The sequence below is a fragment of the Streptomyces sp. NPDC030820 genome (assembly GCF_055572075.1).
In genome coordinates this window covers 1-415711 of the sequence record NZ_JBVIEB010000009.1, presented here as the reverse complement: position 1 = coordinate 415711, position 415711 = coordinate 1, and the positions used below count along the sequence as shown (strand labels likewise).

348 protein-coding genes, 5 tRNA genes, 10 pseudogenes and 2 riboswitches are annotated in these 415711 nt (G+C 70.2%); of the genes and pseudogenes, 252 read left to right on the top strand and 111 right to left on the bottom strand.

Annotated features, from left to right (window positions below; translation table 11 throughout):
- A partial coding sequence (locus ACZ418_RS26435; protein ID WP_468367388.1) for a maltotransferase domain-containing protein occupies window positions 1-917 on the bottom strand: 917 nt, incomplete at its 3' end.
- A gap of 344 nt (window positions 918-1261) precedes the next feature.
- Between ACZ418_RS26435 and ACZ418_RS26430 the strand changes: the two genes are divergently transcribed.
- Window positions 1262-3880: a glycosyltransferase family 1 protein gene (locus ACZ418_RS26430; RefSeq protein WP_468367385.1), complete on the top strand. Its 2619-nt coding sequence runs from the start codon at window positions 1262-1264 to the stop codon at window positions 3878-3880.
- A 3-nt stretch (window positions 3881-3883) separates the two neighbouring features.
- Here ACZ418_RS26430 and ACZ418_RS26425 read toward each other — a convergent pair whose 3' ends face one another.
- Window positions 3884-4087: a DUF397 domain-containing protein gene (locus tag ACZ418_RS26425; protein WP_468367383.1), complete on the bottom strand. Its 204-nt coding sequence runs from the start codon at window positions 4085-4087 to the stop codon at window positions 3884-3886.
- 8 nt (window positions 4088-4095) lie between these two features.
- Window positions 4096-4305 (bottom strand): annotated as a pseudogene (locus ACZ418_RS26420) (Scr1 family TA system antitoxin-like transcriptional regulator); the annotation flags it as partial.
- 3 nt (window positions 4306-4308) lie between these two features.
- Here ACZ418_RS26420 and ACZ418_RS26415 point away from each other — a divergent pair.
- Window positions 4309-4668 carry an ATP-binding protein gene (locus ACZ418_RS26415; RefSeq protein WP_468367380.1) on the top strand — a complete coding sequence of 120 codons (360 nt, stop codon included), beginning with the start codon at window positions 4309-4311 and terminating at the stop codon, window positions 4666-4668.
- Window positions 4669-4700: 32 nt separating this feature from the next.
- Window positions 4701-5585, top strand: coding sequence for an RpnC/YadD family protein (locus ACZ418_RS26410; protein ID WP_468367377.1), 885 nt, complete (start codon window positions 4701-4703; stop codon window positions 5583-5585).
- A gap of 417 nt (window positions 5586-6002) precedes the next feature.
- Here ACZ418_RS26410 and ACZ418_RS26405 read toward each other — a convergent pair whose 3' ends face one another.
- From ACZ418_RS26405 to ACZ418_RS26380, 6 genes are all read right to left on the bottom strand, one after another.
- Complete coding sequence (locus ACZ418_RS26405) at window positions 6003-6524, bottom strand: DUF1990 domain-containing protein (protein WP_468367374.1); 522 nt, start codon at window positions 6522-6524, stop codon at window positions 6003-6005.
- Between the two features lie 71 nt (window positions 6525-6595).
- Entirely contained in the window at window positions 6596-8245 is a 1650-nt protein-coding gene (locus tag ACZ418_RS26400; RefSeq protein WP_468367370.1) for a M4 family metallopeptidase, read from the bottom strand.
- 237 nt (window positions 8246-8482) lie between these two features.
- A complete protein-coding gene (locus ACZ418_RS26395) occupies window positions 8483-10528 on the bottom strand; it encodes a M4 family metallopeptidase (protein WP_468367367.1) in 2046 nt (681 codons plus the stop codon).
- 183 nt (window positions 10529-10711) lie between these two features.
- On the bottom strand, window positions 10712-11143 hold the full coding sequence (locus ACZ418_RS26390; protein ID WP_468367364.1) for a hypothetical protein: 432 nt from the start codon (window positions 11141-11143) through the stop codon (window positions 10712-10714).
- Window positions 11140-12999 (bottom strand): ABC transporter ATP-binding protein, encoded by a 1860-nt coding sequence (locus ACZ418_RS26385; RefSeq protein WP_468367361.1) that lies wholly within the window; start codon window positions 12997-12999, stop codon window positions 11140-11142. Before ACZ418_RS26385 ends, ACZ418_RS26390 begins: the two co-directional genes overlap by 4 nt.
- A gap of 178 nt (window positions 13000-13177) precedes the next feature.
- Entirely contained in the window at window positions 13178-14884 is a 1707-nt protein-coding gene (locus ACZ418_RS26380) for an ABC transporter transmembrane domain-containing protein (RefSeq protein ID WP_468367358.1), read from the bottom strand.
- Between the two features lie 255 nt (window positions 14885-15139).
- Here ACZ418_RS26380 and ACZ418_RS26375 point away from each other — a divergent pair, with 255 nt between their 5' ends.
- The 3 genes from ACZ418_RS26375 to ACZ418_RS26365 all read left to right on the top strand — a co-directional run bounded on the left by ACZ418_RS26375 (window position 15140) and on the right by ACZ418_RS26365 (window position 19627).
- Window positions 15140-16933 (top strand): ABC transporter ATP-binding protein, encoded by a 1794-nt coding sequence (locus ACZ418_RS26375; RefSeq protein WP_468367355.1) that lies wholly within the window; start codon window positions 15140-15142, stop codon window positions 16931-16933.
- Window positions 16930-18804: an ABC transporter ATP-binding protein gene (locus ACZ418_RS26370; RefSeq protein WP_468367352.1), complete on the top strand. Its 1875-nt coding sequence runs from the start codon at window positions 16930-16932 to the stop codon at window positions 18802-18804. The genes ACZ418_RS26375 and ACZ418_RS26370 overlap by 4 nt, the downstream gene beginning before the upstream one ends.
- 298 nt (window positions 18805-19102) lie before the next feature.
- Window positions 19103-19627, top strand: coding sequence for a hypothetical protein (locus ACZ418_RS26365; protein ID WP_468367350.1), 525 nt, complete (start codon window positions 19103-19105; stop codon window positions 19625-19627).
- A gap of 114 nt (window positions 19628-19741) precedes the next feature.
- On the opposite strand, the gene glgX is transcribed toward ACZ418_RS26365, so the two are convergent.
- The gene (glgX, locus tag ACZ418_RS26360; RefSeq protein WP_468367347.1) at window positions 19742-21997 is read right to left on the bottom strand and encodes a glycogen debranching protein GlgX; all 2256 of its coding nucleotides are present in this window, start codon (window positions 21995-21997) and stop codon (window positions 19742-19744) included.
- Between the two features lie 285 nt (window positions 21998-22282).
- Between glgX and ACZ418_RS26355 the strand changes: the two genes are divergently transcribed.
- The 9 genes from ACZ418_RS26355 to ACZ418_RS26315 all read left to right on the top strand — a co-directional run bounded on the left by ACZ418_RS26355 (window position 22283) and on the right by ACZ418_RS26315 (window position 30748).
- Window positions 22283-23506 (top strand): L,D-transpeptidase, encoded by a 1224-nt coding sequence (locus ACZ418_RS26355; RefSeq protein ID WP_468367345.1) that lies wholly within the window; start codon window positions 22283-22285, stop codon window positions 23504-23506.
- Between the two features lie 158 nt (window positions 23507-23664).
- A complete protein-coding gene (locus tag ACZ418_RS26350; RefSeq protein WP_468367342.1) occupies window positions 23665-24888 on the top strand; it encodes a L,D-transpeptidase in 1224 nt (407 codons plus the stop codon).
- 79 nt (window positions 24889-24967) lie between these two features.
- Window positions 24968-25735 (top strand): enoyl-CoA hydratase/isomerase family protein, encoded by a 768-nt coding sequence (locus tag ACZ418_RS26345; protein ID WP_468367339.1) that lies wholly within the window; start codon window positions 24968-24970, stop codon window positions 25733-25735.
- A gap of 300 nt (window positions 25736-26035) precedes the next feature.
- Window positions 26036-26539, top strand: a complete 504-nt coding sequence (locus ACZ418_RS26340; protein WP_468367337.1) for an ATP-binding protein — start codon at window positions 26036-26038, stop codon at window positions 26537-26539.
- Window positions 26540-26624: 85 nt separating this feature from the next.
- Entirely contained in the window at window positions 26625-27428 is an 804-nt protein-coding gene (locus tag ACZ418_RS26335) for a polysaccharide deacetylase family protein (protein ID WP_468367333.1), read from the top strand.
- The gene (locus tag ACZ418_RS26330) at window positions 27428-28615 is read left to right on the top strand and encodes a YVTN family beta-propeller repeat protein (protein WP_468367330.1); all 1188 of its coding nucleotides are present in this window, start codon (window positions 27428-27430) and stop codon (window positions 28613-28615) included. Before ACZ418_RS26335 ends, ACZ418_RS26330 begins: the two co-directional genes overlap by 1 nt.
- Window positions 28616-28736: 121 nt before the next feature.
- A complete protein-coding gene (locus ACZ418_RS26325) occupies window positions 28737-29648 on the top strand; it encodes a helix-turn-helix domain-containing protein (protein ID WP_468367327.1) in 912 nt (303 codons plus the stop codon).
- A 59-nt stretch (window positions 29649-29707) separates the two neighbouring features.
- Entirely contained in the window at window positions 29708-29920 is a 213-nt protein-coding gene (locus ACZ418_RS26320; protein ID WP_468367324.1) for an EF-hand domain-containing protein, read from the top strand.
- A gap of 165 nt (window positions 29921-30085) precedes the next feature.
- Window positions 30086-30748, top strand: a complete 663-nt coding sequence (locus tag ACZ418_RS26315; protein ID WP_468367321.1) for an NADPH-dependent F420 reductase — start codon at window positions 30086-30088, stop codon at window positions 30746-30748.
- Window positions 30749-30761: 13 nt separating this feature from the next.
- Here the strand turns inward: ACZ418_RS26315 and ACZ418_RS26310 are convergent, their stop codons facing one another.
- Together ACZ418_RS26310 and ACZ418_RS26305 are read right to left on the bottom strand one after the other, a co-directional pair.
- Complete coding sequence (locus ACZ418_RS26310) at window positions 30762-31316, bottom strand: glycoside hydrolase family 25 protein (RefSeq protein WP_468367318.1); 555 nt, start codon at window positions 31314-31316, stop codon at window positions 30762-30764.
- 36 nt (window positions 31317-31352) lie between these two features.
- Window positions 31353-32390 carry a phosphatidylinositol-specific phospholipase C domain-containing protein gene (locus ACZ418_RS26305; protein WP_468367315.1) on the bottom strand — a complete coding sequence of 346 codons (1038 nt, stop codon included), beginning with the start codon at window positions 32388-32390 and terminating at the stop codon, window positions 31353-31355.
- A gap of 153 nt (window positions 32391-32543) precedes the next feature.
- Between ACZ418_RS26305 and ACZ418_RS26300 the strand changes: the two genes are divergently transcribed.
- From ACZ418_RS26300 to ACZ418_RS26290, 3 genes are read left to right on the top strand one after another with little or no spacing between them, the layout of a single operon-like run.
- Window positions 32544-32723, top strand: a complete 180-nt coding sequence (locus tag ACZ418_RS26300) for a ribbon-helix-helix domain-containing protein (RefSeq protein WP_055704477.1) — start codon at window positions 32544-32546, stop codon at window positions 32721-32723.
- A gap of 1 nt (window position 32724) precedes the next feature.
- On the top strand, window positions 32725-33069 hold the full coding sequence (locus tag ACZ418_RS26295; RefSeq protein ID WP_468367311.1) for a VOC family protein: 345 nt from the start codon (window positions 32725-32727) through the stop codon (window positions 33067-33069).
- A gap of 20 nt (window positions 33070-33089) precedes the next feature.
- Window positions 33090-33950, top strand: a complete 861-nt coding sequence (locus ACZ418_RS26290; protein WP_468367308.1) for a class I SAM-dependent methyltransferase — start codon at window positions 33090-33092, stop codon at window positions 33948-33950.
- A gap of 5 nt (window positions 33951-33955) precedes the next feature.
- Here ACZ418_RS26290 and ACZ418_RS26285 read toward each other — a convergent pair whose 3' ends face one another.
- From ACZ418_RS26285 to gcvT, 4 genes are all read right to left on the bottom strand, one after another.
- A complete protein-coding gene (locus tag ACZ418_RS26285) occupies window positions 33956-35323 on the bottom strand; it encodes an L-serine ammonia-lyase (RefSeq protein ID WP_468367305.1) in 1368 nt (455 codons plus the stop codon).
- A gap of 83 nt (window positions 35324-35406) precedes the next feature.
- Window positions 35407-36675, bottom strand: a complete 1269-nt coding sequence (glyA, locus tag ACZ418_RS26280; RefSeq protein ID WP_468367302.1) for a serine hydroxymethyltransferase — start codon at window positions 36673-36675, stop codon at window positions 35407-35409.
- Between the two features lie 14 nt (window positions 36676-36689).
- Window positions 36690-37067, bottom strand: coding sequence for a glycine cleavage system protein GcvH (gcvH, locus tag ACZ418_RS26275; RefSeq protein WP_468367299.1), 378 nt, complete (start codon window positions 37065-37067; stop codon window positions 36690-36692).
- Window positions 37068-37176: 109 nt separating this feature from the next.
- On the bottom strand, window positions 37177-38295 hold the full coding sequence (gcvT, locus tag ACZ418_RS26270; RefSeq protein ID WP_468367296.1) for a glycine cleavage system aminomethyltransferase GcvT: 1119 nt from the start codon (window positions 38293-38295) through the stop codon (window positions 37177-37179).
- A 39-nt stretch (window positions 38296-38334) separates the two neighbouring features.
- Window positions 38335-38447: riboswitch (glycine riboswitch) on the bottom strand.
- Window positions 38448-38545, bottom strand: a riboswitch (glycine riboswitch).
- A gap of 162 nt (window positions 38546-38707) precedes the next feature.
- On the opposite strand from gcvT, the gene ACZ418_RS26265 reads away from it, so the two are divergent.
- From ACZ418_RS26265 to ACZ418_RS26220, 10 genes and pseudogenes are all read left to right on the top strand, one after another.
- Window positions 38708-39355, top strand: coding sequence for an AAA family ATPase (locus tag ACZ418_RS26265; RefSeq protein ID WP_468367293.1), 648 nt, complete (start codon window positions 38708-38710; stop codon window positions 39353-39355).
- Between the two features lie 66 nt (window positions 39356-39421).
- Window positions 39422-40213, top strand: coding sequence for an enhanced serine sensitivity protein SseB (locus ACZ418_RS26260; RefSeq protein WP_468367290.1), 792 nt, complete (start codon window positions 39422-39424; stop codon window positions 40211-40213).
- A 176-nt stretch (window positions 40214-40389) separates the two neighbouring features.
- Window positions 40390-41181 (top strand): enhanced serine sensitivity protein SseB C-terminal domain-containing protein, encoded by a 792-nt coding sequence (locus ACZ418_RS26255; protein ID WP_468367287.1) that lies wholly within the window; start codon window positions 40390-40392, stop codon window positions 41179-41181.
- A 386-nt stretch (window positions 41182-41567) separates the two neighbouring features.
- Window positions 41568-42566, top strand: coding sequence for an ABC transporter permease (locus tag ACZ418_RS26250; RefSeq protein ID WP_468367284.1), 999 nt, complete (start codon window positions 41568-41570; stop codon window positions 42564-42566).
- 28 nt (window positions 42567-42594) lie between these two features.
- Window positions 42595-44337 (top strand): ABC transporter substrate-binding protein, encoded by a 1743-nt coding sequence (locus tag ACZ418_RS26245; RefSeq protein WP_468367281.1) that lies wholly within the window; start codon window positions 42595-42597, stop codon window positions 44335-44337.
- Between the two features lie 90 nt (window positions 44338-44427).
- Window positions 44428-45438, top strand: a complete 1011-nt coding sequence (locus ACZ418_RS26240) for an ABC transporter permease (protein ID WP_468367279.1) — start codon at window positions 44428-44430, stop codon at window positions 45436-45438.
- Window positions 45435-46517, top strand: coding sequence for an ABC transporter ATP-binding protein (locus ACZ418_RS26235; protein WP_468367277.1), 1083 nt, complete (start codon window positions 45435-45437; stop codon window positions 46515-46517). Before ACZ418_RS26240 ends, ACZ418_RS26235 begins: the two co-directional genes overlap by 4 nt.
- 11 nt (window positions 46518-46528) lie before the next feature.
- Complete coding sequence (locus ACZ418_RS26230) at window positions 46529-47854, top strand: ABC transporter ATP-binding protein (protein ID WP_468367424.1); 1326 nt, start codon at window positions 46529-46531, stop codon at window positions 47852-47854.
- Between the two features lie 130 nt (window positions 47855-47984).
- A pseudogene (locus ACZ418_RS26225) lies at window positions 47985-48272 on the top strand (M1 family aminopeptidase); the annotation flags it as partial.
- Between the two features lie 46 nt (window positions 48273-48318).
- On the top strand, window positions 48319-48978 hold the full coding sequence (locus tag ACZ418_RS26220; protein ID WP_468367274.1) for a trimeric intracellular cation channel family protein: 660 nt from the start codon (window positions 48319-48321) through the stop codon (window positions 48976-48978).
- Here the strand turns inward: ACZ418_RS26220 and ACZ418_RS26215 are convergent.
- Window positions 48887-50221: an alpha/beta hydrolase gene (locus ACZ418_RS26215; RefSeq protein WP_468367271.1), complete on the bottom strand. Its 1335-nt coding sequence runs from the start codon at window positions 50219-50221 to the stop codon at window positions 48887-48889. The genes ACZ418_RS26220 and ACZ418_RS26215 overlap by 92 nt on opposite strands.
- Before the next feature lie 138 nt (window positions 50222-50359).
- On the opposite strand from ACZ418_RS26215, the gene ACZ418_RS26210 reads away from it, so the two are divergent.
- Window positions 50360-51223 (top strand): thioesterase family protein, encoded by an 864-nt coding sequence (locus ACZ418_RS26210; protein WP_468367268.1) that lies wholly within the window; start codon window positions 50360-50362, stop codon window positions 51221-51223.
- A 208-nt stretch (window positions 51224-51431) separates the two neighbouring features.
- Here the strand turns inward: ACZ418_RS26210 and ACZ418_RS26205 are convergent, their stop codons facing one another.
- Window positions 51432-52031, bottom strand: a complete 600-nt coding sequence (locus ACZ418_RS26205) for a TIGR03086 family metal-binding protein (protein WP_468367265.1) — start codon at window positions 52029-52031, stop codon at window positions 51432-51434.
- A gap of 109 nt (window positions 52032-52140) precedes the next feature.
- On the opposite strand from ACZ418_RS26205, the gene ACZ418_RS26200 reads away from it, so the two are divergent.
- Together ACZ418_RS26200 and ACZ418_RS26195 are read left to right on the top strand one after the other, a co-directional pair.
- Window positions 52141-53169 carry a helix-turn-helix transcriptional regulator gene (locus ACZ418_RS26200; protein ID WP_468367262.1) on the top strand — a complete coding sequence of 343 codons (1029 nt, stop codon included), beginning with the start codon at window positions 52141-52143 and terminating at the stop codon, window positions 53167-53169.
- A gap of 45 nt (window positions 53170-53214) precedes the next feature.
- On the top strand, window positions 53215-53559 hold the full coding sequence (locus tag ACZ418_RS26195; RefSeq protein ID WP_468367259.1) for a hypothetical protein: 345 nt from the start codon (window positions 53215-53217) through the stop codon (window positions 53557-53559).
- Between the two features lie 91 nt (window positions 53560-53650).
- On the opposite strand, the gene ACZ418_RS26190 is transcribed toward ACZ418_RS26195, so the two are convergent.
- Window positions 53651-54277: a TetR family transcriptional regulator gene (locus ACZ418_RS26190; protein WP_468367256.1), complete on the bottom strand. Its 627-nt coding sequence runs from the start codon at window positions 54275-54277 to the stop codon at window positions 53651-53653.
- Window positions 54278-54422: 145 nt separating this feature from the next.
- On the opposite strand from ACZ418_RS26190, the gene ACZ418_RS26185 reads away from it, so the two are divergent.
- From ACZ418_RS26185 to mnmA, 4 genes are all read left to right on the top strand, one after another.
- Window positions 54423-54590: a hypothetical protein gene (locus tag ACZ418_RS26185; RefSeq protein ID WP_468367255.1), complete on the top strand. Its 168-nt coding sequence runs from the start codon at window positions 54423-54425 to the stop codon at window positions 54588-54590.
- Window positions 54591-54622: 32 nt separating this feature from the next.
- Window positions 54623-54901, top strand: a complete 279-nt coding sequence (locus tag ACZ418_RS26180) for a DUF4190 domain-containing protein (RefSeq protein ID WP_468367252.1) — start codon at window positions 54623-54625, stop codon at window positions 54899-54901.
- A gap of 276 nt (window positions 54902-55177) precedes the next feature.
- On the top strand, window positions 55178-56347 hold the full coding sequence (locus ACZ418_RS26175) for a cysteine desulfurase family protein (protein ID WP_468367249.1): 1170 nt from the start codon (window positions 55178-55180) through the stop codon (window positions 56345-56347).
- 408 nt (window positions 56348-56755) lie between these two features.
- Window positions 56756-57880, top strand: coding sequence for a tRNA 2-thiouridine(34) synthase MnmA (gene mnmA / locus ACZ418_RS26170; protein ID WP_468367246.1), 1125 nt, complete (start codon window positions 56756-56758; stop codon window positions 57878-57880).
- An 18-nt stretch (window positions 57881-57898) separates the two neighbouring features.
- On the opposite strand, the gene ACZ418_RS26165 is transcribed toward mnmA, so the two are convergent.
- Together ACZ418_RS26165 and ACZ418_RS26160 are read right to left on the bottom strand one after the other, a co-directional pair.
- Complete coding sequence (locus ACZ418_RS26165; RefSeq protein WP_468367244.1) at window positions 57899-58681, bottom strand: alpha/beta fold hydrolase; 783 nt, start codon at window positions 58679-58681, stop codon at window positions 57899-57901.
- A gap of 37 nt (window positions 58682-58718) precedes the next feature.
- Window positions 58719-59042, bottom strand: a complete 324-nt coding sequence (locus ACZ418_RS26160; RefSeq protein WP_450980457.1) for a DUF427 domain-containing protein — start codon at window positions 59040-59042, stop codon at window positions 58719-58721.
- A gap of 65 nt (window positions 59043-59107) precedes the next feature.
- On the opposite strand from ACZ418_RS26160, the gene ACZ418_RS26155 reads away from it, so the two are divergent.
- The 17 genes and pseudogenes from ACZ418_RS26155 (at window position 59108) to ACZ418_RS26075 (ending at window position 78430) form a co-directional block, all read left to right on the top strand.
- Window positions 59108-59647, top strand: coding sequence for an LOG family protein (locus tag ACZ418_RS26155; RefSeq protein WP_468367240.1), 540 nt, complete (start codon window positions 59108-59110; stop codon window positions 59645-59647).
- Between the two features lie 7 nt (window positions 59648-59654).
- Window positions 59655-60353, top strand: a complete 699-nt coding sequence (locus ACZ418_RS26150; protein ID WP_468367237.1) for an SDR family oxidoreductase — start codon at window positions 59655-59657, stop codon at window positions 60351-60353.
- Between the two features lie 82 nt (window positions 60354-60435).
- Window positions 60436-61443 (top strand): methionine synthase, encoded by a 1008-nt coding sequence (locus ACZ418_RS26145; protein ID WP_468367234.1) that lies wholly within the window; start codon window positions 60436-60438, stop codon window positions 61441-61443.
- Window positions 61444-61458: 15 nt separating this feature from the next.
- Window positions 61459-63651 (top strand): NAD-dependent DNA ligase LigA, encoded by a 2193-nt coding sequence (ligA, locus tag ACZ418_RS26140; protein WP_468367231.1) that lies wholly within the window; start codon window positions 61459-61461, stop codon window positions 63649-63651.
- A 262-nt stretch (window positions 63652-63913) separates the two neighbouring features.
- Window positions 63914-66163, top strand: coding sequence for a putative bifunctional diguanylate cyclase/phosphodiesterase (locus ACZ418_RS26135; RefSeq protein WP_468367228.1), 2250 nt, complete (start codon window positions 63914-63916; stop codon window positions 66161-66163).
- A 260-nt stretch (window positions 66164-66423) separates the two neighbouring features.
- A pseudogene (locus ACZ418_RS26130) lies at window positions 66424-66696 on the top strand (DUF4267 domain-containing protein); the annotation flags it as partial.
- A 22-nt stretch (window positions 66697-66718) separates the two neighbouring features.
- Window positions 66719-67213, top strand: a complete 495-nt coding sequence (locus tag ACZ418_RS26125; RefSeq protein WP_468367225.1) for a cupin domain-containing protein — start codon at window positions 66719-66721, stop codon at window positions 67211-67213.
- Window positions 67214-67306: 93 nt separating this feature from the next.
- Window positions 67307-67603, top strand: coding sequence for an Asp-tRNA(Asn)/Glu-tRNA(Gln) amidotransferase subunit GatC (gatC, locus tag ACZ418_RS26120; protein ID WP_006130840.1), 297 nt, complete (start codon window positions 67307-67309; stop codon window positions 67601-67603).
- Between the two features lie 5 nt (window positions 67604-67608).
- A complete protein-coding gene (gene gatA / locus ACZ418_RS26115) occupies window positions 67609-69108 on the top strand; it encodes an Asp-tRNA(Asn)/Glu-tRNA(Gln) amidotransferase subunit GatA (protein WP_468367222.1) in 1500 nt (499 codons plus the stop codon).
- Window positions 69105-69347 (top strand): hypothetical protein, encoded by a 243-nt coding sequence (locus tag ACZ418_RS26110; protein WP_323377045.1) that lies wholly within the window; start codon window positions 69105-69107, stop codon window positions 69345-69347. Before gatA ends, ACZ418_RS26110 begins: the two co-directional genes overlap by 4 nt.
- A 16-nt stretch (window positions 69348-69363) precedes the next feature.
- Window positions 69364-70878, top strand: a complete 1515-nt coding sequence (gene gatB, locus ACZ418_RS26105; RefSeq protein ID WP_468367219.1) for an Asp-tRNA(Asn)/Glu-tRNA(Gln) amidotransferase subunit GatB — start codon at window positions 69364-69366, stop codon at window positions 70876-70878.
- Between the two features lie 271 nt (window positions 70879-71149).
- The gene (locus tag ACZ418_RS26100) at window positions 71150-73381 is read left to right on the top strand and encodes an MMPL family transporter (protein ID WP_468367217.1); all 2232 of its coding nucleotides are present in this window, start codon (window positions 71150-71152) and stop codon (window positions 73379-73381) included.
- Window positions 73359-73934, top strand: coding sequence for a GNAT family N-acetyltransferase (locus ACZ418_RS26095; protein WP_468367214.1), 576 nt, complete (start codon window positions 73359-73361; stop codon window positions 73932-73934). Before ACZ418_RS26100 ends, ACZ418_RS26095 begins: the two co-directional genes overlap by 23 nt.
- Window positions 73935-73969: 35 nt before the next feature.
- Window positions 73970-74548: a hypothetical protein gene (locus tag ACZ418_RS26090; RefSeq protein WP_468367211.1), complete on the top strand. Its 579-nt coding sequence runs from the start codon at window positions 73970-73972 to the stop codon at window positions 74546-74548.
- 198 nt (window positions 74549-74746) lie between these two features.
- Window positions 74747-74938 carry a hypothetical protein gene (locus tag ACZ418_RS26085; protein WP_468367208.1) on the top strand — a complete coding sequence of 64 codons (192 nt, stop codon included), beginning with the start codon at window positions 74747-74749 and terminating at the stop codon, window positions 74936-74938.
- Between the two features lie 218 nt (window positions 74939-75156).
- Window positions 75157-78198, top strand: coding sequence for a helix-turn-helix transcriptional regulator (locus ACZ418_RS26080; RefSeq protein WP_468367206.1), 3042 nt, complete (start codon window positions 75157-75159; stop codon window positions 78196-78198).
- Window positions 78199-78247: 49 nt separating this feature from the next.
- The gene (locus ACZ418_RS26075; protein ID WP_468367203.1) at window positions 78248-78430 is read left to right on the top strand and encodes a DUF6191 domain-containing protein; all 183 of its coding nucleotides are present in this window, start codon (window positions 78248-78250) and stop codon (window positions 78428-78430) included.
- A gap of 7 nt (window positions 78431-78437) precedes the next feature.
- Here the strand turns inward: ACZ418_RS26075 and ACZ418_RS26070 are convergent, their stop codons facing one another.
- Together ACZ418_RS26070 and ACZ418_RS26065 are read right to left on the bottom strand one after the other, a co-directional pair.
- On the bottom strand, window positions 78438-79589 hold the full coding sequence (locus tag ACZ418_RS26070; protein ID WP_468367421.1) for a PQQ-dependent sugar dehydrogenase: 1152 nt from the start codon (window positions 79587-79589) through the stop codon (window positions 78438-78440).
- 115 nt (window positions 79590-79704) lie between these two features.
- Window positions 79705-80703 (bottom strand): aldo/keto reductase, encoded by a 999-nt coding sequence (locus ACZ418_RS26065; protein ID WP_468367200.1) that lies wholly within the window; start codon window positions 80701-80703, stop codon window positions 79705-79707.
- A 76-nt stretch (window positions 80704-80779) separates the two neighbouring features.
- Between ACZ418_RS26065 and ACZ418_RS26060 the strand changes: the two genes are divergently transcribed.
- The 6 genes from ACZ418_RS26060 to serA all read left to right on the top strand — a co-directional run bounded on the left by ACZ418_RS26060 (window position 80780) and on the right by serA (window position 90717).
- Window positions 80780-81721, top strand: coding sequence for a 2-hydroxyacid dehydrogenase (locus tag ACZ418_RS26060; protein ID WP_468367198.1), 942 nt, complete (start codon window positions 80780-80782; stop codon window positions 81719-81721).
- Window positions 81722-82109: 388 nt separating this feature from the next.
- Window positions 82110-85118, top strand: a complete 3009-nt coding sequence (locus ACZ418_RS26055; protein ID WP_468367195.1) for an EAL domain-containing protein — start codon at window positions 82110-82112, stop codon at window positions 85116-85118.
- 243 nt (window positions 85119-85361) lie between these two features.
- Entirely contained in the window at window positions 85362-87209 is a 1848-nt protein-coding gene (locus tag ACZ418_RS26050; RefSeq protein ID WP_468367191.1) for an acetolactate synthase large subunit, read from the top strand.
- Between the two features lie 20 nt (window positions 87210-87229).
- Window positions 87230-87754, top strand: coding sequence for an acetolactate synthase small subunit (ilvN, locus tag ACZ418_RS26045; protein WP_055708145.1), 525 nt, complete (start codon window positions 87230-87232; stop codon window positions 87752-87754).
- Between the two features lie 131 nt (window positions 87755-87885).
- Window positions 87886-88884, top strand: a complete 999-nt coding sequence (ilvC, locus tag ACZ418_RS26040; protein WP_468367188.1) for a ketol-acid reductoisomerase — start codon at window positions 87886-87888, stop codon at window positions 88882-88884.
- 243 nt (window positions 88885-89127) lie between these two features.
- A complete protein-coding gene (gene serA, locus ACZ418_RS26035) occupies window positions 89128-90717 on the top strand; it encodes a phosphoglycerate dehydrogenase (protein ID WP_468367185.1) in 1590 nt (529 codons plus the stop codon).
- 61 nt (window positions 90718-90778) lie between these two features.
- Here serA and ACZ418_RS26030 read toward each other — a convergent pair whose 3' ends face one another.
- Complete coding sequence (locus tag ACZ418_RS26030) at window positions 90779-92323, bottom strand: MFS transporter (protein ID WP_468367182.1); 1545 nt, start codon at window positions 92321-92323, stop codon at window positions 90779-90781.
- Between the two features lie 98 nt (window positions 92324-92421).
- Between ACZ418_RS26030 and ACZ418_RS26025 the strand changes: the two genes are divergently transcribed.
- Entirely contained in the window at window positions 92422-93018 is a 597-nt protein-coding gene (locus ACZ418_RS26025) for a TetR/AcrR family transcriptional regulator (protein WP_468367179.1), read from the top strand.
- Window positions 93019-93082: 64 nt separating this feature from the next.
- On the opposite strand, the gene ACZ418_RS26020 is transcribed toward ACZ418_RS26025, so the two are convergent.
- On the bottom strand, window positions 93083-94561 hold the full coding sequence (locus ACZ418_RS26020; RefSeq protein ID WP_468367176.1) for a PucR family transcriptional regulator: 1479 nt from the start codon (window positions 94559-94561) through the stop codon (window positions 93083-93085).
- Window positions 94562-94726: 165 nt separating this feature from the next.
- Between ACZ418_RS26020 and ACZ418_RS26015 the strand changes: the two genes are divergently transcribed.
- Window positions 94727-95653 (top strand): proline dehydrogenase family protein, encoded by a 927-nt coding sequence (locus ACZ418_RS26015; protein ID WP_468367174.1) that lies wholly within the window; start codon window positions 94727-94729, stop codon window positions 95651-95653.
- Between the two features lie 39 nt (window positions 95654-95692).
- Window positions 95693-97324 carry an L-glutamate gamma-semialdehyde dehydrogenase gene (gene pruA, locus ACZ418_RS26010; protein ID WP_468367171.1) on the top strand — a complete coding sequence of 544 codons (1632 nt, stop codon included), beginning with the start codon at window positions 95693-95695 and terminating at the stop codon, window positions 97322-97324.
- Window positions 97325-97391: 67 nt separating this feature from the next.
- Here the strand turns inward: pruA and ACZ418_RS26005 are convergent, their stop codons facing one another.
- Window positions 97392-97793, bottom strand: a complete 402-nt coding sequence (locus ACZ418_RS26005) for a hypothetical protein (RefSeq protein ID WP_468367168.1) — start codon at window positions 97791-97793, stop codon at window positions 97392-97394.
- Window positions 97794-98062: 269 nt separating this feature from the next.
- On the opposite strand from ACZ418_RS26005, the gene ACZ418_RS26000 reads away from it, so the two are divergent.
- Entirely contained in the window at window positions 98063-98602 is a 540-nt protein-coding gene (locus ACZ418_RS26000) for a GNAT family N-acetyltransferase (RefSeq protein ID WP_468367165.1), read from the top strand.
- A 7-nt stretch (window positions 98603-98609) separates the two neighbouring features.
- On the opposite strand, the gene ACZ418_RS25995 is transcribed toward ACZ418_RS26000, so the two are convergent.
- Window positions 98610-99602 carry an NADP-dependent oxidoreductase gene (locus ACZ418_RS25995; protein WP_468367162.1) on the bottom strand — a complete coding sequence of 331 codons (993 nt, stop codon included), beginning with the start codon at window positions 99600-99602 and terminating at the stop codon, window positions 98610-98612.
- Between the two features lie 102 nt (window positions 99603-99704).
- Between ACZ418_RS25995 and ACZ418_RS25990 the strand changes: the two genes are divergently transcribed.
- From ACZ418_RS25990 to ACZ418_RS25960, 7 genes are all read left to right on the top strand, one after another.
- A complete protein-coding gene (locus ACZ418_RS25990) occupies window positions 99705-100613 on the top strand; it encodes a LysR family transcriptional regulator (protein ID WP_468367160.1) in 909 nt (302 codons plus the stop codon).
- A gap of 225 nt (window positions 100614-100838) precedes the next feature.
- Entirely contained in the window at window positions 100839-100970 is a 132-nt protein-coding gene (locus ACZ418_RS25985) for a hypothetical protein (protein ID WP_107118689.1), read from the top strand.
- 89 nt (window positions 100971-101059) lie between these two features.
- Window positions 101060-102103: a 3-isopropylmalate dehydrogenase gene (locus tag ACZ418_RS25980; RefSeq protein WP_468367157.1), complete on the top strand. Its 1044-nt coding sequence runs from the start codon at window positions 101060-101062 to the stop codon at window positions 102101-102103.
- A 245-nt stretch (window positions 102104-102348) separates the two neighbouring features.
- Window positions 102349-103437, top strand: coding sequence for a branched-chain amino acid aminotransferase (locus tag ACZ418_RS25975; protein WP_468367154.1), 1089 nt, complete (start codon window positions 102349-102351; stop codon window positions 103435-103437).
- A 152-nt stretch (window positions 103438-103589) separates the two neighbouring features.
- Window positions 103590-104660, top strand: coding sequence for a hypothetical protein (locus ACZ418_RS25970; RefSeq protein ID WP_468367151.1), 1071 nt, complete (start codon window positions 103590-103592; stop codon window positions 104658-104660).
- A 33-nt stretch (window positions 104661-104693) separates the two neighbouring features.
- Complete coding sequence (locus ACZ418_RS25965) at window positions 104694-106013, top strand: KamA family radical SAM protein (protein ID WP_468367148.1); 1320 nt, start codon at window positions 104694-104696, stop codon at window positions 106011-106013.
- Entirely contained in the window at window positions 106014-106229 is a 216-nt protein-coding gene (locus ACZ418_RS25960) for a hypothetical protein (protein ID WP_468367145.1), read from the top strand.
- Here ACZ418_RS25960 and ACZ418_RS25955 read toward each other — a convergent pair.
- Window positions 106226-107662, bottom strand: a complete 1437-nt coding sequence (locus tag ACZ418_RS25955; RefSeq protein ID WP_468367142.1) for a cytosine permease — start codon at window positions 107660-107662, stop codon at window positions 106226-106228. The two genes, ACZ418_RS25960 and ACZ418_RS25955, sit on opposite strands and share 4 nt — an antisense overlap.
- A gap of 145 nt (window positions 107663-107807) precedes the next feature.
- On the opposite strand from ACZ418_RS25955, the gene ureA reads away from it, so the two are divergent.
- The 6 genes from ureA to cimA all read left to right on the top strand — a co-directional run bounded on the left by ureA (window position 107808) and on the right by cimA (window position 114002).
- Window positions 107808-108491 (top strand): urease subunit gamma, encoded by a 684-nt coding sequence (gene ureA, locus ACZ418_RS25950; protein ID WP_468367140.1) that lies wholly within the window; start codon window positions 107808-107810, stop codon window positions 108489-108491.
- Window positions 108488-110170: an urease subunit alpha gene (locus ACZ418_RS25945; RefSeq protein ID WP_468367137.1), complete on the top strand. Its 1683-nt coding sequence runs from the start codon at window positions 108488-108490 to the stop codon at window positions 110168-110170. Before ureA ends, ACZ418_RS25945 begins: the two co-directional genes overlap by 4 nt.
- A 16-nt stretch (window positions 110171-110186) precedes the next feature.
- Window positions 110187-111230 carry an agmatine deiminase family protein gene (locus ACZ418_RS25940; protein ID WP_468367135.1) on the top strand — a complete coding sequence of 348 codons (1044 nt, stop codon included), beginning with the start codon at window positions 110187-110189 and terminating at the stop codon, window positions 111228-111230.
- 26 nt (window positions 111231-111256) lie between these two features.
- Entirely contained in the window at window positions 111257-111412 is a 156-nt protein-coding gene (locus tag ACZ418_RS25935; protein WP_468367132.1) for a hypothetical protein, read from the top strand.
- Complete coding sequence (locus ACZ418_RS25930; RefSeq protein ID WP_468367130.1) at window positions 111409-112026, top strand: TetR/AcrR family transcriptional regulator; 618 nt, start codon at window positions 111409-111411, stop codon at window positions 112024-112026. Before ACZ418_RS25935 ends, ACZ418_RS25930 begins: the two co-directional genes overlap by 4 nt.
- A 365-nt stretch (window positions 112027-112391) precedes the next feature.
- On the top strand, window positions 112392-114002 hold the full coding sequence (cimA, locus tag ACZ418_RS25925; RefSeq protein ID WP_468367127.1) for a citramalate synthase: 1611 nt from the start codon (window positions 112392-112394) through the stop codon (window positions 114000-114002).
- Between the two features lie 47 nt (window positions 114003-114049).
- Here cimA and ACZ418_RS25920 read toward each other — a convergent pair whose 3' ends face one another.
- The gene (locus ACZ418_RS25920; protein ID WP_468367124.1) at window positions 114050-114649 is read right to left on the bottom strand and encodes a GOLPH3/VPS74 family protein; all 600 of its coding nucleotides are present in this window, start codon (window positions 114647-114649) and stop codon (window positions 114050-114052) included.
- Window positions 114650-114739: 90 nt separating this feature from the next.
- Window positions 114740-116605 carry a ricin-type beta-trefoil lectin domain protein gene (locus tag ACZ418_RS25915; RefSeq protein ID WP_468367121.1) on the bottom strand — a complete coding sequence of 622 codons (1866 nt, stop codon included), beginning with the start codon at window positions 116603-116605 and terminating at the stop codon, window positions 114740-114742.
- A gap of 108 nt (window positions 116606-116713) precedes the next feature.
- Between ACZ418_RS25915 and ACZ418_RS25910 the strand changes: the two genes are divergently transcribed.
- Window positions 116714-119731 carry a glycoside hydrolase family 3 protein gene (locus ACZ418_RS25910; protein WP_468367118.1) on the top strand — a complete coding sequence of 1006 codons (3018 nt, stop codon included), beginning with the start codon at window positions 116714-116716 and terminating at the stop codon, window positions 119729-119731.
- A gap of 47 nt (window positions 119732-119778) precedes the next feature.
- A complete protein-coding gene (locus tag ACZ418_RS25905; protein ID WP_468367115.1) occupies window positions 119779-121146 on the top strand; it encodes a hypothetical protein in 1368 nt (455 codons plus the stop codon).
- A gap of 323 nt (window positions 121147-121469) precedes the next feature.
- Here the strand turns inward: ACZ418_RS25905 and ACZ418_RS25900 are convergent, their stop codons facing one another.
- Window positions 121470-122066, bottom strand: a complete 597-nt coding sequence (locus ACZ418_RS25900; RefSeq protein ID WP_468367113.1) for a YceI family protein — start codon at window positions 122064-122066, stop codon at window positions 121470-121472.
- A gap of 401 nt (window positions 122067-122467) precedes the next feature.
- Here ACZ418_RS25900 and ACZ418_RS25895 point away from each other — a divergent pair, with 401 nt between their 5' ends.
- Both ACZ418_RS25895 and ACZ418_RS25890 read left to right on the top strand, forming a co-directional pair.
- Window positions 122468-124063, top strand: coding sequence for an acyl-CoA carboxylase subunit beta (locus tag ACZ418_RS25895; protein ID WP_468367110.1), 1596 nt, complete (start codon window positions 122468-122470; stop codon window positions 124061-124063).
- Between the two features lie 57 nt (window positions 124064-124120).
- Complete coding sequence (locus tag ACZ418_RS25890) at window positions 124121-124318, top strand: acyl-CoA carboxylase subunit epsilon (protein WP_468367108.1); 198 nt, start codon at window positions 124121-124123, stop codon at window positions 124316-124318.
- 135 nt (window positions 124319-124453) lie between these two features.
- Here ACZ418_RS25890 and ACZ418_RS25885 read toward each other — a convergent pair whose 3' ends face one another.
- From ACZ418_RS25885 to ACZ418_RS25850, 8 genes are all read right to left on the bottom strand, one after another.
- Entirely contained in the window at window positions 124454-125035 is a 582-nt protein-coding gene (locus ACZ418_RS25885; protein WP_031224757.1) for a GTP-binding protein, read from the bottom strand.
- Window positions 125016-125585: a DUF742 domain-containing protein gene (locus tag ACZ418_RS25880; RefSeq protein ID WP_388628155.1), complete on the bottom strand. Its 570-nt coding sequence runs from the start codon at window positions 125583-125585 to the stop codon at window positions 125016-125018. Before ACZ418_RS25880 ends, ACZ418_RS25885 begins: the two co-directional genes overlap by 20 nt.
- A 94-nt stretch (window positions 125586-125679) precedes the next feature.
- On the bottom strand, window positions 125680-126093 hold the full coding sequence (locus ACZ418_RS25875) for a roadblock/LC7 domain-containing protein (RefSeq protein WP_004983065.1): 414 nt from the start codon (window positions 126091-126093) through the stop codon (window positions 125680-125682).
- A gap of 10 nt (window positions 126094-126103) precedes the next feature.
- Window positions 126104-129343, bottom strand: a complete 3240-nt coding sequence (locus tag ACZ418_RS25870; protein WP_468367105.1) for a sensor histidine kinase — start codon at window positions 129341-129343, stop codon at window positions 126104-126106.
- Window positions 129344-129733: 390 nt separating this feature from the next.
- Entirely contained in the window at window positions 129734-130309 is a 576-nt protein-coding gene (locus ACZ418_RS25865; RefSeq protein WP_184970470.1) for a GTP-binding protein, read from the bottom strand.
- Window positions 130290-130688 carry a DUF742 domain-containing protein gene (locus ACZ418_RS25860; RefSeq protein WP_030168425.1) on the bottom strand — a complete coding sequence of 133 codons (399 nt, stop codon included), beginning with the start codon at window positions 130686-130688 and terminating at the stop codon, window positions 130290-130292. The genes ACZ418_RS25865 and ACZ418_RS25860 overlap by 20 nt, the downstream gene beginning before the upstream one ends.
- Before the next feature lie 110 nt (window positions 130689-130798).
- On the bottom strand, window positions 130799-131212 hold the full coding sequence (locus ACZ418_RS25855) for a roadblock/LC7 domain-containing protein (protein WP_023546525.1): 414 nt from the start codon (window positions 131210-131212) through the stop codon (window positions 130799-130801).
- Between the two features lie 9 nt (window positions 131213-131221).
- On the bottom strand, window positions 131222-135043 hold the full coding sequence (locus ACZ418_RS25850) for a sensor histidine kinase (protein ID WP_468367102.1): 3822 nt from the start codon (window positions 135041-135043) through the stop codon (window positions 131222-131224).
- A gap of 574 nt (window positions 135044-135617) precedes the next feature.
- Between ACZ418_RS25850 and ACZ418_RS25845 the strand changes: the two genes are divergently transcribed.
- The 3 genes from ACZ418_RS25845 to gltX all read left to right on the top strand — a co-directional run bounded on the left by ACZ418_RS25845 (window position 135618) and on the right by gltX (window position 138262).
- Window positions 135618-135809 (top strand): hypothetical protein, encoded by a 192-nt coding sequence (locus tag ACZ418_RS25845; protein WP_468367099.1) that lies wholly within the window; start codon window positions 135618-135620, stop codon window positions 135807-135809.
- Window positions 135810-135999: 190 nt separating this feature from the next.
- On the top strand, window positions 136000-136785 hold the full coding sequence (locus ACZ418_RS25840; protein ID WP_468367096.1) for a fumarylacetoacetate hydrolase family protein: 786 nt from the start codon (window positions 136000-136002) through the stop codon (window positions 136783-136785).
- Entirely contained in the window at window positions 136778-138262 is a 1485-nt protein-coding gene (gene gltX, locus ACZ418_RS25835) for a glutamate--tRNA ligase (RefSeq protein WP_468367093.1), read from the top strand. Before ACZ418_RS25840 ends, gltX begins: the two co-directional genes overlap by 8 nt.
- Window positions 138263-138320: 58 nt before the next feature.
- On the opposite strand, the gene ACZ418_RS25830 is transcribed toward gltX, so the two are convergent.
- Window positions 138321-138515 carry a hypothetical protein gene (locus ACZ418_RS25830; RefSeq protein ID WP_468367090.1) on the bottom strand — a complete coding sequence of 65 codons (195 nt, stop codon included), beginning with the start codon at window positions 138513-138515 and terminating at the stop codon, window positions 138321-138323.
- Between the two features lie 131 nt (window positions 138516-138646).
- Here ACZ418_RS25830 and ACZ418_RS25825 point away from each other — a divergent pair, with 131 nt between their 5' ends.
- The 6 genes from ACZ418_RS25825 to ACZ418_RS25800 all read left to right on the top strand — a co-directional run bounded on the left by ACZ418_RS25825 (window position 138647) and on the right by ACZ418_RS25800 (window position 139929).
- A complete protein-coding gene (locus tag ACZ418_RS25825; protein ID WP_468367088.1) occupies window positions 138647-139378 on the top strand; it encodes an HAD family hydrolase in 732 nt (243 codons plus the stop codon).
- Window positions 139379-139468: 90 nt separating this feature from the next.
- Window positions 139469-139540 (top strand) — tRNA-Gln (locus ACZ418_RS25820).
- Window positions 139541-139561: 21 nt separating this feature from the next.
- Window positions 139562-139634 (top strand) — tRNA-Glu (locus ACZ418_RS25815).
- Between the two features lie 29 nt (window positions 139635-139663).
- Window positions 139664-139736, top strand: a tRNA-Glu gene (locus ACZ418_RS25810).
- Between the two features lie 20 nt (window positions 139737-139756).
- Window positions 139757-139828, top strand: a tRNA-Gln gene (locus ACZ418_RS25805).
- Between the two features lie 28 nt (window positions 139829-139856).
- A tRNA-Glu gene (locus ACZ418_RS25800) sits at window positions 139857-139929 on the top strand.
- 51 nt (window positions 139930-139980) lie between these two features.
- Here the strand turns inward: ACZ418_RS25800 and ACZ418_RS25795 are convergent.
- The gene (locus tag ACZ418_RS25795; protein ID WP_468367085.1) at window positions 139981-140625 is read right to left on the bottom strand and encodes a MerR family transcriptional regulator; all 645 of its coding nucleotides are present in this window, start codon (window positions 140623-140625) and stop codon (window positions 139981-139983) included.
- An 80-nt stretch (window positions 140626-140705) separates the two neighbouring features.
- Between ACZ418_RS25795 and ACZ418_RS25790 the strand changes: the two genes are divergently transcribed.
- On the top strand, window positions 140706-141215 hold the full coding sequence (locus ACZ418_RS25790) for a DUF4188 domain-containing protein (protein WP_468367082.1): 510 nt from the start codon (window positions 140706-140708) through the stop codon (window positions 141213-141215).
- A 75-nt stretch (window positions 141216-141290) separates the two neighbouring features.
- Here the strand turns inward: ACZ418_RS25790 and ndgR are convergent, their stop codons facing one another.
- Entirely contained in the window at window positions 141291-142007 is a 717-nt protein-coding gene (gene ndgR / locus ACZ418_RS25785; RefSeq protein ID WP_023546516.1) for an IclR family transcriptional regulator NdgR, read from the bottom strand.
- Window positions 142008-142215: 208 nt separating this feature from the next.
- On the opposite strand from ndgR, the gene leuC reads away from it, so the two are divergent.
- The 4 genes from leuC to ACZ418_RS25765 all read left to right on the top strand — a co-directional run bounded on the left by leuC (window position 142216) and on the right by ACZ418_RS25765 (window position 145519).
- A complete protein-coding gene (leuC, locus tag ACZ418_RS25780; RefSeq protein ID WP_468367079.1) occupies window positions 142216-143640 on the top strand; it encodes a 3-isopropylmalate dehydratase large subunit in 1425 nt (474 codons plus the stop codon).
- Between the two features lie 6 nt (window positions 143641-143646).
- Complete coding sequence (leuD, locus tag ACZ418_RS25775; protein ID WP_468367077.1) at window positions 143647-144240, top strand: 3-isopropylmalate dehydratase small subunit; 594 nt, start codon at window positions 143647-143649, stop codon at window positions 144238-144240.
- Between the two features lie 264 nt (window positions 144241-144504).
- Window positions 144505-144735: an SCO5555 family protein gene (locus tag ACZ418_RS25770; RefSeq protein WP_468367074.1), complete on the top strand. Its 231-nt coding sequence runs from the start codon at window positions 144505-144507 to the stop codon at window positions 144733-144735.
- A 136-nt stretch (window positions 144736-144871) separates the two neighbouring features.
- Entirely contained in the window at window positions 144872-145519 is a 648-nt protein-coding gene (locus tag ACZ418_RS25765) for an HU family DNA-binding protein (RefSeq protein WP_468367071.1), read from the top strand.
- 70 nt (window positions 145520-145589) lie between these two features.
- Here the strand turns inward: ACZ418_RS25765 and ACZ418_RS25760 are convergent, their stop codons facing one another.
- Entirely contained in the window at window positions 145590-145793 is a 204-nt protein-coding gene (locus tag ACZ418_RS25760) for a hypothetical protein (protein ID WP_468367069.1), read from the bottom strand.
- A gap of 145 nt (window positions 145794-145938) precedes the next feature.
- Window positions 145939-146577: a 2-phospho-L-lactate guanylyltransferase gene (gene cofC, locus ACZ418_RS25755; protein ID WP_468367066.1), complete on the bottom strand. Its 639-nt coding sequence runs from the start codon at window positions 146575-146577 to the stop codon at window positions 145939-145941.
- Between the two features lie 154 nt (window positions 146578-146731).
- Here cofC and ACZ418_RS25750 point away from each other — a divergent pair, with 154 nt between their 5' ends.
- From ACZ418_RS25750 to ACZ418_RS25740, 3 genes are read left to right on the top strand one after another with little or no spacing between them, the layout of a single operon-like run.
- Entirely contained in the window at window positions 146732-147511 is a 780-nt protein-coding gene (locus tag ACZ418_RS25750; protein ID WP_468367063.1) for a lysophospholipid acyltransferase family protein, read from the top strand.
- Window positions 147508-148518: an NAD(P)H-dependent glycerol-3-phosphate dehydrogenase gene (locus tag ACZ418_RS25745; protein ID WP_468367060.1), complete on the top strand. Its 1011-nt coding sequence runs from the start codon at window positions 147508-147510 to the stop codon at window positions 148516-148518. The genes ACZ418_RS25750 and ACZ418_RS25745 overlap by 4 nt, the downstream gene beginning before the upstream one ends.
- A gap of 59 nt (window positions 148519-148577) precedes the next feature.
- Complete coding sequence (locus ACZ418_RS25740; protein ID WP_468367057.1) at window positions 148578-149735, top strand: D-alanine--D-alanine ligase family protein; 1158 nt, start codon at window positions 148578-148580, stop codon at window positions 149733-149735.
- Window positions 149736-149744: 9 nt separating this feature from the next.
- On the opposite strand, the gene ACZ418_RS25735 is transcribed toward ACZ418_RS25740, so the two are convergent.
- Together ACZ418_RS25735 and ACZ418_RS25730 are read right to left on the bottom strand one after the other, a co-directional pair.
- On the bottom strand, window positions 149745-150266 hold the full coding sequence (locus ACZ418_RS25735) for a DUF3515 domain-containing protein (RefSeq protein WP_468367054.1): 522 nt from the start codon (window positions 150264-150266) through the stop codon (window positions 149745-149747).
- Between the two features lie 20 nt (window positions 150267-150286).
- On the bottom strand, window positions 150287-150520 hold the full coding sequence (locus ACZ418_RS25730; RefSeq protein ID WP_003993216.1) for an Lrp/AsnC family transcriptional regulator: 234 nt from the start codon (window positions 150518-150520) through the stop codon (window positions 150287-150289).
- A 245-nt stretch (window positions 150521-150765) separates the two neighbouring features.
- Between ACZ418_RS25730 and ACZ418_RS25725 the strand changes: the two genes are divergently transcribed.
- Together ACZ418_RS25725 and thiD are read left to right on the top strand one after the other, a co-directional pair.
- Window positions 150766-151731 (top strand): thiamine-phosphate kinase, encoded by a 966-nt coding sequence (locus ACZ418_RS25725; RefSeq protein WP_468367051.1) that lies wholly within the window; start codon window positions 150766-150768, stop codon window positions 151729-151731.
- Window positions 151728-152516: a bifunctional hydroxymethylpyrimidine kinase/phosphomethylpyrimidine kinase gene (gene thiD / locus ACZ418_RS25720; protein WP_468367048.1), complete on the top strand. Its 789-nt coding sequence runs from the start codon at window positions 151728-151730 to the stop codon at window positions 152514-152516. Before ACZ418_RS25725 ends, thiD begins: the two co-directional genes overlap by 4 nt.
- Window positions 152517-152616: 100 nt before the next feature.
- Here thiD and rpmB read toward each other — a convergent pair whose 3' ends face one another.
- Window positions 152617-152802: a 50S ribosomal protein L28 gene (gene rpmB / locus ACZ418_RS25715; protein ID WP_003993230.1), complete on the bottom strand. Its 186-nt coding sequence runs from the start codon at window positions 152800-152802 to the stop codon at window positions 152617-152619.
- Window positions 152803-153061: 259 nt separating this feature from the next.
- Between rpmB and ACZ418_RS25710 the strand changes: the two genes are divergently transcribed.
- Window positions 153062-154867 carry a DAK2 domain-containing protein gene (locus tag ACZ418_RS25710; protein WP_468367046.1) on the top strand — a complete coding sequence of 602 codons (1806 nt, stop codon included), beginning with the start codon at window positions 153062-153064 and terminating at the stop codon, window positions 154865-154867.
- A gap of 7 nt (window positions 154868-154874) precedes the next feature.
- Here the strand turns inward: ACZ418_RS25710 and ACZ418_RS25705 are convergent, their stop codons facing one another.
- Window positions 154875-158243 carry a tetratricopeptide repeat protein gene (locus tag ACZ418_RS25705; RefSeq protein ID WP_468367043.1) on the bottom strand — a complete coding sequence of 1123 codons (3369 nt, stop codon included), beginning with the start codon at window positions 158241-158243 and terminating at the stop codon, window positions 154875-154877.
- On the bottom strand, window positions 158240-160078 hold the full coding sequence (locus ACZ418_RS25700) for an HSP90 family protein (protein WP_468367416.1): 1839 nt from the start codon (window positions 160076-160078) through the stop codon (window positions 158240-158242). The genes ACZ418_RS25705 and ACZ418_RS25700 overlap by 4 nt, the downstream gene beginning before the upstream one ends.
- 152 nt (window positions 160079-160230) lie before the next feature.
- Here ACZ418_RS25700 and recG point away from each other — a divergent pair, with 152 nt between their 5' ends.
- The 8 genes from recG to mutM all read left to right on the top strand — a co-directional run bounded on the left by recG (window position 160231) and on the right by mutM (window position 167639).
- Complete coding sequence (recG, locus tag ACZ418_RS25695) at window positions 160231-162450, top strand: ATP-dependent DNA helicase RecG (RefSeq protein ID WP_468367041.1); 2220 nt, start codon at window positions 160231-160233, stop codon at window positions 162448-162450.
- Window positions 162451-162578: 128 nt separating this feature from the next.
- Entirely contained in the window at window positions 162579-163166 is a 588-nt protein-coding gene (rsmD, locus tag ACZ418_RS25690; protein WP_468367038.1) for a 16S rRNA (guanine(966)-N(2))-methyltransferase RsmD, read from the top strand.
- A 26-nt stretch (window positions 163167-163192) separates the two neighbouring features.
- The gene (coaD, locus tag ACZ418_RS25685; RefSeq protein WP_055704332.1) at window positions 163193-163672 is read left to right on the top strand and encodes a pantetheine-phosphate adenylyltransferase; all 480 of its coding nucleotides are present in this window, start codon (window positions 163193-163195) and stop codon (window positions 163670-163672) included.
- A 66-nt stretch (window positions 163673-163738) separates the two neighbouring features.
- Window positions 163739-164800, top strand: coding sequence for an ATP synthase F0 subunit B (locus ACZ418_RS25680; protein ID WP_468367037.1), 1062 nt, complete (start codon window positions 163739-163741; stop codon window positions 164798-164800).
- A gap of 158 nt (window positions 164801-164958) precedes the next feature.
- On the top strand, window positions 164959-165603 hold the full coding sequence (locus ACZ418_RS25675) for a YceD family protein (RefSeq protein ID WP_450980394.1): 645 nt from the start codon (window positions 164959-164961) through the stop codon (window positions 165601-165603).
- A gap of 2 nt (window positions 165604-165605) precedes the next feature.
- Complete coding sequence (gene rpmF / locus ACZ418_RS25670) at window positions 165606-165779, top strand: 50S ribosomal protein L32 (protein WP_003951102.1); 174 nt, start codon at window positions 165606-165608, stop codon at window positions 165777-165779.
- An 8-nt stretch (window positions 165780-165787) separates the two neighbouring features.
- Complete coding sequence (rnc, locus tag ACZ418_RS25665; RefSeq protein WP_468367034.1) at window positions 165788-166696, top strand: ribonuclease III; 909 nt, start codon at window positions 165788-165790, stop codon at window positions 166694-166696.
- An 82-nt stretch (window positions 166697-166778) separates the two neighbouring features.
- Window positions 166779-167639, top strand: coding sequence for a bifunctional DNA-formamidopyrimidine glycosylase/DNA-(apurinic or apyrimidinic site) lyase (mutM, locus tag ACZ418_RS25660; protein ID WP_468367032.1), 861 nt, complete (start codon window positions 166779-166781; stop codon window positions 167637-167639).
- Here mutM and ACZ418_RS25655 read toward each other — a convergent pair.
- A complete protein-coding gene (locus ACZ418_RS25655; protein ID WP_468367029.1) occupies window positions 167612-168013 on the bottom strand; it encodes a winged helix-turn-helix transcriptional regulator in 402 nt (133 codons plus the stop codon). The genes mutM and ACZ418_RS25655 overlap by 28 nt on opposite strands.
- 108 nt (window positions 168014-168121) lie before the next feature.
- On the opposite strand from ACZ418_RS25655, the gene ACZ418_RS25650 reads away from it, so the two are divergent.
- Window positions 168122-168703: a flavodoxin family protein gene (locus ACZ418_RS25650; protein ID WP_323376971.1), complete on the top strand. Its 582-nt coding sequence runs from the start codon at window positions 168122-168124 to the stop codon at window positions 168701-168703.
- A 4-nt stretch (window positions 168704-168707) separates the two neighbouring features.
- Here the strand turns inward: ACZ418_RS25650 and ACZ418_RS25645 are convergent, their stop codons facing one another.
- Both ACZ418_RS25645 and ACZ418_RS25640 read right to left on the bottom strand, forming a co-directional pair.
- A complete protein-coding gene (locus tag ACZ418_RS25645; protein WP_468367026.1) occupies window positions 168708-169007 on the bottom strand; it encodes a hypothetical protein in 300 nt (99 codons plus the stop codon).
- A 115-nt stretch (window positions 169008-169122) separates the two neighbouring features.
- Window positions 169123-170205: a CAP domain-containing protein gene (locus ACZ418_RS25640; protein ID WP_468367414.1), complete on the bottom strand. Its 1083-nt coding sequence runs from the start codon at window positions 170203-170205 to the stop codon at window positions 169123-169125.
- A gap of 755 nt (window positions 170206-170960) precedes the next feature.
- Here ACZ418_RS25640 and ACZ418_RS25635 point away from each other — a divergent pair.
- The 4 genes from ACZ418_RS25635 to ACZ418_RS25620 all read left to right on the top strand — a co-directional run bounded on the left by ACZ418_RS25635 (window position 170961) and on the right by ACZ418_RS25620 (window position 177329).
- Window positions 170961-171242, top strand: a complete 282-nt coding sequence (locus ACZ418_RS25635) for an acylphosphatase (RefSeq protein ID WP_450980388.1) — start codon at window positions 170961-170963, stop codon at window positions 171240-171242.
- Window positions 171243-171623: 381 nt separating this feature from the next.
- Window positions 171624-171827, top strand: a complete 204-nt coding sequence (locus ACZ418_RS25630) for a hypothetical protein (protein ID WP_023546484.1) — start codon at window positions 171624-171626, stop codon at window positions 171825-171827.
- A gap of 244 nt (window positions 171828-172071) precedes the next feature.
- The gene (smc, locus tag ACZ418_RS25625; RefSeq protein ID WP_468367022.1) at window positions 172072-175698 is read left to right on the top strand and encodes a chromosome segregation protein SMC; all 3627 of its coding nucleotides are present in this window, start codon (window positions 172072-172074) and stop codon (window positions 175696-175698) included.
- Between the two features lie 212 nt (window positions 175699-175910).
- Window positions 175911-177329 carry a sugar porter family MFS transporter gene (locus ACZ418_RS25620; protein WP_468367020.1) on the top strand — a complete coding sequence of 473 codons (1419 nt, stop codon included), beginning with the start codon at window positions 175911-175913 and terminating at the stop codon, window positions 177327-177329.
- A 154-nt stretch (window positions 177330-177483) separates the two neighbouring features.
- Here ACZ418_RS25620 and ACZ418_RS25615 read toward each other — a convergent pair whose 3' ends face one another.
- Both ACZ418_RS25615 and ACZ418_RS25610 read right to left on the bottom strand, forming a co-directional pair.
- The gene (locus ACZ418_RS25615; RefSeq protein ID WP_468367017.1) at window positions 177484-178455 is read right to left on the bottom strand and encodes an LLM class flavin-dependent oxidoreductase; all 972 of its coding nucleotides are present in this window, start codon (window positions 178453-178455) and stop codon (window positions 177484-177486) included.
- A gap of 231 nt (window positions 178456-178686) precedes the next feature.
- Window positions 178687-180138, bottom strand: a complete 1452-nt coding sequence (locus tag ACZ418_RS25610) for a cytosine permease (protein ID WP_468367015.1) — start codon at window positions 180136-180138, stop codon at window positions 178687-178689.
- Window positions 180139-180308: 170 nt separating this feature from the next.
- Here ACZ418_RS25610 and ftsY point away from each other — a divergent pair, with 170 nt between their 5' ends.
- Window positions 180309-181511, top strand: coding sequence for a signal recognition particle-docking protein FtsY (ftsY, locus tag ACZ418_RS25605; RefSeq protein WP_468367013.1), 1203 nt, complete (start codon window positions 180309-180311; stop codon window positions 181509-181511).
- A gap of 233 nt (window positions 181512-181744) precedes the next feature.
- On the opposite strand, the gene ACZ418_RS25600 is transcribed toward ftsY, so the two are convergent.
- Entirely contained in the window at window positions 181745-182407 is a 663-nt protein-coding gene (locus ACZ418_RS25600; RefSeq protein ID WP_468367010.1) for a bifunctional DNA primase/polymerase, read from the bottom strand.
- Window positions 182408-182864: 457 nt separating this feature from the next.
- Here ACZ418_RS25600 and nsdA point away from each other — a divergent pair, with 457 nt between their 5' ends.
- The 6 genes from nsdA (at window position 182865) to ftsH (ending at window position 192554) form a co-directional block, all read left to right on the top strand.
- Window positions 182865-184343 carry a transcriptional repressor NsdA gene (gene nsdA / locus ACZ418_RS25595; protein ID WP_468367008.1) on the top strand — a complete coding sequence of 493 codons (1479 nt, stop codon included), beginning with the start codon at window positions 182865-182867 and terminating at the stop codon, window positions 184341-184343.
- A gap of 343 nt (window positions 184344-184686) precedes the next feature.
- Window positions 184687-186030 carry an ammonium transporter gene (locus ACZ418_RS25590; protein ID WP_468367005.1) on the top strand — a complete coding sequence of 448 codons (1344 nt, stop codon included), beginning with the start codon at window positions 184687-184689 and terminating at the stop codon, window positions 186028-186030.
- On the top strand, window positions 186027-186365 hold the full coding sequence (locus ACZ418_RS25585) for a P-II family nitrogen regulator (protein ID WP_030990174.1): 339 nt from the start codon (window positions 186027-186029) through the stop codon (window positions 186363-186365). Before ACZ418_RS25590 ends, ACZ418_RS25585 begins: the two co-directional genes overlap by 4 nt.
- 29 nt (window positions 186366-186394) lie before the next feature.
- Window positions 186395-188836, top strand: a complete 2442-nt coding sequence (locus ACZ418_RS25580; RefSeq protein WP_468367002.1) for a [protein-PII] uridylyltransferase — start codon at window positions 186395-186397, stop codon at window positions 188834-188836.
- A 109-nt stretch (window positions 188837-188945) separates the two neighbouring features.
- Window positions 188946-190496 (top strand): signal recognition particle protein, encoded by a 1551-nt coding sequence (gene ffh / locus ACZ418_RS25575; protein WP_468366999.1) that lies wholly within the window; start codon window positions 188946-188948, stop codon window positions 190494-190496.
- 117 nt (window positions 190497-190613) lie between these two features.
- Window positions 190614-192554 carry an ATP-dependent zinc metalloprotease FtsH gene (gene ftsH / locus ACZ418_RS25570; protein ID WP_468366996.1) on the top strand — a complete coding sequence of 647 codons (1941 nt, stop codon included), beginning with the start codon at window positions 190614-190616 and terminating at the stop codon, window positions 192552-192554.
- Window positions 192555-192611: 57 nt separating this feature from the next.
- On the opposite strand, the gene ACZ418_RS25565 is transcribed toward ftsH, so the two are convergent.
- On the bottom strand, window positions 192612-193619 hold the full coding sequence (locus ACZ418_RS25565; protein WP_468367411.1) for an SAM-dependent methyltransferase: 1008 nt from the start codon (window positions 193617-193619) through the stop codon (window positions 192612-192614).
- A gap of 624 nt (window positions 193620-194243) precedes the next feature.
- Here ACZ418_RS25565 and ACZ418_RS25560 point away from each other — a divergent pair.
- The 18 genes from ACZ418_RS25560 to ACZ418_RS25475 all read left to right on the top strand — a co-directional run bounded on the left by ACZ418_RS25560 (window position 194244) and on the right by ACZ418_RS25475 (window position 207620).
- A complete protein-coding gene (locus ACZ418_RS25560) occupies window positions 194244-194840 on the top strand; it encodes a hypothetical protein (RefSeq protein WP_055704355.1) in 597 nt (198 codons plus the stop codon).
- Between the two features lie 308 nt (window positions 194841-195148).
- On the top strand, window positions 195149-195568 hold the full coding sequence (rpsP, locus tag ACZ418_RS25555; protein WP_171152431.1) for a 30S ribosomal protein S16: 420 nt from the start codon (window positions 195149-195151) through the stop codon (window positions 195566-195568).
- A gap of 5 nt (window positions 195569-195573) precedes the next feature.
- On the top strand, window positions 195574-195813 hold the full coding sequence (locus tag ACZ418_RS25550) for an RNA-binding protein (protein WP_003973401.1): 240 nt from the start codon (window positions 195574-195576) through the stop codon (window positions 195811-195813).
- Window positions 195814-195916: 103 nt separating this feature from the next.
- Window positions 195917-196468 (top strand): ribosome maturation factor RimM, encoded by a 552-nt coding sequence (gene rimM / locus ACZ418_RS25545; RefSeq protein ID WP_468366992.1) that lies wholly within the window; start codon window positions 195917-195919, stop codon window positions 196466-196468.
- Window positions 196468-197301, top strand: a complete 834-nt coding sequence (gene trmD, locus ACZ418_RS25540; RefSeq protein WP_468366989.1) for a tRNA (guanosine(37)-N1)-methyltransferase TrmD — start codon at window positions 196468-196470, stop codon at window positions 197299-197301. The genes rimM and trmD overlap by 1 nt, the downstream gene beginning before the upstream one ends.
- A 135-nt stretch (window positions 197302-197436) precedes the next feature.
- Entirely contained in the window at window positions 197437-197787 is a 351-nt protein-coding gene (gene rplS, locus ACZ418_RS25535; protein WP_055704359.1) for a 50S ribosomal protein L19, read from the top strand.
- Between the two features lie 45 nt (window positions 197788-197832).
- A complete protein-coding gene (gene lepB / locus ACZ418_RS25530; RefSeq protein ID WP_468366987.1) occupies window positions 197833-198528 on the top strand; it encodes a signal peptidase I in 696 nt (231 codons plus the stop codon).
- Entirely contained in the window at window positions 198521-199612 is a 1092-nt protein-coding gene (lepB, locus tag ACZ418_RS25525; RefSeq protein ID WP_468366984.1) for a signal peptidase I, read from the top strand. Before lepB (ACZ418_RS25530) ends, lepB (ACZ418_RS25525) begins: the two co-directional genes overlap by 8 nt.
- Window positions 199500-200510 carry a signal peptidase I gene (gene lepB / locus ACZ418_RS25520; RefSeq protein WP_468366982.1) on the top strand — a complete coding sequence of 337 codons (1011 nt, stop codon included), beginning with the start codon at window positions 199500-199502 and terminating at the stop codon, window positions 200508-200510. Before lepB (ACZ418_RS25525) ends, lepB (ACZ418_RS25520) begins: the two co-directional genes overlap by 113 nt.
- The gene (locus tag ACZ418_RS25515) at window positions 200507-200797 is read left to right on the top strand and encodes a hypothetical protein (RefSeq protein ID WP_468366979.1); all 291 of its coding nucleotides are present in this window, start codon (window positions 200507-200509) and stop codon (window positions 200795-200797) included. The genes lepB (ACZ418_RS25520) and ACZ418_RS25515 overlap by 4 nt, the downstream gene beginning before the upstream one ends.
- Before the next feature lie 94 nt (window positions 200798-200891).
- A complete protein-coding gene (lepB, locus tag ACZ418_RS25510) occupies window positions 200892-201677 on the top strand; it encodes a signal peptidase I (protein WP_468366976.1) in 786 nt (261 codons plus the stop codon).
- Window positions 201667-202203, top strand: coding sequence for an NUDIX hydrolase (locus tag ACZ418_RS25505; protein WP_468366973.1), 537 nt, complete (start codon window positions 201667-201669; stop codon window positions 202201-202203). Before lepB (ACZ418_RS25510) ends, ACZ418_RS25505 begins: the two co-directional genes overlap by 11 nt.
- A 56-nt stretch (window positions 202204-202259) precedes the next feature.
- Window positions 202260-202568: a DUF2469 domain-containing protein gene (locus ACZ418_RS25500; protein ID WP_003965949.1), complete on the top strand. Its 309-nt coding sequence runs from the start codon at window positions 202260-202262 to the stop codon at window positions 202566-202568.
- Window positions 202569-202656: 88 nt separating this feature from the next.
- Window positions 202657-203019, top strand: a complete 363-nt coding sequence (locus ACZ418_RS25495; RefSeq protein WP_468366971.1) for a YraN family protein — start codon at window positions 202657-202659, stop codon at window positions 203017-203019.
- The gene (locus ACZ418_RS25490; RefSeq protein ID WP_468366968.1) at window positions 203020-204645 is read left to right on the top strand and encodes a YifB family Mg chelatase-like AAA ATPase; all 1626 of its coding nucleotides are present in this window, start codon (window positions 203020-203022) and stop codon (window positions 204643-204645) included.
- Window positions 204642-205802, top strand: a complete 1161-nt coding sequence (dprA, locus tag ACZ418_RS25485) for a DNA-processing protein DprA (protein ID WP_468366965.1) — start codon at window positions 204642-204644, stop codon at window positions 205800-205802. Before ACZ418_RS25490 ends, dprA begins: the two co-directional genes overlap by 4 nt.
- Before the next feature lie 320 nt (window positions 205803-206122).
- Window positions 206123-206965 carry an RNA polymerase sigma factor WhiG gene (whiG, locus tag ACZ418_RS25480; RefSeq protein WP_468366962.1) on the top strand — a complete coding sequence of 281 codons (843 nt, stop codon included), beginning with the start codon at window positions 206123-206125 and terminating at the stop codon, window positions 206963-206965.
- A 97-nt stretch (window positions 206966-207062) separates the two neighbouring features.
- Window positions 207063-207620: a TetR/AcrR family transcriptional regulator gene (locus ACZ418_RS25475; RefSeq protein WP_468367408.1), complete on the top strand. Its 558-nt coding sequence runs from the start codon at window positions 207063-207065 to the stop codon at window positions 207618-207620.
- Between the two features lie 73 nt (window positions 207621-207693).
- On the opposite strand, the gene ACZ418_RS25470 is transcribed toward ACZ418_RS25475, so the two are convergent.
- On the bottom strand, window positions 207694-208278 hold the full coding sequence (locus ACZ418_RS25470; RefSeq protein WP_468366960.1) for a murein hydrolase activator EnvC family protein: 585 nt from the start codon (window positions 208276-208278) through the stop codon (window positions 207694-207696).
- 272 nt (window positions 208279-208550) lie between these two features.
- Here ACZ418_RS25470 and rpsB point away from each other — a divergent pair, with 272 nt between their 5' ends.
- The 6 genes from rpsB (at window position 208551) to ACZ418_RS25440 (ending at window position 213857) form a co-directional block, all read left to right on the top strand.
- Window positions 208551-209411, top strand: a complete 861-nt coding sequence (gene rpsB, locus ACZ418_RS25465; RefSeq protein ID WP_468366958.1) for a 30S ribosomal protein S2 — start codon at window positions 208551-208553, stop codon at window positions 209409-209411.
- A 174-nt stretch (window positions 209412-209585) separates the two neighbouring features.
- Window positions 209586-210422 (top strand): translation elongation factor Ts, encoded by an 837-nt coding sequence (tsf, locus tag ACZ418_RS25460; protein ID WP_468366955.1) that lies wholly within the window; start codon window positions 209586-209588, stop codon window positions 210420-210422.
- A gap of 204 nt (window positions 210423-210626) precedes the next feature.
- Window positions 210627-211385 carry a UMP kinase gene (pyrH, locus tag ACZ418_RS25455; RefSeq protein WP_228623032.1) on the top strand — a complete coding sequence of 253 codons (759 nt, stop codon included), beginning with the start codon at window positions 210627-210629 and terminating at the stop codon, window positions 211383-211385.
- Window positions 211386-211560: 175 nt separating this feature from the next.
- Complete coding sequence (gene frr, locus ACZ418_RS25450; RefSeq protein ID WP_053763769.1) at window positions 211561-212118, top strand: ribosome recycling factor; 558 nt, start codon at window positions 211561-211563, stop codon at window positions 212116-212118.
- Window positions 212118-213281, top strand: a complete 1164-nt coding sequence (locus ACZ418_RS25445) for a phosphatidate cytidylyltransferase (protein WP_468366951.1) — start codon at window positions 212118-212120, stop codon at window positions 213279-213281. The genes frr and ACZ418_RS25445 overlap by 1 nt, the downstream gene beginning before the upstream one ends.
- 129 nt (window positions 213282-213410) lie before the next feature.
- Window positions 213411-213857, top strand: a complete 447-nt coding sequence (locus ACZ418_RS25440) for an SRPBCC family protein (protein ID WP_468366948.1) — start codon at window positions 213411-213413, stop codon at window positions 213855-213857.
- A gap of 12 nt (window positions 213858-213869) precedes the next feature.
- On the opposite strand, the gene ACZ418_RS25435 is transcribed toward ACZ418_RS25440, so the two are convergent.
- Entirely contained in the window at window positions 213870-214526 is a 657-nt protein-coding gene (locus ACZ418_RS25435) for a YceI family protein (protein ID WP_468366946.1), read from the bottom strand.
- A 285-nt stretch (window positions 214527-214811) separates the two neighbouring features.
- Between ACZ418_RS25435 and ACZ418_RS25430 the strand changes: the two genes are divergently transcribed.
- Window positions 214812-215018, top strand: coding sequence for a hypothetical protein (locus ACZ418_RS25430; protein WP_468366943.1), 207 nt, complete (start codon window positions 214812-214814; stop codon window positions 215016-215018).
- 847 nt (window positions 215019-215865) lie between these two features.
- Here ACZ418_RS25430 and ACZ418_RS25425 read toward each other — a convergent pair.
- Complete coding sequence (locus ACZ418_RS25425; protein ID WP_468366941.1) at window positions 215866-216051, bottom strand: hypothetical protein; 186 nt, start codon at window positions 216049-216051, stop codon at window positions 215866-215868.
- A gap of 103 nt (window positions 216052-216154) precedes the next feature.
- On the bottom strand, window positions 216155-216820 hold the full coding sequence (locus tag ACZ418_RS25420) for a hypothetical protein (protein WP_468366939.1): 666 nt from the start codon (window positions 216818-216820) through the stop codon (window positions 216155-216157).
- 498 nt (window positions 216821-217318) lie between these two features.
- Between ACZ418_RS25420 and rlmN the strand changes: the two genes are divergently transcribed.
- The 5 genes from rlmN to ACZ418_RS25395 all read left to right on the top strand — a co-directional run bounded on the left by rlmN (window position 217319) and on the right by ACZ418_RS25395 (window position 223270).
- Complete coding sequence (gene rlmN, locus ACZ418_RS25415) at window positions 217319-218425, top strand: dual-specificity RNA methyltransferase RlmN (RefSeq protein WP_468366936.1); 1107 nt, start codon at window positions 217319-217321, stop codon at window positions 218423-218425.
- A gap of 218 nt (window positions 218426-218643) precedes the next feature.
- Complete coding sequence (locus ACZ418_RS25410) at window positions 218644-219720, top strand: thiamine ABC transporter substrate-binding protein (protein WP_468366933.1); 1077 nt, start codon at window positions 218644-218646, stop codon at window positions 219718-219720.
- A gap of 47 nt (window positions 219721-219767) precedes the next feature.
- Entirely contained in the window at window positions 219768-221369 is a 1602-nt protein-coding gene (locus tag ACZ418_RS25405; RefSeq protein ID WP_468367405.1) for an ABC transporter permease, read from the top strand.
- A 58-nt stretch (window positions 221370-221427) separates the two neighbouring features.
- A complete protein-coding gene (locus tag ACZ418_RS25400) occupies window positions 221428-222447 on the top strand; it encodes an ABC transporter ATP-binding protein (protein ID WP_468366931.1) in 1020 nt (339 codons plus the stop codon).
- 25 nt (window positions 222448-222472) lie between these two features.
- Window positions 222473-223270, top strand: coding sequence for a maleylpyruvate isomerase family mycothiol-dependent enzyme (locus tag ACZ418_RS25395; protein ID WP_468366929.1), 798 nt, complete (start codon window positions 222473-222475; stop codon window positions 223268-223270).
- A 70-nt stretch (window positions 223271-223340) separates the two neighbouring features.
- Here the strand turns inward: ACZ418_RS25395 and ACZ418_RS25390 are convergent, their stop codons facing one another.
- From ACZ418_RS25390 to ACZ418_RS25360, 7 genes are all read right to left on the bottom strand, one after another.
- A complete protein-coding gene (locus ACZ418_RS25390) occupies window positions 223341-224033 on the bottom strand; it encodes an LAETG motif-containing sortase-dependent surface protein (RefSeq protein WP_468366926.1) in 693 nt (230 codons plus the stop codon).
- Window positions 224034-224194: 161 nt separating this feature from the next.
- Complete coding sequence (locus tag ACZ418_RS25385) at window positions 224195-225319, bottom strand: LOG family protein (protein WP_468366923.1); 1125 nt, start codon at window positions 225317-225319, stop codon at window positions 224195-224197.
- Window positions 225320-225335: 16 nt separating this feature from the next.
- Entirely contained in the window at window positions 225336-225743 is a 408-nt protein-coding gene (locus ACZ418_RS25380; RefSeq protein WP_468366920.1) for a VOC family protein, read from the bottom strand.
- A 110-nt stretch (window positions 225744-225853) separates the two neighbouring features.
- A complete protein-coding gene (locus tag ACZ418_RS25375) occupies window positions 225854-227239 on the bottom strand; it encodes a hypothetical protein (RefSeq protein ID WP_468366918.1) in 1386 nt (461 codons plus the stop codon).
- Entirely contained in the window at window positions 227221-227967 is a 747-nt protein-coding gene (locus tag ACZ418_RS25370; RefSeq protein WP_468366915.1) for an ABC transporter ATP-binding protein, read from the bottom strand. The genes ACZ418_RS25375 and ACZ418_RS25370 overlap by 19 nt, the downstream gene beginning before the upstream one ends.
- A gap of 197 nt (window positions 227968-228164) precedes the next feature.
- Complete coding sequence (locus tag ACZ418_RS25365; protein WP_468366913.1) at window positions 228165-229529, bottom strand: aspartate aminotransferase family protein; 1365 nt, start codon at window positions 229527-229529, stop codon at window positions 228165-228167.
- A 19-nt stretch (window positions 229530-229548) separates the two neighbouring features.
- Window positions 229549-230070 carry an Lrp/AsnC family transcriptional regulator gene (locus ACZ418_RS25360; protein WP_468366910.1) on the bottom strand — a complete coding sequence of 174 codons (522 nt, stop codon included), beginning with the start codon at window positions 230068-230070 and terminating at the stop codon, window positions 229549-229551.
- 170 nt (window positions 230071-230240) lie between these two features.
- Here ACZ418_RS25360 and ACZ418_RS25355 point away from each other — a divergent pair, with 170 nt between their 5' ends.
- Window positions 230241-231680: a gamma-aminobutyraldehyde dehydrogenase gene (locus ACZ418_RS25355; RefSeq protein ID WP_468366907.1), complete on the top strand. Its 1440-nt coding sequence runs from the start codon at window positions 230241-230243 to the stop codon at window positions 231678-231680.
- Between the two features lie 60 nt (window positions 231681-231740).
- Here the strand turns inward: ACZ418_RS25355 and ACZ418_RS25350 are convergent, their stop codons facing one another.
- Window positions 231741-232670: a LamG domain-containing protein gene (locus tag ACZ418_RS25350; RefSeq protein ID WP_468366904.1), complete on the bottom strand. Its 930-nt coding sequence runs from the start codon at window positions 232668-232670 to the stop codon at window positions 231741-231743.
- 176 nt (window positions 232671-232846) lie between these two features.
- Between ACZ418_RS25350 and ACZ418_RS25345 the strand changes: the two genes are divergently transcribed.
- From ACZ418_RS25345 to ACZ418_RS25325, 5 genes are all read left to right on the top strand, one after another.
- Window positions 232847-234040, top strand: coding sequence for a polyamine ABC transporter substrate-binding protein (locus ACZ418_RS25345; RefSeq protein WP_468366901.1), 1194 nt, complete (start codon window positions 232847-232849; stop codon window positions 234038-234040).
- A 371-nt stretch (window positions 234041-234411) separates the two neighbouring features.
- Window positions 234412-234714 carry a SpoIIE family protein phosphatase gene (locus tag ACZ418_RS25340; RefSeq protein WP_468367401.1) on the top strand — a complete coding sequence of 101 codons (303 nt, stop codon included), beginning with the start codon at window positions 234412-234414 and terminating at the stop codon, window positions 234712-234714.
- 29 nt (window positions 234715-234743) lie between these two features.
- Entirely contained in the window at window positions 234744-237017 is a 2274-nt protein-coding gene (locus ACZ418_RS25335; RefSeq protein ID WP_468366898.1) for an APC family permease, read from the top strand.
- A 172-nt stretch (window positions 237018-237189) separates the two neighbouring features.
- Window positions 237190-238518, top strand: coding sequence for a magnesium transporter MgtE N-terminal domain-containing protein (locus ACZ418_RS25330; protein ID WP_468366896.1), 1329 nt, complete (start codon window positions 237190-237192; stop codon window positions 238516-238518).
- A gap of 55 nt (window positions 238519-238573) precedes the next feature.
- Complete coding sequence (locus tag ACZ418_RS25325) at window positions 238574-239881, top strand: NRAMP family divalent metal transporter (protein WP_468366893.1); 1308 nt, start codon at window positions 238574-238576, stop codon at window positions 239879-239881.
- Window positions 239882-240032: 151 nt separating this feature from the next.
- Here ACZ418_RS25325 and ACZ418_RS25320 read toward each other — a convergent pair.
- Window positions 240033-240380, bottom strand: a pseudogene (locus ACZ418_RS25320) (TCP-1/cpn60 chaperonin family protein); the annotation flags it as partial.
- Window positions 240381-241823: 1443 nt separating this feature from the next.
- On the opposite strand from ACZ418_RS25320, the pseudogene ACZ418_RS25315 reads away from it, so the two are divergent.
- Window positions 241824-241937: pseudogene (locus tag ACZ418_RS25315) on the top strand (IS982 family transposase); the annotation flags it as partial.
- On the opposite strand, the gene ACZ418_RS25310 reads toward ACZ418_RS25315, so the two are convergent.
- Together ACZ418_RS25310 and ACZ418_RS25305 are read right to left on the bottom strand one after the other, a co-directional pair.
- Complete coding sequence (locus tag ACZ418_RS25310) at window positions 241885-242172, bottom strand: SpoIIE family protein phosphatase (RefSeq protein WP_468367398.1); 288 nt, start codon at window positions 242170-242172, stop codon at window positions 241885-241887. The pseudogene ACZ418_RS25315 and the gene ACZ418_RS25310 sit on opposite strands and share 53 nt — an antisense overlap.
- 343 nt (window positions 242173-242515) lie before the next feature.
- The gene (locus tag ACZ418_RS25305) at window positions 242516-244297 is read right to left on the bottom strand and encodes a PucR family transcriptional regulator (RefSeq protein WP_468366891.1); all 1782 of its coding nucleotides are present in this window, start codon (window positions 244295-244297) and stop codon (window positions 242516-242518) included.
- A gap of 222 nt (window positions 244298-244519) precedes the next feature.
- Here ACZ418_RS25305 and ACZ418_RS25300 point away from each other — a divergent pair.
- From ACZ418_RS25300 to ACZ418_RS25240, 13 genes and pseudogenes are all read left to right on the top strand, one after another.
- A pseudogene (locus tag ACZ418_RS25300) lies at window positions 244520-244633 on the top strand (general stress protein); the annotation flags it as partial.
- Window positions 244634-244742: 109 nt separating this feature from the next.
- Window positions 244743-244991, top strand: coding sequence for a hypothetical protein (locus ACZ418_RS25295; RefSeq protein WP_468367433.1), 249 nt, complete (start codon window positions 244743-244745; stop codon window positions 244989-244991).
- Window positions 244992-245043: 52 nt separating this feature from the next.
- Window positions 245044-246951 carry a molecular chaperone DnaK gene (dnaK, locus tag ACZ418_RS25290; RefSeq protein ID WP_468366889.1) on the top strand — a complete coding sequence of 636 codons (1908 nt, stop codon included), beginning with the start codon at window positions 245044-245046 and terminating at the stop codon, window positions 246949-246951.
- Between the two features lie 8 nt (window positions 246952-246959).
- Window positions 246960-247571 carry a nucleotide exchange factor GrpE gene (locus tag ACZ418_RS25285; protein WP_468366886.1) on the top strand — a complete coding sequence of 204 codons (612 nt, stop codon included), beginning with the start codon at window positions 246960-246962 and terminating at the stop codon, window positions 247569-247571.
- 6 nt (window positions 247572-247577) lie between these two features.
- Window positions 247578-248531, top strand: coding sequence for a DnaJ C-terminal domain-containing protein (locus tag ACZ418_RS25280; protein WP_468366883.1), 954 nt, complete (start codon window positions 247578-247580; stop codon window positions 248529-248531).
- On the top strand, window positions 248528-248935 hold the full coding sequence (locus ACZ418_RS25275; protein ID WP_468366880.1) for a chaperone modulator CbpM: 408 nt from the start codon (window positions 248528-248530) through the stop codon (window positions 248933-248935). The genes ACZ418_RS25280 and ACZ418_RS25275 overlap by 4 nt, the downstream gene beginning before the upstream one ends.
- Window positions 248926-251565 (top strand): ATP-dependent chaperone ClpB, encoded by a 2640-nt coding sequence (gene clpB / locus ACZ418_RS25270; protein ID WP_468366877.1) that lies wholly within the window; start codon window positions 248926-248928, stop codon window positions 251563-251565. Before ACZ418_RS25275 ends, clpB begins: the two co-directional genes overlap by 10 nt.
- Entirely contained in the window at window positions 251562-252020 is a 459-nt protein-coding gene (trxA, locus tag ACZ418_RS25265) for a thioredoxin (RefSeq protein WP_159664889.1), read from the top strand. The genes clpB and trxA overlap by 4 nt, the downstream gene beginning before the upstream one ends.
- A gap of 6 nt (window positions 252021-252026) precedes the next feature.
- Window positions 252027-252287 (top strand): UBP-type zinc finger domain-containing protein, encoded by a 261-nt coding sequence (locus ACZ418_RS25260; RefSeq protein WP_263233558.1) that lies wholly within the window; start codon window positions 252027-252029, stop codon window positions 252285-252287.
- Window positions 252287-254068, top strand: a complete 1782-nt coding sequence (locus ACZ418_RS25255) for an FAD-dependent oxidoreductase (RefSeq protein WP_468366873.1) — start codon at window positions 252287-252289, stop codon at window positions 254066-254068. Before ACZ418_RS25260 ends, ACZ418_RS25255 begins: the two co-directional genes overlap by 1 nt.
- Window positions 254069-254101: 33 nt before the next feature.
- A complete protein-coding gene (locus tag ACZ418_RS25250) occupies window positions 254102-254599 on the top strand; it encodes an Hsp20/alpha crystallin family protein (RefSeq protein WP_468366871.1) in 498 nt (165 codons plus the stop codon).
- A gap of 240 nt (window positions 254600-254839) precedes the next feature.
- Window positions 254840-254990, top strand: a pseudogene (locus ACZ418_RS25245) (MFS transporter); the annotation flags it as partial.
- 43 nt (window positions 254991-255033) lie between these two features.
- Window positions 255034-255426 carry a DUF2267 domain-containing protein gene (locus ACZ418_RS25240; RefSeq protein WP_355152069.1) on the top strand — a complete coding sequence of 131 codons (393 nt, stop codon included), beginning with the start codon at window positions 255034-255036 and terminating at the stop codon, window positions 255424-255426.
- A 59-nt stretch (window positions 255427-255485) separates the two neighbouring features.
- On the opposite strand, the gene ACZ418_RS25235 is transcribed toward ACZ418_RS25240, so the two are convergent.
- From ACZ418_RS25235 to ACZ418_RS25220, 4 genes and pseudogenes are all read right to left on the bottom strand, one after another.
- Window positions 255486-256679 (bottom strand): PP2C family protein-serine/threonine phosphatase, encoded by a 1194-nt coding sequence (locus ACZ418_RS25235; protein ID WP_468366868.1) that lies wholly within the window; start codon window positions 256677-256679, stop codon window positions 255486-255488.
- A 75-nt stretch (window positions 256680-256754) separates the two neighbouring features.
- Window positions 256755-256917: pseudogene (locus ACZ418_RS25230) on the bottom strand (ISNCY family transposase); the annotation flags it as partial.
- A gap of 125 nt (window positions 256918-257042) precedes the next feature.
- Window positions 257043-257492, bottom strand: coding sequence for a DUF1931 family protein (locus ACZ418_RS25225; protein WP_468366866.1), 450 nt, complete (start codon window positions 257490-257492; stop codon window positions 257043-257045).
- Window positions 257493-257732: 240 nt separating this feature from the next.
- Window positions 257733-258026: a hypothetical protein gene (locus ACZ418_RS25220; protein ID WP_468366864.1), complete on the bottom strand. Its 294-nt coding sequence runs from the start codon at window positions 258024-258026 to the stop codon at window positions 257733-257735.
- Between the two features lie 286 nt (window positions 258027-258312).
- Here ACZ418_RS25220 and ACZ418_RS25215 point away from each other — a divergent pair, with 286 nt between their 5' ends.
- Complete coding sequence (locus ACZ418_RS25215; RefSeq protein WP_468366861.1) at window positions 258313-260487, top strand: FUSC family protein; 2175 nt, start codon at window positions 258313-258315, stop codon at window positions 260485-260487.
- Here the strand turns inward: ACZ418_RS25215 and ACZ418_RS25210 are convergent.
- On the bottom strand, window positions 260461-260997 hold the full coding sequence (locus ACZ418_RS25210) for a phosphate-starvation-inducible PsiE family protein (RefSeq protein ID WP_468366858.1): 537 nt from the start codon (window positions 260995-260997) through the stop codon (window positions 260461-260463). The two genes, ACZ418_RS25215 and ACZ418_RS25210, sit on opposite strands and share 27 nt — an antisense overlap.
- Before the next feature lie 133 nt (window positions 260998-261130).
- Between ACZ418_RS25210 and ACZ418_RS25205 the strand changes: the two genes are divergently transcribed.
- The 4 genes from ACZ418_RS25205 to ACZ418_RS25190 all read left to right on the top strand — a co-directional run bounded on the left by ACZ418_RS25205 (window position 261131) and on the right by ACZ418_RS25190 (window position 267311).
- Window positions 261131-262219, top strand: coding sequence for a hypothetical protein (locus ACZ418_RS25205; RefSeq protein ID WP_468366856.1), 1089 nt, complete (start codon window positions 261131-261133; stop codon window positions 262217-262219).
- A gap of 379 nt (window positions 262220-262598) precedes the next feature.
- Window positions 262599-264332: a tyrosine-type recombinase/integrase gene (locus ACZ418_RS25200; RefSeq protein ID WP_468366854.1), complete on the top strand. Its 1734-nt coding sequence runs from the start codon at window positions 262599-262601 to the stop codon at window positions 264330-264332.
- A gap of 167 nt (window positions 264333-264499) precedes the next feature.
- Window positions 264500-266545, top strand: a complete 2046-nt coding sequence (locus ACZ418_RS25195) for a hypothetical protein (RefSeq protein ID WP_468366851.1) — start codon at window positions 264500-264502, stop codon at window positions 266543-266545.
- 280 nt (window positions 266546-266825) lie between these two features.
- Window positions 266826-267311: a universal stress protein gene (locus ACZ418_RS25190; protein ID WP_468366849.1), complete on the top strand. Its 486-nt coding sequence runs from the start codon at window positions 266826-266828 to the stop codon at window positions 267309-267311.
- Between the two features lie 319 nt (window positions 267312-267630).
- On the opposite strand, the gene ACZ418_RS25185 is transcribed toward ACZ418_RS25190, so the two are convergent.
- A complete protein-coding gene (locus ACZ418_RS25185) occupies window positions 267631-268182 on the bottom strand; it encodes a hypothetical protein (RefSeq protein ID WP_468366846.1) in 552 nt (183 codons plus the stop codon).
- Between the two features lie 624 nt (window positions 268183-268806).
- Here ACZ418_RS25185 and ACZ418_RS25180 point away from each other — a divergent pair.
- The 3 genes from ACZ418_RS25180 (at window position 268807) to ACZ418_RS25170 (ending at window position 272072) form a co-directional block, all read left to right on the top strand.
- Window positions 268807-269070: a helix-turn-helix transcriptional regulator gene (locus tag ACZ418_RS25180; RefSeq protein WP_071381387.1), complete on the top strand. Its 264-nt coding sequence runs from the start codon at window positions 268807-268809 to the stop codon at window positions 269068-269070.
- Window positions 269071-269157: 87 nt separating this feature from the next.
- Window positions 269158-270111 (top strand): DUF6083 domain-containing protein, encoded by a 954-nt coding sequence (locus ACZ418_RS25175; RefSeq protein WP_468366844.1) that lies wholly within the window; start codon window positions 269158-269160, stop codon window positions 270109-270111.
- 503 nt (window positions 270112-270614) lie between these two features.
- Window positions 270615-272072 (top strand): UvrD-helicase domain-containing protein, encoded by a 1458-nt coding sequence (locus tag ACZ418_RS25170; RefSeq protein WP_468366841.1) that lies wholly within the window; start codon window positions 270615-270617, stop codon window positions 272070-272072.
- 163 nt (window positions 272073-272235) lie between these two features.
- Here ACZ418_RS25170 and ACZ418_RS25165 read toward each other — a convergent pair whose 3' ends face one another.
- The 6 genes and pseudogenes from ACZ418_RS25165 to ACZ418_RS25140 all read right to left on the bottom strand — a co-directional run bounded on the left by ACZ418_RS25165 (window position 272236) and on the right by ACZ418_RS25140 (window position 281996).
- Entirely contained in the window at window positions 272236-273381 is a 1146-nt protein-coding gene (locus ACZ418_RS25165; protein ID WP_468367430.1) for a hypothetical protein, read from the bottom strand.
- Between the two features lie 330 nt (window positions 273382-273711).
- Window positions 273712-274218 (bottom strand): annotated as a pseudogene (locus ACZ418_RS25160) (TniQ family protein); the annotation flags it as partial.
- Window positions 274215-275462, bottom strand: coding sequence for an AAA family ATPase (locus ACZ418_RS25155; protein ID WP_468366838.1), 1248 nt, complete (start codon window positions 275460-275462; stop codon window positions 274215-274217). The pseudogene ACZ418_RS25160 and the gene ACZ418_RS25155, both read right to left, overlap by 4 nt.
- On the bottom strand, window positions 275459-277852 hold the full coding sequence (locus tag ACZ418_RS25150) for a transposase (RefSeq protein WP_468366835.1): 2394 nt from the start codon (window positions 277850-277852) through the stop codon (window positions 275459-275461). The genes ACZ418_RS25155 and ACZ418_RS25150 overlap by 4 nt, the downstream gene beginning before the upstream one ends.
- Window positions 277849-278598 carry a TnsA-like heteromeric transposase endonuclease subunit gene (locus ACZ418_RS25145; protein ID WP_468366832.1) on the bottom strand — a complete coding sequence of 250 codons (750 nt, stop codon included), beginning with the start codon at window positions 278596-278598 and terminating at the stop codon, window positions 277849-277851. The genes ACZ418_RS25150 and ACZ418_RS25145 overlap by 4 nt, the downstream gene beginning before the upstream one ends.
- A gap of 965 nt (window positions 278599-279563) precedes the next feature.
- Window positions 279564-281996, bottom strand: coding sequence for a TniQ family protein (locus ACZ418_RS25140; protein WP_468366830.1), 2433 nt, complete (start codon window positions 281994-281996; stop codon window positions 279564-279566).
- On the opposite strand from ACZ418_RS25140, the gene ACZ418_RS25135 reads away from it, so the two are divergent.
- Window positions 281962-282108, top strand: coding sequence for an SDR family oxidoreductase (locus ACZ418_RS25135; RefSeq protein ID WP_468366828.1), 147 nt, complete (start codon window positions 281962-281964; stop codon window positions 282106-282108). The two genes, ACZ418_RS25140 and ACZ418_RS25135, sit on opposite strands and share 35 nt — an antisense overlap.
- A 344-nt stretch (window positions 282109-282452) precedes the next feature.
- Here the strand turns inward: ACZ418_RS25135 and ACZ418_RS25130 are convergent, their stop codons facing one another.
- Entirely contained in the window at window positions 282453-283466 is a 1014-nt protein-coding gene (locus ACZ418_RS25130) for a hypothetical protein (RefSeq protein WP_468366825.1), read from the bottom strand.
- A 645-nt stretch (window positions 283467-284111) separates the two neighbouring features.
- Entirely contained in the window at window positions 284112-284933 is an 822-nt protein-coding gene (locus ACZ418_RS25125) for a TIGR04255 family protein (protein ID WP_468367395.1), read from the bottom strand.
- Window positions 284934-285436: 503 nt separating this feature from the next.
- Here ACZ418_RS25125 and ACZ418_RS25120 point away from each other — a divergent pair.
- From ACZ418_RS25120 to ACZ418_RS25075, 10 genes are all read left to right on the top strand, one after another.
- Window positions 285437-291301 (top strand): DEAD/DEAH box helicase, encoded by a 5865-nt coding sequence (locus tag ACZ418_RS25120; protein WP_468366823.1) that lies wholly within the window; start codon window positions 285437-285439, stop codon window positions 291299-291301.
- Window positions 291298-293622, top strand: a complete 2325-nt coding sequence (locus ACZ418_RS25115; RefSeq protein ID WP_468366821.1) for a hypothetical protein — start codon at window positions 291298-291300, stop codon at window positions 293620-293622. Before ACZ418_RS25120 ends, ACZ418_RS25115 begins: the two co-directional genes overlap by 4 nt.
- A gap of 125 nt (window positions 293623-293747) precedes the next feature.
- On the top strand, window positions 293748-299864 hold the full coding sequence (locus ACZ418_RS25110; RefSeq protein WP_468366820.1) for a hypothetical protein: 6117 nt from the start codon (window positions 293748-293750) through the stop codon (window positions 299862-299864).
- 355 nt (window positions 299865-300219) lie between these two features.
- The gene (locus tag ACZ418_RS25105) at window positions 300220-300639 is read left to right on the top strand and encodes a hypothetical protein (protein ID WP_468366817.1); all 420 of its coding nucleotides are present in this window, start codon (window positions 300220-300222) and stop codon (window positions 300637-300639) included.
- Between the two features lie 106 nt (window positions 300640-300745).
- Entirely contained in the window at window positions 300746-301702 is a 957-nt protein-coding gene (locus tag ACZ418_RS25100; protein WP_468366815.1) for a hypothetical protein, read from the top strand.
- Between the two features lie 74 nt (window positions 301703-301776).
- Complete coding sequence (locus ACZ418_RS25095; RefSeq protein ID WP_468366813.1) at window positions 301777-302433, top strand: hypothetical protein; 657 nt, start codon at window positions 301777-301779, stop codon at window positions 302431-302433.
- On the top strand, window positions 302417-303391 hold the full coding sequence (locus tag ACZ418_RS25090; protein ID WP_468366810.1) for an inositol monophosphatase family protein: 975 nt from the start codon (window positions 302417-302419) through the stop codon (window positions 303389-303391). The genes ACZ418_RS25095 and ACZ418_RS25090 overlap by 17 nt, the downstream gene beginning before the upstream one ends.
- 149 nt (window positions 303392-303540) lie before the next feature.
- The gene (locus ACZ418_RS25085) at window positions 303541-304380 is read left to right on the top strand and encodes a helix-turn-helix domain-containing protein (RefSeq protein ID WP_468366807.1); all 840 of its coding nucleotides are present in this window, start codon (window positions 303541-303543) and stop codon (window positions 304378-304380) included.
- Window positions 304352-304552, top strand: a complete 201-nt coding sequence (locus ACZ418_RS25080; protein WP_468366804.1) for a DUF397 domain-containing protein — start codon at window positions 304352-304354, stop codon at window positions 304550-304552. The genes ACZ418_RS25085 and ACZ418_RS25080 overlap by 29 nt, the downstream gene beginning before the upstream one ends.
- 104 nt (window positions 304553-304656) lie before the next feature.
- A complete protein-coding gene (locus ACZ418_RS25075; RefSeq protein ID WP_468366801.1) occupies window positions 304657-305085 on the top strand; it encodes a hypothetical protein in 429 nt (142 codons plus the stop codon).
- A gap of 115 nt (window positions 305086-305200) precedes the next feature.
- On the opposite strand, the gene ACZ418_RS25070 is transcribed toward ACZ418_RS25075, so the two are convergent.
- Window positions 305201-305515 (bottom strand): hypothetical protein, encoded by a 315-nt coding sequence (locus ACZ418_RS25070; protein WP_468366798.1) that lies wholly within the window; start codon window positions 305513-305515, stop codon window positions 305201-305203.
- A gap of 82 nt (window positions 305516-305597) precedes the next feature.
- Here ACZ418_RS25070 and ACZ418_RS25065 point away from each other — a divergent pair, with 82 nt between their 5' ends.
- Window positions 305598-305945, top strand: coding sequence for a hypothetical protein (locus ACZ418_RS25065; protein WP_468366795.1), 348 nt, complete (start codon window positions 305598-305600; stop codon window positions 305943-305945).
- 6 nt (window positions 305946-305951) lie between these two features.
- Here ACZ418_RS25065 and ACZ418_RS25060 read toward each other — a convergent pair whose 3' ends face one another.
- Complete coding sequence (locus tag ACZ418_RS25060; RefSeq protein ID WP_468366792.1) at window positions 305952-307244, bottom strand: ArsB/NhaD family transporter; 1293 nt, start codon at window positions 307242-307244, stop codon at window positions 305952-305954.
- Window positions 307245-307346: 102 nt separating this feature from the next.
- Between ACZ418_RS25060 and ACZ418_RS25055 the strand changes: the two genes are divergently transcribed.
- From ACZ418_RS25055 to ACZ418_RS25045, 3 genes are all read left to right on the top strand, one after another.
- On the top strand, window positions 307347-313178 hold the full coding sequence (locus ACZ418_RS25055; protein WP_468366789.1) for a WD40 domain-containing protein: 5832 nt from the start codon (window positions 307347-307349) through the stop codon (window positions 313176-313178).
- A gap of 57 nt (window positions 313179-313235) precedes the next feature.
- Entirely contained in the window at window positions 313236-313736 is a 501-nt protein-coding gene (locus ACZ418_RS25050; protein ID WP_468366786.1) for a hypothetical protein, read from the top strand.
- A 94-nt stretch (window positions 313737-313830) separates the two neighbouring features.
- On the top strand, window positions 313831-314202 hold the full coding sequence (locus ACZ418_RS25045; RefSeq protein WP_468366783.1) for a hypothetical protein: 372 nt from the start codon (window positions 313831-313833) through the stop codon (window positions 314200-314202).
- Here ACZ418_RS25045 and ACZ418_RS25040 read toward each other — a convergent pair.
- A complete protein-coding gene (locus tag ACZ418_RS25040) occupies window positions 314165-314524 on the bottom strand; it encodes a winged helix-turn-helix transcriptional regulator (protein ID WP_468366780.1) in 360 nt (119 codons plus the stop codon). The two genes, ACZ418_RS25045 and ACZ418_RS25040, sit on opposite strands and share 38 nt — an antisense overlap.
- A 71-nt stretch (window positions 314525-314595) precedes the next feature.
- Here ACZ418_RS25040 and ACZ418_RS25035 point away from each other — a divergent pair, with 71 nt between their 5' ends.
- Entirely contained in the window at window positions 314596-315195 is a 600-nt protein-coding gene (locus ACZ418_RS25035; RefSeq protein ID WP_468366777.1) for an NADPH-dependent F420 reductase, read from the top strand.
- On the opposite strand, the gene ACZ418_RS25030 is transcribed toward ACZ418_RS25035, so the two are convergent.
- Complete coding sequence (locus ACZ418_RS25030; RefSeq protein WP_468366774.1) at window positions 315192-315893, bottom strand: glycerophosphodiester phosphodiesterase; 702 nt, start codon at window positions 315891-315893, stop codon at window positions 315192-315194. The genes ACZ418_RS25035 and ACZ418_RS25030 overlap by 4 nt on opposite strands.
- Window positions 315894-315929: 36 nt before the next feature.
- On the bottom strand, window positions 315930-316997 hold the full coding sequence (locus ACZ418_RS25025) for an adenosine deaminase (protein ID WP_468366772.1): 1068 nt from the start codon (window positions 316995-316997) through the stop codon (window positions 315930-315932).
- Window positions 316998-317250: 253 nt separating this feature from the next.
- Between ACZ418_RS25025 and ACZ418_RS25020 the strand changes: the two genes are divergently transcribed.
- Complete coding sequence (locus ACZ418_RS25020) at window positions 317251-318012, top strand: DUF4190 domain-containing protein (RefSeq protein WP_468366769.1); 762 nt, start codon at window positions 317251-317253, stop codon at window positions 318010-318012.
- Between the two features lie 106 nt (window positions 318013-318118).
- Window positions 318119-318568, top strand: a complete 450-nt coding sequence (locus ACZ418_RS25015) for a DUF4190 domain-containing protein (protein ID WP_468366766.1) — start codon at window positions 318119-318121, stop codon at window positions 318566-318568.
- Between the two features lie 622 nt (window positions 318569-319190).
- Here ACZ418_RS25015 and ACZ418_RS25010 read toward each other — a convergent pair.
- Complete coding sequence (locus tag ACZ418_RS25010; RefSeq protein WP_468366763.1) at window positions 319191-319754, bottom strand: NADAR family protein; 564 nt, start codon at window positions 319752-319754, stop codon at window positions 319191-319193.
- A gap of 209 nt (window positions 319755-319963) precedes the next feature.
- Here ACZ418_RS25010 and ACZ418_RS25005 point away from each other — a divergent pair, with 209 nt between their 5' ends.
- The 9 genes from ACZ418_RS25005 (at window position 319964) to ACZ418_RS24965 (ending at window position 330284) form a co-directional block, all read left to right on the top strand.
- Window positions 319964-321499, top strand: a complete 1536-nt coding sequence (locus ACZ418_RS25005; protein ID WP_468366761.1) for a gamma-aminobutyraldehyde dehydrogenase — start codon at window positions 319964-319966, stop codon at window positions 321497-321499.
- 97 nt (window positions 321500-321596) lie between these two features.
- Complete coding sequence (locus ACZ418_RS25000) at window positions 321597-322844, top strand: ABC transporter substrate-binding protein (protein ID WP_468366758.1); 1248 nt, start codon at window positions 321597-321599, stop codon at window positions 322842-322844.
- Window positions 322841-323998 carry an ABC transporter ATP-binding protein gene (locus ACZ418_RS24995; protein WP_468366755.1) on the top strand — a complete coding sequence of 386 codons (1158 nt, stop codon included), beginning with the start codon at window positions 322841-322843 and terminating at the stop codon, window positions 323996-323998. The genes ACZ418_RS25000 and ACZ418_RS24995 overlap by 4 nt, the downstream gene beginning before the upstream one ends.
- The gene (locus ACZ418_RS24990) at window positions 323998-324933 is read left to right on the top strand and encodes an ABC transporter permease (RefSeq protein ID WP_468366752.1); all 936 of its coding nucleotides are present in this window, start codon (window positions 323998-324000) and stop codon (window positions 324931-324933) included. The genes ACZ418_RS24995 and ACZ418_RS24990 overlap by 1 nt, the downstream gene beginning before the upstream one ends.
- Entirely contained in the window at window positions 324934-325734 is an 801-nt protein-coding gene (locus tag ACZ418_RS24985; RefSeq protein WP_468366749.1) for an ABC transporter permease, read from the top strand.
- 21 nt (window positions 325735-325755) lie between these two features.
- Window positions 325756-327186: an NAD(P)/FAD-dependent oxidoreductase gene (locus ACZ418_RS24980; protein ID WP_468366746.1), complete on the top strand. Its 1431-nt coding sequence runs from the start codon at window positions 325756-325758 to the stop codon at window positions 327184-327186.
- Window positions 327187-327335: 149 nt separating this feature from the next.
- The gene (locus tag ACZ418_RS24975; protein ID WP_468366743.1) at window positions 327336-327653 is read left to right on the top strand and encodes a hypothetical protein; all 318 of its coding nucleotides are present in this window, start codon (window positions 327336-327338) and stop codon (window positions 327651-327653) included.
- Window positions 327654-327887: 234 nt separating this feature from the next.
- Window positions 327888-328355, top strand: coding sequence for a hypothetical protein (locus ACZ418_RS24970; protein ID WP_468366740.1), 468 nt, complete (start codon window positions 327888-327890; stop codon window positions 328353-328355).
- An 84-nt stretch (window positions 328356-328439) separates the two neighbouring features.
- A complete protein-coding gene (locus tag ACZ418_RS24965) occupies window positions 328440-330284 on the top strand; it encodes a chitinase (RefSeq protein ID WP_468366738.1) in 1845 nt (614 codons plus the stop codon).
- A 49-nt stretch (window positions 330285-330333) separates the two neighbouring features.
- Here ACZ418_RS24965 and ACZ418_RS24960 read toward each other — a convergent pair.
- Both ACZ418_RS24960 and gabT read right to left on the bottom strand, forming a co-directional pair.
- A pseudogene (locus ACZ418_RS24960) lies at window positions 330334-330600 on the bottom strand (phosphatase PAP2 family protein); the annotation flags it as partial.
- An 853-nt stretch (window positions 330601-331453) separates the two neighbouring features.
- On the bottom strand, window positions 331454-332788 hold the full coding sequence (gabT, locus tag ACZ418_RS24955) for a 4-aminobutyrate--2-oxoglutarate transaminase (protein ID WP_468366736.1): 1335 nt from the start codon (window positions 332786-332788) through the stop codon (window positions 331454-331456).
- 300 nt (window positions 332789-333088) lie between these two features.
- Here gabT and ACZ418_RS24950 point away from each other — a divergent pair, with 300 nt between their 5' ends.
- The 6 genes from ACZ418_RS24950 (at window position 333089) to ACZ418_RS24925 (ending at window position 341440) form a co-directional block, all read left to right on the top strand.
- Complete coding sequence (locus ACZ418_RS24950; protein ID WP_468366734.1) at window positions 333089-335515, top strand: ATP/GTP-binding protein; 2427 nt, start codon at window positions 333089-333091, stop codon at window positions 335513-335515.
- Window positions 335516-335658: 143 nt separating this feature from the next.
- Window positions 335659-337275 (top strand): PucR family transcriptional regulator, encoded by a 1617-nt coding sequence (locus ACZ418_RS24945; protein WP_468366732.1) that lies wholly within the window; start codon window positions 335659-335661, stop codon window positions 337273-337275.
- Between the two features lie 150 nt (window positions 337276-337425).
- Window positions 337426-338871, top strand: a complete 1446-nt coding sequence (locus ACZ418_RS24940) for an aldehyde dehydrogenase family protein (RefSeq protein ID WP_468366729.1) — start codon at window positions 337426-337428, stop codon at window positions 338869-338871.
- A 249-nt stretch (window positions 338872-339120) separates the two neighbouring features.
- Window positions 339121-340482 (top strand): S53 family peptidase, encoded by a 1362-nt coding sequence (locus ACZ418_RS24935; protein WP_468366727.1) that lies wholly within the window; start codon window positions 339121-339123, stop codon window positions 340480-340482.
- A 122-nt stretch (window positions 340483-340604) separates the two neighbouring features.
- Window positions 340605-340790: a hypothetical protein gene (locus ACZ418_RS24930; protein WP_468367427.1), complete on the top strand. Its 186-nt coding sequence runs from the start codon at window positions 340605-340607 to the stop codon at window positions 340788-340790.
- A gap of 29 nt (window positions 340791-340819) precedes the next feature.
- Window positions 340820-341440, top strand: a complete 621-nt coding sequence (locus ACZ418_RS24925; RefSeq protein ID WP_468367392.1) for a chorismate mutase — start codon at window positions 340820-340822, stop codon at window positions 341438-341440.
- A 66-nt stretch (window positions 341441-341506) separates the two neighbouring features.
- On the opposite strand, the gene ACZ418_RS24920 is transcribed toward ACZ418_RS24925, so the two are convergent.
- The gene (locus ACZ418_RS24920) at window positions 341507-341974 is read right to left on the bottom strand and encodes a hypothetical protein (RefSeq protein WP_468366725.1); all 468 of its coding nucleotides are present in this window, start codon (window positions 341972-341974) and stop codon (window positions 341507-341509) included.
- A gap of 83 nt (window positions 341975-342057) precedes the next feature.
- Window positions 342058-343071, bottom strand: coding sequence for a LacI family DNA-binding transcriptional regulator (locus ACZ418_RS24915; protein ID WP_468366722.1), 1014 nt, complete (start codon window positions 343069-343071; stop codon window positions 342058-342060).
- Window positions 343072-343393: 322 nt separating this feature from the next.
- On the opposite strand from ACZ418_RS24915, the gene ACZ418_RS24910 reads away from it, so the two are divergent.
- On the top strand, window positions 343394-345331 hold the full coding sequence (locus tag ACZ418_RS24910) for an acyl-CoA dehydrogenase family protein (RefSeq protein ID WP_468366720.1): 1938 nt from the start codon (window positions 343394-343396) through the stop codon (window positions 345329-345331).
- 41 nt (window positions 345332-345372) lie between these two features.
- Here ACZ418_RS24910 and ACZ418_RS24905 read toward each other — a convergent pair whose 3' ends face one another.
- Window positions 345373-345840: a hypothetical protein gene (locus ACZ418_RS24905; protein ID WP_468366717.1), complete on the bottom strand. Its 468-nt coding sequence runs from the start codon at window positions 345838-345840 to the stop codon at window positions 345373-345375.
- Window positions 345841-346120: 280 nt separating this feature from the next.
- On the opposite strand from ACZ418_RS24905, the gene dxr reads away from it, so the two are divergent.
- The 3 genes from dxr (at window position 346121) to ispG (ending at window position 350021) form a co-directional block, all read left to right on the top strand.
- Complete coding sequence (gene dxr / locus ACZ418_RS24900) at window positions 346121-347392, top strand: 1-deoxy-D-xylulose-5-phosphate reductoisomerase (RefSeq protein WP_468366714.1); 1272 nt, start codon at window positions 346121-346123, stop codon at window positions 347390-347392.
- Entirely contained in the window at window positions 347389-348693 is a 1305-nt protein-coding gene (locus tag ACZ418_RS24895) for a M50 family metallopeptidase (protein ID WP_468366711.1), read from the top strand. Before dxr ends, ACZ418_RS24895 begins: the two co-directional genes overlap by 4 nt.
- Before the next feature lie 170 nt (window positions 348694-348863).
- Complete coding sequence (gene ispG, locus ACZ418_RS24890) at window positions 348864-350021, top strand: flavodoxin-dependent (E)-4-hydroxy-3-methylbut-2-enyl-diphosphate synthase (RefSeq protein WP_468366709.1); 1158 nt, start codon at window positions 348864-348866, stop codon at window positions 350019-350021.
- Between the two features lie 24 nt (window positions 350022-350045).
- On the opposite strand, the gene ACZ418_RS24885 is transcribed toward ispG, so the two are convergent.
- Complete coding sequence (locus ACZ418_RS24885; RefSeq protein WP_468366707.1) at window positions 350046-350465, bottom strand: ATP-binding protein; 420 nt, start codon at window positions 350463-350465, stop codon at window positions 350046-350048.
- 136 nt (window positions 350466-350601) lie between these two features.
- On the opposite strand from ACZ418_RS24885, the gene ACZ418_RS24880 reads away from it, so the two are divergent.
- The 9 genes from ACZ418_RS24880 to ACZ418_RS24840 all read left to right on the top strand — a co-directional run bounded on the left by ACZ418_RS24880 (window position 350602) and on the right by ACZ418_RS24840 (window position 360690).
- Window positions 350602-351456 (top strand): helix-turn-helix domain-containing protein, encoded by an 855-nt coding sequence (locus tag ACZ418_RS24880; RefSeq protein ID WP_468366706.1) that lies wholly within the window; start codon window positions 350602-350604, stop codon window positions 351454-351456.
- Window positions 351453-351650 carry a DUF397 domain-containing protein gene (locus tag ACZ418_RS24875; protein ID WP_468366703.1) on the top strand — a complete coding sequence of 66 codons (198 nt, stop codon included), beginning with the start codon at window positions 351453-351455 and terminating at the stop codon, window positions 351648-351650. The genes ACZ418_RS24880 and ACZ418_RS24875 overlap by 4 nt, the downstream gene beginning before the upstream one ends.
- A gap of 104 nt (window positions 351651-351754) precedes the next feature.
- On the top strand, window positions 351755-352132 hold the full coding sequence (locus ACZ418_RS24870; protein ID WP_468366701.1) for a WXG100 family type VII secretion target: 378 nt from the start codon (window positions 351755-351757) through the stop codon (window positions 352130-352132).
- Window positions 352129-356478, top strand: a complete 4350-nt coding sequence (locus tag ACZ418_RS24865; protein WP_468366698.1) for a DUF6531 domain-containing protein — start codon at window positions 352129-352131, stop codon at window positions 356476-356478. Before ACZ418_RS24870 ends, ACZ418_RS24865 begins: the two co-directional genes overlap by 4 nt.
- Window positions 356475-356735 carry a hypothetical protein gene (locus tag ACZ418_RS24860; protein WP_451009514.1) on the top strand — a complete coding sequence of 87 codons (261 nt, stop codon included), beginning with the start codon at window positions 356475-356477 and terminating at the stop codon, window positions 356733-356735. Before ACZ418_RS24865 ends, ACZ418_RS24860 begins: the two co-directional genes overlap by 4 nt.
- Window positions 356736-356972: 237 nt before the next feature.
- A complete protein-coding gene (locus ACZ418_RS24855; protein WP_468366695.1) occupies window positions 356973-357413 on the top strand; it encodes a barstar family protein in 441 nt (146 codons plus the stop codon).
- An 86-nt stretch (window positions 357414-357499) separates the two neighbouring features.
- On the top strand, window positions 357500-358348 hold the full coding sequence (locus ACZ418_RS24850) for a GNAT family N-acetyltransferase (RefSeq protein ID WP_468366692.1): 849 nt from the start codon (window positions 357500-357502) through the stop codon (window positions 358346-358348).
- 20 nt (window positions 358349-358368) lie between these two features.
- Entirely contained in the window at window positions 358369-358899 is a 531-nt protein-coding gene (locus ACZ418_RS24845; protein ID WP_468366689.1) for a GNAT family N-acetyltransferase, read from the top strand.
- Window positions 358900-358986: 87 nt separating this feature from the next.
- On the top strand, window positions 358987-360690 hold the full coding sequence (locus ACZ418_RS24840) for a proline--tRNA ligase (protein ID WP_468366687.1): 1704 nt from the start codon (window positions 358987-358989) through the stop codon (window positions 360688-360690).
- Window positions 360691-360744: 54 nt separating this feature from the next.
- Here ACZ418_RS24840 and ACZ418_RS24835 read toward each other — a convergent pair whose 3' ends face one another.
- The 3 genes from ACZ418_RS24835 to ACZ418_RS24825 are packed head-to-tail and all read right to left on the bottom strand — an operon-like array spanning window position 360745 to window position 362698.
- Entirely contained in the window at window positions 360745-361644 is a 900-nt protein-coding gene (locus tag ACZ418_RS24835) for an aminoglycoside phosphotransferase family protein (RefSeq protein ID WP_468366684.1), read from the bottom strand.
- Window positions 361645-361697: 53 nt separating this feature from the next.
- The gene (locus ACZ418_RS24830) at window positions 361698-362192 is read right to left on the bottom strand and encodes a ferritin-like domain-containing protein (RefSeq protein WP_468366681.1); all 495 of its coding nucleotides are present in this window, start codon (window positions 362190-362192) and stop codon (window positions 361698-361700) included.
- Entirely contained in the window at window positions 362189-362698 is a 510-nt protein-coding gene (locus ACZ418_RS24825) for a hypothetical protein (RefSeq protein ID WP_468366678.1), read from the bottom strand. The genes ACZ418_RS24830 and ACZ418_RS24825 overlap by 4 nt, the downstream gene beginning before the upstream one ends.
- Before the next feature lie 257 nt (window positions 362699-362955).
- Here ACZ418_RS24825 and rimP point away from each other — a divergent pair, with 257 nt between their 5' ends.
- The 9 genes from rimP (at window position 362956) to ACZ418_RS24780 (ending at window position 375055) form a co-directional block, all read left to right on the top strand.
- Window positions 362956-363474: a ribosome maturation factor RimP gene (gene rimP / locus ACZ418_RS24820; RefSeq protein WP_468366675.1), complete on the top strand. Its 519-nt coding sequence runs from the start codon at window positions 362956-362958 to the stop codon at window positions 363472-363474.
- A gap of 2 nt (window positions 363475-363476) precedes the next feature.
- On the top strand, window positions 363477-364463 hold the full coding sequence (nusA, locus tag ACZ418_RS24815) for a transcription termination factor NusA (RefSeq protein WP_323376887.1): 987 nt from the start codon (window positions 363477-363479) through the stop codon (window positions 364461-364463).
- 130 nt (window positions 364464-364593) lie between these two features.
- A complete protein-coding gene (locus tag ACZ418_RS24810) occupies window positions 364594-364890 on the top strand; it encodes a YlxR family protein (RefSeq protein WP_468366672.1) in 297 nt (98 codons plus the stop codon).
- Window positions 364891-365034: 144 nt separating this feature from the next.
- A complete protein-coding gene (infB, locus tag ACZ418_RS24805) occupies window positions 365035-368091 on the top strand; it encodes a translation initiation factor IF-2 (protein WP_468366670.1) in 3057 nt (1018 codons plus the stop codon).
- A 175-nt stretch (window positions 368092-368266) separates the two neighbouring features.
- The gene (locus tag ACZ418_RS24800) at window positions 368267-368560 is read left to right on the top strand and encodes a DUF503 domain-containing protein (protein ID WP_228623099.1); all 294 of its coding nucleotides are present in this window, start codon (window positions 368267-368269) and stop codon (window positions 368558-368560) included.
- A 61-nt stretch (window positions 368561-368621) separates the two neighbouring features.
- On the top strand, window positions 368622-369080 hold the full coding sequence (gene rbfA / locus ACZ418_RS24795) for a 30S ribosome-binding factor RbfA (protein ID WP_468366667.1): 459 nt from the start codon (window positions 368622-368624) through the stop codon (window positions 369078-369080).
- Entirely contained in the window at window positions 369077-369982 is a 906-nt protein-coding gene (gene truB, locus ACZ418_RS24790) for a tRNA pseudouridine(55) synthase TruB (RefSeq protein WP_468366664.1), read from the top strand. Before rbfA ends, truB begins: the two co-directional genes overlap by 4 nt.
- Before the next feature lie 271 nt (window positions 369983-370253).
- Window positions 370254-373967, top strand: a complete 3714-nt coding sequence (locus ACZ418_RS24785; protein WP_468366662.1) for a trypsin-like peptidase domain-containing protein — start codon at window positions 370254-370256, stop codon at window positions 373965-373967.
- 140 nt (window positions 373968-374107) lie between these two features.
- Complete coding sequence (locus ACZ418_RS24780; protein ID WP_468366659.1) at window positions 374108-375055, top strand: bifunctional riboflavin kinase/FAD synthetase; 948 nt, start codon at window positions 374108-374110, stop codon at window positions 375053-375055.
- 70 nt (window positions 375056-375125) lie between these two features.
- On the opposite strand, the gene ACZ418_RS24775 is transcribed toward ACZ418_RS24780, so the two are convergent.
- From ACZ418_RS24775 to eccE, 3 genes are all read right to left on the bottom strand, one after another.
- The gene (locus ACZ418_RS24775; protein ID WP_468366656.1) at window positions 375126-378215 is read right to left on the bottom strand and encodes an SCO5717 family growth-regulating ATPase; all 3090 of its coding nucleotides are present in this window, start codon (window positions 378213-378215) and stop codon (window positions 375126-375128) included.
- Window positions 378216-378497: 282 nt separating this feature from the next.
- A complete protein-coding gene (locus tag ACZ418_RS24770; RefSeq protein ID WP_451009691.1) occupies window positions 378498-379262 on the bottom strand; it encodes a hypothetical protein in 765 nt (254 codons plus the stop codon).
- On the bottom strand, window positions 379262-380623 hold the full coding sequence (eccE, locus tag ACZ418_RS24765) for a type VII secretion protein EccE (RefSeq protein WP_468366654.1): 1362 nt from the start codon (window positions 380621-380623) through the stop codon (window positions 379262-379264). The genes ACZ418_RS24770 and eccE overlap by 1 nt, the downstream gene beginning before the upstream one ends.
- 207 nt (window positions 380624-380830) lie before the next feature.
- On the opposite strand from eccE, the gene eccB reads away from it, so the two are divergent.
- Window positions 380831-382351: a type VII secretion protein EccB gene (gene eccB, locus ACZ418_RS24760; protein WP_468366652.1), complete on the top strand. Its 1521-nt coding sequence runs from the start codon at window positions 380831-380833 to the stop codon at window positions 382349-382351.
- Window positions 382352-382376: 25 nt separating this feature from the next.
- Window positions 382377-383657 (top strand): type VII secretion-associated serine protease mycosin, encoded by a 1281-nt coding sequence (mycP, locus tag ACZ418_RS24755; protein WP_468366649.1) that lies wholly within the window; start codon window positions 382377-382379, stop codon window positions 383655-383657.
- Between the two features lie 75 nt (window positions 383658-383732).
- On the opposite strand, the gene ACZ418_RS24750 is transcribed toward mycP, so the two are convergent.
- Window positions 383733-384245 carry a hypothetical protein gene (locus ACZ418_RS24750; protein WP_468366646.1) on the bottom strand — a complete coding sequence of 171 codons (513 nt, stop codon included), beginning with the start codon at window positions 384243-384245 and terminating at the stop codon, window positions 383733-383735.
- A gap of 415 nt (window positions 384246-384660) precedes the next feature.
- On the opposite strand from ACZ418_RS24750, the gene ACZ418_RS24745 reads away from it, so the two are divergent.
- From ACZ418_RS24745 to ACZ418_RS24710, 8 genes are all read left to right on the top strand, one after another.
- Window positions 384661-385113: a hypothetical protein gene (locus ACZ418_RS24745; RefSeq protein ID WP_468366644.1), complete on the top strand. Its 453-nt coding sequence runs from the start codon at window positions 384661-384663 to the stop codon at window positions 385111-385113.
- Window positions 385114-385115: 2 nt separating this feature from the next.
- On the top strand, window positions 385116-386903 hold the full coding sequence (locus ACZ418_RS24740) for a WXG100 family type VII secretion target (RefSeq protein WP_468366642.1): 1788 nt from the start codon (window positions 385116-385118) through the stop codon (window positions 386901-386903).
- A 90-nt stretch (window positions 386904-386993) separates the two neighbouring features.
- Window positions 386994-388238, top strand: coding sequence for a S8 family serine peptidase (locus ACZ418_RS24735; RefSeq protein ID WP_468366640.1), 1245 nt, complete (start codon window positions 386994-386996; stop codon window positions 388236-388238).
- Between the two features lie 199 nt (window positions 388239-388437).
- Entirely contained in the window at window positions 388438-388731 is a 294-nt protein-coding gene (locus ACZ418_RS24730; RefSeq protein ID WP_468366637.1) for a WXG100 family type VII secretion target, read from the top strand.
- 78 nt (window positions 388732-388809) lie between these two features.
- Entirely contained in the window at window positions 388810-389109 is a 300-nt protein-coding gene (locus ACZ418_RS24725; RefSeq protein WP_468366634.1) for a WXG100 family type VII secretion target, read from the top strand.
- 112 nt (window positions 389110-389221) lie between these two features.
- Complete coding sequence (locus tag ACZ418_RS24720; protein ID WP_468366632.1) at window positions 389222-390208, top strand: serine/threonine-protein kinase; 987 nt, start codon at window positions 389222-389224, stop codon at window positions 390206-390208.
- 13 nt (window positions 390209-390221) lie between these two features.
- Window positions 390222-392396: a protein kinase domain-containing protein gene (locus ACZ418_RS24715; protein WP_468366629.1), complete on the top strand. Its 2175-nt coding sequence runs from the start codon at window positions 390222-390224 to the stop codon at window positions 392394-392396.
- Between the two features lie 85 nt (window positions 392397-392481).
- Entirely contained in the window at window positions 392482-394626 is a 2145-nt protein-coding gene (locus ACZ418_RS24710; RefSeq protein ID WP_468366627.1) for a serine/threonine-protein kinase, read from the top strand.
- 31 nt (window positions 394627-394657) lie between these two features.
- On the opposite strand, the gene ACZ418_RS24705 is transcribed toward ACZ418_RS24710, so the two are convergent.
- The 4 genes from ACZ418_RS24705 to eccCa form a co-directional block, all read right to left on the bottom strand.
- Window positions 394658-395275, bottom strand: a complete 618-nt coding sequence (locus ACZ418_RS24705) for a hypothetical protein (RefSeq protein ID WP_468366624.1) — start codon at window positions 395273-395275, stop codon at window positions 394658-394660.
- Between the two features lie 87 nt (window positions 395276-395362).
- Window positions 395363-397648, bottom strand: coding sequence for a hypothetical protein (locus tag ACZ418_RS24700; protein ID WP_468366621.1), 2286 nt, complete (start codon window positions 397646-397648; stop codon window positions 395363-395365).
- 5 nt (window positions 397649-397653) lie between these two features.
- The gene (locus ACZ418_RS24695) at window positions 397654-398115 is read right to left on the bottom strand and encodes a hypothetical protein (protein WP_468366619.1); all 462 of its coding nucleotides are present in this window, start codon (window positions 398113-398115) and stop codon (window positions 397654-397656) included.
- A gap of 250 nt (window positions 398116-398365) precedes the next feature.
- On the bottom strand, window positions 398366-402331 hold the full coding sequence (gene eccCa, locus ACZ418_RS24690) for a type VII secretion protein EccCa (RefSeq protein ID WP_468366616.1): 3966 nt from the start codon (window positions 402329-402331) through the stop codon (window positions 398366-398368).
- A 335-nt stretch (window positions 402332-402666) separates the two neighbouring features.
- On the opposite strand from eccCa, the gene eccD reads away from it, so the two are divergent.
- Complete coding sequence (eccD, locus tag ACZ418_RS24685; RefSeq protein ID WP_468367390.1) at window positions 402667-404175, top strand: type VII secretion integral membrane protein EccD; 1509 nt, start codon at window positions 402667-402669, stop codon at window positions 404173-404175.
- Between the two features lie 70 nt (window positions 404176-404245).
- Here eccD and ACZ418_RS24680 read toward each other — a convergent pair whose 3' ends face one another.
- Window positions 404246-404575, bottom strand: a complete 330-nt coding sequence (locus tag ACZ418_RS24680) for a DUF397 domain-containing protein (protein WP_468366614.1) — start codon at window positions 404573-404575, stop codon at window positions 404246-404248.
- A 211-nt stretch (window positions 404576-404786) separates the two neighbouring features.
- On the opposite strand from ACZ418_RS24680, the gene ACZ418_RS24675 reads away from it, so the two are divergent.
- From ACZ418_RS24675 to ACZ418_RS24650, 6 genes are all read left to right on the top strand, one after another.
- On the top strand, window positions 404787-405014 hold the full coding sequence (locus ACZ418_RS24675) for a hypothetical protein (protein WP_468366611.1): 228 nt from the start codon (window positions 404787-404789) through the stop codon (window positions 405012-405014).
- A gap of 182 nt (window positions 405015-405196) precedes the next feature.
- Window positions 405197-405484 (top strand): 30S ribosomal protein S15, encoded by a 288-nt coding sequence (gene rpsO, locus ACZ418_RS24670; RefSeq protein ID WP_031118350.1) that lies wholly within the window; start codon window positions 405197-405199, stop codon window positions 405482-405484.
- Window positions 405485-405827: 343 nt separating this feature from the next.
- The gene (locus tag ACZ418_RS24665; RefSeq protein WP_468366608.1) at window positions 405828-408071 is read left to right on the top strand and encodes a polyribonucleotide nucleotidyltransferase; all 2244 of its coding nucleotides are present in this window, start codon (window positions 405828-405830) and stop codon (window positions 408069-408071) included.
- Complete coding sequence (locus tag ACZ418_RS24660; RefSeq protein WP_468366606.1) at window positions 408068-409447, top strand: M16 family metallopeptidase; 1380 nt, start codon at window positions 408068-408070, stop codon at window positions 409445-409447. The genes ACZ418_RS24665 and ACZ418_RS24660 overlap by 4 nt, the downstream gene beginning before the upstream one ends.
- A 33-nt stretch (window positions 409448-409480) precedes the next feature.
- Complete coding sequence (gene dapB, locus ACZ418_RS24655) at window positions 409481-410233, top strand: 4-hydroxy-tetrahydrodipicolinate reductase (RefSeq protein ID WP_468366604.1); 753 nt, start codon at window positions 409481-409483, stop codon at window positions 410231-410233.
- Between the two features lie 13 nt (window positions 410234-410246).
- Window positions 410247-410699 carry a hypothetical protein gene (locus ACZ418_RS24650; RefSeq protein ID WP_468366601.1) on the top strand — a complete coding sequence of 151 codons (453 nt, stop codon included), beginning with the start codon at window positions 410247-410249 and terminating at the stop codon, window positions 410697-410699.
- A gap of 126 nt (window positions 410700-410825) precedes the next feature.
- Here ACZ418_RS24650 and ACZ418_RS24645 read toward each other — a convergent pair whose 3' ends face one another.
- Together ACZ418_RS24645 and ACZ418_RS24640 are read right to left on the bottom strand one after the other, a co-directional pair.
- A complete protein-coding gene (locus ACZ418_RS24645) occupies window positions 410826-411386 on the bottom strand; it encodes a hypothetical protein (RefSeq protein WP_468366599.1) in 561 nt (186 codons plus the stop codon).
- Between the two features lie 88 nt (window positions 411387-411474).
- Window positions 411475-411711: a hypothetical protein gene (locus ACZ418_RS24640; protein ID WP_468366597.1), complete on the bottom strand. Its 237-nt coding sequence runs from the start codon at window positions 411709-411711 to the stop codon at window positions 411475-411477.
- Window positions 411712-411891: 180 nt separating this feature from the next.
- Between ACZ418_RS24640 and thyX the strand changes: the two genes are divergently transcribed.
- The 3 genes from thyX to ACZ418_RS24625 all read left to right on the top strand — a co-directional run bounded on the left by thyX (window position 411892) and on the right by ACZ418_RS24625 (window position 415595).
- Window positions 411892-412641: an FAD-dependent thymidylate synthase gene (gene thyX / locus ACZ418_RS24635; RefSeq protein WP_468366594.1), complete on the top strand. Its 750-nt coding sequence runs from the start codon at window positions 411892-411894 to the stop codon at window positions 412639-412641.
- 212 nt (window positions 412642-412853) lie between these two features.
- On the top strand, window positions 412854-413753 hold the full coding sequence (gene dapA, locus ACZ418_RS24630) for a 4-hydroxy-tetrahydrodipicolinate synthase (RefSeq protein ID WP_468366592.1): 900 nt from the start codon (window positions 412854-412856) through the stop codon (window positions 413751-413753).
- A 156-nt stretch (window positions 413754-413909) separates the two neighbouring features.
- Window positions 413910-415595: a ribonuclease J gene (locus tag ACZ418_RS24625; RefSeq protein ID WP_468366590.1), complete on the top strand. Its 1686-nt coding sequence runs from the start codon at window positions 413910-413912 to the stop codon at window positions 415593-415595.
- Window positions 415596-415711: the final 116 nt, after the last annotated feature.

Here is a 415711-nt window from a genome sequence, read left to right as displayed (position 1 = left end):
TCCAGCCGGCGTGCGGCCGTGCGGAAGGTGCCGTGCGGCTGCTCGGCCGTGCCCTCCGAGCGCGGGAAGAACTCGTACCAGGAGCCGTACAGGGCCCGCTCCCGCTCCACCAGCAGCGGCATGGGATCGGAGGCGGTGACCAGCTCCCGCAACGGATGACGGGCCAGCAGATCCTTCACCTCCGGTGCCAGCGCCGCCGCGAAGCGCCAGACGGCCGGCCGGTTCTCGTTCCGCAGGGCCGACACGACGTTTTGCAGGACCGGCCGTTGCCCTTCCGGGATGCCGTCGGCCGCCCGCTCGTACAGCCGCGCGCCCTCCTCCAGGACCAGTTCGGTGTCGATGCCCGCCGGGATCTTGATACCGGCATGGTGCTGCCAGGTGGCGACCGGGTCGGACCAGGCCTCCACCGTGTAGGTCCAGCGGCCCGGCTCACCCGCGGTGACGGTGGCGCCCCAGCGGTCGGTGCCCGGGGCGAGTTCGCGCATCGGCGTCCACGGCCCGGGCCGGCCGGCCGGGTCGCGCAGCACCACGTTCGCGGCGACGGCGTCGTGCCCCTCCCGGAAGACGGTGGCGGACACCTCGAACGACTCACCGGTCACCGCTTTGGCCGGCCTGCGCCCGTGCTGCACCACGGGGCGTACGTCGAGGACGGGGATACGGCCGATGACGGTGTCCGGGGGACCGGTCGGGGCTTGGGCGGGGCCGGGCACGTCGGCGGCGTCCTTTACGGATTTCTTGCCCGTTGTTTTCTTGGCCGGTTGCCTGGCCGGTTTCTTGGCCGGTCGCCTGGCCGGTTTCTTCGCGGCCTGTTCGGCCTGTTCGGCCTGTTCGGCCTGTTCGGCCGGCTCGGCCGGCGCTGCCGCTGCCGAGGCGTTGCTGCTTGTCGGGGGTGCTGACGAATGGTGCGTGGCGGGCATGACCGCTCCTGTCCGCGTCAACGTGGGTGTGGGCGGATGGATGTGGTGAGGTGGGTCCTGCGGAGGTGCTGTGGGACGCCTGTGGGTTCGTACCGGAGGAGCCTTCCCACCCTGTTCGGGTGGGCAATCCGGAACTTTGTTAACTACTCCCGCGTATGTCCACCCACAAGACCGGCCCCTTTCACCGGCCCCCATTTCCGGATGCCCGCAGGCCGGCTCCCCACGCCCCGACACCCCCGCCGGACGCGTCCCCACCGACCCCCGGGTAACCCACTACCGTCGAGGGTGACGACGAGACGTACAGCGCCGTGCGTCTCACTCCGCAACGCGTCCGAGGTGGAAGTGTGAAGGCGATCCGTCGGTTCACCGTCCGTCCCGTTCTCCCCGAACCTCTGCGACCACTGAGCGACCTGGCGCGCAATCTGCGCTGGTCATGGCATGCGGAAACGCGCGATCTGTTCCAGTCCGTGGACCCCGAGGCGTGGGCCGCCGCCGGGGGTGACCCGGTGCGGATACTGGGCCGGGTACGGCCGGCGCGGCTGGCCGAGCTGGCCGCCGACCGGCGCTTCCTGCGCCGCCTCACCGCGGTCGCCGACGACCTCGACGACTATCTGACCGGCGACCGCTGGTACCAGACCCAGGCGGACGGCATGCCCGCGGCCATCGCCTACTTCTCCCCGGAGTTCGGCATCACGGCCGCGCTGCCCCAGTACTCCGGCGGCCTCGGCATCCTGGCCGGGGACCATCTGAAGGCGGCCAGCGATCTCGGCGTACCCCTGATCGGTGTCGGATTGTTGTACCGGCACGGGTACTTCCGGCAGACCCTGTCCCGCGACGGCTGGCAGCAGGAGCACTACCCGGTGCTCGACCCCAACGAGCTGCCCCTCACCCAGCTGAAGGAGACCGACGGCGCCCTGGCGCAGGTCTCGCTCGCGCTGCCCGGTGGCAAGGCGCTGCGCGCCCGGATCTGGCTGGCCCAGGTGGGCAGGGTGCCGCTGCTGCTGCTCGACTCGGACGTGGAGGAGAACGACCTCGGCGAACGCGGGGTGACCGACCGGCTCTACGGCGGCGGCAGCGAGCACCGGCTGCTGCAGGAGATGCTGCTCGGGATAGGGGGTGTCCGGGCGGTACGGACGTACTGCCGGCTCACCGGGCACCCCGAGCCTGAGGTGTTCCACACCAACGAAGGGCACGCGGGGTTCCTGGGCCTGGAGCGGATCGCCGAACTGTGCGAGAGAGGGCTGGATTTCGACTCGTCCCTGGAGGCCGTGCGCGGCGGCACGGTCTTCACCACCCACACCCCCGTCCCGGCCGGCATCGACCGCTTCGACCGGGAGCTGGTCGCCCGGCACTTCGGGGCGGACGCCGAGCTGCCCGGCATCGACGTACAGCGGATTCTGACCCTCGGCATGGAGACGTACCCCGGCGGCGAGCCGAACCTGTTCAACATGGCCGTGATGGGGCTCAGGCTGGCCCAGCGGGCCAACGGGGTGTCGCTGCTGCACGGTCAGGTGAGCCGGGACATGTTCGCGGGCCTGTGGCCGGGATTCGACGCCGAGGAGGTGCCGATCACCTCGGTGACCAACGGGGTGCACGCGCCGACCTGGGTCGCCCCGGAGGTGCTGCGGCTCGGCGCCCGGCAGGTCGGCTCCGAGCGGGCCGAGGACGCGCTGACCGTCGGCGGCTCCGAGCGCTGGGACTCGGTGGCGGAGATCGAGGACCAGGAGATCTGGGAGCTGCGCCGCACCCTGCGCGAACAGCTGGTGCTGGAGGTGCGGGAGCGGCTGCGGGCGTCCTGGCGGCAACGGGGCGCGGGCGATGCCGAGCTGGGCTGGATCGACGGCGTGTTGGACCCGGACGTCCTGACGATCGGGTTCGCGCGCAGGGTCCCGTCGTACAAACGCCTGACGCTGATGCTGCGGGACCGAGACCGCCTGATGGAGCTGCTCCTGCATCCGGACCGCCCGATCCAGATCGTCGTGGCGGGCAAGGCGCACCCGGCGGACGACAGCGGCAAGCGCCTGGTGCAGGAGTTGGTCCGCTTCGCGGACGACCCACGGGTCCGCCACCGGATCGTCTTCCTCCCCGACTACGGCATGGCGATGGCGCAGAAGCTCTACCCCGGCTGTGACATCTGGCTGAACAACCCGCTCAGGCCCCTGGAAGCTTGTGGGACGAGCGGAATGAAAGCCGCGCTGAACGGGTGCCTCAACCTCTCCGTCCTGGACGGCTGGTGGGACGAATGGTTCCAGCCGGACTTCGGCTGGGCCATCCCGACGGCGGACGGCGCGGGCACGGACCCGGACCGCCGCGACGACATCGAGGCGGCGGCGCTCTACGACCTGCTGGAGCAGCGGGTGACTCCGCGCTTCTACGAGCAGGGCCGGGCCGGCCTCCCCGACCGCTGGATCCAGATGGTCCGCCAGACCCTCACCCTGCTCGGTCCCAAGGTGCTGGCCGGCCGCATGGTCCGCGAGTACGTCGACCGCCTCTACGTCCCCGCCGCGCAGGCCCACCGCGCACTGACCCCGGACACGGCGAGCGACCTGGCCGCCTGGAAGACCCGGGTCCGGGCGGCCTGGCCCGGGGTGAGCGTCGACCACGTGGAGACGACAGCGCCGACGGCCACGGCGGAGTTGGGCTCGACGGTGGGGCTCAGGGTCCGGGTGGCCCTCGGCTCGCTGACTCCGGACGACGTCGAGGTCCAGGCGGTGTCGGGCCGGGTGGACGCGGAGGACCACATCACGGACGCGACGGTGGTCCCCCTGAAGCCGACCGGTGCCCCGGATCTGGAGGGCCGCGTGTTGTACGAGGGTCCGCTGGCCCTGGACCGCACCGGCCCGTACGGCTACACGGTCCGCATTCTCCCGGCCCACCGGCTGCTGGCCTCTGCCGCCGAGCTGGGTCTGGTGGCGGTGCCGTCGGAGGAGGTGGTGGAGGGGGCGGGGGTGTTGTTGCGGTAGGGGCTACTGCGGGGTGCGCTGCGGCGCTGTCTTCAGGGCTTCGACGAAGAGGGCGAAGGATCCGGCCGGGACGGTGAGGGTGCCGACGGCCGGGTCCTTGGAGTCGCGGATGGATGTGTGGGTGGGGGTGGTGGCGATCTCGACGCAGTTGTTGCCATCGTCGGGGCCCGAGTAGGACGACTTCCGCCAGTTGTCGGGGGTGTCCATGGGATGCCTCACAGCTCTTGCGCCAGCTTGTGGATGAAGTCGCGCGACCGGTCTGGGTCGAGCGATACGGCCTCCACCTTACGGAAGCGCGTTCGATAGGTACTGAGCTGAGCTTCCGAGTCGATGAAGACAGAACCGTGAGGTGCGTCCCGTACCACGGTGTCCAGCTTGGGCAGGGGGCCACCCACGTACGTCATCGTGCTGGAGGGTCTGGCGAAGCGGTGACGGTGTGCCGCCGCACCCTGCGCCTGATCCTGACCCTGCACGGGTTGATCGGGCTGGTCGACACCGCCGAACTGCTGGCGGCGGAGCTGGTGTCGAATGCGGTGCGGCACACGAAGGGGCCTGCGGCGTTGAGGGTGCGGCGTACGGCGGAGGGGGTGGTGTGGATCGGGGCGTGGGACAGCGACCCGGCGCCGCCGGATCCGCCGCGTCCGCTGGAGCGGGTGGGGGAGCTGGAGTTGGAGGAGGGGAGGGGGCTGGGGCTGGTGGAGGCGTGTGCGGAGTGCTGGGGGTGGCAGCCGACGGCTCGGTTCGGGGATCGGGGGAAGTTCGTGTGGTGCGAACTTGCGGCGGCGTAGCTCGTTGATCACGGCGATGGAAAGGAGAGCTGATGGTCGGCTCGTCGCATGAGGCGTTGCACCGGATCTTCCAGAAGGATCCGACGCTGCTGACGAAGGCGTTACAGAAGGTGCTGCGCGTGCCGTTCCCCGAGCCTCGGGAGATCGCGGCGCTGAACGTGGACCTCACCGAGATCGAACCGGTCGAGCGCCGGGTGGACACGCTGTTGCGGGCGGAGACGGACGAGGGCACGTATCTGCTGGTGGTGGAGTCGCAGGGGAAGGTGGACGACCGCAAGCGGGGCAGCTGGCCGTATTACCTGAGCTACCTGTACGAGAAGTACCGCTGTGAGCCGGTGCTGATCGTCATCACCCAGAGCAGCAGGACCGCGGAGTGGGCCTCGCGCCCGATCCGGCTCGGCTTGAGGGAGTGGCACTCGCTGACGGTACGGCCTCTCGTGCTCGGCCCGGACAACGTGCCGGTGATCGCGGACGAGCGGCAGGCCGAGAAGGACGTCCCCCTTGCGGTGCTGTCGGCCATGACGCACGGGCGTGGACCGCAGACTCCGGCCATACTGGAATCCCTGGCCGCCGCCCTGCGGACCATCGACCCGGACAGTGCCGCAGTCTTCGTGCAGTTCGTCGACTCATGCCTGGCCGACCCCCAGGCGAAGCAGATGTGGAGGGATTTGATGACGGCGATCCAGTACTTCTGGCGACACCCGCTGGCCGAGCAGGTACGCGCGGAAGGCCGGGAACAAGGCCGGGCTGAGGCCAAGGCTGAGATGGTCCTGCACATCCTGGAATGGCGCGAGCTTCCCGTGCCCGACGCCGTCCGTGAGCGAGTAGAGGCTTGCACGGACCTCGATCAACTGGAGGTCTGGGCCCAGCGAGCCGTCCACGCCACGGACGCGGCGGAGCTGTTCACGGAGGAGTGAACAAGTAGCCGTTGGGCCGCTCGCTTCTCGGCCAGTGTCGTGCTTCCGCGAGGTGCGTCAAGGGCGCTGCGCGTCGGCTTCGCCGATGGCCCTCCGGGCCACCCTTGACCCACCTCGCTCCACCACGGGGAAGAAGCGAGCGAGCAGCCCGGAAGGGCAGTGGCCCTGACCGGTACCGGGCCCTGGGGTCGGCTGGATGCGTTCCGTCGGTCAGGGGCGCGGTCGCGTCTCGCAGGCACGCCGGGTGGGTTCGGCGGCTGCTGCCGATGGCGGTGCCACGATTGGCAGATTCGTTCCAGGGGGCTGAGTAGACGCGCAGGTCTGGCTGGGCGACGGAGCCTTTGGGTGGAACAGATCTGCCAACCGTTGCGTCGATCTTGGACCGCCTCCTGCCGCGGACGGGCAGCGACCGTCACCTCATGCCTCGGACAGGCCCTCGCACAGCCTGCGCAGCACCGTCCCGCAGCGGCGGGCGTACGCGTGCTGCAGGCCCCGGGTCGCCGGGCCGGCCGCCCTTGCGTACCACTTGGCCGGTTTGCTGAAGGCGGCCACCGTCAGCCAGACCGTGCCGTCTCCCGTGCGGTCGACCACGAAGGCCTCCTCGCCGCATTCGGGGTGGCCCTCCAGGGTGCCGTAGGCCCAGCCTGCCCGGCGGGGTTCCTCGGTCGTCCAGATGATGCGGCAGGGGGCCTTGATCAGGGCGGCCAGGGTGACCGTGACGTCCACGCCGGGGGCCGCTCGCTCGGCGGTGGCCTCTATCCCCACGCCCAGGGCGCGGTGCATCTCCCAGGTGAGGACCGCCTCGGCGGCGCGCTGGAAGAGCTTCTGGCCCTCGCCGAGGCGGGTGCGGACGTGCAGGGGGTGGAAGCCGGGCGGGCAGTACGTCAGGTCGTCGCGGGTCGCGCCGACCGGCTCGTAGGTGAAGGGCGCCGAGGACATGGGTCACAAGGGTAGGGCGGCGCCCGGAGGGTCCTCCCCCCGGGTGCCGCCCGTCCTCAGCCGTGCGCGCGTCAGCTGACGTTGACCGCCGACCAGGCTGCGGCCACCGCGTTGTACTCGGTGCTGCCGGAGCCGTACAGCGCCGCCGCCGCGCTCAGCGTGCCCGTGCGGGCCGCCTTGTAGTCCGTCGTCGACGTGAAGTACGTGGTCAGCGCCTTGTACCAGATCTGCAGCGCCTTGGCGCGGCCGATACCGGTGACCGTGGAGCCGTTGGACGTCGGGGAGTTGTACGTCACTCCGTTGATCGTCTTCGAACCGCTGCCCTCCGACAGGAGGTAGAAGAAGTGGTTCGCCACGCCCGACGAGTAGTGGACGTCCAGGTTGCCGACCGACGAGGACCAGTAGTCGGCGCTGCCGCCGTCCTTGCTGGGCTTGTCCATGTAGCGCAGCGGGGTGCCGTCGCCGTTGATGTCGATCTTCTCGCCGATGAGGTAGTCACCGGGGTCGGAGGCGTTGTTCGCGAAGAACTCCACGCCCGTGCCGAAGATATCCGAGGTGGCCTCGTTCAGGCCGCCCGACTCGCCGGAGTAGTCCAGGCCCGCCGTGTTCGCGGTGACGCCGTGGCTCATCTCGTGGCCGGCCACGTCGAGCGAGGTCAGCGGGTGGGTGTTGCTGGAGCCGTCGCCGTAGGTCATGCAGAAGCAGCTGTCGTCCCAGAAGGCGTTGACGTAGTTCCTGCCGTAGTGGACGCGGGAGTAGGCGCCGACGCCGTCGTCCTTGATGCCGCTGCGGCCGAAGGTGCTCTTGTAGAAGTCCCAGGTCTCCTGCGCGCCGTAGGCGGCGTCCGCGGCGGCCGTCTGGTCGCTGGAGGAGCTGGAGGCGGTGCCGGTGCCGAAGACGTTCGTCGAGTTGGCGACCAGGGTGCCCTTGCCCGAGGTCTTGCGGGCCAGGTTGTAGGTCTTGTGACCGCCGCGGGAGGCGTCGGTCAGGTTGTACGACGAGCCCGACTGGGTGGTGGTGAGGCTGACCGTGCCCGAGTACAGCGTCTTGCCGGTGCCGGTCGCGTTCTCGACGCCCTGGTACTCGAAGAGCTTCTTGCCGGTGGCGGCGTCGGTGATGACGTGCAGCTGGTTCGGGGTGCCGTCGTCCTGCAGGCCGCCGACGACGGTCTCGTAGGCGAGGACGGGCTTGCCGGAGCCGGCCCAGATCACCTTGCGCGCGCCGTCCGCGGAGGACTTGGCGGAGCCGAGGGTCCTGGCGGCGGACACCGCCTGCTGCGCGGCCTTGGCGGCGGTGATCTGCGGCTTGAGCGAGGCCACCTTGATGGCCGCCTTGGTCGCCTTGGTGACGCCCTCGGTCCTGCCGGATCTGGCGGTGTGGACGACGAGGTCGCCGCCGAGCACCGGGAGGCCGGCGTAGGTGCGCTCGTAACGGGTGTGGACGGTGCCGTCGGCGTCCTTGACGACGTCCTTGACGATCAGCTTCTCCTTGGCGCCGAGGCCTATCTGCTGCGCGGTCTCGGCCGCGCCGGCCTGCGCCTTCTGTATCAGAGAGGTGCGGGCGGCGGCGGACAGCGCGGTCGGCGCGGCGCCGGGGGCCGGGCTGCTCTTGCCGGCGGCCGTCGCGGTGGTGGTCAGACCGGTGGAGAGCAGGGCTCCGGCGGCGACGGCGGTGGCGACGGCCAGAGTGGCGCGCTTGTGACGCGTGTAGCGGGGGGTCACGCAAGCTCCTTCTCGTGGGGAGTCCGGTCAGCGTGGGGTTACTGGCCGGAGAGGTGGGGTGAAGCTCTGCGGCGGGTGAAGGAAGGGTGACATCAGGGACGCGTACATGTCAGGTCCCCGAAGTGATGTTGGCCGGAAGTCAACTGTCCGGGAAACATTTCAGGTGTGTTAACCGGCGCCGTCCGAGGGTGCCGCATCCTCGAACGGCGCCCAGTTCCCGGGCATTTGGCGGTCGATTTACGGGAACGTCAGCTTCCAGCCGTTGAGCGTTCCGGTGTCGTAGGTGGCCTGATCCTGCACCCTCAGTTTCCAGGTGCCGTTGGCCGGTTCGGCGGAGGCGTTGACCGTGTAGGTCTGCTTCACGTTGTCCGCCGAGTCCGAGGAACTGAAGTTCTTCAGACGGTAGGCGGTGCCCGACGGACCGACGAGGTCGATCACCAGGTCACCCCGCCAGGTGTGCGTGATGTCGACGTACACCTGGAGGTTGCCCGGCGCGTTCCCCGTCCTGCCGGAGACCGTGATGTCCGAGGTGACGGCGGGCCCGTTGTCCGGGATGGCGACGGAGGTGTTGCTCTCGTACGTCGTACCGCCGCCACCGCCTCCGCCGCCCCCGTCGGAGCGGGAACCGACCGCCACGGCCGCCCAGGCGTCCTGCACCGCCTTGTACTCGGTGCTGGAGGTGCCGTACAGCTCACCGGCCGCCGCGAGGGTGCCGGTGCGGGCGCCGGCGTAGTCGGTGGTGGAGGTGAACTTGGTGGTCAGCGCCCGGTACCAGATCTGCAGCGCCTTGTCCCGGCCGATGCCGGTGACCGGAAGCCCGTCCGCGGTCGGCGAGTCGTAGCTGACGCCGTTGATCACCTTGGCGCCGCTGCCCTCCGACAGGAGGTAGAAGAAGTGGTTCGCGACGCCGGACGAGTAGTGGACGTCGAGGTCGCCGACGCCGTCGTACCAACTGTCCGCCGAGCCGCCGTCCTTGCTGGGCTTGTCCATGTAGCGCAGCGGGGTGCCGTCGCCGTTGATGTCGATCTTCTCGCCGATGAGGTAGTCACCGGGGTCGGACGAGTTGTTGGCGTAGAACTCCACGCCGGTGCCCATGATGTCGCTGGTCGCCTCGTTCAGGCCGCCGGACTCACCGCTGTACTCCAGGCCGGCGGTGTTGGAGGTGACGCCGTGGCTCATCTCGTGTCCCGCGACGTCGAGCGAGGTCAGCGGGTCGGCGTTGTTCGAGCCGTCGCCGTAGGTCATGCAGAAGCAGCCGTCGTCCCAGAAGGCGTTCACGTACGAATTGCCGTAGTGGACGCGGGAGTAGGCGCCGACGCCGTCGTTCTTGATGCCGCTGCGGCCGAAGGTGCTCTCGTAGAAGTCCCAGGTCTCCTGCGCGCCGTAGTGGGCGTCGGCGCCCGCGGTGGCGGCGTTGGAGTTGGTGCCGTTGCCCCAGGTGTCGTTGCTCTGCGAGAACAGGGTGCCGGTGCCCGAGGTGCCGTGGTTCAGGTTGTAGGTCTTGTGGCCGCCGCGCGCGCCGTCGTTCAGCGTGTACGTCGAGCCCGACTGGGTCGTCGTCAGCTGCACCTGCCCGCTGTACCGGGTGTTGCCGACGCCGGTCTCGATGCCCTGGTACTCGTAGAGCTTCCTGCCGGTGGCGGCGTCGGTGATGACGTGCAGCCGGTTCGGGGTGCCGTCGTCCTGCAGGCCGCCGACGACCGTCTCGTAGGCCAGGACGGGCTTGCCGGTCGCCGCCCAGATCACCTTGCGGACGCTGTCCGCGGCGGACTTCGTCCCGCCCCGGGCCTTGGCCCGCTGCACGGCCTGCTTCTCCGCCGCGGCCTTCGACACGGCCGGGGTGAGACCGGCGACCTTCAGGGTGGCGCCGGTGGCCTTGATGACGTCCATGGTCTTGCCGGTCTTGTTGCTGTCCACCACCAGGTCGCCGCCGAGCACCGGAAGGCCCGCGTAGGTGCGTTCGTAGCGGGTGTGCAGGGTGCCGTCGGCGTCCTTGACGACGTCCTTGACGACCAGCTTCTCCTTGGCGCCGAGGCCGAGGGAGCGGGCGGTGGCGGCCGTCGTGGCGTCGGCCTGGCGTATCAGCTCCACGCGCTGCGAGGGCGTGAGCTTCACCGCGACATGGGCCGGATTCACCTTGCCGGGCCGCGGTTCGGCCGGTGCGGCACTGGCCGCGCCGGACTGGACGGCGGCGGCGATCAGGGCGGCGACGCCCGCGAGGGCGACGGTGGCGGTACGACGCGGGGTGTGGGGGGTGCGTCTGCGAGAGGAACTGCTTCTCAACACTGACTCCTTCTGCGTGGCCGCTGGTCGCACGGCCAGGGGAGACCGGACGGTGGGTTGGGGTCGTCCGGGCAGAACTGGGCGGTACGCGGAACCAGGTGCAGGCCGGCTCGCACGAGCAGGTGTGACTGTGGGGTTGCTGTGAGTCGGCTTGGGAAGAGTGACAGGGGATCAGCGCATCTGTCAGGACCGCGTCACAAACTTGGCCGGAAATGGTCCGTTGACCGGATGTTCATGTTCGATATGCGGAATCGTCACCAGGGCGCCCTGGCCCCAGCTGCCCCCTCCGGGGCCGCCAGCCAGTAGGCGCTGGGGCGCAGCGACTCGGCCGGGTAGAGCACGACTGCGTCCGCCGCGCGCGAAGGCGGCAAGGAACTCGGCTTCCGTCAGCTGCGGTCGGACCGAGTCCCGGACGTAGATGTCCAGTACCGACGACACGTCCCCGGCGACCGTCTCCATGCCGCAGAGCACGAGCTCGTCCCGGTCGCGCCGTTCCTGGTCGGTGTGCTCGTCGGCGACACCCACGTCCGCCGCCCGCACGCCCAGGCACCGGGCGAGCGACTCCGCGAGGGCGTCCGCGGACAGCAGGCGTGAGACGAGGACGTCGTAGATCACGAAGGCCCGTTCGCCAGGGGAGAGCTGGAGTCACCGTCGGTGTCGCCGTGCCAGGTGTGCCACAGCGCCGCGTAGGCGCCGTCGGCCGTCACCAGGTCCTCGTGCGTGCCCAGTTCCGTGAGGCGCCCGTTCTCCATGACCGCCACCCGGTCGGCGTCGTGGGCCGTGTGGAGGCGGTGGGCGATGGCGATGACCGTGCGGCCCTCCAGGACGGCGGCGAGGGCGCGTTCGGCGTGCCGGGCCGTCGTGGGGTCCAGCAGGGCGGTCGCCTCGTCGAGGATCAGGGTGTGCGGGTCGGCCAGCACCACCCGGGCCAGGGCGAGTTGCTGGGCCTGGGAGCCGTCGGTGGCGCAGCCGCCCGCGCCCAGCCGGGTGTCGAGACCCGCCGGCAGGTCCCGGACCCAGTCGTCGGCGCCGACCGCCGCGAGCGCCGCCCACAGGTCGGCGTCCGCGGCCACCGGCTCGGCGATCAGCAGGTTGTCGCGGACCGTGCCGAGGAAGACGTGGTGCTCCTGCGTGACCAGCACCACCTGGCGGCGCAGCAGCTCCGGTCCCAGGTCGGCGACCGGCACGCCGCCCACCGTCACGGTGCCGGTGCCGGGCCGGTCGATGCCCGCGAGGAGCCGGCTGAGCGTCGTCTTCCCGGCACCGGAGGGGCCCACCACCGCGAGCCGTTCCCCGGGCCGTACCGTCAGATCCACCCCGCGCAGCACCTCGCCGCCGCGCTCATAGGCGTACCGGACGCCGCGTACGTCGATCCGGTCGTCGACCGGGACGGGGGAGCAGGCCCCGGTCTCCCCCTGCGGGCCCTGTGCCGGCCCCGCGGTGTCCCCACGCGGCGCCTGCGCCGACCCCGCGGTCTGCACCGGAGGCGTCTGTGCCAGCCCCTCCACGCGAGCGAACGAGGCGCTGCTGCTCTGCAGTTGCTCCACACGCATCAGGATCTGGTCCAGCGGCTCGGTGAACTGCCGCAGGTACAGCGCCGCGGCCACCACCGCGCCGACCCCGACCGCGCCCCGCTGGTGCAGCCAGCCGCCGAGCAGCAGCACGCCCACCACGGGCACCGTGTACGTCACCTCGACCGCCGGGAAGAACACGGTCCGCAGGAACAGTGTGTAGAAACGGGTACGGCGGGACTCCTCCAGCGCGTCCCGGCTCGCCGCCACCCGCCGATCGCCCAGCCCGAACGCCTCGACCGTCCGCGCCCCGCTCGCCGTAGCGGCGACGATCTCCGCGACCTGGGACGTGGCCGCGCCCTCGGCGAGATAGCCGTCCCGGGCGCGCCGCAGATACCAGCGCAGTGCCAGCCAGATCGGGGTCAGCCCGAGCAGTCCGAACGCCCCGAGCAGCGGGTCGAGCGCGAACACCGCGACCAGCACGAACAGCGCCTGCACGGTGTTGACCAGCAGCTCCGGGCCGACGTCCCGCAGCGTGGTGCCGACGGTCGCCACGTCCGCCGTGCCGCGCGCCGTCAGATCACCGGTGCCGGCCCGCTCCACCACGGACGCGGGCAGCGCCAGCACCCGCTCGACGTACTCCTCGCGCACCCGGGCCAGCGTCCGCTCCCCGAACCGGTACCCCACGAACCGCGCCCACCGGGCCAGCAGCAACTGGGCCAGCGCGCACACCACGATCCACGGCGCGAGCCGGTCCACCGCGCCGACGCCCTGCCCGGCCCGCACGTCGTCCACGATCCTGCCGACCAGCCAGGGCCCGACCAGCCCCGCCCCCGCCGCGAGCGCGTTCAGCAGCAGCGCGGCGACGAACGCCCGTCCGTCGGCACGCACCAGCCGCAGCACGGCCCGCCGCACCCGAGCCCGGTCGGCGACCGGCAACAGACCTTCAGCCGCCGTCACCGTACGACCCCTTCCGTGTCCCGGGGCGCGAGATCCCGGAGCGCGAGTGCCCGGCAGTCCGGCCTCGGGCCGGTCGCCCTCGATGCAGCTCCTTGGCCGCCGGCATCGCAGGGCCCCTTCCGCATGCCGGCAGCCTGCGCCCCCAGCCCGTGGCCGCTGCCACGGTCCCTGGCCGCCGTCACCGTACGACCCCCTCCGTGTCCCGGGCCACGAGCGCCCGGTAGCCCGGCTCCGCCGTGAGCAGGCGGCGGTGCGGGCCGCTCGCCGTGACCTTTCCGTCGACCAGGAACACGACCGTGTCCGCGTGGTCCAGGATCAGCGGCGAGGTGGACGTCACCAGCGTCGTACGGCCCTCCCGCGCCTCGCGCAGCCGGCGCGCGACCGTCGCCTCGGTGTGCGCGTCCAGCGCCGAGGTCGGTTCGACCGCGAGCAGCACCTCGGGGTCGGCGAGCAACGCCCGTACCAGCCGCACCCGTTGGCGCTGGCCGCCCGACAGGCTGCGGCCCTGGCCGGACACCGGCGAGTCCGGGCCCTTCGGCAGCCCGCGTACGACGTCCTCGGCGGCCGCCGCGTACAGTGCCCGGCCGAGTTGCGCCTCGTCGGCGGTGTGCCCGGCGGCCACGACCTCCCGCAGCGGTCCGGCGAACAGGTCGGCCTCGTTGTCCGCGACCAGGATCCGCCCGCGCACGTCCGCCAGCGGGACGGCGTCCAGCCGTACCCCGCCCCAGGTGGCGTCGGTCGGCCCGAAGCGGCCGAGCCGGTCCACCACGGCGGCCGCCTCGGCGGGCCGGGCGGTGGCCAGTGCGGTCAGCCGGCCGGGCACCACCCGCACTCCCGACGCCGGATCGTGCAGCTCCGCCGGTGCCCCGGGCGCCGGCAGCGTGCCCTCGTCCGGCTCCGGCTCCAGTCGCAGCAGCCCAACGACCCGGCGCGCGGCCACCACGCCCCGGTTCAGGTCGTAGGCCATCTCCACGAAGAAGGCGACAGGGCCGATCAGTACCGCGACATAGCCGTACACGGACACCAACTCGCCGACCGAGATGGCCCCTTGGGCCGCGAGGCGCGCCGCGAGCCAGGTCACCACGGCGAGGAACAGGGTGGGCAGGCCCACGCCGAGCGCCTGCACCCAGCTGGCCACCGCGCCCACCCGGTAGCCCTGCGCACGCAGCCGCTGCGAGTCCTGCCGGAAGGCGTCCGCGAACAGCCCCTTGCCGCCGAGACCGTTGAGGACGCGCAGCCCGCCCGCGAGATCGCCGATGCGCGCGGTCAGCACGCCCTGCCGTTCCCGGTACGAGGTCTCCGCACCCTGCAGCCGCAGCGTCAGCGGCCCGGTGACCAGCGCGATCACCGGCAGCCCCAGCAGGACGACGGCGGCCAGCGGCGCCGATACCGCCAGCAGCAGGCCCGCCACCACGACGTAGACCACGGCCGAGCCGACGCCCGGGCCGACCACGGTCAGCGCCTGTGCGATGGTCTTCACATCGCCGACGCCGATCGTCACCACCTCACCGGTCCCGGCCCGGCGCGGCAGCGTGGCCCCGAGCCGCACCACATGCCCCACGACCACCTTCACCGTGCGGAAGTTGGCATCCATCCGCACCCGGGTCATGGTGCGGTGCCGCATGATGCTCAGCCAGGCGTTCACCGACCCGACCCCGAACATCACCCCGGCCCATGCGGCCAGCACCCCCAGCCGCCCCGGCACCAGCCCCTCGTCCACGGCCCGCGCCAGCAGATACGGCTGCGCGGCCAGCAGCACCATCCACACACTGCCCAGCAGCGCCCCGGCCACCGACCGCCCCGGCTGACGCAGCACCAGCCACCACAGATACCGCCAGCCGCCGCGCGTGTCCGGGCTGCCCGGGTCCTCGTACGCGTCGATCATCCATCCCCCGATCGGCTCGGCCCCCGCCTTGGAAAACGTCGAACTCGGGACACATCGAACGTATCGGGGGCGGGGACGGTTGCTCCAGCCAATAAAGGCAGGGGCGTTCCACCCGAGGATCCCCGATCGGTTGACGCCGGCCTACGACCTCGGTGTGCGGAGGCTCGAACAGGCAGGTCGTAGGACCAACGGCCGACCCGGGTCCGGCCGAAACTCAGTGGGCGATGTCAGTGCCGATCCGTACGCTCGCGAGTGATGCCCACGACACGTGCAACCACCGAGGACCGTTCCGCCGTTCGTACCCTGCTGCGGCTGTGGCCGTACGTCCGCCCCGTGCGGGCGCGGCTGTTCACGGCCGCGTTCGTCGCGATCGTGGCCTCCTGCACCGGGCTGGTGATCCCGCTCGTCCTGAAGTGGATCGTGGACGGGCCGGTCGCCGACCGGGACCCGGCAGGCGTCTGGCTCGGCGCGCTGTATCTGCTCCTCCTCGGGATCGCCGAAGCGGTCCTGTTCGGCATACGGCGCTGGCTGGTGGCCCGTCCGCTGTCGCACGTCGAGGCGGAGATGCGGGCGAGTCTCTACGGCCGTCTGCAGCGGCTGCCCGTCGCCTTCCACGACCGCTGGGCCTCCGGCCAGCTGCTGTCGCGGGGCACGACCGATCTGATGCTGCTGCGTATGTTCCTCGCCTTCCCGCTGACGTTCCTGCTGGTCAACGGGGTCACGATTCTGGTCGGCGTGGTGATCATGCTGATGCAGGACTGGGTGCTGGGCCTGGTCATCCTCGGTCCGGCGATCCCCGTGATGTGGACCTGCGCGGTCTTCGAGCGGCGGTACGCCCTGGTGGCGCGGCGCGCCCAGGACCAGGTGGGTGACCTGACGACGGTGGTCGAGGAGAGCGTGCTCGGCATCCGCATCATCAAGGGCTTCGGCCGGCACCGCAGCCAGGCGCGCGCCTTTCGCGAGCTGGCGGTCACCCTGCGCGGCACGGAGCTGCGCAAGGCGCGGCTGCTCGCCATGATCTGGGGTGTCATCGTGACGCTTCCGGAACTGGCGATCGGGGCGGCGCTGGTGCTGGGTGCCGTCCGGGTGGCCGACGGTGGGCTGTCGGCCGGGACGCTGGTGGCCTTTCTGAGCACCGCACTTGCGCTGCGGTGGCCCGTCGACTCCATCGGGTTCCTGCTGGCGATGAGCCAGGAGGCGGCGACGGCGACGGAACGGTACTTCGAGGTGATGGACGAGGTGAGGGAGGACGACACGGTGGCCCCCCGCGAGCGCGGGCAGGCACGGCCGACCGACGCCGGACTCCGCTTCGAGAACGTCCTGTTCCGCTACCCCGACGCACCCCCCGACTCCCCGCCCCTCCTCACCCACATCGACCTCCACGTCCGCCCCGGCGAATCCATGGCCCTCGTCGGCGCGACCGGCAGCGGCAAGACCACCCTCACCGCCCTGGTCCCCCGTCTGCACGAGGTCACCTCGGGCCGGATCACCCTCGACGGCGTCGACATCACGGCGATGCCCCGCGAGGAACTGCGCGCCAAGGTCGCCGTCGCCTTCGAGGAACCCACCCTGTTCTCCACGAGCGTCGGCGAGAACGTACTGATGGGAGCCCCCGACGGTGCCGGAAAACCGGACCTCGACCGCGCGCTCGCCGTCGCGCAGGCCGACTTCGCGCACGCCCTCCCCCAGGGCACCGACACCCGCGTCGGCGAGCAGGGCCTCAGTCTCTCCGGCGGCCAGCGGCAGCGTCTCGCGCTGGCCCGCGCGGTGGTCGGCAGACCGGAGTTCCTGGTGCTGGACGACCCGCTGTCCGCCCTGGACGTGCACACGGAGGCCGCCGTCGAGGCCGCGCTGCGGCAGGTCCTCGCCGACACCACCGCGCTGATCGTGGCCCACCGCCCGTCGACCGTGCTGCTCGCCGACCGGGTCGCCCTGCTCTCGGGCGGCCGGATCGCCGCCGTCGGCACCCATCAGGAACTGCTGCGCAGCAACGCCGAGTACGCGCATCTGATGTCCGGAGACTTCGAGGACACGGAGGACTCCCGTTGACCACCACGACCGCCTCCACTCCCACCGCCGAGGACGACGAACTCCCCGGCCCGCACGGTCAGGGCACCGGCGGCGACTCGGGTGACGTCTTCGACCGGGACGTACTGCCCGCGCCGCCCGGCGCCACGGCCGCCCTGCTGCGCTCCCTGCTCGCGCCCCTGAAGGCCCGGGCCGCGCTGACCACGCTCCTGCTGCTGCTTCAGCAGGCGGCGGTGCAGGTGGGCCCGCTGCTGGTGGCGTACGCCATCGACAGCGCCGTACCGGCGTTCCGGGACCACCGGCACGGCCCGCTGATCGCGGTCGGCGTCGGCTATCTGCTGTGCGCCCTCGCCTCCGGCGTGCTGCAGTTCGCGTTCATCGAGACCTCCGCCCGGGTCAGCCAGGACGTGCTGCTGGATCTGCGGGGCCGGATCTTCCGGCACGCGCAGGCGCTGAGCGTCGACTTCCACGAGCGGTACACGTCCGGCCGGCTGATCTCCCGCTCCACCACCGATGTGGAGTCGCTGCGCGAACTCCTCAACGACGGGCTCCAGGAGCTGGTGACCGTAGTGCTGTCCTTCGTCTACATCTCGGCGATGCTGCTGTGGCTGGACCTCTCCCTGGGCGCGGTCGCGGTGGCCTCCTTCGTGCCGCTGTACCTGCTCGTGCGGATGTACCAGCGGCGGGCGGGGCGGGTGTACCGGGCGCGGTCGACGGCGATCGCGGCGGTGATCGTGAAGTTCGTGGAGACGATGAACGGCATCCGCCCGGTGCGGGCCTTCCGGCGGGAGGCGGCGAACGACGCCGAGTTCGCCGTGCTCAACCGGCGGCACGAGCGGACGAACGGGGACGCGCTGCTGGAGATGGCCCGCTATGTGGTCGGCTCCCGCCTGGTGGCCAACACGGCGGTCGCGGGGATCGTGCTGTGGGGCGCCTACCGGGTGGCGTCCGGCTCGCTGGAGCTGGGTGTGCTGGCGGCGGCGGTGCTGTATCTGCGCCGGCTGTACGACCCGATCGACCGCCTGGGGATGTTCCTGAACTCCTACCAGTCGGCCGCCGCCTCCCTGGAGAAGGTCGCCGGGCTGCTGGCCCAGACCCCGTCCGTGCCGGAGCCGGCGGCGCCCCGGGAACTCCCGCCGCTCGCGGGGGACTTGCCGGGGCGCGAGGTCGTCTTCGAGGGGGTCCGGTTCGGCTACCGTACCGGCGGCGAGGTGCTGCCCCGCTTCGATCTGACCCTGCCGGCCGGGCAGACGGTCGCCGTGGTCGGCTCCACGGGCGCCGGAAAGTCCACGCTCGCCAAGCTCCTCGCCCGTTTCTACGACCCCTCCGACGGCCGTGTGCTGCTGGACGGGGTGGATCTGCGCGAGCTGCCGGTGCCGGAACTGCGGCGCGGGGTGGTCATGGTGACCCAGGAGGCGTTCCTGTTCTCCGGCACGGTCGCCGACAACATCGCCATCGGCCGGCCCGACGCCACCCGGGAGGAGATCGAGCGGGCGGCGAAGGCGATCGGCGCGCACGAGTTCATCAGCGCCCTGCCCGACGGCTACGACACCGACGTCCGCAAGCGCGGCGGGCGCATCTCGGCCGGCCAGCGCCAACTGGTCGCCTTCGCCCGGGCGTTGCTCGCCGATCCGGCGGTGCTGATCCTGGACGAGGCGACCAGCTCCCTGGACATCCCGGGGGAGCGGGCCGTGCAGCGGGCGATGTCGACGGTGCTGCGGGGCCGTACGGCGGTGGTGATCGCGCACCGGCTGTCGACCGTGGAGATCGCGGACCGGGTGCTGGTGATGGAGCACGGGCGGATCGTCGAGGACGGCCGCCCGGACGAGCTGATCGGCGGCACGGGCCGGTTCGCGGATCTGCACAGGGCGTGGCGGGACAGTCTGGCCTAGGTGCGTGGTTCAGCGGGTGTTCACCCGGGCTATGGTGGGTGGTTGACGGGCGATCACTCAGGCTGTGGTGGGTAGTTGACGACCCATCACGTCGATGTCGGCGCACGCCCAGGCCTCTTCGCCGGGCGTGCCGTCAAGCCTGCGTCAAGGTCTTGCCTCGCGCCGCTCTCGCGCGGATAAACGTTCAACCAAAGGGACTCTCGTTCGGGCAAAGGGGTCTACTCGCATAGATGATTCCGGTGCTGTCATGCTCACGACCGCCCGGACTTCTGCCGGGCACCGCACCGGGAGACCCCACATGTCCCGAATACCGCGCCCCCTGGTGACCACCCTCTCCTCCCTCGCCCTCGCCGCAGCGGGCCTCACCGTCTCCACCGGCTCCGCCCACGCCGCCAGTTGCAGCCAGGACTACCTCCCCCTGCCCGACCCGGTCTGTACGCCCGGGGACCTCAACCCCGACGTCACCCAGGACACCATCGACTCGACCATCTGCGTCTCCGGCTGGACCGCGACCGTACGGCCCCCCAGCTCCTACACCACCGCGCTGAAGAAGAAGCAGATCGCCGAGTACGGCTACTCCGACACCAGCCTCTCCGACTACGAGGAGGACCACTTCGTCCCGCTCGAACTCGGCGGCGCCCCGAGGAGCGAGGAGAACCTCTGGCCCGAGCCGCACTACGGCGACGAGACCTCCTCGAACAAGGACACCGTCGAGAACAAGCTGAAGAGGGCCGTGTGCGCCGGTGACGTCAGCCTCTCCGACGCCCAGAACGCCATCATGACCGACTGGACGACGGCCCTGTCCAGCCTCGGCCTGAGCTGAGCGTTCAACTCCGCGCGGGGGCCGGTGTCCTCTCCCCGGAGGAACCGGCTCCCCTCGCGTCCGAGGGCACGCCGGGAGAGCGGCCCGGAGCCTGCTCCGTCCTCACGCAAACTCTCACCCAGCCCAGGCCACCCTCAGCAGCAGCACCGCCCGCCCCGGCACCATGATCTCCGTGCCCGCCGGGTGGACCGTGCCCGGCGGCTCGGCCTGGTCCTCCCGGGAGGTGTCCACGATCACCTCGTACCGGTCCGCCCAGGGCTGACCCGGCAGCACGAAGACCGTCGGCTCCTCACCCGCGTGCAGGATCGCGAGGAAGCTGTCGTCCGCCACCGGTGCGCCCCGCTCGTCGCGGCCCGGGATGTCCCGGCCGGAGAGGTACATGCCGAGCGTGGCCGCGGGGGCGTACCAGTCGCCCTCGGTCATCTCCGTGCCCCGCGCGGTGAACCAGGCCAGGTCCCGCAGCCCGTCCGCCGAGTGGGCGCGGCCGGAGAAGAAGGCGCGGCGGCGCAGCACCGGATGCCGGTGGCGCAGGGCGATCAGCCGGCAGGCCAGGTCGAACAGGGGCCGCCAGGCCGGGTCGTCCAGCAGGGACCAGTCCAGCCAGCTGATCTCGTTGTCCTGGCAGTACGCGTTGTTGTTGCCGCGCTGGGTACGGCCGAGCTCGTCGCCGGCCACCAGCATGGGCACGCCGGTGGACAGCAGGAGGGTCGTCAGCAGGTTCCTGAGCTGACGGCGGCGCAGGGCCCGTACCCGCTCGTCCGCCGTCTCGCCCTCGACCCCGCAGTTCCAGGAGCGGTTGTCGTCACTGCCGTCGCGGTTGCCCTCGCCGTTGGCCTCGTTGTGCTTGCGCTCGTACGACACCAGGTCGCGCAGGGTGAACCCGTCGTGCGCGGTGACGAAGTTGACCGAGGCGTACGGCCGCCGACCGCCCCAGGCATACAGGTCGCTGGAGCCGGACAGGCGGTAGCCCATCTCGCGGACGTCCGGCAGGGCGTGCCGCCAGAAGTCGCGGACGGCGCCCCGGTAACGGTCGTTCCACTCCGTCCACAGCGGCGGGAAGGCGCCGACCTGGTAGCCGCCCGAGCCGATGTCCCACGGTTCGGCGATCAGCTTGACGCGCCTGAGCACCGGGTCCTGGGCGATGACCGCCAGGAACGGAGACAGCATGTCGACGTCGTGCATCGAGCGGGCCAGTGCCGCCGCGAGGTCGAAGCGGAAGCCGTCCACGCCCATCTCCGTCACCCAGTAGCGCAGCGAGTCGGTGATCAGGCGCAGCACCTGGGGCTGGACGACGTGCAGGGTGTTGCCGCAGCCGGTGTAGTCGGCGTACCGGCGGGCGTCGTCCTGGAGCCGGTAGTAGCCGCGGTTGTCGATGCCCTTCAGCGAGAGGGTGGGCCCCAACTCGCCCGCCTCGGCCGTGTGGTTGTAGACCACGTCGAGGATGACCTCGATGCCGGCCGCGTGCAGCGCCCGCACCATCCGCTTGAACTCGCCGACCTGCTGGCCCGTCGTACCGGAGGCCGCGTAGGCGGCGTGCGGGGCGAAGTAGCCGATGGAGTTGTAGCCCCAGTAGTTCCTCAGACCCCGGCGCAGCAGGTGGTCCTCGTGCGCGAACTGATGGACGGGGAGCAGCTCGACGGCCGTGACGCCCAGCCGCACCAGGTGCTCGATCGCCGCCGGGTGCGCGAGGCCGGCGTAGGTGCCGCGCAGCTCCTGGGGGATGCCGGGGTGCAGTTTGGTGAAGCCGCGTACGTGCAGCTCGTAGATGACGGAGTCGGCCCACGGGGTCTTCGGCCGGCGGTCGTCCTCCCAGTCGTCGTCATCGTCGACGACCACACCCTTCGGCACGTACGGCGCCGAGTCCCGGTCGTCGCGCACGGTGTCCGCCACACGCTGCTCCGGCCAGTCCCGGACGTGCCCGTACACCTCCGGCGGCAGGCCGAACTCCCCGTCGACGGCTCGCGCGTACGGGTCCAGCAGCAGCTTGGCCGGGTTCCAGCGGGCGCCGGTCCACGGGTCCCAGCGGCCGTCCACCCGGTAGCCGTACCGCTGCCCCGGCATCACGCCCGGCACGAAGCCGTGCCAGATCTCGTGCGTCAGTTCGGTCAACTGGATCCGGGTCTCGCGGCCCCGCTCGTCGAACAGGCACACCCGGACCGCCTCGGCTCCGGCCGCCCACAGCGCGAAGTTGGTGCCCGCGACCCCGTCCGGGCCGACCCGGAACCGGGCCCCCAGCGGCGTCGGGGCGCCCGGCCACACCACCGGGGCCGGCACCGCGGCGCGCCGGGCGCCGTTCACCCCGGCCGGCTGCTGCCCGGTCCCGGCGGCCGGCTCCCCGGCCGGTGCCCGCTGCTCGGCTGCGCTCGTCACCTGTCGGCCCCTCTTTCAGTGGCTCCCCGGGGCGGCGCGGCCGGCCGCACCGAAGAGCCGAGGCTGCCCCGCAGCATCCTCGGCCGCCCGGTACGGCTGCGCCCCGACGGTCGGCGGCGCCCTCTGGATCGCGCTTGCACGTCCCTTTCAGCCGATCCGATCCAGGAGGGCGCCCCCTCCGGCGCAGGCGCGGCGGCTCCCCAGCGTGTCGTCCTTCCCTCTGTTCTGCCCAGTGCGTGCGTCGCACTCACGTTTCCCCGGAGCGGGCCCGTCGTTGAGACCCGCGTGAGGCACGAACAAGGACGCGCGCGGCGCTCAAGGGTCGCGCTGGCCGCCGTACTGACATCGGCGGCACTGCTGGCAGGGTGCTCCTTCGGGAGCTCCGGGACGCTCGGGCTGGACGGAGCGCCCGGCAAACCCCCGGCACCCGAGGACGTCATCCACGTCACCCCCGACGACGACAGCAGGGGCGTCCGCCCCGACCAGCCGCTGCGGGTCGAGGTACCCGACGGGCGGCTGCGGAAGGTGACCGTCGTCAGGTCGCAGGACGCACAGGACTCCCCGGTGCCCGGGCACATCGGCGCCGACGGACGGACCTGGGAGCCGGACGGGGACCGGCTGGCGCTCGCCGCCAAGTACACCGTCGACGTCGTGGCGCAGGACGCGGCCGGCCGCCGCTCGGCCCGGCACACCACCTTCACCACGCTCGTCCCCGACGAGCGGTTCATCGGCTACGTCACCCCGGAGAACCGTGCCGTCGTCGGCACCGGCATGATCGTCTCGATCGACTTCAGCCGGGAGATCACCGACCGGGCCGCCGTCGAACGCGCCGTCCGGGTCAGCGCGCGGCCCCCCGTCGAGATCCGCCCGCACTGGTTCGGCAACAGCCGGCTCGACTTCCGGCCCGAGCAGTACTGGAAGCCCGGCACCGAGGTCAGCGTCGACCTGAACCTGCGGGACGTCCAAGGAGCGCCCGGTGTCTACGGGTTGCAGGACAAGACCTTCGCCTTCACCGTCGGCCGCAGCCAGGTCTCGCTGGTCGACGCCGCCAGGCACACCATGCAGGTGCGCCGGGACGGCCGGCTGCTCGCCACCGTGCCGATCACCGCGGGCGCCCCGAAGAACCCGACGTACAACGGCAAGATGGTGGTGATGGACATGCTGGACGTCACCCGTATGAACAGCCGCACGGTCGGCTTCGGCGGCGAGTACGACATCCCCGACGTCCCGCACGCCATGAAGCTCACCGACTCCGGCACCTTCGTGCACGGCAACTACTGGTCACCGGGCGCCCCGGGGCGGGTCAACGTCAGCCACGGCTGCGTGGGCCTCAGGGACGTCAAGGGCGGGAGTTCGGACACCCCGGCCGGCTGGTTCTTCGACCGCAGTCTCGTCGGTGACGTCATCGAGGTCGTGGGCAGCCAGGAGAAGACCGTCGCCCCCGACAACGGGCTCGGCGGGTGGAACATGACCTGGCAGGAGTGGAAAGCGGGCAGCGCGGTGAAGTAACCAGGTGAGGGGGCCCGGTTTCGGGCGGCGGTGCGGGCGGAAGTTGCGACGGAACGGTGACAGTCGCCTGACACCCCGCTCAAAACCAGGCGGTTAATATGCGCGCACCAATGTGGTGGGGAGCGGGCCTGGGCCAGGCCCGGCGAGGGGAGACCAACTTGAACATGCGGCCTATATCGGGGGCGTCGGTGGGGCGAGGCCGTAAGGGGCTGGTGCTCATATCCGGCGCCCTGGTGCTCTCCCTCGCGGCGTGCGGCGGGGGCGGCGGCAAGGGCTCGGCCGGCAAGGCCAAGGACTCCAGCACCCAGCAGGGCAAGCAGCAGTCCACCGCCGCCGTCACCATATCGCCGAAGTCCGGTGCCACCGGCGTCGACACCAACGGCGCGCTCAAGGTGAGCGTCGCCAAGGGCAAGCTGACCGAGGTCACCGTCAAGGACGCCAAGGGCGCCACGGTCGCCGGCAGCATCACCGGCGGGGGCGCGTCCTGGACGCCGTCGACCCATCTGGCCGCGTCCACCAAGTACACGGTGCACGCGGTCGCCAAGGACTCCGAGGGCCGCGAGGCCGCCGAGGACTCCACGTTCACCACGCTGACCCCGAAGAACACCTTCCTCGGCTACTTCACCCCCGAGGACGGCTCCACCGTCGGCGTCGGCATGCCGTTCTCCGTCAACTTCACCCGGGGCATCACGAACCCGCAGGCCGTCGAGAAGGCCATCAAGATCAGGACCGAGCCGGCCGTCGACGTCGAGGGCCACTGGTTCGGCAACGACCGCCTGGACTTCCGCCCCCAGCAGTACTGGAAGGAAGGCACCAAGGTCACCGTCGACTTCGATCTCGACGGGGTCGAGGGCCGCGACGGCGTCTACGGCAAGCAGCACAGGACGATCAAGTTCACCATCGGCCGCAACCAGGTCTCCGTCGTGGACGCCAAGAAGCACACGATGAAGGTCACCCAGGACGGCAAGGTCATCAGGACCATCCCGGTCACCACCGGCAAGCCCGGCTACGACACCTGGAACGGCCAGATGGTCATCAGCGAGAAGCTGACGGTCACCCGCATGAACGGCGACACGGTCGGCTACGGCGGCGAGTACGACATCAAGGACGTCCCGCACGCCATGCGCCTGACCACGTCCGGCACCTTCCTGCACGGCAACTACTGGGGCGGCGGCGCCTTCGGCAACTACAACGCCAGCCACGGCTGCGTCGGCCTGCGCGACGTGCGCGGCGGCTCCGACAGCTCCACCCCGGCGGCCTGGATGTTCAACCACTCGATCATCGGCGACGTGGTCATCGTGAAGAACGCCCACGACCGCACGGTGGACCCGTCGAACGGGCTCAACGGGTGGAACATGTCGTGGGCGGACTGGACGAAGTAGACCTCCACCGACGTACGGACCCGGTGCTGTGAGGTACGGCACCGGGTCCGTTGCCGTTAGTGCCCGTTAACCTGCCTCCATGACCGTCACTCTCGAAGTCGCCGAAGGCGTCGGAACCCTGCGTCTCGACCGGCCGCCGATGAACGCGCTGGACGTCGCCACCCAGGACCGGCTGAAGGAGCTCGCCGAGGAGGCCACGCGCCGCGACGACGTGCGCGCCGTGGTCATCTACGGCGGCGAGCGGGTGTTCGCGGCGGGCGCGGACATCAAGGAAATGCAGAACATGGACCACACCGCGATGGTCCTGCGCGCCCGCGCCCTGCAGGACTCCTTCACCGCCGTGGCCCGCATCCCCAAGCCCGTCGTCGCCGCCATCACCGGCTACGCCCTCGGCGGCGGCTGCGAACTGGCCCTGTGCGCCGACTACCGCATCGCCGCCGAGAACGCCAAGCTCGGCCAGCCCGAGATCCTGCTCGGCCTGATCCCGGGCGCCGGCGGCACCCAGCGGCTGCCCCGGCTGGTCGGACCGTCCAAGGCCAAGGACCTCATCTTCACGGGCCGTCAGGTGAGGGCCGACGAGGCCCTCGCGATCGGCCTGGTGGACCGGGTCGTCCCGGCCGCCGAGGTGTACGAGCAGGCGCACGCCTGGGCCGCGAGGCTCGCCCAGGGCCCGGCGATCGCCCTGCGCGCGGCGAAGGAGTCCGTCGACACCGGCCTGGAGACCGACATCGACACCGGCCTCGCCGTGGAACGGAACTGGTTCGCGGGCCTGTTCGCCACCGAGGACCGCGAGATCGGCATGCGCAGCTTCGTGGAGGAGGGCCCCGGCAAGGCCAAGTTCCGCTGAACGTCAGCGGTGTGAACTTCCCCCGTAACTCCCTTGAGTCCCCTTGCAATTGACGCATCGCGCATCCGGGGTCCCTCGATGGGGCGGTTTATGGGAGCCTTAAGGCAACCTTAAGCCTGCCTCGTCGAGGGAGCCTGACGATTGCCCGAAAGTGAGCCGCCTTCGCAGGTCAACCGGGTTGTACCGGCGAGTGACATGCCGTCGGCATATGCCGGTCGCTCGGCGGAGAACGGGGGCGCGCAAGGGGCGTATTCCTCCGGAACGGCCCCCAAGACGGCTCCGGGCCGCCATCATGGGGGCATGGCGGGGCTGGAGGGCATCGAACAGCCGCGGGGACACAGCCGTGCGGCCGCGGCACGCTGGTCGCCCGCGGTCGAGGACGAACAGGCGCTCAAGGCGCTCGAACTGTTCGGCAACCCGACGGAGGCGGAGGTGCCGCTGCCGTCCCGCCCGGAGTCCGCGGCGACCGCCCGCCGGCTCGCCCAGGTCGTGGTGCTGCGCACCTGGCGGCTCAGTCCCAAGCTGACCGAGGACGCCGTCTTACTCGTGTCCGAACTCGTCGGCAACGCCGTACGGCACACCGGCGCCCGGGTGTTCGGCCTGCGGATGCGCCGCCGCCCCGGCTGGATCCGGGTGGAGGTCCGCGACCCCTCGCGCGGCCTGCCCTGTCTGATGCCGGTCCAGGAGATGGACGTCAGCGGCCGGGGCCTCTTCCTCGTGGACAAGCTCTCCGACCGGTGGGGCGTGGACCTGCTGCCGAGGGGCAAGACGACCTGGTTCGAGATGCGGGTGGCCGACAGGTAGCGAGGGAATGTCATTCGCCCTACCGCGACCCGAAATCGTCCCCCTTTCGGGGCAATCGGCGGTTTTCTTACCTAACGCGCCTTAAATGGTGCGGGTGACCACCACCAACCGACGCGGGGTGCTGCGCGCGGGCGCCGGGCTCGTCGCCGGCGGCGCGCTCGCCGCCGGTTGCGGCGCAGGCCAGGCCGCCCCGCCCAACGCCCCACACTCCGCGGCCCCGTCCGGCACATCCTCCGGCCGGCGCGCGGCCGGCGCGCCCACGGCGCCCGCCCCCCGCGCCTACCCCCGTCAGCCCGCCCAGATCACCCACGGCCCGCGCACCCGCCCCCAGGTCGCCCTCACCTTCCACGGCCAGGGCGACCCCCGTCTCGCCCACTCCCTGCTCGATACCGCCGAGCAGCACGGCGCCCGGCTCACCGTGCTCGCCGTCGGCACCTGGCTGGACGAACACCCGGACATCGCCCGCCGGATCCTCGACGGCGGCCACGACCTCGGCAACCACACCCAACGGCACATCTCCATCAACGGCATGGCCGAGGCGGACGCCCGCAAGGAGATCACCGACTGCGCGGACCGGCTGAAGCGGCTCACCGGTTCCATCGGCACCTGGTTCCGCCCCTCCCGCTCGCCGACCGCCTCCCCGCTGGTCGCCCGGATCGCCCGCGCCGCCGGCTACCCGCATGTGCTGTCGTACGACGTCGACTCGCTCGACTACACCCGGCCTGGCGCCGCCGCCGTCACCCGCAAGGTTCTTGCCGAAGTGCGCAGCGGGTCGGTGGTGAGCATGCACTTCGGGTACCCGGACACGGTCGCCGCCCTGCCCGACCTCCTCCACGAACTCGGCCGCCGCAACCTGCGCGCGGTCACCACCACGGAGCTGCTGAGCTGATGCGAACCACGAAAGCCGCCCGGCTGCTGGCCGCCGGTGCCGCCCTCACCGCCCTGACGCTGCTGTCCGCGTGCAGCTCGGAGTCACAGCACCACACGGACGAGGCCTTGGTCAGCAAGGCGCCGGCCCAGCCGGGCAACGGCAAGCGGCAGGTGAACGTGCTGCCCGGGATGCCCCCGGTCCAGAACCCGAAGGACCTCTACGCCGCCGACCGTCCGAACCAGCTCTCCCCGGTCGTCAGGGACTTCCCGTCCCGGGTGTACGTCCCCAACACCAACTCCGACACCGTCACCGTCATCGATCCGAAGACCTACAAGGTCATCGAGACGATCCCGGTCGGCCACCAGCCCCAGCACGTCGTGCCGTCCTGGGACCTGAAGACCCTCTGGGTCAACAACGACCTCGGCAACAGCCTCACCCCCATCGACCCGAAGACCGGCCAGGCCGGAAAGCCGGTCGCCGTGCACGACCCGTACAACCTGTACTTCACGCCTGATGGCAAGTACGCCGTCGTCATGGCCTCCAAGGACCGCCAGCTGGTCTTCCGCGACGCGCACACCATGAAGGTCGTCAAGGCCGTGCCGGTCAGCTGCTACGGCGTCAACCACGCCGACTTCTCCCCGGACGGCCGGTACTTCATCGTCTCCTGCGAGTTCAGCGGCGAGGTCCTCAAGGTCGACACCGCGAAGATGAAGGTCGTCCGTCAGGAGCGGCTGCCGTACGACGGCGCGATGCCGCAGGACGTCAAGATCTCACCGGACGGCAAGCTGTTCTACATCGCCGACATGGTCGCCAACGGCCTGTGGATCCTCGACGGCGACAAGTTCACCAAGCCCCGCTTCCTCTACACCGGCAAGGGCGCCCACGGCCTCTACGTCAGCCGCGACTCCCGCGAGATGTACATCTCCAACCGGGGCGAGGGCACCATCTCCCTCTTCGACTTCACCAAGAAGCGGCTCACCAAGAAGTGGCATCTGCCCGGTGGCGGCAGCCCCGACATGGGCGGCGTCTCCGCCGACGGCAAGGTGCTGTGGCTGTCCGGCCGCTACGACGGCGAGGTGTACGCCATCGACACCCGGACCGGTAAGGAACTGGCCCGCATCAAGGTCGGCAGCGGCCCGCACGGCCTCGCCGTCTACCCGCAGCCGGGCCGCTACTCGCTCGGGCACACCGGCATTTTCCGCTGACCGTAGGCAGTTGGGCCGCGGCGTCGCCATCCCCGGCGGCGTCGCCCACGGGCCGTCGGGGAGCCGGTCCGCGGGCCCGCTCCTTGAGTCTCCACCCACTGGAAGGCGCAGACTCGCCGACATGACGGAAGACGGCACCGGACTTCTCACCATCGGCGAGCTGGCCCGGGCCACCGGGCTGACCGTGCGCACCATCCGCTACTGGTCCGACGAGGGCGTCCTCACCCCGGTGACCCGGTCCTCCGGCGGCTACCGGCTCTACGACAGCGCCGCCGTGGCCCGCCTGGAGCTGATCCGCACCCTGCGCGAGCTGGGTCTCGGCCTGGACGACGTACGCAAGGTGCTGGCCGGGGAGCGGACGGTCGCCGAGGTCGCGGCCACCCATGTCGCGGCCCTGGACGCGCAGATCAGGTCGCTGAAGGTGACCCGCGCGGTGCTGTCGACGGTCGCCCGGCGGGGCTCGACGGCTCAGGAGACGACTCTCATGAACAAACTGGCGCGGCTGTCGGCCGCGGAGCGGCAGCGGATCGTGGACGACTTCGTGGCGGAGATCTTCCACGGGCTCGACACCGCCGACCCCTGGATCCGGGAGCGGACCCGGACCCTCGGCGTGGCCCTGCCGGAGGACCCCACCCCGGCGCAGGTCGACGCCTGGGTGGAGCTGGCGGAGCTGCTGCAGAACCCTGACTTCCGGGTCGCTATGCGCCGGATGATCGAGTTCAACGCCGCCGACCGCACCCCGGACACCCCGGCCGGCGCCTCGGCGATGTTCTTCAAGCGGCTGGTCGAGCTGGTCGGCGCCGCACGGGAACGCGGAGTGACCCCGCGCTCACCCGAGGCGGACGCCGTCCTGACCGAACTGCTCGGTGCGGACGCCGACCGTGCGGCCGTGCTCCGCCGTATCGACCTCGGCAACGAGGTCGCCCGCTACCGGGAGTTGGCCGCCGCGATCAAGGGCGAGCAGGAGCCCCCGAAGTTCCAGGAGGAGTTCGCCTGGGTGGTCGCGGCACTGAAGGCCTGGCCGGGCCGTTAATCTGACCAGCGTCAGTACGCCAGCACGGCATGAGAAAAACGACCAAAAGGGGCGGATCGGTGGCGGACATCGAGGAAGCACGCAAGCAGTTCCAGCGGATCGACGCGGACGGTGACGGATTCATCACCGCCGCAGAGTTCAAGTCCGCCCTGGCCCAGGAGGGCGACTGGAACGTCACGGAGTCGGTCGCCGAGGCCATCATCAAGCAGCGCGACCTCAACGGCGACAAGGTCCTGTCGTTCGACGAGTTCTGGGCGTACCTGAACAAGTGACGTGCCGGGAGGGGCCCTCACCGCGGTGCGGGCCCCTTCGCCGCGACCGGGGCCTCCGAGCGCGTTCACCCGATCGCCGCAGCGACGGAATAGCACCCACGCCCAAGGGGTTGTCGCCCGGGACAGACGCATGCGCACGCATACAATCATCCCGGAGGGCCTGTCATGAAGATCGGCATCATCGGCGCGGGGAACATCGGCGGCAACCTCACCCGGAGGCTCACCGCCCTCGGCCACGAGGTGTCCGTGGCCAACTCCCGCGGCCCCGAGACGCTCAGGGAACTGGCCGAGGAGACCGGAGCGACCGCGGTCCGGGCCGAGGACGCGGCCAAGGGCGCCGAGGTGGTGGTCGTCACCGTCCCCCTCAAGGCGGTCCCGAACCTCCCCTCCGGCCTGCTGGACGGCGCCGCCGAGGACGTGGCCGTGATCGACACCGGTAACTACTACCCGCGCGAGCGCGACGGCCGGATCGCCGGCATCGAGGACGAGGGCCGCACCGAGAGCCGCTGGACCGAAGGGCACCTCGGCCACCCGGTGATCAAGGCCTTCAACGGCACCTACGCCCAGGACATCCTGGACCGCCCCCGCCCCGCGGGAGACCCCGAGCGCATCGCCCTGCCGGTGGCCGGCGACGACGAGGCGGCCAAGGCGAAGGTCCGCGCCCTGATCGACGAACTCGGCTTCGACACGGTCGACGCAGGCGGCCTCGACGACTCCTGGCGCCAGCAGCCCGGCACCCCCGTCTACGGCCTCCGCGCCGACGTGGAGGGAGTGAAGAAGGCGCTCACGGCGGCCTCCCCGGAACGCCCGGCGGACTTCCGGGGCTGAGCTCCGCGCGGCCCTACGGCGTGGCCCACTCCTTCAGCGCGGCTTTGCTGGAGAAGTCGGCCACGTCCTTGTCGTGGGGCTCACTGGTGTACTGGTGGAAGCGCCAGTGCGCCTTGATGCGGGGGTGGCCGGCGGTGACGTAGTCGGCGATCCAGAGGCCGTCGCCCGCGTAGGAGGTCGTGTCGACGGTCAGCCAGAAGTCGCGATTGCAGTAGAGCAGAACCCGGTTGTGCGGCCGTAATTCCTTCAGCGTGCGGATGAAGTGGTCCTTCTCCGCGTTGCTCGCGTGAGTGCCGTCGCCGGTGGTCTCCCAGTCGACCGCCAGGAGGTCGCCGGCGCGTTCCGGGGCGTGCTGGACGAAGTACTCGGCCTGGGCGGTGACGTTGCCGGGCCACAGGAAGTGGTAGAAGCCGACGACCAGTCCGGCGTCGCGGCCCCGCTTGGTCTGGGCGGTGAGCCGGGGATTGACGTACGAACGGCCCTCCGTCGCCTTGATGAAGACGAAGGAGAGGCCGTCCGTGCCGTACGCGGAGGATTGGAAGGCACTTACGTCGATGCCGTGCAGCATGTAGGGGTTGTGCCCCCTGCGCCCGCATCCGGAACCTCAGCTTCGGGTGGTCACCTCGCTCAGCACCGACGCGGACTTCGCCGACCAGTCGGAGGTGATGATGCTCGCGTGATCCCTGGCCAGCAGGGCCAGCCGGGCGGCGACTTCGGCGTCCGTCGGGTCGGTGGAGGAGATGGCGGGGGAGACGTTGTAGGCCCCGGTCATGATCGAGATGTAGTGGTTCGTGGAGTAGAACGACGTGTCGTACCCGTTGTTCACGTAGGTCGCCGCGTCACCGTCGAAGAACACGAACCAGGGCCGGATCGAGGTGTCCGAGCTCCAGCGGGCCGAGCGCGGGTCGCCGTTCGCCGCGCCCAGCACCGCCGGGAAGGCCTCGGCCTGTGAGATGTTCCCGGCCCCGTACAGGTCGCGCAGATGGTCGCCGTACTCCTGGTCCGTCCAGTAGTGGTCGAAGGGGTTGTTCATCTCCACGGTGCCGGGGATCACCTCGAAGATGAACTTGCCCTTGAGGGAGTCGCGGCTGGGCCAGGCGTTGGCCCTGGCGGCCGCGTCCAGCGTGCTGTAGGTGCCGCCCAGCAGGTCGGCCGGCTTGTAGACGCTGCTGCCGAGCTTCTGGTGGATCAGCGTGTCGAACTCGTCCGGCCCGAGCCCGGCGTTGTTGTTGAAGCCGACCTTCATCTCGATCTTGAAGACGATCGGCGGGTGGTCGGGGTGGAGCTGGTTCCAGGCCGCGATGTTGTCCAGGCAGCTGCCGAAGTCCTGGTTGCGGTTCTTGCTGTACAGCTCGCTCGGGGTCTTGGCCGCCTCGCAGTTGTTGTCGTCGCCCAGCGGATTGCTGTGGCTGACCCGCCAGCGGTGACTGATGCTGTCCACGTACACGTCCAGCTCCAGCAGCGAGGCGCCGGAGTCCAGCGCCTGTGCGAAGTAGGTGTACTTGGCCTTGTCGTACGCGTTGTGCGTGCCGATCGCCGTCGTCTCGGAGAACTTCGGCGCCGCCGCGTGGGCGTTGCCCGGCCCCACCATCAGCAGAGCACCGGCACCCACGAGCGCCGCCAGCCGTCTCACCGCACCCATTGCTCAACTCCCTTTTGTTGTCGCCGAGTTGGCGGCAGCGTAAGAGCGAGCGGTTACTGCGCGGTAGCCCCCGGAGGAACATCGGCCACTCTCCGGCCGTCGCGTGGCCCGTCACCGCTGGCGGCTAGATTGCTAGCATGCTAGCCTCGGAGTGTGGGTGATGAGGAAGTCAAGCAGTTCAACGTGTACCTGCCGATCGGACTGATCAAGCAGGTCAAGTACCGCGCCATCGAGTCGGGCATGTCCTTGTCGGCACTGGTCGCAGAAGCGCTGCGCGCCTACCTCGACGACGCCCATGGGCAGGAACAGCAGTCGACCGAGAAGGAGAGCTGACATGGCGACCGAAGGCATCGAGGCCGTGTTCCTGGAGACCCACAACTGGGGCAGGGCGGCGAAGTTCTTCCAGGCGCTCGGTTACGAGCTGGAGTTCGCGACCGACCACAACTCCGGCCAGTTCCGCATCGGCGACGGGCCGTACGTGTTCATCGCCGAGGTCCCCGAGGACCGTGCGCCGCGGACACAGATCGTGCTGAGGGTGCCGGACGCGGACGCGTTCCGCGCCGATCCCGAAGTCGAGGTGGTCACGCCGTTCGAGGACACCCACTTCGGGACCCGGATGATGACGGTCCGCGACCCCGACGGGCGGCTGTGGAGCCTCCAGGCCCCCGCGGCGAAGTGACGGGGACGGGAAGCGGCGCCATGACCGACGAGCGAGGCGGGACACCGGACAACACCGCCGTGCGGTGCGCCCTGTGGCGGGCGATGCACGTCCAGGTCGATCCGCCGCCCCATGTCCTGGAGGACGAGATCGGTCTGCGGCTCGTTTCCCCCGGCGACGGCTGGCGCGACCGCCCGGACATGGACCCGCAGGGCACCCGCGGATTCCGGGCCGCCATGGTGGCCCGCGCCCGCTTCATCGAGGACCTGGTCGCCGAGCAGGCGGACCGGGGCGTCGACCAGTACGTCCTCCTCGGCGCCGGCCTCGACACCTTCGCCCAGCGCAGACCGGAGACCGCGTCCCGGCTGCACGTCTTCGAGGTGGACCAGCCCGGCACGCAGAACTTCAAGCGTCGGCGCCTCGCCGAACTCGGCTACGGCATCCCGGACCGGCTGCACCTGGTGCCGGTCGACTTCGAGGCGAGCGCCGGGACCTGGCCGGAGCAGCTCACCGCGGCCGGATTCGACCCCGGCCGGCCGGCGGTCGTCGCCTCGTCCGGCGTCACGATGTACCTCACCAAGGACGCCACCGCTGCCACCCTGCGCCAACTCGCCGGGCTCGCCCCCGGCTCGACCCTCGCCATGACCTTCCTGCTGCCGGAGGACCTGGTGGCCGAGGCCGACCGCGCCGGCCTCAAGGCGAGCGAGGCGGGCGCCCGGGCATCCGGCACGCCGTTCCTCAGCTTCTACACCCCCGACGAGATGCTGACCCTGGCCCACGAGGCCGGCTTCAGGGAGGCCCACCACATCCCGGGCGCCTCACACGCCGAGCGCTACTTCACCGGCCGCACCGACGGCCTGCGCCCGTCAACCGGGGAGGACCTGCTGCTGGCCCGGACCTGACAGCGTCAGCACTCGATGATGTTGACCGCCAGCCCGCCCCGCGCCGTCTCCTTGTACTTCACGGACATGTCCGCGCCGGTGTCCTTCATGGTCTTGATGACCTTGTCCAGGGACACCTTGTGGGAGCCGTCGCCGCGCATGGCCATCTTCGCCGCGGTGACCGCCTTCACCGCGGCCATGCCGTTGCGCTCGATGCACGGGATCTGGACCAGGCCGCCGACCGGGTCGCAGGTCAGGCCGAGGTTGTGCTCCATGCCGATCTCGGCCGCGTTCTCGACCTGCTCCGGGGAGCCGCCCAGCACCTCGGCCAGCGCGCCCGCGGCCATCGAGCAGGCGGAGCCGACCTCGCCCTGGCAGCCGACCTCGGCGCCGGAGATGGAGGCGTTCTCCTTGAAGAGCATGCCGATGGCGCCGGCGGCGAGGAGGAAGCGGACCACCCCGTCCTCGTCGGCGCCGGGGACGAAGTTGATGTAGTAGTGCAGGACCGCCGGGATGATGCCGGCCGCGCCGTTCGTGGGGGCGGTCACCACCCGGCCGCCGGCCGCGTTCTCCTCGTTCACCGCCATCGCGTAGAGCGTGATCCACTCCATGGCGTGGGCCAGCGGGTCGCCCTCGGCGCGCAGCTGCCGGGCGGAGACGGCCGCGCGGCGGCGCACCTTCAGGCCGCCGGGCAGGATGCCCTCACGGGACATGCCGCGCCGGACGCACTCGCGCATCACCCGCCAGATCTCCAGCAGGCCCGCGCGGATCTCCTCCTCCGTGCGCCAGGCCCGCTCGTTCTCCAGCATCAGGGAGGAGATCGACAGGCCGGTGTCCTTCGTCAGGCGGAGCAGCTCGTCGCCCGTGCGGAAGGGGTACTTCAGGACCGTGTCGTCCAGCTTGATCCGGTCCGCGCCGACCGCCTCCTCGTCCACGACGAAGCCGCCGCCGACCGAGTAGTACGTCTTCGACAACAGCTCCGCGCCGGAGGCGTCGTACGCCCACAGCGTCATGCCGTTGGCGTGGTACGGCAGGGCCTTGCGGCGGTGCAGCACGAGATCCTTGTCGAAGTCGAACGCGATCTCGTGCTCGCCCAGGAGACTGATCCGGCCCTCGGCCTTGATCGCCTCCACCCGCGCGTCCGCCGTCTCCACGTCCACCGTGCGCGGCGAGTCGCCGGTCAGGCCGAGCAGGACGGCCTTCGGGGTGCCGTGGCCGTGTCCGGTCGCGCCCAGGGAGCCGTACAGCTCCGTCCGGACGGTGGCGGTCTTTTCCAGCAGCCCTTCGTTGCGCAGGCGGCGGGCGAACATCCGCGCCGCGCGCATCGGGCCCACCGTGTGGGAGCTGGACGGGCCGATGCCGATCGAGAACAGGTCGAAGACCGAGATGGCCACGGTCACTCCTCAAGACGGGGGGGTGGCGGGGCACCCTCCGGGATCTCCGTCGGGCGCCCCACCGGGGACTTGCTTGTCCGGGTCTACTTGTTCAGGCCCGGGTACAGCGGGTGCTTGTCGGCGAGCGCCTTCACGCGCGCCTTGAGGGCCTCCGCGTCGTACGACGGTTTCAGCGCCTCGGCGATCACGTCCGCGACCTCGGCGAAGTCCTCGGCCGTGAAGCCGCGGGTGGCGAGGGCGGGCGTACCGATCCGCAGGCCCGACGTCACCATCGGGGGACGCGGGTCGTTCGGGACCGCGTTGCGGTTGACCGTGATGCCGACCTCGTGGAGGCGGTCCTCGGCCTGCTGCCCGTCCAGCTCCGACTCGCGCAGGTCGACCAGGATGAGGTGCACGTCCGTGCCGCCGGACAGGACGTTCACCCCGGCCTCACGCGCGTCGGCCGCCGTCAGGCGCTCGGCGAGGATACGGGCACCCTCCACGGTACGACGTTGGCGTTCCTTGAACTCCTCCGAGGCGGCGACCTTGAAGGAGACCGCCTTCGCCGCGATCACGTGCTCCAGGGGACCGCCCTGGAAGCCCGGGAAGACGGAGGAGTTCAGCTTCTTCGCGAAGTCCTTGCTGCGGGCGAGGATGATGCCGCCGCGCGGACCGCCCAGCGTCTTGTGCGTGGTGGAGGTGACCACGTCGGCGTACGGCACCGGGTTCGCGTGCAGACCGGCCGCGACCAGGCCCGCGAAGTGCGCCATGTCGACCCACAGGTAGGCCTCGACCTCGTCCGCGATCCGGCGGAAGGCGGCGAAGTCCAGCTCGCGCGGGTACGCCGACCAGCCCGCGATGATCACCTTCGGGCGGTGCTCCTTGGCGAGCCGCTCGACCTCGGCCATGTCGACCAGGCCGGTTACGGCGTCCACGTGGTAGGCGACCACGTTGAACTGCTTGCCGGAGAAGTTGAGGCGCATGCCGTGGGTCAGATGGCCGCCGTGCGCGAGGTCCAGGCCGAGGATGGTGTCCCCGGGCTGGGCCAGCGCGAACAGCGCCGCCTGGTTGGCGGAGGCGCCGGAGTGGGGCTGGACGTTGGCGTACTCGGCGCCGAACAGCTCCTTGATCCGGTCGATCGCGATCTGCTCGGCGACGTCGACGTGCTCGCAGCCGCCGTAGTAGCGGCGGCCCGGGTAGCCCTCGGCGTACTTGTTGGTGAGGACGGAGCCCTGCGCCTCCATCACCGCGAGCGGCGCGAAGTTCTCGGAGGCGATCATCTCCAGCGTGGACTGCTGGCGGCCGAGCTCGGCGTCGACCGCGGCGGCGATCTCCGGGTCCAGCTCGTGCAGGGACGTGTTCAGGACGGTCATACGGCTACGACTCCTCAGCCGGCGTTCTGGGCGGTGTACTCGTCGGCGGAGAGCAGGTCGGCCGGCTCCTCCGCGACGCGCACCTTGAACAGCCAGCCGCCCTCGAAGGGGGCCGAGTTGACCAGCGACGGGTCGTTGACGACGTCCTCGTTGATCTCGGTGACCTCACCGGTGACCGGCGAGTACAGGTCGGAGACCGACTTGGTGGACTCCAGCTCGCCGCAGGTCTCGCCCGCGGTCACGGTGGAGCCGACCTCGGGGAGCTGGGCGTAGACGACATCGCCGAGCGCGTTGGCCGCGAACTCGGTGATGCCGACCGTCGACACGCCGTCCTCGGCGGGCGACAGCCACTCGTGCTCCTTGCTGTAGCGCAGCTGCTGGGGGTTGCTCATGGCCTGAATTCTCCTGTACGCGCGGGAGTGCTGATGAAGGGGGGACTGCTGAAGCCGCTGGTGAGCAGCGGAAACGTGCGCGGGGTCACACGGTGACCGCGCCCAGTGTCTACTTCTGTCGCTTGTAGAACGGCAGCGCCACGACCTCGTACGGCTCGTGGCTGCCCCGGATGTCCACGCCGACGCCCTCGGTGCCCGGCGCCGCGTGCGCCGCGTCGACGTAGGCCATGGCGATCGGCTTGCCCAGGGTGGGGGAGGGGGCGCCGGAGGTGACCTCGCCGATCACCTCGCCGCCGGCGACGACGGCGTACCCGGCGCGCGGCACCCGGCGGCCCTCGGCGATCAGCCCGACGAGGACGCGCGGCGGGTTCTCCTCGGCCCTGGCGGCGGCCTCGGTGAGCGCCTCGCGCCCCACGAAGTCGCCCTCCTTCTCGAACTTCACCACCCGGCCGAGCCCGGCATCGAAGGGGGTGAGGGAGGTGTTCAGCTCATGCCCGTACAGCGGCATGCCCGCCTCCAGGCGCAGGGTGTCCCGGCAGGACAGGCCGCACGGGACCAGACCGACACCCTCGCCGGCCTTGGTCAGCGCCTGCCACAGCTCGACCGCGTGCTCGGGCTTCACGAACAGCTCGAAGCCGTCCTCGCCGGTGTAGCCGGTGCGGGCGATCAGGGCCGGGACGCCGGCGACCGTGCCGGGCAGGCCGGCGTAGTACTTCAGGCCGTCGAGGTCGGCGTCGGTGAGGGACTTCAGGATGCCGGGGGACTCCGGGCCCTGGACGGCGATCAGCGCGTACGCGTCCCGGTCGTCGCGCACCTCGGCGTCGAAGCCGGCGGCGCGCTCGGTCAGCGCGTCCAGCACCACCTGGGCGTTGGAGGCGTTGGCGACGACCATGTACTCGGTCTCGGCGAGCCGGTAGACGATCAGGTCGTCCAGGATGCCGCCGTCGGCCTGGCAGATCATGGTGTAGCGCGCGCGGCCCACGCCGACGGAGGCGATGTTGCCGACCAGGGCGTAGTTCAGGAAGGCGGCTGCCTCGGCGCCGGTGACGGTGATCTCGCCCATGTGGGAGAGGTCGAAGAGACCCGCCTTCGTCCGCACGGCGATGTGCTCGTCGCGCTCTGAGCCGTAGCGCAGCGGCATGTCCCAGCCGGCGAAGTCGGTCATCGTCGCACCGAGCGAGCGATGCAGGGCATCGAGCGCGGTGTGACGGAGTTCGGTACTGCTCATCGGTCGGTCGTCTCCCAAGGAATGACAGGCGAGGAACGTTCCTCCCCATCTGTCATCGGAACCTGAGAGGTTCGCCAGGACCGCCACAGGGACGATCACGGCTTGCACCTTGGGTGGAGCCACTGACACAGCGGCCCGCTTTTCAGATGTGCCTCGCCCGCGCGGTAACGGGGCCTGAGAGATTCAAGGGAGGGACTTGCTCCTTCGGCGTCCCAGCGAAGGCTGCTGGGAACTCTCCCGCGCGGATTCAAGCGGCCGGTATGCAGTTGGCGGCCACATCATCGCACGGCGAGCGGGCTTTTGTAACCGACCTGTGGCAGGACCCGGACCCCGCCGGTGACATCGTCCATTACCTTCTCTTTGCGCGGTCGGGGAATGAAGATTACCGGGCCGACAGGGGAGGACGATCACGGTGAACAGGACCCCGGTGTACGCCACCGCCACCACCACCGGCATCGCGGTGCCGAGGCAGCGTCCCGCCCCGGCCCCGGTCGTCCGCGACCTGCGGGACCGGGCCGGCCGCGGCCCGCGGGCCCTGGCCTTCGGGCCCCGCGATCTCGCCGTGATCACCGGCCTGCCCGGCAGCGGCAAGTCGACCCTGATGCAGCGCGCGGTCACCGGCCCCCGCATCGACTCCCAGCACACCCGCGACCGCTGGGCGGCCCGCCTGCCGGCCTTCCTCCCCTACGCCCTCTACCGCCCCCTGGTCCGCCTCGCCCACTACGCCGGCCTGCGCCGCGCCCTGCGCACCGGCGAGGGCGTCGTCGTGCACGACTGCGGCACCCAGTCCTGGGTGCGCGCCTGGCTCGCCCGGGAGGCCCGCCGCCGCGGCGGCACCCTCCATCTGCTTCTGCTCGACGTCACCCCCGAGACCGCGCGCGAGGGCCAGCGCGAGCGCGGCCGGGGCGTCTCCGGCTACGCCTTCCGCCGCCACCGCCGTACGACCGCCCGGCTGCTCGACGCGGTCGAACGCGGCGAACTGCCCGCCGGCTGCGGCGCGGCCGTGCTGCTGGACCGGCCGGCGGCGGACGCCCTGCGGCGGATCACCTTCACAAGGTGAGGCACTGTCACAGCCACCCGCTAGCCTTCATGGTCACAGCAGTGGTTCCCAGCAGGCGGTAGGCAGATGGACTTCCCGGCGGACATTCCCGCGGACTTCCCGGCACAGGCGCACCCCCAGCCGCACGGCGGCTGGCCCGGCAACGAGCTGGAGGAGGTGCTCTCGGCCTCCCTCGGCATACCCGCCGCGGCCGGCCGGATCATCGAGGTGCTGGGCCGGAGCCTGCTCTGGATCCCGCTGCCGAGCGGCGGCGGCCCGGACAGCGGCCCGCTCGACCTGCCCACGCTGGACATCGACGGCCAGGCGTACGTCCCGGTGTTCAGCTCCGAGGAGCAGCTGCGCCAGGCGGCCGGCTCCCATATGCCGTACACCATCGCCCCGGCCGTGGAGTTCGCCCGCGGCCTGCCCGCGCAGGTCGGCATCGCGGTGAACCCCGACGCCCTGGTCGGCATCCCGCTCCCGCCGGCGGCGGTGGCCGAGCTGTGCCGGGCCGGCCGTACGCCCCTCGACGGCCCGAACTCCGGCGCCCGGGTCCGCCTCTTCGAGCCGGACTGGCAGGACGACCCGGTCGACTTCCTCTCCGCCGCGTCCGCCGAGTTCGCCGGGACCGGCGTGGTCCTCACCGCCCGCCGCTGCCTGGCCGCCATAGAGACGGACGAGCCGGCGATGTTCGTCGGCGTCGAACTCTCCCAGTGGGAGGGCGACTTCCGCGCCCAGCCCCTCCAGGCCCTGGGCCGGGCCCTCGGCAAAGTTCCGGTCAAGTGGCCGGTCAACCTGGTCCTCCTGGACGTGACGGACGACCCGGTGGCCGAATGGCTGAAGTCGAACGTCCGGCCCTTCTACCAGTACGGCCACTAGAAGCCGACGCGAGGGGCAGCCAACCCGAGGGGCGCGGGGCGTATCGATATGCGGCTCCACGGCGTGGGCGCGAGTACCACCCACGCACCCGCACCCGCCCATGCACCCGGGGTCCCGAGCCACCAGGCGCATAAGCTGTCTCCCAACACCGGGGCACAAAAAGAAGGGCACGACAGGTGAGCGCGAGCCACAGCGGCAGCGTCAGCGTGGAGCACACGCTGCGCCAGGTCACCCCCGGCCGCTACGACGCCTACGAGGCCCTGCTCCGCGCCCTCGCCACCCCGTCCTCCGGCCAGATCTGGATGCTCCTGTGGCACGGCCAGGCCGGCTCCCCGGACGCCCAGTACGGGAACATGGAGGTCGACGGCTTCCAGTACGCCCCCTGCGTCACCTCCGCCCAGGAACTCTCGGCCAGTGGCTGGAACCGGTCCTACGAGGTCGTCGACGGGCTCGACGTGGCCCGCACCCTCTATCCCGACCACTACGGCCTCTGGCTCAACCCGCACGCCCCGGGCGGCGGGGTCGGCATTCCCTGGCTGGATCTGCGCCGCATCGCCACGGGCCTGGACCGCCAGCCCGCGGGCCCCCTCCGGCTGACCGAACCCGGCATCGAGGTCCCGCAGTTCTACGCCCTCCTCGCGCAGAACGCGCACCGCACCCCGGCCCTGCGCTCCCTGCGCCGCGCCTGGGTGCAGCCGGCGCTCGGCGCGCCGTACCTCGCCATCGGTCTGGACGTGTACGACACCTCCCCGGCCGCGGTCGACTCGGTGCGCGCGATGATGCAGCAGTCCGTCGGCGCGGTCCCGGAGGGCCTGCCGGTGTCGACCGTCGCGATGACCGACGACCACGACCCGGTCGTGATGTGGATGCGGGCCAACGCCCGCCCGTTCTACGACCGCGAGGCCCATGCGGCACCGGCGCCCGCGGCCGACCCCGGATACGGGTACACGAGCCCGAGGCCCTACTGAGCACCCGGCCGATGTGACGCCGGTCACGAAGGCGTGTCCGGCGGCCTTCATCGGTCTCAACTGCCCGGTTTGTGTGTCCGATTAGGTCGAAGTGTCCCTCGATGTCCGCGTCCGACAGGCGATCTTCCCTGTTCGGATAACGGAATCCCCTAGGCGGCATCACGTTTACGCATACTTTCTCCATCAGGCCTGGCGCGTGATCGAGAGCGCGTTGAAGACTCGCCTCTCAAGACGCGAGGCCATCGATTCTGTGATCGAAACCAGTCACAGGAACAGCTGGCTCTCTGGGCCGTCACCCACGTGCGGCCGGCGCAGGTAAGTGAACCAAGCCGCCCACAGCGGCGGACAAAGGCCGGTCACCACCGGCGAGAGGGGTCAGGTCAACTGTGACCGCACCGATCGAGACCACCGGGGCAGAGGCCGGAGCGCCTCCCGAGTCTGTGCTCGCCGGGGCCAAGAAGAGCCAGATCGAAGGGCGTTCACTCAGCCAGATCGCCTGGACCCGGTTCAAGCGGGACAAGCTGGCCGTGGCGGGCGGGGTCGTCGTCGTCCTGCTCGTGCTGATGGCGGTGCTCGCCAAGCCGATCGAGTGGATCTTCGGGCTCGACCCGGACAAGTTCCACCAGGACCTCATCGACCCGGCGCTCCTCGCGCCCAAGGGCGGCTTCGGCGGTATGAGCTGGGCCCACCCGCTGGGCGTGGACCCGCAGTACGGCCGCGACATGCTCGCCCGCATCATCGACGGCTCGTGGGTCTCCCTCCTGGTCGCCGGTGGTGCCACCCTCCTCTCGGTGGTCATCGGCACCGTGCTGGGCGTCATCGCCGGCTACTACGGCGGCTGGGTCGACAGCCTCATCAGCAAGCTCATGGACACCTTCCTGGCGTTCCCGCTGCTGCTGTTCGCCATCGCCATCTCGGCCTCGGTGCAGGACGGCTTCTTCGGGCTCAACGGTCTGCCGCTGCGGATCTCCGTGCTGATCTTCGTGATCGGCTTCTTCAGCTGGCCGTACATCGGGCGTATCGTGCGCGCTCAGACGATGACCCTGCGCAGGCGGGAATTCGTCGAGGCCGCCACCAGCCTGGGAGCCCGCGGCCCGTACATCCTGTTCCGGGAGCTGCTTCCCAACCTCGTCGCGCCGATCCTCGTCTACTCGACGCTGATCATCCCGACGAACATCCTCTTCGAGGCCGCGCTGAGCTTCCTCGGAGTCGGCATCGCTCCGCCGCAGGCCTCCTGGGGCGGCATGCTCAGCAACGCCGTGGATCTCTACACCGCAGATCCGCAGTACATGTTCGTGCCCGGACTGGCGATCTTCATCACCGTCCTGGCCTTCAACCTGCTGGGTGACGGGCTGCGTGATGCGCTCGACCCTCGCAGCAAGTGATCCATCGATAGAGGGGGTCTTCCTCAACGTGAAGACGAGAAGGGTTATCGCCGCCGTGGCATCGGTCACGGTGCTCTCCCTGGGCGCTGCCGCGTGCGGCGGCGGGAGCGGCAAGAGCAGCAGTGGCGGCAACGGAACGAAGGACGCGGCGCTGGACTCCATCGTCAACGCGTCGAGCAAGAAGGGGGGCACGGTCAACCTGGAAGACTCGGACGTGCCGGACTCCCTGGACCCGGGCAACACCTACTACGGCTTCGTGCAGAACTTCTCGCGCCTGTACGCGCGGACGCTCGTCACGTTCAAGCCGGCCGCGGGCAAGGACGGCCTCGCGGTCGTCCCGGACCTCGCGGAGTCCCTGGGCACGCCCAGCAAGGACGCCAAGACCTGGACGTACCACCTGCGTTCGGGCCTGAAGTTCGAGGACGGGACCCCGATCACGTCCAAGGACGTCAAGTACGCGATCGAGCGCTCCAACTTCGCGCCCGAGGCCCTGTCCAACGGCCCGACGTACTTCAAGGCGTACCTGCAGGGCGGTGACAAGTACAAGGGCCCCTACAAGGACAAGAAGGGCCTGGACTCCATCGCCACCCCGGACGACCGCACGATCGTCTTCCACCTGAACCAGCCGTTCGCCGACTTCGACTACCTGGCGACCTTCTCCCAGACGGCCCCCGTGCCGCAGGCGAAGGACACCGGTGCGAAGTACGTCCAGCACATCGTGTCCTCCGGCCCCTACAAGTTCTCGTCGTACGAGGAGGGCGCCAGCGCCACCCTCGTCCGCAACCCGAACTGGGACCCGAAGACGGACCCGATCCGCAAGGCCCTGCCGGACAAGATCAACGTCAAGTTCAAGGTCAACCCGGTCTCGATCGACAACGACCTGATGGCTGACAAGATCACGGCCGACATCGCCGGCGCCGGTGTGCAGCCGCAGACCCAGCCGAAGATCCTGAACGGCAAGTACGCCAAGCAGACGGACAACTCCTACGCCGGCGCCACCGGTTACATGGCGCTGAACCTGCACGTCGCGCCGTTCGACAACGTGCACTGCCGCAAGGCCGTGCAGTGGGCGGTCGACAAGCAGTCGGTGATCGACGCCATGGGCGGTTCGCCGAAGGGCGACGTGGCCACCACGCTGCTGCCGCCGTCCGTCAACGGCTACACCAAGTTCGACGCGTACCCGACGGCGGGCCACAAGGGTGACGTGGCCAAGGCCAAGGCCGAGCTGAAGCTGTGTGGCAAGCCGAACGGCTTCTCCACCACGCTGACGGCCCGTTCCGACCGTCCCGCCGAGATCGCGGGCGCCACGGCCATCCAGAACTCGCTGAAGGCCGCCGGCATCAACGTCGACATCAAGCAGTTCCCGTCCGGCAAGTACTTCTCCAACTTCGCCGGTGTCCCGAGCTACGTCCACCAGCACAAGCTCGGCATGATGATGATGGCGTGGGGCGCCGACTGGCCGACCGGCTACGGCTTCCTCGACCAGATCATCGACGGCAGCGCCATCAAGCCCTCGGGCGGCAACAACCTGATGGAGCTGAACGACCCGAAGATCAACGCCGCTCTGAAGGCGGCCATCGGCAACACCGACTCCGCGGCCCGCACCAAGGCCTGGGGCGACATCGACAAGATGGTCGCCGACAACGGCTCGGTCGTTCCGCTGATCTACCGCAAGAACCTGCTGATCAGGCCCACGTCCGCGACCAACGTCACGGTGACGCAGGCGTACCTCGGCATGTACGACTACCTGCTGCTGAGCTCCTCGAAGTAACAGCAGGCCGGATACCCCTGAAAGGCAGGTGAAGGCACCGGGTGGCCGGGGCGGACACAACCCGCCCCGGCCACCCGGAGCCGCACAGCTGTGGCTGCGTACATCATCCGACGCGTCTTCGGCGCATTGGTACTGCTGCTGGTGGTCAGCGCAGTCACCTTCGCCATCTTCTTCCTGGTCCCCCGGCTCGGCGGCCAGACAGCCACCCAGCTGGCCACCCAGTACGTCGGCAAGGACGCCAACCCCGCGTCCGTCGCCGCGATCAAGCACAACCTGGGTCTCGACCAGCCCATCTACGTTCAGTACTGGGAGTACATCAAGGGCCTGTTCGTGGGCGCCGACTACAAGTTCGGCCCCGACGCGACGCACTGCAGCGCCCCCTGCTTCGGGTACTCCTTCAAGAGTCACGTCGAAGTGTGGCCCCAGCTCCAGCAGCGCATCCCGGTCTCCTTCTCGCTGGCTGTCGGCGCGGCGGTGATCTGGCTGATCTTCGGTGTGACGACCGGTGTCGTCTCGGCGCTCCGCAAGGGCAAGCCGGTGGACCGCATCTCGATGTTCATCGCGCTCGCCGGCGTCTCGCTGCCGATCTTCTTCACCGGCCAGGTGATCAACGCCCTGTTCGTCTACCAGTGGCCCATCTGGGACAGCACCGACTACGTGCCGTTCACCCAGAACCCGGCCGACTGGGCCTGGCACCTGCTGCTGCCCTGGATCAGCCTCGCGTTCCTCTTCTCCGCCACCTACGCCCGGCTCACCCGGGCGGGCATGCTGGAGACGATGAGCGAGGACTACATCCGGACGGCACGCGCCAAGGGCCTCAAGGAGTCCGTGGTCGTCACCAAGCACGGGCTGCGTTCCACGCTCACCCCGATCGTGACCATCTTCGGTATGGACTTCGGCACCCTCATCGGTACCGCGGTGCTCACCGAGACCGTCTTCTCCCTGCAGGGCGTCGGCGCGTACTCCATCCAGGCCATCAAGGACAACGACCTGCCCATCGTGATGGGCGTGACCCTGGTCGCCGCGTTCTTCATCGTCTTCTGCAATCTCCTCGTCGACCTGGTGTACGCAGCCATCGACCCCCGCGTGAGGTACTCGTGAGCAAGCTCGAAAAGGCGGCGCTCGGCGAACCGGCCGGCTCCGCCCCCTCCGACGCCGACGACGCGTTCCTCTCCGTACGCGATCTGCGCATCCACTTCAACACCGACGACGGCCTGGTCAAGTCGGTGGACGGCGTCAGCTTCGACGTGCGCCGGGGCAAGACCCTGGGCATCGTCGGTGAGTCCGGTTCCGGCAAGTCCGTCACCTCGCTCGGCGTGATGGGCCTGCACCGTGCGGCCAACGCCCGGGTCTCCGGCGAGGTCTGGCTCGACGGCCAGGAACTGATCGCCGCCGACCCGGACGAGGTCCGGCGGATGCGCGGCCGCAAGATGGCGATGATCTTCCAGGACCCGCTGTCCGCCATGCACCCCTACTACACGGTCGGGGCGCAGATCATCGAGGCCTACCGGGTCCACCACAAGGTCACCAAGAAGGTCGCCAAGCAGCGGGCGATCGAGATGCTGGACCGCGTGGGCATCCCGGAGCCGGCCAAGCGTGTCGACGGCTACCCGCACGAGTTCTCCGGCGGTATGCGCCAGCGCGCGATGATCGCGATGGCGCTGGTGAACAACCCCGAGCTGCTCATCGCCGACGAGCCGACCACCGCCCTGGACGTCACCGTCCAGGCGCAGATCCTGGACCTGATCCGGGACCTGCAGAAGGAGTTCGGCTCCGCGGTCATCATGATCACGCACGACCTCGGTGTGGTCGCCGAGATGGCCGACGACCTGCTGGTCATGTACGGCGGCCGGTGCGTGGAGCGCGGGCCGGCCGAGGAGGTCTTCTCCGCACCCCGCCACCCCTACACCTGGGGTCTGCTCGGCTCGATGCCGCGGCTGGACCGGGAGGAGACCGACCGGCTCATCCCGATCAAGGGCTCCCCGCCCTCCCTCATCAACGTCCCGTCCGGGTGCGCCTTCAACCCGCGCTGCCCGTACGCGGACATCCCGAAGGACAACGTCACCCGCACGGTCCGCCCCGAGCTGACCGAGGTCGGCAACGGACACTGGGCGGCCTGCCACATGACGCAGGAGCAGCGGGAGCGTATCTGGACCGAAGAGATTGCGCCGAAGCTGTGAGCGACGAAAAAGTGAGCATCCCCGCGCAGAGTGACGGTGCCGCCCTCGAGCAGGACACCGCCGTCTCCGACGGCGAGATCCTGCTGAAGGTGACCAGACTCCAGAAGCACTTCCCGATCCGCAAGGGCCTGCTGCAGCGGCAGGTCGGAGCGGTGCGCGCCGTCGACGGCATCGACTTCGAGGTGCGCAAGGGCGAGACCCTGGGCGTCGTGGGCGAGTCCGGCTGCGGCAAGTCGACCATGGGCCGGCTGATCACCCGGCTGCTCGAACCGACCGCAGGGCAGATCGAGTTCGAGGGCAAGGACATCACGCACCTCGGCGTGGGCGGCATGCGTCCCATGCGCCGCGATGTGCAGATGATCTTCCAGGACCCGTACTCGTCGCTGAACCCGCGCCACACCATCGGCACGATCGTCGGCGCTCCCTTCAAGCTCCAGGGCGTCGAGCCCGAGGGCGGCATCAAGAAGGAAGTGCAGCGGCTGCTGTCGGTGGTCGGCCTCAACCCCGAGCACTACAACCGCTATCCGCACGAGTTCTCCGGCGGCCAGCGCCAGCGCATCGGCATCGCCCGCGCGCTGGCCCTGAAGCCGAAGCTGGTGGTCGCCGACGAGCCGGTGTCCGCGCTGGACGTGTCGATCCAGGCGCAGGTCGTGAACCTGCTGGACGACCTCCAGGAGGAGCTGGGCCTGACGTACGTGATCATCGCGCACGACCTCTCGGTCGTCCGGCACGTCTCGGACCGGATCGCGGTGATGTACCTCGGCAAGGTCGTGGAGCTCGCCGACCGGGACTCGCTGTACAAGGCGCCGATGCACCCGTACACCAAGGCGCTGATGTCGGCCGTCCCGATCCCCGACCCGCAGCGGAAGAACGCGAAGAGCGAGCGGATCCTGCTCAAGGGCGACGTGCCCTCGCCGATCGCGCCGCCGAGCGGCTGCCGCTTCCACACCCGGTGCTGGAAGGCGACGGAGATCTGCCGGACCACCGAGCCGGCGCTGCTGGAGCTGAGGCCCGGTCAGCGGGTGGCCTGCCACCACCCGGAGAACTTCGCGGACCAGGCCCCGCAGGACACCGTGCTGCTCTCCGCGGCCAAGGAGGCGGCCGAGCTGGTCGCCGACGAGGTCCTCGCGGAGTCGGCGGAGACGTCGGCTGCGGTGGCGGCGGAACTCTCCGAGGGTTCCGCCGAGGAGAGCACCTCTGAGGAGGCCACGTCCGAGGAGAGCACCTCTGAGGAGACCGCGTCCGAGGAGAGCACCTCCGACGAGACCGCCTCCGACGAGGACGCCCCCGCAGAGAACGCCGACGGAGCCGGCTCCCAGGAGTCAACGGAAAAGTAGTACATGACCGATAAGGTCATGTGCACGCCCGAGCGGGAGAGTGCAGGGTACGACCCATGGCACTCTCCCGTTCGGCATGTCTGGGGACCCTCGCCACCGCGGCGGTCTCCTTCCTGGTCATCGCCGCCGCGCCCGCCCCGCCGACTCGTCCTTCTGGCAGATCAAGGTCGCCGACCCGCAGCGCGACACGATGTTCGCCTCCGCCGTCTACCAGCGCGGCGCGATGACGCTCCAGATGCTCCGGGAGCGGATCGGTGACCGGGCCTTCTTCAGGCTGCTGCCCGCCTGGACGAAGCTCCACCGGTACGGCAACGCGGACACCGCCGACTTCATCCGCCTCGCCGAGCGGGTCAGCGGGCAGAAGCTGGGCGACCTCTTCCACACCTGGCTGTTCACCACAGGGAAACCCGCCCTCTGACCTGGCTTTGTAAGGCACACACCGCTCGACGGGTAAGAATATAGGGGTGCAGCTCCAGCAACTCTTCAGCCCCTCCGTCCAGCACACGCTCGATGTCATCGGCATCTTCGTGTTCGCGATCTCCGGCGCGCTGCTGGCCGTCCGGAAGAACTTCGACGTCTTCGGCATCGCCGTCCTCGCCGAGGTGACCGCGCTGGGCGGAGGGCTGTTCCGCGACCTGGTCATCGGAGCCGTGCCCCCGGCCGCCTTCACCGACCTCGGGTACTTCCTCACCCCGCTGCTCGCCGCGCTCGTCGTCTTCTTCCTGCACCCGCACGTGGAACGCATCCAGTCGGCGGTGCTGGTCTTCGACGCGGCCGGCCTCGGCCTGTTCTGCGTCAGCGGTACGACGAAGGCGTACAGCTACGGCCTGGGCCTGACCGCGTCGGCGACGCTGGGCCTCGCCACCGCCGTGGGCGGCGGCGTACTGCGGGACGTGCTGGCCAACGAGGTGCCCTCACTGCTGCGCTGGGACCGCGATCTGTACGCGGTCCCGGCGATCGTCGGCGCCACGATGGTGGTGCTGTGCATCCGCTACGACGTCCTGACCCCCCTCACCAGTGGGCTCGCGGTCGTCACCGCTTTTGTGCTGCGCCTGCTTGCGATGCGGTTCCACTGGCGAGCGCCGCGTGCGTGGAACCGCCGGTCGACAGTGACCGAGGAGTAGTCCCGGTGATTCCGGCCCCGGTGGTGCCGGTTCCGGTGGTTCCGGTTCCGGTGGCTCCGGCGGCGGCCCCGGTAAGAGAACCGGTGGTTCCGGTAAGAGAACGGTCCCGGCCCCTGGCGTGGTTCTGGCCCATCTGCAGGGTCAGCCAGCGGAACACCGTGTCGACCTGGGGCCGCCACAGTGCCATGTTGTGACCGCCCGCGCTGCGTGGCAGGAACACCACGTGCACGGTCGTGGGCGCCTTGGCGATGGACTCCAGGGCGACGCCCGCCTGATAGCCGTCCCCGGCCTCACCGGAGATGTAGAGCGCGATCCGGGGCGGCACCGCGGCCTTCTTCAGCAGCAGGTAGGGGTTGTTCTCGTTGCGCAGGGCCGGGGTCTGCGCGGCGAGGGAGTTGCGCTCGCCGATCGGGTCGTTGTAGCCGGACAGGCTCACGGCGGCCCGGTAGCGGTCCGGGTGGGCCACGGCCAGCTTGACCGCGCAGTGCGCGCCCGCCGAGTACCCGGCCACCGCCCAGCCCTGCGGCGCCGGCTCGGCCCGGAAGTTGTCCATGACCATCTTCGGCACGTCGATGCTGAGCCAGGTGTCCGCGTTGACCTGCCCCGGGATGTTGGCGCAGCCGGTGTCCACGCCGGCCAGCAGGTTGGTGCGCGGGGCGACCAGGATGAAGGGCGCCACCTGCCCGCTCCTCATCAGGGGCAGCAGCTGCTCATGGGCCTTCATCGACCCGAACCACGCCTTCGCCGAACCGGGGTAGCCCGGCAGCAGCTCCACCACCGGGAACTTCTTGTTGCGGTAGGCCGGGTCGTTGTACTGCGGCGGCAGCCAGACGTAGACCTCGGCGTTCACCCCGGAGACCCGGCCCTTGAGCTGGGTGACCTTCACTCCGCCGGCCGCGTGCATGCCGGGCCCGTCGGCCGCCGTGAAGGTCTGCCTGACCTTGGGCAACCGTTTCACCGCTATTCCGCCGGTCCCGTCGCTGCCCAGGTCCTGGGCCTGCTGGACGTGGTTGCCGGTGCCGAGCAGGTCGGCCCAGTTGTCGTACAGGTTGTTCTGGTTGTTGACCAGTACGAAGATCAGCGTGACGGCGGTGCCCTGGGCGAACAGGAGCATCATCAGGCGGGCCGCGGTGCGCAGGGGCCTGGGCCCGCGCACCCGCGACCACAGGACGAGCGGCAGTATCAGTGCGACCACGGCCAGCACGATGGTCGTGTAGAGGAACGGAGTCCCGGTGAGGCTCATGTCCCCATAGAGGGGAAACCGGGGCCCGGGGTTGTGGACGTGTCCGGACACTTACTTAGAAATTGCCGGAACCTCACCCGGGAGGGGGGAGCCCCCAGAAAGCTACCGCTTAGTAGTTTCCTGTTGTACCGTTCATCCATGCCAGAAGCAGCTTCCGCACCCTCCCCATCGCGGGCCCTGATCGGCGACAGCGAGTTCGACCGCGACACCGCGGTCACCCGGCGCGAACCCGGTGTCTACGACATCGGCCTCTCCGCCGGCTGGACCATCTTCGACGCCGTCAACGGCGGCTATCTGCTGGCCGTCCTCGGCCGGGCCCTCGCGGACGCCCTGCCGCACCCGGACCCGTTCACCATCTCCGCGCACTACCTGACCGCGTCCCGCCCCGGCCCGGCGGTCGTCCGCACGGACACGGTCCGCACCGGCCGCACCCTGTCCACCGGCCAGGCCTCCCTCTACCAGTACGACGACGAGGGCAACGAGGTCGAACGCATCCGCGTCCTCGCCTCCTACGGCGACCTCACCGCCCTTCCCGACGACGTCCGTACGACGGCGACGCCGCCCGCGATCCCGCCGCTGGAAGAGTGCTTCGGCCCGGAAGACGGCCCCTCCCCGGTCGGGGGCAGCTCGGCGATCGCCGGCCGCCTGATGCTCAAGCTGGACCCGGCGACCCTCGGCTGGGCCCTCGGCGCTCCCTCGGGCAAGGGTGAGATGCGTGCTTGGTTCGGGCTGGCCGACGGCCGCGACCCCGACCCGCTGTCTCTGCTGCTGGCGGTGGACGCCCTGCCGCCCACGGCCTTCGAGCTCGGCCTGAAGGGCTGGGTGCCCACGGTCGAACTCACCGTCCACGTCCGCCGCCGCCCGGCCCCCGGCCCGCTGCGCGTGTCCATCACCACTCGCAACCTGGCCGGCGGCTTCCTGGAGGAGGACGCCGAGGTCTGGGACACCGAGAACCACCTGGTCGCCCAGTCCCGGCAGCTGGCCCGGGTGAGACTGGGCTGACTGGGCCTCCGGCGGGGTGATCGGTTTTTCGGCCGCCGGCTACGGCGCGCATGCGGATGCGGCTGCTGCAACCCCCCAGGGGCGCGGGGCTGTATCGATGTGCGGCTCCGCCGCGCGGGCGCGATCAGCCCAAACGGCGCCGCACCCGGCATGCAACCGCAAGCCTGAACGGCGCGTCCCCGCACTCACGCTCGGCCGAGCGGCGCGCTCAGGCTCGGCCGAGCGGCGTGCGGCCCAGCCAAGCCGCCAGCTCCCCGTAGACGTCGGCGCCCTCGGGGGCCTCGTGGCGGGTGTCGAAGGGCGTCTCGGCGTCCCGCGGCCGGGAGTCCGGCAGGACCGCGCGGGCGGTGGCGAAGGCGAACTCGGCGAGTTCCGGGTCGAGTTCGAGCGGGTGACCGACCGCCTCGGCGAGGTCCCAGGTGTGGGTCACGATCTCCATGACATAGCCGGAGAGCGCCGCGTGGCCCGGTACCTCGCCCCACGGCACCCGCACCGGGGACGTCATCCGCTCGTCGCTCGCCCAGGCCTTCAGGACGCGGACGCGCACCTCGTCGTAGGCCGCCGCCCAGCCGTCGTCCGCGACCCCGTGTGCGGTCGGCTCCACCGCCATTCCGTCGCCGCCCTCGCCCACCACCGCGATCCGCCGGGTACCGCCGACCATATGGCCCAGCAGGGCCCGTACGTCGAACTCGGAACAGGGAGTCGGGCCGGTGAGGTGTTCGGGGCGCACGGTCTTGATGAGGGCCGCCGCCTGCTCGGTGGCACGGGTGTAGACGGGGCGCGGGTCGGTGAAGCCGGTGGTGGTCATGGTGTGCCTCTCTGATTCTCCGTGAGTCGGTGGAGCGAGGATCGCGGGATAACCTGACATCTCCCGTCAACATTTGCGAAAGACTCGCCGAGGGCGGGATTCTGGGCGCGTGAAGTCCGACCGGCTGCTGTCGATCCTGCTGCTCCTGCAGACCCGAGGCCGCGTCCCCGCGCACGAACTCGCCGACCGGCTGGAGGTGTCGGTCCGCACCATCTACCGGGACATCGAGGCGCTGTCGGCCTCCGGCGTCCCGGTGTACGCCGAGCGCGGCCGGCACGGCGGCATCGAACTCCTCGCCGGCTTCCGCACCGACGTCACCGGACTGACCGCCGACGAGTCCCGCGCCCTGTTCATCCTGGCCGCCCAGGGCGCCCACGCCGCCCTCGGTCTGGACGCGGCCCTCGGCTCGGCCCTGCGCAAGGTGATGGCCGCGCTGCCGGCGCCGTACCGGCCCGCCGCCGAGGTGACCAGCCGCCGCATCCTGGTCGACGCCACCCGCTGGAAGAGCGGCCCCCAGCAGGCGGTCGACCTGGAGGTGCTGCAGGAGGCGGTCTTCGCCGACCGGCGCCTGAGGCTGCGCTACCGGCACAGCGGGGAGCGGGAGCCGCGGACGTACACCGTGGACCCGTACGGCCTGGTCGCCAAGGCCGGGGTCTGGTACCTGGTCGCCGACCGGCGCGGAGCGCCCCGGCTGTTCCGGGCCGACCGGATCCGCTCGGCCCGGCCGCTTGACGAGCCGGTGCGGCGCCGCCCGGGCATCGAGCTCGCCGACGTCTGGGAGGTGTTGCGGCGCCAGGTGGAGGAGCGGCCCGAGGGCGGGATCGAGGTCACGGTCCGGGTGCGGCGGGCGCGCCTCGACATGTTCCGGCGCGTGATGGCCGCGCAGCTCACCGAACTCCCGGACGACGACGGCGAGAGCGAGTGGGTCACCGCCCGGCTCACCTTCCCGGTGCTGCGCGCGGTCCGCCAACTCCTCGGGTTCTCCGATCAGGTCGAGCTGCTGGACCCGCCCGAGGCCCGCGCGGAACTGCTGGCGGCGGCCCGTTCCGTCACGGCCTTGTACCAAGGGGTCCTTGAGCCGGGACCGACAGCCGACGGACAGGATGAGCCCAAGTGCCGCCAAGGAAGCGTTGGTTGAGTGCGGCTCCGCAGGACTTTCCCATCCTCACCGGAGCTGACTCTCATGAAACGTGCCCGTCTCGTGCCCGTCGTCGCCCTGCTGGCGCTCTCCCCGCTGCTGCTGACCGCGTGCGGCTCGGGCGATTCGCCCTCCTCCTCCAGCAACGACTCCGGTCAGCAGCAGGACTGTCAGGCGCCGTCCGGCATGCCCACGGGCGGTGCCGGCCGCCGGCCGAGCGGGCCGCCGTCCGGTGCGCCGTCGGGAGCGTCCACCGTGAGGCCGGCCGGCACACCCAGCGGCGCGCCCTCGGGCATGCCGAGCGGCGCGCCCGGTGGCCAGGGCGGGCCCGGCGGCGGCCAGGCCGGCGGCTGTGGCGGTCCGGGCGGAGGACAGGCAGAGCAGGGCTGAGCGCCCAGCAGGGCTGAGCGGTGGCGGGGGCGGTGCGCACCGGGCGTGCCGCCCCCGCCTGTGCCCGGTGTGTTCCTGTGCCCCTGGTGGTTCAGTCCAGCCAGTGGCCACGGCCGATGCTGATGAGCCGCAGCTGCCGGGTGGCGAGCTGGGTGACGCGCTCCCGTTCCTCGGCCGGGGCCTCCAGGGCCTCCAGGAACAGCGAGGCGGTGATCAGCATCTGGTCGACGTAGAGGTGCGCGAGCATCAGCAGGTCGTCGTCGCTCCAGCCCACGGCCTCGGGGTCCTTGGCCAGCTCGGCCTTCACCTCCTCGGCGAACCGGGCCAGTTGGGCCTGGATGGCCTCGCGTACGGGCTGCACGCCGCCGTGCCGTTCCCGGGCGATGAACCGGACATGTGCGGGGTACTCGTCCACGTGGTGGGCGATCAGCTCGATGGCCCGCGCGATGCGTTCCTCGCTGTCGCCCGCCGCGGACACCGTCGTGCGCACCATGGGATGCAGGCTGCCCAGCGCCTCGTCGACCAGCGCCACGCCGAGGTCGGCGGTCGAGCGGAAGTGCCGGTAGAACGCGGTCGGGGCGACCCCGACGGCCCGGGTGACCTCGCGCAGGCCCAGGCTGCTCAGGCTCTGCTCCTCCAGCAGCGCGAGCGCCGCGTCGAGGAACGCCTGCCGGGTCTTCTGCTTCTGTGCCTGCCGGATGCCGAGGGTGTGACTCATGTCATCCAGTTAACAACTGTTCTCTGGAATTGGGAAGCCGAGAAGCGCGCTAGAGTGGAAGTCAGTGAACAATTGTTACTACAACTGTTCACCGAAACTTCACACCGGCCCGACACGAGGTATCCCGGAGGGGGGATCTGATCCCATGTTGTTCCTCGTCGCCGCACTCATGCTGCTCGGTGTCGTGCTGGGCACCGTCGCCCACGCGCCGCTGACCGTCACCGTCGCCGTCGCCGCCGTCATCGCCGTCTGGCTCGGCATCTTCGCGATCCGCGAGCGCCTCGGCCGCCGGCGCCGTACGCCGGCCAACTGACCGTCCGCCACGACTTCCAGGAGCTGAGCACCATGCAACTCACCGCACCGGTCACGAGCGGCAACGACACCCGCCCGGCCACGCGCGACGCCGACGGCATGGCCGTGGCGTCCTTCATCCTCGGCCTCCTCGGCCTGCTCGTCCTCAACATCTTCCTCGGCCCGATCGCCATCGTCCTGGCCGCCGCCGCCCTCTGGCGCGGCACCACCCGCCGCGGCCGAGCCCTGCTGGGCCTGACCCTGGGCGTCGCCGACCTGGCCGCCCTGGCGATCGCCATGCAGGTCTCCCACACGCTGTCGTGGAGCCTGTGACCCGCCGAACCCCCATCTGACCGGCCAGGGCCCCGAGGACGACGGGGCCACCGGCCGCAACACGAGCACCACATCACCCACGCCGCCACCGCCGCGCTCACCGTGGGGCACTTGCCCCGCCACCCCGCCACCGCCGTGGGGCACTCGCCCCGCCACCGGCCGGCAGCTCAGGGCGCTTCGCCACCAAGCTCAGGTGCGGCCCACGCCAGGCGCCCCCCGCCAAGGGCGACCACACGGCCGAGGCAAGCTGCAAGGGGGCCGTAGAATCAGGGCACCATGGCTTACCTCGACCACGCCGCGACAACCCCGATGCTCCCGGAGGCGGCAGAGGCCCTGACCGCCCAGTTGAGCATCACGGGCAACGCCTCCTCCCTCCACGCATCCGGCCGGCAGGCACGCCGCACGGTCGAGGAATCCCGCGAAACCCTCGCCGAAGCGCTCGGCGCCCGCCCCAGCGAGGTCGTCTTCACCTCGGGCGGCACCGAGGCCGACAACCTCGCGGTGAAGGGCCTGTACTGGTCCCGCCGCGCCGCCGACCCGGCCCGCACCCGGATCCTGGCCAGCCCCGTCGAGCACCACGCCGTCCTGGACGCCGTCCACTGGCTGGGCGAGCGCGAGGGCGCGACGGTCGAGTACCTCCCCGTCGACTCCTACGGCCGCGTCCACCCCGACGCCCTGCGCGAGGCCATCGCCCGCAACCCCGACGACGTCGCCCTGGTCACCGTGATGTGGGCCAACAACGAGATCGGCACGATCCTGCCGGTCCGTGAACTCGCCGAGGTCGCCGCCGAGTTCGGCATCCCGATGCATGCCGACGCGGTCCAGGCCTTCGGCCAGGTCCCGGTCGACTTCGCCGCCTCCGGCCTCGCCGCGATGACCGTCTCGGGCCACAAGATCGGCGGCCCGTACGGCATCGGCGCGCTGCTGCTGGGCCGCGACCAGACCCCCGTACCCGTTCTGCACGGCGGCGGCCAGGAGCGGCATGTCCGCTCCGGCACCCTCGACGTCCCGGCCATCGCGTCCTTCGCCGTCGCCGGCCGGCTCGCCGACGAGCGGCGGGAGTGGTTCGCCCGGGAGATCGGCGCCCTGCGCGACCAGCTGATCGCGGCCGTCCGCGGCGCCGTCCCGGACGCGATCCTCGGCGGCGACCCGGCGCCCGAGGGCCGTCTGCCGGCCAACGCGCACTTCACCTTCCCCGGCTGCGAGGGCGACTCCCTGCTGCTTCTGCTGGACGCCCAGGGCATCGAGTGCTCGACCGGCTCCGCCTGCACCGCGGGCGTCGCCCAGCCCAGCCACGTCCTGCTCGCCACCGGCACCGCCCCGGACCTGGCCCGCGGCACCCTGCGCTTCTCCCTCGGTCACACCTCCACGGAGGCGGACGTCGAGGCGGTGGCCAAGGCGATCGGCCCGGCGGTGGAGCGTGCCCGGGCGGCGGGACTCAGCTGAGGGCGCGAGCGAGCGACGGGGCGCGCTCCGGGACACAAAGGCGACCTACGAGGCGGGTTCCCTTCGCCGGCATTGTCCGGATCAGGTTCTGGGGGTCGCCATCCGGTCCAGTCCTTGCGACCTTCTGGCCTCTCAGCCCGAGCGTCGACGTCGGCACCAGCGGAGACGATGTACCTCTCCTTGAAGAGAACAGGTATCTCTCGCTGACGTCGGCTACTCCGCTTGGACTCCCTCACTCGTCTCGTAGGTCTTACAACCAGCATAGAACCGCCCTTACCGGACAAAAAGGGCCTAGCTCTTGATTTTTTTCGGAAATCGCGTCCGCCTGGCCGCCCTGTTGCGCCCCTCATGATCGTCAACGGATATCCGGCGGTCCCGGTTCCCACGGCCCCGTACCCTGGAAGGGCTATGACTGAGACCCCGCAGCGCCCCCTCCGCGTCCTCGCCGCCATGTCCGGTGGAGTCGACTCCGCCGTCGCCGCCGCGCGCGCCGCGGAAGCCGGCCACGACGTCACCGGCGTCCACCTCGCGCTCTCCGCGAACCCGCAGTCGTTCCGTACCGGCGCGCGGGGCTGTTGCACCATCGAGGACTCGCGTGACGCCCGCCGCGCGGCCGACGTCATCGGCATCCCCTTCTACGTCTGGGACCTCGCCGACCGCTTCCGCGAGGACGTGGTCGAGGACTTCGTCGCCGAGTACGAGGCCGGCCGCACCCCCAACCCGTGCCTGCGCTGCAACGAGAAGATCAAGTTCGCCGCGCTGCTCGACAAGGCGCTCGCCCTCGGCTTCGACGCGGTCTGCACCGGTCACTACGCCAAGGTGATCGTGCGTGCGGACGGCTCCCGCGAGCTGCACCGCGCCTCCGACATGGCGAAGGACCAGTCGTACGTCCTCGGGATGCTGGACGAGAAGCAGCTCGCCCACGCGATGTTCCCGCTCGGCGACACGGTCACCACCAAGGAGGAGATCCGCGCCGAGGCCGAGCGCCGCGGTCTCGCGGTCGCCAAGAAGCCCGACTCGCACGACATCTGCTTCATCGCCGACGGCGACACCCAGGGCTTCCTGGCGAAGCGGCTGGGCCGGGCGGAGGGCGACATCGTCGACGAGTCCGGCGCCAAGGTGGGCACGCACGAGGGCGCGTACGGCTTCACCATCGGCCAGCGCAAGGGCCTGCGCATCGGCACCCCCGCCCCCGACGGCAAGCCCCGCTATGTCCTCGACATCTCCCCGGTCACCAACACGGTCACCGTCGGCCCCGCCGCCGCCCTGGACGTCACCGCCCTCACCGCCATCAGGCCCCGCTGGTGCGGCACCGCCCCCACCGGCCCCGGCACCTACACCGCCCAGCTGCGCGCCCACGGCGGCGAGACCGAGGTCACCGCGGAGCCGGTCGACGGCGAACTGCGTGTGCGCTTCACCGAACCGGTCCGCGGCGTCGCCCCCGGCCAGGCGATCGTGCTCTACGACGGCACGCGCGTGGTCGGCTCGGCGACGATCGCGTCGACCACACGCGCGACGACAGCTGCGGTCTAGTCGACAGAGCGACAGGACCTAGCCGGCGAAGAACTCCGTCAGCACCGGCCCCAGGACGTCCGGCTCCACCATGTGGGTCTGGCCCGCCAGCTCGCGGTACGTGGCCTCGGGCACCGCCCTGGAGATCTCCCGGGACGCCTCGCGCATCCACTCCGGGCTCGCGCCGCCCGCGACCGCCAGCACGGGCACGGAGATCACGGCGAGCCGGTCCCGGGGGAGCAGACCGTCGCCCATGACCGAGTCGTCGTACGCGAGACTCGGTGCGACGGCCTCCATGCCGGCCCACATCGGCGACTGGCGGGCGCGCTGGATCATCTCCTCGGCCAGACCCGTCAGCCGCAGGAACAGCTCCACCGCGTCCCCGCGCCGCTCCTCCGAGAGCGCCTTGTTCAGCCGCTCCTTGTACATGGCCTCCCGCTCCGCGCCTCCCTGGAGGAAGTTCGCGTACGGCACCTCGTACACGGCCGCCCGGCCGACCGGCAGCCCGCTCGCCACCGCCTCCAGCACCAGCGCGCCGCCCGAGGAGACCCCGAACAGCGCCGCCTCGCCTCCCACGGCGTCGATCAGCGCGGCCAGGTCCTCGACCTCACGCTCGACCGCGTAGGGCTTCGTGTCCCCGCTCTCGCCGCGGCCCCGGCGGTCGTAGACGACGGCCGTGCAGCGGCCCGCGAGCCGCTGCGCCAGGGGCGCCAGGGTGCCACCGGTGGACATCGCGCCGCTCACCAGGACCACCGTCGGCCCCTGACCGGTCACTTGGTACGCGAGGGCCGTTCCGTCCCGCGAAGTCGTCTTCTTGTCCATGTCGGTGCAGACTGCCGTACCGGCACGGACTCATCGCTCACGACACGTCGACGTCGTAGAAGCAGAAGTGATCCTTGATCTCCGCCACCCCCGGCTTCGGCTCCGGGTACGCCCACACCAGGTCCGGCGCGTCCGGCAGCGACCAGTAGGACGCCGTGCCCTTGAAGGGGCACACGGTGTGCGTGGTGGAGGGGGTCAGCAGATCGAGGCGTACGTCCTCGGCGGGGATGTAGTAGCGCACCGGACAGCCGGTCTCGCGCAGCACCAGCGGCCGGTCGGTCTCCGCGAGCACCTGGTCGCCGTGCACCACGCGCACGTGCTGCTCGCTCTTGTCGATGGTGATCGTGTGTCCTTCGCTCATACAGGGACAGCACCGGCGGGCCCGCCCTTCTTCCCGCGTACGGTGCGGACCGTACGGTAGACGCCATGAACATCTGCGTCTTCCTGTCCGCCGCCGACCTCGACGAGCGTTACACGCGCCCCGCGCGCGAGTTCGCCGAACTCCTCGGCAAGGCCGGTCACACCCTGGTGTGGGGCGGTTCCAACGTCGGTCTGATGAAGGTCGTCGCGGACGGGGTCCAGGAGGCGGGCGGCCGGCTGCTGGGCGTGTCCGTGGAGTTCCTCGCCAACAAGGCGCGGCCCGGCGCCGACGAGATGGTCATCGCCGCCGACCTCGCCGAACGCAAGAAGCTGCTGTTGGAGAAGGCCGACGCCGTGGTGATCATGGTGGGCGGCACCGGCACGCTGGACGAGGCCACCGAGATCCTGGAGCTGAAGAAGCACGGCCGCACCGGCAAGCCGGTGGTCCTGCTGAACACCGCGGGCTTCTACGACGGACTCAAGCAGCAGTTCCGCCGCATGGAGGAGGAGGGCTTCCTGCCCCGCCCACTGTCCGAGCTGGTGTTCTTCGCCGAGGAGCCGGTCGGCGCGCTGGCGTACCTGGAGGAGTCGCTCGGCATCCGCTGATGCGAGCATGGCGGGCATGGCTACTCATGTGATCACCGGGGCCGGGTCCGGCATCGGCGCGGCCGTCGCCCGCCGTCTGCACGCGCGCGGGGACGAACTCGTCCTGCACGCGCGTGACGCGGGCCGCGCGAAGGAACTGGCCGCCGAGTTCCCCGGCGCCCGCACCCTGGTCGGCGACCTCGCGGACCCGGACAAGCTGTCGTGGGCGTTCTCCCACCAGACCCTCCCGGACCGCGTGGACTCCCTGCTGCACATCGCCGGTGTCGTCGACCTGGGCGAGGTCGGCGACCTGACCCCCAGGTCCTGGCGCCACCAGCTCAACGTCAACCTGATCGCCCCCGCCGAGCTGACCCGGCACTTCCTGCCCCAGCTGCGTGCGGCCCACGGCCATGTGATCTTCGTCAACTCCGGCGCCGGCCTGAGCGCCCACGCCGGCTGGTCCGCCTACGCCGCCTCCAAGCACGGCCTGAAGGCCCTCGCCGACGCCCTGCGCCACGAGGAGCACGCCAACGGCGTCCGGGTCACCTCGGTCTACCCCGGCCGCACGGCCAGCCCCATGCAGGCCAAGGTCCACCAGCAGGAGGGCAAGGACTACGACGCGTCCAAGTGGATCGACCCCGAGTCGGTCGCCACGACGATCCTGATGGCCCTGGACCTGCCCGCGGACGCGGAGGTCAACGACCTGACCGTGCGGCCGGGGCGGTGACCTCCGGCAGCATCCTGGCCGGGACGTCGGCGGGGACACCCAGGGGGCGGAGCCCCCTGGGTGTTCGGCATACCCTGCCGAGGTGAGTGACAACAGCGAGTTCAGGTTCCCGGGGGCCACCGGAATCGGGTCCATGCCCGGCGGGGACGCCAGGGAAGCGGCCAAGACCGTCACCGGCAGCTTCGAGGACTTTCCGCATCTGCCCGAGCTGCCCGCGCGCGGACCCGGTGCCGACATGATCGGCCGTACCGCCGGGATGCTCGTCGAGCTGTACGCGCGCGTGGAGCCCAGCGGCTGGCGGATCGGGGACCGGCCTGGGCGGGACACCAAGCGGGCGCGGTCCTGGCTGGTGGAGGACCTGGACGCCCTGGAGGAGTTCACCCAGGGGTACGAGGGCGATCTGAAGGTGCAGGCGGTGGGCCCGTGGACGCTGGCCGCCGCGCTGGAGCTGAAGAACGGCGAGGCCGCCCTCTCCGACCCCGGCGCCTGCCGTGACCTCGCCTCCTCCCTCGCCGAGGGACTGCGGCAGCACCTGGCCGAGGTACGGCGCCGGATCCCGGGCGCCCGGCTGGTGCTCCAGCTCGACGAGCCCTCCCTCACCGCCGTCCTGCGCGGACAGGTCCGCACCGCCAGCGGCTACCGCACGCACCGGGCCGTGGACCGGCAGATCGTCGAGGCCACCCTGCGCGACGTGATCGGCGCCCAGGAAGGCGGGCCCGTGATCGTCCACTCCTGCGCCCCCGACGTGCCGCTCGCCCTGCTGCGGCGGGCCGGCGCGGCCGCCGTCTCCCTCGACTTCTCGCTGCTCACCGAACGTGACGACGACGCGATCGGCGAGGCGGTCGAGGCCGGTACCCGGCTGTTCGCCGGTGTCGTGCCGGGCACGGACGGCCCGTTGTCAGACCCTGCCGGTAGCGTCATGGGTGTCAGGACGCTGTGGCGCAGGCTGGGACTGCAGCCGGGGCTGCTCGCGGAGGCGGTCACGGTCACCCCGGTGTGCGGTCTGGCGGGCGCTTCCCCCGGCTACGCACGCCAGGCGCTCGCCCACTGCGTCCGGGCGGCGAGATCCCTCGCGGACAACCCAGAGTAACGGGAGGACAACACGGTGGTCGGCGACAAGCAGCAGGCGGAGACGGCAGTGCCCGCCGAGGCACGTGACAGGCACGCGCAGCTCGCTGAGCAGATCGAGGAGCACCGCTTCCGGTACTACGTGAAGGACGCTCCCGTCATCAGCGACGCCGAGTTCGACAAGCTCCTGAAGACCCTGGAGTCCCTGGAGCAGCAGTATCCGGAGCTGCGCACCCCGGACTCGCCGACCCAGAAGGTCGCGGGGTCGTACGAGACGGAGTTCACCGCGGTCGAGCACCGCCAGCGCATGCTGTCGCTCGACAACACCTTCAACGACGAGGAGCTGGCCGCCTGGGCCGAGCGCATCGCGCGCGAACTCGGCGACCAGGACTACCACTTCCTGTGCGAGCTGAAGGTGGACGGTCTCGCGGTCAACCTCACCTACGAGAACGGTCGGCTCACCCGCGCGGCGACCCGCGGCGACGGCCGCACCGGCGAGGACATCACGCCCAACGTCCGTACGATCGCCGAGATCCCGGACCGCCTGGGGGGCGACAAGGTGCCCGACCTCGTGGAGATCCGCGGCGAGGTCTACTTCCCGATGGAGAAGTTCCTCGAACTGAACGAACGCCTGGTCGCCGCCGGTGACAAGCCGTTCGCCAACCCCCGCAACGCCGCCGCCGGTTCGCTGCGGCAGAAGGATCCGCGCGTCACCGCCACCCGCCCGCTGCACATGGTCGTCCACGGCATCGGCGCCCTGGAGGGCTTCAAGGGCCTGACCCGCCTCTCCCAGGCCTACGACCTGCTGAAGACCTGGGGCCTGCCCACCTCCCCGCACAACCGCGTGGTCGACGACCTCGACGGCGTACGCGAGTTCATCGCCCACTACGGCGAGAACCGCCACTCCGTGGAGCACGAGATCGACGGTGTCGTCGTCAAGCTGGACGAGATCCGCCTCCAGGGCCGCCTCGGCTCCACCGCGCGTGCGCCGCGCTGGGCGATCGCCTACAAGTACGCGCCGGAGGAGGTCAACACCAAGCTCGTCGACATCAAGGTGGGCGTCGGCCGCACCGGCCGGGTCACGCCGTACGCCCAGGTCGAGCCGGTCACGGTCGCGGGCAGCGAGGTGGAGTTCGCCACCCTGCACAACCAGGAGGTCGTCAAGGCCAAGGGCGTCCTCATCGGCGACACGGTCGTCCTCCGCAAGGCCGGTGACGTCATCCCGGAGATCCTCGGCCCGGTGGTCGACCTCAGGGACGGCAGCGAGCGCGAGTTCGTGATGCCGGGCGAGTGCCCCGAGTGCGGCACCCCGCTCAGGCCCATGAAGGAGGGCGACATCGACCTCCGCTGCCCCAATGGCCGTACGTGCCCGGCCCAGTTGCGCGAACGCGTCTCCTATCTCGCCGGCCGCGAGTGCCTGGACATCGAGCACTTCGGCGCGGTGGCCGCCGCCGCGCTCACCCGCCCGCTGGAGCCGGCCGACCCGCCGCTGGTGGACGAGGGCGACCTGTTCGACCTGACGGTGGAGAAACTGCTGCCGATCAAGGCCTATGTGCTCGACCCCGACAGCGGTCTGCCCAAGCGGGACCCCAAGACGGGCGAGGAGAAGGTCGTCACGGTCTTCGCCAACCAGAAGGGCGAGCCGAAGAAGAACACCCTCGCGCTGCTGGAGAACATCGAGGCGGCCAAGTCCCGCCCGCTGGCGCGCTTCCTGAACGGACTGTCCATCCGGCACGTCGGACCGGTCGCAGCGCAGGCCCTCGCCCGCGAGTTCCGCTCCATCGACCGCATCGAACAAGCCACCGAGGAAGAGCTCGCGACCACCGACGGCGTCGGCCCGATCATCGCCGCCGCGCTCAAGGAGTGGTTCGCCGAGGACTGGCACCGCGAGATCGTCCGCAAGTGGAAGGCCGCCGGAGTTCCGCTGGAGGACGCCTCGACCGGCGAGGACGAGGGCCCGCGCCCGCTGGAGGGGCTCACGGTCGTCGTCACCGGCACGCTGGAGAACTTCACCCGCGACGGCGCGAAGGAGGCACTGCAGAGCCGGGGCGCGAAGGTGACCGGATCGGTTTCGAAGAAGACCTCGTTCGTCGTTGTGGGTGACAACCCGGGATCGAAGTACGACAAAGCCATGCAATTGAAGGTTCCGGTCCTGAACGAGGACGGTTTCGGCGTCCTCTTGGAGCAGGGCCCCGAAGCCGCGGCGGAAGTCGCGCTTCCGACCGAGTAGTAGCGGTTGAAGGCCACCCGATCGGCGCATATCAGTTGCATACGGGTGGCCCGGGCGCTTTCGGGCGACCGTCGACGACCGGTGCCCGTGGAAGCCTTCCGCGGCCTACTGTTGAGATGTGCACCTGCCGTGCCCAGCTGCGGTTGGGGCATCCCCGTGCGCTTCCGGCGTGCGAGGAAGGTTTCTTCAACGCGGAGCCGCTGATGGCTGTCGGACATCGGGCCGCGTGGCGTGGGCACCGCCGGCTGTGAGAGGGACGGGAATGGAACCGACCGAGAGCGTCGCCCCGGACTCACGGCTGCGTCTGCGCCGGCGCGCGTGCACCTGGCGGGCGACCCGGTGGACGGGGCGGGCCCAAGGGCGTACCGGGCGTACGGGCGGTCAGGCCCGCGCGGCCGGACCGGGCACCGCCACCGACGCCCACCCGCCCATACCCGTGGCCATCGCGCCCGCCCCCGCCCTGACCGGCGCCGACCCCGAACGGCGCCTGTCCTGGCCCACCCTGCCCGCGGCCGTCGTGGCCGCCGCCGCGTTCGTCCTCGGCGCCGGCTTCTACCGCGCCTTCAGCGGCCACCACGCCCTCTTCCCGAGCGGCACCGTCGGCTGGGCCCTGGCCCTCCTCACCGGTGTCATCGTCGGCCACCTCGTGATGCTGGGCCGCGCCCGCTGGTGGCGCGGGACAGGCTCCGGCGCAGCCCTCACCCTCGCCGTGCTGCTGCTCTACGGCTGGGTGCCGGCCGGCATGGTCAGCCTCACCGTCGTCGTCCTGGTCGGCATCGCCCGGCGCCACCACTGGCGGCAGGGCGTGCTGCACGGCGCGGTGGACATCCTCGGCATCGGCGTCGGCGCGCTGCTGCTCGGCCTGTTCGGCCGCGTCCCGAGCGTCGAGACGCCCTGGCGGCCCGGCAGCTGGAGCTTCGCGGCCGCGCCCGAGGTGATTCTCGCCGCCGTCGCCTACCTCGCCGTCAGCCGCGGCCTGCAGTGGTACCTGTACGCCCCGCGCGGCGGCGGACTGCCCACCGTGGCCCGCACCGCCCTGGTGAGACAGGGCCTGGTCGCCGTCGCGCTGCTCGGCATCGCACCGCTGCTGTGCGTCGTCGCCGACGCCCAGCCGGTGCTGCTCCCGCTGTTCGCCATCCCGCTCATCACCCTGGACTCCACCCTGTGGATGGCCCGCGCGCGTGCCGAGGAGCAACTGCGCGACCCGCTGACCGGGCTGCCCAACCGGCAGTGGCTGCTGGAGCGGATCTGGACGGCCCTCGACGACGCCGAACGCATCGGCGCCCGCTCCGCCCTCATGCTGATCGACCTCGACCGTTTCCGGTCGGTGAACGACACCCTCGGTCATCTCGCCGGTGACCGGCTGCTGCTCCAGATCGCCGACCGGCTGCGGCTCGCCCTGCCGCGCGGAGCGGAGGCCGCGCGGCTCGGCGGCGACGAGTTCGCCGTGTTACTGCCCGTGGCCGACTCCACGACCTCGGCCACCCGTGTCGCCCGCGGCCTGGTCGCCGCGCTCAGCTCCCCGCTGGACCTCGACGGGCTCACCCTCGTCCTGGAGGCCAGCGCCGGTGTGGCCGTCTTCCCCGACCACGCGCTGGACGCCGAAGGGCTGCTGCGGCGCGCCGATGTGGCGATGTACCAGGCGAAGAGGGACCGTACGGGCGTCGAGGTGTACGAGTCCAAGCGGGACTCCAACACCCCGGACCGGCTCGGTCTGCTGGGCGATCTGCGCCGGGCACTGGACGCGCACGAGGTGCAGTTGCACTACCAGCCCAAGGTCCGCTTCGACGGTCAGGTCGCCGGCCTGGAGGCGCTGGTGCGCTGGGTGCATCCCGAGCGCGGGAAGGTTCCGCCGGACGAGTTCATAGCGATCGCCGAGTCCTCCGGGCTGATGCCCCATCTGACGGAGTACGTCCTGGAGACCGCGCTCGGGCAGGTCGCCAAGTGGCGCGCCCAGGGGCTGCGGGTCCCGGTCGCCGTGAACGTCTCCCCGCGCGATGTCCACACGCCCGGGTTCGCGGGGTCGGTCGCCGCGCGGCTGGCCCGGCACGGGGTTCCCGCGGGGGCCTTGCAGCTGGAGATAACGGAGCATGTGCTGCTGGAGGATCCGCAGCGGGCCGCGGACACCCTGGCGGGGCTGACCGGGCACGGCGTGAAGATGTCGCTGGACGACTTCGGCACCGGGTACTCGTCGCTGGTGCATCTGCGGAGGCTGCCGGTGAGCGAGCTGAAGATCGACCGGTCTTTCGTGGCGCGGCTGGCTGTGGACACCGAGGATGCGGAGATCGTGCGGTGCACGGTGGATCTGGCGCATTCGTTGGGGTTGCTCGTCGTCGCCGAGGGGGTGGAGGACGACGAGACGTGGGAGCGGTTGCGGGATCTCGGGTGTGACGCGGTGCAGGGATGGCTCGTTGCTGCGGCGATGCCGCCCGAGGAGACGACGGCGTGGTTGCGGGCACGGGGGTCTCGGGGGTGGCAGAGGCCCCGTGCGGCTCTGCCGGCCGCCGAGTAGCTTTCCCGCCCGCCCGTGCAACTCGCGCGCACGCGGCGGAGCCGCACATCGACACGGCCCCGCGCCCGTGGGCTTCGGGGGTTGCTGTCAGCTTCCCGTGAAGTGGGCGATCAGCAGGAGCGGGCGGTTGCCGACCAGCCCGCGTCTGGTCACCGCGGCCGTCATGATCAGTCGCTTACGCTCCGCTCGTTCGCGCTCCTGGCGCATGCCAGAAATCGAGCAGCGCTAGCCGATCTGTCGATGCTCTGCCGCGGCCATGCTACGGCGTCCCGGCCGACCCCAGCGGCGACGCCGGCGCCTACCCGTCGATCAAGGGCCTCAGGGACGGCACCCGCGGGCTGCTGGGCCTGGTCCTGCCGGCCGCCGCCGGTGCCCGTGCCGAGGCGTGGTTCACGGTGTGCGTGGCACTCGTCCCGTTCGTCGACACCCTGACAGTCCTGCGCCACGGCGGGACGAAGGCGGTCGCGGTCGGCATCCACTTCGCCACCGCGATCGTCGTACTGATCAGCGCCGGACTGCTCTTCGCGGTCTGACCACAACACAAGGGGACGCATCATGTCGCTGTTCGTGCCCAAGTTCGACGACTCCGTGATCGTGCGCGGCGCCGAGGCCGAAGTGGTCGGGGGCGCACCCGTCGGCGTGCAGCTGCTGGCCGACAAGAGTGCGACCGGAGGGGCGCTGTCCACCGTGCGCGTCACCCTGGCCGAGGGGGCCGACGGCGCACGGCCCCACCTCCACCACAGCGGGGCGGAGATGTTCTACCTGCTCGACGGGTGTGCCGAGATCCTCTCCGGTGACGACATCGTGACCGCGGAACGCGGTGATCTCGTCGTCGTCCCGCCGGAGAAACCGCACGCCTTCGCCGCCGTCCCGGAGGCCACGGCGGACATCCTCATCGTCTTCGCCCCGGGCATCGAGCGCTTCGAGTACTTCCGCCACCTGCAGCGCATCCGCCTCGGCGAGGCCACCCCGGAGAGCATCCTCGAGGTGCAGGACCGGTACGACAACCACTTCCTCAAGAGCGAGGTCTGGGAGAACCGCCGGGGCTGACGCGCGCGGGGTGGGGAAACCGTTTCACGGCCACCCCGCCCCGCCCCATAGGATTGAGCCCAAACCACACGCACTCACCCAGAGGATCGCTGCATGCCTGGCATCACGCGCGAGGAGGTCGCCCACCTCGCCCGGCTGGCGCGTCTGGAGCTGAAGCCCGAAGAACTCGACCACTTCGCGGGACAGCTGGACGACATCATCGGCGCGGTCGCCCGCGTCAGCGAGGTCGCCGACCAAGACGTACCGCCGACCTCGCACCCGCTGCCGCTGACGAACGTCATGCGCGCGGACGAGGTCCGTCCCTCGCTCACCCCCGAGCAGGCGCTCTCCGGCGCCCCGGCACAGGAGCAGCAGCGTTTCAAGGTGCCGCAGATCCTGGGGGAGGAGTGACCGCCATGACGGACAGCAACATCATCAAGCTCACCGCCGCGCAGATCGCCGAGAAGATCGCCTCCGGCGAGCTCACGGCCGTCGAGGTCACCGAGGCCCACCTCGCCCGGATCGAGGCCGTCGACGAGAAGGTGCACGCCTTCCTGTACATCGACCGCGAGGGCGCCCTCGCCCAGGCCCGTGCCGTGGACGAGAAGCGGGAGCGCGGGGAGAAGCTCGGCCCCCTCGCCGGCGTGCCCCTCGCGCTCAAGGACATCTTCACCACCGAGGGCATCCCCACGACCGTCGGTTCGAAGATCCTGGAAGGGTGGATTCCGCCGTACGACGCCACCCTCACCAAGAAGCTGAAGGCCGCTGACGTCGTCATCCTCGGCAAGACCAACATGGACGAGTTCGCCATGGGGTCCTCCACCGAGAACAGCGCCTACGGGCCGACCGGCAACCCCTGGGACCTCACCAGGATCCCCGGCGGCTCCGGCGGTGGATCGAGCGCCGCGCTCGCCTCCTTCCAGGCGCCCCTCGCCATCGGCACCGACACCGGCGGCTCCATCCGCCAGCCGGCCGCCGTCACCGGCACGGTCGGCGTCAAGCCGACGTACGGCGCGGTGTCCCGCTACGGCATGGTGGCCTTCTCCTCCTCCCTCGACCAGGGCGGCCCCTGCGCCCGTACGGTCCTGGACGCGGCGCTGCTGCACGAGGTCATCGCTGGGCACGACCCGATGGACTCCACCTCCATCGACGCCCCGGTCCCCCCGGTCGTCGAGGCCGCCCGCAACGGCAGCGTGCAGGGCATGCGGGTCGGCGTGGTCAAGCAGTTCCGCGGCGAGGGCTACCAGGCCGGAGTCATCCAGCGCTTCGACGAGTCGGTCGAGCTGCTGAAGGAGCTGGGCGCCGAGATCGTCGAGCTGGACTGCCCGTCCTTCGACCTCGCCCTGTCGGCGTACTACCTGATCGCCCCGTCCGAGTGCTCCTCCAACCTCGCCCGCTTCGACGGCCTGCGCTACGGCCTGCGGGCCGGCGACGACGGCAGCCACTCGGCCGAGGAGGTCACCTCCCTCACCCGCGAGGCCGGCTTCGGTCCCGAGGTCAAGCGCCGCATCATGCTCGGCACCTATGCGCTGTCGAGCGGCTACTACGACGCCTACTACGGTTCCGCCCAGAAGGTCCGCACGCTCATCACGCGCGACTTCGAGAAGGCCTTCGAGCAGGTCGACGTCATCGTCTCGCCGACGACCCCGACCACAGCCTTCCCGATCGGCGAGCGTGCCGACGACCCGATGGCGATGTACCTCGCGGACCTGTGCACCATCCCGACCAACCTGGCGGGCAACGCGGCCATGTCCCTGCCCTGCGGTCTCGCCCCGGAGGACAACCTCCCGGTGGGCCTGCAGATCATCGCCCCCGCGATGCAGGACGACCGCCTGTACAAGGTGGGCGCCGCCGTCGAGGCCGCCTTCGTGGAAAAGTGGGGTCACCCGCTGCTGGAGGAGGCTCCGTCGCTGTGAGCAAGGCACTGTCCAAGGCCAAGGGCTTCAAGAAGTCCAAGTCCGGTACGTACCTGTCCATGGCCACCACCGCGTTCGGCGCGGTCGGTGTCGCCAAGCAGATCAAGAAGGCCCGCGCCGAGCACGACACGCTGCGGCTGATCGACGCCACGGTCTCGGCCGTGGCGATCGTGACCGGCCTCGCGATCCTCTACCGCGAGCTGAAGCGGCTGGGCGACGACGACGTCCTGCTGGGCTGAGAGGGAAGTTTTCACCGTGACCATCACGACCGACCTGGTGTCGTACGAGGACGCGCTGGCGTCGTACGACCCCGTCATGGGCCTTGAGGTCCATGTCGAACTCGGCACCAAGACCAAGATGTTCTGCGGCTGTTCGACGGCGCTCGGCGCCGAGCCGAACACCCAGACCTGCCCCGTCTGCCTCGGCCTGCCCGGCGCGCTCCCGGTCATGAACAAGACCGGCGTCGAGTCCGCGATCAAGATCGGTCTCGCGCTGAACTGCGAGATCGCCGAGTGGTGCCGCTTCGCCCGGAAGAACTACTTCTATCCGGACATGCCGAAGAACTTCCAGACCTCCCAGTACGACGAGCCGATCGCCTTCAACGGCTACCTCGACGTGCAGCTGGAGGACGGCGAGACCTTCCGCGTGGAGATCGAGCGCGCCCACATGGAGGAGGACACCGGAAAGTCCACCCATGTGGGTGGCGCGACCGGTCGAATCCATGGCGCCTTGCACTCGCTCCTGGACTACAACCGCGCCGGCATCCCGCTCATCGAGATCGTCACCAAGCCGATCGTCGGCGCCGGCGAGCGCGCCCCCGAGGTCGCGAAGGCGTACGTCCGTGAGCTGCGCGAGCTCATCCGTGCCCTCGGCGTGTCCGAGGCCCGCATGGAGATGGGCCAGATGCGCTGCGACGTCAACCTGTCGCTGATGCCGAAGGGTGCCGAGAAGTTCGGCACCCGCTCGGAGACGAAGAACGTCAACTCGCTGCGGTCCGTGGAGCGCGCGGTGCGCTTTGAGATCCAGCGGCACGCGGCGGTCCTCGGCGACGGCGGTTCCATCGTCCAGGAGACCCGCCACTTCCACGAGGACACGGGGTCCACGACCTCGGGCCGGGTGAAGGAGGAGGCCGAGGACTACCGGTACTTCCCGGAGCCCGACCTGGTGCCGGTCGCGCCCACGCGCGAGTGGGTCGAGGAGATCCGCGCCGCGCTGCCCGAGCTGCCGCTGGCCCGCCGCACCCGGCTGCTCGCCGAGTGGGGCATCTCCGCCACCGACATGCAGGCGATCATCAACGCCGGTGCGCTGGACCTGATCGTCGCCACGATCGACGCCGGTGCCGACGCCGCCTCCGCCCGCAAGTGGTGGATGGGCGAACTGGCGCGCAGCGCCAACGAGTCCGGCAAGGCGCTGGACGAGCTGGCGATCACGCCCGCGCAGGTGGCCCGGGTCACCGAGCTGGTCGCGAAGGGTGACCTGAACGACAAGCTGGCCCGCCAGGTCATCGAGGGTGTCCTCGCGGGCGAGGGCACCCCGGACGAGGTCGTCGACAAGCGCGGTCTGAAGGTCGTCTCCGACGAGGGCGCGCTGACCGCCGCCGTCGACGAGGCGATCGCCGGCAACCCGGGCATCGCTGACAAGATCCGCGGCGGCAAGGTGGCCGCGGCCGGCGCCCTGGTCGGCGCGGTCATGAAGGCGACCCGGGGTCAGGCCGACGCGGCCCGCGTCAAGGAGCTGATCCTTCAGAAGCTGGGCGTCAGCGAGGGCTGAGCGGCACCGCGGAACGATCCCGAGGGGCAGTACACCGAACCTGGTGTACTGCCCCTTGCTCGCTTACAAAAACCTTATGAGGCGACAGAGTTCGCCGGAGTGTCCTGTGATGTCGCTCCCACTCCTGTGAATAAGCCCACGATCACGACAAACGATCATTTTCGCCTGCAAGAGTGTCCTGCGATTGCTCATGCGTTCTTTGCGGGCTGTTCAGTTTATGGACGATCGTTCCCGGTCAAAGATCCACAAATCATCTCCTGGGAGCACGTCCGTGGCAGACCTCGCCCGTTGGTGTGTCCGGCATCGGCTGATAGCCGTGCTGCTGTGGCTCCTCGCCTTCGGCGGGGTCACCGCGGCCGCCGCCGTGGCCGGTTCGTCGTACTCGAACGCCTACGACGTCCCCGGCACCCAGGCCGGCCGCGCCGCGCAGCTGCTCAAGGAGGGTTTCCCGGGCCTGGGCGGGGACAGCGACACCGTCGTCTGGCACACCGGCGCCGGTACCGTCCGCTCCGCCGGCGTCGAGCAGACCATGACCCACACCCTGGACCGGATCGCCTCGCTGCCCGGCGTGGCCTCCGTGACCGGCCCGTACGGCCGCCAGGGCGCGCACCGCATCAGCGACGACGGCCGTACGGCCTTCGCCACCGTCACCTTCACGCAGGAGGCCGAGCACATCGGCAAGGCCGAGGCGCAGGCCGTGGTGCGCACCGCCAAGGCCGCCGAGGGCCGCGGGCTCCAGGTGGAGCTGGGTGGCAGCGCCATCGGGCTCACCGCGTCCCCCCGCGCGCACACGGCCGAGGTGGTCGGCGTGCTCGTCGCGGCCGTCGTGCTGTTCCTCGCCTTCGGCTCGCTCGCCGCCTCGGCCCTGCCCATCGCCACCGCCCTGATCGGCGTCGGCACCGCCTACTCCGGCATCGGGCTGCTCGGGCACGCCATGACGGTCGCCGACTTCGCACCCATGCTCGGCATGCTCATCGGCCTCGGTGTCGGCATCGACTACGCGCTGTTCATCGTCACCAGACACCGGCGCGGACTGAAACGCGGCCTGAGCGTCACCGAGGCCGCCGTGAACGCCGTGGCCACCACCGGACGCGCGGTCGTCTTCGCGGGTGCGACGGTGTGCATCGCCCTGCTGGGAATGCTGATACTGCGGCTGAGCTTCCTCAACGGCGTCGCCGTGGCCGCCTCGTTGACGGTCCTGCTCACCGTCGCGGCCTCCGTCACCCTGCTGCCCGCCCTGCTGTCGTACATCGGCCCGCGGGCCCTCAGCCGCCGCGAGCGGCGCCGGCTCGCCGAGCATGGGCCGCGTCCGGAGCTGCCCACCGGTCTCGCCGCCCGCTGGTCGGCACTCGTCGAACGCCACCCCAAGCTGCTCGGCTCGCTCGCCGTCGCCGTCATCGCCCTGCTCGCCCTGCCCACCCTCTCCCTCCACCTCGGCACCTCCGACCAGGGCAACGACCCGCGCACCGCCACCACCCGCAAGGCCTACGACCTGCTCGCCGAGGGCTTCGGCCCCGGAGTGAACGGACCGCTCACCCTCGTCACCCGGGTGGACGGCGCCGACGACAGGCTCGCCCTGGACAACCTCGACGAGACCCTGCGCACCACCCGGGGCGTCGCCGCCGTCACCCCGGCCACCTACGCCGCCGGAGGCGGCACCGCCTACCTCACCGTCGTCCCCGACTCCGCGCCGCAGTCACAGCAGACCAGCGACCTCGTGGACCGGCTGCGCACCAAGGTGCTGCCGCGCGCCGAGACCGGCACCTCCCTGGACATCCAGGTCGGCGGGGTCACCGCCGGCTACGACGACTTCGCGGGTGTGATCGTCGGCAAACTGCCGCTGTTCGTCGGCGCGGTCATCGGGCTCGGCTGCCTTCTGCTGCTCGTCGCGTTCCGCTCGCTCGGCATCCCGCTGAAGGCCGCCGTGATGAACATCGCCGCCGTGGCCGCCGCGTTCGGCATCGTCGTCGCCGTCTTCCAGTGGGGCTGGGGCAGCGAACTGCTCGGCCTCGGCCGGGCCGGCCCCATCGAGCCCTTCCTCCCCGTGATCATGGTGTCGGTGCTCTTCGGACTCTCCATGGACTACCAGGTCTTCCTGGTCAGCCGGATGTACGAGGAGTGGCTGGAGACCGGCGACAACCGGCGTGCCGTCCGCGTGGGCCTCGCCGAGACCAGCCGGGTCATCAACTCCGCCGCGGTCATCATGATCTCGGTCTTCCTCGCCTTCGTGCTCAGCGGCGACCGCGTGATCGCCATGTTCGGCATCGCGCTCGCCTCCGCCGTAGCCCTGGACGCCTTCGTCCTGCGCACCCTCCTCGTGCCCGCGCTGATGCATCTGCTCGGCGCCGCCAACTGGTGGCTGCCCGCCTGGCTGGAGCAGCGCCTGCCCCGCGTCAGCATCGAGCCGCCCGAGTGCCGCGCCGCCCATGAGAGGCTCGGCAGGGTCTCGGTGGAGGAACTGCGGAAGGAAGAGCAGCGCGATGTACGCGATATCCCTGGGTGACGACGGCGCCGAGCTGCGGCCCCTGGAGGTCTGGCACGCCGAGGAGCTCCTCGCCAACATCGACCGGGGGCGGGAGTTCATCGGCCGGCACATCGGGCTGCCGGACGTGATCACCGACCTGGACTCGGCCCGCGCCTACCTGAAGTCCTACGCCGACAAGCGCGGCGCCGACGCCGGCAGCCTGCACGGCATCTGGCTGGACGGGAAGCTGGTCGGCGGTCTGCTGTTCCGGGTGTGGGACACCCCGAGCGGGGTGTGCGAGGCCGGCTGCTGGCTGGAGCCCGCGGCGGCCGGGCGCGGGCTGGTCACGCGGGGCGTGCGGGTGCTGCTGGACTGGGCCTTCGAGGAGCGCGGCATGCACCGCGTGGAATGGCAGGTGTCCGCCGCCAACGAGCCCAGCATCAACGTGGCCCGCCGGCTCGGCATGACCCGCGAGGGCGTGCTCCGCGAGAACTACGCGCACCGGGGTGTGCGCACCAGCACCGAGATCTGGTCGGTGCTGGCCCCCGAATGGCGTACGGCACGCGCGCGTACCGCACACAACGATCATTAAGACACCTCTCAGACAGGGCCCGTACGGTGCCGGGCATGGCTACCAGGACAGAGGAAGGCGCCACGGCCGACACCGAGGCGCAGAGCGACGAGACGGCGGTGGAGGCCGCCAGCACCGAGGAGGACACCGCGCGGGCGGAGGCTCTCGAGGAGCACTCCGGGCAGGCGGACACCGAGGAGGAATCCGCCGGTGAGCAGGAACCCGCGCAGGAGAAGGTGCCCTCCGGGGTCGGCCAGGGCGCTGGTGCCGTCGTGTCCGCCGCGCTGGGCTTCGTCTCGCTCAGCGGTGGCTGGATCGGCACCGTCGCGGGCGCCCGCGAGCAGCTCGTCGGCCAGCTGCGCACCTCCTCCACCGCGAGCGTCGCCACCCAGATCAAGGCGGTCTACGGCAACGCCTGGCACAGCACCGCCCTGTGGGCCGGCCTGTTCGCGCTGGCCGCCCTGCTCACCGGTGTCGTCGTGCTCGCCCGGCCCGCCTTCGGCGCCCCGGGCCGCCCACAGGCGCCCTGGATCAAGTCGGTCGCGTGGGCCGGCGTCTCGCTCGGGGTCATCGGCCTGCTGCTGGCCGTCCTGAAGTACTCCGACGCCCTGCTCGCCCTGCCCTCGACCGGCTGAGAACCCGCAGGCCCCAGGGGCCTTAGGGAATCCGAGAGCACCTTACGGACTCCCTAAGGCCCCTTACGCGCGCGCGTGCGGCCCCTACGCCGCCCGAAGATGCGGAACTCTCCCGATGTGGCGCACCCCCCTGGGAGACGAAGGTGGAGGCATCGCAGAAAGCGACGCACGACACCGACTCTCCTCGAAGGACACGTCATGATCGAGATCGAGTACCACAAGATGCGCTCCGCCCAGCTGATCCACGAGGCCGAGCAGCGGCGCCTGGCCCGCGAGGTCGCGCGGGCCCGTCGCGCGGCCCGCCGTGAGGGGGCCGCCGGCCGTGACGGCGCGGTCGCCGAGTCCCATACCGACCGGCCCCGTCGGCACCGGATCCCGCGCACCGCGTGAGCACCGGAGCGACGGACGGGGCCGGAACGGACGCGGCTGGAACGGAGGGTGGCCGTACGGGGGTCGGCCGCCTTCCGGACCGTCCGGACCAGGGTCGTACGACTGCCCATCCCGGTCGTACGACCCTTCCGTCTGTTGCTACGACCGCCCCGCCCACCGGTACGACGATCGCACCAGAGCTGTGGAAAACCGCTGCCCTGCCGTCCGGACCTCGTGCAATGCTCGGGCCCGTGGAGACCAGGTCCGTCAGTCCCGTGTTCGTCGGCCGCACCGACGAGCTGGACACCTTGAACGACGCGCTCGCCCGCGCCCGCGCCGGCGAGCCCCAGGCGCTGCTGCTCGGCGGCGAGGCGGGGGTCGGCAAGACCCGCCTCGTCGAGGAGTTCGCCACGGCCGTCGGCCCGCACGCGGTCGTCGCCGTCGGCGGCTGTGTGGAGATCGGCGCCGACGGGCTGCCGTTCGCACCCTTCTCCACCGCGCTGCGCGCCCTGCGCGACGCCCTGCCCGAGGAGTTCGCCGCCGCCGCCCACGGGCAGGAGGACGAACTGGCCCGCCTCCTGCCCGACCTGGGCGAGGCCGGCGCCGGCCGCCACGACGAGCAGGGCATGGCCCGCCTGTTCGAACTCACCGCCCGACTGCTGGAACGGGTCGCGGACGAGCACCCGGTCGTGCTCGTCCTGGAGGACCTGCACTGGGCCGACGCCTCCACCCGCCACCTCCTCGCCTACCTCTTCCGGACCCTGCGCGCAGGCAAGCTCCTCGTCCTCGCCAGCTACCGCTCCGACGACATCCACCGCCGCCATCCACTGCGCCCCCTGCTCGCCGAACTCGACCGGCTGCGCACCGTCCGCCGCATCGAACTCGCCCGCTTCACCCGCGAGGAGGTGGGCCGCCAGATCGCCGGCATCCTCGCCGCCGAACCCGACCCCGCACAGGTCGACGAGATCTTCGAACGCTCCGACGGCAACGCCTTCTTCGTCGAGGAACTCGCCGTCGCCGCCTGCGACGGCTGCTGCACCGGCCTCTCCGACTCCCTGCGCGACCTGCTCCTGGTCCGGGTCGAGGCGCTGCCGGAGAGCGCCCAGCGGGTCGCCCGGATCGTCGCCGAGGGCGGCTCCACCGTGGAGTACCGGCTGATCGCCGCCGTCGCCCAGCTCGGCGAGGACGACCTCATCGAGGCGCTGCGAGCTGCCGTCGGCGCCAACATCCTCACCGTCACCCCGGCCGGCGACGGTTACCGCTTCCGGCACTCCCTGGTCCGCGAGGCCGTCGCCGACGACCTGCTGCCCGGCGAACGCTCCCGGCTCAACCGCCGCTACGCCGAGGCCCTGGAGGCCGATCCCACGCTCGTCCCGGCCGACGCCCGCGTGATGCGCCTGGCCAGCTACTGGTACCACGCACACGATGCCGCCAAGGCCCTGCCCGCCGTCCTGGACGCCTCCGTCGTGGCCCGCCGCCGACACGCCTACACCGAGCAACTCGGGCTCCTGGAGCGGGCGATGGAGCTGTGGGACAGCGTCCCGGAGGAGGTGCGCTCCGCCCTGCGCCCCGTCGACTACACCGAGGTCTACCCTCCGTGCGGCTGCGACCCGGCCACCGCACCGCTGCGCTATCTCGACCTGATGGCCGAGGCGGCGGTCGCGGGCCGCTTCGGCGGGGAACGCGAACGCGCGCTGAAGATCACCAAGCGGGCACTGCGCCTCCTCGAGGACGAGCCGGACCCCCTGCGCGCCGCCTGGTTCTGGGTGCAGCGCTCCCGGCTCGTCCAGGCACTGGCCCGCGGTGACGGCTGGCAGGAACTGGCCACCGCCCAGGACCTGGTGCGCGGCCTGCCGCCGTCCGAGGTGCACGCCGAGGTGCTGGCGCTCGCCGCCGGCTGGTCCATGCTGCACCGGCCCGGAGGCGAGGCCTTCGCCGCCGCCGAGCGGGCCGTGGAGTACGCGCGCATGGTCGGCGCCCGCGACATCGAACTGCACGCCCGCCTCACCCTCGGCGGCCTCAAGGTGGACGCGGGCGACACCGAGACCGGCCTGGCGGAGATGCGGCAGGTGCTGCGGGACACCCTCGCGGAGGGTATGCACTATGTCGCGGGCCGCGCCTATGTGAACCTGCCGTCCGAGCTGCAGAGCATCGGCCGTGACCGGGAGGCCGTCCCCCTCCTGCGCGAGGGCATCGCCTTCGCCCGCGCCCACGGGCAGCTGGACGCCGAGTCATGGATGCGGGGCAACCTGTCGGAGGCGCTCTACTCGCTCGGCGAATGGGCGGAGGCCGCCGAGACCGCCGGCCACGCGACCCGGGTCGGCCACAGTGCCAAGCCGCGCGGCCAGGGCGCCCTGCGCCTGGCCCATCTCGCCCTGGCCCGGGGCGATCTCGCCGAGGCGAGCCGCCAACTCGCCGCCGCCCGCGCCCACTACGGCACCCACGACCCCATGCCCCAGCTCTCCCTGCCCCTGGCCCGGGTCGCCCTCGGTGTCGCCGCCGAGGAGGGCCGTATCGCCGACGCCCGTGCCGAACTGCTCCGGGCCCTGGACGCCGGATTCCCACCCGGCACCCAGCGCTACGGCTGGCCGCTGCTGCGGGCCGCCGCCACCGCCGAGGCCGAGGCCCGCACCCTGCCCGCCGCCCAGCCCGGCCGCGCCGAGATCCTCGACCGCCTGCGCGAAGCCGTGCGCGGTCTCACCACCGGCGTCCCGCTCTGGCAGGCGTACGACCAGTGGACGCGCGCCGAGCTGCGCCGCGCGGAGGGCATGGACACCGCCGACGACTGGTCACCCGTCGTCACCGCCTTCGAGTGCCTGGACCGCCCCTATGAGCTCGCCCGGGTCCGCCACCGCCTCGCCGGAGCACTCCTGGCCGACGGCGGCGACGACGAACGCGACCGTGCGGTGGAACTGCTCCGGCTGGCCGCCGCCGTCGCCGCCCACCTCGACGCCCACTCGCTCGCCGACGCCGTCGCCCGGCTCGCCCAGCGCGCCCGCCTCACTCTGACCCGCGCACCCCGGCAGGCCCTCGCCTCCGCCGACCCGGCCGCGGCCCTCGGGCTCACCAGCCGGGAGCGGGACGTCCTGCGCCTGGTCTCGGCGGGCCGCACCAACCGTCAGATCGCCGAGGAGCTGTTCATCTCCCCGAAGACCGCGAGCGTCCACGTCTCCAACATCCTGAGCAAGCTCGGCGTCGCCGGCCGGGGTGAGGCGGCGGCGATGGCGCACCGGCTGGGGCTGTTCCCGGCCGAGACGCTCACTGCCGGAAGCGCGGGTTGAGACCTACGCTGGAGAAAAGCCGCAAGGGGGAGAAAGCGGGGGAGGGGCCGTGTTCAACGCCTTCGAGGAACTGTTCGCACCCAGCCGCAAACACACCCGGGACGAACAGAACCGCCTGGAGCTGACCCGCGAGGACGTCGGCGACAACGACCCCGGACGGGGCCCGATAGACCTGTCCTCCGGGAAGGCGGTCATACGACTGCCGCAGCCACCACCGGCCGACGACGAGTAGGCCCCGCTCACCGCACCTCCACCTCCAGCACCCGGTCGTCGCCCTTCCTCGGCCGGCCCCGGCCGTCCGTGTTGCTCGTCACCAGCCATGCCTTGTCGCCGCCCGCCGCGACCACCGTGCGCAGCCGGCCGTACTGTCCGGTGAGGAAGGCCTGCGGTGCCGCCGAGGCCGCCGTGCCCTTGAGCGGGATGCGCCACAGGCGCCGGCCCTTCAGGCCCGCCATCCAGATCACGCCCTTGACACAGGCGATGCCGCTGGGGGAGGCGTCGTCGGTGTGCCACTGGGCCATCGGGTTCTGGAAGGCGGGGTCCGAGGACCTGCCCTCGGCCTTCGGCCAGCCGTAGTTCGCGCCCGGCTTGATCGCGTTCAGCTCGTCCCAGGTGTCCTGGCCGAACTCCGAGGCGAACAGGCGTTGTCTGTCGTCCCAGGCCAGGCCCTGGACGTTGCGGTGGCCGTAGGAGTACACCGGGGAGTCGGGGAACGGGTTGCCCGGGGCCGGTTCGCCCTCCGGGGTCAGGCGCAGAATCTTGCCGCCCAGGGACTTCCTGTCCTGGGCCAAGTCCCGCTCGCCGCTCTCGCCCGTGCCCGCGTAGAGCATGCCGTCCGGGCCGAACGCGATCCGGCCGCCGTTGTGGACCACGCCCTTGGGTATGCCCTTGAACACCGTGTCCGGAGCGCCCAGTTGCTCGCCGGGCGGCTTCCGCTCGTCGTACAGCATGCGGACGATGCGGTTGTCCGAGGCCGAGGTGAAGTAGGCGTAGATCATGTGGTCCGAGGCGTAGTCGGGGGACAGGGCGATGCCCAGCAGACCGCCCTCGCCGGCCGGGGAGACTCCGGAGACCGTGCCCAGTTCGGTCTTGCGGCCCGTCTTCTCGTCGATCCGGATGATCGTGCCGTCGTCCCGGGAGGAGACCAGCAGGCCGCCGTCGGGCAGCGGGGCCAGCCCCCACGGTGTCTTCAGGCCCTCGGCCACGGTGCGCAGCACCTTCACCGAGCCCGTGGCCGGCGCTGCCGACTCGGTAACGCGGCCGGAGGGGGCCGCGCCGGGCGCCGTACCGGTGGCCGTCGTCCTCCCCGGAGGGCCGACCAGGGGTCCCCCTCCGCCCGAGGAGCAGCCGGCCGTCAGCAGGAGGGCGGCCACGGCGAACACGGCCGGCACAGCTCGTCGTTGCACGATCACGGTCCCTTCGAGGCGGTCGTCCAGCACCAGGTGCAAGTTCTCATACACCGCCCACCCGGGTTCCCGCCCCGGCACTACCGATCCCGGGAGGCCCTCAGTCCCAGGACCCCTGCGCCGCCGGCAGCTGTGACACCTCCGCGAGGTCCTCCCCGGTCAGGCGCAGGGTGCCCGCCGCCGCGTTCTCCAGGGCCCAGCGCTCGTGCTTCGCGCCCGGAAGGGCGATCACATGGCGGCCCTGTGCCAGGACCCAGGCCAGGGCCACCTGGGCCGGGGTGACGTGCTCGCCGTGGCGGCGGGCGATGCGGCGCAGGCCCGCGACGATCGGCTGGTTGGCCGCCATCATCTCGGCCGTGAAACGGGGATGGCGGGCCCGCAGATCGTCCGGTTCGAAGCCCTCGCCGGGGGTCAGTGTGCCGGTCAGGAAGCCGTTGCCCAGCGGCATCGCCGCGAGGAGACCCACGCCCCGCGCCTCGCACCACGGCAGCAGCCCCTGGAGCGCCTCCGGCGACCACACCGACAGCTCCGCCTCCACCGCGGCCACCGGGAACACCTGCTGCACCCGCTGCAACTGCCGCAACGTACCGTCGTGCAGCCCCGCCCCGGAGCGGCGGCCGCCGCGCGCGCCCACCGCGCACAGGCCCAGTGCCCGCACCTTGCCCGCCCGCACCAGCTCGGCCATCGCGCCCCAGGTCTCCTCGACAGGCACCTCGGGGTCGGCGCGGTGCAGCTGGTAGAGGTCGATCACGTCCGTCTGGAGGCGGCGCAGGGAGGCGTCGCAGGCCCGCTTCACGTACCCGGGGCGGCCGTTGGCCACGATGTGCTGCTCACCCACCAGCAGCCCCACCTTCGTGGACACGAAGGCGTCCGCGCGCCGCTCCTTCAGCACCCGGCCCAGCAGCAGCTCATTGGTGAACGGGCCGTACATGTCCGCCGTGTCCAGGAGGGTCGAGCCCAGGTCCAGCGCCCGGTGCACGGTCCTGAGCGATTCGTCGCCCCGCTGCCGCGACCCGCTGTACGCCCAGCTCATCGGCATGCACCCGAGTCCGACGGCCCCCACCGCGAGTGCACCCGCGCCGATCGTCCTGCGCTCCACCTGCTCGTGAACCTCCCTCTGCCCGGACCCCAACCTAACCTCTGCACGCGCGCGTACCTGACATAGCCTCCTTGCCATGAGTGCACAGGTGTGGCTTCCCATAGCGCCGGAGGAGATCGAGGGGCTTCCCGAGGGGCCCCGGTACCTGTTCTGGGACGGCGGCGAGGAGTTCCCGGCCGACCCGGCCGACTGCTCCTTCTACGTCGTGCCCTACATGAAGCCCGTCGGGGTCGGTGTGCGCCCGCTGCCGGAGATGGCCTCCGTCGAGGTCGTACAGACGCTGTCGGCCGGCATCGACCATGTGCAGCGGGGCCTGCACCTCCTGCGGCCGGGCGTGCGGCTGTGCAACGCGCGCGGGGTGCACGAGGCGAGCACCGCCGAGCTGACCCTGACCCTGGTCCTCGCCTCGCTGCGCGGCATCCCGGACTTCGTACGGGCCCAGGAGCGCGGCGAGTGGCTCGGCGGGTTCCGGCCGGCGCTCGCCGACAAGTCCGTCCTCATCGTCGGCTACGGCTCCATCGGCGCCGCCATCGAAGACCGGCTCGCGCCTTTTGAGGTCGCGCGGGTGGCGCGCGTCGCGCGCTCCGAGCGCACCACGGCGCGCGGTCTGGTGCATCCGCTCACCGAATTGCCTTCTTTGCTTCCACACGCCGATGTCGTGATCCTTTCCACGCCCTTGACGGAGCAGACACGGGGGCTGGTCGACGCCGAGTTCCTCGCCCGGATGAAGGACGGGGCGCTGCTCGTGAACGTTGCGCGCGGCCCCGTCGTCGACACGAAGGCGCTGCTCGCGGAGCTGGAGAGCGGCCGCGTCAGCGCGGCCCTGGACGTCACCGACCCCGAGCCGCTGCCGCCCGGACACCCGCTCTGGCAGGCCCCCGGCGTGCTCATCACCCCGCACGTGGGCGGACCCACCTCCGCCTTCCTGCCGCGAGCCAAGCGGCTGCTCGTGGACCAGTTGACCCGGTTCGTGAACCACGAGCCCCTGAAGAACGTGATCCTGACGACGGGCGCGTAATCCTCCCGGTCGGCACCCTCCGCAACCCTTCGGATGCGGCCCGTACCCGCATCCCCGCTGGTCGTCACGGAGCGTAGAGAAGCTATGTCCCTGAGTGACGATCCTGGTGTATCGTCCCGGACAGGGGCTGCGCCGCCTACCGTTCGGCGCCGGGGATGGACATTTCAGATTTGTGAGGGGGGCGACGGGCGATGCACGGCCTATGGACGAACGATCCGACGCGGCGGAGCCGTCGACGGCGGCCCTGGCGCACGGCCGCGAGCAGACGCGGCCACCACAGCAGCCATCACAGCCACCAGCAGCGCAGGCACAGCGGCCGCAGGAGGCATGCGCACCCAGCACACCGGGACCGTCGGGACTCGGGAGCTGCGCTCACCGGGAGGCCCCGGTGAGCGCGCCGCCCTCGGTGACGACCGCCCTCGACGCAGCCGTGCGCGCACCGCATCCGCAGCAGGCTCCGCCGCGCCGGCCGGCCGCCGGTGAACGCACGCGCACTGTTCAGCAACTCGTTCTCGCCCTGGTCTGCGCGGCCTACGCCGTCGGGGCCGCGTTCGACTGGGGTACGGACGAAGTGGCACTGATCATGGGCGACTTCGGGCTGAGCGCCGGGGCGGGCACCGCCGCGGTCTCGTGCTTCCTGTACGCCCGCAGCCGGCGCGTCCGCTTCCGCTCGGCCTGGCTGCTGTTCGCCCTCTCCTCCGCGATGGCGGCCCTCGGCAACGCGGTCTGGGGCTGGTACGAGGTCGTCCTCGGCCGGCCGGTGCCCAGCCCGTCCTACGCGGACCTGTTCTTCCTGTGCTTCGCCCCGCCGGCCATCGTGGGCCTGCTGGTGCTCGCCAAGCGGCCGATGACCAAGGCCGGCTGGATCTGCCTGGCGCTGGACGCCTGGCTGATCGGCGGCTCGCTGCTCACGCTGTCCTGGAGCCTGGCGCTCGCCCAGGCGGCCCGGTTCGACGGACCGAGCGTGGCGCACACCGCGCTGTCGCTGGCGTACCCGCTGCTCGACATCGCGCTCGTCAGCATGGTGCTCGCGCTGCACTTCCGCCGCACCCCGGGCAACCGCACCGCGGTGAACACGGCGATCGGCGCGCTCGCCCTGACCGTGATGTGCGACGCGCTGTTCACCTCGCCGCTGCTGCACAGCAGTTACCGCTCCGGGCAGCTGCTGGACGCAGGCTGGTTCGCCGGTTCGCTGCTGCTCGCCTACGCCCCCTGGGCCGCACCCCGCCGCAAGGGCACAGCGGAGGCGCACGTGCCGGACGGGCACACGCGCGTGGTCCACGAGCACGTGCCCGGACAGCGCGGCACCGGCCACCACCACGTGTCCGTGCCCGCCCCGGGAGGTGATCACAGCCGGTATCCGGCCGGCCGGCCGCTCACCGGCTCCCTCGCCGCCCTCACCCCGTACCTCGCCGCCGCCGTGTGCACCCTGGGCATCCTGTACAACGTCCTCAACGGGCGCCGACCCGACCATGTCGTGCTGATCACCGCGGGCGCCGTCGTGCTCGCGCTCGTCATCCGGCAGGGCATCATGCTGCTGGACAACATCAACATGACCCAGGAACTGGCGCAGAAGGAGAACCACTTCCGCTCCCTGGTGCAGGGCTCCAGCGACGTGATCATGATCGCCGCGCCCAACGGCGTCCTGCGGTACGTCTCCCCGGCCGCCGCCGGGGTCTACGGCCGCCCCGCCGAGGAACTGGTGGGCACGGAACTGGCCGGCCTCATCCACCCGGAGGACCTGGGCTGCGTGGTGCACGAGGTGCGCCGCTTCCTCGCCGCCAGCCCCGTGGAGGAACCCACCACCCGCATCGAGTGCCGCTTCCGGTCCGGCGACGGCGGCTGGCTCAACGTCGAGTCGACCGTCAACCGCCACCACGGCGGCCTGATCTTCAACAGCCGGGACGTGACCGAGCGCGTCCGTCTGCAGGCGCAGCTGCAGCACAACGCCGAGCACGACCCGCTGACCGACCTGCCCAACCGCGCGCTGTTCACGCGGCGCGTGCAGCAGGCCCTGTCCGGCCGCCGCGCCACCGACCGGGGCGCCGCCCTGCGGGGCACGGCCGTGCTCTTCATCGACCTGGACGGCTTCAAGGCCGTCAACGACACGATCGGGCACCAGGCCGGGGACGAGCTGCTCGTCCAGGCCGCCCGCAGACTCCAGGACGCGGTCCGGCAGGGGGACACCGCGTCCCGGCTGGGCGGCGACGAGTTCGCGGCCCTGATCGTCGGCGACGGCACCCGGGAGCGTGCCGCCCGGGAGCGGAACATCCTGGAACTCGCCGACCGCCTCAGGGCGACCCTCTCCCAGCCGTACGCGATCGACGGCAGCGATGTCAGGGTCAACGCCTCCATCGGCGTCGCCTTCGCCGAACCGGGCCTCGGCGCGGGCGAGCTGCTGCGCAACGCCGACCTCGCGATGTACCGCGCGAAAGCGGCCGGAAAGGGCCGGGTCGAGCTGTACAAGCCGCAGATGCAGCAGGACGTCGTACGCAAGGCGGAGCTGGCCACCCGGCTGCGTGCCGCACTGCACGACGGCGAGTTCGTCCTGCTGCACCAGCCGGTGGTCTGCCTGGAGGGCGGCCGGATCACGGCGGTGTCGGCGCAGGCGCGCTGGCGCTCCTCACAGGGGGTGCTGTTCACCCCCGCCGAGTTCCTGCGGGTGACCGAGGACGGCGACAAGACCGCCGAGCTGGACCGCTGGATCCTGCAGGAGGCCGTCGAGCAGGCCGCCGAGCGGGCCGCGACCGGGACCGTCGTACCGGTGGCCGTCCGGATGAGCGCCCGGCAGCTGCTGGACCGCTCGATGCCGCTCGGCTCCGTGGAGGCGCTGCTGACCCGGCACGGGCTGCCGCCCGGCGCGCTGCTCCTGGAGCTGTCCGACACCGATCCGCGGGTCTCCCTGGACGAGCTGGAGCGGCGGTTGACCGCGCTCAGCCGGCTCGGGGTGCGGATCGCGCTGGACGGCCTCGGCAGCGGCTACGCGGCCATCACCGCGCTCAGAAGGCTCCCGGTGGACATCCTGAAAGTCGACCGCAGTCTGGTCGAGGGCGTCGTGGAGTCCGCGCGGCTGCACAAGATCACCAGCGGTCTGCTGCGGATCGCCGGCGATCTCGGGCTGCAGTCCGTGGCCGAGGGCGTGGACCTGCCGGAGCAGGTCGTCGCGCTGCGCGCGATGGGCTGCACGCACGGGCAGGGCATGGCGTTCGCGGGGCCGCTGGACGAGTACCGGCTGCGCCGGGCGCTCGGATCCGGCCACTTCCCGGTGCCGCACGCACCGGCCGAGCCGGCGTTCGCGGGCAAGGGTGCGGGGGTGTACACAGGGGGTGTGTCCGCTGTCATCGGAGGCGGCAGTGCCCTTCGTTCACATTCTGAGACTCCCGTCCCACCCACTTGACACGTGGTGCGCGTCGGGGGGAGGGTCAGTGCCATGCGCACCCGAATTCTCGTACTTGGACAGCGCGTCGGCTGAGCTGGGACCCACCGGAGGACGATCCGGAAACCCCAGCGACCTCACCGGCGCGCTCCCCTCGCTTGCCTTGCGGCACGAGGGGTTTTTTGTTGCACGAGTATCTTTCGTGCAGCGCTTGAACTCCGTACAAACCTCGCAAAAACCCTCAGCATCGAGAAGAGAATGCCGATGACCGAGCAGGCCACCGGGGCCCATCCGCAGCCGCGGCCCCGATCCGGAGGACAACAGTCCGCCCCCGTCGAGCACGTCACGGGTGCGCAGTCCCTCATCCGCTCCCTCGAGGAGGTCGGCGCTGACACGGTATTCGGCATTCCCGGCGGCGCGATCCTGCCGGCGTACGACCCCCTGATGGACTCGACGAGGGTCCGTCATGTGCTGGTCCGCCACGAGCAGGGCGCCGGCCACGCGGCCACCGGCTATGCGCAGGCCACCGGCAAGGTCGGCGTCTGCATGGCGACCTCCGGCCCGGGTGCCACCAACCTGGTCACGCCGATCGCCGACGCCCATATGGACTCCGTCCCGCTGGTCGCGATCACCGGTCAGGTGGCGTCCAAGGCGATCGGCACGGACGCCTTCCAGGAGGCGGACATCGTCGGCATCACCATGCCGATCACCAAGCACAACTTCCTCGTCACCAAGGCCGAGGACATCCCGCGGATCATCGCGCAGGCGTTCCACATCGCCTCCACCGGTCGCCCGGGCCCGGTCCTGGTCGACATCGCCAAGGACGCCCTCCAGGCGAAGACCGTCTTCTCCTGGCCGCCCACCATGGACCTGCCCGGCTACCGCCCGGTGACCAAGCCGCACGCCAAGCAGATCCGCGAGGCGGCCAAGCTGATCACCTCCGCCAAGCGGCCCGTCCTCTACGTCGGCGGCGGCGTCATCAAGGCGCACGCCACCGCCGAGCTGAAGGTCCTCGCCGAACTCACCGGAGCGCCCGTCACCACCACCCTGATGGCGCTCGGCGCGTTCCCCGACAGCCACCCGCTGCACGTGGGAATGCCGGGCATGCACGGTGCGGTCACCGCCGTCACCGCGCTGCAGAAGGCCGACCTGATCGTCGCCCTCGGCGCCCGCTTCGACGACCGCGTCACCGGCAGGCTGGACAGCTTCGCGCCGTACGCCAAGATCGTCCACGCCGACATCGACCCGGCCGAGATCGGCAAGAACCGGGCCGCGGACGTGCCGATCGTCGGTGACGCCCGCGAGGTCATCGCCGACCTGGTCCAGGCCGTGCAGAAGGAGCACAGCGAGGGGCACAAGGGCGACTGCACCGCCTGGTGGAGCGACCTCAACCGCTGGCGCGACACCTACCCGCTCGGCTACGACCAGCCCGAGGACGGCTCGCTCTCCCCGCAGCAGGTCATCGAACGCATCGGCCAACTCGCGCCCGAGGGCACGATCTTCGCCGCGGGCGTCGGCCAGCACCAGATGTGGGCCGCGCACTTCATCCAGTACGACAAGCCCGCCACCTGGCTGAACTCCGGCGGCGCCGGAACCATGGGCTACGCGGTCCCGGCCGCGATGGGCGCCAAGGCCGGACAGCCGGACCGCACGGTCTGGGCGATCGACGGCGACGGCTGCTTCCAGATGACCAATCAGGAACTGACCACCTGCGCCCTGAACAACATCCCGATCAAGGTCGCCATCATCAACAACGGCGCCCTCGGAATGGTCCGCCAGTGGCAGACCCTGTTCTACAACCAGCGCTACTCCAACACCGTGCTGCACAGCGGCCCCGACGACATCAACCCGGAGGCCAAGGGCACGCGCGTGCCGGACTTCGTGAAGCTGTCCGAGGCGATGGGCTGCGTGGGCCTGCGCTGCGAGCGCCCGGAGGACCTGGACAAGGTCATCCAGGAGGCGAACTCCATCAACGACCGCCCCGTCGTCATCGACTTCATCGTCCACGAGGACGCCATGGTGTGGCCGATGGTCGCCGCCGGCACCTCCAACGACGAGATCATGGCCGCCCGGGACGTCCGCCCCGACTTCGGCGACAACGAAGACGACTGAGCGAGGAAGAGCAGAGAAACATGTCCAAGCACACGCTCTCCGTCCTGGTGGAGAACACGCCGGGCATCCTCGCCCGGATCGCCGCCCTGTTCTCCCGCCGCGGCTTCAACATCGACTCGCTCGCGGTGGGCGTCACCGAGCACCCCGACATCTCCCGCATCACCATCGTGGTGGGCGTCGAGGACCTGCCGCTGGAGCAGGTGACCAAGCAGCTCAACAAGCTCGTCAACGTGCTGAAGATCGTGGAGCTGGAGCCCGGTCAGGCCGTGCAGCGCGAACTCGTCCTGGTGAAGGTCCGCGCCGACAACGAGACCCGCTCCCAGATCGTCGAGATCGTCCAGCTGTTCCGCGCCAAGACCGTCGACGTCTCCCCGGAGGCCGTCACCATCGAGGCCACCGGATCCAGCGAGAAGCTGTCCGCCATGCTCAAGATGCTGGAGCCGTTCGGCATCAAGGAGCTGGTGCAGTCCGGCACGATCGCGATCGGCCGCGGCGCCCGTTCGATCACGGACCGCTCGCTGCGCGCCCTCGACCGATCCGCGTAAAGCTGAAGTACGGCTGAAACCGGGCGGTCGGCGACACGCCGTCCGCCCGGATGCCGAGACCCCGAGACTTCCCTTCCCCTCACCGTCATACGGTGGGACGCACAACCTGCACACCAAGGAGAGAACCCAAAGTGGCCGAGCTGTTCTACGACGCTGACGCCGACCTGTCCATCATCCAGGGCCGCAAGGTCGCGGTCATCGGCTACGGCAGCCAGGGCCACGCCCACGCGCTGTCGCTGCGCGACTCCGGTGTCGACGTCCGCGTCGGTCTGCACGAGGGCTCCAAGTCCAAGGCCAAGGCCGAGGAGCAGGGCCTGCGCGTGGTGACGCCGTCCGAGGCCGCCGCCGAGGCCGACGTCATCATGATCCTGGTGCCGGACCCGATCCAGGCCCAGGTCTACGAGGAATCCATCGCCCCGAACCTGAAGGACGGCGACGCGCTGTTCTTCGGCCATGGCTTCAACATCCGCTTCGGCTTCATCAAGCCCCCGGCCGGCGTGGACGTCTGCATGGTCGCCCCGAAGGGCCCGGGCCACCTGGTGCGCCGTCAGTACGAGGAGGGCCGCGGCGTTCCGTGCATCGCCGCCGTCGAGCAGGACGCCTCCGGCAACGCCTTCGCGCTCGCGCTGTCGTACGCCAAGGGCATCGGCGGGACCCGCGCCGGCGTCATCAAGACGACGTTCACCGAGGAGACCGAGACCGACCTGTTCGGCGAGCAGGCCGTCCTCTGCGGTGGTACGGCCGCGCTGGTCAAGGCGGGCTTCGAGACCCTGACCGAGGCCGGCTACCAGCCGGAGATCGCCTACTTCGAGTGCCTGCACGAGCTGAAGCTGATCGTGGACCTCATGTACGAGGGCGGCCTGGAGAAGATGCGCTGGTCCATCTCGGAGACCGCCGAGTGGGGCGACTACGTCACCGGCCCGCGGATCATCACCGAGGCCACCAAGGCCGAGATGAAGAAGGTCCTCGCCGAGATCCAGGACGGCTCCTTCGCCCAGCAGTGGATGGACGAGTACCACGGCGGTCTGAAGAAGTACAACGAGTACAAGAAGCAGGACTCCGAGCACCTGCTGGAGACCACCGGCAAGCAGCTGCGCAAGCTGATGAGCTGGGTGAACGAGGAGGCGTAAGTCTCACGTCAGGGGGCCGGGGCATGCTGCTCCGGCCCCCGTCGTCCATCTGTTGTCCACCCCGTCCAGCCCCGGACGGGTGATCCTTCCGTGGAGGCGCAAGATGCCCTGCGCCACGCCACTAGACTGCTGCACAACACGCGTCAGGCCCACAGCGTCGTGCGTCTTCCGCGGCTAGCCCCCTCCTCCGCCTGCGGCCGTCGGGACGGCCGTCCGCATGCTCTGGACTTGTGAGGACCTCACGTGAGCTCGAAACCCGTCGTACTCATCGCTGAAGAGCTTTCGCCCGCGACCGTGGACGCGCTCGGCCCGGACTTCGAGATCCGGCACACCAATGGAGCCGATCGAGCCGAACTGCTCCCCGCCATCGCCGACGTCGACGCGATCCTGATCCGCTCCGCCACCAAGGTCGACGCCGAGGCCATCGCCGCGGCGAAGAAGCTCAAGGTCGTCGCCCGCGCCGGCGTCGGCCTGGACAACGTCGACGTCTCCGCCGCCACCAAAGCCGGCGTGATGGTCGTCAACGCCCCGACCTCCAACATCGTGACCGCCGCCGAGCTGGCCTGCGGTCTCATCCTCGCCTCCGCCCGCAACATCCCGCAGGCCAACGCCGCGCTGAAGAACGGCGAGTGGAAGCGCAGCAAGTACACGGGCGTCGAGCTGGCCGAGAAGACCCTCGGTGTCGTCGGCCTCGGCCGCATCGGCGCCCTGGTCGCCCAGCGCATGTCCGCCTTCGGCATGAAGGTCGTCGCCTACGACCCCTACGTGCAGCCCGCGCGGGCCGCGCAGATGGGCGTCAAGGTCCTCTCCCTGGACGAGCTGCTGGAGGTCTCCGACTTCATCACCGTCCACCTGCCCAAGACCCCCGAGACCCTCGGCCTCATCGGCGACGAGGCGCTGCGCAAGGTCAAGCCGAGCGTGCGCATCGTCAACGCCGCGCGCGGCGGCATCGTGGACGAGGCGGCGCTGTACTCGGCGCTGAAGGAGGGCCGGGTCGCCGGCGCCGGCCTCGACGTGTACGCCAAGGAGCCGTGCACCGACTCCCCGCTGTTCGAGCTGGACCAGGTCGTGTGCACCCCGCACCTCGGCGCCTCCACCGACGAGGCGCAGGAGAAGGCGGGCATCGCGGTCGCCAAGTCCGTCCGCCTCGCCCTCGCCGGTGAACTGGTGCCGGACGCGGTCAACGTCCAGGGCGGTGTCATCGCCGAGGACGTCAAGCCGGGCCTGCCGCTCGCCGAGCGCCTCGGCCGCATCTTCACCGCGCTCGCCGGTGAGGTGGCGGTCCGCCTCGACGTCGAGGTCTACGGCGAGATCACCCAGCACGACGTGAAGGTCCTTGAGCTGTCCGCGCTCAAGGGCGTCTTCGAGGACGTCGTCGACGAGACGGTGTCCTACGTCAACGCGCCGCTGTTCGCCCAGGAGCGGGGCGTCGAGGTCCGGCTGACCACCAGCTCCGAGTCGGCCGAGCACCGCAACGTCGTCACCGTGCGCGGCACGCTCGCGGACGGCGAGGAGGTGTCGGTCTCCGGCACGCTGGCCGGCCCGAAGCACGTCCAGAAGATCGTCGCGGTCGGCGACTACGACGTCGACCTCGCCCTCGCCGACCACATGGTCGTCCTGCGCTACGAGGACCGCCCCGGTGTCGTCGGCACCGTCGGCCGCATCCTCGGCGAGGCGGGCATCAACATCGCCGGCATGCAGGTCGCTCGCGCGGTCGCCGGTGGTGAGGCGCTGGCCGTGCTCACCGTCGACGACACGGTTTCCTCCGGTGTGCTGGCCGAGGTGGCCTCGGAGATCGGCGCGACGTCCGCCCGCTCCGTGAACCTCGTCTGACGCATCGACAAAGAGCCGGACGGGCTGACGAAAGTCAGCCCGTCCGGCGCTTTCGCGTCTCCTAGTTGTCGCTGTTGTCGCTGACCGCGATCCTCCGCAGCGTCACAGCCGCCCCCACCGCCGCCAGCGCCACCACGCCGGCCCCGGCGATCGCCGCGCCCTGCATCCCGCTGGTGAAGGCCTCGCGGGCCGTGGCGAGGAGGGACTCGCCGGCGGGGCCGGGCAGGTGGGCGGCCGTGGCGAGGGCGTCGCCCAGGGTCTCGCGGGCCCCGGCCGGGGCGGTGGCCGGCATCTCGTGGCGGTAGATCGCCGTACCGATCGAGCCGAGGACCGCCATGCCGAGCGCGCCGCCGAACTCGGCGCTGGTCTCCAGCAGGGAGGAGGCCGTGCCCGCCCGCTCCACCGGGGCGCCGCTCATGGCCAGGTCGGTCAGCTGGGAGACGATCGCGACCATCCCGCAGGCGAGGACGCCGGCCCCGGCCAGCGCCAGCCACAGCGAGTCGGTGCCGACGAGGGCGAGCATCGAGTAACCGGCCGCCATGGCCGCGAAGCCGCCGGCGACGACGTACCCCCGGTTGACGCCCCGCTGGACGAGCTGTGCGGTGACCGGACCGGCGATCCCGATGAACACCGAGGGCAGCAGGCTCCACAGGGCCGCCGAGAGCGGGCTCTTGCCGAGGACCGACTGCAGGTACTGCGTGGTGAAGATGGCCGAGCCCATCATGGCGAGGGCGGCGACGAGGTTGAGGACCAGCGCCGGGGTGAAGCCGTGGCCCTTCAGCAGGGCCGGCGGGATCAGCGGGGAGGCGTTCGTGCGCTGACGGCGGACGAACAGGGCCGCGAAGAGCAGGCCGACGGTGACCGAGACGACGTAGAGCGGGTGCCAGCCCTCGGAGGGGATCTCCTTCAGGCCGTAGATCACGGGGAGCACGGCGGCCATCGACAGCGGGACGCTCACCCAGTCGAAACGGCCCGGGTTCGGGTCCTTCGACTCCGGCAGCAGCACCGGGCCGAGGAGCAGCAGCAGGGCCATCGCGGGCAGGTTGACCAGGAAGACCGAGCCCCACCAGAAGTGCTCGACGAGGATGCCGCTCATCACCGAGCCGAGCGCGATACCGCCGGTCATGACGCCGGACCACAGCCCGATCGCCTTCGCCCGCTGGCCGGGGTCGGTGAACATCGTGCGCAGCAGCGCCATCGTCGACGGCATCAGGGTCGCGCCGCCGAGGCCGAGGACCGCGCGGGCCGCGATCAGGGTCTCGGCGCTGCTCGCGTAGGCCGCGAGGAGCGAGGCGGCGCCGAAGGCGGCGGCGCCCATCAGCAGGAGCTTGCGGCGGCCGATGCGGTCGCCGAGGGAGCCCATCGTCATCAGCAGGCCGGCCAGGACGAAGCCGTAGACGTCGAAGATCCACAGCTGCTGGGTGCCGCTCGGGTGCAGGTCCGCGGCGATCGCGGGGGTCGCGAAGTACAGGACGGAGACGTCCATCGAGACCAGCAGCAGCGGCAGCATCAGCACGCCGAGAGCGATCCACTCGCGGCGCCCGGCACGGGCTGGGGCGGCGCTGTCGGCGCCGACGGGGGTGGTGGTGCTCGTCGAGTTCGTCATGGCAGTGACTGTACGGGCGTATTAAACGCTTGTCTAGAACGCACGTATAAGTCATCCGTCTAGGACGTCCGTATGGATCGGCGGTAGGGTTGGTGGGCATGGGACACCGTGAGGATCTGCTCGAAGGCGCCAAGCGCTGCCTGCTGGAGAAGGGGTTCCTGCGCACGACCGCGCGGGACATCGTCAAGGAGTCGGGCACCAACCTGGCGTCCATCGGCTACCACTACGGGTCGAAGGCCGAGTTGCTGGTGCAGGCGTACGTCTCGCTGATCGAGGGCGTGGGGGAGCGGTTCGACCCGGGGTTCGGTGGGACGATGACCGAGCCTCCCGGTTCGCTGGCGCGCTTCCAGGAGGTGTGGACGAGCATCATCCGCACGGTGCCCGAGTCACGGGCGATCTGGATGCTGAGCTTCGAGCTGATGTTCCAGGACGAGCGGCTGGAGGAGGTGCGCAAGCTGCTGGCCGAGGCCCAGCAGGAGGGCCGCTCGGGGCTGGTGGCGATGTTCAGCGGCATCCCGGAGTCCGACGTCGACCCGGAGGCGGTGGACACCGAGGGCCGTCTCTACCAGACCCTCCTGAACGGCCTCATGGTCCAGTGGCTCTTCGACCCGTCCTCGGCGACCACCGCCGAGCAACTGACGGCGGGGCTACGGCGGATCATGGCGGCGGCGGGCACTGGCACGGAGACTCGGTGATCGGGTGGGGGAAGGTGGCGTAGGCCGGGAAGTGACCGTTGGGCCGCTCGCTTCTTCGGCCAGGTCAGCCAGGTCTGCGGCCCAGGCGCGCCCGCTTCAGTGCCATGTGCAGGAGCAGGCGGTCCTCGCCGTCGTCCAGGTCCAGGCCCGTCAGCTGCTCCACCCGGGAGAGGCGGTAGTACAGGGTCTGGCGGTGGATGCCCAGTTCGGCCGCCGTGCGGGCGGCCTGGCCGGCGCAGTCGAGGTAGACCTCGGCGGTGCGGGCCAGCTCCCGGTTGGCGGGGGAGAGCAGAGGGCCGACCACGGGATCGTGCGCGGCCTGCGGCGGCAGCGCGGTCAGCAGCCGGTACGGCCCGATGCGCGCCCACTCCGCGACCGGCCCGAACCGCGGCTCGGCCAGCGCGGCGCGCGCGGCGGCGGTGGCTTCCTGCCAGACCGTGCCCAGCTCGGCGAGTCCGTTACGGGGATCACCGACCCCGGCCGCGCATCCGGCACCCCCGGCGACCCGGGCCCCCGCTCCGGCGAATCCCGCCGCGGCTGCCGTGGCCGCCCCCGACCCGGCCCCCCGCCCCGTTCCTCCGGTTCCTCCCGCAGACCCCGCCCCGCGCCCTGCTCCTCCCGATGCCCCTGCCCCCGTCCCTGCCCCTGCCCCTGCCCCTTGCCCCGCTTCTCCTGCGTCTCCCGCCGCCCGACTGCCGCGCCCCGCCCTTCCCGCCGCGCCACCAGCCCCCGTACCACGAGCCGATGTCCCCCGTGCCCCCTGCGCCTCCTTCAGCAACCGTCCAGCCGCGGTCAGGGCCGGGGTGCTCACCTCCGTGGTCCGTAGCCGTACCAGCAGTGCGAGGCTCTGTTCCGAGGGGCCCCAGGGAAGGGTGCACAGGGCGGTGGCGTGGGGGATCGTGCGGGCGGCGGGGGCGTCGTCCGGGTCGGGCGACGGCCAGGGGGCCACGCAGACGAGGGTGAACGGGCCGTCGGCGCGCGGGCCGAGGGCGGTGCGCAGTTCGGCCACCGCCATGTCCTGCTGCCAGCCGCGCTCGGCGGTGAGCACCGCCCGCAGCTCCCGGCTCAGCCCGGCCCCGGCCTCCGCCTCGTCCGCGAGCAGCGCACCGATCCGGCCGGCCACCTCCATCGCGGCGGCCAGCTGCGCGTCCGTCGGCCCCGGGTCGCCGTCCAGCAGCCAGACGTAACCGAGGACGACACCCCGGTGCCGTACGGGCAGACAGATCCGGCCGCGGTAGACGCCCGCCTCCGGGCTCGCCGGGATCCGCACCGGCCCGGTCGCGCGGGTGATGCCGAAGCCCTCGAACCACGACCGGACCGTGGCCGTGGAGCGCCGGGTCAGGATCGAGCGGGTGCGCACCGGGTCCAGCGCGGTGGGATCCAGCTCGTCTTCGCTGTCGTAGGCCCCGAAGGCGATCAGCTCGAAGTCGCGGTTCTCCAGGGTCGCCGGGACCCCGAGCAGCTCCGAGATCTCGTCCACGAGCTCCTGGTAGTCACCCTTGAAAGCCTTGAAATCCGCCGCCACTCGGGCATTCTCCCTCATTTTCCGGCGGCCTTCATACATCTGTCTGAGATCCGGTGCACGGATGCGTGACAGCTGTCGATGGCTCACGATCGGAGAGATCCTTAGGTTTCACGGTGGTTCTCCGTGCCGTACCCGAAGCGTTGGGTAATGGCCTATTTTGATGCTTGTCTGTGGAGGTGCCCCGTGCTGGGTCCCGTGATTCTCGCCGCGTCGCGCAGCGACCGGATGCGACGCCTGATCTCGGCGGCCCCGGTGACCAAGCAGGTCGTCGACCGCTTCATCCCCGGCGAGACCGTCGACGACATCGTGCCGATCATCAAGGACCTGACGGCCAAGGGCCTGGAGCTGACGATGGACGTCGTCGGCGAGGACATCACCACCCCCGAGCAGGCCACCGCCGCCCGGGACGCCTACCTGCTGCTGATCGACCGCCTCAAGGAGCTGCAGCTCGGCGAGAAGGTCGAGATGTCGGTCAAGCTGTCCATGTTCGGGCAGGCGCTCGACGGCGGGCACGAGCTGGCGCTCGCCAACGTCCGGCCGGTCGTCGAGGCCGCCGCCGCCATCGGTACGACCGTGACGCTGGACGCCGAGGACCACACCACCCTCGACTCGATGTTCGCCATCCACGAGGAGCTGCGGAAGGACTTCCCGCAGACCGGCTGTGTCATCCAGGCCTACCTCTTCCGTACCGAGGCCGACGCCCGCCGCCTCGCGGCCGCCGGCAGCCGCGTCCGCCTGGTGAAGGGCGCCTACAAGGAGCCCGCCGAGGTCGCCTACCAGCAGAAGCACGAGATCGACAAGGCGTACGTCCGTGTCCTGCGGATCCTGATGGAGGGCGAGGGGTACCCGATGATCGGGTCGCACGACCCGCGCCTGATCGCCATCGCCCAGGAGCTGGCCCACAAGGCCGGCCGCAAGCTGGACGAGTACGAGTTCCAGATGCTGTACGGCATCCGCGGCGACGAGCACCTGCGCCTGGCCGCCGAGGGCCACCGCATGCGCGTCTACACCGCCTACGGCACCGACTGGTACGGCTACTTCATGCGCCGTCTCGCGGAGAAGCCGGCGAACCTGCGCTTCTTCCTCCGCTCGATGGTCAGCAAGGGCTGAGTCCGAACACCCGCTCACGTACAAGGAGTCAAGGAACCTATGGACGCTGTGACCCAGGTCCCCACCCCCGTCAACGAGCCGGTGCACGGCTACGCCCCCGGCTCGCCCGAGCGCGCCCGGCTGGAGGCCAAGCTCAAGGAGCTCGCCGAGAACCCGATCGACCTGCCGATGACCATCGGCGGCGAGAAGCGGATGGGCGGCGGCGAGCCGTTCCAGGTGGTCCAGCCGCACAACCACAAGGCCGTCATCGGCACCCTGCGCAACGCCACCCAGCAGGACGCCAAGGACGCCATCGACGCGGCCCTCGCCGCCGCCCCGGCCTGGCGCGCCATGTCCTTCGACGACCGCGCCGCGATCATCCTGCGCGCCGCCGAGCTGCTGGCCGGCCCCTGGCGCGAGACGATCGCCGCCTCCACCATGCTCGGCCAGTCGAAGACCGCCCAGCAGGCCGAGATCGACACGCCGTGCGAGCTGGTCGACTTCTGGCGCTTCAACGTGCACTACGCCCGCCAGATTCTCGCCGAGCAGCCCCCGGCGAACTCCCCGGGTGTCTGGAACCGCCTGGACCACCGCCCGCTGGAGGGCTTCGTCTACGCGATCACGCCCTTCAACTTCAGTGCCATCGCGGGCAACCTGCCCACCGCCCCTGCGCTGATGGGCAACGTGGTCGTGTGGAAGCCGTCGCCGACGCAGACCCACGCGGCCGTGCTGCTGATGCAGCTGCTGGAGGAGGCCGGTCTGCCCAAGGGCGTCATCAACCTCGTCACGGGTGACGGCATCGAGGTCTCCAAGGTCGCCCTGGAGCACCGCGACCTGGCCGGCATCCACTTCACCGGTTCGACCAGGACCTTCCAGTACCTGTGGAAGACGGTCGGCACCAACATCGAGAAGTACCGCTCGTACCCGCGTCTGGTCGGTGAGACCGGCGGCAAGGACTTCCTGGTCGCCCACCCGAGCGCCGACCGCGCGGTGCTGAAGACCGCCCTGACCCGCGGTGCCTTCGAGTACCAGGGCCAGAAGTGCAGCGCCACCTCCCGCGCCTACATCCCGGCCTCCATCTGGAACTCCGGCTTCAAGGAGGAGTTCGCGGCCGAGGTCGACTACCTCACCATGGGTGACGTCACCGACCTGTCGAACTTCATCGGCGCCGTGATCGACGACCGTGCCTTCGCCAAGAACAAGGCCGCGATCGACCGCGCCAAGGAGGACCCGACCTGCGAGATCGTCGCGGGCGGCAGCTACGACGACTCGGTCGGCTACTTCGTCCGTCCGACGGTCATCGTCTCCACCGACCCGGAGAACGAGATCTTCCGCACGGAGTACTTCGGCCCGGTCCTCGGCGTCTACGTCTACGAGGACGACAAGTACGACGAGATGCTGGAGCAGATGGAGTCGGTGTCGGACTACGCCCTGACCGGTTCGGTCATCGCGAACGACCGTGCGGCGGCCGCATACACGATGGAGAAGCTCCGCTACGCGGCGGGCAACTTCTACATCAACGACAAGTCGACCGGCGCCGTCGTCGGCCAGCAGCCCTTCGGCGGCGGCCGCGCCTCCGGCACCAACGACAAGGCCGGCGCCCCGCAGAACCTGCTGCGCTGGACCCTGACCCGCGCCATCAAGGAGACCCTGGTCCCGCCGACCGACTACTCCTACCCGCACATGGGCTGACCCTCAGCCCCGTGAACCACGGGCCGGCAAGCCTGCCGTCGGAGCAGGCTCGCCGGCCCGTTGCCAGTCAGGAGAAGTTCAGCGTGACATCGTCGCCGTCGTGCCGGCCGCTCTGCCGCGTGTTCGGGTGGAAGGTGCTGGTCGTTCCGCCCGCGCTCTCGCAGTTCACGGTGACACGGAGGTTGAACTTCTTGCCCACCGGTACGGTGAGGTCGACAGGGCCGTAAGTTCCGTTCGCCTGGCCGTTGTTGTCCACGTCGTCCGCGACGGCTCCGTTACCGGCGTTCAGTGTCACGTCGGTGGGGACGGTGTTCGGGAACCTCGTCCCACAGTCCACTGTCCCGGAGTAGGTCACCGATCCCGTACTCGGTGCCGAGTGGGCCGGTCCCGAGACCAGGAGGCCACCGCCGAGGGTGGCCACGGCGAGGACCGCGAGGGTGCGGGAGACGCGCGATGTGTTCGTGGGCATGTCACCACCTGCCTCGATAGCGTGCGGGTGTCCGATGGGACCGCAGGAGCGCGCCGCGCCCGATAGCGGCGCTCGGCTGGTGAGAGGTTTCGGCGGGGTCGGCCGTGCGAGAGCCGGTATGTCACTGCCGTCCCGTCACAGCAGCACCGGCAGCCCCATCCGTTCCATCGACAACGTTGCTACGCCGCCTTTGGATCTGCAACCGCAAAGCCGTTGACTGTGAGTGACCCGTCAAACACGCGCGAGCGGTCAGGTGTGATACTGAGGGCATGGCCGCCGCTCTCCGTCTCGCCCACACCGCCGACCTGGATCCCCGCGAACTCCGTGCCGTCCGCGCCCTGTTGGACGAGGCGTTCGACGGGGACTTCTCCGACGAGGACTGGGATCACGGGCTCGGGGGCACGCACGCGCTCGTTCGCGACGGCGCCGGGATCGCCGCGCACGGGGCCGTCGTGATGCGCCGGATCCGCCATCGCGGGCGCTGGCTGCGCACCGGGTACGTGGAGGCCGTCGCCGTACGCGCCGACGTGCGGCGGACCGGGCTCGGCGGGCGGGTGATGGCCGGGCTGGAGCAGGTGATCGACCGGGCCTACGACCTCGGCGCGCTCTCCGCCAGCGAGGAGGGGGCCCTGTTGTACGCCGGCCGGGGCTGGCAGCAGTGGAGCGGACGCGTGCACGCCCTCTCGCCGGACGGGATCGTGCGGCTGCCGGAGGAGGAGGGGGACGTCTACGTGCGGCCCGCGCTCGCCGGGCCGCTGGACCCCGGCCGGGAGCTGGTCTTCGACTGGCGGGACGGCGACATCACCTGATGGGTCATCAGGCCGCGCGGACCAGGATCTTGCCCGTGTTGCCGCCGCGCAGCATCAGCAGGAACGCCTCCACGATCCGCCCGAACCCGTCGACCACCGTCTCGTCCGCCGTCAGCGCCCCGCTGCGCAGATGCGGTACGGCGAAGTCGTACAGCTCTTGCTGCGCGTCCCGGTGGTCCTTCACCAGGAAGCCCTCGATACGCAGGCTCTTCTCCACCACGTCCGCATGGTCGAAGAGGACGGGCGGGGCATCCGGGGTGTTGTACTGGCTGATCGTGCCGACCCGCACCACCCGGCCCCGCTCGCGCAGCGCGCCGATCGCCGCGCCCAGCTGGTCGCCGCCGACGTTGTCCACGAAGACGTCGATGCCGCCGGGGGCGGCCTGGGCCAGCAGGTCGGCGGCCGGAGCCGTGCGATAGTCGAAGGCGGTGTCGTAGCCGACCTGTTCCGTCAGGTACTTCACCTTCTCCTCGGTGCCCGCGCTGCCGATCACCCGGCCGGCGCCGAGCAGCCGGGCGAAGCGGCCGGTTGCCGTGCCGACCCCGCCCGCCGCGCCGGAGACGAACACGTCCTCGCCCGCGCGCAGCCGGGCGATCCGGGTCAGGGCGACGTACGCCGTCAGGCCCGTGCCGCCCAGCACGCTCAGATACGCCGACAGCGGCACGCCCGGGTGGTGCGGGAGCCGGCGGACCTCCTCGGGGCGCACCACCGAATGCGTGCGCCAGCCCCGGCGGTGGAAGACGATCTCGCCCTCGGGCAGCTCCGGGGTGCGGGAGGCGGTGACCCGGCCCAGCGTGCGGCCCTCCAGCGGGGCATTCAACGGGAAGTCCCCGTCCATCATTTCGCGGTGGTACGGGTCCACGGACCACAGCAGGTTCTCCACCAGGGCCGTGCCGGGCGCCGGTTCGGGTACCGGGGACTCGGCGAAGCGGAAGTGGCCGGCGGTGGGGAAGCCGGTGGGGCGGGAGGTCTGCTGCACGGTGAGCGCGATCTCGGTCATGGCAGGGACGGTAGGCGGGAATGCCGGACGCGGGCAGGGGGTTGGGCTCATGGAACGCGCCGATCCATGAAGCCGTCTCATACCCGCAGGTGGGAGCCCCGAATGACAGCAGTCGACCTTGCCCCGCAGGAGCTGAGGTTCCTGGTCGCCGTGGCCGACGAGGGCGCCTTCTCCGCCGCTGCCGCCCGGCTCGGGGCCACCCAGTCCGCCGTCTCCCACGCCGTGCGTGGCATCGAGCGGAAGCTGGGCGTCGTGCTCTTCGAACGCGGCCGGTTCGGGGCCCGGCCGACGCCCGCGGGGGAGCGGGCGGCCGCCCATGCGCGACGGGTGCTGCGCATGCTCCAGGCGCTGGCCGCCGACGCCCGCGGCGCGGACACCGGTGAGCTCTCCGGGCCGTTGCGGATCGCCGCCTTCCGCAGCGCCGCCCTGCGTCTGCTGCCGCCCGCCCTGGAGCGGCTCGCGGCACAGCACCCCGGTATCGAGGTGACCGTCACCGTCGTACGGGAACTGGGCGCCGGCACCGCGGGCGAGGTCGCCGCCGGGCGGGCCGACCTCGGCATCGCCACCCTGAGCGGGCCACCGGCGGCCGGACTGGTCGGCGGGGTGCTGCTGCAGGAGCCGTACTCCCTGGTGCATCCGGCCGGGCACCCGGATCCGCGCACCCTGCCGCTCGTCGACTGGGCCGAGAACTGCGGCTCCTACACGCGCGCCTGGTGGGCCGCTCAGGACTGGATACCGGCGGCGACCGTCAACGCCGAGGACGACGGGGCGGTGCTGTCGATGGTGGGCAGCGGGCTGGGCATGGCCATCATGCCCGCGCTCTCCCTCACCGGGGCGCCGCCCGCCGTCCGGATCACCGACCTCGGGCCGGAACGGCCGTACCGCTCCGTCGGCTATGTCACCACCCCGGAGCTCGCCGCCACGACCGCCGTACGGGCCCTGATCCGTGCCCTGCGGTCCCTCGGAGCGCCGTCACCCGAACACGCGAAGGCCCAGCTCAGAGCGGTGTGACGGGGTCCACTGTCTCAGATAGTAGGAAGTCCGAGTAATTGTGCAGACAGAACCGGGCCGCTCCCTTAGTTTTGTAGGAGCCGAACGTCTCGCTCGATCAAGCGAATGGCGGTCGTGAGCCGGGCCCGGTGCAGGCAACCCCTGCGGCCCCTGGCTCCCCGCCCCATCCGGCGTCTCGCAATCTCTCATTGCCGCACTCCGTGTTTGCCGAAGGAGTCGATTCCCATGGCCGAGACGACCGTCCGCCGCCGAGTCCGCCACGCGACCCGCACGAGCGAGTCCGACCGCAAGAACGCCGCCGCCGCCCTCCAGCGCGCCCTCGACCGCCGCGACAACGGCGGCGAGACCGGCCACTGACACCTCGTCCGATGCCGTCCATGCCATCCAGGTCGTCCATATGGCGGACGGGGCATGTCATTCCCTGGGACGAGGAGTAGGGTGCCCGCATGTCTCGCAGCATCAATCTCGCAGTGATCCCCGGGGACGGCATCGGACAGGAAGTCGTGTCCGAGGGTCTCAAGGTCCTCTCCGCCGTCCTGCCGCAGGATGTGAAGCTGGAGACGAAGGAGTACGACTTCGGCGCCAGGCGCTACCACGCCACCGGTGAGACCCTCACCGACGCCGATCTCGACGCGCTGAAGCAGCACGACGCCATCCTGCTCGGCGCCATCGGCGACCCGTCGGTGCCGTCCGGCGTCCTGGAGCGCGGCTTCCTCCTGAAGCTCCGCTTCGCCTTCGACCACCACGTCAACCTGCGCCCGTCGAAGCTCCTCCCCGGTGTCGCCACCCCGCTCGCCGGCCAGCCCGAGATCGACTTCGTCGTGGTCCGCGAGGGCACCGAGGGCCCCTACACCGGCAACGGCGGCACCATCCGCAAGGGCACCGAGCACGAGGTCGCCACCGAGGTCTCCGTCAACACGGCCTTCGGTGTCGAGCGCGTGGTCCGCGACGCCTTCGCCCGCGCCCAGGCCCGCCCGCGCAAGAAGCTCACCCTCGTCCACAAGAACAACGTGCTGACCTTCGCGGGTCACCTGTGGACGAACATCTTCAACAAGGTGGCCAAGGAGTTCCCGGAGGTCACCACCGACTACATCCACGTCGACGCGGCGACGATCTACCTCGTCACCGACCCGGCGCGGTTCGACGTCATCGTCACCGACAACCTCTTCGGCGACATCATCACCGACCTCGCCGCGGCCGTCTCCGGCGGCATCGGCGTGGCCGCGAGCGGGAACATCAACCCCTCCCGCGAATTCCCCTCGATGTTCGAGCCGGTCCACGGTTCCGCGCCCGACATCGCCGGCCAGGGCAAGGCCGACCCCACCGCCACGGTCCTGTCCGTCGCCCTGCTGCTGCGCCACCTCGGCTACGACAACGAGGCCGACCGCATCGACACCGCGGTCGCCGCGGACCTCACCGAGCGCGCCGCGCTGGGTGCCCGCAGCACCTCGCAGATCGGCGACGCGCTCGCCGCCCGAGTAGCCGGCTGACCCGGCGCCCCACCACGAAGCCGCCGGGTCGGACGACCGCCCGGCGGCTTTTCCACGTCCCCGCCGGGTGCCACCATCGACCCCTGGGCCGCTTTCACCCCCATTCCTTCCGCCGTAGGCCCCGCGCGATAATCGAACGCGGAGCCGCGGTATGAGGGAAAGCTCGGACGTCCTATCACTGAGAGGTCGCAGTGACGGGGCGTGAGCGCGGCCCGTCACTACAACCGGTGAAGGACAAACCACTCATGACGACGCCCACGATCGAGCTCAAGCCCTCCGCCAGTCCCCTCGCCGCCGCAGAGCGCGAGGCGATCCTGGCCAACCCCGGGTTCGGCCGCCACTTCACCGACCACATGGTGACGATCAGGTGGACCGAGGGCCGCGGCTGGCACGACGCCCAGCTCGTCCCGTACGGCCCGATCTCCCTCGACCCCTCCACCCACGTCCTGCACTACGGCCAGGAGATCTTCGAGGGACTGAAGGCCTACCGCCAGCCCGACGGCTCGATCGCGCTGTTCCGCCCCGAGGCGAACGCCCGCCGCTTCCGCAACTCCGCCCGCCGCATGGCCATGGCCGAGCTGCCCGAGGAGCTGTTCATCGCCGCGCTGGACGCGCTGCTCACCCAGGACGCGGACTGGGTCCCGCCGCACGGTGGCGAACAGTCCCTGTACCTGCGCCCGTTCATGTTCGCCACGGAGGCCGCGCTCGGCGTGCACCCGGCGAACGAGTACCTGTTCATGCTCATCGCCTCGCCCTCCGGCGCGTACTTCGCCGGTGGCGTCAAGCCGGTCACCATCTGGGTCTCCGAGGACCACGTCCGTGCCGTCCCCGGCGGCACCGGCGACGCCAAGACCGGCGGCAACTACGCCGCGTCGCTGCTGCCGCAGGCCGAGGCCGCCGCGCACGGCTGCGACCAGGTCGTCTACCTCGACGCGGTCACCCGCACCAAGGTCGAGGAGAGCGGCAGCATGAACGTCGCCTTCGTCTACGGCGACCGGATCGTCACCCCGGAGCTGACCGGCTCGATCCTGGAGGGCATCACCCGCGACTCCCTCCTCCAGGTCGCCCGCGACCTCGGCTACACCGCCGAGGAGGGCGTGGTCACCCTGGAGCAGTGGCGGGCGGACGCGGCCTCCGGTGCCCTCACCGAGGTCTTCGCCTGCGGCACCGCCGCCGTGGTCACGCCCATCGGCCACGTCAAGACCAAGACGGACGCCTGGACCCACGGCGACGGCACCCCCGGCGAGGTGACCCTCCGCCTGCGCGAGGCCCTGCTCGGCATCCAGCGCGGCGTGACGGAGGACAAGCACGGCTGGATGCACAGGATCGGCTGAGTTCCGCTTCACCGGCTGCCCGACGGGAGTGAATGGTGCGCGCGTTCGAGGCGTACCCCCACTCCCGCCCGGGTATCCACCCCTTCCGCGGGGGCGCGTGCCCCCCGCGAACACACATCCGGGGTGACACCCGAAACGGGGGAGGGGCGCACGTGAACGCATGGTCGCCGGTGCCACGGCTGCGCTGGTTGCTGCGCGCGTTACGCACTCCGCGCCGCCCGCAGAGTCTCACCGCGCTGGCGGCCCTCGCCGGCTGTGCGGCCCTGCTGCTGTGGACCGCTCACGGCATGGACGCCTACCAGCAGAACCTCGCGCTCAATCTCGGCACCGACCTGGTCGGCGTGGTCATCACCGTGTTCGTGATCGGCCCGCTGATCTCCCGCGCCCAGGAAGGCCGGGTCCGTGAGCACACCAGGCTCGACTACGAGTGGTTCGCCTCCCAGGTGCACGGTGCCACGGCCTGCGTGAAGGTGCTGGACACCTTCTCCAACCTGTTCGGGCCGCAGTTCTCCGAGCGTCTCTTCCGGGGGATCAAGGCGGCCACCGCGCACGGGGCGCGGGTGCAGATCCTGCTGCTGGACCCCGACTCGCTCGCGGTCATCCTGCGCGGCCGTGAACTGGGCGAGCAGAGCGCCGACATCCGCCGCGACATCATGCGCAACCTGCGCACCCTGGACCACTTCGCGCGCCGCCTGGACGACACCTCCCGCGCCCTGCTGGAGGTCCGCCTGTGCCAGACGTCCCCCGGTGTGACGCTCTACCGCTGGGACGAGCGCTGTCTGGTCTCCTTCCTCACGGTGGGCCGCCTCTCCGGCGAGGGCGTCCAGCTGGAGGTCGCCGTCCGCTCCCCGCTCGGCACCTTCGTGGAGCAGCGCTTCGACGAGCTGTGGGGGCAGAGCAAGCCCATGGAGCACTTCACCCGGCTGCCGCTCACCCTGGTCGACGCCGCCGACGGCCGCCGGGAGTTCCGCTGCCCGTTCGTGTCCGTCGAGGACCGCCTGTACGTCGCCGGGCCCGACCTCGTGTCGTACCTGGCCCGGCACCGCCGCGACCAACTCTCCGCCTACAGCGAGTCCTTGACCCTACCGGGTGCGCACGAGCTGGTCGTGGTCGACGACGAAAGTCCGCTGCACGCGCTCCTCATCCAGCACTTCGCGGAGAAGTACGATGCGTCGGCGGCCGCTTTCGTGGAGTTGCGGCCGCCGGTCCTGGTCACGGAATAGCGGACCCGGCACAGAATAGAGGCCCTGGCAGAAATGAGTTTCGTGCTCCACCCCGCTCCGCAGGCGCAACCCCGGTATCGCGCCTTCACCCCCCGTGACCTGGACGGACTGCTGGACCGGGTGTCCCTGCCGCCCGCCGAGCGGCTCGCCCTGCGGGCCGTGTCGGCGGTCCTGCCCTTCCGCACGAACTCCTACGTGGTGGACGAACTGATCGACTGGTCGGCCGTCCCCGACGACCCCGTCTTCCGGCTGACCTTCCCGCAGAGCGGCATGCTGCCCGCGCACGAACTGCGCCGGATGGCGGACCTGCTCGCCCAGGACGCGCCCGGCGCCGAGGTCCGGCGCGCCGCGCACGAGATCCGGATGCGGCTCAACCCGCACCCCTCCGGCCAGCTCGACGCGAACGTGCCCGTGCACGAGGGCCACCGCCTGACGGGGCTTCAGCACAAGTACCCCGAGACGGTGCTGGTCTTTCCGCGGCAGGGCCAGACCTGCCACGCCTACTGCACCTACTGCTTCCGCTGGCCGCAGTTCGTCGGCGAGTCCGAGCTGCGCATCGCCACCGACGACATCGCCGCCACCAGCGCTTATCTGCGCGCCCATCCCGAGGTGACCAGCGCGCTCATCACCGGCGGCGACCCGCTGGTGATGAGCACCGAGGTGCTGCGCCGCTATGTGGAGCCGCTGCTCGCCATCGACACCCTCCGCTCGGTCCGGATCGGCACCAAGTCGCTGGCCTTCTGGCCGTACCGCTTCCTGACCGACCGGGACGCCGACGACCTGCTGCGGCTCTTCGAGAAGGTCGTCGCCAGTGGCCGCCACCTGGCGCTCATGGCCCACTTCACGCACCCGCGGGAACTGCGCCCGCCGGTGGTGCGGGAGGCGATGCGCCGGGTGCGGGACACCGGCGCGGTGATCCGCTGCCAGGGGCCGCTGGTCGCCGGGATCAACGACAGCGCCGAGGCGTGGGCGGAGCTGTGGGAGGAGACGACCGCGCTGGGGGCGGTGCCGTACTACCAGTTCGTGGAGCGGGACACCGGGCCGCAGGGCTACTTCGGGGTGCCGCTGGCCCGCGGCCACGCGATCTTCCGGGACGCCTACGCCCGGGTCTCCGGGCTCGCCCGCACGGTGCGCGGACCGGTGATGTCGGCGATGCCGGGCAAGGTCTGCGTGGACGGCATCGCCGAGGTGGCGGGCGAGAAGGTCTTCGTCCTCCACCTCATCCAGGCCCGCGACCCCGAACTGGTGGACCGCCCGTTCTTCGCGGCGTACGACGAGGGCGCGACCTGGTTCACCGACCTGAAGCCGGCCTTCGGCGCGACTCGGTTCCTGCCGGGCCTGGAGGTGGGGTGAATGGCCTCGTCTTCACAGCCGACGGCCGCGGTTGCCGGTCTGGCGCTTGCCGTGGCGGTTCTGCTGTCCCTCGTCGCGGCGCTGCTCGCCGTGATCGTCCGGACGACCACGGCCGGTCGGCGGACGGACGCGCTTCCGGCTGCAGCAGTGGTCTTCTCCGCGACCATGGGGCTGAGCCTGGCCAGTCTCGCGAGTGTCGGTCTGCTTCGGAGCTAGCGCACGCTCTCCGCGCCGACCCGTTCCTGCGCGGCCTCGACGCGGGCCGATGCCGGTTGCCGGGGCGTCAGGATCAGGTGGATCAGGCCGCCCACCGCGCCCGACAGCAGGAAGCTGCAGTCCACGCCGCCGGTCAGGTGCAGCAGCGGGCCCTGGTACGACGGCAGGGACACCGCCAGCAGACCGACGCCGGCGCCCAGTGCCCAGGAGACGGCCGCCCGCACGTTCCAGCCGGCGCGGTACCAGTAGATCCCGCCCCGCGAGCGGCGGTTGAAGACCTGCAGGGCGTCGGCGTCGTACACACCGCGGCAGCGGGCGAAGCCGATGAGGGTGATGACCGCCCAGGGGGTGCCGATGGCGGTGAGCAGCAGCACGAAGGACGTCATCGCGGACTGCGCGTTCCAGGCGTAGTGGCCGACGAACACGCAGGCCGTGGCCACGATCGCGACCGTGTAGGTGGCACGGGCGCGGGACGCCCTGGGCAGGATGGCGTCCAGGTCCAGGCCCATGGAGTACAGCATCAGACCGGCGTTGCCGACCGAGCCGGCCGAGGCGGACAGCAGCAGCGGGATCAGGTACCAGGTGGGGGAGGCCGCCACCAGCGGACCGGCGTAGTCCAGTGCCGCGTGGGCGCCGTACGCCGTGAACGTGCCGAACAGCTGCGGCACCAGTAGGCCCAGGGTCAACCCCAGCCAAGTGGCCCTCAGGACGCGGCGGCCCGAGTGCCGGGCGGGGGAGATGTAGCGGGTGTAGTCGCCGAGCAGGGTGATGAAGGCGATGGGACCGGACAGGCCGGCGGCCACGGCCGACAGGAACCAGGTCGGCCAGAACGAGCCGAGCAGGTAGCCGCCCGTCTCGGGCATGGCCGCGGTGGTGAAGTGCGGGGCGTAGGCGAAGACGCCGAGCACCAGCAGGACGGTCATGCCGATGGACAGGACCTTGGACATGTTCAGCAGCACCCGGTAGCCGTACACCGCGCCCGCGACCGTGGCGCCGGCCAGCAGCGCGTAGACGACGGCGTACGACACCCCGTCCGCGGGTAGCCCGAACATCCGGCCGAGCACGCTGATCATCACGTCGCCGCCGATCCACACCGTCAGCGCGGTGTACCCGAGGGCGAGCAGCAGGCCGACGACCGAGCCGACCAGCCGGCCCCGGACGCCGAACTGGGCGCCGGAGGAGGTGGAGAGGTTGGTCGCGGTGCGCAGCGAGATCAGGGCCAGGGGCGCCGTCACCGCCGTACCGGCGATCGTGCCTGCCACGATCGAGCTGACCGACGCCCACCAGCCGAGCCCGAAGGACGGCGGCAGCCAGCCGAAGATGATCACCCCGAGGCAGAGGTTGGAGCCGAGCAGGATCGAGACGAGGTCGCGCGGACCGCTGGTCCGTTCCTCGTCCGGGATGGTGTCGACTCCGCGCTGTTCTATCGGCATGGCTGGTCTCCCTCGACTACCGCCGGTTCCGTTTGAGCGACGCTCAATGTGGCGTGAGGCAAGGCCCTCGGTCAATGCTTCAGTTTCACGAATTCTGTGTTTAGAGTGATGTTCTAAAGTATGGAAGACAAGGAGGTGTCGCGTCGTGAGACTGACCCCTACGGAACGTGACCGGCTGCTGCTCTTCGGAGCCGCCGAGCTGGCCCGGACCCGCCGGGCGCGCGGCCTCCGGCTGAATGTGCCGGAAGCGACCGCGCTGATCGCTGACACCGTGTGCGAGGCGGCCCGGGACGGCAGGCGGCTCGCCGAGGCCATCGAGGCGGCCCGGTCCGTACTCGGCCCCGAGGACGTGCTCCCGGGGGTCGCAGACGTCGTCACGGAGGTGATGGTCGAGGCGGTCTTCGACGACGGCTCCCGGCTCGCGGTGGTCTCCGACCCCATCGGCGGCAGCCTCGGCGACCAGGCACCGGGCGCGCTGCTCCCGGCGCCCGGGCACTCCGAGCCCGACGCGGTCGTACGGCTCACGGTCACCAACACGGCGACCGTGCCGGTCTCCGTCACCTCCCACTTCCACTTCTTCGAGGCCAACCCGCGCCTCGACTTCGCACGGGAGAAGGCCTACGGGATGCGCCTCGCCGTCCCCGCCGGCTCCTCGGTGCGCTTCGGCCCCGGCGAGAGCGTCGAGGTGGGACTGGTGCCGATCGGCGGCGACCGGATCGCGATCGGCTTCGCCGGACTGGTCGACGGGCCGCTGGACGCGCCCGGCGCGAAGGAGGAGGCCCTGCGCAGGGCCGAGGCCTGCGGATACCTGGGAGCTGAGAACCGATGAACCCCTACGAGTACGCGGCCACCCACGGCCCCCGCGCCGGCGACCGCATCCGCCTCGGCGACTGCGGGCTCACCGTCCGGGTGGAGTCCGACTCCCAGCGCTACGGCGACGAGTTCCTGGCCGGCTTCGGCAAGACCGCCCGCGACGGACTGCACCTGAAGGCCGCCTCCGTCCGCGAGACCTGTGACGTCGTCATCAGCAACGTCGTCGTGATCGACCCGGTGCAGGGCATCCGCAAGGTGTCGATCGGCATCCGCGAGGGGCGCATCTGCGCCATCGGACGCGCCGGCAACCCGGACACCCTCGACGGCGTCGACGTCGTCGTCGGCACCGGTACCTCCATCGTCTCCGGCGAGGGGCTGATCGCCACCGCCGGAGCCGTCGACACCCATGTCCACCTGCTGTCGCCGCGCATCATGGAGGCCTCGCTCGCCTCCGGCGTGACCACGATCATCGGGCAGGAGTTCGGCCCCGTGTGGGGCGTCGGCGTCAACTCGCCCTGGGCGCTGCGCCACGCCTTCAACGCCTTCGACGCCTGGCCGGTCAACATCGGCTTCCTGGGCCGGGGTTCGTCCTCGCACGGCGCTCCTCTGGTCGAGGCGCTGGCCGAGGGCGGCGCGTGCGGCTTCAAGGTGCACGAGGACATGGGCGCCCACACCCGCGCCCTCGACACGGCCCTGCGGGTCGCCGAGGAACACGACGTCCAGGTGGCCCTGCACAGCGACGGCCTGAACGAGTGCCTGTCGGTCGAGGACACCCTGAGGGTGCTGGAGGGCCGCACCATCCACGCCTTCCACATCGAGGGCTGCGGCGGCGGACACGTGCCCAACGTGCTGAAGATGGCCGGTGTCCCGAACGTCATCGGCTCCTCCACCAACCCCACCCTGCCCTTCGGCCGGGACGCGGTCGCCGAGCACTACGGCATGATCGTCTCCGTCCACGACCTCAAGCCCGACCTGCCCGGCGACGCCGCCATGGCCCGCGACCGCATCCGGGCCGGCACGATGGGCGCCGAGGACGTGCTGCACGACCTGGGCGCGATCGGCATCACCTCCTCCGACGCCCAGGGCATGGGCCGCGCCGGCGAGACGGTCCGCCGTACCTTCGCCATGGCCGGCAAGATGAAGGCCGAGCTGGGCCCCCTGGAGGGCGACGGCGAGGACGACGACAACGCCCGCGTCCTGCGCTACCTGGCCAAGCTGACCATCAACCCCGCCATCGCGCACGGCCTCGCGCACGAGGTCGGCTCGATCGAGGTCGGCAAGCTCGCCGACATCGTGCTGTGGCGGCCGGAGTACTTCGGCGCCAAACCGCAGCTCGTCCTCAAGTCCGGCTTCCCGGCGTACGGCGTGACCGGCGACCCCAACGCGGCCACCGACACCTGTGAACCCCTCGTCCTAGGCCCGCAGTTCGGCTCGTACGGCGCCACGGCGGCCGACCTCTCGGTCGCGTTCGTCGCCCAGGCCGCCGTCGACCAGGGGGGCGACACGATGCCCACCCGCCGGCGGCGGGTCGCCGTGCGCGGCACCCGAGGCATCGGCCCGGCCGACCTGCGGCTGAACGCCCGTATCGGCGCGGTCGACGTCGACCGGCGCACCGGTCTGGTCACTCTCGACGGCGACCCGCTGCGCTCCGAGCCCGCCGACTCCGTCTCCCTCAACCGCCTCTACTTCCTCTGAGAATCCGGGAATTCCCATGACGACCCCCGCCGCCGACGGCTTCCGTATGCCCGCCGAGTGGACCCCGCACGAGCGCACCTGGATGGCGTGGCCGGGCCCCAACCCCACCTTCGACGACCCGGAGGACCTCGCCGCCTCGCGCGCCGCCTGGGCCTCGGTGGCCCGTGCGATCCGCCGCTTCGAGCCCGTGACCGTGGTCTGCGGCCCCGGCCAGTCCGCCGAGGCGCGGGCGTTGCTCGGCCCGGACATCGACACCGTCGAGCGGGACCTGGACGACGCCTGGATGCGGGACATCGGCCCCACCTTCCTGACCAACGGCAAGGGCGAACTGGCCGCCGTGGACTGGACGTTCAACGGCTGGGGCGCCCAGGACTGGGCCCGCTGGGAGCACGACTCCAAGATCGCCGCGTATGTCTCCGACCTGGCGGGTGCCAAGACGTACGCCTCGCGGCTGGTCAACGAGGGCGGCGCGATCCACGTCGACGGCGAGGGCACGGTCCTGCTGACGGAGACCGTCCAGCTCGGCCCCGAGCGCAACCCGCACTGGTCGAAGGAGGAGGTCGAGGCCGAGATCCACGCCCACCTCGGCACACGGAAGGCGATCTGGCTGCCGCGCGGCCTCACCGGCGACTACCCTCCCTTCGGCTTCGGCACCCTCGGCCACGTCGACATCGTGGCCGCCTTCGCCCGGCCCGGTGTCGTGGTGGCGCACTCCCAGCCGGACCCCGCCCACCCCGACCACGAGGTCACCAAGGAGGTCATCGGCATCCTGCGCTCCCAGACGGACGCCCGGGGCCGCAAGCTGGAGGTCGTGGAGGTGCCCGCGCCGACCGTCCTGGAGGCCGACGGCCACTGGGCCGACTACTCCTACATCAACCACTACATCTGCAACGACGGCCTGGTGCTGTGCGGCTTCGACGACCCGCGTGACGAGATCGCCGCCGGGATCTTCCGCCGGCTCTTCCCCGAGCGGACGGTGACCCTGGTGGACGCGCGCCGGATCTTCGCGGGTGGCGGCGGCGTTCACTGCATCACCCAGCAGCAGCCGAAGGTCCGGTGACGGCCGCGGTCAGGTAGAACATACGCGTGGATGTACTGCTCTGCGCCGCGTGCGGCCGCCGGCTGACCGAACCGGTCCGGCGTCTCGACGAGATCCCGGAGTTCCCCGGCCGGGACCGGCTGCCCGGACCCGACGGGGAGCACGGCGCCGCCCGCGACGCCGTACGGGCGGTCCCGGCATGAGCGAGAACCCGTCCTCCCGCCGCCGTACCCCCGCCCCGCCGCGCGAGGACGTCCTCGCTGCCGCCATGGACATGATCGCCGAGCGCGGTCTGGAGCAGCTCACCATGGCGGCGCTCGGCCGCGAGGTCGGGATGAGCAGCGGCCATCTCCTCTACTACTTCCGTTCCAAGGACGAGCTGCTGCTGCAGACCCTGGAGTGGAGCGAGGGCAGGCTCGGTGCGGAGCGGGGCCGGCTGCTGGCCCGTCCCGGAACCGCGCGGGAACGTCTGTCCGCCTACGTCGACCTGTACGTCCCCGACGGCCACCGCGACCCGCACTGGACGCTGTGGCTGGAGGTCTGGAACCGCTCGCAGAACGCGGACGACGAGGCCCGCGCCCGGCAGGCCGCCATCGAGGGGGCGTGGCATCGCGACCTGGTCGCGCTGATCGCCGAGGGCGTGTCGCGCGGGGAGTTCCGCCAGGTGGACGCGGACCGCTTCGCGACGAGGCTGCGAGCGCTGCTGGACGGGTTCTCCATCCATGTGGCCATCGGGTTGCGCGGCACGGACCGGGACCAGGTTCTCGTGCATGTGAGGGAGTTCATCGCCGACTCGCTCCTGGTGCCGGCCGGGTGAGGGAATCGTTCGTGTACGCGACCCGGACCTCGCCCCGGGGGAGGGACCGTACGGACTCCAGTCCGACGACCGCATCCTGAGACGGACGGCGAGCCGGGGGCGGATTTGTGCCAGACTGCCCCCGTGCTCTCGTTCGCCATGATTATTGGCAGCAGGCGCGCCGGTCCGCAGTGACCACCTCGTACGACCAGGTGCGGGTGGCCACCGTCGTCCTCGACCCGCGCGCAGACCTCTCGCACCCGCGAGGGGTTTTTTCGTTTTCCGGCCCACCTGCAGCCGGGAGCGGTGCGCGAGGGACCATTGGGGGGACGGTGGAGCCGGTCATTCCGGTAAGACCGAAGATCCACAACAGGAGCCTTGACACCATGACCGAGACGGCAACCAACGAGCTCGACGACTCGTTCCACGTCTTCGACACCACGCTGCGCGACGGCGCGCAGCGCGAGGGAATCAACCTCACCGTCGCGGACAAGCTCGCCATCGCACGGCACCTGGACGACTTCGGCGTCGGCTTCATCGAGGGCGGCTGGCCCGGCGCCAACCCCCGTGACACCGAGTTCTTCGCCCGCGCACAGGCGGAGATCGACTTCAAACACGCCCAGCTGGTCGCCTTCGGCGCCACCCGCCGCGCCGGTGCCAAGGCCGCCGAAGACCCCCAGGTCAAGGCACTGCTCGAGGCCGGCGCCCCGGTGATCACCCTGGTCGCCAAGTCGCACGACCGGCATGTGGAACTGGCGCTGCGCACCACGCTCGACGAGAACCTGGAGATGGTCCGCGACACGGTGTCGTACCTGAAGGACCAGGGCCGCCGGGTCTTCGTGGACTGCGAGCACTTCTTCGACGGCTACCGGGCCAATCCCGAGTACGCCAAGGCCGTGGTCCGTACGGCCGCCGAGGCGGGCGCCGACGTCGTCGTCCTGTGCGACACCAACGGCGGCATGCTCCCCGCCCAGATCCACGCCGTCGTCGCCACCGTCCTCGCCGACACAGGCGCCCGGCTCGGCATCCACGCCCAGGACGACACCGGCTGCGCGGTCGCCAACACCCTGGCCGCCGTGGACGCGGGCGCGACCCACGTCCAGTGCACCGCCAACGGCTACGGGGAGCGCGTCGGCAACGCCAACCTGTTCCCGGTCGTCGCCGCCCTGGAGCTGAAGTACGGCAAGAAGGTGCTGCCCGAGGGCAAGCTGCGCGAGACGACCCGGATCTCGCACGCCATCGCCGAGGTCGTCAACCTGACCCCGTCCACCCATCAGCCGTACGTCGGTGTCTCCGCCTTCGCCCACAAGGCCGGCCTGCACGCCTCCGCGATCAAGGTCGACCCGGACCTGTACCAGCACATCGACCCCGAGCAGGTCGGCAACACCATGCGCATGCTGGTGTCCGACATGGCGGGCCGCGCCTCGGTCGAGCTCAAGGGCAAGGAGCTGGGCATCGACCTCGGCGGCGACCGGGAACTGGTCGGCCGGGTGGTCGAGCGGGTCAAGGAGCGCGAGCTCAAGGGCTACACCTACGAGGCCGCCGACGCCAGCTTCGAGCTGTTGCTGCGGGCCGAGGTCGAGGGCCGCCCGCTGAAGTACTTCGACGTCGAGTCCTGGCGGGCCATCGTCGAGGACCGCCCCGACGGCACGCACGCCAACGAGGCCACGGTGAAGCTGTGGGCCAAGAGCGAGCGGATCGTCGCCACGGCGGAGGGCAACGGCCCGGTCAACGCCCTGGACCGCGCCCTGCGCGTCGCCCTGGAGAAGATCTACCCCCAGCTCGCCAAGCTGGAGCTGGTCGACTACAAGGTCCGCATCCTGGAGGGCAAGCACGGCACCCAGTCCACCACCCGCGTGCTGATCTCCACCTCGGACGGCGCCGGCGAGTGGTCCACGGTCGGCGTGGCGGACAACGTCATCGCCGCGTCCTGGCAGGCCCTGGAGGACGCGTATACGTACGGTCTGCTGCGGGCCGGGGTGGAACCGGCGGAGTAACTGCGGCGGCGGCACCTCTCAGCGAGCAGCGCCCTCGCCCCGCCCGGCTACGGCGCTCGCCAGATGTTGTCGAAAGCGGCGTTCTCGATGCGGCGCCGCTCCCGCACGGCCCCCAGTTCCGTCACCGCGTCGCCGACCGCCACCAGCACGGTGACGACCGCCTCCTCCCCGGGCTCCTCCTCCGGCGGCCGCTCGCCCTGGATGCCCAGGGTGGCGGCGAGAGAGGCGAGGACCGGCTCGCGGGACCACCAGCGGTCGGCGGCGTGCCGGCGGGCCGGGGTGTCGGCGGCCGCCGCCTTGTCCGCGCGGTGGGGCCAGCGGTGCCGCTTCCCGGAGAGCTGCCCGGAGGTGTCCAGGACGTCGCGGTAGGCCGTGGCCAGCCCTTCCCCCCGGCGCCACAGCCAGTCCTCGACCGTCTCGTGCGGCTCCTTGCGCACGAGCGCGGCCCCGGCCTCGTCCAGCATCCGGTCACCCGTCGTCAGCACGGGACCGGGCACGATGTGGTCGCCGTCCAGGGTGAGCGCCCGCGCCCGGAGCAGATCGATCAGCTCGGCCCCGGCGAGCGCCAGCGACAGATCGCCCGACTCGACGGGGTGATCGCCGGGTATGTCGAGACTGACGAGGAACAGATCCTGCGGTGTGGTCATACCTCATCGTCCCCCAGCCGCCGAGCGGGCGCCGCTCAGCGGCGCCCCCGGGTGAACCCGCACCCGTCGGTGACGGCCTGGACGGGCGCGCTACTGCAGGTGCCACTTCTGGTTCGCGGCACCGGTGCACGACCAGATCTGTGCCCGCGCCCCGTTCGCCGACGAGTTGTCCGTCACGTCGAGGCACTTGTTCGCGGCAAGGTTCACGACATCCCCGGTGGACGCGTTGTACGACCACTGCTGCGCCCCGGTGCCATTGCAGTCGTACAACTGCACCTTGGCGCCGTCCGCCGTCGAACCCGACGTCACGTCCAGGCACTTGCCGAGCGCCTGGACCGACCCGTCGGCCATCACCGTCCACTGCTGGGCGGCGGTGCCGTTGCAGTCGTAGAGCTGTACGGCCGTACCGTTGGCGCTCGAACCGCCCGCCACGTCCAGGCACTTGCCGGCCAGGCCGACGAAGGAGCCGGTGTCCGAGCCGCCGCCGGACTGGGTGCCGGACCAGGTGAAGGTGGCCGAGGTCCTGCCCGGCAGTGAGTAAGTGGCGTGTTCCGAGCCCCAGTTGATGGTCACGGTCTGCGCCGAGGACGAGTTGTTGTACGCGATCAGCGCCTTGCTGCCGTCGGGGTTGCGCCAGGCCACGTTCGGCACGGTGGTGGACGCCGTGGAGGCGATCCGCCGGGCGCCCGGCCGGACGAACTTGGTCAGGTGGCCCATGTCGTAGTACTCGACGGTGTAGTCCACGGTGCCGCTCTGCCCGTCCCCGTTGTGCACGGTGACCAGACCGGTGCAGGTGCCGCAACCGCCGTTGTGGGGACCGCCGTTCTGGTCCACGGCCAGCGACCACTTGGTCACCGACTTCGCCCAGTTGCGGGTGTAGTCGATGATGTTGGACATGTCCTCGCGCTGCTGGTCGGCGATCCAGGTGCCGCCCGAGTGCTCGGTGCCGAAGGCGTCCAGCGAGGGGTACTGGTTGTGCACGGTGGTCTGCTTGGTGACGTCGCCGCCGTAGCCGTGCCAGGCGATCCCGCCGAAGTTGGGGTGGTCGCGGATCGCCGGATCGTCGACGCTCTGGGCCGCGTAGGAGTCGTAGGTGTCCCAGTTCCAGTCGTGGGCCAGGACCTTCGTGGAGAGCCCCGCCGACTGCAGTTGCGGCAGCAGGTCGGTCTTGAGGAAGTACTGGATGCCGGACGCGTTCCAGCTCATCGACGGGTAGCCGGAACAACAGGTCGGCTCGTTCTGCGGGGTGACGTACGAGACGTTGATCCCCTGGTCCCTGTACGCCTGGAGGTACTTCACGAAGTAGGAGGCGTACGCGCCGTAGTCCTCGGCCTTGAGCCAGCCGCCGTTGAGCGAGCCGCTGTCCTTCATCCAGGCCGGCGCGGTCCACGGCGAGGCCATCACCGTCAGGGACGGGTTGAGCTGCAGCGCCTGCCTGGTGAGCGGGACGACATCCGCGAGGTCGTGCGCGATCGAGAACCGCGTGAGGTTCGGGTCGGTCTGGCCGGACGGCACGTCGTCGTACGTGTAGCCGTATCGTGCGAGGTCCGAGGCGCCCATCGGGTTGCGCAGGAACGACAGTCCGATGCCGTCCGTCGGCGAGAACAGCTTGCGCATGGTCGCGTCCCGGGTGGCCTGGGACAGCGCCCCGCTGCTGTTCATCAGCCAGGCCGCGGTGTCCGTGAAGGAGGCGCCGCCGCCGGTGAAGGTCTGGTAGCGGGTGTTCTCGTCGACGGTGATGTTCGTGCCGCCGCCGCCCGTGCCGGACTGGAAGGCGAACGGCGTCTGTGACTGCAGGCCGCGTACGACATGCCGGCCGGCGGAGTCGTCGGTGGTGGTGAGCCAGGCCGTGACCTGCTCGCCGGCCGCGTGCGCGGGGGGTACGGCGGCGATGAAGCCGGCGGCGGAGAGCAGTCCGGCCAGCAGCAGCCGGGCCGTGCGGGGGGTTCTCCTCATGTGCGTCGCCCTTCAACTGACGTGCACTCTTGACGGGTTGGGGAGCCGTTAGTTAACTCACGGCGTGATCTAAGTCATGAGTGAACCACGAGAGCCGAGGGAAGGTCCATGCCGAGAACCGCCCTGCTCGTCTCCGGGGCCCTGCTCGCCGCCCTGTTGCCCCTGTCCGCCGCGGCGCACGCCGCCGACGACCCCGCCCCGGTGCCCGTCGACCGCTTCGAGGGCGAGGTGCCCTTCGCCGGCCAGCCCGCCGACGGCATCTTCACCTGGGGAAGCGACGCCGACGACCCGCCCACCCTGCACCTCACCGACCGCACCGACGCCCCCGAGGGCGCCAAGGTCCTCACCGGCACCTACGACATCAGCGGCTACGGCGGCTTCACCCACGACTTCGCCGCCGGCCAGCCCGCCCACGACTGGTCCGCCCACCAGGGCATCCGCTTCTGGTGGGAGGGCCGGAACAACGGCCGCAAGATCGCCTTCGAGATCAAGGACGGTGGCACGAACGGCGAGGCCTCGGAACTCTGGACGACCTCCTTCACCGACGACTTCACCGGCTGGAAGCAGATCGAGATCCCCTTTGCCGACTTCCAGTACCGCACCGACTACCAGCCCGTCGGCGGCATCGACCACGTCCTCGGCCTCACACAGATGTGGGGGTACGCCGTCACCCTCCCGGCCGGCACCAGGGGCGACTTCGCCATGGACGACGTCGAGCTGTACGGAAAGGCCGACCAGTCGCTGCGCGCCTCCGTCGGCACCGACGCGCCCGTGTATCCCGTCAAGGCGGGCGGCGCCGCCGAGGTCAAGGTCACGCTGGCCACGACCGGGGACCGGCCGATCGAGGACCCCGTGACGGTCACGTACTCGACGCAGGGCGGCACCGCCACCGCCGGCCGGGACTACACCCCGGCCGAAGGCACCCTCACCTTCCCGGCCGGCGCCGCCTCGGGTACCACGCGGACCATCGAGGTCCTCACCCGGGAGAACAAGGCCCCGGCAGCCGCGAGGACCATCCCGCTCAAGCTCACGGTCACCGGCGCCAAGGCCCCTGCCGAGACCCCGCAGGTCGTCATCGACGCGCACGGACTGCCGTACCTGAACAGCAAGTTGCCCGTGAAGAAGCGCGTCGCGGATCTGCTGTCCCGTATGTCCCTTCAGGAGAAGGCCGGGCAGATGACCCAGGCCGAGCGCGGGGCCGTCGGAGGCGGGGGCGACATCGCGGCGTACGGCCTCGGCTCGCTGCTGTCCGGCGGCGGCTCCACACCCACGCCCAACACCCCCGAGGCCTGGGCGAAGATGATCGACGGCTTCCAGCTCCGCGCCCAGGCGACGCGGTTCCAGATCCCGCTGATCTACGGCGTCGACGCGGTCCACGGCCACAACAACCTGAGCGGCGCCACGATCATGCCGCACAACATCGGCATCGGCGCGACGAGGGATCCCCAACTGGCCCGGAGAACCGGCGCGGTGACGGCAAGTGAGGTGCGTGCCACCGGTATCCCCTGGGACTTCGCACCGTGCCTGTGCGTGAGCCGTGACGAACGCTGGGGGCGCTCCTACGAGTCCTTCGGTGAGGACCCGGCCCTCGTGCAGTCCATGGAGACCATCATCCAGGGCCTGCAAGGTGCACCGGACGGGCGGAACCTGAGGGACGACGACAAGGTGCTCGCCACCGCCAAGCACTTCGTCGGCGACGGCGGCACCGCGTACGGCTCCTCCACCACCGGCACCTACACCATCGACCAGGGCGTCACCACGGTCACCCGGCAGCAGCTGGAGGACATCCACCTGGCGCCGTACAAGACCGCCGTCGAGCGCGGCATCGGCTCGGTCATGCCCTCGTACTCCTCGCTGAACATCGTCGGCGACGGCAAGGGCACGGTGAAGATGCACGCACGCGGCGACATGATCAACGGTGTGCTCAAGGACCGGATGGGCTTCTCCGGTTTCGTCATCAGCGACTGGAACGCCATCGACCAGCTCCCCGGCGACTACGCGACCCACGTCCGCACGGCGGTGAACGCGGGCGTCGACATGATGATGGTGCCGTACTCCTACAAGGACTTCAGCGGCACGCTCGTCGACGAGGTGAAGGCGGGGCGGATCAGCGAGAAGCGGATGGACGACGCCGTCGCCCGCATCCTCACCCAGAAGTTCAGGCTGGGCCTCTTCGAGCGCCCCTACGCCGACACGTCCGGCGCCGCCGCCATCGGCTCCCCGGCCCACCGCGCGGTCGCCCGCCAGGCCGCCGCCGAGTCGCAGGTGCTGCTGAAGAACAGCGGCGGGCTGCTGCCGCTGAAGAAGAGCGAGAAGGTGTACGTCGCCGGGTCGAACGCCGACGACCTCGGCAACCAGACCGGCGGCTGGACCCTCACCTGGCAGGGCGCGTCCGGCACCCACACCCGGGGCACGACCATCCTGCAGGGGATGCGGGACGCCGGCGGGAACGTCACCTACTCCAAGGACGCCTCCGCCCCGACCGACGGCTACGACGTCGGCGTGGTCGTCGTCGGTGAGACCCCGTACGCCGAGGGCGTCGGCGACGTCGGCAACGGCCACGGCCTCCAGCTGTCCGCGGCCGACCGGGCGGCCGTGGACAAGGTGTGCGCCGCCATGAAGTGCGCGGTGCTGATCGTCTCCGGCCGGCCGCAGCTCGTCGGCGACCGGCTGGACAGGATCGACGCGCTGGTGGCCTCCTGGCTGCCCGGCACCGAGGGCGAGGGCGTCGCCGACGTCCTCTACGGCAAGCGCGCCTTCACCGGACAGCTCCCCGTCACCTGGCCGAAGTCCGAGTCCCAGCTCCCGATCAACGTCGGCGACGCCTCGTACGACCCGCAGTTCCCCTACGGCTGGGGCCTGACCACGCTCACCGACGTCCCGCGGGGCGGCACGGCCACGCTGAGGGCGCTGGGTGCGGCGGCCACGGCGGCCGAGCGGAAGGGTGACGACCGGGCAGGGCGTGAACTGGTGACCAAGGCACGGCTGCTCGTCCAGCAGAAGGTGGGCGAGCGGATGACACAGGCGGTGGCGGGGCCCTTCGCCGACGCCGACCACCTGCTGCTGACCGGCCGGTACGCAAAGGCGGTGGAGAAGCTGGTCGAGGCATACCGGGCCGCCGGGTAGAGCTGCCCCTATGCCCGGCTACGGGAGGCTTCGGGTAGTTTCGAAGGATGAAGGCCGTCCTGCGGACCCGAAGCCTCCCAGCCCTGCTGCTGGCCACCCTCGCCCTGATCGTCGCGACCGTGTTCGCCCCCGGGGCGAGCGCGGACACGAGCATCTCCGCCATCGCCCGGGCCCTCAGCAAGAGCCCGGTCTACGTCGACCCGGCCGCCTCGGCCCAGCTGCCGAAGGCCGATGCCGACGCGCTCGCGAAACGCATCAAGGACGCGAACAAACCGCTGTTCATCGCGGTGCTCCCGGCCGGCTACCCGACCGCGAACCTCTTCTCCGACCTGCGCGCGGCCACCGGCATCACCGGCCTGTACGGCATCCGCCTCGGGGACCGCTTCGACGCCCGCGCCGACTCCTCCGTGATGTCGGCGACGGCCCGGCGGAACCTGGTCTCGAGCGTCCAGGGCGAGCAGGCCAAGGCCCAGCTCAGCGACTTCACCGACCGCGCCCTGGCCAACATGGGAGGCCACGCCCCGAAGACCTGGGGCGGCTCGGGCGGGGGATCCTCCGGCACGGCCCTGATCGCGGTGGCCGCGGTGCTGGTGGCGGGCGGTGTCGGCGCCTACGCACTGGTCCGCCGCAGCCGCCGGCGGCGCGCCGAGGAGCAGCGGGCCGCCCTGGAGCGCCTGCGGGTGGTCGTGGACGAGGACATCACCGCCTTCGGTGAGGAACTGGACCGCCTCGACTTCCAGCCGGCCGAGCCCGGCGCCGACGACGCGATGCGCGCCGACTACGAACACGCCCTGGACGCCTACGAGTCCGCCAAGCAGCGCATGACCGCCGCGAGCCGCCCGGAGGACGTCCGCACGGTCACCGAGGCGCTGGAGGACGGCCGCTTCTCCCTGGCCCGGCTGGCCGCCCGCCGTGAGGGCCGGCCCCTGCCCGAGCGCCGCCCGCCCTGCTTCTTCGATCCGCGGCACGGCCCCTCGGTGAGCGACGCCACCTGGACCCCGCCCGGCGGCGCCCCGCGCCAGGTCCCCGTCTGCGCGGCCGACGCCACACGGCTGGCCGACGGCCGCGACCCGGTCGTCCGCGAGGTCGACACCGACTACGGTCGCCGCCCCTACTGGGACGCGGGCCCCGCCTACGGTCCCTGGGCGGGCGGCTACTTCGGCGGCGGCATCCTGCCCGGCCTGCTCGTCGGCACGCTCCTCGGCAGCATGATGGCCACCCCCTCGTACGCGGCCGACTACGGCAGCGGGTACGGCGACTTCGGCCCCGGCGGTGACTTCGGGGGCGACTACCAGGGCGGCGACGTCTCCGGCACGGACTTCGACGCCGGGGACTTCGGCGGCGGGTTCGGGGACGGCGGAGACTTCGGCGGGGGAGGGGGCGACGGCGGGGGCGACTTCGGCGGGGGGTTCTGAACGCCGGACCCGCCGGACCCGCCCAGCCGTCGGCGGCGTTCGCCCTCTTCGTCCGTGTCCAGGGACCCCAGCCGCTCCACCAGCCCGACCGCCGGCGCCGGCACGCCGCGCTCGGTCTCGCCGAGCGACCCGAGTGCCCCGGCGAGCCAGGCGTCCCGCTCGGCCATGTCCCGCTCCAGCGCCCGCCGTCCGGACCCGGCGAGCGACAGCACGGCCCGATCGCGGCGGCGTGGTGGCTGCATGCCCGCAGGACGCACGAGCGCCCGCCTCCCGTTTCCGGGGAGCGGGCGCGCTCGGGTGTTGGCGGCCGGACCGCCGGAGGCTCAGGCCTGCTTGATCGCCGAGATGTCGAAGTTCAGCTTGATCTTGTCGGAGACGAGCATCCCGCCGGTCTCCAGCGCCGCGTTCCAGGTCAGGCCCCACTCGGAGCGCAGGATCTCGGCCTTGCCCTCGAAGCCGACGCGCTCGTTGCCGAACGGGTCCTTCGCGGCGCCGTTGAACTCCAGGTCGATGGTGATCGGCCGGGTCACGCCGAGCAGGGAGAGGTCGCCGGTGATGCGGTAGTCGTCGCCGCCCAGGGCCTCCGCCTTGGTGGAGCGGAAGGTCATGACCGGGAACTCGTCGATCTTGAAGAAGTCGGCCGACTTCAGGTGGCCGTCCCGGTCGGCGTTGCCGGTGTCGATGCTCTCCATCTTGACGTCGAGCGTGGCGGTGGAGTTGCTGGGGTCGGCCCCGTCCAGGTGCAGGGTGCCGGAGAAGTCCTGGAAGGCGCCCTTGACGTTGGTGACCATCGCGTGGCGCGCCACGAAACCGATCGTGGTGTGCGCCGGGTCGATGGTGTATTCGCCGGTCAGCGCGGTCAGGTCGGGGCCGGCGGCAGGGGCCTGCGGGGTGTTCTCTTTGCGGCTGAAGATGCCCATGACGTTCTCCTGGAGGTTTCTGTTTAACGTTCAACGAACCTAACGGTTTCGACCGTAGACCTATTCCGTTCAGTTTTCAACATCATCCGCAGAGTGACTTCGGGGTAACCTCTGGTGATCTCCTGCCTCTGGAGTCGACCGGTACGGTGGGGGCGTGGAGGCCCTTTCGGCGGACCGCCGTCCGAGGGTCCGTGTCACCCCGGCGATGGCATGCGCCAGCCGCGAATGTGAGCTGGCTCTCAGGTGCCGCCTTTGTGGCCCCCCTACAACACCGACGCCCTGTGAGCAGTCGGAACGGCTGCACGCGGTCACGGTTCTGTTCACTGGCACCAGGAAAACGGTCCGGAGACTGTACGGAGTCAACGGCCCGCTTTCCTTGGTGTCCTTCGTAAGGTCGCTACATGACCGTTTTGGAAGAGACGACGGGTGAGCCGACCGGCGAGCCGACGGACGCGCGCGGACGGGTCGCCGAGCTGCACGACATTCGTGCCCAGGCCGTGGCCGGCCCCAGCGAGAAGGCGACCGAGGCGCAGCACGCCAAGGGCAAGCTGACGGCGCGGGAGCGGATCGAGCTGCTCCTGGACCCGGGGTCCTTCCAGGAGGTCGAGCAGCTGCGCCGGCACCGGGCGACCGGCTTCGGCCTCGAGGCGAAGAAGCCGTACACCGACGGTGTCATCACCGGCTGGGGCACGGTGGAGGGCCGTACGGTCTTCGTCTACGCGCATGACTTCCGGATCTTCGGCGGCGCACTGGGCGAGGCTCACGCCACCAAGATCCACAAGATCATGGACATGGCCATCGCGGCCGGCGCGCCCCTCGTGTCGCTGAACGACGGCGCCGGCGCCCGTATCCAGGAGGGCGTCAGCGCCCTCGCCGGGTACGGCGGCATCTTCCAGCGCAACACCAAGGCGTCGGGTGTCATCCCGCAGATCTCGGTGATGCTCGGCCCGTGCGCGGGCGGCGCGGCCTACTCGCCGGCCCTGACCGACTTCGTCTTCATGGTCCGCGAGACGTCCCAGATGTTCATCACGGGCCCGGACGTGGTCAAGGCGGTCACCGGCGAGGAGATCACCCAGAACGGCCTGGGCGGCGCCGACGTCCACGCCGAGACCTCCGGAGTCTGCCACTTCGCCTACGACGACGAGGAGACCTGCATCGCCGAGGTGCGCTACCTCCTCTCGCTCCTCCCGCAGAACAACCGGGAGAACCCGCCCCGGGTGGAGTCGTCCGACCCGGTCGACCGGCGCAGCGACGTCCTGCTCGACCTGGTCCCGGCCGACGGCAACCGGCCCTACGACATGGCCAAGGTCATCGAGGAGATCGTCGACGACGGCGAGTACCTGGAGGTCCACGAGCGCTGGGCGCGGAACATCATCTGTGCGCTGGCCCGCCTGGACGGCCAGGTGGTCGGCATCATCGCCAACCAGCCGCAGGTCCTCGCCGGCGTCCTGGACATCGAGGCGAGTGAAAAAGCTGCGCGCTTTGTCCAGATGTGTGACGCTTTCAATGTCCCGATCGTCACCTTCCTGGACGTGCCGGGGTTCCTCCCCGGTGTCGACCAGGAGCACGGCGGAATCATCCGCCACGGCGCGAAGCTGCTGTACGCCTACTGCAACGCGACCGTGCCGAGGATTTCGCTGATCCTGCGCAAGGCGTACGGAGGTGCCTACATCGTCATGGACTCCCAGTCGATCGGCGCCGACCTCACCTACGCCTGGCCGACCAACGAGATCGCCGTCATGGGCGCGGAAGGCGCCGCGAACGTCATCTTCCGCCGCCAGATCGCCGGGGCGGAAGACCCCGAGGCCATGCGCCAGAAGATGGTCAAGGAGTACAAGGCCGAGCTGATGCACCCGTACTACGCGGCCGAGCGCGGCCTCGTGGACGACGTCATCGACCCCGCCGAGACCCGTGAGGTCCTGGTCAAGTCCCTGGCCATGCTGCAGTCCAAGCACGCCGACCTGCCCTCCCGCAAGCACGGCAACCCCCCGCAGTAACCGAGCGGACCCGCCGCGGCAACCCCGCGGACCTCTCTCTCACGGAGACTGACACCCATGAGCACTCCTGACATCCGCGTCGAGAAGGGCCACGCCGAGCCCGAGGAAGTCGCCGCCATCACGGCCGTCCTCCTGGCCCGCGCGGCCGCCCAGCCGGCGCCTTCGGTCCACTCCCACCGAGCCCGCGCCAAGGCCGGCTGGCGCCGCCTGGAACGCGAGGGCGGCTTCCGGGCACCGCACAGCTGGCACGGCTAGGCTGCGCCGCTCAGCAGACCATAGAAGAAGGGCCCCTCTGGAGAGGGGCCCTTCTTGCTGTGTACGCCGCCGAGCAAAAAGAAACCCCCGCGCCCCGAAAGGGGCGCGGGGGAACTGCGCGAGCAACCGGCCGAACTACCGAAGCCGAGCCATCAGAGCGTGCTCCACGAGAGTGATGAGCGTGGACTTGGCGTCAGCGCGATGGCGGGCGTCGGTCGTGATGATCGGGGTGTCGGGGCCGATCTGCAGGGCCTCGCGGACCTCGTCGGGGTTGTACGGCTGGTTGCCGTCGAAGCCGTTCAGCGCGATGACGAAGGGCAGGCCGCTGTTCTCGAAGTAGTCGACGGCCGGGAAGCAGTCGGCGAGGCGCCGGGTGTCCACGAGCACCACCGCGCCGATCGCACCGCGTACCAGGTCGTCCCACATGAACCAGAACCGGTCCTGGCCGGGGGTGCCGAACAGGTACAGGATGAGGTCCTGGTCCAGGGTGATACGGCCGAAGTCCATGGCGACGGTGGTCGTCGTCTTGTCTCCGGTGTGGGTGAGGTCGTCGATGCCGGCCGAAGCGGACGTCATGACGGCCTCTGTGCGCAGCGGGTTGATCTCCGAGACGGCGCCGACGAACGTGGTCTTGCCCACGCCGAAGCCGCCCGCCACCACGATCTTCGCGGAGGTGGTGGAGCGGGAAGGACCGCCGCTAGAGCTTGCGAAGTCCACTGAGCACCCTTTCGAGCAGTGTCACGTCTGGCTGGCCACCGGCGTTCTCGTCGCCGCCGGGCTGATGGATGGCGACCAGGCCCGCCTCCGCCAAGTCGGCGACGAGGATCCTGGCCACGCCGAGGGGGATTGTCAGGAGCGCGGAGATTTCGGCTACCGACTTGATCTCACGGCAGAGGTTGCAGATCCGCTGATGCTCGGGCAGTTGGCCCTGCATCTGGTGCGGAGCGGCGGTGGTGTGCACCAGTGCCTCGATGGCGAGCTGGTAGCGCGGGCGGGTCCGGCCGCCGGTCATGGCGTACGGACGCACCAAGGGGTTGTTCGATGCGGTCGCGGGCGCCGGCTCGGGGCGGCGCTGCGGTTGCACCGGCTGGATCCGCGGGGCCGGCGGCTGGTCGTACGGCGACGGGCCGGGGCCCTGCGGCGCGTACGGCTGCCGGTGGCTCGGGGAGGAGGGGAAGTTGTACCGGTTCGCCGAACCGCCGTCCTGGCCCTGGGCAGGGCCGTACGACCAGTTTCCCGAATGCGAACCGCCTGGGGGTGTTGCCACTTTCTCCTCCTCCGACTGCGCCGGGCACCCATCCGTGTGGAGCCGCGTCCCGAAACCTTACGGCCCCGGGACGCGTATACGCACCGTTGGTCTGTTAGTTGAGAAGGCTTCCCTGGAGCTCTGCACGCAGATCCGGGGTGAGGACCGTGCCCGCGCGGTCCACCAGAAGGGCCATCTCGTACCCGATGAGACCGATGTCCGCTTCCGGGTGGGCCAGTACGGCGAGCGACGAGCCGTCGGAGATGGACATGATGAAGAGGAATCCCCGCTCCATCTCCACAACCGTCTGATTCACACTGCCCCCCTCGAAGATTCGGGAGGCGCCTGCCGTCAGAGACGTCAGACCGGAGGCGACGGCCGCGAGCTGGTCGGCGCGGTCGCGGGGGAAGCCTTCGGACATCGCCAGAAGGAGTCCGTCGGCGGAGACCACCACCGTGTGGGACACCCCCGGGGTGTTGTCCACGAAGTTGGTGATCAACCAGTTCAGGTTCTGTGCCGCCTGGCTCATCGGGCTCACACTAACGCTCCTGGTTGTAGGTGCTGTCAGGACCGAAGCCCTGGCCGTTCGTTTCACTGCCTGCGTTGCGTCCGCGCTGGACGCCTCGACGCAGGTTGCTCAGCCTGCCCCGGACGTCCTCCGGAGCGCGGGAGACCTGTGGGCCTCCCTGGGGGGTGGTCTCGGCGGAACCCGAGACCAGGTTGGCCTTGGGCACCCGCCGCGGCAGGCCGGAAGCGGTGACCCCGCCTGCCTTGGGCTTCCGGAGCTGCGCCGCCTGCTGCCAGCGCTCGTCGTTCTGCGAGCGCCAGCCGCTGTCGCCGTTCGTCCCCGGAGCGTTGCCCGGCGCGGGAGCCGGCGCTTCCTGCTGCACGCGCGCCGTGCCACCCGTGGCACCCGAGCCGTTGGAACCGCTCGCGACGGATCCGCGGCGGGGCAGCCCGGCGTCGGTCAGCTCGTGGGCGGCGGGAGAGGCCGGTCCCGGACGGTCGAAGCCTACGCGGTTCCGCTCACTCGCGTCAGCGGCCTGCGAGGATTCCGTTTCCGGAGCGTAATGAGCCGGGTAGCCGTTCTGGTAGCCGTCCTGCTGGGGCTGCTGCGGCCAGTCGTCCTGATACGACGGGCTCGCGGCCGGCTCCGCGTACGCGGGGTCAGGGTAGCCGCCGTTGGAGGAGTAGTACTGCTCGTCGTACGGCTTGTCGTACGACTGCTCCTCGAAGGCGGCCTGCTGCGGCTCCGCGTACGCCTGCTCCGCGTACGCCTGCTTCTCGTACGTCTGCTGCGCCTGCTCCTGGTAGGACCGCTCCTCGTACGACGGCTGCTGGCGCTCCTGGTACGCCGGCTGTTCGTCGAACAGCGGGTCGGCGTAGCCGGTGGGGGCCTCCGCGGCCTCCTGCTGCGGCAGATCGGACTGCTGGCCGTGCGTCTGCGCCTCCAGGGCCGCCCGGCGCTCCTCGCGCATCAGGGAGCGGCCGACCGGGTCCAGCTCGCGGATGTCGTCGGGGACGTCCGCGTACCGGCTGTCGTCGAAGCCCAGTTCGGCGGCGGTGCGCAGGGGCTGCGCAAGGTTGAAGTTCTCACCCTGGAACTGCTGCTCCGGGATGATCTGCGAGACGGTGAACTCCTCGCGGTCCAGCGGGGCCTCGCCGCCACCGCCGTGCGTGATCGCGTCCGGCAGCATGACCAGCGAGGTCGTACCGGCCTGCTCGCCCGAGGGGCGCAGCTGGACGCGGATGCCGTGCCGGTCGGACAGCCGGCCCACCACGAACAGGCCCATGCGCTGGGAGATCGCGGCGTCCACGGTCGGCGGGTTGGCCAGCTTGTGGTTGATGTCCGCGAAGTCCTCGGCGGTCAGGCCGATGCCCTTGTCGTGGATCTCGATCATGACGCGGCCGTCGGGGAGACGGGTCGCGGTGACACGGACCTTGGTCTGCGGGGAGGAGAACGTGGTGGCGTTCTCCAGCAGCTCGGCCAGCAGGTGCACGAGGTCGGTGACCGCGCGGCCGTGGATCTCGGCCTCGGGGACGCCGGACAGCTCGATGCGCTCGTACTGCTCCACCTCGGAGGAGGCGGCGCGCAGCACGTCGACCAGCGGGACCGGCTGGTCCCAGCGGCGGCCGGGCTCCTCGCCGGCGAGGACCAGCAGGTTCTCGCCGTTGCGGCGCATACGGGTGGCCAGGTGGTCCAGCCTGAAGAGGTTCTCCAGCTGGTCCGGGTCGGCCTCGTTGTTCTCCAGGTCGGTGATCAGGGTCAGCTGGCCCTCGATCAGCGACTGGTTGCGGCGCGAGAGGTTGGTGAAGATCGCGTTGATGTTGCCTCGCAGCAGAGCCTGCTCCGAGGCGAGCCGGACGGCCTCGCGGTGGACCTGGTCGAAGGCGCGGGCGACCTCGCCGATCTCGTCCTTGGTGTTGATCGGGATCGGCGCGACCCGGGTGTCGACCCGGCCGGGGTCGGTGCGCGAGAGCTGGTCGACCAGCATCGGCAGACGCTGCTCGGCGATGCCGAAGGCGGCGTTGCGCAGCTGGCGCATCGAGCGGCTCATCTGGCGGGCCACGGCACCGGCCAGGATGAAGGCCAGCAGCAGGGCGACCACGACGACGGCGCCGGTGATGATCGCGGAGGTCTTGGCGTTGTCGGCGATGTCCGAGGCCTCGTTCACCGCCTTGTCGGCCATGTCCGACTCGATCTGGTGGTAGGCGTCGAACTTGAGGGTGTTGACCGCCCACCAGTTCTCAGGGGTGATGCCCCTGGCAGCGAGCTGCTGACGCGCGACCGGGCTGGGGGAGTCCAGCGTGGCGAGGGCCGTGACCATGTACTTGGGGTCGGACGGCGGCGGCACGTAGTTCGGGTCCTTGGCCTTGGCCTGCTGCGCCATCGCCACGGCCTTGGTCTGGATGTCCTTCTTCTCGGAGTCCAGCTTCGCCGCGTCGGCCTCGGTGCCACCGCCCAGGTACTCCTCGACGGCGATGCCCTCCAGATAGGCGTAGGAGGAGAGGGCGACGCGCTGGCTCGCCAGGTTGGGGGCGTCCGGACCCGGCTTGACCAGCATGTGCATGCCGATCGAGCGGTCCAGCGACAGCGCCGCCTTGGTGAGCGAGATGGCGTAGACGGTACGGCCGTAGGAGGTGATGTTGCCGGTGCCCAGGCCCAGCTCGTTGGCGAACTCCATCAGCGGGTGGGCGACCTTGACGTAGCCCTCCTCGGTCTGCACGCCGGGGAACTTGGAGGTGTAGGCGCCGGCGCGCAGCGTCTGCAGGAAGGGCTCGGCCTCGCGGAACAGCTTCAGCCGGCGCTCCAGGCCGGACTTGTGCGGCATGCTCTGCGCGGCCTGGTCGAAGGCGTCGGCGGCCTGGTCGGTCGCGTTGCGGGCCGCCGTGACGGTCGCCTTGTCCTTGGCGGTCTCCAGCTTGCCCTTGAGCAGCGGGGCGGCGGTGACGTCCCGCTCGTTGTAGAGCGCGTTGGCGTACGACAGCGAGGCGCGCACCAGGCGGGCGGTGTTCTCGGCGTCGCGGGCCTGCTGCCAGGTGTCGATCGACGTCTTCACCTGGAAGCCGCCCATGACGAGCCCGACCGCCACGGGTATCAGCAGGATCGCGTTCAGTCTGGTCGGCACGCGCCAGTTGCGCGGGGAGAACCGGCCGCCGCTCGGCGCGGGAGCGGCAGCCGGCTCCGCACCGGTCACAGGGGTGGGCGCCGCAGCGCGCGGCGGCGGGGTGAAGTTGCCCCGCGCCGACGGCTCGGGACCGTTCTTGCTTCGCCTCACTCGACCAACAACCTCTCGGCGGTCGGCACCTACGTCGTGCCGCAGTCTCTCAGAGCCCGGTTCGTCATCGACTACTCAGTACGTCTTTGACTAATGGGCAGTTCAGGCATTCCAGCACGTGGACCAGTGCTCTTCCAAACAGCGGAAACCCCTCTGTGATGCTCTTGTAAGGCCCAGATAAAACGGTCATAAAGAGCGAGCCCCGGCAAAAGGCGGGGCGATTGTGAGCACAGCGGTACTGCGCGACCGCGTCGCGTGGTGACGCCGGGGGATTCCTCTGCCGAACTGTTATGAACACCGGAGCCGACCGTGTCAAAGGCCACAGTCGGCTCCGGTTTTCTTTACGACAACTGCCGTATGTGACGTCGTACTTGAGTACGGACGCCTGTGCTACTTGAGCCGTGCCATGAGAGCGTGCTCGACCAGCGTGATCAGCGCACTCTTGGCATCGGCGCGGTGCCGGGCGTCGGTCGTGATGATCGGGGTGTCCGGTCCGATCTGCAACGCTTCCCGCACTTCCTCGGGGGCGTACGGCTGCTGGCCGTCGAAGCCGTTGAGGGCGACGACGAACGGCAGGCCGCTGTTCTCGAAGTAGTCGACGGCCGGGAAGCAGTCGGCGAGGCGCCGGGTGTCCACGAGCACCACCGCGCCGATCGCACCGCGTACCAGGTCGTCCCACATGAACCAGAACCGGTCCTGGCCGGGGGTGCCGAACAGGTACAGGATGAGGTCCTGGTCCAGGGTGATACGGCCGAAGTCCATGGCGACGGTGGTCGTCGTCTTGTCTCCGGTGTGGGTGAGGTCGTCGATGCCGGCCGAAGCGGACGTCATGACGGCCTCTGTGCGCAGCGGGTTGATCTCCGAGACGGCGCCGACGAACGTGGTCTTGCCCACGCCGAAGCCGCCCGCCACCACGATCTTCGCGGAGGTGGTGGCCCGGCCCGCGTCAGAGCTTGCGAAGTCCACTGAGCACCCTTTCGAGCAGCGTCACGTCCGGTGCGCCGCCGTTGTTCTCGTCGCCCCCCGGCTGGTGGATGGCGACCAGGCCGGCCTCGGCGAGATCGGCGACCAGGATCCGGGCCACCCCGAGCGGCATGGTCAGCAGCGCGGAGACCTCCGCGACCGACTTGACCTCCCGGCACAGGTGGCAGATGCGCTGGTGCTCCGGGAGCAGTCCCATGAGCGCTGCCGGATCGGCCGTGGTGCTGATCAGCGCCTCGATCGCGAGCTGATACCGCGGCCGGGTCCGGCCACCGGTCATCGCATACGGCCGTACCAGTGGCTGGTCGCCCTCGTCCCCGTACGGCTCCGCGTACGGATCGTGATGGGCGGTGGGCGGGGTCATGAATCCTCCGGGCGGGACAGCAAGTCGGTCAGTCAAGCCGTCGGACGGGGCCGGTGGGGGGATTGTGGCGGCCGGACGGTGGTTTGGTGAGGTGGGTGGTGCCGGGGCAGTCAGTGAAGCAGACTGCCTTGGAGTTCGGCGCGCAGGTCCGGGGTGAGTACCGCCCCTGCGCGGTCGACGAGCAGTGCCATCTCGTAGCCGACGAGACCGATGTCGCACTCGGGGTGGGCCAGGACCGCGAGGGACGACCCGTCCGAGACGGACATCAGGAAGAGGAACCCGCGTTCCATCTCGACGACGGTCTGCGCCACGGTGCCGCCCTCGAAGATCCGGGAGGCCCCGGCCGTGAGGGAGGTCAACCCCGACGCGACGGCCGCCAGCTGGTCGGCGCGGTCCCGCGGGAAGCCTTCGGACATCGCCAGCAGAAGGCCGTCGGCGGAGACCACCACCGTGTGCGACACCCCGGGGGTGTTGTCCACGAAGTTGGTGATCAACCAGTTCAGGTTCTGTGCCGCCTGGCTCATCGGACTCAACTAACGCTCCTGCTGGTGAGTGGGGCTCGGGTAGCTGCCGGTCTGGCCGCTGCCGGCCTGACGGCCCTGAGCGATGCCCCGACGGAGATTGGTCAGCCGGCCGCGTACGTCATCGGGCGCACGCGAGACCTGCGGACCGGCTTGGTGCTGTTGCTGCTGAGCCGTGCCCGGGACGAGGTTCGCCCGGGGCACCCGGCGCGGCAGGCCGGAGGTGGTGATACCGCCCGACGCGGGCTGCCGGACGCGTTCGGCCTGGCGGACGAACTCGTCGTTCGGCGAGGTGCGCCAGGAGCCGGTGGTGGAGCCGTTGCCGTTCGTGCCCGCGGGACGCTGCGGAGCCGGGGCGGGTGCCGGCTGCTGCGGCGCGGACTCCTGCTGCTGCGAACCGCCGTGGAACCAGTTGGTCTCCAGCGTGTCGTACAGCGGGGTACGGCCGTCGACCGGGCCGCTGGCCGGCGGCAGGGCCTCCGGCTCACGGTGCGCCGGACGCTGCTGCTGCGGGGTCTGCGGACGCGGGGCGCCGAAGTCGTCCCGGCCGGTCGGCTGCGGGCGCTCGAACTGACCGGTGTGGGCCGGGTTCTGGGGCCCGGGCAGGGCGTGCCGGCCGGTGGAGCTGCCGTCGTAGCCGCCGTCGAAGCCCTGCGGAGCCGCGAACTGGCCGGTGTTCCGGCCCGAGTTCAGCGTGGGGTCGTCCTGCTGCGGCGCCGGCGTGCCGAAGATGTCGGAGCGGACGAACTGGCCGGTGCCCTGCTGGTCGCCGGGGCGGTCGAACCGGCCGGGCGCCTGCGCGGCGTCGGGGCGGGTGAACTGGCCGGTCTGCTGCGGGCTGTCGGGACGCGTGAACTGGCCGGTCCGGTGCGGGTTTTCGGGGCGGGTGAACTGGCCGGTCTGCTGCGGGCTGTCCGGGCGCGGGAACTGGCCGGTGTTCTGGGGTCCGCCCAGGCCGAGCTCGGGGCGCGGGAACTCGCCCGTGGCGGCGGGGCCCTGCGCGTCGATCCGGGGTATCTCCGCGGTCGAGCCCGGACCCTGCCGGTCGTCGACGCGCGGCATGCGCGCGGTGTGCGCCGGGTCCTGCTCGTCGTGGCCGCGCGGGGCGTCCAGCGAGGCACGCGACAGCGGGGCCTGGGTGTCGCCCCAGTCCGGGGTGCGCGGCTGCTGGTCACCGCCGGGCAGCTCGGCCCGCGGGCCGCCGCGCGGCGGCAGCTGGGGCTGGCGGCCCTGGTCGGAGCCGGGGCCGGGCCGCTGCTGGCCACGGCCGCCGAAGGCGTCACTGCCGAAGGCGTCCTGCTGCGGGGCGCCGGGCGCCTGACCGCCGAAGCCACCCGCACCCGCGGGCACCGGCCGGCCCTGCGGGCCGGCGAGACCGGGACCGCCGGGGCTGCCCTGGGGACCGCGGGCACCGGGACGGCCGCCCTGGCCGGTGCCGGGCAGCGCGGCCCGGGGACCCTGGCCGGCGCCGACCTGGCCGCGCGGAGCGGAACCCGCACCGAGCAGACCGCCACCGGCGGGGGCGCCGCCGAGGGCACCGCCGCCCGCGTTGCCCGCCTGGCGCCGGGCCGCGGCCGCACCGGCTGCGGCCTGCGCGGCGGCGGGGCCACCGGTCGCGCCGGGCGCGCCCGGCTTGCCCGGAGCGGGCTTCTTGCCGCCCTGGGCCACGTCCACGGGCAGCATGACCAGCGCGGTCGTACCACCGGAGTCGGAGGGGCGCAGCTGGATGCGGATGCCGTGGCGCTGGGACAGTCGACCGACCACGAACAGACCCATGCGGCGGGACACCGAGACGTCCACGGTGGGCGGCGAGGCGAGCCGCTCGTTGATCGCCGCGAGGTCCTCCGGGGACAGGCCGATACCGGTGTCGTGGATCTCGATCAGGACGCGGCCGTCGGGCAGCGCGTGACCGGTGACCTTGACCTTGGTCTGCGGCGAGGAGAACGAGGTGGCGTTCTCCAGCAGCTCGGCGAGCAGGTGCACGAGGTCGTTGACCACGCGGCCGGCGACCTCGGTGGTCGGCACCGAGGCCAGCTCGATGCGCTCGTACTGCTCCACCTCGGACGCGGCGGCGCGGAGCACGTCGACCAGCGGGACCGGGCGGGTCCAGCGGCGGCCGGGCTCCTCACCGGCGAGGACGAGGAGGTTCTCACCGTTACGGCGCATACGCGTCGCGAGGTGGTCGAGCTTGAACAGCGAGGACAGCTGGTCCGGGTCGGCCTCGCGGGACTCCAGTTCGGAGATCAGCGACAGCTGGCGCTGGATCAGACCCTGGGAGCGGCGCGAGAGGTTGGTGAACATCGCGTTGACGTTGCCCCGCAGCAGGGCCTGCTCGGCGGCGAGGCGGACCGCCTCGCGGTGCACGTCGTCGAAGGCCGCGGCCACCTGGCCGATCTCGTCCCGGGAGTGCACACCGACCGACTCCACGGAGGTGTCGACATCCTGCGGGTCGGACTCCGACAGCTGCTTGACCAGCTCGGGCAGGCGGTCCTGGGCGACCTTGGTCGCGGTCTCCTGCAGCCGGCGCAGCGAGCGGATCATGGAGCGGGCCACGACGAACGCGCCGACCAGCGACACACCGAGCACGAGGAGGATCAGCGCACCGGAGATGATGGCGTCACGCTGGGTGGCGCTCTTCAGCTCGCGGGCCTTCTGCTCCATCTCCTCGAGCAGCGTGTGCTCGATCTTCTTCATCTGCTCGATCTTGGTCGAGCTGTCGTCCACCCAGTCCTTGTACGAGCGGGCGTTCACGCTCTGGAGGCCGTCGGGGGAGTCGAAGACGCGCTTGGCGTAGGTGTCCGCGGACTCGATCGTCGGGTTGCCCTCGTCGATCGGCTTGAGGAGTTCCTCGGCGTTGTTGTTCGCGTAGATCTTCCGGAAGATCGAGATCTCGGAGTTCTCGCTCTGGTACGCCGACTGGCCGTAGAGGCGGTCGTTCGTCGAGAGGTCGCCCTTGGTCGACGTGGTCGCCGGCAGTGCGGCGGCGATCGTGGCGCGCTGTACGGAGGCGTACTCCTTGGCGGTGGAGAAGGCCGCCAGGGCGCGGGTGCGCGAGATCATCTCCGGGTTGCTGGACGCCTGGGCCATGTCCTGGGACAGGTCGATCAGCTGGGTGATCAGCCGGTGGTAGGACTCGATCGTCTGGGTCGAGTTGCCCTTCGACCCGTAGGCGCCCTTGCGGATCTTGGCCAGCTGGTCGAGCTGGTTGAAGATGCCGACGAGGTTGTCGCGAACGCCCTGGAGGTTGCCGTTCTTGCTGGCGGCGTCGATCTCCTGGGTGGAGTTCTCGAAGTTCGTCAGGGCTCGGTCGGTCTTGTCCCGGTAGCCCTTGACCGTGTAGTCGCCCGCGTTCAGGCCGTGCGCCAGGGGACCGGCGGACTGGTCGCGCTCGTCCTGGAGCGCCTGGGCCAGCTCGGTCGCCTGCTTGGTCATGTCCGTCAGCAGCTTCATGTTGTCGAGCTGCTGGATGTCGGTGATGTTCTGGTCGATGCGCAGCGCGCCCAGCGAGGTCGCCGCGACCACGGGCAGCGCGAGCAGCGAGACCAGGCGCGTGGAGATGCGCCAGTTGCGCAGGGCCATGCGGGAGCCGGGGCCGGTGGCGCCCTGGGCGGGCTTGATGGCCGGCGCGGGCGCCGTACCGGAGTTGCCGGTCCCGGTGGCGGTCGACGTGGCCGACACGCCGGGGCGTCCGCCCCGCTCACCACCGTCCGCGGACGGGGCCGGGCCCGGGTTCTGGGCGTGCTGGGGCGAGGAGCTGCCCTTCATGGGGCCAGTCCTGTCGTGCGACTCCGGCTCCGCCGAAGCGCTGCCATCCCTCTTGAAACGTCCCTGCACTAGCGTCGCAACCTCTGGACCAGGCGCCCCTCCGCGCGAACGGAGGGACACGGTGTCGGCGTTCTGGGAAGCGCCCTGAATACGCCCCCCGAGTGGTCTTGAGTGACCGGCGCTGGTTCCCCCCTGTCTCACCCGCCACTCGGCGCTCCTTCGCGCCCCCTGTGCGCCGGCTCGATCCCCGCAGCGGTCCGTGGAATTCCAGCACAGTGCCGGATCTCCAACAAGAGCCGTGTCCCTAGCTGTGACCTCCGTGACGGGCTGTGAGTGCCGCGTCACCAACAGTGGAAGCTTATCTGGGGCATATCGGGCGTATCTCTGCGAGTCGTGGCCCGGTGGCAGGTGTCTGAGTCGCCATGATCAGGAGCGGAATGATGGCTTCAGGGGGTCAATGTCCGTTTCATCAGGTCGCGTTGGCCATGAGATTTGACCGAATTGTCTGCGAGGTCGTGAGCAAACTCACACGCGCCTCGCGGCCAGTTGGCGCCGTCGGCGGGGAATCGGATGTTTAGCCTGACGCTTTACAAGAGGGACGACTCTGCCAACCCACCCGACCAGAGGGCACAGGATCACAACGGTGAAGACGACGATGATGTTCCACAAGATCGCCAACCCGCGACGCACCACCCTGGCGCATCTGAAGGACGCCGGCGAACTGCAGATCCCCGAGCAGCCGGAGCACTCCCTCGAACTTCCCGTCCAGACGGCCAACCCTCGGCGCACGGTGCTGGTGGACGTCCCGGCCGGCGCGACGGCGACCGCAGAGTAGCCGAGGGGCGCCTCGGCGATCACCCCGAACACACCGGCGGCCGCGCTCCCGCGGCCGCCGGCGCACCGTACGGCCCGCGCGGGACGCCCCGCGACAGGGCCGTACCGCTTTTCCGGCCGGGCTCCGGCGGTCCCACCGGTTAACCTGGGGCGTCAGTACGCCGGTTCTCAGTAAGGGGCGCAAGGATCCCGTGCGCATCGCCAGGTTCTCCATCGACGGGAACGTAGCCTTCGGCGCGGTCGAGGGCGACAAGCAGGACGAACTCGTCCTTGACATCATCAAGGGCATCCCGTTCGCGGACCACGAGCTGTCCGGTACGAAGGTGCCGCTGAGCAAGGTCAGGCTGCTCCCGCCGGTACTCCCCAACAAGGTCGTGGCCTTCGGCCGCAACTACAGCGAGCACGCGCGCGAGCTGGGCAACGAGGTGCCGGACGTCCCCTTCGCCTTCTTCAAGCCGTCCACCTCGGTGATCGGCTCCGGCGACGACATCCAGTACCCCTCCTTCTCCGAGGAACTGCACCACGAGGCCGAGCTTGCCGTCGTCATCGGCCGGATGTGCCGCGAGGTGCCGCGCGACCGCGTCAAGGACGTGATCTTCGGCTACACCTGCGCCAACGACGTCACCGCCCGCGACGTGCAGCGCCGCGAGAAGCAGTGGGCCCGGGCCAAGGGCTTCGACACCTCCTGCCCGCTCGGCCCCTGGGTGGAGACCGACCTGGACCTCGCCCGCGCGAACGACCTCACCATCCAGCTCACCGTCAACGGCGAACAGCGCCAGCTGGGCCGTACGAGCGAGATGATCCACCCCATCGAGGACCTGGTCGTCAACATCTCCGAGGCCATGACCCTGCTCCCCGGCGACGTCATCCTCACCGGCACCCCCGCGGGGGTCGGCCCCCTGAACGTCGGCGACGAGGTCGCCGTCTCCATCGAAGGCATCGGCACTCTCACCAACAAGGTTGTCAAGCGTGGCTAGCGCACCCGGCTCACCCGTACGCGTCCGTTTCTGTCCCTCGCCCACCGGTAACCCGCATGTGGGCCTGGTCCGCACCGCCCTGTTCAACTGGGCGTTCGCCCGGCACCACCAGGGCACCCTGGTCTTCCGCATCGAGGACACCGACGCCGCCCGCGACTCCGAGGAGTCGTACCACCAGCTGCTCGACGCGATGCGCTGGCTCGGTTTCGACTGGGACGAGGGCCCCGAGGTCGGCGGCCCGCACGCGCCGTACCGCCAGTCGCAGCGCATGGACATCTACGCCGACGTCGCCCGGAAGCTGCTGGACGGCGGCTACGCCTACCACTGCTACTGCTCCCAGGAGGAGCTGGACACCCGCCGCGAGGCGGCTCGCGCCGCCGGAAAGCCCTCCGGCTACGACGGCCACTGCCGCGACCTGACCGAGGCGCAGGTGGAGGAGTACAAGGCCCAGGGCCGTACGCCCATCGTCCGCTTCCGGATGCCGGACGAGACGATCACCTTCACCGACCTGGTCCGCGGCGAGCTGACCTTCACCCCGGAGAACGTGCCGGACTACGGCATCGTCCGCGCGAACGGCGCCCCGCTGTACACGCTGGTGAACCCGGTCGACGACGCCCTGATGGAGATCACCCACGTCCTGCGCGGCGAGGACCTGCTCTCCTCCACCCCTCGCCAGATCGCCCTCTACAAGGCGCTGACGGAGCTGGGCATCGCCAAGCAGACCCCGCAGTTCGGCCACCTGCCGTACGTGATGGGCGAGGGCAACAAGAAGCTCTCCAAGCGCGACCCGCAGTCGTCCCTGAACCTCTACCGCGAGCGGGGCTTCCTGCCCGAGGGCCTGCTCAACTACCTGTCCCTGCTGGGCTGGTCGCTCTCCGCGGACCAGGACATCTTCACGATCGCCGAGATGGTCGCCGCCTTCGACATCTCCGATGTGAACCCCAACCCGGCGCGCTTCGACCTGAAGAAGTGCGAGGCGATCAACGGCGACCACATCCGCATGCTGGATGTGAAGGAGTTCACCGAGCGCTGCCGCCCGTGGCTGAAGGCCCCGTTCGCCCCCTGGGCGCCCGAGAACTTCGACGAGGCCAAGTGGCAGGCGATCGCCCCGCACGCCCAGACCCGCCTGAAGGTGCTGTCGGAGATCACCGACAACGTCGACTTCCTCTTCCTGCCGGAGCCGGTCCAGGACGAGGCTTCGTGGACCAAGGCGATGAAGGAGGGCAGCGACGCCCTGCTCCGCACGGCCCGGGAGAAGCTGCAGTCGGCCGACTGGACCTCCCCCGAGTCCCTGAAGGAGGCCGTCCTGGCCGCCGGCGAGGTGTACGGCCTCAAGCTCGGCAAGGCCCAGGCCCCGGTCCGCGTCGCCGTCACCGGCCGCACCGTCGGCCTGCCGCTCTTCGAGTCCCTGGAGGTCCTGGGCCGGGAGAAGACGCTGGCCCGGATCGACGCGGCGCTGGTGAAGCTGAGCGCGTAGCCGACCCACGCAAGAGGGGCGGCACCCGGAACTCCGGGTGCCGCCCCTCACGCGTGGGTCACGGTTCGTCGGCTTCGTCGATCAGGTAGGCGCTCTCGTCGAAGACCTCCAGCACGACGACGACCATGATCGCGCCGGCCACCATGTACTCCAGCTTGAGACCAGGGGCGACGTACGCCCTGCGCAGGTGCTCGTCCGGTCCCAGCGGTGCGGTCGAGGTCTTCCGGAACGGGTCTCGGGCCAGTATGCGCACGGCCTTGTCCAGCTGGGCCCGGCGCTCCGCGGGCAGGGCGTCGTACGTGGCGCGGGCCTCGACGGTGAACTGGACGCGCTACTCGCTCATCCGGCCCAGTCTGCCAGCCGTTCGGCGGTACCGTCGGTGTCATGACGATCAGAGCCGTGGTCTGGGACGTGGACGACACCCTGTTCGACTACACGAGCGCCGACCGTGAGGGCATGCGGGCGCATCTGGCGGCGGAAGGGCTGCTCGCCGGGTACGACGGCCCCGAGCAGCCCCTCGCCCGGTGGCGGGAGATCACCGACCGGCAGTGGGCGCGGTTCTCGGCGGGGGAGGCCACCTTCGAGGGGCAGCGGCGCGACCGCGTACGGATCTTCCTGGACGTGGACCTGACCGACGACGAGGCCGACGCCTGGTTCCAGCGGTACATCGGGCACTACGAGTCCGCCTGGAGCCTCTTCCCGGACGTCCTGCCCGCCCTGGAGGCCCTCTCCGCCAGCCACCGGCACGCGGTGCTGTCCAACTCCAGCCTCACGGTCCAGGAGCACAAGCTGCGCACCCTCGGCCTCCTCGACCGCTTCGAGGTCGTGCTGTGCGCCGCCGAGCTGGGCGTCTCCAAGCCGGAGGCCGGCGCCTTCCTGGCGGCCTGCGAGGCGCTGGGGCTGCCTCCGCAGGAGGTGGCGTACGTCGGCGACCACCCGGAGATCGACGGGCGGGGCGCCGCCGAGGCCGGGCTGCTGTCCGTGTGGATCGATCGCGGAACGGGTTCCGCACCGGCCGCCGGGGAGGCCGTCTGCCGTCGGATCTCGACCCTCGCCGAACTCCCCGCGCTCGTCCGCGCGGATACCCGTTTTGGAGCCCCGTCCACCTTCAGGTAATGTTCTTCCTGCGCCGAGGGGAGCAGGCCGGAAGGCCGGAGCCCCGAGGAGCAAGCTAGAACGAGAACCCCGCAGGGGCTTGAGTTCCAGTGGCCTATGGTGTAATTGGCAGCACGACTGATTCTGGTTCAGTTAGTCTTGGTTCGAGTCCAGGTAGGCCAGCTCGCAGAGCTTATCTGCAAAGCCCCCGTTGTGTAGCGGCCTAGCACGCTGCCCTCTCAAGGCAGTAGCGCCGGTTCGAATCCGGTCGGGGGTACTGATCCTGATCCTGTCGGGATCGCTAGGGCCCCCGTTGTGTAGCGGCCTAGCACGCCGCCCTCTCAAGGCGGTAGCGCCGGTTCGAATCCGGTCGGGGGTACGACTGGTCTAAACCATCATTGGTCTATGGTGTAATTGGCAGCACGACTGATTCTGGTTCAGTTAGTCTTGGTTCGAGTCCAGGTAGACCAGCTCGGACCTGCGGAAACGCAGAGTCCACGCCCCCGTTGTGTAGCGGCCTAGCACGCCGCCCTCTCAAGGCGGTAGCGCCGGTTCGAATCCGGTCGGGGGTACGCACAGGGAAGGCCCTCCACTTCGGTGGGGGGCCTTCGTCGTGTCCGGCTCTACTCGAAGCCGTACCGCCGGCCCGACTCCTCCTCCTGGGCCAGTCGGCGCAGCGCCTGCAGCATCGGCTCGGTCAGCACCGCGCCGAGCACCGCCGTCTCCACCTTCTCCGCCTCCGACGGGTGCGTCTCCACGAAGTCCAGGTCGAGTTTGGCCACCTCGTGTATCAACTTGGCGTAGGACGCGAGCAGTTCGAACCCCCAGTCGTAACCGAGCCGGCGGAACGCGGCCACCGCCACCACCAGGGAGCGGTACGCGGGGGAGATGGTCGTGAGCCGCTTGGCGTTCTCCCAGCCGAGCCGGTCCAGCAGTGCCGTGACCTCCTGGTGCGCGGCCTGGACGTACGCGTCGTCCTCGTCCGGCTCCGGCACCTGCGGCAGTGCCCACAGCGCCGCGCCCAGGCGCAGCGAGCGGCCCAGGGAGTCGTCGTCCACGTGCCCGAGCACCTCGCGCACGTTCGCCACCGGCACCCGGCCCACCTGGATCATCGCGCGCACCAGCCGCAGTCGGCGCAGGTGCTCCTCGCCGTACTCGGCCGTGGTCGTGTTGAGCTGGCGGCCCGGCGGCAACAAGCCCTCGCGCAGGTAGTACTTGATCGTCGCGGTGGACACACCGCTGCGTCTGCTCAGTTCGGCGAGCCGCATGTCTTGCGCTCCTTCTTGGATAACGGCACTATCCAAGCATCGGCGCTTGGATAGCGCCGCTCACCAATGAGGGGGAAGCCATGGTGTCCCGTACGACAGCCGACGCGAAGGGCGAGGTCGTCGTCCTGCTGATCGGCATGCGGATCAACCGCTTCTGGGCGGTGCGGCTGTGGCTGCCGGTGATGCTGGCGATGTTCCGCATGCTGCGGGAGCTGGAGAAGGACCCCGCGCGGGGCCTGCGCAGCCGTGTCCTGCTGACGGCTTCGCCCCGCACGTACTACGTCGTGCAGTACTGGGAGTCCAAGGAGAAGCTGTACGCCTACGCGACCGCGCCGGACGCGTTCCACCACCGGGCGTGGGCCACGCTCAACCGCAAGGAGCGCAGCGGAAGGCTGCGCGGGCAGGTCGGCATCTGGCACGAGACGTATGTCGTGCCGGAGGGCTCGTACGAGGCGATCTACGGGGACATGCCGGCGTTCGGCCTCGCGGCCGCGTACGGGCAGATCCCGCTGGAGAAGCGGGGCCGGTACGCCAAGGACCGGTTCGCTCACCGGTCGCAGCAGGCGCCGGTGGCCGACAGGGCCGGCTGACCGGGGGATCGGGGGAGCGAGGAGGGCCTGCCGCGGCGTTGAGGCAGGCCCTCCTCGGTGTTCCCGGATCCGGGCTCAGCCCGAGCGGCGCAGGGCCTCGGAGAGGCGGGCGGCGGCGTCGATGACCGCCTGGGCGTGCATCCGGCCGGGATGGCGGGTCAAGCGCTCGATCGGGCCGGAGACGGACACCGCGGCCACCACGCGGTTGGAGGGGCCGCGCACCGGCGCGGAGACGGACGCGACGCCCGGCTCGCGCTCGCCGATGGACTGGGCCCAGCCGCGCCGCCGTACGCCCGACAGGGCCGTCGCCGTGAAGCGCGCGCCCTGCAGACCGCGGTGCAGGCGCTCGGGCTCCTCCCAGGCGAGCAGGATCTGCGCCGAGGAGCCGGCCTTCATCGTGAGCGTGGAACCGACCGGGACGGTGTCCCGAAGGCCGGACAGGCGTTCCGCCGCGGCCACACAGATCCGCATGTCACCTTGGCGACGGTAGAGCTGTGCACTCTCGCCGGTGACATCGCGGAGGTGGGTGAGCACGGGGCCCGCCGTCGCGAGCAGGCGGTCCTCGCCGGCCGCCGCCGCCAGTTCCGCGAGACGCGGGCCGAGAATGAAACGGCCCTGCATGTCGCGTGCCACCATGCGGTGGTGTTCCAAGGCCACGGCCAGGCGGTGAGCCGTGGGTCGTGCCAGTCCGGTCGCGCCGACCAGACCCGCGAGGGTGGCCGGACCGGACTCCAGAGCGCTCAGGACGAGGGCCGCCTTGTCCAGAACGCCGACGCCGCTACTGTTGTCCATGCAACGATACTCGCGTCTCACTCTGTGAAACGCAAGTTCAATTTTCCGTGGAACGCGCCACTCTGGAATCACACAGCGGCCCGCAGACCAACGGGCCCGGCGGTGGACGCCCGGAATCACGACTTCATGGGGCCCGCACACGGGCAGCCACCGCATCCCCAAGATCTCTAGTTGGGCCGGTGCACGCTTGCCGGCCGGAGGGAAAGCGATGGGTAGGACACTCGCGGAGAAGGTCTGGGACGACCACGTCGTCCGGCGCGCCGAGGGCGAGCCCGACCTCCTCTTCATCGATCTGCACCTGCTGCACGAGGTGACCAGCCCGCAGGCCTTCGACGGGCTGCGCAAGAACGGCCGCCAGGTGCGCCGACTCGACCTCACCATCGCCACCGAGGACCACAACACCCCGACCCTCGACATCGACAAGCCCATCGCCGACCCGGTCTCCCGCGCCCAGCTGGAGACGCTGCGCAAGAACTGCGCCGAGTTCGGGGTGCGGCTGCACCCGCTGGGCGACGTCGAGCAGGGCGTCGTGCACGTCGTGGGCCCGCAGCTGGGGCTGACCCAGCCGGGCACGACCGTGGTCTGCGGTGACTCCCACACCTCCACGCACGGCGCGTTCGGCGCCCTGGCGTTCGGCATCGGCACCTCCCAGGTCGAGCACGTGCTGGCCACCCAGACGCTGCCCCTGGCCCGCCCCAAGACCATGGCCATCACCGTCGAGGGCGAGCTGCCCGAGGGTGTCACCGCCAAGGACCTGATCCTGGCGATCATCGCGAAGATCGGTACAGGTGGCGGACAGGGCTACATCCTGGAGTACCGCGGCTCCGCCATCGAGAAGCTCTCGATGGAGGCCCGGATGACCATCTGCAACATGTCGATCGAGGCCGGCGCCCGCGCGGGCATGATCGCCCCCGACGAGACCACCTTCGAGTACCTCAAGGGCCGTCCGCACGCGCCCGAGGGGGCCGACTGGGACGCCGCGGTCGAGTACTGGAAGACCCTGAAGACGGACGAGGACGCGGTCTTCGACGCCGAGGTCGTCATCAACGCCGACGAGCTGTCGCCGTTCGTCACCTGGGGCACCAACCCCGGCCAGGGCGCGCCGCTTTCGGCGTCCGTCCCCGACCCGGCTTCGTACGAAGACGCTTCGGAGCGCCTCGCCGCCGAAAAGGCCCTGGAGTACATGGGGTTGGAGGCCGGCCAGCCGCTGCGCTCCATCGAGGTGGACACCGTCTTCGTAGGCTCCTGCACCAACGGCCGTATCGAGGACCTGCGCGCCGCCGCGGACCTGCTGCGGGGCCGCAAAGTCGCCGACGGCGTACGGATGCTGGTCGTCCCGGGCTCCGCGCGCGTGGGTCTGCAGGCCGTCTCCGAGGGCCTGGACGTGGTCTTCAAGGAGGCCGGCGCCGAATGGCGGCACGCGGGCTGCTCGATGTGCCTCGGCATGAACCCCGACCAGCTGGCCCCGGGCGAGCGCTCCGCCTCCACCTCCAACCGCAACTTCGAGGGCCGGCAGGGCAAGGGCGGCCGTACGCACCTGGTGTCGCCGCAGGTGGCGGCCGCGACCGCCGTCCTGGGCCACCTGGCCTCGCCCGCCGACCTGTCCGACACCTCTGTGCCCGCTGGAGTCTGATCAGTCATGGAAGCCTTCACCACCCACACCGGCCGGGCCGTCCCGCTGCGCCGCAGCAACGTCGACACCGACCAGATCATCCCTGCTCACTGGCTCAAGAAGGTCACCCGGGACGGGTTCGAGGACGGGCTGTTCGAGGCCTGGCGCAAGGACCCCGAGTTCATCCTCAACCGCCCCGAGCGGCAGGGCGCGACCGTGCTGGTCGCCGGCCCCGACTTCGGCACCGGCTCCTCCCGCGAGCACGCCGTCTGGGCGCTGCAGAACTACGGCTTCAAGGCCGTGATCTCCTCCCGCTTCGCGGACATCTTCCGGGGCAACTCGCTGAAGAACGGCCTGCTCACGGTCGTCCTGGACCAGAAGATCGTGGACGCGCTGTGGGAACTCACGGAACAGGACCCCACTGCTGAGGTCACTGTGGACCTTGAGGCTCGTGAGGTTCGTGCGGAGGGCATCACCGCCTCCTTCGAGCTGGACGAGAACTCCCGCTGGCGGCTGCTGAACGGCCTGGACGACATCTCCATCACGCTGCGGAACGAGGCCGACATCGCCGCGTACGAGGCCAAGCGGCCGTCGTACAAGCCGCGGACGCTCCAGGTCTGATCCAACCCCCGAGTGGGGCGCGTTTCGGCCACCCCAACACCCCGTCTGTACCCCCGATCGCCACGATTGGGGGTACAGCCATGTCTGCACCCGAACGGCCCCGTGAGCTTCTCGCTCCATGCTCAACTTGCCACGTTACGAAGGTCGTTCGCGGGGTACGTGAGTGCTGGGACCGCGCCCTCCGCAAGTGCCTGGAAGGCCATTCGAGGCGGCAGTTGCCCCCCTGCGCAGGCGACAACTCGCCCCAGATGGCACAATCTGTGCATGGAACACGACGGCCAACTCCAGCTCTATACGGCGGTCGCGAACCAACTCAAGGAAGCGCACGCAAGGGTGCGCGCACTGCAAGTCCCGGAGGGCGTACGGATGGCGCTGACCCGGAAGCTGCTGGTCATTACGGCCGCGGCCAAGCACGATCTTGCCGCTGCGGCAAGGCGGCTCGAGCGGTTCAACGCGGACCTCGACGAGGGTCGGATCCCCGGCGAGGACCACTGAACAGCCCGAGACCACCGAGCCTGTTGCGGCACAAGGGTGATTAGCCCGTTTCGTGTTTGATTTGCGGTATATATCTGCCTAACGTGCGAAAAAGCTTGAACACTTTCGTTCTGGCGATGTCTCCGAAGGGGAAGACGTGAACAAGGCGCAGCTCGTAGAAGCGATTGCCGACAAGGTGGGTGGCCGCCAGCAGGCCGCCGACGCTGTCGATCATGTCCTGGACGCCATCGTCCGCGCGGTCGTCGCGGGCGAGCGGGTCTCGGTCACCGGCTTCGGGTCCTTCGAGAAGGTGGACCGCCCCGCCCGTTACGCCCGCAACCCTCAGACCGGCGAGCGGGTTCGGGTCAAGAAGACCTCCGTGCCGCGCTTCCGCGCCGGTCAGGGCTTCAAGGACCTGGTGAGCGGCTCGAAGAAGCTGCCGCGCGGTGGCGAGGTCTCGGTCAAGAAGGCGCCGAAGGGCAGCCTGACCGGCGGCGCCGCGGCGACGGTCAAGAAGGCCGCCGCGAAGAAGACCACCAAGGCGGCCGCGAAGAAGGTCACGGCCAAGAAGGCGGCGCCGGCGAAGAAGGCGGCCGCCGCGAAGAAGACCACGGCGAAGAAGGCGCCCGCCAAGAAGACCACGGCGGCCGCCAAGACCACCGCCGCGAAGAAGACCACCGCCAAGAAGGCGACGGCCAAGAAGGCCCCGGCGAAGAAGGTCACCGCGAAGAAGGCCCCGGCCAAGAAGTCGACGGCCCGCAAGACCACCGCCAAGAAGGCCACCGCCCGCAAGACGACGTCGTAAGGACGCCAGGCACTCACGCGCCGGGCCGGACTCCCCTGGGGAGCCCGGCCCGCGGCGTGTGTAAGGGGATTTACAGGGTTTGAAGGGTTACGAGGGTGATGCGCAGCGCGTCGCCCTGCCCCTCGGTCTCGATCCGCACCCGCTGCCCGGGGCGCAGCAGCAGCAGGCCACCCGCGTCGAACGCGGCGGCGTCGAACGGCACCGGGGTGCCGTTGTCGAGGAGCACCTGTCCGCTGCGGGTTTCGGGGTCGTACGTGTACGCGGTGGCCTGCATGACGGCCAGCCTAGTGTTCGCCGTTGCGGGATGCGCCGTGGGGCTGCGGCCGTCTGCGGAGTGCGGGCGCGTTGTGGCTGATCGCGCCGACGCGGCGGAGCCGCACGTCGAATACAGCCCCGTGCCCCTTCCGGGGCGCGGCACCTCAGGACCCCGGGATCAGCAACCCCGCCGAAACCGCAGCCGTATACGGCCCCACCCCCAGCGCCAGCGCCGCCCGCAGATCGTCCCCGGTGTCCACGTCCTGCCGTACCGAATCCACCCCGGCCAGCTGGATTTCCGCCGCCCCGGAAGCCCGATGACGGGAACGGGAATCAATGCCGAACTCCGGCTGCAATTCACCGTCGGGCCCCGCGGCCAGCAACGTCGTGCCCAGTGCGGCCGCATCCGCGAGAAACGCCCGGGAAAACTCCGCCGCCGCGTCCAGGACAACGGCCAGTTCCGCCGGGCGCAACGCGGGCAGGTCGGCGTTCAGGGCCGCAAGCGGTGTGCGCGGGCGCATGTCCCGTACGACGGTCGCGCCGTGCGCCAGTGCAGCGTTCAGGCCGCTCGCCGGCGTGTCCGGGACGATCCGCGCGCCGAGCGCGGCCAGCTCGCGCGCCGCCCGCTCGTCGTCCGTGACGACCGCCACATCCGCCACGGCCGTACAGGACAGCGCCGCGACCACCGTGTCCTGCGCGAACGCGAGCGCCAGCCCCGGGCGCACCCCGTCGCCCGCGGTGTCCGAGAGCCTGCTCTTGGCCTGCGACAGGGGCTTCAGGGGGATGACCAAGGTCCACTGCACCGGCGTACCGTCCCTCTCTAGTCACGATCATTGTCCCCGCGCCATCTGGCGCCGTCGGTGGCGGGGCGTACGGTGTTCTCGACAGACCGGCGGCACGGGGCGACAATCGTGCGGCCCCCGCCGGGGTGGCAGCCCCCTAGAGGAAGGTGTCCTTGTGCCCCGCCGCAGAATCGGCTTCTGGTACCGCTTCGCCGCGGTGATCTGCAAACCGCCGCTGGTGGTTCTGATCAAGCGGGACTGGCGTGGAATGGAGCACATTCCGGCCGAGGGCGGATTTATCACCGTGGTGAACCACAATTCCCACGTGGACCCCTTCGCGTACGCGCACTATCAGTACAACACCGGACGGGTTCCGCGATTCCTGGCGAAGAGCGGACTTTTCAAGAAGGGATTCGTCGGCGCTGCCATGCGCGGCACCGGACAGATCCCCGTCTACCGCGAGTCCACGGACGCCCTCAGCGCCTTCCGGGCCGCGATCGACGCCGTGGAGCGCGGCGAGTGCGTCGCCTTCTATCCCGAGGGCACCCTCACCCGCGACCCGAACGGCTGGCCCATGACCGGCAAGACCGGCGCCGCCCGCGTCGCCCTGCAGACCAAGTGCCCGGTCATCCCCGTCGCCCAGTGGGGCGCCAACGAACTGCTGCCGCCGTACGCCAAGAAGCCGGACCTCTTCCCGCGCAAGACCCACCACGTGCTCGCGGGCCCGCCCGTGGACCTCTCGCGCTTCTACGACAAGGAGATGACCCCGGACCTGCTCAAGGAGGCCACCGAGGTCATCATGGCGGCCATCACCCGCCTCCTGGAGGAGATCCGCGGCGAGAAGGCGCCCGAGACGCCCTACGACCCCCGCCGCGAGCGGAACGAACAGCGGCGCCGCACCGAGGCACAGACGGCGCAGACCAAGGGCAAGGAACCGGAGGGGCAGGGCAAGTGAGCAAGGCGGTCAAGACGGCGGTCATGGGCACCGGCTCGTGGGGCACCGCCTTCGGCATGGTCCTCGCCGACGCGGGCTGCGAAGTCACCCTGTGGGCCCGCCGTCCCGAGCTGGCCGAGGCCGTCAACTCCACGCGGACCAACCCCGACTACCTGCCGGGCGTCGAACTCCCGGAGAATCTGCGTGCCACCTCGGACCCGGCCGAGGCCCTGCGCGACGCGGACTTCACCATCCTCGCCGTGCCCTCCCAGACCCTGCGCGCCAACCTCGCCGAGTGGACCCCGCTGCTCGCCCCGGACACCGTGCTCGTCTCCCTGATGAAGGGCGTCGAACTCGGCTCCACCATGCGGATGAGCGAGGTCATCGACGACGTCGCCAAGGTCGGCCCCGACCGCATCGCGGTCGTCACCGGGCCCAACCTGGCCCGTGAGATCGCCGCCCGCATGCCCGCCGCAGCCGTCGTCGCCTGCACCGACGTGGCCGTGGCCCAGCGCCTCCAGGCCGCCTGCCACACGCCGTACTTCCGGCCGTACACGGAAACCGACGTGGTGGGCTGCGAACTGGGCGGTGCCGTGAAGAACGTCATCGGGCTCGCCGTGGGCATCGCGGACGGCATGGGGCTCGGCGACAATGCCAAGGGCTCGCTCATCACCCGGGGCCTCGCCGAGACCGCACGGCTCGGTGTCGTGCTCGGCGCCGACCCGCTGACCTTCTCCGGACTCGCGGGTCTGGGCGACCTGGTGGCGACCTGCTCCTCGCCGCTGTCCCGCAACCACACCTTCGGCACCAACCTCGGCAAGGGCATGACCCTGCAGGAGACCATCGCGGTCACCAAGCAGACCGCCGAGGGCGTCAAGTCCTGCGAGTCCGTGCTGGATCTGGCCCGCCGGCACGGCGTCGACATGCCCATCACGGAGACGGTGGTCGCCATCGTCCACGAGGGCAAGTCCCCGGTGGTCGCCGTCAAGGAGCTGATGTCGCGCAGCGCGAAGCCGGAACGACGCTGAGCGAACCCCCTGAGTCGACGCTGTATCCGGGCTCTACCAACGGGTACTCTCAACGCGATATGAGCACCGAGAACCTCCCCCAGAGCCCTGAGCAGCCGCCCCGCAAGCCGCGCGTTGCCGTCGTGTTCGGCGGGCGCAGCTCCGAACACGGGATCTCCGTGGTCACCGCCGGCGCCGTCCTCAAGGCCATCGACCGGACCAAGTACGACGTCCTGCCGATCGGCATCACCCGGGACGGCCGTTGGGCGCTGACGGCCGACGAACCGGAGCGGATGGCCATCGCCGACCGCCGCCTGCCCGCCGTCGAGGAGCTGGCGGAGTCGCACGAGGGCGGCGTGGTGCTTCCCGTCGACCCCGCGAGCCGCGAGGTCGTCTACAGCGAGCCGGGATCGGTGCCCAAGGCCCTCGGCGAGGTCGACGTGGTCTTCCCGGTGCTGCACGGCCCGTACGGCGAGGACGGCACCCTGCAGGGCCTCCTGGAGCTGTCCGGGGTGCCGTACGTGGGCGCCGGTGTGCTCGCCTCGGCCGTCGGCCAGGACAAGGAGTACATGAAGCGGATCTTCACCTCCTACGGGCTCAAGGTCGGTCCGTACGTGGTGATCCGGCCGCGCGAGTGGGAGCGGGACGAGTCCGCCGCCCGCAAGAAGATCATCGATTTCGCCGGCGAGCACGGCTGGCCGCTGTTCGTGAAGCCCGCGCGCGCGGGCTCGTCCATCGGCATCACCAAGGTCGACGACCTGGCCGGGCTGGACGAGGCGATCGCCACCGCGCAGGCCCACGACCCGAAGATCCTGATCGAGGCCGCCGTGCGGGGCCGGGAGATCGAGTGCGGCGTCCTGGAGTTCGAGGACGGCCCGCGCGCCTCCGTGCCTGCCGAGATCCCGCCGCCGGACACGCACGCGTACTACGACTTCGAGGCCAAGTACATCGACTCCACGCCCGGCATCGTCCCGGCGCCGCTCACCGAGGAGCAGACCGCCGAGGTGCGGCGGCTCGCGGTCGAGGCGTTCGAGGCGGTCTCCTGCGAGGGCCTGGTCCGCGCCGACTTCTTCCTCACCGAGGACGGCGAGTTCGTGATCAACGAGATCAACACCCTGCCCGGCTTCACGCCGATCTCGATGTACCCGCAGATGTGGCAGGCCAGCGGCGTCAGCTACCCCGAGCTGATCGACCGCCTGGTGCAGGCGGCGCTGCGCCGCTCGACCGGGCTGCGCTGAGCACCCGGCTCACCCGCGCATGGAGGCGATCCCCTTGGGGATCGCCTTCTTCACGGCCGCCGCGAGGTCGGTGAGCACGGCCGTGCCCTCCTCCTGCGCGGACATCCCCTTGGGCAGGCCGATCTGCACATAGGCCACACGTCCCGCCGTGGTGAACCGCCAGGTGCCGTCGCCCTGCTTCTCCATCAGCCAGTCGACGCCGTTCACCCCGCCCGCGATGGCATCGGGGTCACCGCCCTCGGCCACCTTGGGATCGATCATCTTCGGCGGCCGTACGACACCGCAGCGCAGTATGATCGCCGGGTTTCCCCAGCCCGCCGTGTAGGCGGACCGGGGTTCGGGGTCGTTGCGGCTTCGCCCGTCGAGCTTCTGCGGCAGCACCCGGTGCAGATTCCGGCACACCGGCGCCGTTTTCGCGTCGGGGCTGGGAACCGCCACGGTCGCGCTGTCGTCTGCCGAGGAGCAGCCCGCGACCGCGAGCAGCAGCGCGGGCGCGAGCAGGCCGAGGGGCCGGTGAGCGAAGAACTTCACCGGCCAAGCGTAGACGGGGGCTACAGATGCACGACCGGACAGGTCAGGGTGCGGGTGATGCCGTCCACTTGCTGGACCTTGGCGACCACCATGCGCCCGAGGTCGTCGACCGTGTCGGCCTGGGCGCGCACGATGACGTCGTACGGTCCCGTCACGTCCTCGGCCTGGAGCACTCCAGGGATCTTGCTGATCGTCTCGGCGACGGTCGACGCCTTGCCGACCTCCGTCTGGATCAGGATGTACGCCTGTACCACGGAACCTCCAGGGCGGCCACGAGGATCATGTGGGGAAAAGGAACGCCACGGTATCGCGTCGCCGCTCCCCGCGGGGAGACCTGCGGGAACCAGGCTTGCGCGCCAGGGTGCAGGCACGACGGAAGTTGACGGTCGCAAGACCGCTGCGACGGTCATCCGGACCGAATCGACAGTCACCTCGACGGTATCGGGGACACTGATGACGCGCGACTGGGCACGGCATGGCAGAGAAGGGGAGCAAGGCAATGAAGGGCACTGTTGGTGAGCTCGGTGAGTTCGGGCTCATCAGGGAGCTCACCTCCCGTCTCACCACCACCCCGGCGGTCCGGATCGGCCCCGGCGACGACGCGGCGGTGGTCGCCGCGCCCGACCGCCGGGTGGTGGCGAGCACCGACATCCTGCTGGAGGGGCGGCACTTCCGCCGCGACTGGTCCACGGCCTACGACGTCGGCCGCAAGGCGGCGGCGCAGAACCTCGCCGACATCGCCGCGATGGGCGCCGTACCGACCGCCCTGCTGCTCGGCCTGGTCGTTCCGGCCGAACTCCCGGTGACCTGGCCGAGCGAGCTGATGGACGGCCTGCGCGACGAGTGCCAGGTCGCGGGCGCCTCCGTGGTCGGCGGTGACGTCGTACGCGGCGACACGATCATGGTGTCGATCACCGCGCTCGGCGATCTGCGCAACCAGGAGCCCGTCACACGGGCCGGCGCCCAGCCCGGCGACCTGGTGGCCGTCACGGGCTGGCTGGGCTGGTCCGCGGCCGGATACGCGGTCCTTTCCCGCGGTTTCCGCTCCCCACGCGCCTTCGTGGAGGCCCACCGGCGCCCCGAGCCGCCGTACCACGCGGGTCCGGCGGCCGCCGGGCTCGGCGCGACCGCGATGTGCGACGTGAGCGACGGGCTGATCGCCGACCTCGGGCACATCGCCGAGGCGAGCAAGGTCCGCATCGACATCCGCTCCGGCGCGATCGACATCCCGACCCAGATGAACGACATCGGGCAGGCCGTCGGCGTCGACCCGCTGCAGTGGGTGCTGACCGGGGGAGAGGACCACGCGATCGTCGCGACCTTCCCGCCGGACACCAAGCTGCCGGCCCGCTGGAAGGTCATCGGCGAGGTCCTCAACCCCTCCGCGCTGCCGCAGGTGACCGTCGACGGGGCGCCCTGGACCAGCAAGGGCGGCTGGGACCACTTCGGGGGCATCGAGTCATGAGCCTGCCGAGGGTGCTCACGGTGGCCGGCTCCGACTCCGGGGGCGGGGCCGGCATCCAGGCCGACCTGAAGACGATGCTGGCGCTCGGCGTGCACGGGATGAGCGTGATCACGGCCGTGACCGCGCAGAACTCGCTGGGCGTCCAGGGGGCCTGGGAGCTGCCCGTGGAGGCCGTGCGGGCCCAGTACCGCAGCGTCGTGGACGACATCGGCGTGCAGGCCGTGAAGACCGGCATGCTCGCCTCGGCGGAACTGGCCGAGGCGGTCGCCGAGTTGATCTCCGGCACGGACGCGCCGGCCGTGGTCGACCCGGTGGGCGTCTCCAAGCACGGCGACCCGCTGCTCGCCGCGTCCGCGCTGGACTCGGTACGGACGAAGCTGCTCCCGGTGGCGACCGTGGCCACCCCGAACCTCGACGAGGTGGCGCAACTCACCGGGGTGCGGGTCGAGTCGGAGGACGATCTGCGCCGGGCCGCGGACGCCGTGCTGGCGTACGGCCCGCGGTGGGTGCTGATCAAGGGCGGGCATCTGGCGGGCGAGGCCGTGGATCTGCTCACGGACGGTGCCGACGAGTACCGGCTGCGTGCGCCCCGGCACGACAACCGGCACACGCACGGCACCGGCTGCACACTGGCGTCCGCCGTCGCGTCGGGGCTGGCGAAGGGCCTGAGCGTGCCGGAGGCGGTCACGGCGGCCAAGGAGTACGTCACGGGCGCGATCGCCGCCGGGTTCGCGCTGGGGGCGGGGATCGGGCCGGTGGATCACGGGTGGCGGTTCCGTGCGTGATGTGCTGTCGGGTCTCGGGTACGGCAAAAAGCCGGCCCACCCTCGGGTGGACCGGCTCAGTGCAGCGAACCAGGCAGTGGCCGCGCGCTCAGCTGTAGCGTCAGCGCGAGACCTTGCCGGCCTTGATGCACGAGGTGCAAGCGTTCACGCGCTTCGGCGTCCCGCCGACCACGGTACGCACACGCTGGATGTTCGGGTTCCAGCGGCGGGACGTACGGCGGTGCGAGTGCGAGATGTTGTTGCCGAAGCCCGGCCCCTTGCCGCAGACGTCGCAGTTGGCAGCCACGGGTCACTCCAAAGACTTCAGATGCACTTACGGTTAATCCCGGCATGCCGGGATCGAGATCCTAAGACCTGAGATCTTGAGTGGCGTTGCCAGGGGAACGGCCCGATCAGGATCGGGCAACCGGAGCAGCATACAACGGCTGCGCCCGTAGAACGAAACTACCATGGCAGCTCAGGACCCCGCTCCCGGCCCACTTCCGGTGGACACCGCTTCGGGGTCTACGCTGCGTCCCACGTCCAGCCAGTTCAGGGAGGCGCAGGTGGCGCAGGTGCCGCAGACGTTCCTCGATGCTCTCGCGGTGCGCACCTGGTGCGGTCTGGCGCTCGGAGCGCTCGGGCGCGCGCGTGAGGAGATCGACGCGATCAACGTCTATCCGGTGGCCGACGGCGACACCGGAACGAATCTCTACCTCACGCTGGAATCGGCGGCCACCGCCGTGGAGGCCGTGTTCGCCGGGTACGAGACGGGTGTCGGGGAGCCCTCCCTGGCGGACGCCGTGCACGCGATGGCCCACGGGGCGCTCATCGGGGCCCGGGGCAACTCCGGGACGATCCTGGCGCAGCTGCTGCGCGGCATGGCGCAGGTGCTGGCTCAGGGCGGTGAGGCGGCGCACATCGACGGCGCGGGGCTGCGGCTGGCGCTGCGGCGGGCCGCCGACTCCGCCCGGCAGGCCGTGGCCCACCCCGTCGAGGGCACGGTGCTGACCGTCGCCTCGGCCGCCGCCGAGGCCGCCGAGGAGGCCGACGGCGACTGCGGCACGGTCGCGCGGGCGGCCTACGAGGGCGCGCGGACGGCCCTGGCGGCCACTCCCCGCCAGCTGCCCGTGCTCGGCCGGGCCGGGGTGGTCGACGCGGGCGGACGCGGGCTCGTGGCGGTGCTGGGTGCGCTGGTGGAGGCGTTCACGGGGGAGGCGGTACGGGAGCTGCCGGCCGCGCGGGAGAGCCTCGCGGCGGTACGGGATGCCGGGGATGCCCCGGACGCCGTTTCCGGCGCCCACGCGCGCGTGGGCGGGGTCTGCGGTGCTGCGGGCACCGGTGCGGAGGCCGATGTGTACGCGCGCGTGGGCGCCGATTCCGCTGCGGGCGCGCACGCCCGGGTGGCCGTCCCCGACGCCGGCCTGTGCGTCGAGGGCGCCGAGGCCGGCGGGCCCGCCTACGAGGTGATCTATCTCCTGGAGGCCGGCGACCTGGCCGTGGCCCGGCTGAGGGAACGCCTCGACGCGCTCGGCGACTCCCTGGTCGTGGTCGGCGGCGACGGGCTGTGGAACGTCCATGTGCACGTCGACGACGCGGGCGCCGCCGTGGAGGCGGGCGTGGAGGCGGGGCGGCCGTACCGGATCAGGATCACCCACTTCGGGCTGGGGGACGTGCACACCGGCGGCGAGCGGCCGCCACGCGAGCGTGCCCAGCGTGCCGTCGTCGCCGTCGTACCGGGCGAGGGCCTGGCCGGGCTGTACACCGAGGCGGGCGCCACGACCGTCCTCGCGCGCCCCGGGGAGCCGCCCGCCAGCGGGGAGCTGGTGCAGGCGCTGCGGCGGGCCCACGCGCGCGAGGTCGTCCTGCTGCCCAACGACGCCGAGCTGCGCCACACGGCCGCCGCGGCCGCCGAGCAGGCCCGCACCGAGGGCATCCGGGTGGCCCTGATCCCGACCCGCTCGGCCGTCCAGGGCATCGCCGCGCTCGCCGTGCACGAGCCGGGGCGCCGGTTCGACGAGGACGTGGTCCAGATGACCGCGGCGGCGGGCGCCACCCGGTACGCCGAGGTCGTCGTCGCCGAACGCCAGTCCTGGACGACGGCCGGCATCTGCCAGGCCGGGGACGTGCTCGGGCTCATCGACGGCGACGTGGCGGTGATCGGCCCCGACGTCACCGCCACCGCCCGCACCGTCCTGGACCGCATGCTCCAGGCCGGCGGCGAGCTGGTCACCCTCGTCGTCGGCGAAGGGGCCCCCGAGACCGTCGCCGAGCAGTTGGAGGCCCGCGTACGGGAGTCCTACCTCGCCGTGGACACGGTCGTGTACCAGGGGGGCAGGCAGGGGACCCTGCTGCTCATCGGCGTGGAGTGAGCCGGGTTCACGACTCCTGCTCCAGCATCCCGGCGGCCTCCACCCGGCGTGCCCGGACGGTCTCGTCCCTGTCGTCGGCACCTTCGTAGGCCGCGAGCACGGCACGCGCGCGTGCCGTCGCCTCGGCGGGCCGGCCGAGGTCCGCCGCCAGCCGCCCGGCGGCGAGTTGGGCACCGGTGCGGTCGTGCAGCCCGTCCGGGCCGAGCTTGGCGAACAGGTCGGCCGCGCGGTCCAGCTGGATCAGCGCCGCCTCGAACGCGGCCCGGATCGCGCCGTCCCCGGCCTCCTCGGCCCGCTCTGCCTCCTCGGTCACCGAGCGGGCCAGCAGCTCGCCGAACTGCCGGTGCGTATGGGCGAGTTCGCCGGTGAGCTGTTCCCGGGACACCGGGTCGGCCGCGGCCTCACGCGCCTGCTCGCACTCGCGCACCGCCTGCGCCATCAGCTCCCGCGCACCCTCCGCGCCGCCCTCCCCGCGCAGCGCCAGCCAGCCGCGGGCGCGCAGTGAGCGGACGAGGAAGGCCGGGTTGCCCAGCGCGCGCCACAGTTCACCCGCCCGCGCGTAGGCCTGGTCGGCCTCGTCCAGCAGACCGGCCTTGCTCAGCGACTCGGCGGCGAGGTGGGCGAGCGTGGCGTGGTCCTGCTGCTCGGGCCAGTGCCGGGCGGTCTCGGCGGCCCGCAGCCGGTGTTCCGCCGCCGCCCGGTGATCACCCAGCTCGTCCAGGCAGTCGCCGAGCCACCACTGCGCCTGTACGACCGCCCCGTCCCCGTGCGTCTCGGCGGACAGGTCGGCCAGCGCCGACTCCAGCACCTCGGCGGCCTCGGCGCAGCGCCCCTGCCGCAGCAGGAGCCCGCCCAGCTGCTGCCGCGCCCAGGCCCCCAGCGTGCCGCTCTCGCCCGCCTCGTCGGCCCAGTGCGCGGCCTCCAGGGCATGCTCGGTGGCCTCGACGACCTCACCCCGGGCGCCGACGAGCTCGGCGAGCTGCAGATGCAGCTGGGCCCGGCCGACCGGCTCCACGTACGGCCCGCCATGTTCCAGGGCGGCCCGTAGCGCCCGCTCTGCCTCGCCCGGCTCACCGGCCTGATGGGCCAGCGCGGCGACCTGCACCTCGTACTCCACGGCGAACCACGGCAGCCCGGCGCTCACGTACGCGTCGGCCGCCCGCCGGAACAACTCCGCGGCCCGCCCGCCGTCCCCGCGCACCCCGGCCAGCTCGGCGAGCATGGCCCGCGCCTCAGCGGCCCGAGCCGCCAACCGCACATCATCACCGGTCCGCCCGCCGACGAGCGCCAGCACCTCCCGCACGGCCTGCTCGACCTGCGCGAACGCATCCCGCACCGACCCGGCCACCGCCCCGCCCGGCCCGGCCCCATCGGGCTCCGATTGCTGGGGGGCCGCCCCGCCCGGCACGGCCCCGTCGGGCTCCGGTTGCTGGGGGGCCGCCCCGCCTGATACCAGGCCCTCGGCCTTCGGCTGGTCGGAGGCCGACGTGGCGGGGACGGGTCCCTTCTGCGCTGCGTCCCCGCGCGCGGGGCCGTCGGCGTCTGGCCTGTCCGGTCCTGGGAGTTCGGTTCCCGGCTGGTCGGAGGCCGGCGTGTGGGGGGCGGGCCCCTCCGGCATCGCATCCCTGGGCGCGAGACCGTCCGTGTCCGGCCCGCCCGGTCCCGGTACTTCGGCCCCCGGCCGGTCCGAGGCCGACGCGTTGGGGCCCGGTGCCTTCGGCGCCGCATCCCCGGGCGCGGAGCCGTCCGGCACCGGTGCGTCCCGTACCGGGTTCTCCAGGACCGGCGCCCCCTGGTGTACCCGGCGCATGAGAATCCGCGCCCGGCTCATCAGGACCGACGCCGTCTGCCGTACGCCTGTGGCCTCCTCGGCGTAGAGGGCGAGGGCCTCGTCGTACAGCCCGGTGACCACCGCCAGGGCCGTCTGCACGTCGCCGGTCAGGGCGCGGACGTACGCTCCACGCGCGCGTGCCGCCAGGGCCTCGCCGGGGTCGCCCGCCTCGGCGTACAGGGCCGCCGCCCGCTCGAACAGCTCGATGCCCTCGGGGCCGCAGGCCATCGCCTCGTGGTCGGCCAGCTCCGCGCGGTCGCGTGGCTCCAGCTCCGTACCGTGCGCGGCCCGCCCGACCGCCGCCCAGGCCTGAAGGGCGTGCGGCTGGAGGGTCTCCGACAGCCGGCGTGCCTCGGCGAGCAGGGCCGCCAGGTCGGGCTCGTCCTGCGCCTCCGGGGGCGCGGGCACGGCCACCGGGGCCGCCGCCGCGCGCACCGTACGCACGCCCAGCGGCAGGCGCTCCACCAGCGGCCGCTGAGCCATACGCGCGCGTGCCCGGTCACCGATGTGCGACGTGCCGTTGCGCCGGTCGAACCGCTCGGCCAGGTCCAGCGTCTCCACGCGCGCGTGGGCGGCGAGTTCCTGTGCCGTCCAACTCCGCCCGGCCGGCCCCGGCACCCGCTGCCCGCCGAGGCCCAGTTCGGTCAGCCGGTCCATCAGCAGCGTCACCACGGCCAAAAAGTCCAGCCGGCTGCGCGGATGCCCCGTGTCGGTGAAGTACGCCGGCCGCTCGGCGAGCAGCTCCAGAGCGCGTGCCTCGTTGCCGGTCAGCGCGCAGAACTCCACATGGTCGGCGTAGGCGCCGCGCATCGACTCCATCGGGCGGACCAGACGAAAGCCCCGCAGATGGTTCGCGCGGGCCTCGTCGACGCGCCCCAGGCGCAGCAGCGGAACCAGCGAGGAGGCCAGCACGGTGTGCGGTTCGTGCGCGCAGGCGAACTCGCCCTCCAGCACCGGCCGCCACAGCTCCAGGGCATCCGCGTCCCTGCCGCGCTGGACCTGCCACTCGCCCTGCCCGTGCAGCTCGCACGCGTGGCAGTCGGCCATCGTGTCCCGGTCCGCGGCGAGCCACGCGGCGTACGCCCGCTCCGCGCGCGCCAGGTCCCCGATGTGGGCGGCCACGGTGAACTCGGCGCCGCGCACGGCCCGTTCGGAGTGCCCGGCGAGCCGGTAGCGGTGCTCCATCTCGCCGAGCCACTTCTCGATCGAGGCGAGCGGGATGTGCGGCTGGTCCAGCATGCCCGCCGACATCCACTTGAAGACCCAGTGCAGCGAGTGCGCCTCGTACGCGTCGAAGTCCTCGGGCCGTTCGTCCCACATGCGCAGCAGCCGCGCGAACGGGACGAACATCTTGTCCTTCTCCGAGCTGTAGTTGTAGACCTTCAGCTGGTGCCCGAGCGCCTCGATGACGGCCAGCGGGATGCCGAGGCCCTCCGCCTCGGCCAGCAGCCGCTCCGCGCGCGCGTTGCGGGCCGGGCCCTCCGGCTGCTCGGAGTTCTCCGCCATCGCCCGGCGCAGCGCGTCGAAGTCCGCGATCTCGCTCATCGCCCGTCACCCTCCCCATGGGTCGCCCACTCCAGCAGGCCGATGAACGCCCGGTTGAGCAGCGCCGAGTCGGCCGGCCTGAGCGGGCGCTGCGCCATCAGCAGGGCCTGCCCGTACAGCGATTCGACGGCGGTGCCGATCAGTTCCGGGTCCTTCAGCGAACCGATGCGCCGCACCAGCGGGTTGAGATGGTTGAGCACCAGACGCGCGCGCGGTGCGCTGCCGCGCAGCGAGCCGAGGATGCCCGCCCAGAGGTCGTCGGCCTGCTCCTCGGCCGCCGCACGGGCCTGCTCGTGCCGAGCGGAACGGTCGTCCAGGTGCAGCGCGGGCACCGACAGCGGATGGAAGGCCCGCAGGACCACGTCACAGCCCAGCCGGTCCAGCTGCGCCCGCGCGGCCGCCAGGAAGCCGGACAGGGCCAGCTCCTCGCCCGGGTCGACCGCGTCCAGATGCGCGGTCACGGTGTCCGCGTCCAGCTCGGCGACCACCGTGCCCGGCCGCACCGACGGCAGCGCCTCGACCAGGTCGCCGTCGTACGTGTAGCCGCCGTTGACCACCCCGACGCCCTGCGCGGAAGCGATCGGCGCGACCTGCCGGTACTCCTCGACGGTCCGCGTGAAGTGCACCACCGGGTGCCGCTGCGCGAACTCCTCCAGCGACAGCTGCCCGTCGGTGGTCTCGAACGGCAGCCAGGGCAGCATCGTGCGCAGCATGTCCCGGTCGTGCCGGGCGAGCGACTTCACCCCCAGGTGATGCACGGCGAGGAAGGACGTCAGCCGCTCCGGATCACCGGCGGCAAGCCCCGTGAGCCACGAGCGGATCCGTTCCCCGAGCGCCTCCCGCACTGCGGCCAGCGTCTCGTCCTCGTACAACGACTCCCGCGAGGCCGTCGGCCGCAGACTGTCGGTGTCCAGCACACAGCGCACGAAGAACGCCCAGTCGGGCAGCAGCTGTTCGGCCCGCTCGGTCAGCAGCATGCCCTTCAGATGCACCCGGTGGGTCGCCCGCTGGGCGGGGCTCACGGCCGCCGGCAGCACGTACGCCACCCCACGGATCCCGGCCAGCGGCACGTCCAGGTCGATCGAGTCCAGCGGGGTGAACCCGAACAGCTCGTGACAGTGCCGGGCCAGCGCCACCCTTCTGCTCGAAGGGCTCGGATACGGCCGGTCCCAGGGCGCGGGCAGATCCGTGACCGGCTCCTCGCCCACCCGGACGTCGTACGGCAGCAGCGCACCGAAGTCGCGGGCCAGGGCCAGCACCCGCTCCGGCGCCAGCCACTCGGCCGCCCCGGGCCGCGCGGTCAGGTGGACGGTCGTACCGGGCTCGGGCCGCGCGGAGTCGGGCAGGGTCCGCACGGTGTACGAGCCGTCGTCGCACGCCGTCCACTCCACCGGTGGTGCGCCGGGCGTACGGGCGCTGCGGCTGACCACCCGGATCCGCTCGGCGACCACGAAGCACGCGAGCAGGCCGATGCCGAACTGGCCGAGGAAGTCGGAACGGGCCTCCTGCAGGCCCTCGGCCCGCTTGGAGCTGCGCCCGATGGTGGCGAGCAGCTCGTGCACGTCCGCCTCGGTGAGCCCGATCCCGCTGTCCTCCACCCGCAGGCCGCCGCCGTCGGCGTACAGCCGCACCCGGGCCGGGGCGTCGGGCTCCTCGCCCCGCCGCGCGGTGATGGCGTCGACGGCGTTCTGCAGCAGCTCGCGCAGATAGACCTTGGGACTGGAATAGAGGTGATGGGAGAGCAGGTCCACCAGACCGCGCAGGTCGACCTGGAACATGTGAGGTGTATGAGGTGACTGGGATGCCTGAGCTGGCTGTGAGGTCTGGGAGTCCATCGTCACTGCGCCACAGGGGGAGTGCGTGCGGCGCGGGGTCGGGCGGCCCCGGCGGGGCGGTGACCGCGAAGGATGGCCGGAGCGTGCCATCCTAGGGCCGAACAGTCCAGCTGACCAGGGATTTCCCGGCATTGTCAGTGCTGTGGTGTGCAATGGATCTCGTGCCCGCACTGCAAGAACCACTGAAGCAGCCACTGAAGTCGGTGCTCGGCCCCGCCACCGCGAAGGTGATGGCCGAGCACCTCGGCCTGCACACCGTCGGCGACCTCCTCCACCACTACCCGCGCAGATACGAGGAGCGCGGCCAGCTCACCCAACTCGCCGAGCTCCCCATGGACGAGCACGTCACGGTGGTCGCCCAGGTCGCCGACGCCCGCCTGCACACCTTCGCCTCCGCCAAGGCCCCCCGCGGCAAGGGCCAGCGCCTGGAGGTCACGATCACCGACGGCAGCGGCCGGCTCCAGCTGGTCTTCTTCGGCAACGGCGTCCACAAGCCCCACAAGGAGCTGCTGCCGGGCACACGCGCGATGTTCGCCGGCAAGGTCTCGGTCTTCAACCGCCGCCTCCAACTCGCCCATCCTGCCTACGAGTTGCTGCGAGGCGACAGCGAGGAGACCGTGGAGAGCTGGGCCGGCGCCCTGATCCCCATCTACCCGGCCACCGCCAAACTGGAGTCCTGGAAGATCGGCAAGGCGGTCCAGACGGTGCTGCCCACCGCCCAGGAAGCGCTGGACCCACTTCCCCCCTCCCTCCGCGAGGGCCGTGGCCTGGTCCCGCTCCCCGAGGCCCTGCTCAAGATCCACCGCCCGCACACCAAGGCGGACATCGCCGACGCCCGCGCCCGCCTGAAGTGGGACGAGGCCTTCGTCCTCCAGGTCGCCCTGGCCCGCCGCCGCCACGCGGACACCCAGCTCCCCGCCGTCCCGCGCACACCCACGCCCGACGGCCTCCTCACGGCCTTCGACGACCGCCTGCCCTTCACCCTCACCGAGGGCCAGCAGAAGGTCTCCAAGGAGATCTTCGACGACCTCGCCACGGAACACCCGATGCACCGCCTGCTCCAGGGCGAGGTCGGAAGCGGGAAGACCTTGGTGGCCCTGCGCGCCATGCTCGCCGTGGTCGACGCGGGCGGGCAGGCGGCCATGCTCGCGCCCACCGAGGTCCTCGCCCAGCAGCACCACCGCTCGGTCACCGAGATGATGGGCGAGCTGGCCGAGGGAGGCATGCTGGGCGGCGCCGAGCAGGCCACCAAGGTCGTCCTGCTCACCGGCTCCATGGGCGCCGCCGCCCGCCGCCAGGCCCTGCTCGACCTGGTCACCGGCGAGGCCGGCATCGTCATCGGCACGCACGCCCTGATCGAGGACAAGGTCCAGTTCCACGACCTCGGCCTGGTCGTGGTGGACGAGCAGCACCGCTTCGGCGTCGAACAGCGCGACGCCCTGCGCGGCAAGGGCAAGCAGCCCCCGCACCTGCTGGTCATGACGGCCACCCCGATCCCGCGCACGGTCGCCATGACGGTCTTCGGCGACCTGGAGACCTCCGTCCTCGACCAGCTCCCCGCCGGCCGCTCCCCGATCGCCAGCCATGTGGTCCCGGCCGCCGACAAGCCCCACTTCCTCACCCGCGCCTGGGAGCGGGTCCGCGAGGAGGTGGCGAACGGCCACCAGGCGTACGTCGTCTGCCCCCGCATCGGCGACGAGGAGGACGACCCCAAGAAGGCCGGCAAGAAGAAGTCCCCCGAGGACGAGGCGGAGAAGCGCCCGCCGCTCGCGGTCCTGGACATCGCCGACCAGCTGGGCCGCGGGCCCCTCCAGGGCCTGACGGTGGAGGTCCTCCACGGCCGTATGAACCCGGACGACAAGGACGCGGTGATGCGCCGCTTCGCGGCCGGGGAGACGGACGTCCTGGTCGCCACGACGGTCATCGAGGTCGGTGTGAACGTCCCCAACGCCACGGTGATGGTGATCATGGACGCCGACCGCTTCGGCGTCTCCCAGCTCCACCAGCTCCGCGGCCGCGTCGGCCGGGGCTCCGCCCCGGGCCTGTGCCTCCTGGTCACCGAGATGCCCGAGGCCAGCGCGGCCCGCCAGCGGCTGAACGCCGTCGCCGCCACCCTCGACGGCTTCGAGCTCTCCCGGATCGACCTCGAACAGCGCCGCGAGGGCGACGTCCTCGGCCAGGCCCAGTCCGGCGCCCGCTCCTCCTTGCGCGTCCTCGCGGTCATCGAGGACGAGGAGGTCATCGCGGAGGCGAGGCAGGAGGCGACGGCCCTGGTGGCGACCGATCCGGACCTGGAGCGTCTGCCGGGTCTCCGCACGGCTCTGGACGCCCTGCTGGACGAGGAAAGGGAGCAGTACCTGGAAAAGGGCTGAGGCGGACTCACCTCAAGGGGCGCGGGGCTGTGCTCCATATGCGGCTACCGCCTCCGTATGCGGCTACCGCCGCGCGGGCGCAACCAGCCACAATGGACCCCAAAGCCGCCGACGAAGAAGGACCCCACATGACCCGCGTGATCGCCGGCCGGGCCGGCGGACGGCGCCTCGCAGTACCCCCCGGCACCGGAACCCGGCCCACCTCCGACCGCGCACGTGAGGGCCTCTTCTCCACCTGGCAGTCCCTCCTCGGCGGCCCCCTGGACGGCGAGCGAGTCCTGGACCTCTACGCCGGCTCGGGCGCCGTAGGCCTCGAAGCCCTCTCCCGGGGCGCGAGCCACACGCTCCTCGTCGAGGCCGACGCCCGCGCGGCCAGAACCGTCCGCGAGAACGTCGCAAACCTCGGCCTCCCCGGCGCCGAAGTGCGGGCAGGCAAAGCGGAACAAGTCATCAGAACCGCACTCCCCGCCGAGCCGTACGACCTCGTCTTCCTCGACCCCCCGTACGTTGTCACAGATCACGATCTTCGCGAGATTCTCCTCACACTCCGCTCGGGAGGCTGGCTCGCGAAGGACGCTCTCGTCACCGTGGAGCGCAGCACCAGAGGTGGCGCATTCCAGTGGCCGGACGGCTTCGAGGCGATCAGGTCCCGTCGCTACGGCGAGGGAACGTTTTGGTACGGTCGCGCCGCCTCTACGTGCGAAGACGCACGATGACCGGACCGGAGAGCGAGGGATCTCAAGTGCGCCGCGCCGTCTGTCCCGGGTCGTTCGACCCGATCACCAACGGACACCTCGACATCATTGCCCGCGCCTCCCGTCTGTACGACGAGGTCTACGTCGCGGTGATGATCAACAAGTCCAAGAAGGGCCTGTTCGAGATCGAGGAGCGGATCGAGCTGATCCGCGAGGTCACCGCCGACTACGCCAATGTCCGGGTCGAGGCCTTCCACGGCCTGCTCGTCGACTTCTGCAAGCAGCGCGACATCCCCGCCATCGTCAAGGGCCTGCGCGCCGTCAGCGACTTCGACTACGAGCTGCAGATGGCCCAGATGAACATCGGCCTCACCGGCGTCGAAACGCTGTTCGTGCCCACCAACCCCACCTACAGCTTCCTGTCCTCCTCCCTGGTCAAGGAGGTCGCGGCCTGGGGCGGCGACGTCTCCCACCTGGTGCCCGCCCCGGTGCTGGAGGCCCTGAACAAGCGCCTGCGCAAGGTCTGATGGGAGCGATGGGACTACAGTCGTCCCGTCCGTCTCCATCCCGGCTGTAGAGAGTGGCGAGCACAGGTGGACGTGCAGAAGAAGCTCGACGAGATCGTCTCCGCGGTCTCCGGCGCCCGTTCCATGCCCATGTCGGCGTCCTGCGTGGTCAACCGCGCCGACCTGCTCGCGATGCTGGAAGAGGTGCGCCAGGCGCTGCCCGGCTCCCTCGCGCAGGCGCAGGAGCTGATCGGCGACCGCGAGCAGATGGTCGAGCAGGCCCGTCAGGAAGCCGAGCGGATCATCTCGAACGCGCACGCCGAGCGCGGCTCGCTGATCTCCGACACCGAGATCGCCCGCCGCTCCCAGGCCGAGGCCGACCGGATTCTCGCCGAGGCCCGCAAGGAGGCCGAGGAGATCCGCGCCGAGGCCGACGACTACGTCGACTCCAAGCTCGCCAACTTCGAGGTCGTCCTCACCAAGACCCTCGGTTCGGTGGGCAGGGGCCGCGAGAAGCTCCTCGGTACCGGGCCCGGCCTGGACGAGAACGGCTACGAGGACGAGGACGCCCCCGAGCGCAGCCACGACCCGGAGACCCTGCGCCACAACGCCGACCAGTACGTCGACGCCAAGCTGGGCGCCTTCGAGGCGGTGCTCGCCAAGACCCTGGAGGCCGTCGGCCGCGGCCGGCAGAAACTGCACGGCCGGATCGCCACGGACGACCTCGGCGCCCTCGCCGACGACACCACGACGTTCCAGCACTCCAGCGACGCCGACTACCTCGCCGACCTCGCCGCCCTCGCCGAGCAGGACGCCCCGGCCGAGCGCCCGGCCCAGCCCGCGCAGCAGCAGCAACCGTCGTACGAACCGCAGCCGGCCTACGCGTCGTACGACCAGCAGCAGCCCGACCCCTACGGCGGGTTCCCGCAGCAGCCCGCCTACGGCCAGCAGGACCCGTACGGCTACCAGCAGGCCGACCCGTACGCATACCAGGGCTACGACCAGCAGCAGCCCGCCTACGACCCCCAGCAGTCCCACCAGCAACAGCAGCCCCAGCAGGGCTACGCTCTCGATGAGACCAGCCTCTTCGACACGAGCATGATCAGCGCGGAGCAGCTGAGAGCGTACGAGCAGGGCCGGGGACTGTAGGGCGCGGAACGCGCGGCGCGAGCGCCCGCGACCACCGGATTGGGCCGAGAGCGAAAGGTCCAGTATCCTGGCTCTTCGGTCGCGCGTACGTCCGCGATCTCCGCTGCCCTCGACACCGACGGGCGGCGGCCCTCCGAGCTCGAAGATCGAAAGCAGGAATGGCCTCCAACGCCCGCCTCGACCACCGCAACCCCCTCGTGTTCGACACGCACGAGCTGGGTCGGCGTCCTGGCGCGCTGCAGCGCCTGACCCGCACGATCGACGCTCCCGCGGATCTCGGCATCCAGGGAGTCATCGGAGTGCCGGAAGGCGCCCCGGTGGAGCTCGAACTCCGCCTTGAGTCGGTCATGGAAGGGGTGCTCGTCACAGGCACCGCCCGTGCACAGGCCGAGGGGGAGTGCGTAAGGTGTCTGGAGCCGGTCGAGCTGGAGCTCGAAGCGGACTTCCAGGAACTGTTCTCGTACCCTGACGCCGACGACCGGGGCCGTGTGATCGCGGAACCGGGCGACGACGCCGAGGACGACGAGGACAGGTACTTCCTCGAGGACGGACTCTTCGACCTCGAACCTCTGCTGCGCGATGCGGTGGTGCTCGCACTGCCGATGCAGCCGGTGTGCCAGGAAGACTGCCCAGGCCTGTGCTCCGAGTGCGGAGCGCGGCTCGCGGACGACCCGGACCACCACCACGACGCCGTCGACATCCGTTGGGCGGCTTTGCAGGGACTCGCCGGTTCACTCGAAGACGGCGAGAAGGACGAGATGAGCGGCGCCGAAGCGGGCGTCGACGAGAAGCAGGAGAAGTAGCCGTGGCTGTTCCGAAGCGGAAGATGTCGCGCAGCAACACGCGCCACCGCCGGTCGCAGTGGAAGGCTGCGGTCCCCACCCTGGTTGCGTGCGAGCGCTGCCACGAGCCCAAGCAGCAGCACATCGCGTGCCCGTCTTGCGGCACCTACAACAAGCGCCAGGTCCTCGAAGTCTGAGTGGGCTGGTGAGAGGCACTGTGTCCAGTCCCAAGAAGGCGGAAGACGCCAAGGCGGACGCACCCGCCAAGAAGAAGGCGGACAACCAGGCCTCGTCCCATACGCTTCTGGAAGGGCGGCTCGGCTACCAGGTCGAGTCCGCCCTTCTGGTGCGCGCGCTCACCCACCGTTCCTACGCGTACGAGAACGGCGGTCTGCCGACGAACGAGCGGCTGGAGTTCCTCGGTGACTCCGTCCTCGGTCTCGTCGTCACGGACACGCTGTACCGCACCCACCCCGACCTGCCCGAGGGCCAGCTGGCCAAGCTGCGGGCCGCGGTGGTCAACTCGCGTGCGCTGGCGGAGGTCGGGCGTGGCCTCGACCTGGGTTCCTTCATCCGGCTCGGCCGTGGTGAAGAGGGCACGGGCGGCAGGGACAAGGCGTCCATCCTCGCCGACACCCTGGAAGCGGTGATCGGCGCGGTCTATCTCGACCGGGGCCTCGACTCGGCGTCCGAGCTGGTGCACCGGCTCTTCGACCCGCTGATCGAGAAGTCCTCGAACCTCGGTGCCGGCCTGGACTGGAAGACCTCCCTCCAGGAGCTGACCGCGACCGAAGGACTCGGCGTGCCCGAGTACCTGGTCACGGAGACCGGTCCCGACCACGAGAAGACCTTCACTGCTGCCGCCCGCGTCGGAGGCGTCTCGTACGGCACCGGCACCGGCCGCAGCAAGAAGGAGGCGGAGCAGCAGGCCGCCGAGTCCGCCTGGCGGGCCATCAAGGCCGCCGCGGACGAGCGCGCCAAGGCGGCCAAGGAAGCGGCCGCCGCGGACGCCGAGGCGGTCAAGGCGGCCAAGGAGGCCGTCGCCAAGGACGGCGACCCGGCTGCCGGGGAGGCCGTCGCCAAGGACGGCGACCCGTCGTCCGCTCCCGCCTGACCCACAGCAGTACCGAGCGCCCGCCCCGCCGTTCCGAGGGGGTGGGCGCTCCGCTCGTCCACCGCTTCGTACGGGGGTTCCGATGCCCGAGTTGCCCGAGGTCGAGGTCGTCCGGCGCGGCCTCGCGCGCTGGGTCACCCACCGCACCGTCGCCGAGGCCGAGGTGCTGCACCCGCGCGCCGTGCGCCGGCACCTGGCGGGGCCCGACGACTTCACGCACCGGCTCAAGGGCCACCACATCGGCATGCCCAGCCGCCGTGGCAAGTACCTGTGGCTGCCGCTGGAGGAGACCAACCAGTCCGTGCTCGCCCACCTCGGTATGAGCGGTCAGCTGCTGGTGCAGCCGCACGAGGCGCCGGACGAGAGGCACCTGCGCATCCGGATCCGGTTCGCCGACTCCCTCGGCACGGAACTCCGCTTCGTCGACCAACGCACCTTCGGCGGGCTGTCGTTGCACGACAACACCCCCGACGGCCTGCCCGACGTCATCGCGCACATCGCCCGCGACCCCCTCGACGAGCTGTTCGAGGACGAGGCGTTCCACCTGGCGCTGCGCCGCAAGCGGAGCACCATCAAGCGGGCCCTGCTGGACCAGTCGCTGATCAGCGGCGTCGGGAACATCTACGCGGACGAGGCGCTGTGGCGCGCCCGTATCCACTACGAGCGCCCGACGGCGAACTTCACCCGCCCGGTCACCACCGAACTCCTCGGCCACATCCGGGACGTGATGAACGCCGCCCTCGCGGTCGGCGGCACCAGCTTCGACAGCCTGTACGTCAACGTCAACGGCGAGTCCGGCTACTTCGACCGGTCCCTGGACGCGTACGGCCGTGAGGGCGAGCCCTGCAGGCGGTGTGGCACCCCGATCCGCCGCCGTTCCTGGATGAACCGCTCCAGTTACTTCTGCCCGAAGTGTCAGAGGGCGCCGCGCGTCTCGTCGTAACGCGCGCGTGCCGCGAGGACGTCGTCCATGGCGTCCTCCACGCAGTGGATGAGCGCCAGCAGCCGCCCGGCCACCTGATGGCCCAGGGGCGTCAGTTCGTAGTCGACGCGCGGCGGGTTGGTCGGCTGTGCCTCGCGGTGCACCAGGCCGTCGCGCTCCAGCGCGTGCAGCGTCTGGGACAGCATCTTCTCGCTCACCCCGTCCACGCGGCGGCGCAGCTCGTTGAAGCGCAGCGAGCCCTCGTGCAGCGCGCCGAGTGTGAGCGCGCCCCAGCGTCCCGTGACGTGCTCCAGCGTGCCGCGCGAGGGACAGGCCTTGGCGAACACGTTGTACGGAAGGTCCTGCGCCTCGGTGCGCTCCTGCGTGGTGTCCATCCCTCTAGCGTACTCGAACGCAGCGCTAACCGGCAGGTTGCACTTTCCAAAGGTTAGTGCTTTCCTTTCATCAGTATCACTGACCTGCCCATCTCAGGAGTACGCATCGTGACCACCCCTGTCGTTTCCATCGCCTACCACTCCGGCTACGGCCACACCGCCGTTCTCGCGGAGGCCGTCCGCGCCGGTGCCGCCGAGGCGGGCGCCGAGGTGCACCTGATCAAGGTGGACGAGATCACCGACGAGCAGTGGGAGACGCTGGACCGCTCCGACGCGATCGTCTTCGGCTCGCCCACCTACATGGGCACCGCCTCCGGCGCCTTCCACGTCTTCGCCGAGGCCACCTCCAAGCGCTGGTTCGGCCAGGACTGGAAGGACAAGCTGGCCGCCGGCTTCACCAACTCCGGTTCCAAGAGCGGCGACAAGCTGCACACCCTGCAGTTCTTCCAGATCCTCGCGGCGCAGCACGGGATGAACTGGATCAACCTCGGACTGCACCCGGGCTGGAACAACAGCGCGGGCTCCGAGAACGACCTCAACCGCCTCGGTGTCTTCGCGGGCGCTGCGGCCCAGACCAACGTGGACGAGGGCCCGGACGCCGTGCACAAGTCCGACATCGCCACGGCCGAGCACCTGGGGCGCCGCGTCACCGAGACGGCGCGGGTGTTCACGCGGGGGCGTGCGGCCTGAGGGCTCAGTGACGGTTCAGGCTCTTCCGCGCGGTGACTTCGCGGAACAGCTCGGCGAGCCTGTGCAGTTGCTGCTGTCGCGCTCGCTGGGCGTTGCGCTTCGCTTGTCGTGCGTCAGCGATGTACATCAATGTGCCGCCAACGCCGGCGGCGAACCACAGTGAGGCGTGGATGAAGGCGTGCTGGTATACGCGGTGGATGCCCATGGCATAGGCGCCGAGACATATCGAACGCTCAGACCATCGGCTCACCGCCTCGGCGTTCCGCTTGAACCACCGCTCCTGCGTGGCGTTGTGCCTGCTCAACTCGCCCACCTTGTTCGTTGGTCCTCCGGCGGCCGATGGCGCCGGGCTGACCCGGGTCGACAATCCGGGTTAGCGATCGGTGGGCCGGCAGTGGAAGAGGCTGTCCGCGGGATTCTCAGTACCCGAAGTCCTGTGTCCACCAGGGCCCGTCCGGGCCGAAGTGGACGCCGACGCCCAGGGTCTTGAAGTCGCAGTTCAGGATGTTGGCGCGGTGGCCGGGGCTGTTCATCCAGGCCTCCATCACGGCCGCCGCGCCGGCCTGGCCGCGGGCTATGTTCTCGCCGCCGAGGTCGGTGATCCCCGCCGCCGCGGCCCGGTCCCACGGCGTCCTGCCGTCCGGGTCGGTGTGGTCGAAGAAGTCCCGCGCCGCCATGTCGTTACTGAACGACTGGGCGAGATTCGTCAGCGAGGAGTTCGCCGTCAACGGACTGCACCCGACCTTCGCCCGCTCCTGGTTGACGAGCTTCAGCACCTCCGCCTCGGCGGCGTCCGCCGTGGACACCGCCACCGGTGGAGTACTCGTCTTCGGTGCCTTGGGCGTCTTCGGTGCCTTGGACGCCGTACGCGACGGGGTGCTCTTCGGCTTGCGGGCCGGCGTCGCACGGGGCGTCGGCTTCCCGGTCGCCGTCTTCGACGGGGCGGGCCTGGGCGAGGCCGATGCCGACGCCGTCGCCGCCTTCGACGCGGAGGCGGACGGGCTCGGGGACGCCGAGCCCCCGGAGTTCGGGCCGGCGCCGCCCTCGGGGGTGTCGGCGCTGCCCGAGGTGCCGCCCTGCTCGGCGGTCGTGTTGCTCGGCATGTCCGCCGCCTGCACCCGCTCGCCGCCGGTGGTGTGCGTGGCGCCGCCGAGCCGGTAGTTCTGCAGGCCCGGCACCACTCCGGTGGCCACCGCGGCGGTACCGAGAGCTACGGCCGCGGACACCCCGAGCAGGCCCGAGGGCACCGGCCGCGCGGCCTTCTTCCGGTGCCGGTGGCCGGAGGAGGCGCGGCCGGCCGGCGAGAAGCCACCGTCCCCGGAGCCGCCCGGGCCGCCGCCCTCCGCCGCGAACAGATGGGCCTGCGCCTCGGCGGTCGCATCCGCATGGGCCAGCGGCTGCAGACCGGTCGCCGGGGTATAGGCCTCCGGGTTGAGATACGGCGCGATGCCCCGGGGTGCCTGTGCGCGCCGGACGATCCGCGCCTGCTCGCGGCGGACGATCTCAGCCGCGTACTCGCGCCGGGCGTTCTCACCTGGGTTCCAGTCTTGCCGGATGTCCTCAGCGGTGTACGGCTCGCGCCGGGCGTTCTCACCCGGGTTCCAGTCTTGCCGGATGTCCTCAGCGGTGTACGGCTCGCGCCGGGCGTTCTCACCCGGGTTCCAGTCTTGCCGGATGTCCTCAGCGGTGTACGGCTCGCGCCGGGCGTTCTCACCCGGGTTCCAGTCCTGCCAGACGTTCTCGCCTGCGTCCGGGTTCCGCCGGACCACCTCACCTGCGTACGAGTCCAGCCAGGCCTCACCCGCGTATGAGCCCTGCAGGGTGCCACCTGCGTACGAGTCCAGCCAGGCCTCACCCGCGTATGAGCCCTGCAGGGTGCCACCTGCGTACGAGTCCTGCGGGGTGCCCCCCGTGTACGAGTCCCGCCGGCCGCCACCCGCGTACGAGTCCTGCCAGGGCTCACCGTTGATCGAGTCCTGCGGGGTGCCGGTCCCGGTGCGGGGGTGGTGGGTGTGGGTGACGTCCGTGGCCCGGCCCGTGGCGGCGCGGCCGGCGGTGGAGCGACGGTGGCGTCCCATGTCCTTGCCCCCTTCCTCGTCCTCGCGGTCGACCGGCGCCTGCGCGGCGAGTGACTCCCCCTGGCCGACCAAACTCACTCGATCGAGTGAGTTTCATATGAGACATCGGGTCGGGACGGTACCGCATGCCGTCGGCGGCCGATGTGAACCGAGCGACATCGGCCGGTTAGGTTGCATCCATGAGCGAGGATGTGCGACTGATCGCCTGGGTGCGTGGACGCGTGCAAGGTGTGGGTTTCCGCTGGTTCACGCGTGCCAAGGCGCTGGAGATCGGGGGCCTGAGTGGTTTTGCTCTCAATTTGGCCGACGGTCGCGTCCAGGTCGTCGCGGAGGGATCGCGCGAGGGTTGCGAGGGGCTGCTGGACTGGCTCCAGGGCGACGACACGCCCGGACACGTGGACGGAGTCACCGAGATCTGGGACACACCCCGCGGCGGGTACGACGGCTTCGCCATCCGCTGAACCGATTCTGTAAAGGCGCGCAGGCCGGCGCACGGGGAGCTGCCGGGGGCACATGCGCACAGCAGAAACGACCTGGTGGTTGCCAAGAACGGCCCGGCATGGCAGGCTCCGCAGCAAGAGCTGATCGCCACGCCCTGAGGGCCCCGGATGACTCGCTGCGCCGCCGCTTTTCCGGCCGCGCGCCCCGGTTTGCCCGCCAATACAGGGCGTGATCGTGTTGACCGTCAAACTTTTTGGTGAGACGCTGAAAGCCCCGCGCACCTTAGCTGTTTGGCATGGAGCAACAGCAGAGCAACACCCGGATGTGCCAAGCACCGCGGGTGCAATCCCTCACGACCCACACCGCATCGGTCGGTCACTCATTGTGGAGGACCATCCATCATGGCAAAGGCGCTTCTCGGTTACGTCGGCGGCTCCGACCCTCGACTCCTCGCCGAGATGCGACGGCTGCAGCAGCGCGTCCAGGACCTGGAGTCCGAGCTCGTAAGGATCCAGGCGGAGAACGATGCGCTGACGGCTGCCGCCTCTCAGGACAGGATCATGGAGAGCATCGACGCACACCAGGCGGAGCCTGCGCTCACCTGATCACTGCATCGCTCCACGACAGCAGTCGCAGCGATCGGGCTGCCGTAATCAACCGCTCAGTTGATCGGACGACCGCAACCCGGCCGTCAGAGTTGCAAGGGACGCTTCGGCGTCCCTTCCTTCTTGCCCCGCGCATCCTTTCACTGTCTTTAACGTACGGTGTGCCCTGCATGTTCAATGGCGAAACCGTGGGGTTGCGAGTGTTCGTGGAGTGAGATAGCGGCGCCCGGTAGAGTCCAGCGGCGTGCACCTCAAGGCCCTGACCCTCCGTGGGTTCAAGTCGTTCGCCTCGGCGACCACGCTCCGGTTCGAGCCGGGGATCACGTGTGTCGTCGGCCCGAACGGCTCGGGCAAGTCCAATGTCGTGGACGCGCTCAGCTGGGTCATGGGCGAACAGGGCGCCAAGTCGCTGCGCGGCGGCAAGATGGAGGACGTCATCTTCGCCGGCACCACCGGCCGCCCGCCGCTGGGCCGCGCCGAGGTGTCCCTGACCATCGACAACTCCGACGGCGCGCTGCCCATCGAGTACGCCGAGGTCACCATCACGCGGATCATGTTCCGCAACGGCGGCAGCGAGTACCAGATCAACGGCGACACATGCCGCCTCCTGGACATCCAGGAACTCCTCTCCGACTCCGGTATCGGCCGGGAGATGCACGTCATCGTCGGCCAGGGCCAGCTCGACTCCGTCCTGCACGCCGACCCGATGGGCCGCCGCGCCTTCATCGAGGAGGCGGCCGGCGTCCTCAAGCACCGCAAGCGCAAGGAGAAGGCGCTGCGCAAGCTGGACGCGATGCAGGCCAACCTCGCGCGCGTGCAGGACCTGACGGACGAACTCCGCCGCCAGCTCAAGCCCCTGGGCCGCCAGGCGGCGGTCGCCCGCCGGGCCGCCGTCATCCAGGCGGACCTGCGCGACGCCCGCCTGCGTCTGCTGGCCGACGATCTCGTACGCCTCCGCGAGGCGCTGAAGGCCGAGATCGCGGACGAGGCGGCCCTGAAGGAACGCAAGGAGGCCGCCGAGCAGGACCTGAAGAAGGCCCTGCACCGTGAGGGCCTCCTGGAGGACGAGGTACGGCAGCTCACGCCCCGCCTCCAGCGCGCCCAGCAGACCTGGTACGAGCTGTCCCAGCTGGCCGAACGCGTCCGCGGCACGATCTCGCTGGCCGACGCACGCGTGAAGAGCGCGACGTCCGCGCCCCCCGACGAGCGGCGCGGCCGTGACCCCGAGGACCTGGAGCGCGAGGCCGCCCGGATCCGTGAGCAGGAGGCCGAGCTGGAGGCGGCCCTGGAGGCGGCCCAGCACGCCCTCGACGACACGGTCGCCCACCGCGCCGAACTGGAGCGGGAGCTGGCCGTCGAGGAACGCCGGCTGAAGGACGTCGCCCGCGCCATCGCCGACCGCCGCGAGGGCCTGGCCCGCCTGTCCGGCCAGGTCAACGCGGCCCGCTCCCGCGCGGCCTCCGCCCAGGCCGAGATCGACCGCCTGGCCACGGCCCGCGACGAGGCACAGGAACGCGCGGTGCGCGCCCAGGAGGAGTACGAGGCCCTGCAGGCCGAGGTGGACGGCCTCGACGCCGACGACGCGGACCTGGCCGAACAGCACGAGGCGGCCAAACGGCGGCTCGCCGAGGCCGAGGCCGCCCTGAGCGCGGCCCGCGAGGCCCTCACCACCACCGAGCGCACCCGCGCCGCGACCCAGGCCCGCCATGAGGCGCTGGCACTGGGCCTGCGCCGCAAGGACGGCACCGGCACACTCCTCGGCGCCCGAGACCGCCTCACCGGAGTCCTGGGCCCGGCGGCGGAACTGCTGACGGTCACCCCGGGCTACGAGATCCCCCTGGCCGCAGCCTTCGGCGCGGCAGCGGACGCGATCGCCGTATCGACCCCGGCAGCGGCAGCCGAGGCGATCCGCATGCTCCGCAAGCAGGACGGCGGCCGGGCGGCACTGTTGCTGGCGGCGGACGCGCCCCAAGGGGGCGCGGGGCAGCATCGATCTGCGGCTCCGCCACGGGGCGCGACCAGCCACGACGAACCCGCGGCCGCCGAACCGCCGACCGTGGCACCCGCCGGTGGGCGCCTCGCCGCAGACCTGGTCCGCGGCCCCGCCGACCTCATGCCCGCCGTCCACCGCCTCCTGCAGGGAATCGTCGTCGTCGGCACCCTGGAGGACGCCGAGGACCTCATCGGCACGCACCCGGACCTGACCGCCGTCACCGCCGAAGGCGACCTCCTCGGCGCCCACTTCGCACACGGCGGCTCCGCCGGCGCACCCAGCCTGCTGGAGGTGCAGGCCTCGGTCGACCAGGCCGCGGCCGAGCTGGCCGAGCTGGCGGTGCGCTGCGAGGAGCTGACCCAGGAGCAGCGAACGGCGGCTGAGCGGCGTACCGAGGCCGCCACCCTCGTAGAAGAACTCGCAGAGCGGCGCCGGGCGGCAGACCGGGAGAAGTCGGCCGTCGCCCAGCAGCTCGGCCGGCTCGCCGGACAGGCGCGGGGTGCCGCAGGCGAGGCCGAGCGGTCGGCCGCGGCCGCCGCACGCGCGCAGGAGGCGCTGGAGAAGGCCGTACAGGAGGCCGAGGAGCTGGCCGAGCGGCTGGCGGTCGCCGAGGAGATGCCGGTCGAGGAGGAGCCGGATACCTCCGTGCGCGACCGGCTCGCCGCCGACGGCGCCAACGCCCGGCAGACCGAGATGGAGGCCCGGCTCCAGGTCCGGACACACGAGGAGCGGGTGAAGGGGCTCGCCGGGCGGGCCGACTCGCTCGACCGTGCCGCCCGCGCGGAACGTGAGGCACGCGCGCGTGCCGAGCAGCGCCGCGCCCGGCTGCGGCACGAGGCGGCCGTCGCGGAGGCCGTCGCCTCCGGCGCCCGGCAGCTGCTCGCGCACATCGAGGTGTCCCTCGCCCGCGCCGAGCAGGAACGCACCGCCGCCGAGGCCGCCAAGGCGCAGCGGGAGCAGGAGCTGACCGCCGCGCGCACCGCCGGTCGGGAACTGAAGGCCGAACTCGACAAGTTGACGGACTCGGTGCACCGCGGCGAGGTGCTCGGCGCAGAGAAGCGGCTGCGCATAGAGCAGCTGGAGTCCAAGGCGCTGGAGGAGCTGGGTGTCGAGCCGGAGGGGCTGGTGACCGAGTACGGCCCGCACCAGCTCGTGCCGCCCTCGCCCCCCGCCGAGGGCGAGGTGCTGCCGGACGACCCCGAGCACCCGCGCAACCAGCCCAAGCCCTTCCACCGGGCCGAACAGGAGCGCCGGCTCAAGGCCGCCGAGCGGGCCTACCAGCAGCTCGGCAAGGTCAATCCGCTGGCGCTGGAGGAGTTCGCGGCGCTGGAGGAGCGGCACAAGTTCCTCAGCGAGCAGCTGGAGGACCTGAAGAAGACCCGGGCCGACCTGCTCCAGGTGGTCAAGGAGGTCGACGAACGCGTCGAGCAGGTCTTCACCGAGGCCTACCGGGACACCGCCCGCGAGTTCGAGGGCGTGTTCAGCAGGCTGTTCCCCGGCGGTGACGGCCGCCTCGTGCTGACCGATCCCGACAACATGCTCACCACCGGCGTGGACGTCGAGGCGCGCCCGCCGGGCAAGAAGGTCAAGCGGCTCTCCCTGCTGTCGGGCGGCGAGCGCTCGCTGACGGCCGTGGCCCTGCTGGTGTCGATCTTCAAGGCCCGGCCGAGCCCGTTCTATGTCATGGACGAGGTCGAGGCGGCGCTGGACGACACCAACCTGCAGCGGCTGATCCGGATCATGCAGGAGCTGCAGGAGACCTCGCAGCTGATCGTGATCACGCACCAGAAGCGCACGATGGAGGTCGCCGACGCGCTCTACGGCGTGTCGATGCAGGGCGACGGCGTCTCCAAGGTCATCTCCCAGCGCCTTCGTTAGCGCCGCAGGTAGCGCCGGCATTCAAGATCAACTCACTCGGTGTTCAAGAAGTGAACATCGAGTGCTTCACTGCATCGAAAATCTCACAGCCGCTGGGCTATTGACTTCGAAACTTGAAGGCATAGTCTCTGCAACGTTGCTTTTACCTTCAGGTCTCACCTGTAAGGGCTCTACCCCCACCGGCAGCGTTGCCGTGGCCCGAGGAGATTTACGTGACCAGCACAGCGCAGGCACCTCAGTCAGGAGCCAGGACGGCCCAACCCGAACATCTCGGGCACGTCATCTTCATCGCGGCGGCTGCCGCCATGGGCGGTTTCCTCTTCGGCTACGACAGCTCCGTGATCAACGGCGCGGTCGAGGCCATCCGGACCAAGTACGACATCGGCTCCGCGGCCCTCGCCCAGGTCATCGCGATCGCCCTGATCGGCTGCGCCGTCGGCGCCGCGACCGCCGGCCGCATAGCCGACCGGATCGGCCGTATCCGGGTCATGCAGATCGCCGCGCTCCTGTTCGTCGTCAGCGCCGTCGGCTCCGCGCTCCCCTTCTCCCTGTGGGACTTCGCCGTCTGGCGCGTCGTCGGCGGTTTCGCCATCGGCATGGCCTCCGTCATCGGCCCCGCCTACATCGCCGAGGTCGCCCCGCCCGCCTACCGCGGCCGCCTCGGCTCCTTCCAGCAGGCCGCGATCGTCGTCGGCATCGCCATCTCCCAGCTGGTCAACTGGGGCCTGCTGAACGCCGCCGGCGGCAACCAGCGCGGTCACCTGATGGGCCTGGAGGCCTGGCAGGTCATGCTCGGCGTGATGGTCATCCCGGCCGTCCTCTACGGCATGCTGTCCTTCGCGATCCCCGAGTCCCCGCGCTTCCTGCTCTCCGTCGGCAAGCGTGAGCGCGCCAAGGAGATCCTCGCCGAGGTCGAGGGCAAGGACGTCGACCTGGACGCCCGCGTCGCCGAGATCGAGCACGCCATGACCAGCGAGCACAAGTCCACCTTCAAGGACCTGCTCGGCGGCGGCTTCTTCTTCAAGCCGATCGTCTGGGTCGGCATCGGCCTGTCGGTCTTCCAGCAGTTCGTCGGCATCAACGTCGCGTTCTACTACTCCTCGACGCTGTGGCAGTCGGTCGGTGTCGACCCGACGGACTCGTTCTTCTACTCCTTCACGACGTCGATCATCAACATCATCGGCACCGTGATCGCGATGATCTTCGTGGACCGCGTCGGCCGCAAGCCGCTCGCCCTCATCGGCTCGATCGGTATGGCCGTCGGCCTGGCGCTGGAGGCCTGGGCGTTCTCGTACCACCTCGTCGACGGCAAGCTTCCGAGCACCCAGGGCTGGGTCGCCCTGATCGCCGCCCATGTGTTCGTCCTCTTCTTCGCCCTGTCGTGGGGGGTGGTGGTCTGGGTCATGCTCGGCGAGATGTTCCCGAACAAGATCCGCGCCGCCGCCCTGGGTGTGGCCGCCGCAGCGCAGTGGATCGCCAACTGGGCCATCACCGCGAGCTTCCCGTCGCTGGCCGACTGGAACCTCTCCGGCACCTACGTCATCTACACGGTCTTCGCCGCGCTCTCGATCCCGTTCGTCCTGAAGTTCGTCAAGGAGACGAAGGGCAAGGCGCTGGAGGAGATGGGCTGACCCGCACGGACAGCCCCCGAGCCCGAGGAGCAGGGGCCCAAGACCCCGCTGCCCCTCTCCTCGCTCCACCCGCCGCCCCCGCACCGGCCACTGCCCGGTGCGGGGGCGGCGGTCTTGGGTGCGCGGGGCAGGGCCGATCGAACACCGCCGCAGCTCAGCCTCCCACCGCCGGCAGCACCCGCTCCGCGAACAGCCGCAGGCTCCGCCACCCCTCCTCCAGCGGCATTCCGCCCACCAGCGGGTGCAGGACCAGACTGTCCAGCCCGGCGCCCGCGCACTCCTCCGGCGTGAGGACGCGGTACACACCCTCCGCGCGCAGCTCCTCCACCGTCGTGGCCGTCGACTTCACCGCCGAGCGGATCTGGCCCGACTGCCAGGCGGCGTAGGTCCGCGCCTCGTGCAGGAAGTGCTCGCCGTACTCCGCCCATGCCCGCTCCGGGTCCTCGGCGATGTGCAGCAGGGGAGTCTCGGCCGCGGGCATCATGACCCAGCCCTCGGTGCCGTACTCGGTGAGCTTCTCCTTGTAGTAGGACTCCAGCTCCGGCAGGTGCGCGCTCGGGAAGAACGGCAGGCCGAGCCGGGCGGCCCGGCGGGCGGCGGCCCTGGAGGAGCCGCCGACCAGGAGGAGCGGGTGCGGGTCGGTGTACGGGCGCGGGGTGAGCCGTACCGTACGGCCCCGGTACCCGAACTTTTTGCCGGACCACGCCTTCAGCAGGGTCTGGAGCACCTCGTCCTGCAGCCGGCCCCGGCGCCTCCAGTCCACGTCGAACAGGGCGTACTCCTCGGGCCGGTAGCCGATCCCGGCCACCGTCACCAGCCGTCCGCCGCTCAGCAGGTCCAGTACGGCGATCTCCTCGGCGAGCCGCAGCGGGTCGTGCAGCGGGCCGATCACCGCCGACACGGTCACCGTGATCCGGCGGGTCGCCCCGAACACCGCGCCCGCGAAGGCGAACGGCGACGGCAGCCAGTTGTTGTCGGCGCCGTGGTGCTCCTCGGTCTGCACGGTGCTGATCCCGTGCTCGTCCGCGTACGCGGCCATCTCCAGGGCGGCCCGGTAGCGAGCGGAGAGGGCTGCGGGGCCGGCGCCGGGAGCGACGAGGTTGAAACGGACGACCGTGACGGGCATGGGAAGTCCCCCTCCGGTGCGATGCGGTGGAGGGGGACATTAGCTGACGTTGCGTCAGATGGCCATGGAGGAGAGGAGGGCAGGGGCGCGGGATGGGCGAAGCCACACCCACGGATCCGCGGGCCGAGGCAGGGTGTGGCCGGGTCGCGCTGTGGCCGGCCCCGCTGCTCGCGTCTCCGCTTCCGGGCGAGTGCCGCCCCGCACAAGAGCGGCCTGCCCGGCTGAGGCCCGTCACACGGAGGCGGTCGCGCGCTCCTCGGCCGGTTCGGCGACCTCGGCCGGCTTGGTTGCCGCCGGCTTCGGCAGCGCCAGGTACAGCAGGCCCGAGATCACGATCGTGGCGACCCAGCCGAGGCCGTACTCGCCGATGACGTTGTTCTTCGCGAGCGGGCCGGTGAACCAGTCCGAGGTCGTGAACATCAGGCCCGACACCAGGCCGATCGCCCAGGCGGCCACCGCCGCGGGGGAGAAGCCGCCCTTGTACCAGTAGGCGCTGGTGCGGGTGGTGTCCGTCATGGCGCGGCCGTCGTACTCGGTGCGGCCCAGCATGTCCGCGCCGAAGACACCGACCCAGGCCGAGAAGGCGACCGCCAGCAGCGACAGGAAGGCGATGAACGAGCCCATGAAGCTCGTCGCCACCAGCATCAGCACACCACCGAAGACCAGCGAGATCACGGCGTTCACCGAGACCGCCCAGTGCCGCGGCACCCTGATGCCGAGGGTCTGGGCGGTGAAGCCCGCCGAGTACATCGACATCGAGTTGATCAGCAGCATGCCGATCAGCGCGATGAACAGGTACGGCACCGCGATCCACGTCGGCAGGATCTCACCGAGGAAGGACACCGGGTCGGTGGCCGAGGCCAGGTCCGGCGTGGAGACCGCCATCACCGCGCCCATGAGGACCATGGGCAGCACGACGATGCCGGCGCCGCCGACCGCCGTGCCGACGATCGCCTTCGAGGACGCCGTGCGCGGCAGGTAGCGGGTGAAGTCCGGCGCCGTCGGGATCCAGCTGACACCGCCCGCCGCGATCATGCCGACACCGGTGATCACCGCGGCCGTGGAGCCGCCGCCGTGGTGCAGCACCTCGGACCAGTTCGTGTTCGCCACCAGGTAGACCAGGACCAGCACCGAGAAGACGCCGAAGAGATAGGTGGCGTACTTGTTGCACTTCTGTACGGCGTTGATGCCGAGGCCCGAGATCGCGAAGGTCGCCACGACGAACACCAGCAGCATCACCATGTCCAGCACGCTGTTCGCCTTGATGCCGAACAGGATGTCCAGGATGGTGAGCATCGCGTAGGCGCCGGTGACCGCGTTGATCGTCTCCCAGCCCCAGCGCGCGACCCAGATCAGCGACCCGGGCAGCAGGTTGCCGCGCTGGCCGAAGACCGCGCGCGAGAGCGCCATGCCGGGCGCGCCGCCGCGCTTGCCGGCGATACCGATCAGACCGACCAGGCCGTACGACACGACCGGCGCCGCCACCGCGACGACGAGCGCCTGCCAGATGTCCAGGTGGTACGCCACGACGAGGCTCGCGCCCATCGTCAGCAGCAGCACGCTGATGTTGGCGCCGACCCAGGTGGGGAACAGCTCACGGGTCTTCGCGGTGCGTTCGTGATCGGGGACCTGCTCGATACCTCGGGTCTCGAGAGCGCCTTCGGTCTCGACGGTTTTGCTCATGAAAAAGGGGCACCAGACGTGGGGGGACAGGGACGGTCGCGACTCTACGCGCGTCGACAGAGCCGCCGCCATCGTACTTTGCGCCGAGTCCTTGTATTAAGTGGCGTTTGTCTCTCGGACGAAGACACAAACGGCTCCCGCGGCAACCCATGGCTGATACTGGATCCGTTATGGAAACCGTCATCCTTGCTGTAGTCATCGCCGTGGTCGTGCTCGCGGCGCTCGGCGGGCTGGTGGTGGGCACCCGGCGCAAGAAGCCGCTGCCTCCGCCGCCGCCGAAGGCGCCCGACATCACCGCGCCCCCGGCCGAGCCGCACATCGGCGAAGAGGCCGAGACGCCGCGCGAAGAACCGCGCCGGACCATCGAGGAGGTGGATCTCCCCGGCGGCCCCGCACCGGTCGTCGTGGAGGAGCCTCCTGTTGTCGAGGCTCCCGAGATCGAGATCCCGGAGCCCACCGCGGGCCGGCTGGTCCGGCTGCGCGCCCGCCTGTCCCGCTCCCAGAACGCCCTCGGCAAGGGCCTGCTCACGCTGCTCTCGCGCGAGCACCTGGACGACGAGACCTGGGAGGAGATCGAGGACACGCTGCTCACCGCCGACGTCGGCGTGCAGCCCACCCAGGAGCTGGTCGAGAGCCTGCGCGAGCGCGTGAAGGTGCTCGGCACCCGCACCCCTCAGGAGCTGCGCGGCCTGCTGCGCGACGAGCTGCTCAAGGTCGTCGGCACGGACTTCGACCGCACGGTCAAGACCGAGCCCGAGGACCGCAAGCCCGGCATCGTGATGGTCGTCGGCGTCAACGGCACCGGCAAGACCACCACCACCGGCAAGCTCGCGCGGGTGCTCGTCGCCGACGGCCGTACGGTCGTGCTCGGCGCCGCCGACACCTTCCGTGCCGCCGCCGCCGACCAGCTCCAGACCTGGGGCGAGCGTGTCGGGGCCTACACCGTGCGCGGCCCGGAGGCCGGCGACCCCGCCTCCGTCGCCTTCGACGCGGTCAAGGAAGGCAAGGAGATGGGGGTCGACGTCGTCCTCATCGACACCGCAGGCCGCCTGCACACCAAGACCGGTCTCATGGACGAGCTCGGCAAGGTCAAGCGGGTCGTGGAGAAGCACGCGCCGCTGGACGAGGTGCTGCTCGTCCTCGACGCCACCACCGGCCAGAACGGCCTGGTGCAGGCCCGCGTCTTCGCGGAGGTCGTGGACATCACCGGCATCGTGCTGACCAAGCTGGACGGCACGGCCAAGGGTGGCATCGTCGTCGCGGTCCAGCGTGAGCTGGGCGTGCCGGTCAAGCTGGTCGGCCTCGGCGAGGGCGCGGACGATCTGGCGCCGTTCGAGCCGGAGGCGTTCGTGGATGCGCTGATCGGTGACTGACCGGTTACCGAATCCGGTAGCCGACAAGAAGCGCCCGCCCCAAGGTGCAGTTGGGTCGGGCGCTTGGCCTTTTTGCGCCTGAACCGCCGCCGCTTTCGCGGACGTGGTTGCTCGCCGTCGTGGTGCCTCGATCGATGGTTGCTGTGGTCGCGGGCAGGGGAGAACTACGCTCGCGCCCGCCACCGCACCGGGCCGAGGCCGAGCTGGAGGCGTTCGTGGACGATACGACCGGTCTACGCTCGCGCCCGCGACCGGTGTGCCACATACGCCAGCGTGCCCAGCAGCAGCCGGGCCGCCGGAGGGCGGGTCGCCGAGTCCAGGGCGGGTGGGCGCAGCCAGCGGACCGGGCCCAGGCCGCCCCGGTCGGAGGGGGGCGCGGTGATGTGCGTGCCGGGGCCGAGGCCGCGCAGGTCCAGGGCCGAGGGGTCGTCCCAGCCCATGCGGTACAGCAGCCGGGGGAGCTCCGTGGCGGCGCCGGGGGCGACGAAGAAGTGGGCGCGGCCGTCCGGGGTGGCGGTCACCGGACCGAGGGGGAGTCCCATCCGCTCCAGGCGGGCCAGGGCGCGGCGCCCGGCGGCCTCGGAGACCTCGACGACGTCGAACGCCTGACCCACCGGAAGCATCACCGCGGCGCCCGGGAACTCCGACCAGGCCTTGCTCACCTCGTCCAGCGTGGCCCCGGCCGGCACCTGGGGCGCGAAGTCCAGCGGATGCGCGCCCGGCGCCGGGCAGTCGTCGTGTCCGCACGAGCAGACGCCCGCCGCGGCCCGCGCTCCCGGCACCACGTCCCAGCCCCACAGCCCGGTGAACTCGGCGACGGCGGTGCACTCCGACGAACGGCCACGGCGGCGCGTGCCGGAGCGGATCTCGCGAATGCCGCCGATCGTGAAGCCCATGCCCCCTCCAACGGGTCCAGCGCGCCGGTGGTTACGACACGGAGCGAAGCGGAAGCGGAACGTAACGCTACGGCTCCGCCTTCCCCGGTCGACGCGAGGTGAAGGCGGCGCCTTGAGGTGCAACGGGTGGCGCATCGGGGTGTTCGCGCCCCCGCGTGCATCGCTCCGCCCACTTCCGGCCGTCCTATGTCAAGTGAATCGCGTACCACCGACCGTGAGTTCATTCGAAGGGGTGGCGAATGGTGGCGTTTCCGGGATCCCCGTGGCTGAGCGGGTGATCGTAGGATTACTGTGAGTGTGCGAGTCCGGACGGCATATGCGTAGTTGGGTATGCCGGAGGCGAGTCGTCAGCTCGTTCGAAGGGTGAGAACCGGCGGACAAGAGGCCGTATTTACCGGCATTCTGATAAGGCTTGGCGCACTCGACGACAAGTGGTCTCAGGGATGGGGGCGTTCCAGTGAGCGGCAACGGCGGTAGCGGAGCGAACGCTGACAGGCGCCCCAATGAGCTGCTCGGCTCGTGGTTCGTGCGCAGCGGCTGGTCCAAGGGCGAGCTGGCCCGCCAAGTGAACCGCCGGGCTCGCCAGCTGGGTGCCAACCACATCTCCACCGACACCTCGCGCGTGCGCCGCTGGCTGGACGGGGAGAACCCGCGCGAGCCGATCCCGCGCATCCTCTCGGAGCTGTTCTCCGAACGCTTCGGCTGTGTGGTCTCCATCGAGGACCTCGGCCTGCGCGCAGCCCGCCAGTCGCCCTCCGTGTCCGGAGTCGACCTGCCCTGGACGGCCCCGCAGACGGTCGCCCTGCTCAGCGAGTTCTCGCGCAGCGACCTGATGCTGGCCCGGCGCGGCTTCCTCGGCACCTCGCTGGCGCTGTCCGCCGGTCCCTCCCTCATCGAGCCCATGCAGCGCTGGCTCGTCCCGAGCCCCGCCTCCCCGGTCGCCGTCGAGCCCGAGCCCGTCCTGGACTCCCGCAGGCCCGGCCGGCTGTCCAAGCCCGAGCTGGACCTGCTGGAGTCCACCACGCGCATGTTCCGGCAGTGGGACGCGCAGTGCGGCGGCGGCCTGCGCCGCAAGGCGGTCGTCGGCCAGCTGCACGAGGTCACCGACCTGCTCCAGGAACCCCAGCCCGAGGCCACCACCCGGACGCTCTTCAAGGTCGCCGCCGAGCTGGCCGAACTGGCCGGCTGGATGTCGTACGACGTGGGCCTCCAGCCCACCGCGCAGAAGTACTTCGTCCTCGCCCTGCACGCGGCCAAGGAGGCCGGCGACAAGCCCCTCGGCTCGTACATCCTCTCCAGCATGAGCCGCCAGATGATCCACCTCGGCCGGCCCGACGACGCCCTGGAGCTGATCCACCTCGCCCAGTACGGCAGCCGGGACTGCGCGAGCCCGCGCACCCAGTCCATGCTGTATGCGATGGAGGCCCGCGCCTACGCCAACATGGGCCAGCCCGGCAAGACCAAGCGCGCGGTCCGCATGGCCGAGGACACCTTCGCCGAGGCCGACGAGTGGGACGAGCCGGACCCCGACTGGATCCGTTTCTTCTCCGAGGCCGAGCTGTACGGCGAGAACTCCCACTCCTTCCGCGACCTCGCCTACGTCGCCGGACGCAGCCCCACCTACGCCTCCCTCGCCGAGCCGCTGATGCGAAAGGCGGTGGAGAAGTTCGCCGAGGACAGCGAGCACCAGCGGTCGTACGCGCTGAACCTGATCGGCATGGCCACCGTGCATCTGCTCCAGCGCGAGCCCGAGCGGAGCACGGCCTATGCCTCCCAGGCCATGGAGATCGCCAGGAAAGTCCGCTCCGAGCGTGTGAACACTCGTATTCGAAAGACGGTCGATACGGCCGTACGGGACTACGGCGATCTCGCCGTCGTCGTCGACCTCACCGATCAGCTCGCCGTCGACCTGCCGGAAACCGCCGAAGCGGTCTGACACACCCGGCTCCCCCGCCCCGGCCGCGGCCGGTCCTCCCGAACTGCCCGACTCGGCTCCCCCACGCCAGGTCATCGGAGAGGTCCGCCGCGGCCGGCCTGTGTCACGGCAGGGATCCTCCGGCGATGGTTGCGTCACGATAACGATCGGCGAGCCGCGAATCCGGCGGTTCATCCAGGCGTAACAAGCAGGGCGCCTTCGTCACCCCGGCGAAACAACGAGGGGCTTCCACCGAAACCGCGCTGCGTCAATCTCATGGCGCATAACCGGCCCACACCCCACACCCGCCGGACCGCTCAGGCACCGCCCGCACGGGGCCGTACCAACCGACGAGGAGACGCCGATGGCACCAGCCATCATGCTTGCGGCGGACGCACCCAAGCTGTCGTCCGCCAACACAGGCTTCATGCTGATCGCTTCCGCCCTGGTGCTGATCATGACGCCGGGTCTTGCCTTCTTCTACGGGGGCATGGTCCGAGTCAAGAGCACCCTGAACATGCTGATGATGAGCTTCATCAGTATGGGCATCGTCACCATTCTGTGGGTGCTCTACGGCTTCTCCCTCGCCTTCGGCACGAACAACGGCCTCATCGGCTGGGACTCCGACTGGTTCGGCCTCCGCAAGATCGGTCTGACGGAACTCTGGCCCGGCTACACCATCCCGATCTTCGTGTTCATGGTCTTCCAGATGATGTTCGCGATCATCACCCCGGCCCTGATAAGCGGCGCCCTCGCGGACCGCGTCAAGTTCTCGGCCTGGTCGCTCTTCATCGCCCTGTGGCTCACGCTCGTCTACGTTCCGGTCGCCCACTGGGTCTGGGGCGCCGACGGCTGGGCCTACAAGCTCGGCGTGATCGACTTCGCGGGTGGTACGGCGGTCCACATCAACGCGGGTGCGGGAGCGCTCGGTGTCATCCTCGTCATCGGCAAGCGCGTCGGCTTCAAGAAGGACCCGATGCGCCCGCACAGCCTCCCGCTGGTCATGCTCGGTGCAGGGCTCCTGTGGTTCGGCTGGTTCGGTTTCAACGCGGGCTCCTGGCTCGGCAACGACGACGGCGTCGGCGCGCTGATGTTCGTCAACACGCAGGTCGCCACGGCCGCCGCCATGCTGGCCTGGCTCGCCTACGAGAAGATCCGGCACGGCGCGTTCACCACGCTGGGCGCCGCCTCCGGCGCGGTCGCCGGTCTGGTCGCGATCACCCCGTCCGGCGGCGCGGTCTCCCCGCTCGGCGCGATCGCCGTCGGCGCCATCGCCGGTGTCGCCTGCGCCGCGGCCGTCGGACTGAAGTTCAAGTTCGGCTACGACGACTCGCTCGACGTCGTCGGCGTCCACATGGTCGGCGGCATCATCGGCTCCCTGCTGATCGGCTTCTTCGCCACCGGCAAGGGGCAGTCCACCGCGACCGGTGTCTTCTACGGCGACCACTCCTTCACCCAGCTGTGGAAGCAGTGCGCCGGTGTCGGCGCGGTCCTCGCCTACTCGCTGATCGTCTCCGCGGTCCTCGCCTTCCTGCTCGACAAGACGATCGGCATGCGGGTCACCGAGGACGAGGAGATCTCCGGCATCGACCAGGCCGAGCACGCCGAGACCGCCTACGACTTCAGCGGCGCCGGCGGCGGTGTCATCGGCTCCGTCGCGCAGGCCCCGGCCCCGGCCGCCACGCAGACCAAGAAGGTGGACGCATGAAGCTCATCACCGCCGTCGTCAAGCCCCATCGGCTGGATGAGATCAAGGAGGCCCTGCAGGCCTTCGGCGTCCACGGCCTGACGGTCACCGAGGCCAGCGGTTACGGTCGTCAGCGGGGCCACACCGAGGTCTACCGCGGTGCCGAGTACACCGTCGACCTGGTCCCGAAGATCCGCATAGAGGTCCTGGCCGAGGACGACGACGCCGAGCAGCTGATCGAGGTCATCGTCAAGGCGGCCCGCACCGGCAAGATCGGTGACGGCAAGGTCTGGTCCCTGCCGGTCGAGACGGCCGTACGGGTCCGCACCGGCGAGCGCGGTCCGGACGCGCTCTGACCACAACTTCTCAGAACGGGAGTCGCTGGGTGACGGGAACGGACGAGCGGATGGCAGAGGACTCGGGACCCAGCGGCTACGCGGCGGCCCGGCTGCGCCTCCTCACCGAGGGGGCGCGGTCCGGGCCGCCGCGCCGTGCCGCCCTCGCGGAACTGACCGACGACTGGCTCGCCGGGCTGTTCAAGGCGGCCGCCGAGGGATTCTCGGGCGCGTCCCTGGTCGCCGTCGGCGGTTACGGCCGTGGCGAGCTGTCCCCGCGCAGCGACCTCGACCTGCTCCTGCTGCACGACGGCAGTGACCCCAAGGCGGTCGCCGCGCTGGCCGACCGCCTCTGGTATCCGATCTGGGACCTGGGCCTCGCCCTCGACCACTCCGTGCGCACCCCGGCGGAGGCCCGCAGGACCGCCGGGGAGGATTTGAAAGTCCAACTCGGCCTCCTGGACGCCCGCCACCTCGCCGGCGACCCCGGCCTCACCACCGGCCTGCGTACGGCCGTCCTCGCCGACTGGCGCAACCAGGCCCCCAAACGCCTCCCCGAACTCCAGGAACTCTGCGCCGAGCGCGCCGAGCGCCACGGCGAGCTGCAGTACCTGCTGGAGCCCGACCTCAAGGAGGCCCGCGGCGGCCTGCGGGACGCCACCGCCCTGCGCGCCGTAGCCGCCTCCTGGCTCGCCGACGCCCCGCGCGAGGGCCTCGCGGACGCCCGCCGGCGCCTGCTCGACGTGCGGGACGCGCTGCACCTGGCGACCGGCCGTGCCACCGACCGGCTCGCGCTCCAGGAGCAGGACCAGGTGGCCGCCGAGCTGGGGCTGCTGGACGCGGACACCCTGCTGCGGCAGGTCTACGAGGCGGCGCGGGTCATCTCGTACGCCAGCGACGTCACCTGGCGCGAGGTGGGGCGCGTGCTGCGCTCGCGCGCCGTCCGTCCCCGGCTGCGCGCCATGCTCGGCGGGGGCAAGCCGGTCGCGGAGCGGTCGCCGCTGGCCGAGGGAGTGGTGGAACAGGACGGCGAGGTGGTGCTCGCCCGCGCCGCACGCCCCGAACGCGACCCCGTGCTCCCGCTGCGCGCCGCGGCCGCCGCCGCACAGGCCGGCCTCCCGCTCTCCCTGCACGCCGTACGGCGCATGGCCGCCACCGCACGCCCCTTGCCCACGCCCTGGCCCGCCGAGGCCCGTGAGCAGCTGGTGACGCTGCTCGGCTCCGGCCGCCCGACCGTCGACGTCTGGGAGGCGCTGGAGGCGGAGGGCCTGATCAGCCGCCTGCTCCCGGACTGGGAACGGGTCCGCTGCCGCCCGCAGCGCAACGCGGTCCACCTGTGGACGGTCGACCGGCACCTGATCGAGACGGCCGTCCGCGCCTCCGAACTGACCCGCCGCGTCAGCCGCCCGGACCTCCTCCTGGTCGCCGCGCTGCTGCACGACATCGGCAAGGGCTGGCCCGGCGACCACTCGGTGGCCGGCGAGATCATCGCCAAGGACGTGGCGGCGCGGATCGGCTTCGACCGCGCGGATGTCGACGTGCTGTCCGTCCTGGTCCGCCATCACCTGCTGCTGATCGAGACGGCCACCCGCCGCGACCTGGACGACCCGGCCACGGTCCGCTCGGTCGCCGAGGCGGTCGGCACCCAGAGCACCCTGGAACTGCTGCACGCCCTCACCGAGGCCGACGCCCTCGCCACCGGCCCCGCGGCCTGGTCCTCCTGGCGCGGCTCCCTCGTCACCGACCTGGTCCGGCGGGTCTCCGCCGTGCTGGCCGGCGACGCCCCCGACGAACCCGAGCCCGCAGCGCCCACGGCCGAGCACGAACGGCTGGCGATCGAGGCCTACCGCACGGGCGGCCCGGTCCTCGCGCTGCGCGCCCAGCGGGAACCGGTCCCCGAGGAGGAGTCCGCCCAGGAACCCCTCGGCGTCGAGCTGGTCATCGCCGTACCCGACCAGCCCGCCGTCCTGCCCGCCGTCGCCGGTGTCCTCGCGGTGCACCGGCTCACCGTCCGCACGGCCGAGCTGCGCGCCCTGCGCCTGCCCGACGACGTCGACGACGGCTCGGTGCTGCTGCTCAACTGGCGGGTCGCCGCCGAGTACGGCTCCCTGCCGCAGGCCACCCGGCTGCGCGCCGACCTCGTCCGCGCCCTGGACGGCACCCTGGACATCGCCGGCCGGCTCGCCGAACGGGACGCGGCCTATCCGAGGCGCCGCGGCTGGGTCGCGCCGCCGCCGAGGGTGACCGTCGCTCCGGCGGCCTCCCACCACGCCACGGTGATCGAGGTCCGCGCCCAGGACGCCCCGGGCCTGCTGCACCGGATCGGGATGGCCCTGGAGAAGGCGGGGGTGCGGGTACGGAGCATGCATGTGTCGACGCTGGGTTCCAATGCGGTGGACGCCTTCTACGTCACGACCGGCGCGGGTGAGCCGCTGCCGGGCGCGGACGCCGGGTCGCTGGCACGGGTCCTGGAGGAGACGCTGCGGGCGTGAGCGTGTGTCCCCGGTCGCTGAACAGAGCGGGCGGGGACGAATTGCTTGCGCGGCCCGATACCCTGGAGGGCAGCCCGAACTGACTCCGACCTCGAGGACCGACGCCACCGTGTTCGATACCCTCTCCGACCGCCTCAGCGCGACTTTCAAGAATCTCCGCGGCAAGGGGCGCCTCAGCGAGGCGGACATCGACGCCACGGCGCGCGAGATCCGTATCGCGCTCCTCGAAGCGGACGTCGCCCTCCCGGTCGTCCGGACCTTCATCAAGAACGTCAAGGAGCGGGCGCTCGGCGCCGAGGTCTCCAGGGCGCTGAACCCGGCCCAGCAGGTCCTGAAGATCGTCAACGACGAGCTCGTCACCATCCTCGGCGGTGAGACCCGGCGCCTGCGCTTCGCCAAGCAGCCGCCCACCGTGATCATGCTGGCGGGTCTGCAGGGTGCCGGTAAGACCACCCTCGCGGGCAAGCTCGCCAAGTGGCTCAAGGAGCAGGGCCACTCGCCGCTGCTGGTCGCCGCCGACCTCCAGCGCCCGAACGCCGTCAATCAGCTGAGCGTGGTCGCCGAGCGCGCCGGCGTCGCCGTCTACGCGCCCGAGCCGGGCAACGGCGTCGGTGACCCGGTCAAGGTCGCCAAGGACTCCATCGACTTCGCGAAGTCCAAGGTCCACGACATCGTGATCGTGGACACCGCCGGCCGCCTCGGTATCGACGCCGAAATGATGCAGCAGGCCGCGGACATCCGCGACGCCGTCTCCCCGGACGAGATCCTGTTCGTCGTCGACGCGATGATCGGTCAGGACGCCGTCAACACCGCCGAGGCCTTCCGCGACGGCGTCGGCTTCGACGGCGTGGTGCTCTCCAAGCTCGACGGTGACGCCCGCGGTGGTGCCGCCCTGTCGATCCGGCAGATCACCGGCAAGCCGATCATGTTCGCGTCGAACGGCGAGAAGCTCGACGACTTCGACGCCTTCCACCCGGACCGGATGGCCTCCCGCATCCTCGACCTGGGTGACCTGCTCACCCTGATCGAGCAGGCGGAGAAGACCTTCAGCCAGGAAGAGGCCGCCAAGATGGCCTCGAAGCTGGCGTCCAAGAAGGGCCAGGACTTCACCCTGGACGACTTCCTGGCCCAGATGGAGCAGGTCAGGAAGATGGGCAGCATCAGCAAGCTGCTGGGCATGCTCCCGGGCATGGGCCAGATCAAGGACCAGATCCAGAACATCGACGAGCGGGACGTCGACCGCACCGCCGCGATCATCAAGTCGATGACCCCGGGCGAGCGCCAGGACCCGACGATCATCAACGGCTCCCGCCGCGCCCGTATCGCCAAGGGTTCCGGTGTCGAGGTCAGCGCGGTGAAGAACCTGGTCGAGCGGTTCTTCGAGGCCCGCAAGATGATGTCCCGCATGGCCCAGGGCGGCGGTATGCCGGGCATGCCGGGGATCCCGGGCATGGGCGGCGGCCCCGGCCGGCAGAAGAAGCAGCAGAAGAAGGCCAAGGGCAAGCAGCGCTCCGGCAACCCGATGAAGCGCAAGCAGCAGGAGCTGGAGGAGGCCCTGCGCCGCGAGGCCGCCGCGCAGGGCGGGAACGCCTTCGGGCTGCCGCAGCAGGGCGGTCAGGACTTCGAGCTGCCGGACGAGTTCAAGAAGTTCATGGGCTGAGTCCCGATCCACGAGTTCGTCGGCTGAGCGCCGCTCGTACGTCCTTGAGGGCGCCCCCTGGCCGAGGGGGCGCCCTCAGCGCGTGCCGAGGTCCGCCGTATGCCTTAACGTCCAGATATGAGCGATGCGGCGCCACCGCGCAAGACTCCTGATCAACCGTGGCGCACCGAGGGCACCCCCGACGAATCGCCCCGGCGGCCCGGCGGCGGACGGATCCGCGGCGGGAAGTGGTGGGGGCTGCTCGTCACCGCGGTGATCGTCTTCCTGCTGGCCTATGTCGGACTGAACTATCTCGGCCAGGGCAACCAGCCGACGATCTCGTACACGGAGTTCAGCCGACAGGTCGCGGCCGGCAACGTCGCGAAGATCTACTCCAAGGGCGACGCGATCCAGGGCCAGCTCAAGACCGCGCAGGCCAACCCCGAGGGGGGCGGGAAGTACACCAGGTTCAAGACACAGCGCCCGGCCTTCGCGGCCGACAGGCTCTGGCAGAACCTGAGCAGCCACGGGGTGACGGTGACCGCGCGGCCGGTCGTGCAGGAGCGCAGCCTCATGGCCAACGTGCTGATGTCCCTGATCCCGATCGCGGTCCTGGTTGCGGTGTGGATCTTCTTCGCGCGGCGGCTCGGCGGGGCCCTGCCCGGAGCGGGTGGCCTCTTCGGCCGCCGGGCGCCGCCCAAACCGGTCGGGCTGCGGCCGGGCACCGAGCGCACGACCTTCGCGGACGTGGCCGGCATCGACGAGGTCAAGGGCGAACTGGACGACGTCGTCGACTTCCTGGAGCACCCCGACGTCTACCGCAGGATGGGCGCGAAGCTGCCCCGCGGTGTGCTGCTCGCAGGTCCTCCCGGCACCGGCAAGACCCTGCTCGCACGCGCGGTCGCGGGCGAGGCCGGTGTGCCCTTCTTCTCCGCCTCGGCGTCCGAGTTCATCGAGATGATCGTCGGCGTCGGCGCGTCCCGCGTCCGCGAACTCTTCGCCGAGGCCCGGAAGGTGGCACCCTCGATCATCTTCATCGACGAGATCGACACCATCGGCCGGGCGCGCGCCGGCGGTGCCTCGATGAGCGGGCACGACGAGCGCGAGCAGACCCTGAACCAGATCCTGACGGAGATGGACGGCTTCTCGGGCGCGGAGGGCGTGATCGTCATCGCCGCGACCAACCGCGCGGACATCCTGGACCCGGCCCTGACCCGTCCCGGCCGCTTCGACCGGGTGGTCAACGTGGCCCCGCCCGACCGGGCCGGGCGCGAGTCGATCCTGCGCATCCACACCCGGGACATCCCGCTCGCGCCCGACGTCGACCTGACCCAGCTGGCCCGTGTCACCCCGGGCATGACGGGCGCGGATCTGGCCAATCTCGCCAACGAGGCCGCGCTGCTCGCGGTGAAGCGCAAACAGGAGCAGGTGACCGCCTCGGACATGTCCGAGGCGCTGGAGAAGGTCCAGCTGGGGGCCGAGCGCACCCTCGTGATGCCCGAGGAGGACCGCCGGCGCACCGCCTACCACGAGAGCGGCCACGCCCTCCTCGGCATGCTGCAGCCCGGCGCCGACCCGGTCCGCAAGATCACCATCGTGCCGCGCGGCCGGGCGCTCGGCGTGACCATGTCCACGCCCGAGGTGGAGCGGTACGCCCACTCGGAGGAGTACCTGCGCGGTCGCATCATCGGCGCCCTGGGCGGGATGGCGGCGGAGGAGGTCGTCTACGGAGTGGTCACCACGGGTGCGGAGAACGACCTCGAACAGGTCACCAACATCGCGCGCGGGATGGTGGCCCGCTGGGGCATGAGTGAGCGGGTCGGTCGTTTGTCCGCCCTCCCGAGCGATGCCCAGCAGGCCTACGGCCTCTCCGCCGCCCCGCAGACCCTCGATGTGATCGACACCGAGATGCGCCGGATCGTGGACGAGTGCTACGAGGAGGCGTGCCGCAAACTCCGCGACCACCGCGGCCAGTTGGACGGCCTGGCGCAGGCGCTGCTGGAGAACGAGACACTGGAGGAGGCGGACGCGTACCGGATCGCCGGGATCACGCGCCTCGTCAAGGACAGCGAGGTCTGAAGGACTCCTGGGGCACGCGAAGACTCTCTGAAGGACTCCTGGGTCACGCGAAGACTCCTAGGGCACGCGCGCGACGAGGTAGCGGAAGACGTTCGGCATCCACACGGTCCCGTCCGGGCGCCGGTACGGGTGCAGGGCCTCCGTCAGCTCCTTGTCGACCTGCTTGGCGTCCGTCGCCGCCATCGCCGCGTCGAACAGACCGGTCGACAGCAGTCCCCGTACGGCGCTGTCGACGTCGGCGTACCCGAACGGACAGGCCACCCGCCCCGAGCCGTCCGGCTTCAGCCCCGCCCGCTGGGCGACCTCCTCCAGGTCGTCGCGCTGGGCGGGCCGCCAGCTGCGCGCGCTGCGCAGGGGATCGGCCAGTTTCGTCGCCACCCGCAGCACCGAGGAGGTGGCGCAGCGCTCCGGCGGGCCCCAGCCGGTCAGCACCACGGCGGCCCCGTGCGCGGCCAGCGGTAACACGTCCGCGAGCAGTTCACCGAGGCCCTCGGAGTCGCCCGCGAGACACCCGATCGGCTCGAAGACGGTCACCAGGGTGTAGCCGGCGGTCTCCTCCCCGGCCGCGTCCCGGGGTGAGCGCGCGACGAGCTGCACGGCACGCGCGCGTGGCCGGCCGCTCGCGCTGCGCCCCCTGCCGACGCAGTACGGAGCGCGCCCTGTGCCGCCGCCCACACCGGGCTCCGCGGGCTCGCCGACGCGGTGTGCACCCGGGACCCCGCGCTCACCGCCGCCTCTGCTCTGCGTCCCGGCCCGACCGGGACCGTCACCGCTGCCCCCGGGCGTATCGGGTCCGCCGGGGACCCCCGGCCCGCCACGGCTCCCGCCATGCTCCCCGGGCCGGCCGAAGACGCTCCCGTCGCCGCCGCGCGAGGCGTCCGGCAGCAGGCGTTCGCGGGCGAGGGCGAGCCGCTCGGGCGAGGCGGCCTCGACACCGGTGACGCCGGCACCTCTGCCGGCCGCCAGCAGCAGCGCGAGCCCGGCGCCGCAGCGCAGGCCCAGCAGCCGGGTGGCGGGGCCCACTTCGAGCCGTTCGTAGACGGCTTCGTAGAGCGGCACCAGCATCCGCTCCTGGATCTCGGACCAGTCACGCGCGCGTGCGCACAGGTCCACGCGGGGTGCGGAATCCGCGTGAGGCACGTGCTGCCGCACGAGCGTAGGTGTCATAGGTAAGCGCCCCAATCCGCCGAGAGTTCACCGCTGTGCCCGGTTGCGTGGCCCCCGTGCCGTGCGCGCGCACTTCCCACGTATGTCAGGTAACTCCCGGCTCGCTGCCCCGTCCAGGGGTCGTGGGGCCCTGCTTGGGCTCCGGGCGCGGGTGTGGCGAGATTTCACGTCCCGGCAATCTGGATGGCCGTACGGTGTCCGCTCCTGGGGAACGAGCCGGTGCCGGGGGTCGGACAGCGGGCAGTAACGTCACGCGCGTCACGGACGCTGACCGGAGTGAGCCTTCACGACGAGAGCGGCCGAAACGTCTCTTGCGCAACCACCGGCCACCCTCGCAACGAGGTCTGCACGCCGGGTCGTAGCGCGGACTACGCACCAGCTTGGTATGAGCTGTGCGGCTTCTCCGCAGATCAGCGCACCCGCCCTCGTCCGGACGCATCAGCGGCAACTGACGGGTACGTGCAAATTATTTGGGATGCCCCGGAATAGGAACACATTCGAGCCCCCGCTCGTTGTCATTACGTGAGCACGACACAGACACCACCTGTTCTCGCCGCAGAGCTGGCGCAGGCGTGGGCCGACATTCAGCGGTACCACCCCGAGCTGCCGGACCTTGCCGCGCCAGAATCCCTGATCGGGGAGTCGTCGTCCGCGTGTGGACACGAGCTCTCCTTCGAGCGACTCCTCCATGAGGCAGTCCACGGCATCGCCGCCGCCCGTGGGATCCGCGACACCTCCCGCGCCGGCCGCTACCACAACCGCCGTTTCCTCGCGATCGCCGAGGAGCTGGGCCTCGATCACCCCGAGGAGCCGCACCCGAGCAGCGGCTTCTCGCTGGTCACGCTCAACCCCGAGGCCAAGCGGCGCTACCGCCCGACCATCGAGCGGCTGCAGCGCGCCCTGAAGGCCCACACGGCGGCGACCTCCTCGGACACCACCCGCAGCTTCCGCGGCCCGGCCGCCCGGCACGGCTCCTCCGGCGGCGGCGTCCGGGTCAAGGCGGTCTGCGACTGCGGTCGCAACGTCCGCGTGGTCCCCTCGGTCCTGGCCCAGGCGCCCATCGTCTGCGGCGGCTGCGGCAAGCCGTTCAGAATCCCGGAGGTCGCGGGAGCTGCATGATCGCGAGCCGCGGAAGTACCGGCATCTCGTGGGTGCCGGGGCTGCGGACGGCGACTGCGCAGTACCGGGCAGCGCACCCGACGTGACTCACCTCCACGCCGGGTGCCTCCCAGGCATGCCCGAAGCTCACCGACCCACCCTCGGCCCGAAGCGACCCGCAGGGTGTGGCACAATGGCTAGCTGTACTCGACAGCCGCACAGGACCCCTCTCTCCTCCGGCTGACGCGTCCATCGGGCACTCGGGTACCGCAACCCCACGCGGCAGCTCGCCGTGCCCAACCACGTCAAATCCAGGAGAACCCACTCCCGTGGCAGTCAAGATCAAGCTGAAGCGTCTGGGCAAGATCCGTTCGCCTCACTACCGCATCGTCGTCGCCGACTCCCGTACCCGCCGTGACGGCCGGGCCATCGAGGAGATCGGCAAGTACCACCCGACCTACAACCCGTCGGTCATCGAGGTGGACGCCGAGCGCGTGGCGTACTGGCTGGGTGTCGGCGCGCAGCCGACCGAGCCCGTTCTCGCCATCCTGAAGAAGACCGGCGACTGGCAGAAGTTCAAGGGCGAGCCCGCCCCGGCGCCGCTGCTCGTCGCCGAGCCGAAGGCCGCGCGTCCGTCGTTCGAGGCTCTCGGCGGTGACGACGAGGGCAAGGGTGAGGCGATCACCCAGAAGAAGAAGGCTGAGAAGAAGGACGAGGCGGCTGCCGAGTCCGAGTCGACCGAGGCCTGAGCAGCATGCTCGAAGAGGCGCTTGAGCACCTCGTGAAGGGCATCGTCGACAACCCTGACGATGTGCAGGTCGCCTCGCGCAACCTGCGCCGCGGGCGCGTGCTCGAGGTCCGGGTCCACCCGGACGACCTCGGCAAGGTGATCGGCCGCAACGGCCGTACCGCGCGTGCCCTGCGCACCGTCGTGGGCGCCATCGGCGGTCGCGGTGTCCGCGTCGACCTCGTCGACGTGGACCACGTCCGCTGACGCTTCATCGCAACCGGCTCGGGCCGGGGAGGGCCACTGGCCGTCCCCGGCCCGCAGTCGTATGAGCAGGACGCAGGCAGGAGATGACAGGAGAATTGGACACGTGCAGCTGGTAGTCGCACGGATCGGCCGTGCCCATGGCATCAAGGGCGAGGTCACCGTCGAGGTACGTACCGACGAGCCGGAACTCAGGCTCGCACCCGGCGCCGTACTCGCCACGGACCCCGCCTCCGCGGGACCGCTGACCATCGAGACGGGGCGCGTCCACAGCGGCCGCCTCCTCCTGCGCTTCGAGGGCGTCACCGACCGCAACGCCGCCGAGGCCCTGCGCAACACCCTCCTGATCGCCGAGGTCGACCCGGAGGAGCTGCCCGAGGGCGAGGACGAGTACTACGACCACCAGCTCATCGACCTCGACGTGGTCACCGAGGACGGGGTGGAGGTCGGCCGGATCACCGAGATCTCGCACCTGCCCTCCCAGGACCTGTTCATCGTGGAGCGCCCGGACGGGACCGAGGTCATGATCCCCTTCGTGGAGGAGATCGTCACCGAGATCGACCTGGAGGAGCAGAAGGCGGTCATCGCCCCACCGCCCGGTCTGATCGACGACCGCGCCGAGATCGTGTCCTCCCGCGACAACGGGGAAGAGTCGTAATGCGCCTCGACGTCGTCACGATCTTCCCCGAGTACCTGGACCCGCTGAACGTCTCCCTCGTCGGCAAGGCACGCGCGCGTGGGCAGCTCGATGTCCATGTGCACGATCTGCGCGCGTGGACGTACGACCGTCACAACACCGTCGACGACACCCCGTACGGCGGCGGCCCCGGCATGGTCATGAAGACCGAGCCCTGGGGAGACGCCCTGGACACGATCCTCGCCGACGGCTACGAGACCGGCGCCCAGGCCCCCGCGCTGATCGTGCCCACGCCCAGCGGCCGGCCCTTCACCCAGGAGCTGGCCGTGGAGCTCTCCGAGCGCCCCTGGCTGATCTTCACACCGGCCCGCTACGAGGGCATCGACCGGCGCGTCATGGACGAGTACGCCACGCGCGTGCCCGTCTACGAGGTCTCCATCGGCGACTATGTGCTGGCCGGCGGCGAGGCGGCCGTCCTGGTCATCACGGAGGCCGTCGCCCGGCTGCTGCCCGGCGTCCTCGGCAACGCCGAGTCCCACCGCGACGACTCCTTCGCGCCCGGCGCGATGGCGAGCCTCCTGGAAGGCCCCGTCTACACCAAGCCGCCCGTCTGGCGCGGCCGGGACATCCCGGACGTGCTGCTCAGCGGCCACCACGGCAAGATCGCCCGCTGGCGCCGCGACGAGGCCCTCCGGCGTACGACCGCCAACCGGCCCGACCTGATCGAGCGCTGCGAGCCCAAGGCCTTCGACAAGAAGGACCGCGAGATGCTCTCCATCCTGGGCTGGGAACCGGACCCGGAAGGTCACCCGTACGGCCGATTTTGGCGGCGGGCCGAGGGCATGGAAGAATAGACCGCTGTTGTGCGCTCGTCCGGCGTGCGCCCCTGCCACAGGGGGACACGACGCCCGTCCCGACCCGCACACGGCTTCGTGCAAACTCCTAGTTTCCGTTGATGACCTGTGGCATCAGCGAAGAAAGCAGACGAAATGTCTCACCTGCTCGACTCCGTCGACGCCGCGTCGCTGCGCAGCGACATCCCGGCCTTCCGTCCGGGTGACACCGTCAACGTCCACGTCCGCGTCATCGAGGGCAACCGCTCCCGTGTGCAGCAGTTCAAGGGCGTTGTGATCCGTCGCCAGGGCTCCGGTGTCCGCGAGACCTTCACGGTCCGCAAGGTCTCGTTCTCCGTCGGCGTCGAGCGCACCTTCCCGGTGCACACCCCGATCGTCGAGAAGATCGAGCTGGTCACCCGCGGTGACGTGCGCCGCGCCAAGCTGTACTACCTCCGTGACCTGCGTGGCAAGGCCGCGAAGATCAAGGAGAAGCGCGAGAGCTGAGCACGCTCCGGAGTCCATGGCCGGGCGGGATAGCATCTCGCCCCGATGGACACCGAAGCACAGCCGACGGAACGCGACCGCTCCTCCCACCCGGATTCCCCGGGCCCGGAGGGACGGTCGCGTTTCGCGTTGGTGGCGCGGATCGCCGACTGGCTGCCGGGCGGCCGGATCACCCTCACACTCTTCCTCTGCCTGGCGTTTTTGCTCGTCCTCAACGCTTTCGTGGTGCAACCGTTCCAGATTCCGAGCGGATCCATGGAACAGGGCTTGAGGATCGGGGACCGCGTTCTCGTAAATAAGTTGGCGTACCGTTTCGGTGCCCAGCCGCAGCGCGGCGACGTGATCGTGTTCGACGGTACGGGTTATTTCGGGGACGCCGACTACATCAAGCGCGTGGTCGGTGTGGGGGGAGACCATGTGGTCTGCTGTGACAGGCAGGGGAGGATCGAAGTGAACGGCCGCGCCGTCGACGAGTCGGCGTTCCTCTATCCCGGGGACAGCGCCTCCAGCGTGCCCTTCGACGTCGTCGTCCCCGCCGGCCGTCTGTTCGTCCTCGGCGACCACCGCAGCGACTCCAGCGACTCCCGCGACCATCTCGGCTCGCCCGGCGGCGGCATGGTCCCGGTCGGCGACGTCATCGGCCGCGCCGACTGGATCCTGTGGCCGTACGACCACTGGAGGCATCTGACGCGGCCCTCCGCCTACGCGCGCGTGCCCACCCCGGGGGGCGCGCATGGGTAACCGCGGCAAACCGCGCGGGGTGCCCAGCAACCCCGCCGACAATCTGCTGCCCACCGGATCGCGCCGCACTTCCGCGCCCGGCGGCGGCCGCACGCGCGCGGAGCGACGGAAACTCCAGCGCAAGGTCAAACGCAAGCGCCGGCGTTCAGCCGTTCGGGAGATCCCTCTTCTGATCGGTGTCGCCGTCCTCATAGCCCTCGTCCTGAAGACCTTCCTCGTCCAGGCGTTCGTGATCCCGTCCGGCTCGATGGAGCAGACGATCCGGATCGGCGACCGCGTCCTGGTCGACAAGCTCACCCCGTGGTTCGGTGCCCAGCCGCAGCGCGGGGACGTCGTCGTCTTCCACGACCCGGGCGGCTGGCTGGCGGACGAGCAGACGGCCAAGAAGCACGACCCGGTCGTCGTCAAGCAGCTCAAGGAAGGCCTCACCTTCATCGGACTGCTGCCCTCCGACAACGAGAAGGACCTGATCAAGCGGGTCATCGGGGTCGGCGGAGACCACGTCAAGTGCTGCGACGAGCAGGGCCGGGTCACCGTCAACGGGGTACCGCTCACCGAGGGGGACTACATCTATCCGGGTGACGCCCCGTCCGCCCAGCCCTTCGACATCACCGTGCCCAAGGGCCGGCTGTGGGTCATGGGCGACCACCGGGGCAACTCCGCGGACTCCCGTTTCCACCAGAACACCCCGTACGGCGGAACGGTGTCCGAGAAATCCGTCGTCGGCCGGGCCGTCGCCATCGGCTGGCCGATCGGCCACTGGACACGCCTTCAGGAACCTAAAACCTTCGCAAGCGTGGCCGACTCCCCGCCTGGTGCGACCGCCGGTACCCCGCTGTCGCATAGGGTTGCCTCCGAGAATCCGAACGGAACGATCCAGCTCCCGACCCCTGCGGAACTCCCGCTCGTTATGGGAGTGGTGGGCCTGCGTCGTACGTGGGGCAGGCGGCGGCACAGAGTAAGGAGTTGGCGTGGGGGATGTGGCGGTTGGCGCACGGTCGGGGCACGACGGCGAGGAGTACCGCGGGCACCCCGTGGAAGCGAACGCCCCCGTGCCGGACGGCGCCATGAGCTCCGGGAATGACGCGGCGGGCGACGAGGGCGCGCCGGACGACGAGCAGCGGCCGCGGACCGAGGGCGCGGGTGCGGGCGAGGCGGCGGACCATCCGAGGAAGCCCCGCTCCTTCTGGAAGGAGCTGCCGATCCTCGTCGTGATCGCGCTCGTTCTGGCGCTGTTGATCAAGACGTTCCTGGTGCAGGCGTTCTCGATCCCGTCGGCCTCGATGCAGGACACCCTTCAGGTGGGTGACCGTGTCCTGGTCGACAAGCTCACCCCGTGGTTCGGCTCCAAGCCCGAGCGTGGCGAGGTCGTGGTCTTCCACGACCCGGACGACTGGCTGGCGGGCGAACCGGCAGCCAGCCCGAACGCCGTGCAGCAGGTTCTCAGCTGGATCGGCCTGATGCCGTCCGCCAACGAGAAGGACCTCATCAAGCGCGTGATCGGCGTCGGCGGCGACACCGTCCAGTGCAAGGGCACCGGCCCGCTGCTGGTCAACGGCCATGCGCTGAACGAGCCGTACATCTACCCCGGCAACACGCCGTGCACCGATGACGAGCTGGGCGGCCAGTTCAAGGTGACGGTGCCTCAGGGCTACATCTGGGTGATGGGCGACCACCGCCAGAACTCCCGGGACTCCCGCTACAACCAGTCCGACAAGCACCACGGCATGGTCCCGGTCGGCGACGTCGTGGGCCGCGCGATCGTCAAGGCCTGGCCGATCAACCACTGGGGCACCCTGCCGGTCCCGGACACCTTCGACCAGCCCGGCATCAACGACCAGTCCTCGGCGTCCGAGGCCCTGACGGTGGCCCCGCAGGGCGTGGCCATCGCCGCGGTGCTGCCCCTGGCGGTGTGGCGACGCCGGCGCGCGGACCGGCTGGAGTCCAAGACCGAGCGGAAGACGGCCGCGGGCAGCCGGTGACCGCACAGGTCCCGGCGCTCCCCGACGGCTGGACGGTGGGCCGCCTGCGTGCCCACTCCGGCGACGCGCGAGCGGTCCCGCTCTCCCCGGACCGGCTCGTGTACGTCGAGGACGGCAGCGGCCGCGATCCCGAGCCGCTGTACCCCTCGTACGTGCCGGCCTTCGGTGAGCTGTGCCTCGTCGAGCACGACGGTGAGTGGTACATGGGCTCCCTCGGGGACGACGGCTCGGTGGGCTGCTGGGCCTCGTACGGGCCCGACCTGGCCGAGGCGATCCGGAACCTGTGAGTCCGGCGTCTGCCGGGCCGTTGCCCCACCGTCCGGCGGCGGTCGCGGAAGAGGGGCTGCCCCCGCCCGGTACTGCCGGGTAGGGTGCGGGTCCATGGGTGGCGAGAGCACGACGCGTACGGCCCCGCGCAGCGGCGGCACAGGCACGGCACGGCCCGGCGGCAGCCGGCTCGGACAGCGGCTGTCCTCAGTGGCCGTGGCACTGGGTCTGGTGCTGTTCCTCGGTGGATTCGCCTGGGCGGCGGTGACGTACCGGCCGTACACCGTGCCGACCAGCTCGATGACGCCCACGATCGGCGCCGGCGACCGGGTGCTCGCGCAGAAGGTGGACGGCGGTCAGGTGAAGCGCGGTGACGTCGTCGTCTTCACGGACAAGAGCTGGGTCACCAATGCCAAGGTGGTCAAGCGGGTGGTCGCGGTCGGCGGCGACACCGTCTCCTGCTGCACGAACGGCAAGCTGACCGTCAACGGCAAGCAGATCGACGAGCCCTATCTGCCCAAGGGCAGCCTGGCCGAGATCCAGAACTTCCCGACGGTGACCGTCCCGCAGGGCCGACTGTTCCTCCTCGGTGACGAGCGCCAGGGTTCCCTGGACTCCACGGCCCACCTCACCGACGCGGCCAAGGGCACGGTCTCCCGCGACGCCGTGAACGCCCGTGTGGACGCGGTCGTCTGGCCCTGGAAGGGCTCGCTGAAGCGCCCCACCGGTTTCGAGGCCCTGGGCGCCCTCTCGCAGCCGGGTCCCCTCTCCACGATCGAGCTGCTGATCGCCGTCGGCGCCGTCCTGGTGCTGGCCGGCGGCGCCTACGGCCCGATCGCGGGTCGCATGGGCCGCTCCCGCGCGCGTACCGCCCGCCCGGAGGCGGCCGGTGTCCGCTGAGACCACGCGGACCGGCGAGGACTCGTGCGGGGAGTCGTACGGGGGCGGGCTGCGCAAGGTCGCCCGGGTGGTCCTCCTCGACCCGGAGGATCGCATCCTGCTTCTGCACGGCCATGAGCCGGACGATCCGGCCGACGACTGGTGGTTCACCCCCGGCGGCGGTCTGGAGGGCGCCGAGACGCGCGAGGAGGCCGCGCTCAGGGAACTCGCCGAGGAGACCGGCATCACCGACGTCGAACTCGGCCCGGTGCTGTGGCGCCGCATGTGCTCCTTCCCGTTCGCGGGCCGCCGCTGGGACCAGGACGAGTGGTACTACCTGGCCCGTACGACGCAGACGGCCACCGCGGCGCCGGGGCTGACGGAGCTGGAGCGGCGCAGTGTCGCCGGGGCACGTTGGTGGACGTGTCAGGAACTGACCCGGGCACATGAGACGGTGTATCCGACCAGACTCGCCGAGCTGCTGCGCACGCTGCTCGACGAAGGTCCCCCGGCCAGTCCTGTGACCCTCGACGCGGAAATCGTCTGAGGGCCCGTCGGACTGGCGCACAATGGGGGGATCGCACGGCTGAAGGGGAACATGCCATGAGCGCCGAGGACCTCGAGAAGTACGAGACCGAGATGGAGCTGAAGCTCTACCGGGAGTATCGAGATGTCGTCGGTCTGTTCAAATACGTGATCGAGACTGAGCGGCGTTTCTATCTCACCAACGACTATGAGATGCAGGTGCACTCGGTACAGGGCGAGGTGTTCTTCGAGGTGTCGATGGCTGATGCCTGGGTCTGGGACATGTACCGGCCGGCGCGCTTCGTGAAGCAAGTGCGGGTCCTCACGTTCAAGGACGTGAACATTGAGGAGCTGAACAAGAGCGACCTGGAGCTGCCGGGCGGGTGACGGGGTTTTCCACAACCGCTGAGTTGTCCCCCAAGATCAACATCTTGGGGCGGGATGCGTGACGGTTGGCGCCGGAGGTGGTGCCGACATGAACGCACGAGAAGCACTCGGCAAGTACGGCGAGGACCTGGCCGCCCGGCGGCTCGCCGAGACCGGAATGACCATTCTGCAGCGCAACTGGCGCTGCGGCCGTTCCGGCGAGATCGACATCATCGCGCGGGACGGTGACGCGCTCGTCGTCTGCGAGGTGAAGACCCGCAGGGGCGGCGGCTACGAACACCCCATGGCCGCGGTGACCCCCGAGAAGGCGGCCCGGCTGCGCGGGCTGGCCGAGCACTGGATCCAGGCCCATGGAGGCGCACCACCGGGCGGCGTCCGCATCGACCTGGTCGGCGTCCTGCTGCCCCACCGCGGCGCCCCGTCCGTCGAGCACGCACGGGGGGTGGCCTGAATGGGATTCGCCCGCACCTGTTCGGTGGCCCTGGTCGGCGTCGAGGGAGTGGTCGTCGAGGTCCAGGCCGACCTGGAACCAGGCGTCGCCGCCTTCACCCTGGTCGGTCTCCCGGACAAGAGCCTGACGGAGAGCCGGGACCGGGTCCGGGCGGCGGTGGTGAACTCGGGCGGCGAGTGGCCGCAGAAGAAGCTCACCGTCGGACTCAGCCCGGCCTCTGTACCCAAAGCCGGTTCCGGCTTCGACCTGGCCGTCGCCTGTGCGGTGCTCGGCGCCGCCGAGCGGATCGATCCGCGTGTCCTCGCGGACATCGTCATGATCGGGGAGCTGGGCCTGGACGGCCGGGTCCGACCGGTCCGCGGCACTCTGCCGGCCGTGCTCGCCGCGGCCGACGCAGGCTACGAGCAAGTGGTCGTACCCGAGTGCGCAGCCGCCGAGGCCTCGCTGGTCCCCGGTGTCTCCGTGCTCGGCGTCCGCAGTCTGCGCCAGCTCATCGCGGTGCTCACCGACGAGCCCGTCCCCGAGGAGGAACCGGACGAGCAAGGCCGTCCCGATCCCCTCCTGGCCGGTCTGCGCGTGCCGGGCACGGGCGCGGCCACCGGCATGCACAGTGCCGGCACCGCACAGCACGAACACGATCACGACCTGGCGGACGTCGTGGGCCAGACCTCGGCCCGTACGGCCGTGGAGGTGGCCGCCGCCGGTGGGCACCACCTGTTCCTCGAGGGCCCGCCCGGCGCGGGCAAGACCATGCTCGCCGAGCGGCTGCCCGCCGTCCTTCCCCGGCTCACCAGGGAGGAATCGCTGGAGGTCACGGCGGTGCACTCGGTGGCCGGGCTGCTGCCGCCGGGCAAGCCGCTCATCGACGTGGCGCCCTACTGCGCCCCGCACCACTCGGCCACGATGCAGTCCCTCGTCGGCGGAGGCCCCGGCATCGCACGACCCGGGGCGGTCTCCCTCGCCCATCGCGGCGTGCTGTTCCTGGACGAGGCGCCCGAGTTCCACAGCCAGACGCTGGACGCCCTGCGACAGCCGCTGGAGTCGGGCCATGTCGTGATCGCACGCAGCGCGGGCGTCGTCCGGTTCCCGGCACGCTTCCTCATGGTGCTGGCGGCCAACCCCTGCCCCTGTGGACGCTTCTCGCAACGCGACTCCCTGTGCGAGTGCCCGCCGTCCGCGATCCGCCGCTACCAGTCCCGGCTCTCCGGTCCGCTGCTGGACCGGGTGGACCTGCGCGTCGAGGTCGATCCGGTCACCCGGGCCCAGCTCGTCGAACCGGGCGCCCGGGGCGAGTCCACGGCGACCGTGGCCGAGCGGGTACGGCAGGCCCGCGAGCGCGCGGCAGCCCGCCTCGCCGGAACCCCCTGGCGCACCAACAGCGAGGTTCCCGGCCGGGAACTGCGCAGCCGCTACCACCCCGTCGCCGGTGCGATGGACGAGGCCGAGCGCAACCTCGAACGGGGCGTGCTCACCGCCCGCGGCATCGACCGGGTCCTGCGCGTCGCCTGGACGGTCGCCGACCTCGTCGGACACGACCGCCCGGACGCCACCGACGTCGCCCTGGCCCTGCAACTGCGCACCGGAGTGCCGCGAGGGGTGCCGATGGCCATCGGGGCGTTGGCATGAGCACGGGTGAGGACCCCGGAGACGAGCTGCTCGGGCGGGTCCTTCTCTGTCGGGTGATCGAGCCGGGGGACGAGGTCGGTGGGCGGTGGGTTCGGGAGTTCGGGGTGGGGGAGGTGGTGCGGCGGCTGAGGGAGGGCGCGCCGGCCCTGCCTGGGGTGAGCGAGGTGCGGTGGGCCGGGCTGGTCGCGCGGGCCCGGCGGGCCGAGCCGGAGCGGGATCTCGCGGTGGCCGGGGAGGCCGGGGCGCGATTCGTGGGGCCCGGGGACGCCGAGTGGCCCGGACAGCTCGACGATCTGGGGGATGCCCGGCCGATCGGGCTGTGGGTGCGCGGGCGGGCCAGTCTGCGGATGTGGGCGCTGCGGTCCGTCGCCGTGGTGGGAGCGCGGGCCTGCACCGAGTACGGCACCCATGTCGCCGCCACCCTCTCCGGCGGCCTCGCGGAGCGGGGCTGGGTCGTGGTGTCGGGCGGCGCGTACGGCATCGACGGCGCCGCCCACCGAGGCGCCCTCGCTGCCCGCGGAGCCACCGTCGCCGTTCTGGCCTGCGGCGTCGACCGGCCGTACCCGCGCGGCCACACCGCCCTGATCAGCCGGATCGCGGAACAGGGACTGGTCGTGGGCGAGCTGCCGCCGGGCGACCATCCCACGCCCAGCCGGTTCATCCTCCGCAACCGTGTCATCGCCGCCCTCACCAGAGGCACCGTCGTCGTGGAGGCCGCCTGCCGCAGCGGCTCGCTGGCCACCGCACGGGCCGCAGCGCGCCTCGGACGGTTCACCATGGGCGTGCCAGGCCCCGTCACCAGCGCCCTCTCCGCCGGCGTGCACGAACTGCTGCGCGGAGAGGCCGCCCTGGTCACCGACGCCGCGGAGATCGTCGAACTGGTGGGTGACATGGGTGAGCTGGCGCCGGTCCGGCGCGGGCCCGTGCTGCCGCGCGACCTGCTGGAACCCTCCGCCCGTGCCGTCCTCGCCGCCCTGCCCGGCCATCGCGCGGCCACCGCGGAGGAGATCGCGCTCGGCACGCCGACCACCCGGGACGAGGCGATCGCGAGACTGTACGAACTCCGCGCACTTGGTTACGTCGAACGACACGGCGATGGCTGGAAGTTGACACGCCAGGCGGTGATGTCGGTCCGCACCGTTCGCGGTCCGTGCTGACCGAGCGTGTTCGGCCGTCCGGGGGAACCTCCGACACCCTTGGGGTTTCCCGGAGTTGACGCCCCGGCCGGTCACGCAGAGCGAGCCGCGGAACCAGTGCGCGGCACCGCCGAGAGCGCCCCGCGCACGGGTGGAGCCTCACTGTTCGCACACCGCGACACCTCAGTCACGCTACGCTCACGAGGGCGCCGACACAGATCGCGCCAACTCGACACCAGACCGACAGCTCACCCAGGCAGCCCACATCGCCCCACGAACCCCAGCCATCCCACTTCACAGCACTTCACAGCACTTCACGGCAGAACGGCACAAGGCGACGAATGCCCCAGCACACCTCCGGGTCCGACCGGGCGGCGATCCCCCCAGCCGCCCGCGACGGTGGCAGCGTGCGGCCGCCCGCTCCCTCGACGCTCGACGAGCTGTGGCGGTCGTACAAGGCGACGGGGGACGACCGGCTGCGGGAGCAGCTGATCCTGCACTACTCGCCGCTCGTGAAATACGTCGCGGGCCGGGTGAGCGTCGGCCTGCCGCCCAACGTCGAGCAGGCCGACTTCGTCTCCTCCGGCGTCTTCGGGCTGATCGACGCGATCGAGAAGTTCGACATCGACCGGGAGATCAAGTTCGAGACGTACGCGATCACCCGGATCCGGGGCGCGATGATCGACGAGTTGCGAGCGCTGGACTGGATCCCGCGGTCGGTGCGGCAGAAGGCGCGGAACGTGGAGCGGGCCTACGCCACCCTGGAGGCGCGGCTGCGGCGCACCCCGACCGAGGGCGAGGTGGCCGTCGAGCTGGGCATGGAGATCGACGAACTGCACGCCGTGTTCAGCCAGTTGTCACTGGCCAACGTGGTCGCGCTGGAGGAGCTGCTGCACGTCGGCAGTGAGGGCGGGGACCGGCTCAGCCTCATGGACACCCTGGAGGACACCGCCGCGGACAATCCCGTGGAGGTGGCCGAGGACCGGGAGCTGCGCCGCTTCCTGGCGCGGGCGATCAACACGCTGCCCGAGCGGGAGAAGACCGTGGTCACGCTGTACTACTACGAGGGCCTCACCCTCGCCGAGATCGGCAATGTCCTCGGGGTCACCGAGAGCCGGGTCAGTCAGATCCACACCAAGTCCGTGCTGCAGCTGCGGGCCAAGCTGGCGAGCTTCGGGCGCTGAGGCCGGCGGCACGACCGGTGCCGTCACGGCGAGTGGCTCCCGTTCGGGTGGGGGCGTCCGTAAAGTGGTTGACGTGCCAAGGATTCGAGCGGCCTCCGTGGCCGAGCACCGTTCGATGCAGCGAGCCGCCCTGCTGGACGCGGCTCGGTCGTTGCTGTCCGAGGGCGGGACGGAAGCGCTGACGTTTCCCGCGCTGGCCGAGCGGACCGGGCTGGCGCGGTCGTCCGTGTACGAGTACTTCCGGTCGCGGGCCGCCGTGGTCGAGGAGCTGTGCGAGGTCGACTTTCCGCTGTGGGCGGCGGAGGTGGCGGCCGCGATGGAGCGGGCCGAGTCCGCCGAGGGCAAGGTCGAGGCGTACGTACGGCAGCAGCTGGCGCTGGTCGGGGACCGGCGGCACCGGGCGGTCGTCGCCATCTCCGCCAGTGAGCTGGACGCCGGCGCGCGGGAGAAGATCCGGGCGGCGCACGGCGGGCTCGTCACGATGATCGCCGAGGCGCTCGGGGAGATGGGGCATGAGCAGCCTCGGCTGGCGGCGATGTTGCTGCAGGGGGTTGTGGACGCGGCCGTTCGTCGTATCGAGCTGGGTGCGGCTGAGGACCCTGCGGTGGTGACGGACGCCGCGGTGGCCATGGTGCTGCGGGGTGTGAAGGGCTGACATCGGCTGTCGGACGGGGCGTGGGGAACGGCGCGACCGGCCCCCACGCAGCCGCAGCCGCGCAACCACGCAGTTACGACGGCAGCGGTACCCCCAGCACCGGCAGCAGTCTCGGTGGCCCCCGGTGCAGGAGCCACGGCGGTAGCAAGGACAGTGGGTCCAGGTAGGCCTTCCCTCGGCGCAGGCCCCAGTGGACGCAGGCAGCGGCGCAGTGGGAGGCCGTCGCCTCCACCGTGCCCACCGTCTCGCCCGCCCTCACCTCGTCCCCCTTCCGCACCAACGCACTCACCGGCTCGTACGTCGTACGAAGATCCGTGCCCGCCAGCTCCACGGAGACCACCCCCCTCCCCGCGACCCGCCCCGCGAAGGACACCCGGCCCGGTGCGACCGCTCGTACGGGAGAACCGGCCGGCGCCGCCAGGTCCACGCCCCGGTGGCCGGGGCCGTACACCGTCGCCGGTGGCTCCCAGCCCCGTAACACCAGGGGCCGGACGCCCACCGGCCAGGTCCGCGCGATGGCCGGGACCGGTGCCTGAGGGGGCGGTGCGGGGGCCGGAGGCGGGGTGTCCGCCCAGGACCGGCAGGGCACCAGGGCGGCCATTGCCAGGCCGAGGAGCAGACCCGCCGACAGCAGGACACATCGCATCGCTTCTCGCATGCGACAACGGTCCCGCACCCCGCCGATCACGGCCGGAGACTGTGGACAACCCACCGGTTGTGGACAGCGGCGTCACCCGCTGCCCCGGCGGTCCCGTACACTTCTTCTGGCGATCCGGGTCACCGGGTCGACTTCGCACGCCCCGACACCAGGCCGTCAAGCGGTCGGTGTCAGCGCCTCTCGGTCCCCAGCGGCAAGGCGCGTCGTGGGCGTCAGGCGCGGGAGCCGTCCGGCACCCGCGGCACAACCGAGAAACTCAAGGAGATACGGCCATGGCCGTCGTCACGATGCGGGAGCTGCTGGAGAGCGGCGTCCACTTCGGTCACCAGACCCGTCGCTGGAACCCGAAGATGAAGCGCTTCATCTTCACCGAGCGCAACGGCATCTACATCATCGACCTGCTCCAGTCGCTGTCGTACATCGACCGCGCCTACGAGTTCGTCAAGGAGACCGTCGCCCACGGCGGCACGGTCATGTTCGTCGGCACCAAGAAGCAGGCGCAGGAGGCCATCGCCGAGCAGGCCACCCGCGTCGGCATGCCCTACGTCAACCAGCGCTGGCTGGGCGGCATGCTCACCAACTTCTCGACCGTCTACAAGCGTCTGCAGCGCCTGAAGGAGCTCGAGCAGATCGACTTCGAGGACGTCGCCGCGTCCGGGCTGACCAAGAAGGAGCTTCTCGTGCTCTCGCGCGAGAAGGCCAAGCTGGAGAAGACCCTCGGTGGTATCCGCGAGATGCAGAAGGTGCCGAGCGCCGTCTGGATCGTGGACACCAAGAAGGAGCACATCGCCGTCGGTGAGGCCCGGAAGCTGAACATTCCGGTCGTCGCGATCCTCGACACCAACTGCGACCCCGACGAGGTCGACTACAAGATCCCGGGCAACGACGACGCGATCCGCTCCGTCACCCTGCTCACCCGTGTGATCGCCGACGCCGTCGCCGAGGGCCTCATCGCCCGCTCCGGCGTCGCCACCGGCGAGAAGGGCGAGAAGGCCGCGGGCGAGCCGCTCGCCGAGTGGGAGCGCGACCTGCTCGAGGGTGAGAAGAAGGCCGACGAGGCCGAGAAGCCGGCCGAGGCTGCCGCCGAGGCCCCGGCTGCCGAGGCTCCGGCCGCCGAGGGCGAGCAGGCCTGACGCACGCGTTGACGGCGGGGGCGGTACCGGCACCGACAGCGCCTTCGGCGCGGTGAAGTCCACCCCCGCTGTTCACCCGTAGGTCGGCACGACGTATGCGCTCCGCGGCTACATGTGGAACGCAACCGTGCGGATCTCAAGATCTCCCAGACTTCGAGAAAGACTCACAGACTCATGGCGAACTACACCGCCGCCGACGTCAAGAAGCTCCGTGAGCTCACCGGCGCCGGCATGATGGACTGCAAGAAGGCGCTGGACGAGGCCGAGGGCAACGTCGACAAGGCCGTCGAGGCGCTGCGTATCAAGGGCCAGAAGGGCGTCGCCAAGCGCGAGGGCCGCTCCGCCGAGAACGGCGCCGTGGTCTCCATCATCGCCGACGACAACTCCTCCGGCGTCCTGGTCGAGCTGAAGTGCGAGACCGACTTCGTCGCCAAGGGCGAGAAGTTCCAGGCCGTCGCCAAGAAGATCGCCGAGCACGTCGCCGCGACCTCCCCGGCCGACCTCGAGGCCCTGCTCGCCTCCGAGATCGAGCCCGGCAAGACCGTCCAGGCGTTCGTGGACGAGGCCAACGCCAACCTCGGCGAGAAGATCGTCCTGGACCGCTTCGCGCAGTTCGCCGACGGCTACGTGCTCGCCTACATGCACCGCACCATGCCCGACCTGCCCCCGCAGATCGGTGTCCTGGTCGAGCTCGACAAGCCGAACGCCGAGGTCGCCAAGGGCGTCGCCCAGCACATCGCCGCCTTCGCGCCGAAGTACCTCTCCAAGGAGGACGTGCCGGCCGACGTCGTCGAGTCCGAGCGCCGCATCGCCGAGGAGACCACCCGCGCCGAGGGTAAGCCCGAGGCCGCGATCGCCAAGATCGTCGAGGGTCGCCTCAACGGCTTCTTCAAGGACGCCACGCTGCTGGGCCAGCCGTACGCGCTCGACAACAAGAAGTCGGTCCAGAAGGTGCTGGACGAGGCCGGTGTCACCCTGAAGCGCTTCTCGCGCATCAAGGTCGGCATCTGAGCCCGTTCCGCGATCGACGCGCGACCCACGGGAAATTCTCGGTAGGGTCGACAGCAGTCGTCCGCGCACACCGCCACACCCCGGCGTGGGGCGGACGGCAGCAGATCTGACGAGGAGGCCATTGCCGCGCATGGGAGCGAAAAGCGACCCCACCGGCAATGGCCTTCTTCGTATGTGCAACACGTGAAAGAGGCGGGATCTCCCATGACCACCAAGGCCCAGAAGAGCGACGACGGCAAAGTACGCGGCCGGTTTCTGCTGAAGCTGTCCGGAGAGGCCTTCTCCGGCGGCGGGGGCCTGGGCGTGGACCCGGACGTGGTGCACAAGATCGCCCGCGAGATCGCGGCCGTCGTGCGCGACGGGGCTCAGGTCGCGGTCGTCATCGGCGGCGGCAACTTCTTCCGCGGCGCCGAACTCCAGCAGCGCGGCATGGACCGCGCCCGCTCCGACTACATGGGCATGCTCGGCACCGTGATGAACTGCCTCGCCCTCCAGGACTTCCTGGAGAAGGAGGGCATCGACAGCCGGGTGCAGACCGCCATCACCATGGGCCAGGTCGCCGAGCCGTACATCCCGCTGCGCGCCGTGCGGCACCTGGAGAAGGGCCGCGTGGTCATCTTCGGCGCCGGTATGGGCATGCCGTACTTCTCCACCGACACCACCGCCGCCCAGCGCGCCCTGGAGATCGACGCCGAGGCGCTGCTCATGGGCAAGAACGGCGTGGACGGGGTCTACGACTCCGACCCCAAGACCAACCCCGACGCCGTCAAGTTCGACGCCCTCGGCTACGGCGAGGTCATCACCCGCGACCTCAAGGTCGCCGACGCCACCGCCATCACGCTGTGCCGCGACAACAAGCTTCCGATCCTCGTCTTCGAGCTCCTCGCGGAGGGCAATATCGCCCGGGCCGTCAAGGGTGAGAAGATCGGCACGCTGGTGGGTGACCAGGGCAGCCGGGACTGACCCGGCATCGACCCGGCCGGTGGCGCGCGGCCCCGTAAGGGGTCCGGACCCTGGTCGGGGGATGGACAATGTCCTGCCGGTCGGGAACCGTGCAGGAAGAAGACGCGACGCAGCCGGCCGCCGCCCGCCTAAGGAACCGCAGCCGGGCCTTACTCAAGACACGCAGGAGCAAGTGGTGATCGAAGAGACCCTCCTCGAGGCCGAGGAGAAGATGGAGAAGGCCGTCGTGGTCGCCAAGGAGGACTTCGCCGCGATCCGCACCGGCCGTGCGCACCCGGCGATGTTCAACAAGATCGTGGCCGACTACTACGGTGCCCCGACGCCGATCAACCAGCTGGCCTCGTTCTCCGTGCCGGAGCCGCGCATGGCGGTCGTGACCCCGTTCGACAAGAGCGCGCTGCGCAACATCGAGCAGGCGATCCGCGACTCCGACCTGGGCGTCAACCCCAGCAATGACGGCAACATCATCCGGGTGGTGTTCCCCGAGCTGACCGAGGAGCGCCGCCGCGAGTACATCAAGGTCGCCAAGGGCAAGGGCGAGGACGCGAAGATCTCGATCCGTTCCGTGCGCCGCAAGGCCAAGGACGCGATCGACAAGCTGATCAAGGACGGCGAGATCGGCGAGGACGAGGGCCGCCGCGCGGAGAAGGAGCTGGACGACACCACGGCGAAGTACGTCGCCCAGGTCGACGAGCTCCTGAAGCACAAGGAATCGGAGCTGCTCGAAGTCTGATGAGCGACTCTTCCTGGGGGGCGCCGTCGTCGGCGGGCCAGGCCGGGTACTGGGGGCCCACCGAGGGCGGGCCCGCCCAGCCTGTCCCGGGGGCCGTCCCGGCGGGTCCCACGTACGATGCGCCTGAGGCGCAGCAGACTCGCCCCATGCCCATCGTGCCCGACGCACCCGCGTACCGCGGAGACCAGGGCGGCGACCCGGGAGCCGCTCGGCGGAGCGGCCCCTTGTTCCAGGAATTCCAGGACGAGTTCCGCCCCGAGCCCCCGCGGGCCCACGCCCTGCCGGTCGAGAACCAGAATCCGGAGCCCATGCCCGACGCCCACCAGCCGGCCCCAGCGCCGCAGAAGAAGAGCGCGGGCCGTGACCTGAGCGCGGCCATAGGCGTCGGGGTCGGGCTCGGTGTGGTGATCGTCGCCTCCCTGTTCATCGAGAAGGCCGTGTTCGTCGGGGTGATCGCGGTCGCGGTGGTCGTCGGCCTGTGGGAGCTGACCAGCAGGCTGCGGGAGCGCAAGGACATCAAGGCGCCGCTGGTGCCGCTCGCGGTGGGCGGAGCGGCGATGGTCGTGGCGGGGTACGTCCGCGGCGCCGAGGGCGCCTGGGTCGCCATGGCGCTGACCGCCCTGGCCGCCCTGGTCTGGCGCATGACGGAGTCGCCGGAGGGCTATCTCAAGGACGTCACGGCGGGCGTCTTCGCGGCGTTCTACGTGCCGTTCCTGGCCACGTTCGTAGCGATGATGCTGACGGCTGCGGACGGCCCCTGGCGTGTCCTCACCTTCCTCCTCCTGACGGTCGTCAGCGACACCGGCGCCTACGCGGTCGGCTGGCGGTTCGGCAAGCACAAGCTGGCCCCGCGCATCAGCCCCGGCAAGACCCGCGAGGGTCTGGCGGGCGCGGTGCTGTTCGCGATGGTCGCGGGCGCGCTGTGCATGCAGTTCCTGATCGACGACGGCACCTGGTGGCAGGGCCTGCTGCTGGGCCTCGCGGTCGCGGCCAGCGCCACGCTGGGCGACCTCGGCGAATCCATGATCAAGCGCGACCTGGGCATCAAGGACATGGGCACCCTGCTCCCCGGTCACGGCGGCATCATGGACCGCCTCGACTCCCTGCTCCCGACGGCCCCGGTGGTCTGGCTTTTGCTGGTGCTCTTCGTCGGCTCCGCGTGAGGGTTCTGCCGTACGGCTTCCGGGCCCCTGTCCTGCGCGCAGGACAGGGGCCCGTCGGCATTGGTCGTACGGCTCCTGCGGTGGGACGATCTGGAGGGTAAAGCCCTCTGTCCGGGAAAGGAGGGCCTCATGTCCGCCTTCCATGAAGAGATCGACGTCGACCGGAGTCCGGGCGATGTGTGGGCGTACCTCAGCGACCCGTCCCACCTGCCGGAGTGGCAGAAGAGCGCGGTGTCGGTCGAGCAGCTCGACGACAGTCCTTTCGGACTCGGGTCCCGGATCCGGATCACCCGCCATGTCGGCCGCCGCGACGTCCCGATGACCATGCGGGTCACCGAGTTCGTACCGCCGCGCTCCTGGAGCATGCAGGGCACCGACGGACCGGTCCGGGGCCGGGTCCACGGCGAGGTCGTCCCGCTCCCCGACGGCCGTACCCGCGTGACCATGGACCTGGACTTCGAGGGCCACGGCCTCGGCAGGGTGCTGATCCCTCTCGTCGTACGCCCCCAGGTCCGCCGCGAACTCCCGGAGAACGAGCGGCTGCTCAAGGAACGGCTGGAGCACGCCGCCGGCTAGCCGGGGGAGTCCTCACCTGGCCCGGATCGCGGCGATGTCGAACTGGAGGCGGACCTTCTCGCTCACCATGGCCCCGCCCTGGGCCAGCCGGGCGTCGTAGGTCAGCCCCCAGTCGGAGCGGTTGATGGTGGTGGTGCCGTCGAAGCCGACCCGCTCGTCACCGAACGCGTCGACGACATGACCGATGTAGGTGAGCTCCAGGTCGACGGGGCGGGTGGTGTCCTTGATCGTGAGATCGCCGGTCATGCGGTAGACGTCCTCGCCCGCCAGCTGCACGGACGTGCTCGTGAAGGTCATCCGCGGGTGCGCCCCGGCGTCCAGGAACTGCCGGCCCACCACATGCGCGTCGCGCTGCTCGACACCCGTGTCGACGCTGGCCGTGTACAGCACGATGTCGGCCCGGGAGTGAGTCGGCTCGCGGCCGTCGAAGTACAGACGGCTCTCGTACTCGGTGAACGCGCCCCGCACCGTCGTCACCATCGCGTGCCGCACGGAGAACCCGATCCTGCTGTGCGCGGGATCGATCAGCCACTCGCCGGTGAGGGCCGCCAGCCCGGGATCGGGAAGCACGGCGGTACCGGTGGTACCGGCCGCCGGGGTGGCGGTCGCCACGGGCGTGACGGACTGCTGCGCGCGCCGGTGGAAGGAGTTGCGGCCGAAAAGGTTCATGGCTCGTGGTTACGTCAGCGCAGGGGGCCGGACAAGCCCCGATCAGCAAACCCGACCGTTCCCCGGCAGAACTTCACAGGACGCAGCAACGGCGACCGTCCGGTGCCGCACACCGCCTTCCTCTGGCGTGAGCGCGCCAACCCCGACCGCCTTTTAGGGGCGAATGCCCGGATTTGGGTGTTGACGTCATGTCTGTGGCATATGACGATAGGCGAAATCACGAGCGCCGAACTGTCGCCCTGTGAACCGCGCGGCGCTCCCGTCTCGGCCCTAAGGAGGGCGGCAATGAAGACGTTCCGGAGGCACATGCCGGGCAAGAAATCGGCGGTGGCGGCAATGATCCTTGGCGCGACTCTCCTGGTCGCTCCGACCGCGACCGCCGCCACCCAGAGCCCGAAGCCCCAGAGTCCCAGCCTCGACCGCTGCATCCACAGCGCTGGTCCGGCCGGGCGCTTCTATTACCCGGGCTTTGCCAACGTCCCCTGCCTCTGAGTGACACATCGGACGAGGAGCGGCTCGGTCACGCTCGGCCGAGCCCTCCTCCTGATCGGGCGGCCACCGCACGAGCCATGGGTCGCAGGTCACGGAGTTTGATCTGCGACACTGGTAACGCCATGCCTAAGCCCGGAGAACTGGCAGTAGTTGGGCAGCAACAAGCCCCCTACCAGCGCGTTCGGCGCGGACAGGGGGCCTGGTGTGGGTCACTGGGCCGTCTCTGGCCGTCAGGCTCATGTGGGGCCGGCAGAAACACCCGATCCACCGCCTTCCTCGTGCGCTCCTGGCTCGACCCGGTCCACCCTCACCTGCACACGCAGCAACGTCCTGGCCGTCGGGAGCAGTTACCCGCCCATCACCCTGAGGGTCCGCGTCGCCCGCACCGCCACCGGCACGGTCACCAACACCGCGACCGTCAGCGGAGGCGGCACCGTTACCGCCACGGACCCGACTGTCATCGACCCGGATCCGTGCCACCCCAAGCCAACCCACCACAAGCCGAGCCACCACAAGCCGGGCCACCACAAGCCGGGCCACCACGCGTCCCACGGCAAGAAGTAGCCCACACGGAAGAAGTCCCCTATCTGCGGTTGCGCCGCAAGGAGGGGGCACTTCCATGCCCTCATTGACCGATCTCTCCGGAGCTACGGATCAGAAGGTGGCCGTGCCCCATCCGTGCCCGATCGGGCGGGAAGTCACGGGGAACCACGGTGCCGGGCGGGCATCTGACAACACGACGGCCCCTGATCATTTCACCTGGTCAAAGGCCGTCAATCTGCGCGGTGGGTGTGGGATTTGAACCCACGGTGACTCGCGCCACGACGGTTTTTAAGATCGCGTCGGGTCATGAGTAGAAGTTGGCCCAGTACTCCTCGTGACTCTTAGTGAAGTCGGCCGGACGTTCCCGTCGCAGCACCTCGTAGCGTGCGACGTAGGCGTCGAGGGCTTCATGCAGAGAGCAGCCGAGGTGATCGCGTAGCGTCTTAAGCCCGAGGATGATCCGCCCAGCGACGATCATGTCGTCGGCCACGCCTGCATCCGTCTCGCTGTTGCCAGGACCCATAGGGTGATCACACCGCACCCCCACAGCCCATCGGACCAGGAGGGCTCAGCCACGCTCGGCTGGGCCCTCCTTAAAGACGCCTCAACATGGTCGATAGGGCGTTGATCGCATCGTTGAGATTCCCGTCCTGCGAGTCAGCGCGAGTGACGTACACCTGCATCAGGTACTGCCCTTGGCGGGCTGTGAGAAGTGTGTAGAACTGGTTCGTGGTCTTGCCGGTTGTTTGATCCGCGGTCTGACGCCCTTCCTCAACCGCGAGGTCGTCAAGACCCTTCAATGTTGGAACGGCGACCTCGTGAACGCCTTCCCACCGTGCCTTACTCAAAGTGTCGGTCTGTTTCGGGCACCGCTGGCCATCCTGTCGAATTCGGACGGCGTCCGCCTGAGCGAAGGCGGGCGAGCTGTAAACAGTGACCGAAGAGTTGGCATAGATGGTCTCGTCCGATGTCTTCACGTTTCGCGTCACTTCCGCAAGGCCATTGACCAGCGGCTCCTGCACGCTTTTGCAACGGCTGTCGAGGAAAAAGACAACCAAATCATCGTTTTCGTAAGGGTTGGCCTGCACAAAACCAGAACCCCAGTCCGGGGGTGTCAGCGCGACATGCTTCGCGGATTGCAGAGCCGCGGCGGACGAGCTGACGCGCGGCACTTTCTCGCCTTTGCCGCCGCGGAGAACAACGGCAAGCACCACAGTGACCGCAACGACGGCGACGGCAACGGCAAGACCGACGACCACGCGAGGCGCGCGCCACCATGGGCGTCGCGGAGGTGGGGCAGACGCTGGGGGCCCGTAGATGGGGCCAGGTGGAGGGCCGCTCGGCGGTTGAGGCCTCCCGCGTCCCTTACGCCAAGGCGCAGCCGAGTTGTCCCACGGCTGCCCAGGCCGATCACCCGACTGGTTGGGACGTTCGTTCATCGGCACCGTCCTGCTTCACGCGCGAGCTGGACGCCCCTTCGGCGACCCATCAAGGACGGCGGGAATGCGATCGCGCGATACCGGGTCATGATCCCAGCGTCACGCACAGAGCATCCCTTCGCACGTGGGAGACCGCTGTCGGTGCGGCCCGATACCGTTGCCGGGAGATGAGTGGCGGGCAGCCGACGAGTGATCTTCGCTGGGCCGTCCCTGGGCCGTCCGAGGCCGCTCAGTGGCGACCGGTGACGCCTACTAATGACAGTCGTAGCGACCGGCAGCCGCAGGTCACCCAAGTGGATCTGCGACACTGGTACAGCCATGCCTAAGCCCGGAGAACTCACTTTCGTCGCCCCGCGCGGAGCCAAGAAGCCGCCGCGGCACCTTGCCGATCTCACGCCCGCCGAGCGCAAGGACGCGGTGGCCGAGATCGGGGAGAAGCCGTTCCGTGCCAAGCAGCTCTCGCAGCACTACTTCGCGCGGTACGCGCACGACCCGGAGCAGTGGACCGACATCCCCGCGGGCTCGCGCGCCAGGCTCCAGGACGCACTGTTCCCCGAGCTGATGACCGTCGTCCGGCATCTGTCGACCGACGAGGGGACCACCCGCAAGACGCTCTGGCGGCTGTTCGACGGCACCCTCGTCGAGTCCGTGCTGATGCGGTACCCGGACCGGGTCACCATGTGCATCAGCTCGCAGGCGGGATGCGGGATGAACTGCCCGTTCTGTGCGACCGGGCAGGCGGGCCTCGACCGGAATCTGTCCACCGCGGAGATCGTCCACCAGATCGTGGACGGGATGCGGGCGCTGCGGGACGGAGAGGTGCCCGGTGGGCCTGCACGGCTCTCCAACATCGTCTTCATGGGCATGGGGGAGCCGCTCGCCAACTACAAACGCGTGGTCGGTGCCATCCGGGCGCTCACCGATCCTGCCCCCGACGGGCTGGGGCTGTCCCAGCGGGGCATCACCGTGTCCACCGTCGGACTCGTGCCGGCCATCCACCGGTTCGCCGACGAGGGCTTCAAGTGCCGGCTCGCGATCTCCCTGCACGCGCCCGACGACGAGCTGCGCGACACCCTCGTCCCCGTGAACACGCGCTGGAAGGTGCGCGAGGTGCTGGACGCCGGGTTCGAGTACGTCGAGAAGAGCGGGCGTCGGCTGTCCATCGAGTACGCGCTCATCCGCGACATCAATGACCAGGCCTGGCGAGGGGACCGGCTGGGCCGGCTGCTCAAGGGCAAGCCCGTGCACGTCAATCTCATTCCGCTGAACCCGACGCCGGGCTCGAAGTGGACCGCCTCGCGGCCCGCGGACGAGAAGGCGTTCGTGGAGGCCATCGCCGCCCATGGTGTGCCCGTGACCATCCGGGACACCCGGGGCCAGGAGATCGACGGGGCCTGTGGTCAGCTGGCGGCCACCGAGCGGTAATCTGGCCACCGTCCATCACATCTTCATATTCCGACAGGGGAGCGCCACAGCGCTGAGAGTGCGGCGGACAGGGCCGCAGACCCTCTGAACCTCGCCCAGGTCATTCTGGGTAGGGAGTTCGGTCATCACTCAAGCTGTTGCGCCCTGCCCGGGGTCCTTTCCACAAAGGCCCGGGCAGGGCCGCGTCTCTTCCTGGCCAACCCCAGGAGGACATCCAAGTGCACAACAAGACCTTCGTGGCCGTGGCGGTCGGGCTCGGCCTGATCACGCTGTCCGCGTGCGGTTCCGGCGGCGCCACCAAGTCGTCCGCGGACTCCAAGACCGTCACCCTGGTCAGCCACGACTCGTGGCATATCTCGAAGAACGTGCTGAAGGACTTCGAGCAGCGGACCGGGTACAAGGTCCGCAACCTCCAGGACGGCGACGCCGGGCAGGCCGTCAACAAGGCCATCCTGACCAAGGACAACCCGCAGGGCGACGTCTTCTTCGGTGTCGACAACACCCTGTTGTCCCGCGCCCTCGACAACGGCCTCTTCCAGCCGTACACCGCCAAGGGCCTCGACAAGACCGGCGCCGCCTACCAGCTCGACAAGGACAAGCACCGGGTCACGCCGATCGACTACGGCGACATCTGCGTCAACTACGACAAGGCCTACTTCAGCAAGCACAAGCTGACTCCGCCGCAGTCCTTCGCCGACCTCGCCAAGCCCGAGTACAAGAACCTGCTGGTCACCGAGAACGCCGCCACCTCCTCGCCCGGCCTCGGCTTCCTGCTGGGCAGCGCCGCGCAGTTCGGGGACAACGGGTGGCAGGGCTACTGGAAGAAGCTCAAGGCCAACGGCGTGAAGGTAGTCGACGGCTGGGAGCAGGCGTACTACCAGGAGTTCTCGGGTTCGTCGGAGGGCAAGAAGGCCGGCGGTGACCGGCCGCTCGTCGTGTCGTACGCCTCCTCGCCGCCCGCCGAGGTCATCTACGCCAAGAAGCGGCCCAGCACCGCCCCGACGGGCGTGTCGTACGGCACCTGCTTCCGGCAGATCGAGTTCGCCGGGCTGCTCAGCAACGCCCGGAACCCCAAGGGCGCCAAGGCGTTCATCGACTTCCTGGTCTCCAAGGAGTTCCAGGAGGACATGCCGTTGAACATGTTCGTCTACCCGGTGGTCGACGGTGCGAAGGTGCCCGCCGACTTCACCAAGTACGGGCCGGCCGCCCAGCACCCCGAGACCATGGCTCCCGGCAAGATCGCCGCCGACCGTGACCAGTGGGTCAAGTCGTGGACCTCGCTCGTACTGAAGTAGCCCCCCGCACGAGGGACATGCGCGGGAGCGCGGCGCGGCTCGGACTGATGGTCCTGCCCGTCGCGTTCTTCGCGCTGTTCTTCGCCTGGCCCGTGGCCGCGATCCTCGCGCGCGGGCTGAAGGTCGACGGCACCTGGCAGTTGGGGCGGATCACGGACGTGGTCACGCAGCCGGACATCCGGCACGTGCTGTGGTTCACCACCTGGCAGGCGCTCGCCTCCACCGCGCTCACCCTGCTGCTCGCGCTGCCCGCCGCCCATGTCTTCGCCCGTCTCGACTTCCCCGGCAAGCAGGTGCTGCGGGCCGTCGTCACCGTCCCGTTCGTGCTGCCGACCGTCGTCGCCGGCAGCGCGTTCCTCGCTCTCGTCGGGCACGGCGGGCTGCTGGACGACCTGTGGGGCGTACGGCTGGACACCACGGTGTGGGCGATCCTGCTGGCCCACGTCTTCTTCAACTACGCGGTCGTCGTACGGACCGTCGGCGGGCTGTGGTCCCAGCTCGATCCCCGCCAGGAGGAGGCCGCCCGCATGCTGGGTGCGTCTCCGCTCGGCGCCTGGCGGAAGGTCACCCTCCCTGCGCTCGCGCCCGCCGTGGCCGCCGCCGCGCTGATGGTGTTCCTGTTCACCTTCACCTCCTTCGGCATCGTCCAGATCCTCGGCGGCCCCACCTTCTCCACCCTCGAAGTGGAGATCTACCGGCAGACCTCCGAGGTCTTCGATCTCTCCACGGCCGCCGTCCTCACCCTCGTCCAGTTCGTCGCCGTCGGCGCGATCCTCGCCGTGCACGCCTGGACGGTGCGGCGCCGGGAGACCGCCCTGCGGCTCGTCGACCCGAAGTCGACCGCCCGCCGCCCGCGCGGCGCCGGGCAGTGGGCCCTGCTCGCCGGCGTCCTCGTCACCATCGCGCTGCTGCTCGTCCTGCCCCTCGCCGTCCTGGTCCGCCGCTCCCTGGACGCGCCGGACTTCGGCTACTACCGGGCGCTGACGAACTCCGACGGCGGTACGTTCCTGGTGGCGCCCGTGCACGCGGTGTGGACCTCGCTGCAGTACGCCGTCGCCGCCACCGCCATCGCCGTGGGTGTAGGAAGTCTCGCCGCCGCCGCGCTGGCCCGGCGGGACGCCGGACGACTGGTGCGGGGCTTCGACGCGCTGCTGATGCTGCCGCTCGGCGTCTCCGCCGTGACCGTCGGCTTCGGCTTCCTGATCGCCCTGGACAAGCCGCCGCTGGACCTCAGACAGTCCTGGATCCTCGTCCCGCTCGCGCAGGCGCTGGTCGGTGCCCCCTTCGTCGTACGGACCATGCTGCCCGTGCTGCGCGCGGTGGACGTCCGGCTCCGGGAGGCCGCCGCCGTGCTCGGGGCCTCGCCCTGGCGGGTGTGGCGGGAGGTGGACCTGCCGCTGGTGCGGCGGGCGCTGCTGGTCGCGGCCGGGTTCGCGTTCGCCGTCTCGCTCGGCGAGTTCGGGGCGACCGTGTTCATCGCCCGGCCCGACAATCCCACGCTCCCGGTTGCCGTGGCCCGGCTGCTCAGCCGCCCCGGAGACCTCAACTACGGCCAGGCGATGGCCCTTTCGACCATTCTGATGGTGGTGTGCGGCACCGCGCTGCTGCTCCTGGAGCGGTTGCGCACCGACCGGACGGGGGAGTTCTAGATGTTGCTGACCGGACGGGTGGGTTCTCGATGCTGTTGACCGGACGGGTGGGTTCTCGATGCTGCTGAGCCTCGATGCCGCGACCGTGCGCTTCGGCGGGCGGGCCGTGCTCGACGCGGTCGATCTCGACGTCGCCGAGCACGAGGTGGTGTGTGTGCTGGGCCCCAGCGGCAGCGGGAAGTCGACCCTGCTGCGGGCGGTCGCCGGACTCCAACGCCTCTCCGGCGGGCGGGTGTTGCTCGACGGCCGCGACCAGTCGGGTGTGCCCGCGCACCGGCGGGGCGTCGGTCTGATGTTCCAGGACCACCAGCTCTTCCCACAGCGGGACGTCGGTGCGAACGTGGCGTTCGGGCTGCGCATGCACGGCATCGCCAAGGGCGAACGGGACGCCGAGGTCAGGCAGTTGCTGGACCTGGTCGGCCTGCCCGGGGCCGCCCGGCGGGCCGTGGCCGCCCTGTCCGGCGGCGAGCAGCAGCGCGTGGCCCTGGCCCGGGCGCTGGCGCCCCGGCCCCGGCTGCTCATGCTGGACGAACCGCTCGGCCAGCTCGACCGCTCGCTCAGGGAACGCCTGGTGGTCGAACTGCGGGAGCTGTTCGGCCGGTTGGGTACGACCGTGCTCGCCGTGACCCACGACCAGGGCGAGGCGTTCGCGCTGGCCGACCGGGTGGTGGTGATGCGGGACGGGCGGATCGCGCAGTCCGGCACCCCGCTCGAGGTGTGGCAGCGGCCCGCCGACGCCTTCGTGGCCCGCTTCCTCGGCTTCGACAACGTGGCCGAGGCGACCGTCGCCGGTACGGCAGCCGACAGCCCCTGGGGCAAGCTGCCGGTCCCCGACGGCTCCCCGCAGGGCGCGCGCACCCTGCTCGTCCGGCCCGCCGGGGTACGGCTCGTGGCGGCCGACGCCGGACTGCCGTGCACGGTGACCGCGCGCACCTTCAAGGGCACCCATGTGGCCGTCCACCTCCAGCCCGCGGACGGGCCGCGCCTGGAGGCGGCCTGCGCGCTGCGGGAGGCGCCGGAGGTCGGCGCGTCGGTCGGCGTGGAGTTCGACGCGACCGAAACGGTCGTGCTCGGCTGAGCGCCGGGCCCCTAGGGTGAGGGGCATGACATTGCTCGCACACGATCGCTACTGCGATGAAATCGCGCTCCAGGTGGGCCAGTTCAGGGCACTGGTGACCTCGGGCGCGGACCTGGCGGCCACCGTGCCGACGTGCCCCGAGTGGACGCTGGAAAAGCTCGTACGGCACATGGGCGGCGCCCTGCGCTGGGCGGCCACACTCGTTGGGACCCGGGCCCAGGAGATGGTTCCGCACGACCAGGTACCGCTCGGCGGGGGACCGGAGGCCGAGGGGGACGCGGCAGCCCTCGACGCATGGCTCGCGGAGACCGGCGAGCTGGTCGTCGGGGCGCTGCGCGAGGCCGGTCCCGACGCCAAGGTGTGGTCCTGGACGGGCACGTCCACGAGCGCGTTCTGGGCCCGCCGGATGACCCATGAGATCACCGTTCACCGTGCGGACGCCGCGCTCACCGTAGGGGCGCCCTACGAGGTCGCGCCCGAGGTCGCCGCCGACACGCTGGACGAGTGGCTGGAGCTCGTGGAGTGGGTGCAGCGGACCGGGGTGCGGGAGTGGGCCAAGGAGCTGCGCGGCCCGGACCGCAGCATCCATCTGCACGCCACCGACACCGACCCGGCGCTGAACGCCGAGTGGCTCATCGAGCTGCGCGAGGACGGCATGAGCTGGCGGCGCGGCCACGAGAAGGCCACGGTCGCCCTGCGCGGCCCGCTCACCTCCGTGCTGCTCGCTTTCTACAACCGGCTGCCGCTGGACGCCCCCGGCCTGGAGATCCTCGGCGAGCGTGAGCTGCTGGAGTTCTGGCGGAAGCGGGCCAGCTTCGGCTGACACACGACCGCGGCCCGTCCTCTGGGGATAGGAGGACGGGCCGCGGCGCAGTACCTGTCGTGCAAGGGGGTCAGCCGTTGCCGCGGGCCCCGCGACGACGCATGCCGAACCAGACCGCGCCACCGCCGGCGACGACCAGCGCGCCCGCGATGCCGGCGATCAGGCCGGTGTTGGAGTTGGCACCGGTCTCGGCGAGGTTCGAGTCACCGGCCGCCGGGGACGGTGCGTTGCTGGACGTGCCCGCCGGCGCGGAGCTGGAGCCGGAGGCCGACGGGGTCGGGGTCGCCGACTCGGCCGGGGCGGACGTCGACGGCGACGGCTTCGGCGTCGAGGAGGCCGGCGGGGTCGGGGTGGAGCTCTCGGTCTTGCAGGCGGTGGACGGGGTCACCAGGTTCTGCTTGATGTCCGCGTCGAGGATGTTGGCCGCCTTGATGTGGATGCGGTAGGTCGCGTTCGGCTTCCAGTCCTCGGGGAAGGTGACCGAAGTGCCCTCGGCCGAGCCCTTGACCTCGTGCTTGCCCACCTGGGTCTCGACGCCACCGTTGCTCTCGAGGAACACGGTGACCTGGGCCGGGGTGCCGGAGCGGTCGGTGTCGGTGACGACGATGATGCCCTTTTGGCCGTCGCACTTGGCTTCGGCCTTGAAGTCCTGGATGCTGCACGCGAACGCCGAGCCGGACAGACCCAGCACGACCGCGGCAGAAGCGGAGACAACACCCAGAGCGCGCACGGAACGGCGTACGCCACGGTGAGTTATGGACAACGTTTGTCCTTTACAGAGTGCAACTGCGGGGGGTTCAGGGGGAGTTGAGGCACCGGATGAGGTGAGTGCCTCACCACCCCCAAGAGGCTCACAGGTCTATAAGCGCTCCATAAGCAGTGTCAACGCATATGCCGCCAACGGACGTTGGCTTTACTTGCTTATTACGCACCGAGACGTTTGATCGCGTCCGCAGCCTGCTCGATCCGGTCAACCAGGGTGATACGGGACTCCATCGACCGGCCCCGGGCGAGTGCCCGCAACAGCGGCCAGGCCGGCAACTCACGTGTCCAGTGCGCCTCGTCGACCAGCACCATCGCCGTCGGCTCCCCCCGCGACCCGTAGTAGTTCGGCGTTGCGTTGTCGAAGATCTCCTGTACGGTCCCGGCGGCGCCAGGCAGGAAGACCACCCCGGCGTTCGAGCGGGCCAGCAGGCCGTCCTCGCGGGTGGCGTTGGCGAAGTACTTGGCTATGTGCGCGGCGAAGGCGTTCGGCGGCTCGTGGCCGTAGAACCAGGTGGGGATGCCCACCGACGCGCCGCCGCCGGGCCAGCGCTCGCGGACCTCGAAGGCGGCGCGCGCCCAGTCGGTGACGGAGGGCCGGAACGAGGGCGTCTTGGCGAGGAGTCGGAGCGCGTCGTCCAGCATCTCGTCCGGGAAGGGCGCGGCGTATGCGCCGAGGTTCGCCGCCTCCATCGCGCCGGGACCGCCGCCGGTGGCGACCGTGAACCCGGCACGGGTCAGCTCCCGGCCGAGCCGGGCGGCGCCGGCATACGCACCCGCACCGCGCTCCATGGCGTGGCCCCCCATGACGCCCACCACTCGGGCACCGACGAGGAGTTCGTCGAGGGCGTCGGAGACGGCGTCGTCGTGGACCGAGCGGAGCATCGAGGCGAATATGTCGCCGTCGGCCTTGGTCTGCTGGAACCAGGCGTAGGCCTGGGCGTCCGGAGTCGCCTCGTAGCCCTCGTCGAGCGAGTCGAAGAGTTCGCCGGGCGCATAGACGAAACCGCGGTACGGGTCGAACGGCAGCCCCGGGACCGGCGGGAACACCAGGGCCCCGGAGGCGCGCACCGCGGTGGCCGCCTCGGCGTCCATGGGACAGCCGAGGAAGACGGCGCCGGTCGTGTCGGTGGTGAGCAGGACGTCCGTACGGCTCGTCAGATCGACGGCCTGGACGCGGTACTGGACGAGTGTGCCGTGCTCGGCGACGACCTCGTCGAACTCGGCGAGGGACTCGATCTCACGGTCGCGGGCGGCACGGTTCGGCTGGGCGGGTGTCGGATGCACCCGCCCATGCTAGGTGTCAGCCCTGGACCGCGGCCGGGTCCATCCAGATGACCTCCCAGGTGTGGCCGTCGAGGTCGTCGAAGGCGCGGCCGTACATGAAGCCGAGGTCCTGGGTCCGGCCGCTCGGGGTGGCGCCCGAGGCGAGGGCCTTGTCCACCAGTTCGTCCACCTTCTCGCGGCTCTCTGCGCTCAGCGCGACCAGCACCTCACTGGTCTTCGTGGCGTCGGCGATCTCCTTCTCGGTGAAGGTCGCGTAGAACGGCTTGGTGAGCAGCATCGCGACGATGGTGTCGCTGATCACCACGGAGGCGGCCTTCTCGTCGCTGAACTGCGGGTTGATCGAGTAGCCGAGCTCCGTGAAGAACTTCTTCGAGGCGTCGAGGTCGTTCACGGGCAGGTTCACGAAGATCATCTGCTGGTACATGAGGTGTCTCTCCCGAGGCGGTCCGTGGTGGTCCGTGCGTGCTGGGGTCAGCGTGTTCGGTGGGTAGACCGGGGGTCCCGGGAGAACTCATCGGTCGCCGCAGATGTTTTTCACCGGTCCAGGGGGAGAGCCGCCAGGGAGGCGACGGACAGGGTGAGCGGGCCGAACAGCGCCAGCAGGGCCGCCGCGCGCAGCGCCGCGGCCGCGCGCAGCATCGAGGCCGGGGCGCCGAGGCGGAGCAGCGCGGCGGTCGTGTCGGCCCGGCACTGGCGCGTCTCCACGGCCGCGGTGAGGAGGGTGGCGACCGTGCAGCCGGTGACGAGCAGCGCGCCGAGGGTGGTCAGCGGGCCGAACGTCGGTGCCGAGCCGGAGTACGGCGTGGTCATGGCGTAGCCGGCGGACGCGACCGCGCAGACGACGCCGAGCGGGCGGCCGATGCGGGTGGCCTCCGTCATGAGGACCCGTCCGGCCAGGAGGCGGAGGGCGCCGGGGCGGGAGCACTGCAGGAGCCGGCCGCACAGGTGGGTCAGGCCGGGGGCGGCCAGCACCAGGCCGGTCGCGGTGAGGAGCCGGCCGAGGAGCAGGGCGGCGTGCGCGTGGTCGGCGTAGGCCTGGGCGGCGAGACCGGTGGCGAGGAGGGCGACGCCCCAGGGAAGGCCGGTGGGGGCGTCTTTGGGGGGTTGGGGGGTGCCGTCGGTCCAGTCCCCGACCGGGGTGGGGGACTCGGGGCCGGATTCGCCGCCCGGCGAGTCGTCGTTGCCGTCGTGTGCGCCTGCGGGTCGGCGACCGGGCCGCTCGCTGTCGTCGTGTGCGCCCCCCGACTGCTCGTCGTCGGCCATCTGCCCGTGCTCGTCCCGGGAGCCACCGGCCCCCGGCCGCCCACGTGCCCCGAATCTCCCGTAGGCCCCGAAGGTCTCTCGTGCCACCGAGTAGCCGTACGCCCCGAAGCGGCCGTATCTGCGCAGGAGCGGGGTGGCCGGGCGGGGGTCCTTGGGGCGGAGGGTCAGGGCCACCGTGGCCGAGGCGAGGGCCGGGACCAGGCCCAGCAGGGTCAGGGCCGCCGGGACGGGGAGGTGATTGCCCGCGGCCAGGAAGTCCGCCGTCGCGCCGTCGAAGGGCGTGCCCGTGAGGTCGCCGCGCAGGTAGAGGAAGGCCAGCAGGGCCAGCAGCGAGCCCAGTGTGCAGGACAGGGCCGTGGTCAGCGCGGAGATCGCCATCAGACGCGCCGGTCCGAGGCCCACGGCGGACAGCCCCGTGCGCGGCCGGGTGCCGGGGTCGGTGCGGGCGACGGCCAGCGCGAAGTACACGGTGGCGGCGAGCGGCACCGCGCACCAGGCGAGCCGCAGCGCGGCGGCGTCCGAGTGTTCCGGGTGGTTGACGGCGTAGCCGAGGCAGGCCAGCAGGAGGAAGCCGGTGCCGCCGGCCGCCGCCGACACCAGCAGGCGGCGCAGCTGGACGGCGGGCCGGGCCGCCCCGGTCAGACGGAGAGCGACCACGCGGCGCGGCCTTCCGTCTCGGGGGCGTCGGGCAGGTGCACGGTGCTGACGCGCCGGCCGTCCAGCAGGGCCACGGTGCGGTCGGCGAGGGCGGCGGTGTCGGCGTCGTGCGTGCCGAGGACCACGGTGATGCCGTGCGAGCGGGCGGCCGTGGTGAGCGTGCGCAGCACATGGGTGCGGTCGGCGCGGTGCAGCGGAGCCGTGGGCTCGTCGGCGAAGAGGACCGTGGGTGCCGGGGCCAGCGCCCGGGCGATGGCGACGCGCTGGCGCTCGGCCTGCTGGAGTTCGTGCGGGCGGTTGCGGGCCCGGTCGCCGACGTCGAGCCGTTCCAGCCACTCCAGCGCGGCGACCTTGGCCCTGCGGCGGCTGGTGCCGCGCAGCATCAGGGGGAGCGCGGCGTTCTCCCAGACGTTCAGCTCGGGGACCAGCACCGGCGCCGGGTCGATCCAGCCGAAGCGGTCCCGGCGCAGCCGCTCCCGGCGCAGCGGGCCCAAGGTGTGCATGGGCACGCTGTTGAACCACACCTCGCCGCTGTCCACCGGCACCAGGCCGGACAGACAGCGCAGCAGGGTCGTCTTGCCGCTGCCGCGCGGGCCGGTGACGGCGAGGATCTCGCCCACGCGCACGCCGAGCGAGATCCCGGCGAGTCCCGGGGAGCCGTCGGGGTGCCTGAAGTGCAGGGAGCGTGCCCAGAGCACGTCGTTGTCCGGCGGGGCCTCGGCCTCCATGGGCGTACACCTCGGTTCTGATCCGTTTTCCCGTGCCTCATCCCTCGTGTGGGGGAACGAAGGCTGGGCCGATCGGTCACTGGAACGCTAGGCAGCCGTCGTCGGGAGGCCTGACAACACACGGCCCCGGGCCGCCGTTCCCACTCGAACGGACGGCACCGGGGCCGGTGTAGATCAGCTGATCGGACGAATCAGGCTCAGAGCTTGGTCCACGCCTCCGTCAGCGTCGCGCGCAGGATCTGCTCGATCTCGTCGAAGGTCTCCTGGTTGGAGATCAGCGGCGGGGCGAGCTGGACGACCGGGTCGCCGCGGTCGTCGGCACGGCAGTACAGGCCGTTGTCGAACAGCGCCTTGGAGAGGAAGCCGTACAGGACGCGCTCGGTCTCCTCCTCGTTGAAGGACTCCTTGGTGTTCTTGTCCTTCACCAGCTCGATGCCGTAGAAGAAGCCGTTGCCGCGGACGTCGCCGACGATCGGCAGGTCGTGCAGCTTCTGCAGCGTCTGCAGGAAGGCGCCCTCGTTGTCGAGCACGTGCTGGTTGAGGTTCTCGCGCTCGAACAGGTCGAGGTTGGCGAGGCCCACCGCGGCGGAGACCGGGTGGCCACCGAAGGTGTAGCCGTGCAGGAAGGTGTTGTCACCCTTGTAGAACGGCTCGGCGAGCCGGTCGGAGATGATGCAGGCGCCGATCGGGGAGTAGCCCGAGGTCATGCCCTTGGCGCAGGTGATCATGTCCGGGACGTAGCCGAACTTGTCGCAGGCGAACATCGTGCCGAGGCGGCCGAAGGCGCAGATGACCTCGTCCGACACGAGCAGCACGTCGTACTTGTCGCAGATCTCGCGCACGCGCTGGAAGTACCCGGGCGGCGGCGGGAAGCAGCCGCCGGCGTTCTGCACCGGCTCCAGGAAGACCGCGGCGACGGTGTCCGGGCCCTCGAAGAGGATCTGCTGCTCGATCTGGTCGGCGGCCCAGCGACCGAAGGCCACGGGGTCGTCGCCGAAGATCGGGGCGCGGTAGATGTTGGTGTTCGGCACCTTGTGCGCGCCCGGGACGAGCGGCTCGAACGGCGCCTTCAGGCCGGGCAGACCCGTGATGGACAGGGCGCCCTGCGGGGTGCCGTGGTAGGCGACCGCACGTGAGATGACCTTGTGCTTGGTGGGCTTGCCGACCAGCTTGAAGTACTGCTTGGCGAGCTTCCAGGCGGTCTCGACGGCCTCGCCGCCGCCGGTGGTGAAGAAGACCTTGTTGAGGTCGCCCGGGGCGTGGTCGGCCAGGCGCTCCGCCAGCTCGACGGCCTTCGGGTGGGCGTAGGACCACACCGGGAAGAAGGCCAGCTCCTGGGCCTGCTTGAAGGCGGTCTCGGCGAGTTCCGTACGGCCGTGACCGGCCTGGACCACGAACAGACCCGCGAGACCGTCGAGGTAGCGCTTGCCCTTGTCGTCGTAGATGTAGGTGCCCTCACCCCGGACGATGGTCGGGACCGGGGAGTTCTCGTACGAGGACATGCGGGTGAAGTGCATCCACAGGTGGTCGTACGCGGTGCGGCTGAGGTCCTTGGTGCTCACGGTTATCGGGTCCTCACGGTTATCGGGTTCCCCACATGTAGGTCTGCTTCTTCAGCTTCAGGTAGACGAAGCTTTCGGTGGAGCGCACGCCGGGCAGGGCACGGATGCGTTTGTTGATGACGTCCAGCAGGTGGTCGTCGTCCTCGCAGACGATCTCGGCGAGGATGTCGAACGAGCCCGCGGTCATCACCACGTACTCGACTTCCGACATGTCGGTCAGCGCGTCCGCGATCGACTCGACATCGCCCTCGACGTTGATCCCGACCATCGCCTGCCGGCGGAAGCCCACGGTGAGCGGGTCCGTCACGGCGACGATCTGCATCACGCCCTGGTCCAGCAGCTTCTGGACGCGCTGGCGCACGGCCGCCTCCGACAGGCCGACGGCCTTGCCGATCGCGGCGTACGGCCTGCGGCCGTCCTCCTGGAGCTGCTGGATGATGGCGAGGGAGACGGCGTCCAGCTGGGGGGTGCCGCCGTTCCTGGACTCGCGGGTGGAGTCCCTCTGGTCTGCGCTTCGACTGGCCACGAGCTCACTGTGCACGAGGTCTCGACAGTTTCGCAAGCCCCGTTTGATGAAATCCGTTGTTTGAGACTCCCCCTCGTGCGGATTTCGCAGAACTCGCGGGCGTGGGGGTGTTGAAAACGTGGACACGGCGGCTAGGGTGGGTGTCTCAGTGAGTGGACGGAAAGAACCAGATCAGGAGGCCGGCAGTGAGCACCGAGCTGCGTCGTCTGCGCAACTACATCGACGGTGAGTTCCGGGACGCCGCCGACGGACGGACCACCGAGGTGGTCAACCCCGCGACGGGCGAGGCGTACGCGACCGCGCCGCTGTCCGGTGAGGCGGACGTGGACGCCGCGATGGAGGCCGCCGCCCGCGCCTTCCCGGCCTGGCGCGACACCACCCCCGCCGAGCGTCAGAAGGCCCTCCTCAAGATCGCGGACGCGTTCGAGGAGCGCGCCGAGGAACTGATCGCGGCCGAGGTGGAGAACACGGGCAAGCCGATCGGGCTCACCCGCTCCGAGGAGATCCCGCCGATGGTCGACCAGATCCGCTTCTTCGCGGGCGCGGCGCGGATGCTGGAGGGCCGTTCGGCCGGCGAGTACATGGAGGGGATGACCTCGATCATCCGCCGTGAGCCGGTCGGCGTCTGCGCGCAGGTCGCGCCCTGGAACTACCCGATGATGATGGCGGTGTGGAAGTTCGCCCCCGCGATCGCGGCCGGCAACACCGTGGTGCTCAAGCCCTCGGACACCACCCCGGCCTCCACCGTCCTGATCGCCGACATCGTCGGCTCGATCCTGCCCAAGGGCGTCTTCAACGTCGTCTGCGGCGACCGCGAGACCGGCCGGCTGATGGTCGAGCACGACACCCCGGCGATGGCCTCCATCACCGGCTCGGTCCGCGCCGGCATGTCGGTGGCCGAGTCGGCGTCCAAGGACCTCAAGCGGGTCCACCTGGAGCTGGGCGGCAAGGCCCCGGTCGTCGTCTTCGAGGACACCGACATCGCCAAGGCCGTCGAGGACATCTCCGTGGCGGGCTTCTTCAACGCCGGCCAGGACTGTACGGCCGCCTGCCGCGTCCTCGTCCACGAGTCGATCCACGACGAGTTCGTGGCGGCGCTGGCCAAGGCCGCCGAGGACACCAAGACCGGCCGGCCGGACGACGAGGACGTCCTCTTCGGCCCGCTCAACAACCCCAACCAGCTCAAGCAGGTCGAGGGCTTCATCGAGCGGCTGCCCGCCCACGCGCGCGTGGAGGCCGGCGGCAAGCGGGTCGGCGACAAGGGCTACTTCTTCGCGCCGACCGTCGTCTCCGGCGTCAAGCAGGACGACGAGATCATCCAGAAGGAGGTCTTCGGCCCGGTCATCACCGTCCAGACCTTCTCCGACGAGGACCAGGCCGTCGAGTACGCCAACGGCGTGGAGTACGCCCTCGCCTCCTCGGTGTGGACCAAGGACCACGCCCGCGCGATGCGCATGTCCAAGAAGCTCGACTTCGGCTGCGTGTGGATCAACACCCACATTCCGCTGGTCGCGGAGATGCCGCACGGCGGCTTCAAGAAGTCCGGCTACGGCAAGGACCTGTCGGCGTACGGCTTCGAGGACTACACGCGGATCAAGCACGTGATGACGTCCCTGGGCGAGTGAGCTCGGGCAACAGCAGCGCGCGGCCCCCGGACGGGTTACCTTTCCCGTCCGGGGGCCGGCTCACCACTGGTGGCCTGTCAGCGCTCCGACCAGCGCGCCGGGAAAGGCCGCCAGGGTGAGCGCGAGGCCGCCGAGGAACAGCGGGGCGCCGACGAGCACCAGCAGCGGGGAGAGGAAGAGCTGCGTGGAGGAGATCAGCACCGGGTTCCCGCCCGCCACCAGCCACAGCCGGCGGCTCGGCAGCGGGGCGAGCGAATCGCTGGGCACTCCGCGCCGATAGGTCAGCTCGCGGCCGTCCGCATCCACATGGACGTAGTGCTGTTCCCACGGGGTTCTGGTGGAGAAGGTTCTCTCGGTGTGCGAGTAGCGGGCCAGGACCCGTCCCCCTCGCAGGGCACCCCAGCTTTCCCAGGCCGGCATGCACAACACGAACCCGCCACCGGCAAGCCCGAGTCCGAGATTGGTGCCGACCAGGCAGACGAACGCCTGCACCCAGCCGGCCACGAAGCCGACGAGCAGGCCGTAGACGGCCAGTACGGTGAGGGCTGCCCGCAGCAGCAGCTGCTCCGGGGCGTAACGATCCCGCAGCCGCGGCTTCGCCGCCCCGACGGCCGGGATGTGACGGGCTTCGCGTTCGTCTCCCGCTCTCTTTGGCCATGTCCTGGCCCGCTCCGTCCTGTCCCGTGGCTCGGCCGCCGCCGTGTCGTCGGTCGGCGGGGCCCCGACGAGGCGGGCGTTGAGCCGGTTCAGCGCCGCGAGACCCTCGTCCAGCTCCTGCCTGGCCAGGGCCGGGTTCCGTTCGGCCTCCCGGGTGGCCTTCTCATAGGCGTCCAGCGCACGGGCGTACTCGACGGCCATCACGTGCGTGGTCCCCGGACGGTCGGTGGCGAACGGATGCCCGGCCAGCAGCTCGCCGAATGCCGTCAACTGGCCCTGCAAACGGGCCGATTCCTCCCGCGCCTCCCGGCGCCGCTTCCCCAGTGGCAGCACCCGGCCATCGTCCTCCCGGGAAGCGGCCGAGGCACTGTGCGATGTGGGACGAACAACCGGTCCTACGTTTCCGTACCCCGGCAACGGGCCCTGATCGACAGGGTGTCGGGCCGTCGGTGGCACGCTCGACGCAGCGTCGATTGCCGGTCCCTGCGGCGGGACGGCATCCTTCAGGGGTGCCCCGGACTTTCTCTCGTACGTCGCCGATGTCCCGCCGCTCCCTTCTGCGCGCACTTGGCGGCGCCGCCGCGCTCGGTGCCCTGGCCGGCTGTGGGGTGCCCGCCGCCTATGTCGCGCCCGGTGATCGGGCCGTCGCCGACGAGTCCGTGGGCGACAGGAAACTGACCTGGGCGAACTGGCCGTTGTACATCGACACCGACGACCACGATCCCAACCGGCGGCCCACGCTGGAGGCGTTCGAGAAGCGCACCGGGATCTCCGTGGACTACGTCGAGGAGATCAACGACAACGACGAGTTCTTCGGCAAGATCAGCCCCGCGCTGATGAACCATCAGTCCACCGGCCGCGACCTGATCGTCATCAGCGACTGGATGTGCGCCCGGTTCGTCCGCCTCGGCTGGGTCCAGGAGATGGACCGCGCCCACCAGCCGAACGTGGCCAAGTACCTTGAACCGCTGCTCCGTTCGTGCGCCTTCGACGCGGGCCGCCGGTTCTCGGTGCCGTGGCAGTCGGGCATCACCGGCATCGCCTACGACCGCAAGAAGCTGGGCCGCGAGATCCGGCACGTCAAGGACCTCTGGGCGAGTGACCTCAAGGGCCGCGTGACCCTCCTCTCCGGCCTGGACGAGTCCTTCGCCCTCCTCATGCAGGGCAACGGCGTGGACATCACCAAATGGACGGCGGACGACTTCCACACCGTCTGCGACGAGGTGGAGCGCGAGGTACACCGCGGCCAGATCCGCCGCTTCACCGGCAACGACTACACCAAGGACCTGGTGAGCGGGGACGTCCTGGCCTGCCAGGCCTACTCCGGCGACGTCATCCAGCTCCAGGCCGACAACCCCGACATCCGCTTCGTCGTCCCCGAGGAGGGCGCCGAGCTGTGGTCGGACTCCCTGATGATCCCCAACCGGGCCCGCCACAAGGCCAACGCGGAGCGCCTGATCGACTACTACTACGACCCCGCCGTCGCCGCGAAGCTCGCCACCTGGGTCAACTACGTCTGCCCCGTGCCCGCGGCCCGGGACGTCCTGGCCTCCTCGAAGGACAAGGACACCGCGGCCCTCGCCGACAACCCCCTGATCTTCCCGGACTCCGCCATGCGCAGGCGCCTGGTGATCGCCCGGGACATCACCGCCACGGAGCGGGTGGAGTTCGCCGAGCGGTGGAACAGGATCGTGGGGTTGTAACCTGCGGCCCTGGCCGGGTGTGACGAGGATTTTTAGTTGGCACAAAAGAGGGATAGCTGGCACCAAGATCACGGGGGCTTTCAGAGGTGCCGGCGCATCGACTCGATGCAGGTGGCTCGGGCCGCGTTCGATCGGTCCCGGGGGTAGGGGATTCCGAGGTTCATGCCGCTGTCGGTGGTGATCGGTGGTTGCTGCCAGGCGAGGCTTCGAGTTCCACGGTGCGGAGGAACCGCTCGGAGCAGGACACTTGCGGTGTGCGGCAGGCCATCGCCTTCGAACCGCTGCCGGTGGTCTGCGTGATGCCTGACGAGCCACTTCGGCGGAGCGCGTCCCGCTCCCCACGGTGATGGGGACAGTGGAGCCGGCGCCGCATCTTCCACACACGGGTCGCCACCTGGAGGTTCAGCCGGCCCCAGCCGCTGCCCGCCCGCTCCACCCTCCGGCTCTACACCGACGGGCTGATCGAACGCCGCGGCGAATCCCTGGACGCAGGCTTGACCCGACTGCGCCAGCACGCCGCTGCCCTTGCCCGCGAACCCTTGCCCGCCTTCTGTGATGAACTCCTCGCCGGACTCCTCACCGAACGCTACCCCGACGACGTCGCCCTCCTCACCCTGCGCCTTCCCCCACCCGGCCTCGCGGCGCTCCGGTCGCCCGCAGCGACCATCCTGTGATTGGTGGTTACTGTCCAGGTATCGGGTACATGATCCGCATGGAAGTCGGGCGTGGTCGCTCTTCGGATACGGACAACGGCAGCGGGGACAGCGCGGACACCTCCGCTGCGGGCGCGCCGAGCCCGGATGCCCTGCTGCCGACGCTCAGTGAGCGAGACCTGAAGATCCTGCGCTACGTCGGACGCGAGTGGGGGCAGGTGCTGGAGGGTCCCGAAGCGTGGCGGTCCGCGCTGCCGGTGGATCCCAACCTCGGCGGCTACCCGGACGCCGTGCGCCCGAAGCGTTTCGGTCGCTTCGTACCCCTCACCGGCCTGCCAGCCGTCGAGGCAGAAGAGGAAGCTGAGGCCCCACCGTCGCCGCTCGGACGCGTCGGCCACCACGTCCGGCGGGTGCTGCTGGGCCCTCCGCTCGCGGGCACCGCGATCGCCGCCGAGCGGATGCGCAAACTGGTGGCCCTGCCGGTCCTGTCGGCGGACGCCCTCTCCTCGGTCGCCTACGGCCCCGAGGCAATGCTGGCAGTGCTGGTACTCGGCGGCGCCGCCGGACTGCGCTACTCCCTGCCGATCGCCGCGGTCATCGCCTTCATGATGCTCGCCGTCGGCGTCTCCTACCGCCAGACGATCCGCGCCTACCCGCACGGCGGCGGCTCGTACATCGTGGCCAGCGACAATCTCGGACGGGTGCCAGGTGTGATCGCCGCCGCCGGCCTGATGATCGACTACATCATGACCGTCGCCGTCTCGATCGCCTCGGGGGTCGAGGCGATCACCTCAGCCCTGCCCGCACTCGCCCCGAGCGCGGTGGTGATCGGTGTGGCGGTGATCGTCGTCCTGCTGGTGGGGAACCTGCGCGGAGTACGCCAGGCGGGTGCCGCCTTCGCGGCACCCACGTACGCGTTCATCATCGCGGTCTTCACGCTTGTGGCCGTGGGGCTGGCCGACGCGGCCGGCCGCGGATTCCAGCCCATGCCGACGCCCCGGCTTCCGGTCACGGAAGGAGTCACCCTGCTGCTGGTCCTGCGGGCCTTCACCTCCGGATCCACGGCCATGACCGGTATCGAGGCGATCTCCAACGCCGTACCGGCATTCCGCCCGACGGAGTGGCGCAATGCCCGTACGACGCTGACCTGGATGGTCACCGTGCTGATCATCCTGTTCGGCGGCACGGTCGCGCTGGTCCACCTCGACGGGGTGGTGCCGCACGGCAACGAGACCGTCCTCTCCCAACTCGCCCGCCGTACCTTCGGCCCCGGAGTCATGTACGGCTATGTACAGGCGGCGACGGCCGCCATCCTGCTGCTGGCCGCCAACACCGCCTTCAACGACTTTCCCCGCGTGCTGTTCCTGCTGGCACGCAGCGGCCACGCACCGCGCCTATTCCTACGCGTCGGCGACCGGCTCGCCTTCAGCAACGGAATCCTGGCCCTGGCGCTGGCCGCGATCGCAATCTTCGTCGGGTTCGCCGGCAACACGCAGTCCCTGATCCCGCTGTACGCCGTCGGGGTGTTCCTGGCGTTCACCCTGTCGCAGGCCGGCATGGTGGTGCACTGGCTGCGCCACCGCGATCAGGCCCACTGGCGCAAGAGCCTGGCCTTCAACGCCACCGGCGGCCTGCTGTCCGCCATCGTCTTCGTCACCGCAAGCATCACCAAGTTCACCGAGGGCGCATGGGTCGCCGTCCTCGTGATCGGACTCCTCGTCGTGCTTGCCCTGCGCATCCGCCGCCACTACGACCTCTGCACCCAGGCCCTCACCCTGCGCCCCCACGTCATCGAACTGCCCCGACAGTCTGCACCGGGTTCCGGACCGCAAGTGCGGCCGACTGCCATGCCCCCTATGGCAGCGGACACCGAGACGGAGGAACTAGAGGAAGTCGAGAGTGAGGAACGCCCGGAGGAGGTCAACCACCTGGTCATCGTGCCCATCGCCCGGCTCGACCTCGCCGGCATGCGCGCCCTGGCATACGCGGCCTCCCTCGGACAACCTCTCCTGGCCCTGCATCTCAGCCCGACCGAGACCGAGGCGGAACGCTTCCGCGGCTACTGGGCGACTTGGGGCGACCACCTCCCGCTCGAGGTCGTCGTCTCACCCCACCGCGCGATCGTCGCCCCGCTGGTCCACTACATCGAGACCCTGCACCACCAGCGACCCGACCTCACGCTGACCGTGATCCTCCCCGAGATCGTCGTGCGTCACTGGTGGCAACGCGTCCTCCACAACCAGACCGCCCCCCGACTGCGGCGGGCTCTGCGACCACTGCCGAAGATCGTCATCACGACCATCCCGTTCCACCTGCCCAGATAGGCGAGCCGCCAGAAGGACGGGAAACCGCCGTAATGGCAGCCTGGCTACAGGGAGCAGGCGGGCTATCCCCCAGCCCGCACGACTCCGCGCCGCGCGGACGAAGCCAACAGCCACAGGCGTGTTGGTGTCTGCCTGATCCGAAGCGTGCGTGAGGGTATTCAACATGCCGGGAATGGAACCGCAGTCGGCCAGGCCGAAGCGTCGCGAGGACGGGGCCCTTGGCAAAAGGGCTGTGCGGGAGGCCCTCGTCTCGTTGACGGGCTTGCTGCGCGTGGTGGTCGTCAACCCCGCCGGTCAGGAGATCGGCCATTTGCTGGATGTGATCTGCCGGTGGAACGGCGAACGGTACCCGGCGGTGTCCGGGCTGGTGGTCAAGGTCGGCCACCGGGCCGCCTATGTGCCGGTCACGGCGGTCGCGGACCTGGCCGCCGACGGCGTGCGGCTGAACTCGGCCCGGCTGGACCTGCGGGACTTTCAGGTGCGCGACGGCGAGGTACGCCTCGCCCACGATGTACTGGACCACCAGCTGGTGGACGTCGACGGGGTCCGCGTGATCCGCGCCTCGGACCTGTATCTGGCCCGCGTGGACGGAACCTGGCACCTGGTGGGCGCAGAGGTCGGGCTGAAGGTCCTGCTGCGCCGCATCGGACCGCGTCGCCTGCACCGGCGGCCTGCACCGGAGAAAGTGCTGGACTGGGCCGCCATCCAGGCGCTGGGCGGCCCGGAGCGCGAGGGCACCGCAGCGAGGCAGGTGCGGCTGCGCGCCCCGAACTCCGCCCTGAAGACCTTGCGTCCGGCGGAGCTGGCCGACCTGCTGGAGGACCTGGGCCGCGGTCCGCGCAGCGAGCTGCTTCAGATGGTCGAGCCCGGCAAGGCCGCGGACGCGCTGGAGGAGATGCACGCCGCCGACCTCGAGGCGCTGCTGCGCGAGGCCCCCACCGCACAGGCCGCTCGGCTGTTGGAGGAGATGGAGCCCGACGAGGCCAGTGAGGCGCTGCGCGACGTGCCCGAACAGGAGCGGGAGCGGCTGCTGGGCGCGATGCACCCTCAGCAGGCTGACCGGCTGCGCAGGCTGCTGGGCTACGCCGAGGGCACGGCCGGTGCGCTGATGACGTCCCTGCTGGTCACCACCACCGCCGACCGGTCGGTGGCGGACGTGGTGGCCGAGCTGCGCGGGCAGGCCGAGCACGCCGCCGACCTGGACGCCGTGTGCGTCCTCGACGGTGACGGCGCGCTGGTGGACGACGTGCCGGTGGTGCGGCTGCTGCTCGCCGAACCCGGCACCCGGCTGGCTGACCTCGTCCAAGAGCCGCCCTCGGTGACCGTCGCCCCGGACGCGCCGCTGAGCGAAGTGATCGAGCGGCTGACCGACACCCGCCGCCATTCCGTCGTGGTCGTCGACGACCACAACCGTCCCGTCGGCCGGATCCTCGCCGACGACCTGGTGGACGCCCTCGTACCCGAACGCGGCCGCTTCCGCGTCTTCCGCCTCGTCCCCTGATGCGAAGCCGCGCGCCTCGTTGGTGCCCACATAACCGAGAGGAAAGGCCACGGTCATGGAGCGGAACTCCACCACGGCACCCGCCGTCCCCGACGTGCCCGCCACGGCTGCGCCGGACCGGCCCGCGCCGCGCTGGAGGCGCCGCCTGGTCACTGCCCTGGCCGTCGCCGGTCCCGGCCTGATCGCCGCCAACGCGGGCAATGACGCGGGCGGGATCGCCACCTATGCCTCGGCCGGAGCCCAGTACGGCTACCGCACCCTGTTCTTCATGCTCCTGGTCACCGTCGCGCTGGTGGTCGTGCAGGAGATGTGCGCCCGGCTCGGCGCCTACACCGGTGTCGGGCTCGGCGGGCTGATCCGCGAGCAGTTCTCCGTCCGTGTCTCCGCCTTCGCCCTGCTATGCCTGATCATCGCCAACCTGGGCCTGGTGGTCTCCGAGTTCGCCGGCATCGGCGCCGCCCTCGAACTTCTCGGCGCCTCCCGCTATATGGCGGTACCGCTCGCTGCGGCGGGAGTGTGGGCGCTGGTGGTCTTCGGCTCCTACCGGTACGCGGAGAAGATCTTCCTGGTGCTGTCGCTGGCGTTCTTCACCTACCCTCTCGCCGCCGTCCTCGCCCACCCGGACTGGGGTGAGGCCGGAGCCCAGCTGGCCTGGCCGCACTTCGTCGCCGGCAAGGACTTCCTGCTGCTCGGGGTCGCGCTGATCGGCACCACGATCACCCCGTACATGCAGTTCTACGTCGCCGCTGCCGTCGCCGACCGCGGTATCGGCCCCGCCGAATACCCGCGGGAGAAGACCGACACTGTCGCCGGATCGATCTTCGCCAACGCCATCAGCATGTTCATCATCATCGCCACGGCCGCCGCGATCACCACTCGGGCACCGCTGGACTCCGCGGCGCAGGCCGCCTCGGCGCTGAAGCCGGTGGCGGGCCGCTTCGCCGCACAGCTCTTCGGCCTCGGGCTCCTCGGCGCCTCGGCACTGGCCGCCGCCGTGGTCCCGCTGTCCACGTCCTACGCCGTCGCGGAGGCAGTCGGTGTGGAAAGCTCCGTCTCCCGCCGTTTTCGCGAAGCCCCTTTGTTTCTCGGGCTGTTCTCGGCACAGATCCTCATCGGCGCCGCCATCGCCTTGATCCCCGGCAACCTGATCCAGCTTCTGGTGCGGGCCCAGGTCGTCAACGGTCTGATCACCCCCATCCTGCTCACCTACGTCCTCACCCTGGCCAACCGCCACAGCGTCCTGGGCGCAGCCGCCAACGGCCCCCTCTTCCGCGCCGTGGCCTCCGTGTGCGTGTCCGTCATCGCCCTGCTGTCGGCCGTCGTTCTGATCCAGACCCTGCTGGGCTGGCTCGGCATGGGCTGACCAAGGTGCGCCCCACCGCACGGTCCACGCTCTGGCCGCAAAGCTCGATCCTTCGAGTAGTTCTGCAGGAATCGGGAGATAGATCTCGCGCTGATCACCGACACTCGGGCGACATGGGTCGACCGACGCGAAAGCGGGTGCCGACAGCACTTCAGCCATCGACACCCGCTGATCTGCCGCCGCACGCAGCGACGGTCACAGATCGGCGCCAGCTCCTGCGGTCCTCCCGCTTCTCGGCGATCAAGGCCTCTGAGGTGAGGAACAGGCCGGCGATGGACGCCGCGTTGTGCAGGGCGGAGCGAGTGACCTTCACGGGGTCGATGATCCCAGTGGCGAGCATGTCGACCCACTCGCCGGTCGCGGCGTCCAGGCCGTGGTCGACAGGCAGGGTGCGGACCTTCTCCACCACGACTCCACCCTCCAGACCAGCGTTGCGGGCGATCTGCTTGAGGGGGGCGGTCACCGCGCGGCGCACCATCTCCACGCCGGTGCGCTCCTCGTCGTCCACCCTGTCGAGGACGACGTTCCGGCCCTTGGGGCCGAGCGTCACCTTCACGGCATCCGCGAGCTGGTTCATGCCGCGCTCCAGCGCGCGGCGCGCCTCCTCCTCATAGGTGATGATCCTGGCAGCCACTGTTGCGAATCCTCCGCATCGATGCCCGGGTCGACAAGGGCGGAGCAGCGCGACGCCCGCGACGATTCGCCCGTGCGACCACGCGCTTCGCTCAGGGCCGCGCGAGCACGTCACCCGACCCGGTCAATTGGCACTCCCGGCGGGAGAGTGCCAATTTTTCGTGGAGCACTTCCGCCCGCCCGGAGCAAGCGGGAGGCAGTGACCAGTCCGGCGGCCTGCGGGTGCGCCGAACAGGTGCCGCCGGGACCTTAGCTAAGGCAAAGGAAGACTGGCGGGCGCACAAAGATCAAACACTTGGTGTGAGCTGCGACATTGCCATCGAACGCGACGGGCCGTCACGCTGAGGCGAATAACGGACGTCAAGGAAAGCAGCTCCTTATGGCCGATCATGTGCACGTGCGACTCAGTCAGGGGCTGAGCGTGTCCGAAGCCGGGGAACTGATCGAGCACTCCCATTGCCGCTGCGGAGCCACCTTCACCAAAGTGTTCACCGCCAACGACGGGGAGCCGGAACAGCCACCCAGCTCCTGACTCGTAACTCCGGCGGACGCACTCCGTCAGCGCCCCACCGTTCCCAGCCGACTCCGCCGACGAGCACCAGGGCCGCTTGGAACGGCACCCTCGTGCGGCACGTTCAGCGCGGACGGCAACTGGTTCCACTCACCAGACCCTACGGCGCCCGGCTTGTTCCATGGACGGCGACAGACCTCGGGTTGACTCGAGGCCTAAGGAGACCTCGATCCGCTCGGTTTCGAGAGTGTCACCGAGGAGCAACTGTCGGCTGAACGTCCCCGCGGGCCGCTCGTCGATCACCGTGTCGGTGTTGTCGCCGTACGCCGGCTTGCGAGGCGGTCGGCGTTACCGAAGGCACACAGACTGTGCAGGAGATTGAGTCCGGTGTGGAAGTGCTTGCGCATACCGGCACGCTGGGCGACCCCGATCGGCTCACGCATCAGCACGCGCATGCGACCGCACCTGCCGGACGCGCGTCCCCGGATGGTCCTGCTCAAGCAGGTGAGTGGTCCTGACCCGCGTGGCTCGCTCGGTGGGCAGGACGGGTGGCACCGCACCCGTCCGTGGTGTCAGCGGTCGACTCGGTGTCATCGCCATGCTCTGCTCAACGGCGCCCGTCGGCCGCGCGACACGACCGAACCGGCGTAACTGTCCGGGGCACACCGCCGACTCGGCGGAGCCTTGACGCGCTACGGCCATGATGAGGCCCGCGCGTGCGGCGCCGCGCTATTGGGCTTCGTTGGTCGGTTGCGGCTTGTGACAGCCGGTAGGGAGCGCGGTTGCCGTCGCTCAGCATTGTGGATCGTCAACTCCAGGCCGGTCGAGTGCGGCCGCTCCCGCGAGACCGTCAAGCGTTTCAACCTGGCCGGACGGGCCGAGAACGGCTACTGCGCGGGCCACGGCCGCTGGGCGGCTGCCACTCGACCAGCACGATGGTCGCGTCGTCGCTGAGTTCGTTGTGCTGGGTGGGCGAGGACGGCGTGGATGCGCAGGCGGAGGACCTCCGGGGCGTCCTGTCCGGCCGCCGTCGAGCGGATGACGTACTCGGTGAAGCGCGTGATTCCACGACGCCGTCGGTGTAGAGCAGTATCCGGTGGCCGGGTTCGAGGGCGGTCTGATGCACGGCCCGGGCTCCGTCGGCCAGGTCGGCCGACGTACCCAGCTGGGGTTCGGTGGGTCGTACCAGGGCGTTGTGAAGCAGGCGCTGACGGTGGATCAGCGAAGGGGCGGAAATGGCCGCAGTTACCGGTAGTTCGTTAAGTCCGGCGGTGGCGTGGGTTGACGGCAGTTCGGCTTGGTCGTAGGCCGGCGGTAGGAGTCAACTGCCGTGCTGGGGGCTGTAGATGACCGCTCGCCGTCCGTGTCCGTCTGCGCCAGGCGTTGGAGGAGTACGCGGTCCGGTTCGACGACCTCTTCTTCAGTCTGGCCGCATCCTGCTCCCCACGGTGATGGGGACAGCGGAGCCGGCGCCGCGGTGCGTGGGCGCCTCAACCAGGTCCGCCCAGCACGATCTTCCACACTCGGGTCGCCACCTGGAGGTTGAGCCGGTCCTCGACGTTCGCGAGGTCGTGGCCGCTGATGTCGCGGATGCGCTGGAGCCGATAGCGCAGCGTGCTGCGGTGGATCGCGAGGGAGTCGGCGGTCTCGTCGTAGTTGCCGCCGCAGTCGAAGTACCGGGACAGGGTCTCCACCATAGCCGCGTGGTGCCGGGCGTCGTAGTCGATGAGCTGCCCGAGCCACTCGTGGACGAACGTCTCCAGTTCCCGGTAATCGTTGCCAGGTCCCAGGATGCGGTAGAGGCCGAGCTCGTCGAAGAACGTCGTGCCGTAGTGCTCGCGGGAGTGGCGGCGCACGTCCAGGGCGCGCTGCGCCTCCTGGTAGCGGTGGGGGATGTCGTCCAAGGAGTCGCAACGGGGGCTCACCCCGATCGTCGCGGACCGTGTCCCGGTCTCCAGGGCGAGCGCCTCGTACAGTGCGCGGGCGTGCGGCCTGTCGTCGGCGATAAGGACGACGTGGTCGGAACGTCGGGTCAGCAGCGAGCGCATGCCCACGGCAGAGGCCGCCCGGCCCACGGTCTGTGCGAAGGAGTCGTCCGCAGTCCGGTTCGACCGCTGCACCACGACGACGTAGTGGCTGCGGTGCAGGTCGTGTCCGACTGCCTCGGACCGGGCGTAGGCGCTCGCATCGTCAGTCCCTGCCAGGAGGTCGTCGACCAGCTCGCGGTGCAGCCTCAGCTCCACTTCGGCCAGATTGCGCAGGTGCGCCAGTTCCAGGGCGAGCGACGTGGCGGCGTGTTCCAGGGCGAGCACGGTGTGCTCGTCGGCCTCGTCCCGGGCATCGACCAGGGCCAGCACGCCCAGGATCTCGCCGTGCGGGCGGACCAGGGTGATCAGGCGGTCCTTTATCCGCACCGGCCCGACCTCTCGGGCGACGGCGTGCAGCATTTCGTCTTGGCGGACTGGGTCCGGTTCCGGATAGGGGTCGGGTCGGCTAGGGCCGGTCCAGGACCTCAGTCGACCGAAGCGGTCCTCGACCAGCGCGGGGAGTCCAGTGAGCCCGTGCAGTGCGCGGGTGATGGCTTCCTCGCCGCCGCCCGAGGCAGCGACGTCGGCCATGAGCGCGTGAACGGCCCGCTGGTACCCCAGCTCAGCCGCGACGGAGATCAGCTGCCGCTGGAGGGCTGTGCGTTCCTCCCTTAGCCGGTGCAGTTCCAGCGCGTCCTCGCGTTGGCGGCGGTGTGCGAAGGCGACTGACAGTGCAACGGCGGTGTGTCGGACGAGCGTGACGAGCAGGGAGTACTCGGCCTCGGTAGGCCGGGAGCGGGACGTCACCACGAGGTAGCCGTGGAGCCTCTCAAGTCCGCGGAGTCCCAGGGCCCGGGCCCAGGGCCAGCCGGGTACGGTCACAGGGCCGTCTTGCCCGGCCAGCTCCCGCACCCTGCAGTCCACGGCCGGGGCATGGATCTCCCCGTTCCGCGGGCTGGGGACCAGGTCGTCGTCCACCTTGAGGTATCCGGCCTCGGCGCTGTATGGCCCTGCGGCGGCTACGTGGTCCATGGCCAAGCGCAGGATCTCGCCTTCGTCCGGGGTGTCGAACAGGGCGTGGGAGAGCGCCATCAGTTCGTGGGGGGCATGGTCGGCTGGGGTTGGAGCGGGTGGGCGAGGCTCTTTGCGCGCGGCCCTGGGGTGCCGCCCGGCGCTGCCCCGCGGAAGGCTGCCCTCCCGGTCGGAGCGCCGGCGGTACAGGTTGTGCGCCCGGCTGCCGACCATGGGATCACTCCGTTCTCTCCAACCCTACAGGGAGGCGAGCGGTGTTTCGCGTACCCGCGCAGGATCGGCATATCCGAGATATCCGGATGATTCCCTTCGTGCTCGTGGGGGGACCGGACCCGTGCATTTCTGACTCGCCAGGCCCAGGCGTGGAGCCACTCGGCTCGCCACCCTGGGGAGTGTTCGAAACCCTCCGTGCGCGCCGGTAGGAAGGGTTGAGTGATGGCCGGGCAGCGTCGCAGGCCGGTTGCCTCGTGCAGTACGTACCGGGAAGCCGAACACACCGTTGACCACCTCTCTGGCCAGGCGTTTCCCGTGGAGACGGTGGTGATTACCGGCCCGGACGTGCGCGTTATCGAACGTGTGATCGGTTGGATGGACCACGGCAGGGCCGCGGTCGAGCGGTGCGTTCTCCGGTGTCCCGATCGGCTGGCTGTTCGGCCTTGTGAGCTGGCTCGACCCCGTCCTGTCCGCCCTGCTCCTCGCGCTGTACGGGCTGATCTTCGGAGTGATCGGCGGCGCGCTGTTCGGCATGCTGCTGCAGGCCTTGCAGGGCGGTCGCTGGGACTTCGCCTCGCTCCGCTCGATGCAGCCGAGCCGGTACGAGGTCGTGGTGGACGAGGTGGTCGCCGACGAGGCTGTACGGCTGATCGGCGGGCTGCAGACCACGGGCGGAGGTTCCACCCGTATCTGAACGAACATGATCCGGAGAGTCGGCGCAGGCGCCGGACCGGGAGGAGTTCCTCATGGCGAAGGCAGTGGGCATCGACCTGGGCACCACCAATTCGGTGATCGCCGTGTGGGAGGGCGGCGAGCCGTCCGTCGTGCCCAACAGCGAGGGCAACCGCACGACACCGTCCGTGGTGGCCTTCACCGACACCGGGGAACGTCTGGTGGGTCAGCTGGCCCGGCGCCAGGCGATCCTCAACCCGAAGGGCACCATCTACTCGGCCAAGCGGTTCATCGGCCGGCATTTCGACGAGATCTCCGACGAGGCCAGGGCGGTGGCGTACGACGTCGTCGAGGGCGACGGCGGGGCGGCCCGCTTCAAGGTACGCGACAAGCTGTACGCGCCTGAGGAGATCAGCGCCCAGGTGCTGCGGAAACTCGCCGACGACGCTTCCAAGCAGCTGGGGGAGCGGGTCACGGAGGCGGTCATCACGGTGCCCGCCTACTTCAATGACGCTCAGCGCACCGCCACCAAGGACGCCGGACGGATCGCGGGACTGGAGGTGCTGCGGATCATCAACGAGCCGACGGCGGCTGCCCTCGCGTACGGCATGGACAAGAAGCAGCACGAGACCGTCCTCGTCTTCGACCTGGGCGGCGGCACCTTCGACGTGAGCATCCTCGACGTCGGCGACGGCGTGGTGGAGGTGCGCTCCACCGCCGGCGACAGCCACCTGGGCGGCGACGACTTCGACCGGCGTCTGGTGGACTACCTCGCGGACGACTTCCAGAAGGAGAACGGCATCGACCTGCGCAAGGACCCGCAGGCGCTGCAACGCCTGTTCGAGGCGGCGGAGAAGGCCAAGACCGAGCTCAGTTCGGTGACGCAGACGCAGGTGAGCCTGCCGTTCATCACCGCCGACGCCTCGGGCCCCAAGCATCTCACCGACTCGATCATGCGGTCCACGTTCGAGCAGATCACCAGCGACCTGGTGGAACGGTGCCTGGGACCGGTCGAGCAGGCCATGGCCGACGCCAAGGTCGGCGAGAGCGACATCGACGAGGTCATCCTCGTCGGCGGTTCCACACGTATCCCGGCGGTCCAGGCCCTCGTGCGTCGGCTGACCGGCGGCAAGGAACCCAACATGAGCGTCAACCCCGATGAGGTCGTGGCCCTGGGCGCCGCGATCCAGGCCGGGGTGCTCAAGGGCGAGGTCAAGGACGTCCTGCTGCTCGACGTCACACCCCTGTCGCTGGGTGTCGAGACACGCGGTGGCGTGATGACGAAGATCATCGAGCGGAACACCACCATCCCCGTCCGTCGCACCGAAACCTTCTCCACCGCCGAGGACAACCAGCCCGCCGTCGACATCGTCGTCCTCCAGGGCGAGCGCGAACGGGCCGCCGACAACCGGGTGCTCGGCCGGTTCCAGCTCACCGACATTCGCCCGGCGCCGCGGGGCGAACCACAGATCGAGGTCACCTTCGACATCGACGCCAACGGCATCCTCAACGTCAAGGCACGTGACCGGGACACCGGCAAAGAACAGGGCATCACCATCAGCGAGAGCTCCAACCTGGACCGCAGCGAGGTCGAACGCATGGTCCAGGAGGCCGAGCGCAACCGGGGCCAGGACCAGGCACTCCGCGAGGCCGTCGACGCCCGCAACGAGCTCGACGCCGTCGCCTACCAGGTCGAGAAGCGCCTCGCCGAACTGGGCGACGCAGCGCCCGCGCACGAGAAGGCACGCGCCGAGATGCTCGTGTCCGACGCCCGGGCGGCGGTCAAGGAAGAGGCGGGTGTGGAGCGCGTGCGGCCCCTGACCTCCGAACTCCAGCAGGTGCTCGCCGGGCTGGCGGCCCATCAGGGCGCCGCTACCACAGGCGGTCCCGGCCAGGACACCACCGGGGGCGGCGCGACCGGTGGCCCGGGCGGCGGTGGCGGTGACGACGACGTCATCGATGCCGAGTTCGACAAGGACTGAGGCGCGCCATGCCCAGCCGCTCCCAGGAACCCGACCGGGCCGCGTCCGAGCCGGTCGAACCGGTCCCGGAAGGCGCCGTACGCCCTCCGCGTGGGGATTTGCCGCAACCGGGTCCGCCGCCCCGGCCGGAAGCGGCGAACGGCGAACCGGGACCCGATGCCGCCGGCCCTGCGCCTGCCGAGGACGAGTACACGACCGCGATCCAGGAACTGGAGGACCGCTGGCGGCGCGCGCTGGCCGACCTCGACAACCTTCGCAAGCGTCACGCCAGGGAACTGGAGCGGGAGCGGATGGTCGAGCGGTCCCGTACGGCGGCCGCCTTCCTGCCCGTCCTGGACAACCTCGAGCTCGCCCTGACCCATGCCGGCGCCGATCCGGGTGCGATCGTGGAGGGCGTCCGGGCGGTCCGCGACCAGGCGGTGAACGTCCTCGAACTGCTCGGCTACCCGCGGCACGCGGAGACCGGCGTCGCCTTCGACCCGGCCCGGCACGAGGTGGTCGGCGTCGTCCAGGACCCCGACGCCCCACCGGGCACCGTCGTCGAGGTGCTGCGTCCCGGCTACGGGGACGGCGAACGGCAGCTCAGGCCCGCCGCCGTGACGGTCGCGAAGCGGGAGTGACCGGTCATGGCACGGGACTTCTACGAGGTGCTGGGCGTGTCGCGGACCGCGAGCCAGGACGAGATCCAGCAGGCATATCGCAAACTCGCCCGCAAGTACCACCCCGACGTCAACAAGGACCCCGGGGCGGAGGAGCGTTTCAAGGACCTCAACGAGGCATACGGCGTCCTGTCGGACCCGAAGACCCGGGCCCGTTACGACCGCTTCGGCGAGGACTTCCGCAAGATCCCCGAGGACTTCGACGAACGGGTCGCGGCCGGAGCGGGCGGCGGCTTCCGCGCTCGGAGGACCGCAGGCGGTGGCGGTCCTCGCGTCCGGTACGCCACCGGCTTCGGCGACGACTTCGGCGCGGAGGGCATCGACATCGAGGACCTGCTCAGCTCCATGTTCGGAGCCGGCGCCGCCCGAGGCGGCGTCCCCGGAGCGGACCAGGAGGCCGAACTGCCGCTCACCGTCGAGGAGGCGTACCGAGGCGGCCGTCGCACCGTCACACTCGCCGGCCCCACCGGGCAGCCGCGGCGCTACGAGGTCGACGTGCCACCGGGCGTCACCGACGGGCAGCGCATCCGGCTGGCGGGTGAGGGTGGCCAGGGCAGTGGTGACGCCGCCGCGGGCGACCTGTACCTGCGGGTGCGTATCCAGCCCCACCCCCGGTTCCGGCTGGACGGCCGTGACGTACACGTCCAGGTCCCGGTCGCCCCCTGGGAGGCGGCCCTGGGCGCGACCGTGCCGGTGCCCACCCCCAGCGGCGGCACGGCCAAGGTCACGGTGCCCGCGGGCTCGTCCAGCGGCCGGCGGCTGCGGCTGCGCGGCGAAGGCATGCCGAACCCGCGAGGCGCGAACGGCGACCTGTACGCCGAACTCCGGGTCATGGTGCCGCCCGCCCTCGGCGACCGGGAGCGCGAACTGTTCGAGGAGCTCGCCGCCACCTCCTCGTTCGACCCCAGGAGGACGCGATGAACGACCGACCCGCGGGAGCGGGAGGCATCGGCCGGGCCGGCGTGGGTGACGGTCCGGTACGGGCGGGCGCCGACGTCACCGCCTCGGCGGCTGTCCGGTACGCGCTCGTGCCTGTCCCCAGGCTCTCGCTGAACGCCGTGGCCCGTCGCTCGGGCCTCCACCCCGATCTGATCCGCCGGTTCGTCGCCCTCGGCCTGGTCGACGCCGAGCGCGACGCCGCGGGGCACTTGGTGTTCGACCCCACGGCCCCGGCGGTCCTCGCCCGCATCCAGCGGCTGCGCTCCGGACTCTGCCTCAACTACGCATCCATCGGCCTGGTGCTGGACCTGCTCGACCGCATCAGCCTGCTCGAAGCCGCCCTGCGCCGCGCCGGCACGAGGAGTGAAACACCCCCATGGACATGAACCGTCTCACCCAGAAGTCCCAGGAAGCCCTGCAGGAGGCCCAGACCGCGGCCGTCCGCATGGGGCAGACCGAGGTCGACGGGGAACACCTGCTGCTCGCGCTTCTCGATCAGGAGGACGGTCTGATCCCGCGGTTGCTGCAACAGGCCGGCACTGAGCCGAAGGAGCTGCGCGCTGCCGTGCGCGAGGAACTCTCCCGCCGCCCGAAGGTCACCGGCCCCGGCGCGGCACCCGGCCAGGTCTTCGTCACTCAGCGCCTGTCCCGCCTGCTCGATGCCGCCGAACGGGAGGCCAAACGCCTCAAGGACGAGTACGTGTCCGTGGAGCACCTCCTGCTCGCCCTGGCCGAGGAGGGCTCTTCAACCGCCGCCGGGCGACTGCTCAAACAGGCCGGCATCACCAGGGACTCGTTCCTGAGCGCGCTCACCCAGGTCCGCGGCAACCAGCGCGTCACCTCCGCCAACCCTGAAGTGGCCTATGAGGCTCTGGAGAAGTACGGCCGTGACCTCGTCCTCGAGGCTCGGTCCGGGCGGCTGGACCCGGTCATCGGCCGGGACGCCGAGATCCGCCGCGTCACCCAGATCCTCAGTCGCAAGTCCAAGAACAACCCCGTCCTCATCGGCGACCCCGGCGTCGGCAAGACCGCCATCGTCGAGGGCCTCGCCCAGCGCATCGTTCGCGGCGACGTGCCCGAGGGCCTGCGCGACAAGACGGTGTTCGCCCTCGACATGGGCTCCCTGGTCGCCGGCGCCAAGTACCGCGGCGAGTTCGAGGAACGCCTCAAGGCCGTGCTCAGCGAGGTCAAGGCCGCCCAGGGGCGCATCCTGCTCTTCGTCGACGAACTCCACACCGTCGTAGGCGCGGGCGCCGCCGAAGGGGCCATGGACGCGGGCAACATGCTCAAGCCCATGCTCGCCCGCGGCGAACTCCACATGATCGGCGCCACCACCCTCGACGAGTACCGCAAGCACATCGAGAAGGACGCCGCCCTCGAACGCCGCTTCCAGCAGGTCCTGGTCGACGAGCCGAGCGTGGAGGACACCATCTCCATCCTGCGCGGACTGCGCGAACGCCTCGAGGTCTTCCACGGCGTGAAGATCCAGGACACCGCACTGGTCTCCGCGGCCACCCTCAGCCACCGCTACATCACCGACCGGTTCCTGCCCGACAAGGCCATCGACCTCGTCGACGAGGCGTGCGCCCGGCTGCGCACCGAGATCGACTCGATGCCCGCCGAACTCGACGAGATCACCCGCCGCGTCACCCGCCTGGAGATCGAGGAGGCGGCCCTGTCCAAGGAGACTGACCCCGCCAGCAAAGCCCGCCTGGAGGAACTGCGCAAGGAACTGGCCGACCTGCGCGGCGAGGCCGACGCCAAACACGCCCAGTGGGAGGCCGAACGGCAGGCCATCCGCCGCGTGCAGGAGCTGCGCCAGGAACTGGAGCAGGTCCGCCACGAGGCGGAGGAGGCCGAACGCGCCTACGACCTCAACCGCGCCGCCGAACTCCGCTACGGCCGCCTCCAGGACCTGGAGCGCCGGCTGAAGGCCGAGGAGGAGCAACTGGCCACCAAACAAGGGCAGAACCGGCTGCTGCGCGAGGTCGTCACCGAGGAGGAGATCGCCGAGATCGTCGCAGCCTGGACCGGCATCCCCGTCGCCCGTCTCCAGGAGGGCGAACGCGAGAAGCTGCTGCGCCTCGACGAGATCCTGCGCGAGCGGGTCATCGGCCAGGACGAGGCCGTCAAGCTCGTCGCCGACGCCATCATCCGCGCCCGCTCCGGCATCCGCGACCCACGCCGCCCCATCGGCTCGTTCATCTTCCTCGGCCCCACCGGCGTCGGGAAGACCGAGCTGGCCAAGACCCTCGCTCGGGCCCTGTTCGACTCCGAGGAGAACATGGTCCGCCTCGACATGAGCGAGTACCAGGAGCGTCACACCGTCAGCCGGCTCATGGGCGCACCGCCCGGATACGTCGGCTACGAGGAAGGCGGCCAGCTCACCGAGGCCGTACGCCGCAAGCCGTACTCGGTTGTGCTGTTCGACGAGATCGAGAAGGCGCACACCGATGTCTTCAACACCCTGCTGCAGGTCCTCGACGACGGCCGCATCACCGACGCTCAGGGCCGCACGGTCGACTTCCGCAACACCGTGATCATCATGACGTCCAACATCGGCTCCGAGCACCTCCTCGACGGCGCCACCGCCGAGGGCGAGATCAAGCCCGACGCCCGCGCCCTGGTGATGGGCGAGCTGCGCGGGCACTTCCGCCCGGAGTTCCTCAACCGCGTCGACGACATCGTGCTGTTCAAGCCGCTCGGTGAGCGGCAGATCGAGCGCATCGTGGAGCTGCAGTTCGACGAGCTGCGCCGCCGCCTCGCCGAACGTCGCATCACCGTCGAACTCACCGATGCTGCCCGGGAAGTGATCGCCCACCAGGGCTACGACCCGGTGTACGGGGCCCGGCCACTGCGCCGCTATATCTCCCACGAGGTCGAGACGCTGGTCGGGCGGTCCCTGCTGCGCGGCGACGTTCAGGACGGCGCGACGGTCCGCGTCGACGCCGAACACGGAGAGCTGGTGGTCACCTACGCCCAGCCCGACGACGTGAAGGGAGCGCGGGCGGCATGAGCACGATGCAGGCGACAACCGTCAGTTGTCCGAACTGCGGGCGCACCAACCGGGTGCCCGCAGCCGCGGAGGGCCGACCCAGGTGCGGCCACTGCAAGCAGCCCCTACGGTGGATGGTGGACGCGGGCGACGACGACTTCACCGAGGTCGCCGAGCGGGCCGATGTCCCCGTCGTGGTCGACCTGTGGGCCACCTGGTGCGGCCCCTGCCGCATGGTGAGCCCCGCGCTGGAGAAGGTCGCCGACGATCTCGCGGGAACGATCAAGCTGGTCAAGGTCGACATCGACAAGAACCCGCGCCTGGCGCGGCGGTTCGAGGTCCAGGCGGTACCGACGCTGCTGGTCCTCGACAAAGGACAGACCATCGCCCGGCAGTCGGGTGCCGCACCTGCCCCTGCCCTACGGCGGTGGGTGGAGCAGTCGATCGCGGGCCGCGAACCGTCCGGGAAAGGGTGATCGGCCATGACCGTACGGACCGACCCCCACCTCGCCCTCGTACGCCCCGTCACCCCGCGTGCCCCGGGGTGCGAGGAGTGCCTGGCCACGCATTCCCCCTGGGTCCACCTCAGGCTCTGCCTGACCTGCGGCCACGTCGGCTGCTGCGATTCCTCGCCGAACCGGCACGCCCGCCGTCACGCCGCCGCCGACGGCCATCCGATCGTGGCGTCGCTGGAGCCCGGCGAGGACTGGCGGTGGTGCTTCGTCCATGAGGCGTTCGTGTGATGTCCGGCGACGAGACGCGGCCCGGCGCAGCGCCTGTGCCGGACGAGGCGGAGGAGAGCGTCCCCTTCGAGACGCCCGACATCTACGGCGCCTATCCCCGCCTGTCGGGCGACCAGATGGCCCGCCTGGCGCAGCACGGCCGGCGGCACGCGGTCGACGCCGGTGACGTGCTGATCCGGGAGGGGGAGCGGTGCGAGACGTTCTACGTCGTCCTCAGTGGTTCGGTCGCCATCGTCGAGGGCTACGGCACGCCCGATGAACACCTGCTACGCGTGCACGGCCCCGGCCGCTTCATCGGCGAACTCGGCCTCCTGAACGGACAGGTGGCCTTCTACACCGCCGTGGTCAGGGACCCCGGCGAGATTCTCGCCCTGTCCATGGACCAGCTGCGTGACCTGGTGACCCGGGACTCCATCCTTGGTGATGTGGTGCTGCGCGCCTGCCTGGGCCGCCGTGCTCTGCTCGTCGGGCAGGGCGCTGGTTTCCGCATCATCGGCTCGCGCTATTCGCCCGACACCCGGCGGCTGCGCGAGTTCGCCGCCCGCAACCGGCTGCCGCACCGCTGGATCGATCTGGAGACGGACGAGGAGGCCGAGGCGCTGCTGCGCCGCTTCGCGGTCGGTCCGGAGCAGACGCCGCTGGTGATCTGGCGGGACACGACCTTGCTGCGCAATCCGAGCAACGCCGAACTGGCCCGGTTCATCGGCCTGCCGCCCCTGCCGTCGGGCAACGGCCACGGCGATCTCCTGATCGTCGGCTGCGGTCCGGCCGGTCTCGCCGCCGCGGTGAACGCCGCCTCGGAGGGCCTCGGCACGACCGTGGTCGAGGCGATGGCCACCGGTGGCCAGGCCGGGATGTCCTCCCGCATCGACAACTGCTTCGGCTTCCCCTCCGGCATCTCCGGCGCCGAACTCACCGAGCGCGCTGTGCTCCAGGCGGGCAAGTTCGGCGCCCGGATCAGCGTCCCGGCGGAGGCGGCCCGGCTCGAACCGCGGGGCGGCCACTACGCCGTCAGCTTCGCCGACGGCAGCGAGATCACCGCCCGCACCGTCGTCCTGGCAACCGGCGCCCGCTACCGCCGCCTCCATGCACCCGGCATCGAACCGTTGGAGGGCGCGAGCGTCCACTACTCGGCGACCCTCTACGAGGCCCAGCAGTGCCGTACCGACCCGGTGGCGGTGGTCGGCGGCGGCAACTCCGCAGGCCAGGCCGTGCTCTTCCTGGCCGGGTACGCACCACAGGTGTATCTGCTCGTCCGTGGGCCGAGCCTCGAGGCGCACATGTCCCGCTACCTGATCGATCAGATCGAGCGCCACCCGCGGGTGCGCGTGCTGCTGCACACCGAGATGACCGAGGCACTCGGCGACAAGGCGCTGGAGGCGGTCACCGTGGTCGACCACCGTATGGGCGAGCACCGCCACCTCGCGGTGCGGGCCCTGTTCGTCTTCACCGGCGCAGACCCTCACACCGAGTGGCTGTCCGGCGCGCTCGCCCTCGACGCGCGCGGCTACGTGCTCACCGGCGCGGAGGCGCAGGCGTGCTCCGTTCCCGAACTGTGGCAGAGCCAGGGCCGCGACTGCCTGACGTTGGAGACCAGCCTGCCTGGCGTCTTCGCCGCCGGCGACGTCCGCAGCGGCTCGGTGAAGCGTGTGGCCTCCGCGGTCGGAGAAGGCGCGATGAGTATCCACTTCGTGCACCGCTACCTGGGCCACGCGGCCGCGCCGGGCGGCACCGACAGCTCCCCGTACACCCGTCCGAAGGAGTCCGCTTGGCTCGCATGACGCCCAGCGGGCGAGGAGAAGGAGGCGATGGGAATGACCATGCCCGTCCGGCGCCACCGCGGTGGCGCAGTGCAGCACAGGCCCCTGGGCTGGGCACGCGATCCGCTGACGGAGTTCGACCAACTGCTCGGCGAGATGAGCGGACTGATCGAATCCACGGTGGGAGGCGTGGCGCCCGCAGTCGCGTGGACACCACTGGCGGATGTCACGGAGTCCGACGACGCCTTCCACGTCGAGATCGAACTCCCCGGCGTCAAGAGCAAGGACATCGACGTCGAAGCCAACGGCCAGGAGCTGGTGGTCACCGGAGAGATCAAGGAGAAGGAACGCAAAGGCGTCCTGCGCCGGAGCACCCGCCGCACCGGAGCCTTCGAGTACCGGCTGCGGCTGCCCGGAGAGGTCGACACCGAAAAGATCAATGCGCAGATGTCGGACGGGGTGCTGACCATCACCGTCCCCAAGGCCGAGGTCGCAAAGCCGCGGCACGTCGAGATCAGCCAGACGAGTGAAAGCACCGAGAGCAGCGGCTGAGACGCGAACGCCGCGGTTCCGGACACACGTCCGGCACCGCGGCCGGGCCGGCGACGCTCGACACCCGGGTGACTCATGGATGACGTCCCGCGTCACAACCCCTCGGCGGCGGAGCCGCGGCACGCGGCTCCCCACCGGCTGCGGACCTGTCCATACCCGCCTGTTCTGTACCTTCCGAGCAACAGCCCATGGCCCTGAACAAGGAGGCGTGGCACGACCAGCACTGACGAGTTCGGTGTCGTGACGACCAAGGTCCCCGCCCGGCCGGCCGGCTGCGTGGTCCCGATTCCATTGGCGGATCGTCATTCGTTTGGGAGCCGTCTGGATTCTGGACGGGCTCGAAGTGACGATCGTCGTGGTGGTTGCCGCCCGGCGCGACAGCGCACCGGGCGACCCTCATGACCAGCGGTGACCGGGGCAGAAGGAAGGCAGCTATGAAATACGACGGATTCCTCGCCCGTGTGCGCGAGCGAGGCGAATACAACGACCAGGCCGAAGCCGCGGACGTCACCAACGCCGTGCTGGAAGTGCTGGCCCAACGGATCAGCCCGGGAGAGGTCAAGGACCTCGCATCCCAGCTGCCCGGCCCGCTGGGACAAGTTCTGGACCATGCCACGCCGCAGCAGGCGCGAGGCTTCGGGATCGAAGAGTTCTACCGCCGGGTCGCCGAGCGCACCCATGCCCGGCCGCGTACGGCGCAGTGGGACGCCAGCGCGGTCCTGACCACCGTTGCCGACGCTGTCACCGGCGGAGAGCTGAACCAGATCATCAGTCAACTCCCCTCGAGTTACGCGGTCCTGTTCGGCAAGGCCGACCTCGCGGACTGAGCTCGTGAGGCGCCCAGAACGAAAGCCGGCGCCACGGCTGCGCTCTCCGGCTCTTGCGGTCACCGGTCAGGGGGCTGCCACTCGAACATCAAGATCGTGGCGTCGTCGCTGAGTTTGTTGTGCCGGTGCTCGAGGATGGCGTGGATGAGCAGGCGCAGCGCTTCCGGGGCGCTCTGCCCCGCTGCGGTCGAGCGGATGATGTAGTCGGTGAAGCGCTCCAGGCCGAACTCTTCGCCTGCCTCGTCGCGTGACTCTACGACGCCGTCTGAGTAGAGCAGTATTCGGTCACCGGGTTCGAGGCTGACGTCGTGCACCTGACGGGCGGTCCCGCCGAGACTGGCGGGTAGACCCAAAGGAGGCTCAGGTGGCCGCTCCAAGGCATTGTGGAGCAGGCGGTGGCGACGGATGAGCAACGGGGGCGGGTGGCCGCAGTTGCACCAGCGCAGCACACCGGTGGGCATGTGCAACTGGGTGAAGACACCCGTGCAGAACTGTTCCGGAAGCCACTTCGCCAGTGCCTCGTCCATGGTGCCCACGAGTTCGTCCAGGTCTGCCCCGCTGCGCCGGGCGTTACGGCAACCTGCCATGGCGACAGAGGTGGCAAGTCCGGACGCCAGATCGTGCCCCATGCCGTCAAGGATCGTGGCGTGCAGCACGTCCTCGGTGAACGCATGGTCGAAAGCATCGCCGCCCAGTTCGTACGCAGGCTCCAGAACCGCCGTCGAAACGACCCGCCCGGTGCCGATCGAGCGGGGAGGAAGAAAAGCCCTCACCATCTCCGTGGGCAGGTGCATCGGCCTGGTACGCATGCGCTGTGCGATGGTGTCGCTGTAGGTGCGCTTGGATGTGATGATCAGTGCGAGGAGCAGCGCCGTCGTTCGACAGCGCCGCAGCTTGAGCCCGTCCAGGGTGCTCATGTTCAGCTCCACGACGCCCAGCCGCTCCGCTCCGTCGGCCAGAGGCAGCCATACGTTCAGTCCGCCGGAGGGGACTTCTTCCACTCGGAGAGAGTCGGTGCGGTAGGCCCATCCGGCCAGCGAAGTGTCGAGCTCCAGTTCCGGCTCGCTTTCGACAATCGGCACCAGCAGTCTTTGCTGGATGTCGACCAGATAGACAACGGCCCTGCCCAGACCCATGGCCTCGGCATACCGGTTCAGGACCACGGGCAGTTCCGCAGGTGATGCCAGCTGGGCTGCTCTGACCAGTTCCTCCAGCAGTCGCTCACCGGACCCGACGGACATGTTCCTGTCCATGCCTTCGATCATCCCCGCGAGATCGAGCCGCCACAATCTGAGCTCTCCGACATCCGAGATGTGAGCCGATCAGCCTGGGTGTTGGAGCTTGCCGTTGCGGATCGGTCGGGCTTCGGGATCGGCTGACGTCACGAGCCGGTCGGGGGATCGTGCGGATGCCCGCAAGCCGCACAGTGATCCGCTCCAGCAGCCGGCGGGCGCCCGCCGCGGTCTCGGCCAGCTCACCGCCCATGCCCGCTTTGGGCAGCACCTTGGACGTGGACGAGGGCCTGCGGCGAGCCAGCAGGTCGTTGCGGCAGCCGAGGAAGCAGAGCGCGCTGACGCTGTTTGGGCGTGGTCTGCACCGTCTGGTCCGGTCGCGACTCACAGCAGGAGGTCGAAGACGGCTCGGGCCTCGTCCCAGTGCTGGGTCTGGGGGTTTTTCAGGTCGGGGTGGAGGATCTTGAAGCTCTGGGCCAGGGCCAGGCTGAGTCCGCCGATGATGTCCGGATAGGCCGCCTCGGTCTCCTCGTCGGGCGTGCGGTCCAGAGCCGGGTGGGTGGCGAGCTGTTCCAGGATCGGTTTGAGTTCTACTTCCTGGTCGATCTTCCGGAAGTGGTGAATGCTCTCCTGCAAGCCTTTCGTGATCGGTAGGTCACAGGTCCGGATGAGGTCGCGCCCGTTGGCCTTGGCAGTGGCCTGGGCGACGGTCAGCAGATCGTAGAGCTTGGCGTCGACGAAGTCGCTGTAGCGCTTGAGATCGTTCTTGTCGACGTCCAGCCCCGCGGCCGCGCGGAAGAACCTTTCGAACCTGGCGATGGACATCACGGTCATGACGGCAACCTCCGGCTGCGGGCGCCGGGTGGGCTCCCGGCCCCTGGGCTTCCCGTTCAGCCTGGCCGACGGGGCGCGCGAACGCATGCGCATGCCGGGCCCAATTAGCCTTTCTGTATTGCCCTGCCAGGCCCAGGCGTCCGACTGCCCGGGTAGTCGGACGGGCGTGCGGATCGACAGCAGGGCGAACACCGCGTCGCGGAGCTGCCCCACGTAAAGGGTGACCCCAGATGTCGCTGCTCATGAGGCCGAACGCCGCGGTGGCGAACACGCCGGCGAGCGCTCGGGAGAGGCCGGTGAACAGCACAGCCAGGGCCGGTTGACGCGGACCATCCCGCCTAGCAGCCGCAACCGCCCGCGGACGTGCGGTGCCTCACTGGTGTACTGGATCCTCCCGGGTGACAGGGTGTTGCCGGACTCCGGGATCAGCGCTCCGATCACGCCGAGGGCCGCGCCCCTCAGCCGGTGGGCGGCGCGCATCAGGCTGAGCATGGGCAGCGACAGCAGCGCGATGTGCTCCGGCGGGCCGATCATGGCGATGACGGGGCGAGTGTTGTCCTGGTAGGGCCGGTCCGTTCTTCAGTCGCTTCGCGTCCTCCGTTGGCCATCCCGGATCGGCCACGAGGACGACGTCGAGCCGCGGCCGCTGGTGGTGAACAGGCGGCGCTGGGGGTGTGGTCACCGATCGCCCTGTACGCGAGGGTGCCGGTTTGTGGGTGTAGGTCGGCCCGGGATCGCGCGTCCGCCGAGCGCGGCGCAGCCAGGAGGCGGCGGCGCGGCCGACGCGACCCGGCAGGGCGTTCCGGCTAGGCTCACACCCGTGACGTGGCTGCGGGCCTTCGGGGAGGTCGTGCGATCCGGGCTCACGATCGAGGAGACGCGGCTGGAACCCCTGCTCGCGCTGCGTACGGCCGCTGGGGTGGCCATCGTCATCGGGCCGGCGCTGTGGCTGGTCTCCCCTGCGTATGCCGCGTCCGCCGCCCTCGGCGCCTACTCCGCGGGTGGGGCCACCTTTCAGCGCACCTGGCGTCCACGCAAGGTGATCGCGCTCGGCGCGGGCGCGGGTCTGGCGCTCAGCACCTTCGTGGGCTACCTGGCGGCGGGGCGACTCGTGACGTTCCTCCCACTGCTGGCCGTATGGGCCTTTGCCGCGGGAATGGCGTGGGCCGTCGGATCGACCGCTGGGATCGTCGCAGCGACGACGGTCGGCAGCATGCTGGTGACCATCACCCTTCCCACGAGCTTCGGGCGAGCCCTGGAGCACGCCGGGGTCATCGCGCTCGGGGGAGTGACGCAGGCCGTGCTGATCCTGCTGTTCCCGATCCGCCGTTGGGGGGCGCATCGTGACGCGCTCGCCGACGCCCTGGCCGCCGTGGCGGACTACGCCCGCCGGCTGCGGCACGACCCGACCGCCCCGTTCGACCCGGAGCCGTTGATGACGGCCCGTGACGCGGCCGCCGTGACACCGTCACAGGCCCGCGCCCGTCCCCCCGTCCTGCACGGCCCCCGGGGACTCGCCGAGCGCATTCGGCCGGTGGTCGCCGCGCTCGCCGACCCGGACGTCGGCGCCCCGGCGGAGGGACCCGGGCGGGACCGCGCGCGGGAGTTGCTCGACGCGGCCGCCGACGTTCTGGATGCGGTCGCCCGTTCGATCCGCCGCGGCACCCCCGCCGAGGTGCGGCCCGAGAGCACGGACGTCCTGCGCGTCGACGAGGAGCACGAGGTGCTGGAGGGCCCCGCGCGGCAGGCCGCCGAGCGGCTCGTGGAACTGCTCGGCGAGGCGTTGGAGATCGCCGGGAGCGGCTGCGCGCGCGGGAGGACGCCCACGCCGCCCGGCCCCGCGGGCGCCCAGTTCCTGGTACGCCCGACACTGTTCCGGCTGGTCCCGGTCGTCGTCCGGGCGGTGCGCCGTGAGCTCCGCCGGGACTCGCCCGTGTTCCGGCACGCCGTCCGCCTGGCGGCGGTGGCCACGCTCGGCTATCTGATCGCCGCCCGGCTCCCCCTGGGTCACGGCTACTGGGCACCCATTGCCTCGGTGATGGTGATGCGGCCGGACTTCCACCGGACGTACGCGCGTGCGGTGGCCCGTCTCGCCGGGACCCTGGCGGGGGTCGCGCTCGCCACCGGGATGGTGCGGGGCCTGGGCCCGGACGCCCATGTGTCCGGCGCGCTGGCGGTGGTCTCGGCGGGCCTGTCGTACACGCTGATCCGTACCGGCTACGCCTACTCCCAGTGCTTCACCGCCGCGTACGTCGTCTTCCTGCTCGGCATGGGCGGCCAGGCATGGGAGCAGACGGTCCCGGAGCGGGTGGTGCTCACCCTGCTCGGCGGAGCCCTGGCAATGCTGGCGTACCTGGTGTTCCCCGCATGGGAGACACCCCGACTGCCGGGCCGGCTTGCGGACTGGCTCGCCGCCAACGGCCGCTACGCGGCCGCGGTGCTCCGCAACTACGCCGAACCGACCCGAGAGCATCACGCCGACATGCGCAGGGCACTGCTGGAGAGCAGGGAGGCACGTGCCGCCTGGCAGGAGGCATACGACCGGGCAAGGCAGGAACCAGTCCGCCCCCGGGGGCTCACGTCGCGCGAGGCGCAGGAGGCGCAGGAGGCGCTCAAGGGGTTCGGCCGGGCAACGATGCTCATGGAGAGCCACGTCCCGCGGGCCGACAGCCGTTTCGTCCCCGAGGCGGAGCGGTTCGCCGAGGCCCTGGAGGCGGACACCGCGAAAGCGGCAGCCGACGTGCGCGAGCACAGGAATCCGGACTGGGGGCGCGTGGAGGAGGCGCTCCACGCGTGGGAGGGCGCCGCCGGGGACCGGAGCCCGGTCCTGCGGCGCGAGGCGGAACTGCAGAAGCAAGCCTTGGAGCACCTCGCGACGGCCGTGAGCCGCACACCCCTGGAACGGGACGTCGGCTCTGCTCGCGAGGAGCAGAGAGTGCGGGCGGCCGCGGCGGCCGAAGGTGACGGATCAGGAGCCGCGCACCGGAGTGGGTGACGAAGTCGGCGACGGGGAGCGCCCCGCCTCCTGGAGCGGGAAGTAGTCTCCCGGCCGCGTCGAGCGCCGCCACACGTACACCGCTGTCGCCATCACGAGGATCAGCCCCGCCAGGATGAGCAGTTCGATCCCCTCGACGTTCCACCGGAAGGACTTCTCCGCCTCGGCCGTCACGATGAGCACCCTGCGGATGCCGGCAATCAGGCCGACGACGAGGAACGGCTCCGCGTCGAGGGTCTGGTTCCTGATGGTGAGGCGGACGGTGTGGAGCAGCTCGGCCACGATGAACAGCACCAGGCTGCTGTCCAGGGCGGAGAGAACGACCGTTTCCTCGTGGTACGGCCCCTGGACCGACCGGATGACGTCATGGACGACCCCGACGGTCAGGATCCCCGCGAGCAGTACGAGGAGCGCAGCGACGACGAGGTGGATGCCGTCCTCGATGAGCTGTAGGAGGCCCTGTACCCGGCCGCCCTCGATCTTCGGGAGAATGGGTCGCACATTCAGCATGCTAGGGGTGCCACCGCCCGCGGGCGCGGCGTGCTGCCGAACGGGTGGACGGGCGCAGCCCTCCCTGTGATGGCAGCCTGGTGGAAGGGACGAGGCACGACGTCACCAGTCCTACCCGGCAGGACGAGGGTGTATGAGACAGCCCGACGCGGACACGACCGTCAGGAACCTGCGGCTCGTCTTGGTCGCCGACCCGGGCCTGCCCTCCGAAATCGCCCGAGACCTCGCCCCCCGTCTGCCGGAGCATCTGCGCCGCCGCATCGGCAGGGGCATCCGCTGGCAGGTGGACACTGTGACGGCGCCCTTGGTGGCAAACGAGCAGGTCGAGGTGTCCGACGTGGCCGAAATCGTCGGCACCCATCTCGAAAACGGCGACTGGGACATCGGCGTCTTGCTCACCGATCTGCCGCGCCGGGCGGAGCGCAACCCGGTCAGCATCGAAGTCGACCCGGAGCACAGGATCGCGCTGGTCTCACTGCCCGCCCTCGGCTCCCGGCGTCTGCGGCGCCGGGTGCGGCAGGTGGTGGTCGGCGCCGTCAGGCAACTGACCGCGCAGGACGAAAAACCGCTGGATTCCTCCGTCGGCCGTCCGGCACCCGCGGAGGAGTCCGACCGCGAACGCTACGTGGTGCCGGGGCTGCGCGGCCACGTCCGTCTGGTCCTGGGCATGGTGCGCGCCAACCGTCCCTGGCGACTGTTCGCGAGCCTCTCCCGCGCCATGGCCGGGGTCTTCGCCACCGCAGCCGTCGGCTTCATCAACGCCACGACCTGGCAGGTCGCCACCGCTCTGGGCATCCCGCAGCTGACGCTCATCGCCGCGCTGTCCACCCTCGCCCTCACCGCGTGGATCATCATCGACCACCGGCTGTGGGAACGCGCCGGGGACCTGCCTGGCGCCCACACGCCGCTGTACCCCTATAACCTGGTCACGCTCCTCACCATCGGGCTGGGGGTGTTCTTCCTCTACGCTGCGCTGTTCGTGACCCTCGTGGCGGTCTCGTTCCTGGTCGTGACCCCATCCGTCTTCGGCAGGATCGTGCACCACGCCGTCGGTGCCTCGGACTACCTCACGCTGAGCTGGTTCGTCACGTCCAGCTCCATGATCGGCGGTGCTTTCGGGACAGGACTCGAGAACGCCGAGGAGGTGCGCGATGCCGCGTACGGGCAACGCCACCGAAAACGTCAGCGGCAGCTGACCGAGGCCCGCGACCGGGCCAGGTGAGGACCCCTCGGCCGCGCAGTGTCAGGTTGGTGGATCGTGCTGTTGCGACTGCCCTGCCCAGCCGTGTCGAGCGTGTTCGCCTTCATACGGCTGCTGCCGAGGAGCGCTGTGGACAAGGCGCCGGTGCGGCTTGCGGCCATCGCCGCCCTGCGGACCCGTCCCAATGGCGCCTGGCCACAGTCGAGTTCCCGCACGCCCAGGGACACAGTCGCTTCACGGACGCCGGCGGCACGAGCGACCGCTCTGATCCCGCCGTGGCCGAGCGATCGGGCACTCCGACGGTCGCGGCCTCGCAGGCCTGCCTGACCTGGTCGTCGCTCAGCTGCTGATTGGGCTGCAGCACCGCTGCCGTCGCGGGGCGAAGACCGACGTTGGCGGGGTGCGCCCGCTCATCGACCGCACCATCCGCCCCTCCCTGGCAGGCCGCTTGGAAGACGTTCCTGAGCCGAAGTCGAACAGCACCGCGACGATCCTGCTCAACCGGCTGACCGCCTACGCGCTGCGGGCCTTCAAGACGCCGGAGGGCGAGTACGGCAAGGACACCTGGGACCTGGCGGTCTTCGGACACCGCGGCTCGATGGACTTCACCGCCCTCCACCAGCCCTGGCTGAAGGAGGCCGCTAAGCGCTGGGCCCGCGACTACCTGATCCGGGTGCGGTCTCGCAGCACGTCCTCCCACGCCCGCCAGCACCTGACCGGGCTGTCCTTCCTGTCGCGGAGTCTGGACGCCCGCCAGGACCACGGCATGGACACCGCGGCGCTGGGGCGGGCGGACATCGAGAACTACCTGAACCGCATAACGTTCCTGGAGGCCAACGGCCGCATCGCCGCTGGCACCCGCACCACCTACGTCCGAGCGGCCCGCAACGTGCTGCGGCAGTCCCGCGTGATGGGCCTGACCAGGGAAGGTGGGCCGATGGCGGGGCTGCCCGACGATTTTGTGATCACCCGGCACGACGTCCCAAGGCCGCCGGAGCCCTCGGAGGAGGGCCAGGATCTGCCGCCCGAGGTGATGCGGCAGCTTTGCGCTCACCTGGACCTGTTCGAGGAGATGACCTGCCGTGAACTGCGCGTCGCGGTGGAGCTGCTGATGGACACCGGCCGGCGCCCCGAGGAGATCTGCAAGCTGGAGTTCCACTGCCTGAACCGGGACCGGCAGGGCAAGCCCGTCCTGGTCTACAACAACTGGAAAGAGCAACGGATCCCCCGGGAACTGCCGATCCACGAACCCACCGCGCAGCTGATCCGCGACCAGCAAGAGCGCGTCCGCCTCCTCTACCCGGACCGTCCGCTGTCCCAGATGGCCCTGCTGCCGTCGTCGGTGATGAACCAGCTCGGATCCAAGGGCATCGACTCCAACCACTTCAGCGGAATGCACCGTGAATGGGTCACCGCCCTGCCGGAGTTCCGCCTGGACGACGGCACCGTCTTCGACAAGGAGGAGATCTTCCCCTACGCCTACCGTCACTCCTTCGCCCAGCGTCACGCGGACGCCGGCGTCCCCATCGAGGTCCTTTCACCGTTGATGGATCACGACTCCTACCAGTCGACTCGCTGCTACTACCGGGTCAAGGAAGTACGCCTACGCGAGGCCGTCGACAAGGTCACCACCATGCAGTTCGACCGCCACGGACAGCGCGTCTGGGGAGCGGTCACCACCTTGCTGGACGCCGAACGCACCCGCCTGGCGATCGGCTCGGTGCAGGTCCCCTTCGGCACCTGCTCCGAGCCCTCCAACGTCGCCGCCGGAGGCGGCGCCTGCCCGTTGCGATTCCGCTGCGTGGGCTGCGACCACTTCTCCACCGACGTCTCCTACCTCCCCGAACTCGGCGCCTACCTCGACGGCCTGCTGCGGCAGCGGGAGAAGCTGCGGTCGATGACCGAGGCCGACGACTGGGCCCGCGCCGAGGCCACCCCTCGAAACCCGCCTCAGCGAGGTCCTGGGCGAGCAGGTCTGGCGCGAGTCCGGCATCGGCGGCCCCGACGACACCGAACAGCTTCAGGCCCGGATCACCACCCTCGAACAGCAGGTCGTCGACCTGAAACTCAAGCTCCAGGACCGCGACGACGACCTCGCAGCCAACCGCGAGCTCATGGCCCAGCTCAACCGTGACTCGAATCGACGAGAGGAGTGAGAAGCGCACTTCAGGAACCTATTCGAGGCTCTCTCGACCAGCGTGTCGACGGCAGGTCGCGGGACCGCGTACGCGGTGAGACGATGGCGAGAGCACCTGGGGCGCACGGAGTTCGTTACAACAACTGAGCCAGCAGGTGATGGCTGTGTCTGCTGAAGCTGTGCTTCTGGAGGCCAACTTCTGGGCGGTCGTTGCCCAGTGGTGCCTTGTCCTCGTCGGTCTTCTAGTCTTGGCCCGGCTGGTAGGGTTCGCCGTTCGCCCACCCATGACATGGTCGCCCAAGGAGCCCAGATGGCTGGAGCTCGCATGGAGCGGCCTCCTGCTTATCCTCGCAGTGACTGTGCCCTGGACGATCTTCGCCGTAACTGGTGCTGACAGCTCGGCCAGCCACGGGGCCACACGGGGCATGCTGTTCGTAGCCGGATTCGCTTCAATCGCCGTCCTCGCTCTGGCTAGGCAAGGGATCAAGGACAGAGACTGGTGGACCCTGCTCTTCTTGCTTGCTGCGGTGTGGGCGACTTTCGGGGCTACCTCACAACCGGTCCGCGGCTACCTGGTCGCAGGAGCCCTAACCGCCACAGGAGTGGTCACCTTCGGTCTCGGACTGGGCCTCCGGCTTCGGATGCGGCTGACGGTCCGGAGGACCGATGGCAGCGAGGACGCCGCCAGCGCCGCGTATGTCGTATCCCGAATCTCAACCATGGGCCACAATCGACCGCGAGGCCTCTCAGCGCCCCAGGGGACCGACGTGCTCAAGCTGCCGCAGGAAGCTGTGGCAGCCCTCCCCTCGCAGGGGCAACTGGCCGCGGGCCTGCTCCGGTTCGGGATCCTACTGTTCTCCATTGCCCCCTGGCGCGCCGACGTCGTGCTCGTTGACGACACGACGGCGACCGTAGATTTGCGGCGCAATGGAGCACAAGTGGCGTCCACCCTCATTTTCCGCAGCGAGCTCGGGCTGAACGGCTTCGACACCGACGCTGGTTCCGCTCCCAGCGGATCTGTGGTCTCCCACGACATCCTCACTGCGGCCGCTGCCTTCCTCCTGCTTGAACTGAGCAAGAAACACCCAGACTTGGAAGAGGGATTGTGCGGAACAAAGCGCTGGCGAAGCCTCGCTTGCCAGGTCCTCGCCGGTACCCCGCCCTGGCACGCAGATCCGAATGCTGCGGAACAGCTCTTCGCAACGGCGGTGGAAAAAGACCCCGGAAATGACGCGGCGTGGCTGGGATACCTGTACAGGCGGGCTGGTACCGCCGTCGGTACGGCGGAGAATGAGCGGCGCTACGTCACACGGCTGGCTTTGCTGTACGAACGCCTACTCAAGAAGAAGGACAAGGCCGGATACAAGGCGCTGTGTATGCGAGCTGCACACGTTCTCGCATCAGCTCGAATTAACTACGGGCTGCTGCTTCGTCGACAGCTACGGCAAAAAGAGTTCGACGCCGCGGCCAAAGTGTGCGGCAAGCTGCTTGAAATGGTTGACAATGCCAAGAATGACCGAGAGGAAGGGGTAAGGGATTTCGCCGAGCAAATGGAACATAGGGCTCAAATTCTCTATTCATACGTTGCTAAGAAGTCCGCCTCCTACCCATTCCTCGATGGAGAGGCTCACGCGCCCTCCAGCTACTACGCTCAAGCGTGTGTCGACGTAAAGCGAAGGCGCTACAGCAAGGCGTTGGAACGCTTGGACCTTGCCCTCGGCTTGAAGAAGTACCGGATTGAAGTCCGGACCGATCCGTCCCTTCAGGCTCTGTGGAAGAATAGGCGGTTTGCTGCGCAGCTTGAAGCCTTGGTGGACAAACCTCAACTGACGGACATCGAAGCTTTCAAGCCCTATCGGCGCAACCTAGAGAGAGCTGGCATCCGCTTCCCCGAGGAATTGATCGACCGCGAAACAGACAGGGCTGAGCTGGCCGAGACTCTCAAAGTGCCGGAATCCGTCGTCGAATGGATGCGCGGGATCTGCTGGCTGGCAAAGTGTTGCCCCCGCCACGAGAATGCCATTCCGTGGACTGACCTTCTGACTCGCGAGGGAGTGGACACCGCTGAGGCCTTGGCCTCCGTCGACCGTGACCCAGGCGAGAAGCAGCGGCTGACGCGGCTGGCCTGGATCGTCGATGCTCCCCCACTCGCAGACGACGACATCACTGAGTGGCTTGAGCGGATGAACAATCATCGGACGATCCGCTAGCGCCTGAGCCGGCGACCCGAATCCGGTCAGCCTCCTGGCGAGTGAATCTGCGCAGGGCTGCGTGCACGACACCCGTTGCACTCGCTATGGTCGCCTTGACCGTTTCTGAGCTGCGTGAACTCGAACCGCACGCTCGCGGCGCCCCGGAGAAACATCGGAGACTTCGACTGCTCCGGCGACGACATCCAACGCGACTGGGCGCACCAACTGCTGCGCTGACGTCAAGCGGTGGGGCGGGAGGGCCGGACGGGATCAGGCCGCCACTCGACGATCTGGACCCGTGCCCCGTTGTTCATGGCCTCCAGCGCCAGGGCGAGGCCGAGAAGTACCCACCGTCGTCGTGAAGGAAGAGCTCCGTGAGGGGTGGCCGGCGCACGTCCTCGTCCGGGCCGCGGCCGGTGCGGGGCCGCTCGTGGTGGGCAGCCGAAGGCGTTGTGCCGTGGTCGGCCCGCACACCGGGCCGGTCGGGCACGCTCTGATCCACCACGTGCACTGCCCGGTCGCGCTTGTGCCGCACGACGGAGTGCTGTTCGACATGTTCGTCGTCGACAGTGGGAACAGGAGACGCCAGCGCCACAGAGGCCGCGTGTCAGCGGGTCAGCGTTCCCTCGTTCGCGCAGACAACGGTCCACCGGTGGATGCGCGTTGTGCAGCCACGACCGCGGGCCCATACCGCCCCCATGACGCCTGTTCGGACCGCAGCGACTGCTACTCCAGCGGTAGGTCGATGCCGTCGAGCATGAGGTGGCCGTGCTCTCCGGGTTAACCCACGCGGCACATCGACCGCCTGTCCGCTGATACCGACGCCTCCGGCAGCAGTTCCCAGTGCAGATCTCCCGAACTGGAGGCAACGTGCCATCCGATGAGGCATGTGGCCAACCGATCCAGCACAGCGATGAGCTCCGCGGGGGGAACGAGTCCGCACTCATGCGCGATGCGCTCCAACTCGGACACATCCTGGACCAGCGGAGGCATCTGTGTGTGGCCCGTGAGGCCTTCTCCGGCGTCATCAGTCCGGGATGGCCATACAACCGCCTGATGGTGTGCAGCTGAGCCGGGCGTCGACCTACCCCCTTCAGTGCGAGTCAGGCGCGGTTGGAGACCAGCTCCCAGCGCAAGTCTCCCGCTTCCCCAGTCCCCGTCCAAGCGACGAGGACTTGCTCGGCCACCAAGTGCTTGAGAATCATGGGCAGTGCTGCAATACGGCAGCCGCATTCGCGCGCCATCTGCGCCGCTGGTACCGCTCCTTGGTTCTCTCCGGCTACGGTGTGCGCTGCCAGGGCGAGAGCGGCCAGCCGTGGAAGCGGCGCGGAATCTGTCTGGATGCTGGAGGCGGAGCGCACCGCCCAGTCGGCGGCCTGAAGTCGATCGGGGCGAGCCGGGTGCTGTGTGAGCAGGGCTGCGTCGAGCATCTGAGCCGTGACCACGCCGCGGTCGGACATGAATGGCCGCAGCCATCCCGCTTCGCTCAGCTCGCGCCACGCTTCTGCGGCAGATCCCAGGCGGAGGCTTCGCAGCAGCCCGAGGGGCAAGCGGACGCGCGCCATGTTGTTCATGCGCAGCGCGCACTGCAAGGCGATCAACCGGGCGTCGGCCCCCGTGCCGGCCGGCAGGGCGACGGCAAGGTAGTTGAGCATCTCCTGTACCCGGGTTCGGCTGTCGGGTCCTTTGGGGTGGCGTCTTCGGCGTGTGTTCGCCCGTCCTCGCGACGAGACCGCAGCGGCCAGGATCGTTTCGGGCACGACGGCGGCCTGTGACGTGGCGGCCGCACACGCCGTGCATGCATCGGTGAGGCGCCACGTCCGTCCGCCGTGGTCACGGGCCAGGAGAAGGCGGATCGGGCCGTGGCAGCCGCGGTGGCGGGGATGCCAGCCGCAGCCCCGTTCGTGGCACTGGCACGTCCGCAGATGGGCAGGGAGCAGGTCTCGGCGCGCGTGGGACGCCAGATGCGCCAGGACCTCTGATCGAGCAGCTGGGCCGGTGAGCCGCTGCCCACCTTGCGCACATTGCTGACAGACGAGTACCGGCCCGCCGGGCTGGGGGAGGAGCTCAACCGTCCATGTACGCCGGACATCTGACTGTGCGAAGCAGAGCCTCATGGCGCGCGAGTTCCTCCTGCCGTGTCCGCGCCGGCCTCTGGCGGGCTGGGGTCGGCCGCACACGGTAGTGCAGACCTCTGCCCCTCGGAGTGCAGCTGACAGGTGGAAATAGGGCAGAGGTGTGCACTGACAGGGCAGGTGTCTGCACCGTCGGATGGTCGGGTGACGATCTTTCCGCCCGACCCGGACTTCGAGGCCCTGCGCCTGGAACTCGCCCGGCTGCGTGCGGCGCGGGGATGGAGTTACGACGAGCTCGCCTCTCGAAGCGGCCTGGCCAGAAGGACTCTGATCGAGATCGAGCAGGGGCGCACTATCGGCACTCTCAAGACGTGGCACGCTCTGGCCCACGCATTGAGCACTCCCCTCGACGAACTCTTCGGCACTCTCTGTCAGGGGCACGAGCCACCTCGTCAGGCGGGCGGCTGACGGGTCGGCCCAGCCTGCGGGGCAACCACCCGATTGGGTAGGAAGGCGCGAACGTCTGAGCGATGATCCGAACAGGCGTTGCCATGGATGCGGCCGTTCGACGGACGTCACCAGCCAGGGCCGTGCTTCGACAGCGTGTTGGCTGGCACCTTCTCGCGCATGCACCCCTCATCCGCATCCCGGCACTGGGACGGCAGCCCCGCATCCTCCCCACAGCGACGGTCCCTGCGCGTCCACCCCGACAGCCCAACCCGCCTTCTGCGCTGTGCACAGCGTGCTTGTTGCCGTGAGTGCGGAAACCCGGTCGAGTGGTACCACCGGGGCCGTGACCGGCCCGTGCCTCTGCAGCCACAAGAACTGCCCGCAGCCGAGATGCCCGCCGCATACCGCTGGCACGTCAGCTCAGGCCTCGCCCATCCAGCCGGGGACGGCAGCACCTGGTGTCGGCTGACCCACGCCGTCGTCTGCCCCGCTCGCGACGCCCCGTGTGACATCACCCCCGCTCTGACCTGGCTGCGCCGGTCGCTGGCTGTGAACACGCGCCGCCTGACTGACGCCGGTGTCTTCGTCCCGCCCACGGACGTCACCCGCCGCTCGCAGTCCAACGGCACGTGCCGACCCGCCAGGCCTGTCGTCCAGATCCTGTATGTCCGCTACCTCGCCGCCCGCCCCCTGGACGAGATCCAGTGCGTCGCCCAGACGCGGCATCGCACCCGATGCTCCACGAAAATGCTGGCCTCGGACAGCCTTCAAGGCACCTGGATCCTGGCCCCCGCAACGGCCGCCAAAGGTCAACTTGCGCTTCCCACTGAGGTGATGGCTCTCTACGACCTTTCCTCGCTGCCGTACGCGGAACAGCTGCGCTGGCGTACGCAGCGATGCCCTCACCATGCCGCCGCCCTGACGTCAGCAGATCTCGCACTGACCGATTGGGAGCCCTTCGACCCGGCGGTCCACCACGCCTACGTGCACCCGCGTCTCCCGACTCACGTGCGTCAGCCGCGCCGCGGAACCGGTGAGTCGGAGGGGGTCTGGCGATGAAGCACCAGTACGCAGTGGAGATCCTCCTGACGAGATCTGCCACTCTCGCAGAGCTTCGCCGAGCCCGCCGCGCCTTCCCTCTGGCGGCGAACGCCGACCGCATACGGCTGTTGACGGTTCAGTGCGCCAAGTCGCCCGGGCGGGCCCTGCGGTCGTTTCGTCACAGCCGCGACCGCCGGCTACCCATCGATGTGCTGACGACCCACTACCCCGATGCAAGCGGCCAGGTCCTGCTCCATGTCGCCCTTTCCCGGGATGTGTGCTCAACGGTTCGTCGAACCGGGGCAGACCGCGGTCGCAAGCCCGCAGACCTCCTCGTCCGCACCGTTGTGGCTGCCTTGGAACGGGACAGGAACCATCCAGCCCGCCAACTGGCAGCAGAGGTAGCGGTCCTTCTTGCCCATCACGGCGCTGGGGACGTACTGGCCTGTGCAGCGTGCGCCTTGTTCCGCAGTCGTCCTCCTAGCTTTCGCACCCCATAGTCCACCTCCGCGGAGCCCCCGTTGCACACGCCCACCGACGAACAGGCCCATGCCGTCGACGCCTTCCGTAGCGGCGATCACCTGGTGCTGCAGGCAGGTGCCGGCACCGGCAAGACCAGCACACTCGGCATGCTCGCCACGAGCACAAAACGCCGAGGTCGCTACCTTGCCTTCAACAAGGACATCGCACGCGATGCCAGTACCCGCTTTCCGAATTCCGTGCAATGCAAGACGGCCCACGCCACGGCCTTCGCTGCCCTCGGGCACCGCTTCGTCCTCCGCCTCAACAGCCCGCGACAGCCCGCATGGAGGATCGGAAAGTCGCTGGGCGTCGACTCCTCCGTCCGCATCGGCGATCACGAGATCAGCCACCGAACGCTGTCTCAGGCTGTACTGCGTACCGTGACGCGGTTCTGCCACTCGGCGGACCGGACGCTGGCGTCTCACCACGTGCCGGTTCTGCGCCGCCTCGAAGCACCCGAGGACCATACTCAACTCTCAGATGCTGTCCTACCGTTCGCTGCGCGCGCCTGGCACGACCTGCAGAGTCCCGAGCGCGGCGTCGTCCGCTTCGAACACGACCACTACCTGAAGATGTGGGCGCTGACCGACCCCAAGATTGAGGCCGACTTCCTCTTCCTCGACGAGGCGCAGGACACCAACCCGGTTCTGGAGCAGGTCTTCACCGCACAACGTGCTCACGCTCAGTTGGTCATGGTCGGGGACTCGGCTCAGGCCATCTACGGCTGGCGTGGTGCCCGCGACGTGATGACCGGCTTCGAGGCCAACCAGCTCACCTTGACCCGTTCCTTCCGTTTCGGCCCGGCGCTGGCGGAGGAGGCAAACCGGTGGCTGTCGTTCGCGAACGCGTCCATCCGGCTGACGGGCACTGAAGAGATCCCGACTGAGGTCGGCGTGGTCACCAGCCCCGATGCCGTGCTGTGCCGGACCAACATCGGCGCCGTGACCGAGGTGATGCGACTGCTCGCCGCCGGTCAACGAGTCGCTCTGACCCGTGGTGGACAGACACTGACAGCACTGGCTCTCGCCGCGCGGGACCTCAAGGACGGCCGCTGCACATCCCACCCGGAACTGGCACTCTTCTCCTCCTGGGGGGAGCTGCAGGACTACGCGACCTACGATCCCGCTGGCCGTGACCTTCAGCCTTTCGTGGAAGTCGTGGATGCCCACGGCCCGCAGGCCATCATCGCCGCGGTCGACGCCCTGACCGACGAGACAATGGCCGACGTCACGGTCTCCACCGCCCACAAGGCGAAGGGCCGAGAGTGGTCGCAGGTGAGGATCGCCGACGACTTTCCTCAGCCTGCGGAAGCGGATCAGAACGACGACTGTGGTCAGCCGCCCCCGCCACCCGTGAGCGAGAAGGACGCCCAACTTGCCTACGTCGCCGTGACGCGCGCGCGTCGTCGACTCGATCTCGGAGGCCTCTCGTGGATCCAGAGCCACCCGGGCGCCTGAAAGTCCTCGCGCGGATCAACGTCGTGCGCAATGACGCCTGTGATCGTCGGAACCGCGAGCCTGCGCACCGCCTGCGGCTCGCCCGTGCCTGTCCTGCGCCAGTCTCCTCAGCGGGCCCGTCCCCGTCCTGCCGCGGCCGTGTCGTGGCTTATGACTGATGCCGTCAGGTGTCCGATTGCGGTCGGAGCGGCTGCCTCACGAAGGTTGGGTCGCGCAGTGCGTCTCCCTCATCGATACGGCCGCCGAGTTCGCGAGCGAATCTCTGCAGACGCAGGCGGAGTGTGAGACGACCTGCGCGCTGATTGACGGGCGTGAGGAACTGAGAGATCTCATCGATCAAGGGTCTGTGGTCGATGCGAGACTCCCGTAGGTTTTGGAGGTGCGGGCAGAGCAGATGGTCGGCCTGAGTGACCTCCGCCCAGACCAGCACGGTGCCGATCACTGTTCCGTGGCGGGATGTGAGGCGGTCGGCTTGTGGAAGTCCGGAGCACAGCGTCACCCAATCGCCGTACAGCATCGTCCAGTCGGACATGACGCGACGCCGGTTCGCGTAGTTGGTCCGTTGCGGCAGCTCGTCGAGATACCGGGCTATCTGCTCGGTGGTGTCCTCGAAGCGGGGCCATAAGTCAGCGTCACCAAATTGGCCGCGTAGTTTTTTCAGGGCGGTTGATGCTTTGTTCTCCGGGATTCCGAGGGACCGGGCGCAATCGCGCCACGAGCCGCCGGCAGCCATCTCCACCAGCTTGAGTGCGGCGGCTCGCCGCAAGTGCCGCACGGTGTAGACGCCTGCTCCGGGCACGTGGTCGGCGAAATCAGTGAAGTAAGTTTCATACCAGGCTTGGGGGAGATGGGAGGGGACGTCCTCGACGGTGAAGTGGCAGTCGCGGGAAGGGACCCGCAAATGGGCGTACTCGAGCGGGCCAGCGGCGTAGAAGCCATGCAGGCGTCGCGCCATGGCGCGGGCCAGCGTAGTGGAGCGACTGGAGCGGCTGAAGTAGGAGCGACCGGCACCTGGGTGAGCGTTTTCGAAAGCGTATTGGGCCAGGGGGCGGATGCGTTCGCGTAGTTCTGCGGCGTCGGGCGCGTCGCGGTGCAGGGACTCTGCTGTGAGGAGCAGTGCGCCACACTCCGCGCTGTCCTGAGGCGCGCGCCACAGCCGGGAGAAGGCGGAGTGGGTTTTGGACGGGGTGGACTTCAGCGCAGCGTGGAGTGGGCTGGTGTGGTTGTCTATGAGTTCGGCCAGCGCTGGTGAGGGGACCAGGTCTCGGGCGGCCGGCCAGCTCAGTTTGATCAACTGGGCAGTGTCCACCAGGTCCTGAAAGGTGGGCAGCGCTGGGCTGAGCCCGCTCGAAGTTTCCAGTGGTGAGCTGACGAGACGCTGATTGATACGTGTCTGGAGGGCGAGAAGACGTGTGTGATCGGCGGAAGGGAGTCGGCAGTACGGATACGGGGCGGTCTCCTCAAGGTGGGCCCCGCAGGGGCGCGTCTGGCGTCCTCGGCCGACGGCGTGGTTGCGGCACTGCAGTGGATGTAGGCGATGGGGGCTGCTCGGCATGGCGAGAAGCGAAGCTCGGCCCACGTAGGCCTGGGGATTGAGGAGTCCTTGGCATTCTGGGCAGCGACTGCTGAGCAGCTGCTGGTGAGTCGTACAAGCGAAGACGACGGGCAGGTGCCAGCGGAGGTTCCATGCTCCGCCGTACGCCTCCTGGACGGGGCTGCCGTCCCCGCGTAGGCAGTCGGGACAGAAACGGCTGGAGAAGTTGACGGCCCAACGATCACTGTAGTGGTCCTGGATGCTGCCAAACAGGGCTCCCCTTCTCCGCGCCGTGCCTGCGGTAGCCGCCGCGCTCCTCCCTGACTGAAGTGCTGGGTACACGTCCGCAAAGCGGCGCAGGCCCAGGGCATCCACCTCGGCCGAGTGCAGGCGCGTGGTGTGGGCGAACTCGGCGGCCATCTGTTCGGGCAAGCTCAGCAGGTGATCCACAGTGAGTCGGCCTTGCAGGCCATTGTGGATCCCGCATACCTCAGCGACGCGCCCTGGGGAGCGGCCGAGCCGATAGGCGAGCCGGAGGAGGTACCCGGGCAGGGACTCCTCCGGCAGCGGCTCCAGGCTGCGGGCCAGGGGGCGGTGTCGCACCTCGGTCATCCGGCGTCGGCTGCGGCCGGGCCGTCGTCGTCGAACACGGTGTTGCGCCCCGTGGACCTCTTCTTCTGCGTCGGCTCGTGGGGCGGGATGCGGGGCTGTTCGCCGGATTCGGCGTCGAGGTCGGGCATGTCGCCGGGGGTGACGGTGAACTGGTTGAGCAGTTCCTTGGTCAGGCGTTCGCTCTTGTCCTCGATGGCGCGGCGGCAGCCATGCTGGATGAGCTTCTCCAGGATGCCGACCACGCCCCCGGTCCGGTTGAACAAGTACTCGGGCATGTCGCCGCCGGTGAGCATGCCAGCGGTGTTGTTCAACAACCGCAACTCGCCTTCCAGGCGCTGGAGATGGGCCATCCAGGCCTCCATCTCCGCAGGTGTGACGTACCTGAAGGGGCCGAGGTCGACGACCTGGAAGCGGCGTTCGTGCTGGCTGGCGGCGTGGGCGTTGGGGCTGCGGCCGATGTCCTTGACCGGCTCGTAGATCCACTCCTGGGTCTTGGGGTCGCGGCGGCCCTCGCGCAGCAGGCCCGAGGTGGGGATACCGACGCCGACGAGGATGAGGGTGACAGGCATGCTCATCATTTCGCGGATCAGGTCGAGGACGTCCTGGTCGGCTTCCCGGTGAAGCTTGAGGCGGGTGATGTCGTCGATCACGAGGGCCTTCGTGGCGTGCTCGACGACCGCGGTCTTGACGGTGCGCACGAGGTCTTCCAAGCGCATGGCCTTGTAGTCCTCGCCGTAGAAGTCGAGGATCCGCTGGCACGTGGAGATGGGCGTGGCCCTGACCGGGCACCGTACGTAGGCGACGGGGGCGACCAGGTCGCGGGTGCCGGGCATGGCGTCGGGGTTCGCGTAGTTGTTCAGGGCCAGCCATTCCTCCTGGAAGACAGCCAGGGCTTCGCAGATCGTCTCGGTCTTGCCCTGGGCGCCGTCGCCGTTGACCATGATGCCGCCGCGGGTTCCGGCCTTGTGGCTGTAGGCGCCGTCCTCGACGCGGGCAAGCACCGCCTTGGCGACGCGTTCGCTCATGGGAGTGGTCTGGATCGGCAGAGAGCTGTGTGTCGCGAGGCGGTGCAGATCGTGGATGCGCTTCTGGCGCTTCGTCAGGCGGTCGTACTCCTCGGCTGTGAGGATTGGCGCGGGGATGAAGGCTTTGCGGGTCTCGCACCATCGGTTCCAGCCTTCGAAGGTGGTGCGGTCTACCGCCGGGCCGGGGAGGAACGACAGCGGGTTCTGCTTCGAGGTCACTGGTTGGCCTCTTCCTCGGCCTTGTCGGCCGTGATGGTGGCGTCGTCATCGTCGAAGTCGTCAGCCAGCAGCGCCAACAGGCTTGAAGAGCGCAGCCGTTCGGACAGATCGGGGGGCGTCGGCAGTTCGTCGGGGACCGCGGCTTCACGGCGGCGCCGGCGTTCGCTGTTCACCGCATCGTTTACCTGCTGGGCGCGGTCCTTCGGGCGCAACGCTACGACCTTGCCATCGGGGGAACCTGCCCGAGCTGCGGGAACGGCGGCGGGCTGTGTCGGCGGCTCCTTCTTGACCGCGCTTGCGGGCCGGTCGGCGGCCGCCGCGGCCGCCTGGGCAACTTCGCGTGCGTGCTCGGTGCGCTGCCTCTTGGAGAGCTGGGTGGGCCACTTCTCGACCGGGATGTTGCCGCCGATCAACTCCAGGAGCACGGGGAGGAGTTCGGTGTCGGCCTTCGGGGCGAGACCCGTCTTGCGGAGTTCCCGCATGGCTTCCCGGACGCGGGCGTCACTGAAGGCGGGCACCTCGCCTTCTTCGGGCAGGCCCGTCCAGCGCAGCGTGTGCCAGTCGTGCGTATTCGGGTCCTGGAAGAACACGAAACACGGGTCGCGTGGGTCGCGGTGGATCACGTACTTGTTCTTGTCCTTCCCGCCGCGGCGGGAGAGTTCCCCGCGGTAGGGGTCCAAGGCGGGGCCGTCGTACCAGAGGTTCTTGATCTTCACGCCGCGCTTGCCGTGGATCACGACCTTGTGGCGCGGCAGGAGCTTGTAGTACAGCTCGGCGGGCGGAATCCGCAGGGCGAAGCCGCCCTGGGACATCGCCGCCGCGAACAGGCTGTTGGGGCTGTGGTCGCCGCGCGGGTCCCAGCTGGGGGCGTACGAGCCGAAGCGGCGGTTCTGCCAGGTCTCGACAACCCAGGTGGCGATGAGGTGTTCCATCTCCGTCACAGTCAGGCAGGCGTCGGCCTCCGGGTCCACGCCCCGGTCGGCGACGTCCGTGCCCTGGTAGCCGAGCAGGAGGGCGAACAGCAGTGACCTGATGGCGCCGAACGTCCGCTCCACGGAGTGTTTGTCGGTAGGGCGCAGCACGCGGCTGGGCTTGATGTTCGCCTTGATGACTCGCTGCACCTCGACCAGGTGGTGGTTGCGGTAGACGGAGCCATGGTCGGTGGTGACGGTCTCGGGAGGGAAGAACGGCAGTCCGGCGACTTCGTAGCCGGCGAACTCCGCGACCACCGTGTTGGGGACGCCGGGGTAGGCCCACTCGACGTCCTTGCCCCAGTCCGGGCGCATCGGCAGCGGCATCATCATGTCCCGCAGCACCATCGCCACATCGATCGACTTGTCGGAGACAAGGCTGAGCCGGAACGCGACGATCGAGCGGGTGTAGACGTCCACGGCTAGCGTCAGATACACGGACACCGGGTCACCGAACACGTTGTCCAGCACCTTCACCGGCAACACCGTGCTGTCCAGCGCCACCACCTGGCCCGGCCGGTGCACCACGATGTGCCGGCCGGTCGCGTACTGCTTCGCCTTCGCCGCCGAGCGTGCGTAGCGCTGCCGCGCCCCGTTGGAGCCGAACCACTCCTTCCAGATGGCGCGCAGGGTATCGTAATTGGGGATCTTCACACGTGGTGTATCAGCGGGTTCAGCGTCGGTGGCATCACCGTCGGCGGGTTCGGCATCTTCGGAGCCAAACACCTCACGTATGTACTGGTGGATGAGGCGCTCTTTGTCCCGCATGGTCATTTTCGAGCGGCGATCCGATGACTCGGCATACACCGCGAACAGGGCCTCGCGCAGCTCGGGAGAGATCGTGTGTCCGGTCGCTTCCCGCAGCCAGCGGTCGTCCGCGACGCCGATCGGACCGTACTTCGCCCGAGCGGTGTCCCACCGGATCAGCGTGCGCACGCTCGCCCGATGCAGGCCGTTCGCCTTCGCCTCCGCGGGGGCCTCAGCCGCCGCTTTCAGTAGTTCCTTCGCTTTCGCGTGGCGGCGCTGGGTCAGCGTCGTGGTGTCCGGGTCGTACTGCGGCCGCGGTTCATGTGGCAGTGCGTCGAGCGGATCGCCGCTGCGGAAACCCGTCTCGACCTCCCGCAGGTGTTCCATGCGAAGCATGACGATCTCGCGTTCGTGCTCCTCCAGGTCGTCCATCGCCTTGGGCTGCCGACCACGGTCCGCGGCCGGCAGGTCCGTACGGGTCCGGGTGGAGGGTCGGCAGTCCGGGCGATGCATCAGTTCGCTCAGCGAGGTCTTCCACGTCTCGCCGTCTTCGTCGACGAGCGTGACATGGCCGAGGTGAGGCAGGCAGGACTGGATCCGCCATGCGCTGCCGCCAATGATCAGCTCGGCACCAGGCGCCAGGTTCCACATGGGATCTAGTGCAGTGCTCACTGCGGCAGCTCCCGGTGATGCTGCTGGGGCGCCAGCCGGACCAGGCTCGCGTCCCCGAACGGCCCGGAGAGATCCACGCCGAGATGGCGATGCCAGAGCAGGTGGACCGCATGGGCCCGGGCGATTGCTGGGATTCGACACCGTTCCGCCAACTCGGCAAACGGCAACGGACCTTGAGCTGCTGCCTCCCGTAACTGACCCTGAGTCGCCAGCACATCCGGCAGCGGGCGCCGCTCCGCGGAGAGCGCATCCACGTTCGTCCACACGTGTTGACGCCACCCCGCCACGACCCCGTACTGCCAGCCCACCGACAGCGCGACCTCCGCCGTCGCGGCGAACTTCAGCGCGTCCTCCGGCTTGATCCGGTCGGCTGGACGTACGTCGATCAGGAAGAGCCCGGATTCCGTCACCAGCAGGAAGTCCGGGGTGTGCAGGATCGCCTTGCCTTCGGAGAGGAATCGCAGCCGGAACGGCTGACACAGGGCTTCCACCAGGCCGGCGGCGAAGTCGGCAACCAGAAGCAGCCGCTCCTCCTCATGGCTCTCGAAGCCGTGGTGCCGGTCCGTAGCCATCAGGTACTCGAGCCCGGGGCGGTGGTACTGGTCCGTGCGCCAGGTGAAGCGGCGTACCGGAACACTCCGCCGAAGATTCACCTTGTCCAGGTCGCGCACCGGGCTGGTGATCGGCGTCTGGCCGAACTTCCACGTCGTGGTCCAACGCGCGGGCCACTCCTCATCGAGGTCCAAGGCCTGCGCGTAGTCCGTGAACCCTGTATCTAGCACGGCGAGGTCCGCCAGGGTGCACGCGTCCGACCATGCGGGACCGGGGGGCACTGTGGCTGTGAATCGCAAACTCCGCCTAAAATCGGTCGAGTTCACCTGCGGCTCCTCTGGCCTTCTTTGTCTCCTGATCCGAATCCCAAGATCGCGACGACGCTACGGTGTCCGACCTTGCTGAAGTCGGTCGTCCTTTCGCACGCCACCCGTACGAGTGATTTCGCGGGCAAAGCTGACCATCCTGTGATTCGCGCCGGTTCACTGCGAGGCTGCTGCGATTCGGGTGGCGGACGCGCATGCCCGCCGAGCCCTTCGTGAGCTACCCTGCCCTGCTCTTGTAAGCGAGAGACATGAAGCGCTCCCGCAGGAGGAGAGCGGTGGCATGAAGCCCGACAACTCCCGTGCAATTAGGCCGCTGGAAGGTGGGTCCCTGCCGGGCTTCCTGCTCCGCACGGTGTATCGCTTGAATCGCGCTCCCCTCCATGTCAGTGTTCTGGCCGTACCTCCACGCCGTCGCCCACCTCACCGGCCAGCGATCGGCAAGGTCCAACTGGGTGGCATACACGGTGTGCCCGTCGTACAGGAGTGCCAGATCCTCCAACCCGCGGGCATCGGACCATGTGTCATCTGGTTGCTGGTGGCGCTGAAACGCCTCGGGCCTGCCTCTCGTGATCGGCGTTCACGCCGCTGGCCCCTTCGTACATCGAGACGAACCGCAAGAGCGCTACGACCGTATGGTGGTCACGTCAGCACCGAGCGCTCATTCCGCAGACAGGCACTCATATGACTTGGTGCGACCTCGTGTCGCACACGAAGAATTTCAGTTGGCGCTTAAGAGAGATAGTTGGCACCGACGACAGTGCTCGAATCTGATGGGCCTGGAACCTCTCTGTGTTAGCGCTCGCCCTTCTTGACCTGGCGCGTCGCAGGTCTGATTACGGCGATGGCGCGGTGTGCAACTGCTCCTCGTGAGTGACGATGTCGGTTGCAGAGACGTACAGGGGACGGCTCTGGTCGCAGGACGTTCCGAGTTGCGCCGCGTAGAGGCTGAGGCGTCGGCGAAGTCGAAACAGGTGGCCTCGGCCCAAGTCGGCCTCGTAGAGCATGCCGACGCGGGACGTGACGCCGGCTGCGTCCCCCGCAGCACGCAGTTTCTGAACCAAGGGGCAACGAGGGGCCTCGGTCTGCGTGACTTCGCTCCAGACGATAATCGCCGCGACGCGTGAATCCGCAATTCCTCGCTCGGGGTTGAGTCGAGTCAGTCCGTTGAGGAGATGCGTCCAATCATTTTCTGGCAATACCCAATTCGCCATCCTCCGGCGCCGGTTGGCGTAGTCGACCCGAACCTCTTGGTTATCTAGCTGATGAGCAACCTGATCCGCGGCGTGGCAAAATACAGGCCATAGATGATTGGGGGCGAATTTCTTCCCTAGAGTGCGCTGTGTGTAGATGGCAGTCCCCCCTTCTACACCCAAGGTCTCTGCACACTCCGCCCATTTTCGTCTGATGACCAACTCAGCGAGGCGAAATGAGGCGCCGTACCGGAGTAGCCGGTCATCACGGTACGTGGCATCGGGGAGGAGTCGCCGAAGTTCGCCGAAGTGGTCTATGAACCAATTGTGAGGTAGAAACGGCGGCACATGCTCCACGGTAAACCGGTAGTCGTGCAGCGAAGCGCGAGAACGATCCCGGACGCGATAGTTGGGGCTCCGTGCGGATGCGGCTCGGGCGAGATTCGAGGAAATTCCCCCTTCCCGGAGCGCATTCCTAGTGTATTGGTACGACCTCCGGTGCGCTTCGAAAGCAAGGGGCCCAACTCGCTCCGCCAGTGCCTGCGGATCTCGATTTCCCAGGAGATTATTTGCCGCTAGAAGTAGTGCGCCACAAGTGGCTGCGTCTGCAGGTGCAGCCCGGCTTCCGTAAAGAGTGGAAGCCTGGGGGCCGTGATCTCGTGCCGCGATTGCGGATTTGAGTGGCGTGACGTGCCGGTCGACAAGAGCGGCCATGGCATCTGATGGGAGGAGATCTCGGCCCATCGGCCAGGAAAGTTTGATCAAGTGTGTTGCTGTGACGAGGTCGGGTATGTAAAAGGAATCCGACGGTGTCCTGACGTCTGGATTGCTATCAGGTGTCAAGTGCCGTTCGATTTGCTGTTGCAGTGCCAGGAGTTGATCCATGTGATCGCAGTGAAGCGCCGAGCTTGACGGGGGAGCTGCCGAATCTAGTCGTGCACCGCAAAGCGGAAGTGGAGTGTTCCGGACGGCTCTGACAGCTTGCATGGACTCGCTGGCGGAATGATTGCGGCATTGTAGGGGGTGTAGGCCGATAGCATTCGGATGATCAATGAGGGTGATTAGGTTATTCTTTGAGGTATTGAGAGGGAGGTTACAGGTAGGGCATACGTGTTCCAGGAGGCCTTTGTGGCGCTGGCATGCGAAAATAACCGGAAGATGCCAACGCAACTTCCAGGCGCCGCCGAAGGCATTCTGTACAGGGCTACTGTCGCCAGCCAGGCACTGTGGACAGTAGCGGCGTCTCCGAGAGAAGACCCATTGAGCAGTAGTGGCGCCTCCGCCTTTGATGTGTGCTGGGTTGGATATTACCTTGCCTAAGGTCGTGTAATTTCCCACGAAGCATTGCAATGTCAGGCCTCGGGCCTCTTGGTGGGACATGCGTGCGATATGGCAGAAATTTTCTATTAACTCCTGTGGAAGGGAGAGTAAGAGCGAATTTGGGATGCTCTGCTTGTTTTGTGTTAGACCGAGTCGGGTGGCAATGTAGCGAGGTGTGCGTTCCAGCCGGAATGAAACACGTAGAAGGAACCCTGACAAGGACTCTTCGGATAGAGGGGCGAGGCTTCGGGCTAATTGACGAGGGCGGTCGCTTAGGTCAGGCACAGTGCACCTTGATTCCGTCCTTGGGGTTCTACACGGAGCATAGTCGAGTTCGGCCTCCGGAGGGCGTGAATCAATGGATCTCCTGTGCTGGTGGTCGAAGGTGGCGAAACCTTTCAGGTCGCATGCGAAGCGCTGCCGTTGGGTCCTTCCGCCCCTTTGGGTACCGTCGCATCGATTCAATGTTCGTGGGAAGGAAGCACTGTCGTCGGCGTTCCTGCTTGTGGGGCCCCTCCAGAGGTCGGTGAGAGGGTATCGGTGCGGTGCCACTGTTCGATTGCTTGTTGACCCAGGACAGACCGCCAAGGTCGAGACGTCGACGTGTGCACACAACGCCACACCGCCCTCGATCGCCGACCCCAGCAGCACCGCCGTCGGGGCGCATAGCACCCGGTTCGGCGTGCCGACCGCGGCACCATCCGTCGCCGGCCGAGCCCAAATGGTGAAGAGCCAGAACGTCACGGCCGGCCGCATGACCGAGCCCGAGGAAGTAGCAACACTTATTGCCTTCCTTCTGTCCGACGCGGCCGGCAACATCACCGGCGTCAACTATGTAATCGACGGCGGCACGATCAAGACGGTCTGAGCCGGAAGCACGCTGATCAACGCCGGCCAAACGAGCAGGCCGCGAAGCCGTCCGGGCCTACTCGGGCCCGGACCGGGTCCGGCGCGTTGCGGGAGGGCCCGGGTGACTGCCCAAAGTCCGAGGAGTGGTCACCCTGTTTGGCTGATCGGGGCGGGCAGCGTGACCTGCCGCGTGGACTGGCGGGGCCTCCTGGGTCCAGTCTCTAAGATGTTTGGATGTCATGTCGGGCAATAGGTGGCCTTGTGCTGGTTACCGTAGGCGCCCGGCGGCACGGCTCGTGACTTGCGTTGTGCACAGATGCCAACTAGGAATCCCGGTTACAGCGCAGATATGGGCCGCCTATCTCAGCGTGGCAGCGGCGGTGAGAGGTGATCAATATCGATGTCTTCGCTCTGCAGGATGCGGTCGTAGGTGATGTCTCGGATCGTTGCGACTTCGGCGCCGATCTCGTTCCCTACGACGGCGTTTTTCACCTCGTCCGGAGCGGATGGCTTCGGCTTGCATGTGGCGGCGAGGGATTGAGTAAAACCCTCCCACAGCCAAAGCCTTTGGTCCCTGTCTCCGGCAGCGGTGAGCTTGAGGAGCCGCTCGGCGATTGCGGCCGGACCCTGCTTGATGTTGCCTGCCTCGTCCCACAGCCATTGCTTAAGGGCGGCAGGTGGCTGGGACTCTTCGTCCTCATCGAACACCGGCAGGAGGTCCGGCTTGACTAGCACGAGCAGTGTCAGCTGGTAGGGCAGACCGGCGTCCCAGCTAGGGGAGCACTCCAGCCGGAGCGATTCCACCCACTCGTCGAGCACACGTCCAAGAGGGCTGTCAGTATTGCCGACCTTACTGATCACTGTGTTCTTGAGCGGCTCCAGCCAGGGTGACACCTCATCCGGGAAGGCGAAGCGAGAGAAGCGACGCCCGACACGCATCCCGAATGTACGCAGGGCGCCCGTGTCAGCGACGCCTCGCTGCGGCGCGAGAAGGGCCACATGAGCCTTCGCGACGGTGGCTATATGGTCCAGATCGGCGAAGGCGTCGGATCCTGCCCCGGGCACGGCCACGTATCCGGGACTGGCTCCCTTCGCGGCCCGCTTCACCTGGTTGTCCGGCAACTTCACGACCGGAGCCACCTGGAGGTATGCCTTGTTGCGCTGCACCACGTCGCAGGTCTGGCTGATGATCACCACGCCACCCGGCGTCGGATGCCAGATCACCTCACCTGAGGCGCCGCGAAGCGGGATCCGGTCCGTCTTGAGCACGTCCGCCTGCTGGTAATCAGAAAGATCAACTGGTGCATGCTCCGCCGGTGAGGTCGGCTCGACGAGCGGGTCCCCCACTCCATCCGCAGGGACGGATGGTTCGGTCATGTTGCGAAGCCCCCCGCTACTCGTCAGCTATCCCCAACAGTCCCGCCGGGGTGTACCCGGAGCCACTCAGTGGCTGTCCACGGCGGCGGTGCTCGTTCAAGAATCGCTCAATCGGGGTCACTCCGTCGGGGCTTGGCGCAAAAAGCCAGGCGCGGCGCTCTTCGGCAGTGCTGCCCGGGGCTGAGTTGACGGCGCGTACCAGTTCTCCCAGCAGCTCCGTGTTCCGCGCATTCATCCGCTTACCGGCAGCCCACATGTGCACAGCACGCCGACTGACCCCGAACAGCTTTCCCAGTTGGTCCCAGGTCAGGCCCGAGTGATCATGAAGATACGAGACCAAGGCTGCGGTGGTGGTACGAGCCGAGGCGGGTGTTCGTGCAGACGGGGCGGTTTGTGTGTCTGCCTGACAGTCTTCACCCCGGTTCTTGCGTACTTGGGGAGTGTAGGTACGAGCCTCGAGGGGGGCTGCCTCAGCGGGGGCGGCTACGGCGCCAAAGGTCATACTGCCTGCGAGACAAGCCGCTGCCACAGGACCCGCCATCCAGATACGGACGCGGGATGCGGAGGCGACATGCCGACGTTCACCGGCCTGGTCGTACTGCGTCGACGTTGCGGTGTACAGCCCAGGGCTCAGGAGAGTGCCCGTCATGGTTGACCGCCGAAATGAGTAAGGAACTCCGGCGTCACGGCCCAGCGGAACAGCGTGTGAGCGCGCGCAGCACAGTCCATGGCGGCCCTCGTAACCTCATCGGCGTCTGCTGCCAGAGCCAGGCGCGGGTCAGGAAACTCCTCGTAGGAGTCAAGGTCCAGCACCCAACTCGGTTCGTCCACGGCCGGCAGCGTCGGGTCAAAACTGCCGCTGGCCGGGAGGAGCCCGAACTGGGCAAGCAGCCTCGCGGCGCCTTCAAAGGTGATGAGTGCCTGCGACAGCGTGTACGTGAGCTGAGTGCCGCCCCCCAGTGGGGCCCCGACCAGACCGAGAAACTCGGGGTAGACGAGTTTGGCCAGCTGTCCAAGCGTCTCGGTACCGGTCAGACGGTTGGTGTAGCGCACTGCGACGCGCTGGTAGGAGGGCACTCGGGTTACGCCCTGCAGGACGCGCGCAAGGCGACTCAACTCGCCACAGAAGTCGGTGCGTCCGGGGTAGGCGGCGGTCTCCAGAGTCAGAGCCCCGTTCGTCAGCGCTACGACGCTCTGACGGTCCGCGGATCGAAGACGCCAGACCTTGCCGACCTCGGACTGCTTCATCGGCTGGCCAGGGGCGAAGAGTAGAGTCTGTTCTATCCCTTGCTCAATGAAGGGGTAGGTGTCCGACAGGTCCTTGATGAAGGACTGTGCGGCCTCGTCACCCGACGCGAACACGGACAGTGTGCCGAAGCGCAACTGGCCGATCACTCTGGGTAGAGGCGCACGAGGCAGTGGCACGTCGTCGACCAGCACGTGCTCGAACAGTGGTCCCCGCTCCATCCCGTCCACACTTCACACTCTACTTCTCACTTACTGTGCTGTCAGGGAGCTGCGGCCGACTCGCTGAATGCGGTTCTCCGCCGATCGGATCCAGGCGGCCGACGCCTGCTCTCCGCAGACGGATGCGGCCTTGTCCCGCCCACGACGCTGATCCGGGCAGCCTTCCGTACGCCTCGGCCGCCGTTCACACCGCTAGGCCGCCGGGCGATTGATCAAATATTCGACAAGCCCAGGGGCTTAACTCTGCCGGATGAAGATGTCATAAATGGTGCCGGAGGCATGTGCCTTGGCTCCCTGGGGAGGGGGCGGGCTTCTGGTGGGCGCACTGGCAGAGCGCCGGTCAGGAGTCCAGCAGGGGAGGGTTGTTTATGGGTGGGGCCCAAGGGGTCTCCGCCGCGGCGCGGCGGATCGTTGAACTGGTGCGGGACCAACCGTCCGGGATCTTGGAGCGAGACCTTCTGACGGAGGCGACCCGTCGGTTTCGGGGGCTGCCTGAGCAGCGGTTGGCCAAGCTGATTGCCGAGGCCGTCGCCGGAGGCTTGCTGCGCGTGGATCGCCACCGCCTCATTTCAGTCGTCCAGCAGGAGGATTCACTCGGCGTGCGGCCGTTAACGAGCGGCACGAAGCCTTCGGACGGTGCGCGGCCCCTCAACCGTTCGCAGCCCTCGTACGCCATGGAGTGCGGTGATGTATTGACCTCCAGGACGCCCGTTCTCCGGGCCGTCGCGCTGGACGTCGAGAGCGTCGTACGCACCACCGCCACGGCGCCGTACGTGCAACGTCATGTGTACGACGTGGCGGCCGTGAGGTTCGGCGCGGATCGGGACTGGGTCGCGGCCGGTCCGCGCTGGCAGCGATACCTCCGGTTCCCGGGTGACGGTGATGAACTGAGGGACGGCGATGTTCGGGACGCCGTGCTGGACCGGGGCGTTTCAGTGCGCCAGGCGTGGACGGAGCTGCGTGCTTTCCTCGCAGACGCAGATGTCGTCGTGGCTCACAACGGCACCGTGCTGGACTTCCCGGTCGTCAGCCAGGCGGCAACGGAGGCAGGCGTGGACGACCCACTCGCCACCGTACGGTTCGTTGACTCGCTGTACCTCGCTCACGCGATGTGGCCGACGGCTTCCTCCCACCGGCTTCAGGACCTGGCCTCGATGCTCGGTCATTCTGAGGCGGGAATGCGTGCACACACCGCGGACGGTGACGCGATTCTGCTTGTCCGCCTCGTTGAGCGGGCCGCCGCCGAGCTCTCGGAGAAGGCAACTGAGCTGCGCGCCCTTGTCGCCGACGTATGCCCTGAGTCCGACGCTTGGCGGCTGGTGCGGGAACTCACCGAAGGAGAGCGGGCCGCCGCGCGGGAACCTCTCGTCTGGGAGCAGGCGCACGTGGCCCGGTTGCTGGGCGCGGAGTTCGCGCAGCACCCACCACGCCGTAACCCTGACGGTCGGATGCCGGGCCGTCGGGCCGTCGTCGTCCCAGACGTACTCCGGGGGCCCGACGGCAGGGTCGACTCGACCGCTCTGGCGCGTGTCGTGCACGGTCCTCACGTCGAACCGCGGCCTGTGCAACAGCGCATGACAACGACATTGCACCAGTGGACCGACGACGGAGTCAGCGGGCTGCTGGAAGCACCTACCGGTACCGGTAAGAGTTACGCGGTGCTCGCCGCTGCCCTTGACTGGCTCGCTGGCGAGGCAGGCCGTACGGCGGTCATCGCCACCTACACCAAACAGCTCCAGAGCCAGATGGCGAAAGACGTCCAGGACCTGGAACGGGCGCTGCCCGGTGTCCTTGGTGTCACCGACCTGGTCAAAGGGCAGTCCAACCGGCTCTCCCTGGCTGCCCTCACTAAGGCCCTTGCGGAGGCCACACGAGGGCGCGCGCCTCGGGGCCGAGCCCGTCAGACGCGGGATCTCCGCTTCCGCGAGCTCGTCGTCCTCCTCGCCCTGCGCTTGATCGCCTCCAAGGAACCCCCGCGGTCCTGGACGGCGAGGTCCGTCGACCCGGTGGACCTGCCGGCCTTCTGCAGTGACTACATGGGCCCTGCGCTCTCCTTCTGGCTGGAGTCGTTGTCCCAGCGTGACGGCGATTACGGCCCCGCCATGGGAAACCCTCTCACCGCCCACACGAACACAGTCCGGGAGGCCATAGGCAGCCACCGTCTCATCCTTGCCAATCACGCCCTGGTTCTCTCTCACCTGGACGACCTGCGTGCCACTGGCCCGGACGTACTCCTCTTCCTCGACGAGGCGCACGAGCTTGAGAACGCTGCCACCACCGCGCTGACCGTCGCGGTTGACTACCAGGACCTCGAAGAGGTGCTGGTTGAGCACCAAACATGGGTCACGGAGGCACGTCACGGCCCGGAGCGGGACCAGGCCGTGGCCGCAGCCGCGGAACTGGCACGGTTGCTGGACGACGAACGGCTTCCCAGGCTCGCGGCCCAGGCCTTCGACATGCGGGCCAAGGGAGTGGGCGTACGGATCGGCAACCGGGCGACCACGCTCGCCGGGCCCCACACGGGCACCTCCGGCACACGGGACACCCGGCGACTGTCACTCCTGCTGGAGCGCATTGCCAAGGCGCTGGTGACCTGCCGCATCACCCTGGAGCGGTACGTTGCCCAGCACACCGCCCACCTCGACCCACTGGTCAGCGAGCGACTGAACGCGCTCGCCCTGCACACCGACAGCCTCACCACGTCCCTCGGCCGGATCACAGCCGACCTTGGCGACTTCCTTGATCCCGTCGGCACGCTGGACGAGGAGCTTCCCTCCCGCGTCGTCCACCTGGAGGAGCTGGCCGAACCGAAGGCGGAGCTGCGCTCCTACCGGTTCCGCATTGCCACCAGCCCCATCGACTTGCCCGCTGACCCGGAGTGGCGGCGCTACCTGGACTCGTTCGATCGCGTCCACTACGTTTCGGCGACCCTCCGCGTCGAGGGGAAGTGGGACTTCGTCCTCAGCAGGCTGGGGCTGTCAGGGAACATGCCGGCCCTCACCCTGCCCTCTCCGTTCGACCTGGACACCCAGGCCGAAGTGGTGTGCTTCACTGACTTCCCGTCCTGGGCAGAGCAGGAGGAGGGCGCACTGCGCACCGTGGCCCATCAGGTGGCCGGATTCGCCGCCGAGATGACCCGGGCGCGACCGGACGGCAACGGCTTCGACGGCGGAGGGATGATCCTCACCACTGCCCGTTCGACCGCCGCTGGCATCGGCTGCCACCTCCTGGAGGAAGTCCGCTCCCGCGGCTTGAACATCCCGGTTGTCGAAGCGCTCGCCCTAGGCAACGGCCGTGCCTACCAGGCGTTCACCGATCGGCGGGACGGTGGCGGTTTCCTCGTCGGGACCAAGGGGCTATGGCAGGGCGTCGATGTCTCTGACGCCGCACGCCTGAACCTCGTCTGGATCAACAAACTCCCCTTCGCACCGTTCGCCGCACCGATCATCGAAGCCCGCCGCGCGGCCGTGGCCGAACGGGCCGCACAGGCCGGCCACCCCGACCCGGAGGGTGCAGCCACTGAGCACTACTACCTGCCACTCGCCGCTCTTCAGCTCCGGCAGGCGGTCGGCCGACTCATCCGGTCCGACCGACATCGTGGAGTCGTGATCATCAGCGACCGCAAACTCGGAGGACATAGCAGCTTGCGCCGCTCTTACCGGCGCGCCTTCCTCGGCAGCCTTGACGAGGGGCTGCAGCGCCCCGACTTGGATAACGGCGACATTGGCGGTGGCAACGTCACCACCATGGCCGAAGGTTGGCGCCGAATCTGGGAGTTCATGGCCGCACAAGGGCTCCTGGACCCGGCGCGGGCCGCCGAGCTGTGCACCGAGAAGGCACTCGACCAACACACCCTCCTCCCTTACACCCGTCGCATCCGGGAATTGGAGCTGACTCCCGAAGAGACCCACCGGCTGCGTGAAAAGGACCTGCTTGCCGAGGAGGTGCTGGAACGCTGCGCGCGGATCGGCGGTCTGCTCGGCTTCTCCGACGAACCAGTGCCCCTCAAGCCCGCCCAGCAGGCTGTCATCACCGCCGTGGCCGAGGGCCGCAACGTTCTCGGGCTGCTCCCTACCGGGTTTGGCAAGAGCTTCACGTTCCAGCTCCCCGCCCTGGTCCTTCCTGGTGTCACCGTGGTCGTGAGCCCGCTTGTCGCTCTTATGCACGATCAGGCCCTCGAACTCAACCGGACCATCGGCGGAGCAGTCCGCGCGTTGATTTCCCCGTTGCGGGAGTCCAGTAGCAGAGCTGGCAAGACCGAGGTCGCGGACCAGCTCCTCGGCCGCGCCGATCACGGGATCCGCCTCGTGTACGTCAGCCCGGAACGCCTGTGCCAGCGGCGCTTTCGCGAGATCGTGCGGGCCGCTGCCGCGGCCGGCAAGGTGACCCGGATCGCCGTCGACGAGGCGCACACACTGGCACAGTGGGAGGACTTCCGCCCCAGCATGCGCCGGGTCAGCCGGTTCCTGGACGAGTTGCGCCGGGACCACGGGGTGGCTGTCACGGCGGTGACGGCCACCGCCAACAGGGCTGTTCACGAGGCACTGCGCGAAGGGCTGTTCGCGTTGCCCGCGGATGCTCCCGCACAGAACTCAGCCCAGGCAGCCGCTGAGGCAGATCACCTCGGAGTCGTCGGCGGACTTCTGACCGTCCGTGAGAACCCGATCCGGCCCGAACTCGCAGTCTTCCGCCGTTCCCTGGACCGACCGGGACAGGGTGGCGTGGCGGCCCTGGCCGAGCGCGTCATCGACGCCCTGGAAGGCCACGCCATCCTGTACTGCCTCACCGTCAAAGAGGTCAACACCCTATACACGCACCTGCGCGAGTACGTCGGTGACGCCGGAGTGCGCATCCTGCGGTTCCACGGTCGTCTCACCGAGGCGGAGAAGGCGGCCGTCATGAACGAGTTCCGGGAGGCCCCGCGCGAGGGCGACGAGGGGTTCGTACCCCTGGTCATCGTGGCTACCTCCGCGTTCGGACTCGGGGTCAACAGGCCCGACGTACGGACGGTGATGTGCGTGTCCCCGCCCACCGACCTGGCAGCTTTGTACCAGCAGATCGGCCGGGCAGGGCGGGACGCCGCACGCGCGGGGACGACTGCCCCCACCCCGGTCAACAGCGGTCTCGCCCTAGTCACGAGCCAGGGGATACGCATGGTCCGCTTCATGACCAGCCAGGAACTGCCCTCCTCCCTGCTGCGGCGCATGGGCACCCTTGTCCTCGCGCAGCATGGCGGGACAATCGACCCGGTGCGGCTGGCCGAGACCCTCATGGCTGAGGACGCTGCCACCGGCCACCTGAGCGAGTCCGAACTGCAGGACCGGTACACCCAGGACCGGTACCGGAGCGGCGTGATGCGGGCATTCGGCGCTCTCGCCGACCTCGGAGCCGTCGGGGACCTCGGCGACCACCCGCCGCACTGTGCGATCAAGCTCGGCGACCTGCGCCCCGTACGACACGAAGTGCGACCGACCGACCCCCCGGGTGGCCAGCCCGACGGGCGTGAAGCCGAGCCGGTAAGGATCGAGCAGGCCGTCGTCGACATCGCCCTGTCGTGGGACACCCCGCGAAGAGTCGACGTCCAGGCTCTCGATCGGGAACTCGCCGTCCGCTGTCCCGACTACCGGTCTGTCGTCCACGGACCCGCGGCGACCTGGGAGCTCCTCGCCGACCTCCATGACCGCGGTCTCCTGGACGTCTCGGCAGCACCAAGCCGTCGCTTGGTCACCGGCCTCACGGTGAACACGCGCACCCTGCCCGACGGCTACCTTCCGCTACTCCACCGGCGCGGCAGCCGAGCCGCGGAGGAACTAACGGAGTTGAGGCGCTTCTTCGACGCGACCACCGTTTGCGCTTCGCGGCTATTCGCCGACTACTTCGGCGTCAGCGACCTCCCCGAGGGCTGCTGTTCCACTGCCGCCTGCCGATGCTCCGCTTGCTGGGACACGGGCAACCAGCCCGTGGAGGAACGGTGCCCCGCCGTGGCAGAGGCCTTCTACAGTCCGGCCCTCCGTGGCGGCGGCCGCACCGACACGGCCCACCGCGACCAGCGCGTCGACATCCAGATCCACCGGCTGCTGCAGCTCCAGCCGCAGGGCATGCACCCCCGGCGCCTTTGGCACGCGCTACGCGGTGACGAATCCTCTTACCATCCGAGGAGCCGAAAGATGATCTCTCTGCCCAAGGCCATACGGGACAGCCGTCACTTCGGAGGCCGCGCCGACCTTCCCTACGCCGCGGTTGGCGACAGTCTGACACGCCTGGCCGCGGGCGGAGCCGCCGCAGAGGGGCCGGACGGCCTTTGGCGTGCGATCCGTCCGGCACGACAAGCTCTGACCCTTACCGTGCGGAGGGAGGGCGAGGCGTGACGGCGATCATCAGCGGCGGGGCCGGCGTCTGGCGCCCGTACGACGACCACCCCGTGCTCACCCCGGCCATGACCGGCGGGCACCAGATCACACCTCCCGATGAGATGGCCCGGCTGCGCCGCTACCTGGAGGCGGTCGTCGCCGACCGCAGCTGTCCAGTACACACGACGGTCGCCTTCAACGCCGCGTACTTCGGTTACGAACTCGGCGGTGAAGGCTATGGAAATGGCCCCTTCGAGCTCGACGGCTTCCCCACCCTGACCCTGGGGAACGAGGTGGCGGCACGCCCCGTCGGAGCCCTCGTCCGTATCGAAACGGGCTCCGACCCGCTGTACGCAGAGATTGTCTACAAGGAGGGCCGCCATCCCGTCATCGGGGAAGGCGGTGAGGTGCCGTCCTGGGTATCTGGAGCCCCGGCCGGTGCACAGGGCCCCCAAGAGCAGGAGGCCGAGACAGCCGTCCGTAGAGAACTCCTCGTCCCCGATCTCACGGCCTTCGGACCCGCGCTCCAGCTCGACGACACGAAACTCAAGAGGTTGCGTGCCCGCGGGAAGTGGCTCAACGAGGACGGCCACGTCCTGGTCGACGCGCGCTACGCCACTCCGCACGATGCAGCACTTGACGACATGGCGGCCTTTGTCGACTACCTCCTCAACCACCAGCTGCAATCGCTCCTCAGCCCACTCGTCCCCGTATCCGTCGCCCACCTGGCGGACGGCAACGACGAGGAGCGTCTGCGGTCCGCCCTCACCGGATTGATGGACGTGATCGCTCACGCACTGCACACCACCGACAGCCTGCGGGGTTGGGGCCACTACGCGCTGACTCGCGAACGCATTGGGTCCGGTCTCCGCCAGCACGGACCGCTGGGAGGATCGGACCTGTACGATCTTGTGGGCTCCCTGGAACGCGCGGTCACCCCAAGCACTCGTCGCCGTCGCGGGTTGAGCGGCTCGCGGACCGTGTACACGGCGATCGCCCCCTGGCTGCGCGAGGTGGCAGGCGCCGAACCGCTGCTGACCGGAACGGAGTACGCGGTCTCGGTCTGCCGGGCCAACCTCGCCGTGACGGACTTTCTCCGCGGCGACACCGACAATGGCCTGCGTCGCGGCAGCGACGTAAGAATCACCCTGGACGACACCTTTGAGAACGGCGGAATCTGGCGCTCCCACTACCCAGGTTCGGAGGAGATGGACGGGGGTGACCCCCTGGTTCCGGCAGGGCGGGGTTGGCGCGAGGCGGTGAACCCGCTGGTGACCCGTACCGCCGGGCTCCCTCCGCGGAGCATCCCGCAGGATGAGCAATCTGCCGAGATCCCGCCGGTCGATGCTCCCCTCGCCGACACCCCCCTCACCGATGAGGAGGAGATCGGCCTCCGGAACTTCCTCCGGATTGACGACAGCGAACTCTGCTGGCAGCAGCCGTTGCGCCTTGCCCATCTCATGGAGGACAGGATTCCGCTGAACCGGATGGTCCGGGGCGCACTCGCTTACCTCGGTCCGGACACCGTCCGCGTACGGCTGGAGATACACCACCCCGGCGGCATGATCGATCCCTTCGAGGAAGTGCAGGAGGTCACTTTGGACCTCGCCGGAGAAGTCGGCATGCTCCGCGACGTTCAGTGGCCCATCGACTTCTTCCCCGGACTCCGCCTACGGCTCCAATGGCCCCGTGGGAGCACCGCCTTGAGGCTTTTCACACTCGAACTGGAGGAGCCTGTCGACATCGACGGACAGCTTGTCACTCACCAGTACGACCCTCAGGTGCTAACCCGAGACGGTGCTCCGGGAAGCACCCGGGACGGTGATTCGCCCGCCGGCCTTGATGACAGGCGACTGGTGCTGCGCGCCGTACGCCGCTTCGGCCGGCTCACACCCGACGGACATGCCCTGCTCGACCGCGACGCACTGCCCCGTGGAATCTATGACGCCTCACCCGCGCCCAACCAGGTCACCGCGGTGGAGCGGGCCGTGGAGCAACTGCTCGCCGAACGGCACCTGTATGCGGCGGCCGGGAGCCGCGGCGCAGACGGTGAGCCCCACCACCCCGCTCGCGACGGCGAGCCCCCGATCCCTCTGGTGGGCTATGCGCCCAGACCTGTGGTCGTGCCGCGGTCGGGGGCAGGAGGTGGTGGAATTCCTCAGAGCACAGGCGTCGAGTACGTCGTTCACGGCTTTCTGCGAAGACTGCCCGCAGGCCGAGAACCGAGCGACGTCCAGCGCGCTGCCTACCGAGAGCACTGCCGTCACGTCGGAAAGGCCGACGGCTGGGAGCTGCCCCGCGGCTACACCTTCGTCACACCGCACTCCCGACGGCGCTGAGGGGCCACACATTGCCGGAGCTGCCCTCGCAGCACTGGCCGCGTCATGCTCGCCTCGTTGCGGCACTGGACTTCACACACCACGTACACACCACTCAGTACATTGACGTAGAAGTCGGACACAGAATGAGCCTCAGCTATGCGGTGGTCACAGAACGCCCGTTGTCGCCGCCAGGCGTACCTATTGATCTCCTCGAAAAGCTGGCCTCGAGCCTCGACAGGCTGGGTCCGGTCGTGGACAGAGCCCTCGTGGAACTCACCGTCGAAGAGACGAGCCTCGCGCTCAACTCCCTTGGCACAAGGGACCGGCAGGCGATCATGCGAAGCCTCGGGTTCCGGATGGTCGTACCACGTCGTTTCGGTCAGGTGCTGAGTGAACAGGTTCTCAGGCGGATGCAGCGGCGGGAACCGGCCGTGGAGCGGTGCCATGCCGCATCGCACCTCACCAACCGCATTGTGGCCGACATCGTTCGCGAGGCTATGGGACACGTTCCAGACCGCCGCGGTGGTAGCCCTGTCGATCGGTGGGGTGCCCGACTGATCCGCCTTGCGCTCTTCTCCCGGATCCAGGCGTCGGTCTTCGACGCACACCTCCTCGTACGGGCCGCTGAACAGGACTGGTATGGGACAGAGGCGGACGACGAGGCCCGAGAGGCGGTGCGTGCGGCGGCGCAGCGGATCGTCGATGCGGCTCCGGACTACCATCCCGGCACCGCGTTCGACGAAGACGGCGATGGCGACGGCGTGAAGGGGAAGACCGAGGTCGTGAAAGAGGTCGAGTCCGTGGGAGAGAGTCCGGAGGCCGCTGTCGTACCAACGCCTCGTCAGCCTCACAACGTTGTCGAAGAGGACCAGGCGCAAAACCCGCCTGTGGCACGGATCACGCTGCAGAGCCTCGGTTCCCTTAGGGAGGAATTGGTGAGCGCCGTCGGCCAGGCGCGAGACGCCGCCGATCGCGTGCGGCTCGCGCTGCAGAACGGACGTCCGCCGGCCGCTCCCGATCTGGAACAGCTTGCCGCGGTCGAGCAGGCTTTCACCCGTGTCCGAACGAGGCTCGCTGAGGCCGGTCTCACTGACGTCCCCGATCGTCTCGATGATGTCCTCGCGGCTGTCGACGCCCTCCACGCGACTGTGGAGCGAAACGAGAAGGAGGACGGGAGTCGCCGAGCCCTCGCCACAGTTCTCACCCTCGGCTGTCAGCGGGACAGCGCAGTGGCAGGCGTGATCGCGGATGCCAGGCAGCGCGCCGAAGGCCTCCTTGCCAAGCTGCAATGGGACGAGCAGGACGATGCCTGCGCCGGCTTCCTCACCCTGTTGGTGCGCCTCGTCAAGGTGAGGGACGAAGAGGCCTCCCAGCAGACGCTCGTCGAGGTTCAGCAGCAGTTGTCCCTGGCCCACCCTCCATACGCCGTGGCCGCCGTGCTGCATGACCAGATCACGGTGATGTCCTCCCAGGGGCTGGCAACCACGCAACAGACGGTGGCCGAAGGGTCTACCGATAGCGCGGAGAGGCAGGACTGGCGGGGCATGGTGGTCCCGCAGACGGGTCCAGTGAACGAGACCCCCTCCGCAGACGCCGACCGGCCCGCGCCGGAGACACACGGGGCGTTGGCCCTCACCTCGAGTGATTCCGGCTCCGTCACGGCTGAGGCGCCCGTACCGTCGGCTTCACGGTCTGAGTGGTACGTGGCCGACCTCATGAAGAAGGCATCCCGCCCCGACACGGTCGTCCGCCCGGACACCGACTTGCCGTCGGCCGTTGCCGGTGTGGACGCCGCGTCCAGCCCGGAGAGTGGTTTGACCGGTCACCCGGAGGATGTCGAGCCGATCCTTGCCCGCCTCATCACCGAGAGGCGCTTCGGGCTCGCCGCTCACCTGTCCAGCGCGGCAGGCCGGCCGCGCGCGGAATCCGCGGTGCTGCGCCTGGCCGCCGTGTCGGCGTTGCTAAACCCACGCTCCGAAGGGACCGCACGGTTCGTCGAGGACTCGCTGCGCGAATGGGACGCGCAGGAGGGCGTTGCGGCAGGCGGACTGGAACTGCTCCTGCTGCCGGTCATCGTGAAGGCGGCGTTGGTGACCGGGGCACCGGTCATCGGCGCTCAGCTCAGAGCGCTCTCCCCGCATCTGCCGGGCACTCTCCAGAAGGTGGCCGGTGAGGTGGCCGAGCGCACCCTGAACAGTGCGCTGGTCCAGGCGCCGCTACACACCGTCGTCGCCGACGTGTCGCAGACCGAGAACCGACTCCAGGACGCGGTCGAATCATGCCGGAACCTGCTGGTAGCACCTCGGATGCGGTTTCAGCGGGCCTCCCAGATGGTGAAGCAGTGGCTGCTGCCGAACGGCTTGTTGGGCAGCGTCCTGACGTCCATCGTCAACGGCTCCGCCGACGCTGCGGACCGTGCCGACGCCTTGCTGCAGCGGCTGGAGCGGACAGCGCACCTCGAGGATGAGATCGACAGGATGGACGGCGAACTCCGCGGCACAGGCGGACGCGTCATCCACGGGTCCGGCCGCAACAATGTGCGTCAGTTCCTGGAACGGGTGCGCGCCGCCGTGTGGGAATGGAACATGATCCAGCGGGAGCTGGGGAGCGCGCGATCCGAGGAGACGGCATGGGCCGCGGACTCGGTGGCCGGCCTGAGACTGTCCCTCCTGGGATTGCGCAAGGGTGTCATGAGCGACCTGGCGTCGGCCGGTCTGCGGTCCCGTCCTGTAGCGAGGGCCGCTGCTGCAGCCTCCGAGGAGATGTTCACAGGGCTCTTCACCGAACTCGACTCGGGTGCGTCCCCGGCGCTCCACGCGATCGACACTGACGTCTCGGAGTTGTTGGACGTCGAGCTGTACAAGCTACCGGACTGGCCCGGCACGGTTCCCACCGTGCCTGCGCTGATCGCGGCTGTGGACCGGACGTGGGAGGAGGCGATCGGCTTTCAGGCCGCGCTGGACGGCTTCACTGCTGTACGTACGCTCCTGAGTCTCGCGGAGCGGGGGGTCCTGCCCGCGGGCCAGGCCCTGGAATCGTCCGGTGACCGCCTCGCCCGTCTCGTGCAGACGGAGAAGGAGCGGCACCGTGTACTTGCCGACAAGGCACGGGAACTCGGTGCGGAACTCCGGCGAGCCCAGGCGGACGGTGCCCTCACCGACGAGCAGGACGTCAACCTCCAGGAACTTCTTGCCGACTCCGCACCCCAAACGGAGAGCGGTTCACCGCGTGAGCTGTCGGTGATCCGGCGCAACCTGGACCGGCTGGCCGAGCTGATTCCGCACCACCGCAAGGAGGCCGCGGACCGGCTCCGGGCGCGGCTCACCGCCCTGCCAGCAGTCAGCGACGACGATCGCAGGCGCGTTCTGCACAATCTGGAAACAGACAGTCTGGCCACCGCCGCGGAACTGGTCTACTTCCTCGAACTGGGCGAGTCGGTCCCCGAGATCAGGGCCGAGGACTCGCACCTGGAGATGTTCTTCCCCGCCGTGCCCGACGCTTTGCCCGGAGGCGTCACTCCCGATCTCATCGAGGCCGTCCGGTCTCGCAGACAGCTGCACGAGTCGGCGGTGCTGGACTACTCGGTCCTGTCCGAGGGCGCGGCCGAGCGAGCTGCCGACGCCCTCGAACGCTGGGCGAAACTGGCCTCGACCCGTGACAGAGCCAACATCAATCCGCGGGTGGACCTGATCCCGGCTTTGTCCCTGCTCGGCTTCGAGGCGAGGAAAGCCCCGCCCTTGCGTGAGCTGCGGTACGGCAACGACTATCGCTTTTTCGAGTTCGCAGAAACGGAGGTCACCGGCAGGGCCTGGGCGCCGGCCTTCGGCTCGCAGATCAAGGACCGCGGCAACAAGCTGCGCGCCCTGCTCATCTGGGGACGTCCGGCGGCGAAACTGCTCATCAGCCGCATCTCTCAGGATCCCGACGACAGCAGCCTGCTCGTCGTGCACTTCGGCACTATCGACAGCAGGACGCGCACCGAACTGGCCTGCGCCACGCAGGGGGGCAAGCCCATTCTCGTGGTCGACGACGCGGCACTGGCCTACCTCACCGCGCACGGCAATAGGCGGGTCGACGCCGCCACCGAGATGCTTCTGCCGTTCTCCGGAGTGAACCCGTATATCAAGGAGAAGCGGGGACAGATCGGTCGTGAGATGTTCTACGGACGTGATCGCGAACGCAAGAGCATTCTCGACCCGGCCGGGACGCAGATCATCTACGGCGGCCGTGGGCTAGGAAAGTCGGCGCTGCTCGCCGACGCGGGCGACCGCTTCGTGGAACAGCGTCCCGGATCGCACCGCAAGCTCTACCTGAACCTTGACAAGATCGGTATCGGCAAGGGCACCGCCCTTGGCGCCGCGGTCATCTGGAACACACTGGACCAGGAGCTGACCAAGGAAGGCGTCCTCGAGGAGCCCCGTCGCAGAGGCCCGAAGTCGGAGCCGTGGCAACGGGTCACGGAGGGCATCGCCACTTGGCTGGATCAGGACTCCGACCGGCGACTGCTCATCCTCCTCGACGAATGCGACCGGTTCTTTGAGGCTGACGTGCCCGAGTGCACGGAGACCCGTCGGCTGCGCGGCCTGGGTGACGACTCTCGCGGCCGAGCGAAGGTCGTTTTCGCCGGTCTGCACTCCGTGCAGCGCTTCACCCGCCTTGCCAGGAACGGACCATTCAGTCACCTCGCCCAGACACCGACCGTCGTCGGACCACTCACGCCGCAGTTCGCCGCCGATCTGATCGTCCACCCCATGCGGGCCCTGGGATTCGAGTTCGAGGACGTCGACCTCGTCAACAGGGTCCTGGGATTCTGCTCGTACCAGCCCTTCCTGCTGCAGATCTTCGGCAGCCGGATGGTGCAGGTCATGCAGGAAAAGCGGGCACGGCAGCCGCTGCTTCCCCCGCCCTACACGATCGAGGCGGCCGATGTAGATGCAGTGGAGCAGGACGCATCTCTGCGATCCGACATCACCGCGGCCTTCAAGGACACTCTGGCCCTCGACGACCGTTACAACGTCGTGGCCAACGTCCTTGCCCAACATGCTCGCGACAACGGCCTGGAGACCAGGCTCAGCGACCGGGAACTGCGTGACGAGTGCGCCGGTTGGTGGCCGCAGGGCTTCGAGAAACTGGACAGCGAGGGTTTCCGAGCCTATCTGCAGGAGATGGTGGGCCTGGGCGTCCTCGCACCGAACCACGACGGACAGGGCTGGCACCTGCGTGGACCGAATGCTCTGCGCATGATTGGCACCGCCCAGGAGATCGAGGCACGCCTCCTGGGCGCCGAGCGGGAGTACCGTCTGGAGGAGGCCGTCGTGCTGGAGAGCCGCCCTGGCCTCGACGACGGACGCCGCTCCGCGCCGCTGACGATCAACCAGGTCGACTACCTGCTCGGTGAGCGGAAGAACCAGGTCCGTGTCGTCCTCGGCACCCGGGCGACGGGCATTGGTGACGTGGAGCGCACGCTGCGGGACGCGACGGGCCGGGTGGCCGGCTGGATCCTGCCACCGATCGGCAACGCCAACACCTATCGCAAGCAGCTCGCAGCGGGCCGAGCCGGAGAACGACGCCTGCTCATCAGCGACCTTGCGCTGGGCAGTGACAAGTCCTGTCGGCAGTCGCTCGAACAGGCCAGGACGATACTGCCCACCGTCGCGGAAGCGACCCGATCGGTGGTCCTGGTGTCGAGCCCCGAACAGCTTGGCTTCTGGCGCGACCTGCTCACCGCCCCTGAGACGGCCGGAGGGGACGACGACACCGTGGTGGTGCTGCGTCGCTACGACCGGCGCGGCCTGAGGGACTGGACGCAGCAACACAGCGCCTATGAGACGGAGGAGCGGCTGACCAAGCTGGCCGCGATCACTGGAGGCTGGCCGTTCCTGCTGGACAAGGTCTTGGATCTACGCGACCAGCACCGTGATCAGGACAATGCTCTGGAAGAGCTGGGGAAATGGCTGGCCCGCAAAGAGAACGCACAAGAGTTCGTCGAGGCAGTGGGCCTGGCGCAGGACACCCTGACCGACACCGACGGTGAGGACGACCTGGTCAGGCGTGGCTACGAAGCTGTGGTCGAGGAACTTGGCACCGGTTGGAACCCCGAAGGCGACTGTGTGACCGCGGCTGAGCTCGCCGGCCTCGCTGAGGAAGACGCACGGTGGGCCCTCACCTGCCTGGAAACCCTCCAGGCCCTAGACAGGGACGGCACCCGTCTGCGCGTCGAGCCGGTGCTCCACGCGGCGCTCGACACCCTAGGCTCCTAGGAATGGTCGAGGCGTGGGGGCCGTGGCACTGATCCGGCCCCCATGCCCCGATGGTTTGCGCTGCTCTCACCGGCCGGTTTTCTGAGCCCGAGGCTCATGGCGACGTCGCCCACTCGGGAGCGGCCAAAAGCGCCGGATGACCGAGACTCCGTTGCCGAGATCGCAAAGCGTCTAGGATCTCCGGCTGCGGCGACACCCCTCGTGACCTGCGTTGTACCAATGTGCCAACTATCTCTCTGATGCCGATACGCCAGTCGCTGAATCTGGTTGGCATAACTGCAGGTCAGGATCGTTAGCTAGTGCCAACTAGGAGTCCTTGTCACACCGGGCCAGGGAACCTACACGGGCGGAGAACATGACGATATGGGGGCTGGTCGTCGAGACGACCAGGAGCGCCGGCGACCGTAAGCACATCGAGGCCGACGTGATCGCGCATGTCTGCGGGTCGCGTGCCGACGCGCTCGCGGAGTTGGAGCGGCGGGCTCGGAGCTACTCGCCCGAACACCCCAGAAGTCCCAGGCGCCGTAGGCTCCTTCGGGTCGGGGACGGGTTTCTGCTCGTCGTCGACGGGGCGTGGCAGTCCTTCGCGACGCGGTTCACGGTGGCGGAGCTGCTGGAGGACTCCGCCGCGCCCGTCGTCCCGGAACCGGTGGACGCGCCGAGCGAGCCCGATGCCGCGCCGCAGGAGCAGGTCGGCCAGGTCGATCAGATCGAGCGGTACCCGGACGGAGTGCCGGTCAAGCCGGCCTGGCTGGGACGTGACGACCTGTCCTGAGAGCCGAGCGTCGGTCTCACGGCCGAGAAGGCGACGGCTGATTGACGCATGGTTGAGGATGTCTCCTTGCTCCTACGATGGAAGCCACCGTCGGGGGAGGGTGGACGTGACGAACAGCGCACCACAGGGAGCCGGACGCCGGCTGGAGGATGCGATCGCCTGGGCGGTCCGGAACCTGGACGGGATCGTCGCCATCGCCGTCGCCCTCGTCGTCGGGCTGATGGACGTCCTCAACCAGAACATGGACACCAACATCGTCTCGGGCGCCACCCTGCTGGTGCTCGCGGCGCTGGTGTACGGCTCGCTCACCGAGCGCCGCCGCCGGATGGCCGACATCCGCGCCGCGACCGCCGGGACGAGCCGCGCCATCGAGGATCTGGCGATGGTGCGCACGCTCTCCGGCGCCGAGGTCGCCCTCGCGCACGAGCGGGCCCGGCGCACCACCACCCGCTGGGTGTTCAAGGGCGGCACCGGCACCTATCTGCGCGCGGTCACGCTGCCGGAATGCGTGCTGGAGGCACAGCGGCAGCGGCGCTCCCTCAGCATGAAGATCGACATCATCAATCCCGCCGATGAGCAGGTGTGCGCCGCCTACGCGCGGTTCCGCAGCACCTTCGGTTCCGGCCCCGGTGACGCCGAGTGGACCGTCGAGCGTACCCGCAAGGAGGCGTACGCCACCGTCGTCGCCGCGAGCTGGCACCGGCAGCGGCTGGACACCCTGGAGGTCGACGTCCATCTGTCCTCCGTCGCACCGGCGTTGCGGTTCGACCTCTCGGACAGCTGCCTGATCATCACCCAGGACGACCCCAGCCGGGTCAGCCTCTGCGTGGAGCACGACCGCCCGCTCTACGACTACTACGTCACCGAGCTGCACCAGAGCCGGGAACAGGCCGTCAAGCTCGATCTGCGCGAGGCCGTCCCGCTCGCCGACGAACCGACCGTCGACGAGGTCAGACGCCTGCTCGACCGGCTCGGCCTGCCCCTGCCGCCGAGCTTCACCGACCCCGACGTCGGCGACATCATCGACAAGGCGCTGCGCGCGGAGAACCCGTACCGCAGGTGAGCGAGCGCCGTGTTCCGGCCACGGGGAACCAAAGGGAACCAAGGGGGATCGAGGGGGACCGAGGGGGAAGGACCATGGACTACCCGGCCCTGGAACGGGCCGCCCGGCGGCACGCCACCGCCGAGCTGACACGACACGCCGTATCGGAACTCGACCTGATCGTCTCCGGCCGCCGCGCCCTGCGCGCGGTACGCCATCCACTGGGGTTCGTCTGCCTGCCCATCCTGCGCGACGGCGACGACGGCGTCTGCGTCCACGTCTTCGGCACACCGGAGGCGGAGCCCGATGACTCCGTACCTCAAGTGCACTGCCACAGCTGGGACTTGACCAGCACGGTGCTCTACGGGCAACTCGACAACCGGCGGGTGCACATCGACGACGACCCCGGCGACGCCACCCACCGGGTCTTCGAAGTGCTCAGCGACCCGTCCGGCGTGGACGAACTACGGCCCACCGAACGGCTGGTGCGCTGCCGGCCCGGCGTGCGGCAGACCAGTGTGCGGGGCCAGAGCTACGCCCTCCCGGCGGGTGAATTCCACACCAGTGTGGTGCCGGACGGCCGCCCCACCGCCACTCTGGTGCTGGGCCGGACCCTGCCCGGCCGGGTGGACCTCTCGCTGGGCCCGCCGTCCGCCCCGGGGCACCGCATGGTCCGCCGGACCTGTGACGCGACCCAGACCGCCCGGATCGCTCGGGCCGCCCTCAGGAGGATCCATGAGCCCGAACCCTGACCCCCGGTCCTCGCCGGCCGGTTACGACGTCGAGCGCCGTACGGCCGTGGGCGCCGCCGAGGAGGCCGGGGCCCTGCTGCGCTCCCGCTTTCCCGACGGCTTCGCCGCCCGGCCCAAGGGCCAACTCGGAGACGTCGTCACGGACTTGGACATCGCGGCCGAGCAACTGGTGGTCGGGCGGATCCGGGACCGCTTCCCGCGCGACCGGATCCTCGCCGAGGAGTCCGGTGAACTGGTGGGGGACGGCGGGGGCCGCACCTGGCTGATCGATCCGCTCGACGGCAGCAACAACGTGGTGATCGGGCTGGCCGTGTACGTCGTCGGCATCGCGTTGTGCGTCGATGACACGCCCGTGGTGGGGGTCGTCCACGATCCGATGACCGGCCGTACGTGGTCCGCGCTGCGGGGCGGCGGGGCCCACGGTCCGGGCGGACGGCTCGCCGCCCCCGCGCATGGCCGTCCGCTTCCCGCTGCCGGGCCGCTGCTGGCCTGGACCCAGGGCCACGCCGTCTCCCGCGACGACCCCCTCGCCTGCTCCCTCAGGCACACCCTCGAACTCCGCTCCCGGCGCCTGCTCCAGCTCTGGGCACCACTGGTCGCCTGGGCGATGCTGGCCCGCGGCGACATCGACGGCTTCGTCGGCTACCGCGCGGAGGCGATCGACCTGCCCGCCGGCGCGCTGCTGGCCCGCGAGGCCGGCATCTCCCTACGGCACCTCGACGGCGCGGAGTTCGGCGGCGGCTTCGGCGGCCCCGACACGGGGCGTTCTTTTGTCGCCGGGCGCCCGGAGCTGTTGCCCCACCTTCTCGACCTCGTCAGCCCTTTCTCTCCCGGCACCGAGGACACTCACACGGCGGAAACCGCCCCGACAGGTCCAACGGCGCGGCGTTCTTCGGCGGCCGGTACGTCACCCTGGGCCCCCACGTCCGGCCACCGTCCCGGGAGACCCTCAGCGTGAGAAACACCCTGACGTAGCCGTCTTCTTCGTCGTGCATTGCAGCGCCTTTCACTATCTGTGGCGATCCGTGCACAGAGTGATGCGGGCGCGAGTACCTTCGGAAGATGACCGAGCGTGACGACGGAGTCAGCACGAGGGGGAGTTGAAGGGTGGCCATCGAGGACAATCCCATCTCGCGGGTGCGGTACGGGGAGGAACTCAGGCGGCGCAGGGAGGCGGCGGGGCTCACGCAGGAGGAGCTGGGCCAACGTGTCGTGATGTCCCGCACGCATATCGCCCACATCGAGGCGGGGCGGCGGAGGCCGGACGTACAGGATGCGCGGCGGCTGGACCGGGAGTTGGGCCCGGACAAGTTCTTCGAGCGGTTTCTGCCGACGCTGGATGGCAGGAAGGTGGCGGAGCACTTCGCGGAGGCGTTGGAGTTCGAGGGCCAGGCGATCGAGATCCGGGAGTACGCGCCCACGTTGGTGCCGGGTCTCTTGCAGACCAAGGAGTACGCCTGCGAAATCCTGGGCTCCGGCTACCCGCGCAAGAGCGATGAGGAGCTGGAAACGCTGGTGGCCACGCGGCTGGAACGGGCTCGCATTCTCGACAACTTCCACGCGCCCGAAGTCCGCTTCCTCCTGGACGAGGCGGTGCTACGGCGCGTCGTGGGCGGGCCGACCGTCATGTGCGAGCAGCTTCGTCACATCGCGAAGTTGGGCGCTAGCCGCCGTATCCGCGTCCACGTGCTCCCGTACTCCGTGGGAGCCCATGCTCTACAGGCGGGCTTCCTCTCCCTCATGTGGTTCGAAGACCTCCCACCCATCGCCTACGCGGAAGGTGTGAACAGCGGGCGGATCATGGAATTGCCGTCCATGGTGCGAGCCTGCCAAGAGCTCTACGATCAAGCTCTGGGCGACGCCCTGTCGCGCCTAAAGTCCCTGGACCTGCTCAGGTCCGTCGCGGAGGATTACGAACATGAAGCGCAGCGAGCAGACCTTCTCTGACACCTGGCGCAAGTCGACGTACAGCGGCGGGAGCAGCGACAACTGTCTGGAAGTCAACGACACCGCCGCCCCCACCCACGTCCCCGTCCGCGACAGCAAGAACCCCATCGGACCCGCCGTCGTCTTCTCGGCGTCGGCCTGGACGGTGTTCGTCCGTGCTGTCAAGGCCTAGCGTCGGAGGTGGGAAGGCCTCAACGGGCGTCAACTCCGCGCTGAGCAGCCCGTGTTACAGCTTATGATGACGCGTCTACGGCAGAAAGAGAGAAGGGTCTGTGCGTGGACGCAGAGCTGATGGCGCTCGCCTCGACGGCCGGTACGACCGTGGTGACGCTCCTTACCACCGACGCCTGGGAGAGGGCTAAGACAGCGGTCTCGACCTTGTGGGGACGTGCTTGTCCAGACCGGGTGGAGACCGTCGAGGCCGAGCTGCTGGAAACCCGGGAACTGCTCCTCGCCACCGGGGATGAGACCGGCTCCGGTACGCCGGGACTCGACGAGGGGATCGCCGAGTGGCGGAACAAGTTCCGTCGGCTGCTCATCACGCAACCGGAGTTCGCCCGGGAGGTGCACCGCATCGTCCACGAGGAACTGATCCCCGCACTGCCTGCGCCGGCCCAGGCCGCACCCATCGTCTTCCATGCGAACCCGACCGGAAACGCCCGCGTCTACCAGGCGGGCCGGGACCAGAACTTCCACGAGCGATGACCGAGAGACCGTCAGCCTCCGAGGAGCCGAAGCCGTCGGCGTCCTTCAACTCCTCGCCGTCGGACACCGGCAGGGCCTATCAGGCCGCCGGAAGCCAGCACTTCCACGAGCACCACTACCACGGGCCGGTGACCAACCCCGCCCCCGCCGCGGCGGAGCGCCCCAGCAGGGGCAGGCCCGGACCGGTCTGGATCGCCTCCATGGCCGTCGTCACGCTGGTGGCGCTGGCCAGTGGCGGCGTATGGCTGTGGCCGAAACTCACGCCGGCCCATGCAACCGCGGGCGGGGACAAGGCCCCCCACTCCGCAGGGGCACCCGCCTCCGGGCGATCACCGGCCTCCCCCTCCGCCAAAACGCGAAATACCACACCCAAGGCAAGCAGCGGCTCCAGGGCATCCTCCACCCCGTCGCAGGGCCCGATCTCCGACACGCAGAGCTCCGCCCCCGCGCCGGCGGCCCCGCCGAACCCGGCGGATCCCAAGAACTGCCGACCGTGGAAAACGCTGACTGACATGGCCAACGTCCAGGTCCGGCCCTGTTGGCGGCGCGAGGGCTCACGCATCTACATGGTCGGGGAATGGCACGCTCTGCAGGGCGCGGAAACGGTCGACGTCTATCTCTGGCTGAAGGACGCGAGCGGCCAAGCGGTCTACCCGGCCAGTAACGCCCTCTCATGGCAAGGCAAAGGTGCCTACCCTGCGACCTCGTCCGAGCAGCAGTGGGAACAGGCGGTGGTGCCTGTCAACCTGGTCCAGGGAGCCGAGTACACGGTGTGCATCAGCGTCTACCCCGCCGGGCATATCCCGCCGACCATCACGAACCCGGAGGTCAGTGGGACTCAGAAGAGCTTCACCTACTGACCGGACCTAGCGCGTCAGAGCCAGCGCAGCCACCGCCGCCCCCACCGCGCACGCCGCCAGTACCGCGCCCGTCCCCATCAACCGGCGGACCGGCACCCGGACCCCGTACGCATGGCAGCGCTCGTACCAGAGCAGCGTGGCCAGGGACGCCCACGGTGTGATCACGGGGCCGGCGTTGGTGCCGACGAGCAGGGCCAGCAGTTGGTCGTGGTTGCCGACGGGGACGGCCGCCTCCCCGGCCAGATAGACCGGGAGGTTGTTGAGGGTGTTGGACAGGCCGCCGCCGACCGCTGCCGCGCGGAACAGGCCGAGCGTGCCGCCGTCGGTGCCGACCGCCGAGGCGAGCAGATGGTGCAGCCCGTGCGCGTCGAACGTCTCGACCACCAGGAACATGCCGGGCACCATCACCAGCAGCCGCCACGGGATCAGTGACAGCCGGAGTGCGGACCGCTGCCGTACCCCGTACGCCGCGACGGCGACGAGCGCCGCCGTCCCCGAGGCCACCCACAGCGGTACGTCGGCCACCAGGATGGCCAGCAGAAAGCCGGCGCAGGCGAGCGCGCAGGCGCGGAACAGTACCGGGTCGGCGGGGCGGTGCACAGCGGGCGGCACATAGCGGTCGGCGGCGTCCGCCCGCACATCCCCCGCACGCGCCGCGCCCGGCCCCGACACCGGAACGGCGGCCATCAGGCCGGATCGGTCCACCACCGGCCCCCCATGCCCCCCACGCCGCCCCCGCCGCCAGAAGAACAGCCACAAACAAGCCATCGTCACGGCCAGCGCAGCGAGTTGCGGTGCCCACATCCGGCCCGCCAGGCCCAGCGGGGACAGCGCGACCCGGTTGGCGGCCAGCAGGTTCGTCAGGTTGGACACCGGGAGGAGCAGGCTCGCCGTGTTGGCGAGCCATACCGTCGTCATGGCCAGCGGCACCGGCGCGATGCCCACCCGGGAGGCGAGCGCCAGCATCACCGGAGTCAGCAGGACGGCCGTCGTGTCAAGGTTGAGGGCGACCGTCGTGACCGACGCGAACAGCACGCACAACAGGAACAACAGCGGATAGCTGCCCCTCCCCGCCCGCGCCACCCGCGCCGCGATCACATCGAACACCTCGGCCCTGCTGGTCAGTTCGGCCAGCACGATCACCGTGCCCAGGAAGGCCAGCAGCGGGGCGATGCGTGTCATCGCGTCGGATGCGGAACCCGTCGGCAGCAGTCCCGTGACCACGCACAGCAGTCCGGTCGCCAGCAGACCGATCGCCACCCGGTCGATGACATGCAGACGCAGCAGTAAGGCACGCACGGTTGGAAGGGTCGCACGTTTGTACGTCGCTGTGACCAGGGCGCTGTCGAACGCCTGGAAACGACCGGTGTCCGCCTCTCTTTTCACGGCATCATTCAATACATGGTGGCTCGACAGAACACCCCGGGGGACACCGGGCCATTGGACTTCTTCATCAGCTACTCTCCGGCGGACGAACGCTGGGCGTCCTGGATCGCCTGGACCCTGGAGGAGGCCGGGTACCGGACGGTCCTGCAGGCCTGGGACTTCGTGCCGGGCACGAACTTCGTCGACTTCATGGACCGCGGTGTGAGCGAGTCCGCCGCCGTCATCGCCGTACTGTCCAGGAACTACGAGCGGTCGCGGTACGGGCGGATGGAGTGGCAGGCGGCCCTGCGCGCCGACCCGGACGCGCCGGAGCGGCGGCTGATCACCGTACGGGTCGAGGACATCCCCGTGGAGGGGCTGCTGGCCACCATCACGTATGTGGACCTGGTGCCGGTCGCCGATCCGGCGGCCGCCCGGGAGCTGCTGCTCGCGCGGGTCCGGCAGGCCCTCGACGGGCGGGCCCGGCCCAGCCTGCCGCCGGGTTACCCGGGTGGTGCGAACGGCCGTCCCGTGGCCGCCGCCCCGGCGGCGCCGAGTCCCGGGCGGCCGCTCGGCGGGCCCGGGTGGGCGGGGCGCCGTAGACCCGCCGCGCCGCCGTCGTACCCGCGGGTGTCCGGAGCGGTCCGGGAGCGGGAGGCGGTCACCGTGCTCCAGCTGGCCGGGCCCGCCTTCGGGCGGGGGCAGGATCCCGCCGAGTTGCAGGCGGCCATCTGGGGGGATCTGGTCGAGCTGGCGGACTCGGGGGCACCCTCGCCCGATCTGCTGGTCGTCACCGGGGACCTCACCGCCTCCGGCAGCCGGCGCGAGTTCGAGCAGGCCCTCGCCTTTCTCACCGGGCTGCGTGCCCTGCTCGGGCTCGAACCGCACCGGGTCGCCCTCGTCCCCGGCGGCCAGGACGTCAACCAGGCGGCTTGCCACGCCTATTTCAGCACCTGCGAGGCCGACGAGATGCCGCCCCGGCCGCCGTACTGGCCCAAGTGGCGGCACTTCGCCCGGCTGTTCCAGGAGCTGTACCAGGGGCTCGACCTCGTCTTCGACAGTGATCAGCCGTGGACCCTCTTTCCCGTGCCCGAGCTGCACACCGTGGTCGCGGGGCTCAACTCCTCCATGGCATACAGCCATCGGCGTGACGACCAGTACGGGATGGTCGGGCGCGAGCAGGCCGCCTGGTTCGCGCAGGCGCTGCGGCCCCATGAGACCGAGGGGTGGCTGAGGATCGGGGTGGTGCGGCACTCGCCCGGTGCCGCCCGCGTGGCCGCCCCTGGTGTGCGGCGCGCCGGTACGGCCGCCCTGGACGGCGCCGGACCGCTGCGGGACACCGATGTGCTGACCCGGCTGACCGGGCCACGGTTGCATCTGCTCCTGCACGGCCCTGCCGAGCCCGGCGCGTCGCTGCCCGACCTGGCCACCGCCTCCGGTGGGGTGCCGGTGATCGGCGCCGGGCGGCCCGGTGCGCACCAGCTGGTGCGGGTCGGCCGGGAGGGGCTGGCCGTCTGGCAGGGGCCGGGGGAGCCGCGGCGGCGGCCGGTCCAGTGGCGGCGGGCCGACCGGGCCTTCGGGGCTCAGGCCGCGCCCGCCGACGACCGCGACCGCACTCCCGCGCCCGCCGCCGAGCCCGAGCCGCGTGCCGTGCAGACGCCCGCCGAGATACTGCTCGCCCGGGTCGCCGAGGTCTGCCGCACCCGGCACGAGGGCGCCCAGATCCGCCCGGTGGACGGGCCGGTGCCGCAACTGCTCGTCACCTGGAGCCAGTCGGGCTTCGTGCGGCAGCAGCGGGTGGCGGTCCACACCGGCACCCCGACCGCGCAGGACGTCGACCGGTTCGTGGCCCTCGTGCACGCCGCCGACGCCGAGGCGGAGGCCGAACTCGTCCACGACGGGCCGCCGCCCGCCCGGGAGCTGCGGGACGCGGCCCGGCGGCGGGGCGTGCGGGTGCGCAGCTTCACCGAGTTCCAGGGGCTGCTGGACCTGCGCGGCTATGTCGCCGGGCAGAGCGAGCGGCTGCGCACCGACCCCCGCTATCCCCCGGGCATGTATCTGCCGCAGCGGTACCGGGAGGTGGAGCGCCTCGACGCCGAGGACCGCGACGGGCTGGTGGACGAGATGCTGCGGCTGCTCGACTCCGACCAGGGGCGCTTCCTGCTGCTCCTCGGCGACTTCGGGCACGGCAAGACCTTCGCGCTGCGTGAGCTGGCCGGCCGGATCCCCGGTGAACTGCCGCACCTGGTCCCGCTGTTGATCGAGCTGAACGCCCTCGACCGGGCCTATTCGTTCGAGGGTCTCGTCGCCGCGCACCTCGCCGCCCACGGTGTCGACAACATCGATCTGCGGGCCTTCCGCTACATGCTCCAGCAGGGGCGGATCGTGCTGCTCTTCGACGGCTTCGACGAACTCGTGAACCAGGTGACGTACGACCGCGCCGCCGAGCGGCTGCAGGTGCTGCTGGACTCCGCCGTGGACAGCGCCAAGATCGTGGTGTCCAGCCGTACCCAGCACTTCCGCTCCCAGGGGCAGGTGCTCACCGCGCTCGGCGAACGCGTCGGCCTGCTCCCGCACCGCCGGGTGCTTGCCGTCCAGGAGTTCAGCCCGCAGCAGATCCGCGCCTACCTGGTCAACCGCTACGACGGTGACGACCGCGCCGCCGACCACCGGATCCGGCTGCTGGACGCCATCCCCGACCTGCTCGCCCTGTGCCGCAACCCCCGGCTGCTCGGTTTCGTCGCCGACCTGGACGACGACCGGCTGCGCGCGGTCGCCGGCGCCGGGCGCGCGCTCAGCCCCGCCGGGCTGTACGAGGAGGTGCTCACCGCCTGGCTGGGCTTCGAGGCGCAGCGCGGCAGCGGCAGCCCCGGCCGGGCGCCCGGGCTCAGCCTGGACCAGCTGTGGGACGCGGTCACCGCGCTCGCCCTGCGGCTGTGGGAGAGCGGCCAGGACTCGCTGCGGCTCGACGAGCTGACCGATGTCGCCGAGACCCTGACCGGGCTCGCGGACGCCCGGCTGTCGGTGCCGCAGACCGCCCACGCCATCGGCTCCGGCAGCCTGCTGGTGCGCAGCGACGACGGTGTGTTCCGGTTCATCCACGGCTCGGTGGTGGAATGGCTGGTTGCCCGGGAGTGCGCCCGCAGGATCACCGACGGCGACAGCACCCTGCTGGGCCGGCGCCAACTCAGCCAGCTGGCCGTGGAGTTCCTGTGCGACCTCGCCGACCACCGGATCTGCCAGGGGTGGGCCGAGCGGGAGCTGTCCGGGACCTCCCAGGACACCTCTGCGGACGCCACGCGCGCCAACGCCGTGAAGATCCTCAGCCGGCTCCGCGTGCCCGCCCACACCGACCTGCGCGGCGCCGCCCTGGCCGGGGAGGACCTGTCCCACCGCGACTTCTCCGGCGTGGACCTGACTCGCGCCGACCTCACCGACGCCCGGCTGGTCGGCGCCAACCTCTCCGGCGCCGTGCTGCGCAGCGCCCGGCTGGTCGGCGCCCGGCTCGACGGCGCCGATCTGACCGGCGCCGACCTGCGCGGCGCCGACCTCAGGCGGGCCCGGCTGATCGGCACCGACCTGACCGGCGCCCGGGTGGCGGGCGGCCGCTGGCGGCGGGCGGCGCTGATCGCGGCGACCACCGGCCCCCTGCACCGCAGTCCCGAGCTGGCCACCGCGGCGATCGCGCCCGGCATGGCCGTCGACTCCGGCTTCCGGCCCTCCGCGGTCGGTGTGCCGTACGGCTTCGACATGCGTACCAGCCGGCTGCCCGAACCCATCTCCTACAGCCCCGACGGCGAACTGCTCGCCGTCGGCAGCGAGGACGGCGGCGTCCTGGTCTGCGAGGCCGCCACCGGCATCCCCCTGCGCACCCTGCAGGGCCACACGGGCCGGGTCTATGCCGTCAAGTTCCGCGGCCGTGTCCTGGCCACCGGCAGCTCCGACGGCACCGTACGCCTGTGGGACCCGGTCTCCGGCCGCTGCCTGCACCGGCTGGAGATCCACGCCGACGGGGTCTGGCCGGTCGTCCTCGACGCCGAGGGCGCCCTGCTGGCCACCGGTGACGCCGACGGCGTGGTCACCGTCTGGGACACCGCCTCGGGCACCCCGCTGCACCGGCTGCCCGGTCACTCCGCGCCCGTCTACACCGTGGCGTTCGGGCCGGGCGGCACCACTCTGGTCACCGGTGACGCCTTCGGCGCCGTACGCCTGTGGGACCTGGAGAGCGGGCGGCGGACCGGCGAACTGCCCGGGCATCAGGGCGCCGTGTACCGGGCGCGGTTCAGTCCGGACGGCACCCTGCTGGCCACCACCGACCAGGGCGACGACCGGAAGGGCGGCACGGTCCGGGTGTGGGACCTCGCCACCGGCGCCCCGCGGCACGAGTTCACGGGACACTCCGGCCGCGTCTACACCCTGGACTTCCACCCCGGCGGCGCCCTGCTGGTCAGCGGGGACACCGAAGGGGAGGTACGGCTGTGGGACCTGGCCGGCGGGCGCTCCGCCGGGCTGCTCGGCGGTTGCCGCGGGGCGGTGTACCAGGTGCTGTTCGACCCCGACGGGGGCCTGCTCGCCGCCGGGGACAGCGCCGGGGTGGTCCGGCTGTGGGGGGTCGACCCGGAGGCCGACCCGGTCGCGGCGCCGCTGAACCGGCAGCCGGCCGAGCACCGCGGCTCGGTGTGGGTGTGCAAGTTCCGTCCGCACGGCGACACACCCGTCCAGGGCCCCGGCGCGCTGCTGGTGACCGGCGGCAACGACGGTGTCGTACGGCTGTGGGAGCCGGCCGCCGGACAGGGCCGGCGCATCCTGCGCGGCCACGGGCGGCGCGTCGGCACGCTGTCCTTCAGCGCCGACGGCTCGATGCTGGCGGCCGGTGGCAACGACGGCGTGGTCCGCGTCTGGCACTCCTCGTCGGGCCGCCGTCTGCGGGAACTCACCGGCCAGAGCGACCGTCTGGTGTCGGCGGCGTTCGGCCCGGCCGGGCCCCTGCTGGCCACCGCGAGCAGTGACGGCGACCTCTACCTGTGGAACGCGGCCACCGGCGAGTACCAGCGCGAACTGGACGTCGAGACCGACCATGTGTGGGCGGAGGCGTTCAGTGCCGACGGCGAACTCCTCGCGACCGCCAACGACGACGACACGGTCCGGCTGTGGTACCGGGCCACCGGGGCGCATGTCGCGACCATCACCGAGCACTACGGCCGGGTCCGCGCGATCGCCTTCCGGTCCGACGGCACGGTCCTGGCCACCGGCTGCGACGACCGCAAGGTGCGGATCTGGGACATGGAGGGCCGCCGCATCACCGCCGAACTCGCCGGCCACGACGACCGGGTGTACGCCGTGGCCTTCTCTCCCGACGGCTCCTGGCTGGCCAGCGCCTCCTGGGACGGCACGGCGGTGATCTGGCAGGACGACGAGATCGCCCACCGGCTCACCGGCCACACCGGCAAGCTGTGGACGGCGGCGGTGCATCCGTCGAGGCCTCTGCTGGCGACGGCGGGCGACGACCGGACCGTCCGCCTGTGGAACCCGGACACCGGTGCGCAGACGGCTCGGCTGACGGGCCACACCGGCCGGATCCTCGCGGTGGCCTTCAGTCCGGACGGCTCCCTGCTGGCCAGCGGCGGCGAGGACGGCACGGTACGGCTGTGGAACGTGCCCGCCGACGGTCCGGCCACCCTGCGGGTCACCCTGGTCGGCATGCCCGGCGGCTGGGCGGCGCTGTCCCCGTCCGGTGGGTACAAGTACGAAGGAGACGTCACCGGCGAGTTCTGGCACGTGGTCGGCATGTGCCGCTTCGAACCGGGCGAGCTGGACGGCCATCTGCCGGGCATGCGGCAGGTGCCGCTGGACGACCCGCTGGAGTAGGGGAGGGGGAGGAGGGGGCCTTTTGAACGCGTTCAACTCTGGGCGTACGCTCCTCCCATGAGCGACAGAGCCGCCCTGCTCAAGGGCATTCGCGTCTGGCTGGTCTTCTTCGTGGTGTGCCTCGTCCTCAGCGGGGCCACCGCCTTCCCCCTGGTGCACGAACTGCGCTGGACCGAGAGCGCGTTGCGCGCGCTGTCCGTGCCGGACCGGCTGCCCGGGCTGACGGCCTGGATCTCCCGGGTGCGGGACGGGCTCGACGCCGCGGACACCGACTACCCGTTCCTGCTCTACGGCACCGACTGGCTGGCCTTCGCCCACCTCGTCATCGCCGTCGCCTTCTACGGGCCCTACCGCGACCCCGTCCGCAACATCTGGGTCGTCGAGTTCGGAATGATCGCCTGCGCCGGGATCGTCCCGCTCGCCCTGGTGTGCGGACCGATCCGGGGCATCCCCTTCTGGTGGTCGCTGATCGACATGTCCTTCGGGGTGCTCGGGGCCGTGCCGCTGTACGTCGTACGGCAGAAGACCAAGCGGCTGGAGGCGCTCACGGCTGCTTGAACCGTGCCGTGATCAGCCGCAAAAAACTGTTATCCCCCCGGCCCGCGCTCCGTCTCCTGCACGTCCCGCCTCCTCACGCACGGAGCCGTCCCCCATGCCCACCCCCACCCACAAGCGCGCCAACAAGCACCGCCTCACCCGCCGGGGCCTGTTCACCCTCGGCGGCGGACTCGCGGCGGCCGGAGGCCTCGGCGGTGGGATCGCCGCGTTCTCCGGCGCCGGGGCCGACGCGGCCCAGACCACGCCGGCGACGAAGCGGGCCTTCGCCCACCCCGGCATGCTGCACAATGCCGGCGACCTGCACCGCGCCAAGGTCCGGGTCGCCCAGGGCGCCATCCGGTACGGCCTGTCCGCGACACCGGCAAGGGCTCCGCACCCGTCCCGCGGTACCTCACCCGCGCCACCCCGGCCGACACGTCGACGGTGCCTCAACGCTCGCGCGTGTAGTGCTCCTGCGCGGCCATGACCTCGTCCCCGTGCTCGAACGCCCAGGCACCGAAGGCATCGATCGGCCCGAGCAACGTCCGCCCGAGCGGGGTGAGTCCGTACTCCACACGGGGCGGCGAGCCGCCATAGGCCCGCCGCTCCACCAGGCCGTTGAACTCCAGTCGCCGCAGCGTCTCGGTCAGCACCTTCTGGCTGATCCCGCCGATCCGCTCACGGAGCGCGACCGGCCGGCCGGGGCCGTCCCGCAGCGCCCACAGGACCACCGAGTTCCAGGTGTTGGCCAGCAGGTCGAAGGCGAGCCGGGCCCGGCAGTCGGCGAGAAAGGCGTGGTCGTCGGTCACACACCGAATGGTGCCCGAGCGGCTTCCTAATGTCGTGCCCGTATTCAACAGGCCGGTAGAGGGAGGCAGTTGTGCGCATAGGAATCATCGGCACCGGCGCGATGGCGGACGCGCTCGGCGGGCAGTGGGAGCGGGCCGGACACCAGGTGGTCGCGGGCAGCAGGTCGCGCGGCGAGGTGCGGGCGGCGGTGGAGCACGGCACCGACGCCGTACTGCTGGCGGTGCCCTACGCGGCGGCCGTGGACCTGGTCGCCGGGCTCGGAACCGCCCTGCGCGGGCGGGTGTTGATCGACTGCACCAATCCGGTGGGCGGCCCGGACTTCGCTCTGCTCACGGCCGGCGGCCCGGCGGCGGCCCAGCGCATCGCTGCCGCCGCGCCCGACGCCCGCGTGGTCAAGGCGTTCAATCTGTGCCACGAGAGCGTCTGGCGCCTGACCCCGCCGGTGTTCGGGGGCCGCCCGCTCGCCGTACCGCTGTGCGGGGACGACGAGGACGCCCTCACCGTCGCACGACGGCTGGTGCGGGACCTCGGCTGCACACCGCTGAACGCCGGGGGACTGCACCGGGCCGGACTGCTGGAGGCGACGGCGGCGCTGCTGATCGGGCTGTGGGTGGGGGAGAGGGCGGACGCCCAGGCCATCGCGCCACCGCTGGAGTTCGCCGGTGCCTAACGGCCGCCGGTGCCGCCGCCGTTGCGCAGGGCGTGCAGGACGTCGACCCGGTTCGTGGTGATCGAGTCGACGCCCAGGTCCAGCAGGCGGCTCATCGAGCGGCGGGTGTCCGGGGTCCAGACGGACAGCAGATAGCCGTCGTGGTGGACGCGGGCCGCCAGCTCCCGGCTCACCAGCGAGAAGCGGTAGTTGAGCCAGCGCGGGCGGACCGCGTCCAGCAGCGCGGGCCGGGGCGGGGCGAGGCTCGTCCAGGTCAGCGCGATCTCGGCGGCCGGGTCGGCGGCGCGGACGGCGAGCATCGCCTCGGCGCCCGCGCAGTAGTAGACACGGTCCTGGGCCCCGCTCTGCCGGACCACGTCCATGACCCGGTCCACCATCCGCCGCTCGACCCGTCCGCACAGGTCCACCATCACCCGGCTGTCGCCGGTCGCGGCCAGCGTCTCCGCCAGCGTGGGCACACCGCCCGCCGTGAGCCCGCGCACCTCCGCCGCGGACAGCGCGCCGAGCGGCCGGCCGAGTTCCCACAGCCGCTCCAGCGTCTCGTCGTGCAGCAGCACGGGGACGCCGTCGCGGGTGAGCCGCACGTCGATCTCGACCGCGTCCGCGCCCCGGTCGAGCGCGGAACGCAGGGAGTCGATGGTGTTCTCACGGACACGGTAGGGGTCGCCGCGATGAGCCACGGCGGTCACGGTCTGCATGGCCCCCATTGTGGGGTGCCCCCGATGTGGGGTGTGTCAGGAGGCGAGCCAGGTGCCGGTGTACGCGTCGATCTCCGCCGCGATCCGGGCCTTGCCGGCGGCGTCCAGGAACGACGCCTCCACGGCGTTCTTCGCGAGCTCGGCCAGGCCCCGCTCGTCCAGGTCGAGCAGCCGGGCGGCCACCGCGTACTCGTTGTTGAGGTCGGTGCCGAACATCGGCGGGTCGTCGGAGTTGATCGTCACCAGCACCCCGGCCCGGGTGAACTCCTTGATCGGGTGCTCGTCCAGGGTGCGGACCGCGCGGGTGGCGATGTTCGAGGTCGGGCAGACCTCCAGTGGGATGCGCTGCTCGGCGAGATGGGCGAGCAGCTTCGGGTCGTGCACGGAGCTGGTGCCGTGCCCGATGCGTTCGGCGCGCAGATGGGTCAGCGCGTCCCAGACCGTCTCCGGGCCGGTCGTCTCGCCGGCGTGCGGGACCGAGTGCAGTCCGGCGGCGATGGCCCGGTCGAAGTACGGCTTGAACTGCGGCCGGGGCACGCCGATCTCGGGCCCGCCGAGCCCGAACGACACCAGTCCCTCCGGCCGGATCCGGTCGTCGGTGGCCAGCCGTGCCGTCTCCTCGGCGGACTCCAGCCCCGCCTCGCCGGGAATGTCGAAGCACCAGCGCAGTACGGTGCCGAACTCGGCCTCGGCCGCCTTGCGGGCGTCCTCGATCGCCGCCATGAAGCCCAGCTCGTCGATGCCGCGCCGGGTGGAGGAGAAGGGGGTGACGGTCAGCTCCGCGTAGCGCACCTGCTGCCGGGCCAGGTCGCGGGCGACCTCGTAGGTCAGCAGCCGGATGTCCTCCGGGGTGCGGATGAGATCGACGACCGACAGGTACACGTCGATGAAGTGGGCGAAGTCGGTGAAGGTGAAGTAGTCGGCGAGGGCCTCGGGGTCCGTCGGCACCTTGGAGTCGGGGTGCCGGGCGGCCAGTTCGGAGACGATGCGCGGGGAGGCGGAGCCGACGTGGTGGACGTGCAGTTCGGCCTTGGGCAGTCCGGCGATGAAGGTCCGCAGATCGCGGTCGGCCGGGCCGGCGGCGGGTACGGAACTGTCGGTCATGGGGTCCTCCCCGAACAGGGCGCCGGCGGCCCGGTGCGGGCGCGGCGCGGGTGATCGGCTGATCGTGGTACGGACGACATCGTAGGCGGGCGGCGGGTGCGGGCCGGTCGGCGGAGGGGCGGTGCGGCCGGCGCCCGTGCCGGGTCCGGTGCGAGGGTCGGGACCGCCGGGGCCTGCGTGACTCCGGTGGGACCGGGCCGCAGGGGTGCGGCGGCGAGGCCGTAGCATGGCGGCACGAACGACCGAGGGGGACATGCCCGTGAGCGACGGAGCGCAGCCGAGTGGAGTCCCGGGGGGCGACCACAACCCGTGGGCGCCGCCCGAGCACCGCACTTCGCTGGAGAAGAAGCAGCCCGAGCCGCAGGATCAGCCTCCCGTGCAGCCGCCGTCCGTGCACGACCAGGCGACCATGACCTCCCTGCAGAGCGACGGCTTCGCCCCGCCCGCGGCTGCCCCCGGCTTCACCGCGCCCACCTCTCCTCCCGGCTTCCCGCCGCCGACCGCCGCCTCCGGATTCGGCGTGCCGGGCCCGGCCCCGGTGGGCGGCGAGGCGGTACCGCCCCCGCCGATCGCGCCCTCGGGACCCGGCATACCCGCACCGCCCGCCTCCGGTGGCTACGGCTACCCCGGCTATCCCGGCTACCCCGCCGGCTACGGCTGGCCCGGCATGCCGATGGCCCCGCAGAACGGCATGGGCACCGCGGCGATGGTGCTCGGCATCCTCTCCCTGTGCCTGTTCTGCATGCACGGCGTCGTCTCGGTGGTCCTGGGCATCCTCGCGGTGGTCTTCGGCATCAAGGGCCGCCGGCGGGCCGATCGCGGCGAGGCCACCAATCACGGTCAGGCCCAGGCTGGTCTGATCATGGGCATCATCGGCATCGTGCTCGGCATCGTCGTGATCGTCCTGCTCGCGATCGGCATCACCGCCGCCATCCATGAGGGCAGCACGCACCCCGACCCCTACGACGACTCCTCCGCCCGCGGCGTCTCGGTGACGGTGGCCGCCGACCGCTGAGTCCGCCGGGCCGTGGCCTTGCGGCACCTGTCGGCCGGAACCCGCCCCCTCCTCCTGCGCGCGCCACTACGATGCGCTTGATCGTCAACGGAGGGGAAAGCACTTCATGTCCAACATCAACCCGGAAGCCGGCGGTTTCGGTCAGCCTGCCCCGCAGCAGCCGCCGGGATACGGATACCCGCAGCAGCCCGGGCCCGGATACGGCCACCCCCAGTCGGGGCCGTCCTATCCGGCCGCGCCGCCCGCGGCGTATCCGCAGGCCCCCGGCTATGGGATGCCGATGCAGCCGAGCAACGGCATGGGCACCACGGGACTGGTGCTGGGCATCATCGGCGTGGTCTGCAGCCTCACCATCGCCATGGAAATCCTCGGGATGATCCTGGGCATCCTGGCCATCATCTTCGGTGCCATCGGCCGGGGTAAGGCCAATCGCGGTGAGGCCACCAACAAGGGCGCGGCGACCGCCGGTCTCGTCTGCGGCATCATCGCCACCGTGCTGCTGCCGCTGCTGGTCTTCCTGTTCTTCGCCAGCATGTTCAGCGCCGGCACGTTCTGACGCCGGCCCTGGCGCCGCGACGGACCGGGAGCGGACACCGGGGGCCGGCCTTCGGGGCGGGCCCCCTCAGGCCCCGGCCCGCCGCGGCGTCCGGCCCGCCGCAGCTCCCCGGCCCGTCGCAGGGTCCGGGGCCGTCGTAGTTGTGCGGGCCGCCTCGGGGTCCGGGCCCGTCGTAGTTGTCCGGCCCGTCGCAGGGTCCGGGCCGCCGTAGAGTCCGGCCCGCCGTAGTTGCCCCGGCCGTCGCAGGGGCCTGGCTCGTCGTAGTTGCCTGGGCCGCCGTGGAGTCCTGGCTCGCCGTAGTTGCCGGGTGTCGCAGGGGCCGGGCCCGCTGTAGGCCGTGGTTGCCCGGCCCGCTGTAGTTGCCCGGCCCGCCGTAGAGTCCGGGCCCGTCGTAGTTGTCCGGGCGTCGCAGGGGCCGGCCCTTCGTAGGTGCCCGGCCTGTCGCAGGGTCTTGGGCCGCCGTAGAGTCCGGCCCGCCGTAGTTGCCCCGGCCGTCGCAGGGGCCGGGCCCGCTGTAGTTGCCTGGCCTGTTGCAGGGTCCCGGGCCGCCGTAGAGTCCAGCCCGCCGTGGTTGCCCGGCCCGCTGTGGTTGCCCGGCCCGCCGCAGAGCCCCGGCCCGCCGTCACCCCCCGGCCCCCGACAACCGCTCACGCGCCTCCATCAGCGCAAACCCGAGCAGGTTCGGGCCCCGCCAGCGCTCCGGATCCGAGGCCGCCTCGTCGTCCGCCGCGAGGCCGATGCCCCATATGCGGTCCACCGGGCTCGCCTCCACCAGCACCCGGTCGCCGGTGCCCAGCAGGAACCCGCGCAGATCGTCGTCCGACGCGAACTTGTGCACGCTGCCCTCGACGACGATCCGGAACCGCTCCCGCTCCCACACCGCGTCAGCAAAACCCCGGACCAGCCGCCCCGCCCTCTTCGCCTCGGCGGGATGCTCCGCGGCGAGCACCCTGCGCTCCGCCTCCGCGTCTCCGAACAGCCGCGCCTTGCCGGCCATCATCCAGTGCTCGGCCGTCGCGTACTCGACCCCGTCCACCGTGAACGGCGACGGCCACCACTGGCTCAGACAGCTCGCCCCGATCCTGCCGTCCGGCCTCGGCCGGTGCCCCCAGAAGTGGAGGTACTTGATCCGGGACCCCGCCCGCACCTCTCTGATCAGGGATTCCACCCCGTCGATCTTTCCCATGCACGCGAGTGTGGCACGCACCACTGACACTCCGTCCGCGCTTTTCCGCCCCGACTCGACACCTGGTCGACAGATTCCGTCGCGTAACCAAAAGGCAACAACGGAATCACTTGTTGGAGTCCTATTGCTCTGTCAGGATCGGCACTCAAATCGAGCTGGAGCTACGCCACCCACCCCCCGGGACGGGGCGAACGGCGGAGGAGAGCGACATGCACAACCCGGGCACCGCCACCCCGGAACGATTCCCCGCGCAGGAGCGGTTCGCCGAGGGCGCGCAGTTCATCGGCGGCCGACCGGCCAAGGGCACCTCGGGCCGTACCCATGCCGTGGTCGACCCCGCCACCGGTCAGGAGGTGTACACCTACGAGCTGGCCGGCACCGACGACGTCGACGCGGCCGTCGCCGCCGCCCGCGAGGCCTTCCCGGGCTGGGCCTCGGCCACCCCGGGCGAGCGTTCCGACGCCCTGCACCGGTTCGCCGCCGTACTCGCCGACCGCGCGGAGGACCACGCCCGCGCCGAGTCCCTGCAGTGCGGCAAGCCACTGAAGCTCACCCGCGAGTTCGACGTGCCGGGGACCATCGACAACACCGCCTTCTTCGCGGGCGCCGCCCGGCACCTGCAGGGGCAGTCCGCCGGTGAGTACTCCGGGGACCACACGTCGTACGTCCGGCGCGAGCCGATCGGTGTCGTCGGGTCCATCGCGCCCTGGAACTACCCCCTCCAGATGGCCGCCTGGAAGATCCTCCCGGCGATCGCCGCCGGCAACACCATCGTGCTGAAGCCCGCCGAGCTGACCCCGCTCACCTCGCTGCTGTTCGCCCAGGCCGCCACGGACGCCGGCCTCCCCGACGGTGTCATCAACATCGTGACCGGGACCGGGAAGGAGGCGGGGGAGCATCTGGTCGGCCACCCGGATGTCGCCATGACCTCCTTCACCGGGTCCACCGCCGTCGGCAAGCGTGTGGCCGAGGTCGCCACCGCCACGGTCAAGCGGCTGCATCTGGAGCTCGGCGGCAAGGCGCCGTTCGTCGTCTTCGACGACGCCGATCTGGAGGCCGCCGTCCACGGGGCCGTCGCCGGTGCGCTCATCAACACCGGGCAGGACTGCACGGCCGCCACGCGCGCGTACGTGCAACGGCCGCTGTACGAGGCCTTCGTGGAGCAGACCGCCGCCCTGATGGAGAGCGTGCGACTCGGTGATCCCTTCGCTCCCGGCACCGACCTCGGGCCGCTCATCTCGCACGTCCAGCGGGACCGGGTCGCCGCCTTCGTGGACCGTGCGCGTGCGTACGCGCGCGTGGTGACCGGCGGCGAGGCCCCGAAGGGCGACCTGGCGCAGGGCGCCTACTACCGGCCGACCCTGATCGCCGACGCCGCCCAGGACAGCGAGATCGTCCAGTCCGAGATCTTCGGCCCGGTCCTGGTCGTCCTGCCCTTCGACAGCGACGACGAGGGCATCCGGCTGGCCAACGACACCCCGTACGGCCTCGCCGCCTCCGCGTGGAGCACGAACGTGTACCGCGCGAACCGCGCCACCCGCGAGATCAGGGCGGGCTGCGTGTGGATCAACGACCACATCCCGATCATCAGCGAGATGCCGCACGGCGGATACAAGGCGTCCGGCTTCGGCAAGGACATGTCGGCGTACTCCTTCGAGGAGTACACGCAGGTCAAGCACGTAATGTTCGACAACACGGCGGTCGCCAGGAAGGACTGGCACCGCACGATCTTCGGGGACCGGTAGCAACCGGACATCAGCAGGAGCCGGCTTGCCGCCGGGTGTGACGTTCCGGCCCTCGACCAGGCCGACCACCCATCCCTCCCGAAAGGGCACCACGCGCATGGAGCAGTACGAGCCCGACCGCTTCACACCGGTCGAACTGGCCGCCATACGGCGCAGCTTCCGCAGCGGCCGGGCCGCGATGACCCGCCGGTCGCTGTTGCGCGCCTCCGCGGGCGGCGCGCTCACGGTCGGCGGACTCGGGGCGCTGAGCGCCTGCGGGATCCCCGCGGCGACCAAGACACAAGGAGGCGTGTCCGCCGACGACCACTCGGCCAAGGAGAAGGTCGTCAACTTCTCCAACTGGCCCGAGTACATCGACGTGGACGACAAGACGAAGCGGCACCCCACGCTCGACACCTTCGCCAAGCGGACCGGTATCCAGGTCAAGTACACCGAGGACATCAACGACAACGACGAGTTCTTCGGCAAGATCCAGCCGCAGCTCGCCGCCGGCCAGGACACCGGCCGTGACCTCGTCGTGCTCACCGACTGGCTGGCCGCCCGCATGATCCGCCTCGGGTACGTCCAGAAACTGGACCCGTCCAACCTGCCGCACGCCTTCGCCAACCTGTCGGACCAGTTCCGCGCCCCCGACTGGGACCCGGGCCGGGCGTACTCCTACCCCTGGCAGGGCATCTCGACCGTCATCGCCTACAACAAGAAGGCGCTCGACGGCATCGAGGTGAAGTCGGTCTCCGACCTGCTCGACAACCCCAAGCTCAAGGGCCGCGTCGGCTTCCTGACCGAGATGCGCGACAGCATCGGCATGACCATGCTCGACATGGGCAAGGACCCGGCGAAGTTCACCGACGACGACTTCGACGCGGTGGTCGCCCGCCTCCAGAAGGCCGTCGACAAGGGCCAGATCCGCCGCTTCACCGGCAACGACTACACGTCCGACCTCACCAAGGGCGACTTCGCCGCCTGTATCGCCTGGGCCGGTGACATCGTGCAGCTTCAGGCGGACAGCCCGGACGTCGGCTATGTCATCCCCGACAGCGGATACATGACCTCGACCGACAACATGCTGGTCCCCAACCGGGCACGTCACAAGACGAACGCCGAGCGGCTCATCGACTTCTTCTACGAGCCCGAACCGGCCGCCGAACTCGCGGCCTACATCAACTACGTGAGCCCGGTCGCCGGAGTGAAGCCGTATCTTGCCAAGATCGACAAGAGCGCGGCGGACAATCCGCTGATCCTCCCCGACAAGGCCATGCAGGCCCGGTCCCATGCCTTCCGCTCGCTGACGCAGAAGGAAGAGACGGCCTACCAGCAGAAGTTCTCGAAGCTCACAGGGGCGTGACGACGATGACGACACCAGACAACAGCGGCGACGTCCGCCTCTCCGGTATCTCCAAGACCTACGGCGCCTTCACGGCCGTACACCCGCTGGACCTGACCGTGCCGCAGGGCTCCTTCTTCGCCCTGCTCGGCGCCTCCGGCTGCGGCAAGACCACCACCCTGCGCATGATCGCCGGCCTGGAGGAGCCTTCCTCCGGCACCGTGCACCTCGGTGACCAGGAAGTGACCCATCTGCCGTCGTACAAACGGCCGGTGAACACGGTCTTCCAGTCCTACGCCCTCTTCCCGCACCTCGACATCTTCGAGAACGTCGCCTTCGGCCTGCGCCGGCGCGGCATCAAGAGCGTGAAGAAGCAGGTCGAGGAGATGCTGGAGCTGGTTCAGCTCGGCGAGCAGGCGCGCAAGAAGCCGCACCAGCTCTCGGGTGGCCAGCAGCAGCGCGTGGCCGTCGCCCGCGCCCTCATCAACCACCCCAAGGTGCTTCTGCTCGACGAGCCGCTCGGCGCCCTCGACCTCAAGCTGCGCCGCCAGATGCAGCTGGAGCTCAAGCGCATCCAGACCGAGGTCGGCATCACCTTCGTCCACGTCACGCACGACCAGGAGGAGGCCATGACCATGGCCGACACGGTCGCCGTGATGAACGCGGGCCGCGTCGAGCAACTCGGCTCCCCGACCGACCTGTACGAGAACCCGAACACCACCTTCGTCGCGAACTTCCTCGGCACCTCCAACCTCATCGAGGCCGAGATCGACACGAAGAACGGCGACGACATCGTGCTCAAGGCGGGCGGCGGCAAGCTGGTGCTGCCCAAGGCGCGGTGTTCGGCCCCGGCGACGGCCGGCGGCAAGGTGCTGGTCGGCATCCGTCCCGAGAAGATCTCCCTCACGCACGCCGACGACGCGGGCGAGATACCGGAGGGCCGCAACCGGCTCACCGGCAAGATCGCGGACGCGAGCTTCATCGGCGTCTCCACCCAGTACGTGATCGACAGCCCGGTCTGCGACGAGCTCTCGGTGTACGTCCAGAACGTCGAGCGCGACGGCCGGCTCGTGCCCGGCGCCGACGTCGTCCTGCACTGGAGCCCGGCGCACACCTTCGGCCTGGACGCCGCCCAGGACATCGACGCGGGCACCGAGGAAGAGGCGGCCGCCTGATGACGACGCTCACCGAAGCCGAGGCGCCCCCACCCCTCGCGCCCGCGACCGAGGAGAAGAAGCCCCCGCGGGGGCGCGGCCGCCTCACGCCGTACTGGCTGCTGCTGCCCGGCCTGCTGTGGCTGATCGTCTTCTTCGCGCTGCCGATGATCTACCAGGCCTCGACCTCCGTGCAGACGGGTTCGCTGGAGCAGGGCTACAAGGTCACCTGGCACTTCGCGACCTACTGGAACGCGCTCAGCGAGTACTGGCCGCAGTTCCTGCGGTCCGTCTTCTACGCGGCCGCCGCCACCGTCCTGTGCCTGCTGCTCGGCTACCCGCTGGCCTATCTGATCGCCTTCCGCGCGGGCCGCTGGCGCAACCTGATCATGATCCTGGTGATCGCGCCGTTCTTCACCAGCTTCCTGATCCGCACCCTGGCCTGGAAGACGATCCTCGCCGACAACGGCCCTGTGGTGCACACCCTGAACTCGCTGCACCTCCTGGACCTCACCAACTGGCTCGGCTGGACGGCCGGCGACCGCGTCCTCGCCACCCCGCTCGCGGTGGTGTGCGGACTGACGTACAACTTCCTGCCGTTCATGATCCTGCCGCTGTACACCTCGCTGGAGCGGATCGACGGTCGGCTGCACGAGGCGGCCGGCGACCTGTACGCCAAGCCCTGGACCACCTTCCGCAAGGTCACCTTCCCGCTGTCGATGCCGGGCGTGGTCTCCGGCACGCTGCTGACCTTCATCCCGGCGGCCGGCGACTACGTCAACGCCGAACTCCTCGGCTCCACCGACACCCGCATGATCGGCAACGTCATCCAGACGCAGTTCCTGCGGATCCTGGACTACCCGACGGCCGCGGCCCTGTCCTTCATCCTCATGGCCGCCATCCTGGCCATGGTCACGATCTACATTCGCCGGTCCGGGACGGAGGATCTGGTCTAAATGCCCTTCGTCAACTGGCTCAAGCGCCATCTCGTCGTCATCGCGGGAATCCTGACGCTCGCGTACCTGCTGCTGCCCAACGTCGTCGTGACGGTGTTCTCCTTCAACAAGCCGAAGGGACGCTTCAACTACGAGTGGCAGCAGTTCTCCCTGGACGCCTGGAAGCAGCCGTGCGGCGTCGCCGACATGTGCGGCTCGCTGTCCATCAGCCTGCAGATCGCGGTGTGGGCGACGGTCGGCGCCACCCTGCTCGGCACGATGATCGCCTTCGCGCTGGTCCGCTACCGCTTCCGGGCCCGCGGCGCCGTCAACTCGCTGATCTTCCTGCCGATGGCGATGCCCGAGGTCGTCATGGCCGCCTCGCTGCTCACCCTGTTCCTCAACATGGGTGCTCAGTTGGGATTCTGGACGATCCTCATCGCCCACATCATGTTCTGCCTCAGCTTCGTCGTCACCGCGGTCAAGGCGCGGGTGATGTCGATGGACCCGCGCCTGGAGGAGGCCGCCCGGGACCTGTACGCCGGCCCCGTGCAGACCTTCGTGCGGGTCACCCTGCCCATCGCGGCACCGGGCATCGCCGCGGGTGCGCTGCTGTCGTTCGCGCTGTCCTTCGACGACTTCATCATCACGAACTTCAACGCCGGTTCGACCGTCACCTTCCCGATGTTCGTGTGGGGTTCGGCGCAGCGCGGCACGCCCGTCCAGATCAATGTCATCGGTACGGCCATGTTCCTCGTCGCCGTTCTCATCACGCTGTTCTCGATGCTCGTCGGCAACAGCCGTAACAAGCAAAAGGCATAAGCCTTGTAGGGAGTTGAAATCATGGCCCCAAGCGCCATGAGTCGTGGCAAAGACAACTGGATCGCCTCTCTCTCCGAAGCCCAGCCGGTCCCGTACTGGCTGGAAGACCCCGGCAAGCCACCCGCCGAGCCCGCCCTCACCGGCACCGACACCTGCGACCTGCTGGTCGTCGGCGGCGGCTACAGCGGGCTGTGGACCGCGCTCAACGCGAAAGAGCGCGATCCGCAGCGCGATGTGGTGCTCCTGGAAGGCCGCGAGGTGGGCTGGGCCGCCTCCGGCCGCAACGGCGGCTTCTGTGCCGCCTCCCTCACCCACGGCCTGCCCAACGGCCTCACCCGCTGGCCCGGTGAGATCCGGAAACTGGAGGAGCTGGGCCGGCGCAACCTCGACGAGATCGAGGCCGCCCTCGCCCGGCACGGCATCGACTGCGACTTCGAGCGCACCGGCGAGATCGATGTCGCCACCGAGACCTACCAGGCCTGGGAACTCAAGGACTGGCACCGGGAGTTGACGGAGAAGGGGCTCGCGGACGGCATCGAGTTCCTGGACGCCGACGCCGTGCGCGAGCAGGTGAACTCGCCCACCTTCGAGGCCGGCCTGTGGGACCGCCGGGGCGTGGCCATGCTGCACCCGGCGAAGCTGGCCTGGGGCCTGAAGAAGGCGTGTCTGAAGCTCGGGGTGCGGGTGTACGAGCACACGCCCGCGCTGACCCTGAGGCAGTACGGCGCCGGCATGGCCGTACGCACGCCGTACGGCGCGGTCCGCGCCCGCAAGGTCGCGCTCGGCACCAACATCTTCCCTAGCCTGCTGCGCCGCGTGCGCTCCTACACCGTCCCGGTCTACGACTACGCGCTGATGACGGAGCCCCTGAGTGACGCGCAACTGGAGTCGATCGGTTGGAAGAACAGACAGGGACTCGGCGACTCGGCCAACCAGTTCCACTACTTCCGGCTGTCCGCGGACAACCGGATCCTGTGGGGCGGCTATGACGCGGTCCACCACTACGGCGGCCGGGTGCGCGCCGAGTACGACGACCGGCCGGAGACGTACGCCAAGCTCGCGGGCCACTTCTTCACCTGCTTCCCGCAGCTGGAGGGCGTCCGCTTCACGCACGCCTGGGGCGGCGCGATCGACACCTGCTCGCGCTTCTCGGCGTTCTTCGGCACCGCGCACCAGGGGAAGGTCGCGTATGCGGCCGGGTACACCGGCCTGGGCGTGGGCGCGACCCGCTTCGGCGCGGACGTGATGCTCGACCTGCTGGACGGGGAGCGCACCGAGCGGACGGAGCTGGAGATGGTCCGCAAGAAGCCGCTGCCGTTCCCGCCCGAGCCGTTCGCCTGGACCGGGATCGCCCTCACCAAGTGGTCCCTGGCCCGCGCGGACGCGCACGGCGGTCGCCGCAATCTGTGGCTGCGGACGATGGACCGGCTGGGGCTGGGCTTCGACAGCTGAGGCAGGGCCGAGGCCTCTACCCGGTCCTTGCTGGCCGCGTCAAGCCACGAGAATACGGAGCGTGACCCGGGTTCCGCGATCCGGCGTACTGGAAGCACGGGCCTCACCGGGAGGCACCGACTTCCACACCGGATCAGCAGGAGAAGATCATGAGTCTCATCAGTCGCGTCACCCGCAAGCACGACGGCAGCCGGTCCAGGCGCCGCCTGGGCGGCCTGGCGACGGCGGTGGCCTCCGCCGCCGTCGTCGCCGGAGGCGTCATGCTCCCGGCGGCGGCCGCCACGGCGGCGCCGATGCACCCGGCGTCCGCAGTGACCATGGCTCCCCGGCATGACCACCACGACGGGGACTACTGGGACCACCACGACGGGGACCACTGGGAGCACCACCACCACTGGCGCTACTACTGGGATCACGATCACCACTGCTACTACTGGGTGTACGACTGGGGCCCGGACTACGACTAGGCCGTTTCTGATGGCTCTGCCGAGCGGGTGCGCACGGCGCACCGGCTCGGCAACCTCGGGTTGACTCTGGAGCAGATCGCCCGGGAGCACGAGGTCGCCTTCAGACGGCTGTGACAAGGTGTGATCCAGGTCACCTCGCAGGGGTGCGGAACCCGCGTAATGCCCCCGGAAGGCCTCCCTCTCTCCCCTGACGCGACCGCGCCGGACGGTCGGGCGAGAGAGGGAGGCCTTCTCATGGCTGGGGCGAAGACGGCCGTCGAATGGCTGGCATCCGTGGCACCGGACCCCGGTGCCTGCCGCTGGGCATGGGAGCGCAATCCCCTCGGGGTCGCGCTGCTGCCCGCCGGCCGGGCCTGGGACGTACTGATCCTGCCGGGCGATCTGGGTCGTCCGACCCTGGACGTGCTCACCGGTGTGCTCGACCAGCCCGGCCCGGTGCTCGTCGACTTCGGCGACAACCGGGTCGGGTTCTTCGTGCCGCCGGGCACCGCGGCCCGGTGGATCGGCACCGGCGTCCGCACTGCCGGACCCGGCACCTGGATCGTCGTGCCGTATCCCGGCCGGGCGACCCGTGACGTGCGCTGGCTGGTGCCGCCGGACGGTTCGGGCACGCTGACCGACCCCGTACTGCTGGAGCTGGCGATGCACGAGGCGGCGGCACGGCTGGCCGGAGGAGGGGGAGGGGGGGACGGGGACGGGTAGCGTCCGGAAACCTTGACAACAAGATTGGTCTGGACCAAGTTGAGTGCGCTCCACCCTCCAACTCCCCTGACACCGGAGGCCCTTGTGGAACGCGCCCCACGTGCCCTACGCGGCCCACGTCCCCCGCGCGCACGACGTCCCAGATCCGTCCTCGCCCTGCTCACGGCCGCCCTGCTGGCCGTACCCGGCATCACCGCGCTCTCGTCGGCCACCCGTGCGGCCGACGCGGACATCGCGCGGAACGGCGGATTCGAGTCCGGTCTCGACGGCTGGACCTGCACGGCCGGTACGACGGTCGACTCGCCCGTACACAGCGGCAGTTCCGCGCTGCGGGCGACCCCGGCCGGCAGTGACGACGCCCAGTGCACACAGACGGTGACCGTCCAGCCCAACGCGCGGTACACGCTGTCCGGTTACGTCCGTGGCTCGTACGTCTACCTCGGCGCGAACGGCACCGGCACCACCGACGTCTCCACCTGGACCCAGTCCGCCCCCGACTGGCAGAAGCTGACCACCACCTTCACCACCGGCGCGACCACCACGCACGTCACCGTCTACACGCACGGCTGGTACGGCACGGGCACCTACTACGCCGACGACATCTCTCTCGTCGGCCCCGGCGGCAGCGGCACCGGACAGCCGCCCGCCGCGCCCACCGGCCTGAAGACCACCGCGGTCACCTCGTCCTCCGTGGCCCTGTCCTGGTCGGCGGTCAGCGGCGCCACGAGCTACACCGTCTACCGCGACGGGACCAGGGCCCAGACGGTGAGCGGCACTTCGGCCACCGTGACCGGGCTGTCCCCCTCGACCGCGTACGGCTTCCAGGTCACCGCGAGCAACGACGCCGGCGAGTCCGCGAGGTCCGCCGTCCTCACCGCCACCACCGGCGCGGGCACCGGCGGCGGCTCCGCCGACCTGCCCACCCACGCCCTCGTCGGCTACCTGCACGCGAGCTTCGCCAACGGCTCCGGCTACACCCGCCTCGCCGACGTACCCGACAGCTGGGACGTCATCGACCTGGCCTTCGGTGAGCCCACCTCGCCCACCTCCGGGGACATCCGCTTCAACCGCTGCCCGGTCACCGAGTGCCCGAACGTGGAGAGCGACGCCGACTTCAGGGCCGCGATCAAGGCCAAGCAGGCGGCCGGCAAGAAGGTGCTGATCTCGATCGGCGGCCAGAACGGCCAGGTCCAGCTCACGACCACCGCCGCCCGGGACACTTTCGTCTCCTCGGTCTCGAACATCATCGACACCTACGGCCTCGACGGCCTCGACATCGACTTCGAGGGCCACTCCCTGTCCCTCGACACGAGCGACACCGACTTCAAGAACCCGACGACCCCCGCGATCGTCAACCTCATCTCCGCCCTGAAGACCCTGAAGGCGAAGTACGGGTCGAAGTTCGTGCTCTCGATGGCCCCGGAGACCTTCTTCGTGCAGATGGGCTACCAGTACTACGGCACCGGCAAGTGGGGCGGCCAGGACCCGCGCTGCGGGGCGTACCTCCCGGTCGTCTACGCGCTGCGCGCCGACCTCACGCTCCTGCACGTCCAGGACTACAACTCCGGACCGATCATGGGCCTGGACAACCAGTACCACTCCATGGGCGGCGCCGACTTCCACATCGCCATGACCGACATGCTGCTCACCGGCTTCCCGGTCGCGGGCGACCCGAACAACGTCTTCCCGCCGCTGCGCCCCGACCAGGTCGCGATCGGCATGCCGGCGTCCACGAACGCGGGCAACGGCTATGTGGCCCCGTCCGAGGTCACCAGGACCCTGGACTGTCTGACGAGGAAGGCGAACTGCGGCTCGTACACGACTCATGGGAGCTGGCCTGCGCTGCGCGGACTGATGACGTGGTCGGTGAACTGGGACCGCTACTCGAACTGGGAGTTCCAGAACACCTTCGACGCGTACTTCGGCTGACGACCAGGCTCAGGGTGGTCAGCAGCACGGTGGACAGGCACCAGCTGGCCACCACGTCCAGCGGCCAGTGATAGCCGTGGCGGACCAGGCCGTAGGACACCCCGAGGACCAGCAGCGTGCAGCCGGCCACCAGGAACCGGCGGGTGACGGCCGACCGGAGCCAGGGGAGCAGCAGCAGGGTCGCCGAGCCGTAGGAGACGGCTGCCGTGGCCGTGTGCCCGGAGGGGAAAAGGCCGCCGGCCGGGGGCAATACGGGGGTGCCCGGCCGTGCGGTCCAGTCCTTGAGCGGTACGACGATCGCCGGGACCAGCGCCATCGCGACGGCTGCCGCGACGGGTGGCAGCCACCACCGCGCCGTACCGGCCGTGCGGCCCCGGCCGGCGACGTGGCAGAGCGTGGCGGCGAGGACCGGGACCGCGACCTGGATGCTGCCGAGATCGGAGAGCAGCTCGGAGAACCGGTCCGGGTGGACGAGGGCCCGGCTGAGCCGGACGTCCGGGCGCAGCAGCGGGCCATGGGTGACGACCTGCCAGGTGATCACGGCGAGAAGGACGGCCGGGACACCGAGGAGCAGGCAGCGGCGGGTTGAGGTCGACACGGTGCCCAGCTTCGCAGGTCCGCCTCTGCCTTGAGCGCGTCACGTGGTCATACAGGATTAAATTCCGCAGTTTCGTGACGGCTTTTACTCCTTCTGTTGGACAGCCCGGTGCGTCGGCCGGTCCGTCCCGCCACACGGAGAGGCCCCGACCACTCGGCAGGAATGGTCGGGGCCTCTCGATGTTCACGGACTCGTGTTCACGCAAGAAGGAAGGAGGTCGGCCGCCCCGGAACAGGGGGGGTAGTTCCGAGGCGGCCGTCCGGATCGGAACGTCGCGCGCCCCGGGGGGTTTGGGGCGGCGACCGTCCGATCGGTGAGGAGATCCCGGAGCCGTCAGGCGCCGGTTGTGTGCGCGAGGGCACGACCAGGTCGAAGCTGGGGAGGCCTCGGCCTGAAATCGCCCACAGTCCCCTGTGGGCGGGGTGTATCTCTCATCTGGGTAGAACCTACGGCAGGCCGGGCCGCTTGGGCAGACGGAATCGGCTCCCGCCATCCACCTCGCACACCTTCTTCACACGGCCTGCCGCAGGCACCCTTCACAGGGGCGGACCAGTCGCTCGGCTGCGCGGTCTCAGATGCGGGCGAAGGCCTGCTCGATGATGTCGAGGCCCTCGTTCAGGAGGTCCTCGCCGATCACCAGCGGGGGCAGGAAACGCAGCACGTTGCCGTAGGTGCCGCAGGTCAGGACCAGCAGGCCCTCGGCGTGGCAGGCCTTGGCGAGGGCGGCGGTGGCCTCCGGGTTCGGCTCCTTGGTGGTGCGGTCCTTGACCAGCTCGATGGCGATCATCGCGCCGCGCCCACGCACGTCACCGATGACGTCGAACTTCTCGGCCATGGCGGTGAGGCGACCCTTCATGATCTCCTCGATGCGCTTGGCCTTGCCGTTGAGGTCGAGCTCCTTCATGGTCTCGATGGCGCCGAGCGCACCGGCGCACGCGACCGGGTTACCGCCGTAGGTGCCACCCAGCCCACCGGCGTGCGCGGCGTCCATGATCTCGGCGCGCCCGGTCACGGCGGCGAGCGGAAGCCCGCCGGCGATGCCCTTGGCGGTCGTGATCAGGTCGGGAACGATCCCCTCGTCCTCACAGGCGAACCACTGGCCGGTCCGGCAGAAGCCGCTCTGGATCTCGTCGGCGACGAAGACGATCCCGTTGTCGGCGGCGAACTGCCGGATCGCCGGGAGGAAGCCCTTGGCCGGCTCGATGAAGCCGCCCTCACCGAGCACCGGCTCGATGATGATCGCGGCCACGTTGTCCGGGCCGACCTGCTTGGTGATCTGGTCGATGGCCTGCGCGGCGGCCTCGGGACCGGCGTTCTCCGGCCCGGTCGGCCAGCGGTACGCGTAGGCGACGGGCACCCGGTACACCTCGGGCGCGAACGGCCCGAACCCGTGCTTGTACGGCATGTTCTTCGCCGTCAGTGCCATCGTCAGGTTGGTCCGGCCGTGGTACCCGTGGTCGAACACGACGACTGCCTGCCGCTTGGTGTACGCACGCGCAATCTTGACGGCGTTCTCGACGGCCTCGGCGCCGGAGTTGAACAGCGCGGACTTCTTGGCGTGGTCACCGGGCGTCAGCTCGGCGAGCGCCTCCGCGACCTCCACATACCCCTCGTACGGGGTGACCATGAAACAGGTGTGGGTGAAGTCGGCGAGCTGGGCGGAGGCCCGTCGCACAACGGCCTCGGCGGAGGCACCGACGGAGGTCACGGCGATACCGGACCCGAAGTCGATGAGCCGGTTGCCGTCGACGTCCTCGATGATCCCGCCACCCGCGCGCGTGGTGAAGACCGGCAGCACGGAGCCCACGCCCTGCGCGACCGCGGCGGTACGGCGGGCCTGCAGCTCCTGCGACTTCGGGCCGGGGATGGCGGTGACGACGCGGCGCTCCTGCGGAAGTGCGGTCATGGGGGCTCCTGATGATCTTGCGTACCGAGCGGTCTGATCTGGCGTCCCGGACGATCCCGGGCGGTGAGTTTTCGGCCGCTTACCTATCTTTCTTCGCAGGCTAGGGCCGGGGGTGGGGGGTGGGCATGCTCCATGTGGGCGTTGTCGGTCAACCTCGTTGTCCGTGGTGGACATAGCCGCGAGGCCGGGGTACGCCCGGTCGGCGGGCGCTCTCGGCCGCGTAAGCGGTGAACTCCCCTTGCCGGGGCGTTAGATTGCTCGCTGATGGTGGACGGAACGGCTGGTCAGGGGGCAAGGGCGATGGACGGCGACGGCACGCGCGACGCACGCGGCACGCATGCGAATCCTGTACCTCGCCCAGCGGTACCACGCGAGGCCGGAGCCGTACCACCCATGCCACCGACACCACCCGGCGTGCCGCCGATGGCCGCTCAGCCGGGGTACGCTCCCCATCCGCCGCATCCCCGCTCGCCCCTCGCCGACTGGCTCGACGAGCCGCGCCCGTCGGTCGAGCCCGGTATCTGGCGCTTCGGCTACCGCCGACCCGCGGCCGCACGCCAGGGACAGCGCCTGGCCCCCGTCACCATCGTCGGCTTCGTCGTCCCCCTGGCCGCGGGTCTGCTTCTGTGGTCGCTGTGGCGGCACGGCGGCCTCCCTTACCAGTGGACCATCCTCAAGCTGCTCACTCCCGACGACTGGTGGTGGCCCGGCACCACATCACCGAAGGGCTACCAGGGTGGCGAGATCAAGACGGTCGCCGACGGTGTGTTCTTTGCGATCCTCGTCTACGGCATGGCGCGCCTGGGCAGCTGGCCCGACGTCATCCGGCACTTCGTCACCCGGCGTGATCAACCAGCTCGCGCCCTCCTCGCGGCCCTCGGCGCGCTGATCGCGCTGGCCTTCGTCTTCCCGAGCTGGTTCGGCCTCGGCTGGGACGCCCTGCCCGTCCAGGATCCGTTGTTCTCCCTGATCGTCCTGATCAACGGTGGCGACTACGGCGTATTCGCATCGAAGCTGCTCACGGACGGGCTGTACACCCTCATCAGTCTGCTGGTGCTGTGGCCGTTCGCCCGGATCGGCGGCTGGTGGCCCCTCGCGAAGGAGGCGCTCGCCGCGCGAGCACGGACCAGGACGGCCGAGGCCGCGGAACCGGCGGTGGACCGGCGGCCGTCGCAGTGGCCCGAACTGCGTGAGGCCGGTCAGCACGGGGCCGCGGACGTGCTGGCCGCCGAGGTCCACGCCGGCCGGATGAACGACGTGGACTGCGCCAGGGTCGGCCACATGTGGACCATGGCGCGTGCCCGGGCCCGGCTGTCCTCCTTCACGGACACCGTTCTGCGCGAGGGTGCCGCCGCCTGGACCCACCCCTCCGGTGACCGCGACCTGCCCGGCCGGGCCGCCCGGCATGATCTGCTCGTCGGGCAGGTGCGCATCGGGCGGTGGGTGGCGGGGGAACGCACCCCGCTCGCCTACGGCGGCGCCGGCGCGGCACTCGCGCCGGACACCCTGGGCACCTCGCTGCTGGCCGTCGGGCCTTCGGGCTCCGGCAAGACGCGCCACCTGATCCGGCCCGTCGTGGAGTCGCTCGGCCTGCAGGCACTGGCTGGACAGTGCGCCGTCGTGGCTGTGTGTGCGGCCGGCACCCCGCTGGGACCCGACTCGGCCTACGACGTGGTCGTACGCCTCGGCGATCCGGGGTCAGTACACGACCTCGATCCGTACGCGGACTCCGACGACCCCGACGAGGCGGCCACCTTCCTGGCGGAGGGGCTGGCCGGCGACCTGGACACCGTGAGCGGTCAGCTCTCCGTCACCGCGCTCGCCCAGCTCCTCGGCCCCTACCGGGCGGCGCACGGACGCTTCCCGACCCTGCCCGTGCTGCGGGAACTCCTCGAAGGCGATTCCTCGGCCCTGGCCGCGCTGCGTGACGCGCTCGCCGGGGACGAGCACGCCGTGATGCGCCGCGAACTCGACGCGCGAGCCCGGCAGTCGGGCAGCGCCGGCGATCCCGGGCCGGTCCTGGCCGACCGGCTCGCCGTACTGGACCGGCCGGCGTTCGCCGAGTTCTTCGGCGGCGACGGCGGAAGCACCCGGCCGTTCTCCCTGCGTGCCGTCGCCCACCATCCACTGCGGGTCCGTATCGACCTGCCCGCCCGCGGACACGAGGAGGCGTCCCGGATCGTCACCCGGCTGCTCCTCGCTCAGTTCGGGGTCGTGGCCTCGGCAGGTGAACGGACCCACTTCACCTGCCTCGTCCTGGACGACGCCACCGGCGCGGTGACGGCCGAGTCCGTCCGCCGGATCCAGCGCCTGCGCTCCCGCAACGCGGGCGTGGTGCTCGCCCTGCGCACGGTCGGCGATGTCCCCGAGGCGCTGCACGGGCGGCTGTACGCGGCCGTCGGCTGTCATATGGCGTTCTCCGGGGTGACCACATGGGACGGCGGCAGGTTCGCGGACGCCTGGGGCACTCAGTGGGTGGAGACCCGGGACGTGGCTCGGCACACCGTCTTCGCGGACCAGCCGATGACACGCGCCATCCATGCCCTGCGCAAGCTGGTGACCGGAAAGGCGGTGACGACCGAGGCCGTCACCGTCCGTCAGGTAGAGCGGGAGCGCTGGTCCGCGTCCGAGTTGGCTCATGGGGTGCCGGCGGGGCATGCGGTGGTGTCGTTGACGAGCGTGCGGGGGGAGCATGCGCCGCCGTTGTTGGTGGATCTGAGGGGGTGAGGAGCGGCGCGGGACCGTTACGGTGAGGCAGAATCGGTGTAGGCCGTTCATACGGATCGGCCAAATGATCCAATCCAGGTGGATCCCGGTTGCCGTCACCTGGTGGATCCCGGTTCCCGCCAGACCCGTCACCTGAAGGCCTCATGCCCCCCACCCTCGCCTCGCTCGTCCACCACTCCGCGCTGAAGCTGACCGTGCGCGCGGGCGAGGACCGTCTCGACGTGCCCGTCCGCTGGGCCCACGTCAGCGAGCTGGCCGACCCCGTGCCGTACATGGAGGGCGGTGAGCTGCTGCTGATCACCGCGCTCAAGCTGGACGCCGAGGACCCGGAGGCCATGCGGCGGTATGTGAAGCGGCTGGCCGGGGCCGGGGTCGTGGGGCTCGGGTTCGCCGTCGGGGTCAATTACGAGGAGATCCCGGCGGCCCTCGTCGACGCCTGCCGGCAGGAAGGGCTGCCGCTGCTGGAGGTCCCCCGCCGCACCCCCTTCCTCGCCATCAGCAAGGCCGTGTCCGCCGCCATCGCCGCCGATCAGTACCGGGCCGTCACGGCAGGGTTCGCCGCGCAGCGTGAGCTGACCAAGCAGGCCCTCAACGCCGGCCCCGAGGGGCTGCTCGGCGCGCTCGCCGGGCAGGTCGACGGATGGGCCGCCCTGTACGACGCCTCCGGCTCCGTCGTCGCCGCCGCGCCCGAGTGGGCCGGCCGGCGTGCCGCCCGGCTGACGGCGGACGTCGAGCGGTTGCGGGAGCGGCCCGCACCGGCGTCGTCCGTCGTCGGCGGACCCGAACACGAGGACCGGGTCGAACTGCACTCCCTGGGGACGGGGAGGCGGCCACGGGCCGCGCTCGCCGTCGGTACCGCCGCCGCCCTCGGCACCGCCGAGCGCTACGCCGTGCACTCCGCCATCGCCCTGCTCACCCTCACCACCGAACGTTCCCGATCCCTGCACGCGGCCGAACAGCGCATCGGCACGGCGGTGCTGCGCATGCTCCTCGCCGGAGAGCCCGACCACGCCCGGGCCGTCGCCGGCGACCTGTACGGCGGCCTGCTCGACGCGCCGTTCCGGATGCTCGTCGCCGAGTCGGTGCCGGGATCCGCCGCCCGGGCGCACGCCCCCGCACCCGCCGCCGGCACCGGCGGTGATCCGCTGGGCGGGCTGACGGAGAGCGTGGAGTCCGCCGCCGCGCGCTCCGGCGAGGCCGTGCTGGTCGTGCCCGAGGGGGAGCGGCTGGTGGTGCTCGCCGCCGACGGAGGCGCGGCGGTGGCCGCCTGCACGAGTCACGCGGCGGCGCTGGAGGCGGCGCGGGCGGTGCCCGAGCAGGCCGGGGGTGACGAGGAGGAGCTGGTCGTCGGACTGTCCGCGCCCGCCGGGCCGATCGCCGCCGCGGCGGCCTACAAGCAGGCCGAGCAGGCGCTGTCGGTGGCGCGGCGGCGGGGGCGGGTGCTGGTGGAGCACGAGCAGCTGGCCGCGGGGTCCGTGCTGCCGTTGCTGGCCGACGACGCGGTGAAGGCGTTCGCCGACGGTTTGCTGCGGGCGCTGCACGAGCACGACGCGACGGGGCGCGGGGATCTGGTCGCCTCGCTGCGGGCGTGGCTGTCGCGGCACGGGCAGTGGGACGCGGCGGCCGCCGACCTGGGGGTGCACCGGCACACGCTCCGCTACCGGATGCGGCGGGTCGAGGAGATCCTCGGGCGTTCCCTGGACGATCCCGACGTCCGCATGGAGCTGTGGCTGGCCCTGAAGGCGACCAGCCCCGAGTAGTGCCGGCAGATCAGCGCCGAGTAGTCCAAACAGTAGTGCCGGGTCTGCCCACTGCTACGACTCGGACAAGCGACCCCCGGCCGCCCCCGCCCTACCGTTGACCGCGAAAGCCAAGCACACCTCCAACGCGGAAGGGCCGGGAATCGACACATGACTTCCACCCACGCCTTCTGGCTCGCCGGCCGCCAGGTCACCGGCGAGGACACCTTCGACGTCACGTCCCCGTGGGACGGCCGGCTCGTCGGCAAGGTCAGCGTGCCGAGCGACGCCCAGGTCGAGGAGGCCGTGGCCGCCGCGTACGCCGTGCGGGACGAGTTCGCCGCCACCCCGGCCCACGTGCGCGCCGCCGCCCTCGACCACGTCAGCAAGCGGCTGGCCGAGCGCACCGAGGAGATCGCCCAGCTGATCTCCGCCGAGAACGGCAAGCCCATCAAGTGGGCCCGAGGGGAAGTCGGTCGCGCCGTTTCCGTGTTCCGCTTCGCCGCCGAGGAGGCCCGGCGGTTCAACGGCGGCGAGGCCCAGCGGCTGGACACCGACGCCGGCGGCCAGGGCCGGCTGGCGCTGACCCGTCGCTTCCCGAAGGGTGTCGTGCTCGGCATCGCGCCGTTCAACTTCCCGCTGAACCTGTGCGCGCACAAGGTCGCCCCGGCGATCGCCGTCGGCGCGCCGATCGTGCTCAAGCCCGCCCCGGCCACCCCGCTCTCCGGCCTGATCCTGGGCGAGCTGCTGGCCGAGACCGACCTGCCGGCCGGTTCCTGGTCGGTCCTGCCGGTCCCGAACGACCGCATGCCCGCCCTGGTCCAGGACGAGCGCCTGCCGGTGATCTCCTTCACCGGTTCCGACAAGGTCGGCTACGCGATCATGGACTCGGTGCCGCGCAAGCACTGCACGCTGGAGCTGGGCGGCAACGGCGCGGCCGTCGTGCTGGCCGACTTCGCGAGCGACGAGGACCTGGACTGGGCCGCGACCCGCATCGCGACCTTCTCCAACTACCAGGGCGGCCAGTCCTGCATCTCCGTGCAGCGCGTGATCGCCGACGCCTCCGTCTACGACCGCCTGCTGCCGCGTATCGTCGCCGCCGTCGAGGCCCAGGTCACCGGTGACCCGTCCGACGCCAAGACGGACGTCGGCCCGCTGGTCAGCGAGGACGCCGCCAAGCGCGTGGAGTCCTGGGTGAAGGAGGCGGTCGAGGCCGGCGCCACGCTGCTCACCGGCGGCGACCGCGACGGTGCCTCGTACGCGCCGACCGTCCTCACCGACGTACCGGCGGACGTCACCCTCGCCTGTGAGGAGGTCTTCGGGCCCGTCCTCACCGTGCAGAAGGTGGACGGCGAGGCGGCAGCCTTCGCCGCGGTCAACAACTCCAAGTACGGCCTCCAGGCGGGCGTGTTCACCCACGACCTGCAGGTCGCCTTCCGCGCCCACCGCGCCCTCGAGGTCGGCGGCGTGGTGATCGGCGACGTCCCGTCCTACCGCGCCGACCAGATGCCGTACGGCGGCGCCAAGCAGTCCGGCGTGGGCCGCGAAGGCGTGCGGTTCGCGATGGAGGACTACACCTACGAGCGCGTGCTGGTCCTGACCGGCCTCGCGCTCTGACCTGCCACGGACGGGTCGGAAACGGAACGGCCGGTGCCCACTGTGCGGGGGCACCGGCCGTTCACGTTTTCCGCCCCTCGTCTCCTGCCCTTGTTTCCCGCCCCTGGTAAAGGATTCGGCATCGGCGGTTCAAGAGTCCTGCCCTAAGTCTTGTTCTGTCCATGACTCACCCGATGGGATGCGCCTGACCACTTCGTCCTACTCAGGTTCGTCCTGTCCAGGACGTCTCAGGATCTCTCAGGGGACCACATGCACATAGCCCGAACCGGGCGCGGCCTCGCGGCGTCCGCCGCCACCGCCGCACTCGTCGCCGCAGGACTGGCGACCATCTCCTCGGCCGGCGTCACCACCGCCGCGCCCGCCGGCGTACCGCACACCTTCGCGCAGCCGGCCATCACGGGGCACACCCTGGTCCACGGCGTGGCCAGCCCCCTTCCCATCGCCCAGTGCCAGGCGAAATGGCACATCAACTGCTACAACCCGCTCCAGTACAGGACGGCGTACAACCTCAACCCGCTGTACAAGAAGGGCATCACCGGCAAGGGTCGTACGATCGTCATCGTCGACTCCTTCGGGTCCCCGACCGTCCAGCACGATCTGGACGTCTACAGCAAGCAGTTCGGGCTGCCCAGCACCAAGGTCAAGGTCGTCAAGTGGGGTAACGTCCCGAAGTTCGACCCCAAGAACTCCGACATGACCGGCTGGGCCGGCGAGACCACGCTGGACGTCGAGATGGCCCACGCCGTCGCGCCCGGCGCGAAGATCGTCCTGGTGGAGACGGCGGTCTCCGAGACCGAAGGCACCACCGGTCTGCCGGAGATGATGTCCGCCGAGAAGTCCCTGATCGACCACGGGGTCGGCGACGTCATCAGCCAGAGCTTCGGCGCCACGGAGAACACCTTCCCGGGCTTCGGCAAGGGCGACTTCTCCAGCATCAAGAAGCTCCGGTACGCCTTCGAGGCCGCGCAGCGCAAGAAGGTGACCGTGCTCGCCTCCTCCGGCGACGGCGGCGCCACCGACATGAAGCTGGACGGCAAGACGTACTACAACAAGCGCGTCAACTCCTGGCCGTCGTCCGACCCGCTGGTCACCTCCATCGGCGGCACCCAGCTCCACCTGAACGACAAGGGCGAGCGCGTCAAGCCGGACAGCGTCTACAACGACTACGGCGCGAGCGGCGGCGGTCAGTCCCACGTGTTCACCCGCCCGTCCTTCCAGGACGGGGTGAAGAACGTCGTCGGGACCCGTCGCGGCACCCCGGACATCTCCATGGCCGCCGCGGTCAACGGCGGTGCCTGGGTGTACTCCAGCTACGACCCGACCGCCACCGGCTGGGACGTCTCCGGCGGCACCAGCGAGGCCAGCCCGCTGTTCTCGGGCATCGTGGCCCTCGCCGACCAGGCGGCCGGCCACCGCCTGGGCGACATCAACCCGGCCCTGTACACCCTGCTGAAGCACAAGAACCCGGGCATCGTCGACGTCAACGACGGCACCGACAACAGCTACGAGGGCGTCAAGGGCTACAAGGCCGTCAACGGCTACGACATGGCCACCGGCGTGGGCACGCTGGACGCCCTGCGCCTCGTGCAGGCTTTCGCCGCCAAGCACTGACGGAAGCCGTTTCCGCACAGGCTGAACACGTCCTGCAGAAGGGGCCCGGCACCGCTGCCTTTCGGTGCCGGGCTCCTTCCTGTCGTCGGTCTCCTCCGGACTCCTCAACCGGAGAAACCGACGTGCGCGAGCCGCAGCGGGCCGCGCAGCCTGAGGCGGACGTCGTGCACACCATCGACGACGAGGCCGGCGCCCAGGGTGGTGTAGGCGTAGCCGCCGGCGGTGACCTCCAGTTCGGCTTCGAGATCACCTCGTCCTCCGGCGGACTGGACTTCACGGTCAACAGCCAGACCGTCAGCAGCAGTTGACCCGGCCGGGGTGCGGTTTGATGGTGGACATGCGAATCACCACCGCCCTGCGCCCGCTGCTGGCCACCGTCGCGACCGCGGCCGTCCTGCTCACCACGACGGCGACCGCGGTCGCGGCTCCCGCTTCCCGGCCCGCCGCCCCGGCGTACACCGCGTCGGTCCCCGACCCGAGTGCCCTGCACCCCGTCGCCGAGCTGTCCGCCGAGCGGCTGGCCACCGCCGACCTGGTGGCCGCCGCGAAATGGGGCACCGACAGCCCCATCGACGACCCCGCCCGCGAGCAGCAGGTTCTCGACTCCGTGGCCGCCCAGGCCGTACAGCTCGGTGCCGACCCCGACGAGGTCCGGACGATCTTCCGCGACCAGATCGAGGCGAACAAACTCGTGCAGCGCGGCCTGTTCCAGCTCTGGACCGACCACCCGGAGCAGGCCCCCACCACCCGGCCCGACCTGAGCGTGGTCCGCCAGCGGATCAACCGCATCAACACGGCCCTCGTCCAGGCCATCGCCGACACGACGGCGGACCGTACGGCTCTCACCTGTCGTCCGGAACTCGTCCTGGCGGCCCTTCAGGTGCGCCACGACCAGGACCTGGACCACCTGCACACCAAGGCGCTGGCCCGGTCCCTGCGGTCGGTCTGCGCCGACTGACCCACCAGGACGACAGGGGGCCGGGCCCACGCCGGAACCGGCTCCCTGCCCGCGCTCACTCGCTCCTCACTGTGCGATCGGCAGCTGCGCCCCGTCCCGCAGGAACAGCGGGATGCGGTCCAGGGGCGCGTCCACCGTCACCGCCGTACCGCCCTCGTACGTCTCACCCGTCCACGCGTCCGTCCAGCGCGCCACCGCCGGAAGGTAGTCCTCGGTGCGCAGAAAGCGGAGCAGGCCCTCGGCGCTCACCTCGACGGTCAGCGCGCCGACCGTCAGCCGCGCCGCGCCGTCTGCGATCCCGACCGTGGCGTGCTGGGCGGGCGCGGGGTCGAGCAGGGCGCCCGGCAGCCCGTCCAGCACCGGGCCGCCGAGCCGGGCGCGCACCCGGACCGCGTCCGGACCCCACGGCTCGATCCGCACCGTCTCCTGACGGCCGCTCCACTCCAGCGCCCCGTCCCGCTCACGGAAGGTGCCGGTGGTGGGGGAGGACCGGGCGAGCGAGACCTTGGGCTGTGTGGCGGCAGGCTGATTCACTGCATGCTCCTGAAGGAGTGCGGGACAGGGACAAGCCAGGCAGAGGGGCGCCCCGGACGCACCGGAGCATGGGGAGGGTGCGGTCAGGACGCGGCCGGCGCCGGTCCCGAACTCGCCCGTACCGTCAGCTCGGGCGCGAGCAGCACGACCTCGTCGCCGCCCCGCCCGTCCAGCTTGGCCACCAGATGCTCGACCGCGTACCGGCCCATCTCCTGCGCCGGGATGGCGACCGAGGTCAGCCGCACCGAGGCCTGCACGGCGACCTGGTCCGGGCAGATCGCGACCACGGACACGTCCTCCGGCACGGCCCGGCCCTGCTGGCGCAGCAGCGCGAGCAGCGGCTCCACCGCCGACTCGTTCTGCACCACGAACCCGCTCGTCGCCGGGCGCTCGTCGAGGATCCGGGCCAGGGTCACGGCCATCGCGTCGTAGCCGCCGTCGCACGGGCGGTGCAGCACCCGTACGCCCGCCTCGCGGGCCCGGGAGCGCAGTCCGTCCAGGGTGCGCTCGGCGAAACCGGTGTGCCGCTCGTAGACGGCCGGGGCCTCGCCTATGACAGCGATGTCACGGTGACCGAGCCCCGCCAGGTGCTCCACGCACAGCGCGCCGGTCGCCGTCCAGTCCAGATCCACGCAGGTCAGCCCCGCTGTGTCGGCGGGCAGCCCGATCAGCACCGAGGGCTGGTCCGTCTGCCTGAGCAGCGGCAGCCGCTCGTCCTCCAGCTCGACGTCCATCAGGATCATCGCGTCGGCGAGACCGCTGCCGGTCACCCGGCGCACCGCGTCGGGGCCCTCCTCTCCGGTGAGCAGCAGGACGTCGTAGCCGTGGTTGCGGGCCGTGGTGGCCACCGCGATGGCGATCTCCATCATCACCGGCACATACATGTCGGTGCGCAGCGGGACCATCAGCGCGATGATGTTGGACCGCTTGCCGGCCAGGGCGCGGGCGCCGGCGTTCGGGTGGTAGCCCAGCTCCCGGATGCTCTGCTCGACCCGCTGCCGGGTGGTGGCGGAGATGGACCGCTTGCCGCTGAGGACATAGCTCACCGTGCTCGCCGAGACTCCGGCGTGCTGGGCGACCTCGGCGAGGGTGACCATCCGTGCTCCAAGCCTTGTGAAGCGCTTCGACTGACCGCGCATTGCTGATGGGGGTGAGTGAGGGTGAGATTGACACTAGCCTCAGCCGGGGTGGGGTGTCCATAGGCCATCGAAGCGCTTCGACGGCTTTTCCCGGGCGGGCGTGAGAGGCGCGCTGCGGAGAACCAGTACACACCCGCGCGACGGGTCCCCGGCCCGGCTTTCGGCCGGATGGACGCGCGAGGGGTGGTGAGGTCGGCCCGTTTCGGGTACCAACGATCCAGTAGCACTGGTCGGTAACGAACGGTCCAATTCGTCCCTCTTCGCGGCGAGGTGAGCCTCAATGTCCGCCCCCACCAAGTCACGCACCAACGTCACCGAGCGCGAGGCCCGTCAGGTGGCGGAGGCCGCCCGGCAGCAGGACTGGCACAAGCCCAGCTTCGCCAAGGAACTGTTCCTCGGGCGCTTCCGGCTCGACCTCATCCACCCCCATCCGCTCCCGGACCCCGACAGCGTCCGGCGCGGCGAGGAGTTCCTCGCCAAGCTGCGCGCGTTCTGCGAGTCCACGATCGACTCCGCCCGCATCGAGCGCGAGGCCCGCATCCCCGACGAGGTCGTGACCGGCCTGAAGGAACTCGGCGCCCTCGGCATGAAGATCGACCCCAAGTACGGCGGTCTCGGCCTCACCCAGCTTTACTACAACAAGGCCCTCGCCCTGGTCGGCTCCGCCAGCCCCGCCGTCGGCGCCCTGCTCTCCGCCCACCAGTCGATCGGCGTTCCCCAGCCGCTGAAGATCTTCGGCACTCAGGAGCAGAAGGACGCCTTCCTGCCCCGCTGCGCCCGCACCGACATCTCCGCCTTCCTGCTCACCGAGCCGGACGTCGGCTCCGACCCGGCCCGCCTCGCCACCACGGCCGTACCGGACGGCGACGACTACGTACTCGACGGAGTGAAACTGTGGACCACCAACGGGGTGGTCGCCGACCTGCTCGTCGTCATGGCACGCGTGCCGAAGTCGGAAGGACACAAGGGCGGCATCACCGCGTTCGTCGTGGAGGCGACCGCCGAGGGCGTCACCGTCGAGAACCGCAACGCCTTCATGGGCCTGCGCGGCATCGAGAACGGCGTCACCCGCTTCCACCAGGTCCGGGTCCCGGCCGGCAACCGGATCGGCCCGGAGGGCGCGGGCCTGAAGATCGCGCTCACCACCCTCAACACCGGCCGGCTCTCACTGCCGGCGATGTGCGCGGGCGCCGGCAAGTGGTGTCTGAAGATCGCCCGCGAATGGTCGGCGGAGCGCGAGCAGTGGGGCAAACCGGTCGCGCTGCACGAGGCCGTCGGCTCCAAGATCAGCTTCATCGCGGCGACGACCTTCGCCCTGGAAGCCGTACTCGACCTGTCCTCCCAGATGGCCGACGAGGACCGCAACGACATCCGCATCGAGGCCGCCCTCGCCAAGCTCTACGGCTCCGAGATGGCCTGGAAGATGGCCGACGAACTGGTCCAGATCCGCGGCGGCCGCGGCTACGAGACCGCCGAGTCGCTGAAGGCGCGCGGCGAGCGGGGCGTCCCGGCCGAGCAGATCCTGCGCGACCTGCGCATCAACCGCATCTTCGAGGGCTCCACGGAGATCATGCACCTGCTGATCGCCCGCGAGGCCGTCGACGCCCACCTCTCGGTCGCCGGTGACCTCATCGACCCCGACAAGTCCCTGTCCGACAAGGCGAAGGCGGGCGCCAACGCGAGCGTCTTCTACGCCAAGTGGCTGCCCAAGCTGGTCGCCGGACCCGGTCAACTCCCCACGTCCTACGGCCAGTTCAAACACGGCATCGATCTGTCCGGGCATCTGCGCTACGTCGAGCGCACCGCCCGCAAGCTGGCCCGCTCCACCTTCTACGCCATGTCCCGCTGGCAGGGCCGGATGGAGACCAAGCAGGGCTTCCTCGGACGGATCGTGGACATCGGCGCCGAACTGTTCGCGATGAGCGCGGCCTGCGTCCGGGCCGAGCTGCTGCGCAGCCGGGGCGAACACGGCCGCGAGGCCTACCAACTCGCCGACGCCTTCTGCCGGCAGTCCCGCATCCGCGTCGAGGAACTCTTCGACCGGCTGTGGACCAACACCGACGCCCTCGACCGCGAGGTGGTCAAGGGCGTGCTCGGCGGTTCCTACACCTGGCTGGAGGAAGGCGTCGTCGACCCGTCCGGAGACGGCCCATGGATCGCCGACGCGACCCCCGGAGCGTCCAAGCGGGAGAGCGAACGCCGCCCCTTCGGGGACTGAGCCGCCGCCCTCCCGCCTGCCGACCGGGCGCCTGGGGCCGGTCAGTTGCCCCAGGTGCCCTGGTCCACGGCGCAGGTCCAGCCCGAGCCGTGCAGGGTGAACTTCACCTTGTACGTGTGGGTGTTGAGCAGATGCGTCTGCACCTTCACCCCGAGGCTCGCCTTCTTGTTCAGCGTCCCCGTGTAGACGGTCACCGTCTTCGACGTCTTGTGGGTGACCTTGCCACCCGTGGCCCTGGCCGAGCCGAAGCGGATGTTCTTGACGTCGGTGACCGTGAAGCTGACCCTCTTGAAGCTCTTCGTCGTGCTCTTGTTCTTGATCCCGAAGTACAGACCCCCGTTGGTGACCCAGCCGTGCGAGTCGATGTAGAAGCTGCTCGGATAAACCAGATTGATCGGGCAACCGGAACTCTGCGGCGTCTGCGTGGCGGCCGACGCCGCTCCGGCGAGACCGAGTTGAGCAGCAGTCAGCATTCCGGCAGTGGCCAGCACGGCCGCGGTCGCGCGCATGCGATTCATGATGGTGGTACTCCCCCTTTTCGCCCTCCAAGACGGGCTGCACCGGAAGGATGCCATTGACGGCCACCGCGTGCGCGCGATTTCCCATGGATGGGTCCGATTGGATGGGCCCGATTGGTTGGACCCGATGGTCGGGTCCGATTGACTGGATCGCGATCTTCACGGTGGCCACATATCCGAAAACCATCGCAAACAATGACGAAAAGTACTGACACACCCGCGCGAGGGACGCCGTGTCCGTGCCGTCACCGGTTGGGGCAACAATGGGGGGATGACCGACAGCCCCGCCCATCCGGCACCCCTCGCCGATCCCCACCTCGTCTACGACCCCCTCGCGGGCGACGGCCCCAAGGACGTGGTGATCCTCGGCTCCACCGGATCCATCGGCACCCAGGCCATCGACCTCGTGCTGCGCCACCCCGACCGGTTCCGGGTCACCGCCCTGTCCGCGAACGGCGGCCGCATCGCCCTCCTCGCCGAGCAGGCCCGCCGACTGCGGGTCCGGACCGTCGCGGTCGCCCGCGAGGACGTCGTACCCGCCCTGCGCGAGGCGCTCGCCGCCGAGTACGGCCCCGGCGAGCCGCTGCCCGAGATCCTTGCCGGACCGGACGCAGCCACCCAGGTCGCCGCCTCCGACTGCCACACCGTGCTGAACGGCATCACCGGCTCCATCGGCCTAGCGCCCACCCTCGCCGCCCTGGAGGCCGGCCGCACCCTGGCGCTCGCCAACAAGGAGTCCCTGATCGTCGGCGGACCGCTGGTCAAGGCGCTCGCCAAGCCGGGACAGATCATCCCGGTCGACTCCGAGCACGCGGCCCTCTTCCAGGCGCTGGCCAGCGGGACGAGGGCCGATGTACGCAAGCTTGTCGTCACGGCGTCCGGCGGCCCCTTCCGCGGCCGTACGAGGGCCGACCTGGCCCAGGTGACCGTCGAGGACGCCCTCGCCCACCCCACCTGGGCGATGGGCCCGGTGATCACGATCAACTCCGCGACCCTCGTCAACAAGGGCCTGGAGGTCATCGAGGCACACCTCCTCTACGACATTCCCTTCGACCGCATTGAGGTGGTCGTGCACCCCCAGTCGTATGTCCACTCGATGGTCGAGTTCACCGACGGATCCACGATCGCCCAGGCGACGCCCCCCGACATGCGCGGGCCCATCGCCATCGGTCTGGGCTGGCCCGAACGCGTCCCCGACGCGGCGCCCGCCTTCGACTGGAGCAAGGCCTCCACCTGGGAGTTCTTCCCGCTGGACAACGAGGCCTTCCCCTCGGTGAACCTCGCCCGGCACGTGGGGCAGCTCGCGGGCACGGCCCCCGCGGTGTTCAATGCGGCCAACGAGGAGTGCGTCGAGGCCTTCCGCAACGGCGCACTGCCCTTCAACGGCATCATGGAGACCGTCACCCGGGTGGTCGAGGAGCACGGCACCCCGGCCGCGGGAACTTCACTCACCGTGTCGGACGTCCTCGAAGCGGAGGCCTGGGCCCGCGCCCGGGCCCGCGAACTCACAGCCACGACGGCGACCGCGGAGGCGCGTGCATGACGACCTTGATGTTCATCCTCGGCATACTGGTCTTCGCGGTCGGCCTGCTCGTCTCGATCGCGTGGCACGAGCTGGGGCACCTGTCCACGGCCAAACTCTTCGGCATCCGCGTGCCGCAGTACATGGTCGGCTTCGGCCCGACCATCTGGTCGCGGAAGAAGGGCGAGACCGAGTACGGCATCAAGGCGGTCCCGCTCGGCGGCTACATCCGCATGATCGGCATGTTCCCGCCCGACGACCAGGGCCGCGTCTCCGCCCGCTCCACCTCCCCCTGGCGCGGCATGATCGAGGACGCCCGCTCGGCGGCCTTCGAGGAGCTCCAGCCCGGCGACGAGACCCGCATGTTCTACACGCGCAAGCCCTGGAAGCGCGTGATCGTCATGTTCGCGGGCCCGTTCATGAACCTGATCCTCGCGATCGCCCTGTTCTTCACCGTGCTCATGGGCTTCGGCATCCAGGAACAGACCACCACCGTCGCCTCCGTCTCGCCCTGCGTCATCTCCCAGAGCGAGAACCGCGACAGCTGCAAGAAGTCCGACCCGGCGTCCCCGGCCGAGGCCGCCGGCATGAAGAAGCGCGACAAGATCGTCTCCTTCGACGGCAAGCCGACCCAGGACTGGAACACCCTCTCGGACCTGATCCGGGACAGCGCCGGCAAGACCGTCCCGATCGTCGTCCAGCGCGACGGCAAGCAGGTCACCCTGCACGCCAAGATCGCCACCAACCTGGTCGCCAAGAAGGACTCCAGCGGCCAGTACGTCCAGGGCAAGTACGTCAAGGCCGGCTTCCTCGGCTTCAGCGCCGCCACCGGCGTCGTCCACAAGGACGTCGGCCAGTCCGTGACCTGGATGACCGACCGGGTCGGCGACGCCGTCGACTCCCTCGCCGCCCTGCCCGCCAAGATCCCGGCCCTGTGGGACGCCGCCTTCGGCAACGCCCCACGCCAGCCGGACTCCCCGGTCGGCATCATCGGCGCGGCCCGCATCACCGGCGACATCGCCACCCTCAACATCCCCGCCTCCCAGCAGGTGGAGATGTTCGTGATGCTGCTCGCCGGCTTCAACCTCTCCCTGTTCCTGTTCAACATGCTCCCGCTGCTCCCGCTCGACGGCGGACACATCGCGGGCGCCCTGTGGGAGGCCCTGCGGAGGAACGTGGCGCGGGTGCTGCGCCGCCCGGACCCCGGTCCGTTCGACGTGGCGAAGCTGATGCCGGTGGCGTATGTGGTGGCCGGGATCTTCGTCTGCTTTACGATCTTGGTCCTGGTGGCGGATGTCGTTAACCCGGTCAAGATCTCTTAGCCATACGCCGTTGGGGGCGGCCCGGAAGCCTGTGTTCCGGGCCGCCTTCCATCGGGTGTGTTTACCGGGTGGGATGTGCTGGCGCCTGGGGCCGTACCGTAATCTCGAAGCCTGGAGCCCGCCCGTAGACGGGACCGGACCTTGATCCACGACTTGGGGTTGCACAGCAGATGACTGCGATTTCTCTCGGCATGCCGTCCGTTCCGACCAAGCTCGCCGAGCGCCGGAAGAGCCGGCAGATCCAGGTCGGAAGCGTGGCGGTCGGCGGAGACGCGCCCGTCTCGGTCCAGTCGATGACCACGACCCGTACGTCGGACATCGGCGCCACCCTCCAGCAGATCGCCGAGCTGACGGCGTCCGGCTGCCAGATCGTCCGCGTGGCCTGCCCGACCCAGGACGACGCGGACGCCCTCGCGACCATCGCGCGCAAGTCCCAGATCCCGGTGATCGCGGACATCCACTTCCAGCCCAAGTACGTCTTCGCGGCGATCGAGGCAGGTTGCGCGGCGGTCCGTGTGAACCCCGGCAACATCAAGCAGTTCGACGACAAGGTCAAGGAGATCGCCAAGGCCGCCAAGGACCACGGCACCCCGATCCGCATCGGCGTGAACGCCGGCTCCCTGGACAAGCGCCTGCTCCAGAAGTACGGCAAGGCGACGCCGGAGGCGCTGGTCGAGTCGGCGCTGTGGGAGGCGTCCCTCTTCGAGGAGCACGACTTCCGCGACATCAAGATCTCCGTCAAGCACAACGACCCGGTCGTGATGATCGAGGCCTACCGCCAGCTCGCCGAGCAGTGCGAGTACCCCCTCCACCTCGGCGTGACGGAGGCGGGCCCGGCGTTCCAGGGCACGATCAAGTCGGCGGTGGCGTTCGGCGCGCTGCTCTCGCAGGGCATCGGCGACACCATCCGCGTGTCCCTGTCGGCCCCGCCCGTCGAGGAGGTCAAGGTCGGCCTCCAGATCCTGCAGTCGCTGGGCCTGCGCCAGCGCGGCCTGGAGATCGTGTCCTGCCCGTCCTGCGGCCGGGCCCAGGTCGACGTGTACAAGCTCGCGGAGGAGGTCACGGCGGGCCTGGACGGCATGGAGGTGCCGCTCAGGGTCGCGGTGATGGGGTGCGTGGTGAACGGCCCGGGCGAGGCCCGCGAGGCCGACCTCGGTGTCGCCTCCGGCAACGGCAAGGGCCAGATCTTCGTCAAGGGCGAGGTCATCAAGACCGTCCCCGAGTCCAAGATCGTGGAGACCCTCATCGAGGAGGCCATGAAGCTGGCCGAGCAGATGGAGAAGGACGGCGTGGCCTCCGGCGAGCCGTCGGTGTCCGTGGCCGGCTGATCTTTTCGGCTTTCGCGAGTCCCGTCACCGCTGGGTGGCGGGACTCAGCCGTACCTCCGCCCAGACGGATTTGCCGGGCTGTAGCGGCGTGACGCCCCACTTGTCGGCGAGCGCCTCGACCAGCAGCAGCCCCCGCCCGGACTCGCCGGTCGGGACCCGCAGCTCGGGCAACCGCTCGGTACGGGTGTCGGAGACCTCCAGGCGCAGGGTGCCGGACGACTCGGTGAGCCGGAGACGGAAGTCCCGCCCGGGGACGTGCCCGTGCCGGACCGCATTCGCCACGAGTTCGGCGGCGATCAGTGTGACGGCTTCGTTCACGGGGCCGTCGTAGGCGTGCCCCCACTCGTCCAGCCGGAGCGAGACGAGCCGCCGGGCGAGGCGTGCGCCGCGTGGGGTGGAGGTGAAGCGCATGGCGAATTCGCGGGTGGAGATTTCCGACTTCATGTCGCTTACGTTCGCGCACGCTCAGTAACGTTGAACAGCGGCCGCACCTTGACCAACACGCGTTGTACGAGCGCGGGGTGCCGCTGTACACGGGCGCGCCGTGACCGACGGTGGCGCGAGGGCATTGGGGGTGTATGTGAGCGAGGAAGTACAGGCAGAACCTGAAGTGACGGAGCCGGAGGGCGAGTCCGGGCCCGATTCGGCCGTTCCGCTCATCTTTGGCCGGTTGTTGAAGCGGCTGCGGACTCAGGCGGGCATGGAACGCGCCGAACTCGGTTCCCGTACCGGGTACTCGGCGGCGACCATCGCGTCGTTCGAGCAGGGGAGGCGCATTCCATCGGCGAGGTTCATCAGGCACGCCGATGAAGTGCTGGGTGCGAACGGCGTGCTGGTCGATTTCATCGAGGAGATGGAGAAGGCGCAGTACCCGGCGTTCTTCCAAGATGCGGCGGCGCTGGAGAAGAAGGCTGTCGCGTTGCACTTCTTCGCCGTGCAGACCGTGCCCGGTCTGCTTCAGACCGAGGACTACGCGCGGGCGGTCTTCACCGTCCGGCGTCCCCCGCTGGATGAGGCGACAATCGAACAGCGTGTGACGGCCCGGTTGGCTCGTCAGGAGATCTTCGGGCGGAAGCCGATGCCCACCATCAGCTTCGTGATGGAAGAGGCGGTTCTGCGGAAAGGGCTGGGTGGACGGGAGGTAGTGCGGGGCCAGTTGGAGCAGATCCTGCTCATCGGTCAACGGGCCAACGTGGAGATCCAGGTAATGCCGGACGCTCGCGAGGAGCATGCGGCCCTCTCCGGACGATTCACCTTGATCGAGACGACGAAAGGGCGCAGGATCGCGTACGTGGAGGCATACAAGAGCAGCCGCCTCTTCATCGATCGCTCGACGGTCAGGGAACTGGAGGAGCGGTACGGTCTCCTCCGGGCGCAGGCCCTGTCCCCGCGCGAATCACTGGCCCTCGTAGAGAAGTTGCTGGGAGAGACATGAACGTCGAAGAGCCGACCGAGTTGGTGTGGTTCAAGAGCAGCTACAGCGACGGCGAGGGCGGCGAATGCGTAGAGGTCGCCACCAGCCCCACCACCATCCACGTACGGGACTCCAAGCAGAACCCCGCCACGGCCCCCACCCTCGCCCTGCCCCCCGCTGTCTGGCAGGCGTTCCTCGGTCTTGTGCAAGATTGATCGGAACTTTACTGCCCCTTTGGTGCCGCTCCCGATTGCGAACTCGTCTTGCCTACTAGTGTTTTCGGGCTGATGTGCAGGCTGACGGGGAGGGACGCGGCACCATGGGCGACCAGGGCGGCAGCGGCGGCGACGGCAAGATACTCGACATCAAGATCGCTGATCTGAAGCAGACGGCTCCGCATTTCCAGACGCACAGCCAGGATCTCACCAAGGCGCTGAACAAGCTCAAGACGGCGCTGGCGGCGGCGGGTTCGCCGTGGGGCGACGACAAGCAGGGCAAGGAGTTCCACAACGCCTACGGCCCGAACGTCACGAAGATCGAGCACGCGGCGGACATCCTCGCCCAGGGCCTGGCCAGCATCCATGAGGCGATGAGCGACATGGCGGACGGTCACATCGACAACGAACAACTGGTCCGCTCGATGTTCAGCCGGATCCATGTGCAGGGCCACGGGCAGGGCGGGGGTCAGGCCAAGTGAGCGCGGCGGACAAGGCGAAGGAGATCGTCCAGGACCTGACCGGCATGTGGTGGCCGGCCGCCGACGAGCACGGGCTGCGGGAGGCGGCCAAGGCCTGGCGGGCCTTCGCCGACGACATCGAGAACGTGCTGTCCGCGGCGAACAAGACGGCCCGGCACATCATCGAGGACAACAAGGGCGAGGCGATCTCCGCCTTCGACGACCCGTTCTGGCGCCGCTACTACTACAACGGCCACGGCTGGCTGAAGGACATGGCCGACGCCGCCCGGGACATGGCCCAGGCGCTGGACAAGTACGCCGACGCGGTGCACAAGGCGGTCAAGCGCCTGGAACACGAGCTGGAGATCGTGGGCGCGACGATCGTCGCGGGTACCGCGCTGGCCATCTTCACGGCCGGTATCTCCGAGGGCGCGGCAGCGGCGGCCACGGCGGGCATCGTGGAACTGGCCGGGACCCTGGGCATCGAGGTCTCAACTGAGATCGCCACGATCGCCGGCACGACCCTGGCCACGGCCGCGATCGGTGGCGTCGAGTCGGTGACCGTGGACCTGGCGGTCAGCCAGCCGGTCGCCATCGCCACCGGCGAGAGCAAGGGCTTCAGCCTGGACGAGGCGAGCGACGCGGCGACGTCCGGGATGGTGTTCGGCGGCATGTTCGGCGGCGCCGGCGCCATGGCCAAGGTCGCCGGCGAGGCGGGCGGCTTCGGAGCCCTCTTCGACGGCATCTCGATCCCCGGTGCCCGCGCGCTGCCCAGCGAGCTGGACGGGCTGGGTGACGTGGCCGCGAGCGACGCGCGGAGCACGGCCCGCCAGGCCGCGGGCGAGGACCCCGAGGGCACGGCGGAGAACCCAGGCAACAAGGTCCAGGACGACAACACCGACCCGGTCGACCTGGTCACCGGCAAGATGTACCTGCCGCAGACCGATGTCGTACTCCCCGGCGCCCTGCCCCTGGTCTTCACCCGCCGCGTGGAGTCCGGCTACCGCCTGGGGCACTGGTTCGGTCCTTCCTGGTCCTCCACGGTCGACCAGCACCTGGCGATTGACGCCGAGGGCGTCATCTTCGTCACGGAGGACGGCCTCCTCCTGACCTACCCCCACCCCCAGCCCAGCGCCCCCACGCTCCCCACCCACGGCAGCAACCGCTGGCCGCTGGCCCGGGTGGACGGCGGCTACACGGTCACCGATCCCCGCTCGGGCCGGGTGTGGCACTTCGCCGACCAGGGCGAGGACCGGGCGGTCCTGGAACAGATAGACGACCGCAACGGCAACTGGCTGACCTTCGAGTACGACGCCGAGGGCACCCCGCTGGCGATCGTCTCCTCCGGCGGCTACCGCCTGAAGATCACGACAGCCGACGACCGGGTCACGGCCCTGCACCTGGCGGGCGCGGCCCCGGACGGCACGGACCAGGAGATCAAGCGGTACGGCTACTCACCCGAGGGCCACCTCACGGAGGTCATCAACTCCTCGGGCCTGCCCCTGCGTTTCGGCTACGACGCCCGCGCCCGGGTGGTGTCCTGGACGGACACGAACAACCGCAGCTACACCTACGAGTACGACGACCGGGACCGCTGCATCGCCGAGAGCGGCTCCCACGGCCACATGGCCCTGCGCCTGTCGTACGACGAGACGGACCCGGCGACTGGCCACCGCGTCACCACGACGGTGACGGGCGAGGGCCACACCCGCCGCTACCTGATCAATGCCAGCAGCCAGGTCGTCACGGAGATAGACCCACTGGGCGCGGCGACGCACTTCACCCGCGACCGCTACAACCGCCTGCTCTCCGTCACGGACCCGTTGGGCCACACGACGACGTTCCGCTACGACGACGAGGGCAACCTGATCTCGGTCATCCGCCCGGACGGCCGCGAGGCGAGGGCGGAGTACAACGACCTGGGCCTGCCGGTGAAGGTGACGGGCACCGACGGCAACACACACCGCCGTACGTACGACGAGCGGGGCAACCGCACGTCGATGACGGACCCGGCGTCCCAGGCGACCCGGTTTGCGTACAACGAGGCCGGCCACCTGACATCGGTCACGGACCCGCTGGGCCACACGACCAGGGTGCTCTGCAACCGCGCGGGCCTGCCGATCGAGGTCACCGACCCACTCGGCGCGGTCACCCGCTACGCCCGGGACGCCTTCGGCCGCCCGATCGCGATCACGGACCCCACCGGCGCGACGACCCACCTGGAATGGACGGTGGAAGGCCACCTGGCCCGCCGTACGGCCCCCGACGGCACGACGGAGAGCTGGACGTACGACGGCGAGGGCAACTGCACCAGCCACACCGACCCGATCGGCGGCGTCACCCACTTCGAGTACACCCACTTCGATCTCCTGTCGGCCCGCACGGGCCCGGACGGCGTCCGCTACGAATTCGCGCACGACGCGGAACTGCGCCTGACGAGGGTGACGAACCCCCAGGGCCTGACGTGGGAGTACGCCTACGACCCGGCCGGCCACCTGCTGTCGGAGACGGACTTCGACGACCGCACGCTGACGTACGAATACGACCCGGCGGGCCGCCTGACCTCACGCCGGAACGCCCTCGGCGAGGTGACGACCTTCGAGCGCGACGCCCTGGGCCGCATCACCACGAAGAACGCGGCAGGCGCCGTCACCACCTACGCCTACGACTTCACCGACAACCTCGCTCAGGCCACGGGCCCGGACGGCACCACACTGAGCCTGCTGCGCGACCGCTACGGCCGCCTGCACTCCGAGACGGTCAACGGCCGTACGGTGACGTACGCCTACGACATCCTGGGCCGCCGCACCGGCCGCACGACACCGACAGGTGCCGTCTCCACGTGGTCGTACGACGCTGCGGGCAACCGCACCCAACTGACCACCAACGGCCGCACGATCGACTTCGCCTATGACGAGGCGGGCCGCGAACTGACCCGCCACATAGGCGAAACCATCACCCTGGCCCACACCTTCGACCCCCTTGGCCGCCTGACCACCCAGTCGGTGACCGGCACACAGGGCCGCATGCTGCAAAGCAGGGCGTATACCTACCGCGCCGACGGCAACCTGACCGCCGTAGACGACCACCTCTCCGGCACCCGCCGCTTCGACCTGGACGCGACGGGCAGAGTGACGGCGGTCCACGCGGCGAACTGGACGGAACGCTATGCCTACGACGAGGCAGGCAACCAGACCGAGGCAAGCTGGCCGACGAACCACCCGGGCACGGAGGCAACGGGCCCCCGCACCTATACAGGCACCCGCATCACCCGAGCCGGCAACGTCCGCTACGAACACGACGCCCTCGGCCGCATCACCCTCCGCCAGAAAACCCGCCTGTCGAGGAAGCCGGACACCTGGCGATACGAGTGGGGCGCCGAGGACCGCCTCACGTCGGTGGTGACTCCAGATGGCATCCGCTGGCGCTACACCTACGACCCCCTGGGCCGCCGCACAGCGAAACTCCGCCTGGCCGAGGACGGCGAAACGGTGCTGGAAAGGGTGGACTTCACCTGGGACGGCACCACCCTCTGCGAACAGACGACAACCTCTTCGTCCCTTCCCAACCCGGTCACCCTCACCTGGGACCACCAGGGCCTCCGCCCCATCGCTCAGACGGAACGCATCACAGCGGCAGATGCGCCCCAAGAGGAGATCGACTCCCGCTTCTTCGCCATCGTCACCGACCTCGTCGGCACCCCCAACGAACTCATAGACGAGCAGGGCGACATAGCCTGGCGCACCCGAAGCACCCTCTGGGGCACAACGGCGTGGGCAGCAACCAGCACCACCTACACGCCCCTACGCTTCCCGGGCCAGTACTACGACCCCGAGACCGGCCTGCACTACAACTACTTCCGGCACTACGACCCTGAAACCGCCCGGTACCTCACCCCCGACCCCCTCGGCCTCGCACCGGCGCCCAACGCCTCTACGTATGTGCCAAACCCCCTGTCGTGGACGGACTACCTGGGGCTGGCGCCGGACTACATTGCGATCTACCGGACCCCGAAGGGAGCGCATGCGGAATACGAACTCGCTAACGGCCCGAATCCGGCCAACCACCAGCCTGGGGTGGACATCGGCGGCGGCATCATGTCCGACGGGAAGATCTACTTTGGTGAACGGGCCGTCGCAGCGGAGTACGCCGGGCCGACAGGCGCCAACTTCGCCAAGGGGATGGTTAAATACGACATGGATCCGTCGTTCCTTGAGGAATTCGGCGAGCATGCGAAGATTCACGACTACAACGGCCCCAATGGGGCGCCTCGCCTGGAGTTCGAAATTCCGGTGGAGAAGCTGGATCGGTTCAACGAGCTGACCCGGGGGCGCAGTTGGGTTTCCATATTCGGAGGACCGAAATGACGTTCCGCAATCATCAGGAGCTTGACGTGACCGTGGTCGCGGTGGCCCCTGTGGGGGCAAAGGTCGACGCCGGCGGTGAGACCGGATTCATCGATCAGGTGAAGCATCCTTCCTGGTGGGATCAAAGCACCGCACCACCCCAGGTCGGAGATCGGCTGCATGTCGTCGTCCTCGACGCCAGCCGAGAGCCGCCCCGGCTCAGCGCACTCCAGCGGGACATCGACATCGCGCGGCGGCTCCGGGGCATTGACGCATGACCTGCTCCACCTGCGGCTAGCTGCCTGACCGTCCCTCATTCGGATCTCCTGCGACGCGAGGCAAAGACTGAGAGACGATTCCGAACCGGGCTGACACGGGCTCGAACGAATATTCACTTGCTCGCGCACGGAACCGTGTACGGGGTGACGTGTAATTCCATGGGTCGGTCAGGCAGGGCCCACGAATTGCATCAAGCTGCGGCACCGCCCGAGTCAATGGTCCATGGGGCGGCGACCATGGAACCCAGCACGAACTGCGGCTGGTCCGCAAAAACGGCCCCCACCGGCCTGATCCACTCGGCCCGAATGCAGGGCCAGGCGATGCGCGACTCCGACGGAGTATTCACCCAGTTCCACGAGGCGCTGCGCCTCCCCGGCTACTTCGGCTGGAACTGGGACGCCCTGCGGGACTGCCTGTGCGATCTCCACTGTCTCAAGGCCGCACACTTCCTCGTCACCATCGATGACGCCGATGCCGTTCTCTCGGAAGCCCCGGAGGAGCGCGGGATCCTCTGGCGCGCCCTGGACGACGCCGTGACGTTCTGGGCGGGGAAACCTGAGCTGCCGGGACACGAGAAGATCACCTTCGGCGTCGTGGTGCTGTGCCCACCCGAGATCCGGCCCAAGGTCCAGCCAGAGGTCCAGGAGGAGCTGAGCCGAGAGCTTCCTCGCAGGTAGGTCCCCCTTTCCTCACCCCGAGGCGCCGCACAATCGCACGAGGTACAGTGCCGGGACCAGCAGAACCCCAGGGTGAGGCCCCGCACGTGTTGACCCAGACCACCTCACGGGTGCTCGAACCGAGCGACCTTGACGCCGCGCTCGCCATCCTCGGCCGCGAGCCGGTCGCGAACGCCTTCGTGACCTCCCGGGTGCAGGTCGCGGGCCTCGACCCCTGGCGGCTCGGCGGCGAGATGTGGGGCTGGTACGAGGACGGCATGCTCACGTCCCTGTGCTACGCGGGCGCCAACCTGGTCCCGGTCTGCGCCACCCCGCGCGCCGTCCGCGCCTTCGCGGACCGGGCGAGACGGGCCGGCCGCCGCTGCTCCTCGATCGTCGGGCCCGCCGAAGCCACCGCCTTGCTGTGGCGCCTGCTGGAGCCCCACTGGGGCCCCGCCCGCGAGGTCCGCGCGCACCAGCCCCTGATGGTCACCGACCGCATGCCCGCCGGCATCGCCCCGGACCCCTATGTCCGCCGCGTCCGCAAGGACGAGATGGAGACGATCATGCCGGCCTGCGTGGCGATGTTCACCGAGGAGGTCGGCGTATCGCCGATGGCCGGTGACGGCGGCCTGCTCTACCAGGCCCGCGTCGCCGAACTCGTCGGCTCCGGCCGCTCCTTCGCCCGCCTCGACGAGCACGGCAAGGTCGTCTTCAAGGCGGAGATCGGCGCGGCGACCAGCCAGGCCTGCCAGATCCAGGGCGTCTGGGTGGCCCCCGAGTACCGGGGGAGGGGCCTGGCCACCCCCGGCATGGCGGCGGTCCTGCGCTATGCCCTCGCCGACGTGGCCCCGGTCGTCAGCCTGTACGTGAACGACTTCAACACGGCGGCGAGAAGGACGTACCGACGCGTGGGCTTCCAGGAGGTAGGCGCCTTCATGAGCGTCCTGTTCTGAACCCGCTGTACGCTCCCGGCATGGACCTCGTGATCGGCCCCCTGGATCTCGCTGCCCGCGTCGACGAGGCCCTAGCCGTCCAGGCCGTGGCCTTCGGACTGGGCCCCGACGAGGTCGCCGTACGCCGGCAGATCGTCCAGCGCCATATGCAGTTCCCGGGCGCGCGGGCCCTCGGTGCCACCGTCGCCGGACACCTCGTCGGCTTCGTCTACGGCATGCCGAACTCCCGCACCCACTGGTGGTCCACCGTCGTGGAGCCGTACCTCCGCGCGACCGGCAACGACTTCTGGCTGGACGACTCCTTCGTGATCACCGAGCTGCACGTCCACCCCCATCACCAGAACCGGGGCATCGGACGCCGCCTGATCACCGCGATCACCGACACCGCCACCGAGCCCCGCTCGATCCTCTCCGCGATCGACACCGACAGTCCCGCCCGCGGTCTGTACTTCTCCCTCGGCTATGTCGATCTCGCCCGCCAGGTCCATTTCCCGAGCGCGCCGAAGCCGTACGCCGTGATGGGCGCCCACCTGCCCCTGCGCCGCAAATAGAGCCGGGGCGAATCCGATTTCCACCGGCGCAGGCAGCCCGGCTAACCTCCTATGCCATCACCCTTACCCGGCAGGAGTACGAGAACCATGGCCAACGCACCGGTCCAGCGCATGTCCCAGTTGATGGCGAAGACGCTGCGCGACGACCCGGCGGACGCCGAGGTCCTCAGCCACAAGCTCCTCGTCCGCGCCGGCTACGTCCGCCGCACGGCCGCCGGCATCTGGAGCTGGCTGCCCCTCGGCAAGAAGGTCCTCTCCAACGTCGAGCGGATCGTCCGCGAGGAGATGGACGCCATCGGCGCCCAGGAGGTCACCCTCCCCGCCCTGCTGCCCCGGGAGCCGTACGAGGCGACCGGCCGCTGGGACGAGTACGGCCAGGAGCTGTTCCGCCTCAAGGACCGCAAGGGCGGCGACTACCTCCTCGGCCCCACCCACGAGGAGATCTTCACCCTTCTGGTCAAGGACCAGTGCACGTCCTACAAGGACCTGCCGGTGATCCTCTACCAGATCCAGACCAAGTTCCGTGACGAGGCCCGCCCCCGCGCCGGCATCCTGCGCGGCCGCGAGTTCCTGATGAAGGACTCGTACTCCTTCGACCTGGAGGACGAGGGGCTCGCGCAGTCGTACGCCCTGCACCGCAAGGCCTACCAGCGGATCTTCGCGCGCCTCGGCCTCGACTACCGCATCTGCGCGGCCACCGCCGGTGCGATGGGCGGCTCGAAGTCGGAGGAGTTCCTGGCCCCGGCCGAGGCCGGCGAGGACACCTTCGCGGACTGCCCGAACTGCGACTTCGCCGCCAACACGGAGGCGATCACCTACGCGCTCAAGCCGGTCGACGCCTCGGACGTCCCCGCGCTGGAGGAGATCCCCACCCCGGACACCCCGACCATCGAGACCCTGGCCGCCTCCCTCGGCGTCCCCGCCTCCGCCACGCTGAAGAACCTGCTGGTCAAGGTGGACGGCGAGATCGTCGCCGTCGGCGTGCCCGGCGACCGCGAGGTCGACCTGGGCAAGGTCGAGGCGCACTTCGCCCCGGCCGTCGTCGAGATGGTCACCGAGGCGGACTTCGCCGGCCGTCCCGACCTGGTCCGCGGCTACGTCGGCCCGCAGGGCCGGGGCGAGAAGGTCAAGTACATCGCCGACCCGCGCGTGGCCCCCGGCACCTCCTGGATCACCGGCGCCAACAAGGAGCACACGCACGCGAAGAACGTCGTCGCCGGCCGTGACTTCGAGGTCGACGACTACGTGGACGTCGTGGTCGTGCAGGAGGGCGACCCCTGCCCCGAGTGCGGCACCGGCCTGAAGCTGGACCGTGCCATCGAGATCGGCCACATCTTCCAGCTGGGCCGCAAGTACACCGACGCCCTCAAGCTCGACGTCCTCGGCCAGAACGGCAAGCCCGTCCGCGTGACCATGGGCTCCTACGGCATCGGCGTCTCCCGCGCGGTCGCGGCCATCGCCGAGCAGAGCGCCGACGACAAGGGCCTGGTGTGGCCCAAGGAGGTCGCCCCGGCCGATGTGCACGTGGTCGCCGCCGGCAAGGCCCTGCAGACCGAGCTGGCCCTCGACGTCGCCGAGAAGCTGTCCGCCGCGGGCCTCCGCGTCCTGGTCGACGACCGGGCCGGCGTCTCCCCGGGCGTGAAGTTCACCGACGCCGAGCTGATCGGCGTCCCGCAGATCCTGGTCGCCGGCCGCCGCTCCGGCGAGGGCGTCCTGGAACTGAAGGACCGCAAGACCGGCGAGCGCGAGGAACTGACCGTCGAGGACGCGATCGCCCGCCTGGCGGCGTAGCACCGCGGACCGTCGAGAAGCCCCCTGAGACACGACCAGGGGGCTTCAACGGCTCTACAGCCACCCGGCGAACTCCAGCAGCAGCTCCCCGTCCTTCGGCCGCCCGACCCGACGCGCCCGCACCCCGGACTCCACCGCCCGGAACAGCGTCCACCCCCGCAGCCGCTCCTGATCCACCTCCAGCGACTCGGCGAGCCGTTTGATGCGGCGCCGCGTCGTCGCCGCACCCGCCGGCGTCGCGATCAGGTCCTCCACCCGGTCCCGTACCAGCCGCGCCAGGTCGAACGCGCACTCACCCACCACCGGATCGGGGCCCACCGCGAGCCACGGCCACCGCTCCCCGGCCAGCACCTTGCTCTGCCGGAACGTGCCGTGCAGCAACCGGTGTTCGGGCGGCGCCGCCAGCAGCTCCTCGCGGGCCGCGAGCGCCGCGTCGACCAGCGGCGCCACCTCGGGATCGGCCTCGGCGCCCGCCCGCATCGCCGCCGCCTGGCGCCCCGTGCGCTCGGCGACGGTCTCGAAGGCATGACCGGCCGGCGGCTCGACCCACAGCCGCCGCAGCGTGCCCGCGGCCTCCAGCAGTGCCTTCGCCTCCGGCAGCGACCGCACGGACACATCCGGGTGCAGCCGCTCCAGCAGCAGCACACCGTCCTCCGCACCGGCTTCCAGCAGCTGTACGGCGCCCAGCCCGCCCCAGTGCGCCAGCGCCGCCCGCTCGCTCTCCGGGCGGGCCCGGGGCGGGGCCAGCTTCAGCACGGCCGGGGTGCCGTCGGCGCGCCGCACCAGCACCACCAGGCTGCTGCGCCCACCCGGCAGCTGAACCCGCTCCACCGTCAACTCGCGCCTGGCAACGGCCCGTTCGGTGATCGCGGGCAGCTGAGCGAGCCAGTCGTCCCCGGCCGGTGCCGTCTCACCGAGCGCCCGTACCAGGCGCGGCGGCGGTTCGAAAGCCATGCGCGAGTCGTTTCCTTCCAGTCCGGGGCCTGTCGTAGGGGGTGTCTACGGGGTCACGGGGTCACCGAGGCGGAGGCCGACGGTGTCGTACCGGCCGCACCGGTCCCTTCGCCGGAGGACCGCTCGGCGAGCCCAGGGAAGGCTACGCTCTCCCCGCTCCAGCGCACCGCGCGCACCGCGGCCTCCCGCAGCGCGGCGGCGGCCGCACCGCGCCGCGCGCCCGTCGCCGCCCGCACCAGGTCCGCGTAGACGCCCGCCACCCGCTCCTCCAGTTGGGCGGCGAGCCGCACGGCCGCCGTCGCGTCCGGCACCGGGAACGGCAGCGCGTACGCGGCGTTCGCGGCGACCGGCTGCCTGCCCAGATCGCTCACCTCGCGGGTCAGCGCGTCCCGGCGCGCCCGGTGGGCGTCGTACGCCGCCCGTGCCTCGGTCCGGCGGGCCGCGCTGATCTTGCCGCCGACGACACCGTAGCCGTACACCGCCGCGTGCTCCGCCGCCAGCGCCGCCTGCAGCGCCCTCAGCTCGGCCGACTTCGCCTCGTCGCTCACTTCGCCCCCTCCGTCAGCAGGTACGCGTGCGTGGCCCCGGCCGCCGCCACCGACGCCAGCAGCCGCGCCGACTCGCCCGGCACCTCCAGCAGGGTCTTGGCACGCCGGTCGGCGAGGGTCCGCTCGGCGGCGGCCAGGTCGGCGAGGGCGTCCTTCTCGGTGGCCGGGACGGTCGGCTCGGCGGACGGGGAGGCCGAGGACTTCGCGGGCGTGGGCGTCGTGGACCCTCCGAAGGCCGCGATGTGCGCGGCGACCTGGGCCCGCAGCGGGCCCAGCCGCTGCGCCAGCCCCGGGTGCGCGGCGAGGACGGCGTCGTACCGCTCCAGCAGCCCCTGGCTGTCCCGCGCCGCACGCGCGCGTGCTCGCTCCGAAGCCGACGAGGCGCTAGTGCCGCCGGAGTCCGGATCGGCGGTGCAGCCCACGAGCAGGGCGGCCCCGGCGGCCGAGACGAGCAGGGATCTTCTGCGCGGCCCCGAGGGGGCGCGCAAGGGTGGGGGGTACGGCACGGCTGACGTCCTCGGGGGCTCGTACGAACACACGGGCGGGAGGGCAGCCCGCCGTGATCACGGTACCCGCGCATTCCCCCGCCTCATGTCACCGGCTCAGCGGACCCACCTTGAGGGGCGCGGGGAACTGCGCCCCACCCCGGCGGGAACCCGTCCCACCGCCGGAGGCAACACGCAACACCCCCTGCGACCGGATACCCTTTGACCAGACACGCGACCCATCCCACAACAGCACACGCGGCCGAGGAGTCACCCGGATGAGCACCACCCAGAGCGAGAGGCTGCGAGAGCTGCTGGAACCGCTCGTCATCTCCCAGGGACTGGATCTCGAAGAGATCGCCGTGGACTCCGTCGGACGCAAGCGGGTGCTGCGCGTGGTCGTCGACTCCGACACCGGAGCCGATCTGGACGCCATCGCCGATGTGAGCCGTGCGCTCTCGGCGAAGCTCGACGAGACCAACGCGATGGGCGACGCGGCGTACGACCTGGAGGTCGGCACCCCCGGCGCGGAGCGCCTCCTCACCGAGCACCGGCACTTCGTGCGCGCCACCGACCGGCTCGTGAAGTTCCAGCTGACCGAGGGCGGCGAGCTGATCGCCCGGATCCTGAAGGTCGACGAGGACGGTCTCGACGTCGAGGTTCCCGGGGTCAAGGGCCGCAAGGCCACCAGCCGCAGGCTCGGCTTCCCGGAGATCGCCAAGGCGCGCGTGCAGGTCGAGTTCAACCGCAAGGACGACAAGGTCAAGAAGGACATGAAGGAAGAGGAGGAGGCGTAGCCGTGGACATCGACATGAGCGCCCTGCGGGGCTTGGTTCGGGAGAAGGAGATCTCCTTCGACCTGCTGGTCGAGGCGATCGAGTCGGCCCTCCTCATCGCCTACCACCGCACCGAGGGAAGCCGCCGACACGCGCGCGTGGAGCTCAACCGGGAGACCGGGCATGTGACCGTGTGGGCGAAGGAGGACCCCGAGGACCTGGAAGAGGGGCAGGAGCCGCGCGAGTTCGACGACACCCCGTCGGGCTTCGGGCGGATCGCCGCCACCACTGCCAAGCAGGTGATCCTCCAGCGGCTGCGCGACGCCGAGGACGACGCCACGCTCGGCGAGTACGCCGGCCGTGAGGGCGACATCGTCACCGGCGTGGTCCAGCAGGGCCGCGACCCGAAGAACGTGCTGGTCGACATCGGCAAGCTGGAGGCCATCCTGCCGGTGCAGGAGCAGGTGCCGGGTGAGACGTATCCGCACGGCATGCGGCTGCGGTCGTACGTCGTCCGGGTGGCCAAGGGCGTCCGCGGTCCGTCGGTCACCCTGTCCCGTACGCACCCCAACCTGGTGAAGAAGCTCTTCGCCCTGGAGGTGCCGGAGATCGCCGACGGCTCGGTCGAGATCGCCGCGATCGCCCGTGAGGCCGGTCACCGCACCAAGATCGCCGTACGGTCCACCCGTTCGGGTCTGAACGCCAAGGGCGCCTGCATCGGTCCGATGGGCGGCCGGGTGCGCAATGTGATGGGCGAGCTGAACGGCGAGAAGATCGACATCGTCGACTGGTCGGACGACCCGGCCGAGATGGTGGCGAACGCCCTGTCACCCGCTCGGGTGAGCAAGGTGGAGGTCGTGGACCTGGCCTCCCGCTCCGCCCGGGTGACCGTGCCGGACTACCAGCTGTCGCTCGCGATCGGCAAGGAGGGGCAGAACGCCCGCCTCGCCGCCCGGCTCACCGGCTGGCGGATCGACATCCGGCCGGACACCGAACAGGTGGCCGAATAAGAGCAGGTAACAATCGGTGACCGGGCGGCTCCGGGAATAGATCCAAGCCGCAGGTCGCTTGGTTTACGACAACAGCCGTTCGATCTTTCCCCCGAAGGGGTGAGGTCGGTACGGGGAGGTAGACTTAACCGTGTCTGGCCGGACGCACGCCCGAGCATGCCCTGAGCGCACCTGTGTGGGGTGCCGGGAGCGGGCGGCCAAGGACGATCTGCTGCGGATCGTGAAGATCGAGGACGCATGCGCCCCCGATCCTCGCGGTACGCTGCCCGGCCGGGGTGCCTATGTACACCCCGCACTGACCTGTCTCGACCAGGCGGTACGCCGCCGGGCGTTCCCGCGGGCACTGCGCGCCCCGGGGCCGCTCGACACAAAGGCGTTGCGCCGATACGTCGAGCAGACAACAGTTGCCGAGCAGGCAACACCGTAAGACGTGCCGTACGGAACACCGTGCGGCCTGGTACCTCGCGAGTCGAAAGCAGGTCGAGATTGCGATGAGCACTCGATGAGTACGCGATGAGTACGCCCATGAACTAGCGACGGTCCGGCTTCACCCGGACCTCAAAGGAGCGAAGTGGCTAAGGTCCGGGTTTACGAACTCGCCAAGGAGTTCGGAGTTGAGAGCAAGGTCGTCATGGCCAAGCTCCAGGAGCTCGGTGAATTCGTCCGTTCGGCGTCTTCGACCATCGAAGCGCCCGTAGTACGCAAGCTGACTGACGCCTTCCAGGGCGGTGGCAGCGGCAAGTCCGCCGCGAAGCCCGCCCCGCGCAAGGCTGCCCCCAGGCCCGCGGCGCCCTCTCCGGCGCAGGCGGCCCGTCCGGCTGCCCCGAGGCCGGCCGCCCCCAAGCCTCCGACGGCGCCCGCTGCCCAGCAGCCGGCCGCCCCGGCGGCACCTGCGGCGCCCGCGCCCGCCCAGGGCCCGCGTCCGGTTCCGGGTCCCAAGCCCGCACCGCGTCCGGCTCCGGCCGCCCCGGAGTTCACCGCTCCGCCGGCCGCCCAGGCCCCGCAGGCCCCGGCCGCGCAGGGTCCGCGTCCCGGCGCGCGTCCGGGTGCCCCGAAGCCCGGTGGTGCCCGTCCGGGTGGTCCCGGCCAGGGTCAGGCCCGTCCGGGCCAGGGTGCCCCGCGTCCCGGTGGGCAGGCCCCGCGTCCGGGTGCCCGTCCGGCCGGTCCGCGTCCGGGCAACAACCCCTTCACCTCCGGTGGCTCCACCGGCATGGCCCGTCCGCAGGCCCCGCGCCCGCAGGGCGGCGCGCGTCCCGGCGGCGGTGGCCCCGGCGGCGGTGCCCGTCCGCAGGCGCCCGGTGCCCAGGGCGGCGGTCCGCGTCCGCAGGCTCCCGGCGGTCCCCGTCCGACCCCGTCCGGCATGCCCCGGCCGCAGGGCGGTCCGCGTCCCGGCCCGGCCGGTCCGCGTCCGAACCCCGGCATGATGCCGCAGCGTCCGGCTGCCGGCCCGCGTCCCGGCGGCGGTGGCCCCGGCGGCCGTGGTCCCGGTGGCGGCGGTCGCCCCGGTGGCGGCGGCGGTCGTCCGGGTGGCGGCGGCTTCGCCCGTCCCGGTGGCGGCGGTGGCGGCTTCGCCGGCCGTCCCGGCGGTCCGGGTGGCGGTGGCGGCGGTGGCTTCGCCGGTCGTCCGGGTGGTCCCGGCGGTGGCGGCGGTGGCCGTCCCGGCTTCGGTGGCCGTCCCGGCGGTCCCGGTGGCCGTGGTGGCACGCAGGGCGCCTTCGGCCGTCCCGGTGGTCCCGCGCGTCGCGGCCGCAAGTCGAAGCGGCAGAGGCGCCAGGAGTACGAGGCCATGCAGGCCCCGAGCGTCGGCGGCGTGATGCTGCCGCGCGGCAACGGCGAGACCATCCGTCTCTCCCGCGGCGCGTCGCTCACCGACTTCGCGGAGAAGATCAACGCCAACCCGGCGTCGCTCGTCGCGGTCATGATGAACCTCGGCGAGATGGTCACCGCCACGCAGTCCGTCTCCGACGAGACCCTGCAGCTCCTCGCCGACGAGATGAACTACGCGGTTCAGATCGTCAGCCCGGAGGAGGAGGACCGCGAGCTGCTCGAGTCCTTCGACATCGAGTTCGGCGAGGACGAGGGCTCCGACGAGGACCTGGTCGTCCGTCCGCCGGTGGTGACCGTCATGGGTCACGTCGACCACGGTAAGACCCGACTGCTCGACGCGATCCGCAAGACGAACGTCATCGCGGGCGAGGCCGGTGGCATCACCCAGCACATCGGTGCCTACCAGGTCGCGACCGAGGTCAACGACGAAGAGCGCAAGATCACCTTCATCGACACCCCGGGTCACGAGGCGTTCACCGCCATGCGTGCCCGTGGTGCGAAGTCGACCGACATCGCGATCCTGGTCGTCGCGGCCAACGACGGCGTCATGCCGCAGACGGTCGAGGCGCTCAACCACGCCAAGGCGGCCGACGTGCCGATCGTGGTCGCGGTCAACAAGATCGACGTCGAGGGTGCCGACCCGACCAAGGTGCGCGGTCAGCTGACCGAGTACGGCCTGGTGGCCGAGGAGTACGGCGGCGACACCATGTTCGTCGACATCTCCGCCAAGCAGGGTCTGCACATCGACTCGCTGCTGGAGGCCGTGATCCTCACGGCCGACGCCTCGCTCGACCTGCGGGCCAACCCGAACCAGGACGCGCAGGGCATCTCGATCGAGTCCCGTCTCGACCGCGGCCGTGGTGCCGTGGCGACGGTCCTCGTCCAGCGAGGCACGCTGCGGGTCGGCGACACGATGGTCGTGGGCGACGCCTACGGCCGGGTGCGCGCCATGCTCGACGACAACGGCAACAACGTCGCCGAGGCCGGCCCGTCGACGCCGGTCCAGGTCCTGGGCCTGACCAACGTCCCGGGTGCGGGTGACAACTTCCTGGTGGTCGACGAGGACCGTACGGCCCGTCAGATCGCCGAGAAGCGCGCCGCCCGTGAGCGCAACGCGGCCTTCGCCAAGCGCACGCGTCGCGTGTCCCTGGAGGACCTGGACAAGGTGCTCAAGGCCGGCGAGGTCCAGCAGCTGAACCTGATCATCAAGGGTGACGCTTCTGGTTCCGTCGAGGCCCTGGAGTCCTCCCTGCTCCAGCTGGACGTCGGCGAAGAGGTCGACATCCGTGTCCTGCACCGCGGCGTCGGTGCGGTCACGGAGTCCGACATCGACCTGGCGATGGGCTCCGACGCCATCGTGATCGGCTTCAACGTCCGTGCGGCCGGCCGCGCGGCGCAGATGGCCGAGCGCGAGGGTGTGGACGTCCGGTACTACTCGGTCATCTACCAGGCGATCGAGGAGATCGAGGCGGCCCTCAAGGGCATGCTCAAGCCGGAGTTCGAAGAGGTCGAGCTGGGTACGGCAGAGATCCGCGAGGTCTTCAAGTCGTCCAAGCTGGGCAACATCGCCGGTGTCCTCATCCGCTCCGGCGAGGTGCGCCGCAACACCAAGGCCCGCCTCATCCGCGACGGCAAGGTGGTCGCGGAGAACCTCACCATCGAGGGCCTGCGTCGCTTCAAGGACGACGTCACCGAGATCCGCGAAGGCTACGAGGGCGGTATCAACCTCGGCAACTTCAACGACATCAAGGTCGACGACGTCATCGCGACGTACGAGATGCGGGAGAAGCCGCGGGCGTAACGGCCGACGGTGCATAGAGCTGGCCGGCGGGATCTCGGTCCCGTCGGCCAGCTTGCCGTTCCAGGGGCTCCGCAGCCAGCGGTGCCCCGGAAACCCGGTCGAGCCACCGGCACCCAAGCGGTAACGTGGCCCCAGGCCATCGATCCCGTACCGGCGGGTAAACCCGGCACACAACATGTACGTGGGGACTCTGTCCTTCGATCTCCTCCTCGGTGACGTCCACTCGCTGAAGGAGAAGCGCTCCGTCGTCCGCCCGATCGTCGCCGAACTCCAGCGGAAGTACGCGGTGAGCGCGGCCGAGGTGGACCACATGGACCTCCACCGGCGAGCGGTCATCGGCCTCGCCATGGTTTCCGGCGACGCGGCGCACCTCACCGACGTACTGGACCGGTGCGAACGGCTGGTCGCCGCCCGCCCCGAGGTCGAGCTGCTGTCCGTGCGACGGCGCTTCCACGGCGAAGACGACTGAGACGACGACGCCGACCCAGACCACAGCAACGCAAGAAGAAGAAAGAACGGGAGACGGACCAGTGGCCGACAACGCGCGGGCGAAAAGGCTGGCGGACCTCATCCGGGAGGTGGTGGCCCAGAAACTGCAGCGCGGGATCAAGGACCCGCGGCTCGGCTCGCACGTCACCATCACGGACACCCGGGTCACGGGTGACCTGCGGGAGGCGACCGTCTTCTACACGGTCTACGGCGACGACGAGGAGCGGAAGGCCGCGGCGGCGGGCCTGGAGAGCGCCAAGGGCATCCTGCGCTCCGAGGTGGGCCGCGCGGCCGGTGTGAAGTTCACGCCGACCCTGACCTTCGTCGCCGACGCCCTGCCGGACACCGCCCGGACCATCGAGGACCTCCTCGACAAGGCACGGCAGTCCGACGCGAAGGTCCGCGAGGCCTCCGCGGGCGCCGACTACGCCGGCGGCGCGGACCCGTACCGCAAGCCTGCCGAGGACGAGGCCGAGACGGACGGCGACGCCGCGGAATGACCCAGAAGCACACCACGCCCGACGGCCTTGTCATCGTCGACAAGCCGTCGGGTTTCACTTCGCACGACGTGGTCGCCAAGATGCGCGGCATCGCACGCACCCGCCGCGTCGGCCACGCCGGCACCCTCGACCCGATGGCGACCGGTGTCCTGGTCCTCGGTGTCGAGCGCGCCACCAAGCTCCTCGGGCACCTCGCCCTCACGGAGAAGGAGTACCTGGGCACCATCCGCCTGGGCCAGAACACGATCACCGACGACGCCGAGGGCGAGGTCACCTCGTCCACCGACGCCTCCAAGGTGACCCGGGACGCCGTCGACGCCGGCATCGCCAAGCTGACCGGCGACATCATGCAGGTGCCGTCCAAGGTCAGCGCCATCAAGATCGACGGCGTGCGGTCGTACAAGCGGGCCCGTGAGGGCGAGGACTTCGAGATCCCCGCCCGTCCGGTGACGGTCTCCTCCTTCGCGGTGTACGACGTCCGGGACGCCGTCGCCGCCGACGGCACGCAGGTCCTCGACCTGGTCGTCTCCGTCGTCTGCTCCTCCGGCACCTACATCCGCGCCCTCGCCCGTGACCTGGGCGCCGACCTCGGCGTCGGCGGCCACCTCACCGCGCTGCGCCGGACGCGCGTCGGACCGTACAAGATCGATACGGCGAAGACGCTGGACCAGCTCCAGCAGGAGCTGACCGTGATGCCGATCGCGGACGCCGCCGCGGCGGCCTTCCCGCGCTGGCAGGTGGACGCCCGGCGCGCCCGGCTGCTGCTGAACGGCGTCCGGCTGGAGATGCCCGACGAGTACGCGGGCGCCGGTCCCGTCGCCGTCTTCGACGCCGAGGGCCGCTTCCTCGCACTGGTCGAACAGCACAAGGGCAAGGCCAAGAGCCTGGCCGTCTTCGGCTGAGACGTCCGGCCCGGACACCCGCCATGGGCGCTGCCCGTGGAGCGGCGGCCGGCCACGGTGCCGGCCCCTGCCGCCGCTCCACGGGTCCCCCCTCGGTTCCCCCACCTCTAGGGTTGTCCAACAGCTCCCGCCTATTCACCCGACCGGGCGGGCGCTCGGAGTGAACCGGGGGAGCGGAAGGGGGCGCGTTCGCCACGCGATCTGTCCCGCCGATCATCGCGCGCCTACCGTCGTCAACAGGACACATGGGCGAGGGCGGGGAGGTACGGCCATGGCGGGACGGGGCCCGCGCACCGGAAGCGGTCGCCGAGCAGCGGTGGACGGTACGCGGGAGAGGGCGGACGGCTTCCGGCGGGGACACCGGATCCGTACGGACGGCGTGGGCGCGACAGGCGCTACCGCCTACACCACCGGCACCACAGGTCTCGGCGGCACCACAGGTCTCGGTGGCACCACAGGTCTCGGCGGCACCACAGGTCTCGGCGGCATCACAGGCCTCTCGGAGCCCGCAGCAGGCGTCTCGAACCCCTCGGTCATCCAGGGCCCGCACCCCGACGGCCCCGGCCCCGACCCCGCCCTCGTCCAGATCCGCGACCTCGCCGGGCGCCCCCGGGGCGTCGGCTTCCTCGTCGATCACCAGGGCACCCTGCTCACCAGCCATGAGGCGGTCGACGGCCTGCCCCGGCTTGTGCTGCAGGTCGCCGGCGGCGACCGCACCTGTGTGGTCGCCGCCGACGCCGTCACCCCGTTGCCCGAGCGCGACCTGGCGCTGGTGCGCACCGAGGGCCTGGGTCTCGACCCGCTGCCGCTGTCCGTTCGGGAGCGGATCGACGCCGGAACCTATGTGCGGATCCCCGCGGGCTGCTGGCGGGAGGCGCGGGTGCTGGCCGCCACCGAGGTGACGTACACCGCCACCGACCGCTTCCACCTCCTCCCGGACGCGCTGGAGCTGGCGATCGGCACCGCGGGACAGGACGCGCTGCGGCTGGGCGGCGGGGCGGCCGGGGGACCGGTGCTCGATGCGGGGACCGGCGCGGTGATCGGCGTCCTCGGCAGCGCCCTGCACTCCGCGCAGCGTGACGCGGGCTTCGCGGTGCCGCTCCGGCCCGCCGACGGCCCCCTCGGCGAGCTGCTCGCCCGCAACGCGGCCACCGTGCCCGCCTACGGCACCGACCTCAACGCGGCGGGCATGCTGCAGCTGACCGCCACCTCGGTCGGCCAGGACGGCCCGCAGGGCCTTCTCGCCGGCACCGTGGAACCGGTCGAACGCCACGGTGTCGTACGGGAGTTGGCCGCCTTCACGGCCGGTGACCGGGCCGTGCTCGGGCTCGTCGGCGCGCCCGGCAGCGGCCGTACGACGGCACTCGCGGCCCTCGCCGCCCGCCGGGCCGGCGAGCGGCCCGCCCCGACGCTCTGGCTGCGCGGCGCCGACCTGGAGGATGCCGACGACTCCGTGGCCGACGCGGCCCGCCGCACCCTGGAACGGGCCGCCAGGATCGTCGCCGCCGCCCGCTCCGTGCGCCCCGAATCCCTCGGCGACCTCAGCCCCGAACACCTGGCCCATCTCGCCGCCCGGGCCGGCCGGCCGCTCCTGCTCCTGCTGGACGGCCCCGAGGAGATGCCCCCTGTGCTCGCCCACCGCCTCCCCGACTGGACCAGGGGAACGGCCGCCTGGCTGCGCCGGACCGGGGCACGGCTGGTGGTGGCCTGCCGGGAGGAGTACTGGGAGCGCGCGGGGGCGGAATTCCCCGCCGACCTGCTGCACGCTCCGGCAGCATCGGCAGCATCGGCAACTCCGGCGGCTCCCTCCACACCCCTCCCGCCCTGCCTCCACCTCCCCGACCTCACACCGGACGAGGCCCGGCTGGCCCGGGTCCGGCATGCGATCCCCGACGGTGCCCTCTGCGATCGCGACGCCCGGCATCCGCTCACCCTCCGGCTGCTGTCCGAGGTGCGGGCCGCCGCCCCGGACGTCCAGGCCGGCGCCGGCCCCGTCGACCGGCACGAGGTGTTCGCCGCCCACCTGGATCTGATGTGCCTGCGCATCGCGGTCCGGCTCGCCGCGGAGAGCGGTCTGCGCGGCACCGCCGTACGCCGCCTCGCCGCTCGCGTGGCCGGGCAGGTGCACGAGGCCGCGCGGCGAAGCCTCGGCCCCGGGCAGGGCGAGCTGGACCGGGCGTCGTTCGAGGCGGTGTTCCCCTGGGGGCCCGCCCCGGCCCGGCTCGGCGGCGGCACCGGCTGGGCGTCCGCCGTACTGACCGAGGGGCTGCTCGTCCCGGCCGGCCGGGGCTACCGCTTCGCGCACGAAGAGCTGGCCGACTGGATCCAGGGCATGCATCTCGACCTCGACGAGGCCCTGCGCGCCCTGGTCCACCGCCCCCGCACCGACGGCGAAACCGCTCCCGTGCCGGTGCCGCACCATCGCGTCGGCCCCGTCGTCCAGGCCCTGCTGCTCCTCGCCCGGCACCACGGCGACCGCCAACTGGCCGCCCGACTACGGGACTTGACGGACGCCCTGGACCGCGACACCGGCTCCTGGTGGGCCGCCCGGCTGCTCGCCCGCACCCTGCTGCAGGTCCCGGACGCGACGCCGTACACCGACGTGCTGCGGCTGCTCGCCGACCGGATCGTCGCCTGGCGCCGCGCACAGCGGCCCGTTCCCGCCGAGTTCGGCCCCGCCTTCTGGACCGAGCTGCCGGTCCACGACACCGAGCGGCTCGAGCTGCTGCGCCGGCTAGTGCTGGCCGACCCGGCGCTCCCGGAGGCCGGCGAGCGCTACCTGGACGCCGTCGCCCGGCTGCTCGCGGCCGCGCCCGCCGTCGTACAGCCGCGGCTGATCTGCTGGTTCGACGACGAACGGCCGCTGCCCGCGACCCCGCACGCCACGGTCGCGACCGCCGCTCAGGCGCTGCTGCACACCCACCGGCACGGCGCGCTGGACGAACTCACCGAGATCCTGGTGGCCAGTGCGCACCGGCACGCCGACGAACTGCTCGCGACCCTCGCCGAGGACGAGCCGTCGGCGATCTGCCGGGCGGTCGACCGCTGGGCGCACGACGAGCGCCCGGCCCGCCGGGTCGCGGCCGTGGCCCACGGCCTGCGCGCGGCCCCGCACGCCCGTGCGGAGGCCGACCGCGAGCTGCTGCGCTACGCCGCGCTCACCCTGCTCGCCCGCCCCGCCGACCGCGCACTGCACGGCGGCGCCCTCGCCCTGCTGGTCCACGACCCGCACACCCGTGACCGACACCTCGCCGCGGCCCTGCGGCACTTCGCCGACGGCGACCCGCAGTTCCCGCCGAGCGCCCTGGTCCCCGCCCTGACCAGCCACCCGGAACCGGTCCTTGAGGCCTTCCGCGCCCGGCTGCGCGGCCCGCACGCGGCGGAAGCGCTGCGCACCCTCACCGATGCCACCACCCCGGCCCTGGCCCGCCGCGTCGCGCCCCTGCTCCAGGAGGCGGTACGGCTGCACCCCCAGACCGCCGGCCACCTCGCCGCCCATGTCGACCGCCGCCTCGCCCAGGGCCCCGCCGCCCGCCCCGTGCTGCTGCCCCTGGTCACCGGCCTGCTCGACGACGCCCCCGAACAGCTCCGTGCCGCCCTCGCGACCGTCCTCGCCGCCGCCGGCACCCCCGCCTCCCGCCCGCTGCGCCGCGAGCTCCTGGAGCTGCTGCTCGCCCGGGAAGAGGAACCGTCCGTGCTGGACGCCGTTCTGCACGCGGCGGCCGAGCACGGTGACGGCTACGGTGACGGCCGGGAGGAGGAGGTCCGCGGGCTCGTCCACCGCACCGGGCTGCTCCTCGTCCGCACCCCCGAGGGCGCCACCCGCTTCGACCGCGGCCTGGTCGACCTGGGCCGGCACGTGCCCGGCTTCGCCGCGCGGGTGGCCGGCTGGCTGGCCGCCGCCCCGGACGAGTGGGCCGCCGTCGTGGGCCCCAGCACCCGCCGCATGCTGGAGAACCTCGCCGGCGTCCGCGTACCGGCGTGAGCGGCGACAGGGCGTTGCCGGGAACGTGCGCCCGGTCACAGCCCCGACACCGATGCGGGTCCGGGGCACCCGGCATGGCACCCTTAGACCTGCGCAAGTCTTAGGCGTCGATATGGACACGGGTTCGAGGAGCGGTCACTGTGCAGCGCTGGCGTGGCTTGGAGGACATCCCCCAGGACTGGGGGCGCAGCGTCGTCACCATCGGTTCCTACGACGGCGTCCACCGCGGCCACCAGCTGATCATCAGGCACGCCGTCGACCGCGCCCGCGAGCTGGGCGTCCCGGCCGTCGTGGTCACCTTCGACCCGCACCCCAGCGAGGTCGTCCGCCCCGGCAGCCACCCGCCGCTGCTCGCCCCGCACCACCGCCGCGCCGAGCTGATGGCGGACCTGGGCGTGGACGCGGTCCTCATCCTTCCCTTCACCACCGAGTTCTCGAAGCTCTCGCCCGCCGATTTCGTGGTGAAGGTCCTGGTGGACAAGCTGCACGCGAAGGCGGTCGTGGAGGGCCCGAACTTCCGCTTCGGCCACAAGGCCGCCGGCAACGTGGAGTTCCTCGCCGAGCAGGGCAAGACCTACGACTTCGAGGTCGAGGTCGTCGATCTGTACGTCACCGGTGAGGCGGGCGGCGGCCGGCCGTTCTCCTCGACGCTGACCCGCAGCCTGGTCGCCGAGGGCGACGTCGAGGGCGCCCGGGAGATCCTGGGCCGCCCGCACCGCGTGGAGGGCGTGGTCGTCCGCGGCGCCCAGCGCGGCCGCGAACTGGGCTTCCCGACGGCCAACGTCGAGACCCTGCCGCACACCGCCATCCCCGCCGACGGCGTGTACGCCGGCTATCTGCACGCGCAGGGCGAGGTCATGCCGGCCGCGATCTCCGTCGGCACCAACCCGCAGTTCGACGGCACCGAGCGCACGGTGGAGGCGTACGCCATCGACCGCGTCGGCCTCGACCTGTACGGCCTGCACGTCGCCGTCGACTTCCTCGCCTACGTGCGCGGCCAGGCGAAGTTCGACTCGCTGGAGGCCCTGCTGGAGCAGATGGCCGCGGATGTGAAGCGGTGCCGGGAGATCGTGGCGGCGGAGGAGTAGGCCTTCGGCGGGCTCCACGACACGAAAGGGCGGCCGGTGCGATGAGCACCGGCCGCCCTTTCGTTCGCTGCTACTGCTGCGGGGGCGGGCCCTGCGGCGGCTGCTGCTGCGGGTAGCCGGGCTGCGGCGGCTGGGGGTAGCCGTACAGCTGGCCCTGGCCGGGCTGCTGCGGCGGGTACGGCTGCTGACCTGGCGCGGCCTGGGGGTAGGGCTGCTGGCCGGGAGCGGCCTGGGGGTAGGGCTGCTGGCCGGGAGCGGCCTGGGGGTAGGGCTGCTGGCCCGGTGCCTGCGGGTACGGCTGGCCCTGCTGGGGCGGATAGGGCTGGCCCGGCATCGGCTGGCCCGGCATCGGCGGGGCGGCCACCGGCGGCGGGTTGCCGTCGCTGGTCCACAGCCCGTGCGCCTGCTGGTGCCGTACGAAGTCCTCGGCGACCAGCGCGGCGAGGTTGAAGTACGCCTCGCGCGTCTTCGGCCGCATCATGTCGAGGTCGACCTCGGCACCGGCGGCCAGATGCTCGTCGAAGGGCACGACGACGACCGCGCGGGTGCGCGTCTCGAAGTGCGCCACTATGTCCTCGACCTTGATCATCTTTCCGGTCTCCCGGACACCGGAGATCACGGTCAGCGAGCGGGAGACCAGGTCGGCGTAGCCGTGCGCGCCCAGCCAGTCCAGCGTCGTACTGGCACTGCTCGCACCGTCCACGGACGGCGTGGAGATGATGATCAGCTGGTCGGCGAGGTCCAGCACCCCGCGCATGGCGCTGTACAGCAGGCCCGTGCCCGAGTCGGTCAGGATGATCGGGTACTGCCGGCCGAGCACGTCGATCGCGCGCCGGTAGTCCTCGTCGTTGAACGTGGTCGAGACGGCCGGGTCCACGTCGTTGGCGATGATCTCCAGACCGGAGGACGCCTGCGAGGTGAACCGCCGGATGTCCATGTAGGAGTTGAGGTACGGGATCGCCTGCACGAGGTCACGGATCGTCGCACCCGTCTCCCGGCGCACGCGCCGCCCGAGCGTACCGGCGTCCGGGTTCGCGTCGATGGCGAGGATCTTGTCCTGCCGCTCGGTGGCGAGGGTGGACCCCAGCGCGGTGGTCGTGGTCGTCTTGCCGACGCCGCCCTTGAGGCTGATGACCGCGATCCGGTAGCAGGACAGCACCGGCGTGCGGATCAGCTCCAGCTTGCGCTGCCGCTCGGCCTCCTCCTTCTTGCCACCGAGCTTGAACCGGCCGCTCGCCGCCGCGGGCCGTCCGCTCTTCGCCTTCTGCCTCTTGTTGTTCAGCAGCCGGTCCGAGGACAGCTCCACGGCGGCCGTGTAACCGAGCGGCGCGGCGCCGGGGTTGGTCGGCTGCCGCTGGTCGTGCTGGACGGGCTGCGGCCACGCGGCACCGGACCGCGGGTCGACGGGCGCTTGCGGGGGCTGCGGGGCCTGCGGGACCTGCGGGGGCTGCGGTGCCTGCTGGCCCTCGGCCGCCGGTGCGCCGCCCGGGCCCTGCGGGCCCTGCGGCGGCTGGGGGAAGCCGTAACCGCCCGCTGCGTCGGGGTGGTTGGGGTTCGGCTGGGGCGGCGTGGGCGGCTGCGGGAAGCCGTAACCACCCGGCTGCGGCTGGGCGTTGGGGGTGCCGGGTTGCGGGAAGCCGTAACCGCCGGCCGTGTTGGGGTCGTTGGGGTTCGGCTGCGGCACGGGGGGCTGTGGGAAGCCGTAACCGCTCGCTGCGGCGGGGCCTATCGGGTTCGGCTGGCCGGGCTGCGGTGCGGTGGGCACGCCGGGCTGGTTCGCCTGGTTGGGCTGGTTCCAGGCGGCGGGCGCGGGCTGCGGGGCCTGCGGCTGGAACGGCGGCTGCTGGCCGGGCATCGGGCCGGGCTGCTGCTGCTGCGCGGGCCACTGGGCCGCCGGAGCGGGCGCCGCGGGCTGGTAGGAGGGCGGCAGCGGGGGCACCCCGCTCTGCGGCGCGGGCGGCGGCGTCCAGCCAGGCTGGGCGTCCTGGGCGGGAGCGGGCGGCACGGCGGCCTGGGCGTCCTGGGCGGGAGCGGGCGGCACGGAGGCCTGGGGCGCGCCGGTCTGCGGCGAGCCGTCCGGCTGGGCGCCGCTCTCGGGTAGGCCGGGCTGAGGCGCTGCGTCCTGCGCGGTGGCGTCGGACGCGACGGCGCCTTGCGCCGCGGCGGCGTCCACGGACCCGGAGGCGTCGTCGGACTTGGCGTCGGACTTGGCGTCGGCGTTGGCGTCGGCGTCGTCGGCGGACGCGTCCCGGGCACCGTCGGTGTCCCCGGCCCCGGCCCCGGCGTCGCCCTCGGCCGTGTCCTCGACCTCGGCCTTGCTCTCGGCTTCGCCCTCGTCCTCATCGGTGTCGGCCTCGGAGACAGCCGCGTCCTCCCCGGAACCGGCCTCAGCGGAGACCACGTCCGCGGACTTCGCCTCCGACCGCTCCTCGGCCCCCTCGGCCGAGCCCTCCGGCGCGGACGCGTCGACCGCGTCGCTCCCGGCACCGGCGGAGCCCGTGGCCGTACCCTCCGTCGGGTCCTCGTCGCCCGCGCCGTCCCGCATGGCGGCCGCGCGCTCGGCGATCTCGGCCATCTCGCGCTTCAGGGCCACGGCCGAGAACCGCATGGTGGCCCCGCTCTCCAGATCCCCGTTGCTCGTCTCCGGCTCGACCGCGGGCGCCGGCGCCTCCGGCTGCGCCTGCTGAGCGGGCTGAGCCGGCTGGGCGGCCTGCGGCTGCTGCGCCTCGAAGCCCTCCGGCAACCGCGGCATCGGGGCAGGATTCCCGACGGGCGGCGCGGGCGGCACGGGCGCGGCGTAGGGGGCGCCCTGGGCCGGCGGAGGCGGAGCGTAGGGGGCGCCCTGGGCCGGCGGAGGCGGAGCGTAGGGGGCGCCCTGGGCCGACGGAGGCGGAGCATAGGGGGCGCCCTGGGCCGGCGGGGGCGGTGGCGCGTACGAAGTCCCCTGGGCCGGCGTGAACGGAGCGCTCTGCGGGGGCGGCGGGGGTGCCGGAGCCGGCGCAGGCGCACCGGACGAGCCCTGAGCGTTCTGCGTGTACCAGGCGGGCGGCGCGTAGTCGATGGTGAACTCGCCCGTCATCTCGATGGCGGACTCCGCGTCGGTCTGGTCGTCGTCGGGTGTGTCCCAGCCCCCGCGGATCCCGTCCCGATCGCTGTTCACAGTTCCTCCTGGTGTGGTCGAACACCCTCATGCCGTGCTTGGGGGCGACCGTTCCTGTCGTACGATTCGCCGGGCTTCCCCCTTGGGTCGACGGACCCCTGCGTCGCAGCGCGCGCACCGCCCGACCCCAGCCTAATCACGAAAGCGACGCGACTGGCAGGCCCGGCTGCCCCTTCCTGCCCGTCCGACGCGTCACACCGGGCCCGAGAGGGCCACGGCGCAAGCGGACGTACATCAAAACGTGACAACAGTGCTCGTGAAAAACCAGGCAAGTTGGACGCGTCAGTCCATCCGGCGCGCCACGCCCAGCAGTCCCGTCTCGGCGTCGGTCGCCCGAGTCACCACGTACTGCCGGTCCCGCTCGGTGCACCAGAGGGTCACGCCGTCCGGAAGCGTGGGCAGCGTGTCGAGTTCGGGGCGCGGGAGCCCCATCACCCGCCCGATCTCCACCGCTTCGTCCGGCGACACCCGCTGCACGCCCACCAGGCGCGCCTGACGCATCAACCGCGGCGCGACCGGGCTGAGATACGGCAGCAGCGTCAGCACCGACTGCCAGGGAGCCGACACCACGCGTCCGCGCGGCGGCCGCATGCCGCAGTCCCGCACCACCAGAACGGGCGTACCGGCCGAGGCGCCCTGCGGGGGCACCCGGCCGACGTCGTACACCGCGAGGCCGTTCTGTCCGCCGCCCATGGCGTGCACCATGGGCATCCAGGCCTGCGCACGCCCCGTCTCGACGGCCACGCGCGCGCCCGTCGCCGCCGCCCGCAGCGCCATGACCTGCGCGGTCCACAGGCCGCCGATGAGCACGATGTCGTACGGCGTGGGGCGGTTCACCCCGAGCACGGCGGGCTGGCCCTCGGCGTTGACGCCGACCACCACGCCGTCGTCGCCGATGGGCAGGGACAGCGCGTCGGCCTGCTCCACGGGCAGCACGTGCCGCGGGTGGCGGGGGCCGAGGAGGCCGAAGCCGGTGCGCAGCCGTTCGCCGAGGCCGGGCGTCGGCGAGGCCGTGCGCGACGGCGTGGGAGAGGTCGACAGGGCCATCAGCGGGCACCTCCGAGCGGCAGGGTGGCCAGAACGCCGGGGAGTTGTTCACGGTCCAGGCGGGCGAGGCCGGTCCGCGTCTGCCGTGCCGCCTGCTCCAGACTGCGCCGGGCGTCGGTCAGTTCCTGGTTGCTGCGGCCGGTGATACGGACATGGCCGGTGATGGCCACGTCCTGCTGCGCGCCCTTGGCGAGGGTCAGGCTGAAGGTCGTCGCCAGGGCGGGGACCTCGGTCAGCTGCGCGACCAACTGCGCCAGCGAGCCGCCGGAGCCGCCCAGTTGGGGCCAGCGGCGCACCCAGTAGGTGGTGTGCCGGCGGTTGTCGCAGCGCCAGCTGCGGCTGGACTCCTCGGTGCGGCGCTGCGGCGCCTCGCCGCGCCCGGCCTGGGCCGTCACCATGGGGTTGGCGCACGCGGACGTCGCGATGGCGGCCGTCAGCTCCTCCTCGGTGAGCACGCTCGCCCGGAACCCGGCGCCGGTCAGCCGGCTCGACAGATGCTCGGCCGAGCGGGTCAGACACTTCTGGGCGCCTTGAAGTCCGCCGCCGCGCGCGGCCACCGCCTCCGGGCACAACTCAGGATCCAGCTTCAGCGCGATCCATGTGATGCGGACCGCGGGGGAGCCCGTCTGGGCCTGCAACGGAGCGTAGTTGCTGACCACCACCGACTGCTGGGGCAGGTGCAGCGCGGGCGCGGGCTGGGTGTGCACGACGATCTGCGCCGACTCCAGCCGGATTCCGTCGACTTCGAGGGCGTCCCGCACCAGCCGCACCGGCAGCGGTCTGCGGCCGCGCTCCGCGCGCAGCGCGCCGGCGTCCGACTCCACCTGGAGCACCGCGGTCAGGAAGCCGCCGTCGCCGACCATGCCGATCGGCCGCTGGTCGCGGTCGTCGCCGCGGCTGTAGCTGTAGGTGCGCAGGGTCGGGTCGCACTCCACGGCCGGTGCGAGTCCGGCGTCGGTGCCCGGTGGCACCGGTGTGCTCGCCGCCCGCCGATTGCGGGCCCGCAACGCGAGGAGCGTGCTCAGCCATTCCGGCAGGGAGCGTCCCCGGCGGCGTACGACCGCGAGCACCACGAACAGCACGGCGACCGGGGCGACGGCGATCAGCGCGACCGTCCCCACGAGCCACCCGCACAGCACGAGCGCGCCCGCGATCTCCAGCAGCACCAGCCGCTGCAGCGCGAACGAACCGCCACGGCCCGAGCGGGACTCCAGATGCGGCGCGAAGGAACCCTGGTAAGTGGCCGGTGCCTGCTGGGTGGTGGGCTGAGCGGTGGACGAGCCACGGGCACCCGAGCGGCGTGCGCGACGAGGCCGTGATCCCGATTGCGATCGCGACCGGGTCCGCGTTGCGGAAGCCATCACTCCAAAACCCCCGAACTCACCCGGAAACCCTTTGAGCTCCGGTCCCTTCAAGCCGTGAGCACCCTACCCGTGCCACAAGCACACCCACGCAACAGGCATAGTAGGGGGCGGGTCTGACAGTCGAGTCACCAGAGGCAACCGAGGGCGGGGGACGGATCTTCACAGGTCCCCCACGGCTCCGCAACGGGGAGAGAGCGGACACAGATGGCATCACGGCGGGACGAACTCAGCGCCTACACCTTCGCGAAGCGCCGCACGCTCGCAGCATTCCTTCAGCCCTCGCCCTCCGGCTCGGAGGAGGGCGCCCCCAAGCCGCTGGGCGCACTGGTGCCCGGTCTCGTCGTCGGCGCCGTGGTCCTCGCGGTGTTCGGCGGGATCGGCATGTTCAGTCCGACGGCGCCCAAGGGGTGGGACGACCCGGGGAAACACGTCATCGTCGCCAGCGAGTCGACGACGCGGTACGTCGTCCTGAAGACGGGCAAGCAGGTGCAGCTGCACCCGGTCCTCAACATGGCCTCCGCCAAGCTGCTGCTGAGCCCCGAGAACGACAACGTCATCACCGTCGACGAGAAGGTCCTGGACAGCGGCAAGCCCCCGCACGGCGTCACCATCGGCATCCCCTACGCCCCCGACCGCCTGCCCTCCCCGGGCGAGGCCTCGGACGCCAAACACTGGGCGGTCTGCGAACGGCCCGGCGCCGGCGGCCGGGCCATCCAGAAGGCCGCCTTCGTCCTCGCGAAGAAGGAATGGCCCAAGACGGAGGGATCCGACCGGCTCACCGGCGGCGACCTGATGTACGTCGTCGCCCCGGACGGCAGGACCCAGTACGTCGTCGACGCGCAGGGCACGGCGTACCAGATCAAGAACCCGGACGACAAGGAACTGCTCAAGGCCCTCGACACCCAGGGCCGCGCCCCGCAGCGCGTCTCCCAGGAGTGGCTCGCCACCCTGCACAAGGGCAGCGCGGTCTCGATCCCCCGCATCCCGGGCACGCCCGGCGTGAAGGCCGGTGCCGGGTTGCCGGCGCAGTACGACAAGGTCGGCGAGGTCATCAAGGCGTACGACGGCCATACGCTCCAGTACTACGTCGTGCTGCAGGGCAAGGTGGCCCGCATCTCCGAGTTCACCGCCACGCTCCTGCTCAACAGCGGACAGCTCGTCGACGTCGGCCAGGCCGGTGAGGCGCAGAAGGTCAGCCCGGGGGCGATCGCCGACAGCAGCACGTTCGAGGGCGACAAGAACTGGCCGGAGTACAAGCCGAGGACGGTGAACGACGGCTCCAGCGCCACCAGCGGCCGCAACACCGTCTGCAACGTCCTGCGCTCGGTCGGCGCCCAGGGCAGCACCACCCTGTCGACCTGGGTGGGCAAGGACTTCCCCGCCCAGCTGCCCACCGGCTCCTCCAGCGGCTACGTCACCCCGGGCTCCGGTCAGCTCTACCGCCAGTTCCAGGGCACGGAGACCTCGGTCGGCGGCGTCTTCCTGGTGACCGACACCGGACTGCGCTACGCCCTGCAGTCCAACAGCGACAGCGACAGCAACAACGAGGGCATCGGCACCTCCGCCAAGCAGCGCAAGGAGGAACTGCAGGAGGCGAGGATCGCCCAGACCCATCTCGGCTACGAGAAGGTGTCCCCCACCCCCGTCCCCATGGAGTGGTCCACGTTCCTGCCGACGGGCCCGCGCCTGTCGGAGGCCGCGGCGCGGCAGCCGCAGGGCTCCTAGCGGCGGGGCGGAGGAGAACGGAATCATGCTGAAGGCAAGGACGCCCCTGACCAGGACCTCGGGCACCGCGGCCAGAACGGCGGCCCTGGCCGCCGCGCTGACCCTCACCACCACGACCACGGTACTCGCCCTCCCCGCCACCCCGGCCCTGGCGGACGACGGCCAGTGCACGTTCCCGTCGAAGCCGTACTCGGGCCGGCCATGGGCGCTGCAGCGCGTCAACCTGGACGAGCTGTGGGCGCTGTCGACCGGCAAGGGCGTCCGGGTGGCCGTGATCGACACCGGGGTGGACGTCAAGAACCGCCAGCTCACCAAGGCCGTGGACGCCGCCAAGGGCAGGAACCTGCTGCCGCCCAAGAACTCCAAGGGCGAGAAGATCGACCGCGGCAACAGCTCCGGCACCACGGACACGGTCGGCCACGGCACGCGCGTGGCGGGCATCATCGCGGCCCGCCCGATGAAGGGATCGGGCTTCGTCGGCCTGGCGCCGGACGCGACGATCATCCCGATCAAGCAGAACGACGCCGAAGGCGACGGCACGGCGGACACGCTGGCCCAGGCGGTGACGTACGCGGTCCACGCCGGCGCGGGCGTCATCAACATCTCCCAGGACACGGCCAACGCCCTCGACCCGCAGGACTCGAAGCTGAAGGACGCCATCGACTACGCCCTGGCGCAGAAGGTCGTGGTGGTGGCCTCGGCCGGCAACGACGGCCTCGGCGGCAACGTCAAGGTGACGTACCCGGCGTCCTACAAGGGCGTGCTGGCGGTGGCGGCATCGGACCGCAACAACGAACGGGCGCCCTTTTCACAGTCGGGATATTTCGTGGGAGTCGCCGCTCCCGGTGTCGACATGATCTCCACAGTCCCTGGCGGCGGCCACTGCTCGGACAACGGCACGAGCTTCTCGGCCCCCTATGTGGCGGGCGTGGCAGCCCTGTTGAAGGCCAAGTACCCCAACTGGACGGCCCAGGAGGTCGTCGCCCAGATCGAACAGACCGCGGAACGCTCGATCCCGGGGCACGACCGGCTCGTGGGCTGGGGCGTGGTGGACCCGGTGAAGGCGCTGTCGGACGTGGACCCCGAGCACCCCGTCCAGTCCCCGCAACCCGAGGGCGGCGTGTCCAAGGCGGAGGCCCCGTCGGTCACGCCCCTGCACTTCGGCGAGACCGCGGAGGAGCGGAACAGCCGCATGGCGACGTACGTGGTCGTGGGCGGCCTGGTCCTCGTGGCGGGCCTGAGCGGTACGGCGGTGGCGGCACGGGACGCGCGGCGCAGGCGCGGCAGGCTGAAGACGGGGCGCTGAGCACGCTGGGCCTGTTCCGGTCTCCGGTCCGCCTTGTTGCCGGCCATGGCGTGCGCGAACGCGGACCGGCTGACGTCACAGCTTGCCGAAGACCACTCCTCGCCAGGTCCAGCCGGACTTGAGGACGGTGTCGCGCAGAGGGGCGCGCAGCTGGGAGCTGTCGAAGCGGAAGGTCTCCGTGGCTTCGAGGCCACCGCCTTCCCCGCGTCCGATGGTCCACTGGCGGCTGACAGTCCGGCTGGGCCCGCGCGTGTACTCCTTGGACATCTGGAGCCTCGCCGGAGTCCCGATCCGCTCGACCTCCCACTGCTCTTCGAGCGCACGCACCTCGTGCTCCTCGTGGCTCAGCCGCATCCGGATCCGCACGGCGTGACTGATCTCGGACCGGACGAAGATCCCCTGCCAGGCGGGCTCGGTCAACCGCCACTCCGCCACCAGGTCGCACTGCTCCCCGCTGCCGTAACGGATGACGTACGGGACATCGGCCTGATTGAGCCCGAGCAGCGCTGCCCGCAACTCCTCCCTCGAGACCGGCGAAAGCCCCTCCGGTGCGTGCCGGGTGCCTGTGAGTCTGTCGAAGAGTCCCATGTGCTCAGCCTACGGAGGGACTTCGGTCGGCATTCTTGCGTCCGCGGGCGGACACGGTGAACACGAGGGGATGAAGCCTTCCGTTTGATGCTGGTGTGGAAGTTCCATGGAGATCGCAAACGGTACGGTGTTGGCTGCGCCGGCCACGGCCATGATGGGGTCGCGCCCCTCTGGCGCCGTCGGCCGGGAGTTGCCGAATCCACCGCCTTGGACCGGCAAAACGGGCAAAGCGCGGCATCGGGTCCGCCACCGTAACTGAGTTAACACACAGGCTGGTTGGACCCGTTGTACGGGATGACTACAGTGGTAAAGGCGTTGTGAGGCGCGGCTCGCTTTGCGATCGTACGGCGAGCGGTTGGTCGGTCTCGATCCGGTCGCGACCGATGGATGTACGGGGAAAACGGGGAGGAGCGTCGTGCTTCCGGCAGACATGGTGGGGGGCGTGTCGGCGACCAGGGCGGCGAACCTGGAAGCCAGCGGTGAGGCGCTGGATGTGTTCGTGAAGCGGGTGGACAACGTCCTGAAGACACTTGAGGGGTCCGCCGGCAACCCGGCGAAGGTCGAGGCGCAGAAGATCAGGCAGACGTCTCTGACCTCGGGTGGGGCCGACATCTTTCCTGAGGCGCACGGCCTGTACTACCAGTACACGCGGGTCCACGGCGAGCTGACGAAGCTGTCCAGGAATCTGCATCTGCAGATCGAGGCGATCGGTATCGCGGTGCAGGGTGCGCGCGTTGGCTTCGACAACCTCGAAGAGGAGCAGCGCCAGCGGTTCTGGGCGATCCAGGTACAGGTCGGGAAGGGCCAGGCCGCGGCAGATGGCACGAGCCACACCGGCAATAACGCGAATAGCGGTGCGGAGCTGTAACGATGACTGACAAGCACGACGCAGATCTGCAGCGAGTCGGCGATCAGAACAAGGTCGCTGACTGGGTCCGAGGTTACGAGAGCACTCCGCACAGCGGTCTCTTCGGAATGGTTGACGCCGCAATCAGAATCACGCCTGTGGGTCAAGCGGTCGCCGCGCGGACCGACTTCGGCAAGCTCGACCTCCCCATCAACAGGATGATCGACCTGGTCGAGGAGACCGACCCGGAGGATCTCGAATCCTCCGGTAAGGCCTTGTGGGATGCGCGTGACGCCATCAAGGCGGCAGCCGACGAGCTCGACGGTCATATCCAGAAGGTCCATTGGGTCGGTAAGTCTGGTGACTCCTTCCGTGACTGGGGCGACACGCTTGTCACGCATACGCACTATTTGAGCGAATTCGCCGGAGCTGCGGGCGACCAGATCACGGCTGCCGCCGTGGGCCTTGCCGCCGTCCGTGGAGCCATGCCGCCTCGTGACACGCAAGCGAACCGGACGCGGCCCAACGATTTCACGGCCGCCCAGAAGGCGGCGGACAAAGAGGGGTACGCCACTGCCGTAAAGGTGGAGAAGGACCGCCAAGAGGCGATCAACCAGATGAACCGGTTGGCGTCGTACTACGCAGTGTCCGAAGAGGTGCTGTCCTCCTTGCCCGAGAAGGGCAAGGAGCCGACGTTCACCTCCATGCCGAACGTAGGGGTTCCCAAGCCCAAGACGAAGTACGGCGTCGGTGCTCCTGTGTCCTCCACGGGCTCAGGATCGGGTTCGCCCGCCGGCAACGGAACGGCATCCGCTGCCGGCAGCCATCATGTGACGGCGCCGAGCGGTGACGTCCCCAGGCACGTCACGAGCGACAGCCCGACGCCCGCCCAGCACATCCCCGGCGTGATTCCGCACCCTGACCAGCCTGTCGGCACGCATATCGACACCACTGGCACGCTGCCTCCGCCCACGACCACCACATCTGGGCCCAGCCACATTCCGCCGGTCACGGGCACTCCTCCCACGAGTGGCGGCCAGCCCAATGTGTTCGACGGTGGCGGATTCCCGATGCCCAACCCCACTTCGGGCCGGGGCTTGAGCGGCGGTGGTTTCCGTACCCCTCCATCCGCTCAGGGACGCACGGGTACCTCCGGCTTGAACAACCCGGGCTCCGGGCGTGCCGTGGGGCGGGGGCCCATGGACCAGATGGGCCGCACCACGTCGACGGGGCAGTCCACCGTCAAGAGGACCGGTTCCGGACCGAGGGCGTCCTCCCCGATGGGCCGAGGAGTCACGGGCGGAACACCGCGTCCTGGAGGCACGGCGACACCACGTACGAGCAGCGGGCCGACCACTGGCGCCGCCCGGTCCAACGGAGTAGTCGGGGGACGGCCGTCCACCACGAATCCGTCGGCGAAGAACGGCTCGAGGCTCCCTCGCGGCACGATCATCGGTGGTGAGGAAGAGGCTAACTCCCGGCCCACGACTGGTCGCCTCGGTCAGCGCGGTGTCTTTGGAACGCCTGAGTCGACGGCGCAGCCGGGTTCGAGTACGGCGGGCTCTCGTGCTGCTTCGGGATCGTCCGAGCCCGTCACCGGCAGGCCGACCGCGCGCAACTCCGAGGCAGGAGCTGAGCGTAACGGCATGACCCGTGGTGGTGCCGGTCTCACGCGTGGCGCCGGCCACAACGGAAAGGCTGGCGATGTGCGGAAGGCGGAGGGATCGCCGCGGCCCGACTACCTGGTCGAGGACGAAGAGACGCACCTGCCCGAAAAGCCCCGGCGTGACGTGCCGCCGGTGGTCAACTGAGCGCGAGCGAGGACACGAAAGACGATGAAGTCAGGGATCAGCCGACGAGCCGAGCAGGCCACGGTTCACAGGGCACGCTGCGGTAGACGAGTGCGAACTGTGGCCGCGGTCGTCGGCGCCCTGGCCGCCACGACCGTGGGTTTGGCTCCGAGTGCTGCCGCAGACGAGCAGTCGAAGCAGTGGTACCTCGGTCCGATGCAGGCCGAAAAGATGTGGAAGGTCAGCACCGGCAAAGGCGTGAAGGTCGCTGTCATTGACACCGGGGTGAACGCGAAAACCTCGTCGCTGAAAGGGCAGGTCCTGGCGGACGAGGTTCCAAAATCTGTCGCTTACCGAGCCACTGACGATTATGACGGCCATGGCACAACCATGGCCGAGTTGATCGCAGGTACGGGAGCAGGCGGCGGCCTGAAGGGTCTGGCGCCCGGGGCGAAGATCATCCCGTTTCGCGTCAGGTTCGACGGCATGAAGCGCAGCGCGGAGGAGCAGAAGAAGACGCCCGATTCCACCCCTGCGATCAGGGCGGCGGCCGACACCGACGTGAAGATCATCAGCATGTCGTTCGGCTCCCCAGGCCCTGACTCCGATGAACAGGCTGCAATTGATTACGCAGCGTCGAAGGGAAAGCTGCTCATCGCCGCAGTCGGTAACGACGGCCAGAAATCAGGTGACACGATTGGTTACCCGGCGGCCGACCATTACGTGGTCGGTGTGGCGTCGATCGACGCAGCCGGCACGGCATCGAAGTTCTCCTCACACGGCGGCTTCGTCGATCTCTCGGCCCCAGGTCAGAACTTCCCTGGCTGGTGTGACTCCACATTCCACTCGTACTGCGACAATATGAACGGTACGAGTTCGGCCGCAGCCATCGCCTCGGCCTCTGCCGCTCTGATCTGGTCCGCACACCCGGACTGGACGGTGAACCAGGTCACCCGTGCACTGGTCGACACGGCCGGCCGTAGCTGGCCGAAGAACAAGCCGAGCACATACCTCGGCTACGGTGCCATTCGGCCCCGCATAGTGCTGGCGAACCCCCACTACAACCCCGGCCCGGCGAACGTCGATCCGCTGCGCAAGGAGAACGGCGGGGACATGCTGGCCAAGTCAGCCAGTTCTTCCTCGACTTCCAGCGAGACCTCGTCCTCCTCCTCTGCATCAACCCCGTCACAAGCCCCGGAAAAGGGTTCTACCGGCGGAACTTCGGCGGCAGGATCAAGCACGGAATCGTCGAACGACAGCAACTCCACCCTCTGGATCGCGCTCGGCGCCGCCGCTGCGGTCGTCGTGATCGGCGGTGGAGGCGTGGCCCTTACGCGAGCACGACGCGCCAGGTGACGACCTCGGCCAGCAACCGCCGCAGCAACCCTGTGCAGTTCGGACAGGGCAGGCACTGCGTGCTCACCGCTGGAGCAACAAGCAACAACGGTGAGCCGAACCCATCAGATCAACATCGGACACACGAAAGGCAGGGCCGATCATGGCCGGCGGAACGCAGAAGCTCCACGATGATGCAGTAATCCGTCTCGAGAAGCAGATGCTCGAGAAGTACGAGAACATCCAGAAGCGCGTGCACGCGCTTCAGGGCGTCATCGACAGCCTCGAGGGCCAGTGGCAGGGCATCGGCCGTGCCGCGTTCGACAAGAAGCAGTACGAGATCAACCTGTCGTTGCGCAACATCGGCAACATCCTGGGCGACGTCATCGAGGCCATGACCACGACGCGCAACATCAAGGACAGCAAGGAAGACGAGGTGCGCGCGGCCGTCAACAAGATCGACCTCCAGGACGGCGCTTCCACCGTTCCGACGTCCTCCCTGAGCTCCTACTGAGTCGAGCGAGACGCAGGACATCTGCCGGGCAACCGGCGCACCGACCAGCTACACACCAGCGAGACGAGGTAAACAGGCATGGCCAACAACGCTGAGGGGCTTTCCGTCACTTACGACGGGCTCGACACCGCGGCTACCAGCATCGGTAACCAGGCGAGCCAGCTCGAGCAGGATCTGCAGGACCTGCGCGGCCTGGTGGTGAACAGCCTGCAGTACTGGGAGGGCCAGGCCCAGGGCACCTTCCACGAGAAGCTGCAGCGCTGGGACAAGGCAGCGAACGACATCCACCAGGCCCTGCAGGGCATCGGTCACGTCGTCGCCCAGTCCGGCGGTACGTACATGGAAGGCGACAAGAAGGCGGCCTCCTACTTCCAGTAGGGCACAGCTCGCAGAAGTAACTCCAGGGTGGGCGCGCGCGGGAGGCGCCCACCCTGCTGTTGTGCCGAGCGACAAAGGCCGAGCGGTTGAATCAGAGGAACGAAGAGTGAGCATGCGCGCGTCAGGCACTGGACCGAGTACCCGAGGCACTCGGCAGATCGGCCCGTACACGGTTGTCACGCGGCTCGACTCCGGCCTTCCCGCGCACACACCCGTATCCGAGCACCGCTTCATCGCCCGCAGCGCCGACGGCGACCGCACCGTACTGCTCAGCAGCCCTTTGGCTACGGTCGACCCGCAGCGCTTCATGGCCGAAGCCGATGTTTCCCGCTATCTCCTGGGGTCCTGGGTCCTCCCGGCCGCCGAACTCGCCGCCCCGGGCGAGCCGGCGTGGCATGCGCGTCCGTACCTGCCCGCGCTTCCGCTGCCCGTCGCCCTCGCCGTCCACGGCGGCCCGCTGCCCGAGCGAACGGTCCGGGCGCTCGGCGTCGCGCTGGCCGAGAACCTCGCCGTCATCCACGGGCAGAACCTGACCCACGCTGGGCTCTGCCCGGCCGCCGTGCTGATCGCCGCGGACGGACCCCGGCTCACCTGCTTCGGGGCGGTACGGGCCGCCGCGCCGGACGGTGCCGCGCGGCAGGAGGTGCCCGGGATCGACCCCGGCTCCCTGCCACCCGAGCAGGCAGCCGGCGGGCAGCCGCGCCCGCTGGGCGACGTGTACGCCCTCGGCGCGACACTGGCCTACGCCGCCACCGGGTACACGATGCCGGAACGGGAGGAACTTCCGCCCGCCTTGCGCTCGCTGGTCTCGCGGTGTCTGACCCGCGACCCCGCCCATCGCCCACAACTCTCCGAGATCATCGACGAGTTGGCGGGAGGTGCCCCACCGGACACTCCGGCCGGTTTCGCTCCGCCCTCGTGTGCGGACGCCCTCCTCGCCCCCGGCTGGCTGCCCGCCCGGCTCATCGCCGCCGTCGTCCACCAGTCGGCGTCCGTCCTGGCCGCCGAGGCGCAGTTGCCCACGCCGGCACCGGCGCACGTGTCCGGGTCGCCCGGCGCAGCGCCACGCCCGGCCCCCGTCACCCACCCCAGCCACTGACGACAAGAACCCCATGCCGACTCCCCTCAACCATGACGATCCCGTTGCCCTCGGCCCCTTCCGGCTCATCGCCCGGCTCGGCAGCGGCGGTATGGGCACCGTCTACGTGGCGCGCTCCGGTGGCGGTCGGACCGTGGCCCTGAAGACCATGCACGCCGCCATCGCCACCGATCCGGCGGCCCGTATGCGGTTCCGGCTGGAGGTGGACGCGGCCCGGGTCATCGGCGAGCGGTTCGGGGCGCGTGTTATGGACGCGGATCCGCTCGCGGAGACACCCTGGCTGGCCACCGAGTACGTGCTCGGCCCCCCGCTCGACGAGGCCGTCGAGGCCGGGGGACCGCTGCCCGAGCAGTCCGTGCGCGCCCTGGGCGCCGCCCTGTGCTCGGCACTCGGCCAGCTGCACCGGTCGGACGTCGTACACCGCGACCTCAAGCCGTCCAACATCCTCCTGACGGCCTACGGGCCGAAGGTCATCGACTTCGGCATCGCGCGGGCGATCGGCGACGACCGGCTCACCCGCGCCGGTGCCGCCGTCGGCACACCGGCCTTCATGTCGCCGGAACAGGCCACCGGTCAGGAACACGACGCGGCCGGCGATGTGTTCGCGCTCGCCGGAGTGCTGGTGTACGCGGCCACCGGGCGTGGCCCGTTCGGAAACGGGCAGGCGGCGGACCTGCTGTACCGGGTGAGGTACGCAGAGGCGGATCTGAGCGGGGTACCGGCTGCCCTCGCGCCGGTGCTGGCCGAGTGCCTGGCCAAGGACCCGGGGGAGCGGCCGACCACGGCACGGCTCGCTGCTCAACTCCACGATGGCAGCGGCGAGTTCGCGGACCATCTGCCGCCCGGGCTGCTCGCGGACATCGGGCGCCGGGCCGCCGACGTCTGGCGGCTGACGCCACAGCGGCTGCCAGCGCCGGCCAATGAGGCGGGCCCCACCACGGTCACCTCGCCGTCCAATCGAGGGCTCTCGCGCCGCGGGTTCCTGGCGGCGGGTGGAGCGCTGGCGGCGACCGCGGCAGCGCGCGGGGGCATGTGGTGGTACCGCGGGCATGCCACGGCTCCGGCCGAGAAGGCGTCCCGGCAGACGCGCAACCTCTCCGCGTTGTGGCAGTACGGCGGTAAGGGCGGCATGGAATACGACAACTGGGGGATCGTCGTCCCCTACCACGCCAACGGATCGATCTGGCTTCCGCTGAACGCGGAGTTCCAGCGCATCAACCCGTCGAACGGGTCGAATCGCGAAATGGCGATGGACGGGAACTGGTGGCAGGTAACGGTGGTCGACGGTCGGCTGTACATGCTCGATCGGGACTGGGACCACCACGGGAGCGGAACCGCCATGGCGATCTCCACATGGGACGATGGCCAGGACTACGTGAAGCCAACCTCCACCCGCCTGGCGGACGCTGATTTCAGCATTCTGCCCAACCAGTTGCTCTGTCTGGTGGACAACGTCGTGTATGTGGCGGTAGGAGCTGGAAAGAAGGCAGGGAACGAGGGATTCCTGCCCTCGCAGACCTGGAGCCTGCGCGCGGCCGACCTCAAGACGGGCAGGACTCTCTGGACGAAGCCGTTGCCGAAGCGGTCGAACAAGAGCGAGCGGCTGCACTTCCTCGCCGCCAAGGTGGTCGGCGAGCGCCTGGTGACCTTCCAGGAGGTGGAGGACAAGAAGCCGCACATCGTCGTACGGGACATCCGCAGAGGAGCCGTGCTGTGGGACAAGCCCTACGACATCGAGGATGTCGACTCCCTCAGGAGCGAGATCGCCGCGGACGACGAGCACATCTACGTCGGTGGTGCGCAACTCCGGGCGCTGCGACTGAGCGACGGGGCCCAGGTGTGGGCGACCAAGAACGGGCAACGGTACAGCCCGCCGACGCTGGGGAAGGGCGTGCTGTACGCCGTGGGAGAGGGCGTCGGACTGACGGCCGTGGACACGGCACATGGCAAGGTCCTGTGGACCGAGGCGACAGCGGAAGTCGACGAGGCGTACACCGGCTGGCAGCCGATCGTCGGCACACGCTGCGCGTACTACAAGAACGGGCTGCAGCTGAGGGCCGTTTCGCTGGCGACTCACGGCATTGCCCTGACGTACAAGACGACTGCTGTGCAGTTCCACGCGGACACCCAGTCGGAACTCGTCCTCGGCATGGACACCGACTACATCTCCGCCTACCCGCTCAAGTGACCGCAGGCAGACCGCGGGGCGGGTCACCATCCGGACAGCCGCCCGGAAACCGCCCCGTCCTTCTCGGCAGAAAGACCAACCCACGATGAAACCGCTCGGCACCGGTGACCCGATCCGCCTCGGCCCCTACCGCCTGCTCGGCGTCCTCGGCGAGGGCGGCATGGGCAAGGTCTACGTCGGACAGGACGGCGCCGGCACCCTGGCCGCCGTCAAGGTGCTGCGTCCCGAACTCGCCCACGACACCGACCTGGCCCAGCGCTTCGTGCGCGAGGCACAGGCCGCACAGGCTGTGCGCAGCAAGGGAGTCGCTGCCGTGCTCGGGGCGCACACCGAGGGCGCGCGGCCGTGGATCGCCACCGAGTTCCTCGCGGGACTTACCCTGGACCAGGTGGTCGACACCTACGGCCCACTTGCCGAGCCCGCGCTGCGGGCGCTGGCCACCTCGCTGGCGCTCACCCTCGCCGACATCCACGCGGCGGGCTTCATCCACCGGGATCTCAAGCCCCCGAACATCGTGCTCACCTCGAACGGGCCGCGCGTCATCGACTTCGGCATCGCCCGGCCGGAACACGGGCTCACTCTCACGACCACCGGACAGATCCCGGTCACGCCGGGCTACGGCGCACCCGAGCAGGTACTCGGGCGACGAGTCGCCCCGCCCGCGGACGTGTTCTCGCTCGGTGCCGTGCTCGTGTACGCCGCCACCGGCCGACGAGCCTTCGACGGCGGGCACGTGGCGGCCCTGCAGTACGAGGTGGTGCACGGTGAGCCCCGGCTCGGTGACATGCCACCGCAGTTGCAGGAGCTCATTGCCCCATGCATCGCGAAGGACCCGGCCGCCCGCCCGCTGCCCGCTCAGATCGCACAGGCCATGTCGGCGCCGAGGGGGGCGGACCGGGCGTGGCGGCGCGGGAGGATCGCCGATGCGATCAAGAAGCGGGAAGCCGAAGCTCATCGCCTGACCACGCAGATCACGGCGCAATCGATGGTCGGAGCACCGTCCGTCGGTCGGCGGCGCCTGCTCGTCGGACTCTCCACGGCGGGCGTCGCCGTCGCGGCCGGGGGCGGTACGACGGCCTGGTGGTTCGGTACCCGAGGAGGCACCACGTCCCGGACCATCAAGAAGAGCGACCCCTTCGACATCCCCCCAGCCGTGCGTACCCCCGTGCAGCCGTTGGACGCCGACCCTGACAAGGATCCGAGCAAAACCGGGAAACCGGCCAACATCTGGTCACTGGGCGACGTGGCGGACGTCTACTCGCCCCAGCTGCTGCCTGTACGCGACGTCCTCGTCTTCGGCGCCGCGAGTGGCGGCATCGCCGCGTACGACGTCAGGGACGGCACGAAGCGCTGGACGGCGCCTGGCATCGTGGCGAAGGCCGGCTATCTGTCCCTGTCGGACCGGCTCGTCGTCGGCGCGGACAGTCAGGGGGTGCTACGGACCTTCGTCCCGTCCACCGGAGAGCCCAAGTGGACATGCCCTGGTGCCGAGGCCATGACGCTGCTAGGCGCCGATGCGGAGGCGGTGTACGTCCTCACGAAGGAAGGCCGAGTGCGCGGCATCGGCCGCGCGGATGCGAAGGTCCGCTGGACGGCCGCCGTTCCTACCGACTTCCGCCAGAAGGTGGTCCCGCCCGGCGTCGTTGGCCAGGGCAGGCTCATCATCCCCGCGCAGAACGGTAGCGCCCTCGCCCTACGGACCAGCGACGGCAGCACGGTGTGGAGCCGCACGGCTCACCTCAACAGTGACGACTTCGCGGTCCGCCCGGCGGCCGACGGCGACACCGTGTACCTCAACGGCAAAACGCTGGAGGCTCGTCGGCTCAGCGACGGGCAGCTCACCTGGGCCGCCAAGCCCGGCGACGAAGACGGCTTCGGTGCGCCGGCGGTCTCCACGGACGCGGTCTACGCCACCAGAGGCGGCTACCTCACGCGCCGGGACAAGCGCGACGGCAGCGACATGTGGACGCCCGAGCGCATGGGGGTCTACAACTCACCGATGACCGCTCTGGCCAACAGCCGCGTGGTGCTGAGCGGTCACGGCGTCTGGGCGTTGGACAACGGTTACTCCGAGACGGACTCGATGGAGCTCAAGACAGCGAAGGCGACCGACGGCAGCCAGGGATGGGTGTACGACGTCGACCAATTCACCTATGGTCACTTGGCCTCCGCCGCCAACCGCGTCTTCCTCATGCACGACAGCGGGGTCGAGGCCCTGACTACGTTCTGAGTACGTGCCTGCCCGACGGGAGGAAGATCTTCTAGACGCGTGGAATCTGTGCGGGCAGAGCTGCTTGGGACGGGCAGCCCAGTTGCTTCGCCATACCGCGCGAAACGGAATTGAGTATGGTCATCAAGTCTCTCCCCGTGGTTTTCGGAGAAACTTGGTCGGGTGTACCGTAAAGGTCTGCTCGAATATATGGGGTTGAGTCTTTGGTCTTCACGGCTCCGTGTGTGGGGCACTTGAAAAAAAGCGTGGCACTGGTGTTTCCGTGGGTTTTCGCGTAGACACCGATCGGATAAAGTGTATTTACCGCTTCTCCTCCCTCGGTTGTACTAAGAGGGCTCGGGTGGTATTCGGTGGCGGAGAAATCCACTTCGATCAGCGGGTGACCGGTCTTGTCTCGCGCTTTGAACACGTCACATTGGTTCCGCTCGGTCACATCGTCGTGGATAGTGCTTGCTGCGCGCTTCAGGGAGAACTTGTTGGAGTACCCGGCATCGTCGGTGCCCGGCATTTCGGCGAACATGTCCGTGTCGCCCGTGCGCCGGAGGGCTGCGGCTGCCGACGAGTCGAGTGTGGAGTCACAGACCTCGGATGCGCTGAGAGTGGTCTCCTCCTCCTTGCTGCTTCCTCCACTGCACGCCGAGACGCTCAAGATGAGCACTGCAGTTCCCAACGCCGAACGTATAATCCCGCATCTTTTCATGCTGCCCTGCGGTAGTTCACTCGTATGCTGCACAGATCAGTCCTTGTACGGAGCTCGCCCTCGGTAATCGTTCTCGTGGGATCCAATATCTAGGTAGGCGTTCTTGATGTCGTCGTTCCAGTTTTGGTTGTTGGAGATATCGGCAGCCCGGGGGCTGTCCTTGATGTATGTGTGGTAGGCGAGCCCCAGTTGATTTTCGCCCTTCTTGTAGAATTCGCTGCTGGTGAGTTGAGATTTCTCCGTGGGGTCTTGTTCCCTGTCGTCCACACCGTTGTCGATCTCATGGCCGATGAAGGTGTTCACCGCTTCCCCCACGGTGTCTGCGGCGATGGGAGCGATGACGACCGCTGCGGCTGTGGACCCGGGGAGAGGAATGGCGCCGACGCCGGCACCCACGGCCGTCCCGACTCCCAATTTGATCCAGTCGGCGGACCGACCCAGCGACTTGTTGGCGTCATCCGCGTCCTCGTTGTAGGTCGTCTCAGCCTGCTGGACACGGGAGTTGTCGAGGATGCCGCGCGCCTGGGCGCCTGCGGTCAGCGCATCATGCGCATGCTCGATGTTGGAATCACTGGTAGGGGGATAGGCATCGAGTTCGCTGAGTGTGTACAGGTGCTGCGCAGCGGTGACCGCTCGGTGCGATTGTTCGTCCTGACCCAGCACGCTGAGAAAATTGATGGCACCTTCTTGGGTGAAGTTCGCACGCCCGTCATATTTCGCCGGGAAGGTGTTCGCATCCTTCTCATACTCACCGACACCGGACAGGTTGTAGTCGATGTCATCGATGTAGGCACCGGCCATCTTGCCCAGACTGTCGGCCAGTTCAGGCTGACTGCGCAGCATTTTGGGGCCGTCCTGGCTGCCGTACAGATAGGCCACCTGTTCCATCACACTCGCCGTCGCGGCCGTGCGCTGTTCGCCGGCTGCCTTGATCGCTTCCGCTGTGGCGTCGTACTTGAAGCCACTGGTGGCCGCCTCTAGAGCATGACCCAGCGAGTCCCGCCCCGCGACGTAGTCGTGCTTGCCCTCAAGAGTGGTGTCAGGCACCCAGACGCGTTCTTTGGCCAGGTACTTCAGATGGTCATTGACCTCGGAGTCCTTGTTGACGGTGTCACCGGTGCCGTCCGGTTGCGCGAAGAACTGCGTCGACGCATCCGGGTTGTGACCGAGCGCCTCCAGGAAACCGGTCACCGGATCGCGGCCCCGGTCGTTCCTGTACCCCCAGTAATTGAGGTCGCCCTGGTTAGCGTTGTTGACCCAGAGGTTGATGCCCTCGCCGTTGACCTTCTTGTCGTAAGCCAGAAGCTCGTTGCCGTAGTCGTTGAGAAACTGGTCGTCGTAGTCGCCGAAACGCATGAGGTTGCTCATGACGGCGTAACCGGTCGGATTGCTGGCGTCGTCGATCCCGAGTTGGTCGGGACCGAGCTTGATCATCTGCTTCTCCCAGCTCTGCATCTTGTCGCTGTCGGAGAGCGTGGCCAGGCCGATGGTGGTCCCGAGGTTCTTCTGGAGCTGCTTGGCCTGCTTGGCGCGGTCAGGGTCGTACGTGCCCTGGTAGGGGTCGGCGATGCCGGCCCAGAAGGTGAGCACCTTCTTGGGGCCGGCCTGCGTGGCGAGCTCTTCCGCGAAGAGCGGGTCGTCCTTGTACTTGGCCAAGGTGGAGTTGAGTGACGCCAGCTCCGTGTTCGTCACGTCATGCGGGTTCTTCGCGAGAATTGCGGCCATCCGGTCGGCGTCCGCGACCGCCTTGGCGGCTTCGTCGCGGTTCTCGTAGTGGGCGCTGGAGAATCCGTACTTGGCCTGGTCGACGAAAAGTTTGAGGGCCTTTGCCGCGGTGTTGTCGCTTTCGGTCGCATTGTTGAGGATGCGCTGGACCTCGTTGCGGAGATCGTCGACGTCTTTCTGGCTGACCGCGCTTGTCTTGCCGCTGGGATCGGAGGCCCAGTCGGGACGGGGATTCCCGGTGACGGTGAACGTGCCGTGACCGGTGTCGATGACGGTGCAGTACTTGTACGGGGGGCGCTCGAGCGTGTCATTCAGTTGGTCGCGGTAGCCGATGAGTTCGCCCCGCGTGTCCTTGAGGATCTTTGTGATGGAGTCCGCCTGGGTGTGGGCGTCTGCGAACTCCTTTGCGGTCTTGTCGATGAACTCCCGGCTCACCTGCGCGTTGACGCCGGCCCAGCTCGCCTTGTCCGCAGCGGCCTTGAGGTTCTTGCGGGCGTCCTCTTCCAGGTTCGCGAGATCCTTGGTCATCTCCTCCCAGTCGGTGATGGCCTCACCGAGCTGCGAGAAGTTGCCATGCCGCAGGGCATCGAGATCCATCGCCGTCAGCTGCCCTTCCGCTCGTCGAAGCCCTTGTCCAACTGGGAGATGCTGCTGAGCGTGCCGGCGATGTAGGTGTCGTCTGCGGTGTGCTGGTTCTTGGTGTAGCGCAGGTGATTGGAGATGTGGGCGCAGGCGTCGAGCAGGGTCTGCGCCTGGTCGACCCAGTGCTCGGCGACGTGATCGAGTGCTGTCCCGAGCGCGAAACCCTCGCTCTTGAGCCCTCCGGCCGCCTTCATGGAGGAGATGCGGGCCCGGTCGTGGTACCGCTCGAAGTCGTTGAAGAGTTGGTGTGCCGCTGAACCGATCGCGGCGAGGTCCTGCTGGTGCACGTTGAGGTCACCGCGGGAGCTGCCGCCACCTCCACCATCGGGAGTGGCGAGTTGGTTGAGCTGCGTGTGTGTGTCACCGCCCTGCCGACGCGCCTGTGCGTCCGCCTTCAGCTGCTCCCACTCTTCCCATGCCATGGGTGATCATCCCCCGCGCAGTGCCCGCTCGGTCATGGGTTTCCCTCAGGACCGTTTAGCGTTCCCCAGTGGATCGTCTGATGCGGGTAGAAATATCAGGACGTGCGAACCGACGGAGCGGCGATCCCGATTGCACACACAAGGCCCTCCACTTCAGCCCTGTGCAGAACGCCAAGATGCCGCGGACCAACAAGGTCCGCGGCATCCGGTTCGGCCCGAGAGCCGTATCGCTCGAAAGGATGACTGTCCGCTAGGACTCCACGAGCCCCACCTGCACCATAGGCTTGCCCCGCTTCCGCGAAACGAAGATGCCACGCCCCGCCGGCATCGGCCGCGGCCGTACTCCGCCGAGCAGTTCGCCCTCCGCCGGGTCGCCCGCGAGGACCACGCCCTGGGCGCCGAGTTCCTTGATGCGCTGCATGAAGGACTCGTAGCCGGCGCGGCCGGCGCCCGCCGTGGAGCGCGCGATGATGAAGCGGACGCCGACATCGCGGGCGAAGGGGAGGAGTTCCGTCAGGCCGGCCAGCGGGTTGCCGCTCGACGTGGACACGAGGTCGTAGTCGTCGATGACGACGTACACCGTGGGGCCCCGCCACCAGCTGCGGTTGCGCAGCTGCTCCGGGGTCACGTCGGCGGTCGGCGTACGGCGCTGCATCAGGTCGGCCAGCGCGTCCATGTGGTGCTGCATCTGGTTCGACATGGGGATGTACTCGGCCAGGTGCGAGTCCGGGGTCACCCCGAGCAGCGAGCGCCGGTTGTCGACGACGAACAGCTTGCAGCTCTGGCCGTCGTAACGCTCGGTGAGGCGCTTGATCAGCAGCTTCAGCAGGTTCGACTTGCCGGACTCGCTCTCGCCGAACACCAGGAAGAACGGGTCCTGTTCGAAGTCCACGAACACCGGCTCGAGGTTGTCCTCGTCGAGGGCGAAGGAGATGCCCCGGTCCGGGAACCGGTCGCCCGGCGGGAGCTGGGTCGCCGGGAACTCGCGGGGCAGCAGGCGTACCTCGGGCGCGCCGGGCTCCTGCCAGTGCCGGGAGACCTCGGCCGCCAGCGCGGTCGTGGCCTCCGCCAGGTCCGTGTCGGAGGAGAGGCCGTCGATGCGCGGGACCGCCGCCATGAAGTGCTGCTTCTGCGGGGTCTGGCCGCGGCCCGGCACCCCGGTGGGCACGTTGGCCGCGATCTTGCGGTCGATGTCCGAGTCCATCGGGTCACCGAGCCGCAGCTCCAGGCGGTTCATCAGGTGGTCCTTGAGGTTCGCCCGGACCTCCATCGAACGCGACGCGGTGATGATCACGTGGATGCCGTAACCGAGACCCCGCTGGGCCATGTCCAGGACCAGCGGCTCCAACGCCTCGTAGTCCGTGCGGAAGTTGCCCCAGCCGTCGATGACGAGGAAGACGTCACCCCAGGGCTGGTCGGTCACCGAGATGTCGCCACGCGCCCGACGGGAGCGGAACTCCGCGATGGAGGAGATCCCCGCGGAGCGGAAGTACTCCTCGCGCCGGGTCATGACGCCGTACGCCTCGGCCGCCGTACGCCGGACCTTCTCCGGGTCGAGGCGTGAGGCCACGCCGCCCACATGGGGCAGGCCGGACACCGCGGCCATACCGCCACCACCGAAGTCCAGGCCGTAGAACTGCACTTCCCGAGGGGTGTGCGTGAGGGCGAACGAGGCGATGATCGAACGCAGCAGTGTCGACTTGCCGGACTGCGGGCCGCCGATGATCTGCATATGGCCGGCCGCGCCGCCGAAGTCGAGCCACAGCGGGTCGCGCCGCTGCTCATAGGGCTTGTCGATGAGGCCGACGGGGACGACGAGCCGGCCGGCGCCCTCGTAGCCCGGCTGGGTCATGCCACGGCCGGGCACCGGGGCGAGGCCCGGCAGCAGCGCGTCGAGCGACGGCGGGCTGTCCAGCGGGGGCAGCCATACCTGGTGGGCGGCCGGACCCTGTGCCTCCAGGCGGCGCACGATCACGTCGAGGACGGTGTCGGCGAGCGCGTCGTCCTGCTGCTCGGCCGCCACCTCCTTGCGCTGCCGGGGGACCGGCGCGTACTGCACCGGCACCTCGGCCGCGGTGAAGAGGACCGGCCTGCGGTCGACGGGCAGCGGGCCGCCGTACGCCGCGGCCTGCTGCGAGCTCGTGCGGTACACGCCGGAGACGTACGCCGCCTTGAACCGCGTCATTTCGTCGGTGCCGAACTTCAGGAAGCCGGAACCCGGGACGTTCGGCAGCTCGTAGGCGTCCGGCACGCCGATCGCGGCGCGGGACTCGGCCGCCGAGAACGTGCGCAGACCGATGCGGTACGACAGATAGGTCTCCAGGCCGCGCAGGCGGCCCTCCTCCAGGCGCTGCGAGGCCAGCAGCAGATGCACGCCCAGCGAACGGCCGATACGGCCGATCTGCACGAACATCTCGATGAAGTCCGGCTTGGCGGTCAGCAGCTCGCTGAACTCGTCGATCACCAGCACGAGGGACGGGATGGGCTGCAGGGGGGCGCCGGCCGCGCGGGCCTTCTCGTAGTCGTGGATGTTGGCGTAGTTGCCCGCGTCGCGCAGCATCTCCTGGCGGCGGTTCAGCTCACCGCGGATCGAGTCGCCCATGCGGTCGACGAGGGTCAGGTCGTCGGCCAGGTTGGTGATCACGGCCGCCACGTGCGGCAGTTGGGCCATGCCCGCGAACGTGGCGCCACCCTTGAAGTCGGCGAGGACGAAGTTCAGCGTCTCGGAGGAATGGGTCACCGCGAGGCCGAGGACCAGCGTGCGCAGCAGCTCCGACTTGCCGGAACCGGTGGCGCCGACGCACAGGCCGTGCGGGCCCATGCCCTCCTGCGCGGCCTCCTTGAGGTCGAGCATGACGGGCCGGCCGTCCTCACCGACACCGATCGGCACCCGCAGCCGCTCCGACTGCGAGCGCGGCCGCCAGGTCCGCTTCGGGTCGACCGAGGCCGCGTCGCCCAGGTTCAGCAGGTCGGTGAACTCCAGGTTCGCGAGCAGCGGTTCGTCGTCGTCCCCGCCCGACGCCATCCGCAGCGGCGCCAGTTGGCGGGCGAGCGCCTCGGCGGCCTCGTACGACAGGACGTCCGGGGTTCCCTCGTAGACCATGCCGTGGGCCGACTCCAGGCGCAGCTCCTTGGGCTGCACGATGACGGACAGGTCGCCGCGGCCGATGGTGAGGTCGCCCGGCACGACCTCCAGGACCGTCACCCCCTGCATGCCCTCGGGGCTGGCCAGCAGGGAGGTCGGAGGCAGGGAGACGCCGTCGAGCACGACCACCACATGCGGCTGCTCGGGGACCGGGGGGCCACCGGGGTGGAAGCGCGGGCGGCCCTGGAGACGGGAGGCGAGCCGGTCCTCCAGCTCCACCGGGTCGGTCGTGATCAGACGGATGCTGCCGGCACCGTCGGCGAGGCCCGGGGCCTGCACATGCGGCAGCCACTTGGCCCACTCCCACTCGGGCGCCGACCGGCGCTCCGCGACGACGGCGATGACCAGGTCCTCGGGGGAGTGCAGCGAGGCGAGGGAGGCGGTGACGGCACGGGCGGCGCCGCGCACGGTGCCGGGCTCGCCGCTGATCGTCACGTGGTAGAAGGCGCGCAACGAGACCGCCATCGGCAGCTCGTCGAGGGTGCTGTGCGTGGCCAGGAAGCGCTGCATGGCGCCCGCGGTGAGCGGCTCCAACTCGTCCACCGGAGCGGTCTCCGGCGGGATCAGGGGAGTGGCCAGGGACTGCGGACCGAGACCCACGCGCACCTGTCCGAAGTCCTCGTCCCCGGTACGCCGTTCCCACACCCGGCTGCCCTCGGCGACCAGCGCCCACAGTTGCTCCGGCGAAGGGTGCAGGTAGTACTGCGCGTCGCGCTGGGCCTTGGCGGTGTCCAGGGCGGTGCGCCGGGTCTGCGACAGATAACGCAGGTAGTCACGGCGCATGTCGGCCATCTGTCCCTGGTTGCCGCGCCGGTAGCGGACCAGCATCGAGATGCCCATGGCGACCGTCGAGGCCACCATCAGCAGGCCCATGATCTTCATGAAGGGCTGGGCCTGCGGGTTGAAGAAGAACACCACCGACCCGCCCATGCCGAGCATGGGCAGGAGCTGCATCCAAGCGCTCTCCTGCTGGCCGCGCGGCAGTTCCGGCGGAGCTTGCAGCAGGACCTCGTCCGTGGGCACTTCCTTCGGCAGTGCCCGCGGTGGGCGCTTGACGACGATGTGGCTCACTACGCACCAATTCCCTTGCCGGACCGAGATTTTTCGTCCGCCGCCCCGTGTCAGGCGAACGTCGATCGCGAAGCGCGATCCTACTGACAACCACTGACAACGGCTGGCGGTAGGGTGCCGGTGAGACGCGTGAGCAGTTGCGAATCGTTCCGGGAAAACTCGGGCAATCCGCAACGGTTCGAAGGAGGCGCCTCCCCGCAAACCCCGGATACGACCGCTCGGTTGACCGGTGGAGCGTGTGGCGCCGCACAACCTACACAGGATTTTTACGGGCGGAAGGTGCGCGGCGGTACCGCGGACCGCCCACCACCGACGAGGGGGAACAGCAGGTGAGCATGACGGCCTCCGCGCCGGCCGGCGCGACCGGCGGACACGGCACCGGAGCCCCTTCAGGGGCGGGCATGGGATTCGGCTTCTGCCGGGTGACCATCGTGGCGCCCGACAGCCGCATCGACGTGGCGCTGCCCGACGACGTACCGGTCGCCGACCTGTACCCGGAGGTACTGCGCCTGTCCCAGCAGAGCCCCGCCGAGGGCGCTCCGGTCGGCTATCACCTGGTACGGCGCGACGGCACCGTCCTCGACGGCGCCCGGTCCTTCACGGCGCAGCGCATCCTCGACGGCGAGTTGCTCACCCTGCGCCCGTTCGCCGAGTCGCTGCCGCCCGCCGTCCTCGACGACGTCTCCGAGGCGGTGGCTTCCGCCGTCACCCGCGACCGCACCCTGTGGAGCGGCGACCTCACCCGCGCCGCCGGTCTCGTCGCCGGCGGCATCCTGCCGGCGCTGCTGGCCTTCGTGGCCTGGAGCTCCCAGGTCCACCACGACATGCACAGCCTGCAGGGCATCATCGCGGGCGTCACCGGCATCCTGCTGGTCACCATCGCCTGCGTACGCGCGCGTGTGTACGACGACCGGGGCTCCGCGGTCGCGCTGGGACTCGGTGCCCTGCCGAACATCGGCGTGGCCGGTTCGGGACTGCTGCCGCTCGCCCATCACGAGGGCATCGGACGGCTCCAGTTCCTGCTCGCCTGCACGGCGGTCCTCGTCGCCTCCCTGGTGCTCACCCTTATCTCGCCCGGCGGTGACGGACCCTTCGTGGCGTTCCTCTTCGCCTCCGCCATCGGTCTGGTCACCACCTTCATCGCGACCCTCACCGATCTGCGGCCCATCGAGACGGCCGCCATCTGCGCCCCGCTGTCCGTCGTGGCGCTGGCCTTCCTGCCGGGTCTGTCCATGCGCTTCGCGCGGCTGCCCATCGGCTTCGAACCGCCCAACCCCTCCCGCGGCGGCTACGCCACCGGCGAGCCCGCCCCGCAGGAGCCCGTGGACGCCGAGCGGGTGGCCGCCCAGGCCCGGCGCGGCCATGAACTTCTCGTCGGGCTCGTCGGGGGCTGTGCCCTGGTCGCGGTGGGCGCGTCGATCGTCCTCGGCTTCTCCAGCAACGTCTGGGCCCAGCTCCTGGCCCTCGCGACCGGCGTGGCGATGCTGATGCGGGCTCACCTGTTCCGCTACACCGCGCAGGTCGGTGCCACCCTGGCGGCCGGCCTCGCCGCCATCGTCTTCCTCGGTCTCGGGCTCGCCCTGAACCCGCCCCGGAGCTATCTGATCGACGCCTTCCAGGGCGACACCTCGTCGCTCGACATCCGCAGCATCTGGCTCGCCGCGGCGGTCGGTGCGGCCACCGCCCTGGTCACCGCGATCGGTCTGATCACTCCGCGCCGCGGTGTCACCCCCTTCTGGGGCCGCTTCCTGGAGATCGCCGAGAGCTTCGTCCTGCTCACGCTGATCCCGCTGGCGCTGGCCGTGTTCGACGTGTACGCGCGTGCACGGGCGATGACCAGCTGAGGACCGACGCCGGGGAAGGCCACGAGAAGAGGGCGGCACACATGCGTGCCGCCCTCTTCTCATCTTCCGCTCACTGCGCCGCAAGGCCCCCGTTGCGCTCCGACGGCTCCAGATCGAACTCCCCGTCCCGCGCCCCCAGCACGAACGCACGCCACTCCGCCTCGGTGTAGCGCAGCACGGTGTCCGGGTCGAGGGAGGAGCGCATCGCCACCGCCCCGCCGGGCAGATATGCGATCTCGACCCGCTCCTCGTGCTCCTCCGTGCCGGGCGCGCAGTGCCACTCCACGCCGGAGATGTCGAGTGCGTACAGCTCGTCCCGTTCCCGCTCCTTGCGCGCCTTGACGTCTTCCTGCGATTCCGGCGCCGGCGTCCCGGCGCTCGCGCCCTGTGTCTCGGCCATGGTGAAGCGGCCCCCTTCGGCATACGGACAGCGTTGCGTCGTCACCCTACTGGGAGTCCACGCACGCGTACCGAGAAACCGGCTGGTCAACGCCTGGAGGAGGTACGGCTGCAAGCACGGGGCGGCCGCTTGTGCCCGCAGAGCGGAGGTTTCGTCACAGGCACGCAACGAGCGTGCCCATGGCATGCCATGGGCACGTAAATTCCCGGGCATGAGCATGCCCGGCACTGCCCCATGGTCCCTCCCGTCGACCGACGTCCTCGCCCTGGGGCGCGGCCGGGGCGGCGGCTACCACAGCAGCTATCACGGCAGCTACTCCAGCGGCCACCACCACTACGGGGGCCACGGATCCGGCGGCGGCTCCGTGTGGATCACGGTCATCGTCCTGGTCCTCGTGATCGTGGCCGTCCTGATCTGGAACGCCCAGCGCGACGGGTGACACGGACGGCCGAACCGTGCTGGTACCCTGAGTGACGGCCGTTTGTGTACGCACCTCCGGAGCCCTCCGAAAAGGCTCTGGTGGCCGCGCCCAGCGGATCCCCGCCTCCCGAGTAACGGAAGCTCCCCCGAGACGTAGACCGGGGGCACTCGGTGGCATTCAACAGACTATGAGGAGTACGCGTGTCGCTCGACGCCGCTACGAAGAAGCAGATCATGGCCGAGTTCGGTACCAAGGAGGGTGACACCGGCTCCCCCGAGGTCCAGGTCGCTCTGCTCTCCCGTCGGATCTCCGACCTGACGGAGCACCTCAAGACCCACAAGCACGACCACCACTCCCGCCGTGGCCTGCTGATCCTCGTCGGTCAGCGCCGCCGCCTTCTCCAGTACCTGGCGAAGAAGGACATCCAGCGCTTCCGTACGCTGGTCGACCGCCTCGGCATCCGCCGTGGTGCTGCGGGCGCCAAGTAAGACGCCGTGAAGGGAGCGGTTCCCGGAAGGACCCGGGGACCGCTCCCTTCGTCGTACGTGCGGAAACCTTCCTCGCACGTGCGGAAACGTGCGGAGTGTCACTCACGCTTTGTAGTGTGGTAGCACAACGCAATACGTACGACACAGAACGACGTACAACACAGAACGAGGAGAAGCGCACCTAGCCGCCGCCGGTCCTCGGTAGTGGCCCCCGGGGGGAAGCGAGCCCCGGGTGCTTCGATCGAAGACCGGCCCGCACCGCACGGCGCGCTTCTCCACCGCCGTCCCCCTGCCACACGGGCAGCCAAGGGACGAAAGACGATATGTAACGGAGAAAACGCTAGTGGAGAACGAGACCCACTACGCCGAGGCCGTCATCGACAATGGCGCCTTCGGCACCCGTACGATCCGCTTCGAGACGGGCCGCCTGGCCAAGCAGGCCGCCGGTTCCGCCGTGGCGTACCTGGACGACGACACCATGGTGCTGTCGGCCACCACCGCTTCCAAGAACCCCAAGGACCAGCTCGACTTCTTCCCGCTGACGGTCGACGTCGAGGAGCGCATGTACGCGGCCGGGAAGATCCCCGGTTCCTTCTTCCGCCGTGAGGGCCGCCCCTCCGAGGACGCCATCCTCACCTGCCGCCTCATCGACCGCCCGCTGCGCCCGTCCTTCAAGAAGGGCCTGCGCAACGAGATCCAGGTCGTCTGCACGGTCATGGCGCTCAACCCCGACCACCTGTACGACGTCGTGGCGATCAACGCCGCGTCCGCGTCCACGCAGCTGGCCGGTCTGCCCTTCTCCGGCCCGATCGGCGGCGTCCGCGTCGCGCTGATCCGCGGCCAGTGGGTCGCCTTCCCGACGCACACCGAGCTCGAGGACGCCGTCTTCGACATGGTGGTCGCCGGTCGCGTCCTGGAGGACGGCGACGTCGCGATCATGATGGTCGAGGCCGAGGCCACCGAGAAGACCATCAAGCTGGTCGAAGGTGGCTCCGAGGCGCCGACCGAGGAGGTCGTCGCCGCAGGTCTGGAGGCCGCCAAGCCCTTCATCAAGGTCCTGTGCCGCGCCCAGTCCGACCTCGCCGCCAAGGCCGCCAAGCCGGTCGGCGAGTTCCCGATCTTCCTGGACTACCAGGACGACGTCCTGGAGGCCCTGACCGCCGCGGTCAAGCCCGAGCTCGCCCAGGCGCTCACCATCGCCGGCAAGCAGGAGCGCGAGGCCGAGCTGGACCGCGTCAAGGGTCTCGCCGCCGAGAAGCTCCTGCCGGAGTTCGAGGGCCGCGAGAAGGAGATCTCCGCCGCGTACCGCTCGCTCACCAAGCAGCTGGTCCGCGAGCGCGTGATCAAGGAGAAGAAGCGCATCGACGGCCGCGGCGTGACGGACATCCGTACGCTCGCCGCCGAGGTCGAGGCGATTCCGCGGGTGCACGGTTCCGCGCTGTTCGAGCGTGGCGAGACCCAGATCCTGGGCGTCACCACCCTCAACATGCTCCGCATGGAGCAGCAGCTGGACACCCTCTCCCCGGTGACCCGCAAGCGCTACATGCACAACTACAACTTCCCGCCGTACTCCACCGGTGAGACCGGCCGCGTCGGCTCCCCGAAGCGCCGCGAGATCGGCCACGGCGCCCTCGCCGAGCGCGCGCTCGTGCCGGTGCTGCCGACGCGCGAGGAGTTCCCGTACGCGATCCGCCAGGTGTCCGAGGCCCTCGGCTCCAACGGCTCGACGTCCATGGGTTCGGTCTGCGCCTCCACCATGTCGCTGCTCAACGCCGGTGTGCCGCTGAAGGCCCCGGTCGCCGGTATCGCCATGGGTCTGATCTCCCAGGAGATCGACGGCGAGACGCACTACGTCACCCTCACCGACATCCTCGGTGCCGAGGACGCCTTCGGTGACATGGACTTCAAGGTCGCCGGCACCAAGGAGTTCGTGACCGCCCTCCAGCTCGACACCAAGCTGGACGGCATCCCCGCCTCCGTCCTCGCCGCGGCCCTCAAGCAGGCCCGCGACGCCCGCCTGCACATCCTCGACGTGATGATGGAGGCCATCGACCGGCCCGACGAGATGAGCCCGCACGCACCGCGGATCATCACCGTCAAGATCCCGGTCGACAAGATCGGCGAGGTCATCGGCCCCAAGGGCAAGATGATCAACCAGATCCAGGAGGACACGGGCGCCGAGATCACCATCGAGGACGACGGCACGATCTACATCGGTGCCGCCGACGGCCCCTCCGCCGAGGCCGCCCGCGCCACGATCAACGGCATCGCCAACCCGACGATGCCCGAGGTCGGCGAGCGCTACCTCGGTACGGTCGTGAAGACGACCACCTTCGGTGCGTTCGTCTCCCTGCTGCCCGGCAAGGACGGTCTGCTGCACATCTCGCAGATCCGCAAGCTCGCCGGCGGCAAGCGCGTGGAGAACGTCGAGGACGTCCTCGGCGTGGGCCAGAAGGTCCAGGTCGAGATCGCCGAGATCGACTCCCGCGGCAAGCTCTCCCTCGTTCCGGTGATCGAGGGCGAGGCTGAGTCCAACAGCGGCTCCGCCGCGGGCAACGACGAGAACAAGGACGACGCCGAGCAGTGACGTCCCGTAGCTCCCAGGTGACGGCCCGCCCCTCTTCGGAGGCGCGGGCCGTCGCCCGTACCCAAACCCTCATCAAGGGCGTGAACGGTATCGGCACGGTCCGCAAGACCACCCTCCCCGGCGGCCTGCGCATCGTCACCGAGACCCTGCCCTCGGTCCGCTCCGCGACCTTCGGCATCTGGGCGCACGTCGGCTCCCGCGACGAGACCCCGGCCCTGAACGGCGCCACGCACTACCTGGAGCACCTGCTCTTCAAGGGCACACAGAAGCGCAGCGCGCTGGACATCTCCTCCGCCATCGACGCCGTCGGCGGCGAGATGAACGCGTTCACGGCCAAGGAGTACACGTGCTACTACGCGCGCGTGCTCGACAACGACCTGCCGCTCGCCATCGACGTGGTCTGCGACATGCTGACCGGCTCGCTGATCCTCGAGGAGGACGTCGACGTCGAGCGCGGCGCGATCCTCGAAGAGATCGCCATGACCGAGGACGACCCGGGCGACTGTGTGCACGACCTGTTCGCGCACACCATGTTCGGCAACAACGCCCTCGGCCGTCCCGTCCTCGGCACGGTCGACACGGTCAACGCCCTCACCGCCGACCGCATCCGCCGCTTCTACCGGAAGCACTACGACCCCACCCACCTGGTGGTCGCCTGCGCCGGCAACATCGACCACAACAAGGTCGTACGACAGGTCCGCGCGGCCTTCGAGAAGGCGGGCGCGTTCAACGGCCTCGAAGCGCAGCCCATCGGCCCGCGCGACGGCAGCCGCACGATCCGCACCTCCGGCAAGGTAGAGCTGCTCGGCCGCAGGACCGAGCAGGCACACGTCGTCCTCGGCATGCCGGGCCTCGCCCGCACCGACGACCGCCGCTGGGCCATGGGCGTGCTCAACACCGCCCTCGGCGGCGGCATGTCATCCCGCCTCTTCCAGGAGGTCCGGGAGAAGCGCGGCCTCGCCTACAGCGTGTACTCGTACACCTCAGGCTTCGCCGACTGCGGTCTGTTCGGCGTGTACGCGGGCTGCCGGCCGAGCCAGGTGCACGACGTGCTGAAGCTCTGCCGCGACGAACTCGACCACGTCGCCGTCAACGGCCTCACCGACGACGAGATCGCCCGCGCCATCGGCCAGCTCCAGGGCTCCACCGTCCTCGGCCTGGAGGACACCGGCGCGCTGATGAACCGCATCGGCAAGAGCGAGCTGTGCTGGGGCGAGCAGATGTCCGTCGACGACATGCTGGACCGGATAGCCGCGGTCACCCCGGACGAGGTCCGCTCGGTCGCCCGCGACATCCTGGGACAACGCCCGTCGCTGTCGGTCATCGGCCCGCTCAAGGACAAGCAGGCCGCGCGGCTGCACGACGCCGTCGCCTGAACACCTCCCGGTCACTCCCTAAGGAAGCAAGAGATGAGCAAGCTGCGCGTGGCGGTCCTCGGTGCCAGGGGCCGGATCGGGTCCGAGGCGGTCAAGGCGGTCGAGGCCGCCGAGGACATGGAGCTGGTCGCAACCCTCGGCCGGGGCGACAAGCTCCAGACCCTGGCGGAGACCGGCGCCCAGGTCGCCGTGGAGCTGACCACCCCCGACTCCGTCATGGACAACCTCGACTTCTGCGTGCACCACGGCATCCACGCGGTCGTCGGCACGACCGGCTGGACCGAGGAGCGCCTCGCACAGCTGAAGGGCTGGCTGGCCGAGTCCCCCGAGACCGGTGTGCTCATCGCGCCGAACTTCTCCATCGGCGCCGTCCTGACGATGAAGTTCGCGCAGATCGCCGCGCCGTACTTCGAGTCGGTCGAGGTCATCGAGCTGCACCACCCGAAGAAGGTGGACGCGCCGAGCGGTACGGCCACGCGCACGGCCCAGCTCATCGCCGAGGCCCGCCGGGCCGCCGGTACGGCCCCGGCGCCGGACGCCACGGTGACGGCCCTGGACGGCGCGCGCGGCGCGAGCGTCGACGGGATCCCGGTCCACGCCGTACGCCTGCGCGGCCTGCTGGCCCACCAGGAGGTGCTGCTCGGCGGCGAGGGCGAGACCCTCACCATCCGCCACGACTCCCTGCACCACAGCAGCTTCATGCCGGGCATCCTGCTCGGCGCCCGCCGCGTGGTGACCACTCCGGGCCTGACCTTCGGCCTGGAACATTTCCTGGACCTGAGCTGAGACAGACTCCCCGATGCGCGCGAAGATCACTTACCTCGTCACGGCCGCCGTCCTGGTCTTCTACTTCGTCCTGGTCGGCAGCCGCGGCGTGCTGCTCATCCAGTCCGGCACGGTCCTGACCGTCACCTTCGGGGTGGCGGTGCTGATCCTGCCGGTCATCGGGCTGTGGTTCCTGTGGAAGAACACCCAGTTCGTCCGCAGGGCCAACGCCCTCGCCGCCGAACTCGACGCCGAGGGCGGCCTGCCGGTCGACGAGCTGAAGCGCCTGCCCAGCGGCCGGATCGACCGCGACTCGGCCGACGAGGTCTTCGCCAAGCGCAAGGCCGAGACCGAGGCGTCCCCCGACGACTGGCGCTGCTGGTTCCGCCTCGCCGTCGCCTACCACGACGCCCGCGACACCCCACGGGCCCGCAAGGCGATGCAAAGGGCCATCGCCCTGCACGACGGAAAGCCGGTCCAGGCCTAGCTTTCGTGGTGCCGCCGCTGCGGGGCAGTCGTGCCGCTAGGGGCGGCACGGGTGGGCGCAGCGGCACCTCACAGCGAGCAGCGCCCGCCTCCATCCCGGGCCGGCGCCTGCACAGGGCACCGTCGGTCAGCCGCGCCCGCCGCCGTACTCCGCCGCCCAAGCCTCCACCGTGTCCGCCGCCCGGTCGAACGCGGCCGGGCGGCCCAGGAAGTCCAGCGTGTGAGTCGTCAGCAACTCAGGCGTGTCCTCGGCCGCCCGGTCCTTGCGCACGAGCATCAGCGCCTGCCCCTGCACCGTCCGCGGCAGCCCCAGCCAGCGCACCGGCTGCTGCACCGTCCGCACCGAGAGCACCCGCGCCCACGGCGCCGTACGCGTCACCAGGAAGCCGACGTGGCGCAGCCCGCGCCCGCTCACCCACACGCCCATGCGCAGCAGCCGCAGCGCGCCGGCTATGAGCAGGAGCGCCGCTGTCAGCACCGCCCCGGCGGAGGACACCGACCGGGTCAGGGCGATGGCCACGGCGGCGAACAGCACGAAGGAGGCGAGCAGCAGCACCAGCGCCGCCACACCCACACGCCACGGACCGGGACGGTAGGGGCGCCGCCAGCGCTCCCGGTCGTCGAACGGCAGCGCGCTCTCGGAAGCGGCCTCGAAGGTGCGGTCGGCCGTCAGAAAGGACAGGGGCACGGCTGGTCCTCACTCGATGCGTGCGTGGCTGTGCCGGTGAGGCTATCCGCCGCTGTTCTGGCTCACCACCCTCGGGTGGCCGGAAGAGTCAGTGCCCCTGAGAGGCCTGGGACTGCTGCGTCGGCGTACTGGACGGGGTGGACATCGCCGGCATGCCGAGGATCAGGGCTCCCACCAGCCCGGCGACGAGGGTGAGCCCCAGCAGCCAGCGCCCGGCCGTCTCCCCGAAGGAAGCGCGCGGACGGGGCGGGGGAGTGACATTGCTGCGGAACCTGTCCGCCTCGGCCAGGAAGACGAAGGGTACGGGCTCGCGCCGACCGAACATCGCGGGAACGTCTCCTTTCGGGGTCGAACGTGCAGGCCTCACCCATACAGACGCTCGAGTGACACAAAAGGTGCCCATGTCGGAAAAAATCCATGGTGGGATTTTTGAGGCCAGATACTGTCGAGGTGCTGCCGTGGCCCGGGCGGGTGCCCCGTAAGGTGGGCGCGAACCACAGCTGTGATGGGAAGGACCCCAACCCCCGTGACCACCCCCGAGTCGCTCACGTTCCGCAGTGACGTCACCGTCGAGCTGGTGAAGTCCAGTGCTTCGGACGCCGACGTCCTCTTCGCCGCGCGGGTCTCGACCGCCGGCGAGCAGTCCCTGGACGAGCTGAAGAAGGACCCCGAGCGCTCCAAGGGGCTGATCAACTTCCTGATGCGCGACCGGCACGGCAGCCCGTTCGAGCACAACTCGATGACGTTCTTCATCAGCGCCCCGATCTTCGTGTTCCGCGAGTTCATGCGGCACCGGGTCGGCTGGTCGTACAACGAGGAGTCCGGCCGCTACCGGGAGCTCCAGCCCGTCTTCTACGTCCCCGGCGCCGACCGCAAGCTCGTGCAGGAGGGCCGCCCCGGCAAGTACGTCTTCGCCGAGGGCACCCCGGCCCAGCACGAGGCGGTCACCGGCACCCTGCGGGAGTCGTACGAGCAGGCGTACGGGGCCTACCAGAAGATGCTCGCCGAGGGCGTCGCCCGCGAGGTCGCCCGTGCGGCCCTCCCGGTCGGCCTCTACTCCTCGATGTACGCCACCTGCAACGCCCGCTCCCTGATGCACTTCCTCGGTCTGCGCACCCAGCACGAGCTGGCCAAGGTGCCCTCCTTCCCGCAGCGGGAGATCGAGATGGTCGGCGAGAAGATGGAGGCGGAGTGGGCGAAGCTCATGCCGCTGACGTACGCCGCCTTCAACGCGAACGGACGGGTGGCCCCGTAGCGAAGCCCTGTTCCCCCCGCGCGGAACGGATGTACGGATCAGCCTCGCGAAGTGTCCGTATTGCGGCATTTAGAGAAGTTCATCTAGCCTGATCAAACGGACCCGGCACTGCTTGAACCCCCGAGCAGGCAGTGCCGGGCTCCGCATTTGTCCTGACTTTCCCGACCCCCCGAGGGCAGACCGCACAGGGAGCACCGAGTAGCGTGTTACCCATGGCTCCGACCTCGACTCCGCAGACCCCCTTCGGGCGGGTCCTCACCGCCATGGTCACGCCCTTCACGGCGGACGGCGCACTCGACCTCGACGGCGCGCAGCGGCTCGCCGCCCACCTGGTGGACGCAGGCAACGACGGCCTGATCATCAACGGCACCACCGGCGAGTCCCCCACCACCAGCGATGCGGAGAAATCGGACCTCGTACGAGCCGTCCTGGAGGCCGTCGGAGACCGCGCCCACGTCGTCGCCGGCGTCGGCACCAACGACACCCACCACAGCATCGAGCTGGCCCGCCAGGCCGAGCGCGACGGCGCCCACGGCCTGCTGGTCGTCACGCCGTACTACAACAAGCCCCCGCAGGAGGGCCTGTACCGGCACTTCTCAGCCGTCGCCGACGCCACCGGCCTGCCGGTCATGCTCTACGACATCCCCGGCCGCAGCGGCGTCCCGATCAACACCGAGACCCTCGTCCGGCTCGCCGAGCACCCCCGGATCGTCGCCAACAAGGACGCCAAGGGTGACCTCGGCCGCGCCAGCTGGGCCATCGCACAGTCGGGCCTCGCCTGGTACTCCGGCGACGACATGCTGAACCTCCCGCTGCTCTCCGTGGGCGCGGTCGGCTTCGTCTCGGTCGTCGGCCACGTCGTCACCCCCGACCTGCGCGCCCTCGTCGATGCGTACATCTCCGGCGACGTCGTCAAGGCCACCGAGATCCACCAGAAGCTGCTCCCGGTCTACACCGGCATGTTCCGCACCCAGGGCGTCATGACCACCAAGGCCGCGCTCGCCCTCCAGGGACTGCCCGCGGGCCCGCTGCGCTCGCCCATGGTCGAGTGCTCGCCCGAGGAGATCGCCCAGCTCAAGATCGATCTTGCCGCCGGCGGGGTACAGCTCTGACAACAGACTTGGCACCACACAGGCTTCACAACTGAAGATCAACAGAAGAGACGGGCCACCGGTGCCCGCAACCCCACAACAACAACTGCTTCTGCACGAACGTCTCACGCGCCACGTGCCCGACCGGTACGTGGCGCGTGTGGTGAGGAGAGTCTTTTGAGTCATCCGCATCCCGAACTCGGCCCGCCCCCGCCCCTCCCCGAGGGCGGCCTGCGCGTCACCCCGCTCGGCGGTCTCGGCGAGATCGGCCGAAACATGACGGTCTTCGAGTACGGCGGCCGCCTCCTGATCGTCGACTGCGGAGTGCTCTTCCCCGAGGAGGAGCAGCCCGGAATCGACCTGATCCTGCCGGACTTCTCGTCCATCCGGGACCGCCTCGACGACATCGAGGGCATCGTCCTCACGCATGGCCACGAGGACCACATCGGCGGCGTCCCGTTCCTGCTCCGCGAGAAGCCGGACATCCCGCTGATCGGCTCCAAGCTGACCCTCGCCCTGATCGAGGCCAAGCTCCAGGAACACCGGATCCGCCCGTACACCCTCGAGGTGGCCGAGGGGAACCGTGAACGCATCGGCCCCTTCGACTGCGAGTTCGTCGCCGTCAACCACTCGATCCCGGACGCACTGGCCGTCGCCATCCGCACGCCCGCCGGCATGGCGGTGCACACCGGCGACTTCAAGATGGACCAGCTCCCGCTGGACAACCGCCTCACCGACCTGCACGCCTTCGCCCGGCTGAGCGAGGAGGGCATCGACCTCCTGCTCACCGACTCCACGAACGCCGAGGTCCCGGGCTTCACTCCGCACGAGCGCGACATCTCCAACGTGCTGCGCCAGGTCTTCGCCGGTGCCCGCAAGCGGATCATCGTGGCGAGCTTCGCCAGCCACGTCCACCGCATCCAGCAGATCCTGGACGCGGCCCACGAGTACGGTCGCCGGGTCGCCTTCGTCGGCCGCTCCATGGTCCGCAACATGGGCATCGCCCGTGACCTCGGCTATCTGAAGGTCCCGCCTGGCCTGGTGGTCGACGTCAAGACGTTGGACGACCTTCCCGACCACGAGGTGGTCCTGGTCTGCACGGGCTCCCAGGGCGAGCCGATGGCGGCGCTGTCGAGGATGGCGAACAGGGATCACCAGATCCGGATCGTCGAGGGCGACACGGTCATCCTGGCGTCCTCGCTCATCCCCGGGAACGAGAACGCGGTCTACCGGGTGATCAACGGCCTGACCCGCTGGGGCGCCGACGTCGTCCACAAGGGCAACGCCAAGGTGCACGTTTCCGGCCACGCCTCCGCGGGCGAGCTGCTGTACTTCTACAACATCTGCCGCCCGAAGAACCTCATGCCGGTCCACGGCGAGTGGCGGCACTTGCGCGCCAACGCCGAGCTGGGAGCACTCACCGGGGTCCCGCACGACCGGATCGTCATCGCCGAGGACGGCGTCGTGGTCGACATGGTCGAGGGCAAGGCCAAGATCTCCGGCAAGGTCCAGGCCGGTTACGTGTACGTCGACGGCCTCTCCGTCGGCGATGTCGGCGAGCCGGCCCTCAAGGACCGCAAGATCCTCGGCGACGAGGGCATCATCTCGGTCTTCGTGGTGGTGGACTCGTCCACCGGCAAGATCACCGGTGGCCCGCACGTCCAGGCGCGTGGCTCCGGCATCGAGGACTCGGCCTTCGCCGACGTCCTTCCGAAGATCACGGAAGCGCTGGAGCGCTCCGCCCAGGACGGTGTCGTGGAGCCGCACCAGCTCCAGCAACTCGTTCGGCGCACTCTCGGCAAGTGGGTCTCGGACACGTATCGCCGCAGGCCGATGATCCTCCCTGTGGTCGTGGAGGTCTGACGGCTCGTCGGAGCATCACCCGAGCGGGGGGGGGGGGGGGGGGGGGGGGGGGGGGGAGGAAGGGGGGGGGGGGGGGGGGGGGGGGGGGGGGGGGGGGGGGGGGGGGGGGGGAGGAG

Coding starts and splice junctions, on each gene's coding strand:
- ACZ418_RS25495 (WP_468366971.1), top strand. CDS start 202,657: ATGAACGCACGAGAAGCACTCGGCAAGTACGGCGAGGACCTGGCCGCC.
- lepB (WP_468366984.1), top strand. CDS start 198,521: ATGGGTAACCGCGGCAAACCGCGCGGGGTGCCCAGCAACCCCGCCGAC.
- ACZ418_RS25220 (WP_468366864.1), bottom strand. CDS start 258,026: ATGATCGGCCCGCCGGAGCACATCGCGCTGCTGTCGCTGCCCATGCTC.
- ACZ418_RS25255 (WP_468366873.1), top strand. CDS start 252,287: ATGTCCGGCGACGAGACGCGGCCCGGCGCAGCGCCTGTGCCGGACGAG.
- leuD (WP_468367077.1), top strand. CDS start 143,647: ATGGAAGCCTTCACCACCCACACCGGCCGGGCCGTCCCGCTGCGCCGC.
- ACZ418_RS26190 (WP_468367256.1), bottom strand. CDS start 54,277: ATGAGTCACACCCTCGGCATCCGGCAGGCACAGAAGCAGAAGACCCGG.
- ACZ418_RS25590 (WP_468367005.1), top strand. CDS start 184,687: ATGGCACCAGCCATCATGCTTGCGGCGGACGCACCCAAGCTGTCGTCC.
- ACZ418_RS24835 (WP_468366684.1), bottom strand. CDS start 361,644: ATGGCTTTCGAACCGCCGCCGCGCCTGGTACGGGCGCTCGGTGAGACG.
- ACZ418_RS25500 (WP_003965949.1), top strand. CDS start 202,260: ATGAGCGCCGAGGACCTCGAGAAGTACGAGACCGAGATGGAGCTGAAG.
- dxr (WP_468366714.1), top strand. CDS start 346,121: ATGACCGACAGCCCCGCCCATCCGGCACCCCTCGCCGATCCCCACCTC.
- ACZ418_RS26090 (WP_468367211.1), top strand. CDS start 73,970: ATGGCTACCAGGACAGAGGAAGGCGCCACGGCCGACACCGAGGCGCAG.
- ACZ418_RS26165 (WP_468367244.1), bottom strand. CDS start 58,681: ATGGACAAGAAGACGACTTCGCGGGACGGAACGGCCCTCGCGTACCAA.
- ACZ418_RS26005 (WP_468367168.1), bottom strand. CDS start 97,793: ATGCCCACGAACACATCGCGCGTCTCCCGCACCCTCGCGGTCCTCGCC.
- glyA (WP_468367302.1), bottom strand. CDS start 36,675: ATGACCGTCCTGAACACGTCCCTGCACGAGCTGGACCCGGAGATCGCC.
- ACZ418_RS26020 (WP_468367176.1), bottom strand. CDS start 94,561: ATGAGGGAGAATGCCCGAGTGGCGGCGGATTTCAAGGCTTTCAAGGGT.
- mnmA (WP_468367246.1), top strand. CDS start 56,756: ATGACTGAGACCCCGCAGCGCCCCCTCCGCGTCCTCGCCGCCATGTCC.
- ACZ418_RS25135 (WP_468366828.1), top strand. CDS start 281,962: ATGGTGAAGAGCCAGAACGTCACGGCCGGCCGCATGACCGAGCCCGAG.
- ACZ418_RS24845 (WP_468366689.1), top strand. CDS start 358,369: ATGGACCTCGTGATCGGCCCCCTGGATCTCGCTGCCCGCGTCGACGAG.
- ACZ418_RS25285 (WP_468366886.1), top strand. CDS start 246,960: ATGCCCAGCCGCTCCCAGGAACCCGACCGGGCCGCGTCCGAGCCGGTC.
- thiD (WP_468367048.1), top strand. CDS start 151,728: ATGAGCCTGCCGAGGGTGCTCACGGTGGCCGGCTCCGACTCCGGGGGC.
- ACZ418_RS24695 (WP_468366619.1), bottom strand. CDS start 398,115: ATGGCATGGGAAGAGTGGGAGCAGCTGAAGGCGGACGCACAGGCGCGT.
- ACZ418_RS26080 (WP_468367206.1), top strand. CDS start 75,157: ATGCTCGGGCCCGTGGAGACCAGGTCCGTCAGTCCCGTGTTCGTCGGC.
- ACZ418_RS25675 (WP_450980394.1), top strand. CDS start 164,959: ATGGCCTCCAACGCCCGCCTCGACCACCGCAACCCCCTCGTGTTCGAC.
- ACZ418_RS25910 (WP_468367118.1), top strand. CDS start 116,714: ATGCCGAGAACCGCCCTGCTCGTCTCCGGGGCCCTGCTCGCCGCCCTG.
- ACZ418_RS25330 (WP_468366896.1), top strand. CDS start 237,190: ATGGAACCGCAGTCGGCCAGGCCGAAGCGTCGCGAGGACGGGGCCCTT.
- ACZ418_RS25565 (WP_468367411.1), bottom strand. CDS start 193,619: ATGCTGGTGCCGCTCTACGAAGCCGTCTACGAACGGCTCGAAGTGGGC.
- ACZ418_RS26365 (WP_468367350.1), top strand. CDS start 19,103: ATGTCCCGAATACCGCGCCCCCTGGTGACCACCCTCTCCTCCCTCGCC.
- rimP (WP_468366675.1), top strand. CDS start 362,956: ATGAGCACCACCCAGAGCGAGAGGCTGCGAGAGCTGCTGGAACCGCTC.
- ACZ418_RS26325 (WP_468367327.1), top strand. CDS start 28,737: ATGACGGAAGACGGCACCGGACTTCTCACCATCGGCGAGCTGGCCCGG.
- ACZ418_RS25635 (WP_450980388.1), top strand. CDS start 170,961: ATGAGCGAGGATGTGCGACTGATCGCCTGGGTGCGTGGACGCGTGCAA.
- ACZ418_RS24905 (WP_468366717.1), bottom strand. CDS start 345,840: ATGCGCGCGACCGCGGCCGTGCTGGCCACTGCCGGAATGCTGACTGCT.
- ACZ418_RS25325 (WP_468366893.1), top strand. CDS start 238,574: ATGGAGCGGAACTCCACCACGGCACCCGCCGTCCCCGACGTGCCCGCC.
- ACZ418_RS26060 (WP_468367198.1), top strand. CDS start 80,780: ATGAGTGCACAGGTGTGGCTTCCCATAGCGCCGGAGGAGATCGAGGGG.
- ACZ418_RS25140 (WP_468366830.1), bottom strand. CDS start 281,996: ATGCGGCCGGCCGTGACGTTCTGGCTCTTCACCATTTGGGCTCGGCCG.
- ACZ418_RS24990 (WP_468366752.1), top strand. CDS start 323,998: ATGACGACGCTCACCGAAGCCGAGGCGCCCCCACCCCTCGCGCCCGCG.
- ACZ418_RS25380 (WP_468366920.1), bottom strand. CDS start 225,743: ATGTACCAGCAGATGATCTTCGTGAACCTGCCCGTGAACGACCTCGAC.
- ACZ418_RS26000 (WP_468367165.1), top strand. CDS start 98,063: ATGGCCGCCGCTCTCCGTCTCGCCCACACCGCCGACCTGGATCCCCGC.
- ACZ418_RS26305 (WP_468367315.1), bottom strand. CDS start 32,390: ATGGGTGCGGTGAGACGGCTGGCGGCGCTCGTGGGTGCCGGTGCTCTG.
- ACZ418_RS25940 (WP_468367135.1), top strand. CDS start 110,187: ATGACGACCCCCGCCGCCGACGGCTTCCGTATGCCCGCCGAGTGGACC.
- ACZ418_RS25955 (WP_468367142.1), bottom strand. CDS start 107,662: ATGCCGATAGAACAGCGCGGAGTCGACACCATCCCGGACGAGGAACGG.
- ACZ418_RS24725 (WP_468366634.1), top strand. CDS start 388,810: ATGGCCAACAACGCTGAGGGGCTTTCCGTCACTTACGACGGGCTCGAC.
- ACZ418_RS25550 (WP_003973401.1), top strand. CDS start 195,574: ATGCTCGAAGAGGCGCTTGAGCACCTCGTGAAGGGCATCGTCGACAAC.
- ACZ418_RS25700 (WP_468367416.1), bottom strand. CDS start 160,078: ATGGACTCCCAGACCTCACAGCCAGCTCAGGCATCCCAGTCACCTCAT.
- clpB (WP_468366877.1), top strand. CDS start 248,926: ATGGACATGAACCGTCTCACCCAGAAGTCCCAGGAAGCCCTGCAGGAG.
- ACZ418_RS26410 (WP_468367377.1), top strand. CDS start 4,701: ATGGTCGGCTCGTCGCATGAGGCGTTGCACCGGATCTTCCAGAAGGAT.
- ACZ418_RS26135 (WP_468367228.1), top strand. CDS start 63,914: ATGGAACCGACCGAGAGCGTCGCCCCGGACTCACGGCTGCGTCTGCGC.
- ACZ418_RS24675 (WP_468366611.1), top strand. CDS start 404,787: ATGAGCATGCCCGGCACTGCCCCATGGTCCCTCCCGTCGACCGACGTC.
- ACZ418_RS25185 (WP_468366846.1), bottom strand. CDS start 268,182: ATGCTCAACTACCTTGCCGTCGCCCTGCCGGCCGGCACGGGGGCCGAC.
- ACZ418_RS24975 (WP_468366743.1), top strand. CDS start 327,336: ATGAGTCTCATCAGTCGCGTCACCCGCAAGCACGACGGCAGCCGGTCC.
- ACZ418_RS24870 (WP_468366701.1), top strand. CDS start 351,755: ATGGGCGACCAGGGCGGCAGCGGCGGCGACGGCAAGATACTCGACATC.
- ACZ418_RS25895 (WP_468367110.1), top strand. CDS start 122,468: ATGACCGTTTTGGAAGAGACGACGGGTGAGCCGACCGGCGAGCCGACG.
- ACZ418_RS24915 (WP_468366722.1), bottom strand. CDS start 343,071: ATGGTCACCCTCGCCGAGGTCGCCCAGCACGCCGGAGTCTCGGCGAGC.
- ACZ418_RS25905 (WP_468367115.1), top strand. CDS start 119,779: ATGAAGGCCGTCCTGCGGACCCGAAGCCTCCCAGCCCTGCTGCTGGCC.
- pruA (WP_468367171.1), top strand. CDS start 95,693: ATGGACGCTGTGACCCAGGTCCCCACCCCCGTCAACGAGCCGGTGCAC.
- dapB (WP_468366604.1), top strand. CDS start 409,481: ATGAGCAAGCTGCGCGTGGCGGTCCTCGGTGCCAGGGGCCGGATCGGG.
- ACZ418_RS25490 (WP_468366968.1), top strand. CDS start 203,020: ATGGGATTCGCCCGCACCTGTTCGGTGGCCCTGGTCGGCGTCGAGGGA.
- ACZ418_RS25855 (WP_023546525.1), bottom strand. CDS start 131,212: ATGAGCCAGGCGGCACAGAACCTGAACTGGTTGATCACCAACTTCGTG.
- ACZ418_RS24980 (WP_468366746.1), top strand. CDS start 325,756: ATGGCCCCAAGCGCCATGAGTCGTGGCAAAGACAACTGGATCGCCTCT.
- ACZ418_RS25335 (WP_468366898.1), top strand. CDS start 234,744: ATGATCCGCATGGAAGTCGGGCGTGGTCGCTCTTCGGATACGGACAAC.
- dnaK (WP_468366889.1), top strand. CDS start 245,044: ATGGCGAAGGCAGTGGGCATCGACCTGGGCACCACCAATTCGGTGATC.
- ACZ418_RS25080 (WP_468366804.1), top strand. CDS start 304,352: ATGAAGCGCAGCGAGCAGACCTTCTCTGACACCTGGCGCAAGTCGACG.
- trxA (WP_159664889.1), top strand. CDS start 251,562: ATGAGCACGATGCAGGCGACAACCGTCAGTTGTCCGAACTGCGGGCGC.
- gatC (WP_006130840.1), top strand. CDS start 67,307: ATGCCTGGCATCACGCGCGAGGAGGTCGCCCACCTCGCCCGGCTGGCG.
- ACZ418_RS25900 (WP_468367113.1), bottom strand. CDS start 122,066: ATGGGCATCTTCAGCCGCAAAGAGAACACCCCGCAGGCCCCTGCCGCC.
- ACZ418_RS26425 (WP_468367383.1), bottom strand. CDS start 4,087: ATGGACACCCCCGACAACTGGCGGAAGTCGTCCTACTCGGGCCCCGAC.
- ACZ418_RS25990 (WP_468367160.1), top strand. CDS start 99,705: ATGACAGCAGTCGACCTTGCCCCGCAGGAGCTGAGGTTCCTGGTCGCC.
- ACZ418_RS26150 (WP_468367237.1), top strand. CDS start 59,655: ATGGCGGGCATGGCTACTCATGTGATCACCGGGGCCGGGTCCGGCATC.
- ACZ418_RS25015 (WP_468366766.1), top strand. CDS start 318,119: ATGTCCAACATCAACCCGGAAGCCGGCGGTTTCGGTCAGCCTGCCCCG.
- ACZ418_RS24640 (WP_468366597.1), bottom strand. CDS start 411,711: ATGTTCGGTCGGCGCGAGCCCGTACCCTTCGTCTTCCTGGCCGAGGCG.
- eccB (WP_468366652.1), top strand. CDS start 380,831: ATGGCATCACGGCGGGACGAACTCAGCGCCTACACCTTCGCGAAGCGC.
- ACZ418_RS25985 (WP_107118689.1), top strand. CDS start 100,839: ATGGCCGAGACGACCGTCCGCCGCCGAGTCCGCCACGCGACCCGCACG.
- ACZ418_RS25305 (WP_468366891.1), bottom strand. CDS start 244,297: ATGGTCGGCAGCCGGGCGCACAACCTGTACCGCCGGCGCTCCGACCGG.
- ACZ418_RS25280 (WP_468366883.1), top strand. CDS start 247,578: ATGGCACGGGACTTCTACGAGGTGCTGGGCGTGTCGCGGACCGCGAGC.
- ACZ418_RS25205 (WP_468366856.1), top strand. CDS start 261,131: ATGAGACAGCCCGACGCGGACACGACCGTCAGGAACCTGCGGCTCGTC.
- ACZ418_RS25130 (WP_468366825.1), bottom strand. CDS start 283,466: ATGACCGAACCATCCGTCCCTGCGGATGGAGTGGGGGACCCGCTCGTC.
- ACZ418_RS25965 (WP_468367148.1), top strand. CDS start 104,694: ATGAGTTTCGTGCTCCACCCCGCTCCGCAGGCGCAACCCCGGTATCGC.
- rlmN (WP_468366936.1), top strand. CDS start 217,319: ATGCCTAAGCCCGGAGAACTCACTTTCGTCGCCCCGCGCGGAGCCAAG.
- ACZ418_RS25260 (WP_263233558.1), top strand. CDS start 252,027: ATGACCGTACGGACCGACCCCCACCTCGCCCTCGTACGCCCCGTCACC.
- ACZ418_RS24860 (WP_451009514.1), top strand. CDS start 356,475: ATGACGTTCCGCAATCATCAGGAGCTTGACGTGACCGTGGTCGCGGTG.
- ACZ418_RS25045 (WP_468366783.1), top strand. CDS start 313,831: ATGCCCACCCCCACCCACAAGCGCGCCAACAAGCACCGCCTCACCCGC.
- ACZ418_RS25010 (WP_468366763.1), bottom strand. CDS start 319,754: ATGGGAAAGATCGACGGGGTGGAATCCCTGATCAGAGAGGTGCGGGCG.
- ACZ418_RS25795 (WP_468367085.1), bottom strand. CDS start 140,625: ATGCGGCTCGCCGAACTGAGCAGACGCAGCGGTGTGTCCACCGCGACG.
- ACZ418_RS25610 (WP_468367015.1), bottom strand. CDS start 180,138: ATGAGCAAAACCGTCGAGACCGAAGGCGCTCTCGAGACCCGAGGTATC.
- ACZ418_RS25125 (WP_468367395.1), bottom strand. CDS start 284,933: ATGGAGCGGGGACCACTGTTCGAGCACGTGCTGGTCGACGACGTGCCA.
- ACZ418_RS24940 (WP_468366729.1), top strand. CDS start 337,426: ATGACTTCCACCCACGCCTTCTGGCTCGCCGGCCGCCAGGTCACCGGC.
- ACZ418_RS25875 (WP_004983065.1), bottom strand. CDS start 126,093: ATGAGCCAGGCGGCACAGAACCTGAACTGGTTGATCACCAACTTCGTG.
- ACZ418_RS25995 (WP_468367162.1), bottom strand. CDS start 99,602: ATGACCGAGATCGCGCTCACCGTGCAGCAGACCTCCCGCCCCACCGGC.
- ACZ418_RS25095 (WP_468366813.1), top strand. CDS start 301,777: ATGGACTACCCGGCCCTGGAACGGGCCGCCCGGCGGCACGCCACCGCC.
- eccE (WP_468366654.1), bottom strand. CDS start 380,623: ATGGCTTCCGCAACGCGGACCCGGTCGCGATCGCAATCGGGATCACGG.
- ACZ418_RS26290 (WP_468367308.1), top strand. CDS start 33,090: ATGACCGACGAGCGAGGCGGGACACCGGACAACACCGCCGTGCGGTGC.
- ACZ418_RS25405 (WP_468367405.1), top strand. CDS start 219,768: ATGGTCCTGCCCGTCGCGTTCTTCGCGCTGTTCTTCGCCTGGCCCGTG.
- ACZ418_RS24730 (WP_468366637.1), top strand. CDS start 388,438: ATGCTCGAGAAGTACGAGAACATCCAGAAGCGCGTGCACGCGCTTCAG.
- ACZ418_RS26085 (WP_468367208.1), top strand. CDS start 74,747: ATGATCGAGATCGAGTACCACAAGATGCGCTCCGCCCAGCTGATCCAC.
- cimA (WP_468367127.1), top strand. CDS start 112,392: ATGACCGAGACGGCAACCAACGAGCTCGACGACTCGTTCCACGTCTTC.
- ACZ418_RS24700 (WP_468366621.1), bottom strand. CDS start 397,648: ATGGATCTCGATGCCCTGCGGCATGGCAACTTCTCGCAGCTCGGTGAG.
- ACZ418_RS26025 (WP_468367179.1), top strand. CDS start 92,422: ATGGGACACCGTGAGGATCTGCTCGAAGGCGCCAAGCGCTGCCTGCTG.
- ACZ418_RS26260 (WP_468367290.1), top strand. CDS start 39,422: ATGGACTTCCCGGCGGACATTCCCGCGGACTTCCCGGCACAGGCGCAC.
- ACZ418_RS26375 (WP_468367355.1), top strand. CDS start 15,140: ATGCCCACGACACGTGCAACCACCGAGGACCGTTCCGCCGTTCGTACC.
- ACZ418_RS26030 (WP_468367182.1), bottom strand. CDS start 92,323: ATGACGAACTCGACGAGCACCACCACCCCCGTCGGCGCCGACAGCGCC.
- ACZ418_RS25020 (WP_468366769.1), top strand. CDS start 317,251: ATGCCCGTGAGCGACGGAGCGCAGCCGAGTGGAGTCCCGGGGGGCGAC.
- ACZ418_RS25105 (WP_468366817.1), top strand. CDS start 300,220: ATGACGATATGGGGGCTGGTCGTCGAGACGACCAGGAGCGCCGGCGAC.
- ACZ418_RS26215 (WP_468367271.1), bottom strand. CDS start 50,221: ATGAGCCTCACCGGGACTCCGTTCCTCTACACGACCATCGTGCTGGCC.
- ACZ418_RS26095 (WP_468367214.1), top strand. CDS start 73,359: ATGTACGCGATATCCCTGGGTGACGACGGCGCCGAGCTGCGGCCCCTG.
- ACZ418_RS25275 (WP_468366880.1), top strand. CDS start 248,528: ATGAACGACCGACCCGCGGGAGCGGGAGGCATCGGCCGGGCCGGCGTG.
- ACZ418_RS24750 (WP_468366646.1), bottom strand. CDS start 384,245: ATGGGACTCTTCGACAGACTCACAGGCACCCGGCACGCACCGGAGGGG.
- ACZ418_RS26295 (WP_468367311.1), top strand. CDS start 32,725: ATGGCGACCGAAGGCATCGAGGCCGTGTTCCTGGAGACCCACAACTGG.
- ACZ418_RS24710 (WP_468366627.1), top strand. CDS start 392,482: ATGAAACCGCTCGGCACCGGTGACCCGATCCGCCTCGGCCCCTACCGC.
- ACZ418_RS25050 (WP_468366786.1), top strand. CDS start 313,236: ATGAGCGACAGAGCCGCCCTGCTCAAGGGCATTCGCGTCTGGCTGGTC.
- ACZ418_RS25770 (WP_468367074.1), top strand. CDS start 144,505: ATGGAACACGACGGCCAACTCCAGCTCTATACGGCGGTCGCGAACCAA.
- ACZ418_RS24855 (WP_468366695.1), top strand. CDS start 356,973: ATGGAACCCAGCACGAACTGCGGCTGGTCCGCAAAAACGGCCCCCACC.
- thyX (WP_468366594.1), top strand. CDS start 411,892: ATGGGAAGGACCCCAACCCCCGTGACCACCCCCGAGTCGCTCACGTTC.
- ACZ418_RS25395 (WP_468366929.1), top strand. CDS start 222,473: ATGACATTGCTCGCACACGATCGCTACTGCGATGAAATCGCGCTCCAG.
- ACZ418_RS25110 (WP_468366820.1), top strand. CDS start 293,748: ATGAGCCTCAGCTATGCGGTGGTCACAGAACGCCCGTTGTCGCCGCCA.
- ACZ418_RS24875 (WP_468366703.1), top strand. CDS start 351,453: ATGAACGTCGAAGAGCCGACCGAGTTGGTGTGGTTCAAGAGCAGCTAC.
- ACZ418_RS25930 (WP_468367130.1), top strand. CDS start 111,409: ATGAGCGAGAACCCGTCCTCCCGCCGCCGTACCCCCGCCCCGCCGCGC.
- ACZ418_RS26180 (WP_468367252.1), top strand. CDS start 54,623: ATGCAACTCACCGCACCGGTCACGAGCGGCAACGACACCCGCCCGGCC.
- ACZ418_RS24680 (WP_468366614.1), bottom strand. CDS start 404,575: ATGGCCGAGACACAGGGCGCGAGCGCCGGGACGCCGGCGCCGGAATCG.
- ftsH (WP_468366996.1), top strand. CDS start 190,614: ATGAGCGATGCGGCGCCACCGCGCAAGACTCCTGATCAACCGTGGCGC.
- ACZ418_RS25370 (WP_468366915.1), bottom strand. CDS start 227,967: ATGGAGGCCGAGGCCCCGCCGGACAACGACGTGCTCTGGGCACGCTCC.
- gatA (WP_468367222.1), top strand. CDS start 67,609: ATGACGGACAGCAACATCATCAAGCTCACCGCCGCGCAGATCGCCGAG.
- ACZ418_RS26310 (WP_468367318.1), bottom strand. CDS start 31,316: ATGCTGCACGGCATCGACGTAAGTGCCTTCCAATCCTCCGCGTACGGC.
- ACZ418_RS25600 (WP_468367010.1), bottom strand. CDS start 182,407: ATGGGCTTCACGATCGGCGGCATTCGCGAGATCCGCTCCGGCACGCGC.
- ACZ418_RS25090 (WP_468366810.1), top strand. CDS start 302,417: ATGAGCCCGAACCCTGACCCCCGGTCCTCGCCGGCCGGTTACGACGTC.
- ACZ418_RS24925 (WP_468367392.1), top strand. CDS start 340,820: ATGCGAATCACCACCGCCCTGCGCCCGCTGCTGGCCACCGTCGCGACC.
- pyrH (WP_228623032.1), top strand. CDS start 210,627: ATGACCACCAAGGCCCAGAAGAGCGACGACGGCAAAGTACGCGGCCGG.
- ACZ418_RS24985 (WP_468366749.1), top strand. CDS start 324,934: ATGCCCTTCGTCAACTGGCTCAAGCGCCATCTCGTCGTCATCGCGGGA.
- ACZ418_RS26330 (WP_468367330.1), top strand. CDS start 27,428: ATGCGAACCACGAAAGCCGCCCGGCTGCTGGCCGCCGGTGCCGCCCTC.
- ACZ418_RS25860 (WP_030168425.1), bottom strand. CDS start 130,688: ATGACCCCGCCCACCGCCCATCACGATCCGTACGCGGAGCCGTACGGG.
- tsf (WP_468366955.1), top strand. CDS start 209,586: ATGGCGAACTACACCGCCGCCGACGTCAAGAAGCTCCGTGAGCTCACC.
- ACZ418_RS25975 (WP_468367154.1), top strand. CDS start 102,349: ATGACGACGCCCACGATCGAGCTCAAGCCCTCCGCCAGTCCCCTCGCC.
- ACZ418_RS25960 (WP_468367145.1), top strand. CDS start 106,014: ATGGCCTCGTCTTCACAGCCGACGGCCGCGGTTGCCGGTCTGGCGCTT.
- mutM (WP_468367032.1), top strand. CDS start 166,779: ATGCCCGAGTTGCCCGAGGTCGAGGTCGTCCGGCGCGGCCTCGCGCGC.
- recG (WP_468367041.1), top strand. CDS start 160,231: ATGGATCTCGTGCCCGCACTGCAAGAACCACTGAAGCAGCCACTGAAG.
- ACZ418_RS24885 (WP_468366707.1), bottom strand. CDS start 350,465: ATGAAGTCGGAAATCTCCACCCGCGAATTCGCCATGCGCTTCACCTCC.
- ACZ418_RS25435 (WP_468366946.1), bottom strand. CDS start 214,526: ATGAACCTTTTCGGCCGCAACTCCTTCCACCGGCGCGCGCAGCAGTCC.
- lepB (WP_468366987.1), top strand. CDS start 197,833: ATGGACACCGAAGCACAGCCGACGGAACGCGACCGCTCCTCCCACCCG.
- ACZ418_RS25400 (WP_468366931.1), top strand. CDS start 221,428: ATGCTGCTGAGCCTCGATGCCGCGACCGTGCGCTTCGGCGGGCGGGCC.
- trmD (WP_468366989.1), top strand. CDS start 196,468: ATGCGCCTCGACGTCGTCACGATCTTCCCCGAGTACCTGGACCCGCTG.
- ACZ418_RS25615 (WP_468367017.1), bottom strand. CDS start 178,455: ATGCCCGTCACGGTCGTCCGTTTCAACCTCGTCGCTCCCGGCGCCGGC.
- ACZ418_RS26050 (WP_468367191.1), top strand. CDS start 85,362: ATGACCGAGCAGGCCACCGGGGCCCATCCGCAGCCGCGGCCCCGATCC.
- ACZ418_RS25630 (WP_023546484.1), top strand. CDS start 171,624: ATGGCAAAGGCGCTTCTCGGTTACGTCGGCGGCTCCGACCCTCGACTC.
- ACZ418_RS25030 (WP_468366774.1), bottom strand. CDS start 315,893: ATGCAGACCGTGACCGCCGTGGCTCATCGCGGCGACCCCTACCGTGTC.
- ACZ418_RS25890 (WP_468367108.1), top strand. CDS start 124,121: ATGAGCACTCCTGACATCCGCGTCGAGAAGGGCCACGCCGAGCCCGAG.
- rsmD (WP_468367038.1), top strand. CDS start 162,579: ATGACCCGCGTGATCGCCGGCCGGGCCGGCGGACGGCGCCTCGCAGTA.
- ACZ418_RS25705 (WP_468367043.1), bottom strand. CDS start 158,243: ATGAGCGAGATCGCGGACTTCGACGCGCTGCGCCGGGCGATGGCGGAG.
- ACZ418_RS25055 (WP_468366789.1), top strand. CDS start 307,347: ATGGTGGCTCGACAGAACACCCCGGGGGACACCGGGCCATTGGACTTC.
- eccD (WP_468367390.1), top strand. CDS start 402,667: ATGACGGCCTCCGCGCCGGCCGGCGCGACCGGCGGACACGGCACCGGA.
- ACZ418_RS24650 (WP_468366601.1), top strand. CDS start 410,247: ATGCGCGCGAAGATCACTTACCTCGTCACGGCCGCCGTCCTGGTCTTC.
- ACZ418_RS24720 (WP_468366632.1), top strand. CDS start 389,222: ATGCGCGCGTCAGGCACTGGACCGAGTACCCGAGGCACTCGGCAGATC.
- gabT (WP_468366736.1), bottom strand. CDS start 332,788: ATGACCGCACTTCCGCAGGAGCGCCGCGTCGTCACCGCCATCCCCGGC.
- dapA (WP_468366592.1), top strand. CDS start 412,854: ATGGCTCCGACCTCGACTCCGCAGACCCCCTTCGGGCGGGTCCTCACC.
- ACZ418_RS24840 (WP_468366687.1), top strand. CDS start 358,987: ATGGCCAACGCACCGGTCCAGCGCATGTCCCAGTTGATGGCGAAGACG.
- ACZ418_RS25445 (WP_468366951.1), top strand. CDS start 212,118: ATGAGCGACTCTTCCTGGGGGGCGCCGTCGTCGGCGGGCCAGGCCGGG.
- ACZ418_RS26380 (WP_468367358.1), bottom strand. CDS start 14,884: ATGATCGACGCGTACGAGGACCCGGGCAGCCCGGACACGCGCGGCGGC.
- rpsB (WP_468366958.1), top strand. CDS start 208,551: ATGGCCGTCGTCACGATGCGGGAGCTGCTGGAGAGCGGCGTCCACTTC.
- ACZ418_RS25920 (WP_468367124.1), bottom strand. CDS start 114,649: ATGACCACACCGCAGGATCTGTTCCTCGTCAGTCTCGACATACCCGGC.
- ACZ418_RS24785 (WP_468366662.1), top strand. CDS start 370,254: ATGGCGGGACGGGGCCCGCGCACCGGAAGCGGTCGCCGAGCAGCGGTG.
- ACZ418_RS26155 (WP_468367240.1), top strand. CDS start 59,108: ATGAACATCTGCGTCTTCCTGTCCGCCGCCGACCTCGACGAGCGTTAC.
- ACZ418_RS25915 (WP_468367121.1), bottom strand. CDS start 116,605: ATGAGGAGAACCCCCCGCACGGCCCGGCTGCTGCTGGCCGGACTGCTC.
- ACZ418_RS26175 (WP_468367249.1), top strand. CDS start 55,178: ATGGCTTACCTCGACCACGCCGCGACAACCCCGATGCTCCCGGAGGCG.
- truB (WP_468366664.1), top strand. CDS start 369,077: ATGACCCAGAAGCACACCACGCCCGACGGCCTTGTCATCGTCGACAAG.
- gcvH (WP_468367299.1), bottom strand. CDS start 37,067: ATGAGCAACCCCCAGCAGCTGCGCTACAGCAAGGAGCACGAGTGGCTG.
- ACZ418_RS26160 (WP_450980457.1), bottom strand. CDS start 59,042: ATGAGCGAAGGACACACGATCACCATCGACAAGAGCGAGCAGCACGTG.
- ACZ418_RS26195 (WP_468367259.1), top strand. CDS start 53,215: ATGAAACGTGCCCGTCTCGTGCCCGTCGTCGCCCTGCTGGCGCTCTCC.
- ACZ418_RS25065 (WP_468366795.1), top strand. CDS start 305,598: ATGGCCAACGTCCAGGTCCGGCCCTGTTGGCGGCGCGAGGGCTCACGC.
- ACZ418_RS24950 (WP_468366734.1), top strand. CDS start 333,089: ATGGACGGCGACGGCACGCGCGACGCACGCGGCACGCATGCGAATCCT.
- ACZ418_RS25175 (WP_468366844.1), top strand. CDS start 269,158: ATGCGGCCGTTCGACGGACGTCACCAGCCAGGGCCGTGCTTCGACAGC.
- leuC (WP_468367079.1), top strand. CDS start 142,216: ATGGGTAGGACACTCGCGGAGAAGGTCTGGGACGACCACGTCGTCCGG.
- ACZ418_RS25210 (WP_468366858.1), bottom strand. CDS start 260,997: ATGCTGAATGTGCGACCCATTCTCCCGAAGATCGAGGGCGGCCGGGTA.
- ACZ418_RS24740 (WP_468366642.1), top strand. CDS start 385,116: ATGACTGACAAGCACGACGCAGATCTGCAGCGAGTCGGCGATCAGAAC.
- ACZ418_RS25760 (WP_468367069.1), bottom strand. CDS start 145,793: ATGCAGGCCACCGCGTACACGTACGACCCCGAAACCCGCAGCGGACAG.
- ACZ418_RS25825 (WP_468367088.1), top strand. CDS start 138,647: ATGACGATCAGAGCCGTGGTCTGGGACGTGGACGACACCCTGTTCGAC.
- lepB (WP_468366976.1), top strand. CDS start 200,892: ATGGGTGGCGAGAGCACGACGCGTACGGCCCCGCGCAGCGGCGGCACA.
- ACZ418_RS25945 (WP_468367137.1), top strand. CDS start 108,488: ATGAACCCCTACGAGTACGCGGCCACCCACGGCCCCCGCGCCGGCGAC.
- ACZ418_RS24895 (WP_468366711.1), top strand. CDS start 347,389: ATGACGACCTTGATGTTCATCCTCGGCATACTGGTCTTCGCGGTCGGC.
- ACZ418_RS26185 (WP_468367255.1), top strand. CDS start 54,423: ATGTTGTTCCTCGTCGCCGCACTCATGCTGCTCGGTGTCGTGCTGGGC.
- ACZ418_RS25225 (WP_468366866.1), bottom strand. CDS start 257,492: ATGACCGTGATGTCCATCGCCAGGTTCGAAAGGTTCTTCCGCGCGGCC.
- mycP (WP_468366649.1), top strand. CDS start 382,377: ATGCTGAAGGCAAGGACGCCCCTGACCAGGACCTCGGGCACCGCGGCC.
- gcvT (WP_468367296.1), bottom strand. CDS start 38,295: ATGAGCAGTACCGAACTCCGTCACACCGCGCTCGATGCCCTGCATCGC.
- ACZ418_RS26335 (WP_468367333.1), top strand. CDS start 26,625: ATGGTGCGGGTGACCACCACCAACCGACGCGGGGTGCTGCGCGCGGGC.
- ACZ418_RS25725 (WP_468367051.1), top strand. CDS start 150,766: ATGAAGGGCACTGTTGGTGAGCTCGGTGAGTTCGGGCTCATCAGGGAG.
- ACZ418_RS24945 (WP_468366732.1), top strand. CDS start 335,659: ATGCCCCCCACCCTCGCCTCGCTCGTCCACCACTCCGCGCTGAAGCTG.
- ACZ418_RS25585 (WP_030990174.1), top strand. CDS start 186,027: ATGAAGCTCATCACCGCCGTCGTCAAGCCCCATCGGCTGGATGAGATC.
- ACZ418_RS24800 (WP_228623099.1), top strand. CDS start 368,267: ATGTACGTGGGGACTCTGTCCTTCGATCTCCTCCTCGGTGACGTCCAC.
- ACZ418_RS24910 (WP_468366720.1), top strand. CDS start 343,394: ATGTCCGCCCCCACCAAGTCACGCACCAACGTCACCGAGCGCGAGGCC.
- ACZ418_RS25470 (WP_468366960.1), bottom strand. CDS start 208,278: ATGCGAGAAGCGATGCGATGTGTCCTGCTGTCGGCGGGTCTGCTCCTC.
- ACZ418_RS25005 (WP_468366761.1), top strand. CDS start 319,964: ATGCACAACCCGGGCACCGCCACCCCGGAACGATTCCCCGCGCAGGAG.
- ACZ418_RS25250 (WP_468366871.1), top strand. CDS start 254,102: ATGACCATGCCCGTCCGGCGCCACCGCGGTGGCGCAGTGCAGCACAGG.
- ACZ418_RS24935 (WP_468366727.1), top strand. CDS start 339,121: ATGCACATAGCCCGAACCGGGCGCGGCCTCGCGGCGTCCGCCGCCACC.
- ACZ418_RS25235 (WP_468366868.1), bottom strand. CDS start 256,679: ATGGACAGGAACATGTCCGTCGGGTCCGGTGAGCGACTGCTGGAGGAA.
- ftsY (WP_468367013.1), top strand. CDS start 180,309: ATGGAAACCGTCATCCTTGCTGTAGTCATCGCCGTGGTCGTGCTCGCG.
- dprA (WP_468366965.1), top strand. CDS start 204,642: ATGAGCACGGGTGAGGACCCCGGAGACGAGCTGCTCGGGCGGGTCCTT.
- ACZ418_RS25980 (WP_468367157.1), top strand. CDS start 101,060: ATGTCTCGCAGCATCAATCTCGCAGTGATCCCCGGGGACGGCATCGGA.
- whiG (WP_468366962.1), top strand. CDS start 206,123: ATGCCCCAGCACACCTCCGGGTCCGACCGGGCGGCGATCCCCCCAGCC.
- ACZ418_RS24770 (WP_451009691.1), bottom strand. CDS start 379,262: ATGGCCCTGTCGACCTCTCCCACGCCGTCGCGCACGGCCTCGCCGACG.
- ACZ418_RS25430 (WP_468366943.1), top strand. CDS start 214,812: ATGAAGACGTTCCGGAGGCACATGCCGGGCAAGAAATCGGCGGTGGCG.
- ACZ418_RS25655 (WP_468367029.1), bottom strand. CDS start 168,013: ATGGACACCACGCAGGAGCGCACCGAGGCGCAGGACCTTCCGTACAAC.
- ACZ418_RS26340 (WP_468367337.1), top strand. CDS start 26,036: ATGGCGGGGCTGGAGGGCATCGAACAGCCGCGGGGACACAGCCGTGCG.
- ACZ418_RS26210 (WP_468367268.1), top strand. CDS start 50,360: ATGCCAGAAGCAGCTTCCGCACCCTCCCCATCGCGGGCCCTGATCGGC.
- ilvN (WP_055708145.1), top strand. CDS start 87,230: ATGTCCAAGCACACGCTCTCCGTCCTGGTGGAGAACACGCCGGGCATC.
- ACZ418_RS25790 (WP_468367082.1), top strand. CDS start 140,706: ATGGTGTCCCGTACGACAGCCGACGCGAAGGGCGAGGTCGTCGTCCTG.
- ACZ418_RS24970 (WP_468366740.1), top strand. CDS start 327,888: ATGGCTGGGGCGAAGACGGCCGTCGAATGGCTGGCATCCGTGGCACCG.
- ACZ418_RS26205 (WP_468367265.1), bottom strand. CDS start 52,031: ATGACCACCACCGGCTTCACCGACCCGCGCCCCGTCTACACCCGTGCC.
- ndgR (WP_023546516.1), bottom strand. CDS start 142,007: ATGGACAACAGTAGCGGCGTCGGCGTTCTGGACAAGGCGGCCCTCGTC.
- ACZ418_RS24715 (WP_468366629.1), top strand. CDS start 390,222: ATGCCGACTCCCCTCAACCATGACGATCCCGTTGCCCTCGGCCCCTTC.
- ACZ418_RS26315 (WP_468367321.1), top strand. CDS start 30,086: ATGAAGATCGGCATCATCGGCGCGGGGAACATCGGCGGCAACCTCACC.
- ispG (WP_468366709.1), top strand. CDS start 348,864: ATGACTGCGATTTCTCTCGGCATGCCGTCCGTTCCGACCAAGCTCGCC.
- ACZ418_RS25740 (WP_468367057.1), top strand. CDS start 148,578: ATGAGCACCGAGAACCTCCCCCAGAGCCCTGAGCAGCCGCCCCGCAAG.
- ACZ418_RS26345 (WP_468367339.1), top strand. CDS start 24,968: ATGACCGTCACTCTCGAAGTCGCCGAAGGCGTCGGAACCCTGCGTCTC.
- ACZ418_RS26125 (WP_468367225.1), top strand. CDS start 66,719: ATGTCGCTGTTCGTGCCCAAGTTCGACGACTCCGTGATCGTGCGCGGC.
- ACZ418_RS25000 (WP_468366758.1), top strand. CDS start 321,597: ATGGAGCAGTACGAGCCCGACCGCTTCACACCGGTCGAACTGGCCGCC.
- ACZ418_RS25240 (WP_355152069.1), top strand. CDS start 255,034: ATGAAATACGACGGATTCCTCGCCCGTGTGCGCGAGCGAGGCGAATAC.
- ACZ418_RS25025 (WP_468366772.1), bottom strand. CDS start 316,997: ATGACCGACAGTTCCGTACCCGCCGCCGGCCCGGCCGACCGCGATCTG.
- rplS (WP_055704359.1), top strand. CDS start 197,437: ATGTCTCACCTGCTCGACTCCGTCGACGCCGCGTCGCTGCGCAGCGAC.
- ACZ418_RS26405 (WP_468367374.1), bottom strand. CDS start 6,524: ATGTCCTCGGCGCCCTTCACCTACGAGCCGGTCGGCGCGACCCGCGAC.
- ACZ418_RS25440 (WP_468366948.1), top strand. CDS start 213,411: ATGTCCGCCTTCCATGAAGAGATCGACGTCGACCGGAGTCCGGGCGAT.